Raw genomic sequence first — 453826 nt, forward strand, 5'->3', positions numbered from 1 at the left:
CAGACGGTGAAGGCGGTGACGGCAAGATAGGAAAAGCCGTAACCCCACCAGAAGATGATGGCGGTCAGCAGAAACTCGATCAGCGTCGGAACCGAGTTGAGGATCGTAAACCGCACTATGGTCTCGATGCCTTTGGTACCGCGTTCGATGATACGGGATAGACCTCCCGTCTTTCTCTCGAGATGAAAACGCAGTGACAGTTCGTGCATATGCACGAAGGTCTTGTAGGCCAATTGCCGAACTGCGTGCTGTCCGACGCTGGCGAATAGTGCGTCGCGCAACTGGTTCAAGCCGAGTTGGATGAGACGGGTGAGGTTGTAGGCGATCACCAAGGCGATCGCGCCGGCAAGCAGGTCCGGCACTTTGCCAGCCAGGTCCATCTTCCCGTTCAACGCGTCGGTCGACCACTTGAAGAAATAGGGGACGAGCAGCAGTACGAACTTGGAGACAAGCAGATACACCGAGGCCCAGACCACTCGCATCTTGAGATCCGTTCGACCGGCCGGCCACATGTAGGGCCAGAGATTGAACAGTGTCTGCAGAAGGTTGGAATCAGAGACTGTCTTGTTGTTTGCCATGCGAATCTCCCGCCGAAAGGCGCTGATGGCGCTGCGTTGCCGACAGATTTGGGAGCGGCGGAAATGCCGAAACGGCCTCGCCGAACATGATCGTCGTCACCGCCATATAGGGGTTGGCGGGAGCAATACAACAAATGGACGCTGCAGGAAAAGAGCGGCCGGACATGATCTCTGTCCAGCCGCTCGATTAGGGCATGATCGCCTTAGAGGTGCCCACCCGAGAGCCGCTTGCGGTGAAGCTCTTCAGCGTTCGGCAGGGCTTCTTTGGGAAGACCGAAAATCTGGCCTGGCAAGATGCGGTCCGGGTTCGTGATCTTGTCCTCGTTGGCGACATAGATCGTGGTGTAGCGAACGCCGGCGCCGTAGATGCGCCGCGAAATCTGCCAGAGCGTATCGCCGCGGCGAATGATGACCGTCTCGTTGCTAGGGGCAAGCGGTGCTTGCTCGATCGTCGTCGGCCCGCTTTGAGTTCCTGCGATTTCGTTTGTCGCAGGTGCACTCGGCGCAGTGGCAGGACCCGTCAGCTGGGCTATCTCACCGCCGAGTTTGCCCAGCGCCTCGCCGACGGACTTCGCATCCGTAGGCAACGCCTGCAGCGTCGTCAGTGCACCCGCTGCGGCTTCTGCTGCCGTCGAAGCCTGGTGCTTGACGTCGGCTGTGGCGTCGACCGCGGTGCGGAAGTCCACGATGGCCCTGAGGGCAAATTCGTTGGCGGAGCGGGCTGCGGCGAGCTGTTCTGCTCCCGGCACCTTGCCGTCGGCAAAGAGCCCGCTGAGCAGAGCAAAGGCCTTCGCGGCATCATTTTTCAGCTTTCCGAGCGCACCCTCATCAAGTGGCACCATCGCCGCCGGGCTTCCGGTCTGCGGGGTCGCGCCCTGTGCGGCAACCGTCACCTGATTTCCTTCCGGACGGTTGAAGTTCACCGAGGCACGAACGGCGACCTTGTCGGCGTCGTCGAGAACGTCGACGCGGATCTTGTGGTCGCCAACTGCAAGCGGCATCACGCCGTCGACAACGAAATGACCATCGGGACCGGCTTTCGCTTTCCCGATCAACTTGTCATCGGCATAGGCGACGACGTTCGCCAAGGGCTTCGCCGTGCCCGCGACAAAGATCTTGTCGCCTTCGATCTCAACGGCGCTGACCGCGACGTCGGCGGCAGTACCTGGCTGCGCTCCAGCGGCTGCGGGCGCGCTCGCCACATCCGTCGAACTCGGCGCTTGGTTGGTGTTGGTTGCAGGTTGGCCCGAAGGCGCAGTGGAGGCAACTTCGGCATTCGGCTTGGGTGCGGTGATGATCCGGCTTGCCGTACCGGGCTTGGAAACCATCGCCAGCAACTCGGAACCCTTGCCATCCTTGGGGACGGATACGGTTGCGACTTCTTCCGATGTCGTGGCTTTGCCATCCTTGCCGGTGGCTCGCAGGACTAGCTGGTGATCGCCAGGGACAAGCGGATTGTCGAGCACCGCGACAAAATCACCGGTCGGACCGACGTCCGTCGTGGTCACGACTTTGTCCCCATCCATGATTTCAAGCTTGCTGTTCGGTTCGGCCGAACCGGCGATAACCGTCGAGCCATCCGGCTCTACGCGCAGCACGTCGAAGGTTGGGAGGTTGTTGGCGCCTTCCGCGGGGGAGGCGGCCGCTGACGGTTGGCCGGCCGGCGATGTAGAATCAGGGGAGCCGGTCAGCGCCGCTTCAGCCTTCGCAATTGCCGCTGCAGCATCTGCAATGTTTTCGGGCAGGGCCTTGATGGTCGTCAGTGCATTCGCTGCGCCATCCTTGGCCTTCGTGGCGGCGGCCGCTGTAACCGGGTTCGTGCCATCCGGGATCGCAAAGTCCGCGAGCGCCTGAAGCGAGGTCGTGGCCTTCAACTTGGCCGCTTCGAAAGCCTCCTGGGTCGGGCCCTTGCCGTCTGCAAAGAGCGCCTTAAGTTCCGATATGGCTTGGGCTGCCTCTGAAGCAAGGCGACCAACTTTCTGGGTTGTTTCGGCGTCATCTGGGGCCGACGGGCGTGAAGTCTTTGCAGATTCGGTGACCGTCTTCTTCACTTCGGAGCTGGCTTGGTTTATTGCGTCACCAACTTTGGCAGCGTCACCGCCGATGCGGGGCATGACGAAAAAGACCATCAAAAGAATTGCGACTACAAGCACTGCAAGAGCCAGCAAGCCGGCACGGTTTCTCATCATCACGTCTCCCCAGGCGGCAATCTTGCCGGACTTCCTAAAATTGCTAGCGATTCCCGCCGCTTTGCACAAGCAGTCAAAGTAGCCGAGCAAATGTAAGACGCAGGTTTTCCGTCATTTTTCTTGACTGAAGGCAGAGAGAATAGTTGTTTGCCCCTATGACAGATCAATCTCATTCCATCCGCTCCATTTGTGTTTACTGCGGTTCGCGACCGGGCAGCGATCCCCGCCATATGGCAGCCGGCCGCGCGCTGGGTAAGGAAATCGCCGAGTACGGCCTGCGCCTCATCTATGGGGGAGGCACCAAGGGCATCATGGGGGCTGTGGCGAGCGGCGTGCTTTCGAACAGTGGTCAGGTAACCGGCATCATCCCCGAGTTCCTGATCGACATGGAGGCTACGCGCCATTCCCTCGGCCAGCTCAATGAATTGATTGTAACGCCTGACATGCATACGCGCAAACACGCGATGTTCGAGCGCTCCGATGCGTTCGTAGCTCTTCCTGGTGGCATCGGCACGCTGGAGGAGATTGTCGAGATCATGACCTGGGCGCAACTCGGCCGTCACGAAAAGCCGATGGTGTTTGCCAACGTCAATGGTTTCTGGGATCCGATGATGGAGCTCATGCGGCATATGACGGACGAGGGCTTCGTCCACACGGCCCATCGCGTCCAGCCGCTCGTCATCGACGACATCTCCGAAATCATCCCTGGTATCATGGCGCAGGCGGCCGAAATTGCATCGGCCGACCGTGACGGTGAAGATGCCGTGATCTCGAAGATGTAAAAGCCGGACTTAGCCCTCCCGGCTCCCTTTGAGCATCGCCCAGCTGTAAAGGAACAGGCCTGCCCAGATCAGCGGGAAGGCGATCATGCGTGCTGTGCCAAGAGGTTCGTGGAACACGAAGATCGCTATCAGGAAGATTATCGTCGGCGCGATGTACTGCATGATGCCGATGGTGGAAAGCCGCAGCAGCTTGGCGCCGTTGGCATAGATCATCAGCGGGGCGGCGGTGACGACACCGCAACCGAGCAGCAAGCCCGTATCTGCCCAGCCGGTGCGATAGAAGTGTCCTTCGCCGCTACCGAGTTCGAGATAGAGAATGTAGAAGAACGCCGGGATGCTAAGGATCAGCACTTCGAGAAAGAAGCCCTGGTTTGGGCCGAGTGGCAACGTCTTGCGGAACAGCGCATAGAGACCCCAGGAAATCGTCAGCGTCAGCGATACCCAAGGAAGGCCGCCGCCGTCGAAGGCTAGCACCACGACGGCAAGGCCGGCCAGCGCAATCGCCGCGATCTGAATGCGGTGCAGCCGTTCCCTCAAGACGACGGCGCCAAGAAAGATGCTGAACAGTGGATTGATGAAATAGCCGAGTGCCGCGTCAAGCGAATGACCGCTGCCGATCGCCCAGACATAGGTGCCCCAGTTGACGGTGATCAGCGATGCGGTGAGAGCCGCCATCGCCATCATGCGTGGTGAGCGCAAGGCCGTGCGGATATCGTGCGTGCGGCCGAGGACGATCAGGACAAGCCCTGCCAGCGGCAGGGACCAGACGATTCGGTGGGCAATGACTTCTGCCGGCGAAATATGAGCGACGGCCTTCATGTAGATAGGCAGGAACCCCCAAAGGAGATAGGCCGTCAGCGCAAAGGCGAAACCACGTGGACTGTCTTCGTTCTTGATAACAGGAACGCTTGCATTGGCGGACATCGAGTGTTTCCATATTTGGTCTTGTTTTCGACCCGCTTAACCTAACGGACGTGAATAGGCCAATTCATTTCGGTGAATGGATGCTGGCCGATCGCGACGGTGAAGACCATGAACGAAGAGGCTCTTGCGAATTGCCGCAGAGAGTTTGCCTCCCGCGTGCTGGCGAAGGAGGGTGTGCAAGGCGACGACGCGCTGCTGCGGGCCTTCGCGACGGTGCCGCGGGAGCGGTTCCTCGGGCCGCCGCCGTGGAAGATGGCGGGGTGGGGCGGCTATGTCGATGCCTCGGGAGATCCCTCCGTCGTCTATCAGGACGTACTGTTTGCGCTTCAGCACGAACGGCATATCAACAATGGCAGCCCGAGCCTCCACGCCCGGGGGATCCACAAGCTGGCGCTCCGCCAGGGGGGCACCGTCTGTCATGTGGGAGCCGGCAGCGGTTACTACACAGCGATCATCGCTCTGCTTGTTGGCAGCAGCGGCCACGTTACCGCCGTTGAATTCGACGGCGAACTGGCGAGACGGGCAGAAGAGAATCTCCGCGACTATCCGAACGTCCATGTTGTCCACGGCAATGGGATCGAGTGGCCGCGTGAGCCGACAGATGCCGTATATGTGAATTTTGCCATCCACTTTCCAGCTGAAGCCTGGGTGGAGCGGCTGCGCGTCGGCGGTCGGCTGATTCTGCCGCTGGGTGTCCCTGACGTCGACGCGGCGGGGCCGACCGGGCTTGCTTCCTACGCTGGCTTCTTCCTGTTCCGCCGCGAAGAGCATGGTTACGCGGCCGAATATCTGGGACCTGTCGCGTTTGTCTGGGCGGATGCCGTAAGGGGTGGGTTCGATAGCTACAGGCGGCTGGAGGCCGCCTTCTACAAGGGCAGCATGGAGCAGGTCCGCGCCCTGCGCTGGAAGACCGCACGGCAGGGCAAGGAATGGTATTCGGAGGCGGATTGGGGCCTCGTCCTCGGTGGGTGAAACCTATTCTGCAGCGATCTTGCCGGCTAGCTGCCGATTCTTCATCAGCTTGTAGATCACCGAGTCCATCAGCGCCTGGAATGAGGCGTCGATGATGTTCTCAGATACGCCGACCGTCCACCAGCGAACGCCGTCGCTATCCGTGGATTCGATGAGGACGCGGGTGATGGCCTCGGTGCCGCCGTTGAGGATACGCACCTTGAAGTCGGCCAGAACCAGATCGTCTATCTCATGCTGGTATTTGCCAAAATCCTTGCGCAGTGCGAGGTCGAGAGCATTGACAGGACCGTCGCCTTCCGCGACCGACATGATCGTCTGACCGTCGATGACGATTTTCACGACGGCTTCCGAGACGATCTTCACGCGGCCATGGGAATCGAAACGGCGCTCGACCATGACGCGGAAGCCCTCGATTGAGAAGAATTCCGGAATGGTTCCGAGGGTGCGGCGCGCCAACAGTTCAAAGCTCGCATCGGCGCCCTCATAGGCATAGCCGGAAGCCTCTCGCTCCTTGACCAGTGCGATCAGGCGGTCGAGCTTGGGGTCATCCTTGCCGACTTCGATGCCGCGCCGCTTCAGCGCGTTGATGAAGTTCGCCTTTCCGCCCTGATCGGAGACCATGACCTTGCGGAAATTGCCGACGCTATCAGGCGTCACGTGCTCGTAGGTGCGGGGATCTTTGAGCAGCGCGGAGGCATGGATGCCCGCCTTGGTCGCGAAGGCCGAGGCGCCAACATAAGGCATCTGGTGATCGGGTGAGCGGTTCAGAAGCTCGTCGAACGCATGCGACAGGCGTGTCAGGTTGGTCAGCCGCTCGTTGTCGATGGTCGTCTCGAAGCGTTGTGCATAGGTCTCCTTCAGTGCCAGAGTCGGGATCAACGTCACGAGATTGGCATTCCCGCAGCGCTCACCGATGCCGTTCAGCGTGCCCTGGATCTGACGAACCCCTGCCTCCACGGCTGCCAGCGAGTTGGCGACCGCTTGGCCGGTATCGTTGTGGGTGTGGATCCCAAGACAGTTCCCCGGAACGCCCGCAGCAATTAGGGCCTCGACGACGGCGCGGATTTCCGACGGCTGCATGCCGCCATTGGTGTCGCAGAGCACGACCCAGCGGGCGCCGGCATCGTAGGCTGTCTTTGCACAGGCGACGGCATAGGCGGGATTTGCCTTGTAACCGTCGAAGAAATGCTCGCAATCGACCATCGCTTCCTTGCCGGCGGCGACGGCGGCCTTGACGCTTTCGGCAATGCTCTCGAGATTTTCCTCGTTGGTACAGCCGAGCGCGACCTTCACGTGGTAGTCCCAGCTCTTGGCGACAAAACAGATCGCGTCGCTCTTAGCCTGCAGCAGGCTCGCCAAGCCGGGATCGTTCGAGGCTGAAATGCCGGCGCGCTTCGTCATTCCGAAGGCAACGAAACGGGCCTGCGTCGTGCGCTTCTCGCTGAAGAAGGCGGTGTCCGTCGGATTTGCGCCGGGATAGCCGCCTTCGACGTAATCAAGACCGAACTCGTCGAGCATGCTCGCGATCGCAATCTTGTCCTCGACGGAGAAGTCGATGCCGGGGGTCTGCTGGCCGTCGCGGAGCGTCGTGTCGAAGAGGTAGATCTTTTCGCGTGTCATGATGGTCGTCCTGTCGGCCTTGTGGCTCGTTATTGCTTTCCGGCGAATTTGTCCGTGGCGCGGATCAGCTTGTCGAGAATGCCTGGCTCCGAATAGGCGTGTCCGGCGCCCTCGATCAGATGAAACTCCGCCGTCGGCCATGCCTTGTGCAGCAGCCAGGCATATTTCGCCGGGCATGGCATATCGTAGCGGCCGTGCACGATGACACCGGGAATGTCCTTCAACTTGTAAGCATCGCGCAGCAGCTGGCCTTCGTCCATCCAGCCTGCATGGACGAAGAAGTGGTTCTCGATCCGGGCAAAGGCATAGGCGAAGTCGGCGTCCTCGAACTTGCCACTGGTCGACTTCTCCGGCAGCAGCGTAATGGTTTCGCCCTCCCATATGCTCCAGGCTTGAGCGGCCTCAAGGGCGACAGCCCGGTCCGCCCCGGTGAGCCGGCGATTGTAGGCCAGCATCATTTCATGGCGTTCTTCCGGCGGGATCGGCGCAATGAAGCGCTCCCACTTGTCGGGGAACATTTCTGACACGCCGAACTGATAATACCAGTCGAGCTCGGCCTTGGTGAGCGTATAGATGCCACGCACGACCAGCTCGGAAACGCGCTGCGGATGCGTCTCGGCATAGGCAAGCGCCAATGTCGAGCCCCAAGAGCCGCCGAATACCTGCCACTTCTCCACGCCTGCCATCTCGCGCAGCCGCTCGATGTCCGCGACGAGATGCCAGGTCGTGTTGGCATTGAGATTGGCGTGCGGCGTGGACTTGCCACAGCCGCGCTGGTCGAACAGCAGCACGTCGTAGAGCGCGGGATCGAAGAGGCGGCGGTGGCTCGGCGAGAAACCGCCACCTGGCCCGCCATGCAGGAAGACCGCCGGCTTTGCTCCCGGTGTGCCCGAACGCTCCCAATAAATCCTGTGGCCATCGCCGACGTCGAGGTGGCCGGAAGCATAGGGCTCGATTTCGGGATAGAGGGTACGGAGCACTTCAGTCATATTTTGACGCCTTCGGCTGGCCAGATTGCAGTATCGTGATCGGGGTGCTGGAAGGAGATGATTGCCTCCTGCCGTGCATAGAAGTCCGGGTCCTTGTGAACGGGTTGGTCGAAGATCGTCTCGACCCAGGGAATGCGCGAGTCGTAGTTGACCTGGATCTGCGGCGCCAGATCACTGCGGTCGTCGAAGGTGCCGATCGCGAGCTCGAGGCCGCCCGGGTGGCGGTAGGTCATCGGTGTGCCGCAATTCTTGCAGAAGCCGCGCTCGATGTTGATGGAAGACTGGAAATAGCTCGGCTCACCGCGTGTCCATTCCATGCCTTCTTCGGGCGCGGTGACCAGCGTGGAAAAGAAGCCGCCGAACTGCTTCTGGCACATGCGGCAGTGGCAGATCGAAGGGCGGCCCAGCTTGCCACTGATGCGGAATCTGACTGCGCCGCACTGGCAGCCGCCGGTTCGAATGGGTTCGCTCATGCTGACGCTCCGGTTGGCCAACGGGCTGTGTCGTGATCTGGGTGCTGGTGATTGTTGGCCGCAATCGCGTTCTCGCGATCGGGCGTTTCTGGTTCCGGCTCGACAGGCAGGATGTCTAGCTCGTGAAACCAGCTCATCTTGCGTGCGGTGTTCGATTGCATCACCGGCTTGACGCTATGGGGATCGTCCAGTGAACCGAGCACGATGTTGATGAAGTCCGCATCCGGAACATCATAGAAAAGTGGCGTTCCGCAGTCGGCGCAAAAACCGCGGCGAACGATATCGGACGAGTGGAACCATTTGGGCTCACCGCGCGTCAGGGCAAAATCCCTTCGCTTTGCGGCCGCCAGCGGCATGAAATAATTCCCGGCCGCTTTCTGGCACATGCGGCAGTGGCAAAGGTGCGGATAGCCGAGTTCGCCTACGGCACGATAACGAACCGCACCGCACTGGCAACCTCCGCGCAGAGCCACGGCCGTTGTCACGGATTTTTCTCCTCAGGCCATGCGCTCGTGTCGTGATCCGGGTGCTGATAGGAGACGATGTCGAGCACGAACGGCGCTGCTTCGGCGTCCTCTTCGGTCTGGCGAACCGGCAACTCATGCAGGTGATCGACGAAACCGATCTTGCGTTCGGTGCCATATTGGATGACCGGCGGCAGGGCAGATGGATCATCGAAGGCGCCGGCTGCGACCGCCATTCCGTCCGGTGCCTCGTAGGTCAGCGGCGTGCCACAATCGGCACAGAAGCCACGCTCGACCAGGTTGGACGAGCGGAAGCGCTTGCGCTCGCCGCGCGTCCATTCGAACTCGGCGCCACGCACGGAAACCAGAGGTGCGTAGTAGGCGCCGAATGCCTTCTGGCACATGCGGCAATGACAGATGGACGAATCCTTCAACGTTCCGCGAACCCGGAAGCGGACAGCGCCGCACTGGCATCCCCCTGTATAGGTGTTCATCTCTTCAGCTCCCACTTGGTCACTCGTTCGCTCGTGGCCGGATCCTTGCCGTCCTTGAGCTGGATGCCTTCGGCAAGCAGCGTCTCACGGATCTTGTCGGCCTCGGCGAAGTTCTTCGCCTTGAGCAGTTCGAGCCGCACCTTGACCCGCCGGTCGATTTCGATGGCGACCGCTTCGTCGATCTCAGTCTTCTCGGGCAGGACACCGAGCAGGGCGGCACTCGCGGCGAACGTCGCGTGATCGCCCGACTGGGCAAGCGCATGCAGTGCCTGGATTGCCGCTACCGTGTTGAGGTCGTCGGCCAGGGCATTGACGACTGCCGTGTCGGGTTGCGCACCCGCAGCATCCGCTGCCGGCCACTTTGCGAGCAGGCGCTCGGCCTCCTCCAGACGCTTGACCGAAAAATCGATCGGCTCGCGATAATGGGTCATCAACATCGCAAGGCGCAGCACGTCGCCCGGCCATTGCCGGCCGCCGAACTTCTCGGTGTGCAGCAGCTCGTAGATCGTGACGAAGTTGCCTTCGGACTTGGACATCTTGCGGCCTTCGACCTGCAGGAAGCCGTTGTGCATCCAGACATTGGCCATGACCTTGGTGCCATGGGCGCAACGCGACTGCGCGATCTCGTTCTCGTGGTGCGGGAAGATCAGGTCGAGGCCGCCGCCGTGGATGTCGAAGACCTCGCCGAGATAGCGCTCGCTCATGGCCGAGCACTCGATATGCCAGCCCGGACGACCGCGGCCCCAGGGGCTCTCCCAGCCGGGTTCATTATCGCTCGAAAGCTTCCACAGCACGAAGTCGCCGGGATTCTTCTTGTGCGCTTCGACGGCGATACGGGCACCGGCCTGCTGTTCGTCGAGATTGCGCTTCGAGAGCTGGCCGTAATCCGCCATCGACTTCGTGTCGAACAGCACTTCACCTGACGCCTGGTAGGCATGGCCGTTGGCGATCAGCTTTTCGATGATCTCGATCATCTTGGCAATATTGTCGGTGGCGCGGGGCTGGACCGACGGCTCAAGGCAGCCGAGCGCCTTGGCGTCATCGAGGAACTGGGTCTCGGTCTTCTGCGTCACGGCGCGGATGGCATCATTGAGCGGCAGGCCGGGATAGTCGCGCAAAGCACGCGCGTTGATCTTGTCGTCAACGTCGGTGATGTTGCGCGCATAGGTGACGTGCTCAGCCCCATAGACATGATTCAACAATCGGAAGAGCACGTCGAAGACGATGACCGGGCGCGCATTGCCGATGTGAGCGAAATCATAGACGGTCGGGCCGCAGACATACATGCGGACGTTCTGCGGATCGATCGGCGCAAAGGCCATCTTTTCGCGTGTCAGCGTGTTGTAAAGCTTCAGTTCCGGCTTCTTAGTGTCTGGCGCGCCGGCCATGTCTACTCTCCCAAATGCAATGATCCGAAAAAATTCTGCCACCGGCGGGCCGGGGCGTTTCTCATCTTGGACTTTTCAGGAGACGAAAACGGCCAGGCCAGCGAGCGCGCTAGCGAATAGTCTTCCGGCAGATAGTGCAGATAACCGTTTTCATGGCGGGTTTTATGGCGCGGGAACAGGGTTTGGTCAAGGGGGTGAGAAGCGACCCGGCGCGAGCCGGAGCAATCGATCCAGTGAATCGATTGCAGCGCCGGACCTCTGGCCCGCCTCCGAGGATGAATCGAGATTCCTGCGCCATTTTCGGAGCGCAAATCTCATTTAGAAAATTGCGACGCCGCTGAAGAACGGGGGAAATAGTGCACAGGTTGACATACGGAATAATCGGTGCGGCAGCAATTTTCCTTGTCGTATCTGCTGCATACTTCGCCTACGATTTCGGCATGGTTCGCTTCAACAATCCATCCCTTAGTAAATATCCAATCCAGGGTATCGACGTCAGTCATCACCAAGGCGACATCGATTGGAACAGGGTCGCGGCGCAGTCGAACGTCCGTTTTGCGATCATGAAGGCGACCGAAGGCGGGGACCACCAAGATTCCAAGTTCGCGGTGAACTGGCGACTCGCGAAAGACGCGGGCTTGGTACGTGGCGCATACCATTTCTTCACCTTCTGCCGCCCAGGCAAGGATCAGGCACGGAATGTTTTGGCAACCGTACCTAGAGAACAGGGAACTCTGCCAATCGCCGTCGATCTGGAGTTTGTCGGAAATTGCAACAAGGTCCCGACGCTGGAGGAGATGGTAGCGGAGGTGAACGCGTTCTTTGCTGAACTGAAAAGCACCTTTCCGGAGAAACCGATATTCTACGTCACCCAGGAGTTCTTTGATCAATATCTCAGGGGCAATGAATCCCGATTCCCCGAACACTACCTGTGGCTTCGAAGCGTGTTCAAAGAGCCTCGCCGGACCGATTGCGGCGATTGGTCAATCTGGCAGTTCGCCGACAACGGCACGCTGGACGGCATTCAAGGTCCTGTCGACCTCAACGCGCTTTGCCCATCGGAAACAGGTTTCGCGCATCTGTTCCCGGCCGTGGCGGCGAAGTAAAGCGCGCTTACTCCGGCAGCCGGTAATCGACCAGTTTGTTTTCGCGGACGAGGAAGAGCTTGCCGGTCTCGGTTACGTCGGGACCGACCAGCGGCAGGATTGCCTTGGCGACTTCGGAGGGATGCGGCAGCGTCTCGGGATCTTCGCCCGGAACGGCCTGGGCGCGCATGGCCGTGCGCGTCGCACCCGGATCGACACTGGTGATGCGAAGCGGCGTGCGTTGCGTCTCGCCGGCCCAGGTGCGGGCCAGCGCCTCGACGGCAGCCTTGGAGGCGGAGTAGGGGCCCCAGAATGGGCGACACTTGTGCGCAGCACCGGACGAAAGAATGACGGCGCGGCCGGCCTCGGAGCGCGACAGCAGCGGATCGACGGATCGGATCAGCCGCCACGTCGCGGTGACATTGATGGTCATCACCTTCTCGAAGGTCTTTGCCTCGATATGCCCGATCGGCGAAATCACGCCGAGTATGCCGGCATTGGCCACGAGAATGTCGAGCTTGCCCCAGCGCTCGAAGATCGAGGCGCCGAGCGCGTCGATCGCGTTCATGTCGGCGAGGTCGAACGGTACGAGGGTGGCTGAGCCGCCGGCTGCTTTGATAGCATCATCGAGATCCTCGAGGCCGCCGACGGTACGGGCACAGGCAATCACATGTGCCCCGGCCTTTGCCAGTTCCAGCGCCGTGAAATAGCCGATGCCGCGGGATGCGCCGGTGACGAGCGCGATCTTGCCTTCAAGGTTGATAGTCATGGTCCCCCGGTTCCCCCGTAGCTGAAAAAGCAAGGGGCGCAATAAGCGCCCCTTGGTCAAATGTCAAAGCGAATGGCTGTCAGCCGTTGGTCGCCAACAAGGAAACCTTGCGGCCCATCGTTTCCCCGTCCTTGTCGAGAAGGCGGGTCGGATAGTCGCCGGTGAAGTAGTGGTCGGTGAACTGAGGGCGGGCGTCGTTACGGTCCTCCCCGCCGACGGCGCGATAAAGGCCGTTGATCGACAGGAACTGCAGGGAGTCGGCGCCGATATATTTGCACATGGCTTCGAGGCTGTCGTACTGGTTCGCCAACAGTTTCTCGCGGTCCGGCGTGTCGATGCCGTAGAAATCGGGATAGTAGATCATCGGGCTGGCGACGCGGATATGCACTTCCTTAGCGCCGGCGTCGCGGATCATCTGCACGATCTTCAGCGAGGTAGTGCCGCGCACGATCGAATCGTCAACGAGCACGACGCGCTTGCCTTCGATCATCGCCCGGTTGGCGGAATGCTTAAGCTTCACGCCAAAGGCGCGGATCTGCTGCGTCGGTTCGATGAAGGTACGGCCGACATAGTGGTTACGGATAATGCCGTATTCGAACGGGATGCCGCTCTCCTGTGCATAGCCAAGCGCAGCCGGCGTGCCGCCATCCGGAACGGGAACGACGACATCAGCCTCGACAGGAGATTCCTTGGCTAGGTTGATGCCCATGTTCTTGCGGGCGACATAGACGCTGCGGCCGCCGACGACGGAATCCGGACGGGCGAAGTAGACATACTCAAACAGGCAGAGACGCTCCGGCTGGCCGTTGCCAGCCTTGCGAGCGTCGATCGAGATCGAACCATCAGGCTGGATTTCGCAGATAATGACTTCGCCGTTCTCGACGTCGCGAACGAACTTCGCGCCGATGATATCGAGCGCGCAGGTTTCCGAGCAGAAGATCGGCTTGCCGTCGAGTTCACCCATGACGAGGGGACGAATGCCGGTGGGATCACGCGCCGCGATGAGCTTCGTGCGCGTTATGGCGAGCATCGAATAACCGCCCTCCATCTGGCGGATGGCGTCGATGAAGCGGTCGGCGGTAGAGGTGTAGCGCGAGCGCGCAATGAGGTGGAGAACGACTTCCGTATCGGAGGTGGACTGACAGATAGCGCCACCGGCGATGAGCTGGCGACGAAGCGTCAGGCCGTTCGTGAAGTTGCCGTTGTGGGCGATGGCGATGCCACCGACTTCAAGTTCCGCGAAGAGCGGCTGCACGTTGCGGAGCGCTACTTCGCCGGTCGTTGAATAGCGATTGTGGCCGATCGAGATGTTGCCGGGAAGGCGGGCGAGGGTGGTCGGGTCGGTATAGTGATCGCCGACGAGGCCCATATGTCGTTCGGAGTGGAAGCGCAGTCCGTCGAAGGAGACGATACCGGCTGCTTCCTGCCCGCGATGCTGGAGGGCATGCAGGCCGAGCGCCGTCAAGGTAGACGCATCATCATGGCCAAGAATGCCGAAGACGCCGCATTCTTCGTGGAGGGTGTCTCCATCGAATTCATCATTGAGCGTCAAGGAATGAGACTGGTTCATCGATGCGGGCCTTTGCTCTCACAAGAATGGATCGGCTTTCCATAGCATGATGCCGTAATCATGCGTTTTAAACGGCTGAGGCCCGGCAGAGCGGATACCCGGCCGGACCTTTATTCACGTTCCGCTCAAATGGCAATTGCCAGGTGGCGGGTCAAGCTGTTGAACGCTGCGTCAATTAGACGGCTGCTGTGCACCGGTTGCAGGGGCGGGCGCTGCATCTTCGGCTGGCGCCGCCTGGTCGGATGCCGGCGCGCTGCCGCTCTCAGTATTGCCGCCCTGCGGCTGAATTTTGTCCATCACGCTCGCCCGCACCATCTGCGCGAATTCTGCGGGCAGTACGGACTGCAACTTGACCACCATCGAGTCCAGGAATGGCTTCGACTTGGCGTTGTTCACCCAGGCCGGGCGGTGGTCCACGTCCACGAGCCAGTTCCAGAAAGCGACGGCGACGACGAGAAGAAGTATGCCCCTAGCCGCGCCGAAGAGAAAGCCCAAAGTGCGGTCCAGAGCGCCGATCCGGCTGTCGATGATGAAGTCCGCGATCTTCATGGTGATGAAGGAGATCACGATCAGCGCGATCAGGAACACCACCGCGGCCGAGCCGACGATCGCGATACGGTCGTCATCCGTGTACTTCTTCGCGTAAGGCACGAGGTAGGGATAGAAATAGTATGCGGCGGCTGCGGAGCCGCCCCAGCTTGCGATCGAAAGAACTTCGCGGGAGAAGCCGCGTACCATTGCAAGTACGGCGGAGAAAAGAACGACGCCGATGACAATACCGTCGAAAATCGTAATGGGCATATAAATTCAACTCCAGGACCGCCGTTTATCTACGGCTTGGTCGCGCCTCATTGCGTGTTTCCTATAACATCACCGATGCTGGCGATGAAAGGATCAAACCTCTTCTTCCACACGTCGCAGAGCACCTTTCGACCCGGCAATGCGTGCAACCAGGTCCGGAAGGCTCTCGATCTCGCTCCAGCGACCGCCGGAACCCTTCGGCAGGTCGGCTGACGCCGAGGGAAGCAGCGCGGCAGAAAAGCCCAGCTTCTCGGCTTCTTTGAGGCGCTGGGACGTATGTGAAACCGGCCGGACGGCGCCCGACAGGCTGACTTCGCCGAAATAGACACAATTGGCCGGCAGGGCAATACTGGCAAGCGACGAAACCAGGGCCGAGGCGACGGCAAGATCGGCGGCCGGCTCGGAGATGCGATAGCCGCCCGCGATGTTCAGATAGACGTCGTGCTGGCCAAGCCGCACGCCGCAATGGGCCTCGAGTACGGCAAGGATCATCGACAGCCGCGCCGAATCCCAGCCGACAACAGCGCGGCGAGGGGTGCCGAGCGATGTCGGCGCGACGAGCGCCTGCACTTCGACCAGGATCGGGCGCGTGCCCTCCATTCCGGCAAAGACGGCAGCTCCCGGCGATTTCTCGTTGCGTTCACCAAGGAACAGTTCGGAGGGATTGGCGACCTCTCGGAGCCCCTTGTCCGACATTTCAAAGACGCCGATCTCGTCGGTCGGGCCGAAGCGGTTCTTGACCGTGCGCAGGATACGGTAGTGATGGCCGCGGTCGCCTTCGAAGTAGAGCACGGCATCGACCATGTGCTCGACGACACGCGGGCCCGCGATTTGGCCGTCCTTGGTGACGTGACCGACGAGAACCATCGCAGCACCGGTCTGCTTGGCGAAGCGGATCATCGACTGAACGCCGGTGCGCACCTGGGTCACGGTTCCGGGCGCGGATTCGGCCAGTTCGCTCCAAAGCGTCTGAATGGAGTCGATGATAACAAGATCGGGCCGCTTGCCTTCGGCGACCGTTGCCAGAATGTCCTCGACATTGGTTTCCGCGGCGAGCAGCACATCGGTATCGGCGGCCTGCAGACGCTGCGCCCGCAGCCGTACCTGCGCGACGGCCTCTTCACCCGAGACATAGATGATCCGATGGCCGCGGCGTGAAAGGGCCGCCGCCCCCTGCATCAGCAGCGTCGACTTGCCGATGCCGGGATCGCCGCCGATCAGCACGGCCGAGCCGCGCACGAAGCCGCCGCCAAGCGCCCGATCCAGTTCGGAGATGCCTGTGTGGATGCGCGGCGCTTCCTCGATTTCTCCTGACAGCGTCGTCAGCGTGACCGGGCGGCCCTTTTTCGGTGTTTTTGCAGGTCCGCCGCCGATGCCGCCCATCGGGTCTTCTTCGACGATGGTATTCCACTCGCCGCAATTATCGCACTTGCCCGCCCAGCGATTATGAACCGCGCCGCAGCTCTGGCAGATGAATTGTGTCCTGGCCTTCGCCATCAATCAAGCTTTCGGTTGGATGGTAGCTAGTGCGTCGCATCGAATCACTTTGATTGCTCAAATAATCATTCCCCGCACCGATCAAAACTAATGATTTCCCTATCAGGGGCTGCGGTGGCACTTGTTCTCCACTATCTTGGAGGCCACGAGATGCTGGACTATTCGGCCGCGCACTGGATTGCGTTCTTGACCGCAGCGGTTCTGCTGAACCTGTCGCCGGGCCCTGACATGGCTTTCATTCTCGGCCACACAATCAAGAGCGGGACGAAGACCGGCTTTGCCGCGCTCTTCGGCATCTGGACTGGCGCCTGCCTGCATGTGGCCATGGCGGCATTCGGTCTTTCCGCGATCCTCGCCGCCTCCGCGTTGGCCTTTTCGGCGGTCAAGTGGGTCGGCGCGATCTACCTCGTCTGGCTCGGCATTCAGGCATTGCGCTCGAAGGGCGAGGGTGGTCTGGTCAATGCGGCGAAAGACGTCCTGCCCTGGAGCCGTGTCTACAGGCAGGGCATCCTCGTTTCGCTGTTGAACCCGAAGGTCGCGATCTTTTTCCTCGCCTTCCTGCCGCAATTCGTGGTCGAGGGCGCTGGAGCGACTTGGCTACAGCTGGCGGTCCACGGCGTACTCATCATTGTCGTTGCAGCCTTCATCGAGCCGCCGCTCATCCTGGCTGGAGGGCGCCTCGCCGATCTCATCAAACGCAGAAAGAGCATCGGCCTCTGGCTCGATCGCGGCCTTGGGGCGCTGCTGGTGGCGCTCGGCGTGCGGCTGGCGCTAACGACGCGCTAGGTCCTTAGTCTTCCTCGTACAGGTAACGCCGTTCGTGCCGAAGGCCGATGCTGGTCAGGATTTCGTAGCCGATCGTACCCGCTGATCGCGCGACATCGTCGACGAGCACGTTCTTTCCGAACAGTTCCACGTAATCGCCTGCGCGCACTGCGTTTTCCGGAAGGTCGGTGATATCGAAAATCGTCAGGTCCATGGTGACGCGGCCGGCAACGGGAATCTTCCGGCCAGCCATGAAGCCGTAACCTCCCTGCGGTACGACCTGGCGCAAGGGGACACCACCGCTCGACTGACTTCGCAGGTATCCATCGGCATAGCCGGCCGACACGATGGCGAGCCTGCTGTCGCGGGTCAATCGCATGGCGCGGCCGTAGCCCACGGACTCGTCCGCCTTGGCCGTGCGAACCTGAAGGACGCGGGCCTCGGCGGTCACCACCGGCCGCAGGGGGTTCGCCATGCCGTTGACGGCTTCGCCGCCGTAGATCGCGATGCCAGGGCGCGTCAGGTCAAAGTGGTAATCGCTGCCGAGGAAGATGCCGGCGGAGGCCGCAAGGCTTGAATCGATACCTTCATAGGCGGCGCTAACCTGTCGGAATGATTCAAGCTGCTGCCGGTTCATGTCCGAGGAATGGTCATCGCTGCAGGCAAGATGACTCATGACGAGCACCGGTGCAAAACTTGCCGGACGCGAGACGTCGTTAGCGAGCGCGATCGCCTCATTCACGGAAAGGCCCAGCCTGTTGAAGCCCGTGTCGACGTGGAGCGCACAGGGATAGTCGCCGTATTCGGCAAGCACCGCCATCCAGAAGGCGAGTTGTTCTTCCGAAGAGATCACCGGCACGAGATCGTTTTCGAAGAAGCGCCGCTCCGTGCCCGGCCAGATGCCGGAGAGGACGAAGATGCGCGCGTCGGGGGCATAGGGCCGCAGCGTCACGCCTTCATCGACGGTGGCGACGAAGAAATCGCGCGCGCCCGCCATAAACAGCGCGTCGCCGGCGTCTTCGATGCCGGTGCCGTACGCGTCCGCCTTCACGACCGCGGCGGCCCGGGCCTTGCCGGAGCGTCGCGCCATGTCTTTCCAGTTTTCTGTCAGTGCCGTCAGGTCGACGGTCAGCCGCAGGCCGGCGGAGTCGAATGGATCTTCATCTTCGAAACTATCAACAAAATCAGTCATCGTGCTTCACAAAGGTAGGGAGGGTACTCGTCGCGTGGCAGTCTAGAGATCAATAAGGCAAAGTAAAAGCAAGCCAAGGAGATATCGATCTTGCGATCACTTTTGTTCAAGACGCAGAGGCGCGCCTGAAGTAGGCTGGTTCGATGGAGAATGTATCGCAGAAAGAGGCGGCCGACGCGATGCCGCTGGCCGGTCTCGAACGGGCGCGCTTCTGGCGCGACCGCAGATTCCGCAACATGGAATGCCTGAGCGCAAGCTTTCTGACGCATGAATATGCGCCTCATGCCCATGACACTTTCTCGATCGGCGCGATCGAAAGCGGCACGCAGATCGCGACGATGAAGGGAGTCCGGGAGGAGACGGGCGCAGGCGACCTCTATCTCATCGACCCAGGCGTCGTGCATGACGGCGTCCCGGGCGGCGAAGGGTATCGCTATCGAATGATCTATCCCGATACCACACTCTTCGTCGATATCCTCGAAGACGTGACCGGCAAGGCCTTCAACGCCACGCCGTCCTTCCCGAAGGAGCTTCTCAACGATCCCGAGATGGCCGCGGCCTTCCATGCCGCCCATCGCGTGCTGGAGAGCGGCGCTGGAGCCCTAGAATCGGAGGAAGGGATGTTTCGCGTACTTGCGGCAATCTTCCAGCGTTACGGCAGCACGATCGTCGTGCCGGTGGATACGAAGGAGCGTACCGCGGTTGGTCGCGCTCGCGACTACCTGACCGACAATTTCGACAGTGACATCGGGCTTGACGAATTGGCCGATGTCGCAGGATTGAGCCGCGCGCATCTCATCCGGGCGTTCCGTCGCGAATATCACATCACCCCGCATGCGTTCCTGACCGACAAGCGGGTGCGCGAGGCGCGCAAACTGTTGCAGGCGGGACAGGCGCCCGCCGATGTGGCGATCCAGTGCGGCTTCGCCGACCAGGCGCATTTCACCCGACATTTCAAGGCGCGCACCGGTGTTACCCCGGGGCAATATCGCGCGGGCTGATCACTTTCGTTCAAGACGGTCGCAGTGTGGCGGCTTACAGCTCCGGGCTCTGGCAGTTCTGGAGGTTCCAATGCTCACTCAAAGACGACCCATCGGGGACTTTTTTGACGGCGCGAAGGCAATTCTGCCGCTCGTCGCCGCCGTTGTTCCGATCGGTCTCGTCTTCGGCGCGGTTTCGGTCACGAAAGGCCTGTCGGCCCTGGAGGCGACTTTGATGAGCGCGCTCGTATTCGCTGGTGGTTCGCAGTTCGTCGCGATGGACATATGGACGCACCCGGCTAGCTGGGCAGGCGTCGGCTTTGCCGCACTGCTCGTCAATATCCGCCACGTCCTGATGAGCGCATCCCTCGGGACGAAGATGCAGGCCTTCTCGGGCTCGCGAAGATATGCGGCCATGCTGTTCCTCGCCGATGAGATATGGGCGATCGCGGAATTTCGAGCACGCGTTGCGCGCTTGACGCCTTCGTGGTTCGCAGGCATCGCCATGCCGTTCTATCTGGCTTGGGTCGCCTCCACGCTGATCGGCGCCTCTCTCGGCGCGTTCCTCGGCGATCCGACCACCATCGGGCTCGACTTCGCCTTTCCCGCGGTCTTTGTCGTGTTGGCGATGGGGTTCTGGAAGGGCCGCGAGACGGGTTCGGTATTGGCTGCGAGCGCTTTAGCGGCCGTCCTGGTTCACCAGTTCGTGCCAGGTGTCTGGTACATCGCAGCCGGCGCGCTCGCCGGACTTGCTGCGGCGCTGTGGACGGGCAAGACAAAGGCGGTTACGGCATGACCCTGGAGATAAATACGCTTCTGGCGATCCTCGCCATGGCGGCGGCAACGGTGCTGACCCGCATGAGCGGCCTGCTCCTCATTCGCCACGTCGCCATGACCGAACAGACCCGAACGGCCATCGAGGCGATACCGCCGGCGGTCCTGATGGCGGTGATCGCACCCACGGCCTTTGCGACAGGCTGGGCCGAAACGGCTGCTTGCCTCGTGACGGCGCTCGCAGCGCGCCGCCTGCCGATGCTCGCAAGTGTTGCCGTCGGCGTGGCTAGCGTTGCCATCTTGCGAGCTGTCGGCTTGTAGATTGAGTATTGTGCTGACGGGAAGGGTCCCGTCAGTGCTCTTCGTACTGGATGAAGGAGGGGTCGGCGAGATCCGCAAAGCGCGTGAATTCCGACTGGAAGGCGAGCTTTACCGTGCCGGTCGGTCCGTGGCGCTGCTTGGCGATAATGACATCGGCTGTGCCCTTCACCTTGTCGAAGAGGGCTTCCCATTCCGCATACTTCGGATCGTTGGGATCACGAGGCTCGAGATTCTTGACGTAGTACTCCTCGCGGAACACGAAGAGCACCACGTCGGCGTCTTGCTCGATCGAGCCCGATTCACGAAGGTCGGAGAGCTGCGGACGCTTGTCGTCGCGGCTTTCGACCTGACGCGAGAGCTGGGAGAGCGCAATGATTGGAACGTTCAGCTCCTTGCCGAGCGCCTTCAGGCCGGTCGTGATCTGGGTGATTTCCTGCACGCGGTTTTCGCCCGACTTGCCCGAGCCGGTCATCAGCTGGATGTAGTCGACCACCAGGCAGTCGAGACCGCGCTGGCGCTTCAGCCGGCGGGCACGTGCCGATAACTGGGCGATCGAAATACCGCCGGTCTGGTCAATGTAGAGCGGCACCTTCTGCATCATCATCGAGCAGGCGACGAGCTTTTCGAAATCGGCATCGTTGATGTCGCCGCGGCGGATCTTCGAGGAGGAGACTTCCGTCTGCTCCGAGATGATACGGGTGGCGAGCTGTTCGGACGACATTTCAAGCGAGTAGAAGCCGACGACACCACCCTGCCTTGCCTTCATGCTGCCGTCCGGCTGCACCTCGCCCTCGTAGGCGGCGGCGATGTTGTAGGCGATGTTGGTGGCGAGCGAGGTCTTGCCCATGCCCGGACGTCCGGCAAGCACGATCAAGTCGGAGCGCTGCAGGCCGCCCATCTTGCCGTCTAGCGAAAGAATGCCGGTCGAGATGCCCGAAAGACCGCCATCGCGTTCCTTGGCGACGGCGGCCATGTCGATCGCCAGCGCCACCGCGTCGTTGAACGACTGGAAGCCACCGTCATAGCGGCCGTTTTCTGCGAGTTCGAATAGACGGCGCTCGGTATCCTCGATCTGCGCCTGCGGCGGCATGTCGAGCGGCGCGTCATAGGCGATATTGACAACATCTTCGCCGATCGTGATCAGCGCGCGGCGCAGTGCCAGGTCGTAGATCGCCCGGCCGTAGTCCTCGGCGTTGATGATCGTGACCGCTTCACGGGCAAGGCGTGCGAGGTATTCGGAGACCGTCATGTCGCCGACCTTCTCGTCGGCCTTCAGGAAGGTCTTGATCGTCACCGGATTGGCGATCTTGCCCATGCGGATGATGTCGCCCGCGACTTCGAAGATCTTGCGGTGCAGCGGTTCGTAAAGATGGATCGGCTTCAGGAAGTCCGACACCCTGTAGTAGGCGTCGTTGTTCATCAGGATCGCGCCGAGAAGCGCCTGTTCGGCTTCGATATTGTTGGGTGCTTCCCGGTAGTGCTGCTCCGCGGGAGCAACGGCGGCAATCTTTCGAGCGACGTCGTTCATCGTAATCCGTTCTGTCTTCTTCAGCTTCGGGTGTGGCGCGCGCAGGCGACAAAATCAAGTGCGGAAGCGAGGTCCCTTCCACGCCACCGTCGATACCGGGAGGCTTTGCCCGTTGTTCGACTTCTCCACAGCCGCACTTGCGGTCGGTACAAAAATACCGAAAGTGTCACCCGCGGAACACGGCCAGAAACGACTCACTTCCATCGTGCCTCACGTGGTAGTGTAAGCCCGCCGGGGGAGACTTGCACCCGAACAGAGGCTACCGCCTCTTGAAAAAGATCGGAAAACAATATAGGTAGCAAAGATATAATTAGTATACTAACAAAATAGGACTGAAATATATGGGAAATCCCGTTCTCGGACGTGAGCTCATCGAAGACCTTGCAGCGTTCAATCGCAAGCTCAGGGCCGTCTTCGACAAGATAGTGCGGGAGCGCAATATGACCTTGCCGCGCGCCCGCGTCTTTTTCACGCTCAACAAGAAGGACGGGATCAACCAGCGAGAACTGGCCGACAGGCTGGAGCTCGAGACGCCAACGCTCGTCAGGATTCTCGATGCGATGGAAGGGCAGGGCTTCGTCCAGCGGCGCGTAGCCGGCTCCGATCGACGCGCCAAGGAAATCTACATCACGGAAACCGGCAAGGTCGTGGCCGGCGAGATCGATGACATCGCCGTGAAAGTGCGGGCTCAGGTCATCGCCGGTATTCCCGAAAATGATCTGAAGACTACTTTGGACGTGATACGGGCCATGCAAGCCAACCTGCAGGGCATTCGCGGAATTTGAGGTCCTGCCAATGAGCCTCGCCGAGACCGCCAACGACAATGTGGCGCCAAAGCCCGCCGAGGCGGCGAAGCCGGACGCGCAACAGCAACCGCCACCGGCAGCGGGCGTGCCGATGCCGGCCTGGAAGATGCCGCTCTACATGGGGGCCTCGGTTCTGCTTTTTCTGACGCAGGGCCTTGGCATGAACCTGCTGACCGCCAACATCTATCAGCTGCAAGGCTCGTTTTCCGCGACCACTACTGAAATATCCTGGCTCTCGGCTGCCTATATGGCACCTTACGCCAGCATGTCGATCGCACTCTTCAAGATCCGTACCCAGTACGGTCTTCGGCGTTTCGCGGAACTCGGCATTATCTGTTTCATCGTTGCGGCGGTGCTCAATCTCCTCATCACTGACCTGCATTCCGCGATCGTCGTGCGCGCCCTGAGCGGCATGGCCGCTGCACCTCTTTCGACGCTCGGCTTCCTATACATGCTGGAACCGTTCCCTCAGGAAAAGAAGCTCTCGCTCGGGATCAGTTTCGCATTGATGAGCACGCTGTTTGCGTCTCCCATCGCGCGCATTGTTTCACCCTCGCTGTTGCACTTCGGCGGGTATCAGGCGCTCTATATGTTCGAGATGGGGCTCGCGCTCATTGTCTTTCCGATCATCTACCTACTGCCGCTCACGGCGCCGCCTCGGGCAAACGTCATTCAACGACACGACATACTGAGCTATCTCCTGCTGGCGGTCGGCTTCGGCTGTCTTGCCGTTGTACTGACGCTGGGCCGGCTCTATTGGTGGTTCGAGGCACCCTGGATCGGCGTTTTGTTGGCGGTATCGGTCGGCTCGCTTGCACTCGTGCTGGCCATGGAGCTGCCGCGCACCAGTCCCCTGATCGATTTCCGCTGGCTGTTCTCGGGCGCCAATATGCGCATGGCGGGCGTCCTGCTTCTCTTCCGCTTCGTCTCCTCGGAGCAGTCGTCAACGGCCGCCAACTTCTATCAGCAGCTCGGGCTTCTGAACGATCAGACAGTTACCCTTTATGCGATCATTCTTTTCGCCTCTTTGGTTGGTGGGCTTTTTTGCGCGTTTCTGATGACGACACGCTATGTCGAGACTGCCCATGTGCTGGCGCTCGCCCTCATTGCTGGCGGCGCCTTTCTGGACAGCCAGTCGACGAGCCTGACGCGACCGCCTCAGATGTATCTGAGCCAGGCGATGGTTGCCGCGGGCGCGGCGATGTTCCTGCCGCCTGTCATGGCGAACGGCTTTAAGGCCGCCATCTCCCGGGGCGGGCAATACATCGTCAACTTCCTGGTAATCTTCGTGTTCACGCAGAGCATTGGCTCGCTCTTCGCCTCGGCGATGCTCGGAACGTTCATGACAATCCGGGAGAAGTTCCATTCGAATGTGCTCGTCGAGCATATCCTGCTGCAGGACCCGATCGTGGCGCAGCGAATCTCTCAGTTGAGCGCGGCGTATGGCAAGGTGCTCGGCGACAAGATGCTGCTCAACGCCGAAGGTTTGGTGCTGCTCGCCCAGCAGGTCAGTCGCGAGGCTTATATTCTCGCCTACAACGACACTTTCCTGGTCATCGGCTACTCCTCCGTCTTCGGCTTGATGGTCATTCTTCTGCATCAAGCGTGGCGCCGGCTACCTTGGCCACGGACAAGCCAGCCCGATGCAACGCCCGCTCAATCGTGATCTCAGGGGTCCCAGCATGTTGAAGTTCCTTCGGTCTCCCTCGACTATCATCGCAGTGCTCGCCGGCATCGCCGGTGTCCTTCTCGTTCTCTATGCATGGCGCTTGCCGCCGTTTTGTCACGTCGGTTGAAACGACTGACAACGCCTATGTTCGGGGCTATGTCACGATCATGAGCCCACAGGTCAGCGGCTATGTCGTCGATGTGCTCGTGAAGGACTATCAGCAGGTCAAGCAGGGCGATACGCTTGTCCAGATCGACGACCGGATCTACGCCCAGAAGCTTGCCCAAGCGCGTGCGGCGCTCGACGGGCAGAAGGCGTCGCTGGAGAATTCCCGCCAGTCCGAGCTTGCGGCAAAGGCGAGCATCGCCTCCAGCGAGGCACAGATCGACAGCGCAAACGCAGCGCTGACGCGCGCGCAGCAGGCCTGGGATCGCGTCAACAACCTCAGCAACCGCGGCATTGCATCGCAGAGTGAGACAGAGGCCGCGCAGGCGACGCTTGACCAGGCCAAGGCGGCCGTGAACCAGGCTAAGGCTGCGCTTGAGGTTTCCAAGCAAAATCTTGCAACAATCATCGTCAATCGCTCGCTTCTGGAAGCCAATGTCGCAAGCGCGGAAGCCGCGGTGCATCTCGCGGAAATCGACCTGCAGAACACCAGGATTGTCGCGCCGCGTGACGGTCATCTCGGCGAAGTCGGTGTACGCGTCGGGCAATATGTGACGGCGGGAACGCAGCTCATGGCGGTTGTGCCGGAGGATGTCTGGGTTGTAGCGAATTTCAAGGAGACGCAGCTGTACGGTATGCAGGTCGGGCAGCCGGTGACCATCACGGTCGATGCGCTCGGCAAGCAGAAATTGAGGGGATACATCGAGCGTTTCTCGCCCGCAGCCGGGTCGGAGTTCGCGGTCATCAAGGCCGACAATGCGACAGGGAATTTCGTGAAGATTGCACAGCGCGTCGGCGTGCGCATCGGTTTTGATCCCGACCAGCCGGTCGTCAAGGATCTGGGGCCGGGGCTTTCCGTCGTCGTCGACGTCGACAAGAGCGCTCCGCCACAGCAGAACACAGCCGCCAAATAAGCAGAAAGCCCGGCGCGAGCCGGGCTTTCGTCCATTTCCAGAGAGTGTCTCTTGGAAAATTAAGCTTCGTCGCCTTCGAGATCGGCTTCCGGATCGAAGAAGTCTTCCGGACGCAGGGCATCTTCGTCAACACCGTAGATGGCATCGACGGAGGTGAGGGTTTCGCCCTTGGCCTGACGGCCAGCTTCTTCAGCCGAACGAGCAACGTTGAGCTCGACGTGGATCTCGACTTCAGCGTGGAGTTGTAGCTCGACCTTGTGCAGGCCAATGGCCTTGATCGGCGTGTTCAGGTGAACCTGGTTGCGGCCGATGTTGAAGCCTTCAGCAGCGAGGATGTCAACGACATCGCGAGCAGCAACCGAGCCGTACAGCTGGCCGGTTTCGCCGGCGGAGCGAACGACGATGAAGGACTTGCCGTCGAGAACGTCAGCGACCTTCTGTGCTTCCGACTTGCGCTCGAGGTTACGGGCTTCGAGCGTTGCACGCTCGGACTCGAAACGCTTCTTGTTGGCTTCGTTGGCGCGCAGCGCCTTGCCAAGCGGCAGGAGATAGTTACGAGCGAAGCCGTCGCGAACCTTTACGGTTTCGCCCATCTGGCCGAGCTTGGAGATGCGTTCAAGAAGAATGACTTCCATGTTCGTGTTCCTTTCGTGTCTCTAGATTTTCGAATCTGTCTGTTTGGGGGCATCGACATCCTTGTTCGGGGTCAGCGCGATCGCCTTGCGGGTATCGCTCAAGCCCACCACGAGGATGAAAAAGGCTGGCACCATCAGGACGAGCGATGCCAGGTAGCAGAGGATGAGCGCCGGAAGGCGCCAATCCTTGCCGCGCGTGCGGAAGTGCAGCGCGGCGAAGCCGGAGAGCAGGAAGCCGGCGCCGAAGGTGCCGACGACGGTTGCTCCGATCATCGCCGGCATGCCGCCGAAGAAGGTGGCGGCAAGACCAGCGAGAAAAACGAAGATCGAATTGCGGTTCATGCGCAGCGCCGAGGGGATATCCTCGCGTGGACGCAGGCTACGGCCGGATGCGCTGACGATCCGGGTCGCGATGTAGTAGGCGACAAACAGCATGACCACCCACATGCCGCCCTGAATGGCGGGCAGCATGAGCAGAACGAGCGACTTGGTTTGCGTCGTCACTGCCGGATCGGGCGAAAACTCGGGCTGCTGCTGTGCAAGCGACCCGAACAGGACATCAACTAGGCGATCGATGAGTTCAGGACCGTAGCCGATCATCACGCCGACGACGATCACCGCGATGGCAACCAGGCCGCAGAGGTGCAGCAGGATATCCGAAAGCGGATACCAAGCCATCAGATGCTCGGGGCCGCCAAGTTCGGAGGCCGGGCGGGCAAGGTTTGCAAGGTGGCTCAGCCACCCGGCCGGCAGCAGCGTGACCAGCGTCATCATCAGCGCGAAGGACGGCGAGATGGCGATCGCGCCGACTGCAGCGGCGGTGACGACGGCGGCGATTGCCGCCATGTTGCCCCAGCCGAGGCCGACGAGAAGAATGGGAAGTGCCGAAGCAGCATAGAGGACCGCACTGAACGACGGCTGCAGGCTCGCGCCGAGCACCAGAAGTGCGGCGGTCAATCCGGCGAGCGCGCCGATGCCTAGCGTTTTTGTGTTCAGTTGGTTCACGGTCGCTGTCCTGCTTCATCAAGCAGTTAGAGGGTTCTCCTGAATCGCTTTCAGAAAGGCCTCAACATGGGTTTTAAGAGTTCCGATCCGCGCCCATCGCGAAAGGGAGAAGGGAAGGCATTGCTGCCTTCCCTCGATTTGGTTTCGTCAGCTGATTAGGCGACGACGTACGGCAGCAGGCCGAGGAAACGAGCGCGCTTGATCGCCTGAGCGAGTTCGCGCTGCTTCTTCTGCGAAACAGCCGTGATACGGGAAGGAACGATCTTGCCGCGCTCGGAAATGTAGCGCTGCAGGAGACGAACGTCCTTGTAGTCGATGCGCGGAGCGTTTGCGCCGGAGAACGGGCAAGTCTTGCGACGACGGTGGAACGGGCGACGAACCGGTGCGGAGGAAGATTCAGACATTCTCAGTTCTCCTTATGCACGGTCTTCGCGGGGAGCGCGGTCCGGACGCGGGCCACGCTGGAAGTCGCCGTCACGACGCGGCGGACGGTCACCGAATTCGCGGCGCGGGCCACGGTCGGCGCCATCACGCGGGCCGCGGTCGTCGCGGTCGCGCTTCTGCATCATCGCAGACGGGCCTTCTTCGTGCTTTTCAACAGCGATCGTCATGTAGCGCAGGACGTCTTCGCTGATGCGCATCTGACGTTCCATTTCCTGCACGGCAGCAGCCGGAGCGTCGATGTCGACGAGAACGTAGTGAGCCTTGCGGTTCTTCTTGATGCGGTAGGTCAGGGACTTGAGGCCCCAGTTTTCTACGCGCCCGACCTTGCCGCCGTTAGCTTCGATAACACCCTTGTACTGTTCTACGAGGGCATCGACCTGCTGAGCGGAAATATCCTGCCGGGCAAGGAATACATGTTCATAAAGAGCCATGACAGCTTTGCCTTTCTTGCGTTTGATCAACCCGATATTCGGCGGCTAAGCCTCAACGACTGCTCCTGAGAGGCGGCAAGCGCCAAGCAAGAAAAGCGTTCCGAGACGGTCGAGAGCGGAGACACGGGAGGCTGGAACGCTTCCGTTCCGAACGATTTCCCCTGGGAAACCGGCCCTCCGTTCAGCCACCAGCCAGAAGACCGGGTTTGCGAACAGTGCGGCTTATACGGATTTTTGGCGGAAACGCAAGGGACGTCAGCAATGTTCTCGCTGCGAGTTCAACGAGGGCAGCCCCGCCTTGCGCAACCCGTCGACGAAATGGTCGTAGTGGCCGGGGTCGACGTAGGGCGTCAGGATCTTCCAATAGTGCTCGAGGTCTGCCGGTACGTTTGCCAGGATCTCTGGTATCAGCCGCCGGGCTTCGTCATGACGGCCGAGCTGCCCCAAGCTTGCAAGAAGCACGACCCGGTTGAAGTAGGCACGGCGGAGCGACAGCCCACGTTCGGAATAGTGAATCGCTTCCTCGTAGTTGCCGAGATGATAGTTCGACAACGCGAGCCGGTCGTGGATGAGATAGGCCAGGGGATCATGTGGGCTAAGCCGTAGGGCCATGTGGAGAGGATCGTAAGCTTCCGCGAAATAGCCGGTGAAGATTCTGGCCCATCCGAGCCCCATATGCGCCAGGGCGAAATTGGGATTGAGATCGATAGCTTGCTGCGCTTCTTCGACGGCGGCCGGGGCGTTGTGGGCAACGAAATGACCAAGGCACATCGCGTAGTGAGAGTAGGGGTCGCGCGGATCAAGCGCGACTGCGCGCTCTGCCTCTGCTCGAAGTTCGGTGCTGTCTCTGTCGACATCGTCGCTGAAGCCGTGGAAACAGCGCGCGTAGAGCGAACGAGCCAGCATCATGTGGGCGCGTGCGAAATCGGGATCGAGCTCGATGGCTCGGCGATGCCAGGCTATGGATTCGATGAAATGCTCGGCGGTGTCCTGCGCATTGTGCAGCCAAGTGCCACGCATATGGCTTTCATAAGCATCGAGATTGTCTGTCGTTCTGAGCAGTGCCCGGCGGCTTTCACCTATCAGGATTTCCGGCTCGATGGCGCCAACGACATTTTGGGTGAGTTCGTCCTGAATAGCGAAGATATCCGCGATTTCGCGGTCGTAGCGCTGTGCCCAGAGGTGAACGCCGCTCTCGGCTTCGATCAGCTGCCCTGTGACGCGAACCCGTGTCCCAGCCCTGCGCACACTGCCTTCTACGACATAGCGCACGCCGAGATCACGCCCGATTTGCTTCACATCGACTGCGCGCCCCTTATACGCGAAGGATGAGTTCTGGGCGATGACGAAAAACCAGCGGTAAAGCGAAAGCGCAGTGATGATGTCCTCGGTCAGTCCATCCGCAAAGAATTCCTGCTCGGGATCGTCAGACATGTTCACGAAGGGCAACACTGCGATCGAGGGCTTGTCGGGCAGTCTTAGCGGCCCGCTGAGCGCTCCTGCCTCGACGGGGTCCTCACGGCTCCAGTGTACCCGATGCACAGGCACCGGTCGCGGAATGTTCTTAAGCGTACGGTCGCCCATCGGCACGAGAGGAAAGTCCAGCTTGCCCTCGATCTGCTCGCGCAACGCACCGGAAATGCAGATGCCGGAAGGCAGCGCCACCTCCTGAAGGCGGGCGGCGACATTCACGCCGTCGCCGAGCAGATTGTCTCCCGAGACGACGACATCGCCAAGATTGAGCCCGAGGCGGAATTCCATCCGTCGATCCACAGGCAGGTCCGCATTTCGGCGATTGAGGGCGCGCTGGATGGCGACCGCTGCACGGACGCCTTGCACTGCGCTGTGGAATTCGGCCACTACGCTGTCTCCAGCGCTGCCGAAAATCCGCCCGCCGTGCTCGCACACGAGGTCGCCAATCGTGGTGCTGTAGACGCTCAGCGTCGCAAGCGCATCCTCCTCGTTGGTTGCAACAAGGCGGCTGTAACCGGCAACGTCGCCGGCAAGTATGACTGCGAGCTTCCGTTCCACGGAATGAGCTCCCCGCGGCCCTGCACAGAGCCTTTTAAAACTAGCTGAATTGCGCAGGACCGAGAAGCGGAAATTGCCGCGACGGCAAAGTTGTCGAAACTTCTCGTTGTGGACGCTTTGCGGGAGACGTGCCTCGATAGGAATTCAGTAAGCGATCTGGCCCTCGTAGGCCAGATCGTGACGCGTCACCTGTCGCCTTAGATCGGCATCGGGTACTGGCGATGAACAGCCTCGATTTCGGCCAAAACCTCGTGCGACAGCTTGAGACTGACCGAACCCAGGTCCGTTTCAAGCTGTTTCATCGTGGTGGCGCCGATGATCACCGATGTCATGAAGCGGCGGCTGAGGCAGAAGGCGAGCGCCATCGCGCAAGGGTCGAGGCCGTGCCGTTCGGCGATGTCGAGATAGGCCTTCGTGGGTGCCTCCTGCAAGGGCTGCAGGCGGCCGCCGAGATCGCCGTTGATCGATCCGCGCGAGCCGTCGGGCTTGGCGCCGTCTAGATATTTGCCGCTGAGGATGCCGCCGGCGAGGGGGGAATAGGCGAGCAGGCCGACATTTTCATGATGCGACAGTTCCGCCATGTCGAGATCGTAGTGGCGGTAGAGAAGATTGTATTCGTTCTGGATCGTGGCGACGCGCGGCAGGTCGAGCTGTTCGGCAAGCGTAAGATACTTCTGGGTGCCCCACGTCGTTTCGTTGGAGAGGCCGAAGGCACGAACCTTGCCCTCTTTGACAAGGGCGCCCATTGTTTCCAATATTTCGGTGATATTGCCGATCGCCTTGGCGTGGTCCTGCTTGAAAGGATCGTAGTGCCAGGCCTGCCGGAAATGGAAATGCCCTCGGCTCGGCCAGTGAATCTGATAGAGGTCGATATAGTCGGTCTTCAACCGGCCCAGGCTTGCCTCGATCGCCAGGCGAATATTCTTCGCGTCGGCGCCGTCGCCATTGCGGATATACGAACGGCCAGGACCCGCGACCTTCGTGGCGAGCACGATGTCCTTGCGCTTGCCCGTCTTCTGAAACCAGCTGCCGATGTAATCTTCGGTCAGGCCTTGCGTCTCCGCGGAGACCGGCGTGGTCGGGTAAAGCTCGGCTGTGTCGAAGAAGTTCACGCCTTTCTCGACGGAATAGTCCATCTGCTCATGCGCTTCGGCCTCCGTGTTTTGCGTGCCCCAGGTCATGGTGCCGAGGCAGATTTCGGACACGGAAATATCCGTGCGGCCAAGTGTCTTGTACTTCATCTGAAAGCCCTGAAGATAATCTGGAAAAGAAATGGTCTGGAAGGACGGCGCAAATCTAGACCGGAATTGAGCAAGCGCAAGAGGTAAAACCGGGCCCACTCGCAGCCGCAAAGCCTTGGAACGCGGGCATCCGGCACTTGACTCTGCAGGAAAGAATGTCAATTGGAGGCGAAATAACCAGAGGTCCGTATAAAAGGGACATAGCATGACCATTGCTTTTACATTCCCGGGTCAGGGCAGCCAGGCTGTCGGCATGGGCAAGGATCTTGCCGAGAATTACGCCGAGGCGCGCGCCGTCTTCCAAGAAGTCGACGAAGCTCTGGGCGAAAAGCTGTCCGAGACCATGTTTAACAGTCCTGAAGACACGCTGAACCTGACGGCCAACGCGCAGCCGGCTCTGATGGCGGTCTCGATGGCGGCCATCCGTGTCCTCGAAGCCAAGGGCGTCGATCTGAAGGCGAAGGTGTCCTACGTTGCCGGTCATTCGCTCGGCGAATACTCCGCTCTCTGCGCTGCCGGTACCTTCTCGCTGGCCGACACCGCCCGTCTGCTGCGCATTCGCGGCAATGCCATGCAGGCCGCCGTACCTGTCGGTGTTGGCGCCATGGCCGCCATCATCGGCCTTGAACATGCCGATGTCGTCGCCGTCTGCGAGGAAGCCTCTGCCGTCGGCTCCTGCCAGATCGCCAACGACAATGGCGGCGGCCAGATCGTCATTTCGGGCGAGAAGGCAGCCGTGGAAAAGGGTGCCGCGATAGCAACCGAGAAGGGCGCCAAGCGCGCGATCTTGCTCCCGGTCTCCGCTCCCTTCCATTCTTCTCTGATGGCGCCCGCTGCAGACGCGATGCGCGAAGCTCTGGCCGGTGTGAAGAAGTCAAACCCGGTCGTGCCTCTTATCGCCAACGTGCGCGCTGCACCGGTGACCGACGCCGACGAGATCGCCAAGTTGCTCGTGGAACAGGTGACGGGCCAGGTCCGTTGGCGCGAGACGGTCGAATGGTTCGCGGCCAACGGCGCGACGACGCTTTATGAGATCGGCTCCGGCAAGGTCCTGACCGGCCTCGCACGCCGTATCGACAAGACTGTGAACTGCATTGCCGTCAACACGCCTGCCGATATCGATGCGGCTGTTGCCGCCCTGATGGCCTGATAGATTTAACGATTACAAGGAACACTTCCATGCTCGATCTTTCCGGCCGCAAGGCTCTGGTTACTGGTGCTTCCGGCGGCATTGGCGAAGAAATCGCCCGTATCCTGCACAAACAGGGCGCCATCGTCGGCCTCCACGGCACTCGCGTCGAGAAGCTCGAGGCGCTGGCAAACGAACTTGGTGATCGTGTAAAGATCTTCCCGGCCAACCTCGCGGACCGCGACGAAGTCAAGGCTCTCGGAGTCAAGGCGGAAGCTGATCTCGAAGGCGTCGACATCCTCGTCAACAACGCCGGCATCACCAAGGACGGCCTGTTCGTGCGCATGAGCGACGAGGACTGGGACAGCGTCATCGAGGTGAATCTGACGGCGATGTTCCGCCTGACGCGCGAGTTGACGCATCCGATGATGCGCCGCCGCTATGGCCGTATCATCAACATCACCTCGGTCGTCGGCGTCACCGGCAATCCGGGCCAGGCCAACTACTGCGCCTCCAAGGCAGGCATGATCGGCTTCACGAAGTCGCTGGCACAGGAGATTGCGACCCGCAACGTCACCGTCAACTGCGTGGCGCCGGGCTTCATCGAGTCCGCCATGACCGGCAAGCTGAACGACAAGCAGAAGGAAGCGATCATGGGGGCTATCCCGATGAAGCGCATGGGCACAGGCGCGGAAGTCGCTTCCGCCGTCGCCTATCTCGCCTCGTCGGAAGCCGCTTATATGACAGGCCAGACGCTGCACGTAAACGGCGGCATGGCCATGATCTGAAACGGTAAACTGCCTTTCGAGGCTGTTTTCCCCGCAATAGCGTGTTGACCAACCCGATGGGGTTGATTTTCTGGCTTTGCGGCAGACTTAAACCGTGTTAAGCGGGCCATGACTGTGAACAGTCTCCCGAGAAAGCAGACGGACCGGCGGGCTTTTGTGCAAGCCTGGGACATTTCTGGTAGCCGGGTTCAAAGAGTTTGCCGAGGGTGGCTTAACGGCGCCGCAGGCTGAAACAGGGTAGGGATGTCACAAGGCATTCTGATCAGGACATAAGGTCGAGGAAACCGACATGAGCGATATCGCAGAACGCGTAAAGAAAATTGTTATTGATCATCTTGGCGTCGATGCCGACAAGGTTGTCGAAAGCGCCAGCTTTATCGACGATCTGGGCGCTGACTCGCTCGACACCGTCGAACTGGTCATGGCATTCGAAGAAGAATTCGGCGTTGAAATTCCGGATGACGCTGCTGACTCGATCCTGACGGTCGGCGATGCCGTAAAGTTTATCGAAAAGGCTCAGGCTTAATCCTGAGCGTTTTAAAAAGGGCGGACCCGGAGTCCGCCCTTTTTATTTCTGGCATGGTTCTCCAAAAACATAAAAGGCGGGGGAATGCAGTCGATGAGACGGGTCGTTATAACAGGTACCGGTATGGTATCGCCCTTGGGATGCGGAACGGAAGTGACGTGGTCCCGCTTGCTTGCGGGAAAAAACGGCGCCCGCCTGGTCACTGAGTTCGAAGTCGACGATCTTCCCGCAAAGATTGCTTGCCGTATTCCGGTTGGCGACGGCACCGACGGCACCTTTAATGTCGATGACTGGATGGAGCCCAAGGAACAGCGCAAGGTCGATCCTTTTATCATCTACGGCATGGCAGCCGCCGACATGGCGCTTGATGATGCGAACTGGCACCCCGAGAGCGATGAGGACCAGGTCGCGACCGGTGTTTTGATCGGCTCCGGCATTGGTGGCATCGAAGGCATCGTTGAGGCTGGCTACACGCTGCGCGACAAGGGCCCCCGCCGCATCTCTCCGTTCTTTATTCCCGGCCGCCTGATCAACCTCGTTTCCGGCCAGGTATCAATTCGCCACAAGTTGCGCGGTCCGAACCATTCGGTGGTCACGGCATGCTCGACCGGCGCTCACGCGATCGGCGACGCTGCCCGTCTCATTGCGTTCGGCGATGCCGACGTGATGGTCGCTGGCGGCACAGAATCTCCTGTCAGCCGTATCTCTCTGGCCGGCTTCGCCGCCTGCAAGGCCCTCTCCACCCAGCACAACGACGATCCGACCAAGGCATCGCGTCCGTACGACAAGGATCGTGACGGCTTCGTCATGGGTGAGGGTGCAGGCATCGTTGTTCTCGAAGAGTTGGAGCACGCCAAGGCTCGCGGCGCCAAGATCTATGCCGAGGTTGTCGGCTACGGTCTCTCCGGCGATGCTTATCACATCACTGCTCCGTCCGAGGACGGTGAGGGTGCGCAGCGTTGCATGACGATGGCGTTGAAGCGCGCCGGCCTGACGCCCGCTGATGTCGACTACATCAACGCGCATGGTACATCGACGATGGCCGATACAATCGAACTCGGTGCCGTGGAGCGCCTGGTTGGCAATGCCGCCTCCAAGATCTCAATGTCGTCGACGAAGTCTGCCACCGGCCATCTGCTTGGCGCCGCCGGCGCGATTGAGGCGATCTTCGCAACGCTCGCGATCCGCGACAACGTTGCGCCTCCGACGCTCAATCTCGACAATCCTGAGCGTGAGACCGCAATCGATCTCGTTCCGCACAAGGCGCGCCAGCGGGAGATCAACGTCGCACTGTCGAATTCCTTCGGATTTGGCGGTACGAATGCCTCGCTGGTGCTGCGCCGCTACGTCGCGTGAGTTTAGGCGTTGACGTTCTGGCAGTGGGGCTGCACCCTTGCGCGGCCCCACCTGCATTTTGCCGCATTGCTTAGCAAGAAGCGGGACTTGAGGCCAAGTTTAGAGGATTGCCGGTGAACGATACGAACCAGAACAACGGGACGATCGGCGAGGAGAGCCAGCAGACACAGAGCGGGCCGATCATTCCCAAGTCGCCGAGCGAGGCGCTTCGACCCGAGCGCGTGCCCGAGCCACCTAAGCGCTCGAAGAAGGCGCGCAGCCAGGTTATCATTTTTCTGAACTTCCTGATGACGCTGGTCGTGCTCGGCTGCGTGGCGGCCGTCTTCCTTTATTATTATGCGATCTCCGCCTATCAGAATCCCGGTCCCTTGGAGACGAACACGAATTTCATCGTGCGGAACGGCGCCGGTGCTGCTGAGATCGCCGCAAGCCTCGAACGCAACAACATCGTCTCGGACGCGCGTATCTTCCGGTACCTTACCGCGACGCATCTGGGTGACGGCGAGAGCCTCAAGGCGGGCGAGTACGAAATCAAGGCACATGCTTCCATGAATGACATCATGGAACTGCTCAAATCCGGAAAGTCGATCCTGTATTCTGTCGCGTTTCCGGAGGGGCTCACCGTCCGCCAGATGTTCAACCGCCTAAACGAGGATGCTGTGCTGGAAGGCGACCTGCCAGCAGTTGTCCCCGCCGAAGGAAGCTTGCGTCCGGATACTTACAAGTTCTCACGTGGTACGAAGCGGGCTGAGATCATCGAGCAGATGGCTGCGGCACAGCAGAAGCTGGTCGATCAGGTTTGGGAAAAGCGCGACCCGTCGCTGCAGCTCAAATCAAAAGACGAATTGATCATCCTCGCTTCGATCGTCGAAAAGGAGACGGGTGTTCCCGACGAGCGCGCGCACGTGGCTTCCGTCTTCCTCAACCGGCTGGCCAAGGGGATGCGCCTTCAATCCGACCCGACGATCATCTACGGACTGTTCGGTGGCGATGGAAAGCCGACAGATCGCCCGATCTATCAATCGGACCTCAAGAAGGAAACGCCCTATAACACCTACGTCATCAAGGGGCTTCCTCCGACACCGATCGCCAATCCGGGCCGAGATGCGCTGGAGGCAGTCGCCAATCCGTGGAAAACGCAGGATCTCTATTTCGTCGCCGATGGTTCCGGCGGTCATGTTTTCGCGGCCACCCTTGAGGAGCACAACGCAAACGTCAAGCGCTGGCGCCAACTGGAGGCCGCCAAGGGCGCCGATCCGAATATCGTAGTAGACGGACAGCCCGAGAGCCAGACGCAGCCGGAAACGCCTGCCGCGCCGGCTGCCCAAAAGAAAAAGAAAACCAACTGATTTTGGGAGGCTCGCATGGCTTTGCAGTCCATGACCGGTTTTGCGCGGCGTGAGGGCACGAGCGGCCGCTGGCGTTGGGCTTGGGAGTTGCGTTCGGTCAATGGCAAAGGCCTTGATCTCCGCTTGCGCCTCCCGCCGGGGCTGGAGCGCATGGAGAATGACGTGCGTCGCTTTGCGGGCGAGCGTTTTAGCCGTGGCAATATGCAGGCGTCACTCTCCATCTCTGCTGGTGAGAGCCGCGTCGAAACGGTCCTGAACCAGGAAGCACTCTCCGCGGTGCTCGCCTTGCGTGATCAGCTTGGTGGCATCATCGATTCGGCGCCATTGCAGCTCGATACTTTGCTCGCCATCCGAGGCATCATCGAATTCCGGGATGGCGAGGACGGCGACGAAGCCATCGCAGCGCGCGATTCCGACATTGTCGAAGGCCTGATTGCAGCCCTTGCCGATCTACGTCAGATGCGGGAGCTGGAAGGTGCCGCATTGTCGCGCATCCTGCTAGACCATGTCTCGACAATCGAGGGGCTGACACAGGTGATCGAGCGTGATCCCTCCCGCTCTCCGCAAGAAATCGCTGGTCGGTTGGCCGCGCAGGTCGCAATGCTTATGGATGGGTCGGCAAAGCTGGATCGCGACAGGCTGCATGCGGAAGCCGCTCTGCTCGCCACGAAGGCGGATCTGCGTGAAGAGATCGATCGCCTGAAGGCGCATGTGGTTGCTGCTCGCGACCTGCTTGCGAAGGGCGGCCCGGTCGGGCGTAAGCTCGATTTCCTTGCACAGGAATTTAACCGAGAATCGAATACCATCTGCTCGAAGTCGAATGCCGCGGCGGTTACCGCCGCCGGCATCGAGCTGAAAGTCGTCATCGACCAGTTCCGTGAGCAGGTCCAGAATCTGGAGTGATACATGAGCCCGGCCCAGTCGAACACACCCACTAAGATCGCCCGGCGTGGGCTGATGCTTGTCCTGTCCTCACCGTCTGGCGCAGGCAAATCGACGATTGCCGGCAACCTTCTCAGGGACGACCATAGCCTGGAAATCTCTGTTAGTGTCACGACCAGGGCGAAGCGGCCGAGCGAAATCGCGGGTAAGCACTACCACTTCATCACGGTCCCACAGTTCGAGAGGATGCGCGACGCGGGCGATCTGCTCGAGTGGGCGGAGGTGCATGGCAATTTCTATGGCACACCGCGGGAGCCAGTAGAATCTGCAATGGCCGAAGGTCGCGACATGCTGTTCGATATCGACTGGCAAGGCGCGCTGCAGCTTCAGGACAAGATGAAGGCCGACATTGTCTCGATCTTCGTGCTGCCGCCCACCATGACCGAACTGCAGTCGCGCTTGCATCGTCGCGCTGAGGATTCGGAAGAGGTTATTCGCACGCGACTTCTGAATTCCCGCGCTGAGATCGAACGCTGGCGCGAATATGACTACGTCATCGTCAACGACGATCTGGACGAGGCGTTTCGCAACGTGAGCTGCATCGTCAATGCGGAGCGCGTCCGCCGCGACCGCCGCCACGGCCTGTTCGACTTCGTCAACGGCCTGCTGACGGAAGAGCCGAAGCTCTAAGACCAGCAGGTTTGAAGCGATGATGCTTACGGGCGAGGTCGGCGGGCCGACCCGTAACTGTCGCGCGAATCCACTTATCTCAGAAGGTCTATCGCTCTGGATGCGGGATGGCCGACACGTAGCCTAGAGGCAATTTGCCAGCCTAACGAATTCGGCAACCGAAAGTGTCTCTGCGCGTCGCTGAGGATCTATGTCCGCCTTGTTGAGTAGGGCTTCGCCGCCGAGGGGTTTGAGGCTTTGCCGCAGCATTTTGCGGCGCTGGCCGAAGGCCGCGTGAGTGACCTTTTCCAAATCGGCGACTGAGCAGGGGATCGGGTTCTCGTTCGGTGTCAGATGGACAACCGTCGACGTGACTTTCGGTGGCGGCGTAAATGCCTGCGGCGGTATATCAAACGCCATACGCGCGTTCGTACGCCAGCCGCAGAGCACGCCAAGACGTCCATAGTGGTCATCGTCTTCAGTCGCGACAACGCGCTCGCCCACTTCCTTCTGGAACATCAGCGTCAGCGAGTCCCAGAAAGGCGGCCATTGCTTCGGCAGGATCCAATTGACCAGCAACAGCGTCCCGACGTTGTAGGGCAGGTTGGCGATGATCTTCACCGGTCCCTCGGTCGCCAAAGCTTCGAAGTCCGTCTTCAACGCGTCGCCTTCGATGACCTCGAGCCGCCCCGGATAGTGCTCCGCGATTTCTGAAAGCGCGGGCAAGCAGCGAGAATCGCGCTCGACGGCGATCACCTTCTTCGCGCCTAGTGCGAGGATGGCGCGCGTCAGACCGCCGGGACCTGGGCCGACCTCAAAAACAGTGACACCTTCCAACGAGCCGGCTGTCCGGGCAACCTTCTGTGTCAGGTTGAGGTCGAGCAGAAAGTTCTGGCCGAGGGCCTTCCGTGCATCGAGACCATGGCGTTGAATGACGTCGCGAAGCGGCGGAAGCCCGTCCAAGGCAGCCATCAAATGCGCCCCTCTGCGGTGCGTCCGAGGTGACCAGCGAGCTTCAGTGCCGCGACGAGGCTACTTTCGCGCGCAAGTCCCTTGCCGGCAATGCCGAATGCGGTGCCGTGATCGGGCGACGTGCGCACGAAGGGCAATCCAAGCGTCACGTTGACGGAGTCGTCGAAACCAAGCGCCTTGGCCGGTATCAAGGCCTGGTCGTGGTACATGCAGATTGCAATGTCGTAGCGCGCCCTGGCTTCATCGTGAAACATTGTGTCGGCAGGCAGCGGCCCGATTGCGTTGATCCCCTCGGATCTCAGAAATTGAATGGCCGGCTTGATGACCGCTTCATCCTCTTTGCCGATGGTACCGTCTTCGCCCGCGTGCGGATTGAGACCTGCAACAGCGAGGCGCGGGTTTTCGATCCCGAAGCGATTCCTGAGATCGGCATCAGCAATTCGGCAGGTCGCGATGATGAGTTCCGCAGTGAGCGCCTGAGGCACATCCTTGAGAGGAATATGGATTGTGACCGGAATGGTGCGGAGCTTCGGACCGGCGAGCATCATCACCGGCATGGTCACTTGGCCTGTTGCCCGTGCGGAAAGATCTGCAAGAAACTCTGTGTGGCCGGGGAAGGGGAAGCCGGACTCGTAGAGCACCGACTTGGCGATTGGGTTGGTAACGACGCCAAGGGCTTCCCCCGACATTGTCAGCGATACGGCTTTCTCAATTGCGGCGATCGTGGCCTTCGCTGTTGCGACATGGGGCTCGCCTGCAACAACCTCGATGCCTGCAGGTATCGGAAGCACGGGGAGGGCATCGGCAAAGACGTCATTGGCGCTAGCGCAATCGGTTTCGCGAATAGCAACCGTCAGCCCAAGCAGATTGGCACGCAACGCCAAAACATCTGGATCGCCAATAAAGACGAACGGAGGGAGGCCAAGCTCTCTACGCCGCATCCAGGCCAGCAGTGTAATGTCGGGGCCGACACCAGCCGGATCCCCTTGACTGAGAGCGAGCGGGCGCGAGAACGAGATCGTCATTTTGCTCAGGGACGCATGATCTGCGCCTTCTTGCGCAGCTCTTCCATGTATTTCTGAGCGTTTGGATTCTCAGCAGGCGCGTTCTTCCCTGCCTTCGCCTTGTCGAGATCTTCCTGGCGGAACACCATTTCGGCAGCCTGGTCATCGGACACCTGGCGCTGGCTGCAGATGGCAATGTATTCGACGCCCCTGTCGGTCACGCGTGTGGCCGTCGTATTGCCTTTGGCCTCCTCAACAAGCGGCTTCCATTCGGTCGGAAGCTCCGGTGCGAGAACGCGACCGAGGTCACGCACAGAGACGTCGCGCATCGTTGCGGCAAACACCTTGGCCTGGTCACAACCTGGATACTTCGAACGCGATGCCTCGGCCTCGCTCTTGCGCTTGCCGACGATGCCCTTCTTGTTGGCGGGAACGACGAAGATCATCTGCTGCAGAATATACTCCGTGGTCTCCGGCTTCTGCTTGTTCTCCATCATGCGGGCAACGAAGTCGGAATTCGACATTCGGGAATTCGCGCCATAACGCGCATTGACGAGGCGCGGCCAACTCATCTGCACGGCGATGAAGGCCTTGAAATGCGCGACACCGACGCCGGCGCGTTCGAGAATTTGCGTCATCTGATCGGTTGTCAGCTTGTTGCCGGTCGCAAACCGCGCGAACGATGCATCAACGTCGTCCTTGGAAACCGACATGCGCACGCGCGCGATTTCCTGCTGCTTCAGCGTCTGGTCGATCAGTTGTTCTTCAGCGGCCTTGGCATCGGCGTTCTGATGCTGGAGCCGAAGGAATGCCTGACGCTTGGCGACATCACCGCTGGTAATCGCCGTGCCATTCACGACCACTCTGACTTCGCTTGCGGCAAAGACTGCGCCCGCCTGAGGTGAGACAAACGCTGCTAGCATTGCGAAAGCCGCCCCGGCAATCATCGTTCTGACGGTTCTTTTGGCGCCAATCATCTATCGACCCTTCCCATTGACGCCGCGCATTCACGTCGCGGCGCGCATACCTTCTCAAGACAAACGGGCATTGCCGCTCTAAACTGAAAGTTCAGCACATGCCCCAGATATCAACTGGTGACAATGTCCTGCATAGTCTTACGGCGAAAGAAAGGCCCTTTCTTCCGCCGTACAACTGAACACTCCATCAATTCTGGTAGATGGTGGTATTGGTGTCTACCGTGCCACCGAGCTTGATGTCGCCCAGCGTCCGGAAGGTCAACCTGGCGCCAATGCTCCAGTCGCTAGCGGTTTCGGCGGTCGTATCGCGCTTTTCGCTATATGCGATCGTAAAGATCGTGCATTCGTCCTCATAAGTCAGACCGAATGTCTTCCTGACGATGCTGTTATCCTGAAGATCCCAGGCTATGCCACCAAATACCGACCAATAATCCTTGAACTTAACAGTTCCCTTGGCCTGGATCTCATCATTGTCCTCAGCAAAGCCATATTCTGGCTGCGCTGAGACGTGCGTGTAGATCAACTGGCTTTGGAGATTGTCGTTCTGGAAACCGGCCGTAAAATCGCCTCGACGGAAAGCCAGACTCTTTTCGTCAAGTCGGTAGGATGCTGCAAGAGCAATGCCCTGCGGCGTCTCGATGCCGCCGAGACCGACGAAGTCGGATACGTCACTCTCCAGACCAGAATCCGCGCCGACATTCACCAGATCATCTGTATCGAATGAGTTCTGGCCGCCCAACTGGTAGGATTGGCCGAATATGCCGTGCAGCTTGTAGCCATTGTCAAACGTACCGGTGTACTGGAAGCCGACGTTGGCGCGCGTACCGCCCTCGATACGATCGTAGCCGGAGAACTTGTCACGTTCGAAAAGATTGGTCGCATCGAACACAAAGCTCTGCGCGTCCTCGTTCGGCAGAGAGCCGGCAAGGCGTTCGTCAGGCCGCGCGTAGACTTGAACGATGGGTTCAAACAGGTGCGTGCTGTTTGCGGTCGTGCCAAGGATTGGGTAGCGCATTTCCAGGCCGGCGGTAAACATCGAACGCGTCGCTGCATTGCTGTCGTCGTAATTGCCGTCATAGACAAACGTGCCAGAGGTCGGCGGCGGCGTCATGTTCAGCGCCAAGGCGTCACCGCGCGCGGCGAGCAACGGCGTAATCAGGAAGCCCTCAGGCGTGACAAACGTGCGCTTCCATTCCAGCTCGCCCGTCAGACGGGACGTCTGGCCGTCAAGACCACGGAACCGGTCGAACCCCGCCACGCTGTAGAAGTCGTCATGGGTACGCGACAGGTTCGTGAAGTTGACGTCGGCAGAGAGTTCACCTCCGGCGAGCGGCTGCGGTGCCACCAAGTGATAGTCCATCACCGGGTAGACGATCGCCTGCTGCTTCTCTTTGACGTCGTTCGGGTCGGCGTCCTGAACGTCGAAATAGAACGAACGCAGATCGAAGTAATTCCGTTTGCCGAGACCGGTCAGGTAGACCTGGTTTGTTTGTGTCGAATTGTCCAACCCTTTAAGGCTATAGGTTCGGGAAAAGTTATTGTCGCTCTGCGCCATAACGTCCCAGCCGAACGCCCAGCGAGGATTGATTCTGAAATCTCCCTTGGACGCTACAACGCCTCGGAAGTCATTTTCGGCATCGCTGGTGCCGGACGTGAAGGTCCCCGGGCTGAGCTGATCGATACCAGCCACCCGCAATGTATGCGTGCCGTTTTCGAATCTCTGGCGATATTCCGCGTCCAGCAGGAAACCTTGGGTCGTATAGCCTGTGCCCGTTACCGTTAGGTCGCTGCTCGGCGAAATAACGTAGTAATAAGGGACGGACAGGCCGAATCCGAGATTTTGCGCAGTGACAAAGCTAGGAAAGAGGAAGCCGGACTTCCGCTTCACGGTGTTGTCGGGGACTTCAATCCACGGCACGTAGGCAAGCGGATGACCAAGAAGTTCAAAGCGCGCCTTCTCGAGGCGAATCGTGTGCTTGACGCCGTCCTGAATGACGCGTTCAGCCTTGACCTGCCAGAAAGGAGGCCGTTCCGGTCTCTCGGCGCAAGGCAAACAGGCAGTATAGACGCCCTTGTTCAGGATCATCTGCGTGCCGCCAACACGCTCGCCGGTTTCCGCAACCAGGCGCGTATTGTCGGCGGTCTCGATTCTGAGCGCGTTTACGAAGCCGTCGGCAAAGTCGTCAGTGACGTCAAGCTTGTCGGCGTACATGCGGTTGCCGTCGGGGCCAATGAGCTCGACGTTGCCAAGCGCCATCAGGCGCCCGGTTTGCTGATTATACTCGACGCGCTGCGCCACCATCTTGTAGCCGGCGTAGTTAATTTGCACGCCGCCGACGGCGGAAACGATCTGCGCGTCCTTGTTGTAGACGAGTTCGTTTGCCGACAGAATCAGCTTCTGGTCGTTCGATACGGTTGGCTTGAAACCTTGTAGGGTGTCCTGAGCGAAAGCGGCAGGAAAGCCATTGGAATAGGTAGACAGGGCCACGCCTACGAGCAGGGCAACCAACTGTTTACTAAGAGTCTTGCGGTCGCCTGCCGCCACTAGCCATCCTCCTGATGAAGCAGAATTGTTGCACCCAAAGCCAAGGCAACGGTGACTGGAATCCACGTCGCCACGAAAGGCGGGACAACCCCACTGCTTCCGAATGCTTTCACAAGCACGGTGACCACATAAAGCACGAAGCCTGACAGGATTCCACCCAGAATCACCGACCTCGACTGGTTGAACCGGCTAAATTTTAGGGACACTGTTGCAGCAATGAGAGTCATGGCGACCAGCAGCAGTGGTTGGGACAACAATGAATGAAATTGCGTCTCGAGAGCCTTGGTCGGAATCCCGAAGGATTTCGCGGCGTCAATCCGGCTCGAAAGATCAAAAAAACCAATAGTTTCAGGGGCTGTCAGTCTCTGTTGGACGAAATCTTGTTTCAAATTGGTGCGGACACGCACCTCGTCCTTGCGCGTAGCGACTTCACCCGGACGGCGCTCCACAACATTCTTAAGGAGCCAGTAACCATCTTCCAATTTTGCCGACGCGGCGTCCTGTCTCAGGATGATGTGATTGGTCGAATCGAAATGCACGAACACCGCGTCCATAAGCAGCGTACCGTCCTCGAGAACTGTATGCGCTCCTATGATCGCATCGTCACCACCGCTGATCTGCCGAATCCATGGAACCTGCAGGGCGGTATTCGGCGCTGACCCTTCTCCCCGCCAGTTGCTCTCGACGATCGCAGCCTGGCGTTGCCCCCACGCTGCGAGCGGATTGAGAACGGTCATGACCAGCACGCCCAACAAAAACGCGCCGGCAAGGAAGGGTGACATGAACTGCCAAACCGAGATGCCCGCAGCGCGCGTCACGACCAGTTCGTATTTTCTGTTGAGGGCGATCAAAACCGTCATGCCCACAAAGAGGGCGATGAAGGGAACGGTCTGTTGGAGGATGAGCGGCAGGCGCACGGCTGTCATCACCAGACCGCCGGTTACGGTGTAGCCAGGAAGACCGGAGAGGCGGCCAGCCGTCTCACTGAAATCCACGAGATAAACGATGCCGATCACGCCGAGAAAGAACCACATTGTGGTCAGCAGATAGCGACGGAAGAAGTAGCGGCTGAGCGTCCCAAAAATCATGCACTGCCTCCCGCAGAGGGATCTGCCGACCGGCCAAAGCGCGTCTGCAATCTCCGCCAAGCTGCGGCGATGGGGTCGCTCATTGCGGACACGACCGACAGGCGCTTGTGATGCGACAGAGACGCGATTGCAAGGAGGCTGGTGATGATGGGAATCGCATAGAGTACGCCGATATACTCTGGATTCGTGTCGATCTGATTGGCCGCGTAGAACGACGCCCAACGAATCGCAAAAGCAAAGGTAAGCGCCGCCACCATCGGATGCAGTCGCGCCTCGCGATGGGAGCGCGCATCACCGGCAATCGCGAGCGCAATCAGGGCAAACACCATCGGCAGAACCCAATCCGTCAAACGGCGGTGCAATTCGGCGCGATAGCTGCCGGGCTTAGAGATGTAGTCCTTGTCGTTCGGGTCCGGATTGAGCAGGAACGGAAGCTCGCGGTCGGATGCACGAAGCGTTGCCTGGCCGCGATTCTGCGTCAGATCGGACAGATCGAAGGAATAAGAATCGAAGCGGATGACAGAGACTTCGCCGGTCTGCGTTTTGCGGTGAACCTCGCCATCATGCATGATGAGTGAGGTGCCCTTCTCGTCAACGGCGCCCTCGCGCGCATAGTAGATGAGCTCGAATGCGGGATCGCGCTCGTCCACGACGAACAAGCCCTTGAGCACCCGCCCGGCCAATCGCTCAGATATCTGCACGTAAAGTCCAGTATCGATGCGGCGGAAGTTCTTCTCCTCAATAACGGAGGAGAGCAGATCCGCATAGGCAGCTGCCACCATCTGGCGAACGCCAGTCTTCGCTTTTGGCTCGACGACGTTGTCCACCAGAAACGAAAAGGCGCTGATGACGGCGGCAAGGATAAGAATCGGGCGCAGAATGATGCCACGCTTGGCACCTGCCGCATCGATGACGGTCAGCTCCGAATCGTTGTTCATCGTCGTCAGCGTCTGCGTGACGCCGATGACAAGCGCGAACGGCAGCACGATCGGAATGATCGACGGAAGGATCAACGTTGCCAGCTTGGCAAACGATCCCATCGACTGGCCGCTATCGGTCACCAGATTGACGCGCTGCAGAACCTGAGTTGTCCAAATGATCGCGAGCACCGGCAACAGGGCAACGAGAAACATCTGGCCAACACGCCGGAGTATATATGTTTCAAGCAGTTTCATTCATGCCCTTGAACGCCATTGCGAACCGATGCCGCTATGCAGCGAAATCCATCTACGCTCTTTGGTTCGCTTTTGCGACAAGCCGGTGTCGAAAATTCATTCAAATTTCAGTTTTTTTTTCGTCCTGTTGCGAATCGGTAAGAGCAAGAAGACCTGTGAACACCACAACGGACGAAAGCCATCCGAGGACGACGTCCGAAAGATAGTGCGCGCCGAATGCAACCCGCATGGTAGGCGCCAGAAATGAGATCGCGGCAAGCGGCAATGCAAGTGCCGAACGCATCGGCTGCGGTATCAGCAGGATAAGGCAGAAGACCCAGCCGGCGCCAGCCGCTTCACCGGAAATGAAGGAGCAGTTCGATACGCATCGTCCGACCATGGAGCCCGCCGGCACGAAGTCGAGATGGCCCCCAAAGTCCAGCGTTTGGGACGGGCGCGGTCTGCCCCAGTATGTCTTGAGAATGAGATTCGTGAGGATCACGGGGCCGATAATCAGCGAACCCAAGGCCACCTTGTACGCGCGCGCATGCTCCATGTTGAAGGTTGCGCCACACTGGCTGTAGCACACAGCAAGTCGCCACAACATCACAGCCGCGACTGCGTACGGCAGGCGGAAGCAGAATGTTCTCAGTAGCCCTAGGTAGGTATCCTCGCGATAAGGGAAATATCCACAACTGTCGTTAAATGCTGCTTTGTATTGGCAAGTTTGCCGAGCAAAAAAATGTGTCGACGCGTAGATGTCGATCTGCGGAAACACGTTAAACAGGAAAAGCAACGCCCACCATATAAAGAACACGGCGGCGAACGCGCGACCCGCGGCGCTCTTAGGCATAAGTTGGCGCCAAAGTGAGCTTTCGCGGGACGCTCTCGGTGCGGAAATCATTGCCAATTCCTGTTAAGTCGACTTCCAGGGATGAATATGCACCAAGTATGACATCCTGTTAATGGCTCAACTCGTGGTCGCCGCCAGATCACAGTGCCAAGGCTTGTTTTCGGGGGCGAAACCCGAAATGATCGGATAGAGCGGATTTAGGAAAATCCCACTGGAGAAGATATGTCAGCCAAGTTCGATATTTCATTTGCAACCTCCGCCGAGATCGCCGGTTGCTACGCGATCCTGCTGCAGACAGGCGGCGCAGATCTTGCCGCCGGGGCCAAGGTCGCGGACCCCGTTGGGGTGATCTCGAGAGCGGCAAAGATCGCGGGCTTCTCCGCCAAGGCGACGACTGTATTGGATCTCGTTGCTCCGGAGGGTTCACCGGCCGAACGGCTTATCGTTGTCGGCCTTGGCAAGCCGGAGGAGTTGACCGCTCATGATTGGCTCAAAGCCGGTGGCGTTGCCGCGTCTAAGATCAAGAAAGCCGAAAAGGTCGTGATCTTCGTCGATGCGCCGGGTGCCAGCGTCGGAGCGAAAGAGGCGGCGGATTTTGCGCTTGGAATGCTTTTGCGCGCCTACAGCTTCGACACTTACAAGACCAGGAAGAAGGACGAGGAGGGCAATAGCCGTAATGGACGGGTGGCAGTGACGATCGTTACCGCAAATGCGACCGATGCCGCGGAAGCCCTTAAAGTCTCGGAAGCCGTTGCAGCAGGCGTCAACTTAGCCCGCGATCTCGTGAATGAGCCGCCGAATGTTCTGGGTCCGGTCGAATTTGCCGCCAAGGCAAGCGAACTGGAAAAGCTAGGCGTCGAGGTGGAAATCCTCACCGAGAAGGACATGCAGAAGCTTGGCATGGGCGCCCTCTTGGGTGTGGCTCAAGGCTCGGTTAGGCCTCCGCGGCTGGCGGTCATGCAGTGGAAGGGCGGCAAGAGCGGGGAAAACCCAATCGCCTTCATCGGCAAGGGCGTCGTTTTCGACACCGGCGGCATCTCGATCAAGCCCGCTGCCGGCATGGAGGAAATGAAGGGCGATATGGGCGGTGCCGCGGCCGTCACCGGCCTGATGCATGTTCTCGCTGCCCGCAAGGCGGCGGTGAACGCGGTTGGCATCATCGGTCTGGTTGAGAACATGCCCGATGGAAACGCTCAGCGTCCCGGCGACATCGTTACTTCGATGTCGGGGCAGACGATCGAGGTCATCAACACCGACGCAGAGGGACGTCTCGTGCTCTGTGATGCGCTCTGGTATTGCAACGACCGCTTCAAGCCGAAGTTCATGATCAATCTGGCAACGTTGACCGGTGCTATTCTCGTTGCGCTTGGCAACATCCATGCCGGTTTGTTCTCGAACGATGACGAGCTCTCTGAGCAGCTGACCGCCGCTGGCCTGACGACCAGCGAGAAGCTTTGGCGCATGCCGCTCGGCAAGGAATACGACAAGATGATCGACAGCAAGTTCGCCGACATGAAGAACACCGGCGGCCGTCATGCGGGTTCGATCACCGCGGCGCATTTCCTGAAGCGGTTCGTGCAGGAGACGCCGTGGGCGCATCTCGACATTGCGGGAACGGCCATGGGTTCGCCGCAGGATGAGATCAATCAGTCTTGGGGATCCGGTTACGGCGTACGGCTGCTCGACCAGTTGGTGCGCGACAATTACGAGTCATGACCGAAGTCCTGTTCTATCATCTGACGGAATCCAAGCTGGAGGATGCCCTGCCGCCGCTGCTAGAAAAAAGCGTCGAGCGCGGCTGGCGGGTCTCTGTGCAGTTGAGGGACGCTGCGCGGCGCGACTTGCTGGATCAGCATCTCTGGACATTTCGCGAGGATAGTTTCTTGCCGCATGGCACGGATGAGGGAGAACTGGCCGAAAATCAGCCAGTTCTCCTCACGATCTCCGAAGGAAACAGGAATGCTGCGACGGTGCGATTTATCGTCGATGGCGCAGAGCCGCCCGCTGTCGATCCTTACGAGCGGATCGTCTTCATGTTCGATGGATATGACCAGGAGCAGCTTGAGGGCGCCCGCGCGCAGTGGAAGAAGCTGAAAGGCGAGGGGCACAGCCTGACATACTGGCAGCAGACGCCCGAACGGCGATGGGAGAAGAAGGCCTGAATTTGACTAGTTCAGGCCGGAAGCCATCAGGACGTTGTCAATGAAGTCTCGCTTTGCCTTCGTATATTCCGCGCGCCTCTCCGCATGCTCGCTGGCCAATCCAACCTTCAGTTGCTCGTAGAGGCGTGCGAGCCGGGCATCGGCGCGCAGAGCGTCGCGAAAGGCGATCATGCGGTTCCAGTTATCGCCGCGATACTCCACGACATGGACCAGATGGGTGCGGCTCTCATCCTTTATGCCGCGGCCGAAAATGTGGTCGTCGGGGACAATGTCGTTGCCGGCATAGTCATAGCCGATTGCTTCCGTGGCGGGAATGCAGCGCGGACCGTCATCGAAGTGTTTGACGCCGACAACGATGTCGATGATCGGCTTTGCCTTGATGCCGGGAATAGCTGTGCTGCCGACGTGCTGAATGTCGATTGCCATGTCCCCGAGCGCTTGGCCGATGGCCTGCGCTTCGGTGGCATAGGCACGCTCCCAAAAGGCGTTGGGCTCAGCGAGCGAAACCGTTAGATTCTTCAAGCCAAGACCGTAAGCCGGATCGTCTCGCATGCCGAACCTCCCTGAAGACCGTGAGACTTCACAATATTATGAGGCTCGGCACGTTTGTATCAATCGTGAAACGCGTCGACGAATTTGCGTTTGCCGAGCATGAAGGCATCGGCGACGTGGCGAAGCGGCGCCAGGTCGACATCGGACTTGCCGGCTTTGACGATTTCCGCGAAGCGACGGTAAAGCGCCGGGTATTCCTCTTCCGGGGCGGAGAACTTCAGTTCGCCATTGATCGACAGCTTGGATCCGCCTTCAGCAAGTTCCACATGCCCGGCTTCGGTTTCCGCGAGGATGTCCCAGCTCTGCTTGCCGGTCTGTCGCCAATCGAATTCGACATGAACAGGTACGTTGTCAGCATTCTTGAAGTGCAGATCCGCGGCAATTGGGGCATCCCGATTTTCCGGGAATTCGAGGGTTGCGCCCGTCAGGAAGATCGCCTTCGGCAAGATATGGGTGACGATCGACAGGGCGTTGATGCCCGGGTCGAAGACACCGAGGCCGCCGGCCTGCCAGATCCAGTCCTGGTTCGGATGCCAGTGGCGAACGTCTTCCTTCCAGATGACATGAACGCTCTTGATCGTGGTCGATGCGAGAAAGGACTTCGTGGCTTCAACGGCGGCCGCATAGCGCGAATGCCAGCTTGCAAACAGCGAAACGCCCTTGCTCGCCGCGAGGCTTTCGAGATCGGCTACTTCGCTGAGTGTCGCGCCCGGAGGCTTTTCGAGGAACACATGCTTGTCGGCGGAAAGCGCCTTATGTGCTGCTTCGTAGCGATATTGCGGCGGCATGCACAGCGAAACCGCATCGATCGCTGGCACGGCGTCGAGCATCGCATCGATCGTCGTGAAGCTCGGGATGCCTTCAACGGTGCCATGGCGGCTGGCCGTTGCAATGAGCTTGAAGTCGGGATTCTTGGCGATCGAGGGAAGGTGCTGGTCGCGGACGATCTTGCCGACGCCGACGATGGCGAGGTTGATAGGTGACATGCTGCTGGCTCGCGTTCGGTGTTTCGCTCAAAAGTATGATTTATTTTGCGCCTGTTTTAGCAGAAAGAAACCGGGGGGCAAGCGTCGATAATCCATCAAAGAGACGCCATCTCGGCCGGCGCAGTCGGCTTCTTGAACTGTAGCGTTACGACCTTATACCCCTCGGCCTCGAGCCTTGAAAGGAGTGTTGGCAGCATCGTCGCCGTGCGATTGTGGATGTCGTGCATGAGAATGATACCACGGCCCCGCTTATGCAGCAGGTCCATCGTCCGCTTGGTCACGGCTGCTGGCGATGTTGTGAAGTAATCCTTGCTGTCCACATCGACATCCATCACCACCATATCACGCATTGCAACGGCAGCGCGCAGCTTTTGGCTGTCGGCAAGGTATGGAAAGCGGAAGAAGTTGACATCAACGCCGGTCGCCTTGGTCACGGCAGCTTCTCCCCGCGTGATCTCCTTCATCGCCACATCGAAGGTCAGTGTCGCCAGGTTTTCGTGCCGGTAGGTGTGGCTGCCGATCGCGTTGCCGTCCATCGCGACCTTGCGTGCAAGCTCCGGATGCAACTCCGCCATTTCGCCGACCATCATGAAGGCGCCCTTGACGCCGAACTGGTCCAGCGTCGCGAGAACGCGATCCGTCCGGCCGGGAATTGGACCGTCGTCAAAGCTGAGAATGACTTCTTTGTCCTTAAGAGGCAGGTCATGAATGGACGCGACCGTCAGTGTTCGGCCGGCAAGGTGATGCGGACGGGTATCGTGAGACATTTGGAGCGGGCGACTGTCGATTTCCGAAATCTGGCTGCCTTCCGGGGCGACGATCGAAGCGGTTTTGATCGTGCTATCGGGCGCAGGCCGTTTGGTGGATTGGCAGCCGGCCAGGGCCACGCTCAAGATGAGACCGGAAAATAAAGCAAGGCGATGCATAAAAGGGGCTCAACAAATCAGTAATGAATGTTGAGACAACCTTGATGATTATGGTTAACGATCGGTTTCGATCGTTCGGGAATGCACCGAATAGTACGGTATGCGATTGGCTCTCGTTTAGACCTGTGGCTATACCGCCATAGCTTCTTCGTACTCGGCCGAAAGCTCCAGCCACTGTTCCTCTGCTGCAGCCAGCTTTGCGGCAGTCTCGCCGCGTTGCTTGGCCTTCTCCGCGGCCTTCGCAGGTGCCTTTTCATACAGCAGCGGATCCGCAAGTTCTGCATCAAGCGCCTGAATCAGTTTCTCCAGCTTGCCGGTCAAGGATTCGATTTCGTTGATCTTTTTCTTGAGCGGTGCCAGCGAAGCACGCTTCTCCGCATTCAGCTTGCGTTGGTCCGCCTTCGAGGCGGACTCTTCCGCAGGCTGAGGCCTTTCGTCTTTCTTCTTGCCCGATGCGACAACGAGGTCGCGGTACTCGTCCATATCGCCTTCGAAGGTCGCGACAGTACCTTTGTTGACCAGCCACAAGCGATCGACCGTCGCCTCGATAAGGTGACGGTCGTGCGAAATGAGAATGACGGCGCCCTCGTAGTCGTTCAGCGCCTCGATCAGCGCCCGCCGGCTGTCGATGTCGAGGTGGTTCGTCGGCTCGTCGAGGATGAGGAGATTGGGAGCGTGGAAGGCCGCGAGCCCCATCAGCAGACGCGCCTTCTCGCCGCCGGAAAGATCCTTTGCCGCGGTCGTCATCTTCTCGGTCGCGAGGCCCATCTGGGCGACGCGCGCCCGCACCTTCGCTTCGGGCGCATCCAGCATCAGACGGCGCACGTGCTCGACCGGCGACTGGTCGGGGATCAGATCGTCGAGCTGGTGCTGCGCGAAGAAGCCGATCTTCAGGTTCGGTGCCAGCTTGACTTCGCCTGCCTCCGCCGACAGGCGGCCAGAAATGAATTTCGCGAAGGTCGATTTGCCGTTGCCGTTGGAGCCGAGCAGGGCGATGCGATCGTCATTGTCGATCCGCAGGTTGAGGCCCTTCAAGATCGGTTTGCCGGGCTCGTAGCCGACGGCACCGCCGCTGATCGCCACGATCGGGGAGGCGGGTTGCTTTTCCGGCTCGGGGAAGGAGATCGGCTGTACGTGGTCCTCGATGACGGCAGCCACCGTTCCCATGCGCTCCAGCGCCTTCACTCGGCTCTGTGCCTGGCGTGCCTTGGTCGCCTTTGCCTTGAAGCGGTCGATGAAGCTCTGCAGGTGTTTGCGCGCCGCCTCGTTCTTCGCTCGTGCCTTCGTCTGCAGTTCGTCCGCTTCGGCCTTTTGCCTTTCGAACTGATCGTAGCCGCCGCGATAGAAAGTGAGCTTCTTCTGGTCGAGATGAACGATTGAGTTGACGGCGTTGTTCAGCAGGTCGCGGTCGTGGCTGATGATGATGACTGTGTGCGGATAGCGACGTACATAATCCTCAAGCCAGAGTGTGCCTTCGAGATCGAGGTAATTGGTCGGCTCGTCGAGGAGCAGCAGGTCGGGCTCGGAGAACAACACCGCAGCGAGGGCGACGCGCATCCGCCAGCCGCCCGAAAAGGACGAGGCCGGTCGCGATTGCGCTTCCTGATCGAACCCGAGGCCTGCCAGGATGCTGGCCGCACGCGCCTCCGCAGAATGCGCATCGATGTCCACCAGCCGCATCTGGATTTCCGCGATCCGATGCGGATCCGTTGCGCTCTCTGCCTCCGCCAGCAACGCCGAGCGTTCCTTGTCGGCGGCTAGCACGATTTCGATCAGCGCGTCTTCCGTTCCCGGTGCTTCCTGCGCCACCTGCCCGATACGCGCATTCTTCGGGATCGATACCGAGCCGCTTTCCGAAGCCAAATCGCCGGTGATCACTCGAAAAAGCGTCGACTTGCCAGCGCCGTTCCGACCGACCAGACCGGCCTTCGTGCCGGCTGGCAGTGAAACGCTGGCGTGATCGAGGAGCAGGCGACCGGCAATACGTGCGGAAATATCGGAAATCGTGATCATGGCCGGCGTTTTGGCGGAACTCTTGGCCGAAGGCAAGGGCACGGCGAAGCCGCACGGCACGATATGGCGGAAAGTTACATCACTTCCGTAACCTTTTACTAATCGGCGTGTGTTTAAGTTTATTGCACGCCATGATTGCTTAAGCGGTAGGCTCGTGCGATGTCGGCGCGGATTGAAGGATAGGCATTCATGTCCCGCAGCATCGATATTTTCGTGGTGGTCGCAAGTTTTACCTTCATCTGCCTCCTTTCGGCCGTCGCCTTACTCTTTCCCGCCGGTCCGTTCGTCGTCGTAGTCGCGCCGCCCGGTATGCAGGCAGCGCAAATGCAGCAGCTGATCGGCCAAGCGGGCGGGCAGTATGTCGCGGAAGGACGCTACCCATGGATGGCCGTTGCCTATTCCGACCGTGCCGGTTTCGTGCCGCGCCTCTTCAGGCATGGAGCACTGCTGGTAACGAACCACTGGATGACTGAGATTTGTTTGACGAGGGGGAAGGTATGAAATCGATTGACAGCTTACGCATGCGCGTCGCTGGTGGCATCCTGCTGCTGCTCTGGATAGATCTCGGCCTTCTGGCCCTCAGGCTATTCGCCTATTCCAGCCCGCCGGCAACGGTCGTTTCCCTCTGTGGCATCGCGATCGTGGTGTTGGCAAGCATTCTCTGGTTCATCGATCGGATAGGCCCGGTCACCCGTATCGTATCATCCATGGCACACGCGGCGCTCGTCGCCTTGCTCGTGTACAGTTTCAGCGGCTCACCGCTGCAGATTGACATGCACATGTATTTCTTTGCGACGCTGGCGATCTGCGCGGCATGGATCGATTGGCGCGCGATTATAGCCTATGCCGCCGTCGTTGCCGTTCATCACCTGGTGCTTTTCTTCCTGCTGCCGGTGGCTGTGTTTCCTGGGGCTTCGGACTTCCCGCGCGTGCTGCTACATGCCACGGTTCTGGTGCTTCAGAGTGCCGTGCTCGTCGCTCTCGTTCATCGGGTAGCAAAAGCGCTCGTGTCTGCCGAAGTCGCCGAAGAGGCAGTCGAGCGCGCGACGGCGGCCCAAAGGGCTGCTGAGGAAATGGGGATCAAGATGATGGAGACGGAGGCGCGTGCGGCGGACGAGCGCGCTACGCGGGACCGCGAGCGCATCGAGCAAGCCGAACAGACGCTCTTTGCTGTCAGGCGGCTCGACGAAGCGCTTGCCGCTTTGGCAAACGGCGACCTATTGTTCCGGTTGCAGCAACCCTTTGCCGGTGATCTCGAGCGCTTGCGTATGGCTTTCAACCTGTCTGCCACAAATCTGCAGGAGGTCATGTTGACGGTCGGAGATGCTGCCAGGGCCGTTCGCTCCAGTTCGTCGTCGATCCGCGATTCCAATAATGATCTTGCCCGGCGTGCAGAACAGCAGGCTTCCTCGGTTGAGGAGACCGCGGCTGCCGTCACGCAGATCGTGGGAACCGTCCAACAATCGGCGAAGCGCGCGGAGGAGGCGGGTCAACTGGTGGCGCAAACCGTCGAGGTGGCAGAAAAGTCCAACGCTGTTGTGGTCGCCGCCGTTGGTGCCATGGGGAGAATAGAGGGATCAGCCAGGGAAATCGGCAAGATCGTTGGGGTCATCGACGAGATCGCGTTTCAGACCAACCTTCTCGCCTTGAATGCGGGCGTCGAGGCGGCGCGAGCCGGCGAAGCGGGCAAGGGATTTGCAGTCGTCGCTCAAGAGGTCCGCGAACTGGCACAGCGCTCCGCGGTCGCCGCGCGCGAGATTAAGACACTGATTGCCTCCTCGGATGCGCAGGTGCGGGAAGGCGTCTCCCTGGTAAACGACACTGGACACACGCTGACGCTGATCGCCGAGAGCGTTACGGATATCCGTGTGCACATTGTTGCCATCGTCGAGGGCGCACGCGAACAGTCAGCGGCACTTGACGAGATTGGTTCCGCAATCGGCGCGATTGATGCGATCACGCAGAAGAATGCCGCGATGGTTGAGGACTCGACTTCCGCCGCCCGCCTGCTCACGACGGAAGCGGAGCGCCTTGAAGATATCCTCGGTCGCTTTGCTGTCGTTGGAAGGCAACCAGTGCTTCGACTTGCGGCGGGAGAATGAAGGCGCCGTACGACCTTGGGCGGATGAAAGCCTGAGCCTGACGCTCAGCGCCCGAACGCTTGTATAGGCTGCCGGCGGTTTGATTGGGCCGCGTAGAGTGCGACGCGCGCATTTGCCTGCAACTGCGATGCCGTCGTTGCGTCGGCGCTCAGTGCGATCCCGAGTGAAATCGTGAGCCGGGCGGGCGCGATGTTGTCGGACGTTGCGAAGACCAGGTTGTCCTCCGCCGACGTGCGCAGGCGCTCAGCAATCACGCCGGCCTCTTGCATGCCGACATTTGCAAACAGAAAGGAGAATTCGTCGCCGTCCGTTCGCGCGACGACGTCGTTCTTCTTGATTGATTTACGGAAGATGTCCGCCAGCTTCTTCAATAGCCGGCTGCCGGTATGTGTGCCATAGCGACTATTGAATCCCCTGAAGTCATCGATATCGACCATGATGAGAGCGCTGCCGGCGAAGCCTTCGTCGCGTTCATAAAGATCGGCGATTGCCCTGTTGAGCGCGATACGGTTTGGCAGGCCCGTCAGTTTGTCGGTCGTGGAGGCAACCTGCGCCGCCGCCACGCCGCGGGCCAGCGTCTCAAGCCGTTCGAGATCGGCTTGCAGCTTCGTCTGCAGCGCTGCTTCTCCACTTGTCGCTTCCTCAAGCGCCTGCGAGAGATACTCCATCTCGTTCATCAGAGAGGACAGGCTCTGTTCCGGATCGCCGACGATTGAGTTCAACACCGTTTCTGCCGCCCGCGTGAACGCTCGTCTGTGGATAAGGCAGTCGGCAACATGCCCTGCGGTCTCTCGCAGGAGTTTGACGGCCTCTGCCTGCGACGCATTATCGATCATCCCGCAATGGCTGACGAGACGGTATTTCAAGCCGAGATCGTCGAGGGCAGCCTGGTTCGGAGCCGAGCCGAGGGCCGCAATATCCTGCGCCAGGGCTGCGTTCTGCCCGATGATTGCCTCGTGCAGGAGTTCGTAGTTGCGAGGCAGGCCCGCAACACCGAGACGCGTGATGTGCTGGCTGACGCGTTGGATGTCGGTTCCGGAGCCTGGGCGTGAGGCTTCGCGTTGCACCTGTGAATCCGATGCTGCATGTCGCATGACCGTCCCCTTCGCTCGTCGGCCCGTTCGGCCTGGCGCTGTTCTTCCTATGCGTGCAATGGCTTAAGATAGGTTGAATTTCGACTGTCTGAGGGGAATGTGGCCAGGGTGGTTCTCTTGACGCGGTTAACGGGTGCTTGATGCTCAGCTGTCGAGCCATCGTTTGCCGTCTGCGCGCAGGTAGTATGCGAGGTCGAGACCGAGACTGGCTTTTCCGAGCGCCGTCAGCGTCATGTGGCATTGGCCACGGTGATGGGTTTGGTGATTGAAGAAATGTGAGAGGCCCGACCACAGCGGCTGCCTGATCTCGATCGGCTGAATGATCGGCATGTAGGTGAAGTTTGCAGCAAGAGAGGGCTCATCGAGCGTATCTAGCCAGTTTATGATCCGCTGGTCTTCGATTTGGCGGGCCCCGAGCAATGAAGGAAAATCCTCGTGAAGCACGCTGTCGAGCGTTGAAGGAGCCTCGCCAGTACCCGTAAAACGCTTCATCCAGATTCGGTCGGCCGCCAGGAGATGGTTGAGCGTTCTCTGCAGCGAACCAAAGAAGGCGCCCCGATTTTCCTGAAATTCCGCCTCTGTCAGTTCGGCCACGGCGGCGTAGACGATCGCGTTGGCCCAACGATTGTAATCCGCAAACATCCTATATTGTTTCAGCATTTTCTCTCCTGCGTCCATTCGGCAGCTGATTTTAAGGCAATTCAGGTCAATCATCTTTGATAAAACCATGAAAGTCGATGATGGTCGGACGGTGATGGGGTGGACCATGACAGCGGCGTGAAATTACCAGAGCCCCCTTGTTTTCAGGCCCTCGGACAGGTAAACACCGCCCACTTTTCCCACAAAATAAAGGAATTTGACCCATGGCGATTGAACGCACCTTCTCGATGATCAAGCCGGATGCAACGAAGCGCAACCTGACGGGCGCTATCACCAAGATGCTCGAAGACGCCGGCCTGCGTGTTGTCGCTTCCAAGCGCGTCTGGATGAGCAAGCGCGAAGCCGAAGGTTTCTACGCCGTCCACAAGGAGCGCCCGTTCTTCGGTGAGCTCGTTGAAACCATGACCTCCGGCCCGACCATCGTTCAGGTCCTGGAAGGCGAAGGCGCCATCCTCAAGAACCGCGAAGTCATGGGTGCGACGAACCCGGCCAACGCTGACGAAGGCACGATCCGCAAGGTTCACGCCCTGTCGATCGGCGAAAACTCGGTTCACGGCTCGGATGCTCCGGAAACCGCTGCTCAGGAAATCAAGTACTGGTTCTCGGACACCGAGATCGTCGGCTGATTCAGGCTCTCAGCGAAACCGCTGAAGCATTTGAATTAACTCTGAAAGCCGGGGCTCTGCTCCGGCTTTTTATGTTGAAGGGCAGGTGGCGGCGGAGTCGTAGTCGACGGTGCCATCCGGTTTGAAGACCTCGGGGTTCTTTGTGTAGAACGGCCCGATGACCAGCGGCTTGCCCGGCATGACCGACTGGTCGAGGCTCGAAATCACCTCTGTCTTCAGGCTCTGCAATGTCTTTCCCTTGGCATCGACCAGGCGAACGTTCACGGCGTAAGGCTTATCCTTCTTGACGCAATGCAGTGCGGGGCTCTGAAGCGTAATCTTGTCCCAGAACGGATAGATCTTTTCATTGGTCACCAGCACCTCGCCGCCCGCCGGGTTCTCGAATTCCGCGATGGCGACCGTCCCTTCCGGAATGGGCGCCTTCTTGTTCAAGGTCACGACATAGGTCGCGACGGCGATCCGGTAGTTGAATACGAAGACGAGGCCGCTGATCTCGACCAGCTTGTCGGTCTCTCGCTGGCATCCCGTCAGCATTACGGCTGCAACAAGAACGGCCATCGACAGCGCTTTCATGGCGCTTCCTCCTCTTTCCTCCGGCGATAGTGGCGGCTTGCCTTGGCGCGATTGCCGCACACCGCCATGTCGCACCAGGCGCGACTCCTGTTCTTGCTACGGTCGATGAAGAGCCAGCCGCAATTGCGGCAGATCTTCATCCGGTCGGGATCAGGCATTGCGAGCAGCCGCAACACCGAATGCGTGGTTGCCGCGTCGAGGCCGTTTGCGCCATTGGCGCCACGCAACGTGCGCGCCAGCGCCTCCAGAAGGTCGGCGAGCAGTTGATCGTTATTGTCGCCGGAAACGCGGGCCCGGAAATACCTGTCAGTCGCCTCGCGCAACTCCAGGAAGTTTCCTCTGTTCTGTGGGGCAGGAGCAACCATGTCAGCGAAAAGTTCCCGCTCCGCGCAGAACGCCGCCGCAGCCTCCGGAAAGGCTTCTAGCTGGGCAGATGTTTCGAAGCGGTCGATCCGTCTCGTCTCGTCATGCCGAAGCACGACGCTGTTGGCGACATCCAGCGCCAAGGCGCCGCCCGAAAAGCGGTGTGGGGTCCAGGCAAAGCTCATAATGAAAATATAACTGGTAAAATATGTTTTGCCAGTTATTATTTCGGTAATCGGGAGTCTTTCATGGCCTATCTGCTGCAGCAATTGGCGAACGCGGTACCACTGGCTGCGCTCTATGCTGCGCTTGCGTTCGGCTACGCCGTCGCTTTTGGAGTCACCAAGCGTGCCGATATTACCTATGGGGCGATCTTCGCGTTTTCGGGCCAAATTCTGCTGCTTTTCACCGATCTCGGCTACAACAGGCTCTGGCTGATCCTGCCGGCGGCACTGGCGCTTGGAGCCTTGTTCTCGGTCGTCTATTCGATGCTTGCAGCAGTCTGGATCGGGCGATCCATCATGCTGCCGCTGGTACGCCAGTCGTCGAACACCGTGATTGTCGCGGCGCTCGGCACTACGATCGTACTGATGGAAACGGCGAGGCTTGCATCGGACACCAAGAGCCTATGGCTTTCGCCGTTCCTGAACAGCGTCGTCACCTTCTGGAATGACGGGGCGTTCAAGGTGACGCTCACCGAGATCCAACTCATCAATACCGGATTGATGTGTGCCATGATCGCGCTCGGCGTTGCCGTGATGAGGCTGACTTCCTGGGGTCGCCTGTGGCGGGCCGTAACGGACGATCCTCTTGCGGCAGAACTGTGCGGGACCAGCGCCGATCGCGTCTTCCTCGTCGCCTACGCGGCGGCCGCCTTGATCGCCACGGCATGCGGCATCCTCGCCACCTTTTACTACGGCACGATGGATTTCGGTGCCGGGCTGATGTTCGGCCTCAAGGTTTTGATGGTAGCTGCGGTCGGCGGATATTCGGACCCCCTGAAGTCGGCCGGCGGCGCCGCTGGTCTCGGTGTCGCGGAGACGATGTGGAGCGCCTACGGCCCTTATCTTTGGCGCGATTTCGTAGTGTTCTCGCTGCTTGTGCTTCTGTTGGTACTCAGCAGGAGAGAGCGGGCGATACCCTGACTATTTCCATTTGTCGCGGGCGGTGTCATCCGCGTCCTTTGCCGCAACCCATTCGCCCGTGGAACCATCCTTGGCGTGCTCCTTCTTCCAGAAGGGAGCGGCCGTCTTCAAAAAGTCCATCACGAAGTTCGCGCCATCGAATGCTGCCTGCCGGTGCGGCGCTGCTGCGATGACAAGCACGATATTTTGCCGCGCCGCGATCTTGCCGTAACGATGGATGGCGGTCAGGCCTAGCAATCCGAAACGTTCGATCGCAAGGCTGGCGATCCTGCTCATTTCCGCTTCGGCCATGCCCGGATAGTGTTCGAGTTCGAGTGCTGCGAGCCTGCCGCCTTCGTCACGGCACAAGCCTGAGAATGTGACGATCGCGCCAATGCCGCTTGTGCCAGTGCTGAGCCGATCGACTTCCGCCTGAAGGTCGAAGTCCTCACGTTGGACGCGAATATACGGCTCGACCTTGCTGCTCACGTCAGCCTCCGGTCATCGGCGGGAAAATGCCGATCTCCCTGGCGTTGCCGATCGGTTCGTCATGCTCGACGTGCTCTTGGTCGATCGCGACCCGGATAACGTCGGGAAACTGAAGCGCAGTCTCATATTCTTCGCCCATCGTCTTCAAATGATTCAGAAGATCGGCAACGGTAACGATGGACGAGGGCAGGGCCATCTCTTCTTCGGCCTTGCCGATCCGTTCGCGCACCCAGGCGAAATAGACGAGCTTTGTCATTCTTCATCATCCACGATGTGCTTCAGGCCAGCCCGGAAATAGTCGTAGCCGGTGTAGATCGTCAGCAGTGCCGCGACCCAGAGAAGTGCGATGCCGGCCTTCGTCGTATAAGGGAAAATTTCGTCGCCAGCGGGACCGGCGAGCAGAAACGCAATCGCGACGAGTTGCACCGTCGTCTTCCACTTGGCGATCCGCGTCACGGGGACGCTGACCTTCAGGGCGGCCAGATATTCGCGCAGACCCGAGACCAGGATCTCGCGGCAGAGAATGGTGATCGCTGCCCAGATTGACCAGCCGGCAATCGTTTGGTCGGCTGCGACCAGCAGAAGAATGGACGCGACCAGCAGCTTGTCGGCGATTGGATCGAGCATCCGACCAATGTTCGACGTCTGGTTCCAGATGCGGGCGAGATAGCCGTCGAGAAAGTCGGTGATCGACGCGATGATGAAGATCCACAGCGCCACCCATCGTGCCGTGTTGCTGATCGCCAGCTTTCCTTCGAGGAAGAAGCACAACACGATCAGCGGCACTGCCAGAATGCGGCCGTAGGTCAGCAGGTTCGGTATATTATAAGCGCGCGATGCCATGAAACATGTCTCTGAAGTGATGTGCCCGTAGATGACGGCTTTGACCGTAAAGCGTCAACATTCTTTCTATTTTTTCGCTGCCTTTGCGTGGAATTTGCGACTGACGTCGCCTATTTCGCGGCGTCGTCGTGAAAATGATTGTAAACCTGCCTAGCGACGGTCTCAGAAATGCCTTCGACCGCCATCAGATCGGACAAGGCGGCGCGGGAAACCGCCTTCGCGGTTCCGAAATGCTGCAGTAGGGCGCGCTTGCGCGACGGCCCGATCCCGCCGATCTCGTCGAGCGGGTTCTTGACCATTTCCTTCTTGCGCCGGGCGCGATGCGAGCCGATGGCGAAGCGGTGCGCCTCGTCGCGCATGCGCTGGATGAAATAGAGGACGGGGTCGCGCGGCGGCAGGGTAAAGCTCTCGCGTCCCGGCGGAAAAAAGCGCTCGCGCCCGGCGTCGCGGTCGACACCCTTGGCCACGCCGATGGCGGTGACGCTGTCGGTGATCCCCAGTTCCTCAAGGATCGCGCGCACGGCCGTCATCTGTCCCTGTCCGCCGTCGATCAGGATGACGTCGGGCCAGGCGGGGAAGGGCATGTCCGCGGCGTCCGCCGGCGATGTCGGCTGGCTGCGGTCGGGCAGGCCTTCCTCCTTGAGCAACCGTGAGAAGCGGCGCGTCATCACTTCGCGCATCATCCCGAAGTCGTCGCCCGGCGTGATATCGGTCGATTTGATATTGAACTTTCGGTACTGGTTCTTCACGAAACCGTCCGGCCCCGCCACGACCATGCCGCCAACCGCGTTGGTGCCCATGATGTGCGAGTTGTCGTAGATCTCGACCCGCTGCGGCACATAGGGGAGCTTGAAGGTCTCCTTAAAGCCCTCGAGCAGCCGCGATTGCGACGCCGTTTCCGCGAGTTTGCGGCCATGCGCCTCGCGCGCATTGGCAATCACATGCTCGACCAGATCGCGTTTCTCTCCGCGCTGCGGCACGAGTATGGACACTTTATGCCCAGCCTTTTCTCCGAGTGCGGCGGCAAGAAGTTCGAGTTCCTCGACGGTCTCCGACAGCAGGATCTGCTTCGGCACGGGCTTGTCGTCGTAGAACTGAGCGAGGAAGGCATTCAACACCTCGGCGGCCGAGAGCTGAGGGTCGGCCTTCGGGAAATAGGCGCGGTTGCCCCAGTTCTGCCCCGTGCGGAAGAAGAACACCTGAATGCAGGAAATGCCGCCTTTGTGATGGATCGCAAAGACATCCGCCTCTTCCACCCCTGCCGGGTTGATGCCCTGGTGGCTGGAAACATGCGAGAGCGACGCGAGACGGTCGCGATAGACGGCTGCCCGTTCGAAGTCGAGATCCTCGGCGGCAAGGTTCATCGCCTTGGCCATGTGCTCTTTGACCTTCTGGCTTTTGCCGGAAAGGAAATCCTTGGCCTCCTGCACGAGCTCGGCATAGCCCTCGTCGCTGATCTCATGCGTGCATGGCCCAGAACAGCGCTTGATCTGATAGAGAAGACAGGGGCGGGTACGCGTCTCGAAGACGCTGTCGGTACAGGTCCGGATGAGAAAGGCGCGTTGCAGCGAGTTGATCGTGCGACCGACGGCCCCAGCTGACGCAAAGGGCCCGAAATAGTCGCCCTTGCGAGCGCGAGCACCGCGATGCTTGAAGATTGCCGGAGCGCGATGGTCGCCCGTTATCAGAATGTAGGGGAACGACTTGTCGTCGCGCAGCAGCACATTAAAGCGTGGCCGCAAGCGTTTGATCAGATTCGCTTCGAGGAGCAGCGCTTCGGTTTCGGTGCGCGTCGTCACGAACTCCATGTTCGCGGTCAAGCGCACCATTTGTGCGATACGGTTGGAGTGGACGCGCCCGAGCGCGTAGTTGCTGACGCGCTTCTTTAGGCTGCGGGCCTTGCCTACATAGAGGACGTCACCGGCCTCGTTGAACATGCGGTAGACACCTGGACTGTTCGGCAGGTGCTTGACGAATTCGGCGATGAGATCCGCTCCTATAAGGCCAGTCTCGTTGACACCGCCCTCGTTCCAATCGATCGCAGTCGAAATCGGCGTCGGGGAAATGTCGCACTCCACGTCGATATCGTCGTCTGCCTCGTCCGTTTCGTCGTAAAGAATGCCGCCATCAGGCAGCTTTCTTGAATTCATTCCGTAATCTCCGCCACATCGGGCGTCTGCCAGGCAAGGTGCTGGCCGCCGTCGAGGGCAATCATTTGACCGGTGATCGAGGGCGTTTCGTAGAGGAAACGAATCGTTTTGCCGAACTCCTCAAGCTGCGGCCCTCGCTTGAGGATAAGCGCTGAGACCTGCGCTTGGAAGTCTTCTTGCGATTGCCGTTCACTCGGCATCGAGGGGCCGGGGCCGATCGCATTGACGCGGATGCGCGGCGCAAGCGCCTGGGCCATGGTCTGCGTCGCGGTCCACAAGGCCGACTTCGACAGCGTATAGGAATAGAAGCTCGGTCGCAGCGCCCAAACACGTTGGTCGATGATGTTGACCACCAGACCATCCGCCTGCTCGGGTAGTTGCGCCGCAAAATCCGCCGCGAGAATCGACGGTGCACGGACATGGACGGCGAAATGTTCGTCCCATGCCTCGGCATCGATATGCCGGACCGAATCTTCGTGGAAAACGGAGGCGTTGTTGACGAGCAGATCGATCGGCCCGATCGCCTCCGATGCTCTTTTTATCAGATCGCGTGTCTCGTCAATTTTCTGGAGATCAGCTTGCACCGCAACCGCCCGGGAACCGCTTTGCCGCAATTCCGCCGCGAAATTCTCGGCCGCTTCAATCGAACGGCTGGCATGGATCGCGACCGCAAAGCCATTCGCAGCCAGATCCTCGGCTATCGCCCTGCCTATTCTTTTGGCCGCCCCGGTGACGAGCGCCGTCCGAAGTCTTTTCCCGTTCAAAATCATGCCTTTTCGCCGCGAAACTCTGTTTGCTGCTTATATAGGCGCGAGAGAAGGTGAGATAAATAGCCGTTTTGATTGCGGCGATATCGGAATTACTGTATGTATTATTTAAGAATATAATTCAATAAAATAAGTATTCATGATTTAACCATTCATTATGGTTAACAAATATTCTGTTGCGACAAAGCAACATCGAATTTCAGCCATCCAGGCGCCACAATCAAATCACAATTTGGCTCTTTCAAATCCTCAATTGGGCATCAATTTCCCTTCCGAACCGCAAGGGACATTTGTAATAGCCCGCGAATGCTTCGCTGTAAGACAGTTGACGAAGGACGCGGGTCTGAAAGGAGATGAGTATGCGTACGTTTATTGCTAGCCTATTGGTTTCGACCGTTGCCCTTGGCGGGTTTTCCGCCGCTTATGCAGCCGATGCCGTTGATCAGATCCCGGAAGCTCCGGTTGCACAGAATGAGCCGGCTCCCGCTGCCAACTGGCAGGGCTTCTACCTCGGCGGCGCCGGCACCTACAACATGGGCGGCTTTGGCAACAGGTACAACGCGCGCGCTCTTGGCGGTCAGATCTACACCGGCTACAACTGGCAGGCTGGCCAGATCGTTTACGGTGCTGAAGCCGACATCGGCTATTCCGGCGCTGACGGCGCTGCTGGCGGCGGCGAGGGCAAGAATGAAGTCAACGGCTCGATCCGCGGCCGTATCGGCTACGACCTGAATCCGTTCCTGCTGTACGGCACGGCCGGTCTCGCTGCTACCAAGAACAAGTTCAGCAACGCCGCCGGCTCTGACACCGACACATCGCTCGGCTACACGGTCGGCGCGGGTGCAGAAACCTTCGTGACCAACAACATCACGGCCCGTGTCGAGTATCGCTACACGAACTACGCTGACAGCGACTTCCATGTCGGTGGCGCAAACATTTCGCGTGGCTACGACGAGCACAGCGTCAAGGTTGGTATCGGCGTGAAGTTCTAAGCCGGATATCGAATACGGAAAAAGCCGGGCTTCAGCCCGGCTTTTTTGTTTCTGCAATGGGCCGTGTGGCGGCCTATTTGGGGAAGTCGGTCGAGACGGCGAGCTCACGCCATGCGCCCAGTTCCTTCGCGACATGCGCATTCTTCGCCTCGATGACCGCCACGGTGTCGCTCCCGAACGGCATGCGTAGCGGCGGATTTTCCGAATGCGCCAGAGTGACCATCGCCTTCGCAAGGCGGGCAGGGTCGCCAGGCTGCTGGTGGTTATGGCCTGCAGCAAACTCGCGCATCGCGCCGACAGGTGTTTCCTGATAGTCGGCAATCGAACTCGGGCTGATGGCGAGCGAGCTCTCGTCCAAAAAGTCGGTGCGGAAGAAGCCGGGCTCGACGACCGTCACCTTTATACCGAGCGGAGCCACTTCGGCCGCGAGAGCTTCGGAGATGCCTTCGACCGCAAATTTGGTCGAGCAATAGATGCCCCAGCCGGCATGTGACGCGTAGCCACCGATGGACGAGATATTGAGAACGTGCCCCGATCGCTGGCGGCGCATATGCGGCAGCACAGCACGGGTGACCTTCAGCAGGCCGAAGACGTTTGTTGCATAGAGCTTCTCGATCTCTTCGGTGGTCGCTTCCTCTACGGCGCCGAGCAGACCGAAGCCGGCGTTGTTGAGCAGCACGTCGATCCTGCCGAAGCGCTTGACGGCTGCTTCCGCTGCCTTGTGCGCAGAGGCTTCGTCGGTCACGTCAAGCGACACAGCGAGCAGGTTGGGATGATTGCCGAACTTCTCCTCAAGGCCCTTCGGGTTACGTGCGGTCGCGACGACGGCATCGCCGGCATTGAGGGCTTCCTGAGTAATGAGGGCACCGAAACCACGCGAAGCCCCTGTGATGAACCAAACACGCATGACGATCTCCTTTGTCCGTTGCGCTGCGATTTGCTTACGGAGTGAAGGTAGCGTATTGACATAGCTGAGAGAATTTACGCTGTGTTTCATAGCTTGCTGAGAAAAATTCATCAATGAAGCGTGTGCGCTCGACCGATCTCGCGATCTTTCTGGCGATCGCCGGCCACCGAAGCTTCCGGAAGGCGTCGGTCGAACTGGGCGTCACGGCGTCTGCCCTCAGCCACGCACTGCGGGCGATCGAGGAACGGCTAGCGGTCCGCCTGATCAACCGGACGACCCGCGGTGTGGCCTTGACCGAGGCCGGCGAGCGACTCTTCGATCGCATCCGCCCCGCATTTCTCGATATCGATGCAGCACTCGACGATCTCAACAGCTTCCGCGGCCAGCCCCACGGCAAGCTGCGCATAAATGCAGCACGGGCCTCCACCAAGCTTGTTTTGTTGCCGATCGTCTCTCGTTTCCTGAAAGCCTATCCCTCAGTCGAGGTAGAGATCGTCGTCGATGATGCGTTGGTCGACATGGTGTCATCCGGCTTCGATGCCGGCGTGCGGTTCGGCGAGAGCATCGCGGCCGACATGATCGCGGTGCCGATCGGCCCGCGCCACCGTTTTGCGGTGGTTGCTGCGCCGAACTATTTCGAGGGCAGGAGCCGCCCGGTGACGCCGCATGATCTGCGCGACCACGAATGCGTGCGTTACCGCTTTGCCGGCGGCTCCTTCTATCGATGGGAGTTCGAGCGCGGCGGCATAGAACTGGAGATCGATGTCGGCGGCCCCCTGACCTTGGGCGATCAGGACATCATTCTAGATGCCGTGATGCACGGCTGCGGTCTCGGGTATCTTTTCGAAGAGCAGGTGCAGATGGCGATCGCAAAGGGCAGGCTAATCCGCGTGCTGGAAGACTGGTGCCCCTTCTATCCGGGCTTCTTCCTCTACTATCCGAGCCGTCGGCAATTGCCGACGGCGCTGCGAGCCTTCATCGATTTCGTCAAGACCGACAAAGCTCAGCCTCAGGCCTGAGGCTTCAATTCGCTATAGGCAGCAAACTTCTTCTCGAATTCACCAGCCCAGCCGATGAGTTCGGAATGGTCGGCTTCCCACTGTCCCTTGAAGCGCAGGTCGAGGTAGCCGAGCGTCGCGGCAAGCGCGAAGTGGCCGCCGTGCAGCCGTTTGCCGATCTTCGGCAGGTGCACACTGAGATGGTTCAAGCCGCTGACGGCCTTCTTCCACTGCCGGTCGATCCACGGCTGGTGGACCTTTTCCTCGTCGCGGAAGCGCCGTTCGTAGACGATCGCCAGCAGGCAATCGCAGATGCCGTCGCATAGCGCTTCGAGAATTTCGGCCTCCGTCCGCTTGCCGTTCTTGGCTGGGTAAAGCTTCTTGCCTTTCAGCCGGTCGAAATAGTGCATGATGGCGACACTGTCGAAAATCGACTGGCCGTCATCCGTCAGCAAGGTCGGGATCTTGCCAAGCGGATTGTTGTCGACGAGAACAGCCGGGCCGGCATTGGTGTCCACGCGGATCTCGATCGCATCGAGTTCCAGATAGCGTGCGGCCATGCGAACCTTGCTGGAGTAGGGTGATGTCGGCGCGCAAAGGATCTTCATGGTCGCTCCTTTCAAATAGTCGTGTTGCGGCGCGACTATTTCGCGCCGGCAAGAGTCGGTCAACTGTCCTTCGTCACCTTGTTCTCACCGCGCAACCAAAACGCGCGATGCGACGCATAGCGATCCTGCGCCATGTGATCCTTGAGTGCGGGCAGCAAAGCGTGCAGCTCGTCCTTCAGCGTGAAGGGCGGGTTGACGATGATCATACCGGAGCCGGTCAATCCGGTGATTCCCCGGTCGCTCCGCACGCTGAGTTCCGCGCAGAGCATCTTCGGAATGTCGAGGTCCTGCAGCGCCTCATGGAATTCCTTGATCGGCGCTCCCTTCTTCAGCGGGTACCACAGACAGTAGGTGCCGCCGGGAAAGCGGCGATAGGCTCTTGCCAAACCGTCCACCAGGCGCTCGTATTCGCCATCCTCTTCGAACGGCGGATCGACGAGCACGATGCCACGCTTCTCCTTCGGCGGCAGGTGTGCGCCGAGCGAGAGCCAGCCGTTGAGTTCGGTGATCCGCACATGATGGTCGCCCTCGAACAGCCGATGGAGACGCGCAAAATCCTCCGGATGCAATTCCATCGCGGAAAGCCTGTCCTGCGGACGAAACAGCATGCGCGCGAGCTTTGGAGAGCCAGGATAAAAGCGGATGCCGCCCTCCGGGTTCAACTCACGCACAGCGGAAAGGTAGGGCTCCAGCAACTCGGCGACCTGCGGAGCAAGCTCCGCGTCCAGTAGCTTGCCGATGCCCTCGCTCCATTCGCCGGTCTTCTGCGCTTCCTCGGAGGAGAGGTCATAGAGCCCGATGCCGGCATGCGTGTCGAGCACGCGAAAGCCTGCATCCTTTTTCTGCATGTAGCGGATCAGCCGCGCCAGAACGGCGTGCTTGAGCACATCGGCAAAATTGCCCGCGTGGTAGATGTGGCGGTAGTTCATTTTCGCTGATGCCCGTGATGAATTCGCCTGATCGACGTCATTTGTGACTTTTGGCTGGTTTCCGGTTCGAATATAGAAAAGCCATGAACATTGCGACCCCCATTCACGCCAAATCCGCCAAGTCGAATGTCAGGCTCGGTCATACCGCCTGTCCCCACGACTGCCCCTCCACCTGTGCGCTGGAGGTGGAGATCGGCGACGACGGTCGCATCGGTCGGGTGCGCGGTGCAAATGACCACAGCTACACCTCGGGCGTCATCTGCGCGAAGGTCGCGCGCTACGCCGAGCGGCTCTATCATCCGGACCGGCTGATGCACCCGCTGCGCCGAACAGGCGCGAAGGGGACAGGGCAGTGGCAACAGATTTCCTGGGAAGAGGCACTGGATGAAATCGCCGAAGCTTTCGTCAAAGCGGAAGCGAGGGACGGCAGCGAAGCGATCTGGCCCTATTTCTACGCCGGCACCATGGGTTGGGTTCAGCGCGACTCGATCGAGCGTCTGCGCCACGCCAAGCGCTATTCCGGCTTCTTCTCGTCGATCTGCACCAATCCTGCCTGGACCGGCTTCACCATGGCGACCGGCACGCTGCGCGGACCCGACCCCCGCGAGATGGGGCGCACGGATTGCGTCGTGATCTGGGGCACGAACGCAGTGTCCACGCAGGTCAACGTGATGACCCACGCGATCAAGTCCCGCAAGGAACGCGGCGCCAAGATCGTCGTGATCGACATCTACGACAATCCGACAATGAAGCAGGCCGACATGGCGCTGACCGTCAAGCCGGGCACGGACGCGGCGCTCGCCTGCGCCGTCATGCACATCGCCTTCCGCGACGGCTATGCCGATCGTGAATACATGGCAAAGTACGCCGACGACCCCGCCGGCCTTGAAGCACATCTGAAGACGAAGACGCCCGATTGGGCGGCTGCCATTACCGGCCTTTCCGTCGACGAGATCGAAGCCTTCGCGCGCCTCGTCGGCACGACGAAGAAGACCTACTTCCGCCTCGGCTACGGCTTCACCCGCCAGCGCAACGGCGCGGTCGCCATGCACGCGGCGGCCTCGATCGCGACGGTGCTCGGCTCCTGGCAGTATGAGGGCGGCGGTGCCTTCCACTCGAACAGCGATATCTTCCGCATGAACAATGCGGAACTGACCGGCAAGTCGATGAAGGATGCAGATATCCGCATGATCGACCAGTCGCAGATCGGCCGCGCGCTGACCGGCGATGCCGTGGCGCTGCGCCATCGCGGGCCGGTGACGGCCATGCTCATCCAGAACACCAACCCGGTGAACATCGCCCCCGAACAGCGGTTGGTGAAGCGCGGCTTTGCCCGCGACGACCTCTTCGTCGCGGTCCACGAGCAGTTCATGACCGAGACGGCCGAGATGGCCGATATCGTCATCCCGGCGACGATGTTCGTCGAGCACGACGACATCTATCGCGCGGGAGGCCAGAACCACATTCTGCTCGGCCCCAAGCTGGTCGAACCGCCAGACACCGTGCGGACGAACCTGTTCGTGATCGAGGAGCTGGCTAAGCGGCTCGGTATCGCCGATCGTCCTGGCTTCGGCTTCACGGCGCGCGAAATGATCGATCGTGTCCTCCAGGATAGCAACCTGCCGGGATACGATCATTTCCTCGAACACAAGTGGTTCGACCGCCAGCCGGATTTCGAGGATGCGCATTTCCTCAAGGGTTTCGCGCATGCTGACGGCAAGTTCCATTTCCGCCCGGACTGGGTCGACGGCCCCGCGCCGAACAAGCCCCCGGCCGCTGTCGGTGCTCTCGGCCCGCACGAGCAATTGCCCGCGTTTCCGGATCAGGTCGATGTCATCGAGCGTGCCGATACCGAACATCCATTCCGCCTGGCAACGTCGCCGGCCCGTAACTTCCTGAATTCGAGCTTCTCGGAAACGAAGACCTCACGCCAGAAAGAAGGACGGCCGGAGCTGATGATGAACCCGGTCGATGCCGTTGCTGGTGGCATCGAACATGGCGACCTCGTACGGATCGGAAACGACCGTGGCGACCTGCGGATCCATGTGCGTGTCACCGAGGAGGTCAAGCCGGGCGTGCTGATTGCCGAAGGCCTCTGGCCGAATAAGGCGCATGTCGACGGCGAAGGGATCAACCTGCTGACCGGCGCCGATCCCGTCGCGCCATACGGCGGAGCTGCGGTCCACGACAACAAGGTCTGGCTGCGCAAGGATGTTGAATGACGAAGTTTGACAGGGCAAAAGCCGAGATCGTCGATGAAAAGACGCTCTCGAACGGCTGGACACGCCTCAGCGGCTTCCAGATCGACTACACGGATTCCGACGGTGAGACACATCGGCTGCAGCGTGAGGTCTACCATCGCACCCCGGCTGCGACGATCCTGCTTCACGATCCCAAGCGCGACACCGTTGTCCTCGTGCGGCAATTCCGGCTGCCGGTTTTCCTTCATGGCGAGCCGGCCTGGATCATCGAGGCACCGGCAGGACTGCTGGATGGCGATGCCCCGGAGGCGGCCATCCGCCGCGAAGCCGAGGAAGAAACCGGCTTTCGCGTCCGCGACGTTCGCTTCCTCTTCAAGGCGTACAGTTCGCCGGGCTCAAGCATGGAACTGCTGCACTTCTTCGCCGCCTCGATCGACACGACCGACCGCGTCTCTGATGGCGGCGGCCTTGCTCACGAGCATGAGGATATCGAGGTTCTGGAGGTCTCGCTGGACAAGGCGGTGGCGATGATCGAGCACGGCGAGATCATCGACTTGAAGACAATTACGCTTCTGCAATGGGCGGCAATGAACAGCGGCGCGTTGCGCTAGAACACCGGCCAATTTGCGAGGCCGTCGTTCACACCGATGTCATGAATCAGCGCTATGCGCTCTGCCTTGTCATAAATACCTGTCTGGAGAAGACCCGATGTGGCTCAGCAATTTTACGCTTGTCCTTCCAGATGAGGTTGTGAGCCACGGCTCGGTGCGTGTCGAGGACGGCGTCATCGCTGAAATCAGGCCCGAGCCGGTCGCCAACGCTGCGATCGATGGCGGCGGGCGCCTGCTGATGCCGGGCTTCGTGGACCTTCACGGCGACATGGTGGAGCGCGAGATCGCGCCGCGCCCGAATGCGCCGATGCCGATCGATTTCAGCATCCACGAACTGGACAAGAAACTGGCTGCCGCAGGCGTCACGACCGCATTCGCGGCCGTCTCCTTCGCGACGGAAAGCGTCTACGGTCATGTCCGCTCACTCGAGACGACGTCGGCCGTGATCGAAAGCATCAACCGGCTGAAGAATAACCTGCTGATCGATCACCGCGTTCACGCGCGCTACGAGATCACCAATCTCGGTGCTGCACCGGCACTGGAAAAGCTGCTCGATGCCAGCCATATCGACATGGTCTCGCTGACGGATCACACACCGGGGCAGGGGCAGTACAACAACATCGAGAGCTACATCCTGAGCATCGCCGAGCGCCGCGCCATTTCCGAGGAGATGGCCGCCGAGATGGTCGCCAAGCGTATCGAGATGCGCAACAATCCGGAGATCGAGATCAAGCTGAAGCAGGTCGTCGATCTTGCTCTGAAGCACAAGCTGTCGCTCGCCTCCCACGATGACGACAGCGCCGAGAAGGTCGCGCAAATGCACGATCTCGGTGTCACGATCAGCGAATTTCCAGTGACGCTTCTGGCAGCGGAAGAAGCGCGTCGTCGCGGTCTCTGGACGCTGATGGGCGCTCCGAACGCGCTGCGCGGCCAGTCGATGTCCGGAAATCTCAGCGCACTGGATGCCGCTGCCGCCGGCCTTCTGACCGTCATCGCCGCCGACTATCATCCCGCGGCCTTCGTGCCCGGCATCTTCAAGATCGCCGACCGGACGAGCCTGCCTTACGCTGTCGCCATGGCGACCCGCAATGCGGCGCGCTCGGCTGGCCTGCTGGATCGTGGTGAAATTGCCGTTGGGCAGCAGGCCGATCTGGTTGTCATCGAAGCCGGCGACGTGCACCGCATCCGAGCCACGTTCCGCAAGGGCCTTTTCGTCTACAGTGACGGCACGCTGCATCAGCCTCGGGCGCTTGCCGCCTGAGGCCAAGAGCATGTCTCCGAAAGCGGGAGCCGGTTTCGGGACAAGGACATGCGTGAAAACAAAGAACTAGAGCGGGGCGGAATCCGAAAGATCGCGCCGTGCTTTAGGCGCCTTCGCCGATCAGCGAGATAACGCTGCGACGTTCGGCCGGCGCCGCTGCAGCGTCCGTGCTGACAGCCTTGCCGCCCTCCATTTTCACCTTGCCTTGGGCAAAGAGCCGCAGCGCTTGCGGGTAAAGCTGATGCTCGACGGTAAGCACACGTGCGGCGAGGCTGTCAGCATTGTCGCTGGAAAGGACCGGAACGGCGGCCTGGCCGATAACCGGTCCCTCGTCCATGCCTTCGGTGACGAAGTGCACGGTGCAGCCGGCGATCCGCATCCCGGCGTCGATCGCGCGCTGATGGGTGTCCAGCCCGGGAAAGAGCGGCAGCAGGGAAGGATGGATGTTGATCATCCTGCCTTCGTAGCGCTGGATGAAGGTGCCGCTCAGCAGCCGCATATAGCCTGCAAGGCAAAGAATGTCGGGAGAAAGCTCATCGAGTGCGGCAAAGATTGCTTCCTCGTGCGCTTCCTTGTTCGCATAGTCCTTGCGCACGAAGGCAAATGTCGGGATGCCTTCGGCCGCTGCTTTGGCGAGCCCGCCGGCGTCGGCCTTGTCCGAGATGACGCCGACGATTTCCGCCGGATAGTCGCCAGCCTTGGCCGCGGCGACCAACGCCATCATGTTGGAACCGCCGCCGGAGATAAAGACGACGGCGCGTTTGCGCGGCGACGTCATATGGCGAGCGTACCCTTGTAGAGCGTACCGGCTGCACCCTCGGCGCGGGCGATCATGCGACCGAGAGTTACGACCGTCTCGCCTTCAGCTTCGAGCGCCGCGGTGACGGTCGCGACATTCTCAGCCGAAACGACTGCGATCATGCCGATGCCGCAGTTGAAGGTGCGCAGCATTTCGTTTGCTTCAACGCCGCCCGTCTTGGAAAGCCAGGAGAAGACCGAGGGAACCTTGACGGCTGCAAGATCGATCTCGGCTGCGAGGTGCTTCGGCAGAACACGCGGAATGTTCTCCGGGAAGCCGCCGCCTGTGATGTGCGCCAGTGCCTTGATGGCCTTCGTTTCACGGATGGCCTTGAGGAGCGGCTTTACATAAATGCGCGTCGGCGTCAGCAAGGCTTCGCCGAGGCTCTTGCCTTCCGCGAACGGAGCCGGAGCATCCCAGGCGAAGCCGGAAATGCCGACGATCTTGCGCACCAGCGAAAAGCCGTTGGAGTGAACACCCGAGGAGGCAAGGCCAAGGATCACGTCGCCCTCGGCGATGTCGCCCGACGGCAACAGTTGGCCACGCTCGGCTGCACCGACGGCAAAGCCGGCCAAGTCGTAGTCGCCGGAGGAGTACATGCCCGGCATCTCGGCGGTCTCGCCGCCAATCAGCGCACAGCCCGCGTCACGGCATCCGGCAGCGATGCCTTCGACGATCGCCGCACCCTGGTCTGGATCGAGCTTGCCGGTGGCGAAGTAATCGAGGAAGAACAGCGGTTCCGCGCCCTGGACGACCAGATCGTTGACGCACATGGCAACGAGATCGATGCCAACCGTGTCGTGATAGTCGGCGTCGATGGCGATCTTCAGCTTGGTACCGACGCCGTCATTGGCAGCAACGAGAACCGGGTCGGTGAAGCCTGCGGCTTTCAGGTCGAACAGGCCGCCGAAGCCGCCGATCTCGCCGTCCGCTCCCGGGCGGCGCGTCGAGCGCACGGCGGGCTTGATCTTCTCCACCAGAAGGTTTCCTGCGTCGATGTCGACGCCTGCGTCGCTATAGGTCAGGCCGTTTTTTCCAGACTGGCTCATGCTGCTCTCCGATGGCTGTGCAGGGGCGGGAAATGTCACCGCCTCAATATGCCGGTCGCCATTGCATGACACGGGCCTATATGCAAGGGATTGCATGGAAAAAGCCCCAATTTCCCGCTCTTTTGGCGCAGGGCTTCGGGATTTTTAGCGGCGGGGTTGACCATTCTCTCGGCCACATCCTATGTGCTCGAAAGGTTGCATCGCGGCGATGCAGAAAATCAAGGCGGTCGATCAGCGGGGAATGTGATGCCACAGCAGGTTAGCGGTGCAGGTCTGAAGCGCCAGGTCATCTTCTGGCTGATCGTGCTCGCCTTCTTTATTGGCTTCCTTTTCATCTTCAGCTCGATCTTGCTGCCGTTCCTTGCAGGTATGGCGCTGGCCTATTTCCTCGATCCGGTCGCGGACCGGCTGGAGCGCCTTGGGCTGAGTCGCCTCATGGCCACGATCGTCATTCTGATCGCCTTCATCGTCGTGATCGTACTGGCCTTGATGATCCTGATACCTGTCTTGGCAAGCCAGTTCAGCGATTTTGCCGGTCGCCTGCCCGGCTACATCGATCAGTTGCAGACGTTCATTACAAAGTCGCAGAATTCCCTCCTGCCAGACTGGGTGAGGAACCAACTTGGGACGATTAAGAACAACTTCTCCGAGATCCTATCACAAGGATTCGGTCTGCTAACCGGGCTTTTCGGTCAGGTCTGGAGTTCCGGTCTTGCCGTCGTCAACCTGATCTCGCTGATGATCGTCACGCCCGTTGTGGCCTTCTACATGCTGCTTGATTGGGATCGCATGATCGCAAAGGTCGATCAGTACATTCCGCGCGACTATGTAGCCAATGTCCACCAGATCATGCGGGAAATCGATCAGGCGATCGCCGGTTTCATCCGCGGGCAGGGCTCGCTTTGCCTCATCCTGGGCATCTGGTATGCCGTTGGCCTGTCGCTGGTTGGCTTGAACTTCGGCCTGCTGATCGGTCTGTTCGCCGGCATGATCAGCTTCATTCCCTATGTGGGTTCGCTGGTGGGGCTCGTCCTCGCCGTCGGTGTAGCCATGGTCCAGTTCTGGCCCGATTACATCTGGGTCGGCGCGGTGCTCGCGGTATTCTTCAGCGGCCAGTTTATGGAAGGCAACATCCTGCAGCCGAAGCTCGTGGGCCATAGTGTCGGGCTGCATCCTGTTTGGTTGATGTTCGCGCTCTTTGCTTTCGGCGCCTTGTTCGGCTTTGTTGGCCTGCTGGTTGCCGTGCCGGCGGCTGCCGCCGTCGGCGTGCTTGTCCGTTTTGCGCTTTCACGCTACCTTCAGAGCGATCTTTATGCCGGCGGGTCGAAGAATGACCAGGTCGGCAAGACAAAAGCTGATCCCAAATGACTGATGTGAAAAACGCTGGTCCAAGGCGCAATGCCGTCGAACAGCTTCCCTTGGCCTTTTCGCATGATGCGGCAACCGGGCGGGATGATCTGTTGATCTCCGAGCGGCTGGCAGCGGCCGTCTCGATCGTCGATGCCTGGCCGCACTGGCCTTCGCCCGTCGTGATCCTCGCCGGTCCGGTAGGCTCGGGAAAATCGCATTTGGCCAATATCTGGAAAGATCATAGCGGCGCCGTCGATATCCATCCGAGGGCCGGCGCCAACGCGGCGGTGGAGGCGGCCAACGGTCCGGTGCTGTTTGAGGACGTCGACCGGCTTGGCTTCGACGACAACGAGCTTTTCCATGTCATCAACAGCGTGCGGGAAAACGGTCACAGTCTTCTGATGACCAGCCGCCTTTGGCCGATGTCCTGGCCTGTGGAACTGCCGGATTTGCGCTCGCGCCTGAAGGCGGCGACAGTCGTCGAGATCGGCGAACCGGACGAGGAATTGCTGTCACAGGTCATTGTCAAGCTGTTTGCCGACCGCCAGCTTTATATTGATGACAAACTGGTCCTCTATATCGTCAACCGGATGGAGAGGTCGCTCAACGCCGCCCAGACGATTGTGGACAGGCTTGATCGACTTGCCCTCTCTCGGGGAACGAAGATTACTCGAACTCTCGCCGCTGAAGTGTTGAATGAATTGGGCAATTCGGAGCCGGCGGATTGACTGTCACAGTTCTGTCGTGAAACTGATATAATTCGCTGGGCGAATGAAACGGGACAATCAGACCATGGATAGCGCAGTCGCGGAGCATCACGAATCTACTCCGGAAACCAACGAGACTGTGCCATCGCTGGAAGAATTGCTCGCCAGTCCCGAGCGTTTCATCAACCGCGAATTTTCATGGCTGCAGTTCAATCGCCGTGTTCTCGAGGAAACGCTGAACACTGAGCATCCGCTGCTTGAGCGCGTTCGCTTCCTGTCGATCTCGGCCGCAAACCTCGACGAATTCTTCATGGTCCGCGTTGCCGGTCTTGAGGGGCAGGTGCGCCAGAATATCGTTGTGCGCGCGCCCGACGGCAAGACGCCTGCCGAACAACTCGACGCAATCCTTCAGGAAATCGACAATCTGCAGATGGAACAGCAGGCGTCGCTTGCCGTGCTCCAGCAGTATCTCGCCAAGGAAGACATTCTAATTGTGCGCCCGGGCGCGCTCAGCGAGTCCGATCGCGCCTGGCTGGCGACTGAGTTCGAGCAGGCGATCTTCCCGGTTCTGACGCCGCTGTCTATCGATCCGGCGCATCCGTTCCCCTTCATTCCGAACCTCGGCTTTTCGATCGGTCTGCAGCTCGTCAGCAAGAATGGGCGCGAGCCAATGACGGCGCTGCTGCGCCTGCCTCCGGCACTCGATCGTTTCGTGCGCTTGCCCGACGACGGCGGTACCATCCGCTACATCACACTCGAGGACGTCGCCAACGTCTTCATCCACCGCCTCTATCCCGGCTACGAGGTACAGGGCTCCGGTACCTTCCGCATCATCCGCGACAGCGATATTGAAGTCGAGGAAGAAGCCGAAGACCTCGTGCGCTTTTTCGAAACGGCGCTGAAGCGCCGCCGCCGAGGATCGGTGATCCGTATCGAGACCGACTCGGAGATGCCGGCATCTCTACGCCAGTTCGTCGTGCAAGCGTTAAGCGTGCCCGAGAACCGTGTTGCGGTCTTGCCGGGTTTGCTCGCCCTGAACACGCTGTCGGAGATCACGAAAGCGCCACGCGAAGATCTCCGGTTTCCTCCTTACAATGCGCGATTTCCCGAGCGAGTCCGAGAGCATGCCGGGGACTGCCTTGCGGCAATCCGCGAAAAGGACATGGTGGTCCACCATCCTTACGAATCCTTCGACGTGGTGGTCCAGTTTCTGCTCCAGGCTGCGCGTGATCCTGACGTCTTGGCGATAAAGCAGACGCTCTATCGCACCTCGAACGACAGCCCGATCGTCCGCGCATTGATCGACGCGGCCGAGTCCGGAAAATCCGTCACGGCGCTGGTGGAGCTGAAGGCCCGTTTCGATGAGGAAGCGAATATCCGCTGGGCGCGCGACCTTGAACGCGCCGGCGTGCAGGTGGTCTTCGGTTTCATCGAGCTGAAGACGCATTCGAAGATGTCGATGGTCGTGCGCCGCGAGGAGGGCAAGCTACGCACCTATTGCCATCTCGGCACCGGCAACTACCATCCGATCACCGCCAAGATATACACCGACCTGTCGTTCTTCACCTGCAATCCGGTGATCGCTCACGACATGGCGAACATCTTCAATTTCATCACTGGCTACGGCGAGCCGGAGGAGAGCATGAAGCTCGCCGTGTCGCCCTACACGCTGCGTTCACGCATCCTTCGTCACATCGATGAAGAGATCAGGCATGCCAAGAACGGCGCGCCGGCCGCAATCTGGATGAAGATGAATTCGCTGGTCGATCCAGAGATCATCGACGCGCTCTATACGGCGAGCCACGCTGGTGTTGAGATCGATCTCGTGATCCGGGGTATCTGCTGCCTGCGCCCGCAGGTGCCAGGCCTGTCCGACAATATCCGTGTGAAGTCGATCGTCGGTCGCTTCCTGGAGCACAGCCGCATCTTCTGCTTCGGCAATGGTCACGGGCTGCCATCAGACAAGGCGTTGGTTTATATCGGTTCGGCCGATATGATGCCGCGCAACCTCGATCGCCGTGTGGAAACGTTGGTCCCACTGACCAATCCGACAGTCCACGAGCAGGTCCTCTCACAGATTATGCTCGGCAATATCATTGACAATCAGCAAAGCTACGAGATATTGCCCGACGGTACGTCCAGGCGCATGGAGGTGCGCAAGGGCGAGGAGCCGTTCAACGCGCAACAGTATTTCATGACCAACCCCAGCCTGTCCGGCCGTGGTGAAGCTTTGAAATCCAGTGCGCCCAAGCTGATCGCCGGCCTGCTTTCCGGCCGAAACAACAAGTAATATTGGACCTGCATGGTTGAATCAGAAGCCCAGGGGCGCCTTCCAGGGATTGCCCCGGTCTCCGTTGTCGATATCGGGTCGAACTCGATCCGTGTGGTCATCTATGAAGGCATGTCCCGTTCGCCGACGATCCTTTTCAACGAAAAGGTGTTGTGCGGGCTGGGCAAGGGCATCGCGCTGACCGGCAAGATGGATGAGGCGAGCGTCGAGCGTGCTCTGGCCGCCTTGCATCGGTTCAAGGCGTTGTCCGATCAGGCGCGCGCCGCCACCATGTATGTTCTGGCGACGGCAGCCGCCCGCGAGGCATCCAACGGCCCCGACTTCATCCACCAGGCGGAAACCATTCTTCAGCGCAAGATTCGCGTTCTCTCCGGTGAGGAAGAGGCGAAGTTCTCCGCCCTCGGCATTGTCAGCGGTTTCTATGAGCCGGACGGTATCGCGGGCGACCTGGGCGGTGGTTCGCTTGAATTGATTGACATCAAGGGCAAGGAAATCGGCAACGGCGTAACCTTGCCGCTGGGGGGCCTTCGCCTGTCCGAATATGCCGGCGGCTCGATGGAGAAGGCCCGAACCTTCGCCCGCAAGCATGTGAAAACAAGTTCCAAGCTTCTGGCGAAGGGCGCGGGGCGTACCTTCTACGCCGTTGGGGGCACCTGGCGAAACATCGCAAAGCTGCACATGGAGTTGACTCAGTATCCGCTGCACATGATGCAGGGTTACGAGGTTTCGCTCGAGGCGATGATGCAGTTCCTCGATCAGGTGGAAATCGCCAGGGACTCTAGAGATCCTGCATGGTTGGCCGTCTCGAAGCATCGCCGCGCGTTGCTTCCCTTCGGCGCGGTTGCCATGAAGGAAGTCCTGAGTGCGATGAGCCCCTCTGTAATCTCGTTTTCGGGGCAGGGCGTGCGCGAAGGGTATCTCTATTCATTGCTTTCCGAGAGCGAGCGCCGCAGCGATCCGCTTTTGGCCGCGGCGGGCGAGCTTGCCATTCTCCGCGCTCGTTCGCCGGAGCACGCCAGAGAACTGGCGGAGTGGACCGGTCGGATGATGCCTTATTTCGGCGTCACCGAGACGAAGGAAGAGGCGCGCTATCGTCAGGCCGCATGCCTGCTCGCCGACATCAGTTGGCGCGCGCATCCGGACTATCGTGGCTTGCAGGCGCTGAACATCATTGCTCATTCGTCCTTCGTCGGCATCAGCCATCCTGGGCGCGCATTCATCGCGCTCACCAACTACTACCGGTTCGAAGGGCCTCACGATGACGGCGCGACGGGGCCGTTGGCTACGATCGCTACGCCGCAATATGTCGAGCGCGCCAAACTCCTCGGCGGAATGCTGCGGGTCGTCTACCTCTTCTCGGCGTCCATGCCGGGCGTGGTCCGCAACCTGAGTTTCCAGAAGTCGTCCAATCCCGATCTGGACCTGGAGTTCGTGGTTCCGGCGGAGTATCACGATTTTGCCGGCGAGCGTCTTGAGGGCCGCCTGCAACAGTTGTCCAGGCTAACCAACAAGCGCTTGGCGTTTCGCTTCGAGTAGCGCCTCGCGGTTGATCGAGGCACGCCACCGAACAGTCCGACGACTTTGTTGATCGTTTACGGCGAGTTTCCACAGATTTCGGCCCTAAGTTGACGTATTGGCTTGGTATGTTCGCCAGCCAACATCACGAGCGAAATTTGGGCGAGAGACATGATCACGGATATTGAAGACTTTTTCACGCAAGGATGCGGACGCTGCGAGCGGTTTGCCACATCGGACTGTTCGACGCGGCAATGGATTGACGGCCTAAACGAACTTCGCCGCATCTGTCGCGATGTGGGCCTCGTCGAGACGGTGAAGTGGGCGCATCCCTGTTACATGCATGAGAGCCGCAATATCGTGATAATCGGCGCCTTCCGCGGCGACTTTCGCCTGAGTTTCTTTAGCGCCGCACTGTTGAAGGATCCCGAAGGCGTGCTTGAGAAGCAGGGGGCGAACACCCAACATCCCGACATGCTTCGCTTTGTGGAGAACGCACAGGTCGTAAAGATGGAGCCCGTTATCCGTTCCTACTTGAAGGAAGCGATGGGCTATGCCGAGGCTGGTATCAAGCCGCCGAAGGGGAAAGGCCAAGTAGACTTGCCTGACGAGTTGATCGAAGCCTTGGATTCCGACCCTGAACTCGCCGAGGCTTTTCATGATCTGACACCTGGCCGGCAGAAAAGCTACGTGATCAATCTCAACGGGGTGAAGAAGTCAGAAACGCGAACCACGCGGATCGCTAAATTCCGGGATCACATTCTCGCCGGAAAGGGCGCAACTGAGCGGTAGTTCGAGGTTTCGAACCCGTGGCCGGGCACTTCTACAAGTTCTGGCGTGCGCCGCTCATTTCTGGAAAGCCCCGCTCACTTCGAGCGGGACCTTCCTGTGGGAGCGTAGACTTATTTCGCGTTCAGGAGTTCGCCGACTTCGAGCAGGCTGAACTCGTTGTTGTCGGCCTTGTCGACGGCACGGCCCGCCGAGAAGGGCAGGTTGTTGTCGTTGCCGACGACGATGTGGGTGGCGTCGACGCGGTCGACGTTCTCAATCGTCACGAACGGCATATCGTAGACGCCGTCCTTGCTGCCGGCCTTCTTCTTGTTGTCCGGGTCCTTGATGTTCAGGAGGTCGATGTAGCCGATCTTGCGGACAGCTTTGCCGACGTTGGCGTCGTTGAACTCGATCTTGTAGATGCGCTTGAGCTCAGCCGGAGCCTCGAAGCAACTGGGCTTCGGCTGCTTGGGATCGGCGCAGGCCTTGTCCTTCGTGCCGGCGCCGTTGTCGCGTTCGATGACGAGCGCGGTCGAGTCGTCGAGCATGTTGAAATCACCAATTGAAACGCCCTTGTCCTCGAAGGGGTAGAACCAGGTCCGGCCGGTCCAGCTCTTGGAAGCGGTGTCAAACTCGATGACGCGGATGGCGGTATGACCGTCGACCGATTCCATCTTGCCGTCGTCCTGATAGAGTGCTCCTTCCAGCAGGCCATAGAGCTTGCTGTCGTCCTTCGACATAGCGAGACCCTCGAAGCCGCCTGAGCGCTTCAGGTTGAAGACCGGCATCTTGGCAGTTGGATTTGCAGGAACGGAAAGTGTCGGATTGTCGGGCGACATGACCGGCTTGCCGTCGACCTTGGTCGAGATCACGTCGGTCAGGCGGCCCTCGGTGTCGAACTTGAGCAGGTAGGGTCCAAATTCCTCGCCGAGCCAGAAACCATCAGCGACAGGCTGCACGGATTCGATGTCGAAGTCCGCACCGGTCAGATAGCGCTTCTCTGCGCCCTCGAGCACGATCGGGAACGGGGCTTTCTTGTCAGGGTCGGAAAGGAAGAGGTTCTTGATGACCTCGACCTTGCCCGTCTGCCAGTCGAATTTCACCTGATGCAGGAAGAGCATCGCGTCGCTGGAATTTGCTTTGGAGCCAAAGCCGTTATCGGAGAGCGTCCAGAATGTGCCGTCCGGCATGGTCTTGATGCCGGAGAAACCCTGGACAGGTTGGCCGTCGAAGGGAAGCTCCAGGTCGGTGACGCGTGCGCCGTCCTTGCCGGGAACACTGCCGAGTGCTTCGGTGCGCTTGCGGTCAGCCGTGGTGAATTTGCCGGAATGCTTGAGGAACTCAGGCGCATCGGCCGGAGCCGCGACCAGCGTGTTGGCCGGCAGAATGGCCTGGCCTGCGAGTTTAGCTGGAAATTCCTGCTGGTCGGCGACCGCCGAACCGGTGATCAAAAGGAGAAATGAAACAGAAGCGAGAAGAGTATTTTTCATCGAACCCCCCAAGGATTGGAATGCGGGTCTCGATTAGCAAGGCTTTCATGTCGGCGCGTTGACGCTTGCATGAAGCTTTGGTGACGCCTTGCGGTTGTCCGCCTTGACGAGAGCGATGACGCCAAGGCTCTGACCACGGCCCTTGACGGCGTGGTTTCCAAGATCCTCTGCCGAGACCTTCTCGGGCATCTTGATCCGCTGGGCGAGGTCGCTTGAAATGAGCACCGATCGATTCAGCGTCTTGCAGAGCGATTCAAGCCGGGATGTCGTGTTCACGGTGTCGCCGAAGTAGGTGATCTTGTGGTGGTCGACGCCGATTTCGGCCGTGATAACCGTACCCCCGTGCAATGCGGCGCGCAGGCGAGGGACCTGACCGTATGTCTTCAACCAGCTCTCGGCATCTGCCTCAATCCCGCTGATAATGTCGAAGATGCAGTTCACACATCGCGCGAACTTGATCCCGCGCTCCAATGGCCAGCTGATGATCGCGGCGTCGCCCACGTAGTCATCGATGGTACCCTTGTATTTCCTCACGGGCTCGGCGAACGAGGCAAACAAGGAACTCAGCATCTGTTGCGCCCGGAGATCGCCGTGCTTCTCAGCAAAAGCGGTCGAATCCACCAGATCGATGAAGAGGAAGACGCGCTCCTCGCTGATCGGCTTCCGGTAGCGACTGAAAAGCATGCTCGTGAAGATGTCACGACCCAGTAGTTCTCGGATGCGCAGCACGAAGATGATAAGCGCACACACGGCGAGCGCATAGAGAAAGGCATCGAAGGGCAGGATAACGGCATTGACCCACGATGCCGGACTGAAGAGGCCGAGCCACCACATCGAGAGACCGGCAACTGCAAATCCCACACTCATCAGGATTTCGTAGACGAAGATCTCAGCGAGGAAGAAGGTCACCGTCGGTAGCGCCTGCATGCGTCGGTAGAGACCCCGCAGGATCACCTTGCGTTCGAAGGCGATGATCGGCATGCCGATGAACAATGCAAAGGTTGCGCCAACGAAGGGATGGCCGCCGTAGAAGCGCATGTCATAGAGAACGCCGCTCGCGGCTATGACAAGCGCGATCAACAGCCAGTTCTGGACTGGAGATATTTCCCTCATGTAGTCCTTTTCGCGGTGGCGCGTTGTCCGCATACCTACGGCATATAGGAAGCGTCGAGCGTTTCCGAAAGGCGCGCTAAGCCGGTTTTTCCCTAGATTGAATCGATCTGGATGTGACTTTGCGCGCAAAAAGGTCAGCTTGATGGCGCTTAGAGCGCCACCGTCTCGACCTTCTTGCCGACGAAGCGGAGAGCAACCTGGCCTTGAATGAGCTGCAGTGCCGGCTCACCGAAGAGTTCCCGCCGCCAGCCATGCAGCGCTGCGACTTCTGCCTTCTCGCCCTCCGACGCGATCTTGTCGAGATCTTCGCTGTTGGCGATCACCTTCGGTGCAACGCCATGCTTTTCCGAGATCAGCTTCAACAAGACCTTCAGCAACTCGGCAGCAGCCGCAGCACCTTCCGGCGGCTGCGTCTGCCGTGGAGCGTGCGGCATCTCGGCCTTCGGCAAGGCGAGTGCGGCATTGACCGCTTCGACGACGGCGATACCGGCTGCCGATCGCTCCCACCCCTTGGGGATCGTTCTCAGGCGGCCGAGCGCTTCGGCGTCCTTCGGCTGCTGCTGGGCGATCTCATAGATCGCGTCGTCCTTGAGCACGCGCGAGCGCGGCACGTTGCGGGAGCGGGCCTCGCGCTCGCGCCAGGCAGCCACATATTTGAGAATGGCGAGTTCCTGCGGCTTGCGCAGGCGCATTTTCAGCCGCTGCCAGGCATCATCGGGATGCATATCGTAGGTTTCGCGGGCCTCGAGGATATCCATCTCTTCCCGAAGCCAGGACGAGCGGCCTTCACGCTCGAGTTCGGCCTTGAGGTAGAGGTATACGTCCCGCAGATGCGTCACGTCGGCGAGCGCGTAATCCAGTTGTTTTTCCGAAAGCGGCCGGCGGCTCCAGTCGGTGAAGCGAGAGGACTTGTCGATCTGGACGCCCTTGGTGCGGCTGACGAGCTGATCGTAGGAGACGGAGTCGCCGAAGCCGCAGACCATCGCGGCGACCTGCGTGTCGAAGATCGGATGCGGGATGAGGCCGCCGCGGTTGTAGATGATCTCGATATCCTGGCGCGCGGCATGGAAGACTTTGAGGACGGCAGAATTGGCCATCAGTTCGAAGAATGGCTTGAGGTCGAGACCCTTCGCCAACGGATCGACCAGCACTTCCGTCGTCGGACTTGCCATCTGGATCAAGCAAAGTTCCGGCCAGAAGGTTGTCTCTCGGAGAAACTCGGTGTCGATGGTAATGAATTCTGACTTGGCCAGCTCTTTGCAGGCCGCCTCCAAATCGGCGGTTGTTTCGATCATCTCAATTCATTCGCAGGATAAACATAGTTGAACCTTCCTTCTCCTTTCGGCCGGATATGTCAACTAGAACCCGTAAAGAGCCGTCAAACAACCCTGACATAACTGGTCATGCCAGTCTTTTGATGCTCGATGATGTGGCAATGCAGCACCCAGTCGCCGGGATTGTCGGCCACGAAGGCGAGTTGCACCTTTTCGTCGGGTTGGACGAGATAGGTGTCGCTGACGAGTGGCATGATCTCCCGCGTCGATGACGAGAGTACCGTGAAGCTCATCCCGTGCAGATGGATAGGGTGCGTATGCGGCGTCACGTTTTCGAGTTGCAGGATGTAGCTCTTGCCGAGCTTCAGCTCGGCCAGCGGCGCGGTCGGGTCCGGCGTGTCGCCCGGCCACGGCACCTTGTTGATGGCCCAGAAGCTGTAGCCGAGGGTGCCACAGATACTGTCGACAGACGCGCTTTCGGCCGTCGCGCTGAGAATGAGCGGGATCCTCTGTGCCGAAGAAAGATCGGCCTTGGCGACCGGGTTTTCGCCAAGCGCGGCGAGGTCGCCGACATTGCGCTTCAGCGACGCTCCGACCGCTTTGAGCCTGGCGATCGTCTTCGGTGTCGTGCCCCTGATGTCTTCGAGCGTGGCAACGGCGCCTTCGCTGTCCGGCATCCGCACGGCAAGATCGAGGCGCTGACCGGGGCCGATCAGCAGCAGATCGAGCGGAAAGCGTTTCGGTACGGGATTGCCGTCGATCGCAATGACCGTCGCGTCGGCCCCTTCCATCTTCAGCGAGAAGATGCGGGTGACGTCGGTCACCACGATCCGCAGCCGGATGAGACCGCCAGCTGGCGCATCATATTGTGGCTCCTGGTGCCAGTTGGCCGTCCTGACAGTTCCATAGGTGCCCGTCTTCGCCGCGTCGCGCGGCCGGAAAGGCGCAATGAACTGGCCGTCGCCGCCGAGGCGCCAGTCGCGCAGATTGAGCACCACCTCGGTGTCGAATGTCGGATCATCAGGATCCTCGACCACGAGTACGCCTGTCATGCCATGACCCATCTGCGTCAGCGTGTTGCAATGCGGGTGATACCAGAAGGTGCCGGCGTCCGGTGGCGTGAAGGCATAATCGAAGCTGTCGCCGGTATAGACGTAAGGCTGTGTTATGAACGGCACGCCGTCCATCTTGTTGGCGATTCTCAAGCCGTGCCAGTGGATCGTCGTCGGCTCGTCGAGCGTGTTTGTCAGTCGAGCCGCGTAGGGTTTGCCCTTGGTCATCCGTAGCACTGGGGGCATGCCGCCATCGCCCCAAGTCATGATGTCTTTGGTGACGCCGGCATCGGTAATACTGGCCGTGGTCTTCACCGCTTTCAGCACCTGCGCCTCTGGCGCCGCTTCCGCTAGCCCGAACTTTCCAGCGATCCCGATCCCGACGCCATAAGCGCCTGCCACAGCCGAGGCTTTCAGGAGATTGCGGCGAGTAAGAGGGGGCATGGCAAGACTCCGCGCGAACGATATGGCTCCTCTTTAAAGTTGACCGCAGGCTTCAGCAATACGGTACGAGGTTGCCAAACTGCCGCATGGCTTTTGCCGATGACACGGTTGCATGCTTGCCATAAGCCTTCTCAACGTGAGTACCCTATGCGCCAACCCTTGACAAATCAGACCGTCCATGCGCTTTTCCGCCCGATTTTCTTGTCGGTGCGGGAGAGCCATCAGAGCCCCTTGCTGCCGTCTTTAAGCCAGATACCGGGAATTGAGATTATGCATCGCTATCGCAGCCACACATGTGCAGCCCTCCGCAAGTCGGATGTCGGCGCCAATGTCCGGATTTCCGGCTGGGTCCACCGCGTTCGTGACCATGGTGGCGTTCTGTTCATCGACCTGCGCGACCACTACGGCATCACCCAGGTCGTTGCCGATCCGGATTCTCCCGCCTTCAAGCAAGCAGAACTGGTTCGTGGCGAGTGGGTCATCCGCATCGATGGCCTCGTCAAGGCGCGCACGGAAGACACCGTCAACAAGAACATGGCGACCGGCGAGATCGAACTCTACGCGCAGGAGATCGAAGTGCTCTCCGCCGCCAAGGAATTGCCGCTGCCCGTCTTCGGCGAGCCGGACTATCCGGAAGACGTTCGCCTGAAGTACCGCTTCCTCGACCTGCGCCGCGAAACGCTGCACAAGAACATCATAAAGCGCACGCAGGTCATCTCCTCGATGCGCCGCGAGATGACGAATGTGGGCTTCACCGAATACACGACGCCGATCCTGACGGCCTCCTCGCCCGAAGGTGCGCGTGACTTCCTCGTGCCGTCACGTATCCATCCCGGCACCTTCTACGCGCTGCCGCAGGCGCCGCAGCAGTACAAGCAATTGCTGATGGTCGCCGGCTTCGATCGCTACTTCCAGATCGCTCCGTGCTTCCGTGACGAAGACCCGCGCGCTGATCGCTTGCCGGGCGAGTTCTACCAGCTCGACCTCGAAATGAGCTTCGTCACCCAGGAAGACATCTGGAACACCACGGGCCCGATGATGACGTCGATCTTCGAGGAATTCGCCGAGGGCAAGCCGGTCACCAGGGAATGGCCGCGTATCCCCTACGACGAGGCGATCCGCAAGTACGGCTCCGACAAGCCCGACCTGCGCAACCCGATCGTCATGGAAGCCGTCACCGATCACTTCGCCGGCTCCGGCTTCAAGGTCTTCGCAGGCATGATCGCCTCGAACCCGAAGGTCGAGATTTGGGCGATCCCGGCCAAGACCGGCGGTTCTCGCGCATTCTGCGACCGCATGAACGCCTGGGCCCAGAGCCAGGGCCAGCCGGGCCTCGGCTACATCTTCTGGAAGGAAGAAGAAGGCAAGATCGGCGGCTCCGGCCCGCTCGCGAAGAACATCGGCGAGGAGCGCACCGAGGCGATCCGCACGCAGCTCGGCCTTGATGTGGGCGATGCCTGCTTCTTCGTCGCCGGCGAGCCATCCAAGTTCTACAAGTTCGCGGGCGAAGCCCGTAACCGCGCCGCCGACGAACTGAACCTCATCGACCGCGATCGCTTCGAGCTGTGCTGGATCGTCGACTTCCCGTTCTTCGAATACAACGAAGAAGAAAAGAAGATCGACTTCGCCCACAACCCGTTCTCGATGCCGCAGGGCGGCCTCGACGCGCTGACGAACCAGGATCCGCTAACGATCAAGGCTTACCAGTACGACGCGGTTTGCAACGGCTTCGAAATTGCTTCTGGCTCGATCCGTAACCAGTCGCCGGAAACCATGGTTGCTGCCTTCGAAAAGGTCGGCCTCAGCCAGCAGGACGTGGAAGATCGCTTCGGCGGCCTCTACCGCGCCTTCCAGTACGGCGCGCCTCCGCACGGCGGCGCGGCCTTCGGTATTGACCGCATTATCATGCTGCTCGTAGGCGCCAAGAACCTGCGCGAGATCTCGCTGTTCCCGATGAACCAGCAGGCGCAGGATCTGCTCATGGGTGCACCGACCCCGGCAACGCCGACGCAGCTGCGCGAACTGGCGATCCGCCCGATCCCGCCGGTCAAGAAGGACTGAGCAATCAGCTTGAACACGAAAAGCCGGCGATCGATTTCGCCGGCTTTTTTTTGCTTCTCGAAAGGCCGCTCAGATCCGGCGCCGCCGGCGTGAGAGGAGGCGGGCACGACGGCGTCACCCCGCAGAATTGCGCGAGATGGTTGGGTACGCAATGAAATGAGTTGCGCCGCAACACCAACTGACGGCCAGCGGCTACCATACTCCCAAACATAGAGAAACCCGGCGGTCAGGGTCGCTCGCCGGGTTTCATATACTCAAGCTTGGCACATCAATCGTTGGCCGAAACCTTCACGCCAAGCACCTGCGGCAGCGTGTTCGGTGCGCCCATCGCCGCGCCCATAATCATCGGGAACGGAACCGGTTTTGCCGGCGCGGCGGCAAGCGTCAGGCTCTTTGGGTTGTCGAGGAAGGTGTTGACGGCCGCCGATATGGCGTTCTGCAACTCCGGAATGTTGAGCTGAGCCAACATGATCGGTGTCATCGCCTTCAGTGAATCCGCCATCTGCTGGCCGGAAATGTTCTGCTGGCTGCCGGCGTAATCGAGCGCGCGCTTGGTGATGGAAGCGTCGTCAAAGCGGATCTGGGCGCTTTCGAACGACAACTGCTGCATCAGTCCGAGCATCGACAGGCCAAGAGCCTGCTGGGCCTCTTCCTTGTTCTGGTTTGCTTCAGCCTGCTTGGCGGCCTCCTGCAGCGACTTTATGAAGGGCATCGTGTAGCCGGAGATTTTGAAGGCAAGATTGAGCTTACCGATATTATTGAAGTCGAACGCAAATTCGGAGACGTCGATCGTGCCCGGCGTCAGGTCCCAGGCGCCCTTCATCGTGATGTCGCCTTGGATGTGCTGGAGTGCGAGCTTGTCGATCGCTTCCTTGCTCTGTGCGTCGGTTGCCTTGCTGAGGTCGGCCTTGAGGCCCTTGAAAGCACCATCGAAATCGAAGCCGGACTCATCTTCGCGAAGCGTCAGGTTCATGTCGCTTCCAGCGAGCGAGAACAGTTCGGCACCGTTCTGGACGACCTTCACCGGGCCGCTGTGGGCGCTTTCGTAGAGCAGCATGGAGTCGAGGCCCTCGCCTTTTGGATCAGCCGGGATCGAGATGCCGCTGAGCGTCAGGTCGGTGGCCGTGAAAGTGGCGCCCTCGTTGGTGGCGCTGATGTTGGGGAAGGATGCCTCCTCGACATAGTAGCCGCCGTCGTCGTCTTCCTCGACGCCCGTCATGGTGATGTCGCCAATCGACACTGCTTCACCGCCGTTGGCCTTAAAGCTCGCTTTCTTCAGCGTTACCGTCGTGCCGTTGACATCGACGCCATCGGCAACGATCGTGCCGCCCTGCTGGCTATAGGCGGCATTGATCTTCTTAAGCAGATCCTGGCCGTCGAGCGCGAAGGCCGAGCCGGCGAGAGAAAGAAAGGTAGCGCCCGAAAGCATCAGCCGTGTCGTCCGGTAAAAAGTCATCTGGGGTCCCCTGGTGGCGGTACTGAGCGGCGAATGAGAATTCGGCGCCGGTCTACTGTGGTTCGATCGCGGTTTATATTTGAGGATTTCTAAATTTGTGTTGAAGGGAAAACGAAAGAACGACCAAATTCAGGCAAAGTGTCTCAGGTCATTCTTTTCGTGTGTTCACAAGACTTCGTCCACAGCCGGAATGCCCGGAATCCTTGCCCAAAAGGGTCATCTCGGCTAGTCAGGACATATGGGACAAGAGATTTTGCCGCCCTCTGGCGGAGACGACGATAGTATCCTTCCGGTCGATCTTAAGGCGGCGCTCGAAGAGCGCTATCTTGCCTATGCGCTATCGACCATCATGCATCGCGCGCTTCCGGATGTGCGCGACGGCCTGAAGCCGGTCCACCGCCGCATTATTCACGCCATGAGCGAAATGGGTATCCGGCCCAACTCGGCCTTCAAGAAATGCGCCCGTATCGTCGGCGACGTCATCGGTAAATTCCATCCGCATGGCGACCAGTCGGTTTACGACGCGCTGGTGCGCCTGGCGCAGGATTTCTCGCAGCGCTATCCCGTCGTCGACGGGCAGGGCAACTTCGGCAATATCGACGGTGACAGCGCTGCCGCCTACCGATACACCGAAGCGCGTATGACCGAGGTCGCGGGTTTCCTGCTCGACGGCATCGAGCAGGATGCTGTCGATTTTAGGCCAACCTACAATGAGGAAGACGAAGAGCCGATCGTCCTGCCAGGCGCTTTCCCGAACCTGCTGGCGAACGGTTCGTCCGGTATTGCGGTCGGCATGGCGACGTCCATTCCGTCGCACAATGTTCACGAACTCTGCGACGCGGCACTTCACCTCATCAAGCATCCCGATGCTTCGGTCGAAAAGCTCGTCGAATTCATTCCCGGCCCGGACTTTCCGACCGGCGGCATCATCATCGACAGCCGCGAGAGCATCATCGAGGCCTACAAGACCGGCCGCGGCGGCTTCCGGACTCGCGCCAAGTGGGAGATCGAGGATCTCGGCCGCGGCGGCTATCAGATCGTCGTCACCGAAATCCCGTTCCAGGTGCAGAAGTCCCGCCTGATCGAAAAGATCGCCGAACTGTTGCTGGCGCGAAAGATGCCTTTGCTCGAGGACATCCGCGACGAGTCCGCCGAAGACGTCCGCGTCGTGCTGGTGCCGAAGAACCGGACGGTCGATCCGACGATCCTCATGGAATCCATGTTCAAGCTGACGGAGCTGGAAAGCCGCTTCCCGCTGAACATGAACGTTCTCTCCATGGGCCGCATTCCGCGCGTCATGGCGTTGAACGAGGTACTGAGGGAGTGGCTCGACCATCGTCGCGAAGTGCTGCAGCGCCGTTCGCGCTTCCGTCTGGCCGCCATTGACCGCCGCCTCGAAATCCTCGGCGGCTTGTTGATCGCCTACCTCAATATCGATGAGGTCATTCGCATCATTCGCGAAGAGGATGAGCCGAAGCCGGTGATGATCGCGCGCTGGTCGCTGACCGACAACCAGGTCGAAGCGATCCTCAACATGCGCCTGCGGTCGTTGCGCAAGCTCGAGGAGTTCGAGATCCGCACCGAGTTCGACGAACTCACCAAGGAGAAGGCCGAGATCGAGGCCCTGCTGGCATCCGAAGAAAAGCAGTGGCAGACCGTCGCCTGGGAAATCGGCGAGGTGAAGAAGAAGTTCGCGAAAGCGACCGAGCTCGGCCGCCGCCGCACCCAGTTCGCCGATGCACCTGAGGCCGACGAACAGGCCATCCAGCAGGCGATGATCGAAAAGGAACCGATCACCGTCGTCGTCTCAGAAAAGGGCTGGATCCGTGCGCTGAAGGGCCACATCTCCGACACCGCATCCCTGACCTTCAAGGAAGGCGATGCACTGAAGGTGGCCTTCCCGGCGCAGACGACCGACAAGATCCTTATCATAACGACAGGCGGCAAGGCCTTCACCCTCGGTGGCGACAAGCTGCCCGGCGGCCGAGGCCACGGCGAACCGTTGCGCATCATGATTGACATGGAGAATGATCAGGACGTCTTGACCGCCTTCGTGCACGATCCGGCCCGCAAGCAGATGATCGTCTCGACAGCTGGAAACGGCTTCGTCGTTGCCGAGACCGACATGGTGGCCAATACCCGCAAGGGCAAGCAGATCATGAACGTCTCCATGCCTGACGAGACCAAGCTGATCGTTCCCGTCAGCGGCGACCATGTGGCTGTCGTCGGCGAGAACCGCAAGCTGCTTGTCTTCCCGTTGGCGCAGGTGCCGGAAATGGCGCGCGGCAAGGGCGTCCGCCTGCAGCGCTACAAGGATGGGGGCATTTCCGACGTGCGCTGCTTCGCGATCGCCGACGGCCTCGTTTGGGAGGACAGCGCAGGCCGCACCTTTACCAAAAACAAGGATGAGCTCGCCGAATGGCTCGCCGATCGCGCCACGGCCGGTCGCACCGTTCCGAAGGGCTTCCCACGCAGCGGCAAGTTTGCCGGCTAAGCGAAAATAAATCTGGGCCTCGCTCTTGGCGGGCGAGGCAACTCCTCTATCTCTGTCCGATAATCATAACATGGACAGGCATCATTCCGCGGGCGGACGGGATGATCGTTTATGGCGCTTTTTAAGAGCATCATGTCCGATCACGGAGGAATGTTGATGAGTGCTTGCAATACCATCACCCTGAACGTTGCGCATACATTCAATGCCTCGCCCTGCGCCGTTTATGACGCATGGCTGAACCCTCAGGTTGCAAAACGCTTCCTTTTCGCAAGCGACGACGGCCGCGTCGTCCGCGCTGATATCGATCCGAAGGTTGGCGGGCATTTTCTCGTCATCGACCGGCGTCCAACAGGTGATGCAGTGCATTACGGCGTGTTTCTAGAGTTGCGTCGGCCGCGGCGGATGGTCTTCTGCTTCTCCGCCGCTGAGCACGATCACAACGCGGATCGAATCCAGATTGACATCGAATCGCTGGCCGAAGGCACGCGGCTGACGCTCTCGCATGAAATGTGCGCCGAATGGGGCCAGTTCGAAGAACAGACGCGACAGGGCTGGGTTCACGTGATGCAAGGCCTTGAACGCGAGCTCGAGGCGATGCAGGTCGTTAGTGTGCCAGAGATTGTTGCGCAGGCTTCGTCCGAACCACCCAAAGCGAGTGCGCCATAATCGCGCAGACCAGGATCGCGCCGCCGATGAGCGTCATCGTCGGTGGGGCTTCCGCGAAAATCAGCCATATCCAGATCGGAGCCAGGATGGTTTCGAGCAGATAGAACATGCCGACTTCCGGCGCTGACAGATAGCGTGGCCCAGTTGCCAGGCACCAGAAGGCGATTGGCATCAGGACTGCCCCATTGAGGATGATCCAGGCCGGATGCTCGATAGTCAGTCCGGCGGGCAATGCCTCGGCAAAGCCGAGGATGGCGGGTAGGGTCGCGGCAAGCAGCGGCACGAAGCCCATGTCGCGGCGTGATGCCCGCCCAACCGTGATAGCCGATGCGAGGATAAGGGCGCTGAGAAGCGCCATGGCATCGCCGAAGACATGACCGCCGGCCAATCCATCATGAACGATCAAACCAACGCCGAATACCATCACGGCCATGGTCACGAACGTCGATAGCGAAGGCCGTTCCCTGAGGAATATCCACGAGAGAAGCGCGCCGAACATCGGATTGAACGCGACGATGAAAACCACGTTGGCCGTTGCCGTGTTGAAGACAGCAAGCAGGAAGGTCAGCGTCGAGCAGCCGTAGAGCAGTCCGGTCGCAAGGCCATGCCTGCCGGGCACCAGCACCGGCCATTGTCCCTTGATGCTTCTGATGAGGCAAATCACCAACAGTGCGACGGTGACCGTGGTAATGCTGCGCGTACCAAGGATCGACCACATGTCTCCGTGCGCAAGGCGAACCAACGGAATGTCCATGGAAAGAGCCAGGCCGCCGATCGCCGTCAGCAGCAGGCCTTTCCGATGATCGGAAAGAGAGGGAAGGGGCATTTAATAGCGCGTGCTTTCGGGCAGTGCGGAGGGATCGAAACGTTCCCAGCCGCGCGAAGTCAGGTGCTCCTGCGGCTGGAAGCGAGTCTTGTAGTCCATTTTCCGCGACCCTTGAACCCAGTAGCCAAGGTAAACGTGCGGAAGGCCCAACGCCTTTGTCCGCCTGATATGGTCGAGGATCATGAATGTCCCAAGGGAGCGCCGATCCATGTCAGGGTTGAAGTAAGAATAGACCATGGATAGGCCGTCGCTCATGGTATCGGTGAGAGCGGCTGCCACAAGTTCGCCCGTCGGACGCTCTTCCAGGCCGGCTCCTTCCTCTCGAAGCCGGTACTCGATGATCTTGGTGTTCACATGGGTATCCTCGACCATGATGGCATAGTCGAGCACTGTCATGTCGGACATTCCGCCCTGTTGGTGGCGAAAGTCGAGATACCGTCGGAATAGCGAATATTGCTCGCTGGAAGGCTGAGCGGGGAATTCCGTGGAGATGAGATCGTCGTTCGCCGCCAGCACGCGTTTTATGGATTTCGTGGGCAGGAATTCTTGCGCGAGGATACGCACCGAAATGCAGGCGCGGCAGGCTTCGCATGCCGGCCGATAGGCAATGTTCTGCGATCGGCGAAAGCCGCCTTGCGTCAGAATATCGTTCATCTCCGCTGCGCGCGGCCCGACGAGATGAGTGAAGACTTTCCGTTCCATCTCATGGGCCAGATAAGGGCACGCAGCCGGAGCAGTCAGGTAGAACTGCGGTGATGGCGTCGTCTGCGTATTCATCTGTTGCGGAGATTTCCTTTGGTTCGCTGCGTATATGACAGGATGACTTAAGAATGAAAAACGTCAACAGCGCGGCTGTTTTCGAACCCGATGTCGTGCGTCATACTTTGGGATATGGTGCCGGGAGGCTCCCGGCAAAGATCAGAAGCAGCGTTTATTTTGGCTCGCCACGGCTCAAATCAGGCCGTGCGGACAGTGACGGTGCCGACGAGAAAATCGTGGATAAGCCGGCTGCGCTCGGTGAACAGACCGACCAGCAGAATCAGCGGCGTCAGAACGGAGTTCAGGATCCAGAAAAGCGCGAGGTGAACGATGGCCGTCAAAAAATCCATTCGCTGCCCATCGACTCGCATAATTGCAATCCCCATTGCCCGCATGCCGAGCGAGGCTTGATTGAAGCCGCCAACGGTGAAGCCAAAATAGAGGCCGGCGACGATCACGAACAATGCCGGATAAAGGAAGAATCCGAGCCCAAGCGTGACGATCGACAGGAAGAAGAGAATGACCGCTGCCGGAATGCAGAGCAGCAGAATGATCACGTAGTCGAGAATGAACGCGAAGACACGACGGCTCAGCGTGCCGCTATAGGCGCGCCAGTCGTCCGGTGCGGCATAAAGCGGGTTGGGAGTGAGCGTCATTATTACGGTCTCCTTTCGAGAAGCGATGTCGCTGATATGGTATCGCTTCCCGCAAATGCAATATTTGCGCAGGGATCAGCGCTTGGCGAGAATTGTGGCCACTTCGACGGCAAAATAGGTGAGGACGCCATCGCAGCCAGCCCGCTTGAAGGAGAGGAGGGTTTCCAGCATGGCCCGTTCGCCGTCGATCCAGCCGTTCATCGCGGCAGCCTTGATCTGTGTGTATTCGCCTGACACTTGGTAGGCGAAGGTCGGTAGGCCGAAGGCCTCCTTCATGCGCCAGCAGATATCGAGGTAGGGGAGCCCCGGCTTGACCATCAGCATGTCCGCCCCTTCCTCGACATCGAGCGCGGCGTCGCGGATCGCCTCGGTGCCGTTTGCCGGGTCGATGTAGTATGTCTTCTTGTCGCCCTTGAGCAGTCCGCCGGTCGAGATCGCCTCGCGATAGGGGCCGTAGAAAGCCGAAGCGAACTTCGTCGCGTAGCTCATGATGCCGACGTTCTGGTGCCCGGCGGCATCAAGCGCGCGACGGATGGCGCCAATTCGGCCGTCCATCATCTCCGAGGGCGAAATGATATCCGAACCGGCGTCTGCCTGCATGACGGCTGCGCGGGCAACCTGGTCAACGGTTTCGTCGTTGACGATCTCGCCTTGCCGCAGGATTCCATCGTGGCCGTGGCTCGTGAACGGATCAAGCGCGACATCGGTGATAACGCCGATATTAGGCACTGCCTTCTTGATTGCGATCGTCGCCTGATTGATCAGGTTGTTGGCCTCGAGACTGTTCGAGCCGGTTTCGTCGCGCAGTTCCATTTCGATGTTCGGAAAGGTCGCGATCGCAGGGATGCCAAGATCAGCCGCTTCTTTGGTGGCTTCGACGAGCTTATCCACGCTCATGCGGTTGACGCCGGGCATCGCCGGTATCGGTTCGACGATGCCGGATCCGGGCACGACGAAAACCGGCCAGATGAGATCGTCGACCGTCAGGCGGTTTTCCTGCACGAGGCGCCGTGTCCAGTCGGCCTTCCGATTGCGGCGCATGCGCCGATGGCCAGTTATTTCGTCGACGAGATGGGTCTTATCCTGCATGGTCGTTCCAGCTTTCTGCCATTCCAATTATCGAAGCGCTCATTATCATGGCACGGACCAAATCCAAACCGGACGATTGGCCGCAATTGATGAAGCGCTGGCGAAGTCGCAACCGCAACCCTATTGTTTAAGACATGGATGCTGATTCCCCGATGATACCAAAACGGACGCTAACCAGCGTTCTCTTCATTCTGTTCCTGCGGCTTGTCGCCATTTCCTGCTTCTGGTTCGGATTGCAGTATTGGGCGATGCTCGTCGGCTATTCGCTGGTGGGGGCAGGGCGCTTCGATTTGCTCAGCCTTCCCTGGAAGGTCGCAAGCACCAGCCTTGCCGTTCTCTTCCCTGTCGCGTCTCTAGGCCTTTGGCTTGCCGTCTCCTGGGGACCGGTTATCTGGGTGCTAGCGGCAGGCGGACAGATTATCATGCACGGCTTCGTGCCAGAGGTCTTTGGGGCCAATCGACTGATCGTTTTGCTGCATGTTGCGGTGGCCCTGGTCTATATGGGATTCCGCGCAGCCCTCTGGTACGAGAAGCGCAAGCGGCGCCGGCAAGTAAGCGTTGATTTACCCTGATACAACGCGGGGTTTCCGGTAAGGCACTGTTAAGCCTGCGGTTTAAGTAGAATTTTATTTGTATTCGATAGGGTCTGTCTCAAGGCGGGAAGAAAACCAACACCGCCAAACAAACAGTGAGGCAGTCATCATGAACACGAAAATCAAGCCGCAGGCGGTATCGAACTTCCGTGACCAGCAGGAACAGGGCATCCGTGATCTTTACATGGAATCCCTTCATCTTGTTGAACGTCTTCACCGCCGTCTCCTCGACGTCATCAAGGATGAGTTCGACCGTCAGGGTCGCAGCGACGTCAACGCCGTCCAGGCACTTCTTCTCTTCAACATCGGCAACTCCGAGCTGACCGCCGGCGAACTTCGCTCCCGCGGCTACTATCTCGGCTCCAACGTTTCCTACAATGTCAAGAAGCTGGTCGATCTCGGCTTCATCAACCATCAGCGCTCGCGCATCGACCGTCGCTCGGTCCGCATCAGCCTGACGGAAACCGGCCAGGACATCGCCGAAACCGTCGCCAAGCTCTATGAGCGCCATATTGGCTCGATCGACAAGGTTGGCGGCATCGGCACCGACGAATTCACGCAGATGAACAAGCTGCTGACCCGTCTGGACCGCTTCTGGAACGACAGCATCATGTATCGCCTGTAATCTCTTAAGCCAACTTCCCTGCTGGCTTATCGGACCTCCAAGGCACGAAAGGGCGCAACGGTATCCGTAGCGCCCTTTTCGCCGTTTGCTGCACTATGCGGGGGCTACATATTCGGCTGCCAACTTGATAATGACTTTCGCACGGACCTTGGGGTTCTCGCGTGAATCAGGAGTTGCAGGTTATGACGTCAGCTGTATTGGCCGCGAGCGGTGGGGTGAAGCAGGTCATCTGCATCAGCTGGGGAACGAAGTACGGGGCTCCCTTCATCAACCGGCTGTACGCGATGGTGAAGCGCAACATCACGCCGCCCTTCACCTTCACGTGCTTCACCGACAGCCGCGCCAACCTGAATCCGGAAATTCTTTGTGAGGACCTGCCGCCGCTGGATGTCGAAAACATGCCAGTCCGGACGAAGGGCATCTGGCCCAAAGCACGGCTTTGGGGGCCGAAGCTCGGCAATTTGAACGGCCCGGTTCTGTTCCTCGACCTCGATCTGGTGATTGTCGGTTCACTTGATTCCTTCTTCGAGGTCGGCGGACCTGATGATGTTGTACTTTCGCGCAACCAGACGACGCCCTTCGAGCGCCTCGGGCAGACCTCGCTCTTTCGGTTCCCTGTCGGCAAGCTCGTTCCGTTGCAGGAGAAGTTTCGCGCCGACCCGCAAGGCGTTGCCGACAAGTACGAGTTCGAACAGCGGTTCGTGACGCGAAATGCGCCCGGTGGCGCGAAGTTCTTTCCACGCCGATGGGTGCTGCATTTCAAGCAAGACTGCTGCTGGCCTTTGCCTCTGCACTATTTCCTGACGCCGCGCCTCCCTGCTGACGCGCGGGTGATCCTTTTCCCTCGCGATTTCCATCCTCAGTTCGCGGTTGAAGGGCGGTTCGGGCTGAAAGGCCGTGCCGCGCCGCCGCTCGATCACATCCGTCATATGTTCGATCCGGAGTGGAGACGAAACAAATCGCTGTTTCGTTATCTGCGCCATTACATCCGCCCGACGCCGTGGGTAGCAGACCACTGGCGCGAGTAATCCGCACCCGCCGGCGATTTCGTGACATCTTTGCAACGCATGGCAGGCAAGCATAATCGCCTGTATTCAAGCCGTTTTTTAGCCGCTATTAACCGCCACATTCTGTGGATTGGTATGGTTTTTGCGTATCGTCCCGCCACCGACGGTTGAGCGCGGTGCAGGACGACACGAATTGGCCATATTAGCATGTCAGCGGAAATACACGGCAAATGGCGCTTCCCCATTGAGGTCCGATAACCTCGCGCTCCCTGCTCGCAATCATGTGATCGCCGGCAGAGACATTGTGCGATGCGCCGTAGCGACGGGTTGGTAGAGATTTGCGTTTTCGCAGGGATAGCGAAGGTCGCCGGTCTCGCAAGCAGCGGCAATTTAGTGGTTGGGATGAATGTCGAAGAAAATCGGAACTGAAGCTTTTTCTCGCCGGGCGTTTCTGACGTCTGCGGCAATGGTTGGAGCGGGCGCCTTGGCCGCCCCCGCATTCGCGCAGTCGGCGATCGATTCGCTCATCAATGCTCCGCAGCGCGGCGATTGGGATGATCAGTTCGATGCGAAGGCGGCATCCCGTACGGCGACGGCCGTCGTTTCTAACACGCCGATTCTCGGACCACAGTCGGTGCCGAGCATCCAGCAGGCAATCGCCCAGTATCAGCAGATCGCGTCCGCTGGCGGTTGGCCGGAAGTGAGCCCGAGCCAGCAGCGTCTGCAGATCGGCGTGACTGATCCCGCCGTCCAGAGCCTTCGGCAGCGCCTGATCATCACCGGCGACCTTCCGCGCGAAGCAGGCATTTCCAGTGCTTTCGACTCCTACGTCGACGGCGCGGTCAAACGCTTCCAGGCACGCCATGGTCTCCCGGCTGACGGTGTTATCGGCGAGTTCACCCTGAAGGCCATGAACATTCCGGCTGATGTTCGACTGCAGCAGCTGAACACTAACCTCATCCGCATTCAGACCTTCCCGGAGGAACTGGGGCGCCGCCATGTGATGGTGAACATTCCGGCCGCTTATGTCGAGGCGGTAGAGGATGGCAGCGTTGCCACGCGCCATGCAGCCGTTGTCGGTCGCCTCAGCCGTCCGACGCATCTCGTCAACTCGAAGATTTACGAGGTCATCCTCAATCCGTATTGGACCGCACCGCGCTCGATCGTCGAAAAGGACATCGTGCCGCTGATGCGCAAGGATCCGACCTACCTGGAGAAGAATGCCATTCGCCTGATCGACGGAAAGGGCAACGAGGTGGCTCCTGAAACGGTCGATTGGAATGCCGAGAAGGCACCGAACCTGATGTTCCGTCAGGACCCAGGCAAGATCAATGCTATGGCCTCCACGAAGATCAATTTCTACAACAAGAACGGCGAGTACATGCACGACACGCCGCAGCAGGGCCTTTTCAACAAGCTGATGCGCTTTGAATCTTCCGGCTGTGTTCGCGTTCAGAACGTTCGCGACCTGACGACGTGGCTGCTGCGCGAGACCCCGCCGTGGTCGCGTCAGCAAATGGAGCAGGTCATCACGACCCGCGTCAACACGCCGATCAAGCTTGCTGAAGAAGTGCCGGTTTACTTCGTTTACATTTCCGCGTGGGGTATGCCGGATGGCGTCGTGCAGTTCCGCGACGATATCTACCAGCTCGACGGCAATGCAGAACTCGCGCTCGACACGACGGCGGGCACGGAGCAGCCGGTTCAGTGAGGCTTCAGCCTCTTGTTCACTTTCAAGACCGCGCCTTTCGAGGCGCGGTTTTTTGTTGGTGCGCCAGGCATGGCGCGCGGTGCGCGAGCACCGATTGGCCGAGATGGTATCCGGCCGATGACTTGGAGGTGAGAGTCCTCTGCGGGCCCTGGTGATGGGAACCGTTAGCCGAACAGCAAGGGCGTCGCCGCGAGGCGGAGTCTGAAGGCAGCTGTAAGCAAAGTGCCGGCCTGACGAACAGGAAGCGCATATGAGGCGTCCGCATCCGGGCAAGGGGGCCAGCAAGCCCGAAGCTCGATATTCACCCGGAGGGTGCGGCCGTAGATGCGACAGGTATATGGCACGAAGGTCACGCGCCTTACCCTGGGAGGCCTGCCGACCTGCCTCTGGTGACAGATGTGCTACCGGCGTCGAAAGGCGTCGGAATGGGGCGGCAGGGGTCAGCAGAAGCCGTAGTTGTCAAGCGAAGCGAGGAATTGACCCCCCTTCATTGATTGGTCGTTTCGTTTGGTTCAAGCGCCGTTCCGGCCTTCTGCAGAAGGCCGGAACGGCGCTTTTCGCGAAGCCGATAGCTGTCGCCTCGGATGGTGATCACGGTCGAATGATGAAGCAGGCGGTCCACTTTCGCCGCTGTTATCGAATGTCCTGCTCGACGATCTCGACAAGGAGCTGGAACGGCGTGGTCATGCCTTCTGCCGCTACGCCGACGACTGTAATATCTATGTGCGGTCGCAGCGTGCCGGTGAGCGGGTCATGGCCTCGCTTACCCGCTACCTCGCCGAGCGGCTGAAGTTCACGGTCAATGGCGCCAAAAGCGCCGTGGACCGACCGTGGAAGCGCACTTTCCTTGGCTATACCATGACCCTCCACAAGGCGCCGCGTCTACTGATTGCGGCGTCCAGCGTGACGCGGTTCAAGGGGAAGCTAAAGGCGGCCTTCCGTGCAGGGCGCGGACGCGCCCTTGGCGCCACCATCAAAGACCTCTCCCCGATCCTGCGGGGTTGGATGGCCTACTTCCGTCTGACCGAAGGCAAGGGGGTCTTGGAGGAGGTTGATGGCTGGCTGCGGCGCAGGTCGCGCTGCATCCTATGGCGGCAATGGAAGAAACCGACCACGCGCGCCATGCGGCTGAGGCAACGAGGCCTGACGGAACAGCGTGCATGTGAATCGGCCGGCAACGGCCGCGGTCCCTGGTGGAATGCCGGGGCCAGCCACATGAACGATGCCTTCCGAAAGTCCTTCTTCGACCAACTCGGGCTGGTCTCACTCCAACAGGAGCTCCAACGCCTAAATCACGCTCGATGAACTGCCGTGTACGGAACCGTACGCACGGTGGTGTGGGAGGAGGGATGCCGCAAGGCTCCCTCCTACCCGATCGCGTAGATTGCCTAGCAAATGTCGTTCTCCGTATTGCCCTTGGCAGGGCGGGGCGCTAATACCTTCGCGCATTCCAGTTGAGGAGCCCGCCCATGACAAATGCTTCCACCCAGACCTTCTTCAATCGTTCGCTTGCCGATACCGATCCGGAAATCTTCAGCGCGATTGGCAAGGAACTCGGCCGTCAGCGGCATGAGATCGAACTCATCGCTTCGGAAAACATCGTTTCCCGCGCGGTGCTGGAAGCCCAGGGCTCCATCATGACGAACAAGTATGCCGAAGGCTACCCGGGCAAGCGCTACTACGGCGGCTGCCAGTTCGTCGATATTGCTGAAGAACTCGCGATCGAACGCGCCAAGAAGCTCTTCGGCGTCAACTTCGCCAACGTTCAGCCGAACTCCGGTTCGCAGATGAACCAGGCAGTCTTCCTGGCGCTGCTGCAGCCAGGCGATACCTTCATGGGCCTCGACCTCAACTCGGGCGGTCACCTGACGCACGGCTCGCCGGTCAACATGTCTGGCAAGTGGTTCAACGTCGTGTCTTACGGCGTGCGCGAAGGCGACAACCTCCTCGACATGGATGACGTCGCTGAGAAGGCACGTACCCACAAGCCGAAGCTGATCATTGCCGGTGGCACGGCCTATTCCCGCATCTGGGATTGGAAGCGCTTCCGAGAGATCGCCGATGAAGTCGGCGCATACCTGATGGTTGACATGGCTCACATCGCTGGTCTCGTCGCCGGTGGCCAGCATCCGTCGCCGTTCCCGCATTGCCACGTCGCAACCACCACGACCCACAAGTCGCTGCGTGGCCCGCGCGGTGGCGTGATCCTGACGAACGACGAGGATCTGGCAAAGAAGTTCAACTCGGCCGTCTTCCCGGGTCTCCAGGGTGGTCCGCTGATGCACATCATCGCCGCCAAGGCCGTCGCCTTCGGTGAAGCGCTGCAGCCTGAGTTCAAGGACTACGCCGCGCAGATCGTCAAGAACGCCAAGGCACTTGCCGAAACACTGATCGCCGGCGGCCTCGATGTCGTCTCCGGCGGCACCGACAACCACCTGATGCTCGTCGATCTCCGCAAGAAGAACGCGACCGGCAAGCGCGCGGAAGCGGCGCTCGGCCGCGCCTACATCACCTGCAACAAGAACGGCATCCCGTTCGACCCCGAGAAGCCTTTCGTCACCTCGGGCGTCCGCCTCGGCGCGCCGGCCGGCACGACGCGCGGCTTCAAGGAAGCGGAATTCAAGGAAATCGGCAACCTCATCGTTGAGGTTCTCGACGGCCTGAAGGTCGCCAATTCCGACGATGGGAACGCAGCCGTGGAAGCCGCCGTTCGCGGCAAGGTGGTCGAGCTGACCAATCGCTTCCCAATGTACGACTACATCGGCTAAGAGTAGCGCATGCGCTGCCCATTCTGCGGATCGGAAGACACACAGGTCAAGGATTCACGCCCGGCGGAGGACAACACGTCCATCCGCCGCAGGCGTATTTGTCCTGATTGCGGCGGTCGCTTCACCACCTTCGAGCGCGTGCAGCTGCGCGAGCTGATGGTGTCGAAGAAGACTGGCCGCAAGGTGCCGTTCGATCGCGACAAGCTGGTGCGCTCCTTCGAGATCGCATTGCGCAAGCGTCCCGTCGACCGCGACCGCATCGAGCGTGCGGTCTCCGGCATCGTCCGGCGCCTGGAAAGCTCCGGCGAAGTCGAGATTAGCTCCGAGCAGATCGGGCTTCAGGTGTTGGAAGCTTTAAAGAGCCTAGATGACGTGGGCTTTGTTCGCTACGCCTCGGTCTATCGGGATTTCTCGCACGCCGAGGATTTCGAGAAGGTCATTTCCGAGATCAACGCCAAGATCGCCCGCGATCCCCTGGACAACTAACTCATGAGCGCTTCGGAAGACGACGCGCGTTTTATGCAAGAGGCGATCCGCCTGGGGCTCCTGCATCTCGGCCAGACATCCACCAATCCTTCGGTCGGCTGCGTCATCGTGCGTGACGGGCAGATCGTCGGTCGTGGCGTGACGGCAGTCGGCGGGCGCCCGCATGCCGAGCCGCAAGCTCTGGCGGAGGCCGGCGAACTGGCACGAGGCGCCACGGCCTATGTGACGCTCGAACCTTGCTCGCACCACGGCAAGACGCCGCCTTGCGCGGAGGCGCTTATTGCCTATGGCGTCGGTCGCGTCGTCATAAGCGTGATGGACCCGGACCCGCGCGTCTCGGGCAGGGGCATTGCCATGCTGCGCGATGCCGGAATCGAGGTCGAGGCCGGTGTTCTCGAAGGCGAAGGCAAGCGTTCGCTCGCGGCCTACCTCACCCGGCAGACGAAGAACCGGCCGTATGTGACTCTCAAGCTTGCGGTTTCCGCCGACGGCATGATCGGGAAAAAGGGCGAGGGGCAGATTGCGATTACTGGGCCTGCCGCACGCGCCGACGTGCAGAAACTGCGGGCGGAAACTGATGCGATTCTGGTTGGGATTGGTACTGCGATTGCCGACGATCCCTTGCTGACGGTTCGCACCCCTGGCCTAGAGACCCGCTCGCCGATCCGTGTCGTGCTCGATGAAGAACTCTCCTTGCCGTTGGGCAGCAAGCTGGTTGCGACTGCCAAGCAGGTGCCGCTGATCGTCGTTGCGACCGAGCCGCCCCGCTTTGATGAAAGCGAGGACAAAGCCTTTCTCGCGCGCCGTGACGCTCTGGATCAGGCGGGCGTCGAGGTGGTCCAATGCAATCCCAACCGCCCGGACGAGCTGCTGCCTGCGCTCGCGTCGCGCGGAATTTCCTCGCTTGTCGTCGAAGGTGGTGCGCGGACGGCGAGACTCTTCCTTGATGCCGGGTACGTCGATCGCATCCTGCTTTATCAAGGCCCGGCGGTGATCGGGCAGGACGGTATTGAATCGCCGGTGACGAAGACCGATATGCCATCGGGTTTCCTGCATAGGGGCACCTTCACGCTTGGCGACGACCGCCTGGACGAATACGAAAGAGAGCTTTGATGTTTACCGGAATTGTCACCGACGTCGGCACGATCGAATCCGTTTCCTCGCTCAAGGAAGGCATCAAGCTGCGTGTCGCCACTGCCTACGATCCGGCGACCATCGACATGGGCGCTTCGATCTCACACTCCGGCATCTGCCTGACCGTGACCGGTTTGCCGAGCGACGGCAGCAATGGTCGCTGGTTCGAGGTCGAAGCCTGGGAAGAGGCCCTGCGTCTGACGACGATCGGGACGTGGAAGGAAGGCAGCCGCATCAATCTCGAGCGCTCGCTGAAGATCGGTGACGAACTTGGCGGTCACATCGTTTCCGGTCATGTCGATGGCAAGGCGGAGATTCTCTCCGTCACCGAAGAGGGCGACGCGACACGCTTCCGCCTGCGTGCGCCCGAGCATCTGGCCAAGTTCGTCGCTCCCAAGGGCTCGATCGCCCTGGACGGCACGTCGCTTACCGTCAATGCGGTCAACGGCACGGACTTCGACGTCCTGCTGATCCGTCACACGCTTGAAGTTACGACCTGGGGTGATCGCAAGGCAGGCGACTTCGTCAATTTCGAAGTCGATACCATGGCCCGCTATGCCGCTAGGCTGGCGGAGTTCCCGACCGCGAAAGCAGAATAACGTCTCCGTTATAGTTGCATCGCTGCACCTCGCGGAAGCCGAGCTTGCGCGCAAGCCGCAGCGAGGGGCCATTCTCTGGGTCGATGATGCAGGTCATTGGCTTGGAGGGGAACCGTTCTTCCGCCCAGGCGATCAGCGCCGTGAGTGCTTCGCTGGCGTAGCCGTGCCCCTGCGCGAAGGGCATCAGTCCCCAACCGGTTTCCAAAGTGCCTTCCGTGGAGACGGGATGCATGTCCCGCTTCATGTCGAGGAAGCCCGCTTCCCCGATAAAGCGCCCTGACTGCTTTTCTTCGATCGCCAGGAAGCCGAAGCCCATGTAATGCCACATGCCTGCGACGCGCAGCATGCGTGCCCAGGCTTGCTCGCGGGTTGAGGGCACACCCCCGATGAAGCGCACCACCGCTTCGTCGCTCCACATCGTCACGTAGTCTGAAAAATCGTCGACAGTGTGCGGGCGCAGCAGTAGCCGCGCTGTCTCGATGGTCGGAATGTTGGTCATTTCGAAGTGTTCTCTCGGATGGAAGTCATGCGCCGGGCTCGCCATCCCAGTAGTCTAACTTGTCACGCTCGCGGCCGATAAAGCGAAAGCGGTTCGCTTGTTCCCCGTCGCGATTGGTCTTGGCGAGAAACTTGCCGGAATCGGGGTATTCGACGATTTCGGTTTTCGCCTTGGTGGAGATGCCGAGATAGATCAGCGGAGTCGAACCCGTGTTGATGATCTGATGGGCGGTCTCTTGTCCTCCTGCTGGAGCGCCAAGGGCGTCGCCCTTCCGGATGGGGTAGCGGTCCGGGCCGAAGCGATATTCACCCGTGCCTTCAATAACGAAAAACAGCTCGTCCTCCACGTGATGGTTGTGGAATGGGCAACTGGATTTGCCGGGTGGAACTTCGTTGTAGCTTATGCCGAGACCGGCGAGGCAGAGGAGTGAGCCGAACGAGGCGTCCGCGCCTTCGTACAAGTCTCCTTGCTTCCAATGCTCAAGCTTCAAATCGGCGATGTTGATGACGGGCTTCGATACGCCGGACATTTTTCTCTCTCCTGTTTCGGGAGAGGAGGCACCATCCCGCAAGAAAATACAACCACAAAGCATCATGCTGGGGACAGCCTTTCGCTGTCGCCCTTGCTTTCATCGATAGTAGACTGTGATGCCGCCATCCGCGGCCTGGTCAGCGTTGACGATGTTTCCCAGCAGCACGCCTCTGGCGCTGAGTTGATGCACGAGAGGCTTGTTCACCGCAATAGCAGCGCGGATCATTTGGATGTCGCTCACGCTGCGTGCGGTATGGGACTTCGGTTCTCCTATATTTCCCGAGCCGCCGTGATCGTACACCTGCCGAACGTCGAGATTTCCGCCGCTGAAGCTTCGGAGCGTTCGTTCGATTCCCGAGGGGGCGTTCGTGTCTAAGCTTTCCGCACGACTGGCATCTGCGAAGGCGAGGGTAGCGACTGCGGAGGCGATGGCGGCAACGCGATTCATGGGACTATCCTTTCATCTGCTCTGGCGATCGGCCGTTGGTGGTGGATCGCCAGCGTTACGCAGCTCAAATTGGTGTCCGGATCATCCGCGTTCAACCAACAAGTATCTGGAATTTAGTCACAAATTGTTCATGCCAATCGCCCTTCATTTGCCATCTTCGAGGCGCGGGGCCGCCGCCGGCACAAGGTGATGCGACGATCGTCTACCGTGTCCTTGCCGTGATTCCGGATTTGCATCTAAAACAAGTTCGGAATTTGCTTGCCATTCCGGTCGCGGCATGTTTTGACCGCGGCCTGCCGAATGGCGAAGTCCTCTAGCTGCGAAGGTGAAGCATGGCGCGAGAAACCGCTCCCCACATTCTGATCGTCGAAGCACGCTTCTACGACGACATGGCAGATGCCCTGCTTGAAGGCGCGACCTTCGCCTTGAAGGAGGCCGGCGCCACCTATGAGGTCGTCACCGTTCCCGGCGCTCTCGAAATTCCGCCGGCGATTGCCATGGCGCTCGACGGAGCAGATAATGATGGCACGCAGTATGACGGATATGTCGCCCTTGGCATGGTTATCCGCGGCGAGACCTATCATTTCGATATTGTGTCGAATGAATCCTCGCGCGCTCTGATGGATCTCGCTGTGAGCGAATCCCTTGCCATTGGCAATGGCATTCTGACCGTTGAGAATGACGATCAGGCATGGGCTCGCGCCCGCCGTTCGGACAAGGACAAGGGCGGATTTGCCGCCCGTGCAGCTCTCACAATGATCGAGCTGAAGAAGAAGTTGGGTGCATAACGAATGAACAACGAGAACTCGGAGCGTCCGGTCAAGACTGCAAATCAGCGAGGTGCTGCGCGCTTGGCTGCTGTTCAGGCGCTCTACCAGATGGATATTGGTGGCACCGGCGTGCTGGAGATCGTGGCCGAATACGAGGCGCATCGCCTCGGCCAGGAACTCGATGGCGAGACCTATCTCAAGGCCGACCCCTCCTGGTTCCGCTCCATCGTCTCCGGCGTCGTGCGAGAGCAGCGTCGCCTCGATCCGATGATCGCGTCCGCTCTGCAGGACGACTGGGCATTGTCGCGCCTCGATAGCACCGTCCGCGCGATCCTGCGTGCCGGTGTCTTTGAAATCCTGGATCGCAAGGATGTTCCCGTCGCGGTCATCGTGACGGAATACGTCGAAATCGCTCAGGCCTTCTTCAGCGACGATGAGCCCAAGCTCGTCAACGCCGTACTTGACCGCATCGCAAAGCAGGTCCGCGGCGAAGCCAAGAAGTAGCGTTCTGCCGGGCCGGCAGGCCCGACCTCCCCAAATTCTCCGTTCCCATTGTGCTGCAAGGGCTTTTGGCCCTTGCGGGCTTGACGCGCCGTTTTCCTCCACGCAATCTCCGGCCGACGTTGCAGCATTTCTGTGGGAGGAAATCGAGTCGGCGTGTTCGCAGCCGGAGAGGGAGTGAGCTCCGGCTCTTTTGGAGGAAAGAGCGAAATGAGCATTCTTTTATGGGTAATAGCGTGCGGTCTGCTCTCGGTGGTCTATGCCATCTGGGCAACCCGGTCGGTGCTTGCCGCCGATCAGGGCAACAAACGCATGCAGGAAATTGCAGGCTATATTCGTGAAGGTGCGCAGGCCTACCTGACGCGCCAATACAAGACAATCGCAATCGTCGGCATCGTTGTTTTCATTGCAGCCTGGCTGCTGCTCTCCGGCACGGCTGCAATCGGTTTCCTCATCGGCGCGGTTCTGTCCGGCGCCGCAGGCTTCATCGGCATGCACGTCTCGGTGCGCGCCAACGTTCGCACGGCTCAGGCCGCGTCCCAGAGCCTGTCTGCGGGACTTGAGATCGCATTCAAGTCGGGTGCCATCACCGGGCTTCTGGTGGCCGGCCTCGCCCTTCTTGGCGTGTCCATCTACTACTATGTTCTGACTGTCGTGCTTGGGCACGAAGGCAGCTCTCGAGAAGTCATCGATTCACTGGTCGCGCTTGGTTTCGGTGCGTCGCTGATTTCGATCTTTGCCCGTCTCGGCGGTGGTATCTTCACCAAGGGCGCAGACGTCGGCGGTGACCTTGTCGGCAAGGTGGAAGCAGGCATTCCCGAAGATGATCCGCGCAACCCCGCTACGATTGCCGATAACGTCGGTGATAACGTCGGCGATTGCGCCGGCATGGCGGCCGACCTTTTCGAAACCTATGCCGTGTCTGTCGTCGCGACGATGGTTCTCGCTGCGATCTTCTTCGCCGGCGCACCCCTTCTTCAATCGGCGATGCTGTATCCGCTCGCAATCTGTGGCGCGTGCATCATCACCTCGATCATCGGCACGTTCTTCGTCAAGCTTGGCAGCAACGGCTCGATCATGGGCGCTCTCTACAAGGGCCTCATCGTCACCGGCCTGCTGTCGATCATCGGGCTGGGTGCTGCCACGTCGCTGACGATCGGCTGGGGGCCTGTCGGCACTGTCGGCGGCGCAGAGGTCACCGGAACCAATCTGTTCGTCTGCGGACTGGTCGGTCTTGTCGTCACGGCATTGATCGTCGTCATCACCGAGTACTACACCGGCACTAACAAGCGTCCGGTCAATTCGATTGCTCAGGCATCGGTGACGGGCCACGGCACGAACGTCATCCAGGGCCTTGCGGTCTCGCTGGAATCGACGGCGCTGCCCGCGATCGTCATTGTGGGCGGCATTCTGGCGACCTATCAGCTCGGCGGTCTCTTCGGAACCGGCATCGCGGTAACCGCAATGCTCGGTCTCGCAGGCATGATCGTCGCCCTCGACGCCTTTGGACCGGTCACGGACAACGCCGGCGGTATCGCCGAGATGTCGCATCTGCCGCCTGAGGTGCGCAAGTCGACCGACGCGCTTGATGCGGTCGGCAACACGACGAAGGCAGTAACCAAGGGCTATGCGATCGGTTCCGCCGGTCTCGGCGCGCTGGTGCTGTTTGCCGCCTATTCGAATGACCTGCAGTACTTTGCGGCGCATGGCGACCAGTATCCGTACTTCGCCAATATCGGCACGATCTCGTTCGAGCTGTCGAATCCGTACGTCGTCGCCGGCCTGCTGTTCGGTGGATTGATCCCGTATCTCTTCGGCGGTATCGCGATGACTGCTGTCGGGCGCGCGGCCGGATCGATCGTAGAGGAAGTGCGCCGGCAGTTCCGCGAAAAGCCGGGCATCATGGCTGGGACGGAGCGTCCTGACTACGGCCGGGCCGTAGACCTGCTGACGAAGGCTGCCATCCGCGAGATGGTCATTCCATCGCTCCTGCCGGTGCTGGCGCCGATCGTCGTCTACTTCGGCGTATTGATCATATCCGGCTCGAAAGCCTCAGCCTTTGCGGCATTGGGCGCATCGCTGCTCGGCGTAATCATCAACGGCCTGTTCGTTGCGATCTCGATGACCTCGGGCGGTGGTGCGTGGGATAATGCCAAGAAATCCTTTGAGGACGGCTTCGTCGACAAGGACGGTGTTCGCCACATGAAGGGATCCGACGCTCACAAGGCCTCGGTCACCGGCGACACAGTCGGCGACCCCTACAAGGATACAGCCGGTCCGGCCGTCAACCCGGCGATCAAGATCACCAACATCGTGGCACTTCTGCTTCTTGCGGTTCTGGCCTAAGGCTAACCACGAACACTAAAAAACCCGCCGGAGCGATCCGGCGGGTTTTTCTTTGAGAGTTCTGACGCCGCTAGCGCAAGCTGGCCGGGTTCTGCGGCGAGGCCGGCTGTGAGGTGCCGCCACCGAAGAGGCCCTTGGCAGCGTTCGCGGCACTGCCGCCCGACAGGAGTTGCTGCAGGAAGGTGAAGTCCTTGCCGCCCGTCGGGGTAACGCGGTTAATCGTATCGAATACCTTGCCATCCTTGAGCGTGTAGTTCGCGCGGCGTGTAACGATGCCATCCTTGTCGAAATAGATCGCCAGAACGCTCTGGTCGACGACTTTCAGCTTCTGGAAGGCCATGGATCGTTCGCGGCGCTGCGAAATGTAGTAGAAGACCTCGGTGTCGAACGTCGCCGTTGTGGACGGAGTGCCGAGGGATAGGAGAACCTGCTCGCGGCTCGATCCTTCCGGTACGAGATTGAGGGACTGCTCGTCGGCAACATATCCACCGTTCAGGACGGTCTGTGACTGGCAGCCTGAGAGTCCGGCAGAGGCGATCATGATGGCAATGGCGGCATTGCTGAGGAATTTTTTGTCAGACTTGAAATACCGTTTCGTCAACGACATCTACTCCCTAAAATTATGAATGGCAGCCACTGGCCTCAGATCGCTGATGCAAAACCATTGTGGCCATTCCGGGGTGGGACGTCCCGTTGGCTCATGCGGACAGATGGGTGCTGTCCCGAAAGTGGCCACCTTCGGCATTGCAATTCGCGCCTGCTTCGGTAAACCAGCTTTCGAAATCATGCAACAAGGCCGGACGCCGCTTGGCGCCAAGAATGAGGCCTTTCCGGAAAAAACGATGATCTTCGGGCTCTTTGGCAAGAAAAACAACAACCAGGCAATCGTAGATCGGCAATATCAGGCATTGACGTCGGCCGCGCGGATGCCGGCACTCTATGAGCGCTTGAACGTCCCGGATACGGTCATGGGGCGTTTCGAAATGCTCTCGGCGGTGATGATCCTCTTCTTCCGGCGCACGCGAACGTCGGGGACCAGTGGTCAGGAGATCGCGCAGGAAATCGTCGACGCTTTCTTCGAGGATATCGATTACTCCATCCGTGAGCTGGGGATTGGTGACAACAGCGTGCCGAAACGCATGAAGAAACTGGCCGGCATGTTCTATGGCCGCCTGGAGGCCTACTCCAAGGCGATGGACATCAGGGACACCGAAGGGCTTGCTGCAGCACTTGTCCGGAACATTCACCCCCAGGCGGATGAGCCAGTTGATATGCGCGGCCTCGCAGACTGGATGTTTGCTGCCGAGGACAATCTTTCGTCTCAGTCGGAAGACGTCATCGCGACAGGCTCCGCGACGCTCCCGAAGGTTGCCTGAGGAAAAGACGATGAAGAACAAGAGAGATGATGTGCCGTTCTCCTATCTGGTAAACGTCGGTCATATATCGGTCAATCCTGTCGAGGTGCGCCTGGAGGCGGACAAACAGGAGTTGGAGGATCTTGCCAAGAGCTGGAATGTCCTTTCCGTGGACAGCCTCAAGGCAGAACTCCAGATCGCGCGGTGGAAGCGCGACGGCATCCGCATGAAAGGCAGGGTTCAGGCGAATATTGTTCAATCCTGCGTCGTCACCCTTGAGCCTGTCCCTTCTGCAATCGACGAGACTTTCGAGCAGATCTTCGTGCCCGAGAATTCGAAGCTCGCGCGTCGACCGGCCAATGATGCAGGTGAAATGGTACTCGACCCTGATGGTCCGGACCTTCCCGAGAGTTTTACCGGCGATACGATCGATGTAGGTGAGGTGGTGACGGAATTTGCGGCTCTTGCGATCGATCCTTATCCGCGCAAGCCAGGCGTTGAGTTCGCTGGTCACATAGAAGACACCGGGGAAAGCGATAAAAAGCCGTCCGCCTTCGCCGTGCTGAAGGATTGGAAAAAGGACTGAACCCCGTTGGGGATTTGACACAATTCAGTTGTAAGCGACGGGAAAACCGGTATTTTGGCCGAAATTTCGCCCGCCGGAGGCGAAAAATAAGGATCAGGGACGCGTGATCAGAATTTCTATCGACCTCATGGGTGGCGACTATGGTCCCCAGGTTGTCATCCCCGGCGCCGCTAAGGCACTGGAAAGACATCCCGATATTTCATTCGTGATGTATGGTTTGAAGGAACAGTGCGAGCCGGTTCTCGACAGGTTTCCGAAGCTTAGGGAAAAGACCGTTTTCCACGATTGCGAACTGGCCGTCCGAATGGACGAGAAGCCGAGCCAAGCGCTTCGCCGTGGTCGCTATGTTTCCACCATGTGGCGGACGATCGAGGCGGTGAAGACGAAGGAAGCCGACGTTGCCGTGTCTGCCGGTAATACCGGCGCCCTGATGGCGATGGCCAAGTTCTGTTTGCGTACGATGGCCAACATCGAGCGCCCGGCGATCGCTGCGATCTGGCCGACGCTGAAGGGCGAGAGCATCGTGCTTGATGTCGGCGCGACGATCGGCGCGGATTCGCAGCAGCTGTTGGATTTTGCCCTCATGGGCGGGGCAATGGCCCGTGCGCTGTTCGAGATCGAACGTCCGACGATCGGCTTGCTGAACGTCGGTGTCGAAGAGATCAAGGGCCAGGAAGAAGTGAAGGAAGCAGGTCGCCTGCTCCGCGAGGCAAACGTCGACTCGCTCGAGTACTATGGCTTCGTTGAAGGAAACGATCTCGGCAAGGGGACCGTCGACGTTGTCGTTACCGAAGGCTTCTCCGGCAATATCGCTTTGAAGGCTGCCGAAGGAACGGCGCGCCAGATCGGCGAATATCTGCGCGCCGCAATGTCGCGCACGCTGCTTGCCAAGATCGGCTACTTCTTCGCCAAGGGCGCATTCGACATGTTGCGCGAAAAGATGGATCCGAGCCGTGTGAACGGCGGCGTCTTCCTTGGCCTCAACGGTGTCGTCATCAAGAGCCACGGTGGCGCCAACGCCGAAGGCATCGCTGCTGCCATCGAGGTCGGCTACGACATGGCCAAGAATGGCCTCAATCAGAAAATAGAAAACGATCTTCAAAAGTATCATGCCAAGCGGCTGCCCCCGATCGGGCCGGAAGCCGCATGAGCGACGGGGTTTATGCAATATGATCCGTTCAGTTGTTCGCGGGTTCGGAGCCGCACTTCCGAGACGCGTTATGACCAATCGCGACATGGAAGATGTCGTGGACACATCAGACGAATGGATTGTCCAGCGTACGGGCATCCGCCAGCGCTACATCGCCGGTGAGGGGGAGACGACGTCGTCGCTCGGTGAGGCTGCGGCGCGCGCGGCGCTCGACAGAGCCGGTCTGACGGCAGCCGACATCGATGTCATCATCTGTGCCACCTCGACGCCGGATAACACGTTCCCGGCGACCGCCGTCAACATTCAGAACCGCCTGGGCATGCACCATGGCTTTGCGTTCGACGTCCAGGCCGTTTGCACGGGTTTCGTCTATGCCGTGACGACGGCCGATGCCTATATCCGCGGTGGCCTCGCCAAGCGCGTGCTGGTGATCGGTGCCGAGACCTTCTCGCGCATTCTCGACTGGAACGATCGGACGACCTGCGTCCTCTTTGGTGACGGCGCCGGCGCGATCGTGCTCGAGGCAGCGGAAGGCGAGGGCACGACTGCGGATCGTGGAGTGCTGACGGCGCATCTCCGCTCCGACGGCTCCCACAAGGAAAAGCTCTACGTGGATGGCGGCCCCTCGACGACAGGTACTGTGGGCAAGCTGCGCATGGAAGGCCGCGAAGTCTTCAAATATGCGGTCGGCATGATCACCGACGTCATTCAGGCCGCCTTCGATGCGACCGGGACGACGGCCGACGATCTCGACTGGCTCGTTCCGCACCAGGCCAATCGCCGTATCATCGACGGCTCCGCCAAGAAGTTGCATATCGCGCCCGAGAAAGTAGTCATTACGGTTGATCTTCACGGCAACACGTCTGCGGCCTCGATTCCGCTCGCGCTGGCCACGGCAGCCGGCGATGGCCGGATCAAGGAAGGCGATCTGGTGATGCTCGAAGCGATGGGTGGCGGCTTCACCTGGGGTGCAGCGCTCCTGCGCTGGTAACGCGAAAATCCAAAAAACTACCGACGAACAAGAGCTTGACCGTGAGGCGCAAGACAAATACTCTTTGTTCGCTTTCATAATATAATTGGCAAATGGGCGGGGAAACCATGACCGGAAAGACAGTGACGCGAGCAGACCTGGCGGAATCGGTTTTTCGCAAGGTCGGTCTTTCGAGAACCGAATCTGCCGAGCTCGTAGAAACTGTCATCGACGAGATTTGTAACGCGATTGTTCGCGGCGAAACCGTCAAGCTCTCGTCTTTTGCAACCTTCCAGGTGCGCGACAAGAATGAGCGGATTGGTCGCAATCCTAAGACCGGCGAGGAAGTGCCGATTTCTCCCCGCCGCGTCATGACTTTCAAGGCGTCCAATGTCTTGAAAACGCGGATTCTCAAGGCGCATACTCTGCGCAAAACCAAGCAGAAGGCCGCGAATCCGGCTTCCTGATCGGGCTAAAGAGAGGCAATTCTCCTTTCGCTCGGCGACAACAATCTGCAATCCTCCCTGAACGATCGGTGCGGTATTCAAGACGTGACTTGAATTCGCGGCGTCAAACCGTTGAAATATGATGAGTCGCGGCTCGGTTCTGACGTTCGTGAGACACAGCTGCGCCTCACCAGCCGAACAGACGCGCGGCGCACCCCGAGACCGCGTAGGGAGTAAGGATGTTGGATAAGAGCCCCGATGCGTTCCGCACCATCAGTGAGGTGGCGGACGACTTAGACCTTCCACAGCATGTCTTGCGCTTCTGGGAAACGCGGTTTCCTCAGATCAAACCGATGAAGCGCGGCGGCGGTCGCCGCTATTACAGGCCCGAGGATATCGATCTCCTGAAGGGCATTCGCCACCTGCTCTATGATCACGGCTACACGATCAAGGGCGTGCAGAAGCTTCTGAAGACCAATGGCAACAAGTTCGTTATCTCGATCGGACATGGCGATCTCGCCAGCGTGCAGGCGCTGACAGGCGGTCAGCAGGATGGCGCCGATTCCGCCGAACCGCGGGTCGGAATATCCGACGAGGACCAGGTCGTCGGCCGCGCCAAGCCGCCGATCACACGGCGCTTTTTCAATTTCGGGGGTAGTGATGAAGAATCCCCCGAGATCTCGATCGGTAAGTCAAGCGTCGGCAAGGAGGATCGGGCTTTGCTACAGGAAGCGCTCTACGATCTCCTCGAATGCAAGCGCTTATTGGATCAAGTTCGTTGACCCTGTTTGCCGGCGCGGCGCAACGGCTTGGTGAGTGAAGCGTCGCCAGCTCGGCGGATGCGCAGGCGCTGTAGGGTGTCTATACGTCGGCACCGAGTTCGATTTCAGTCAGTACCAAGGAAACCTTCGTGACCGCGTCTCATTTCGTTCCGGGCAAATACTACGACGCCTTCCTGTTCGACATGGACGGTACGCTGTTGAACTCGATTGCGGTGGTCGAACGGGTCTGGAGCGAATGGGCAATACGGCATGGATTCGAACCGGAGGTTTTTCTCAAGACGATCCACGGCATTCGCGCATCTGACGTCATTCGCCAGCTGGCGCTGCCGGGCGTCGATCCGGAGTACGAGGCAAGGCAATTGCTGAAGGAGGAGATGGAGGACGTTGGGGGCATCATCGAGATTCCCGGCGCGATCGATTTCCTGAACAGCATTCCGCCGGAAAAATGGGCGATCGTCACCTCGGCACCGATCGAACTCGCCCGACGGCGCATGGCGGCGGCGAGCATTCCGATACCGGTGGCGATGGTGAGCGGTGAAGAAGTGGCGGCCGGCAAACCGAGCCCGGAGTGCTACCTGCTGGGCGCAAAGCGCCTCGGCGTCGATCCGGCGAAATGCCTGGTATTCGAGGATGCCGTTGCCGGAATTCTCGCTGGCGAAGCGGCGGGCGCGGATGTGACGGTGATTACCGAAACGCATACGACGCCGTTCGTAACGCCGCATTTTTCAATTCCCGACTACCGGGGCTGGCGTGTCGACACCGGCCCCGACGGCCGCGTTGCGTTGGTCAAATAGCCACTGCTAGTGCTTGCGCTGTTGCTGCGCCTGCTTCTTCATGCGCTCAAAAGCGGCAAGCATCTTTGCCTTCACCGAACCCAGTGTCCCGAGTTTATGCCCGCAGGTGAAGCAGACAAGGATATCGGTGTCGACGGGCTCCGGCCGCTCGAATTTCATTCGGGTGTTCCTGCATTTCGGGCAGGGGATCTCGATCTGCATGTTCTTATCCAACGCTCGTGTTTCGCAGGTTTCTTATTCGGGGAGGGCTGGACGAGCAAGCATTTTCGATCCGGATGCCGACGGCTGCAGGTTCCCGCGATTCGGAGGTTCAGTCAAAATCTATGGGACGCTATCTGCAAGCGAAGAAAGTCGAGTAGCCTCCGACTACGGATACTCCTGCATACCGCAGGTTGGGTCGAAGCAGGTTCGTGTTATGACCTGGGGAGTTCCTCCATCCGGAAAAAAGCTGCTGCGGCGTCATATATCCAACACCGACGTTTTCCGAGCACACCACACTGAGGCCTGCAGCCCTTGCTTGCGCTGATCTTTGGCGGAAGCCATCGTGGCTGATGGCTCTTCGGACTGCTTGATATTGGCTATGTTGTCGGGCCAATGCTTTCAAAGTGCCATTTGCGGCCAGCGGAGATAGGCCGCGGCTCGCCCTGTAAGAATTGATGAGCGCCAACGTCTGGGCGCCAAAATCGCCGGTCGTCGTTGGCGGCTGCGCTGCACCTATACATGCCGAACTCAGAACCATAATTGCTATTGCTTGCAGGGTTTTCATGGTCAGCTTTCCCTATCTTAGCAACGATTCGCCTTTGATTGGTCTATAATGACCAGACACAAAGCAAGCGGCCTTGGCAACTGACGCGCGCCACGGGACTGCTATATCGCACAGGATACGTCGGCTCGGTCATCCCAGGTTTGCCCGAAAAGCCGAGCCCACATTGTGCTGCTGACTGTTCGCCATGGCGCTCTTAGAAGATGCCGAGGTCGTTCGCAACAATCCCCGGAGGCTGGGGCGGGACGGGCTTCGGCGCATGGATCAGTTTCGCATGCCCTGTGGACTGCTGCGTCGATCCCCTCCAAATTGCCGGATACCCACTCGAGGCGCGCGTAGATCGCGAAGTGTCCACATTTTTTGTCGTTTAAGGTGAGTTTTGTTGTTTACATTTGTTATTCACATTTGCTCAAATTGGACTTGAGCTTGGAGAAGCGTTTCTCACGCTCGACCGTAAAAAACAGTCGGGGCATTCAATGCGCCCCAGGGCATCATCGTTTCGATGCGCGGCTAGCAGTAATCGGCGCTGACAAGAACAGCGCCGAGTGTTCCATCGGCCGCTGATTACTGAAGAAAAGGGGAGTGCGTATGGCAGAACTTTCGGTCTATATCGGTTGGGATTCACGCGAAGATATCGCCTACGAAGTCGCGAAGAAATCGCTGCTTGAACATGCCTCGATCGAGGTTGATGTGCATCCGATCAAGCTACAAGACTTGATCGATCGTGGCGTCTACACTCGCGCGGTCGATCCACTGGCATCGACGGAATTCACCTATTCCCGGTTCTTTACGCCATGGCTTGCCGATTACAAAGGCTGGGCCTTGTTTTGCGATTGCGACTTCCTGTTCTTTGGCGACGTCGCTGACCTACTGCAGTATCGCAATGAAGACCATGCCGTTGCCTGCGTCCATCATGATTACACGCCGAAGGAAAGCGTGAAGATGGATGGAAAGGTCCAGACAACCTATCCGCGGAAGAACTGGTCCTCGTTCATGCTCTTCAATTGCGGCCATCCCTCCACCCGCAAATTGACGCCGGAACGCGTCAATGCGGAAACCGGTGCGTTTCTTCACCGCCTTCAATGGGCAGATGACAGCGAGATCGGGGAGATTCCGGAAGAGTGGAACTGGCTGGAAGGCTGGAGCTCGAAGCCGTCCGCCGGCTATCCCAAGGGTGTTCACTATACCAACGGCGGCCCTTGGTTCAAGAACTGGCAGGATGTCGAGTATGCCCAGAAGTGGCTCGACAAGGCGCTCGCGATCGATCCTCAGTTCGCTCCGGTGTGATGCTTGAATCTCGGCGTTTTCGTCAAGCTAAGTTCGTTGGATCGGCACGAGTAGCCTGCTTGTGGGCTTCCGTATCGCCCGAGGCACCGTTATAGGGACGAGCGGTGTAGTGAAACGGTGCCTTTTGGCGTCTTCGTTGGATGCCGGTGCGGCTGGTGAAAACTAGGACAGGCGAAGAAGTGGGAACGGCGATCGCGCAACTGTCGTGCACGCGTTCCTTTAGGGCGACAACATAAACACGGTTTGGACGATGAGCAGATCTGATACCAGCGATCTAGAAGCGATGAACGCCACTCCTGCAGCGGAAATCAACTCGGAGGACTGGAGATCATTTTTTATCGGCTACAGCGATATCGTCTTGGTCGCAAACAGCGACGAGGTCGATATTGATGAGCTGACGTCGCGCTTTCCTGAGACCACGCTCTTTGTCTTCTTCAACAAGGTCTACAAGGTCCTGAGCGAACCCTTTAGGCGCGCTGCCGTTCTGGTGTCGCGAAGCGGAGCACAGGGAGCCAACCTTGTCAAAAGCGGCAAGGTGTCCAAGGTTCTCCCGTATTTTGATAAAAGCAGCTTCCTCGGGATCATCAATCTGACTATCGGTGGCAGCGAAAGGCCTAGCCCAGCTTCCGCATTTGGTGATGTGAAGGTCAGGCATCTGGATCTGACGGATGTGTTCGCTCCGTTTTATCCACCCACAAGTCTGCCGACCAGCGGATTTGCGTTGTGCTTTTGGCTCGCCAACCTCCAATTGGGAGTAAGGGTCACCCTGGCGGGCTTCTCGTCCAAGCGAAGCGAGCGCTATCAGGTTTTTGACGTTCATGACTGGACGTTCGAACAAGTGGTCCTGCGACTAATGTATCGCCGCGGGAAGATCGACATTCTTGGCCGCGAGCGGACCAATCCTTATGCCGAGCTTTCCGCACACTTTCCGGAATACTCTCCGACCGAGATTGCTTTCACGGCAAACGAGGTGTTGGGGGAGCGTCTCGTGAATTTGAGCTCAATCGTTGACAGGCTGATGCATGTGACGAGGTTCCTTCGTTTTGTCGATAGGACCTACAAGAAGCTGAAGCCAAAGACGCAGAAGGAAAAACGATGGGAGGCGATGGAGGGCAAGTAGGATCCATCGCACAGCGATAGCGAGCCGTTCACGCTGAAACGAATTCATCAGGCGATCCCAAGCCGAGGACAGCCTCTGCATCTGCTGGTAAAGTTTCCGTTGGCTGAATGGCTTTGTGAAAACTACTAGGAGGCAGCGCCGCTGGGCGCCTGCCACGTTACGACCGGCCCAGTCGGCGTTGTTGACTTTCGATGAGAACGCAAGCGAACCGCCCGTCGGATCCCCTAGGACTTTCTATTGTCGAAGCACGCTTCTTCTCGCGCTTCATTCCTTTTTATTCACCGCCGGCGATTTTCCTCTTGCGTGTGGAATCCCAAAAGACTAACAGGATCAGGCCGTTTCGGCAGGTCGGGGCGTAGCGCAGCCCGGTAGCGCACTTGACTGGGGGTCAAGGGGTCGCTGGTTCGAGTCCAGTCGCCCCGACCATTTACAAATCAACCTTCGGCACCCCCAGAAGCCCGGAGGTAATCATCGTTACATTGTCGAAAACCAATGTGTTGCGGTGCGAGAGCGCGCTGGTTCTCGAGTATTTCCGCTGCTCGTGGTCGATTGGTGAGGCTGGCGGAAATGGAGCTCTTCAAAGCTTGCCTCGATAACTCGAATAATTATTAGAAGTGTGCAATATATGCCATGCAATTGTTGGTGGACGACGCATGGCGGACGGGAAGACCAGTGAAACATGTCGGGAATCTTTATCTGAGCCCTTTGGAGCTCTGATCGAGAAGGCGATATCATTGGGGTGGCCCGAGTACGAAGTTGCGCTGGCGCTGACCGAGCTGGCCGAGGCCTACGTTGTGAAGGTTAGTGCAAGGATCATCATTGAGGGCTCGCTCCAATCGCAGCGCGTCTCCGAGCGGTTGAAAAACTGAGGCCGGATTTGCGCGTCAAGCGGGCTCGGCAGGTGCGTTCACATAAATGTTTCTGCGGGAAATGTTGAGTTGATAAATGGCCGGCTCGGGAGCATAGTGACCGCGATCCCGGCTCTGGATGGGCGGCCGGTGATGATGTCTTCCGGTGTTTGTAGCCCCGATGGGTCCTTTGACATCATGCTCAAATCCCCAGTTCTTCCGCGTGACCTACCGCTTTTCTCTGACGATCTCGATCGTCTGTCGGAGGTACTTGATGATGTCTGCACGGACCGTGGTCTTGCACGAAACACCTCGGCCGCCGAAACCATAGGCGCGCTCCTGATACAGCTCTACCGACAGGGCGTCAGAGATCAGGACAAGCTCGCGGCACTCGCAAAGGCCTATTTGTAATCTCGAGTCTCTAAGAGCGGCGGCGGATCAATCGTCGTTCGCTGCATTGAGGTTTTCCGGGCGGATGCCTTCATCGACCCCTGTGCGGGCCCGCAATCTCACCCCCGGCCCGCCCTCATCGTGATTGCCGCTTGCGATGAAGATGATGCCCGCCGCTTCAAGCGCTTGCTTGACCGCGAGCAACGCGTGCGGCTCGCCGTCCTGCTCGTCGCGCTCCATTGTTTCGATGGTGGCAGCGGGCAGCCCGGATGCGGCTGCCAGTTGCTCTATGCTCATTCCGGTCATGGCGCGGGCGCCGCGCATTTGTGTGGCTGTGATCATGAATCAAAGACTAGCGCGCCGGCGCTCGTTCGCAAGACCGACGCGCCGTAAGACTGCGTCTATAGCGCTGTTCGAGCGCAGCGCAGCCCCAGACGACGCCGAAAAGCAGGTAGACATGCCGCCAGTGGTCGATGTCGATGACGTTGCCGATTGCGGCGTGCCCTAGTACTCCGATCCATGCAATCATCAGATAGGGCTGCCACGGGCGATCCTTGAGGAGATTCCTGAACCCGAGATAGATTGTCCAGCAAAGCATTGTGACATAGCTGAGAAAGCCGAGCCAACCGTAGCTCGTCAGCGATTTCAGCCAGACATTGTGCTCGTCTTCCGGAAACATTGTGCCAAAGACCAGCGGACCGATTCCAAGCGGTCGCTCCATCATCATCGTGAAGCCAATGCGGTGCCGGTCAAACCGACCGAGGTGTTCGCCATCATACTGCTGCACGAGTTGTGCGCGGGCTGAAAAGAGCGCGCTGACCTTCGGGAACTGCAATGCAACGACGAGTGACCCGACCAACAGCATGATCGCGGCAAGCGACAGGATAAGGATCCGCAGGCGAAACGCGCCGGTGCGTTCCTTGAGCAACATGCAGAAGACCAGAAGGACAATGCCGAGAAGAAAGAGACCCCAGGCCGCACGCGAGAAAGACAGGAATACGCCAAGTGCCAGGATCAACAACGCAAAGGCCTTGATCGGAGACGTCCTCAAATTGCCGACAAGAATGCCGTGGACGAGGTAGAGGGACGGCGGGACCAGGAATGGGCCGAATACGTTGGGATCCTGGAACGCACCCTTGGCGCGATCGTAGAGCGTGAAGACCTCGGCGCCGGGGAAGGCGTGAAAGTAGCCGAGGATTCCGAGCAGAGAGGTTATAACGGCGGCGAACGCCCAGGCATTGAAAATGAGCGGCAGGCGCCGATGGCTATCCTCGATAATCGCTGCGTAGAAGATCGCTGTGAGCGCGAGGAAGGTCGAGACCGCGACATACATCGGCCCAGTCCCGAGATCCTTCATTTGCGTCAGCGAAAGCATCCCGCCAACGTTGAAGGCAAGCAGCAATACGAGAAGTGGCGCCGTGAAACGCGAAATCCTAAGACCCAGGATGAACCAGATGGCGAGAAGGGCGGCCATCCACAGCTCGTAGGGTGCGGGTTCGTCGATGACGAAGCCGGAGAGGAAGACGCCAGAGGCGACCATCGCCGAACCAAGCAGCCGCAACGCGGCTCGTTGCGGCTGGGCAACGCGCAGAGGTGTTGCCTCGATCGCGCTCAATAGGCGTTTTCCGTATTGAACAACCGGAAGGGCGTGAGGAACAAGATTTTCAGATCGAACCAGAGCGACCAGTTCTCGATGTAATAGAGGTCGTAGGCCGTCCGGAACTTGATCTTGTCGTCGTGATCGACCTCTCCGCGCCAGCCATTGATCTGTGCCCAGCCGGTCACTCCGGGCTTCACGCGATGGCGCGCGAAATAGCCTTCCACGACGTCGCCGAAGAGGCGGTCTCGCGCCTGGGCCAGAATGGCGTGCGGACGTGGCCCAACCAAGGAGATGTCGCCTTTCAGCACGTTGAACAACTGCGGCAACTCGTCGATCGAACTCTTGCGAATGAAGCGTCCGACAGGTGTGACGCGCGGATCACCCTTGGTGACGGCGGCACGACCGGTGGGATCGCCCTTGTCCGCATACATCGAACGGAACTTGAAGATCCGGATGATCTCGTTGTTGAAGCCATGCCGGTTCTGCATGAAGAAGACCGGGCCCTTCGAGGTCAGCTTGATGGCGATCGCTGTTGCTAGCATGATCGGCCACAAAAGCGCGAGTGCAAGAAGCGTAAAGAAGATGTCAAAGCAGCGCTTGGCGACCGAGTCCCAATCCCGGATCGGCTTGTTGAAGATATCGAGCATCGGGACCGCCCCAATGCGCGAATAGGCGCGCGGACGAAAACGCAGGCGATTTGCGTGAGCGGCAAGGCGAATGTCGACCGGCAGAACCCAGAGCTTCTTCAGCAACTGCAAAATGCGCGCCTCGGCGCTGAGCGGAAGCGATATGATCAGCATGTCGACGCGCGTGATGCGAACAAACTCGACCAGTTCGGCGACCGTTCCGAGCTTCGGATAGCCTGCGACCATGATCGGCGAGCGCTTCTCGCCGCGATCATCGAAGATGCCGCAGATCCGGATATCGTTGTCGGGTTGCTGTTCGAGGACTCGGATCAGTTCCTTGGCCGGAACTCCGCCGCCCACGATCACTGCGCGGCGCTCCATGATACCGTTACGCGACCAGTTGCGGATGCCATAAGCCATCAGGAAGCGAGAGGCGAGGAGGAAGATCGCGCCGATAACGAACCAGACAAAGTAGGCCGGCACCTCTGGCGAACTGACATTGCCGGCGAGTGCGTTTGCACCAGTGACGATCACGAAGACCGAACCCCACACGGCAAAGACGCGTGGCAGTAGGCGTAGACGCGTGCGCAAGGCGGGGATCGAGTAGGTATCGGCGATCTGGAGTCCACAGACGAGAAGAGCCGCAACAATCGCGGCCGCGATGGAGCGGCCTAAAAGAGTCTCCGCCTCATTGCTCGGCCAGAGAAGGAATACAAGCAGCCCGATCAGAAACTGCGAAGCAAATTCGAACAGGCGGAACTGACCGATGATGATGGCAGGCGAACGGTTTCCACCGCTGAATTGCTCAGCGATCTGACGGGCATAGCTATTGATCGGCTCCGACTGGGCCTCTTCATTCGCGTCTTCGCTGGGTCGGTTGATGTCTGAAATCTGCTTGCGCAGCGCTTCCAGGTCAAATTGATCGCTTTTCTCTGCCTTATTCATGAGGCTACCGCCGCTGGTTATCGGAACGGCAATAGCAGAAAGCCCCTAAGAAACTTTTACGAAGCAACCACAAGAGCTTGCCTGGACTTGGGCTCCAGGAGATCGTGGTACAATTTCAAGACATCATTGGCCATCACGGACGCCGAGAAAACCGACTTCACCTGCTCCATCGACGGCATCGCGGCGTCATGCCAATCGGGGATGCGGATCGCATCCGCCATTGCGCGCGCGAGATCGTCGGAATCGCCAGGGTTGACGAGGGCAGGACTATTTCTGCCCAATGCCTCGGGAATGCCGCCGACGCGGGTCGCTATGATGGTCTTGCCGGCGCCGAGACCCTCGAGCACGATGTAAGGCATGGCTTCGGCGCGCGACGGCACGACGAGATTCTGTGACATTGCGAAGGCCTGCTGAACACGCATTGCCGGCAGCATGCTGATCCGCTTGGCCAAACCACGCTCGATCATCATGTCCCGGTATTTCTCGCGTTCTGGCCCGTCGCCGATCATTACAGCCGAAAGTGGTCGTCCAAGAATGCGCTCGGCTTTCGCGAAGGCCTCTACAAAGAGATCGGGACCCTTAAGGTCCCGAAGCATGCCGACGTAGATGTAGTGGACAGCATCCGAACGGGTCGGGATCAGCTCGAAATCACGTTCGGCAATCCCGTTGTAGATTAGCCGCGTTTCCGTCCGTGGGCGCCCAACCTTGTCCGTATAGGCATCGCGCTCGTATTCGCAGATGAAGACGAGGGCGTCGGTGAAGTACTCCTGCAGACGCTCCATGCGGAGCACAAATTGCCCCATGAGCGATCTGCGGGAATAATGCAGGCTTCCGCCGTGCGCTGTATAAAGGCGGGCTACGCGATACCTGTTCACCCGCAGGGCTGAGCCGGCGAGCCGCGCGAGCACACCGCCTTTGGCGCCGTGACCGTGCAGCACATCCGGCCGCAAACTTTTGATGTTCTTGTACGTGTCCCAAAGCATTCCTAGGTCGGAGAGGCTGACGTGCCGTCGCATCGGCATGCGCGTCAATCCCATCGCCAGGAAGGGTCTAATATCGTCGAATAGGCGGTCCTCATGCTCGCCGCCCGTGGAACTGTCGCAAAGGATGCCTACCTCGTGTCCTGCCTTGCTGTGCTCCAGCACCAGATCGCGGACATGGCGGAAGATCCCGCCGACCGGTGACCTGAAACAATGGAGGATGCGGAGCGGGTGCTGTTCAGTCATCGAGGGTCAGAAGAGTCGTTCGCGAACGTAGATGGTGTCGCCGGCTATGATCGCCGAAGAGATGTTGACGCGGCCGGTGATCACTTGCCCGTTGACCTTGCGGGTCACATCGACCGCACCCTGATTGGCGCGCGAGGTGAAGCCGCCGGCAACCGCAACGGCGTTCTGCACCGTCATTCCGGGGACGTAGGCATACTGACCGGACTGGCCGACTTCGCCCATAACGAAGATCGAGCGGTAGCGGTCGACATCGATCGTGACATCAGGGTCCCGCAGGTAGCCCTGTCTCAGCTTCTGCGCGATCTGGCCCGACAACTGCTGCAGCGTTCGTCCGCGGGCTGGCACCTGTCCGACGAGCGGGAAGGCGATGTAGCCAGCCTGGTCGATCGTATACGTGTTGGTCATGCTTGGCTGGTCAAACACGGTAATGCGCAGTCGATCGCCACTGTCCAGCGAATAGGGCTGGATTGTTGCCTGATTAAAGGCCTGAGGGGCAGGCTGGTAGCTATTGCAGCCGCTCACGGCCGCGGTGATAGCGGCGAGGCTCAGAGCCATCAGGAACTTGGGCTGTGCGAAAGGCATCGCGTCTGCTCGTAGGAAAACGAATTGGGTCTCAGCCGTTATCAATCCGTTAGGGTTAATGCTCGGTAAAAACCGCCGATTTTTTTGGCTTCGACCGGCCGATATGTGGTCGAAGGGCACGAGCAAGCATTAACCGTTGGGTTACTATAGTCATTTACCCTCGCGGCCACGTTTGTTCTTGGAGTACCAGCATGTCCGGCGTATCGGGTAATCAGGATGTGGACATCGATCTCGGGCAATTGGTCCGCGCTGTCTGGGCACGCCGGCTGAAGGTCCTGGCGATCACGGCCCTCGGGGCAGGGGTCGCCTTCACGGGCGCCAAGATGATCTCCCCCAAATACCGAAGCGAGACGCGTATCCTGATCGAGCCGCGCGCTCCTGCCTTCGCCAACGCACAGGTGAACGACACCAATGCAGGCCCGCTCCTGGACGAGCTCAATATTGCGAGTCAGGTGCAGCTTCTGCAGTCCGCGGACCTTATCAAGCAGATCATCAACAGCCAGAAGCTCTACGATTTGCCGGAATTTGATGCGGCCGCGAATGGCTCCGCGCTGACCGATATCCTGGTGGCGCTTCGTCTGAAGAAGAACCCGTATGAGAATCCGCCCGAGGAGCGCGTAATCGACGCCTTCACGGAGAGGCTTCAGGTCTATCAGGTGCCGGGATCGCGGGTGATCGGGATAACGTTCACCTCGAAGGATCCTAAGCTCGCCGCGACAATCCCCAATGCGATGGCAGCAGTTTATCTTGCCACACAGAGTGGGGCCAAGTTGGACTCGAATTCCGAGGCGACGCGGTGGTTAGAGCCGGAGATCGAAAATCTCCGCCAGAAGGTGAATGACGCCGAGCAGAAGGTGGCGGAGTACCGCGGCGCGCACGGATTGCTGCCGACCAACGGCGGCTCGAATTTCGCTACACAGCAATTGAACGACATTTCGGCGGAGCTTACTCGCGTCCGGGGAGACCGCGCCAATGCAGAGGCGCGTGCCCAGTCCGTGCGCAATGCTCTCTCCTCCGGTGAGCCATCAGATACGTTGCAGGATATCATGTCGTCTCAGTCGCTTCAGCGACTGAAGGGCACGGAATCGGCGCTGCAGTCGCAGATATCCGACCTGCAGACGTCCTTGCTAAACAACCATCCTCGCCTGAAAAGCCTTCGCGCGCAGTTGTCGGACATCAAGGTTCAGATTCGCCAAGAGACCCAAAAGATCCTGGCAAGCATCGAGAACGAAGCGAAGGTCGCCGCCGTTCGCCAGAAGGAGCTGGAGCAGCAGGCCGACAAGTTGAAGGCAAACAGCGCCCAGGCTGGCGAAGACGAGGTGGGCCTTAACGCCCTGACGCGTGAGGCGACGGCACAGCGCCAACTTTTGGAGACCTATCTCTCCCGTTACCGCGAGGCGGCGTCGCGCGCCGACAAGAATTCAAGCCCGGCCGACGCCCGCATCGTGTCGAAGGCTATACAGCCGGTCGATCCCTATTTCCCGAAAGTTCTGCCGATCGTCATCGTCGCTACCTTGGCAACTTTCATCATGACATCGATTGTAATCATGCTCGTCGAACTCTTCAGCGGTCGGGCTCTTCGCCCCATCGAGCCTCCCGAAGAGGAAGCGCGGGACGAAGAGGAGCCTCAATCGGTGACAGCCGCCTCCGCCAAGCGAGTGGCCACGCCGAGTCTGCTCGCTACACCCGTTGATGAGGAGCCGGTTGCAGAGCCCGTCGAGGAAGAGAATGTCTTGGAAACGAATGAGTTCTCGATAGCATCTGTTTCGGACTATCTTCGTGGCAGCAGGGCGCCTCTTGCGATTGCTATTTCACCGACCGGAGATGACGGCTCTGCAGCAACCGTATCCCTCGTGCGCAAGTTGGCAAAGGACGGCTCACGGGTCATTCTGGTCGACATGACGGGCTCCGGCCTGCCGACGGACCTCATGGCCGACAATCGCAGCATGCTTGGGATAACCGACCTGCTCTGCGGCGATGCCGCCTTCGGCGATACGATTCATGGTGATAGCCGCTCCGATGCGCACCTCATTCCGCAGGGCATCAGTGATCCGCGCCGGGCGATGCGCGGTGCCGATCGCCTGTCCCTGCTGCTGGATGCTCTGATCTCGGCCTATGATCTGGTGGTCGTGGAGTGTGGCGCGGCCGATGTGGCCGGCGTTTCGCGGCTGACGCAAAGCAAGGACGTCGAGATCATCCTGTCCATGCCTGAAATCGTCGAGCAGGAGTTCGTGACTGCCATGACCGAGTTCGAAGCGGCTGGTTACGAACGCGTCGTGCTGATGTCGGACCGTGACGAGCCTCTTGAAAACCCGATCTCTAGGCATGCCGCGTGATCAAACACCAATCAGTCGACGTAGACGCTGTGCAATGCGGTAGCTCTTCTGGTGAGACTTGATGAAGGCTTTGCCTCGGGTGATTGCCCGGTGAACCAAGCCAGCCACTGTGCCGCGCAGGGAAAGCGGCAGGACTACGTCATAGTGCTCGGTCTCTACAGGGGCCCATGAACGCTTGTATCGCTGATCGCCAAGACCGAAGTCGAAGAGGCTGACACCCCTGCCATGCTGACCGGCGATCATCTGCCAGAACAGAAATTCGCCTGGGCTCGCCTCCACCACGAGGCTTTCGTCGATCGCACTGAGCTGGCAAATGATGTGGTCCCCTTTACGAGAAAGACCAGCGACCGCAGCAATATCGCCGTCACGATCGCCTTTCAGGCGGATCGCGTGCATCTCCAGCCCGACCGTTTCGCCATCACGCTCGCGGACGTCGATTGCGCCATGCAGGAAAGCTCTGGTTCGCGGATCTTCAAACGCATCTGGCAGTCCGAGCGCCTTGAATCGTTCGCCCTTCTGCTTGAAGAAACGATCGAGCAGTAGGTGCTGCTCCTCTGCTGTTCCCGAAGAAACGTAGTCGAACCCGCCCAGCGCCTCCAGACGTCTCAGCTGCGTGCGGAACTTCTTACGCCGTCCCTTTGCGTTCACTTGCTGGAGCGTCGAGTCCATGCCTGCCAAGAGCGGAAGGTGGTAGGCGTGATTCTGGTTCTGAACCATTGGCAGCAGTGCCAAAGGGTTGCGGCGACCGCGCCAATCCAACGGGATGTTCTGCAGCAGAAGCAGGTCGGCGCGTCCGTCCAAGGCACGACGCATGGACTCGGCGAATTTCTGCGGCTCGATATTGGTGGCCAGCTCGACGAAGCGAGTTGTGAAGAGACCGGTGTTAATGTTGCTGTGATCGGCGCCGACAAATCTGGCGGTGCGGAAGCCGTGAAACCTGTTTATCTCCACCGGCAGAATGAAGGCGGTCTCTTCGCCGAGCCTGCCCCAGACGATCGACAACTGGTGCCCGAAGGCCTTGGTCCAGGATAGGCACCAGTCGTAGCTTTGATGCAGCGAGTTCAGATTGTCACGATCGAGCTCACGCCAGACCGCTTCCAGCGGCTCCATGCTATTCAAGGTGACGATATTAAGTTCGCTTACCGCAAACTGCGCGTTCACCACGCGCAGTTCGGAAACGCCAGCGTCGGATCTTATGAGATGTTGCGCTCTATCTGAAACAGGAAGCGTCTGCGCCTGCACGGGTCTTCTCCGGTCTGACTTACCGGCGTGAAGAATAGGCCAACGGAGCATCCATTTCGTTTATCAGCAGAGATCGTCGGTGCTTTCTGTCGATCACGGTTATCCCGTCGTTAACGGATCACTGCTGCTTCGGCCCGGCCATCCATTTGATGAGGACCATGGCCGGGAGTACCCACAGCAAGCCGGTCAGGAGAAAGTAGAGGAGCTGTCCCCACCATGGCGCGTCACCGAGCGTGGCAACGGCGATCGTGTTTGCTAGCACCGCATAGGCGAGCACGAGCACGACGAGCACAATCGTACCGATAAATTTGCGGAGGCGGACGGGCATCAACTATCTTTCACACTGGTGTTCGAACCGCCGCGACTGCATGCCGCAAAGGTTCGGGGCTTGTTTTGCATGAGCCGCTCAGGCAAATCAACTGCCGGAAGTAAGGAGCAGTCATGGCGATCGCGAACTTGAGCACCGAACAGCAGATATTGCGCCAGATACGTCTACAGGACGGCAACCGCCGGGCGGTTCGTATTTGGCTAGGTTTTGTGCTCTTGGCACTCTTCTGTCTTGTGATTGTCGGCGGGGCGACCAGGCTCACGAATTCGGGGCTTTCGATTACCGAATGGAAGCCGATTCACGGGGTGATTCCGCCTCTGAATGCTGCGGAATGGGAGGAGGAGTTCAAGCTCTACCAGCGCATTCCCGAGTATCAGCAGATAAATGACGGAATGACCGTCGAGGAGTTCAAGGGCATCTTTTGGTGGGAGTGGGCGCACCGCCTGATCGCACGCGGCATTGGTGTCATCTTCGCGCTGCCGTTGCTCTATTTCTGGATCACGGGAAAGGTGGAGCGGCGGCTGAGATTGCCGCTCTTCGGGATTTTGATACTAGGCGGACTGCAGGGAGCGATCGGCTGGTGGATGGTGTCGTCGGGGCTCGCCGTTCGAACCGACGTCAGCCAGTATCGGTTGGCAACGCACTTGATCATGGCCTGTCTAATCTTCGCGTCCTGCATGTGGATCATGCGGGGGCTCTCGCCGCACTCGGACGATCCGGCGCCCACGCGAAGCTCCCAGCGATGGGCGGCTGCGATAGCCATATTTGCGCTTTTCCAGATCTACCTCGGTGCGCTTGTCGCGGGCCTCGACGCCGGCTTCACCTACAATACCTGGCCGTTGATGGATGGTGCCGTCGTGCCATCTGATCTGCTGATCCAGCAGCCCGCCTGGATCAATTTCTTCGAGAACCCCAAGACGGTGCAGTTCATCCATCGGCTGGGTGCCTACACGCTTTTTGCGCTGACGCTGGTCAACATGATCATCGCTCTCGCGGCAGCACCGTCGACAACGCATGCACGGCGCGCGGTCGTCCTGTTCGGGCTGGTGATGGTTCAGGCGTCGATCGGAATTGCTACCTTGCTGCTGCACGTCCCGCTTCATTGGGGGCTGCTGCATCAGGCGGGTGCCCTCGTGGTCTTTGGTTTCGCTATCGCCAACTGGCGGGGCTACTACGGAGAGTATCCGCGCGAGACCATGATTGCCGAGCAGGATTGAACCCGACGACGGTTGAAATCGCCATCTCGCTGTCAAAATAGCAGCCTCCTGTTGACCGACAGTGACAGCCCGGGGAAGGCGAGCCGATCGGGGCGGACGGGATGCCGAAGATCGTATTGCCGCGAACGATGACTGAGGCCGATGGAGCGATACGCGGCTGATTCGCGAAGACACTATCGCAGCCGTACTCGCGCTCAAACGAGCAGAGGGCAGGGACGTGCTGTCGTTGGCAGCGGCATGTTTGTACAGTTCGCAAAAACCGGCGTGGTCGCCTCTGCCAAATAGCACGGCCTCTCACGAGAGCATAAAAAAATCCGGCTGCGTCGCCGCAGCCGGATCGGATTACTTATCGCCGAAGATCAGTCTTAGAAAAAACCGCGGCGCTGCCACCAGCCAGCTTTCTTCGGCTTACCGTCACCTTCGCTCTCCGCGGCGTCGCTGCGCGTCGACTTAACCGTCGGCTCCGACGAAGAGATGTTCGACTCCCGGTTGGCGCGGACGGGCTTCGCGTCCTCTACGGCCGGCGCTGCGAGGTCTGCCGCTGCCGCTTCGGCTCCTGCGGCTGGTGCTGTTTCCGCTGACGCCTCTTCCACTACGGGCTCCTCGACCGGCGATGCCTTGCGGCTACGGCGCGCGCGCTTCGGCTTCACGTCCTCCGTAACCGAGGCGCCGGTTCCAACAGCAGCCATTGCCGGCTGAGCTTCGACGGCTTCTTCGGCGACAACTTCGATTACCTCGACGGCGGTCACTTCTGTCTCGCCATCGTCAGCACCGTCACTTGCGCCTTCTTCGGCAGAAGCCTCCTGCTCGCTACCTTCCTCGCGATTGCGGCGACCGCCGCGCTTGCCACGACGGCGGCGCTTGCGACGCTGGGTTTCATCGCCTTCGTCACGCGTTTCAACGGACGCAGCAATGCTTTCGTCGCCCTGGTCCTCATCATCACTGTCGGCTTGGTCGCCTTCCGCAGAGTCAACCGAGACGCTGTCAGCGGCTACCGCCTCACCATTGCCATTGCGGCCGCGACGACGGCGGCGGCGCTTGCGCTTGCGGCCCTCGCCATCGCCTTCCGCGCGCTGCGCCGGACGTTCGGCGGCAGCTGGCTTGGCTTCGAGTTCCTCTTCTTCCTCCTCGTCGACTTCGACCACGATATCGTCGTCTTCGTCATCCGGGATGGCAGCAAAGTTGAACAGGCTTTCGATCTTGACCGGGTTCTCGACCGGCTCGCCGCGGTCGATCGCGAAGTGCTGGGAACCGACGGAGCCGTCTGCGTCGATAATAATCGCGACTCCGAAGCGGGTCTCGTAGTCAACGATCGTCTGGCGCTTGTGGTTGAGCAGGTACAGCGCAATATCGGGCGTCGTGCGAACCGTGATGTCGTGGGTAGTATTCTTGAGCAGGTATTCTTCGATGCCTCGCAGCACGTGCAGGGCAACGGAAGACTGCGAACGAACGTGACCAGTGCCGCCGCAATGCGAGCAGACCTGCGTCGTCGATTCGAGAACGGAAGCGCGGATACGCTGGCGCGACATTTCCAAAAGGCCGAAATGCGAAATGCGGCCGACCTGGATGCGGGCGCGGTCGTTCTTCAGGCATTCCTTCAGCTTCTTCTCGACGGCGCGATTGTTGCGCTTCTCTTCCATGTCGATGAAGTCGATGACGATCAGGCCGGCAAGGTCGCGCAGGCGAAGCTGACGAGCGATTTCTTCCGCTGCTTCGAGGTTCGTCTGGAGCGCAGTATCTTCGATCGAGTGCTCACGCGTCGAACGGCCGGAGTTGACGTCGATCGAAACCAGCGCTTCCGTCTGGTTCATGATCAGATAGCCGCCGGACTTCAGCGTCACTTGCGGCTGCAGCATGCGGTCGAGCTGCGCCTCGATGCCAGAACGCGAGAAGATCGGGTGGATGTCGCGATAGGGTTGAACCACCTTGGCGTGGCTCGGCATCAGCATCTTCATGAAGTCTTTTGCTTCACGATAGCCTTCCTCGCCGGCAACGATGATCTCGCCGATATCCTTGTTGTAGAGGTCGCGGATCGAGCGCTTGATGAGCGAACCTTCCTCGTACACGAGGCAGGGAGCGGTCGATTGCAGCGTCAGCGTGCGGACGTTCTCCCACAGACGCATCAGATATTCGAAGTCGCGCTTGACCTCGACCTTGGTGCGGTTTGCACCCGCAGTACGCAGGATGACGCCCATGCCCTGCGGCACTTCGAGCATGCGCGCGATTTCCTTCAGGCGCTTGCGGTCCTGCGGATTGGTGATCTTGCGGGAGATGCCGCCGCCACGCGCCGTGTTCGGCATGAGGACGGAGTAGCGACCGGCCAGCGAAAGATAGGTCGTCAGGGCGGCACCCTTGTTGCCACGCTCTTCCTTTGCCACCTGCACCAGCAGGATCTGGCGGCGCTTGATGACTTCCTGGATGCGATACTGCTTGCGCGGCTTGCGCTGGACGCGATCGGGAACTTCCTCCATGGCGTCTTCGGCGCCGACGGATTCGATCACTTCCTCTTCATGGTCGTGATCGTCGTCATCGTCGTCATCGCTGCGGCGACGGGCGTCAACCTCTTCGGAGATCGAGTCCGTTTCGACCATCGCTGCCATTTCGTTGCCCGACGAACCTTCGTCGTCGTTGTCGACCGTGGCTTCGCTGGCAGCTTCGTCGCTTGCCGGCGCTTCAGCAGCCGGCGCTGCCTTCTTGCGGCTGCGGCGGGGCTTTGCCTTCTTGGCCGGTGCTTCCTCGGCAACTTCGGCAACGGCCTCGACCGTTTCGGTTGCTGCGGCAGCGTCTTTTTCAGCAGCGGCTTCACCTGCCAGTGCTTCGGCAGTTGCCGCTACGCCAACGTCGGGCTGTTCCTGGGTGGAGAGATCGACCGGCGCCGTCTCGACGTGTTCGACATCGTCGTCGCGGCGATGCTCTTCGGCTTCGGCGCGCAGCAGTGCCTGACGATCGGCAAGCGGGATCTGGTAGTAGTCGGGGTGAATTTCGGCGAAGGCCAGGAAGCCGTGCCGGTTGCCGCCGTAATCAACGAAGGCGGCCTGCAGCGAGGGTTCGACCCTCGTTACCTTTGCGAGATAGATATTGCCGCGGATCTGCTTCTTGTGCTGCGACTCGAAGTCAAATTCTTCTATGCGGTTTCCGCGAACGACAACAACGCGCGTCTCTTCCTCGTGAGACGCGTCGATAAGCATCTTGTCTGCCATGTAAGCTGTGCTCCTCGGCGCGGCCGAACGTCGGCATCCCCTTGCGTCGATGAGACAGAAGAGGTGCGGCTCGTCATTGCAGCGCCGGATAATGAAAGTCGCGATTGGTGCGGTGTGGAAGGCAGCAGCCAGACAGCAGCGGGGGAGATGTTCTCCCGGGGCCTGTAGACTTCAGATAAAACCTGCTGCGACACCATCAAAGACCAAGCGAGATCGACAAAACTAAGACCTTGTTCAGGTCCGATGAGTTTGCTCTCTCTGTAAAGAGCGGTTGGTGGCTATCCACCGATGAAGTTCCCGCATACGCCGGAAAATTCAGGATCCAATTTCGAGTGGAAACACATATGACGGCGGACGATTGCCGGTTGTGGCGCCAGTTCCTTAGCGGTTTGGCTGCCGTGCAGGCGACTCTATCCCGTCAGCACTTCTACCCTAAAAATCCTTGTATGTTTTCTCTGTCACAATAGCAAGGGAAAAGCCAAATGTGCCATAATATTGATGGATTTCGGAAGGCATACAAAATTGGGGATCAAGGGCGCCGATTTGGCTCCCCGGTCGCGAACGGCGCCGACACCGGCAATTTCGCGTTTACCGGGAGAACTTGATTGGAATGTTATTTAAGGTGTGGCGGTCGATTGTTTAAGAGGGTGCGGCCCGCGACGGTGATATCCGGGTGGCGGTGGACAAGAGTTGCGGGTGCGGTCGCCGCTGTGGCGGCGATGGCTTTTGCATGTCTTCCGGACGGGAGAGCAAATGATGCGACCAAGGTCGAGCCTTTGCTCGCCTATGGTGCCCGCATCATCGGCGACGACGCACGCACCCGCATCGTCATCGATTTCGATCGGGCCCCGGACTTTTCGATCCATTACATCGCCAATCCCGAACGCGTCGTGATTGATCTGCCCGCGACGGCCTTCGGGTTCCCAATCGGCGACCTCGAGGCGAGGGGGCTTTTCAAGGACATCCGTTACGGCAAGATGGACGAGGACAGCGCGCGCATCGTGCTGACGGCCAAAAAGCCAGTGAAAATGGAAGTCGCCAAGGTTCAGGCGGATGAGGACGGTAAGGGGCAGCGTCTCGTCCTTGATGCCGCGATGACGGACAAGGACAAGTTCGCAGAACTGGTCAAGGCTCAATCGTGGAGTGATCCCTCGTCTCAACAGACGACCAGCGCCATTCCTGCCCCGGAGAAGCCGGCCGACGGGGATTTCATCATCGCTGTCGACGCTGGCCACGGCGGGATCGACACAGGTGCGATTGGCGTCGATACCAAGACGCAAGAGAAGGACGTAACGCTCGCCTTTGCCAAGGCGCTGACCGACCGTCTCAACCGCGAGTCGGGCATCAAGGCGTTTCTGACGCGAAGCGACGACTCGTTCCTGTCGCTTTCCGAGCGTGTGGAGATCGCCCGTCAGAACCATGCCGGCCTCTTCATTTCGATGCACGCCGACACCTTGAAGCAGAAGGATATTCGCGGCGCGACGGTGTACACGATTTCCGACCGGGCCTCGGACAAGCTCGCGGCCGATCTGGCCGATCGCGAAAACCTCTCGGACCAGATTGCCGGCAAGGAGACCGTGGCCGAGCCTCCCGAAGTCGCCGACATTCTGCTCGACCTGACGCGCCGCGAAACGCAGGCTTTTTCGATTTCGCTCGCAGAGAGTGTCCTCGCGTCTTTCAAGGATCAGGTGGGAACGATCAACAATCCGCATCGCCATGCCGGCTTCCGCGTCCTTCAGGCGCCGGATGTGCCGTCTATCCTGTTGGAATTGGGCTTTCTTTCGAACAAGGAAGACGAAAAACTCCTGCTCGACGACGCCTGGCGGGGGAGGATGGCGGACCTTTTGACGGAAGCGGTAAAACACTATCGCACGGCGATGGTTGCAAATGGTGGCTGATGTCGGTCGTGGCGCAGATGTGACACTCGCTTGGGTAACACAATTGCAATCTGGGAATAGTGCTCCAAGGCCCTATTTTACTCACATTCACGCCGTTACTCAGCCTTATGTTTCCAAAGGTGAAACGGAATCGGCTTGTGGCGAAAACGCTCATGGAGTAAGTCGCCCAACGTGCAAGATGCCCCGATCCATGCGATTGTTATGCTCGCGCCGATCGATGATTGAGATACCGGTAGCTTAAATATGATTAGACTTCTTGGATATTTCTTCGGAGTGGCTTGCGTCCTGTTCCTGGGCGTGGCGGCTGTTGTTGCCATCTACTTGGCAACTGTCACGAAGGATCTTCCTGATTACGCAGTGCTGAGCAGCTATGAGCCGCCGGTGACGACCCGCGTACATGCAGGCAACGGCGCGCTGATGGCGGAGTACGCAAAGGAGCGCAGACTTTTCCTGCCGATCCAGGCCGTTCCCGATCGCGTCAAGGCTGCATTCCTGTCTGCTGAAGATAAGAATTTCTACCAGCATCCCGGTATCGACGTTACCGGTTTCGCGCGTGCGGTGGTCGCTTATCTGACTGGCGGCCCGACACAGGGTGGTTCGACAATTACTCAGCAGGTTGCCAAGAACTTCCTGCTTTCCAGCGAACAGACGATGGAGCGCAAGGCGAAGGAGGCGATCCTCTCCTTCCGCATCGAACAGGCCTACAGCAAGGACAAGATCCTTGAATTGTATCTGAATGAGATCTTCTTCGGCCTGAATTCCTACGGCATCGCGAGCGCCTCGCTCACCTATTTCAATAAATCAGTGAACGAGCTGACGATCGCCGACGCGGCCTACCTTGCCTCCCTGCCGAAGGGCCCGGCCAATTATCATCCCTTCCGCCATCCCGAAGCAGCGGTCACCCGCCGCAACTGGGTTATCGATCGCATGGTCGAGAATGGCTATGTTAGCCAGTCCGATGGCGCTGAGGCCAAGAAGCAGCCGCTCGGTGTCACCGGTCGCAGCAGCGGGCCCTCGCTCTTTGCATCCGGCTATTTCGCCGAGGCGGTCCGACGCCAGCTGATCGACCAGTACGGTGAAAAGATGCTGTATGAGGGCGGCCTGTCTGTTCGCACCTCTTTTGATCCGGCGCTGCAGGTCTTTGCGCGCAAGGCCCTTCAGGATGGCCTCACGAACTATGACGAGCGCCGTGGCTTCCACGGCCCGATCAAGCAGATCGATACGACGGCTGATTGGGGCAAGGCGCTGGCCGATATCCCGGCGCTGACCGACGTGCCCGAGTGGCGATTGGCTGTTGTACTGGCGGTATCCGACGACAGCGTCGACATCGGGCTGCAGCCGCCGAAGGATGGTGCCGGGAAGATTCCCGCAGAGCGCGAGCGCGGTGTTATCCAGGCCAAGGACATGCAGTGGGCATACCGCTCGGCTGTTGGCCGTAAGACCGCGAAGTCGCCAGCGGGCGTCCTGTCCGCGGGCGATGTGGTCTACGTCGAGCGGCTGGGTGACGAGGGGTCGAATTCCTATCGGCTTCACCAGCCGCCGAAGGTCGAGGGTGGCTTGGTGGCCATGGATCCGAAAACCGGCCGCGTGCTTGCTATGGTCGGCGGGTTCTCCTATGCGCAGTCGGAATTCAACCGCGCAACCCAGGCGATGCGCCAGCCAGGATCATCCTTCAAACCGTTCGTCTATGCCGCGGCGATGGATAATGGCTATACGCCGGCTTCGGTCGTCAGCGACGATCCGCTCTCGATCCAGACCGGCAATGGCCAGGTATGGGCGCCCGACAACTATGAAGGCGAGGGCGGTGGCGCCAACACGCTTCGCTTCGCCATCGAGCATTCGCGGAACCGCATGACCGTGCGCCTTGCCAACGACCTTGGCATGAATACCGTTGCCGAATACGCCGAGCGCTTTGGTATCTATGATCACATGATGCCGGTTCTCGCGATGTCGCTGGGTTCTGGTGAGACGACGGTTATGCGCATGGTGTCGGCCTATTCGGTCATCGCCAATGGCGGCAAGCAGATCAAGCCGACGCTGATTGACCGGATTCAGGATCGTTACGGCAAGACGATCTTCAAGCACGAGGAGCGCGTCTGCGAGGGCTGCAATGCCAGCGACTGGCAGAACCAGGACGAGCCCAATGTTGTCGACAATCGTGAAACGGTTCTCGACCCGATGACCTCCTATCAGATCACCTCGATGCTGCAGGGCGTCATCCAGCGCGGCACCGCAGCCGGCAAGATCGATCTCGGCGGGCGTGATGTTGCGGGCAAAACCGGTACGACCAACGATGAAAAGGATGCATGGTTCGTTGGCTTCACGCCGGACCTCGTTGCCGGCCTGTACATCGGCTTCGACTCGCCTTCGACACTCGGCCGCGGCGGTACTGGTGGCTCGCTGTCGGCGCCGATTTTCAACGAATTCATGCAGGCAGCCGTCAAGGATATGCCCGAGTCGAAGTTCGTCATTCCTGCCGGCATGAACCTTATTCCGATCGATCGTAAGACCGGCATGGCTGCCGCGCAGGGCGATCCGAATACGATCATTGAAGCTTTCAAGCCGGGCACCGGTCCCGCTGACAGCCTCTCGGTTATCGGCATGGACAGCACGATGGCGCCAGAGGAAATTCTTAGAACCTCTCCACAGGCCAACCAGGCCGTGCAGTCCGGCGCCGGCGGGCTCTACTAACCCTTCCTCCGAACAGTTGTGGCGGCTGCGGCTCTTTACATCCGCAGCCGCCACAATTATTTGACGAGCAACTTTCGAAGCAACGCAAAGAAGCAGGAAAATGCGAGCGGAAATCCAGAATATGGTCGATGAAACCAAGCAGGCTATCACCCTGCTGAGGAGGCATCTTTGACTGGGACCAGGCGATAAGACGACTGGACTGGTTGAATAACAAGGCAGAGGATCCGAACCTCTGGAACGATGCGCAGGAAGCGCAAAAGCTGATGCGCGAGCGCCAGCAGCTGGATGACGGCATCAATGGCGTCCGTGGTCTCGAGCAGGAGCTCAACGACAATATCGAGCTCATCGAGATGGGCGAGGAAGAGGGCGACGAAAGCGTCGTCAAGGAGGCTGAGGACGCGCTGAAGGGTTTGAAGGCCGAAGCCGCGCGCCGCCAGGTCGAAGCGATGCTTTCCGGCGAGGCCGACAGTAACGACACCTATCTCGAAGTCCACTCCGGCGCAGGCGGCACGGAAAGCCAGGACTGGGCCAACATGCTGTTGCGCATGTACACCCGCTGGGCTGAACGTCAGCGCTTCAAGGTCGAGCTTCTCGAAGTTCACGATGGCGAAGAAGCGGGCATCAAGTCGGCGACCCTGCTGGTCAAGGGCCACAATGCCTATGGCTGGCTGAAGACGGAATCGGGCGTTCACCGCCTCGTTCGTATCTCGCCTTACGACAGCAACGCGCGCCGCCACACGTCCTTTTCGTCGATCTGGGTCTATCCCGTCGTCGATGACTCGATCAACATCGACATCAACGAAAGCGATTGCCGTATCGACACCTACCGCTCGTCTGGCGCCGGCGGTCAGCACGTCAACACGACCGACTCGGCGGTGCGCATCACGCACATCCCGACCGGCATCGTTGTCGCTTGCCAGCAGGAGCGCTCACAGCACAAGAACCGCGCCAAGGCGTGGGATATGCTGCGCGCCCGCATGTATGAAGCGGAACTGAAGAAGCGCGAAGAAGCGGCGAACGCCGAAGCGGCCTCAAAGACCGACATCGGCTGGGGCCACCAGATCCGTTCCTACGTGCTGCAGCCCTATCAGTTGGTCAAGGACCTGCGCACCGGTGTGGCAAGCACGGCGCCGGGCGATGTTCTCGATGGAGAACTCAACGAGTTCATGGAAGCAGCTCTCGCCCACCGCATCAGCGGCAAGCCGGACGCGGTCGTCGACGACGTCGAGTAAACGCATTTTTGCGCTCTCGGAATACAAGGTTATTCCGAGAGGCGCCTCCGATGCGTGCTACCTTTTTATCAGTAGAGACCGCGCAGGCTAGTTGCTTGCTTTGCCGACGGTAACCTCACCGAACTCATCGATGACGACGGTCCAAGTCTCCGATTCCACGTCCGGATCGGTCTTCAGATAGACCATTGCAAAAAGCCCCGGCTCCTTGAGCATGCCGGAGGAGTTTTCGGGACGGATGTCGGTGACATAGGGCTTGAGCTCGTTGAGTTCGCGCAATTCCACGGTAGAGGCGATGGAAGGTTCAGCGTCGCCCTGCTCGATCTGTTGCAGATAGATCTTGGCCGTGCGGTCCACTTGCCTGACGGCAAACAGCTTGTAATAGCCGTGGCGCGGCTTTGCCGGAGCGGCAGCTGCCGGCGCGGCCTGAGGCGCCGACGGTGCCCGTTGGACGGCAGGTGCCGTACCATCGTCTTCCCAGTAACCCGTGCTGGTCGCGAATATGATCGAAGCCGGCAGGATTGCGTCGTCTGCCGCAGCGCCTCGAGCGCAGAGGGTGGATGCGGCGAGAAGCAAGGCACAAAGCGTCGTTCGTCGCAGGCTCATGTTAGTCCTCAAACTGCTCGGCAAGAATACGATCGGACCAGGTTCGATCGGGATCGGAGAGGATGCGGGCCGTCGTATGTTCCGATTGCGCTATACGAATATGAAGCACCGATTTCACTTCCATGTTGTCGGCAACCGCATTGACCGGGCGTTTCTCCGCCTCGAGGATATGAATATCGACCGTCACCTTGTTTGGCAGAAGCGCACCGCGCCAGCGTCGCGGACGGAACGCGCTGACGGGGGTCATCGCCAGCAGGGGGGCGTCAAGCGGCAGGATCGGGCCATGGGCGGAGAGATTATACGCCGTCGAACCCGCCGGCGTCGCCACCATCAGACCATCGCAGATGAGTTCGTCGAGCCGAACAACGCCGTCCACCTCGACCCGTAGCTTGGCGGCCTGATAGGATTGCCGGAACAACGATACTTCGTTGATGGCAAGCGCCGTCGAATTCGTGCCGTCTGAATTCGCTGTCGTCATCTGCAAGGGGTGAAAGGCGTTTTCCACGGCCGCGCAGATACGATCCTGCAGTTTCTCCGTTCGGTAGTCGTTCATGAGGAAGCCGATGGAGCCGCGATTCATGCCGTAGACAAGTTTGCCCGAGTTCATCGTGTTGTGCAGCGTCTGCAGCATGAAGCCGTCACCGCCGAGGGCGACGATCACGTCGGCATCAGCAGGGGGCACGTCGCCATAAAGGGCAATCAATTCTTCCCGAGCCGCCAGCGCCTCGGTTGCCGAGGAGGCAAGGAAGGAAAGCGTCTGAAATGAACGGCCCATGTAATTCCTTTGTCGTATTCAACGAACGATAACATAGTCTTGGCGTCTAGGCGCCAACAAAAGGCGATTTTGTCAAGTGCATCTGCGGCACTGGCTGCAGCCAAGGTCGGATTGAAGAGTCGTGTTCAGGCGAAAAGGCATTGAAGGCAGGCCCTCAATCAGCGATTCTCTGTCGGCACCGCGAAGTTTGCCATCTCGGCGGTCGGGCGCGAGCGTTTGTCTATGGTAACGAAGGCTAGCTTCTTTTCACACTACCCGACAAGGCAAAGGCAAATCATGATGATTCGCCATCGGCTCGCCCGACGGGCTCGTCGCAAGAACTAGTCATCTGAAAATGAGAAGAAGAGCTTGGTGCCCCCGGCAGGGTTCGAACCCGCGACCCCCTGATTACAAATCAGGTGCTCTACCAACTGAGCTACAAGGGCGATGCGTGCCAAGTACCAGATTCTGACGTTCTGTAAAGCAGAAATCGGAACGATGCTGATTTCATTCGCTGACTTTGGCCTTTGAGTTTGCGTTGCAAGGTCCCCAGGCCAATTTCGCTGCCGTTAGTTCGGAGAAGCCAGCCGCATCATGCTTGTGATGCTCAGCGGGGGGCGACCGTTGGTTCCCTCAATGACAGCAAGACGATCTACTGGTTGGGCGCCGGAATGGGGCGTTCCGGGGCGGGTGCCAGCGGAGCCGGTTCGTGCGTTGGCTGCGACTTGTCGATCCAGGCAATACTGAGAATGATGGCTACGAATACACCGATGAAGACAGTGCCGACAATGAGGGAGCGGATGGCCATATGGGATACGTTCCTCCTGTTCCAGTGCGGGCAATATAAAGAACCGTAGGGTCAAAACCGTGGCGAGCCCAGTCTTTCTAACGGCCGTCCGTGGTGTGACAAGCTGGGTTGCTATCTGTCTTGTCCGCCTGCGAGCAAGCTGACGAAAAGCGCCACGGATCGAAGAATCGAACGGATCATGGCATTCCCGTATGGCCGTGATCCATCCTACTCCTATCAGACTTTCAGATGCAGCCTCGCCGCATAGAGAGCGATCGCCGCAGCGTTGGAGACATTGAGCGACTTGATCGCGCCCGGCATGTCCAGTCTCGCAAGTGCGCTGACGGTTTCGCGCGTCTTCTGCCGCAGCCCCTTGCCCTCGGAGCCGAGCACCAGTGCTACCTTATCGCCTGAGAACGTGCCCTCGAGCGGAGCCGGGCCTTCCGAATCAAGGCCGATCGTGAAGAAGCCGAGCTTGTGCAGTTCTCCGAGAGCGTCGGCAAGGTTGGTGATCTGGATATAGGGGATCAACTCCAGTGCGCCGGAAGCCGATTTCGCCAGCACGCCTGATTCGGTCGGGCTGTGACGCTGCGTGGTAATGACCGCGCCTGCATTGAAGGCCACGGCGGAACGCATGATGGCGCCGACATTGTGCGGATCGGTCACCTGGTCGAGCACGAGAAGCAACGGGCTGTTCTTCAGCGCTTCCAGCCGGCGAACGGGCAGGGGCCGTGTTTCCAGCATGACGCCTTGATGGATCGCATCGGGGCCGAGGATCTTGTCGATATCGTGCGGGGCGACGACTTCGACCGGAATGCGAAGTGAATCTGCATCGATCTCGAGGCGGGCGAGCGCGTTCTGTGTCACCGACAACTTGACGTTTCGGCGCTCCTTGTTGTCGAGCGCGGCGCGAACCGTATGCAGACCGTAGAGATAGACCTGTTCGGGCGCGAGTGTCGGAGGCTTCCAGTCCTCGGCGCCGCGCCGGCGCTTTTGCGGCGGCGGTGTCGGAATCTCGCCGCGTTCCCGTTTGCTGTCGCGATGCGCGCGGCGCAGGGTTGCGTAATGTGTGTCCTTGGCGGATTTGTCGTTGGTGGGCTTGCCACCGCTTTTGTTGTCTTTGCTCATGCGGCTTTATAGCGAGGGCACTTCTTTCCGCATAGGATTTCTTTCAGGAGCCCGGCTTTCCGCGGTCGATGAAATTTTTCACATTTTTTCCATCGTCATCGTGTTGACATGCGGAAATCGTCCGGTCATATACGCGGCGCAGACCGAGGGGCGGCAACGCTTCGAAAGTCTGCCGAGCTTGGTCTCACGATCCGGACGAAAAGACTGGAGAGATGCCCGAGTGGTTAAAGGGGACGGACTGTAAATCCGTTGGCTCAGCCTACGTTGGTTCAAATCCAACTCTCTCCACCATTCGTCATTGGATCGGATACCACCCCGCGGGTATAGCTCAATGGTAGAGCAGCAGCCTTCCAAGCTGAATACGCGGGTTCGATTCCCGCTACCCGCTCCAAATCCTCCATAATTTAATTTTCCGTGCGCACGCGCGCCTGCACTTCTATCCCCACAAAAGCACGAAAGGCGATGCCAGCGCGATGATGCCGGCGATCGTCCATCGCCTCTGTCCCTGGGCGCTGAGGTCTTCCCTTGAAAGCCACATGCGAACGGCGATGAACCCGATCGCTATCAATGCGCTGTAGATCACGGCGCGCAGCAGGATCGACCAGCCGCCGCCGAAGAGACCGATGGCGATCCCGAAACCGGTGAGCGCGCCGAGAATGCCGTATCCGACGTCGAACATCAGCATTGTCGTGGTCGAAAGCGGCGTCAGCATCTTCGGAAAGGCGATCGCGAAGGCCGCCGTAAGCAGCCATATCGCGACGATCGCCTGCAGCGTCGAGGAACTGACGATCGAGGTCGCCAGAGCCGGAAGCCGCTCAGGCGAGGAGAGGCGTACAATCTGCGCGACCCAGTCGATCGCAGCGGCAAGAATCCACAATATGAAAGCGCAGGCGGCAAAGATGAGAAAGTTGCCTGCTGATCGTTTTGCAATTTCCTTTGGTTCCATTGCGTTGTCTCCAGACGGTGCTTCCCATTGAGAGCAGCAAATGAAGTAGTATCATATCCTTGACTTGGGCGCGTGCGTTCTTCGGGTTATATCTTCGCTGCCATCTGCAGTGGATATTGCCGATCTGGCGCTTCCTTCCCATATGCGTCCGCAGGCTAGGAATACGGTCCGCAATTAGGTCTTGCGCAATCTCCTCGAAAGCCTTAAACGGCGGCACTAAACCGGTTCGCCGGGGTCATCCATTTCGTTCACAGGAAGCATTCAAATGGCAAAGAGTAAGTTTGAGCGCAACAAGCCGCACGTTAACATCGGCACGATCGGCCACGTTGACCACGGCAAGACGTCTCTGACGGCAGCGATCACGAAGTATTTCGGCGAGTTCAAGGCGTACGACCAGATCGACGCGGCTCCGGAAGAAAAGGCCCGCGGCATCACGATCTCGACGGCACACGTCGAGTATGAGACCCCGAACCGCCACTATGCCCACGTTGACTGCCCCGGCCACGCCGACTACGTCAAGAACATGATCACCGGTGCTGCCCAGATGGACGGCGCGATCCTGGTTTGCTCGGCAGCTGACGGCCCGATGCCGCAGACCCGCGAGCACATCCTGCTCGCTCGTCAGGTTGGCGTTCCGGCAATCGTCGTGTTCCTCAACAAGGTCGACCAGGTTGACGACGCCGAGCTTCTCGAGCTCGTCGAGCTGGAAGTTCGCGAACTGCTGTCGTCCTACGACTTCCCGGGCGACGACATTCCGGTCATCAAGGGCTCGGCTCTGGCCGCTCTCGAAGACAGCGACAAGAAGATCGGCGAAGACGCGATCCGCGAGCTGATGGCTGCTGTTGACGCCTACATCCCGACGCCGGAGCGTCCGATCGACCAGCCGTTCCTGATGCCGATCGAAGACGTGTTCTCGATCTCCGGCCGTGGTACGGTTGTGACGGGCCGCGTTGAGCGTGGTATCGTCAAGGTTGGCGAAGAAGTCGAAATCGTCGGTATCCGTCCGACCTCGAAGACGACGGTGACCGGCGTTGAAATGTTCCGCAAGCTGCTCGACCAGGGCCAGGCTGGCGACAACATCGGTGCTCTCGTTCGCGGTGTGAACCGTGACGGCGTCGAGCGTGGTCAGATCCTGTGCAAGCCGGGCTCTGTCAAGCCGCACAAGAAGTTCAAGGCCGAAGCCTACATCCTGACGAAGGAAGAAGGCGGCCGTCATACGCCGTTCTTCACCAACTACCGTCCGCAGTTCTACTTCCGCACGACGGACGTCACGGGTATCGTCACCCTGCCGGAAGGCACGGAAATGGTCATGCCTGGCGACAATGTCACGGTTGACGTCGAGCTGATCGTTCCGATCGCGATGGAAGAAAAGCTGCGCTTCGCGATCCGCGAAGGCGGCCGTACCGTCGGCGCAGGCATCGTCGCCTCCATCGTCGAGTAATCTTCGGATTATCCGGATTTAAGAAGCCCTGCTGGAAACAGCGGGGCTTTTTCTCTTTGCGCTCTCCGGGGATGATGTCGCCGCTGGTGGCCGTTCTACTTTAGCGATGGCCTTGCGCTCGATTGCAAAGGCTTTATCTATCCCTCCGATTTCGTATGGAGGACATGATGAAAAAGCGCATTCTCTTCACGGGTGGTTCGGGCAAGGCGGGGCGCCATGCAGTGCCATGGCTGGTCAATGCCGGCTATGAGGTTCACAACGTCGATCTGGTGCCTCTTGATAGTCCCGGCGTAACCAATCTAATCGCCGATATCACGGACAGCGGCCAGATATTCAATGCGCTTTCAATGCATCGGGACTTTCCTGATCTCGATGCGGGGAGGGACGTTCAGCCCTTCGACGCCGTGGTGCATTTCGCGGCGATCCCGCGCATCCTCATCAAGCCCGACAACGAGACCTTCCGCATCAACACGATGGGCACCTACAATGTCATCGAGGCGGCGGTGAAGCTCGGCATCCGCAAGATCATCGTCGCTTCCAGCGAGACGACCTACGGCGTCTGCTTTGCCGAAGGCCATCGCGACTTCCACCAGTTTCCATTGGAGGAGGATTACGACGTCAACCCAATGGATTCCTACGGTCTCTCCAAGGTTGTGAATGAGAAGACGGCTCGCGCCTTTGCCGAGCGCTCCGGCTTCGACATCTATGCGCTGCGCATTGGCAACGTTATCGAGCCGCACGAGTACGAACGGTTCCCGACCTACTTCGCCAATCCGGAAATGCGCAAGCGAATCGCCTGGAGCTATATCGACGCCCGTGACTTGGGGCAGATCTGCCATCTCTGCATCGAGAAGGATGGGCTTGGCTATCAGGTGTTCAATGCGGCAAACGACACCGTCTCGGCCAATACGCCTTCGAAGGAACTCGCCAAGCGATTCTATCCGAACGTGCCGTTCACGCGCGAGATCGGCGAATATGAAGGCCTGCTCTCCAACCGGAAGATCCGCGAAGTGCTGGGCTTCAAGGAAGAGCACGACTGGCGCAAATACGTGAAGGTCTGATCGCAAGCCTTGCCGGTGATGCAGGATTGGAAAAATCAAAAAACGCACTTGCCAATCCCGCGCTCCCGCCTTAAAGGGAGCGCCATGCTTGCAGTTGTGCTTCGAGGCCGGTCGGCCAAGAAGCTGAATGTAAAGCGTAAAGGGGTATAGCTCAGCTGGTAGAGCGGCGGTCTCCAAAACCGCAGGTCGGGGGTTCGAGCCCCTCTGCCCCTGCCACTTCCTTGACCGAGCAGCGCGGATATTTCGCAGCGGTTCGGACGGAAAGGCGACGTATGGCTAAGTTCGTTAAACGTCGATTTCCCTCTTGTGTAATTGGGAATCGGTGTTTATGTAGGGTTCAACAGACACGCGGTGCGTGGGGCTGATATGTTCAGCTTTACGCGCCGTAATTGCGTGGGCAGTCGATGGCATCCAAATCCAATCCGTTTACGTTTCTGCAGCAGGTTCGCTCCGAGACGTCGAAAGTTACCTGGCCGTCGCGCCGCGAGACGATGATCTCGACGGTCATGGTGCTTGTAATGGTGATCTTTGCCGCGCTGTTCTTTTTTGCCGCTGACCAGCTCATTGGCTGGCTGTTGAGCTTTGTGCTTAACGTCGGCAACTGATCGGGTGGAGTAGTAACATGGCGGCACGTTGGTACATCGTCCACGCGTATTCGAATTTTGAGAAGAAGGTCGCGGAAGACATCGAGAATAAGGCTCGACAGAAGGGCCTCGAGCATCTGTTCGAAAAAATTCTCGTTCCGACTGAAAAGGTGGTTGAGGTGCGTCGCGGCCGCAAGGTCGATTCCGAGCGCAAGTTCTTCCCAGGTTACGTTCTCGTTCGGGCCAACCTCACGGATGAAGCCTACCACCTGATCAAGAACACGCCGAAGGTCACTGGTTTCCTCGGCTCTGATAACAAGCCCGTTCCGATTCCGGACCATGAGGCCGAGCGTATTCTCGGTCAGGTTCAGGAAGGTGTCGAGCGGCCGAAGGCGTCCGTTACCTTCGAGATCGGCGAGCAGGTCCGCGTTTCCGACGGCCCGTTCGCTTCGTTCAACGGCACGGTTCAGGATGTGGACGAAGAGCGTTCGCGCCTGAAGGTGGAGGTGTCGATTTTCGGCCGCGCTACGCCGGTCGAGCTGGAATACGCTCAGGTCGAGAAGGTCTGAGTTCGGAAGCAGGTCGTTACCGACTTGCTTGCTTCCTTGCGGCGCAAGCCGCAAAGCGCGTGGAAGGTGAGGGCACCTTAGCCGGGTCCTAAAATCCGAACCACGCAACCGCAGCCGCCGGAGCGATCCGGCATTTATTGGCCGGGCAACCGGTCGTCAGTGAAAGGCAGAGAGATATGGCTAAGAAAGTTGCAGGCCAGCTCAAGCTTCAGGTCAAGGCAGGATCGGCAAACCCGTCCCCGCCAATCGGCCCGGCGCTTGGTCAGCGTGGCATTAACATCATGGAATTCTGCAAGGCGTTCAACGCCGCTACGCAGGAAATGGAAAAGGGCATGCCGATCCCGGTCGTCATCACCTATTACCAGGATAAGTCCTTCACCTTCGCGATGAAGCAGCCGCCGGTAAGCTACTGGCTGAAGAAGGAAGCGAAGATCACGTCCGGTTCGAAGACGCCTGGCAAGGGCGCCGTCGCCGGCAAGCTCACCAAGGCTCAGATCAAGTCGATCGCAGAAGCCAAGATGAAGGATCTGAACGCAGCGGATATCGAAGGTGCAATGGCGATGATCGAGGGCTCTGCCCGCGCCATGGGCCTGGAAGTGGTAGGATAAGACCATGGCTGGCAAGCGCACCAAGAAGATCAACGAAGGTGTTGATCCCACAAAGCTCTACGCTCTGAACCTTGCTATCGGCATGGTCAAGGAACGTGCCGTCGCGAAGTTCGATGAAACCATCGAAGTCGCCATGAACCTCGGCGTCGACCCGCGTCACGCAGACCAGATGGTCCGCGGCGTTGTCAACCTGCCGAACGGCACCGGCCGCGACGTTCGCGTTGCTGTTTTCGCTCGTGGCGCCAAGGCCGATGAAGCCAAGGCAGCTGGCGCAGATATCGTCGGCGCTGAAGAGCTCGTCGAAATCGTCCAGGGCGGCAAGATCGATTTCGATCGTTGCATCGCGACCCCGGACATGATGCCGCTCGTCGGCCGCCTCGGTAAGGTTCTCGGCCCGCGTGGCATGATGCCGAACCCGAAGGTTGGTACGGTTACGATGGACGTTGCTGGTGCCGTCAAGGCATCCAAAGGCGGCGCTGTCGAGTTCCGCGTCGAAAAGGCTGGTATCGTTCACGCTGGCGTTGGCAAGGCATCCTTCGATGCAAAGGCTCTGGAAGAAAACATCCGTGCCTTCGCTGATGCCGTCATCAAGGCGAAGCCGGCTGGCGCGAAGGGCAACTACGTCAAGCGCGTAGCGATCTCTTCGACCATGGGCCCGGGCGTCAAGATCGACCCGTCGTCCGTTACGGCTCCGGCCGCTTAACGAATTCGCCGGGCATCGGCCCGGTTTAAAGAATTCCGGCCTCGAAAGGGGCCGGAATATTCCGGAGAAATCCGGAATCCTGTCCGAGATTGCAGGTGGTTTTCCCTTAATCACTTGGCCTGCATGAGACGGGTAAGACCCGAATTGCATGAAGTTCTACTTCTAGGAATTTGGTTCGAGCCTTGGATGCCTTGTGCCTTCGGCCTTTCTGGCGCGAAGCGCGAGGGGACAGGATCCTCAAGCGTCGCTTGGGATCTCTTTTGATCCCAGGAGGCAAAAGGCAACCCGGTGGGGCCCGTCAAAAAGGTCCTGCCAACTGGAGATAGGCAGTGGAAAGAGCGGAAAAACGCGAATTCGTCACGGAACTGAACGAAGTCTTCAAGGCTTCGGGCTCGGTTGTCGTGGCCCACTATGCTGGTGCTACAGTCGCGCAGATGAACGACTTCCGTTCAAAGATGCGTGCAGCTGGCGGTACCGTCAAAGTCGCGAAGAACCGCCTGGCCAAGATCGCCCTTCAGGGTACGGAAGCGGAAGGGATTTCCAATCTCTTCACCGGTCAGACGCTCATTGCGTACAGCAATGACCCGATCACCGCTCCGAAAGTCGTCGTGGATTTCGCCAAGACCAACGATAAGATCGTTGTTCTCGGTGGTGCCATGGGAACAACGACGCTCAACGCCGATGCAGTCAAGTCGCTTGCGACCCTGCCGTCGTTGGACGAACTGCGCGCGAAGCTGCTGGGCATGATCCAGACTCCGGCTACCCGCATCGCAGGCGTTGTTGCAGCACCGGCAAGCCAGCTTGCTCGCGTGTTTTCGGCTTACGCCAAGAAGGACGAAGCCGCATAAGGCGGTTTTTTGCTGTTTATAAAACACCGGTTCGAACCGAACAAAAGGAACTGATAACATGGCTGATCTCGCAAAGATCGTTGAAGACCTCTCCTCGCTGACCGTTCTGGAAGCTGCAGAACTGTCCAAGCTTCTCGAAGAAAAGTGGGGCGTTTCCGCTGCTGCTCCGGTAGCTGTTGCTGCTGTTGCTGGCGGTGCAGGCGCTGCTGCTGCTGCTGAAGAAGAAAAGACCGAGTTCGACGTTATCCTCACGGATGCCGGCGCTAACAAGATCAACGTCATCAAGGAAGTTCGTGGCATCACCGGCCTCGGCCTCAAGGAAGCCAAGGACCTCGTCGAAGGCGCTCCGAAGGCTGTCAAGGAAGCCGTTTCCAAGGCTGAAGCTGCTGACATCAAGAAGAAGCTTGAAGACGCCGGCGCTAAGGTCGACGTTAAGTAATCTTGAACTGCATCTGGGAGGCTGGATTTCCGGCCTCCCATTTGCCGTTTTCTGGAACGAATTACCCAAAAGCCGCGTGAAAACGGCTTTTGGGTAATGGGTTCTTCAAGAGGATGGTCTCGAACCGAGACGTGAAGGCAATCCGGCCTCACATTTCGGGAAGTGAGACGAGATTGAACTACTCATTGATTGACGGGGTCGACTGGCCATCGGTTCCCGTCCGTTGCAGGCCCGGATGCAATTTTTGAAGGAGCGACGATGGCTCAGACCCTTTCGTTCAATGGTCGTAGGCGCGTACGCAAGTTTTTCGGTAAGATCCCAGAAGTCGCAGAAATGCCGAACCTCATCGAGGTTCAGAAGGCATCGTATGATCAATTCCTGATGGTTGAAGAGCCCAAGGGCGGTCGCCCTGATGAGGGCCTTCAGGCTGTCTTCAAGTCTGTTTTCCCGATCACGGATTTCTCCGGCGCTTCCATGCTGGAATTCGTGTCCTACGAGTTCGAACCACCAAAGTTCGACGTTGATGAATGCCGCCAGCGCGACCTGACCTACGCCGCGCCGCTGAAGGTTACTCTTCGTCTGATCGTGTTCGATATCGACGAGGATACGGGCGCGAAGTCCATCAAGGACATCAAGGAACAGTCGGTTTACATGGGCGACATGCCGCTCATGACCAACAACGGTACGTTCATTGTCAACGGCACCGAGCGCGTTATCGTGTCTCAGATGCACCGTTCGCCGGGCGTCTTCTTCGATCACGACAAGGGCAAGAGCCATTCTTCCGGCAAGCTGCTCTTCGCTGCCCGCGTCATCCCGTATCGTGGTTCCTGGCTCGACATCGAATTCGACGCCAAGGACATCGTCTATGCTCGTATCGACCGTCGCCGCAAGATCCCTGTGACCTCGCTGCTGATGGCCCTCGGCATGGACGGGGAAGAGATCCTGTCGACCTTCTACACGAAGTCCGACTATCAGCGCGACGGCAAGGGCTGGCGCATTCCGTTCAAGCCCGAGACCCTCAAGGGTGCGAAGGCAATCACCGAAATGGTTGACGCCGACACCGGCGAAGTCGTTGTCGAAGCCGGCAAGAAGCTGACGCCACGTCTGCTCCGCCAGCTCGCTGACAAGGGCCTCAAGGCTCTGAAGGCAACCGACGAAGACCTGTACGGCAACTACCTCGCCGAAGATATCGTCAACTACTCGACGGGTGAAATCTACCTCGAGGCAGGCGACGAAATCGATGAGAAGACGCTGCCGATCATTCTGCAGAACGGTTTCGACGAAATTCCGGTTCTCGGCATCGACCACATCAACGTCGGCGCCTACATCCGAAACACACTCACGGCCGACAAGAACGAGAACCGTCAGGACGCTCTGTTCGACATCTACCGCGTCATGCGTCCGGGTGAACCGCCGACCATGGAATCGGCCGAAGCCATGTTCAACTCGCTGTTCTTCGATGCGGAGCGCTACGATCTCTCCGCCGTTGGCCGCGTGAAGATGAACATGCGTCTCGACCTCGACGTCGAAGACACTGTCCGCATCCTGCGCAAGGACGACATCCTGGCCGTGGTCAAGATGCTGGTCGAACTGCGCGACGGCAAGGGCGAAATCGACGACATCGACAACCTCGGCAACCGTCGCGTTCGCTCCGTCGGCGAACTGATGGAAAACCAGTACCGTCTCGGCCTGCTCCGCATGGAGCGCGCGATCAAGGAACGTATGTCCTCGATCGAAATCGACACGGTCATGCCGCAGGACCTGATCAATGCGAAGCCAGCAGCTGCTGCCGTTCGCGAATTCTTCGGTTCGTCGCAGCTGTCGCAGTTCATGGACCAGGTGAACCCGCTTTCGGAAATCACCCACAAGCGCCGTCTTTCGGCCCTTGGCCCGGGTGGTCTGACCCGCGAGCGCGCAGGCTTCGAAGTCCGCGACGTTCATCCGACCCACTACGGCCGTATTTGCCCGATCGAAACGCCGGAAGGCCCGAACATCGGTCTGATCAACAGCCTTGCAACGTTCGCACGCGTCAACAAGTACGGCTTCATCGAAAGCCCGTACCGTCGCATCGTTGAAGGCAAGGTGACGAACGACGTTCTTTACCTCTCCGCGATGGAAGAGGCGAAGTACTACGTCGCTCAGGCCAACGCCGAACTCGCTGCCGACGGCTCGTTCGTCGACGAATTCGTCGTTTGCCGTCACGCCGGCGAAGTTATGCTTGCTCCTCGCGACAGCATGAACCTGATGGACGTTTCGCCGAAGCAGGTCGTTTCGGTTGCTGCGGCTCTCATCCCGTTCCTGGAAAACGACGACGCCAACCGCGCTCTCATGGGCTCGAACATGCAGCGTCAGGCCGTTCCGCTGCTGCGAGCTGAAGCTCCGTTCGTCGGCACCGGCATGGAGCCGGTCGTTGCCCGCGACTCCGGCGCTGCTATCGGCGCCCGCCGCGGCGGCGTGGTCGACCAGGTCGACGCGACGCGTATCGTTATCCGTGCGACGGAAGACCTTGAAGCTGGCAAGTCCGGCGTCGATATCTACCGTCTGCAGAAGTTCCAGCGCTCGAACCAGAACACCTGCGTCAACCAGCGCCCGCTGGTCACCGTTGGTGACGTTGTCAACCGCGGCGACATCCTCGCCGACGGCCCGTCGACGGATCTGGGCGATCTCGCACTCGGCCGCAACGCGCTCGTCGCGTTCATGCCGTGGAACGGTTACAACTACGAAGACTCGATCCTGCTCTCCGAGCGTATCGTTGCTGACGACGTGTTCACCTCCATCCACATCGAAGAATTCGAAGTGATGGCCCGTGACACCAAGCTTGGTCCGGAAGAAATCACGCGCGACATTCCGAACGTGTCGGAAGAAGCGCTGAAGAACCTCGACGAAGCCGGTATCGTCTACATCGGTGCCGAGGTTCAGCCGGGCGATATCCTAGTCGGCAAGATCACGCCGAAGGGCGAAAGCCCGATGACGCCGGAAGAAAAGCTCCTGCGCGCCATCTTCGGTGAAAAGGCTTCGGACGTCCGCGACACCTCCATGCGCATGCCGCCCGGCACCTACGGCACGATCGTCGAAGTGCGCGTCTTCAATCGCCACGGCGTTGAGAAGGACGAGCGCGCGATGGCGATCGAGCGCGAGGAGATCGAGCGTCTTGCAAAGGACCGCGACGACGAGCAGGCGATCCTCGACCGTAACGTCTACGGTCGTCTGGTCGACATGCTGCGCGGCCAGGTCGCGATTGCCGGCCCGAAGGGCTTCAAGAAGGGCACGGAACTGGCGAACAACGTCGTTTCCGAATATCCCCGCTCGCAGTGGTGGATGTTTGCCGTCGAAGACGAGAAGGTCCAGGGCGAACTCGAAGCGCTCCGCGGCCAGTACGACGAATCCAAGTCGCGCCTTGAACAGCGCTTCATGGACAAGGTCGAGAAGGTCCAGCGCGGCGACGAAATGCCTCCGGGCGTCATGAAGATGGTCAAGGTCTTCGTCGCTGTTAAGCGCAAGATCCAGCCAGGTGACAAGATGGCCGGCCGTCACGGCAACAAGGGTGTGGTGTCGCGCATCGTTCCGGTCGAAGACATGCCGTTCCTGGAAGATGGTACGCATGTCGACGTCGTTCTGAACCCGCTCGGCGTGCCTTCGCGCATGAACGTCGGTCAGATCCTCGAAACGCACCTCGGCTGGGCTTGTGCAGGCATGGGCCGCCAGATCGGCGATATGCTGGAAGCCTACAGGGCGAGCGGCAACATCGAGCCTCTGCGCAAGACGATCGGCGACGTTGTCGGCGACGGTCCGAAGGCCGAACAGGTCAAGGACTTCGACGATGACTCGGTTCTTCGTCTGGCTGACCAGTGGAAGCGCGGCGTTTCGATTGCAACGCCGGTCTTCGACGGTGCACATGAAGGTGACGTCAACGCGATGCTGGCTCTGGCTGGTCTCAAGGAAAGCGGCCAGTCGACGCTGTACGATGGCCGTACCGGCGAGCAGTTCGACCGCCAGGTCACGGTTGGCTACATCTACATGCTGAAGCTGAACCACCTGGTCGACGACAAGATCCACGCCCGTTCGATCGGTCCTTACTCGCTCGTTACCCAGCAGCCGTTGGGCGGCAAGGCGCAGTTCGGCGGTCAGCGCTTCGGCGAAATGGAAGTCTGGGCTCTGGAAGCATACGGTGCAGCTTACACGCTGCAGGAAATGCTTACGGTCAAGTCGGACGACGTTGCCGGCCGTACCAAGGTCTACGAAGCCATCGTCCGTGGCGACGATACGTTCGAGGCCGGTATTCCGGAAAGCTTCAACGTTCTCGTCAAGGAAATGCGCTCGCTCGGTCTCTCCGTCGAACTCGAGAATTCGAAGCTCGAGGAGCAGCAGGCCAGCCAGTTGCCGGACGCTGCCGAGTAAGCACTGATAGGGTGTGCGCTGTCATGCAGCGCACACCGTTCCCGCTCTGGCCCCGTACACGTGTCGGCCGGGCAGGGACGATTTCGCCGCATTCTGCGGTTATTGTCGTTTTGAGCGTTGGCGCGGCTCCCGGGATTTGCCGCCGTCCATGCAAGATAAGGGCGCATCGCCCATGAAGGAGACAGGCATGAACCAAGAGGTCATGAATCTTTTCAATCCGCAGGTGCCTGCACAGAACTTCGATTCCATCCGGATTTCGATTGCTTCTCCGGAGAAGATTCTTTCCTGGTCTTACGGTGAGATCAAGAAGCCGGAAACCATCAACTACCGTACGTTCAAGCCGGAACGCGACGGTCTCTTCTGCGCGCGTATCTTCGGACCGATCAAGGACTACGAGTGCCTGTGCGGCAAGTACAAGCGCATGAAGTACAAGGGCATCATCTGCGAAAAGTGCGGCGTCGAAGTCACGCTGTCGCGCGTTCGCCGTGAGCGCATGGGCCATATCGAGCTCGCAGCTCCCGTTGCCCACATCTGGTTCCTGAAGTCGCTGCCATCGCGCATCTCGACGCTGCTCGACATGACGCTGAAAGATGTAGAGCGCGTTCTCTACTTCGAAAACTACATCGTCACCGAGCCGGGTCTCACCGCCCTCAAGGAGCACCAGCTCCTCTCGGAAGAAGAGTACATGCTGGCCGTCGATGAATACGGCGAAGACCAGTTCACGGCGATGATCGGTGCTGAAGCCATCTACGAGATGCTGGCATCGATGAACCTCGAGAAGATCGCTGGCGATCTGCGCTCCGAGCTTGCCGACACCACGTCGGACCTCAAGCAGAAGAAGCTGATGAAGCGCCTGAAGATCGTTGAGAACTTCATGGAATCCGGCAACCGTCCGGAATGGATGATCATGAAGGTCGTTCCGGTGATCCCGCCAGACCTGCGTCCGCTGGTTCCGCTCGACGGCGGCCGTTTCGCGACGTCGGATCTGAACGATCTGTACCGCCGCGTTATCAACCGTAATAACCGTCTGAAGCGCCTGATCGAACTGCGCGCTCCGGGCATCATCATCCGTAACGAAAAGCGCATGCTGCAGGAATCTGTGGACGCGCTGTTCGACAACGGCCGTCGTGGCCGCGTCATCACCGGCGCCAACAAGCGTCCGCTGAAGTCGCTGTCCGACATGCTCAAGGGCAAGCAGGGCCGCTTCCGTCAGAACCTGCTCGGCAAGCGCGTCGACTATTCCGGCCGTTCGGTCATCGTGACCGGTCCGGAACTCAAGCTGCACCAGTGCGGTCTTCCGAAGAAGATGGCGCTCGAGCTCTTCAAGCCGTTCATCTATGCCCGCCTCGACGCGAAGGGTTATTCCTCGACCGTCAAACAGGCCAAGAAGCTGGTCGAGAAGGAAAAGCCTGAGGTTTGGGATATCCTCGACGAGGTCATCCGCGAGCATCCGGTTCTCCTGAACCGCGCACCGACGCTGCACCGCCTGGGCATCCAGGCCTTCGAACCGACCCTGGTCGAAGGCAAGGCCATCCAGCTGCACCCGCTCGTCTGCACGGCCTTCAACGCCGACTTCGACGGTGACCAGATGGCCGTTCACGTGCCGTTGTCGCTCGAAGCGCAGCTCGAAGCCCGCGTTCTGATGATGTCGACGAACAACATCCTGCACCCTGCAAACGGCGCACCGATCATCGTTCCGTCGCAGGACATGGTTCTCGGCCTGTACTACCTCGCGATCATGAACCAGAACGAGCCGGGCGAAGGTATGGCCTTCTCCGACCTCGGCGAACTGCACCATGCGCTCGAGACCAAGGTCGTTACGCTACACACCAAGATCCGTGGCCGCTTCAAGTCGATCGGCGAAGACGGCAAGCCGTACTCGAAGATCTATGAAACGACTCCGGGCCGCCTGCTCATCGGCGAACTCCTGCCGAAGAACGGCAAGGTCACCTTCGACGTCTGCAACCAGGAAATGACCAAGAAGAACATCTCTAAGATGATCGACACGGTCTACCGTCATTGCGGCCAGAAGGACACGGTCATCTTCTGCGACCGCATCATGCAGCTCGGCTTTGCCCATGCCTGCCGCGCCGGCATTTCGTTCGGCAAGGACGACATGGTCATTCCGGAAACCAAGGCAAAGATCGTCGGTGACACCGAAAACCTGGTCAAGGAATACGAGCAGCAGTACAACGACGGCCTGATCACTCAGGGCGAGAAGTACAACAAGGTCGTTGACGCCTGGGGCAAGGCAACCGAGAAGGTCGCTGAGGACATGATGGCCCGCATTAAGGCCGTCGAGTTCGATCCGAACACCGGTCGTCAGAAGCCGATGAACGCCATCTACATGATGTCGCACTCCGGTGCCCGTGGTTCTCCGAACCAGATGCGTCAGCTGGGCGGCATGCGTGGCCTCATGGCCAAGCCGTCGGGTGAAATCATCGAGACGCCGATCACGTCGAACTTCAAGGAAGGTCTGACCGTCAACGAGTACTTCAACTCGACCCACGGTGCCCGTAAGGGTCTCGCGGACACCGCTCTGAAGACGGCGAACTCGGGTTACCTGACCCGTCGTCTCGTCGACGTCGCGCAGGATTGCATCGTCAACCTTGTGGATTGCGGCACAGACAAGGGCCTCACCATGACCGCCATCGTCGATGCCGGTCAGGTCGTTGCCTCGCTCGGCGCGCGTATCCTCGGCCGTACGGCTCTTGACGATATCGATCATCCGGTCACCGGCGAGCGTCTTGTCGATGCTGGCAAGATGATCCTTGAGCCCGATGTCATCGAGATCGAAAAGGCTGGTATCCAGTCGATCCGCATTCGTTCGGCTCTGACCTGCGAAGTTCAGACCGGCGTTTGCTCGGTTTGCTACGGTCGCGACCTTGCACGCGGCACGCCCGTCAACATGGGCGAAGCAGTCGGTGTTATCGCGGCTCAGTCGATCGGCGAGCCGGGCACGCAGCTCACCATGCGTACGTTCCACCTTGGTGGCACTGCAAACGTGGTCGACCAGTCGTTCCTGGAAGCCTCGTATGAAGGTACGATCCAGATCAAGAACCGCAACGTTCTGCGCAACTCGGAGAACGTTCTGGTCGCGATGGGCCGCAACATGACCGTCCAGATCCTGGACGAGCGTGGTGTCGAGCGCTCCTCGCAGCGCGTTGCTTACGGTTCGAAGCTGCACGTCGACGAAGGCGACAGGGTCAAGCGCGGCCAGCGTCTGGCAGAGTGGGACCCCTACACCCGTCCGATGATGACGGAAGTGGCTGGTACCGTTCAGTTCGAAGACGTTATCGACGGTCTCTCGGTTCTCGAAGCGACCGACGAATCCACCGGTATCACCAAGCGTCAGGTTATCGACTGGCGTTCGACGCCGCGCGGTTCGGACCTCAAGCCGGCGATCGTCATCCTCGATGCCAGCGGCAACGTTGTTAAGCTGCCGCGCGGTGCCGATGCACGCTTCCAGCTGTCGGTCGATGCGATCCTGTCGGTCGAGCCTGGTCAGAAGGTTTCCCAGGGTGACGTGCTTGCGCGTTCGCCGCTGGAAAGCGCCAAGACCAAGGACATCACCGGTGGTCTGCCGCGTGTTGCCGAACTGTTCGAAGCTCGTCGTCCGAAGGACCACGCCATCATCGCTGAGATCGATGGTACGATCCGCCTTGGCCGTGACTATAAGAACAAGCGTCGCGTCATCATCGAACCGGCGGAAGACGGTGTCGAACCTGTCGAATACCTGATCCCGAAGGGCAAGCCCTTCCACCTTCAGGAAGGTGACTACATCGAAAAGGGTGATTATATCCTCGACGGTAACCCGGCTCCGCACGACATCCTGGCGATCAAGGGCGTCGAAGCTCTGGCTTCGTACCTCGTCAACGAAATCCAGGAAGTCTATCGCTTGCAGGGCGTTGTCATCAACGACAAGCACATCGAAGTGATTGTCCGCCAGATGCTGCAGAAGGTGGAAATCACCGATGCCGGCGACTCGACCTACATCGTCGGCGACAACGTCGATCGTATCGAGCTCGAAGACGTCAACGACGCGCTGATCGAACAGGGCAAGAAGCCTGCCTATGGCGATCCGGTTCTGCTGGGTATCACCAAGGCGTCGCTGCAGACTCCGTCCTTCATCTCCGCGGCTTCCTTCCAGGAAACCACGAAGGTGCTGACGGAAGCTGCGATCGCCGGCAAGACCGATGGTTTGCAGGGTCTGAAGGAAAACGTCATCGTCGGTCGCCTGATCCCGGCCGGTACCGGTGGCACGATGACCCAGATCCGCCGTATCGCTACGTCGCGTGACGAGCTGATCCTCGAAGAACGCCGCAAAGGCACGGGCGCCGATGTCGCCACGCCGATGCTGCAGGATCTCGCAGGCGAGAGCGCACCGGCTGCCGAATAATCGGCAGCTTGGTTCTGAGAAATTGAAAAGCCGCCCGGAGCGATCCGGGCGGCTTTTGCTTTAGGTTCGTTATCGCTACGAGTAGGCTTAGCTAAGCAGCGGTAATCCATGCTCCATGCCATAGCCAAGCCGACTTTGGGCGTCGTCGAAGCCGAGCCAGAAGAAACGGAACAGAATTGGACCTCCGCCGCCGAAAGGCGTCATTTCTCGATGCTGCCAGGTGACGGGGTGGTCGCCTTCAAGGCGAATGTGGAAGTAGTGCCGCCGATGGCGGACTTTTGCACCGTCCTTGGAAAAGCGATAGTCGTGGACGGTGAGCGGAGTGAGGGGAGTTGCGGGTCGGATCCCGGTCTCTTCAGAGAATTCCCGAAAAGCCGCGGCGTTGATATCTTCGCCGATCTCTACCGTGCCGCCCGGAACCTGAAGCTCGACCTCGGGAAAGTCGGGCTCATCGAAAACCAGGAGCCGGTCGCGCCAGGTCGCATAGATCAGCACCTTGAGCGCATCCGGCTTCATCGCTGCTTCAGCTGAAGCGGATGATCGCGACTTCGCCATCGACGGCGCCCTGATAGGCGGAGGCATGCGGCTCCTCTTCCGGGACCTCGGTCAGCATGCCGATCTGATCGAGATCGGCCTCGATGAAGCCTTCCTCGGCGAGGGCGTTCAGAGCTTCCCGCACAGCACTGTCGTCGTCGGCGGCCTTGAGCATGATGTGGAGGTCGACACCCTCGCTGTTGTCGGACTCGTAGCCCTTGCCGATGATGATGAAGACCATCGGGCCTTCGGAATTGTTGTCGTTGTCGGGGGCAGTAATCATCGGATGTCCTTCGATTCGAGATTTGAATCTGATTTCATGCGCTTAGCGTCTGCAATCGGTGATTCCATAGCGGCTTTTTGTTGCAATGCCCAAGTTTATCTTGCCGTGCTGCGGTCAATTCGCCTAAAAGCCCCCAAAGAGGGTGTAATGGCCCGGTTTCAAGGCGTTCAGCCGAAGTTTATTTCTTAACGGCCTTGACGAGACGACGGGAAACCAGTAGTACCCGCGCCATCCGGACCCATGTGAGGCATGGCCATTCGGGGCGACGCGCCCCGGAGATCACCTCAAACAAGGTTCGAAACGCACGTTGAAGATATGATGCCTGCACGCATGACGCATGTCTTTTGCGTCCTCTGCTCTCAGTGGTCCATCTGCGAAAGCGGATCGGGCCACGTTTTGCGCATTGAGACAAGCGTGTGGTCTTGCCGGAGACGGCGCGAGTTACGCCCGCAAGGGATTGAGATATAAACGTAAGGGATGGTTGAATGCCTACCGTAAACCAGCTTATCCGCAAGCCGCGTCAGGCGAACGTAAAGCGTAATAAGGTTCCTGCTCTGCAGGAAAACCCACAGAAGCGCGGCGTTTGCACCCGCGTTTACACGACGACCCCGAAGAAGCCGAACTCGGCTCTCCGTAAGGTCGCAAAGATCCGTCTGACCAATGGCTTCGAAGTCATCGGCTACATCCCGGGCGAAGGTCACAACCTTCAGGAGCACTCTGTCGTCATGATCCGTGGCGGCCGCGTTAAGGACCTTCCGGGTGTTCGTTATCACATCATCCGCGGCGTTCTCGATACCCAGGGTGTCAAGAACCGCAAGCAGCGCCGTTCGAAGTACGGTGCGAAGCGTCCGAAGTAATTCGGTTTTGAAATCCCGGCGCTGCGCGAGGTCCTCCGCGTGGTAGAGCGCCTTTAACAGTTGAAGAGACGAGAAGTATGTCCAGACGTCACAGAGCAGAAAAGCGCGAGATCAACCCGGACCCGAAGTTCGGAGATCTGGTTGTAACCAAGTTCATGAATGCAATCATGCTTGACGGCAAGAAGTCTGTCGCAGAGAGCATTGTATACGGCGCATTCGACGCCGTGCAGGGTAAATCCAAGCAGGAGCCGCTCGGCGTGTTCCATCAGGCTCTGGATAACGTTGCTCCGCACGTTGAAGTTCGTTCGCGCCGCGTTGGTGGTGCAACCTATCAGGTTCCGGTTGATGTTCGTCCAGAGCGCCGTCAGGCTCTGGCCATCCGCTGGCTGATCGCTGCCGCGCGTAAGCGCAACGAAACGACCATGGTCGATCGACTGTCGGGCGAGCTTCTCGATGCATCCAACAACCGTGGTTCCGCGGTCAAGAAGCGCGAAGACACGCACAAGATGGCTGATGCCAACCGTGCGTTCTCGCATTATCGCTGGTAATCCCGAACGGGTTCGAAAGGCAGTCCACAATGGCTCGCGAATATAAAATCGAAGACTACCGAAATTTCGGTATTATGGCGCACATCGACGCCGGCAAGACGACGACGACGGAGCGTATTCTTTACTACACCGGCAAGTCGCACAAGATCGGCGAAGTGCACGATGGCGCGGCCACGATGGACTGGATGGAGCAGGAGCAGGAGCGTGGCATCACGATCACCTCGGCTGCCACCACGACCTTCTGGAAGGGCCGTGACGGCAAGATGCGCCGCTTCAACATCATCGACACCCCCGGCCACGTTGACTTCACCATCGAAGTCGAGCGTTCGCTGCGCGTTCTCGACGGTGCTATTGCTCTTCTCGACGCCAACGCCGGCGTTGAGCCGCAGACGGAAACCGTCTGGCGTCAGGCTGAGAAGTACAACGTTCCGCGTATGATCTTCTGCAACAAGATGGACAAGACCGGCGCAGACTTCTACCGCTCGGTTGAGATGATCAAGACCCGTCTCGGAGCAACGGCTGTCGTCATGCAGCTTCCGATCGGCGCAGAAACTGAGTTCAAAGGCGTCGTCGATCTGATCGAGATGAATGCTCTCGTCTGGCGCGATGAATCGCTCGGCGCCCAGTGGGACGTCGTCGAAATCCCTGAGGACATGAAGGCGAAGGCTGAAGAATATCGCGAAAAACTGATCGAGACCGTTGTCGAGATCGACGAAGCCGCGATGGAAGCCTACCTTGAAGGCAACATGCCTGACAACGATCAGATCCGCGCGCTCGTTCGCCGCGGCACGATTGACGTCAAGTTCCACCCGATGTTCTGCGGTACTGCCTTCAAGAACAAGGGCGTTCAGCCTCTGCTCGACGCCGTCGTCGACTACCTGCCGTCGCCGCTCGACATTCCGGCGATCAAGGGCATCGACTTCAAGACCGAAGCGGAAATCGAGCGTCATGCGGACGATTCCGAACCGCTTTCGATGCTCGCGTTCAAGATCATGAACGACCCCTTCGTCGGTTCGCTCACCTTCGCACGCATCTACTCCGGCAAGCTCGAAAAGGGCTCGTCGGTCATGAACACGGTCAAGGACAAGCGCGAGCGCGTCGGCCGTATGCTGCAGATGCACTCGAACTCGCGCGAAGACATTGAAGAAGCCTTTGCAGGCGATATCGTCGCTCTCGCTGGCTTGAAGGAAACCACCACGGGTGACACGCTCTGCGATCCGCTGAAGCCTGTTATTCTCGAGCGCATGGAATTCCCCGAGCCGGTCATTCAGATCGCGATCGAGCCGAAGTCCAAGGGCGACCAGGAAAAGATGGGCCTCGCGCTCAATCGCCTGGCTGCTGAAGACCCGTCCTTCCGCGTCAAGACCGACCAGGAATCCGGCCAGACGATCATCGCCGGCATGGGCGAACTTCACCTCGACATCATCGTTGACCGTATGCGTCGCGAGTTCAAGGTTGAAGCAAACGTCGGTGCTCCGCAGGTCGCTTACCGCGAAACCATCACGCGTCAGCACGAAGAAGACTACACGCACAAGAAGCAGTCCGGTGGTACCGGTCAGTTCGCGCGCGTCAAGATCGTTTTCGAACCGAACCCGGATGGCGAAGACTTCAAGTTCGAATCCAAGATCGTCGGCGGTGCTGTTCCGAAGGAATACATCCCGGGCGTTCAGAAGGGTATTGAAAGCGTTCTGTCCTCCGGTCCGCTGGCTGGCTTCCCGATGCTCGGCGTCAAGGCGACGCTCATCGATGGTGCCTTCCACGACGTCGACTCGTCGGTTCTGGCGTTCGAAATCGCTTCGCGTGCTTGCTTCCGTGAAGCAGCCAAGAAGGCCGGCGCTCAGCTCCTCGAGCCGATGATGAAGGTCGAAGTCGTAACGCCGGAAGACTACGTCGGCGACGTTATCGGCGACCTGAACTCTCGCCGTGGTCAGATCCAGGGCCAGGAAAGCCGTGGTATCGCCGTCGTTATCAGCGCCAACGTTCCGCTGGCGAACATGTTCAAGTACGTCGATAACCTGCGCTCAATGTCGCAGGGCCGTGCTCAGTACACGATGACCTTCGATCACTACGCGCCGGTCCCGTCGAACGTCGCAACGGAAATCCAGGCAAAGTATTCCGGTCAGAAGTGACCGGAATACCAATTGACCGATAACAAGAATTAGATCCCTCAGGGGACCTTAAAAGAGTGGAGAGCCCACATGGCAAAGAGTAAGTTTGAGCGCAACAAGCCGCATGTTAACATCGGCACGATCGGCCACGTTGACCACGGCAAGACGTCTCTGACGGCAGCGATCACGAAGTATTTCGGCGAGTTCAAGGCGTACGACCAGATCGACGCGGCTCCGGAAGAAAAGGCCCGCGGCATCACGATCTCGACGGCACACGTCGAGTATGAGACCCCGAACCGCCACTATGCCCACGTTGACTGCCCCGGCCACGCCGACTACGTCAAGAACATGATCACCGGTGCTGCCCAGATGGACGGCGCGATCCTGGTTTGCTCGGCAGCTGACGGCCCGATGCCGCAGACCCGCGAGCACATCCTGCTCGCTCGTCAGGTTGGCGTTCCGGCAATCGTCGTGTTCCTCAACAAGGTCGACCAGGTTGACGACGCCGAGCTTCTCGAGCTCGTCGAGCTGGAAGTTCGCGAACTGCTGTCGTCCTACGACTTCCCGGGCGACGACATTCCGGTCATCAAGGGCTCGGCTCTGGCCGCTCTCGAAGACAGCGACAAGAAGATCGGCGAAGACGCGATCCGCGAGCTGATGGCTGCTGTTGACGCCTACATCCCGACGCCGGAGCGTCCGATCGACCAGCCGTTCCTGATGCCGATCGAAGACGTGTTCTCGATCTCCGGCCGTGGTACGGTTGTGACGGGCCGCGTTGAGCGTGGTATCGTCAAGGTTGGCGAAGAAGTCGAAATCGTCGGTATCCGTCCGACCTCGAAGACGACGGTGACCGGCGTTGAAATGTTCCGCAAGCTGCTCGACCAGGGCCAGGCTGGCGACAACATCGGTGCTCTCGTTCGCGGTGTGAACCGTGACGGCGTCGAGCGTGGTCAGATCCTGTGCAAGCCGGGCTCTGTCAAGCCGCACAAGAAGTTCAAGGCCGAAGCCTACATCCTGACGAAGGAAGAAGGCGGCCGTCATACGCCGTTCTTCACCAACTACCGTCCGCAGTTCTACTTCCGCACGACGGACGTCACGGGTATCGTCACCCTGCCGGAAGGCACGGAAATGGTCATGCCTGGCGACAATGTCACGGTTGACGTCGAGCTGATCGTTCCGATCGCGATGGAAGAAAAGCTGCGCTTCGCGATCCGCGAAGGCGGCCGTACCGTCGGCGCAGGCATCGTCGCCTCCATCGTCGAGTAATCTTCGACCGGCCGCTTCATTCGGAGCGGCCGATTCGATGACATTATTATGAAGCAAGCGGCTCTAGCCGCTTGCTTATTACAGAGAAATGTTGCAAATGGCGCGCGAGCGCGATTTGCGCCCTGCTTCGTTCATTGGAGCGGGTGACTACAACAAACAATAAGGTGGGCCGTAAGGCCTGAAGACTAGATAGGGATGCCGCATTCCGGTGTCCCTCTCGATCTTTGAAACCGGTGGTCCGCCTTAGGAAAAAGAACAACCCGTGTCTGCCCAACAGGCACGTGGGAAACAAACACAAGGATAACGTCGAATGAACGGCCAAAATATCCGCATTCGCCTGAAGGCGTTCGATCACCGGATTCTCGATGCTTCTACGCGCGAGATCGTGTCGACGGCGAAGCGCACCGGTGCTAGCGTCCGGGGCCCCGTTCCGCTTCCGACTCGCATCGAGAAGTTTACGGTCAACCGGTCCCCACACATCGACAAGAAGAGCCGCGAGCAGTTCGAGATGCGCACGCATAAGCGCCTTCTCGACATCGTTGACCCGACGCCGCAGACGGTAGACGCGCTGATGAAGCTCGATCTCGCCGCTGGTGTCGATGTTGAGATCAAGCTCTGAGCCCCGCTCGAGCTGAGTTGGAAGGATTGAACCGATGCGTTCAGGTGTGATTGCACAGAAGGTGGGCATGACCCGCGTCTACAACGACGCTGGCGAACATGTTCCGGTAACAGTACTGCGCATGGAAGGCTGCCAGGTTGTGGCCCAGCGCACAGTAGAAAAGAACGGCTACGCCGCAGTTCAGCTCGGTGCTGGCACGGCGAAGGTCAAGAATACGTCGAAGGCGATGCGCGGCAATTTTGCTGTCGCCAACGTCGAGCCGAAGGCTAAGCTCGCTGAATTCCGCGTGTCGGAAGACAACCTCCTCGAGGTTGGTACCGAGCTCAAGGCGGGTCACTTCGCAGCTGGTCAGCTCGTCGATGTGACGGGTACGACGATCGGTAAGGGCTTTGCGGGTGCTATGAAGCGCCACGGTTTCGGCGGTCTTCGCGCCACGCACGGTGTGTCCGTTTCGCACCGCTCGCATGGTTCGACGGGTTCGCGCCAGGATCCGGGCAAGGTTTTCAAGAACAAAAAGATGGCTGGTCACATGGGCCAGACGCGCGTAACGACTCAGAACCTTGAAGTGGTTTCGACCGACGAAGATCGTGGTCTGATCCTGATCAAGGGTGCAGTGCCCGGTTCCAAGGGTGCCTGGATCATCGTGCGCGACGCCGTCAAGTCGGCCGCGAAGTAAGGGAGCCAGACCAATGGAATTCAACGTCAAGACCCTCGAGGGAAAAGACGCAGGGAAGGTTTCTCTTTCTGACGCGATTTTCGGCCTTGAGCCCCGCGAAGACATTCTTGCCCGCGTGATCCGCTGGCAGCTTGCCAAGAAGCAGCAGGGCACGCACCAGGCAAAGGGCCGCGCGGACGTTTCGCGCACCGGCGCCAAGATGTACAAGCAGAAGGGTACGGGCCGCGCTCGTCACCATTCGGCTCGCGCTCCGCAGTTCCGCGGCGGTGGTAAGGCACACGGCCCGGTCGCTCGCAGCCACGAACACGACCTTCCCAAGAAGGTTCGCGCTCTCGGCCTGCGTCACGCCCTCTCGGCCAAGCTGAAGTCCGACGATGTCATCATCATCGACAGCCTGGTTGCTGCAGAAGCAAAGACCAAGGCACTGGCATCTGCTTTCGAGACGCTCGGCCTGACCAATGCGCTCTTCATCGGTGGCGCTGAACTTGATGGCAACTTCAAGCTCGCAGCTCAGAACATCCCGAACATCGATGTTCTGCCGATCCAGGGCATCAACGTTTACGACATCGTGCGCCGCGGCAAGCTCGTGCTTTCCAAGGCTGCCGTCGAAGCTCTAGAGGAGCGTTTCAAGTGACCGACCTTCGCCACTATGATGTGATCGTCTCGCCGGCGATCACCGAAAAGTCCACGCTGGTATCGGAAAACAACCAGGTTGTTTTCAACGTCGCCAAGAAGGCGTCGAAGCCGGAAATCAAGGCTGCAGTCGAGGCGCTGTTCGGCGTCAAGGTCACGGCCGTCAACACTCTGCTCCGCAAGGGCAAGACCAAGCGTTTCCGCGGTTTTGTCGGCAAGCAGCAGGACGTGAAGAAGGCAGTCGTAACGCTGGCTGAAGGCCAGACGATCGACGTCTCCACCGGTCTCTGAGGAATAAAAAGATGGCATTGAAAACATTCAATCCTACGACCCCGAGCCAGCGTCAGCTGGTCATCGTCGACCGCTCCGGCCTCTACAAGGGCAAGCCGGTCAAGGCGCTGACGGAAGGTCTGACCAAGAGCGGCGGTCGTAACAACCTCGGCCGCATCACCGCCCGCTTCATCGGCGGCGGTCACAAGCGCACGTACCGTCTGGTCGACTTCAAGCGTCGCAAGTTCGACGTTGAAGGCACTGTCGAGCGTATCGAATACGATCCGAACCGTACGGCTTTCATCGCGCTGGTGACCTATGCTGACGGCGAGAAGGCCTACATCCTCGCTCCGCAGCGTCTCGCTGCCGGCGACAAGGTCATCTCTTCGGAGAAGGCTGTCGACGTGAAGCCAGGCAACACCATGCCGCTGCAGTTCATCCCGGTCGGCTCCATCATCCACAACGTGGAAATGAAGCCGGGCAAGGGTGGCCAGATCGCACGTTCGGCTGGCGGTTACGCACAGCTCGTCGGCCGCGACCAGGGCATGGCGATCCTTCGCCTGAACTCCGGTGAACAGCGCCTCGTGCACGGCACTTGCCTTGCTTCGATCGGTGCGGTTTCGAACCCGGATCACGCCAACATCAACGACGGCAAGGCCGGTCGTACCGTTTGGCGCGGCAAGCGTCCGCACAACCGCGGTGTTGTCATGAACCCAGTCGACCACCCGCACGGCGGTGGTGAAGGCCGTACCTCTGGTGGCCGTCACCCGGTTACTCCGTGGGGTAAGCCGACCAAGGGCAAGCGCACCCGGTCGAACAAGTCGACCGACAAGATGATCATGCGCTCGCGTCATCAGCGTAAGAAGTAAGAGAGGAAGTCTCCAATGGCTCGTTCAGTATGGAAAGGTCCGTTCGTTGACGGCTATCTTCTCAAGAAGGCTGAGAAGGTTCGTGAAGGCGGACGTGCAGAAGTAATCAAGATCTGGAGCCGTCGCTCCACGATCCTGCCGCAGTTCGTCGGTCTCACCTTCGGCGTCTACAACGGTAGCAAGCATGTTCCGGTCAGCGTCAATGAAGACATGGTCGGTCACAAATTCGGTGAATTCTCTCCGACCCGGACCTACTACGGTCACGGTGCGGACAAGAAGGCAAAGAGGAAGTAACAATGGGCAAGGCAAAAGCCGAACGCCGGCTGAAGGACAACGAGGCGCAAGCAGTCGCCCGCACGCTCCGCGTCAGCCCACAGAAGCTCAACCTCGTTGCCGCGGCTATCCGCGGCAAGAAGGTCGATCGTGCACTCGCTGAGCTGGAATTCTCCCGCAAGCGCATCGCAGGCGCCGTCAAGAAGACGCTCGAATCTGCGATCGCAAACGCTGAGAACAACCACGATCTCGACGTTGACACGCTGGTCGTCGCAGAAGCCTACGTCGGCAAGTCGATCGTCATGAAGCGTTTCCACGCTCGTGGCCGTGGCCGTGCATCTCGCATCGAGAAGCCGTTCGCGCACCTCACGATCGTTGTCCGCGAAGTGCAGGCACAAGAGGAGGCCGCATAATGGGTCAGAAAATTAATCCAATCGGTTTCCGTCTTGGCATCAACCGTACCTGGGATAGCCGCTGGTTCGCGGACAATGCCGAGTACGGCCAGCTGCTGCACGAAGACCTGAAGATGCGCAAGTTCGTCATGAGCGAACTGAAGCAGGCCGGTATCGCCAAGGTGGTCATCGAGCGTCCGCACAAGAAGTGCCGCGTCACGATCCACTCGGCTCGTCCGGGCCTGATCATCGGCAAGAAGGGCGCAGACATCGACAAGCTCCGCAAGAAGCTGTCGGAGATGACGAATTCCGAAACGCACCTCAACATCGTTGAAGTTCGCAAGCCGGAAGTCGACGCTACGCTCGTTGCACAGTCGATCGCTCAGCAGCTCGAGCGTCGTGTTGCTTTCCGTCGCGCCATGAAGCGTGCCGTTCAGTCTGCAATGCGTCTTGGCGCCGAAGGCATCAAGATCACCTGCGCAGGCCGTCTCGGCGGTGCTGAAATCGCTCGTACGGAGTGGTACCGCGAAGGTCGCGTTCCGCTGCACACGCTGCGCGCTGACATCGACTACGGTACGGCTGAAGCGGAAACCGCTTTCGGCATCTGCGGCATCAAGGTTTGGATCTTCAAGGGCGAAATCCTTGAGCACGATCCGATGGCCTCCGAGCGCCGCGCACTCGAGGGTGACGCTCAGGGTCCGGCAAGCCGCGACCGCGATCGTCGCCGCGACAACGCTTAATAGCGTTGGTGGCAGATAAGTTCGGAGAATAAGAAAATGTTGCAGCCAAAGCGTACCAAGTACCGCAAGCAATTTAAGGGCCGCATCAAGGGCGTCGCCAAGGGTGGTTCTGACCTGGCCTTCGGCGAATTCGGCCTTAAGGCTCAAGAGCCGAACCGCGTCAATGCACGCGAGATCGAAGCGGCCCGCCGCGCGATCACGCGTTACATGAAGCGCGCCGGCCGTGTATGGATCCGCGTGTTCCCGGATGTTCCGGTAACCGCAAAGCCGACCGAAGTCCGTATGGGTAAGGGCAAGGGCTCTGTCGAATACTGGGCATGCAAGGTCAAGCCAGGCCGTATGATGTTCGAAATCGACGGCGTCAGCGAAGAAATCGCTCGTGAAGCGCTTCGCCTCGGCTCTGCCAAGCTCTCGGTCAAGACGCGCTTCGTTCAGCGCATTGCAGAGTAAGGAGCAAGGCACATGAAAGCCGAAGAAGTACGCGGCCTCACGGCCGACCAGCTCAAGGACAAGCTCGCCGACCTGAAGAAGGAGCAGTTCAACCTGCGCTTCCAGAAGGCTACCGGTCAGCTGGAAAAGTCCTCGCGCATCAACGAAGTCCGCAAGGACATCGCCCGCGTGAAAACCATTGCCCGCCAGAAGGCGGCAGAAGCAAAGGCGTAAAGGAAGAATAACATGCCGAAGCGCATTCTGCAGGGCGTTGTCGTTGGCGACAAGAACGAGAAGACTGTCGTAGTTCGCGTTGAGCGTCGTTTCGCTCACCCGCTGCTTCAGAAGACTGTTCGTCGGTCCAAGAAGTACAAGGCCCACGACGAAAACAACCAGTACAAGATCGGCGATGTCGTATCCATCGAGGAATGCGCGCCGATCTCGAAGGACAAGCGCTGGACGGTCGTTTCCGCCCAGGCAAAGTAAGAATTTCTCGCGAGGCCTTGCGTCTCGCGAAAATTTCTGTATGAAGCAGCGTCAGAACGCTCGAAAGACGGGCGTTCTTTTGCTTTAAGCGCACGGAAGGTCCCCTTGGGGAAACCACCCTGGCACGATTTTCCCGCGCTATTCAAGCTATTGCCGAATCTGTGCCCGTCTTCGAGATGGGCTCGGTCGGCTGACAGATTTTCATATGCCGGGAAAGGGGGCTCAAAGCCCAACCATTCCGGTAAAACAAAAAGGCGACCTGATATGATTCAGATGCAAACAAACCTCGATGTGGCGGATAATTCCGGCGCACGTCGTGTCATGTGCATCAAGGTGCTGGGCGGCTCGAAGCGCAAGTATGCCGGGATCGGCGACGTTATCGTCGTTTCGATCAAGGAAGCGATCCCGCGCGGCCGCGTGAAGAAGGGTGACGTGATGAAGGCGGTGGTTGTTCGCACCTCCAAGGAAATCCGTCGCGTTGATGGCAGCATCATCCGCTTCGACACGAATGCAGCAGTCCTCATCGACAACAAGAAAGAGCCGATCGGCACCCGTATCTTCGGACCGGTTCCGCGCGAACTTCGCGCCAAGAACCACATGAAGATCATCTCGCTGGCTCCCGAAGTACTGTAAGGAGCGCGAACGATGCAAAAGATTCGTAAGGGCGACAAGGTCGTCATGCTCGCAGGCAAGGACAAGGGCCGTACCGGCGAAGTCCTTCAGGTTCTGCCCAAGGAAGATCGTGCCGTTGTTCGTGGCATCAACGTCGTAAAGCGCCACCAGCGCCAGACGCAGAGCCAGGAAGCCGGCATCATCAGCAAGGAAGCCGCTGTTCACCTCTCTAACGTTGCAATCGTCGACAAGGACGGCAAGCCGACCCGCGTCGGTTTCAAGGTTGTTGACGGTAAGAAGGTCCGTGTGGCCAAGCGTTCCGGTGAGGTGATCTGATGGCTGACGCAAAGTACGAGCCGCGGCTCAAGAAGGAATATGTCGAGCGCATTCGTGCGGCGATGCAGGAGAAGTTCTCCTACGCCAACGAAATGATGATCCCGAAGCTCGACAAGATCGTAATCAACATGGGTGTTGGTGAAGCAACGGCTGATTCGAAGAAGCCGACTGTTGCTGCAGCTGACCTGGCCGCCATCGCTGGTCAGAAGCCGGTCATCACCCGTGCCCGCAACTCTATCGCTGGCTTCAAGGTCCGCGAAAACATGCCGATCGGCGCAAAGGTCACCCTGCGCGGCGCTCGCATGTACGAGTTCCTGGACCGTCTCGTGAACATCGCGCTTCCGCGCGTTCGCGACTTCCGCGGCCTGAACCCGAAGAGCTTTGACGGCCGTGGCAACTTCGCCATGGGCATCAAGGAGCACATTGTGTTCCCTGAGATCAACTACGACAAGGTTGATCAGATGTGGGGCATGGACATCATCGTTTGCACGACGGCAACGAAGGACGACGAAGCACGGGCTCTGCTGACAGAGTTCAACTTCCCGTTCCGTCAGTAACCGTAACGACGAGCGTAGAAAAGGAACCGCACATGGCGAAGACAAGCGCAGTTGAAAAGAACAAGCGCCGCCGTACTACGGTCGCTAACCAGGCTGCCAAGCGCGCAGCTCTGAAGGCGATCATCATGAACCAGGCTCTTCCGATCGAAGAGCGGTTCAAGGCATCGATCAAGCTGGCATCCCTGCCGCGCGATGGATCCAAGACCCGCATTCGCAACCGTTGCGAAGTATCGGGCCGTCCGCGCGCATACTACCGCAAACTGCGCATGTCGCGTATCGCGCTGCGTGAACTCGGCAATCTCGGCAAGGTGCCGGGCATCGTCAAGTCGAGCTGGTAAGGAGCAGGTTAGATGACAATGACTGATCCGTTGGGCGATATGCTCACTCGCATCCGCAACGGCGCTTCTCGCCGCAAGTCGTCGGTTTCGACGCCTGCTTCGAAGCTCCGTGCACGTGTTCTCGATGTTCTGCAGTCTGAAGGCTACATCCGTGGCTATTCCGTTGTCGATTTCGGCAATGGCAAGTCTGAGCTCAACATCGAACTCAAGTACTACGAAGGCGCATCGGTGATCCGTGAGATCGGCCGTGTGTCCAAGCCGGGCCGCCGGGTTTATGTCTCGGTCAAGTCCATTCCGCAGGTCGCGAACGGCCTCGGCATCACCATCCTTTCGACCCCGAAGGGCGTGATGGCCGATCACCAGGCTCGCGAACAGAACGTTGGTGGCGAGGTTCTTTGCTCGGTCTTCTAAGACAGGGCAGGGATCTCCATAGCGAACAGACAGGATTGAAAAATGTCTCGTATCGGTAAAAAGCCCGTTCAGGTGCCTGCTGGGATCACGGCTACGGTCGATGGCCAGAAGGTTACCGCTAAGGGCCCGAAGGGCGAGCTGTTCTTCGTCGCAAACGACGAAGTCGGCGTGAAGCTCGAAAATAATGCGGTCGTCGTGACCCCGCTCAGCCAGACGAAGGATGCTCGCGCAAAGTGGGGCATGTCCCGCACGATGATCGAGAACATCTTCAAGGGCGTTAAGGACGGCTTTGAGCGCAAGCTCGAAATCAACGGCGTTGGTTACCGTGCGTCGCTTCAGGGCAAGAACCTGCAGCTGGCACTCGGCTTCAGCCATGACGTTGTTTATGAGCCGCCGCAGGGCATCACGATCGCTGTGCCGAAGCCGACGGAAATCGTCGTCACCGGCATCAACAAGCAGCAGGTCGGCCAGGTTGCCGCTGAAATCCGCGAATACCGCGGTCCTGAGCCTTACAAGGGCAAGGGCGTCAAGTATGCCGAAGAGCGGATCGTCCGCAAAGAAGGCAAGAAGAAGTAAGGATCACGCGAAATGGCTAGCAGGAAAGAAGCACTTGCACGTCGCGCCAACCGCGTGCGTCGTCACCTCAAGTCGGTGGCCAACGGCCGTCCGCGCCTGTCGGTTCATCGCTCGTCGAAGAACATCTATGCCCAGGTCATTGACGATGTCGCTGGTAAGACGCTCGCGTCTGCCTCGACCCTCGACAAGGATCTGCGCGGTTCTCTGAAGACCGGTGCTGACACAGCAGCTGCTGCCCTCGTAGGCAAGCTCGTTGCTGAGCGCGCCTCGAAGGCAGGCGTCAAGGACGTCGTATTCGACCGTGGCGCCTTCATCTACCACGGCCGCATCAAGGCCCTGGCAGAAGCAGCCCGCGAAGGCGGTCTGTCCTTCTAATAAAGTTTCCGGCCGGCGGCCTTAAGGCACCGGCCGGATCTCACCGGACCGCAGGCGTCCCGAAAGGGGAGGCCGATGCGGTCCTCGTTTTGTTTGCCGATTGCACCCGGAAAAGAAAAAGGAAGAGGACAATGGCACAGGAAAGAAGGCCGCAGCGGGAAGACCGCCAGGCCCGTGAAGAGCGCGATAGCGAATTCGTTGACAAGCTGGTCGCGATTAACCGCGTTGCTAAGGTTGTTAAGGGTGGCCGCCGTTTCGGTTTCGCCGCTCTCGTCGTCGTTGGTGACCAGAAGGGCCGCGTTGGCTTCGGTCACGGCAAGGCACGCGAAGTGCCGGAAGCAATCCGCAAGGCGACTGAAGCTGCCAAGCGCGAACTGATCTTCGTACCGCTGCGTGACGGCCGTACGCTGCATCACGACGTTCATGGCCGCCATGGCGCCGGCAAGGTTTTGCTTCGTTCGGCCAAGGTCGGTACCGGTATCATCGCGGGTGGTCCGATGCGCGCCGTTTTCGAAACGCTCGGCGTTCACGACGTTGTCGCCAAGTCGACCGGTTCCTCGAACCCATACAACATGGTTCGCGCTACCTTCGACGCTCTGAAGCACCAGGTTCACCCGAAGGACATCGCAGCTCAGCGCGGCATCAAGTATGCAACGCTCCAGGCTCGCCGTGCCGCTTCTGGCAATGCCTCTGAAGAATAAGAGGAGTCTGACAGATGGCTAAGGCTACCAAGAAGACTGAAGCGAAGACGGTTACTATCGAACAGATCGGCAGCCCGATTCGCCGTCCGGACGTCCAGCAGCGCACGCTGATTGGCCTCGGACTCAACAAGATGCACCGTCGCCGCACGCTGGAAGACACCCCTTCCGTTCGTGGCATGATCCGTGCTGTCCAGCATCTCGTTCGCGTCGTCGACGAGAAGTAAGCCGGGAGATTCGCTATGAAACTCAATGAAATCAAAGACAACGAAGGTTCGACCCACAGCCGCAAGCGCCTCGGCCGCGGAATTGGTTCGGGCTCGGGCAAGACCGGTGGTCGCGGTGTGAAGGGTCAGAAGTCCCGTTCCGGCGTCGCTATCAACGGTTTCGAAGGCGGCCAGATGCCAATCTACCGTCGTCTGCCGAAGCGCGGCTTCAACAACATCTTCAAGGCCGACTTCGTTGTCGTGTCGCTTGAGCGTGTTCAGGCTGCGATCGACGCTGGCAAGCTCGACGCCAAGTCCACGGTTGATGCAGCAGCTCTCAAGGCTGCCGGCGTTATCCGTCGCGTCAAGGACGGTGTACGTGTTCTCGCCGACGGCGAGCTGAAGGCAAAGGTCAAGTTCGAAGTTGCTGGCGCTTCCAAGCCGGCGATCGAAAAGATCGAAAAGGCTGGCGGTTCCGTCACGCTTCTTTCTGCCGCAGCTGCAGAATAATTAATCTTATGATAAGTCGCCCGGGGTGCTTCACACCGGGCGATTTTGCTCCCATATGTGAGCCTCACAAAAACCGGCTGGACGCACGTGCGTCATAAACGGTAGGAACGAACACAAGGGTGAGGCATAGGTTGCTCCCGCAATCCGTCCGAAGCCCGCTTTTGAATAATTCAGAATGCTGATTCCGGGTCCTGCACCTCGCTTGGCTTGAGCCCGAAATTGGTAGCGCGGAGAATCGCATGGCGTCTGCAGCGGAACAGTTGGCTTCCAACCTCAATTTCTCGACCTTCGCCAAAGCCGAGGATCTCAAGAAGCGCCTGTGGTTCACACTGGCAGCTCTCCTCGTCTACCGGCTCGGTACCCACATTCCGCTCCCAGGCCTTAATCCAGAAGCTTATGCCCAGGCCTTCCGCGGCCAGGCAGGTGGCATTCTCGGCCTCTTCAACATGTTCTCGGGCGGCGCCGTGCAGCGCATGGCAATCTTTGCGCTCGGCATCATGCCTTACATTTCCGCTTCGATCATCGTGCAGTTGATGACCTCGGTCGTGCCGGCGCTCGAGAACCTGAAGAAGGAAGGCGAGCAGGGCCGCAAGATCATCAACCAGTATACGCGCTACGGCACGGTGCTACTCGGTGCGCTTCAGGCCTACGGCATTTCCGTCGGTCTTGAGAGCGGCAACGGCCTCGTTGTCGATCCCGGCATCTTCTTCCGTATTTCGACGGTCGTCACCTTGCTCGGTGGCACAATGTTCCTGATGTGGCTCGGCGAGCAGATCACCTCGCGGGGTATTGGCAACGGTATTTCGCTGATCATCTTCGCAGGTATCGCCGCAGGCCTTCCACAGGCGCTCGCCGGCACGCTTGAACTCGGTCGCACGGGCGCTCTGTCCACGACGCTGATTCTCGCGGTTATCGTCATCGCCATCGCTGTCATCGCCATCATCGTTTTCGTTGAGCGTGCGCAGCGCCGCCTGCTGATCCAGTATCCGAAGCGTCAGGTCGGCAATCGGATGTTCCAGGGCGATACCTCGCATCTACCGCTGAAGCTCAATACCTCGGGCGTTATCCCTGCAATTTTCTCGTCCTCGCTTTTGCTGCTGCCAGCGACGCTCGCGGGCTTCGCGAACACGACAGCGTTGCCGGCATGGGCGACCTCTGTTATTGCAGCCCTTGGCCATGGCCAGCCGCTCTATATGCTGCTCTACGGCCTACTGATCGCCTTCTTCGCCTTCTTCTACACGGCGATCGTCTTCAATCCGAAGGACACGGCCGACAATCTGAAGAAGCATGGCGGCTTTATTCCGGGCATCCGTCCGGGCGAGCGGACCGCCGAATATATCGATTACGTGTTGACCCGTATTACGGTGATCGGCGCGATCTACCTCGTCTTCGTGTGCATCCTGCCGGAAATTCTTGTGTCGCAAACGGGCATTCCGTTGTCCCTGGGTGGCACTTCTCTCTTGATCGTGGTTAGCGTAACTCTCGATACGGTGGCGCAGATTCAGGGTCATCTGATCGCACAGCAGTACGAAGGCCTGATCAAGAAATCGAAGTTGCGCGGAGGAAAGAGGGGGCGATGAGACTCATACTGTTAGGGCCGCCGGGCGCGGGTAAGGGGACCCAGGCTCAGCGGATCGTGGAGAAGTACGGAATTCCGCAACTCTCCACGGGTGACATGCTCCGTGCTGCTGTTGCGGCTGGCACGGAGGTAGGCAAGCGGGCAAAGGCCGTCATGGACGCCGGCAAGCTTGTCTCCGATGAGATCGTCAATGCCATCGTCTCCGAGCGTCTGGATGCTCCAGATTGCGCCAAGGGTTTCATTCTCGACGGTTTCCCACGCACGCTGGTTCAGGCCGACGCCACGGAAGCTATGCTGAAGAGCAAGGGCCTGGAACTCTCGACCGTGATCGAGATCCAGGTTGACGACAACGTCCTCGCGGACCGCGTTTCCGGACGCTACACCTGCGCGAATTGTGGCGCGGGCTACCACGACACGAACGTCAAGCCGAAGGAGGAAGGAGTCTGTGACCGTTGCGGCTCGACTCACTTCAAGCGTCGGCCCGACGACAATCGCGAAACAGTCGTTACGCGCCTGCAGGCCTACTACAAGGAAACGTCTCCGTTGATCGGCTACTACTATGCCAAGGGCAAGCTGAAGTCGGTGGACGGCATGGCTGAGATCGATCACGTCACCGGCGAGATCGATAAGATACTTTCGAAGCTTTAGTCTTTGAAAATAAACTTGGCGGAAGCGGTTGCTTTTAAGCGCTGATTCCGCTAAACACCGCGCCAACTCGCGATATCTCATGCGATCGGCGCGGACTTCTCAAGGGAATTCCGGGTTCGATCGTTTTGACTTGTTGAGAACCTGAATTGTAATTGCGACCTCTCTGGGTCGTGTAACGAGACACCACTTGCCGGATGGCAACTGGAACGCAAGGAGAATAGGCGTGGCACGTATCGCTGGCGTCAACATCCCGACTGCAAAGCGCGTTGTAATCGCGCTGACGTATATCCACGGGATCGGTCCAAAATTCGCGCAGGAAATCATGGAAAAGGTTGGCCTGCCGGCCGACAAGCGCGTCCATCAGCTGACGGACTCCGAGGTTCTGCAGATCCGCGAAACCATCGACCGTGACTATCAGGTCGAAGGTGATCTGCGTCGCGAAACCTCGATGAACATCAAGCGTCTGATGGACCTCGGCTGCTACCGCGGCCTGCGTCACCGCCGTGGCCTTCCGGTTCGCGGTCAGCGCACGCACACCAATGCTCGTACCCGCAAGGGCCCGGCAAAGGCCATCGCTGGTAAGAAGAAGTAATTTCCGGGAAACCGGAGGTGAGGGGGCTGGCGGTCTGCGCCGGCCTCTTTTGAGTTTGGGGCAGGGCCGTAAGGTCTCGTTCCGGTGTAGCCGCTGGCATTACGGCGGTGCAGAGATCCAAGAAAGGGATTTAAATGGCCAAGGAAGCCGTCCGCGTTCGTCGTCGCGAACGTAAGAACATTTCGTCGGGTGTTGCCCACGTCAATTCGACCTTCAACAACACGATGATCACCATCACCGACGCTCAGGGCAACGCGATTGCCTGGTCGTCTGCTGGCGCGAAGGGCTTCAAGGGCTCGCGCAAGTCGACCCCGTTCGCTGCTCAGATCGCTGCTGAAGACTGCGCCAAGAAGGCCCAGGAACATGGCATGAAGTCGCTGGAAGTCGAAGTTTGCGGTCCGGGTTCGGGTCGCGAATCCGCTCTGCGCGCCCTCCAGGCTGCTGGTTTCATGATCACGTCCATCCGTGACGTGACGCCGATCCCGCACAATGGTTGCCGCCCGCGCAAGAAGCGCCGCGTCTGATCATCGCCATTCACAACACCGGTGAACGGCTTTTCGCTCCCGGTGCTTCTCAAGCTCGGTTGCCACGATTGGATGGTGGTAACGAACGGAAGGCAAAAATATGATTCAGAAAAACTGGCAGGAATTGATCAAGCCGAACAAGGTCGAGTTCTCTTCGAGTTCGCGCACCAAGGCGACGCTCGTAGCAGAGCCGCTGGAGCGCGGTTTCGGCCTCACCCTCGGCAACGCGCTGCGCCGCGTTCTGCTGTCCTCGCTGCGCGGTGCCGCAGTGACGGCCGTGCAGATCGATGGCGTGCTGCATGAATTCTCGTCGATCCCGGGCGTCCGCGAAGACGTCACGGACATCGTCCTCAACATCAAGGAAATCGCCATCAAGATGGATGGCGATGACGCAAAGCGCATGGTCGTGCGCAAGCAGGGCCCGGGCGTTGTAACGGCTGGCGACATCCAGACGGTCGGTGATATCGAAATCCTCAACCCCGAGCATGTCATCTGCACGCTCGACGAGGGTGCCGAAATCCGTATGGAATTCACCGTCAACAACGGCAAGGGCTATGTTCCGGCCGATCGCAATCGTGCGGAAGATGCTCCGATTGGTCTCATCCCGGTCGACAGCCTTTATTCGCCGGTCAAGAAGGTGTCCTACAAGGTGGAAAACACCCGCGAAGGACAGGTTCTCGACTACGACAAGCTGAACATGACGATCGAGACCGATGGTTCGATCTCCGGCGAAGATGCGGTCGCTTTCGCGGCTCGCATCCTTCAGGATCAGCTTGGCGTGTTCGTCAACTTCGACGAGCCGCAGAAGGAAACCGAAGAGGAAGCGGTCACCGAACTCGCTTTCAACCCGGCGCTCCTCAAGAAGGTGGACGAACTCGAACTGTCTGTTCGCTCGGCAAACTGCCTGAAGAACGACAACATCGTCTACATCGGCGACCTCATTCAGAAGACCGAAGCAGAAATGCTCCGCACACCGAATTTTGGTCGCAAGTCGCTGAACGAAATCAAGGAAGTTCTCGCTTCCATGGGCCTGCACCTCGGTATGGAAGTGCCCGCATGGCCGCCTGAGAACATCGAAGATCTCGCCAAGCGTTACGAAGACCAGTACTAACCATCAAACGGCGGGCAAGATGCCTGCATGTGAAGGAGAATAGCCATGCGCCACGGTAAAGCCGGCCGCAAGCTGAATAGAACCGCTAGCCACCGCAAGGCAATGTTTGCCAACATGGCGGCTTCGCTCATTACCCATGAGCAGATCGTGACCACCCTGCCGAAGGCAAAGGAAATCCGTCCGATCGTTGAAAAGCTCGTAACGCTCGGCAAGCGCGGCGACCTGCACGCTCGTCGTCAGGCGATCTCGCAGATCCGCGACGCTGCTGTTGTTTCGAAGCTGTTCGACACGATCGCTTCGCGCTACGCAACCCGCAACGGCGGCTACCTGCGTATCATGAAGGCTGGCTTCCGCCAGGGCGACAACGCTGCTCTCGCAGTCATCGAATTCGTTGACCGCGACACCTATGCGAAGGGCGCAGCCGACAAGGCTCGCGTTGAAGCCGAAGCTGCTGCAGCTGAAGCCGCTTAATCCTTTCCGGCTCGCCGGAAGCAAAACAGCCGGGCTGCAAAGCCCGGCTGTTTTCGTTTTAGGGATCAGCCTTTGGCTCGCCACGCTTCGGCCGTTCGCGTCGCTTGTTGAAATGGATCAGACGGGCAGGTGGCGAGTCCCCGATGACAACGATATCACCGACACTTCGCAGCGCTGCTCTGAAGCGTGCGGTGTTCCGTCTCCCCCATGCGCCAAGGAAATACTGCCCGGTGTCTTCCTGCTTGAAGACGATCGCTCGCCCGAACGCCTTACTGAGCCCGCCTTCGCCGACAAGGCCACGACCGCCATAGACGGAAACGACCTCTCTAAGCGGTGCTGCTGCAGCGAAGGTGTCGCCCAACGCCGAAAAATTCGGGTCGCGCTAGAGATAGACTGGGTAGGGTGTTTCCATCGGCACACGGTGGCGGATTTTGCTATCGATGACAATTCGGTCAGCCGGCAACCCGCTGGCGAATGGCCGGTTGTTGTCCCTGTCTTCCGCGACCATTCTTGGCCTTCCTGCTGCGCGCGATAGGTCGGTAGGACCGGTAGAGGATCAGGAGGATCAGCAGACTGATATAGACGGATTGCTCAAGGCCAAGAACTTTCGTCGATAGCGCAAAGTGTACGGCGCCAGCAGCAGCGACGATATAGACGAGGCGGTGCAGCCGCACCCAATTCGGTCCGAGCCGCCGGATCGACAGGTTGTTCGAGGTGAGAGCAAGCGGTACCAGTAGAGCTAGGCCGGCCATGCCGAACATGATGAAGGGCCGCTTCAGCGCGTCGCTTACGACCATCGAAATGTCGAGCGCCTGATCCAGCACCATGTAGACCGTGAAGTGCATCAGGGCATAGTAGAAAGTCAGGAGCCCTAGCGCTCGGCGATAGCGAAGATAGTTCCAGCCGAGAAGGTCCCGGGCAGGGGAGACGGCCAGCGTCAGGATGAGGAAGCGGATCGTCCAGAGGCCGAGGAACAACTCGAAGGTCTTTACCGGGTCGGCGCCAAGCTGATCCGTGGCGCCGAGATAAAAGGTCCAAGCAGCGGGCAGCAGCCCGACGGCATAAAGAGCCCAGATGGAGGCCGACTGCCAGCGCTTCGGGAGACTGAACGAGAGGGCCGCCATCAGAAGTTCTTCCGGAGATCCATACCGCTGTAGAGGCTTGCCACCTCGTCGGCATAGCCGTTGAACGGCAGGGTGGGGTGGCGGCTGGCGCCGAAAAAGCCGCTCTCGCCGATGCGCCGCTCCGTCGCCTGGCTCCAGCGTGGGTGATCCACCTCCGGATTGACGTTAGCGTAGAACCCGTATTCCTGCGGATTGGTCACTTGCCAGGTGTTTTTCGGTTCCTTGTCAGTCAGCGTGATCCGAACGATCGACTTGATGCCCTTGAAGCCATATTTCCACGGTACGACCAGTCGGATCGGCGCACCATTCTGGTTCGGCAAAGTTTCGCCATAGAGACCAACGGCGAGCAGCGTCAATGGATGACGCGCCTCATCAAGCCGAAGGCCTTCGACATAGGGCCAGTCGAGCGATTGGAAGATGCCCTTCTGGCCAGGCATCTGGTCTGGCCGCACGACCGTTTCAAAGGCAACGTACTTGGCGCTGCCAAGCGGCTCCACCTTGTTGAGCAGGGAGGCAAGCGGAAAGCCATCCCACGGAATGACCATCGACCACGCCTCGACACAGCGCATACGGTAGGTGCGGCTCTCGATCGGGAATTCCTTCATCAGCGCTTCGACATCGAACGTGCCGGGCTTGTTGACCATGCCGTCAACCTTGATCGTCCAGGGCAGCGGCTTGAAGTCGCCGGAGAGCGCGGCAGGGTCGCCCTTATCCAGGCCGAATTCGTAGAAATTGTTGTAGGTCGTCACGTCCTTCAGCGGCGTGGCCTTCTCGCCGACCGAATATTTGCTGTCGGTGACCGACAGTGCGGCGGCGCTGGCCTTGCTGGCTCCGTAGAGCGCCATGGCGCCCAGCGTCGCAGCGCCGAGGAACTCGCGACGCCTGAGATAGAGCTGCTGCGGCGTGATCTCTGAAGATGCGATCTTGGGGGGACGATAAGCTGGCATCGGAAACCTCCTGAGCATCAGAGCTCGGTATAAACCTTCAACGCATCAAACATGTCTTTGGATCATTGTTTATGCCCACCGGCATGGCTGCGGAAAGCCAACTTTTTGTGTACGTTGTTTGATGGAATAGTCTGTAACAAAAACACTGCTGCGACCGTATATGCTCGACGCACCCAAGAGCCCAGGCGTACCGGTTTCGGCTTTCACGGTAGTGACAGCCCACACCGTTTGGATTAGGACAATTCCAAAAAACAGCGATAGCCCGGTCGCTTAGATCATTGCGCCCCCGCATCGCCGACCAATTTCCGACACGCAAGGAATACACCAATGCCATCCTATCGTTCGAGAACCACGACTCACGGCCGCAATATGGCGGGTGCGCGCGGCCTTTGGCGCGCAACGGGCATGAAGGACTCGGATTTCGGCAAACCGATTATTGCGGTGGTGAACTCCTTCACCCAGTTCGTGCCCGGTCACGTCCATCTCAAGGACCTCGGCCAGCTCGTTGCCCGCGAAATCGAAGCCGCCGGCGGCGTTGCCAAGGAATTCAATACGATCGCGGTCGACGACGGTATCGCCATGGGCCATGACGGCATGCTCTATTCGCTGCCCTCGCGCGAACTGATCGCCGACAGTGTCGAATACATGGTCAACGCTCACTGTGCCGACGCCATGGTCTGCATTTCGAACTGTGACAAGATCACGCCCGGCATGCTGATGGCGTCGCTCCGCCTCAACATTCCGACGATCTTCGTTTCCGGCGGCCCCATGGAAGCCGGAAAGGTGGTCCTGCACGGCAAGACACACGCGCTCGATCTGGTCGATGCCATGGTTGCGGCCGCCGACGACAAGATCAGCGACGAGGACGTCAAGGTCATCGAACGGTCCGCCTGTCCGACCTGCGGTTCGTGCTCGGGCATGTTCACCGCCAACTCCATGAACTGCCTGACGGAGGCGCTTGGCCTGTCGCTGCCGGGCAACGGCTCGACGCTCGCAACGCATGCCGACCGCAAGCGCCTCTTCGTCGAGGCTGGCCACCTGATCGTCGATCTCGCCCGTCGCTACTACGAACAGGACGACGTCAAGGCTCTACCCCGTACGATTGCTTCCAAGCAGGCATTCGAGAACGCTATGGCGCTCGATATCGCCATGGGCGGCTCGACGAACACCGTTCTGCATATCCTTGCAGCGGCGCATGAGGGCGAGGTCGATTTTACGATGGCCGATATCGACCTGCTGTCGCGTCGCGTTCCCTGCCTCTCCAAGGTCGCGCCGGCAAAGAACGACGTCCACATGGAAGACGTTCATCGGGCGGGCGGCATCATGTCGATCCTGGGCGAACTGGACAAGGGCGGTTTGCTCAACCGGGAATGCCCGACGGTCCATGCCGAAACCCTCGGCGACGCGATCGACCGCTGGGACATCACCCGCACCAACAGCGAGACCGTCCGCAATTTCTACCGGGCGGCTCCCGGCGGCATCCCGACCCAGGTTGCCTTCAGCCAGGAGGCGCGTTGGGACGAACTCGACACCGACCGCGAAAAGGGCGTTATCCGCTCGATGGAGCACCCCTTCTCAAAGGATGGCGGTCTTGCTGTCCTCAAGGGCAATCTCGCGCTCGATGGCTGCATCGTGAAGACGGCAGGCGTCGATGAATCCATCCTAAAATTCTCCGGTCCGGCCAAGGTCTATGAAAGCCAGGACGCGGCTGTAAAGGCCATCCTCTCGAACCAGGTTGTTGCCGGCGATGTTGTCGTCATTCGCTACGAAGGCCCGAAGGGCGGGCCCGGCATGCAGGAAATGCTCTATCCGACGAGCTACCTGAAGTCGAAGGGTCTCGGCAAAGCCTGCGCGCTGATCACGGACGGTCGCTTCTCCGGCGGCACCTCCGGCCTCTCCATCGGTCACGTTTCACCGGAAGCGGCAAACGGCGGCACGATCGGCCTGGTCCGTGAGGGCGACATGATCGACATCGACATCCCGAACCGCATCATCAGCCTGCGCGTCGACGACAAGGAACTGGCAAACCGTCGCGCCGAGCAGGAGGAGAAGGGCTGGCATCCGTCCGAGCAACGCAAGCGCAATGTGACGACCGCGCTGAAGGCTTACGCCGCCTTCGCAACCAGCGCCGACCGCGGCGCCGTCCGTGATCTCGGCAACCGCTAAGTCTCAGATCAAAAACGAATGTGAAATGGACCGGTCGCTAAAGCGGCCGGTTTATTTTTTTGTAGGTTTCATCGAGCTGTTTCAAGCGCTCGTCATAGGCGGCCTTGATGCAGGCGGCATCTGAGCCGCATTCCTGGCGCTTCTTGAGCCAAGCCGTTTGTTCGTCTTGCAAGGTGCCGCGCGAACCCATCGCCATCAGCCCGGACAGCAGGTCGAACGTCGTTACCATCTTCACATCGGCATCGTTCAGCGCGCGGTTCTCGCAGATCACCTTTTCGTCCGGCTTCAACTCTTTGGCCTCGCAGTCGAAGCTGGCAGAATGGGAAGCGCCTGTCAGGCCTACAAAAAGGATAGATGTCGCGAAAAGGTGAAGCGTGCGGCGGAAACGTCTCATGCGTGAGTTCCTGTTCGATTGGCGGTGGGTGCCCTTCGGTAGATGATGCACGCCACTGCTTCGGCAAGAACAGAGCCATCCGCGAAGCGCTGGGTCTTGCGCTGCCATCCGGAGAGTCAAGATGTCTCCCATAGGTGACTTTGATCTTCCTTTACCTTTAGATATCAGCCGCATGGAGCTTGTTTCTGAATCAGTTTGAGAGGCATGTTCAGCAGTTCGTGAGCTGCCCTATTCTTCCATGCTTCCGCCCTCTTTCCTTTCTAGCGTCCGACGCTACAACGTTTTCACAAGAGAATTTTAGAAGGACTCCCCATGCATGACCTGTTGAAGCGCACAGCCCTGCCTTTCGTGGCTTTGATGCTCGCGCTGCCGGTTTCCGCCAACGCTCAGGCGGCCAAGACTGTGCCGCAGAGCCAGATGGAAATGCAGCTTTCCTTCGCGCCGCTGGTCAAGCAGACGGCCGGCGCTGTCGTGAACGTCTATGCCGAGAAGACGGTCCGCAGGCAGTCTCCCTTCGCCGGCGATCCCTTCTTCGAAGAATTCTTCGGTCAGCAGATGCCGAATCGCAGCGAGAAGCAATCGTCGCTGGGATCCGGCGTCATCGTCGAATCGAACGGAACGATCGTCACCAACAACCACGTCGTGGAAGGCGCCGACGATATCAAGGTTGCGCTTTCGGACGGGCGTGAGTTTCCGTGCAAGGTCGTCCTGCGAGATGACCGCGTCGATCTCGCCGTTCTCAAGGTCGATACGAAGGAAAGCTTCCCGACGCTCGCGCTCGGCAATTCCGATGCGGTTGAAGTCGGCGATCTCGTGCTGGCGATCGGCAACCCCTTCGGTGTCGGCCAGACAGTGACGAGTGGCATCGTCTCGGCGCTGGCGCGCAATCAGGTGGTCAAGAACGAGTTCGGTTTCTTCATCCAGACGGACGCATCGATCAACCCGGGCAATTCCGGCGGTGCGCTGATGAATATGAAGGGCGAACTGATCGGCATCAACACGGCGATCTTCTCGCGCGGCGGCGGCTCGAACGGTATCGGCTTTGCGATCCCTGCGAATCTGGTGAAGGTGTTCCTCGCCTCGGCCGATGCCGGCGTGAAATCCTTCGAGCGGCCTTATGTCGGGGCAACGTTCGATGCGGTGACCTCGGAGGTTGCCGAAGCGCTCGGGCTCAACAAGGCGCGTGGCGCTCTCATCGTCAAGGTGACTGACGGTGCTCCAGCCGCAAAGGCCGGATTGAAGGCAGGTCAAATCGTGACCGCCGTCGACGGCATTCCGGTCGAGCATCCGGATGCGCTGCTCTATCGCCTGACAACGGCTGGGCTTGGCAAATCGGTCCAGTTGACTGTGCTCGAGAACGGCCACGAGCAGCAGATCGCGCTCGCACTCGCCAGAGCGCCCGAGACGGCGCCACGTGATCAGCGCACGATCGGGGGCCGCACACCCTTTACCGGTGCCGTCGTCGAAAACCTGTCGCCTCGCGTCGCCGACGAGCTTCGTATGCCCTCCGAATCCACCGGCGTCGTTGTTTCCGAGGTGAAGGAGGATTCCCTCGCCGCTCGCCTTGGCTTTGAGCCGAAGGACATCATCATTTCGATCAATGGCACGGAAGTGAAGACGACTAGGGAACTTGCCGGGATCGCCGACGAGGATCCCAGCTTCTGGCGCGTCGAGATCGAGCGCGACGGCCAACGCATTAGACAGTTCTTCCGATGAGTGACGATCTATTTGCACCGCGTATTCCCGAGGAGGTCGCCAATCGGCGGCCTCTTGCCGATCGCCTGCGGCCACGCACGCTTTCGGAAGTGACCGGTCAGGACCATCTTACCGGTGAAGACGGCGTGTTGCGGCGCATGATCGACAGTGGCTCGCTCGGCTCGATGATTTTCTGGGGTCCGCCAGGAACCGGCAAGACGACCGTTGCCCGATTGTTGTCGGGCGAAGCCGGTCTCGCATTCGAACAGATATCAGCAATTTTCTCGGGCGTGGCCGATCTCAAGAGAGTCTTCGAGGCAGCCCGTCTGCGCCGGATGGACGGCCGGCAGACGCTGCTTTTCGTCGACGAGATTCATCGTTTCAACAGAGCACAGCAGGATAGCTTTCTCCCTGTTATGGAAGACGGCACTGTTATTCTCGTCGGCGCCACGACCGAAAATCCGTCCTTCGAACTGAATGCGGCTTTGTTGTCACGCGCCCGCGTTTTGACCTTCAAGTCGCACGACGATGAGAGCCTTGAAGAGTTGTTGAAGCGTGCGGAGACGACCGAAGACAAAGTGCTGCCGCTGACCGACGATGCGCGTGCAAGCCTGCTGCGAATGGCGGACGGCGACGGCCGTGCCGTGTTGACGCTGGCGGAAGAGGTTTGGCGTGCCGCGCGGGAAGGGGAAACCTTCGACACTGAGGGGCTGACACGGATCGTGCAGCGCCGCGCGCCTGTCTATGACAAGGCTCAGGACGGGCATTACAACCTTATCTCGGCACTGCATAAATCCGTCCGCGGCTCGGATCCCGATGCTGCGCTCTACTATCTCGCCCGCATGTTCGACGCCGGCGAAGATCCGCTCTACCTCGGTAGGCGCCTTGTCCGCATGGCCGTGGAAGACATCGGCTTGGCCGACCCGCAGGCCCTCGTGATCTGCAATGCCGCAAAAGACGCCTATGACTACCTCGGTTCTCCCGAGGGCGAACTGGCATTGGCGCAGGCCTGCGTCTATCTCGCGACCGCGCCGAAATCGAACGCCGTCTATACCGCCTTCAAGGCCGCGACGATGGCCGCCAAGCAGAACGGCTCTCTGCTGCCGCCGAAGCACATCCTGAACGCGCCGACGAAGCTGATGAAGGGCGAGGGTTACGGCGAAGGCTATCGCTACGACCACGATGAGCCGGACGCCTTTTCCGGCCAGGACTATTTCCCGGAGAAGATGGGTCGCCAGACTTTCTACGATCCGCCGGAGCGCGGCTTCGAGCGGGATATTCGCAAACGTCTTGAATGGTGGGCGAAGCTCAGAAAAGAACGCAACCAGCGCTGATCAGGATGCGCGCATCTGTCCCGCGGGTGCGACGAGCTTGACGGCAGATTCCGCAAGTCCGTGATGGCCTTCCATATCCACAACGAGATGCCAGTGGCCGCTCTCGGGAATAGAAAGACGGATAGGAGATTTCCGCGCGACGCCGCCGACGTACTTGAAGTCGAGGACCTCGGTGAAGCGCTGATAGTTCGGCGCCGTCATCAGGCGCACATTCGCCACCGCGTTCAACGTCACCTCGATGATCGTCCCGGCGCGCTGCTCGTTGAGATCGTAGTGGGTAAAACGAAAATTCGGTTTTGGCATCGGTCTTCGGCGTGGCTGGTCTCGTGCCGCACCATAGGCGCATTCCAGTTAAGGAAGCGTTTGCCATTGGCGGCAGGCAGCGAGTCCGTCGCCGATGGTGTCGACGTTGGTGCATTTCGCTGTCGCTTTACCGAGCACGCTGAACTGCAAGATGATGCCCTCCGGCACAAAATGGCGTGACAGGCGCGGTCTTGATGGCGCCAAGCCGCAATTCTCTGTCCGTTGGCGTCCTTGCGTCTCAAATGCCGCCGAGAACGACGTAGAATTCAACTGCGGCAAGTACGATGCCGAAGAGAATGAGCGCCTGGGCCGTACGTCGCTCACGCATCTGTCGTTTCGGTGCCGGGCGGCGAGGGCGGCTGATCGACGTATTCGGTGGTATGAGGTATCGCATGTTTTCAGCCTTCACATTTCAAGGGAAGCTAACGCCGCTTCCGGTAGGAAATCCATTCGTGCGCAAGCGCAAAGAGATAGAAATGGTATAAAGGGCCAAGATCCGACAAAAGCGGTGGCGCGGCAGAAATGCTATTGCCTTCAGGATATTGGCGGCGAACCCGGATTCATCTCATCAAGGCCTTGATTCAAAACCTGAACGGTCGAAGACAAGCCCAGGGTTGATCTCTGCTTGGAAACGCAGACATTATGCCGGCGCATCTGGGGAGGAATGCCAGAACGATGGATGGCCCAGTAATCGATACAACGCTTGTGCGTCGGCTGATTAGCACGCAGTTTCCAAAGTGGTCAGGTCTGCCGATCCGACCCGTCGAGTTCGGCGGATGGGACAACAGGACATTCCACCTTGGTGCCGGCATGACAGTTCGGTTGCCAAGCGCTGCTCACTATGCCGATCAGGTCGCCAGGGAACAGCGGTGGCTGCCGATCCTCGCGCCGCAGCTGCCCTTGCCCATACCCGTGCCTCTGGCCATGGGAAGGCCGGACGAAACCTATCCCTGGCCGTGGTCCGTCTATGAATGGCGTGACGGTGAGACGGCACTGGCGGAACGTATCGACGATCTCAGCCATTTTGCCACCACGCTGGCTGGGTTCCTCGATGCGTTGCGGGCAGTTGACGCAACGGGAGGACCTCTGCCCGGCTCTCACAATTTCTTTCGCGGTGGATCGCTGAAAGTCTACGACGCGCAAACGCGCGAGGCCCTGACGCGCCTGGACGGGCGGGTCGACACGAAACTGGCCGGGGAGGCCTGGGAAGCAGCGCTTGCGACCGCCTGGCAAGGTGCACCTGTCTGGTTCCACGGTGATGTTGCCTACGGCAATCTTCTGGTTAAGAACGGTCGACTCGATGCCGTCATCGATTTCGGGACGTCGGGCGTCGGCGATCCTGCCTGTGATCTTGCAATTGCCTGGCACCTGTTCGAAGGGCAGAGCCGTGAGGTGTTTCGCAAGGCACGCCCGCTGGACGCGGAAACGTGGGCGCGAGGCCGCGGATGGACGTTATGGAAGGCCTTGATCGTTGCGGCCGGTATGGCAGGCGCAAATCTCGCAGACGTCAAGAAGTCGTGGCAGGTCATCGATGATGTGCTGGCCGATCATGTGGCCTGGACGTGAGGCTGGGATCGCTCGGTCGAAAATAATGGTGGTTGCCTGTCGGGAGAGAAGGTCGCGCGGCGTCCTTTGGTGGAAGCTAACGGCATCGCAGATGCGGGAAGCCGGAAGTCTGGACAATGATTGCAGAGCGGCTTCGGCCGAGGGAGGGATGATATGAGCAAGACAATTGCAATTTTGCTGGCGCGACTGATCTTCGGCGCCGTTTTCGCGATGGCCATGAGCTTCAAGTTCATGGATATACAGTCGACCGCAAGCTACATCGCCGCGGCAGGCTTTCCATTCCCGCTCTTCCTGGCTTGGGTAGCGGCGTTCTTCGAACTGGGCCTGACCCTGGCATTCCTAACGGGAGCTTTCTTCTCGGAGGCCTCGGTTCTGGCCGGCATCTACGTGGTCTTTCTGGCCTTCGCGTTCCATGGCCCAAGCCACTGGAGCAGCAGTCAAGCGGAGTTCGGCTTCTTTGTCGATCATTTCACCTTCCTCGCCGGCCTGCTTTTCGCGGCCGTGCATGGTCCGGGAGACACGCTGGTCCTGAGGACGCGTTCGCCACTGATGGCTCGATAGCACGCCGGTCCCTATCCGGAGCGGGTGCCAATTCATCGAGCAGGCGTTCAAACGCCGTCGGGCTTCCGGCAGTTGGCGAATATGATCAACGCCGGTTGCGCTGCGCCTCATTCAGCAGTTTGGCGGGGAAATATGCTCAGCGGAGGATCCCGTCGAGTGCCGGCATTCCCAGGATGGCGGAGGCTGCGATCAGCAGATAGCAGATCGTTCGGAACGTGCTCTCCTTGGCCAGCCCGAACAGCTTCGAGCCGGTATAAAGGCCGATGGCATAACTCGGCAAGATGACGATCGTCAGAGCGAAGACGGCTTGAACGAAGAGCCCACCGAAATAGTAGCTGACGACGCTGAAGCAGGTTGAAATCGCGAAATAGAGAATGATGTTTGCCCGCACCCGGGTAAAATCGGTCTTGCCGCCGAGCCAGTAGGCAACGACCGGAGGCCCGCCGAGCTGCGCGGCGCCACTGAAAAGGCCGGCAATGACACCTGTCAGAGAGGTGAGTGGCATGCGTGGTTCGCCGTGGTAGCGCCAACCGGAAACAAGCAGTGCGAGCAGACAAATGGCAATTGCCGTAATCGCCCAGCGCAACGCAAGCGGATCCATCAGCGCGAGCACGGCGGTCCCCGCCGGTATGCCGAGGAGCGCACCTGCTGCCATCGTGAAGACCTCACGACGGTTCGCGTTGCGCCAAGCAGGCGGAATCATCCCGAGTGTCGCAAGGCCATCGATGACAAGCAGGACCGGCGATATCAGCTTCGGACCGATGATTGCGCCGCCAAGCGGAATGAAGATCAGCGCTGCCCCGAACCCCGAGAAGCCACGTGCCAATCCTGCAATGAAAGCGATGACGACAAGCGATGGAATGCCGTGGTCCGGCAAGGCAGCGACAAACCAAGCGCTCGTGTCCGCCAGCAGCGTATCAGGCGACATCAATCGGCTCCGGGGATTACGAGGCGAGCATCAGGTCCATGTTCTGGACAGCGGCGCCCGAAGCTCCCTTGCCGAGGTTGTCAAGCAGCGCTACGAGGTTGACCTGCGAGGCGCCCGGCGTGCCGAACACGAAGAGTTTCATCGTGTCCTTACCAGCGAGCTCGACGGCATCGATGCGGGGCAGCTTGCTGCTCTCTTCCAGCGGTACGACTGTCACGATGTCCTGACCCGCGTAGTGGGCCACGAGAGCAGCGTGGATGCTTTCATGCGTCGTCCCTTCGGCAAGATCATCGAGATACAGCGGCACCTGAACGATCATGCCCTGCGGGAACTTTCCGACCGAGGGCGAGAAGATTGGTGCACGATCGAGCAGGCCGTGAATCTTCATCTCGGGCACGTGCTTATGCGTCAGCGTCAGGCCGTAGAGGAAGTGAGGTGCGCTGATCGCATCGTCGCGGCTCTGGTCTTCCATCTGCGCGATCATCTGCTTGCCGCCGCCGGTATAGCCGGAGACTGCATTGACCGTGACCGGATAGCCGTCCGGCAGGATGCCGGCAGCGCGCAGCGGCCGAATGAGGCCGATCGCACCGGTCGGATAGCAGCCCGGATTGGCAACGAAGCGTGCCGACTTTATCTTGTCCGCCTGCGCCTTGTCCATCTCCGCAAAGCCATAGGCCCAGCCAGGATTGACGCGGAACGCCGTGGAGGTGTCGATCACCCGTACGTTGTTGTTGCCGGAGACGATCTGCACCGCTTCCTTCGAAGCGTCGTCCGGCAGGCAGAGGATGGCGATATCGGCGCCGTTCAACATGTCCTCGCGCATCGCCGCGTTGCGACGCTCCGCTTCCGGGATCGACAGAAGCTCGACATCGCGACGGCCGGCCATGCGCGTGCGGATCTGCAAGCCCGTCGTGCCGTGTTCGCCATCGATGAAGATCTTCGGTGCCATTGTCTTGCTCACACTTTCAATAGGTTAGAAAGAAGTCCGGAATCACTTTGTAAGAAGGATGAGTCAGCCTTGTGACACGCTCGCGCGGCGCTCGGCATGCAGGCCAAGCATATACATCGCGACCGTCGCCCCCGCAATGGCGGTGATATCGGCATGGTCGTAGGCCGGTGAGACCTCGACGACGTCGGCACCCCTGATATCGAGCTGATGCAGACGCTGCAGCACGGAGAGGATCTTGGCGCTTGAGGGACCGCCGGACACGGGCGTACCGGTGCCCGGCGCATAGGCGGGATCAAGGCAATCGATATCGAAGGTCAGATAGGCTGGCGCGCCGCGGGTGTGAGAAATGATTGTCGAGGCAATATCGCCTGCACTCATCTCTTCAAGCTGATGACCATAGAGAATATGAATACCGAAATCCTCGGGGGCGTGGGTGCGGATGCCGATCTGGATCGACCGATCCGGATCGATGATGCCGTCTCGCGCAGCCCGTGCCACGAAGGAGCCATGGTCGATCCGCCTGTTGTCGTCGAACCAGGTGTCTTGGTGGGCGTCGAACTGGACGAGTGCAAGCGGTCCATGCTTAGCCGCATGCGCCTTGAGGACTGGCCAGGTGACGAAGTGGTCGCCTCCAAGGGTCAGCATGAAGGCGCCGCTGTCGACAATGGTCTTGGCCTGCCGCTCGATTGCCGCGGGCGTCTCGTGGTGATTGCCATAGTCGAGCAGGCAGTCGCCGTAGTCGATGACGGCCATCTCTGCAAAAAGATCGCGGTTGAAGGGGTACTGCGGGTCGTTGTCGAAGATCGCCGACGCGCGCCGTATCGCCTGCGGCCCGAACCGTGTTCCCGGCCGATTGGATGTCGCAGCATCGAAGGGGATGCCCCAAACGACCGCATCGGCGCCGGTCAGGTCCTTCGTGAAGCGGCGACGCATGAACGATAGCGCTCCGGCGAAGGTCGGATCGCTGGCTGCCGATGTAAGGCTCGCTGCCGTGAATGCGTGGTCGATCGACTTGTTGGCCAAGTGATGCTCCTCGAGAGTGTTGGTCCGCTATGCCTACCAGAAACGAATTTCAAACCGAAAGGGCAAAGTGGTGCCGGTCGCTTGGCCAAGTTGGTTTAGCCCGGCAATTTGTCGGCCAGCACTTCTGGAGTCCTCAGTTGCGGGGCCTCGGAAAGCAGTTCTTCTGCTCGGGCCATCAACACTGCGGCCACCTTGCCGTTCAAATGCGCCTGTCGGCCTGCCTCGTCATCGAAAGCATCGAAGATGGCGAATGTGCTCTGGTCATAGCGAATGGCAAACCACGCCACCGTACCGGGTTCCTGTTCAACAAGTGACTTTGCACTTTTCAAGAACGCCGCCACTTCTTCTTCCTTGCCGGACCTTGCTTTCAGTTCGACGTAAATTGCCCGCTTGGTCATTCCCGCCTCCCTTGGCATGCGCGTGAAGCGCGTGGAATGCGGTAGAATTGGCAACGGAACGAGCCGCTTCAAGCGCTCGCCAAAAGAAAAGGCCGGGCAAAAGCCCGGCCTTCGCAATTCCGTATTCCGGTAGCGATTAACGCTTGGAGAACTGGAACGAACGGCGGGCCTTGGCCTTACCGTACTTCTTACGTTCAACAACGCGGCTGTCGCGGGTCAGGAAGCCACCCTTCTTCAGGACCGAGCGCAGGCCCGGCTCGAAGTAGGTGAGAGCCTTGGAAAGACCGTGACGAACGGCACCGGCCTGGCCGGAGAGGCCGCCGCCAGCAACCGTTGCAACGATGTCGAACTGGCCGTCACGGGCAGCAGCGACGATCGGCTGACGCAGAATCATCTGCAGAACCGGGCGTGCGAAGTATTCCGCGAATTCCTTGCCGTTGACGATGATCTTGCCGGAACCCGGCTTGACCCATACGCGGGCAACAGCGTTCTTGCGCTTGCCGGTCGCGTAGGAACGGCCAAGCGAGTCGACCTTGCGGACGTGAACCGGAGCAGCAGCTGCTTCGGACGAGCCGAGATCCTTCAGGGAGGAGAGGTCAGCCATTCTTAGGCGCTCCTTACGTTCTTCTTGTTCAGCTTGGCGACGTCGAGAACGACAGGCTGCTGTGCTTCATGAGGATGGTTGGAACCAGCGTAGACGCGGAGGTTCTTCATCTGACGACGGCCGAGCGGGCCGCGCGGAACCATGCGCTCAACAGCCTTCTCGAGAACGCGCTCCGGGAAGCGGCCTTCGATGATCTGGCGAGCGGTACGCTCCTTGATACCGCCGGCATAACCGGTGTGCCAGTAATACACCTTGTCGGAGTACTTCTTGCCGGTGAATACGACCTTGTCGGCGTTGATGACGATGACGTTGTCGCCGTCGTCAACGTGGGGCGTGAAGGTTGCCTTGTGCTTGCCGCGCAGGCGCATAGCGATGATGGAAGCGAGACGACCAACGACGAGCCCTTCGGCGTCGATGATGACCCACTTCTTCTCCACCTCTGCAGGCTTCTGGGAGAAGGTTGCCATAATTGTTACTCTCTTTTGGATCCCTCGGCCCGAAGGCGAGAGGGCGTTTCTTGTTGCTTGGTTTGGCTGCCCGAAGACACACCAAAAAGAAAGCAGCCCGGAAAGGCTGCGTTTCTGGCGGTGTGTATAAAGGCAAAGGGCGGCTTGGTCAATAATATCAGATTGCCGACATGCAAAAATACGTGTGCAAAATCAATGTGTTGGATATGTGGTATTTTGATACCTCATATTTCGTGCGGGGGGAATGGAGTAAGTCGCGGTCGCGTGGGCGATCAACTCGTCTGCATTCTCCTGAAAAATCGAGGCGTCGATGACGGCGAGCCGCTTGCCAAGCTTCAGAATCCTACAGATACAGGTAGTTGGCCTGAGCTTCGGCAGGCGCAGGAAATTGATGTTGAGATTGGTGGTTACGGCCAACGCGACAGGCCCGATATGGGCGAGTACCGCCGCGTAGGCCGTTACATCAGCCAAGGCAAAGAGGGCAGGGCCGGAGACGGTGCCTCCAGGGCGCAAATGCCTCTCGCTTGGGTCGAGCCGCATCGAGACGCTGCCGGGTCTGATTTCGGTAATCGTGAACACCCGCCCATCCGTGTGAATCTGCGGAAAGTCCGTATCCAGAAAACGGTGGAGCTCGTCGATCGTCATGATCGGCTGCATGAGTTCGCCTCGAAATTGCTTGTCGTCTGTGGCAGAACAATTAGCACGGAAAAGCAATGCAGGGAGTTAGACCATGGCCGAAGTCGTATCCTTTCGAAAGGACCCAAACAAAGCGGGCGAGGGCGCGCTCGTCATCCCGCAGTTGAGCGACGGCATCCTGCGGCTGACGCTCAGCAATCCGCCTGCAAATGCACTCTCGATCGCCGTCATGGAAACCCTGATCGGCGAACTCCAGAGCGCCGCTGAAGACGCTGCCGTTCGCGTGGTCATCATCGCATCGACCGGCAATGTCTTTTCTGCCGGCCACGACCTCAAGGAATTGACCGCACATCGCGCCGACGAGGACGGCGGCGAGGCATTCTTCGAAGAAACCTTCGCGTTGGCCGCTGATCTCATGCTCGAGATCACGCGCCTGCCGAAGCCCGTTATCGCTGAGATCGATGGGCTCGCAACGGCTGCCGGCTGCCAGCTCGTCGCTTCCTGCGACCTTGCGATCTGCACCGATACGGCAACCTTCTGCACACCAGGCGTCAATATCGGCCTGTTCTGTTCGACGCCGATGGTGGCGGTTTCGCGAGCGGCGCATCGCAAACAGGCGATGGAAATGTTGCTCACCGGCGAGACGATCGACGCCTCTACCGCCAAGGATTTCGGTTTGGTGAACCGCATCGTCCCGAAGCAGTATCTGACGCAGGTCGTCACCAAATATGCGTCCATCATCGCAAGCAAATCGCCGCTGACGCTGAAGATCGGCAAGGAGGCTTTCTACCGTCAGCTCGAAATGCCGATCGAGGAAGCCTACAGTTACGCGGCTCAGGTCATGGTCGATAATATGCTGACGGCCGATGCCGAAGAGGGGATCGGAGCCTTCCTTTCGAAGCGCATGCCGCAGTGGACGGGCGAATAGCTAGCCGAGTTTGAGGATCAGCCCGCCGAGCGCGATGATTGCGCCGGCGAGATAGCGCCACGGGCTGGCCTTTTCCTTCAAAACGATGACCGAGATCAGCAGGGCGAAGAGGATCGACGTCTCGCGCAGCGCGGCAACGGTCGCGACCGGCGCCTTGGTCATCGCCCAAAGTGCGAGGCCGTAGGACGCGATCGATCCGCCGCCACCAATCAGACCGCGCCACCAATTATAGCGGACATGCGCGGCGACGGCGACCGCGCCCCGCTTGGAGATCGCCCATGTGAAGAGCAATACCGGCGGCAGCAGCGACATCCACAGCGTATACGACACCGCATTGCCGGAGATGCGGGCGCCGACGCCGTCGACATAGGTGTAGGTCGCAATCACACACGCATTGGCGAGCGCCAACCGGATCGCATGGCCACCGCCTTTTCGCGCCTCGAAGGCTAGAGTCAGAATACCGGCGCAGATCGTCATCGTGCCAACGAGGGCGCCCACTGACAGCGTTTCGTTCAGGATGAAACCGCTGGTGGCGGCAATCAGGAGCGGCGCGCACCCGCGCATCAGGGGGTAAACGAGGCCGATGTCTCCCGCGCGATACGCGCCGGCAACAAGCTGGAAATACGCGAACTGGAGGACTGCCGAAGCGCCGATGAACGGCCACGCCGCCGAGTTCGGCAATGGCAGGAATATCAGGAACGGAAGGGCGCAAACGGCGCCACCTGCCGATACCAAGCTGGCATCCAGCGACTTGTCAGTGCCCGCCTTGATCATGGCGTTCCATGTCGCGTGCAGCAGCGCACCAAACAGAACGAGCAGAATGACGTGGATCGGCAAAAAGACCACCGGACGGTGTGAAAACAGCGGGCGAAATGCTTGTTACGCCGCTGCCGACAAAAAGCAATCCCGTTTGACCAGGCAGCGGAGCTTAATCATGCCCTATAGCAACCTAAGGATGCTTGCTCTCCCAAGCCTATAAAAAGAGGAACGTACACCAGAAGTGTTTATTTGCTGGCCGCTTATTCAACTATGAGGAGTTGCTAACATGATCAAGAACAAATGTGGACATATACAGGATATACATAGAACTTTGATGGCTCTAGCGGCTCTGTCTCATCGAATTTTACAAGAGTGTGACAAAGCCATCACGGAAACCACCGCTCAGGCGGATCTCCGCGGCGCGCACTGTTGCGTCGGTAAAGCCCGTGGGTCACGATTTGGTATGGCAGGAGTGCGCTTTTACAGCGAGTAATACGGAATGATAAACATCCTGTCCAGGTTGTCTATATTCTGACAATTCAGAACACGACACCTTGGATTGTCCTTTGTCGGGATGGTTGTCCATTCGGCGTATTTGTTGGGGTCGCAATAATTGCTGTTGCGAATGTAGCGGTCGAATAGTGTCATCCCGCTCACCCGCGTCGACGGATACCGGAGAATTACGGCGCCCTCGTTGTGAATCGCTGCGCGTGCAGCCTGGCAGCTCATCGAGAGCGAGTTGTATCGAGAAATAGCCAGCGCCGGGGAGGCGGTCATAACGAAGGCGATCACGACGACCAATTTTTTCATGGCAACATCCTCCTTCGGCGTCCCAATTCCTATATACGCCGAAACTAACTGCAGGTTTCAATGAACTGCGAAATAAATGCGATAGTTATCGGAGGCGAAGCCCTTGAATCATGACAGGTATGAGGATGACTACATCCTCGATATTTTGCGTTCCGTGAAAACTATTGCGCTGACCGGAGCGTCGCCGAATCCCGCGCGACCGAGTAATGGCGTCATGGGTTATCTGTTGTCGCGCGGATACAAGGTCATCCCGGTGAATCCAGGCCAGGCTGGCAAGCAGATTCATGGCCAAACGGTTTACGCCCGGCTTGCCGACGTGCCTGGACCGGTCGACATGGTCGAGATCTTCCGGGCCTCGGAATATCTGTCTGGCGTCGTCGAGGAGGCGTTGGCGATGAACCCGCAACCCAAGGTGATATGGGCGCAGCTCGGTGTGCGCGATGATGCGGCTGCCGCAAGAGCAGAGGTGGCCGGCATCAAGGTCGTCATGGATCGCTGCCCGGCAATCGAGTATCCTCGGCTTGTCGACTGACAGGTTGGATTTTCCAAATAACGTGCCTGGGTTGAAATGGAACGCGATTAACTTTTCACGGTTGTTCGTTATGCTCGCCGCCATTCGATCACGCTGAATGGGAGGGCTTCATGGCCAAGAACGGTCCGGGTTTCAATACGTTGGCAGTCCATGCGGGAGCGCAGCCTGATCCCGCGACTGGCGCGCGCGCCACGCCAATCTATCAGACGACGGCTTATGTATTTAATGATTCTGATCACGCTGCAGCGCTTTTCGGCTTGCAGCAGTTCGGCAACATCTACACCCGCATCATGAACCCGACGCAGGCCGTGCTCGAAGAGCGGGTCGCGGCACTTGAGGGCGGCACTGCGGCGCTTGCCGTTGCGTCCGGCCATGCGGCGCAGGTGATCGTCTTTCACACGCTCATGCGCCCCGGCGAAAACTTCGTGGCCGCGAAGCGGCTCTACGGGGGCTCGATCAACCAGTTCGGCCACGCCTTCGATAATTTCGGCTGGCAGGTCCGCTGGGCAGACTCCGCCGACCCTGCGAGCTTCGAAAGCCAGATCGATGACAAGACGCGGGCAATCTTCATCGAGAGCCTCGCCAATCCTGGCGGCACGTTCGTCGACATTGCCGCGATCGCCGCGGTTGCGCACAAGCACGGCCTGCCGCTGATCGTCGACAACACCATGGCCAGCCCCTATCTCATCCGACCGATCGAACACGGTGCCGATATCGTCGTGCATTCGCTGACGAAATTCCTCGGCGGCCATGGTAATTCGATGGGCGGCATCATTGTCGATGGTGGAACCTTCGATTGGTCGAAGTCCGGCAACTATCCGATGCTGTCCAGCCCGCGGCACGAATATAACGGCGTGGTCCTGCATTCGACCTTCGGCAATTTTGCTTTCGCCATTGCTTGCCGCGTGCTCGGCCTGCGCGATCTCGGTCCGGCGATCTCGCCCTTCAATGCGTTCCTGATTTTGACGGGAATCGAAACGCTGCCCCTGCGCATGCAGCGCCACAGTGACAACGCGATCGCTGTCGCAAAGTGGTTGAGGATGCACAGCAAGATCGCCTGGGTGAACTATGCGGGCCTCGAGGATGACCCGAACCATGCACTGCAGCAGCGCTATTCGCCGAAGGGGGCGGGTTCCGTCTTCACCTTCGGCGTCAAGGGCGGCTACGAGGCGGGCAAGACGCTGGTCGAGGGACTGGAGCTGTTCTCGCATCTCGCCAACATCGGCGATACGCGTTCGCTCGTGATCCATCCCGCGTCGACCACGCACCGGCAATTGACGGACGAACAAAGGATCGCCGCCGGTGCGGGCCCCGACGTCGTTCGCCTTTCGGTCGGCATCGAGGACGTAAGGGATATCATCGCCGATCTTGAGCAGTCGCTGGCGAAGATCTGAGGGGACATGGCCAACTATCTGACCTTTGACATCAACGACGTCGAACCCGAGTTCGGCGCCCCGCCAGCCGACCGCGTGCTTGCCGGCGCCCCGCAGTTTACGACCTGGAACTTGGAGCAGGCCGATGGCGGCCTCTATTCCGGCATATGGGAGGCGTCGCCCGGCAAGTGGCGCATCGCCTATGAAGAGTGGGAGTATTTCAGCGTGCTTTCGGGATACTCGATCGTGACGGAAGATGGCAGCGATGCCGTGCATCTTCGGGCGGGCGATCGCATGATCCTCAAGCCTGGCTTCAAGGGAACCTGGGAAGTCGTTGAAACGACTCGCAAGGACTATGTCATCAGATTCTGATTTCAGCGCCGCACAAGGCTGAGAAGCGGTGCTGAAAGGTCGTTCGCTCGCCCGGCCCCGCTTGCGATAAACCTAACTCCTGTCGGAAGAAGACGCGAAATCGCTGCGGACGATGCCATGGCGCTGCAGCTTGTCGTAGAATGTCTTCCTGGGAATACCGAGCTCCGCAATGGTACGACGCACGTCGCCGTCATTAGCGTTTAGCGCTTCGCGAATAATGTGGGCCTCGTATCGCTCCAGCCGGTCCGGCAGCGACACGGTTTCGTCCGTCACAGGTGCTGCTGCAGGAGCTTGGTCCGAGATGTGGCCGACGCCGAGGACAAATCGCTCTGCGAAATGTGACAGTTCGCGAACGTTGCCCGGCCAGTCATATTCCCGCAGGTGGCGATGGACGGATGAGGGAATAGCAGGCACGTCGCGCTTGAAGCGGCTCGCGGCGCGCTCGGCGAAGTAGCCGAAAAGAAGTGGAACGTCGTCCCGGCGCTCCTTGAGTGGCGGGATAGAGATCGTCACGACGTTGAGCCGATAGTATAGATCCTCGCGGAAGTCGCCACGTTGGCGGGCATCGCTGAGATCGATCTTGGAGGCGGCAACGACGCGCAGATCGACCGGCCGGACCTCGTTCGTGCCAAGCGGCGTCACCTCGCGCATTTCGAGCACGCGCAACATCTGTACCTGCGTTGCCGGCGGCATGCTCTCGATCTCGTCCAGAAAGAGCGTGCCGCCGCTGGCATGTTCGATGCGCCCGACGCGCTTCTTCTGAGCGCCGGTAAAGGCGCCAGGCTCGTGACCGAACAGCTCGCTTTCAACGACGCTTTCAGGCAGCGCTCCGCAGTTGAGCGCCACGAAATTGCCTGCTGCGCGTCGGCTCCAGCGGTGCAATAGGCTTGCCACCACTTCCTTGCCGCTGCCGGTCTCACCTGTCAGGAGAACATCAACATCCGTATCGGCAATCTGCCGCAAGGTGTGCCGCAGCCGTTCCATCGCCGGTGTCTGTCCGATCAGCGGCAGGTCGTCACGCGCCTGTTCGGTCGCTTTCCGCAAAGACCGGTTCTCCATCACGAGGCGGCGCTTTTCGGCAGCGCGCCGAACGCTCTGGATGAGCCGGTCTGTCGCAAAGGGTTTCGTGATGAAGTCGTAAACGCCATCCTGCATGGCTTTCACTGCCATCGGAATGTCGCCGTGGCCGGTGACTAGAATGACCGGCAGGTCCTCGTCTTGCTGTCGCACGCGGCTGAAGAGCTGCAAGCCATCGATCTCAGGCATACGGATATCGGAAACGAGAACGCCCGCGAAATCCGAGTTCAATGCCGCCAACGCTTCGCCGGCGTCGGAAAAGGCGGAAACCGCGAAGCCGGCGAGTTCGAGCGTCTGCTTGGTTGCCCGCAGCAGGTCTCTGTCGTCGTCGACGAGAAAGATCGGCGTCACGTCGTTCATGCTCTGGCCTTCCGCAAATGCACTGTAAAGCAGGTTCCTGTTCCATCGCTGGTTACGTCGATGCGGCCGCCGTAGTCTGCCACGATGTCCTTGGAAATCACGAGGCCCAGGCCCAGGCCTCCTTCCTTAGAGGTGTTGAACGGGGTGAAAAGCGACTTCAGGATGACGGGCGAAATACCCGGACCATTGTCGGCGACCTTGATCGCAGCCTCATCGTCCGTCTCGCTCACCGAGACGTCGACCCCGGCATCGGCCCGCCCATCAAGGGCTTCTAAGGCGTTTTGGAACAGGTTGATCAGAATCTGCTCAAGCCTGATCCGGTTGCCAAGCACACATAGCCCTGCAGGGGGCGGGCGGATGTGGAGCGCCTCCAGCTGGCCGGCAAATCGGCTTTTCAGCAGAACCACCGCCCCATCGATAACGCCACGCAATTCAACGGGCTCTGGTGCTACACGGCCTTTGCGCGCGAACGCCTTCAATTCGTCGGTAATTGCGCCAATCCGCTCGGTGAGGCTGGCGATCGCTTCGAGGTTTTCGTCGACGGGAGTCGTTTGCTTGCGCTCCAGAAAGACGCGGGCATTGTCCGCGTAAGCGCGTATGGTTGCGACGGGTTGGTTGATCTCATGCGCGACGCCTGCCGCGACCTGACCCAGGATCGCAAGCCGGTTCGCCTGCACCAGCTCTTGCTGGACGATCTGAAGTCTCGCTTCAGTTTCTCTGTGATCGGAAATTTCGGCCTGCAAACGGTCGCGTGCCCGGCTGAGATCGTCGGTTCGCGCGATGACACGTCGTTCTAGCTCCTCACGCATGGCCTGTTCTTCAGCGATCTTTGTTGCTGCCGCCTGACGTCTCCACAAAAGAAAGGCCGCGATCGCAAGAAGCGGCAGAAGGACGGCCAGCGACAGCAGTCGCATTTCACGAACCGACGCCGCGACCGGCGCGTCGGTCGGTACAAGGTATTCGAGATGCCACGGAGTGGTCGGGACGGGTGTCAAAAGGCGCAAATACTGGCCCTCGCCACTGCCGGGAAGAACAGCGGCGACAAGCGCAGCGTCGGCGTCGATCGGCTGAGGGCGCATGATCGGCAAAGTCGCAAGCGGCGCGTCGCCGAACTGCAGACTGTTGCGGATGGCGGCGAGGTCGGCCTCCGGCACGGGCCTGTTCATCATGAAACGCCAGGAGGGAATGCTGGTAATCAGAACCACGCCGCGATCGTCGGTGACATAAACAGGGCGGTGCGTATCGCGCCAATCGCTTTCAAGCTGATCAAATTCAAACTTGACAACCACGACGCCAAGTGGTGCCGCTGCGCTGCCCACGCGGCGCGAAATATAGAGGCCAGGACGCTTGCTCACGCTGCCGAGGGCAAAGTGCTCGGCAGTTCCGTCGTCCATCGCCTTTCTGAAGTAGTCGCGGAAGGTGTAGTCGTTGCCGACAAAGCTGATGGGCTCCCGCCAATTGCTGGAGGAGACGGCGATGCCGTTGGGACCGATGACGTAGAGCACGGCGGCCTGCGTTCCCGTGACGAGCCGCTCGAGCTTCCGGTTCAATATGTCGATCGCATCGCTACTTTTCGAGGACAGGGCATCGAGAACCTGTTGGTCCTCGGCAAGAAGCAGAGGCAGAGCGCGCGGTCTTTCCAACACTGCGTTGAGGAGCGCGACCTTGAGGCTCGCGTCGGTTCGGCTTTGGCTTGCAATCGTGTCAACGGCGGAGCGGCGCCCATAGACGGTGGCGCCAAACAGCGCGGCAAGCATCAATACCGCCGAAACGGAGGCAAACAGAATCCACGCTCGCCGTATACGCTGGCCGGCGCGGTAACCGGAGCTGAAACCTGATGTCGAAGGAGACTGCAGCATTATTCATTTTGTGCGTAATTTCGCACTTTCGTCAAATCAATTTGTGCGAAAATGCGCGCAAATCCTCCAATGTGCGACGAGGTAAATTCGACAAAGATATTATTAATCAAATGCTTAATATGAATACCGCAACTTGGCACGCATGTTGCAATGCCTTCTCAAACAGCCGCGTGAGCTGTTGACTTGGTAACGCAATCGCCCCGGGAGGCCACCTTTGGTTTTGGGGCACATGGAGGACATCATGGGTGCTGCAATTCCAGTCGCGCAGCCGCGCGGCAAGGTTCCCTTCTATCGGCTTCTCTACGTGCAGGTTCTTGCCGCCATCTGTGCTGGCATCCTGCTCGGTCATTTCTATCCCGACATCGGCACTTCTCTGAAGCCACTCGGCGACGCTTTCATCAAGCTCGTCAAGATGATCATCGCCCCGGTCATCTTCTTGACCGTCGCGACCGGCGTCGCCGGCATGTCGGATCTGCAGAAGGTCGGACGCGTTGCCGGCAAGGCAATGCTATACTTCCTCGTCTTTTCAACGCTGGCACTGGCGGTCGGTCTGCTGGTCGCCAACGTCATCCAGCCGGGTGCCGGCATGCATATCAATCCGGCGACGCTGGATGCCAAGGCCGTGGAAAGTTACGCGGCGAAGGCTCATGACGCGACGGTCACCGGCTTCCTGATGAACATTATTCCGAACACGATCGTGGGAGCCTTTGCCGACGGCGACATTCTTCAGGTGTTGTTCTTCTCCGTCCTGTTCGGCATCGCGCTTGCCATGGTCGGTGATCGCGGACGCCCGGTCGTGGATTTTCTGCAGGCCCTGACGGCACCCGTCTTCAAGCTGGTGGCGGTCCTGATGAAAGCTGCTCCAATCGGCGCTTTCGGTGCCATGGCTTTCACGATCGGCAAATACGGCATCGGCTCCATTGCGAACTTGGCAATGCTGATCGGGACGTTCTACCTGACATCGCTGCTCTTCGTTCTCGTCGTTCTCGGCGCCGTCGCCCGCTACAACGGTTTTTCGATCCTGGCGCTGATCCGCTACATCAAGGAAGAATTGCTGCTGGTGCTCGGCACGTCTTCTTCGGAAGCAGCACTTCCCGGTCTCATGGCCAAGATGGAACAGGCGGGCTGCAAGCGCTCCGTCGTCGGTCTCGTCATTCCGACGGGCTATTCCTTCAACTTGGACGGCACGAACATCTATATGACGCTCGCGGCCCTCTTCATCGCGCAGGCGACGGATACGCCGCTGACCCTGGCCGACCAGATCCTGCTTCTGCTGGTTGCGATGTTGAGCTCCAAGGGCGCTGCCGGCATCACCGGCGCCGGCTTCATCACGCTCGCCGCAACGCTCTCGGTCGTGCCGTCGGTCCCCGTTGCCGGCATGGCGCTGATCCTCGGCATCGACCGCTTTATGTCGGAATGCCGCGCACTGACGAATTTTGTCGGCAACGCGGTTGCGACGGTCGTCGTCGCCCGATGGGAAAATGAGCTTGACCAGACGAAGTTTGCTGCTGCGATGGCCGGCAAGTTGCCGCAGGAACCGGCAGACGGCGTGCTTGCTCTGCAGGCTGCGGAATAACGCTTCACCGCAAGACACAGGAAATGTGACAGAAAGGTCCGCGCTCCCTGGGGCGCGGACCTTTTCATAGACGGCTTACCAAGCGAGATCCAGTCGATCCAATCCGTGGAAGTGATAAACGTCTTTCACGACGGGTGTCCGGGCAAGCCTCAACCCCGGCAACCGCTCGAAGAGAATTGGCAGGACGACGTTGAGCTCAAGCCGGGCCAGCGGTGCCCCAATGCAGAAGTGGATGCCAGCGCCAAAGGAGAGATTTGGAGCCTCGTTGCGGTCAGGCCTGAAGGCGAGCGGATCGCTGAACTTTGCCGGGTCGAGATTGGCGGCGGCCAGAATGAGACTGACCTTGTCGCCTCGCTTGAATGAAATACCGTCGATCTCAACCGGCTCCAACGCCCAGCGCTGGAAAATGTGAACCGGTGCGCAGATGCGCAGGGACTCTTCAACGGTTCGTTCGGTCGTGGCCTCGTCCTTGAAAAGATCGGCCGGATCGCGCCCGCTGTCCAGGATGATGCGCACCGAATTGCCGATCTGGTGGACCGTCGCCTCATGACCGGCATTGAGCAGGACGATCGTCGTCGAAACGAGTTCGTCCTCGGTCAAATACTGGCTCTTGTGCTCGGTATGGATCATGTGCGTCAGAAGGTCGTCCCGTGGGTTGGCGCGGCGCTCGGCGATGACAGTCTTTACATAGTCGGAAAACTCCTTCGCAGCCCGTTCAGCACCATCCTCATCCTCGCGGGTGCGACCGAAGAGATACATGCGGATGTAGGCATGGGACCACTTCAGGAGATGCGGTCCCATTTCCTCCGGAATGCCGATCATGCGGGCAATCATCGTCACCGGAATAATGTCGGCAAATGCTGAAAGCAGCTCGACTTCGTTGTCCTTCTCGAAGCCGTCAATGAGCTTGTTGGCAAGCTCGGCAAGCTCTGGCTTCATCCTCTCCACGTGGCGGGAGACGAAAGCGCGATTGACGAGCGTTCGCAGGCGCGTGTGCTCAGGCGGCTCCAGTTCAAGCAAGGAGTATCGTTCAGCGAGGTCGAAGTTCGCGACATGCTGGTCCGGCTCGGGAAGGCCGAGTTCTTCGCGGCTTGCGATGTGCAGGATCTGGCGGCCGAAACGACGATCGCGCAGCAGGCTGTTGACGTGGTCGTAGCCTGTGAAGAACCACTGCTTCTGCTGCTCCCAATAGAATGTGGGACAGTGCGCGTGCAAAGCGGCGTAGACGGTGTTCGGATCGCTGTAGAAGGCTGGATTGCTTGCGTCCAGGGAGACGTGGCGTGTCGTGGTGTCGATGGAAAGAAAACGTGGGATCATCATGTTTCGAGGCTTAGCGGATTTGCCAAGCCTCGAAAAGATGGGTCAACCTCTGGACAGTGATCCGACCCGGCGAAGTGCGTGAATTTGGTCGTCGAGTGTTGGGACAAGCTCGCCACTTGTTTGATCCGGCTGCGGAGGCGGCGGAGCCGCGGCTTCGGCCTCACCGAAGATGACTGTGCAGTTGCGGCCGGCTGCCTTGGCGGCATACAACGCGCGATCGGCCGCCGAAACCAGCTTGTCCCTGTTGGCTTCGATGGCCGAGGCGAGGGCAACACCGGTGCTAACCGTGACCGGAATGATCGCGTCGCCGGTGCTCACCGGAACCCGGCAGAATTCGGCGCGAATTGATTCCGCGAGGGCTTCAGCCTCGGTCTGGTCGGCTACTGTCGCGAAAGCTGCAAACTCCTCGCCGCCCATCCGGCCGAAGGCTCCGGCGGGTACGAATTGCCGGGCCATACGTGCAAAAACCGTCAGTACGATGTCGCCAGCCTGGTGTCCGAACCGATCGTTGACGCGCTTGAAGTGGTCGAGATCGAAGAGCAGCACGGCGATCTGGCGATTATTGTTGAATGCGCTCTCCTGAATGGTATCGAACCGTCCGAAAAGGCCACGCCGGTTCAAGACGCTCGTCAGGGAATCGGTGAGGCTGAGCATGCGAAGATGCTTCTCCGAGCGTTCCATGATGACGAGGCAGGTGAGGGCGCACGCCAAGGTCAGCAGGAAGCCTGTAGCCATTGCCGCGGCGCCCGCGAGGTTGGCGGCTTCCGCGTCGGTGACGCCGATGACCGCCATTGCCATTGCCGTACCGAAGCACAGGAGGCTCTGGATCACAAAGATAGCGCCCAGTTTGCTTCTCGAGGCCTCGTTGCGCTGGCCGGCCATGCAGACTGCCATTGCTAGCGCCGTCGCGCCGGTGGCTGAGGCCAGGTTGTAGAGAATGACGCGATTGGTGTAGTCGTCGTTGACCCACGGCAGGAAGACGCCGCCCAGCCACACGAGGGGCGGCAGCAATGCCCACCATTCGAGTCTGCGACGATCAAGCGCGAGATACCCGGCAACCCACGCGCTTTGCCCAGATAGCGCGATCATGTTGCCGATCTCGATGGAGAGAATGCTGGGTATCTGCCCGCGCAGCGCAACCATCGCAAAGCCCACGCCACTCAGAAGAAACCCCATTCCCCAATAGAAATAGGCCTTGTTTCGGACATCGTGGCGCCAGGCCATGAACGCTACCAGCGCGAGCGTCATGGCTTCCGAGCACCAAATGGCTAATCCTGTCGTAACATTGAACACGGCAATACCCCTTGCATTGCGCGTATTCTTTCGGAAGAAACTGGCAACTTCATTAATTGCGCCTGGCCCGTCGGTGCATTTTTGTGCCGAATTGTCGTTAGGCTTTCTGGTCTGTAAACGCAGCGCAGTCGCAACCGGATTCAGAATTCGTTCATCCTGCCATTGACAAAAGCTGTGCGGGAGCGCGCTCGACGCTCGCTCTTCGAAGCTATTTGCAGGAATGAGCCCATATCGGGCGAAAAGTTGTTCGCCTTGCGCCTGCCCCTCTTAACGTTATCCATCAGCGCGTCTTGAAGAGGAGGGCAGGGAAGCTCTATGTAGGGATAAGGCATTTTCTTTGATTCCCGGCCATAGCCGGCAGACGTTGACAAAGGACGCACATGAGAAACCCAGTCGATACCGCTATGGCACTCGTGCCGATGGTCGTGGAACAGACCAATCGCGGTGAACGCTCCTACGACATCTATTCGCGCCTGCTCAAGGAACGCATCATCTTCCTGACTGGCCCGGTCGAGGATCACATGGCGACGCTCGTCTGCGCCCAGCTCCTCTTCCTCGAGGCCGAGAACCCGAAGAAGGAAATCGCGCTCTACATCAACTCGCCGGGTGGCGTCGTTACTGCCGGTATGGCGATCTACGACACGATGCAGTTCATCAAGCCTGCGGTCTCGACGCTCTGCATCGGGCAGGCCGCTTCCATGGGCTCGCTACTTCTGGCCGCCGGTCACAAGGACATGCGCTTTGCCACCCCGAATTCCCGTATCATGGTGCATCAGCCATCAGGCGGCTTCCAGGGCCAGGCATCGGATATCGAGCGGCACGCCCGCGATATTCTGAAGATGAAGCGCCGCCTCAATGAAGTTTACGTCAAACATACCGGCCGCACCTACGAGGAAGTCGAAAAGACCCTCGACCGCGACCACTTCATGGATGCGGACGAGGCTCAGACCTGGGGTGTCATCGACAAGGTCCTGACATCTCGCGTCGAGATGGAAGGCGATGCCGCCTAGTGAGAAGTAGGGATGGTGTTGTATCCGCCACAGTTCTATCTCATTTGTGATCGAACAAGGGAAGAAACCCGGTGGCGGGTGCGGCAATCTCAAGTATTAATGCTATGTTTGAATTTTTATGACATAGCATCGGCAGTCGAAGGGGAATTCGTTGCCGCCGGAGCCAGGACAGCTTAGTTTGGACCGGTTCGTACCCCTTAACGGCCTTGGCCGGCTGGGGCTCCAAGCGTGGAGCAGGCCAATGAGTGGACCGTATTTTCACCTTGAAATGCGGCGTGCTGGAAGGAAAGTGATATGAGCAAGGTCAGCGGCAGCAACGGCGGCGACTCTAAAAACACCCTGTACTGCTCCTTCTGCGGAAAGAGCCAGCACGAAGTCCGGAAGCTGATTGCCGGGCCGACGGTTTTCATTTGCGATGAATGCGTCGAATTGTGCATGGACATCATTCGCGAAGAGAACAAGTCCTCGATGGTCAAGTCCCGTGATGGCGTTCCCACGCCCCAGGACATCATCAAGGTTCTTGACGAATACGTCATCGGCCAGCGCCAGGCGAAGAAGATCCTGTCGGTCGCCGTTCACAACCATTACAAGCGCCTCGCGCATGCCACGAAGAACAGCGAAGTCGAACTGGCGAAGTCGAACATCATGCTGGTCGGCCCGACCGGTTGCGGCAAGACGTATCTTGCCCAGACGCTCGCTCGCATCATCGACGTTCCCTTCACCATGGCCGATGCGACGACGCTGACGGAAGCCGGCTATGTCGGTGAAGACGTGGAAAACATCATCCTGAAGCTGCTGCAGGCCGCCGACTACAACGTCGAGCGTGCTCAGCGCGGCATCGTCTACATCGACGAAGTCGACAAGATTTCGCGTAAGTCCGACAACCCGTCGATCACGCGCGATGTGTCGGGTGAGGGCGTTCAGCAGGCGCTTCTGAAGATCATGGAAGGCACGGTCGCTTCGGTGCCGCCGCAGGGAGGCCGCAAGCATCCGCAGCAGGAATTCCTGCAGGTCGATACCACGAATATCCTGTTCATCTGCGGCGGCGCATTCGCGGGCCTCGACAAGATCATCTCCGCCCGCGGCGAGAAGACCTCGATTGGCTTCGGCGCGACCGTCAAGGCTCCGGACGACCGCCGTGTCGGCGAAGTCCTGCGCGAGCTGGAGCCGGAAGATCTGGTTAAGTTCGGCCTCATTCCCGAGTTCATTGGTCGTCTGCCGGTTCTGGCGACGCTCGAGGATCTCGACGAGGATGCGCTGATCCAGATCTTGTCCGAGCCGAAGAACGCCCTGATCAAGCAGTACCAGCGCCTGTTCGAGATGGAAGACGTGGAACTGACCTTCCACGAGGACGCTCTTCGCGAGATTGCCCGCAAGGCGATTGTTCGCAAGACCGGTGCTCGCGGCCTTCGCTCGATCATGGAAAAGATCCTGCTCGACACGATGTTCGAACTGCCGGCGCTGGAAGGCGTTCGAGAGGTCGTCATCTCCGAGGAAGTGGCCCGTGGCTCCGCCCGTCCGCTTTACATCTATGCCGATCGTCAGGATGAGAAGGCCAACGCTTCGGCGTGAGGCATTAGAGATATCTTTACGATACGAACCGTGAATTTAAGGGGCTTGCCGTTGGCAGGCCCCTTTCTATTTCAAAACCAGTGCACGAGCCTGATAAATCTTGCTAAAGAGGTCTGAAAGCGCCTCTGTTACGGTTGCGGATTCCCACGTCCGTGGCAATTATGGAATGATTCCGTTGGTGTGTTTCGGCCTTGTGTGTTAGCCGGCGCGGAAGTGGTAAGCGCCGGCCAAGCCAGGCGCTCCAGAGTGAAGGTGTTCCGTTGTCGCATAGCTGTCATGTCCAGGGGGCACCGGCCATGGCGCAGCTTGAAAAGCATAGTCAGAACCTCCACTTGTTGTCTCAAGTGGAGTGCGGCCGGTTCTAGTGGCCGCGCCAGAAGAGCCCGGAAACGGGACGATGGAAAGGAAATAAAATGACGAAGAAAACGTCAGTTGCGAGCATTGCATATCCGGTTTTGCCCCTGCGCGACATCGTCGTCTTCCCGCATATGATCGTGCCGCTATTCGTCGGCCGCGAGAAGTCGATCCGTGCGCTTGAGGAGGTCATGGGATCGGACAAGCAGATCATGCTCGTTACGCAGATCAATGCGAGCGATGACGATCCGGAGCCATCTGCCATTCACAATGTCGGTACGGTCGCCAACGTATTGCAGCTGCTGAAGCTGCCTGATGGCACCGTCAAGGTTCTGGTCGAAGGTCGCGCACGCGCCGAGATCGATGCTTACACCGATCGTGAGGACTTTTACGAAGCCCTTGGTCACGTTCTCGAAGAGCCGCATGACGATCCGGTCGAACTCGAAGCGCTCAGCCGCTCGGTCGTGTCGGAATTCGAGAGCTACGTAAAGCTCAACAAGAAGATCTCGCCTGAGGTCGTTGGCGCCGCCAGTCAGATCGACGACTACTCGAAGCTCGCCGACACGGTCGCTTCGCACCTGTCGATCAAGATCACCGAGAAGCAGGAGATGCTGGAGACCACCAGCGTCAAGGCACGCCTCGAAAAGGCGCTCGGCTTCATGGAAGGCGAAATCTCGGTCCTTCAGGTCGAGAAGCGCATCCGCTCGCGCGTCAAGCGCCAGATGGAGAAAACCCAGCGCGAGTACTACCTGAACGAACAGATGAAGGCGATCCAGAAGGAGCTCGGCGACGGCGAGGAAGGCCGCGACGAGATGGCCGAACTGGAAGAGCGCATCTCCAAGACGAAACTGTCCAAGGAAGCCCGCGAAAAGGCCGATGCCGAGCTGAAGAAGCTGCGGCAGATGAGCCCGATGTCGGCCGAGGCGACCGTTGTCCGCAACTACCTCGACTGGCTGCTCGGCATTCCGTGGGGCAAGAAGTCGAAGATCAAGTCGGATCTCAACAACGCCGAAAAGATCCTCGAAGCCGATCACTTCGGTCTCGACAAGGTCAAGGAGCGCATCGTCGAGTATCTGGCTGTTCAGGCTCGTGCGACCAAGATCAAGGGTCCGATCCTGTGCCTCGTCGGCCCTCCCGGCGTCGGCAAGACCTCGCTCGCTCAGTCGATCGCCAAGGCGACCGGCCGCGAATATGTCCGTATGGCGCTTGGCGGCGTTCGTGACGAAGCTGAAATCCGCGGTCACCGCCGCACTTACATCGGTTCGATGCCCGGCAAGGTCATCCAGTCGATGAAGAAGGCGAAGAAGTCCAACCCGCTCTTCCTGCTCGATGAAATCGACAAGATGGGCCAGGATTTCCGCGGCGATCCGTCGTCGGCACTGCTCGAGGTGCTGGATCCGGCTCAGAACTCGACCTTCATGGATCACTACCTGGAAGTCGAATACGACCTGTCGGACGTGATGTTCATCACGACGGCGAACACGCTGAACATCCCTGCGCCTTTGATGGATCGCATGGAAGTCATCCGTATTGCCGGCTACACCGAAGACGAAAAGCGCGAGATCGCCAAGCGGCACCTGCTGCCGAAGGCCATCAAGGAACATGCGCTGCAGCCGAGTGAATTCTCGGTCAGCGACGATGCCCTGATGGCGATCAGCCAGCAGTACACCCGGGAAGCCGGTGTTCGTAACTTCGAACGCGAACTGATGAAACTCGCCCGCAAGGCGGTCACCGAGATCATCAAGGGCAAGACGAAGTCGGTTCATGTGACCGCCGAAAACATCGACGACTATCTGGGCGTTCCGCGCTTCCGCCACGGCGAAGCCGAACGCGAGGATCAGGTCGGTGTCGTCACCGGTCTGGCCTGGACGGAAGTCGGCGGCGAACTGCTGACGATCGAAGGCGTCATGATGCCGGGCAAGGGTCGGATGACCGTGACCGGCAACCTGAAGGAAGTCATGAAGGAATCGATCTCGGCGGCGGCGTCTTATGTCCGCTCGCGCGCTGTCGATTTCGGCATCGAGCCGCCTCGCTTTGACAAGAGCGACATCCACGTGCACGTGCCGGAAGGTGCTACACCGAAGGATGGTCCGTCGGCCGGTGTCGCGATGGCAACCGCGATCGTCTCGATCATGACCGGTATTCCGGTCGACAAGAACGTGGCGATGACGGGTGAAATCACCCTTCGCGGTCGCGTTCTGCCGATCGGTGGTCTGAAGGAAAAGCTGCTTGCAGCGCTTCGCGGCGGCATCAAGAAGGTGCTGATTCCGGAAGAAAACGCCAAGGATCTGGCGGAGATTCCGGATAACGTGAAGAACAACATGGAGATCATCCCGGTGTCCCGTATGGGCGAGGTGATCAAGCATGCGCTGATCCGTAGACCGGAGGCGATCGAGTGGGATGGCACGGTGGAAACGCCGGTCATTGCAACGGTCGAAGGGCTCGACGAAACGGGTGCAACCATAGCTCACTGAGCCTTGTTTGCCACATTCGCGCCCAATTGCTTAAAAACCCTGAAAAGGCTGGCGTTTTCGCCAGCCTTTTTTTGTGAAATTGGCACGCAGACTCTTGCATTTCCTTGATTTGCAGGGTCTTTGGGGTGCGGCGGGCCTGATGAACTCTATTCTGTGCCTGGCTTATAGATTTGAGTCGTTTCGAACCATTTAGAAAGGGGTGGAAACATGAACAAGAATGAACTCGTGTCCGCAGTTGCTGAAAAGGCAGGACTCTCGAAGACCGATGCTGCTTCCGCAGTTGACGCTGTTTTCGAAGTTGTCCAGGCCGAACTGAAGGGCAAGGGCGACGTTCGCCTCGCTGGTTTCGGTAGCTTCACCGTTTCCCATCGCGCTGCCACGAAGGGCCGCAACCCGTCCACCGGCGCAGAAGTCGATATTCCGGCTCGCAACGTGCCGAAGTTCACGCCCGGCAAGGGCCTGAAGGACGCCGTCAACGGCTGATACCAATTTGCTTGGCGGCCGGGCAACGAGGCCGGCGGTGCAAGTTTCGAAGGGTTCGGCCATGGCCGAACCCTTTTTGCATTTCGCGGACTTGTCGGCACGCGAGGTATATCTTACGAAATGGTTGTTCTCAGGGCGGGGCGAAAGTCCCCACCGGCGGTAAGAGTCTCGGCTCAAGCCCGCGAGCACCTTTTGGCCGGTGCCGAAAGGGTCAGCAGATCCGGTGCAATTCCGGAGCCGACGGTTACAGTCCGGATGAAAGAGAATGAGCGGTGCGGGCGAGGGCGGAATCCGTCCTCGCTGCGGTTCGCGCTCATGCGTCCTGATTTGTGTTGGTTTCGGAAAGAAAGACATGAATCAGACTTCCCCTACATTCTCTGCCCCGCGAGCTATGGTCGGTGCTGCGTGGATGATCGCTGCGGGCATCGCCTTCTCGATTCTCAATGTCATCACGCAATGGCTGACGATGACGCTCGCTTTTCCCTCCGCTTCGGCAGCCTTCTGGCAATATGCTTTTGCTCTGCTCTTCTCGCTGCCCTTTCTTCGGCGCGTCGGCCTTGGAGCTATGAGGACGCGCTATGCCTGGCGTCACATCGTGCGTGTCGCCTTGGCGGCATTTGGCGTGACGACCTGGGTCGCTGGGCTGGCGTCCGTGCCGATCTGGCAGGCAATCGCTCTGGTTATGACGTCTCCGTTCTTCATCATCATGGGTGCCCGCATCTTCCTTGGTGAATATATCGGCCCGGCGCGATGGGCGGCGACCGCCACCGGCTTCCTGGGAGCGATGATCATTCTGCAGCCCTGGTCGGATAGCTTCAGTTGGGCCGCGCTGTTGCCGATCCTCTCGGCCCTTCTCTGGGGCGCCTCATCGTTGATCACCAAGAGCCTTACTGGCGTCGAGCGACCGGAGACCATCACCGTCTGGTTGCTCGCCCTCCTGACACCCATCAACGGTGGACTGGCGGTGGCGGCGGGCTTCAGCATCCCATCCGGTATGACGCTCGTGCTTTTTGTTGCGGCAGGCCTCCTGACCGTGATGGCGCAGTATTTCTTGACACTTGCCTATTCAACGGCCGATGCCGCTTACATCCAGCCCTTCGACGATCTCAAGCTGCCCCTCAATGTTGTCGCCGGCTGGTTGGTTTTTGGCTATGCCCCAACGGGTTATCTCTGGTTGGGAGCGATACTGATCCTTGGAGCGTCGCTATTCATCATGAGGAATGAAATGAAGAAGGAACGCGGAGCCGCCTAGCCTCATCCGATTCGCCATTGTCATTCGGCTGTCATGCCCGTCCCGCAAAACGCCTCTGTATGAACTCATGGGGGATTTCATGACAGCTTTTTCTCCTAAGACAGCAATTGTTGCCGCGCTTCTGACGACGGTCGCGTTTCCGGCCGCCGCTGAAGCCGTTTTCAACCGCATCGCAACCTTTCCGGTGGCATCCAACCTGCCCGAGGGGAAAGACAAGCTTTCGACCACTTCGGCGGAAATCATCGCGGCCACCGACGACGGCATGACGCTGATCTATAGCGACAGTCCGCTCGGTGCGATCGGTTTTGTCGATATCTCAGACGCCAAGGCGCCGAAGGCCGGTGGGGCGCTGATGATGGACGGCGAGCCGACGTCCGTGGCCTCGGCCGCCGGCAAGGCGCTGGTTGCCGTTAACACGTCGGAGAGCAAGGCGAAGCCGTCCGGGCGCCTCGCGATCGTCGACGTTGCCACCAAGAAGATCGAGAACACCTGTGATCTCGGTGGCCAGCCGGATTCCATCGCGCTCAACAAGGACAAGACCCTCGGCGCGATCGCGATCGAGAACGAGCGCGACGAAGACGTCAACGATGGCAAGATCCCGCAGATGCCGGCAGGTGATCTCGTGGTGTTCCAGGTCAAGAACGGAACGGTCGATTGCGGCTCGATCAAACACGTCATGCTGACCGGCCTCGCAGGCATTGCACCCGAAGATCCGGAACCCGAATTCGTCTCGTTCAATGATCAAAACGAGATCGCCCTGACCCTGCAGGAAAACAACGAGATTGTCATAATCGACGCAGCGACCGTAACGGTAAAGGCACACTTCTCGGCTGGCAGCGTCGATCTGACCGGCATCGACACCAAGCGCGACGGCGCGCTGAAGTTTACTGGTGAACTCAAGGGCGTCTTGCGTGAGCCCGACGCCGTCAAGTGGCTGGACAATAATCGCTTGGTCGTTGCCAACGAAGGCGACTATCAAGGCGGTTCACGCGGTTTCACGATTTTCGAAAAGACCGGCAAGGTCCTCTATGAATCCGGTGCCTCCTTCGAACGCGCCGTCGCCAATATCGGCCACTACCCGGACAAGCGCTCTTCCGCCAAGGGTGTCGAGCCGGAAGGCCTGGAGGTCGCGACCTTCGGCGGCCAGAAATATATTTTCCTGCTTTCGGAGCGCGCTTCGGTCGTCGGTGTCTACAAGGATACCGGTGCAGAGCCGCAACTTGTCCAGATCCTGCCGTCGGGTGTCTCGCCTGAGGGAGGCGTGGCGGTACCGTCACGCAATCTGCTCGCTACGGCCAACGAAGTCGATCTTGGCAAGGATGGCGGCCCGCGGTCCCACGTGATGGTCTATGAACTTGGTAAAAGCGAGATGGCCTATCCGCAGGTCGTTGCGGCCGAAAAGGACGGCAATCCGGTCGGCTTTGCGGCACTCTCCGGTCTTGCCGCGGTTCCGGAAAAGCCGGGCCGGCTGTTTGCCGTCAGCGACAGCGTTCTCGCCATGCAGCCGACGATCTACACCATTGACGCAACCAAGAAGCCGGCCGTCATCACAGAGACGCTGACAGTGAAACGCGAAGGGCAGCCGGCACAGAAGCTCGACATCGAGGGTGTGGCTGTCGATGAGAAGGGCTGGTTCTGGTTGGCCTCGGAAGGCAACAGCGAGAAGCTGGTGCCGCACGCTCTCTATCACGTCAACCCGAAGGGCGAGATCAAGGAAGAGATTGCGCTTCCGAAGGAGCTCTTGGTGAACGAAATCCGCTATGGCTTCGAAGGCGTGACGATCGTCGGCTCAGGCGACGATGCGACGCTTTGGATGGCGGTCCAACGTGAGTGGAAGGATGATGAAAAGGGCATTGTCAAACTCGTCTCCTACAATCCGAAGAACAAGGAGTGGGGCGCCGTCCGCTATCCGCTCGACAAGTCCGAAGCGGGCTGGGTCGGTCTTTCCGAAATTTCCACTCATGGCGACAGCGTCTACATCATCGAACGCGACAACCTCGTGGGCGACGCAGCGAGGCTGAAGAAGCTCTACAAGGTTGCGGTATCGGAGCTGAAGCCCGCGAAGCTCGGCAGCGAACTGCGGCTCGTCAAGAAGGTTGAAGCCCACGACTTCCTTCCGGAGCTGAAGACCGCCACCAACGGCTACGTCCTCGACAAGCTCGAAGGTTTCGCCTTCGACGCCTCCGGTAAGGCCTATGCCGTCACGGACAATGATGGCGTGGATGATTCCTCGGGCGAAACTCTGTTCTTCCAGGTCAATCTCGTCGGAACGAACTGAGGTTCGCTGAGCCATGAAACAGAATGGCCGGGTCTATGCCCGGCCTTTTGTTGTTATTGCCTACTACCAACGCTGGTGGACATAAGGAGCGACCAATCGTTCGTAGATGTCGCGTGTGGCGTCCATTACGTCGTGTGAGAGCGGCGCGAGACTTGCAGCTGCCGCGTTTGCACGCGCTTGCTCGGCGTTGCGTGCGCCGGGAATGACAACAGTGACGGCATCGCTCATCAGGATCCAGCGGAGCGCGAAGGCCGCCATCGTCGCGCCCGATGGCACGAGCTTGCGCACTTCGTCCACAGCCTGCAGGCCGACCTCGAAGGGAACGCCAGCGAAGGTTTCGCCGACATCGAAGGCCTCGCCGTGGCGATTGAAATTGCGGTGGTCGTCGCTTGCGAATTTGGTCTCGCGGGTGATCTTGCCGGACAACAAGCCGCTGGCGAGCGGCACGCGGGCGATGACGGCGATATTTTTCCGGCGTGCCTCCTGGAAAAACAGGTGGTCGGGTCTCTGACGGAAGATGTTGTAGATGATCTGGATGCTGACAACACCAGGATACTCGATCGCCTTCAGCGCTTCCTCGACCTTCTCCACGCTCACGCCGTACCCCCTGATCTTACCGGCTTTCTGCAACTCGTTCAGACCGTCGAAGACCTCCGGGCGATAAAGCACCTCGGTCGGAGGGCAGTGCAACTGCACGAGATCGAGGCTGTCGACTCGCAGGTTTTTCAGACTGCGATCGATGAAGCCCTCAAGATTAGCCTTGGTGTAGCCATCGACGACATGCGGGTTGAGCCGGCGACCTGCCTTCGTCGCAACCATCGGCCGTACGCTGCCGCGGCTCTCTAGAACGTCGGCAATGATCTTTTCCGACCGGCCGTCGCCGTAGACGTCGGCGGTGTCGATGAAGGTCATGCCGGCGTCGAGCGCCGCGTTCAGCGCGTCGCGCCCGTCGGCTTCGCTGACATCGCCCCAGGCGCCGCCGATCTGCCATGCGCCGAAGCCGATATTCGTGACGGTGTGGGGCAGGTGGCCGAAAGAATGCTGTTTCATGGAAATCCTCCGCGTGATGAAATGCCTCGCCCTAGCAGTCGCTCAGGCGAGGAGCAAGCGCCTGTAGCGGAGATAGGGCGGCATCGCCGGAGCGTCGCCATTTCTTCCAGAGGGCAGCTCGAACGGCGTGATCTGCCGCCTCCCGCGGTTGTCGATGGATACGTTTCTGTCTCCGCTCGGTGACAAGAGTCGATGGCTATGACCAGGTGGGCCTGCGATCGAGCTACGCGCCGCTTGGACAATAAAGTCGCTTGGCTTACGGTCGCCTCTTAGACCGATCGTCAGGCACGAAAAGGAAACGTCGATGGAGATCAAACCTTGCGGATCGCGGCCCTCTATGAAGGCGCCGGCAGAATATTTCACAGGGTCGGTCCGCCAGGACCCATTGATGGATGCGCCAACCCCGGCACGGGTGAGGGTGGTCAGCGTCACGTTCGAGCCAGGCGCCCGAACCGCCTGGCATACGCATCCGTTGGGGCAGACTCTCGTTGTGACGGCCGGAAAAGGTCTGACACAGAGCGAAGGCGGTCCCCTTCGTGAGATTCGCGCCGGCGACACGGTTTGGTTCGCGCCGGGTGAAAAACACTGGCATGGCGCCGCCCCCGATACCGCAATGACCCACATTGCGATCCACGAAGCGCTGAACGGCAGCGCCGCTGACTGGATGGAACACGTCAGCGACGAGCAATATGCAGGAAAGGCCTGACGCGGATCACAGGCGCTTCAGGCAGTAGGAAAAGTGCGCATGCGATTCGACCGTCAGGAATTCGAATTGCCAGCCGTAATCCTTGCAGAACTTAGTGACCGCTTCGACGACGCCGTAGACGATCGGCTTGACCGTGTTGCCGGTGCAGAAATCGTGCCCGGCGATTCGTCCCGTCCGCTTGACCTTCTTTTCGCAAAGCAGCAGTTCCTGCCAGGTGAGCTCGAAGGAATGATCGGTATCGATGTAAGCCCAGTCGAGAAAGTCATCTTCGAATTCGGCGAGCTTTTCGAGCGATGTGCCCTGCATCAGGTGCAACTGCCCACTCTCGATCTGGTCCTTGAACTGATTGTGAATTTGATCGAGCCCCGAACTATAGCGGTCCATGCTCCAGGGATCGATCAGGTAGAGCTGCGCCGGTCGGTTCTTTTCAAGGATCTCCGCCGTGTATTCCCCAAAGGCAGCTCCGACTTCGACACCGATGCCGCCGTTTGGGATACGATAGAGCAACTCGCCGCGATCCGGCAGCAATCTGGCGTTCTCCATGTGATGGGCGGCAAGCTGGGTCCTCGGCATGCTCGCTCTTTGTGCCTGCCGTTCCTCGCGTGTTTTCATGATGATGTCTCGGATGATGCTTCAGTGGCTGGACCGTGCGGCCCGCGAGAACCATCTTATAGCCAGCGCGATGCAATGTTGGCTAGGCTTCTTCCGGAGTAAAGCCCAATCGCTGCGAACTGATTCTATCGATAGATCAGCCAGTCCTTGGGCACATGTGAGACATTCGCGACGCCATGGATGGAGACATTGTCGCCGCCCGATGCTTTTGCCATGCCGAGCGCCTTTTCGGCGAACGCGATAAGGGCGTCGGCCGTTCGGGCTTCCTTCGACATACATATCCCGATTGAGAATGAAAGCGGCGCTGCCCGTTTTCCCGATACCGGATGCACCACCGGCAATCCCTTCAGCCGATCACGGAGCCTGTCGACAAGCCGCATGATCTCCGTCTCATCTGCTGTTCGGAAAATGAAACCGAAGCGCCCCCGATCGAAGCGGCAAGCCAGATCCTCTTCACCGAACATCGCTTGGATCAACTCGCCGACTTTCTTGAGGACGGGCTCAAGAAGATTTGGAATGGCCGCAATGGTCTCGTAGCCGTCGATATCCGCAAAGGCGATCCCGCACAGATCGGGCAGACCCGATTTTTCATAGACGTTGGCGAGTTCCTTGTTGAAGACCCTACGGTTCCCTAGGCCGGTCACCATATCGACAAACCTGGCAGCATTTGCCGCGGCGGCCTCGCGCTGCACCTCCTCGAGTTTCTGCGATTTCTCCATCACCTTGGAAGCGAGCATTGCACTTTGTGCCTCGCGAGTATGTGTTGCCGAGCTTACCGATTGCAGCGATCGCGATAGCGCGTCCTTGTCTGTCACATCGTTGGCCTCAAAGACGCGGGCGGCTTGGCTGATGACACTTCCGTAGCGCGACAGAGCAGACTTTTCCTCGTCGAGCAGGGAGAGAATGCTCTGTAGTTCCTGCTGCACCTGGCCCGAACGCGCCTCGAGCTGGCTGCGTTCGAAGTGGTGGGGCAGGTAACGGCGTCCGATCCCATCCAGAGCCTCCTGCGTCTTGACCGGGCCGAGCGATCTGAGTTCGCGTGCGAGATCCGGACTGTTACCGGTCAGCGCCTCGAATATGAGCTCATAGTTACGCGGCAGTCCTTCGATTCCGAGTTGTTGCAAGACCGTTGCAATGCGAAAGGCTAGACTCGTATGCGTGTTGGACTGCACCTGATGCTCTCTCCGACGTGACTTCTTGCTACCACTGACGAGGCGGGGGTGACATGAACGGCGGCCATGGCCCGCTAATAACTATTGGCAGGCTGTGCTGGAGGCTTTCCGGCAGCGGCCTAGGGTATCATGCTCCCTGTGACAAACAACTTATGAGGACAATATTGAGCGCGCTCAATTAAGGCGAAGTAAATGAGCGCTCTGCGCAGTGACGCACGAATCATGTGCCAGGCTCGGCATTTCCTTCCTTGCTCGAGAGCGAGGTACGCAGTGCACGCCACCGGCTCAAGCGGCTCGCGAATACGTCGCCATCATCAGTAAACTATGAGGATAGTGAGGAAATGGTGGGCGATGAGAGACTCGAACTCCCGACATCCTCGGTGTAAACGAGGCGCTCTACCAACTGAGCTAATCGCCCTCGCGAGATCGGTCCGGTTCGGCCCGCCGCGTCGGTGGCCGTGATCTATGCGGATCGCGGACAAACCGCAAGAGTGTTTGTGAAGATTCTTTGATTTTTTTGAGCGGAGGCGCTCACGCCCCCCGTAGTCTCGGTGATTTTTGAGCTGTGGAAAACCGTCGGCGGTGCAGGCGAGGGCTCGGGGAATTGATTGTCTATGTGCGCTCGACAAATACTCCTCTGATAATACGCTGAATTTGCGCAGCGAATTTCGTTCTCCAGAAACAATTCGCAGAGTGTCATCGTTTTGTCTCCAAAGCTGCTTGACACTCAAATGCGAACCCCTTAGTTAGCCGCTCATCGAAGCGGTAAAGCTGCTTTGACACGGACGCGAAAGCCTCCGGATCGCTTGAAATGAATGCGGGTGTAGCTCAGTCGGTTAGAGTGCCGGCCTGTCACGCCGGAGGTCGCGGGTTCGAGCCCCGTCACTCGCGCCATTTCAAAATGGAGTGTCGTAAGGCGCTTGATCCGGTTATTCTGTCCACGATGCGCGGGTGTAGCTCAGTCGGTTAGAGTGCCGGCCTGTCACGCCGGAGGTCGCGGGTTCGAGCCCCGTCACTCGCGCCATTCTCTTCTCTCCTCCGTTATATTCTCTGCCAACGCGATCGCCGATTTCGGTGTTCTCTCTTGGCTCGGACGTTCTCTGTTGCTGCGAGCCATGCAATATCCGACGGGCTGACATGCAGACTGAATCGACTTGTGTGGATTTGTCGCGACATCATTGCATCTGCTTGATAATGTCGCGCGTCGACAGTCGAATTGGTGCTCTAAAAGTCTTGCGCCGTGGCGCTGGCTGCGCTAACCACGGCTCTGTTGCAACGCACGTTCGCTTGCCGGGCAATTGCCCACTTGCGCCTTCCTGGCGCAGCCCGCAAGCAGGGATGAACCTGATGACTGGACTGCTCAGTTCCTATATTCCGATCGCTATTTTCATTGGTATCGCCCTTGTAATCGGCCTGGCGCTTCTGATCGCGCCGTTTGCCGTTGCCTTCAAGGCGCCTGATGCGGAAAAGCTTTCGGCTTTCGAATGCGGTTTCAACGCATTCGACGACGCCCGCATGAAGTTCGATATCCGTTTCTATCTGGTGTCGATCCTCTTCATCATCTTCGACCTCGAAGTCGCCTTCCTCTTTCCGTGGGCAGTTTCGTTCGGCGCAATTGGCTGGTTTGGCTTCTGGTCCATGATGGTCTTCCTCGGCGTGCTGACCATCGGCTTTATCTATGAATGGAAAAAGGGAGCCCTGGAATGGGAGTAGCCCCAAGCGATAAGGCGCTCGTCGCGCCGCATCCGAAAGGTGTCATCGATCCCGCGACGGGCAAGCCGATCGGCAGCGACAGCGCCTTCTTCGGCGAAATCAACGATGAGTTGGCTGATAAGGGCTTTCTCGTTACCTCAACCCGAGATCTCATCACCTGGGCCCGTACCGGCTCGCTGATGTGGATGCAGTTCGGTCTAGCCTGCTGTGCTGTCGAAGGCCTGATGCAGGTCTCCGGTCCTCGCTACGACATGGAGCGCTTCGGCGTTGCTCCGCGCGCTTCGCCACGCCAGTCGGACGTCATGATCGTTGCCGGCACGCTGACCAACAAGATGGCGCCAGCGCTCCGCAAGGTTTACGACCAGATGCCTGAGCCGCGCTATGTGATCTCGATGGGGTCCTGCGCTAACGGCGGCGGTTACTATCACTATTCGTATTCGGTCGTGCGTGGCTGCGACCGTGTCGTTCCTGTCGATATCTACGTGCCGGGCTGTCCCCCCACGGCAGAAGCGCTGCTCTATGGGGTGCTGCTTCTGCAGAAGAAGATCCGTCGAACCGGAACGATCGAGCGCTAAGGGCGGAGGACTGTCATGAGTGGAGCCTTGAGCGAACTGTCCTCGTATCTCGGTGAGATGCGTGGTGATCTCTTTCTCGATGCGTCTATCAGCTACGGTGAGCTGAACGTAACTGCGACGCCGGAAACGATTCTGGCGCTGCTGACGTTCCTGCGCGACGATGCGCGTTGTGGTTTCGTCAGCATGATCGATATTTGCGGCGTCGACTGGCCGCAGCGCGAAAAGCGTTTCGATGTCGTCTATCACCTGCTGTCGCCGAAGCAGAACCTGCGCATCCGCATCAAGGTCGCCGTGGCCGATGGTGAGTCGGTTCCGTCGGCAACTGCTGTCTACAAGGGTGCTGAGTGGTTCGAGCGTGAAGCTTGGGACATGTACGGCATTCCGTTCTCGGGTCACGCCGACCTGCGCCGTCTGCTGACGGACTATGGTTTTGAAGGCCACCCGCTACGCAAGGACTTCCCGACGACCGGTTACGTCGAGGTGCGTTATGACGATGATGCTAAGCGCGTTGTCTACGAACCTGTCGAGCTGAAGCAGGAATTCCGCAATTTCGACTTCCTGTCCCCTTGGGAAGGCACCGAATACGTGCTGCCGGGAGACGAGAAGGCGGCGAAGTGAAGATGAGGCTCGGATTTCTTGAAGCCTCTCTGTTCGCCGTCTCATGCCAATTGCTAGCGCGGAGCGCGTCGCTATGACTGAACATAACGTTCGCAATTTTACGATCAACTTCGGACCGGAACACCCGTCCGCGCACGGTGTTCTGCGTCTCGTGCTCGAGCTCGATGGCGAAATCATCGAGCGCGTCGATCCGCATATCGGCCTGCTGCACCGCGGCACCGAGAAACTGATCGAGACGAAGACCTACCTTCAGGCCGTTCCTTATTTCGATCGCCTCGATTACGTCGCGCCGATGAACCAGGAACACGCTTTCGCGCTCGCCGTCGAAAAGATGCTGAAGCTCGAAATTCCGATTCGCGGTCAGCTGATTCGAGTTCTGTATTCCGAAATTGGCCGAATCTTGTCGCACATCATGAACGTGACGACGCAGGCCATGGACGTCGGCGCGATGACACCGCCGGTCTGGGGCTTCGAAGAGCGCGAAAAGCTGATGGTGTTCTACGAGCGTGCCTGTGGCGCCCGTATGCACTCTGCTTATTTCCGTCCGGGTGGCGTCCACCAGGATATCCCGCCGGAGCTGGTCGAGGATATCGGCAAGTGGTGCGACCCGTTCCTCAAGATCCTCGACGATATCGAAGGTCTTCTGACCGACAACCGCATCTTCAAGCAGCGCAACGTCGACATCGGCGTGGTATCGCTGGAAGATGCATGGTCCTGGGGCTTCTCGGGTGTGATGGTTCGCGGTTCTGGCGCTGCCTGGGACCTGCGTCGCTCGCAGCCCTACGAGTGCTACAACGATATGGAATTCGATATTCCAATCGGCAAGAACGGCGACTGCTACGACCGCTACCTGATCCGCATGATCGAGATGCGTCAGTCTGTTCGCATCATGAAGCAGTGCGTCGAGCGTCTGATGGGCAGCGCCAAGACCGGTCCGGTGTCGTCGATCGACGGCAAGGTCGTTCCGCCGAAGCGCGGCGAGATGAAGCGGTCCATGGAAGCGCTCATTCACCACTTCAAGCTTTACACCGAAGGCTACCACGTTCCTGCTGGCGAAGTGTACGCAGCCGTCGAAGCGCCGAAGGGCGAGTTCGGCGTCTACGTCGTCGCCGACGGCAGCAACAAGCCCTACCGTTGCAAGATCCGTGCGCCGGGCTATGCCCACCTGCAGGCGATGGACTTCCTCTGCAAGGGTCACATGCTCGCTGACGTAACGGCCGTGCTCGGTTCGCTCGACATCGTGTTCGGTGAGGTAGACCGCTGATGAAGCTGTTGCCGCTCGCCGCTCTCGTTCTTTTCGCTTCTTCCGGAGCCTTCGCTCAGGAAGTCGGTGGAATGGGCCCGAAATTGGGTCAGGACGAGGTGCAGCCTCCGGCAGCCAAGGCTTCCATGGGTGAGCTCTTGTCCAAGGGCTATGAAATCAAGGCCGCCGTTCCGAACGGCGGCAAGTTCGTTGTGTTTTTGCAAAAAGACCAGTCGGCCTACGCATGCGAGATGAAGTCTCTGACGGCATCGCAGTGCGGGACCATAAACTGACAAGGCGTGAGGAAGAATGTCCGTTCGTCGATTAGCCGAAGATCAATTCCAGCCTGCCGCGTTCGCCTTCAATGACGAGAACGCTGCCTGGGCGGAAAAGACGATCCAGAAATATCCCGCAGGCCGTCAGCAATCCGCGGTCATCCCGCTGTTGATGCGAGCACAGGAACAGGATGGTTGGGTCACGCGAGCCGCGATCGAAAGGATCGCCGACATGCTCGATATGGCCTATATCCGTGTTCTCGAGGTTGCGACTTTCTACACGCAGTTCCAACTGAATCCGGTCGGCACGCGCGCCCACGTCCAGGTATGCGGCACGACGCCCTGCATGCTGCGCGGCGCGGAAAGCCTGATGGCGGTCTGCAAGAGCAAGATCCATCATCATCCCTTCGAGCGGAACGCCTCGGGCACGCTTTCGTGGGAAGAGGTCGAATGTCTCGGGGCTTGCGTCAACGCGCCGATGGTCATGATCGGCAAGGATACTTACGAGGACCTGACGCCGGAACGTCTTGAGGAGATCATCGATACGTTCGAAGCCGGCAATGGCGCGAGCGTCACTCCCGGCCCGCAGATCAACCGTCACTTCTCGTCTCCGGAAGGCGGTCCCACGACGTTGCTGACCGAAGAGAAGGCGAAGAAGGTCTCCGCCAAAAAGGCCGTTCAAGAAGCCGTGACTGCAACCGTCGACGCGGCCCCGGTTCCTCCCTCGGAAGCAGCACGCGCGAAGAGCACCGATGCGGAAACCAATGCAGCGCTGAAAACGCCGGTCACGGCACCGAAGGCTGCCGCTAAGAATGTCAAAGCGGTGGAAGATCAACCAGCGCCGGCGACCGCGGCGCTGGTGCAAAATGCCGGTAAGCCTTCGCTCGGCGACAAGAACCGTCCCGCTGGCATCGAAAAACCCGCCGCTCCGGATGATCTGAAGATGATCTCCGGCGTCGGCCCGAAGATTGAAGCGACCCTGCATGAGATCGGCATCTTCACCTTCACGCAGATCGCGGGATGGAAGAAGGCCGAGCGCGAATGGGTCGATGGATACCTGAATTTCAAGGGCCGCATCGAGCGCGACGACTGGGTCAAGCAGGCCAAGGCGCTCGCCAAGGGCGGCGAAGCCGAATACATTAAAGTCTTCGGTAAGAAGCCGCGGTAAGGGGTGAAGCATGTTACAAGATAAAGACCGCATCTTTACCAACATCTACGGCCTCAAGGACAGGTCCCTGAAGGGCGCGATGGCGCGCGGCCACTGGGACGGCACCAAGCAGATCCTCGAAAAGGGTCGCGACTGGATCATCAACGAAATGAAGGCCTCTGGTCTTCGTGGTCGTGGGGGCGCCGGCTTCCCAACCGGTCTCAAGTGGTCCTTCATGCCGAAGGAGAGCGATGGTCGCCCGCACTACCTCGTCGTCAATGCCGACGAGTCGGAGCCGGGCACCTGCAAAGACCGCGATATCATGCGCCACGATCCGCATACGCTGATCGAAGGCTGCGTGATCGCAAGCTTCGCAATGGGCGCGAACGCCGCCTACATCTACGTCCGTGGCGAATATATCCGCGAGCGCGAAGCGCTGCAGGCTGCCATCGACGAGTGCTATGACTACGGCCTGCTCGGCAAGAGCAACAAGCTCGGCTATCCGATGGACATCTACGTCCATCACGGTGCCGGCGCCTATATCTGCGGTGAAGAGACCGCGCTGCTCGAAAGCCTTGAAGGCAAGAAGGGCCAGCCGCGCCTGAAGCCGCCGTTCCCGGCCAACATGGGCCTGTACGGTTGCCCGACGACGGTCAACAACGTCGAGTCGATCGCCGTTGCGCCGACCATCCTGCGTCGCGGCGCGTCCTGGTTCTCCTCGATCGGCCGTCCGAACAACGTCGGCACCAAGCTGTTCATGCTGTCGGGTCACGTCAACAAGCCCTGCACGGTCGAAGAGGAGATGGGGATCACCTTCCGTGAGCTCGTCGATCGTCACGCCGGCGGCATCCGGGGCGGCTGGGACAACCTGCTTGCCGTCATCCCCGGCGGCGCATCGTGCCCAATCGTTCCGGCCAAGGACATCATCGATTGCCCAATGGATTTCGACGGCCTGCGCGCCGTCGGTTCGTCCTTCGGTACAGCCGCGTCGATCGTCATGGACAAGTCCACCGACGTCATCAAGGCGATCGCCCGTATCTCGGCCTTCTTCAAGCATGAGAGCTGTGGCCAGTGCACGCCGTGCCGCGAAGGCACCGGCTGGATGTGGCGCGTGATGGAGCGCATGGCCAAGGGAAATGCCCAGAAGCGCGAGATCGACATGCTGTTCCAGGTCACAAAGCAGATCGAAGGCCACACCATCTGTGCGCTTGGCGATGCTGCCGCATGGCCGGTGCAGGGTTTGATCCGTAACTTCCGTCACGAGATCGAAGCGCGCATCGACCAGTATACGGCAAGCGCGCTGGATCACGGTGCGGTTCTTGAGGCAGCAGAGTAAGACTGATGACGAAGGCGTCCGACAGCAATGACAAGGAAGAGGTGGCTGATTTCTCGGCCGACTTCGGTCGTCTTGCTGCCGAGATGCTGGAGAACGCCCGCGCGCTCCCGGTGCCGCCTGTAATGGTGAACCCGGCTGCGGCAATGGCTGCGGCGACCGTGATCGGTCTCGGCTTTTCCACGCAGATGGCCGGCGCATTCTTCGGAGCCTTGCAGGGCGCGCTCGATGCAACGAGCAAGCTTGCAGCCGTTCTGGACGAAACGCCGCCCGATGAGCATAAGCCGCAGGTCGAGGTTCGGCCGGAGAACGTTCGTCCTGCGCCTGCCAACAAGGTTGCAGGGAAGGTCAAGCTTTCTGTGGTTGCAGCAGAGCCGATCGCAAAGCCTGTCGTGGTAACGAAGCCTGCTTCGCGTGCTCGAAAGGCCGACGATCTGAAACAGATTTCCGGCGTCGGCCCGAAGATCGAGCAGGTGTTGAATGCCAAGGGCATTCGCTCCTTTGCCGTGATCGCCAGCTGGTCGACCGAGGACGCGGCCCGCATCGACGCAGAGCTCGGTTTCGACGGGCGGATTGCTCGCGACGGCTGGGTTGACCAGGCTAAAGCACTGGTTGCTGGAGCGCGAAAGCGGAAATGAATTTTCGGCCGAAGAGGCCGGAGCAAGGTCAAGGCTGAAGAGTGAAGGGCAGGGGCCCGAAACTGCAAAGGCCGAAAGCCGATCCCGGATCTCGGGATGGGCGCAGAATTTGAGCGACACCGATGCCAACGGGGTAAGAACCGGCATGGCAGCGAAACTGTTGCAAAGTGGGTTTGTTTGCCGCCATCCGGCAAACGGGAAACAGGACTGAGTGACGATGGCAAAACTGAAGATTGACGGCAACGAGATCGAAGTTCCGGATCATTTCACGCTGCTGCAGGCGTGCGAGGAAGCCGGTGCTGAAGTTCCGCGCTTCTGCTTTCATGAGCGCCTTTCGGTTGCCGGCAACTGCCGCATGTGCCTCGTTGAGGTGAAAGGTGGCCCGCCGAAGCCGCAGGCATCTTGCGCCATGGGTGTGCGCGACATCCGCGGCGGCCCGAACGGCGAACTTCCGGAGGTCTTCACCAACACGCCGATGGTCAAGAAGGCCCGTGAAGGCGTGATGGAGTTCCTGCTGATCAACCATCCGTTGGATTGCCCGATCTGTGACCAGGGTGGCGAATGCGACCTGCAGGACCAAGCGATGGCCTTTGGCATCGACAGCTCGCGCTATCAGGAAGACAAGCGCGCCGTCGAAGACAAGTACATTGGACCGCTCGTTAAGACGGTCATGAACCGCTGCATTCACTGCACGCGCTGCGTTCGCTTTACGACTGAAGTGGCCGGCATTTCCGAACTCGGCCTGATCGGCCGCGGCGAGGACGCCGAAATCACAACCTATCTCGAGCAGGCGATGACCTCGGAGCTGCAGGGCAACATAGTTGACCTTTGCCCGGTCGGCGCGCTGACCTCGAAGCCGTTTGCCTTCACGGCGCGTCCGTGGGAGTTGAACAAGACCGAAACGATCGACGTCATGGACGCGCTCGGCTCCGCAATCCGTGTCGATACGCGTGGCCGCGAAGTCATGCGCGTCATGCCACGCGTCAACGATCAGATCAATGAAGAGTGGATTTCTGACAAGAGCCGCTTCATCTGGGATGGCCTGAAGACGCAGCGTCTCGACCGCCCCTACGTCCGCAAGGATGGCCGTCTGCAGGCAGCGACCTGGGGCGAAGCCTTCGGCGCCATCAAGGCTGCCGTTGCCGCAACCAGCGGCGAGAAGATTGGTGCGATCGCCGGCGATCTCGCATCCGTCGAAGAAATGTACGCGCTGTCGGAGCTCGTGAAGTCGCTCGGTTCCGAGAACCTCGACTGTCGCCAGGATGGGACGGCACTTGATCCGTCACTCGGCCGCGCAAGCTACCTCTTTAACCCGACGATTGAAGGCATCGAGCAGGCGGACGCACTGCTGATCATCGGTGCCAACCCGCGCTTCGAAGCCGCCGTGCTCAACGCTCGCATCCGCAAGCGATGGCGTCGCGGCAACTTCCCGATCGGCGTGATCGGCGAAGCTGGCGAACTGCGTTATGACTATGAATATCTCGGCGCTGGCCCGGACACGCTGAAGGATATCGCCGATGGCAACCATGCGTTCGCGAAGGTTCTGACGGATGCCAAGAAGCCGATGATCCTCATCGGTCAAGGCGCTTTGTCACGCACCGACGGTGCTGGTGTTCTCGCAACTGCTGCAAAGCTTGCTGGCACGGTCGGCGCAGTCGTCGAAGGCTGGAACGGTTTTGCCGTCCTGCACACCGCAGCATCACGCGTTGGCGGTCTTGACCTTGCCTTCGTTCCAGGTGCCAAGGGCGTTAACGCCGCCGAGATGCTGACCTCGATGGACGTTCTCTTCCTGCTTGGCGCCGACGAACTTGATTTCGGTGCCAAGAATGCAAAACTGACGGTCTACATCGGCTCGCACGGCGACAACGGTGCCCACAATGCCGACGTCATCCTGCCGGCGGCTGCCTACACCGAAAAGTCCGGCACCTGGGTCAACACCGAGGGTCGCGTTCAGATGGGCAATCGCGCCGGCTTCGCGCCGGGCGACGCCCGCGAAGACTGGGCGATTCTGCGTGCGCTTTCCGACGTGCTTGGCAAGAAACTTCCATTTGATTCGCTTAGCGAATTGCGTGCGAAGCTCTATGCGGCCTTCCCGCATTTCGCAGCGTTCGATGAGATCACTGAAAGCGACAGCGCCAAAATTGCCGCAGTCGCGAAAAAAGCCGGCAAGATGAACAAATCCGCGTTTGCGTCGCCGGTCAAAGACTTCTATTTGACGAACCCGATCGCGCGCGCTTCGGCAGTGATGGCCGAGTGCTCCGCATTGGCCCGCAACAACTTCAAAGTCGCGGCAGAGTAAGGGCAGGGGACTATGGAATCGTTTGTTTCAACTTATGTCTTGCCCGGCCTCTTGATGGTCGGTCAGTCGCTTCTTCTCCTGGTCTGCCTGCTCGTCTTCATCGCCTACATCCTGTTGGCCGACCGTAAGATCTGGGCAGCCGTACAGCTCCGCCGCGGTCCGAATGTGGTGGGTCCGTGGGGCCTTTTCCAGTCCTTCGCCGATCTTTTGAAGTTCGTCTTCAAGGAGCCGGTTATCCCGGCTGGTGCCAACAAGGCAGTCTTCTTGCTCGCGCCTCTCGTCACCGTGCTTCTGGCACTGTCGACCTGGGCGGTCGTGCCGCTGGCGGATGGCTGGGTCATCGCCAACATCAATGTCGGCATCCTCTACATCTTCGCGATCTCGTCGCTTGAAGTGTACGGCATCATCATGGGAGGTTGGGCTTCGAACTCGAAGTACCCCTTCCTTGGTGCATTGCGCTCCGCTGCACAGATGGTGTCCTACGAAGTCTCGATCGGTTTCGTCATCGTCACCGTTTTGCTCTGCGTTGGCTCGCTGAACCTGACGGACATCGTCCATGCCCAGCAGGCTGGTCTCGGTACGCGCCTTGGTCTGCCGTCGTCGTTCCTCGACTGGCACTGGCTGGCGCTGTTCCCGATGTTCATCATCTTCTTCATTTCGGCGCTGGCTGAAACGAACCGCCCGCCTTTCGATCTTCCGGAAGCCGAATCGGAACTCGTCGCCGGCTTCATGGTCGAATATGGCTCTTCGCTCTACATGATGTTCATGCTCGGCGAATATGCGGCCATCGTTCTGATGTGCTCGCTGACGACGATCCTGTTCCTCGGAGGCTGGCTGCCGCCGGTCGACGTATGGTTCCTGAACTGGGTTCCCGGTGTTATCTGGTTCACGCTGAAGTCGTGCCTGGTGTTCTTTATGTTCGCGATGGTCAAGGCGTTCGTCCCGCGCTATCGCTACGACCAGCTGATGCGCCTCGGCTGGAAGGTCTTCCTTCCGCTGTCGCTCGCCATGGTCGTTATCGTTGCATTCGTGCTGAAGCTGACGGGTTGGGCATGATCATGCCGGCCCTCGTTTCAAGCAATATTGGAGGTTGAAGATGGCAGGCTTGTCCAACGCGGTCAGCTCGCTGTTCCTGAAGGAATTCGTCGGTGCGTTCTGGCTGACCTTCCGGTACTTTTTTAAGCAAAAGGCAACGGTCAATTACCCGTTCGAAAAGGGACCGGTCAGCCCGCGCTTCCGCGGCGAACACGCGCTGCGTCGTTATCCCAACGGCGAAGAGCGCTGCATTGCCTGCAAGCTGTGTGAGGCTATCTGTCCTGCACAGGCGATCACCATCGAAGCCGGCCCCCGCCGCAACGATGGCACGCGCCGCACGGTTCGTTATGACATCGACATGGTCAAGTGCATCTACTGTGGCTTCTGCCAGGAGGCGTGCCCGGTCGATGCGATCGTCGAAGGCCCGAATTTCGAATTTGCGACGGAAACACGCGAAGAGCTCTACTTCGACAAGCAGAAGCTCCTCGACAACGGCGACCGGTGGGAGCGTGAAATCGCGCGCAACATCGCACTGGATGCTCCGTACCGTTGATCGAAATTGAAATGCCGGAGTGTCGCCGCTCGCGCGGCTTCCGGTCAACATGCACCGGAGTTTTGCCGGAGAGTTCCGCGCGAAGCTTCATCGGGCAGGGAAACTCCCGGCTGCCCGGGGGAAGATGAAAAAGGCACCAACATGGGTCTGCAGGCTCTATTTTTCTATCTTTTCGCCTTTGTCGCGGTAGCGTCGGCGTTCATGGTCATCTGGTCGAAGAATCCGGTTCATTCGGTTCTCTTCCTGATCCTGGTTTTCTTCAACGCGGCTGGCCTCTTCCTGCTGCTGGGCGCCGAATTCCTGGCGATGATCCTGCTCGTCGTTTACGTCGGCGCCGTGGCCGTTCTCTTCCTCTTCGTGGTTATGATGCTCGACATCGACTTTACGGAGTTGCGCGCGGGCGTTCTCGAATACGCGCCGATCGGTGCGGTCATCGGGTTGATCCTTGCGGCTGAGCTGATCGTTGTCGGCGGTGGCAGCGTGATCTCGCCGGAGATTGCCAAAACGGTCACGATGCCGATCCCGCCGCTGACTGAGCGCACGAACACCGCCGCTCTCGGCGATGTGCTCTATACGAATTACGTCTACTTCTTCCAGATCGCTGGTCTGGTGCTGCTCGTCGCGATGATCGGTGCGATCGTACTGACGCTCAAGCATCGCCAGAACATCAAGCGGCAGAATATCGCCCGACAGGTTGCCCGCAGCCCTGAGACCGCCGTCGAAGTGGTCAAGGTCAAGCCGGGTCAGGGCGTTTGAGGCAGGCGCGAGCTTAAGGAACAAATACAATGGTCATCGGACTTTCCCATTACCTGACGGTCAGCGCCATCCTCTTCACGCTCGGCGTCTTCGGTATCTTCCTGAACCGGAAGAACATCATCGTCATTCTGATGTCGATCGAGCTCATTCTGCTTGCGGTCAACATCAACATGGTCGCTTTCTCGTCGTTCCTGAACGACATCGTCGGCCAGGTTTTCGCATTGTTTATTCTGACCGTCGCTGCGGCTGAAGCGGCTATCGGTCTTGCAATTCTCGTCGTCTTCTACCGCAACCGCGGCTCGATCGGCGTCGAAGACGTCAATATGATGAAGGGCTGATAAGGCTATGTTTTTATATAAGGCTATCGTCTTTCTTCCCCTGATTGGCGCGATCATCGCCGGCCTCTTCGGCCGCGCGATCGGCGCCAAGGCATCGGAATACGTCACCTGCGGACTGATGATCATCGCGGCGGTGCTGTCGTGGTATGTTTTCATCACCGTCGGCATGGGCCACCACGAAGGCGGCCCGATCAAGGTCGAGGTGCTGCGCTGGATCCAGTCCGGTGGGATCGACGTATCCTGGTCGCTGCGCGTCGATACCCTCACCTCCGTCATGTTGATCGTCGTCAACACGGTCTCAACCCTGGTGCACGTCTATTCGATCGGCTACATGCATCATGATCCGCATCGTCCGCGTTTCTTTGCCTATCTCTCGCTTTTCACCTTCGCCATGCTGATGCTGGTGACGGCCGATAACCTGGCCCAGATGTTCTTCGGCTGGGAAGGCGTTGGTCTCGCTTCGTACCTGCTCATCGGCTTCTGGTTCAAGAAACCGTCGGCAAATGCGGCCGCGATCAAGGCTTTCGTCGTTAACCGCGTCGGCGACTTTGGCTTCATCCTTGGCATTGCGAGCCTGTTCGTGCTGTTCGGTGCGATCAACCTCGACACCATCTTCGCCAATGCTGCGAGCTTTGCTCCGGCGGAAGGTGGCGGTGAGGGCGGCGAGATCGTTCTCAACCTCTTCGGCATGCATCTGGACAAGGCACATGCGCTGACCGGCACCTGCCTGCTGCTCTTCATGGGCGCGATGGGTAAGTCGGCACAGTTCCTGCTGCACACCTGGCTCCCAGACGCGATGGAAGGCCCGACGCCAGTGTCGGCTCTCATCCATGCTGCAACCATGGTTACCGCGGGCGTCTTCCTTGTCGCCCGGATGTCGCCGCTGTTTGAACTATCGCCGGATGCGCTCGTCTTTGTAACGACGATCGGTGCGATCACGGCCTTCTTCGCGGCAACTGTTGGCCTCGTGCAGAACGACATCAAGCGCGTCATCGCTTACTCGACCTGTTCGCAGCTCGGCTACATGTTCGTTGCGCTCGGCGTCGGTGCTTATGGCGCCGCCATCTTCCACCTCTTCACGCACGCCTTCTTCAAGGCTCTGCTGTTCCTTGGCGCTGGCTCGGTGATCCACGCGGTCGATGGCGAGCAGGACATGCGATACATGGGTGGTCTGCGTAAGCACATCCCCGTGACCTTCTGGATGATGACGATCGGCACCCTGGCGCTGACCGGCGTAGGTGTTCCGTTCACACCGATCGGTTTTGCCGGCTTCTTCTCGAAGGACGTGATCATCGAGGCGGCTTACGCGTCGCATTCGCCGGTCGCAGGCTTTGCCTTTACGCTGCTGGTCATCGCGGCCCTGTTCACGAGCTTCTATTCTTGGCGTCTGGCTTTCCTGACTTTCTTCGGCAAGCCGCGTGCGTCCCACGAAGTGATGCATCACGTTCACGAGTCGCCGCAGGTCATGCTGGTGCCGCTCTACCTGCTCGCTGCCGGCGCGGTTCTGGCCGGCGTCCTCTTCGAAGGCCGCTTCTACGGCGAGGAATATGCCGAGTTCTGGAAGGGGGCGATCTTCACCTCACAGCATAACGAGCTGCTCGAAGAGTTCCATCACGTTCCGGCCTGGGTTGGCCTCAGCCCGTTCATCGCCATGCTCGTTGGCTTCGTCACGGCTTGGTACATGTACATCAAGTCGCCGTCGACGCCGCGTGTGCTCGCGCAGCAGCATCGTGTGCTGTACCAGTTCCTCCTGAACAAGTGGTATTTCGACGAGCTCTACGACTTCCTCTTCGTCCGCTCGGCAAAGGCGCTCGGTCGCTTCCTGTGGAAGAAGGGTGACGTCGGCGTCATCGATACCTACGGCCCGAATGGCGTCGCTGCCCGCGTCGTCGATGTCACGAACCGCGTCGTGCGCTTGCAGACCGGTTACCTCTATCACTACGCGTTCGCCATGCTGATCGGCGTTGCGGCGCTTGTTACCTGGATGATGCTCGGGAGTTCCTTCTGATGACCGATTGGCCTATTCTCTCAACGGTCACCTTCCTGCCGCTCGTCGGCGTGGTGCTCCTGCTGCTGATGAATGAAAATGGTCCGAGTGGCCGCCGCAACGTGCTCAACATCTCGTTGATCACGACGATCGTGACGTTTGTCCTTTCGCTCTTCCTCTGGATCGGTTTCGACAATGCGAACCCGGGCTTCCAGATGATCGAAAAGCATGGCTGGCTTGGCACCGGCATCAGCTATCACCTCGGCATTGACGGGATCTCGATGCTCTTCGTGATCCTGACGACCTTCCTTATGCCGTTCTGCGTACTGGCGAGCTGGCTGTCGATCGAGAAGCGCCTGAAGGACTACATGATCGCCTTCCTGATCCTGGAAGTGATGATGGTCGGCGTCTTTGTTTCGCTCGACATCGTTCTCTTCTACGTCTTCTTCGAAGCCGGTCTCATTCCAATGTTCCTCATTATCGGCGTTTGGGGTGGCAAGGATCGCGTCTACGCCAGCTACAAGTTCTTCCTCTACACGCTGCTCGGCTCCGTTCTGATGCTGCTCGCCATCATGGCGATGTACTGGCAGGCCGGTACGACGGATATTCCCGCACTGCTCGCCTACAAGTTCCCGCCGCAGATGCAGACCTGGCTCTGGCTGGCCTTCTTCGCGTCCTTCGCAGTCAAGATGCCGATGTGGCCGGTTCACACCTGGCTTCCCGACGCACACGTTCAGGCGCCGACCGCAGGCTCGGTCATCCTGGCTGGCGTGCTGCTGAAGCTCGGCGGCTACGGCCTGATCCGCTTCTCGCTCGGTATGTTCCCGGTTGCCTCCGAGTTCTTCGCACCGCTTGTCTTCGCCTTGTCTGTCATCGCCATTATCTACACCTCGCTGGTGGCGCTGATGCAGGACGACATGAAAAAGCTGATTGCCTACTCGTCGGTTGCCCACATGGGTTATGTCACGATGGGCATCTTCGCGGCCAACGCACAGGGTCTGCAGGGCTCGATCTTCCAGATGCTGTCGCACGGCATCGTGTCGGGCGCTCTCTTCCTTTGTGTCGGCGTGATTTACGACCGAACCCATACTCGCGAGATCGCGGCCTATGGTGGTCTGGTCAACAACATGCCGAAATATGCCGTTGCAATGATGGTCTTCACGATGGCGAACGTCGGTCTGCCGGGCACCTCGGGCTTCATCGGCGAATTTCTGACGTTGATTGGCGTTTTCCGCGTCAATACTTGGGTTGCGCTCTTTGCCGCAACGGGCGTTATCCTCTCCGCCGCCTATGCACTCTGGCTCTATCGCCGGGTGATCTTCGGCGCGCTGGAAAAGGAAAAGCTCAAGGCACTGCTCGACCTTTCTCCGCGTGAACAGTTGATCCTATATCCGCTGATCGCACTGACCATCTTCTTCGGCGTCTATCCGGCTCCGGTCTTCGATGTGACCGCTGCTTCGGTTGACCAGCTGATCCATAGCTATACGGCCGCAGTCCAGGCAGCGCAGGACGTTGCGCTGTCGATGAAATGATGACGGGACTTTTGGGACATGACCTCTGAAACTATTCTCGCAAGCCTGCATCTTTCCATTCCGGAGCTGATCCTCGCTGTCGGCGCGCTGGCGTTGCTAATGATCGGCGTCTTCTCGGGAGAGCGTTCGGGCCGTATGGTCAGCGTTCTCGCGATGATCGTGCTGGCTGCTGCCGCGCTCTGGCTGATCGTCGTTCCCAGCGAAGGCGTTGCCTATGGCGGCGTCTTCCTGTCGGACGGCTTCGGTCGCTTCATGAAGATCACGGCATTGGTTGGATCGATCTCGGCGCTTTTCATGTCGCTCGGCCTCGCCAAGGAAAACCAGCTCGATAAGTTCGAGTTTCCGGTACTGCTCGTGCTCTGCACGCTCGGTATTCTGCTGATGATTTCGGCCAACGATCTCATCTCGCTCTACCTCGGTCTTGAACTGCAATCGCTCGCGATCTACGTCGTTGCTGCGATCAATCGCGAGAGCGTCAAGTCCACGGAAGCCGGCCTGAAGTACTTCGTGCTCGGCGCGCTTTCCTCGGGCATGCTGCTATACGGCATGTCGCTGGTTTATGGCTTCACCGGTCACACGCAGTTCGCTGATATCGCCCAGGCTCTGACCGTCGACGGTGCCCGCTCGCTTGGCCTCGTCTTCGGCCTCGTGTTCATCCTCGCCGGCATCGCCTTCAAGATTTCCGCAGTTCCGTTCCACATGTGGACGCCGGACGTTTATGAAGGTGCGCCGACCCCGGTCACGGCTTTCCTTGCCAGTGCCCCGAAAGTTGCCGCGATGGCGATGATGACCCGCATTGTGATCACCGCCTTCCAGCCGGTCCTGGCGGATTGGCAGCAGGTCGTGGTGTTTATTTCGATAGCGTCCATGCTGCTTGGTTCCTTTGCCGCCATCGGTCAGAAGAACATCAAGCGACTGATGGCCTATTCGTCGATCGGTCACATGGGCTACGCATTGGTTGGCCTAGCCGCGGGCAACCAGACCGGCGTTTCAGGCGTCATGCTCTACATGGTCATCTACATGGTGATGACGCTCGGCAGCTTCGCGATCATCATGTCGATGCGCCGCAAGGACGGGACGGTTGTCGAGGAAGTCAATGACTTGGCTGGCCTGTCGACCACCAATCCGTTCATGGCAACGGTGCTGACCATCCTGATGTTCTCGCTGGCCGGCATTCCTCCGCTCGCAGGCTTCTTCGCCAAGTACTTCGTGTTTGTCGCTGCGATCGAGGCCAAGCTCTACGCTCTCGCGATCATCGGCGTTCTTGCATCGGTTGTCGGCGCTTACTACTACCTGCGCGTCATCAAGCTGATGTGGTTCGATGAAGCCACGGGCGAGTTCGCTCGCGTTTCGGGCTCGCTCCGTCTTGTCTTTGGTCTGTCCGGCCTCTTCGTTCTCGCCTATGTCTTTATCGGCGGTCCGATTGGCGGTGCGGCCGAGCTTGCAGCTGCGACGCTCTTTTGATGAACTCTGAGGCACGGCGCCGGATATCGCTCGACGATTTCAGGCACGAGGCTCTGTCGGAGACATCGTCCACGAACAGCGAATGCCTTGCCCGTGCGCGGGCAGGGGACCGCGGTCTCATCTGGATCACGGCGGAAAGGCAGACCGGCGGCCGCGGTCGTCGGGGACGTCCCTGGGTTTCGGAGCGGGGCAATCTCTATGCCTCGCTTCTTCTTATCGATCCGGCTCCCATGGAGCGCCTCGGCTCGCTGCCGCTGGCAATCGCCGTCGCAGTGCATCAGGCTGTTCGCCATGTGCTGCCGCATACGGCCGAACCGCTGGAAGTGAAGTGGCCGAACGATATCGTGATCGGACGAAAGAAGACTTGTGGCATTCTCGTCGAGGGCGAAGCCCTTCCGGACGGACGCCATGCGCTCGTCATCGGCATCGGTATCAACGTCGCATTCATGCCCGACAACCCGCTCTATCCGGTGACCTGCCTGCGCGAGCAAGGGAGCTCCGCTTCCCCTGAAGAGGTTTTCGCCCATCTCTTTGCGTCGATGGCCGAAGTCCTGGAGGCATGGGATCGCGGCCGTGGCGTGCGCGAAATCACCGAACGCTGGCGCCGAGTTGCCTGCGGCATTGGCGAAAAGATAACTGTGAACCTGCCGGACCGGTCGATTTCCGGCCACTTCGCCGGAATTGATGATAATGGCCTGTTGATGCTCGATACCGGCGCAGGCAGGATGATGACGATTGCCGCCGGCGATGTCTTCTTTGGTTGATTGGAAAAAAGAATAATATGGCGAAGCAGGACGAACTGGTATTTCTGCCGTTGGGCGGCGTTGGCGAGATCGGAATGAACCTCGCCCTTTACGGCTACGGCCCGCCGGATCATCGCCAGTGGATCATGGTCGACTGCGGCGTCACCTTTCCTGGACCTGACTTGCCGGGTGTCGATCTTGTGTTGCCCGACATTCGGTATCTCGCCAGCGAGCGCAAGAGCCTGAAGGCGATCTTCATCACCCACGCGCATGAGGACCACTATGGCGCGCTCGCCGATCTATGGCCAGGCCTCAACGTTCCAGTCTATGCCTCGGCCTTTACAGCAGGGCTTCTCGAGGCGAAGCGCAATTTTGAGAAGTCGGCCATCGGCGAGATCCCGGTGACGCTGTTTACGGCGGGCAACACCGTCAATGCAGGCCCCTTCAGCGTCGAAGGTGTGGCGGTTAACCACTCCATTCCGGAGCCGATGTCGTTGGTGATCCGCACGCCCCTCGGCAATGTGATCCATACCGGCGACTGGAAGATCGATCATGAACCGTCGCTCGGTCCGTTGACAGACGAGACCCGTTTCCGCCAGCTTGGCGACGAAGGCGTTCTGGCGTTGATGTGCGATTCCACGAATGCTCTTCGGGATGGCGTATCGCCGTCGGAGAAGGATGTCTCCGAGAGCTTGCGCAAGATCATCGAGAATGCCGAAGGCCGTGTTGCGGTGACGACGTTTTCATCGAATGTCGGCCGTATTCGCACGGTAGCCGAGGCGGCCGAGGCTGAAGGCCGCGAAGTCCTTTTGCTTGGCAGTTCGCTCAAGCGCGTTGTCGACGTGTCTCGCGATATAGGTCTGATGGAAGGCATCAAGCCGTTTATTTCCGAGGAGGAGTACGGCTACATCCCGCGCGACAAGGTGGTGGTCATCCTGACCGGCAGCCAGGGTGAGCCACGCGCTGCCCTTGCTAAACTTTCGCGCGACGAGATGCGCAACGTAGCGCTTGCATCGGGCGATATCGTCGTATTTTCTTCCCGCGCCATTCCGGGTAACGAGAAGGCGATCCAGGATATCAAGAACGGCCTGATCGAGCAGGGCGTCCATGTCATCACCGACAACGAGGCCCTAGTTCACGTTTCCGGACATCCGCGCCGCAACGAGTTGCAGAAGATGTACGAGCTGACACGGCCGAAGATCGTCGTGCCGGTACACGGCGAGGCGACGCACCTGACGGCACACAAGGAACTCGCGGAGCAGTCGGGCATCTCGATCGTGCCGCGTGTGCGCAACGGCGACATTCTTCGCCTGGCTCCGGGACCAGTCGAGGTGATCGACGAGGCGCCGCATGGCCGCATCTACAAGGACGGTTCGCTGATCGGCGATTTCGACGAGATGGGCATCGGCGAGCGCAAGAAGCTTTCCTATGTCGGCCATGTTGCCGTCAACGTCGTGATCGACAGCCGCTATGATATCGTTGGAGATCCGGACCTTGTTGCGATCGGTTTGCCTGTCTACGACGACGAGGGCGACGAGATGGAAGATACGCTCTACGATGCTGCTGTTGGCGCCATCGAAAGCATACCGCGGGCACGCCGGAAGGATCTCGACCTGCTGCAGGAGTCGGTTCGCCGTGCCATCCGTGCAGCAGCAAACCAGACCTGGGGCAAGAAGCCCGTGGTCACGGTGTTTGTTACGAAGGTGTGACGCATGCTCGGCCGGGTCAATCACGTTGCTATCGCTGTTCCCGATCTCGCGGCCGCAACGGCGGCATATCGGGACACACTCGGCGGATCCGTCTCGACCCCGCAGGCTCTGCCGGAGCACGGCGTCACTGTTGTCTTCGTGGAACTGCCGAATACCAAAATTGAACTTCTGCAGCCGTTGGGGGCGGACTCGCCGATTGCGGCTTTCCTGGAGAAGAACCCGTCCGGCGGAATGCATCATATCTGCTACGAAGTCGGCGATATTTTCGCTGCTCGCGATCAGCTGATGCAGGCAGGTGCAAGAGTACTTGGCAATGGTCAGCCGAAGATTGGTGCGCACGGCAAGCCGGTGCTGTTCCTGCATCCGAAGGACTTCTTCGGGACCCTGATCGAACTGGAGCAGGTTTGAACAAGCCTGCGGCAGAGTGACACAAATCCGGTAAATGTCAGGAAGTGGTTCAAACCTGCTTTGTGTCGACGGACATTTCGGCCTATAAGCGCGATAATTGCGATAGTCGCAACGAGCTTAGCGGGACCTTTCGATGCTGCAGATATTTCTACAGGGCTTCGCCGTCTACTTTATCGTGTGGTGGATTACCCTCTTTGCCGTCCTCCCGATCGGCCTGCGCACGCAAGCGGAAGACAACGATATCGTATTGGGAACTGTTCACAGCGCGCCGACCCGATTCCGGCCGGTATTTGTCTTCTCGATGACGACGCTCATCTCCGCCGTCATCTACGCGTTGTGGTATATTGCTTCGAACTACTTCGGGTGGGGCTTCGACGCCCTGCCGCAGATCGGCCCTTCATTCTCAAACGTGTAAGAGCGTTTGCCCAGTTTTTGGGCGAACGCGGATTTCAGCTGTCACACGCGTGTGATGAAGTTGCGGCAAGGAGATGCCGCAACGGAATGAGACCTTACGCTACGGCAGCGAAGCTGCTGAAAGCGGAATATGCCGGAAAAGAGCCAAAAAAAAACAAGGCTGAAAGCCTTGTTTTAAGTATCGCGTGATCCTTATCCGTTGCCGGGGCTGCGACAAGCGCGCCTAAGATCTGATCCTCCCAAGACTTGACCGCGAAATCGGCAGAAATTTAGCTCCCTGCCTGTTTTGTGGGCTAAAGCTAGCTCAAAGAATGGGCTTTGTCATCAGGTTTTTTTGCATTTTTGCTACACTCGAGCAATTTTTTTCTGTTGATAAGAATTTCGTACAAACCATTATAATTCCGCCTTTTTCTTACTTTGTCTGCTTCACACGTGCGAACTTGCTTTAACGGCAGACCGCGTCAGCCCGTCGCGGGTTTCTTTCCTTTCGCGAAGCAGCTATGAACGCTGCCAATATTTGTGATCGCCTTCGATTCCGCGACATGCGGTATCTCAACAGCTCTGGAATTCGCCATGCGCCTGTCTCGCTATTTCATGCCCATCCTGAAGGAAAACCCCAAGGAGGCGGAAATCGTCTCCCATCGGCTGATGTTGCGCGCCGGCATGATCCGGCAGCAGTCGCAGGGCATCTATTCCTGGTTGCCACTCGGCAAGCGCGTTCTTGACAAGGTCAACAACATCATCCGCGAGGAGCAGAACCGCGCCGGCGCGATCGAGCTGTCGATGCCGACGCTGCAGTCGGCCGAGCTCTGGCAGGAAAGCGGGCGCTACGACGCCTACGGCAAGGAAATGCTGCGCATCAAGGATCGCCAGGATCGCCCGATGCTGTATGGTCCGACCAACGAGGAAATGGTCACGGATATCTTCCGGTCCTACGTGAAGTCCTACAAGAGCTTGCCGCTCAACCTGTATCACATTCAGCTGAAGTTCCGCGACGAGATCCGTCCGCGCTTCGGCACCATGCGCTCGCGTGAATTCATGATGAAGGATGCTTATTCCTTCGATCTGACGCGCGAAGGCGCGGAGCACTCCTATAACAAGATGTTCACCGCCTATCTGCGCACGTTCGACCGCCTCGGCCTCCGTGCCATTCCGATGCGTGCCGATACCGGCCCGATCGGTGGCAATCTCAGCCATGAGTTCATCATTCTGGCCGACACCGGCGAGTCCGAGGTGTTCTGCCACAAGGATTTTGTAAACTTTGATATCCCGGCTCAAGATACCGACTTCGACAGCGTCGAGGGCCTGAAAGCAGTCTTCGACAAGTGGACGTCGCTTTATGCCGCCACGTCGGAGATGCATGACGAAGCCGCGTTCGACGCGGTTCCGGAAGGCGATCGCCTCTCTGCGCGCGGCATTGAAGTGGGTCATATCTTTTACTTCGGCACGAAGTATTCCGAGCCGATGGGCGCGAAGGTGCAAGGTCCGGATGGCAAGGAACATACCGTCCACATGGGCTCCTACGGGATTGGCCCGACCCGCCTTGTTCCCGCCATCATCGAAGCATCGCATGACGAAAACGGAATCATCTGGCCGGCGTCCGTGGCGCCGTTCGATGCGGTCGTGATCAACATGAAGGCCGGTGATGCGGCGTGCGATGTGGCCTGCGAGAAGATCTATGCGACGCTCTCAAATGCCGGCAAGGACGTCCTCTATGACGATACGGACGACCGCGCCGGAACGAAATTCGCGACCGCCGATCTGATCGGTGTTCCGCTGCAGATCATTGCCGGCCCGCGTGCGGTCGCGAGCGGCGAAGTCGAAGTGAAGGACCGCAAGACAGGCGCCCGCGAAACGATGACCATCGACGCGGCGATCAATAAGCTCTTGGGCTGAGAAGGGCGGGAGGCAGGATGGCAGATGCAGCGGTGAGCCAGCGGCAGGGTTCCAGATCCGGCTCGGCGCCGGCCAGCCGGCCATTTTCCGCCTTCGAACGGCTTGTGGCGTGGCGCTATCTGCGCGCCCGCCGCAAGGAGGCGTTCATTTCGGTGATCGCCGGCTTCTCTTTCATCGGCATTATGCTCGGTGTTGCCACGCTCATCATCGTCATGGCTGTGATGAATGGATTTCGCACGGAGCTGATCTCCCGCATTCTTGGCATCAACGGCCACATGATCGTTCAGCCCGTTGATACGCCGTTCAACGACTATTCGGCGCTGACCGATAGGCTTGGCGCCGTGCCGGGCGTCAAGCTGGCCCTGCCGCTCGTGGAAGGGCAGACGTTGGCCTCCGGGCAGGGTGGTGCCGGTACGGGCGCGCTGGTACGCGGTATCCGGCCTGAAGACCTGGACAAGGTGAAGACGGTCTCGGGCAACATCAAGTCCGGCGACCTTGTCGGCTTTGCCGCTGGCCAAGGTGTCCTGATCGGCTCGGGCATGGCTACACAACTCGGCCTCCAGGCCGGTGACACCATCACGTTGATATCGCCGGAGGGCGACGTCACGCCGATGGGCGTCAACCCACGGGTCAAATCCTACAAGGTTTCCGGCATTTTCGAGATCGGCATGTCGGAGTACGACGCGACGATCATCTACATGCCGCTCGAGGAAGCACAGCTTTACTTCAACGCCGAGGGGCTGGTTCAATCCATTGAGCTCTTCGTCGACAATCCCGACGACATCGACAACATGCGGCCGAAGGTCGAAGCCGCAGCAGGCCGCCAGATCGCGATCACCGACTGGCGGCAACGCAACCAGACCTTCTTCTCCGCCCTGGAAGTCGAGCGGAATGTCATGTTCATGATCCTGACGCTCATCGTTCTCGTCGCGGCGCTCAACATCATTTCCGGCTTGATCATGCTGGTGAAGGACAAGGGCAGCGATATCGCCATCCTGCGAACGATGGGCGCAAGCTCCGGCGCAATCATGCGCATCTTCTTCATGACGGGCGCGGCAATCGGCGTCGTTGGCACGCTGGCCGGCGTCCTTCTCGGCGTCATTGTCTGTATCAACATCGAGAAGATCCGCGAGTTCTTCTCCTGGGTTTCCGGGACGGTGCTGTTCGATCCTCAGCTCTATTTCCTCAGCCAACTGCCGGCAGAAATGAGCCTTAGAGAGACACTCTCGGTCGTCATCATGGCCCTGACGCTGTCCTTCCTTGCCACCATCTTCCCGGCGTGGCGGGCCTCCAAGCTCGATCCCGTGCAGGCCCTGCGCTACGAATAAGGAATGCTATTTTTATGAAGCGGACTACCGTTCTCAAGCTTTCCGGCGTCGAGCGCCACTATGGCCAGGGTGAGACGCTGCTCTCGATCCTGAAGGGCGTGGACTTCACGCTGAACAGCGGCGAAATTGTCGCCCTCGTCGCGCCGTCAGGCACGGGTAAATCGACGCTGCTGCATGTTGCCGGCCTTCTCGAGCATCCCGATGGGGGAGAGGTGACAATCAACGGCCACGCCTGTGACGGTTTGCCGGACGACAAGCGCACGGCGATCCGTCGCAATGAGATCGGTTTCGTTTATCAGTTCCATCACCTGCTGCCGGAATTCTCCGCGATCGAGAATATCATGATGCCGCAGATGATCGCCGGGCTGCCACGCAAGGAAGCGAAGGAGCGCGCTGGCCAGTTGCTCGACTACATGCGAATCGGTCATCGCGGTGCGCATCGTCCAGGGGAACTTTCCGGTGGCGAGCAACAGCGTGTGGCGATTGCCCGCGCCGTCGCCAATGCGCCAAGCCTGCTTTTGGCGGACGAGCCTACGGGCAACCTTGATCCTGAAACCGCGAGCTACGTCTTTGACGCGCTCGAAGCGCTGGTCCGTCAATCCGGCCTGGCGGCGCTGATCGCGACCCACAATCACGAACTCGCCGGCCGCATGGACCGGCGCGTCACAATCGCCGACGGCAAGGTCGTGGATTTCTGATCACGGGTGGATGAGGCCGCCACGGTAGTCCAGTTCGTAGGCCCTGCGTTCTTTCACGACGATTACCTCGCGGCCGCTGAAATGGCTGCAGTCGCCCATGCTTTGATCGGCATAGAAGCCGAAGGCATGATCGAATTCCATACCGCCGAGAAAGCGTCGATACTCGGCATACATTTTTGACAGCGCAGCCTTGATGACAGTCCCCGCCCGTTCTCCGTCGATCAGCGAATGCTCAACGATGCGGCCGAAGTAGTTCATTGCCCAGATCGGTTCGCTGTCCAGCCAGACCACTTCCTGCCCGGCGAAATCGGTGCCGCCGAAATAACTGTCGAGATAGCGCCATGGGCCGCGCTGATAACCGATGTCATGCGATCCTGTTCGGCACGCGGGCGCGGGACTTCCGCCGCCGACATAGGAATTGGCCTTTGCCTCGACGATGAAGCTGTTCAGTGCGGCGATATCCATATCTTTGTTCTCCAGCTCGGCAGCCTCTCAATAACCGTGCCAATTGTAAAGAACAAAATAAGAACAAAGACTATTGCCCACAGATCGCTTGCCCTGTGTCGTCATTCCATTGGAGGATTGGGATGACGCGCGACTCGGCCTTGATGTCTTTGCCATTCTTCTGCAGCTTGCCGGTCAATGCATTGTAGTCGCAGGTACCGCCGGCGTTGGGGTCGAGCGTGTCGTAGTGATTGTAGGTGTAACCGGCGACAACGAACTGTTTGTTGCGATAAGCCACTGTCAGCGTCTGGTCCCAGCGGTCGCGCCCGATGGCGCTGTTCTGCGAATGTATTGCGATCGAGGACTTGCCGACGACTTTCAACGAGGGTTCCTGACCGAAGACGCCGTCAGCGCTGGTGCTGCCCCAAATCTTGTTTGGCGCGCTCATGGACAGTCGCAGCAGCTCGTGGTCGCTATCACGAAGATAGATGTAGATTCCGATTTGATCGTCGCTGGCGCTATCTTCAGGTGCAACCAGCAGTGCGAGATCCGCACGCCCGTCGCCATCCCAATCACCTGTCGCCGCGTCGATGATACGCGCGGGGTCAATCTGCTCGGCTCGAGCGGTAAACGCTGTCGATAGAACCAATCCCGCAATTAATACAAACTTAAACATGCTTTTCTCCCATCGCCATACGGCCAGCAGAGCGGAAAAGAATCCTGTTGACAATAGAACAATAGCGGAACAAATTGAAAACATAAGAGAACAGGAGAGCCAAATGACTGACTTGATCCGTGATATCGCAGCATTCACCTCCATCGCAATGTTCGTTGCCAGCTTCTCGCTGATCTGCATGGCAATGTAAGAATTTCGGGGACCGCATGGCTGTCATGCGGTCCGAACGCAACCCTTGTCTGGACATCGACCCCCCGATGCTGAGAATAGACCTGATTTGATTCAGATGATCGGAAGGCATGTCATGGGGGGTGCGGAGAAAGACGCGGCAAGCGGTTTCATCGGCGGTACGCCGGGCTTCGTTCACCTTCGTGTCCACTCGGCTTATTCGCTGCTCGAAGGGGCACTGCCGCTCAAGAAGATCCTCTATAAGGCGTCGGGCGATAGCCAGCCGGCCATTGCGATCACTGACACCAACAATCTGTTTGTCGCCCTCGAGTTTTCACAGAAGGCCATGGACGAGGGCCTGCAGCCGATCATTGGCTGTCAGGTCTCGATCGACATGGAAGATGGTCCTGAGACGGAACGGCGCGGCGGCCAGCAGGTGCTCGTCAAGCTGCCGTCGCTGGTCCTCTTGGCGGCGACTGATGCTGGTTACGAGCGGCTGGTGGATCTGGTCAGCCGCGCCTATCTCGGCGGCGAGGGCAATGGTCAATCGATCCACATTCGCGCCTCTTGGCTCGACGAGATCGGAACGGAAGGCCTGATCGCTCTGACCGGTGCCTTGACGGGACCGATCGACGTGGCGCTCAAGGACGGACATGCAGCTCAAGCGGAGGCACGCCTTCTGCTGCTGAAGCGTCATTTCGGCGACCGGCTTTACGTCGAGTTGCAGCGGCACGGCACCTATGACAAGCGCCATGAGCAGAAGGTGATCGGCCTTGCTTATGAGCACGATTTGCCGCTGGTGGCCACCAATGAAGCCTTTTTCCCGACCCGTGACGATTATGATGCGCATGACGCCCTGATGGCCGTTGCCCACAACGCGATCGTTTCCGACGATACGCGGTTCCGTCTAACGCCTGATCACTACCTGAAAAGCCGTGCCGAAATGGCGAGGCTTTTTGCCGATCTACCGGAAGCGCTGGAAAATACTATCGAGATCGCGCGGCGCTGCTCCTTCATCCTCAAGACGCGCAAGCCGATCCTGCCCCGCTTCACCGGCGCCACGACCGACCCCGAGGAAGCGGAGCGCGAAGAGGCGCTCGAACTGCGCCGGCAGGCGGAGGAGGGACTGGATAGTCGCCTTGCCATGCTCGGCATGTCGCCCGGCTATGAGGAGAAAGACTACCGCGAGCGGCTGGAGTTTGAACTCAGCGTTATCGAACGCATGAAGTTCCCGGGCTACTTCCTGATCGTTTCGGACTTCATCAAATGGGCAAAGCAGCATGACATTCCCGTCGGCCCGGGTCGCGGCTCGGGTGCGGGCTCGCTGGTCGCCTATGCGCTGACGATCACCGACGTCGATCCGCTGCGTTTCTCGCTGCTCTTCGAACGCTTCCTCAACCCGGAACGCGTCTCGATGCCGGACTTCGATATCGACTTCTGCCAGGATCGCCGAGAAGAGGTGATCCGCTACGTGCAGCGCAAATACGGCCGCGAGCAGGTGGCGCAGATCATCACCTTTGGGTCGCTACAGGCGCGCGCGGCACTGCGCGACGTCGGCCGTGTGCTGGAAATGCCCTACGGCCAGGTCGACAAGATATGCAAGCTGGTTCCCAACAACCCGGCCAACCCGACCCCGCTGTCAAAGGCGATCGAGGAGGAGCCGAAGCTGCAGGAGGAGGCCGACAAGGAGCCTGTCGTCGCGCGCCTGCTCGATATTGCCCAGAAGATCGAGGGCTTGTACCGCCACGCCTCCACCCATGCTGCCGGTATCGTCATCGGCGACCGACCGCTGTCGAAGCTGGTACCAATGTATCGCGATCCGCGCTCCGACATGCCGGTCACCCAGTTCAATATGAAATGGGTCGAGCAGGCTGGCCTCGTCAAGTTCGACTTCCTTGGTCTGAAGACGCTGACGGTGTTGAAGGTCGCCGTCGATTTCGTCGCCAAGCGCGGCATCAAGGTAGACCTCGCTTCGATCCCGCTCGATGACAAGAAGACCTACGAGATGCTTTCGCGTGGCGAAACCGTCGGCGTGTTCCAGGTCGAAAGTGCGGGTATGCGCAAGGCGCTGATCGGTATGAAGCCGGACTGCATTGAGGACATCATCGCGCTCGTGGCCCTTTATCGTCCGGGTCCGATGGAGAATATTCCGACCTACAATGCCCGCAAGCACGGCGAGGAAGAAGTCGAGTCGATCCATCCGACGATCGACCATCTGCTGAAGGAAACGCAGGGGGTTATCGTCTACCAGGAGCAGGTGATGCAGATCGCCCAGGTCCTGTCGGGCTATTCGCTCGGCGAAGCCGACCTTCTGCGTCGCGCCATGGGTAAAAAGATCAAGGCGGAGATGGACCAGCAGCGCGAGCGCTTCGTCGATGGCGCCATCAAGAACGGTGTGTCGAAGCCGCAGGCCGACAACATCTTCGAACTGCTCGCCAAGTTCGCGAACTACGGCTTCAACAAGTCGCACGCCGCTGCATACGCGATTGTCTCCTATCAGACCGCCTACATGAAGGCGCACTATCCGGTCGAGTTCCTTGCCGCGTCGATGACACTCGATATGTCGAACACCGAGAAGGTGAACGACTTCCGCCAGGACGCGAAGCGCCTCGACATTGAGGTGATCCCACCCTCGGTGCAGACCTCGTTCCGCCACTTCGAAACCGGCGACAACAGGATCTACTATGCGCTGGCGGCGCTGAAGGGAGTCGGCGAATCAGCCGTCGACCACATCGTGGAGGTCCGGGGCGGCACCCCATTTGCAAGCCTTGAGGATTTCTGTCTGCGCATTGATCCGCGACAGGTGAACCGGCGTGTGCTGGAAAGCCTGATCTTTGCCGGTGCTTTCGATTGCTTCGGGCTCGATCGGGCGCAACTCGCAGGCGGTCTCGATCGGATCATGGGCTATGCGCAGCGTGCACAGGAAAACAAGCTGAGCGGCCAGTCGGACATCTTCGGCAGCGCGCTGTCGTCTGGCCCGGAGAAAATCTCGCTACCGCAGTTTTCGCCATGGCTGGCCTCCGAGAAGCTGCTCAAGGAGTTTCAGGTCCTTGGCTTCTACCTGACGGCACATCCGCTCGACAGCTACCAGAACATTCTGCGGAAGATGCGGGTCCAGACCTTCGCCGAGTTTTCGGCCGCGGTGAAGCAGGGCGCGAGTAACGGCCGCCTTGCAGGGACGGTCATCTCGAAGCAGGAGCGCAAGACCAGGACCGGCAACAAGATGGGCATCATCGTGTTTTCGGATTCCTCGGGTCAGTTCGAAGCCGTGCTGTTTTCCGAAATGCTGAACCAGTATCGTGATGTGCTGGAATCCGGAAAGTCCTTCGTTATCACGGCGACGGGGGAGGAGCGGCCCGAAGGCGTTGGCCTTCGCCTGCAGACCATCCAGTCGCTTGAAGAGAAATCACTACAAATGCAGAAGGCCCTACGCGTCTACGTGCGGGATTCAGGGCCGCTTCGGGCGGTTGCGGCGCACCTGAATGCCAAGGGCGATGGCTTGGTCTCCTTCATCGTGATCAAGGAGGAAGGCAAGCGCGAGGTGGAGGTCGAGCTTCCGCAGAAATATCGCATCACACCTGAGATTGCCGCAGCCCTTCGCGCAGCCCCGGGCGTCATCGACGTCGAGCTGGTCTGACCTCAGCCTTTCGTAAGGGTGATGAAGTCCGTTCCTTCGCCGGTCTCGGTTCCGAGGCCGGTGTCGGAGATTGTCAGTGTCGAGCCGGTGGTCAACATGGCGTCGATCTTGCGCCGTGTCTCCTCGGGAATATCGATGCGGCTCAAGGCGTTGGCGATCGGTGTGCCTGATATGATCGAGCTTTCGAGGCTGCTGATGCCGAGCCGGGTCATGGTTGCGTGCGAGAGTGTGTTGGGAAGCGTTGCCCCCATCCAGTCTGCCGAGCCGGTTTCGAAATCGACGTTGTGGACAAAGAAGAAGTGCGTGCCGAGGGCAAGCCCAGGGTTCTCAATCGAGATCGGTGCCTCAAGAACCGGCTCAAAACCCTGGCGGATCAGGATGATGCCATTTGGTGGCGTTCCCTTGCCTGCCGCGGCATAGACTGCCCTGATGAGCGCGTCACTCATTGGTGACTTTTCTGCCGTGGGCTCCACCGGATACTTCAGTTTGAAGTCGCTGATTGCCTGCAGCGTTGCCGACCCGAGGAAGCCATCGGGTTCACCTGCGGCAAAGCCAAGCTCATTCAGGTAGGTCTGAAGGTCGATGACCTCCGCTCGGAGACTGCGGCGCGTTATGAGAATGCGGATCGGTGTGTCGTTTGTCGGCCCTGTTGCCGCCGGCGTATCAGGAGATGGTAGTGCGACGTCGTTCATGGCGACCTGAACGGGCGCTTGCCCGATTGCCGGCCTCAGCGAAGCGTCGGAAAGCAGTGGCGGTTCTGGCACGTCCGGCCGGAAGAGCATCGGGTGATCGATCGGCTCGGGCGTGAGTTCGGCGTCGGTTATAACAACGGGAACGCCCATCGTCGTCATCTTGTAGAGCTGCTTGGCGAAGGCTGCCGGCATGCGGACGCAGCCGTGTGATGCAGGGTAGCGCGGTACGGAATTGGACTCGTGAAGCGCGATGCCGGACCAGGTCAGCCTCTGCATGAAGGGCATCGGCGCAGCCGAATAGATATTGGACTCGTGATATTTCTGCTTCTCGATGACCGAGAAGATGCCACTCGGCGTGCTATGGCCGGGTTTCCCCGTCGAGACCTTCGAGGTCGCCACGACCTCGGTGCCATCATAGAGCGTAAGCGACTGCGTATCCTTCGATACGAAGATTTGCAGCGTGCGTGAATCCGCGGCAAGCGCGGGGTGCACGAGCGCGGTGGCCGACAGCAAGCCGAGGCCGAAAACGAGACGCGACAACATATGACTCAACCGATACGCAATACTTGAAGCGCCAGCCTAGTCGCCGAAGCTTAAGGAAAACTTGAAATAACGGACGTTGAAGCAGGCTCACATACTAGTGATCGCGCTTGCCGCCAAAGGTATATCCGGTCTGGACGGTGCCTTTTCCGAACTTGTCGCGAAGCTTGTCCATGGCAGCTTCGGCAGCTGCCCTGCGGGCCGATTGCATATCGATAAGGTCGGGAGGATCAGCGCGCGCGGGATCGCAAAGATCAGTCACGCCGATCCCGATCAGCCGAAACTTTGTACCGTCCGTCTCCTTCTCCAGGAGTTCGAGCCCGGTGCGGAATATCCGGTCGGCAAGCTGGGTCGGATCTTCGAGCTTGCGATTGCGGGTGCGCAACTTGAACTCCGCCGTCTTCATTTTCAGAACCACCGTCCGACCGGCGATATCGTGCTTCTTCAGCCGCCAGGAAACCTTTTCCGAAAGGCTGCGGAGAATCGGGACGAGTTCATCATAGCGGGAAATATCATCGAAGAAGGTCGTTTCGGACGAAACGCTTTTTGCTGCGTCGTTCAAATGGACCTCGCGGTCGTCGATGCCGCGCGAGAGGCGTGCAAGCCGCTGCCCCATGCTGCCGTATCGGCGCATGAGGTCGCTTTCCTCCATTGTCTGCAATTGGCCGATCGTTCGGATGCCGTCTGCCTCGAGCGTTGCTGCAAACGCCTTGCCGACACCCCAGATCGTCGTCACCGGTCGCGGCGCAAGGAAGGAAACGGCCTCCTCCCGACCGATGACCGAGAAGCCCCTGGGCTTCTGCAGGTCGGACGCGACCTTGGCGAGAAATTTGCAGTAGGAAAGGCCGACGGAGACCGTGATGCCGATCTCCTTCTCGATCCGCTGAACGAACTTGGCGAGCGTGCGCGCCGGCGGATCGTGATGCAGCCGCTCGGTTCCACCAAGTTCCAGGAACGCCTCGTCGATGGAAAGCGGCTGAACCAACGGCGTCAGCTCCTCCATCAAGGTGCGGACCTCCCGTCCGACCTTAACGTATTTTTCCATGTCGGGCCTGATGACGACTGCCTGTGGGCAGGCCTCCAGAGCCTTGAACATTGGCATTGCCGAGCGAACGCCATGGATGCGCGCGATATAGCAAGCGGTGGATACCACCCCGCGCTTTCCGCCACCGATGATGACGGGCTTGTCGGCGAGTTCCGGATTGTCACGCTTCTCGATCGCTGCATAGAAGGCGTCACAATCGATGTGCGCCAGGGTCAGCTCGTAGAGCTCCTTATGCCGCACAACACGAGGACTTCCGCACGCAGCGCAACGGCGCGTTTCAGCTTTCTGCTCGGCAAGGCAGTCGCGACAGAAGCCGGGTGTCTTGGCGTAGGCAGGTGTCATGGCAAGAACAAAGATTGAACATCGCAACATTAGCCTCTAAGCTTTTGAGACTCAAGACAGGCTGGGAGGTTTGCATTGGATATCGATCTCCGTTTCGAGCCGGTGACCGCAGACCGCTGGAGTGACTTCGAGCGGCTTTTCGGTCCCCGAGGAGCCTTTTATGATTGCTGGTGTGTTGCGCTTCGCTTGCCTCATTCCGTCCGCACGAAGATGGAGCCGGATGAGCGAAAATCGCACATGCTCGGCCGGATCGCCGTTGGGCCGCCGCCCGGCATCCTAGCCTATGCCGCCGATGACGAGCCGGTCGCCTGGGTTCAGGTCGGGCCACGGTACGACGTGCCGCAATTCAATTCGCCGCGAACCGTGTCCCGGCCAGTGGAAGAAGAGGATGCGCACGATCCGTCATTCTGGGCCGTGAGTTGTTTCTTCCTGACGTCTCGTTTGCGGGGGCACGGGCTCAGCCATCGTCTCCTCGCGGGTGCGGTCGACCATGCGCGGCGCCACGGTGCCCGCTACATCGAGGGCTGTCCGATTGACCACGTCAAGCAATCGAAGTCCGTGACGCTCTGTACCGGATCGACCGCGATTTTCGATGCGGCTGGATTTGAAACCGTAGCAAAGAGAAAGGATGGTCGGCCGCTCATGCGGCTGGATTTGCGCTCGTAAGAACATCCGCCGCGAAATGTGCCCTTAGCAGCTCAGCGGCATGGTCCCAACCAGTAGCCGCGACGATGTTTCCAATCGGTGGTGGTGCGAACGGTTTGAAATCGGCGTTGGCCATCATGCTCAGGAGCAGGCAGTCGGGCACATGATCGGCAACGGAAAGGAGATTGCGTTGCATATCATCGATGAAGGCGACCGGGAGGCTTCGGCGATCATGGAGCCTTGCGACAACCGGTCCTTTGGCCTCTTCCGTGGCGATCAGGTCGAAGGAGAGGTGAAGCTGGTTGAGAAATTCGCGCCGGATACCATGGTGCCGAGGTGGCATCGCGGTCAGGAAGACGATGTCGGCGTCGGCCGAAAGCGACTGCAGTGTTTCGACGGCCTTTTCCGCTGGCTTCTGCCAGATGTGCTGGTTCGCGAAGAATATTTCCTCAAACGAATCGACCGCCGCTTTGTCCAACTCGCTGCCGTCGAGCAGAGAGACGATGTTGCCATAGAGGCGGAACGACCGCGGCAGGAGGTCATAGCTGTGCGAGCGCAGGAAAGCGGTAAACGGAGTGAGAAACTCGAGAACCACTTCATCGATGTCGCAGACGACCAAGGGCCGATCGCGGAGGCGCACCTGGCTAACGTTGGTAGCAATATCCATGCTCAATATTCTCCCGACCCAAGTCCCGGTGGCGAAAAGTGCAGCCACGCCGCATTCAAAGCGTCCGGCGCGGTGCCGGTCGCCTGGCAAAAGGCCATCGCCGTCGGCTCATGCTGCATGATGAAATCCATCATGCCCGAAAGAAACCCGGGATCGTTGATCGCGTGGCGGACCTGTGCGGGCTCGACGCCGGTCAATGCAAGGAAACGGCCGAACAAATCCGGTTCGCTAGCAAGCCAGGCAAGAACGGCGATCGCGGTCTGCTGCGGATCTGCCGCGAGTTGTTTCGAAGTCTTGAAGTTGCTTTGCATTTCTCTGGGTAAGTTACCTATTTTTCAACCAAATACCGATAGTGTGCAGCCATCGGTTCTATGGAACCATGCCATCGCGGAAGTCTTCTTCATGCGGGGAAACGGTACCAGAACGGACGTAGGACGCGTGTCATGCCCAAGCAGGTGATGATTGTAGAAGATAACGAGCTCAACATGAAGCTCTTTCGCGACCTCATCGAGGCGTCTGGCTACACGACAATCCAGACCCGAAACGGCATGGAAGCGCTCGATCTCGCGCGTAAATACCGGCCCGATCTGATTCTGATGGACATTCAGCTCCCCGAAGTTTCTGGTCTCGAGGTCACCAAATGGCTGAAGGAAGACGATGATCTGCACGTCATTCCTGTTATCGCCGTTACAGCATTTGCCATGAAGGGGGACGAGGAACGCATCCGCCAGGGCGGCTGCGAGGCCTATGTCTCCAAACCCATCTCAGTTCCCAAATTCATTGAGACGATCAAGACCTATCTGGGCGATGCCTGACGCATCGGAAAGAAGCCTATGACTGCGCGCATTCTGGTGGTTGATGACATCCCGGCCAACGTCAAGTTGCTTGAGGCGCGGCTGGTGGCCGAGTATTTCGACGTATTGACCGCAAGCGACGGCTATCAAGCGCTGGCAACATGCGAGCGCAACCAGGTCGATCTTGTCCTTCTCGATATCATGATGCCGGGGATGGACGGTTTCGAGGTGTGCGGGCGCCTGAAGGCCAATCCCAAGACCTCGCACATACCCGTCGTCATGGTGACGGCGTTGGATCAGTCGGCCGACCGAGTCCGTGGCCTGAAGGCTGGCGCCGATGACTTTCTCACCAAGCCGGTCAATGACCTTCAGCTGATTTCGCGGGTTAAGAGCCTCTTGCGGCTGAAGACGCTCAGCGACGAATTGCGCATTCGCGCAGAAACCGCCCATACAATGGGGATCGATGAGCTTCTGCGCTCGGGCGAGGGCCGGGGCGACGAATCAGGCCAGGTGCTGCTGGTCGATGGGCGTGCCGGTTCCCAGGAACGCATCATCAAGGCGCTGAAACCCGTCGCCGACGTCTCTGCGATCTCGGATCCGCAGGCGGCCATCTTCGAGGCTTCGGAAAGTCCGTTTGAACTGGTCATCGTCAACGCCAATTTCGACGGCTACGATCCGCTGCGCCTGTGCTCACAGCTTCGTTCGCTGGAGCGCACGCGTTTTCTGCCGATCCTGATTATCACCGAGCAGGGCGACGATGACATGGTGATCCGGGCGCTTGAACTCGGTGTCAACGACTATATCGTTCGACCGGTTGATCCCAACGAGCTTGTGGCACGTAGCCTCACCCAGATGCGCCGCAAGCGCTACAACGATCGCCTGCGCGCGAGTGTCAAGCAGACAATCGAGCTTGCCGTCACGGATCCGCTGACCGGGCTCAGCAACCGCCGCTACCTGGATAACCACCTGAGCACTCTGTTCAATCGCTCCATGGCGCGCGGGCGTCCGCTATCTGTGCTAATTACAGATATCGATCGGTTTAAGCAGGTCAACGACACCTATGGGCATGATGCCGGGGATGACGTACTGCGGGAGTTCGCGAACCGCATTCGCTCCACCGTCCGCGGCGCCGATCTTGCGTGCCGCTACGGCGGTGAGGAATTCGTGGTGGTGATGCCCGACACCTCGCCGGAGGTGGCCGCGACCGTCGCGGAGCGATTGCGTTCTGTGGTCGAGACGACACCGTTCCAGCTGAAGTCATCGGGGCAGGAGTTGAGCGTGACTGCCTCCTTCGGCATATCGTCGCGGATCTCATCGGTCATCACGCCGGGGCAGTTGATGAAGCAGGCGGATCTGGCACTCTACGAGGCTAAAACGGGCGGTCGAAATCGGGTTGTTGCCGCCGCCTGAGCGGACCTTTTAGTCCGGTTCTCGCGTCATCCACAGCTATGCGGCGAGGCGCTGGAATCAAGTAGTTCGAGTAGAAAGCCGGCCAGTCGATTGCATTCCAGCTTGCTCGAAATCTATCGCTATAAGCAATTGTCGGCGCAGGTGCGCGATAAATGTGATCATACGTCAGGTTTAGCCGGCATTCGGCTATGTGTAGGTAATGCTCAAGTCCTGATCTGTAGCATCAGCAACTAACACTATTGGTCTATATTGTGGCGTTCCTTGCCAACTTTGGCGCTATTCTTGCTGTCAGGACCGAATCGAAGGTCTAGAAATTGTCCTAAAGCGGTACTTTTAACCATAGAATCAACCTCGGAAATCTAACCATTAAGAATTTGTTGATTTTCTTTCATTTTCGAGCAAATTATCGGTCCATAAGAGATAAGCACTCCCTGTGAGGAGTCCGAGATACCCCATGATGCTCAGGTCCGCCGCATCTCCTGGGTCGTGGGGTCGGTCGGCTGGTTTGCAACATTAAGCGGTTCCTCGTGCCGCGTTGCTTGCCGGTCGACCCCCTTTCAAGAAAACGCCGTCCTTTCCGCATTTCCGGGAGGACGGCGATTCTGTTTTTGGGCATTAAAACCAGCGGTAAAGCCGGCAAACAAAAAGGCGCGCAGCCGGTGGGCGCGCGCCTTTTTGAAAAACATCAGATCAAGCGATTACTTGATCTTGGTTTCCTTGAACTCGACGTGCTTCTTAGCAATCGGGTCGTACTTGGTCTTCGTCATCTTGTCGGTCATCGTACGGCTGTTCTTCGTCGTGACGTAGAAGAAACCGGTGTCGGCCGTCGACAGCAGCTTGATCTTGATTGTGGTAGCCTTGGCCATGGTCGTCCTGCCTTTAATAAAATGAAAGCCGTGGCAGGCCGGATAGGCTCCACGGCAAATTCTGGCGCGAAACTACGAATCCCGCCCGAAAAGTCAAGCCCGCTTTCGGAGGAAAAGCAGCCTCACGGCGGAAAGCAGGGCATAAAGCCCGAAGAATCCCGCGATAGCCCAGGCAAAACCGTTATTGCCGGCAACGTCGATGGCTGCGCCGATCACCTGCGGCCCGGCCACCGTGCCAACAGCGTAACAGAATACAAAGGCCGCGTTGGCTGCCGCAAGATCGGAACCGGTCAGGCGTGAACCCAAGTGGCTGAGACCCACGGTATAGAGGCCTGCGACGCACCCGCCCCAGAAGAGCAGCACGGTGGCCATCAGGATCCAGCTGTGCACGAGGACGGGCAGCATCAGCGCGCCGATCAGGCCCATGAAGGCCATCGCGGCCAGCAGCGGGCGCTTGTCCCTCATGCGGTCCGAAAGCAGGCCGACCGGAATCTGGAAGATCACGTTTCCGATTCCCATAACCGTCAGCAGCAGGGCGGCCTGCGCTTCTGTAAAGGAGGCGCGCACGGCATAGATCGGGAACAGCGCGAGGCCGCCGGCCTCAACGGCGCCGAAGATAAAGACAGCAGCGGTTGCGGTTGGCACCAGGAAGACATAGCGCATGAAGTGCAACTCCGGCTTCTCTTCGAGAACCGGGCTTTCGTACCGCGCGATATAGATCGGAATGGCGGCCAATAGAACGGCGCCAGCGCCGACCGCAAAGGGCAGCACGCCATCACTGCCGAGAATCGAAAAGAGCAGTGGCCCGCCTGCGAACCCGAGCGACAGCACGGTCGCATAGATACCAAGGACGAACCCACGCTTCGACGGCGGCGAGGCGGCGTTGATCCAGAATTCCGACAGGATAAACAGCGTCGTCGTCGCGCCGTGAAAGGCGAAACGCAGCGGAAACCACATCCAGAAATCCTGGGCGTAGTAGAAGCCGAGTGCGCTGATCGCTGAAATCACGACAGCCCAGATCATGGTCGGGGCGACACCGTATTTGTGCGCGAGCTTCGTGGTGATGGGCGCAGCCGCCATTGCGGCAACACCGGCCATGGCCGTGTTTAGTCCAATAAGCGTCGAGGGAATGCCGCGTTTTTCGAGAATGATGCTGAGGAGCGGAAGTCCGAGACCGATTGCGATGCCGACAGCGGAAATGGACGAGACGGCTGCCACCAGCGAAGGCCAATGAATTTCTTCGACATCGCCTGGTGTCGTGCCGTTTCGCGGCTGAGACATATACGCATCCTTAGAGACCTGCTGCACAGAATCGCTCACCGCGAAGCACCATAGGAAGGCACAGTCATGCCAAATCCAAGTGACGGCTGTGCTTTACAAGATGAAATGCGCTGGCGGCAATAACCTGGATGATCTTGAATGGGTATAGTCAAAGAACCTTACCGAATAAGCATGAGATTTCGCCCCGCGGAGCCGCAGCACCGTTGGGCGTGCCACTACACGTCAATTGTGTCGTGAAGGTGAAGGGGCAGGGTGGGCAGGCCTAGCGTTTGCGGCCCGGTATCTCGTAGGCGTCGTGATCGTCGGTGTGACCACCGAAGCCGTGCATCTTCAATGCCCATTGCAAGCCGATGACGCCGCCTTTGATCGGCTGGATGATCAGCAGCGTGGCAATCAGGGTGATGGGCGTCCAGATGGCGAATGTCAGCCAGAGTGGCATTGGCCAAACGAGGTCGGTTGCCATGTAGCCGCCGATGATGAGGTGGCCAATAACGACGATTGCGAGGTATGGCGGCAGGTCGTCCGAGCGATGATGATACATTGCTTCGCCGCAAGCAGCACAATTGTCCACCGGCTTCAGGAAGCTCTTGAACAGCTTGCCGCTGCCGCATGCGGGGCAGGTGTTCAGCATGCCACGCTTGATAGAACGGCCGAGCGGACGTTCCACCTCCTCGCTTCCTCCATAACGGATTGCCTGGTCGGTCGAGGTGGTCGTCATCGTTCGTTTCCTTTCGCGGCGTCCCTACACGCCTATCGCCGCCCTCTTGGCGGCCTTGTTCCGGCCTGCTTGCGCGCCCGGCTTGCGTCGCGCCGGCCCGCCTTATGGAATGAACGTACAGCGGTGGGCATTTTTCGCCCCTCGCTGATCATCTCGAAGCGCAACGCACCGGCAAGCGGAATGGCTTCTGCAAGCTTGACCGTGACACCGTCGCCGAGGCGATATCCGAGCCCGGTCTTTTCGCCAGACAGCGCCTGGTGCGCCTCATCATAGATGAAGTAGTCCGTTCCGAGCGTAGATATAGGAACGAAGCCGTCTGCTCCATAGTCCGGGAGAGTGACAAATAGTCCCGATTTCGTCACACCTGATACGCGTCCTTCGAATTCCTCGCCGACGCGGCCGGCAAGATGATGCGCGATCAGGCGGTCCACCGTTTCGCGCTCGGCGGCCATCGCACGCCGCTCGAACGTCGAGATCTCGGCGGCAATGTCGTCGAGTGCGGCTTCTTGATCGGGCGTGATCCCGCCTTCACCAAAGCCGAGCGAGCCAACCAGCGCACGGTGCACGATCAGGTCCGCATAGCGCCGGATCGGTGAGGTGAAGTGCGCGTACTTCATCAGGTTCAGGCCAAAATGCCCAATATTCTCCGGGCTGTAGATTGCCTGGCTCTGGGAGCGCAGCACCATCTCGTTGACCATCGTTTGATGCGGAGTGTCGTCCGCCTTGGCGAGGATCATGTTGAAATTGTTGGCGCGCATATTGCCGCCCTTGGCGAGCGAAATGCCAAGCGTCGCCAGGAACTCGCGCAGCACCTCCTGCTTCGCCAGTGTCGGCCCGTCATGGATGCGGTAGATCAGGACCTGCCGCTTCTTCTCCAGCGTCTCGGCAGCCGCGACGTTGGCCTGGATCATCATTTCCTCGATGAGTTTGTGCGCATCGAGGCGCGGCGGCACGAAGACGCGATCCACGGTGCCGTCAGGCTTCAGCAGGATCTTGCGTTCCGGCATGTCAAGCTCAAGTGGCTGCCTGCGCTCGCGGCCGCGGGTCATGATTCTGTAGGCATTCCAGAGCGGCTTCAGGATAGGCTCCAGAAGCGGGCCGGTCTTGTCGTCAGGCTTGCCGTCGATCGCCGCCTGCGCCTGTTGATAGGAGAGCTTTGCGGCGCTCTTCATCATGACGCGGTGGAAGGTATGGCCGATTTTTCGGCCTTCCTTCGAAAACACCATGCGAACGGCAAGCGCCGGGCGATCCTGACCTTCTCTCAACGAGCAGAGATCGTTCGAGATCCGTTCCGGCAACATCGGCACGACCCGGTCGGGGAAATAGACCGAGTTGCCGCGCTTCAGCGCTTCGCGGTCGAGAGGCGAATTCGGCCGCACGTAATAGGAGACGTCGGCGATGGCGACGGTAACGATGACCCCATCCGGATTGTCGGGCGAGGGGTCCGCCTCCGCATAAACGGCGTCGTCATGGTCCTTCGCATCCGCCGGATCGATGGTGATCAGCGGGACATCGCGCCAGTCCTCGCGATGCGACATCGTCGCGGGCTTGGCATCGTCGGCTTCGGCGACGACAGCAGGCGGGAATATGTAGGGAATGCCGTGCGCATGGATGGCGATCATCGAGATCGCCTTCTCGGATGCAACGGAACCGATGATCGACAGAACCTTGGCGCGTGCCAGGCCAAAGCGCCCGAGGCGAGCGACTTCGACTTCGACCAGATCGCCGTCCTTGGCCTCGCCCTTGTAGTCAGGGTCGATCACCATCTCCTCGCCACGCCGGTCGATCGGAAGCAGACGACCGGCTCCGCCTGGCGCATCCTTGAAGACTCCGAGCAGCGCACCGCGGCGCTTGTCCAAAATCTTGATGATGCGCGCCGTGTAGGCTGGACCGCCGCGATCGGCGGCCGGAAAGATCTTCGCCAGGATGCGATCGCCCATGCCGGCAACAGGCGCCTTGCCCTTGCCGTTGCGCCCCGCCGGCGACGTCGACTGGCGAATGGCGACAGCAGGCGCAACGCCCTGGTCATCGGGCCACTCCGCCGGACGGCCAATCAGTTCGCCATCCTTGTCGCGCGTCGTGATGTCGAGCACTGTGACCGGCGGCAGCGCGCCCGGCCGGATCAATGACTTGCGCGTCTTCTGCAGCATGCCTTCCTGCTCCAGTTCGCGCAGGAGATGCTTCAGCTCGACGCGGCTTTCTCCCTTCAGGCCGAACGCCTTCGCTAGTTCGCGCTTCGAGGCCTTCTGCGGATGGTCGGCGATGAAACGCAGGATCACTTCGCGGGAGGGCAGAGACCCGTGAGCGATATTCAGCGGTTCGGCTGCGGGTTGCTGGCTGGCGCGTCCGATCTTGCCGGGACGCTTGCCCATGCCCTTCATTCTTTCCCGCGGGATTTTGCTCACTCTTTGCTCTTTTTCGTCTTTGCCGGCGCCTTGGCCTTCGCCGTCTTAGGCTTGGCGGCGGTCTTGGTCGTCTTGGTTTCAGCCGCGGCAGCCTTCGCCTTCGGTTTTGCCTTGCTCTTCGAAGCCGGCGCCTTGCCCGCCTTGGCGGCGATCAGCGCCAGCGCTTCCTCGACGGTCAGGGCCTGCGGATCAGTGCCCTTCGGCAGCGTCGCGTTGACCTTGCCCCAGTTCACATAGGGACCGTACTTGCCGTCGCGGACGGTGATAGCGCCGCCGTCGGGATGCTCGCCGAGCTCCTTCAGTGCCGCTGCCGTTCGCCCGCGCCCGCCAGGTGCCTTGTTCGCCTTCTCGGCGATCACTGTCACAGCGCGGTTGAGGCCAATCGAGAAGACGTCCTCGACGCTTTCAAGGTTGGCGTAGCCGCCATCGTGCAGCAGGAACGGCCCGTAGCGACCGATGCCGGAAGAAATCATCTTGCCGGTCTCCGGGTGCTTGCCAATATCGCGCGGCAGCGAAATCAGCGCCATCGCCTTTTCATAATCGATGTCTTCAGGCTTCCAGCCCTTCGGCAATGACGCGCGCTTTGCTTCTTTACCATCTCCGCGCTGAATATAGGGACCGAAACGTCCCGAACGCAGCGTGAGTTCTTCGCCGGTCACCGGATCGGTACCGAGGTTCTTCGGCTCGTTCAGTGCTACGCCTTCGGCTTCAGATCCGCCATCTGACGAAAGCTGGCGAGTATAGTTGCATTCCGGATAGTTCGAGCAGCCGACGAAGGCGCCGTATTTTCCGAGCTTCAGCGAAAGGTTGCCCGTCCCGCAGACCTGACAGATCCGCGGATCCCCGCCGTCTTCGCGCTTGGGGAAAACAAGTGGCGCCAGCGCCTCATTGAGTGAATCAAGAACGTTGGTGACGCGAAGTTCCTTCGTATCCTCGATCTGGGAGAAGAAGTCCTTCCAGAAATCGCGCAGAACCTGCTTCCAGTTCAGCTCCCCGGCTGAGATCCGGTCTAGCTTCTCTTCAAGATCGGCAGTGAAATCGTACTCGACGTACTTGGTGAAGAAGCTTTCGAGGAAGGCCGTCACCAGCCGGCCCTTGGCCTGCGGGATCAGCTTGCGCTTGTCGATAGTGACATATTCGCGATCGCGCAGGGTTGCCAGCGTCGCAGCGTAAGTTGACGGACGCCCGATGCCGAGCTCTTCCATCTTCTTGATCAGCGAAGCTTCCGAATAGCGCGGCGGCGGTTCGGTAAAGTGCTGGGTCGAATTGATCTTCTGCTTGGCGAGGCTTTCGCGAGCGTTGATCTCGGGCAGACGACCATCCTCGTCACCGTCATCACTCTGTTCACCATCTTCCTTCTGGTCGGTATAGGCGGCGATGAAGCCGTCGAAACGGATCACCGAACCGACAGCGCGCAGACCGGCTTTCTCGCCTTTGTTGTCGGCGGTGATTTCAGCCGTGGTACGCTCGATTTCAGCCGAGGCCATCTGGCTCGCGATGCCGCGCTTCCAGACTAGGTCGTAAAGCTTCAGCTGGTCGGCATCGAGGAACTGCCGGACTCGGTCGGGCGAGCGATTGAAATCGGTCGGGCGGATCGCCTCGTGCGCTTCCTGTGCATTCTTGGCCTTGGTCGAATAGAAGCGAGCCTTCTCCGGCATGTAGCGCTGGCCGAATTGATCGACGATGGCCTTGCGTGCCGCATCGATGGCTTCCGGCGCCATCTGAACGCCGTCCGTTCGCATGTAGGTGATCAGACCAACCGTCTCGCCACCGATGTCGACGCCCTCATAGAGCTTCTGGGCGATCTGCATGGTGCGCGACGCCGAAAAGCCAAGCTTCGAGGAGGCGGCCTGCTGCAGCGTAGAGGTTGTGAAGGGTGGTCCAGGGTTGCGCTTGACCGGCTTTGCCTCGACCGTGTCGACGACGTAGGTTGCGCCTTCCAGAAGCACTTTGAGCTTGCCGGCTTCTTCGCCATTTGCGATCGAGCGAGGCTGCAACCGCTTGCCATTCGCTGCAACCAGTTTTGCTTCGAATTCGTCGCCCCGCGGCGTCTTCAAGAGAGCCGAAAGGTTCCAGTATTCCTCGGAGATGAAGCGCTCGATTTCGGATTCGCGATCGCAAACCAAGCGCAACGCTACTGACTGGACGCGACCAGCCGAACGCGCGCCGGGCAGCTTGCGCCACAGAACCGGCGACAGGTTGAAGCCGACGAGATAGTCGAGTGCACGGCGGGCGAGATACGCATCAACCAGCGGGACGTCGATGTCGCGTGGCTCGGCCATGGCATCGAGGACAGCCTTCTTCGTGATCGCGTTGAAAACGACCCGCTTCACCGTCTTGCCGTTCAAGACGCGCTTTTTGTTCAGCATGTCGAGGACGTGCCAGGAAATCGCTTCACCCTCGCGATCCGGGTCGGTTGCGAGGAACAGGCCGTCAGACGACTTCACCGCATCGGCGATGTCCTTCAGACGCTTGGCCGACGCACCGTCGACCTCCCACAGCATCTCGAAATCCTGATCGGGAAGAACCGAGCCGTCCTTGGCAGGCAGATCGCGGACATGGCCGAAGGAGGCGAGCACCTTGTATCCGGAGCCCAGATACTTGTTGATCGTCTTTGCCTTGGCAGGCGATTCTACCACTACAACATTCATCATGATTCTCTAAAAAACGTGCCAGGCCGGTGGATAAGCAGATGGAATCCCAGCCGTGCCAAGATAACCGGTCCTTCGACATGGACAGGGAAATCGTTTCGGTCAAGTGGTTTGATTTCATTTTTACGCAATACAACGCTATGCAACCAATGCGAGATAGCGAGCGTGTTGCAATTTCCGATAATTAAGGTATCGTTTTTGAAGTGTGGTTCAGGCTCGCCGAAAGGCAGCGCTTCTCTTTCCTCCGAGACCATCCCATGGCGGCGAACCGAACGCCGGCTGCGAGGAGACAGAAAGATCGCCTTTGACGGCGAGCAACGGCGGAGCACCGTCGACATGCTTCAAGGCCTGCGGGTTATTCCGGCTCGCCGATACCGACGAACCGGGCGCCGAAGCGCCGTGCGGCCTCCAGTTCCTTGTGGGCCTCCGTCTCCGTTGCTATCCGGATGGAGCGCGTTGCCCCGCCACGCGCGGAAAGTTCGGGCAGGGCGGCAAGCGCCGTCTCGAAAGATCCAAAGTGATTGATGAGGTCGCGAAAGGTCGCCGGCCCGACATTGTCCGAGCGGATGAGACACAGCCACGCGATGCGTTGGCGTTCCGTCAGCGCAATTCCTTTGGCCTTGCGCTGCGAGCGTCCATCCTATCCCTTCGCCCCGATCTTGCTTTCCGTCCCGCTCATCAGGCGGAAGATGTTGGCCTTGTGCTTCCAATAGGAGATGACGGTCATGATCGCCATGATCGCTGCAACCTTCTCGGCGCCCAGTATCCACAATGCAACCGGAATGACAAGCATTGCAACCAGTGCGGAAAGCGACGAGTACCGGGTCGTGAAAGCGACAGCTAGCCAGACCGCAGCGAAAAGCAGAACCATAATCGGTGCGACGCCAAGCAGCGTCCCGATGTAGGTGGCGACACCCTTGCCGCCCTTGAAGCCGATCCACACCGGGAACAGGTGACCGATGAAGGCGAAGAAGCCTGCGATCAGCGCCGCCTCGTTGCCGAGGAAATAGCCGACGATCCAGGCCGCGGCAGATGCCTTCAGCGCATCGAGCAGAAGCGTTGCGGCAGCAAGCTTCTTGTTGCCGGTTCTCAGCACGTTGGTCGCGCCGATATTGCCGGATCCAATGCTGCGTACGTCGCCGAGCCCGGCGGCCTTCGTCAGGATCAGCCCGAACGGGATGGAGCCGAGCAGGTAGCCGATGGCGGCAGCCGCCAGCGCGATCGGCAGCGTGATCTGCCACGTCATGAGATCCGAGACCATGTTCCCTCCGGTGGTCTTTTTATATGCTGTGTACGCACTGTCCGGCGACGTAGGTCGCAACAGCGCGTCCGCTGAAGCGCGCGTCTTCGAACGGCGTGTTCTTCGAACGGGAAAGAAGCATGTCCTTCGAGACAAGCCAAGGGTCATCGAGATCGATCAGCGTGATATCTGCCTTGGCGCCCGGCTTCAGCGTGCCGGCCTCAAGGCCGAAGATCTGCGCCGGCCGCGTCGACATCGCATCGATCAGCCGCATCAGGCTGACCTGGCCGCTGTGATGCAGGCGCAGCGCCGCTGCGAGCATAGTTTCGAGGCCAACCGCGCCATCGGCAGCTTCACCGAAGGGCAGGCGTTTCGTGTCGACGTCTTGCGGGTCGTGCGAGGAGACGATGATATCGATCGCACCGCGCGCCAGCGCATCCACCATGGCCACGCGATCGTCTTCCGAGCGCAGCGGCGGATAGAGCTTGAAGAAGGTGCGGTATTCGCCGATGTCGTTTTCGTTGAGCGAGAGATTGTTGATCGAGATGCCGCAGGTCACGGTGGCCCCACGACTGCGGGCAAGTTCGATCGCTTCGACCGATTCCGGCACGGAGATCATCGCGGCGTGGTAGTTGCCGCGCGTCAGCTTGGCGATGCGCAGATCACGCTCGAGCGGGATGAGTTCTGCTTCCTTCGGGATGCCGCCGAGACCGAGCCAGCTGGCGAACAGTCCCTCATGCATGACGCCGGTGGCACCGAGATATTTGTCACGCGTCTCGCAGGAAATAACGGCCCCGAACTCGCGCGCATAGGTCATCACACGGCGCAGGACCTGCGTGTCATGGACGCTCGAGCGGCCATCGGTGAACGCGACGGCGCCAGCTTCCATCAGCAGGCCGATCTCGGTCATTTCTTCGCCGGCAAGATGCTTGGTGATCGCCGCTGCCGGATAGACGTTGATGAGTGCCTTGTCCTTCGCCGTCTTCTTGACGAACTCGACCAGTGCGATGTCGTCAATGACAGGATCGGTGTCGGGCATCATGATGATCGAGGTCACGCCGCCGGCTGCGGCCGCACGGCTCGCCGACGCGATCGTTTCGCGATGTTCGGCGCCGGGTTCGCCGATATGAACGCGGGCATCAACGAGGCCTGGTGTGGCGACGAGGCCGGTGCAATCGCGTACATGGGCGCCAGCAGGCGCTCCCTGGTTCTGCGCATCGGCGCCGGCTGCGACGATCACGCCATCCTTGACTATGATGGTGCCGACTTCGTCGAGATCGCGCGAGGGGTCGACGATGCGAACGTTCTTGAGGACGATCGAGTTGCTCATGCGCCGGCTCCTTCGGTGCGGGGACCCTGGTTCTGCGAGACCAACAGCGCCTCCATCACGGCCATGCGCACGGCGACCCCCATTTCCACCTGTTCCGCAATCACGCTCTGCGGTCCATCCGCGACCTCGGAGGAGATCTCGACGCCGCGGTTCATCGGGCCGGGATGCATGACGAGTGCATCTTCCTTCGCGGCCTTCAGGGTCTCCGCGTCGAGCCCATAGAAGTGATAGTATTCACGCACCGACGGCACGAAGGCGCCGGACATGCGCTCGCGCTGCAGCCGCAGCATCATCACCACGTCGGCGTCCTTCAGCCCTTCCTTCATGGAATGAAAGACCTCGACGCCCATCTCGGCGATGCCGGCAGGCAGCAGCGTTGCCGGCGCGACGACGCGTACGCGTGCGCCCATCGCGTTCAGCAGCAGGATGTTCGAGCGCGCCACTCGCGAATGCAGAACGTCGCCGCAGATCGCGACGATGATCCGCGACAGCTTGCCCTTGGCGCGGCGGATTGTCAGCGCGTCTAGCAGCGCCTGAGTCGGATGCTCGTGCTGGCCGTCGCCGGCGTTGACCACCGAGCAGGACACCTTCTGTGCGAGGAGCGCGGCGGCACCGGCACTGGAATGGCGGATAACGAGCACATCAGGCCGCATCGCGTTCAGCGTCATTGCCGTATCAATCAGCGTCTCGCCCTTCTTCACCGAAGAATTGCCGACCGACATGTTCATCACGTCGGCGCCGAGGCGTTTTCCGGCGAGCTCGAAGGAAGATTGCGTGCGCGTCGAGGCTTCGAAAAACAGGTTGATCTGCGTGAGGCCTCGCAGCGTCGATGTCTTCTTCTCTCTCTGCCGGCTGATCTTGACGGCCTCGTCGGCCTTGTCGAGGAGAAAGGTGATATCCTGCTCTGTGAGCCCTTTGATACCGATGAGGTGGCGGTGGGGAAAGAAGACCATGAACCTGCCTCTTGCTGTCGTCTGCGGGGTCTATAAAGAGTGAGCCGGGCGGCGGCAAGCTTGCGCTGTGGGCAAAGACCCGTCTCCCCCTGCAATTTTACCCGAATTCAACTATTGCAGAGGTAGGGAAATTATAACTTCCGGTTTCCCTTTGCCTGCCTCTTGCACTAGAAGCGATTCATGACGCCCGCCGAAGAGAAACTCGCCGAACTCAACCAGCCGAGCCTGTGGTCCGGCATCAATGCCTACAGGTCCGATCCGCTGATCGTCGACCTGACTGGCACGCTGCCGCGCGGGATCCGTGACGATCTCGACAATATGGGCCGGTACGTGACCTCGCCGGAGGCGCAGGAGCTGGCACGCATGGCGAATCAGGGCACGCCGCAGCTGCGCACGCACGGTCCGCGCGGCGAGCGGCTCGATGTCGTCGAGTTCCATCCCGCTTGGCACGCACTGATGCGCCGTTCGATGTCATCGGGGCTCCATTCGTCGGTCTGGGATCCGCAGTCGGATACCGAGGCGAAAAATCAGGCCCACAAGGTCAGGGCGGCTCGCTTCTACCTGACGGCGCAACTCGAATGCGGCCACCTTTGCCCGCTGACGATGACGAGTGCCTCCGTGGCAGCGCTCTCCGCTTCGCCTGCCGTGCAGAAGGACTGGGCGCCGAAAATCCTGTCGCGCAAATACGATTCCACCAACAAGCCGGCCATGCAGAAGTCCGCCGTGACGATCGGCATGGGCATGACCGAGAAGCAGGGCGGCACGGACGTTCGCGCCAACAAGACGACGGCCGAAAAGGTCAGCGAAGGCATCTATCGCCTGTCCGGTCACAAGTGGTTCATGTCGGCGCCGATGAGCGATGCCTTCGTGATGCTGGCACAAACGAAGGATGGGATGGGTTGCTTCCTCGTTCCACGTCTTCTCGAAGACGGTTCGGCAAACGGCCTGCACTTCCAGCGTCTGAAGGACAAGGTCGGCAACCGCTCCAATGCCTCGTCCGAAGTCGAGTTCAACGATACCTTCGGCTTCCTGCTCGGCACGCCGGATGGCGGCATCCGCACTATTCTCGACATGGTGACATTGACGCGCCTCGATTGCGCGCTGGCCTCCTCCGGCATCATGCGCGCCTCGCTGGCCGAAGCCGTGCACCATACCCGCGGACGCAGCGTCTTCGGCAAGATGTTGGTGAGCCAGCCGATCATGACGCGGGTGTTGGCGGATATGGCGCTCGATGTGGCGGCTGCGACAGCGCTGTCCTTCCGCCTCGCCGATGCGTTCGATAGGGCGCGCGGCAGCGCCGAAGAGGCGGCCTACGCCCGCGTCATGACGCCGGTTGCAAAATACTGGTGCTGCAAGATCGCGCCGTCACTGATCTACGAGGCGATGGAGTGCATCGGCGGCAGTGGCTACATCGAGGAACGTCCGATCGCCCGCCACTACCGCGAAGCGCCTGTTAACGCGATCTGGGAAGGCTCGGGCAACGTCATGGCGCTCGATGTGCTGCGCATCCTCGACCGCGGCAAGGATCTCTTCGAGACGGTGTTTGCCGGGCTCGCGCGTGATCTCGGGCCTGCGGGCAAGAAGACAATCGACGTGCTGCGCGCCGCCATGGCGCTTTGCGAGCGGGACGAAGGTGCTGCGCGTCTGCTGGTCGAACAACTGGCACTCGCCGCCGGTGCTGCCGAACTCTATCGCCTGGGGGCAGGGCGGATCGCCGACGCCTTCATCGAGACCCGTCTGGCAGGCGGCTGGCGTTCCACATATGGCATGCTGGATTCGCGCTTCGACGCCAGCTACATCGTCGATCTGCTCTATCCGCCGGCAAGCTGATGACTGTACTGCGCCCCGTCCGTGCCGATGATCTCGAACAGATCTATCGAATCTCGCTGGTGACGGGCGATGCTGGCCGCGATGCGTCCGAGCTGCATCGCGACGGCAAGCTGATCGGCCATGTCTACTCAGCGCCTTACGTCTCGCTCGGTCCCGAAACGGCTTTCGTGGCAGAAGATTTGGAAGGCGTCGCCGGCTACATTGTCGGTGCCTTCGACACGACCGCGTTCGAGGAGCGCCTCGAACGCGAGTGGTGGCCTTCGCTTCGTAAGATCTATACCGACCCGCAGGGAGATCCTTCCAGTTGGAACGCGGATGAGAAGTACGCCGCGTCAATCCATCACCCGTCTCACGTACCTGCCGCGATCGTTGAAACCTTTCCCGCCCATATTCACATGAACCTTCTGCCGCGCCTTCAAGGGCAGGGGGTGGGCACCGCGCTTCTTAACAGATGGTTGAAGAATGCCCGAGAGGCCGGCGTTACAGCAGTCCATCTCGGCGCCAGCCCCGATAACCATGGCGCACTGCGCTTCTGGGGTTCCCGTGGGTTTGTCCGTCTCGAACCTCCCTTGGTGGATGCTTCCGATCCGACTGCGTGGTTTGGGCAGAAGCTCTAGCTGCAGTCATGTCACCGAACGGTGACGCGCGCTTGCTGTCGACGCCTTTGGCAGGCTGTCCACAATCTTTCAAAGGCTTGTCCGTTGCCGGTGGTGGGTGAGGTTGCTACTCACCGCAAAGTGACAATTCGGACCGAATCCCAATGCTCAATGATCCCATGGTGCTAGCGCCCGTTGCCGACGCAATCCGTGTCGAGCCGGAAAAGCGTATCCGAGACCGAAGCGCGACCGAGAAGGCAATCCTGAAGGCGGCCAAGTCGCTGCTAGCGGAGGAGGGGTTCCAGAATTTCGGGATCAATGCGGTTGCCCGCCGCGCCGGATGCGACAAACAGCTGATCTACCGCTACTACGGCGGCTTGAACGGTCTAGTGGAGGCGATCGGTGCCGATCTCGGCAATTGGGTTAAGGACCGCATTCCCGAGGACACCGGCGGCATGTTCCTCCTCACCTACGGCGATCTGATGGAGCGGCTATCGCTGCTTTTCCTCGAGGCGTTGCGGGATGATCTGCTTGTTCGTCGCATCGTTGCCTGGGAGGTCTCCGAAAACACCGAGCAGGTCCGGCGACTTTCCGAGGCGCGGTCGAAGGCCTTGGCAAACTGGCTCGACCGCATGCGCGGATCGCTGACGCCCCCGAAGGGCGTCGACGTCGTGGCCGTCAATGCGATTCTGATCGCAGCCATCCAGCATCTCGTTCTTTCCGCATCCGCCGGCGGCCAGTGCGCCGGACTGGCGCTGAAAACGTCAAAGGATTGGGAGAAGGCGGCAACCGCCCTGAAACGTATCGTTCGCGGCGTCTACGGCTGAAACAGAGACGGTCTTTCCACAGGTCCCCAGGCACGCGTTAACCTTAACAAATGGTTTACGTTGCGCCCTCACGGTTAAGAAGTCAGGTTGCTGGGCAGTCCAAAATGTTGGGTGTCTGGAACGATGGGAACCAAAATCGCAAGAGCCGCGTTTCTTGTTGCCGCGATGATGTTTTTCGCTGTGCTTGCGCTGGATATCGCTGTGCCGGCGCTGGTTCTGGGTTCGATGGCGTTGTCGATATGGCTGGTTTCTTACGAGGGACTATCCATTCGAAGAGAACGAGAGACGACCGCATGAAGTGGTTTCTGATCTTCTGGGCCGGTCCCATTGTCTTCTTGGCAGGATGGTACTGGCTTTCCTATTACGACATGAACTTCGGCATCTTCATGCTGAGCAGGCAGGTTCATGACCTGACGTTCCAGATTTACGGAAAGATCCTTGGCATTCCGCCGGAAACCATTCCGCCGCTAGTTGCCCGCGCGATCGCCGTCGATAGCCTCGTCGTTTTCGCAATCATAGGGTTTCGCCGACGCAAGGCAATTCACGCCTGGTGGCGTGCGCGTCACGCATCCAGGTCGTCCGATGCCGCTCTGCCGAGCAAGGAAAGCCTATCCAGCGCTCCCTGAAGAATGAAGCTTGCCGCGGCCGAGTCGATCCGCTCGGCACGCTGCCTACGCGACACATCCATTTCCAGCAGCGCGCGCTCGGCGGCAACCGTCGACAGTCGTTCATCCCAGTAGACGAAGGGCAGATCAGTCTTCTGCTCCATGTTGCGCACGAAGGCGCGTGTTGCCTGGACACGCGGTCCGGCCGATCCGTCCATATTCATCGGCAGGCCGATGACAAAGGCCGCGACCTTTTCCCTTGCGGCGAACTCCAGCAGCGTTACCGCATCGATCGCGAATTTCTCGCGCTTGATGACCGGCCGTGGCGTCGAAAAGCGCCGTCCGAGATCAGACATCGAAAGTCCGATCGTTTTCGTGCCGAGATCGAGACCCGCGATCGCCTGTCCCGGCTGTAGCACCGTCGCCAGTTCCTCGATCGTCAGCACCGTCATCGTCGTTTCATCCCGTCAAAAGAAATTGAAGCAGCGCCGCTTTTCTTTGTGGCCGCATCGGATATGTCCATAACCAGCAAAGCAGGCTTTTGCATCCCATAATAAAAGGAGAATTTCATGAAGATCACTTGGCTTGGTCACTCCGCTTTCAGTATCGAGATCGGAAAGGCGAAAATCCTGCTGGATCCATTTCTCACGCACAATCCGTCCTTTGCAGGGCAGAATGCAAAGGATGTCGCGAGCGGTGTCACCCATATCCTGCTGACGCACGGTCACGGCGATCATGTCGGCGATACCGTTGCACTTGCCAAGGAGACCGGCGCGGTCGTTCTCGCCAACGCCGATCTTGCCGCCTGGTTGGGATCGAAGGGCCTGAAGAAGATCGAAGCGGGTAATACCGGCGGTACGATTTCGTTCGACGGTTTCTCGGCAACCTTCACCAACGCGCTGCATTCCTCCGCACAGATCACCGAGGACGGCGTTTCACACGCCCTCGGCAATGCAAACGGCCTAATGCTGCACTTCGATGACGAAGCATCGATCCTCGCCATGGGTGATACCGACATCTTCTCCGACATGGCGTTGATCAACGAGCTGCATCAGCCGGATATCGGGTTCGTTCCGGTCGGCGACCGCTTCACTATGGGCGGCGCCGTCGCGGCCCTTGGTTGCCAGCGCTACTTCAACTTCAAGACGGCCATACCCTGCCACTATGGCACCTTCCCGATCATTGACCCCACGCCTGAGAAGTTCGTCTCCGGCATGGAGGGATCGAAGACGGCGGTGAAGACGCCGAAGCCGGGCGAGAGCCTTTCTCTTTAGTCGAGGTCTGCCGAAATCGCTTCGCTTTCGGAGGCGGAATTCTACGCAATCGAAAGGCCATGCCCGTTGCGCACAGCGGGCGTGGCCTTTATAGCGGGTAGGAAAAATCCTATCCGGAGAATACCATGTCCGTCGACTTTGCCACCGTTAAGCGCGTAGCGCGCCTTGCCCGTATTGCCGTTTCGGAAGAAGAGGCAAATCGCATGGTTGGCGAGTTGAATGGTATTCTCGGTTTTGTCGAGCAGCTCTCGGAAGTCGATGTCGAGGGCGTCGAGGCAATGACATCGGTCACGCCGATGGAGATGAAGAAGCGCACGGACGACGTGACCGACGGCAACAAGGCCGCCGACATCGTCTCGAATGCGCCTGTCACCGATCAAAATTTCTTCCTGGTACCCAAAGTCGTCGAATAAGGCCTTCGCCGTTTCCGACCTCCGTTGCCATTCCAGATTTGAAGCGAATTACCATGAGCGAACTCACCAGCCTGACCATTGCCGAAGCCCGCACGAAGCTGCGCGCCAAGGAGATCAAAGCGACCGAACTGACCGAAGCCTACATTTCGGCGATCGAAGCGGCCAACGACAAGCTCAACGCCTATATCAAGGTCACGCCCGAGAAGGCGTTGCAGATGGCGGAAGCCTCCGACGCACGGCTCGCGGGCGGCAAGGGCGGCGAGCTCGAAGGCATCCCGCTCGGTATCAAGGACCTGTTCGCCACCGAGGGCATTCATACCCAGGCCTGCAGCCACATCCTCGATGGTTTCAAGCCGCACTACGAGTCGACCGTCACCCAGAACCTGTGGGACGATGGCGCCGTCATGCTCGGCAAGCTCAATATGGACGAGTTCGCCATGGGCTCTTCCAACGAAACCTCCTATTACGGGGCGGTGATCAATCCTTGGCGTTCGGCTGGCTCCAATCAGCAGCTGGTACCTGGCGGTTCCTCGGGCGGCTCGGCGGCTGCCGTTGCAGCCCACCTTTGCGCTGGCGCCACGGCAACCGACACGGGCGGCTCAATCCGCCAGCCTGCCGCCTTCACTGGCACGGTCGGCATCAAGCCGACTTATGGTCGCTGCTCGCGCTGGGGTACGGTCGCCTTCGCATCCTCGCTCGATCAGGCAGGCCCGATTGCGCGCGACGTGCGCGATGCCGCGATCCTGCTGAAGTCGATGGCGTCGGTCGATCCCAAGGACACGACCTCGGTCGACCTGCCGGTTCCGGATTATGAAGCCGCACTCGGCCAGTCGCTGAAGGGCATGAAGATCGGTATTCCGAACGAATACCGCGTCGATGGCATGCCTGAGGAAATCGAAACGCTCTGGCAGCAGGGTATTGCCTGGCTGAAGGATGCTGGCGCCGAGATCGTCAACATCTCGCTGCCGCACACCAAGTATGCCCTGCCGGCCTACTACATCGTCGCTCCGGCGGAGGCCTCGTCGAACCTCGCGCGCTATGACGGCGTCCGCTACGGCCTGCGCGTCGATGGCAAGGACATCGTCGACATGTATGAAAAGACGCGCGCCGCCGGCTTCGGAAAGGAAGTCAAGCGCCGCATCATGATCGGCACCTACGTTCTTTCCGCCGGCTACTACGACGCCTACTACATCAAGGCCCAGAAGGTCCGCACGCTGATCAAGCGCGACTTCGAACTGGCGTTCAATGCCGGTGTCGACGCGATCCTGACGCCGGCGACACCGTCGTCGGCCTTCGGCGTCGCCGACGAAAACCTCGCCTCCGATCCGGTCAAGATGTACCTGAACGACATCTTCACGGTGACGGTCAACATGGCCGGTTTGCCGGGCATTGCCGTTCCCGCTGGTCTCGACCACAAGGGCCTCCCGCTCGGCCTGCAGCTGATCGGCAAGCCCTTCGACGAAGGAACGCTCTTCAAGACGGCGCATGTGATCGAGCAGGCCGCAGGCAAGTTCACGCCCGCCAAGTGGTGGTAAGCGAGCTTAAAATCCGGGAAATGACTGTCGCCGACCATCACATGGTCGGCGAAGTCGGTTTTGCGGCCTGGAAATCCAGCGGTGCTGGCGAACCTGGTTTCAACCGGGCTGACGTTATCGAAGCAGCCCGCAAGGCATTCTTCGATTATCCGGCTCTGGCAAAGGGCGATGTCGTCGTCGCCGAGCTCGACGGCAGGATCGCCGGCTGGGAAAACGAGCCCAATCACATATCGGACATCTGGATCGATCCCGCTTGCTAGGGCCGTGGCATCGGCTCCGCCCTTATTCGCTATTTCATTGAACGCATTGCCGCCGACGGCTTCAAGGTTGCAAAAATCGACACCCGAGCTACGAATGCGGGCGCCATCCGGCTTTACGAGCGAGCGGGTTTCTCGATCATCTGGCGTGATGAGAAGTTCGATGCGGCACTCGGTATTCCGCTCGAAAAGGTGCATCTGGAGAAGTGTCTCGGCCAAGGCCGCAATCTCGGGAGGAGGCTAATGTCCAAACAGAATCTGGCGGATATGATCGAAGCGTTCGACTGCCTCGCGGCGGTGGGTTTCACGATGGGTGCGGAATGGCAGGCCGTTCACGAGATCTGCCAGGCGCATGAAGGTGAGGCGCCTTTCGACTGGGGGCACGCGCTCTGCCACCGTATCGAAGGCGACGACTGGAATGCGGACTACTGGTACCGGCGAGTGGGCAAGCGCCGCGAGAACGGCACGGTGGCCGAGGAGTGGTCAGCGATGAGGGCCGAGCTTGCCACCCACCGTTAAGAAGAGCCGCGCGCCGAAGCGACGCGCGGCCAAAATCGAAAAGCTATCTATTATCCTGTTCCGCTCTCACCAGAACCAATCCCCGTTCGGTGATGCGATAGGGTCTGCCGCCCGAGGATTTGATCGCCCGCTTCTGCTTCAGCTTGCGAAACAGCTCGAGGCCGAAGCCGGGATAAACCCAGCCATTGCGTGTGAAGCACTTCACCGCCTCGATCTTTCGGTTTTCGTCGCGTTCGATTTCAATGCGACCACCCTGGGCCAATAGGTGCAGGATACGCTGCTCCATACGTGAAATATCCATGGAATGTTGATCCGGTGGTAGCGCCCTAAGGGCGCACAAAACGATCTGGCGTCCGATCGGACGTCAGGGCTTCGTTCTTTTCGGGCCCGTGCGCGCAAGCAAAACCTGCGGGCAGGGGCCTCTACCGGGTCTGAGAAGACAAGTTCAACATGTGGTCGTCATATCGGCTGCTCGACATCCCGTCAAGTTTTTGCAACCGATGGGGGATCTTGCGACGAGCTACGCGCCCGTAACGCGAGGCTTTGATAATGCGGTGATTCGGTGTTTACTTCAGTGGAAACGCGGAGGTACCGTTGATCCATATTCGCAATGCCCGCGAAGACGAAGCGGAACTCCTGAGCGAGATCGGAGTGAGGGCCTGGCAGAAGGCGATGGCATCCATCGGCGAAGGGGATGCTATGGTCGATGCCGCGCGGAGCGCCTTCTTGAATTTCGTCGCAAGTAGCTGGATCACCGTCACCGTCATCGAATGGAACGGACATCCGGCCGGATGGGCCGCGCGCGAGACCCTCGACGAGAAGATTTCAGATTTCTGGATCGATCCTGCCTTCACCGGTCATGGTCTTGGGACGGCGCTCTTGCAAAATATCGAAAAAGACATCGCCGCGCAGGGCCTCGATACGGCGATGATGCAGACGCACTCTGGGAACTCCGAAGCGATCAGCTTCTTCCAGAAGCGGGGATACACAATTCATTGGCTATCGATCGCCTACAATCCCAAGCTCGATCGTGATGTGCCGTCCGTCGGTCTGTCAAAGTCTCTGGAAACCGCGGATGACGGCACATACGGCCTAGCCTAGTACGACGCAACCGAGGGCGGCCGATAACAGCAGAGCGGCTGCGGCATGAAAGACAACGATGGCCCTCAGGATCGAGCGGAACGGCTCCTTCTGTGTCTTGTGACGTAGCAGTTTCTGCGCGCAAACGGCGCCTAGACTGCCGCCAACGAATGCCAGCGCCAGTAAGGTCCTTTCGCTGGTCCGCCTCCAATGGTGGCGAGCGGCCTGCTTGTCGAGAAAATAGACCGAGAACACGAAGGCATTCAGTGCCATGAAAAGCGCGATGATCTTGAAAATATCCGCTGTCGTCATGCGGGTCACGCTAGCGACATTGAGTTAACACGCGCCAAACCGGCTGGCGTCGCTGCGACGCACAGCCGAAAGCCTTGCACCGACAAGCCATTTCCGTTACCTCACCAGTTGAAAAGAACAGCCTCAAAAAGAGCATCCCAATGACCATTGTCGACGTTCGCACGCCTGATCCGAAACGCTTCATTCCCGGCGCCACTGGCGATTGGGAAGTCATCATCGGCATGGAAGTCCATGCGCAGGTGTTGTCGAATTCGAAGCTGTTCTCGGGCGCTGCGACCGAATTCGGCAAGCCGCAGAATTCCAACGTTTCGCTCGTCGATGCCGCGATGCCCGGCATGCTGCCCGTCATCAATGAGGAATGCGTCGCCCAGGCGGTCCGCACCGGTCTCGGCCTGAAGGCGCAGATCAACAAGCGCTCGATCTTCGACCGCAAGAACTATTTCTATCCAGACCTGCCGCAGGGCTATCAGATCTCGCAGTTCAAGGATCCGATCGTCGGCGAAGGCAAGATCATCATCTCGCTCGGCCCGGATCGTCAGGGGCAGTTCGAGGACATCGAGATCGGCATCGAGCGCCTGCATCTGGAGCAGGACGCCGGCAAGTCGCTGCACGACCAGCATGCCACCATGTCCTACGTCGACCTCAACCGCTCGGGTGTTGCGCTGATGGAGATTGTCTCCAAGCCTGACATGCGCTCTTCTGATGAAGCCAAGGCCTACATGACGAAGTTGCGCTCGATCGTACGCTACCTCGGCACCTGCGACGGTAACATGGACGAGGGCTCGATGCGCGCCGACGTCAACGTCTCCGTCCGCCGCCCGGGTGAAGGCTTCGGCACGCGTTGCGAGATCAAGAACGTCAACTCCATCCGCTTCATCGGTCAGGCGATCGAATACGAAGCCCGCCGCCAGGTCGGCATTCTCGAGGACGGTGGCTCGATCGAGCAGGAGACCCGTCTCTTCGACCCGAACAAGGGCGAGACGCGGTCTATGCGCTCCAAGGAAGACGCGCACGACTACCGCTACTTCCCGGATCCGGATCTTCTGCCTCTCGAGTTCGACGATGCCTTCGTCAAGGCGCTCGAAGCCGACCTTCCGGAACTGCCCGACGACAAGAAGGAGCGCTTCGTGCGCGAACTCGGCCTCTCGGTCTACGACGCTTCCGTTCTCGTCTCGGAAAAGGCCATCGCCGACTATTTCGAAGCCGTGGCTGAGGGGCGCGACGGCAAGACAGCCGCCAACTGGGTCATCAACGATCTGCTCGGTGCGCTGAACAGGACCGGCAAGAGCATCGAAGAGACGTCCGTTTCGCCGGCTCAGCTTGGTGCGATCATTGACCTCATCAAAGCGGAGACTATTTCCGGAAAGATCGCGAAGGACCTGTTCGAAATCGTGCTGAACGAGGGCGGCGATCCCGCCGAGATCGTCGAAGTCAGAGGCATGAAGCAGGTGACCGATACCGGTGCGATCGAGCGGGCCGTCGACGAAATCATCGCCGCCAACCCCGATCAGGTCGCAAAGGTTCAGGCCAAGCCGACTCTTGCCGGCTGGTTTGTCGGTCAGGTTATGAAGGCGACCGGCGGCAAAGCAAACCCGCAGGCCGTCCAGGCTCTCGTGAAGGCGAAGCTCGGCATCGAGGAGTAGGGACCGTGTATTTCGTGCGCACTGCCAGCGAGGGTGATCTTAGCAAGATGCGCACTTTGCTGGACGAGGGCTTTCGCGCGACTTACGCTGGCCTCTACGGCGAAGCGAAGGTGAAAGAGCTCATTGCGCATCTGTTTTCGCCGGCGGCGCTGCAGGCGCGCTTGGCGAAGAAGAATGCAGAGTTCCTCGTTGCCGACAACGGCAAGGATATCGGCGGCGTCGGCTATGCCGCCATGTCGGATGAAATGACGAAGACCGTCATGCTCCATCTGCTCTATGTCCGACCGCCGCTGCATCGCCAGGGCATCGGGCGCGAGATTTTTGCCGAGCTGGAAACCTGCTTTCCCGACGCCGAGATCATGCGCCTCGAGGTCGAGCCACGGAACACTACGGCAATCGCCTTCTATCATGCCCATGGCTTCGAGGATGTCGGCCGCAACGAAAATGACGGGCCGGGACAATCCGGAATCCCGACGCTGATCCTCGAAAAAACTCTCGAACTGCGCTAGCCAATCATGAGCAAAACCATCATTCGCGAGGCGCGTGGTGCTGACGTTGCTGCGCTTGTCGCGATCTTTGCCTCCGATGATCTCGGCGGTCACGGCGATACGACGGCTCCCGAGGCCTTTGGCGATTATCTCAGAGCTTTCGAGCGGGTCGCCTCGTCGCGCGATCAGACGCTCTACGTCGCCGAACGCGAGGAACAGGTTGTCGGCACGTTCCAGACGATGATCGTGACGTCGCTGGTCGGTCGTGGCTCGTCGTCGATGATTATCGAAGCGGTGCAGACGCGCGCTGACATGCGTGGGCAGGGCATTGGCGCTCAGATGATCGAGTTCGCCATCGCGGAGGCAAAACGTCGCGGCCTGCGCCTTGTTCAACTAACCTCGAACGCCAGCCGCAAGGATGCGCACCGTTTCTACGAGCGGCTCGGCTTCAAGCAATCGCATCTCGGCTTCAAGATGGCGCTGAAATGAGCCGGTGTGGCGCCGGAATCACTGGACAATGTGGATCGCTGGCGGCATAAGCGAGGGATCAAATTCTGGTCCCGCTTGCCGTCCGGCTAGCTCAAGGAAAAGACATGAAGAATCTCCTCGTGCAAATCTTCACCTGGTGGAACGGTCAGACGATCGGTACGCGTTTCGCGACCTGGCGTTTTGGCAAGCGCGTCGGTGAAGACGAATTGGGTAATGTTTACTACGAAGGCGGCATGTCGTCTTACGGCCTTCCGAAGCGTTGGGTGATCTACAAGGGCTACGCCGAAGCCTCGGCAATTCCCCCGGGCTGGCACGGCTGGATGCATCACCGCACGAACGTTCCGCCGAGCCAGGAAAACTACGTCGCCAAGGAATGGCAGAAGCCGCATCGCGCAAACCCGACCGGTTCGCCGCAGGCTTATCGCCCGCCCGGCTCGCTGGTCGTTCCTGGCGAACGTCCTCGGGTTACCGGGGACTACGACGCTTGGACGCCTGGCAACTAAGCAGACGGCCTGACTGGCCCCGCTTTTAGCCACAATTGACCATTACCCGCAGAATGGCCGCAGCGACTGCGGCCTTCCGATTTTAAGATGCTGTGGAGACGGGCAGACATGAAGCTTTTCACGCGGAACCAGCTCCTGCGTGCCGCCGGGCTCTCCCTGGTGCTTGGCTCGACGCTTCTGCCACAGGTCGCTACCGCCGCCCGCATCGAGAATTCGGTGGCCGTTTTCTCCGGCCTAGACAAGATCACCGGTCGCATCACAACCTTCGATGTCTATGTCAACGAGACCGTGCAGTTCGGCGCCCTGCAGGTCACGCCGAAGGCCTGCTATTCGCGTGATCAGGCCGAAGCGCAGAAGATTGATGGTTTCGTGGAAGTCGACGAGATCACGCTCGACCGCAAGATCCGCCGCATCTTTACGGGCTGGATGTTTGCCGACAGCCCCGGCCTCAACGCCGTCGAGCATCCGATCTATGACGTCTGGCTGAAAGACTGCAAGCAGAACTCGGACGTTCCTGCGCCCGACAAGGCAGCTAACTAATTCTCAGAATTTGAGGTGCGGCGATTCCATTGCCGCCGCGAGTATGTGAGCATACTCATCCTTCGGAACATCGATGGCTCCGAACGTCTTCAGGTGCTCGGTCGTGAACTGTGTGTCGAGCAGAGTAAAACCCTTGGCGCGCAGCCGCTCGACGAGATGAACGAGGCAGATCTTCGAGGCGTCCGTCCGCCGCGAGAACATGCTTTCGCCGAAGAATGCCGAGCCAAGCGAAACGCCATATAGCCCGCCGACAAGCTCGCCGCCGTCCCAGGCTTCGACCGTGTGGGCATGGCCTATGCGATGCAGTGTCGAATAGAGCGTCTTGATGGTCTGATTGATCCACGTGCTCGGCCTGTCCCCGGTCTCAGCCGCGCAGGCTGCGATGACCGCATCGAAATCGTAGTTGAAGCGGATTTCGAACGGCTTGCGCCGAATCGTCTTGGCGAGGCTTCTGGAAACGTGGAATTCGTCGAGCGGCAGGACGCCGCGAAGATCAGGCTCGACCCAGAATATTTCTGGGTCATCAGCCGATTCGGCCATCGGAAAGAGACCGATGGAATAGGCGCGCAGGAGGATTTCCGGTGTTATGCCTGGAGACTTCCTGCGCGATCCTGCCATTCTCTGTTACGCCGGTTTCTTGGCCAGATAGTTCTCAAGCCAGTGGATATCGTAGTCGCCGTTGGCGATGTCCTGATTGTCCACCAGATCCTGGAACAACGGAAGCGTCGTCTTGATGCCGTCGACGACGAATTCGTCGAGCGCGCGACGCAGGCGCATCATGCATTCGACGCGCGTGCGGCCGAAGACGATAAGCTTGCCGATGAGGCTGTCGTAGTAGGGCGGGATCTTGTAACCTTGGTAAGCGCCGCTATCGACGCGAACGCCAAGACCACCCGGCGCATGGAAGTGCGTGATCGTGCCGGGCGAGGGCACGAAGGTACGCGCGTCCTCGGCGTTGATGCGGCACTCGATGGCGTGGCCGTGGAAGTTGATGTCTTCCTGCTTGACAGAGAGTCCGCCGCCGGACGCGACGCGGATCTGCTCGTGAACGAGGTCGATGCCGGTGATCGCTTCAGTGATCGGGTGCTCGACCTGCAGGCGGGTGTTCATTTCGATGAAATAGAACTCGCCGTTCTCGTACAGAAACTCGATCGTGCCCGCGCCGCGATACTTCAGCTTTTTCATGGCGTCGGCACAAACCTGGCCGATCTTCATGCGCTGTTCGACGTTGAGGGCAGGGGAATTCGCTTCTTCCCAGACCTTCTGATGGCGGCGCTGCAGCGAGCAGTCGCGTTCACCAAGATGGATCGCATTGCCTTCGCCATCGCCGAACACCTGGATTTCGATGTGGCGCGGCTTGCCAAGGTACTTTTCCATGTAGACAGCATCATTGCCGAAAGCGGCAGCGGCTTCGGTGCGTGCCGTCGACCAGGCTTCGATCAGGTCGGCCTCGGACTTGGCGACCTTCATGCCGCGTCCGCCGCCGCCGGCAGTCGCCTTGATCAGGACCGGATAGCCGATTTCAGCAGCAGTCCGTAGCGCGTCTTCTTCGGTCTTCACCTCGCCGTCCGAACCCGGAACCACGGGGATGCCGAGTTCCTGCGCCGTCGTCTTGGCGGTGATCTTGTCGCCCATGAGGCGGATATGTTCCGCCGTGGGGCCGATGAAGGTGATGCCGTGCGCTTCGAGGATTTCCGCAAACTTGGCGTTCTCGGAGAGAAAGCCATAGCCCGGATGAACTGCATCGGCGCCGGTGATCTCGCAGGCAGCCACGATTTGGTGGATGTTCAGATAGCTGTCGCGCGAAGGCGGCGGGCCGATACAGACGCTTTCGTCGGCCAGGCGTACATGCATGGCATCGGCGTCAGCGGTCGAGTGAACGACGACGCAGGGAATGCCGAGCTCTTTGCAAGCCCGCAGAACGCGAAGCGCGATTTCCCCGCGATTGGCGATGAGGATTTTCGAGACCATGACGCTCGCCTTATTCGATAACGACGAGGGCTTGGCCGTATTCGACGGGGCTTCCGTCCTCGACGAGGATTTCGGTGACCTTGCCGGACTTCGGCGAAGGGATCTGGTTCATGGTCTTCATCGCTTCGATGATGATCAGCGTCTGGCCTTCCTTGACCGTCGCGCCGAGCTCGATGAAGGGACGTGCGCCCGGAGCCGGAGCCATATAGGCCGTGCCGACCATCGGCGCGCTGACGGTATTTGCAGGGTTGCGTGCAGCAGCTGCAGGAGCCGCGGGCGCTGCAGCTGGGGCGGCCGCTGCCGGAACCGCGGCTGCAAATGCGGGCGCGGCGATCGGAGCCTGAACGTATTGGGTGTTGCCGGCACGCGAAACGCGGATGCGCAGATCGTCCTGCTCGACTTCGATTTCCGTGAGATCCGTGTCGTTGAGGATGTTCGCGAGGTCGCGGATCAGCGCCTGGTCGATACCGTTTTTCTTCTCAGCCATGAGTATGTGCCCTGTCTTCTTTTTATGCCGTGAGATTCTTCAGCGCATGCAGCGCCAGAATATAGCTGTAAGGCCCAAAGCCGCAGATGACGCCTTTCACCGCTGGCGCAATCATCGACTTGTGGCGGAATTCTTCCCGCGCGTGAACGTTGGAGATATGCAGCTCTATCACCGGGATGGAAATAGCGCGAATTGCATCGTGGAGCGCGACTGACGTATGCGTGTAGGCACCTGCATTGATCGCGACACCGACCGCTTTATCGTTCGCTTCGTGGAACCAATCAACGAGCGTACCTTCGTGATTGCTTTGGCGAAAATCGATGTCGAAGCCGAGCTCGCGCCCGGCCGCCTTGCAGTCAGCCTCAATATCCTGAAGCGTCTTGCCGCCATAGATGCCGGGCTCTCTTTTGCCGAGCATGTTCAGATTGGGCCCGTTCAGGACGAATATCGTTTGCGTCATCGAATGTTCCAGTAGATGCGAGACGGCAACCTATAGACTCCCAGCGGACCTAATGAAAGCCCTTTGGAAAGCGCAGCCCGAATCACGCCACATTTGTCCACATGGCTGGAACACTTCGATTTTGGCGATTTGATGGGCGCCGTATCAGCAACTTGTCTTGCCGCAGGCGCGCATGTTCTTGACCTTGGCCTCAAGGTCGTCGAACCCAACCGCGCCTTGAACCAGTTCGTTGCCGATGACATAGGACGGCGTACCTGTAATGCCGAGGCTCTGAGCAAGCTGGTAGGTTTCCTTGACGGAAGCATCGCTCGAACTCTTGGCCATCTCGTCGCGGATTTGCTTTTCGCTGACGCCAAGCGACTCGGCAACTTCGATTGCGCTGGCTTCATCGGCGCGACCGTCGCTGCCGAGAAGTGCAATATGGAACTGGCTATATTTCTCTGGTGCCAGCTTCCGGAATGCATCCGACACCTTATGGGCTGCGACCGATTCCGGCCCGAGGATCGGGAATTCCTTGAGCACAAAGCGGACGTTCTTGTCCTTTTCGAGCATCGTCTGCATGTCGGAAAGCGCGTGGCGGCAATAGCCGCAGTTGTAGTCGAAGAACTCGACGATCGTGATGTCACCCTTCGGATTGCCGATCGTCATGTCATATTTCGAATTGAAGATCGTTGACTTGTTGTCAGCAATCACCGCGTTGGCTTTAACAAGGCGCGCCTGATCCTGCTTCTTCTGCAGGGCGTCCTGAACGTCCAGCATGATCTCCGGATTTTCGATCAGGTACTGCTTGATGAACTCGCCGAACTCCTTCTTTTGCGCGTCATCGAGCGCTGCCGCCGGATAGGCCGTGGCGACCGAGGCGGTGAGCGCCAGTGCGGTGAAGATTTTCGGAAGTATGGCCATCATATCCTCGTTTTTGGCAGTTCGTATGTATCTTTCTAGGCGCCGGATAACACTGCCCGATTAACGGCGGCAGTCCGGTGTCGCCAAATTACGGTGCGCCCGATCGTCTTCAAACAGGTATTTTCGTATCCACCGTTCAATCGCGGGATTGTGATGATCCGATTATTGCGGCAATTGTCTGGCCGCAAGCAAAGTTAGAGAGACCCGATCTTGTTTTCCATTTCCAAACGCAGCGAAGTCGAGCCCTTTCACGCCATGGATGTTCTGGCCGAAGCGACGAAGCGGCGAGCGAGCGGTCACCCGGTCATTTCCATGGCTGTCGGGCAGCCATCCCATCCGGCTCCGCGCGCTGCGCTCGAAGCGGCGCAGGCGGCGCTTGTGGAAGGCAAGATCGGCTATACAGATGCGCTCGGCACGACAAGGCTGAAACAAGCGCTGGCCGGGCATTATCGCGATCGTCACGGGCTGGAAATTGATCCTGCGCGTATCGCAATAACCACCGGTTCTTCCGCCGGCTTCAATCTCGCCTTTCTCTCCCTGTTTGATGCCGGTGACGCGGTCGCCATTGCTCGTCCCGGCTATCCTGCCTATCGCAACATCCTTGGCGCGCTCGGGCTGAAGGTTATAGAGGTCCCGGTAACGGCCGAGACGCATTTCACGTTGACGCCCGAGAGCCTTGAGGCTGCGCAAGCGGCAAACAACGTCAAGCTGAAGGGCGTTCTTCTGGCGAGCCCCGCCAATCCGACGGGCACTGTGACTGGCCGCCAGGGCCTGCAGGAGTTGGCGAACTATTGCGCGGCCAATTCGATCGCGTTCATTTCAGATGAAATCTATCATGGCCTAACGTTTGCCGAGGAAGAGACCAGTGCGCTGGAATTGACCGACGAGGCGATCGTCATCAACTCCTTCTCCAAATACTATTGCATGACGGGCTGGCGGATTGGCTGGATGGTGCTGCCCGAGCGGCTGGTGCGTCCGATCGAGCGTGTTGCGCAAAGCCTCTACATCTCGCCGCCCGAGCTTTCGCAGATCGCAGCGACGGCGGCGCTGGGAGCGAGCGCAGAACTCGACGTGTACAAGGCGAGCTACTCAGCCAACCGCGAATTCCTACTGAAGCGGCTGCCGGAAATTGGCCTATCGATTGCCTCGCCGATGGACGGCGCCTTCTACGCCTATGTCGACGTGACTCGCTTTACCAATGACAGCATGGTATTCGCCAAGCGGATGCTGGCGGAGATCAACGTTGCCGCGACGCCAGGTCTGGATTTTGACCCCCTGGAAGGCGATCGCTCGATGCGCATGTCCTATGCTGGTTCCGAAGCCGAGATCATTGAAGCGGTTGAGCGCATCGCTGTGTGGCTGAAATAAATCTCTTCCGTTATAGGAGCTTGCGGAGACTTTCTGATTCAATGTCTGAGCAGCCTGCCGGAGGCCGCTCGGCCGTTAAGGCCCTTTAGGTCGCTCGGCAGTTCTCACGGTCAAGCCGCGACACCAGCGCCAGGATCGTTTCTGAAACTGGTGTCGGCACTGCCGTCAGGCGACCCAGCGAAACGACCATTCCCACCAGCGGTGTAAGTTCCAGCGATTTGCCAGCGAGAAGGTCCTGTAGCATCGACGTGCGAACCGGCCCGATCTGTCGCGCCTGCTCAAGTCGTTGCTCGACGGACATCCCAACATTCGCGCCGAGCGCTTCTCCTACGGCCTTTACCTCCTTCATGACCTTTCCGATCTGGTCAGTGATCGCGGCATCCGCCATCAACTCCGACATCAATGAACGCGTCAGTGCGCTGATCGGATTGAAGGATGCGTTGCCCATCAGCTTGCTCCAGATATCGTCGCGGATCCGGATAGAGAGCTTCACCTCGATATCTGCGCGTCGCAGCAATGCTTCAATCTCCCGCAAATCTGCAGTGATCTCACCGGAGGGCTCGCCGAGAATGAAATGGCCCTTGTTGCTGAGTCTGACCTCACCGGGTTTGCTGACTTCGGCACCCTGATGGGCGACGCAGCCGATCACCCGCTGTGGGCCGACAAACTGCCAGAGCCTGCCGCCTTCATCGAGTTCCTCGAATTGGAGCTCCGCATGCGCGCTGTCCTGATCGCGATGGAAATACCACCACGGAATGCCGTTGAGGATCGTCAAGACACGTGTGCCATCCTTCAATAGATGGCCAATTCCTTCCGCCGCCGCGCTGAGCTGATGGCCCTTCAGTCCGGTGATCACGAGATCCTGTGGCGGCAGTTCCGCTGGATCGTCTGTGGCTGTTACCGACACGCGAAAGGGAGATTCAGCGCCAGCCTCAATGAGACGCAACCCATCGTCCCGGATAGCCGCGAGATGAGCGCCGCGGGCAACGACCGAGACCGTGGCCTCTGCGCCGAATGACGAGGCAAGCTTGGCCGCGATGGCGCCGCCGAGTGCACCGGCGCCGAAGATGCAGATGTTCTTGAAGGGCATGCGATGATCTTTCCGCGATTGACTGGTCGCGCTGAAATTAGGTCATCCGTCCCTCAAGGCGAGTGATTTTTGAAGCCGGTCGATGCTTTTATTGGTTGGAGCCGGGAAGAAGCTCGTTGCGACGAAGCTCGTCGATCGCAGCCACCGCATCTTCCGCAGACCAGCCGGCGCGGATGGCCGCGGCGATCATCCGGACTTCGGCTTCCTCTTCGATCTTTAAGAACAGCGGTTCCAAGGCCTCTTGGGCGGTAAGAATGTGATCGTTCGGAGGGGTAACTGACGGGCGGGTGGCAAGCGTAGGCATCTGCGCGGTACTCCTCTCTCTGGCAGGGGATGATTCACAATAAAGCGCGAGATCAAAAAAGGTTCCGGATAAAGTTTCAAGAACGCTTCATCTTGTTCTTTCGCCCCGGCTCTGCCTTGTTGCGCGACTAGGTTGATGCTCGATTCGGTTCCCGACAAGAGGCGGAGCCATGACGAAAAACGCACGAAGGAGATTGCGATGACGAACGCCAAGAACGGGATTTCCGAAATGCGACCGAGAATTACAGTAATTGGTGTCGGCGGCGGCGGTGGCAATGCCATCAACAACATGATTGCGGAAAATCTCGAAGGTGTCGATTTCATCGCGGCTAATACCGATGCGCAGGTCCTGGCGACCTCCAAGGCATCCCGCCGCATCCAGCTCGGTGCGCATGTGACCGAAGGGCTGGGCGCTGGTTCGCTGCCGGAAGTAGGGCGCGCGGCCGCCGAAGAATCCATCGACGAGATCATGGATCATCTGGCTGGCTCGCATATGTGCTTCGTCACCGCAGGCATGGGCGGTGGCACCGGCACTGGCGCTGCGCCTGTGATTGCGCAGGCTGCCCGCAACGCCGGGATTCTGACGGTCGGAGTCGTAACGAAGCCCTTCACCTTCGAGGGCAACCGCCGCATGAAGACGGCCGATGTCGGTATCGAGGCGCTGCGCGAGGCGGCCGACACGGTGATCGTCATCCCGAACCAGAACCTGTTTCGCATCGCCGACGCAAAGACCACCTTCGCCGACGCCTTCATGACAGCCGACCGCGTGCTTTATGCTGGTGTCGGCTGCATCACCGACCTGATCGTCAAGGAGGGCCTTATCAACCTCGATTTCGCCGACGTGAAATCCGTTATGCGTGGCATGGGCCGGGCGATGATGGGCACGGGCGAGGCTTCGGGCGAGGGGCGTGCAATGAAGGCCGCCGAAGCTGCGATCGCCAACCCGCTGCTCGATGATATCTCGATGAAGGGCGCCAGGGGTGTTCTGATCTCGATCTCCGGTGGCTCCGATATGACGCTCTTCGAAGTGGATGAAGCGGCAAGCCGCATCCGCGATGAGGTTCAGGAAGAGGCCGACATCGTCGTTGGCGCGATCTTCGACCGCAACCTCGATGGCAAGTTCCGCGTCTCGGTCGTCGCCACAGGCCTTGACGGGACGGTTGGAACGCGGACCCATCAGGGCGTGGCGCTCGGCCAGGACATGCAGACGCGTACGCTGCAGTAGACCCTATCGCCTGCGCGCTCGATCGGTGCGCAGGCCTCCTGATTGATGTCGTTTCGGCGTAGGCTTGCCGTTGTCCTGGAAATGTCAGGCCGCGGCCCTAAATCCGCTCTCGCCCCTTCGCCCGCCAAGGCGTTCCCGACAAAATCAGGAAAATCTCATGCCCCAAGACACATTGCCCGTCTGGTTCATCACCGGCTGCTCCACCGGCTTCGGCCGCGAGCTAGCGAAACTTACCATTGCCCGCGGTTGGCCAACGGTCGTCACCGCGCGCGACAAGGCTCGCGTCGCCGATCTCACCTTAGGTCACGAAGCGAACACGCTGGCGCTGGATCTTGACGTGACGGATCGCGCACAAGTCAAGGCCGCGGTCACGGTAGCCGAGCAGCGCTTCGGCCGCATCGACGTTCTCGTCAACAATGCCGGCTATGGCTATCAGTCGACGGTCGAGGAAGCCGAAGAGCAGGAAATCCGCGATCAGTTCGAGGCGAATGTGTTTGGCTTGTTTTCGATGACCCGCGCCGTCCTGCCCGGTATGCGGCAACGCCGGCATGGCCACATCATCAACATCACCTCGGTTGCAGGCTTTATGGGCTTTCCCGGTTCCGGCTTCTATGCCGCGAGCAAGCACGCGGTAGAAGGCTTTTCTGATGCACTTTACACCGAGGGCAAGCCGCTTGGCATCAAGGTAACCTGCGTCGAACCCGGCCCGTTCCGCACCGATTGGGCCGGCCGGTCACTCAGGCAAACGAAGAGCACGATTTCCGATTATGCCGATACTGCGGCGGCACGGATGAGGCAGACATCCGAATATAGCGGCAAGCAGGCCGGCGATCCCGTGCGCGGCGGCGAGGCGATGATCCGGGTCACGCAAGTGGAAGATCCGCCACGCCATCTCGTGCTCGGTGAAATCGGCTATAACAACGTCACGAACAAGTTGCGCGAGCGACTGGCGCAGATAGAGGAATGGCGCGAAACGAGCCTCGCGGCTGATTTCTCGAAGGCGTAAAATCGTCTCGGGAATACTGACGTCCGCGCAAGCGGAGCAAACTGAAAACGGGCGTCGCGCCGCCGTGGTGGAGGATATCGAATGGTGAAGTTTGGCTATCTTGTTGCCATTCTGCTGATCCTGATCGGAGTGGTCTGGATGGGGCAGGGCAGCGGCTATTTTCCCTATCCGGAAGAAAGTTTCATGATCAACCAGACGCCCTGGGTCTATTGGGGCGCGCTCGCAACGATCATCGGAATTGTTGTGATTGTGGTGACGAGAAACGCACAGCACCGGTAGCGATTGAGACGCCCATGCAGACGGCTTGGGACGTGACAGTCAACGGGCGGCGCGGCAGAATGCGCATCACCAGTTGGTGACATTTGATCTGGATGCAGGCAGGTTACAGGGCACTCTTGCGTGTCCGAGCCTCTAAAATAATTCGCCGGCGAAAGAAGCCTCTGAGCGAGCTTCCGCCGGCGAAAGATGTGATCCGTAAAGAGCGCTTACGCGCGGCGCGAACGAGCGTCCGCCATGTCGGGCCGCGTCCCATCAGGAGCGCGAAGGCCGTAGTGCTTGCTTGCAAACACCCATTCCACATTGCCAGGCTCAAATGGGCGACGCGGGTTTCTCAATGCCATCCGGCGCTCGGAGAGGCTGCGCGGCAGGGTGTCGATCATATCATTGACGAAGGTTTCAACGCTGTCTTTCCAGCGAGGAGAGATTGAAACATCCACGCCACCAAAGCGATGGAAGTCGGGATGTTTGCGGGAGTAGCATGCGCCGAGCATCCAGGCATGCTGCTGCTTCAGAAAGCGTTCTTTAATGGTCATTCCTAGTCTTTTTCCTTGGCGTCATCGACGACATCAGTCTCGGGGCGGTCGCCTCGGTTCGACCGTTCCGTTGTCCAGCTGCCGTCTGCACGCTGATATGTAATGTCCGCATCCTGGCCACCGAGCTGTTGTCGCTCTGCGGCGTGTTTGGCCGCTGCCAGTGCTTCTTCGTGAGTTGGGAAAGTTTCCGACCAGACATCGTCCAGGCGGTAAGCCCAGGCGCCATCATGTTCGGCGACGTGGTAGGTAATCGACATCGATCTTTCCTTCAAGAACTTTTCGCAGGAATTTGCATCCAGGCGCCACGCAGATTGAAAAGCTCAAACGCCGCTCGCCCGATGCTTGTTCCATCGCGGCCTGACCTGTGGCGAAGCTGGATTCAATGCGCGGCACGATCTTGCGCGAGCGCGCAACGCTTCATAGGCTTGGCTCGTTGATGGATTCGTTCAACGCCTCTTAATAGGAATCCCATGCGCGCTCAGTCGAAGCCGTTCATCGTCGAAGTCAAATCCTCCCGCCGCACCGAGCGTCGCCAATCCGCGTCGATCTGGGGGAACCTCGATCTCTCGGCCGTTGCCGAAGAGATTACGGAAGAGTTGCCCCAACCGGCCGCAACTCCGGCGGAAACCGCTGTGGTGCGATAATCCGCGGAGGCCAATCAGCTGCCGCCGACAGCGGGCTCCCTGGCCGCCAGGCGGGAACAAGGGCACCCGCCTTGGCTTCTCGATATTGCGTCAATTCCAAGGCCTCGGCTCCAGATAAGCAGGCCGACGGCTCGGTCCATATTAGTCCAGGAAGAACTCCAGTAGATCGGCGTTGATGACGTCCGGATGCGTCGTGCACATGCCGTGCGGGAGGCCGGCATAGGTCTTCAGCGTCCCGTGTCTCAAGAGCTTGACCGAAAGCGGTGCTGAATCGGCATAGGGAACGATCTGATCGTCGTCACCGTGCATTACCAGCGTCGGCACATTGATCTGCTTCAAGTCCTCGGTGAAATCCGTTTCGGAGAAGGCTTTGATGCAATCGTAATGCGCCTTCGCCCCGCCCATCATCCCTTGCCGCCACCAGTTCTCGATGATGCCCTGGCTGACCTTGGCGCCTGGCCGATTGAAGCCGTAGAAGGGTCCGGCCGGCACATCGAGAAAGAACTGCGCGCGGTTGGCGACGAGCGCCGCACGGAAACCGTCGAAAACTTCGAGTGGAAGCCCGCCGGGGTTTTTGTCCGACTTGACCATGATCGGCGGTACGGCGCCGATCAGCACGGCCTTGGCGATGCGGCCGGGCTTTGCACGCGCGACGTAATGGGCGACCTCACCACCGCCGGTCGAGTGACCGACATGGATCGCATTCTTGAGGTCGAGCGCATCGGTAAGCGCGGCGACATCAGCCGCATAGGTGTCCATCTCGTTGCCCTGCCACGTCTGGCTGGAGCGGCCGTGCCCACGCCGGTCATGGGCGATCACCCGATAGCCCTTGCCCAGAAAGAACATCATCTGCGCATCCCAGTCGTCGGCGCTGAGCGGCCAGCCGTGATGGAAGACAACAGGCTGGGCACCGAGCGGACCCCAATCCTTGTAGAAGATTTCGGTTCCGTCGGCGGTCTTGATGAATGGCATGATCAGGTCCCTCTTTCTGGATGTGATTGCTTCGATTGGGGTAAAGGCACGCGAGCATCCTTCCGGTGCCCATATTGTGGGGCGTCCGGCAGAGCTGGCTCACGCGCTACCGTACTACGTCCTCATCATGACGCGGCTTTAGCGGCGCTGCGAGCCAACGGTAATGTGATGCAAATCATCGAGAAGGGAAGATGCTGATTTGGAGAATGGCGGCGCGGGAGAAGCGCACCGTTCCGCATCCGAGCGGCGTAAAGTCGGCGACGACGCGCCCGCGCGAAGGCAACGCCGAGTTTTGAAGGCTAGGTTGCCGGTTGCAGCGGAGCCGTCGAATTGGGCTTCAAAATTAAGTTGGGTTGCAGCTCATGCCATTGCGCCTTGCGTTGTCGATGCAATCGCTGCGGCTGGAATAGCCTTGCGACGATGCCCCCACGATGCTGCCGTTCGCGGCCGTGCGCCGCCAGCGGCAGCCATCGCTCCCGCTATAGATCTCCCATCTGTCACCGTTACTTGCGACACAGCTTGCTATGATCCTCTCCCATTAGTGCTGACGGCAAATGGTTAAGCGATTCGCGGATGCTGCTCCACGAATTGGGTGCAACCCGTGGCTTCAGTCGGTGAGGTCTCGGTGCGCCTCCGGCACCCAAAGATAACCGACGCCTCGCGCCGGAGATCCCAACGCTCTTCCCGGCCTCGCGGGAAATTTCAGCCATTACGCGTATAACGCAAAAGAGCGGCCAAACGGCCGCTCTTTTGCTTTTCTTTATGCGAAAGGCTCCGAAGGTCGTCGTCGCCCGTCGTTGTCAAAATAGCAGAAATCAGCTGCACCCGCTGGTCGCGCCGCACGTGTCGCACTTCTCGCAGGTGCCGTTGCGCACCATCGTGAAGTTCTGGCACTCGGAGCACATGTTGCCGGTATACCCCTGCATGATCGAGCGGGCGCGGCGTTCGGCTTCGACCTTCTTGGCCTCCGTCTTGGCCGATGCCGCGTCGGCGGCTGCCTTGTCGGAGAAGAGGGCGGTTGCCTGCTGCTGACTTTCGCTGGCGACCTCGCCGAGTACCTCCTCGGCGATCTCTTCGGCCAGTTCCTTTGCCCGCTCCTCGTAGTCGCGCTTGAAGGCGACGATTTCGGAGCTGGAGATGGCAACGGTCGGCTCGATCTTGCGGGCCGCAGCGCCTGCGAATGACGTCACGGTGCCTGTCGAGGAGGCGCGGGCAGGGGCGGCCGTTGCCGAGCCCTTCGGCTCGCCGCTTGTCTGGCGCTCGCCGTTCGAAACCAGCGTCGGCTTGTAGCCACGGGTCCAGCCGGTCGAGACGAGGTTCGTCTTGCCTTCCTGAATGCCCTTTCCGAGCGCCGTGTTCGAGAAATCAGACGTATCGACATGCGCGAGGTCGTGGCGGCCGAGGTAGGAGACAGCGAGTTCGCGGAACACGTAGTCGAGGATCGACGTGGCGTTCTTGATCGCGTCATTGCCGATGACCACGCCGGCCGGCTCGAACTTGGTGAAGGTGAAAGCCTCCACATATTCTTCGAGCGGCACGCCGTACTGCAAGCCGAGCGAGATGGCGATCGCGAAGTTGTTCATCATCGCACGGAACGCGGCACCTTCCTTGTGCATGTCGATGAAGATCTCGCCGAGACGGCCGTCGCCGAATTCGCCTGTGCGCAGGTAGACTTTGTGTCCGCCGACGGCAGCCTTCTGGGTATAGCCCTGACGGCGGTTCGGCAGCTTTTCGCGTTCGCGGGTGACGCGCTCGACCACACGCTCGATGATCTTCTCGGTGATGGTGACGGCCTGGGCGGCGACCGGCTGCAGCAGCAGATCGTCCAGTGCGTCCTCATCGCTTTCGTCTTCGATCAGCGAGGCGTTCAGCGGCTGCGACAGCTTCGAGCCGTCGCGATAGAGCGCGTTTGCCTTGAGGCCGAGCTTCCACGAGAGCATGTAGGCGCTCTTGCAATCGTCGACCGTCGCGTCGTTCGGCATGTTGATCGTCTTGGAGATCGCACCCGAGATGAACGGCTGAGCAGCCGCCATCATGCGGATGTGGCTGTCGACCGAGAGGTAACGCTTGCCGATCTTGCCGCAGGGGTTGGCGCAATCGAAGACGGGTAAGTGCTCGTTCTTCAGGAACGGTGCACCTTCCAGCGTCATCGCACCGCAAACGTGGATGTTCGCAGCCTCGATATCCTTCTTGGAGAAGCCGAGGTGGTCGAGCAGGTTAAAGCTCATGTCGGCGAGCTGCTCGTCGGAAACCTTCAGTGTGCCCTTCAGGAAGTCGGTGCCGAGCGTCCACTGGTTGAAGACGAACTTGATGTCGAAGGCCGACTTCAGCGCGGCGTTGACGGCATCGACCTTCTCGTCGGTGAAGCCCTTGGCCTTCAGCGTCGAGGGGTTGATAGCAGGTGCCTGGTTCAGGTTGCCGTGGCCAACAGCATAAGCTTCGATCTCGGCGATCTGGCTTTCGGAGTAACCGAGCGTGCGCAACGCTTCCGGAACAGCGCGGTTGATGATCTTGAAGTAGCCGCCGCCGGCTAGCTTCTTGAACTTCACCAGCGCGAAGTCGGGCTCGATACCTGTTGTGTCGCAATCCATGACGAGGCCGATCGTGCCTGTTGGAGCGATGACGGTTGCTTGGGCGTTGCGGTAACCGTGCTTTTCGCCGAGCTCGAGAGCCTTGTCCCAGGCGCTCTTGGCGTGAGCCGCCAGATCCTGGTCCGGGTTCTCCGAGTGGATGAGCGCGACCGGGTTGATCGACAGGCCTTCATAGCCCGACGTCTCGCCGTAAGCGGCGCGGCGGTGGTTGCGGATGACGCGCAGCATGTTCTCGCGGTTCGGCGCGAACATCGGGAACGGTCCGAGCTCGGAGGCGATCTCGGCCGAGGTGGCGTAGGAGATGCCGGTCATGATTGCGGTCAGGGAGCCTGCGATGGCGCGAGCTTCATCGCTGTCATAGGGAATGCCCGAGGACATCAGCAGGCCGCCGATGTTGGCGTAGCCGAGGCCGATCGTGCGGTATTCGTAGGAGAGCTCGGCAATCCGCTTCGACGGGAACTGTGCCATCATCACGGAGATTTCGAGAACAACGCTCCACAGGCGAACAGCGTGCTCGTAGTCGGCGATGTTGATGCGCTTGGTGGCAGCATCCTTGAACTGCATGAGGTTCAGCGAGGCAAGGTTGCAGGCCGTGTCGTCGAGGAACATGTATTCCGAGCACGGGTTGGATGCGCGGATCGCGCCGGCGGCCGGGCTCGTGTGCCAGTCGTTCATCGTCGTGTTGAAGTGCAGACCCGGATCGGCCGATGCCCAGGCGGCGTAGGAGATCGACTCCCAGAGGTCGCGTGCCTTCAAGGTCTTCATGACCTTGCCGTCCTTGCGGGCCTTCAGCTGCCAGTCGCCGTCGTTTTCGACTGCGCGCAGGAAGTCGTCCTTGATCGAGACAGAGTTGTTGGAGTTCTGGCCCGATACGGTGAGGTAGGCTTCGCTGTCCCAGTCCGTGTCGTAGGTCTTGAACTCCATGTCCTTGTAGCCCTGGCGAGCGAACTGGATGACGCGGCCGATGTAGTTCTCAGGAACCTGGTCCTTCTTGGCGGCGCGGATTTCGCGCTTCAGGGCAGGGTTCTTGTTCGGGTCGAAGCAGTCGCCATTGTCGGCCTCGCAGTTGACGCAGGCCTTCATGATCGCCTTCAGGTGCTTGGCGACGACCTTGGAGCCGGTGACGAGAGCGGCAACCTTCTGTTCTTCCTTCACCTTCCAGTTGATATATTCCTCGATATCTGGATGGTCGATGTCGACAACGACCATCTTCGCCGCACGGCGCGTCGTGCCGCCCGACTTGATGGCGCCCGCTGCACGGTCGCCGATCTTCAGGAAGCTCATCAGACCGGAGGAACGGCCGCCACCGGAGAGCTTTTCGCCTTCGCCGCGGAGGTAGGAGAAGTTCGAGCCGGTGCCGGAGCCGTACTTGAAGAGGCGAGCTTCGCGGACCCACAGGTCCATGATGCCGCCTTCGTTGACGAGATCATCTTCAACGGACTGGATGAAGCAGGCATGCGGTTGCGGATGCTCGTAGGCAGACTTCGACTTCACCAGTTTGCCGGTGAAGGGGTCGACATAGAAGTGACCCTGGCCGGGGCCGTCGATGCCATAGGCCCAGTGCAGGCCCGTGTTGAACCACTGCGGGGAGTTCGGCGCAACGCGCTGGGTGGCCAGCATGTAGGCAAGCTCGTCCTTGAAGGCAGAGGCATCTTCTTCGGACGAGAAATAGCCGCCCTTCCAGCCCCAGTATGTCCAGGTTCCGGCGAGACGGTCGAAGACCTGGCGGGCGTCGGTTTCGGAACCGTACTGCTGGTCCTTCGCAACATCCTTCAGAGCTGTTTCGTCGGCAACCGAACGCCACAGGAAGGAAGGAACGTCGTTTTCCTCGACCTTCTTCAGCTTCGCGGGAACGCCGGCCTTGCGGAAATACTTCTGTGCCAGGATGTCGGCCGCGACCTGCGAGAACTGCGCCGGAACGTCGATGTTCTCGAGGCGGAATACGATCGACCCGTCCGGGTTCTTGATCTCGCTCGTCGCCTTGCGGAATTCGATATCCGCGTAAGCGCTCTGTCCTGCCTTCGTGAAACGGCGTTCTATGCGCATTTCTCTAACCTCTAGCTGCGCGCCTCGTCCCCGTCGACCAAGGCGCAAGTTTCCACCTCCGGCAGCGCCGTGAGGAGCGCAGCCAGTTCTCGTTTCCGTATCATCACAGGAGTGTCATCCGGAGATGACTGTTCCTGTATCTTGTGGTGATCGTGGCTGCAAACACTAAATATAGTGTTAACAGCTTATTATCGCCAGCCCCGGATGTCACTTTTTCGGAAGATAAAAATCGCGCACGAAACCCCTCATGGCGGTCGCCCTTCATGGACGCAACACCCTGATTCTACGCTCGATTTTTTGGAGGGAACCGGCCTCGTTAATTCCGGCCCAACTGCCGTCGCAACATCGGACTCTATTAAGTTGGAAACAGGCGATTCCGTCAAGGGGTTGTTTTTAATGAAGTGTTCACCACAACATATTGTGGATCGGGCTGTGGAGAATGGGGAAAAGAAAGTCGTCTAAGAAATTCAATGGGTTGCGCGCCTTCGTCGCCCCAGAGCCTAAAAAATCTAAGAAAAGTTGCGACCGTGTTGATTTGGTTGCAGCTTTTGCCGGCCAAATGCGGCAGCCGATTCGTTGAGACAATTTTGATCACAATGCGTCGATCGCAATCGTCACCGTTGCGATACCTATAGACTGTCCGTTTTCATCCTTGATGACAAAGCTCGCCTGCGTTTCCAGTAATTGTGTCTGTTCATCGCGCTCAGCCCGGTCGATAAATATCTCGTCCGACTGCTTCGCGAATGTTTTCAAGAACTTGTCTTCATCGCCTTGCCAATAGTCGGTGGTCATCGTGCCCTGGCCGACGTTGAGTCCATGACGATCGGTCACGAAAAACTCGATGATGATGCCCTGCGAATCATCCTGTTTGGTCTTGAGGTATCGCGACACCGGCTTGTTGAGCAGGCGCCGGATCATCTCCCAGCCGCCGCTCTGCACCTCGGAGCGGTACGTGTTATCGAGCACCTGGATGTTCGCATCGGTGATATTGTCGAACTTGGCGTTCTGATCTTCAATCGCCTTCCGGACGATTGGCGTATTCACCATCGGCTTGACGACGGTCTCGACATATTCCCTTACGACGGAAACATAGGCCGGTTCCGCCGAAGCGGCCAAAGGCGAGAGACAGAGGTTGAGTCCGAAAGCCGCAACCGTCCCGACGTAGCCCCAACGCATCATATTCGTTCCAACGCCGCGCCCGGCGACCAGACTTCCAACCCAGTCCACAGCGCGACGCCGTTGCCGCGCTGGACTGTTGGCTAGAAGGATAAGGCCTGAGGGAGCGGCGCGATAGCGGAATCCAACGCGTTAGTTAAACAAAGATTGGCACAATCTGAAATTGCACTGGCCATTGGCCCGCGACAGCCGACCTTTAGCCGCGACCGGCCTTGGAGATGGGTTCTTGATAGGTGAACCCCATATCCCAAGGAAAATAGATCCAGGTGTCCTGGCTGACTTCCGTAACGAACGTATCGATCGTCGGCACACCTTGAGGCTTTGCGTAGACGCAGGCAAAATGTGCTTTGGGCAGGATCGAGCGAACTTCCGAGGCCGTCTTGCCGGTGTCGGTCAGATCGTCAATGACGAGGACAGCTTCACCTTCATCGGCGGTCAGTTCCGGCGCGATGCCCTTCAGGAGCATCATTTCACCCTGGTTCACATAGTCGTGGTAGGACGCGACGCAGACCGTTTCGATCAGCCGGATGTTAAGTTCGCGCGAGATGATCGCCGCCGGCACGAGGCCGCCACGCGTGATACAGACGATTGCCTTGAAATCGCGCTTCAAACCAGCGAGGCGCCAGGCAAGGGCACGCGCATCGCGGTGGAATTGATCCCAGGAAACGGGAAAGGCTTTATCGGGAAGGGACATGGTTTGCTCCGCGGCATGAATGATGACACGCCGTTCGCCGGCGGCCGGACAAGGCATTCCGCGATCGGCCAAACGCAAATCGCGCAGCCGAGACTGCGCGATAGGAGGACCGAAGCCGGAGCTCGTCATCGGTCGCCGCAATTAACGGATTCCGGGGACAAAACGCAAGCCCCTCGTCATTCTTATCGTGACAGCAGCGTCAATGCGGTCATCGACTGGAGCAGCGTTTTCGTGGTGCCGCCGAAAATCATCTGCCAGAGTCGCGAATGGGTGTAGGCGCCCATGACCAGCAGGTCGATGCTGCTGTCGGAGAGGCGGTTTTCGATGACTGTCGACGCGGATTTGTCTACGCTTTGGGCGGTCGCCAGGGTGACCCTGACGCCGTGACGGGAAAGAGCCGATGCAATGTCCGCGCCTGCAACAGCCGCAGACTGGAGTGCATTGTCGACGGGGTCGACGGAGAAAATCTCGACTTCGTCAGCGGCCTTCAGTATCGGCAAGGCATCAAACGCGGCGCGCGCTGCCTCCCTTGAGCCGTTCCACGCGATAAGAACACGCTTGATCGGCTTCGGTTGGCGCAGCACAAAGGGGATCATCATGACCGGGCGACCGCTTTCGAAGAGAAAGTTGTCGATGTCGACGTGACTGTCCGACGGCTTCGCTGGATTGGCCTGTGACGCGATCAGCAAGTCAGCGCTTCGGGCGCTTTCGATCAACGGCGCCGTGCCGTAGCCGGTCGATGAGGCAAAGCTCCGCCATTCATAGGAGACGCCTTCAGCCTGCGCCTTTCTGCGGAAGATGCGCTCAACCTCGACCGTTTCCGCATGGGCCATGTCCTGAAGCGCCTGCACGGCGACGGGGTCGGGTATCTCCATCGGCGCGACAAGTGGCACGACTGCGACGGTTTCCGCATGAAGGCCGATAACGTGGGCATTGGTCTGCGCGGCAATGGCAAAAGCAAAATCGGCCACGGCTTTGGCGTTATCGACGGTATCGAGAATGGCGAGTATGGTTTTGTAAGACATAAACAATTCTCCCTACGCGGATGAAATTCGGCTATCTTCAACGAGAATGCGCCGGCAGGGGCGCCGGTTCCTTGATGCATATCAACGGCGAGCCGGGATCTCCTCTATGCTACGCCTTTGCCGAACGGTTTTCAGCGACCTCCTTTGCTTGGCGGATGGTCTCGATCATGGCACGCACGTCGATTCCCGCGGCATCGACCGCATCCTGCGAGCGGCTGCGGACGACGATCTCAGTCGAGAACGCCTGGCCGACATAGCGGGGGTAGGAGCCGATGCTCGTCTCCGGGTGGGCTTTCTGGATGGCGGCAAGCGGCGTGCCGATGTCACCCTCGCCGTAAGGGCAGGAGATGCCGAGCGAGAGCACGCGCGTGCCGGTGCGCAAGGTCGGGATAACGGCGTCGACCATGGCCTGGAAGACCTGCGGAACGCCGGCCATGACATGAACGTTGCCGATGATAAAGCCGGGCGCTGTCGAGACCGGGTTGGGGATATGGCGCGCGCCTTTCGGCATACGCGCCATTCTCTTTCTGGCATCGGTGAAATCAAGCCCACGGCGTGCATACATTTCGCCAAGCAAAGCCATGGCATCGGCGTCATATTCGCAAGGCAACCCGAATGCCGCGGACACGGCATCGGCAGTGATGTCGTCATGGGTCGGTCCAATGCCCCCCGAAGTGAAGATGTAGTCGTATTTTGCACGCAACGTATTGAGGGCCTCGACGATCGCGTTTTCCTCGTCGCCAACGATGCGGACCTCCTTGAGATCGATGCCGCAAAGCGTCAGCATGTCGGCCAGGTGCCCGATATTCTTGTCCTTGGTGCGGCCGGATAGGAGTTCGTCGCCGATGGCAAGCATGGCGGCGGTGACAATTGTCTGATTGGTCATTGGAAATTTCCGAATATTTGGATCCTAGCATAGGTAGCGCCGTTCGCTGGTCTTGCAAACCGTGTCGCTGCCGCCAACTCAAGCAATGCTACAAGCAATTTTTCGTCTATGGCTATTGAACAGTGCGTTCTGCGGCGCAGGGCTATGTTCAACACACTCCGCTGCTAAGACTCCAGCCGTTACGAATTCAAATAGAATTGATGGAGATAGGTAATGGCTAAGGTACTCGTGCTCTACTACTCGGCTTACGGCCACATCGAAACGATGGCATACGCCGTTGCCGAAGGCGCAAGGTCGACTGGCGCGGAAGTCACCGTCAAGCGTGTCCCGGAGCTGGTTCCGGAAGAGGTCGCCAAGGCGTCCTACTACAAGATGGATCAGTCTGCTCCGATCGCCACTGTCGACGAACTTGCCGATTACGACGCAATCATCGTCGGTGCGGGTACGCGCTTCGGAACGGTCGCCTCGCAGATGCGCAATTTCTGGGATCAGACGGGCGGCCTCTGGTTTTCCGGCAAGCTGGTCGGCAAAGTGGGCTCCGTATTTACCTCGTCGGCAACGCAACACGGCGGTCAGGAGTCCACCATTCTCGGCTTCATTCCAACCTTCCTGCACCAGGGCATGATCGTCGCCGGCCTTCCCTATGCATTCCAGGGCCAGATGGGCGTTGATGAAATCAAGGGTGGCTCGCCCTATGGCGCGTCCACCATCACGGACGGTGACGGATCGCGTCAGCCTTCCGCAATCGAGCTGGAAGCGGCCAAGTATCAGGGCGCTCACGTCGCCAAGATTGCTGCCAAGCTGGGCTGACCGGCTCCCTTCAGTGATAGGCGCGGCCATCGGGGTCGCGCCCGCTTACACCAGAGTCGCCGATTGCGTCAGCCGTAGAGTTCGTGCAGTTTCGCTGCGCAGAAAACAAGCGGTATGCCGACAATCGCAACCGCGATCATGAATGTCGTTCCCGCCCGGAGCAATTTGAGACGTCGCGTTCTCGTGCCATCCCAATCGTAAACCATCGCCTTACTCCCACAAGACAAGCTTACAACTATGCGCAGCCCCAACCGCGGTCCTTCTGGCGCGCGCATAGAAGCACATTCGCAAGCGATGATAAAGGGCAATGGCGGGTTCGCCGGAGTTGGTGGAGGCCGGCATGATGGTGCGAGCGACGGGGATCGAACCCGTACAGCCTAAGGCCGAGGGATTTTAAGTCCCTTGCGTCTACCAGTTTCGCCACGCTCGCGTTCAACGATCCCAATAACTTAGCGAATCTGTTTTGGGAAGCTCTACACACCCAATCGTGGTGCAATTTACTGCCAGATATTGAAATGCTGCTGCATGTACTCGATGCACCGGCGATTGGCTTCGCTACGGCGTGCCCCCTCGATGGTGGCGAGGTATAGTGAGGCGACATCGTGTGCGGCGGTCGTCTGTGGTTCTTCCAGCCCAGCAGGGAGCCAGATCGGGATACCTTTCAGCGCAAGCATGCCTGACAACCAAACATCATCAACTGCCCATATGACTTCAGGGATGTCATATGCGATATCATCGAAAAACTCCGGACGCACCACAGCACCACCGAGCCCTTGAAGCACATCCACATAGCCACCCTTTGCAACCAGCCTTGGCATCGGTTTCGGCTGGTCCAAACGCAAGACCATGGAAGCGAACTTATGCCGTAGTCGGCGGGCGCGGAGCAAAAGATCTATTCTCCGTCTCCGCACTGCTTTCGGCACAAAGGCGGAGGGTTTCGCAATATGGGTCGGCACGTCCTTGCCGATGAGGGCTACGCACTCTGTTGGTCGCTCGTCCTGTGCCGCGAACAACTGAGAGGCCCAACTAGGCGAGAACATCTTGTCGTCATCACAGAATAGAATCTGTGCTTTTTTCCCGCGGAACTCGCGTGCGGCAAACAACACCTTGGACGCAGGTCCCATGTCTTCTTCAGGGCGAACTATCGTGATTCCGGTGGGGACTGATGGAACGGATCCATCGTAGTCGGGAAACCGCCGATATCGTTTGGGAACGTAGAGCCGGATCTCATCCACCGCGCCGTTCTGCTTTATTAGGCTGTTAAGCGTCGGTGCAAGCTTGGAGAAACGTGGAGGGATAGTAGAGAGCGAGATGATGCGCAATGTCGTCGGCATCCGATGTAAACCATTGACGGAAGTTGGATCGTACTATCCCATTCCGAGTTGCGCTAAGTCAACCAAGCCGAACCAGTGCGAAAGAGCCGGATAGGTGTCGGTATTTATGAGGCGCCAGCTGCGGATTTTGCGTACACGCGCGCTGCGAATATTCCCGCAGATGCGCCGAGGATCTTGACGAGCGCGTCGTGCAGGCGCGCATGGCGCGTTGGCGACAGATATTGAAGATATTCGATTGCAAATGCGCCAACGATCAGGAGCACGGCGACGGCGAACCAATGCCTGGGATAGGCGACCGCGAACATGAAGCCGACCAACACATAGGCGAGGGCGCGGTCGAGATTGACAGAGGTCACGGTATGTGGCCGCAGTCCGATCGGTGACAGCGTGACGAAAATAATGGCCGCGAGAAGCAACCAGGCAACCGGCTTTGCAAATTTGCTTGAGATCATCAGAGTGATTTAGCCCCGTCGAGAGCAAATTGATAGCGCACAATTGCGTTATGTGACCGGGCTCTCGAGATTTGAATTAAAAGGTGACTTTTGAAGTAAACAATATTGGTGGATATGGGCTTTTTCGCTCCTCCCACTTGTGCGATAGCGAAAGCGAAACAGGAATGGACGAACGACCGTGACCAGACAGGATGTCGAGAGCGCCGAGGTGGCCATGCGCAGCCTCTTTCCAGAAACGCCACTGCAACTGAACGAGCACCTGTCTGCGCGCTATGGCGCGGACATCTGGCTGAAGCGCGAAGACCTTTCGCCCGTGCGCTCCTACAAGATTCGCGGAGCGTTTAATTTCTTCCGGAAGGCGATCGCCGAGGGTGCTGGCGGCAAGACCTTCGTTTGTGCTTCGGCCGGCAATCATGCCCAGGGCTTCGCCTTTGTCTGCCGCTATTTCGGAGTGCCTGGTGTTGTTTTCATGCCGGTAACGACGCCGCAGCAGAAGATCGACAAGACACGCATCTTTGGCGCGGAATTCATCACGATTAAGCTGACCGGTGATTTCTTCGATCAGTGCTACCAGGCCGCCCGCGATCACGTCGAGGCGATCGACGGTGTGATGGTGCCGCCGTTCGACCATGCCGATATCATCGAGGGGCAGGCGACGGTTGCTGCGGAAATTCTGCAACAGCTGCCTGAGGGAACGCTACCTGATTTGGTGGTGATGCCTGTGGGGGGCGGTGGCCTCGCGGCTGGCATCACCGGCTATCTCGAGGGCGTCATGCCAAAATCCGGCTTCATCTTTACGGAGCCGGCCGGAGCACCGAGCCTGAAGCGAAGCATCGAGGCGGGGCGCGTGGTGACGCTCACCAAGGTTGACAATTTCGTCGACGGTGCGGCCGTGGCGCGGATCGGCGATCTGAACTTCGCGGCCCTGGAAAGGTTCCCGACCGAACAGGTCATGCTGATGCCGGAAAACGCGATCTGCGTGACCATTAGCGAGATGCTGAATGTAGAGGGCGTTGTTCTCGAGCCGGCAGGGGCACTGTCGTTGACCGCGATCGCTGCGATGGATCCGGAAGTACTAAGGGGCAAGACTGTCGTAGCCGTCGTTTCTGGCGGCAACTTCGATTTCGAGCGCCTTCCCGATGTCAAGGAGCGCGCAATGCGCTACGCCGGCTTGAAGAAGTACTTCATCTTGCGAATGCCGCAGCGACCGGGCGCTTTGCGCGACTTTCTGAATCTGCTCGGCCCCGACGACGATATCGCTCGCTTCGAATATTTGAAGAAGACAGCACGCAACTTCGGCTCGGTGCTGATCGGTATTGAGACCAAGGCGCCGGAGAATTTCGCGCAACTCATCGCGAACTTCGAGAACGCCGCCATTGGCTTCGAGGACATCACCGAAAACGAGATCCTTGCAAACCTCATCATTTAACTTTTCCGGCACGAGCTGCCATGATAAAGGCGAAGTATGGCTTCGATCTTCTCCAGCATTTTCTCAATGTTTTCAGGCGGTGGCAAATCGGCTGACGCCCCGGCAGGCGTCTCTTCCGAGCCGCAGCTCTACGGCGACTGCACGATCTACGCCGAGCCGCAGAAGGAAGGTGGCCAGTATCGCCTTGCCGGCCGGATCGAGAAGACGGTAGGTGGGGAAGTCCTCGTACGCAATTTCATTCGCGCCGACATGTTCGGGTCCTCGGACGATGCGATCGAGTGCACGGTGCGCAAGGCACAGCAGATCATCGATCAGAACGGTCCATCGTTATTCAACGATGGCGCAAAGGTTCGCCAGGTCTGACCTGGCTTCCGACACCGCTTCTTCGGTGTCAGACTTGACGGCATTAATCCTCACGTAATCTTAAAGGATTGCGAGGAATCTTGGTGTCTGGAGCCTTGCAGGACAACCACGTGCCTTACACTACACACAGACAGCCACTCATGTTCGCAGCCGCCGATTCTTGGCGCGGCGCCGTCTCGGGCGCTGATGCGAGAGGCACCTGATGCAAGCCTTTAACCTGCTGCTGTTTGCCATTGAGGCTGTTGGCTATTTCGCGCTCATGGTGACGCTGCTGCATTTCCGTCATCGCCTCGGCTTGGGCGTGTTTCTCACTGCCCTCGGCGTCATGCATTTCATGGAAACTTATCTTGCGGCAGTGTTTTACGTGGCGCTGCCATTCGGCGTTGCGTCGCCCGGTTCGTCGGTGTTCTTCGCCGGCAAGCTGATGATGATCCTGATGCTGTATTTGCAAGAAGATGCCGCTACGGTTCGCCAACCGATCTACGGCTTGTTTCTCGGCAACATCCTGACGGTGGCCGTAGCGTGGCTGCTTCAGTTGCATACGCCGATCGATCTCCCCCGCGGCGACGGAGCGAACTTCGATTTCCTCAAGGAAATGGGCTGGCTCATGGTGTGGGGCACAACGCTCCTGTATCTCGATTCCATCGGCATCATCTTGCTGTACGAGCGCCTCGGTCGCTATCTGAGGCGCAGGATCATTTTACGCTTCATGATCTGTGGCTTCGTCCTCCTGACTTTCGATCAGATCGGGTTCTTCGGTGCATTGCACTATTTCCTTGAGATTCCGGCCTCCGCCTTCTGGGACGGGTGGAGGGCAAAGATGTTCGCCGTCTGTGTCTACACCGTGCTCTTTGCGGTCTACGAGATTTGGATACGCCGCGACGGTATTCCGGCGAGCGTGCGGCCGATCAGCGATATCTTCAGTGATCTCACCTTTCGTGAGCGTTACAACGATCTGCTGAACCGGACGGGCAGGGACGTTCTGACCGGCGTTTACGATCGCACGCGCATGGAGATGGAAGCGCCGGTCATGGTCCGCGAAGCCTTGCGGCAAGGGCAGTTCGCTACGGTGATCATTCTGGACGCAGACCATTTCAAGGCGGTCAATGACCGCTTCGGGCATTTGCAGGGAGATGAGGTGTTGAAGGCAATCACGCTTCGCCTAGGGACCATTTTGCGATCGGCCGACCGTGTCTTCCGCTTTGGTGGCGAGGAATTTGTCGCGGTCTGCCCGGCAACCGACCATGCCGAGGGAATGCGACTTGCCGAGCGCTTGCGCTGGACGATTGCAAGCAGCGTCAAGACGCCGGATGGCAAACCCGTCACCGTCAGCATCGGTGTGGCGACAGCCGACACCGATGGAGTAAGCTTCACAACTGTTCTTTCGGCCGCGGATGAACGGCTCTATCAGGCAAAGAAAGGCGGCCGCAATTGCGTTGTTGGCAAGCCTGGGCTTGTGAAAACCGGCTAGCGCTTAACTGGCGCGGAATATCTTGGCGCCGGAGGGTGCGCTCGTCGCACCGCCATCGACCACAATTTCGATCCCTGTGACGTTGCTCGAGTCACTTGAGGCAAAATAGAGCGCAGCCTTGGCGATCTCTTCCGCTTCGCTCATGCGTCCGAGCGGGCTCATGCCGCCCAGCCTGGCCTCAAGCGCGGACATTGCATCCGCCGTCGACGCCATTGGTTGCCAGATCGGTGTTTTGGTGCCACCCGGCGTGACCTGATTGACGCGGATGCCGCGCGGGGCAAGCTCGGAAGCCATGTTGCGGGTCATGGCACGTACCGCACCCTTCGTAGCGGCATAGGCCGACCAGCCGGGCGCACCAAGCACCGCATGCACCGATCCGTTGAGGATGACGGAGCTGCCATCGTTCAGATGCGGAAGCGCGGCCTGGACCGTAAAGAAGACGGCCGTGAGGTTCGTGTTGATAATGGTGTTAAACTGCTCCAGCGACGTTGCGCCCAACGGAGTGGCGCCACCGATTCCTGCATTTGCGAAAAGCACGTCAAACTTCCCGAATTTGGCAGCTGCTTCCGCAAATGCCCGTTCCGTGGCAGCTACATCAGTCACGTCGAGCTTCAGCGTGAGCACGTTGCTGCCCAACGCCTTCTCGGCGGCCGCGAGGGTCTCGGGATTGCGGCCTGTAATGATCACCCTAGCCCCCTCTTCAAGGAAGACCTTGGCAGTGGCAAGACCGATACCGCTGTTTCCGCCCGTGATGAGGGCGACCTTGTTCTGCAGGCGCATTGAATGACTCCTCTTGGAAACTTTCGCGATCTGGATTATGATCGATATCCAGAAGGATTACGATTATAATCCTCATGCGTCAATAAGTGCCGGAGAGAATTTTCATGGGTCACTCACAGCAGGATAAGCGCAAGACGCATGAGAGGATCGTTCAGATCGCTTCGAGACGTCTGCGCGAGAAGGGGCTGGAAGGCGTGGGCGTCGCGGATCTGATGAAGGAGGCGGGGCTGACGGTCGGCGGCTTCTACAAGCATTTCGCGTCGCGTGACGAACTGGTGGCCGAGGCGATGCAATCGGCCTTCGGCGCCTGGTCCGCGAAGGTCCGGGCGGAAGGGCGGGCTCCGGAGGACATTACGTTGCAGGAGTATGCGGCGACATACCTGAGCGGGGAACATCGAGACGATACGGCCGGCGGCTGCCCGTTCGCGGCCCTCGCGGCTGATATGGCGCGCGGCGGCGAGAAATGTCGGTCGCTCGCGACCGACCAAATAAAAACGAACATGCGCAACATGCAGGCGCGGACGAACGCCACGGACGCGGCGGAAGCCCGCCGCCAGGCGATTATTGCGTCCTGCCTCATGACCGGCGCGCTGGGTCTTGCCCGGATCTCGAACGATGAAGCCTTTGCCGGCGAGATACTCGATACCGTAAAGGCCTTCGTGAACGACTTCGGCACAAAATGAAGACGGCCGGTGAGTACCGGCCGTTTCAAACATCGGTTCTGACACCTGTTAGGCGGCGAGGGCGATTTCCTCGGCGCGGGCCTTGGCGGCGCCAATTGCCTTCTCGGCAGCTTCCGGACCAAAGGCGAGGCCTTCAACGTAGATCGTTTCGATATCGGTGATACCGAGGAAGCCGAGGACCGACTTCAGATACGGAACCGCATGGTTCATGCCGGCTGCCGGACCCTGCGAGTAAACGCCACCGGAAGCAAGAACGACGTAGACCTTTTTGCCGGTGGCAAGGCCAACCGGGCCGCTTTCGGTGTACTTGAAGGTAAGGCCGGCGCGGGCGACGTTGTCGATCCAGGTCTTCAGCGACGAATAGATGTTGAAGTTGATGAGGCCGGTACCGATGACGATCGTATCGGCTGCAAGCAGTTCAGCAACGAGTTCGTCCGACGTCTTCACGGCTGCGGCTTCGGCGGCGGTGCGGTCATCGGCGGGCTTGCGGATGGCAGCGGTGAAGAGATCATCAATGTGCGGCAGCGGGTTGGCGGCGAGGTCGCGACGAACGACGGCGCTGCCTGGCTGCTGGGCCTTGATCTTTTCGACAAGGTCAACGGCGATCGTGGTGGAAAGCGAGTCTGCACGCGGGCTGGACGTCAGAAGCAGGATGGAAGACATGTTTGAATTTCCTCTCGAATTGGAGTTCTCGGCTCTTGTAGGGAGCTTCGAGCCGCTGTTTCGAGGCAGAAAATAGGTCTGGCTGACTATCGAAAAAACTGTGATAATGTCGATCGAAATCATCGATAGATTGGATGGAAGATGCTTCCGAATCCCACACTCGACCAGTTGCAGGTGTTCCTCACCGTTGCGGAAACGGGCAGCTTTTCGGCCGCTTCGCGCTCGCTAAACCGTGCTCAATCGGTCATCAGCTACACGATCGCCAACCTTGAAGCTCAATTGGAAGTGCCGCTTTTCGAGCGCTCCGGCGCAAGGCAGCCGAAGCTGACGGAGGCGGGCAAGGCCCTCCTCGAAGATGCGCGGCGGCTTGTCTCCGATCTCGAGGTAATGCGCGCCCGCGTGAAAGGGCTGAAGGAAGGGCTGGAGGCCGAAGTCTCCGTCGCGATCAGCGTCATGGTGCCGTCGCACGCGGTCGTCGACGTGCTGCGCGGGTTCCGCGACAAATTCCCGTCCGTGGCGCTCAGTTTGACGGTGGGCGAACTTGGCGTGGTGATGGATCTCGTCTTGAGCGGCAAGGCAACGATTGGCATTGGCGGCGCTCTGCTCAAGCAGCATGACGCGCTTGTTGCAGAACAAATAGGACACTCCTTCATGATGCCCGTTGCCGCACATGATCATCCGCTCGCGAAGATCGGTAGACCGTTGACCCTGGCGGATGTCCGCGAGGAGACGCAGTTGGTGGTGACGGATGCATCGGGCTTAACAAAAGGCCGTGATTTCAATGTGCTTTCCTACAAGACATGGCGGGTAAGCGACGTTGCGACGAAACACTCTCTCATCCGCGGCGGGCTGGGTTGGGGCGGCTTGCCCGCCTCGCTTATTCGCAACGATCTGAGAAGTGGTGCTTTGGTCCATCTCGACTTGCCGGCTTTCGAGCAGGGAGAATATCCGATCTATGCCATGAGACGGACTGCCAGCCCGCCGGGTCCGGCGGCTAGCTGGATGATCGATGCGTTTCGGGTGAGGCTCGAGCAATGTCCCAGGCACGCCGATTTTACAGCTCAACTGGCCGAGCTGTCGCCGCCTGATTTGCCGATTGCCGCCGAGTAAGAGGACGCGGATTTCCCGCGCCCTCCTGAAGCTCACATCTAGAGTATCAGCCTGAACTTCGAGAAGCCGTCGGTGCCTTCGCCGGCATCCTCGATCTTCACGCTTTTCACGTCCGCGAGGAATTGCTTGGCCTTCGGACCACTCTGGAAGACGGCTGTCGTCCCCGGCAGTGGTTTGAACGTCCAGTTCCCGTCGGCCGAGGGATTGATCGTGCCCTCCTCGTGTACGAAGCGGACAATGACGTCGCGATTCGTGTCGGGCGCCTGGAAGATGACCTTGTCGGCAGCAATTTCCGGAAATTTGCCACCACCGCCCGCGCGGTAATTGTTGGTGACGACAACGAATTTCTGCTTGAGATCAATGGGCTTGCCGTCAAATTGCAGGTTCTGGATGCGGTTTGAATCGGCATTGATCAGCTTGCCGTCATCATCGAACCTGCGCGGCTGCGATAGGTCGATCTGATAGGTGACGCCGTCGATCACATCGAAGTTGTAGGATGGGAAGGCGTTGTTCAGCAGGTCCGCATCCTTCGATCCCGGTTTCACCTCGTTGAACATGGCGGCTGACATTTCCAGCCAGTTCTTCACCTGCTCGCCAGTGATGGCGACGGCCTGGACCGTGTTGGGATAGAGGTAGAGGTCAGCGACGTTCTTGATCGCGATGTCGCCGGCGGGCACGTCCGTATAGTAGTCCGCGCCGCCGCGACCGCCGGCCTTGAAGGGTGCTGCCGCCGAAAGCACCGGGAGGTCCTTGTATTCTGTGTCGGCCAACATCTGCTTGATGTACCACGTCTGTGCCTGGCTAACGATCTGAACGGAAGGATCGTCGGCGACCAGCGCGAAATAGGAATAGAGCGGCGCCGAGGTCTTGCCGACCGGGATGCGCACATAAGCGAGCGTTGCCTCGTGCTCGGCCTTTGCGGCGTCGATAACGTCCTTTTTGTCCGCGACGTCGGCGACGACTTTCTTTTTGTCATCGCGATGGTAGATCGGTCGGGCTTCGGAGGTGAAGTCGACGATCCTCCAGCCTTTGCCGTCCTTCTCCAGCAGGAGGTCGATCAGGCCGAGATGGGAGCCCCAGAAGCCCGCCATCACTGCCGGCTTGCCGTGCAATGTGCCTTTCACCGGATCGGCGTTCTGAATGCCGTCCCAGGTCTTCGGGCCGGGGAACACGAGATGCTGGTGCCCGGTGAAGATCGCGTCGATCCCGTCGACTGCGGCAAGATGCAGGGATGCATTCTCCATCTTCTCGGATGGGGCCGCGCCGTCGATGCCGGAATGCGAAAGCGCGATCACGATATCCGCGCCTTCCTGTTTCATGACAGGTACCCAGGCTTTGGCTGCCTCAACGATGTCGCGCGTCTGCGCCTTGCCTTCAAGGTTCTTGATGTCCCAAAGCATGATCTGCGGCGGGACGAAGCCGATGAAGCCGATCTTGACCGGGCTTTCTTTACCGGCGCCGTCCTTGATGGTCTTTTCGACGATGATGTACGGCTTGAAAAACAGCTCGTCCTTCGTCGGGTTGGACGCGAGTTGGCCCTTCGTCAGGTTCGCGCAAACGAACGGGAAGTTTGCCCCGTTCAGCACCTTGAACATGAAGTCGAGGCCATAATTGAATTCATGGTTGCCGAGCGTGCCGACGGTGTAGCCGAGCGTGTTCATGGCCTTGATGACGGGGTGCACGTCGCCGTCCTTCATGCCGCTCTGATAGGCCATATAGTCGCCCATCGGGTTGCCCTGCAGCACGTCGCCGTTGTCGATCAGCAGCGAATTGGCAGCCTCCGCGCGGATGTTGTCGATGATCGTCGCCGTGCGCGCCAGCCCCATCGTGTCGTTCGGTTTGTCGGCATAGTAGTCATAGGGAAAGACGTTGACGTGAATGTCCGTCGTTTCCATCAGACGCAGATGAGCCTGATTGGCGGCTGCGCGCGCGCTAAAGGGATGAAGCAGGATCAGTGCGGACGTCGCGGCAATGCCGCCAAGCAAAGAGCGGCGGGTCATTGGCGGCAGATCGAGAATGGAAGACATGAAAACTCCTTTGAAAATCACTGACCGCCCGGCCCCGCAGGCGAGACTAGGGTGATTTGCGAAGGAGTAAACCCTGAAAATGACAGGGGAATTATCGTGTCAGGACCGGTTTCACTTCCTTGTGGAAGAATCGGAAGTATGATGCCACCTGCGCACGGGCATTGGAGTTCGGATCGAACTGAATTCCCAGACGGCCATTGTGGCTCCAGCGGATGATGCCCTGCAGCGTGCCCAGATCATCGGCAAGAATCTGTACACGGCTACCGGACGCGGCATGAATCGGTGCCCGGATTTCGACGGCCATGCCGGTAATCGACATGTCGAGGATGCGAGCATCCACTTCTCTGGTGAGATAGCGGACCTTGCCGAATATGCGGCAGGACCGGCGCTCGGCCTTGCGGGTAATGATATTCAGATTGCGTTGCATGTTACGCTCCACCAGAAACATACGGATGAATTCTATGGGGCGAACGTTGAGAATGCTTTAATAGCTCGATCTAAAATTGTGGAGATGCCGATCGCGAACGTGACCTGCGTGCAACGACGTGTTCCCGCCATACGGTGAAGATGCCTGCCGCGACGACGATTGCCGAGCCGACGATCATGTTCAGGCTCAGCTTCTCATTGTAGATCAATACGCCGATGATCGATGCATAGACGAGCTGTAGATACGTCAGCGGTTGAACTGCCGCTGCATCCAGCATGTCGTAGGCGCGAATGAGAAAATAGTGGCTCGATATGCTGGTTAGACAGACAAGCGCCATCCATCCCCAATCCCAGCCCGACATCCAGGTCCAATAGAAGGGACCGACCAACGACATGGCGATGCCGCCAACGACGCCCGTATAGAAGAAGCTTGTCATGGCCGAATCGTCCCTACTGACGAGGCGCGTGGCGATGACGTAGAAGGCGAAGAGGAAGCACGAGAAGACGGCAAGCAGCAGCTTAAAGTCGAAGAACCCGCCTTCCGGCTTGAGGATCAGCAGCACCCCGACGAGACCCGCACCAATCGCCGTCCAGCGACGCCAGCCGACCCGCTCTCCGAGGATGGGCATCGAGAGCAACGCGATCAGAATCGGCGTCGCTGAGAAGATTGCCTGTGAGTGGGCAAGGCCGATCAGCGCAAAACAGTTGATGACGACGACAACCTGGGCGGCCAGCAAAATGCCCCGGATCAGCTGCAGCAGCGGCCTCCTGGTTTTCGCCGTCTGCTTCAAGCCACCTCTCATCCTGCTGGCAAGCGCTACGGTGAAGGCGGCGAAGGCCCAGTAGCGGATCATGGTGATGAAGACGGGCGGGTAGGCGGATGCCAGATGCTTCGAGATGCCGTCCTGCAGCGAGAAAATGGTGATCGCGAGCAGGACGAAGATATAGCCTTGGGTCTTGGATTTCATGCGTGCGTCTTGCTGCGGAGGATCAGGCAAGGGGTAACGAAGCTGCCACTCCGATGCAAGAACTGTCTGGCGATTTTTGGCTCTTCAGTCAAAGCCCGACATTTGGTCTGTCGATGACTTCCCGCAGGGCAAAGCTGGAATTGATCTTAACAACGTGCGGAAGCGCCGAGAGCCAGTCGCGGTGGATGCGCTCGTAGTCCTCGAGGTCGCGGGCGGCAACACGGAGAATGTAGTCATATTCGCCTGACATCAGATAGCAGACGAGAACGTTCGGACAGCGTTTAACGGCGGCCTCGAATTCCGAAAGCGTCTTCGCAAACTGACCGGATAGGGAGATATGCACCACCGCGATCATCTTATAGTCGAGTGACTTGTGAGAGACGTGCGCGTGATAGCCGCTGATAACGCTGCTCTTTTCCAGGATATCAAGCCGCCGCGAGCAGGCCGATGCCGACAAGCCAACCTTGGCGGCAAGATCGGCATTAGTGATGCGCGCGTTGGACTGAAGTGTCTTCAGAATCGCAAGATCGATGGTGTCGAGTTCGGACATTCGAAGAACTTTCGATTATTTGCTCGAATTTGCAATAATCTTCGAAAATTAGCGTCGGCGCAAACCTTCTTTGCAAGGACATTTCGCGGCTGTGGTGGTTGGATTTCCTCGTCAAAACACTCCGCCAAGCGAACAAAAAGAGAGGAACGCCCAATGCGTGTCGGTTGCCCGAAGGAAATCAAGAATCATGAATATCGTGTCGGCCTGACACCTGCATCCGTTCGTGAATATGTCGCTCATGGCCATGAGGTCTGGGTTGAAACCAAGGCAGGCGCTGGCATTGGTGCCGATGATGCCGCCTACGCGGCTGCTGGCGCAAAGATTGCTGCCTCGGCCAAGGAGATCTTCGAGAAGTGTGACATGATCGTAAAGGTCAAGGAGCCGCAGCCGTCCGAGTGGGCGCAGCTTCGCGACGGCCAAATTCTCTATACGTATCTCCACCTCGCCCCCGATCCGGAACAGACCAAAGGTCTGCTTGCTTCCGGCGTCACCGCAGTTGCCTATGAGACCGTGACGGATGATCGCGGCGGCCTGCCACTTCTGGCGCCGATGTCCGAGGTTGCCGGACGCTTGTCAATCCAGGCGGGCGCGACCGCGCTGCAGAAGGCCAATGGCGGCCTTGGCATCCTGCTCGGCGGCGTGCCCGGCGTGCTGCCGGCCAAGGTCACGGTCATCGGCGGCGGCGTGGTCGGCTTGCATGCAGCCAGGATGGCGGCGGGCCTCGGTGCCGACGTCAGCATCCTCGATAAGTCTCTTCCGCGCCTGCGCCAGCTCGACGACATCTTCGGCGGTCGTGTCCACACCCGCTATTCCAGCATTCAGGCGCTGGAAGAGGAAGTATTTTCGGCCGATCTCGTTATCGGCGCTGTGCTTATTCCGGGAGCCGCCGCACCGAAACTTGTCACGCGTGAAATGCTGTCGGGCATGAAGCGTGGCTCTGTCATCGTTGACGTCGCCATCGATCAGGGTGGCTGCTTCGAGACGTCGCATGCGACGACCCATTCCGAACCGACCTATGTTGTCGATGACGTGGTGCATTATTGCGTCGCTAACATGCCAGGCGCGGTGCCGGTCACTTCGGCGCATGCCCTGAACAATGCGACGTTGGTTTATGGTCTGGCGCTTGCCGACCGTGGGCTGCGTGCCATCGCGGAGGATCGTCACCTCAGGAACGGTCTCAACATCCACAAGGGCCGCGTCACCAATAAGCCGGTGGCCGAAGCTCTGGGCTATGAAGCCTACGCACCGGAAAGCGTACTGAACGTAGCGTAAATCCCATCGCGTCGCGTGAGGCAGGGCCGGTCGCATTCTCCTGCGACCGGCCGTTTTTGCTGTCATCTGTCGATGCGGCACTGATAGCAGTTGTTGCGCGCCGAGCGCACGTGCACATAGGCGATGTCCGTCCGCTCCAGGAGCTGGGCGGCATAGGAGCGGATATCGGGCGTCAGTGTCACAGCGCCCGTGCCGTAGACAATGCGGTTTTCGGCATTGTAGCCGCGCACGATGAAATCCGGGCTGGTCAAGACCGGCGGCAGGACCTCTTCCGCAGCATAGCGCTCGCACGGTTGCTTGTGGAGGAAGATCGGACCGGTCTCAGCATAGGGCTGAAGCTCCGGAAACGGCCGGTAGGCGAAGACCAGCAATTCCTCGTCGGCATCGATATTCTTCAGGCAATGACGGCAGGGATGGCCTGGACCGTCGGAGACCATCGTCTCGGGCAGGAAACCGTAGGCGTCTGTGCCGCCGTTCCAGAGATTTTCGGCGTCGGCAGTGGGCATAGCGGAAAAGCGGATGTCGGTCATGGCGGATCTCCTTGCTGATTGCCATGAGATGCGCCTCTATCGGGATAGAAACCACCCGATTCCTGCCGAAGCCCTGGCTCCAGCTTCTGGCCGACTCACCAGTCTTTCTTGCTCAACTCCAGAAGTTCCTTGTCGCTGAGCGGCCGGACGATGCCCGAACCGGTGGAGACCGGTGAAAAGCCGAACATCTGGTAGAGTTGCAAGGCGCGCGGGTGATCGAGGTTGTTGGTCGTCGTTGTCACCCGCTTCGGATTGAGCGTCCAGATCGCGTAGAGCGACTGCAGCAGGAACCACTTTCCGATCCCCAGACCAAGCGCACGCTCGAAGAGCCCGAAGTGGCTGAGTTCGATCGTCTCTTCATCCTCGACGAAGTATTCGTAGAAGCCAGCGGGCGCGCCATTGACATAAAGGACGCTGATATTGTTGCGCTTGTCGTGAAGCGTCTTGGCCAAATCCTCGTCGGCCATGCGCAAACGATCCACCCACTGCCACCGGGCCCCGACCTGGCGGTAGAGATAGCGGTAGAAGGGCAGCGGAATATCGGGTGCCCGCATGATCGCCGTCTGGATGTTGATCGGCACCGGGAGGCTTGCCTTCGGCGGGGCCGTCATTTCCAGGCGGGTGATATGGGCTTTCAAAGAAGAGGGCGCCTTCACCATCGCGTCAGGCTTTGATCGGTTCTGGTGGGCCAGTAACGACGGGCGTGTCTTCGCGGCCACCCCATTCGCTCCAGGAGCCGTCATAGAGCTTGTTGTCGGTGTGGCCGAGCGACTCCAGCGCCAGCGTAATGATTGCGGCAGTGATGCCGGAACCGCACGATGTGACGACGGGCTTCGAAAGATCTATCCCCGCGTTCTCGATCGTCTGTTTGAGCTCCGGCAGCGACTTGAAGCGACCCTGAGTGGCGAAGACGCCCGATGGCAGGTTCCGTGCACCAGGCATGTGGCCGGAGCGCATGCCTGCCCGCGGCTCGGGCTCGAGCGCTGCAAATCGGCCCGCACTTCTGGCGTCGGCGATCTGCAGCGCGCCGCTCGCAACAATGTCCCGCATTGTGTCAAGAGTGACGACTCTCGAGGCGTCATAGGTCGGCTTGAAAACCTTGGGGTCGTAGCGAGGCGCGCTTGTCTCAAGCGGGCGTCCCTCTGACTTCCACCCGTCGAGACCGCCGTCGAGTACGTATACCTGCCGCGCGCCCATCACGCGAAACAGCCACCAGACCCGTGGTGATGCGAACATCCCGATCCCGTCATAGACGACGATACGATCGTTTTCTCCGATCCCGAGCCTGCCAACCTCGGCTGCGAAAAGCTCGGGCGACGGGATGGTGTGCGGCAGCGGTACGGAGTGATCCGCAATCTTGTCCTGATCGAAACGGATGGCGCCTGGAATATGGCCGGCGGCGTACTCCGCGTCGGCATCGCGCTTCTGTGCCGGCAGATAGAAGGACGCGTCCAGGACGCGCAAATCCGCCTTGCCCAGTTCCGCCTGCAGCCAATCGGCCGAAACGACGAAACGGCTTTTTTCTTCGCTCATTCTGCTCTCCCTGGGCTTCAGGCTTCGTCGCCGGGAGCGCCGAAGCGAATTCGGAAGCGACGGTTCTCCTTGCCCTTCTTTTCGATCTTGGCAATGTGAATCTGACCGACTTCCTGAGTTTCGGAGACATGTGTGCCGCCACAAGGCTGACTGTCAATCGCCGAGTTCTCGCCGATGCAGACAAGGCTGACCCGGCCTAGCCCGATCGGCGGGCGAACATTCTTGGATTTGACGATGCCGGGATTGGCCGCCAGTTCTTCATCGGTGATCCACTGCAGGTAAACCGGGTGGTTCTGCCGTACCAGCTCCATGAGTTTTTCGGTGACGTCGTCCTTGTCGATCGTCTCTGTCATATCGAAGTCGACACGGCTCTCATCTTCCCCGACAGCCGCACCGGTGATCGGATAGGAGCAGACGACGGAGAGCAGGTGACAGGCGGTGTGCATTCGCATTAGCTTATAGCGGCGCGGCCAGTCGACGTGCAGCACCAGCTTTTCGCCGACGGCAGGCTGTTCCTGCCTCTCGATCGGCACATGCACGATGATGTCCTTGGTTGCTCCGTGCTTCGTCTGTCCGAGCGTGATCTTACTGCCGTCGGCGCGCTCGAGAAAGCCGGTATCGCCCGGCTGCCCGCCTGATGTTGCATAGAAGCAGGTCTGATCCAGCTCGATGCCCCCGTCGTCGTGAACGGCGGTTACCTCCGCCTCGCATGTCGAAAGATAGAAATCGTCACGATAGAGGGCATTGACGGGCATGGGGTCTCACGCTGCTGGTTCGTATGGGATCGGTATGTCTTGCGTCTTGGCGAGCCACGCCGGAATGGGCAGGCCCTTGGAGGTTAGGAAGTCAGGATTGAAGAGCTTGGACTGATAGCGGTTGCCGTAGTCGCAGAGGATCGTCACGATGGTATGGCCGGGGCCGAGTTCCTTGGCAAGGCGCACCGCGCCGGCGATGTTGATCGCCGTCGATCCACCCAGGCACAGACCTTCATGCTCGACGAGGTCGAAGAGGTAGGGCAGGGCTTCCGCATCCGAAATGCTATAGGCAAAATCGGGCGTGAAGCCTTCCAGGTTGGCCGTGATCCGGCCTTGACCGATTCCTTCGGTAATTGAGGAGCCGACCGACTTGAGTTCGCCGTTCTTGTAGAATTCGTAGAGCGCGGCACCATCAGGGTCCGCGATGCCGATCTTGATGTCCTTGCTGAACGCCTTGAGGCCGGCTGCCACCCCGGCAAGCGTCCCGCCCGAGCCGACCGAGCAGATGAAACCGTCCACGTTGCCGTTCGTATCGTTCCAGATTTCGCGGGCCGTTGTTTCGATATGGGCCTGCCGGTTGGCGACGTTGTCGAACTGGTTTGCCCAGATCGCGCCGTTCGGGTCAGTCTTCGCCAGCTGCTCGGCGAGCCTTCCGGACACCTTCACATAATTGTTCGGATTCTTGTAGGGAACGGCCGGCACCTCGACGAGCTCGGCACCGAGCAATTTCAGGGCGTCCTTCTTTTCCTGGCTTTGGGTTTCCGGGATGACGATGACGGTTCGATAGCCAAGCGCCTTCGCAACGACCGTCAGGCCGATGCCGGTATTGCCGGCAGTTCCCTCGACAATAACGCCGCCCGGCCTCAGCAAGCCCTTCTTCTCTGCATCGCGAATGATGTAGAGCGCCGCGCGATCCTTGACCGACTGGCCCGGATTGAGAAACTCCGCTTTGCCGAGAATAGTGCAGCCGGTCGCTTCCGACGCGCCCTTGAGCTTGATCAGGGGGGTGTTGCCGATTGCCTCTAGAACGGACGGATGGACGGTCATGGACTCTGCCTCTTTTGAACGCTTAGTTTAGGAACGGTCTTTTCCCTTCACAAGGCTAGGTTGGCAAGAAATGCTATTCCATCCCTTTGAGCGCAGCGATAAAATTAGACTTCATCGTGGTCGAGGGGCACTGAACCGGAGCCGTCTGCGCCCCTTGTGATCCGGAGATTGACTTTCAACGTACGGATGACAACAAAGCAATCTCTAAAAGCGGAAATGACCGAAACCGTCATGGTTCACGAGCATATCGACACGGTCGATGTACTGATGGCGCACTATGTCGCCGGATCTCTTCCTCAGCCGGCGCGAGTGCTGGTGGAATCGCATCTCGAAATGAAGCCGGATCATCGCTTGCTGGTGAGTGATCTCGAATTCCTGGCCGGCGAGGCTCTCGAGCAGATACCGGAGGCTGCGATCGGTGACCGCGCTACGCGGCTCGCGGCCGTCTTCTCCTCCGCGCTGCCCGCCGAAAACCACACAGCAACGAATCTGCGGATGGAAAAAGGTTTCTTCCCGAAAGCGATTCGCGATCTCGTCGGTTACGACTTGGACACTGTGCCCTGGAAAACGAAGCTTCCGGGCTTCAAGCAATACTCAACCGACATCGATGGCTGCGAAGTCAGCCTGATGTGGATCAAGGCTGGCCGCGCGCTGCCCGCGCACACTCATAAGGGTATGGAACTCACCTTGGTCCTGGATGGCGCATTCAGCGACAGCCGCGGCCATTTCGGACCCGGTGATATCTCGGTCGCCGACGAGAGTGTCGACCATCGACCGATTGCCGAAAGGGACCGTCCATGCGTCGCGTTTTCGGTCCTCGACGCGCCGATCAAACTGACAGGCTCCTTCCGCCAAATCATCGGCGACCTGATCGGCTGAAAGCAGCCACAATAGCGTGATATGCCTTGAATCCGGGAGATGGCGAGGAACTCCCGGACCTGTTTTGACGTTCAGAAAACAGCCCGGAGGATATGTGCCATGCAAGATTTCGTCGCTCGTCCTGAACATGGAGTAGCCTGGATTTCCGGCGCGAATTCGGGAATTGGGCGAGCCTTGGCACTGAAGCTTGCGGGGGACGGATATAAGGTGGCTGTCACCGCTCGCGATCATGAAAAGCTTGCCGAATTGCAGGCTGAGGCTTCCGATCTGTCCGGCAGCATCATCGTGCTCGATGGTGATGTCACCAATCCCGAGGACATGGAGCATGTGCTTGCTTCGATCGAATATGAGCACGGTGCGCTGGCATTAGCGATCTTCAACGCCGGCGTTTATTTGCCTATCCACGCGGAAGAGTTGAAGCTTTCAGATTTTGAGCGGAGCTTTGCTGTCAATCTGCAGGGTGTTGTGAATTGCCTTGTCCCGGCCGTAAGGCACATGAAGGAGAAGGGGCAGGGGCAAATCGCCATCGTCTCGTCGGTTTCAGGCTATGGCGGGCTGCCGACCGGTGCCGCTTACGGCGCTACGAAAGCCGCGTTGATTAACATGGCGGAGAGCCTGAAATTCGATCTCGACAAGATGGGCATCCGCATCCAGCTCATCAATCCTGGCTTCGTCGATACGCCTGCAACGAAGAGAAACCAATTTCACATGCCCTCGCTGGTCTCGGTCGAGGAGGCTGCCGAACAGATTTCGGCGGGACTAAAGTCTCAGCGTTTCGAGATTACTTTCCCGAAGCGTTTCACCTACATGATGAAGCTCGTCAATCTGCTGCCTTATAATCTCTATTTCTGGCTGGTGAATCGCTCGACCGGCTGGCGGGAGCGGCCGTTGGAAAAGCACGCACGGCCAGGTATGGCGCATCCGGCAGAGTAGCCGTTGCTGTCTGCGGCAGAGACGAGGCGGATGGCGGCCAGACAGGAGGTCATCTGTCAAACAGGCCGCCACCCGCTCTCGTCAGCTCCGCGATAAAGACGGCCTGGCGGACGTCTATGTTTTTAGCGCGGAAGCCTGCTCACAATAAACAGAATTCCAAGAGGCGTTCGAAGCGTTTATCAAAGCCCAATGGGCGAACACGCTCCTGTGCCGACCAAAAAGCGCTCGCGCCATTTCGGCCAGTGTACCAGCATAGTCTAACCTGAAATCGAAGTCTCTGGCCAGTGACAAATTCGCCTCCGGCCAAATTCGGCTAGGCGATCTCGCATCGGCATCTTGCTCCTGCAACGAAACAGGGGCTCGCGTGGATCAGACGTTTCGGCCGTCGTCGAGAATTTTCGAGAGGTTCCAGCGCAAGAGGAGGGCCGGTTATCCCGGCCCTTTTGGAGGCCAGCTATATCGGCCCGATCAGTTATCGTATTCATGGCAAACGTCACTGATTGATGCGCCACTCTCGCCGCCGGGGGGGGTATCAACGCCCGAATTTGCATGTGCCGCACCCGGCAATCCATGGCCTTTGGCTGGGGCGTGATGCGTTGGGTCAACCGGCGCGACAGTGATCGGGTGTGCCGTTATCGCCGCTCGTACAGTCGCCCGCGTAGGTGCTGGAGCTGGGATTTGTGGAGCCGCCATTGGTTGGGCCGAACGGCTGCAGGGTCTTGGTCGGCGAAGAGCAAGGTGCTGGTCTGTAGCGATACGCCTGAGAGTGGGGAAAGAGATCCTCATGGTTAGCCAGCCATGATCGAAAGATGCTCAGTTCGACGTCTGGCAATGCGTGGTGTCGTTCATTCGCTGGCAACGGGTCTGGAAATTGGTCAGCGGCTGCTGTTGTTTCTGTTGCTGCTGCTTCGCGTGGAGCAAGCCGGCTCTCACCGTTGCACTCCCCGCGGGAATTTCCGGCCGTCTGACATCGGTATCAGGAGTCGGACTGTGACAGCCGGCCAGCGCAGCGACCGCACATAGCGCCGCGGCCAGAAGGAACATGCGTTTCATTGCTATTGCCCCTCTCCAATTACCTGAGACACGCAATGCGTCGAACCTCAGGATACAATTGGGACGTGAAGAGTTCAAAGCGCTAAATCTGGGCAACACTACAGCGCACGGCCGTCGGCGCGAATATCCCAGGAGCCGATCGTTCGAAAGCAATTTCAAAAGTGGGGAAAGAAAACGCCTGCTTTTGGAATATCAACAAAAGCAGGCGCTTTGAAACTGGCTCCCCGGGCCGGATTCGAACCGGCGACCTGTCGATTAACAGTCGAATGCTCTACCGCTGAGCTACCAGGGATCACCGCTCGCCGCGGTGTGAGTGGCCTAATACAAATGCTTGCCCGATTTGCCAAGCGGTTTTTTCAAAAAAATGACATCCGCTTGTATTCGCTCTGTATAACCCCATCTCCTGTGGATGACTGAAGCACATGATACCACTGGAAAATCGGGCGCCAAGCGATTTGGCATCAATCACAACACCGGCCATCTCGTTCTAGGCTCCGTGAGCATTCCGTTTCCGCGGTCGCGCCTCGGCAGAATGACGATCGGCATTCTGCTGATCCTGGGTGGCGTTTTGGGATTCTTGCCCATTTTAGGCTTCTGGATGCTCCCGCTGGGATTCATCGTGCTGTCGCACGATTTGCATCTCGTTCGCCGGATGCGGCGGCGATTCTCTGTCTGGTGGAGCAAGAGGCGGAAACCGCCCCTTGATTAGCTGAACAAACCTGCGGTCCAATAAAACAGCGCCGAGATAAGCGCAGCCGCCGGAAGCGTGATTACCCAGGCAACGACGATGTTGCCTGCCAGGCCCCAACGGACTGCCGAGACGCGGCGTGCAGCACCCACCCCTACGATCGCACCGGTGATGGTGTGGGTCGTGGACACTGGAATCCCGAGCCATGTGGCTCCGAAGAGCGTCAGCGCGCCGCCGGTCTCCGCACAGAAACCCTGCATCGGGTTCAGTCGGGTGATCTTCGACCCCATGGTGTGAACGATTCGCCAGCCGCCGAAGAGTGTCCCAAGCGCCATGGCCGTCTGGCAGGAGAGCACGACCCAGAGCGGTACGTGGAAGCTTCCCCCGAGATAACCCTGCGAATAGAGGAGCACGGCAATGATGCCCATCGTCTTTTGCGCATCATTGCCGCCGTGGCCCAGCGAATAGAGGGAGGCGGATGCGAATTGCAGGACGCGGAATGTGCGGTCGACAGCGAAGGGTGTCTGTCGAACGAAAATCCAGGAGACGACAAGCACGAGGAAGAGCGCCAGCATGAACCCAATCAACGGCGACATGACGATCGCGCTCGCTGTCTTCAGCAATCCGCTCCACACGATTGAGCTGAAGCCGACTTTCGCGAGGCCGGCTCCCACCAGCCCGCCCACCAGCGCGTGCGAAGAACTGGACGGGATACCGAAGATCCAGGTGACGATGTTCCAGATGATCGCGCCCATCAGTGCCGCGAAGATAACCAGCGGCGTGATGATACTGGGATCGATGATGCCGGTTCCCAGGGTTTCGGCAACGTGGAGACCGAAGAACAGGAACGCAATGAAATTGAAGAAAGCTGCCCAGGCGACGGCATAGTGAGGTCGAAGCACGCGCGTCGAAACGATCGTTGCGATCGAATTCGCAGCATCGTGCAAGCCGTTCAGGAAGTCGAAAAACAGCGCAACCGCGATCAGGCCGGCTAGCAGTGGAAAGGCGAGAGTGGCGTCCATCAAACGTTCTCGATCACGATGCCGCTGATTTCGTTGGCAACGTCCTCGAAGCGATCGACGACTTTCTCGAGTTCGCCGTAGATTTCGCTGCCGATGATGTATGCCATTGCATTTGACGCGCCATAACGGAGAAAAAGCTCCTTCAGCCCATTGTCGTGCAGCTCATCGGAGCGTCCTTCGACGCGGGTGACTTCCTCGGCAATCGCCATCAATCGAGGGGCGTTGGCGTTGATGCGGTCGAGGAGGGGGATCGCTTCGGCGATGAGATGAGCGGCCTGCACGATGGCCGCCCCCATTTCTTGCATGCGGGGATCGAATTGGGTCTGCTCGAAGAGCCGAATCGTCTTGACGGTCTTGTGCATCATATCGATCGCGTCATCCATCGACTGGATCAGATCCTTGATATCGACACGGTCGAAAGGTGTGATGAAGCTTCGGCGAACCGCGAGTAGCACCTCGCGGGTGATCTCGTCGGCATCGTTTTCGAGTGCGACGATCCGATCGCAATGCCGCTCGGTGTCCTTGCCGGCAAGCAATTCGTTCAGCGCTTCCGCCGCCCCTACGATCGTCTGGGAATGCTGGGCAAAGAGGTCAAAGAACCGGTCTTCCCGTGGTAGAAGTTTGCGAAACCAGTTGAGCATTCAATCCATCCGTTTGAGAATTTTTAGAAGCCCGTCATAAATTGGCGGGACTTGCAATAAAAGTGTCACAATTGCACCGGCCAAGATTCTTTTCGGTCGCGCTTTGCAACGGGCGTGAGGGAACTTGAAACTTATCTGAGCGTTAAAGTTCTAAGCGTTTTCTGGCGCGAGACATGCAGGAAATGAGAAGGTGCTGGAATGAGGAAGCTTGCGGTACTGGTATTGGCAATTGCGACGGGCCTGTCCGGCATCGGACCGTCCTTCGCCGAAAATTCGGGTGACGAGCATTCACCTCAAAGCCGCGGTGAGTTTGGAGATTCCGGCGCCAGAAACAGCCGCAACTACGACCGCTGCAGCTTCTATCGTTGCGGTGGTTACCGGCATGGCCATTATGGTGGGCGTTACTATCATAATGATTACTATCGCCATTACGACAACGATGCCGGCGCACTGATCGGTGGCTTGGCGGCGGGCGCGATCATCGGCGGACTGATTGCTCAGCCACGGGCCTACCCGGTCGGCAATTCGCACGTCGATTGGTGTTACAGCCGTTACCGCTCCTATCGCGCATATGACAACACCTATCAGCCGTATTATGGCCCGCGGCGGCAGTGCTACTCACCATACTAATGGTTGATCATAGAAACCGGCGGGCATATCGATTGGAAATCCTGCCGGTTTTTTAATAACCCCCTTGCACTCAATTTCTATTCATTCTAAATGCCCGCCAACGCTTCGGTGAATGAAGCGCAGTGAGGCCTCGTGGCGGAGTGGTGACGCAGAGGACTGCAAATCCTTGTACCCCGGTTCAATTCCGGGCGAGGCCTCCATCTTAATTTTCTATCCGTAAGATATTGATTTGCAGTCGGATTTTGTGACTCGGCTGCGGTGACTGTCGCCAAGTCTTGTCGGGCGCCGGCGTCTTATTCCGGTTTTCAGGTTGCTGTTCAATCGCCAGCCGGCAGTAAGTCTCCTGCCGTTTCGATCCTGGGGAATTTATTTGCAGCGAGCTCGCCAACCCACTTACTCCAATCGGACTAGGACCTAGGTCCATCTGTGACAGCTCTTACAACGGAGCTATGTTCTTTTTGCTGGTCTGCCGGGGACAAGATAAGGCGTTGAAGGTATCGGACCCACTCCTTGATCAGCTCCATTTCGCTGCCCACGGCAGACAGGGCGGGGGTAAGTTTTCTGTCCCAGCAATGCTGAGGGGGCGGCCAAGTTGGTCGCCCCCTCCCGGATCATGATTACGTGATCTTGCCGAGCATCTTGGCGGTCGGGGCCGAACGCTTCTGGACGCCTTCCTTCCAAATTTAAGCTCCGACGACATTTTTCTCCACCGGCATAGTGAAAATCCGCAAGGTGTTAGATTTGGTGCATGCTTTCCATGACCAAATCGGCGATTGCTGGGTTTTCGATAGGGCGCTAAGGTTTACCCTCAATTCTGAGGAGCGCCTATGATGTCGGCGACCAAAATACCGCAACTGATCTTTGCCTTAAGTGTGGCGCGCGAGATGGCCGAGCGTGAACTCCACGCCGAGATGCTTGTCATGCTGATCGAGGAGGCCCTGAAAGAGGCGCAGGAAGAGGCGTTGCGCCACGGCATTCTCGTCGACATAGAAGAGGAAACCGAACTGCAGTAGCCTTCACCGGCAAACCGAGCGGCCCCGGCCGCGGCTGTTTTCGGCCCCGGCCGGGTTGTCGATCGGGGAGGGGCTGGGGAGGCTCCGGGATCGACCGCGACACGATATAGGTCCCATTCGACGGCCGCCATTGGTGCTTAAAGGTAGGTTTCGTCGTTTGTTCTTGCCTAAAAAGAACTTCTCAACGGTCCACTCGTCACCCACGCCGCGGCTTGCAGTTCAGTTGACCCTTTGCAGTGACGGCATTGGTGACACGCCGGTTGTCGCGACACTCGGGGCGCTGACTCTCACAAAGGGGATAAGGAGTATGATCGCCAGCAGCGCGCCGATGAAGAAGCCGCCCAGCACGAGTGGTTTGATTGCCATGTCACATCCGTCGAATCCCAAGGAAACGACACTATCGGGACAAAAACTGACATTGGCCTGAAGGCAGTTAGTTAGCTCGTTTCACGATCGAAAAGGCCGCAGCAGAAGATGCCGATCAGCGTTGCGATGATGAAGAAGTCGAACAATGAGAGATATTCGATGATGTTCAGCATGGCCTACTCCTCCTCTGTTCCTCCGGTTGCAATAATATCACAGCGCGCTCGTTTGTTCCACGAAGGGTGGCTGCGGGCCCGCATCGGGAATGCTCGCACCCCGAATTCTTGCCGCAGGCATTCGCGAAGCCTTGAAAGGCCAGTGTGCTGAGATTAAGAGACGTCCAGACAAAGCCGCTTCTACCGAGCGAGAGGACATGATGAATTTCGAATCAGCACGCGCAAACATGGTCGACAACCAGCTCCGCACGACGGACGTCACCTCGCATTCAGTGCTGACGGCCTTCCTCACGGTGCCGCGCGAGGCTTTCGTTCCAGAGAAGGCGAAGGCGCTTGCCTATATCGATCGTGACGTCGAAATCTGTCCGGCAGCGTCCGGCAAGCCGGCGCGTTATCTGATGCAGCCGTCGCCGCTTGCAAAGCTGCTCCAGCTTGCGGCGGTCACGAAGGATGATGTCGTACTCGAGATCGGTGCCGGTAGCGGCTACGTATCGGCTCTTTTTTCGCAGCTTGCCGGTACGGTGATCGCGGTTGAAGAGGACGAAACGCTTGCGGCGGAAGCCAAGATCAACCTTGCCGGCTACACAAACGTGTCTGTTGTCACTGGCCCGCTCAATGCCGGCAGCCCGTCAGGCGCTCCTTATGATCTCATTTTTGTCAGCGGTTCTGTCGAGGAGGTTGCTTCTTCCTTGCTGTCGCAGCTTCGTGACGGCGGCCGTCTGGTCACGGTACAGGGTTACGGCGGTTCGGCGCGTGCAAAGGTTTTTGTGAGCGAGCGCGGCACCATTTCCGAAAACGTCTACTTCAACGCCTCTGTTAAGCCGCTTCCTGGTTTTGCCAAGGCGCGCGAATTCGTGTTCTGATCGTAGCTGCGATCACTGACTTTCAACGGGCGCCCTTAGCGCCCGTTTTTCTTTTCCATCCATCGAATTTCGGGGTTGCCAGGCCAGCGTGCAGAAAGCTGTGCATGGCAGCATTCATTTGATTCGCGATGATTTTTTTCAATCATCGGCTATCCTAAGGTAGGGGTGATTCGGATGCCCATTCCACGCAATCCGGTCGTTTTTCGGAATAACGGGGATAGATATGGCTCAGCCAAGTGTAGCGCGTGAACCGTCAATGGAAGAGATTCTGGCATCGATCCGCCAGATCATCGAAAGCAATGACCCGGGTGCAGGCAGGGCGCTCTCCGCTTCGCTCCCGGCAGTTTATGGCGCCGATGAGGATGATCGCGACTCGGACATCCATTTGACGGTGGACGAGACTTACGCTGGCGTGGAATTCCCTGAAACAGTCCCTCAGCCCGATCCGCGTTTCGTTGCCGCCAATTCGGCAGGCTCGGCTCCTCTGCCGGAGGCGCAGCCGCGCGCCATGTCTCTGGCGGATGTCGCTGCGCGCGTCCGAGCAGCGTCGGAGCGGAACGCTGCCCAGTTGCAGCGCGAAGTGCCGCCGGCATTTCGGCAGGCCGCGGAACTGAGGACCGAGGCGCTGGAGACTGTTGGCGAGGTTCTGGTTTCTGCTCCAAGGGCTTCGCAACCTGCTGAAGCCGCTACGGCCCCCATTTCAGCTCCCGCGCCGAAAGTCGTCGCTGTGCGCCCGCCCGTGGAAGTACCGTTCGAAATGCCTCAGGCTATCGCCGTGGAGCCGCGATCCGCGATTGTCCAGGCGACAGAAGTTTCCGTTCCTGCCATTGCCGAGCCGATGGTGGAAGACACACCGCCGCGCCGCGTTGAGGATGAGCAGCAGCCGGCATTGCTCTCGCATGACGCGGGCCTTCAAGTCAGCCGTTCCTTTGAGGAGCTTGCTGCCGTCGTCGATGGCGCACAGCGTCGCTCGCTCGATGAGATCGCGGAAGATATGCTGCGCCCGATGCTGCGCGACTGGCTGGATGACAATCTGCCGACCCTGGTTGAGCGTCTCGTGCGCGAAGAGATCGAGCGCGTGGCGCGCGGCCCGCGCCGCTGATCGGAAACGTCTTTTCTCAAAAAGCCGCTCCGGTCTCCGGAGCGGCTTTTTTATTGACTTGCCCGAAGCCATCCTATTTACAACCCGCATCTAAGAACCTCCAGATTTTGGTCCCCAAATGCTCGACAAGACCTACGATTCCGCTGCCGTTGAACCGAAAATCGCTGCGAAATGGGATGAGGCGGACGCCTTCAGGGCGGGCGCAAATGCCAAGCCGGGCGCTGAGACCTTCACCATTGTCATCCCGCCGCCGAACGTGACCGGCTCGCTGCATATGGGCCACGCGCTGAACAACACGCTGCAGGACGTCATGGTCCGCTTCGAGCGCATGCGCGGCAAGGACGTTCTCTGGCAGCCAGGCATGGACCATGCCGGTATCGCCACCCAGATGGTTGTCGAGCGCAAGCTGATGGAACAGCAGCTGCCGGGCCGCCGCGACATGGGTCGCGAAGCCTTCATCGAGAAGGTCTGGGAATGGAAGGCGGAATCGGGCGGCCTTATCTTCAACCAGCTGAAACGCCTCGGCGCCTCCTGCGACTGGTCGCGAGAGCGCTTCACGATGGACGAAGGTCTCTCCGCTGCGGTTCTCGAAGTCTTCGTAAGCCTTTACAAGGAAGGCCTGATCTATCGCGATAAGCGCCTGGTCAACTGGGATCCGAAGCTCCTGACGGCGATCTCCGACATCGAGGTCGAGCAGCACGAGGTCAACGGAAATCTCTGGTATTTCCGCTATCCGCTAGAACCCGGCGTCACTTATCAGCATCCCGTTGCCTTCGACGACGAGGGCAAAGCGACTGAATGGGAAACGCGCGACTATATCGTCGTCGCCACCACCCGCCCGGAAACGATGCTCGGCGACACCGGCGTTGCGGTCAACCCGAAGGATGAGCGCTACAAGCCGCTCGTCGGCAAGCACGTCATCCTGCCGATCGTCGGCCGCCGCATTCCGATCGTTGCAGACGATTATCCGGATCCGACGGCCGGAACCGGCGCTGTCAAGATGACGCCAGCGCATGATTTCAACGACTTCGATGTCGGCAAGCGTGCCGGTCTTCGTGTTGTCAACGTGCTCACCGCCGATGCGCGGATCACGCTCAAGGACAACGAGGATTTCCTGGAAGGCATTCCGGACGCCGCAGCCCTGCATGGCGCCTGGGACGAACTCGAAGGCAAGGATCGCTTCGAGGCCCGCAGGATCATTGTCCGCATCTTCGAAGAGGGTGGCCTGCTCGACAAGGTCGAGCCGCACAAGCACATGGTTCCACACGGCGACCGTGGTGGTGTTCCGATCGAGCCGCGCCTGACGGAGCAATGGTACGTCGACGCCAAGACGCTCGCAGCGCCGGCGATCGCGTCGGTTCGCGAGGGCCGCACCAAGCTCGTTCCGCGCAGCTGGGACAAGACTTATTACGAGTGGATGGAAAACATTCAGCCGTGGTGCGTTTCCCGCCAGCTCTGGTGGGGCCATCAGATCCCGGCCTGGTATGGTCCCGATGGTCAGGTCTTTGTCGAAAAGACGGAAGAGGAAGCCCTGCAGGCAGCGATCCAGCACTATCTCTCGCACGAAGGCCCAATGAAGGCCTACGTCGAGGACCTGCTCGAGAATTTCAAGCCGGGTGAGATCCTGACGCGTGACGAAGACGTCCTCGACACATGGTTCTCGTCCGCGCTCTGGCCTTTCTCGACGCTCGGCTGGCCCGACAAGACGCCTGAACTGGAGCGTTACTACCCGACGAACGTTCTGGTCACCGGCTTCGACATCATTTTCTTCTGGGTTGCCCGCATGATGATGATGGGCCTGCACTTCATGAAGGATGAGGACGGCGTTCCGGTCGAGCCCTTCAACACGGTCTATGTTCATGCGCTGGTGCGCGACAAGAACGGCCAGAAGATGTCGAAGTCCAAGGGGAACGTCATCGATCCGCTTGAACTGATCGATGAGTATGGTGCTGACGCACTGCGCTTCACACTGGCGATCATGGCAGCGCAGGGCCGCGACGTGAAGCTCGATCCCGCACGTATCGCCGGCTACCGCAACTTCGGCACCAAGCTCTGGAACGCGACGCGCTTTGCCGAGATGAACGGCGCCAAGAGCGATCCGCACTTCGTGCCCGAAGCCGCCGAACTGACGATCAACCGCTGGATTCTGACGGAGCTTGCCCGCACGGAACGTGACGTAACGGAAGCCCTGGAATCCTACCGTTTCAACGATGCGGCGGGCGCGCTCTACCGCTTCGTCTGGAACCAGGTCTGCGACTGGTATCTCGAGCTGCTGAAGCCGGTCTTCAATGGCACGGACGAGGGCGCCAAGAAGGAAGCGCAGGCTTGCGCCGCCTATATCCTGGAGGAGATCTACAAGCTCCTGCATCCCTTCATGCCATTCATGACGGAAGAACTTTGGGCGCACACCGCAGGCGAGGGCCTCGAGCGCGACACGCTGATCTGCCATGCCGAGTGGCCGGCGCCGTCCTATGCCGATGATGCCGCGGCCGATGAAATTAATTGGCTGATCGATCTGGTTTCCGGCATCCGCTCCGTTCGCGCCGAAATGAACGTCCCGCCGTCAGCCGTCGCGCCGCTGGTTGTCGTCGGCGCCAATAGCCTGACGCGCGAGCGGCTTGTCCGGCATGACGCCGCGATCAAGCGTCTTGCCCGTGTCGACGCTATCTCACTGGCGAGCGAGGCGCCGAAGGGCGCTGCGCAGATCGTCGTTGCCGAAGCGACTGTCTGCCTGCCGCTCGGCACGCTGATCGATCTTTCGGCCGAGAAGGCGCGCCTTGAGAAGGCAATTGCCAAGGCCGATGGCGAGATCGCGCGCATCAATGGCAAGCTGTCGAACGAGAAGTTCGTCGCCAATGCCAATCCTGAGGTAGTCGCTGCCGAGCGCGATCGACTGGAGGAATTGCAAGGCCAGACCGCCAGCCTGCGGGTTGCACTGGCGCGTGTATCCGAGGCCGGCTGAATCCAACGCCTGGTAGTATGAAATTTTAAGGCGTCCGATGTCGAATCGGGCGCCTTTTTGTTGACGTCCAACGCGACGCGTCGAATTCCCTCTCGGATTCACCCATATCCACAGCGCCTTGCCTTGATTCCACACGGTTTCCGGCCGCCGCTGGCGAAAAATATGAGTGTTGTTTCCGTGTTACACGACTGAGCTAGTGTGGAATGGTCACCCTCAAAGGGTGGGTAATTTTACCGATAGTAGAATTTTATTCCACATTTTGGAAATATTGACGTGCCCGTCAATATTTTACGTAAAACATCCGTTAGCTCAGTTTCCAATCACGCACCGCCACAAAGTTGCCATTTATCGGCATCGCCTGCACAGTCCGGCCGTTGCAATTGCCTGAGTGGGGGAGACACCTTGGCATCTCGTATGACTTCTGCCGGCGTTCTATCGCTTGCCCTATTTTCAACGCTGGCGCAGCCGTCCTTCGCGGGCGGCCTTGATCGCGGTGGCTACAATATCGATCTGCTGTTTGATCAGTCGCGTTTTTCAGCGCAGGCGGCCGTGATCTACGTCATGCCGCAGCGTGAACTCAAGAATGTGAGGGACACGAACACGTCAGCACTCACGGGGGGCGGAAACCTCAATAGCAGGTCGCACTCAGCGGATGAGACGGAGAATTACGCAGTCCCGTATCTTGGTTTCAAGGTCGGATACGAGGATGTGGACTGCCTCTTCGACTATTCGGAGCCCTTCGGCGCGCATACCAACCCGGGTATCAACTGGGCGGGCGCCAACAACAACATCGAAACGAAAATCGAAACACACAACTATGCGACCACGTGCTCGTACAAGTTTGATGTCGGCCCTGGCCAGCTTCGCTTGATTGGCGGCGCTTTCTATCAAGAGGTGGAAGGCTTTAAAGAGCGTTTGGTAAGTACCCTGCCTATCGCGCTTGGCACTGGAACCGGCGTCGGTCGGTTGGATCTCGAGGACAACGGCTGGGGATGGCGGACTGGTATAGCTTATGAAATCCCGGAATACGGGGTGCGTACCAGCTTGGTCTACAACAGCCGCGTGAAGTACGACAGCCTGAGCGGCACGGTTGACCTGACGCAGGTCCGGGCGCCATTCGCGCCCCTGAATGCTGCTCCTTATGGCCGCGTCACAAATGTCTTCGGCGCGGCAGAAGCTCCGGACTCGTTGGAGTTAAAGGTCCAAAGCGGAATTGCGCCAGATTGGTTGGCATTTGGGTCCGTGAAGTGGACTAACTGGAGCGTCCTCCAGTCGATTCCGCTCTGCCCAGTTGCCACAAAGGGGAGGGCTTGTACTTCAACCAGCTCGACCAAGCTGACGTCGCTTGACCTGCTCTATCAGGACGGCTGGACCGTTACAGGTGGCATCGGTCACAAGTTCAATGAGCAGTGGACCGGTGCTGTCAGCTTGACCTGGGATCGCGGCACGAGCCACGGCTACGGCTCTCAGACGGACAGCTGGACGGTTGGGGTCGGCGCTGCCTATAGCCCGACCGACAACATTGAATGGCGTGTTGCCGGCGCGCTCGGCGTGCTGACAAGCGGTTCGTCCGGTGTGCTCGTACAAGATGGTGTCACCTATGGAAATGACGTCTCTTACGACTTCGGCAACGATCTTGTGGCTGCCGTTTCGACCAGCATCAAGGTGAAATTCTAAGTTTCAAAGACGAGCCTCAGATCAGCCCGGCAAAACCGCCGGGCTTTTCTTTATGTACACCTCGTTAAGCATGGGGTTTCCGCGTCTCATTTTGTGACGATTCAGCAACAGTTTTTTACCAGCATTTGAGTAAGATGATCTCGGGGCCAAATTGTCCATTTCCCGCCACAAACTAGGCGCAGCGCTATAGGCGGGCGAGGGAATGACAGGCATAGGGTGCGCGTAAAAGAGTACGATGAGCGAGTTCGTAACGGGTACAAACAGGATCGGTGAAGCTTCCGGCAAAGATGCCGTTGTCCGCGCCAGTTTCCTTTTCCCGCAAGGCGATTCCGCCTCAGAAGTTCGCTCTGACGTTGCGCTTCCAAGCTTCTCTTTCTTCTCGTGTTCAGATCGATCGGCGTCATTGGAATCGGCTTCCAGTAACATCGACACAGGTTTGGTCACAATTGGTGATTACCTTTTTTTTGACGGCGGAAAGGCGAATAGCTGGGCCCGCGGGAGTGAGGCAGATGGCATCGCGGACGGGCCGCGCCGGACAGCGGGCGGACAGGGGCGATGTACTTGGAATTGAGGCTCTCGATGGAGGGCGAAAGGCTGGATGCGACGCGGGCAAGGGGGCCTTTGAGCCCACCGCGGGATCGCTCGCCGGGAGGAATGCATCCGCGGATCGAAAGTCTGCGCTGATGGGAAGCGAAAGAAACCGAGTGAAATGCTGACGTCCGAGTCCAGACCCTTCAGACTGCTGCTCATGGGGCTTTCCATTGCCTGTTGCGCGGCAATTGCATCGCCAGCAAGCGCATTCGACATCAAGTCAGGCGTTTCGAAGGAGTCCGGTCCCTTCGACCTCTTCAAGTTTGGATTCAAGGCCTACAAGAACGGTCAGAAGGAAGAAGCGGTCGAAGCTTATAAATACGCGGCCGAGAAGGGGCATACGGGTTCACGCTGGGCGCTCGCCAACATGTATGCCGACGGCGATGGCGTCGCGCAGGATGACTTCGAAGCCTTCAAGATCTACAGCGAGATTGCGCAGCAGGGCGTCGAGCCCGGCTCCGAAGATACCGGCTTCTTCGTCAACGCGCTTCTGTCGCTTGCCAACTATTACAAGCACGGCATTCCCGGCAGCCCTGTTAAGACTGATCTCAGCCAGGCGCGTCAGCTCTACTTCCAGGTTGCATCCACATTCGGTGTACCCGAGGCCCAGTTCCAGCTGGCGCAGATGATGCTGGCGGGCGAAGGCGGCAGCACCAGTGCACAGCAGGCGAAGAAGTGGCTCAACCAGGCCCGCAAGAGCGGCCATCCCGGCGCTATGGCGGTCTTCGGCAATATCCTTTTCCAGGAAGGGCAGGCGGCCAACGGGCTTGCGCTGATGACCGCCGCTCTCGACCGTTGCAAGCCGAAGGACTGTGGCTGGATGGAGTCACTGCAGGAACAGGCCTTCTCCGTTGCGACCGAAAGCGACCGCCGCTCGGCTGTCGCGCTTTCTCATAAAATCGGCGTCAACGGCGCCGATTAATGCCGCGCGAACGGCGAGCCCGCGCAAGTGATCTGAACGGTCGCGGGGCGCCAGGCTCAGGCCGCGAAATCGAAGTAGGCCACGACAGGTACGTGGTCCGATGGCTTCTCCCAGGCGCGGACATGCTTCTCAATCGCCGAGGACGTCATGCGGTCGGCAGCCTCCGGCGAAAGCAGCAGGTGGTCGATACGAATGCCGTTGTTCTTCTGCCAGGCACCGGCCTGATAATCCCAGAATGAGTAGAGTTGGACGGCGTCCGTCGTGGCGCGCACGGCATCCGTCAGTCCGAGGCCTTCAAGTCGACGGAATGCCTGGCGTGTTTGCGGCAGGAACAGCGCGTCGTTCTCCCAGACCTTCGGATCGAAGCAGTCATGAGGCTCCGGAATGACGTTATAGTCGCCGGCCAGGATCAGGATTTCCTCGTAGGCCAGCCGCTCGGCTGCGAATGAACGCAGCCGCTCCATCCAGGCGAGCTTGTAGGTGTATTTCTCGGTTTCAACAGGATTGCCATTCGGCAGGTAGAGGCAGCAGACGCGCGCGACGCGGTTGCCCGGCAGCGAAAAGACGGCTTCCAGGAAGCGAGCCTGCTCGTCGAGCGGATCGCCGGGCAGCCCGCGGCTTACTTCATCAGGCTTGGTCTTGGAGAGGATCGCGACGCCGTTGAAGCCTTTCTGGCCGTGCGTCTCGACGTGATAGCCCATGGCTTCGATTTCGAGCCTCGGGAAGCCCTCGTCGATCGTCTTTATCTCCTGCAGGCAGACGATATCGGGATTGGAGTCTTTCAGCCACTGCATGAGATTGTCGATGCGCGCCTTGACGCCGTTGATGTTCCAGGTCGCGATCTTCATGGAGTGTCCTGTTCCGCTTCGTCGGCCTCTTGTATCGCGCTCCGTCGAGCGCGGACAAGACTATAAACCGGCCGCAAGGGATTCTTCGGCCGGTTCGATGTGGATACCCGGGACAGAGATCAGATCGAGAAGCTTGTGCCGCAGCCGCAGCTTGCGACTGCGTTCGGGTTCTTGATCTGGAAGGATTGGCCGAGGAGGTTGTCGACGAAGTCGATCTCGGATCCGGCCATGTAAACAAGCGAGAGGCTGTCGATCAGCACTTTTGCGTCGTTCTTTTGAACGACGGTATCGTCGTCCTGCGCACCATCTACAAGGTCGAACTTGTAGGAAAAGCCCGAACAACCGCCGCCTTCCACGGAAACGCGCAGCGCGCTCTTGCCCGGTTCGGTACCGACAATTGCCGCGATTCGTTTTGCTGCGGCATCTGAAAGGGTTACACTTACATCCGTCATGTTTGCTCCTGCCGGGGTCAAGATCCGGAGAGAATACCTGTTAGCCGCTGGTTTCAAGCGGCTGATTTCAAAGCTACTTACGCTCTATAGCACGAAAGCGCAGGTTCCGACAAAATGACTGCGAAAGCATCGCTTTGCCGTTTATGTTCTCTATAGGTATGAAGAGCGCAAGGCGGCGTCAATGGGCGGCTGCATATCGGGTAACGGTGACGAATGACGATCGACAGGCAGGCTTTGGGATACGGCAACAGTGACAGAGCGGCGTATGCGGCCGATCCTTGGTCGACGCGCGGGAGGCTCTATCCCGAGGACCTCAGCCCCACCCGTTCGGATTTTCAGCGTGACCGTGACCGCATTGTTCACACGACGGCATTTCGCCGGCTGAAGCACAAGACGCAGGTGTTCATCGCCCAGGATGGCGATCACTACCGCACCCGCCTGACACACACCATCGAGGTTGCGCAAGTTGCCCGCGCCCTTGCCAGAGCACTCAGGTTGGACGAAGACCTCGCAGAGGGTGTGGCGCTCGTCCATGATTTCGGCCACACGCCTTTTGGCCATACAGGCGAGGACGCGCTGCACGAGGTTCTGTTGCCCTACGGCGGATTCGATCACAACGCCCAGTCGCTGCGTATCGTCACCAAGCTGGAACGGCGCTATGCCGACTTCGATGGCATCAATCTGACATGGGAAAGCCTGGAAGGGCTCGTCAAGCATAATGGCCCGCTTCTGACCAAGGACGGCGCCGGCACGCGTGGGCCGGTTCCGCAGCCGATCCTGGATTATTGCGAGATCCACGACCTGGAATTGGATACCTATGCAAGCCTTGAAGCGCAGGTCGCGGCAATCGCTGACGATATTGCCTACAACACGCATGACATCGACGACGGGCTTCGCTCCGGCTATCTGACCTTCGATATGCTGGAGGAGATCCCGTTTCTGGCGGGTCTGATGGCAGAAGTATGGGAACGCTATCCAAATCTCGAGGCCAGCCGCTTTACCCACGAGATCATGCGCCGCCAGATCACACGGATGGTCGAGGACGTCATTTCCGTCGCTCAACAAGGTCTTGCGGAGATCAGGCCGCAAAGCGCAATGGATGTTCGTCAGGCCGATCGCGTGATCGCGACATTCTCCGACGAAATGTCCGAGACAGACCGGCAGATCAAGGCGATGCTTTTCAAGCGCATCTACAGGCACCCCGAGATCATGCGCATCCGCGCCGGGGCCGCGCAGATCGTGACCGATCTCTTCGGGGCCTATATGGCCAATCCGAAGGAGATGCAGAGCCACTATTGGGTGGATCATATCGCGGGTCTTGCCGAAGCGGCGAGGGCGCGTCATGTCGGTGACTATCTGGCGGGGATGACCGACACCTATGCGATCAGCGCCCACAGGCGATTGTTTGACCACACTCCGGATTTGCGATAGGCAGCGGTCGCCCGGCCAAGACCGGACAAATGCCTTGTGGCAAAGCCTATGCATGGAAGATTGCGATGAACCTTTTTACCGATTTCGACACCAGGATTAAAACCGCCCTTGAACAGATCGATCTGGTCAAGGAGAAGCGATCCGAGGTGGATTTCGGCCGCATCGCGATCGAGCCGCCGCGCGACCCGAGCCACGGGGATGTCGCGACCAACGCCGCCATGGTGCTGGCAAAGCCGCTCGGCACCAATCCGCGCGCTCTGGCGGAGGTCATCGCTGAGAAGTTGAAAGAAGACGTCGATGTTGCTGATGTCTCGGTGGCTGGCCCAGGCTTCATCAATATCAGGCTTTCAGTTGGCTACTGGCAGCGCCTGCTTGCCTCGATGATTGAGGCCGGTACGGACTACGGTCGCTCCCCGATTGGCGCCGGCAAACGCGTCAACGTCGAATATGTGTCGGCAAACCCGACCGGTCCCATGCATGTCGGCCATTGCCGCGGCGCCGTCGTCGGCGACGCGCTGGCCAACCTGCTTTCCTTTGCCGGTTTCGAGGTCGTCAAGGAATACTACATCAATGACGCGGGCTCGCAGATCGACGTATTGGCGAGGTCTGTCTTCCTGCGCTATCGCGAAGCTCTCGGCGAGAACATCGGCGAGATTCCGCCCGGCCTATATCCTGGCGATTACCTGGTGCCCGTTGGTGAGTCACTGGCTCGCGACTACGGCGTCAAGCTGCACAACATGCCCGACGATCAGTGGATGCCAATTGTCAAGGATCGCACGATCGACGCAATGATGGCGATGATCCGTGAGGATCTGGACGCGTTGAACGTGCATCACGACGTGTTCTTCTCGGAGCGCACGCTGCATGCGCACGGCGCTGCGGCGATCCGCACCGCAATCAACGATCTGACATTCAAGGGGCACGTCTACAAGGGCACGCTGCCGCCGCCTAAAGGCCAGTTGCCCGAGGACTGGGAAGACCGTGAGCAGACGCTGTTCCGCTCGACGGAAGTCGGCGATGATATGGACCGGCCGCTAATCAAGTCGGATGGCTCCTACACCTATTTCGCCGCCGACGTTGCCTACTTCAAGAACAAATTCGACCGTGGTTTCAACGAGATGATCTATGTTCTCGGCGCCGACCACGGCGGCTACGTCAAGCGCCTGGAAGCGGTGGCCAGGGGCGTTTCCGAAGGTAAGGCAAAGCTGACCGTTCTTCTTTGCCAGCTCGTGAAGCTGTTCCGCAATGGCGAGCCAGTGAAGATGTCGAAGCGCTCGGGCGACTTCGTGACGTTGCGCGACGTTGTCGAAGAGGTCGGTCGCGATTCGGTTCGCTTCATGATGCTGTACCGGAAAAGCTCCGAGCCGCTGGACTTCGATTTCGCCAAAGTAACGGAGCAGTCGAAGGATAATCCGGTGTTCTACGTGCAGTATGCGCATGCGCGTTGCATGTCTGTTTTCCGACAGGCGAAGGAGGCGTTTCCGGACCTCGACGTCACCCCCGCCGACCTCGCGAAAGCGGTGGCGGGCATCTCGGATCCCGCGGAATTGCAGCTGGTTGCGAAGGCCGCTGAGTTTCCACGCTTGGTCGAGTCAGCGGCACAGTCGCAGGAGCCTCACCGCGTCGTATTTTATCTCTACGATCTGGCAAGTTCTTTCCATGCGCACTGGAATAAAGGTAAGGATCAAGTAGACTTACGATTTATTAACGATAAGAACCGAGAATCGAGTATAGCCAGATTAGGGCTGGTGTACGCCGTTGCGTCGGTTTTGAAGTCGGGACTTGCCATTGCGGGTACCGCTGCGCCGGATGAGATGCGGTAGCGTCACCATTTACCCACAATGCTCTGGCATAAACCTTAGCAGTTGCGAGTGGGATGAGTATGGCAGACAAACAGCGGGCGTATGACACGCGTAAGAATACGGACCTCTTTGCCGACGACGATCCTTTGGCGGAACTTGCTCGCATCGTTGGCTTTGAGCCGCGGGTAGCAGCAAATACTGTCGAAGACACCCCCCGACAGGAGCCGGCGTTCAATCTCGAAGATGAATTGTTGCGCGAGTTCGAGCGCTACGACGAACCTCAGTCCGCGGCTTCCTTCGATCGTCTGCCTGAGCCCGTCTTGGAGCAGGCGGTTGCCTATGAGGCTCCGGTCGAGGCGGATGTTCCGGCGGTTGCCATGTCTGAACCCTCTGAACCCGAATTCGTCGTTGAGCCTGAGGTTGCCGGCGAACCGCTCGTTCGTCAGCCTTTTGACGTGGCTTCCAACCTGACCTCTGCCGCTTGGGCATCGCTCGCTCGTGAGGGTGAACCGGTCGCCGGTGGCGCTCGTGATCTGATTGAAGAGCTCGAGATGTCAATCGGCGCGGCGCCTGCTCCGGCAGCGCCCGTTACGCCTGTCAAGGCTCCGCAGTGGTCTGCCGCCAGCATTCGGTTGCCGATCGCGAACTTCCACCCGGCACGCCGCGATGAGGCTTCATCTGCGTCGGTCGCTCCCGTCGCTGCTCCCGCGCCTGAGCCGGTCATTGTTACGTCGGAGAGCGTTGCTGCTTTCGACGTGCCTGTTGCCGCGGGTTTCCCCGCTGAAATCGATCGCCACGAAGAACCCGATGCGTCTGAGATGCGCCAGGAAGCGCCGGTCGTTGAATCTCTCATCGATCATAGCGCCTTCGACCTGGCTGCCGCCGCGAAGGATGATGGCGCTGTTCAAGCTGACGCCGCGCTAACCGAAGCCGCGCCGGTGGAGATCGACGATATTACCTTCGATATCGATGAACTCCTTGCCGATGTGTCTCATTACCCCGTTACCGAGCGCCAGACCGCGCCTGCGGCTGATGTCGCGGAGATGCCGACCTCGCCAGAGCCGGCTCGCGCAGCCGCGCCCGTAGTGGCACCATTGCCGAAGTCAGTCGAGCAGCTTGTGCCCGCTCCTGCGGCCAAAGCCGAACCGGAAGGTGACGATCCTTTCGCCGGCCATGACTTTGAGCTTGATCTCGAAGGCATCGAACTGGAACTGGCCGATTTTGATTTTGCTGAGCCGGTAAAGGCGCAGCCGCAGGTCGAGGCGCCGAGAGTTCCGGCGCAGCATATCCAGGAAGCTAAACCGCAGCCGGTCGCCCCGGTGCCCGCTTTCCAGCCGGCGCCAGCTCCCATCGTTGCTGCCGCGCCGATCAGTCAGGCTTCGGCGGAGGCAGCGTTCGTCACGAAGGCGCCCGTGGCTCCTGCGTTCTCGGCCGATGCCGGAGATGACCTTCCGTTCGATCCATCGATGATCTCGGATGCGGAATATCATCCGGAAGCCGTCGAAGAAATGCACGTGCCGGTGCTGCCGCCCGTCGAACAGCCGGAACCGGTCGTAGCGACCTCCGACTTCGATTTCGATGTCGACGCTGAAATCGCCAACCTTCTCGCCCCCGCCAAGCCGGCAGAAACGCCTGCGAAGCCGGCCGTCGAGGCATCATGGCGGACCCGTGCGCCGATCTCTGTCGCGCCGGCCGCTGCGCCAGCGGCGGCAGGCGCCAAGCAGGTTCCGTTGCAAAGCCTGGACGAGTTTGAGCGCGCCTTGGAAGAAGATTTCCGCCGGAGCGTCAATGAACCGGTCCAGCGCCGCGAGAACATTTCCCAGGTGCAGATTCAGTCGGCAAGTGAAGCTGAGGATATGAGCCGCGCCCGCTCGATGAAGCGTATGCTGGCTGCGGCTGCCGCGATCGTCGTCTTCGGCGGCGTCGCATATGCAGGTTACACGTTCCTCGCCCGTGATGGAGGCCTCGGTATCGCCTCCGGCGAGCCGCGTGTGATCACAGCGGACAAGGATCCCGTTAAGGTCGTGCCGGACAATCCTGGCGGCAAGACGGTGCCAAACCAGGACAAGGCCGTTTATGATAGCGTTGGCGGTGCCGCTGCCGAAGCGCCAAAGCAGAAGGCGCTGGTATCCAGCGACGAGCAGCCGGTGGACGTCGTGCAGCGCACGTTGACCCCGGAAACGCTGCCTGAAGACAACGACAGCGATATCGCGCCGCCAATGGCAACACCTGTCGGCGACACCCAGGATCCGCGTCTGTTGCCCAGTCAGGATGCGGCCGCGGCTGACGAAGCTGATAATGCCAACCAGGCGCCTTCGGTTTCCGCTCGCAAGGTCCGCACCATGATCGTCCGACCGGACGGCACTCTGGTTGCCCGCGACGAACCCACTCCGGAAGCGGCTCCGACGCTGCCCAAGGCAACGCCGGTTCAGACGCAGAAGGTCACGGCTGGATCAAAGCCGGCTGGCGGCACTGCTGCGAATTTCCCTGCATCGGGCCAGGTCGCCTCGGCCGACATCCGTTCAACACCGGTTGAAGAAGCCAAGCCGACGCCGGCGCAGGCACCCTCCGAGAACGCACTGGCCAAGGCGGCCGCCGCCACTCCCGCGAACGTCGATCCGCCAGTCCGCGCTGTGAAGAGCTCGACGGTTAGCGACGCCGCGCCGGCTCCGGCAACACGCCCGGCAGCGGCAAATGCGGTTCAGGCACCTGCTGAGGCGCCCGCTGCGCCTGCGGCACAAAAGCCGAAGGAGGTTGCCGCTGTTTCTCCGGCGGCGACCCAGGCCCAACCGATGGCTGCCGCTGGAGGCTATGGAGTCCAGATCGCATCGCTTCCTTCGGAGGACGAGGCGAAGAAGTCCTACGCGAGCCTTTCGAAGAAGTTTGCAAGCGTGCTTGCCGGTCGCAGCTACGAGATCCGCAAGGCGGATATTGCGGGCAAGGGCACCTTCTACCGCGTTCGCATCCCGGCAGGCTCCAAGGACGAAGCCGCGGCGATCTGCGAAAAATACCGCGCCGCAGGCGGCAGCTGCCTTATCTCGAAGTAAGCTTCTGCAAGCATTCAAGGAAAGCGGCGGCCTCCGGTCCGCCGCTTTTTTTGTGAATGCCGGTTGACGCGGCTCGTATTTCCGCCCGGCACCTCTATGATTCGGGTATGACCGAATCAAAAGCGATGATCCTTGGCTGTAGCGGCCTTTCTCTCACTCCCGAAGAAAAGGCGTTTTTCAGCGCCGCGCGTCCCTGGGGTTTCATTCTGTTTGGGCGCAATATTTCCGAGCCGCGGCAGATCGGCGACCTCGTCGCGGAGATGCGCGATGCTGTTGGTCGGCACGCGCCTGTCCTGATCGACCAGGAAGGCGGACGCGTCCAGCGCATCCGTCCGCCGATCTTCCAGCATTATCCCTCGGGGCAACAGCTTGGCGATATCTATCGGCAGGACAGAGAAAAGGGCCTTCGCGCCGCGTGGCTGATGTCGCGACTGCATGCCTTCGATTTATCGAGCCTTGGCATCAACGTGGACTGCCTTCCGGTGCTGGACGTTCCGGTGGAAGGCAGCAGCAACGTGATCGGCAACCGTGCCTACGGCGACGATCCTGCAACGGTGACGGCCATGGGGCGTGCGGCGGCCGAAGGTTTGAAAGCCGGCGGCCTTCTGCCTGTGATGAAGCACATGCCGGGCCACGGTCGCGGCTTTGCCGATTCCCATCATGAACTGCCGGTTGTCACGGTTTCGCGCGCGGAACTCGAGGCGCACGATTTCCCGCCCTTCATTGCCATGAAGGACGAATTGATGGCGATGACGTGTCATGTTGTCTTCGCGACCATCGACTCTGAGCGTCCGGCAACTACCTCTCGTAAAGTCATCGACGGCATTATTCGCGAATATATCGGCTTCAAAGGGCTGCTGCTTTCCGATGATACGTCGATGAACGCGCTGGCCGGTACGATCGGTGAGCGCGCCGCCAACATCATCGCTGGCGGATGTGATATCGTGCTGCATTGCAATGGCCACATGGACGAAATGGAACAGGTTGTTGAAAATGTACCGGTCTTGCGGGGCCAGTCGCTGTCGCGCGCAGAAGCGGTGCTGAAGGGCTTCCCAACGGCGGACAAGGCCGAGGAGGCTTCGCTCCGCGCCGAATTCGATGCGATGTTTGCAACAGTCTGATCGCCATAGGAGCAAGGCAGGGTGACGACAACCAAGGGCACGGAACGGCTACAGACGGCGGCAACGCCGATGGACAAGCTGTGGCAGGAGAACGGCGCCGAGCGCGCGAGCTCCGATCCCGCGCTGTTGATCGACGTCGCCGGCTTCGAAGGTCCCCTCGACCTCTTGCTCTATCTCGCCCGCAATCAGAAGGTCGATCTGTCCCGCATCTCCGTTCTTGCGCTGGCTGAGCAATATCTGCAGTTCATCGAAAGCGCACGGCGGATACGGATAGAGCTTGCTGCCGACTATCTGGTGATGGCCGCTTGGCTTGCCTATTTGAAATCACGCCTGCTGATCCCGCAACAGGCTAAGGATGACGGACCTTCCGGCGAGGAGATGGCGGCGACGCTCGCTTTCCGCCTGAAGCGCCTCGAGGCGATGCGCGAGGCCGCGAGCGGTCTCGTCAACCGCAACCGTCTTGGGCGGGATATCTTCGCTCGCGGCGCGCCGGAGCACATCCCCGATAGACATCAGTCGGCATATGATGCGAGCCTCTACGATTTGCTGACGGCCTATGCGTCGCTCAGGCAGCGTCAGGCAGTGACGCAGGTGACGATCGCTCGACGCAATGTCTGGTCGCTGACGGACGCCCGCGAGCTTCTGACGCGCATCATCGGCGAGATCGGCGACTGGACAGCTCTCGAATCTTATCTCTTGCGTTACACGGCGTCGCCGGAAGACAGGGTCACGGCGATTGCCAGTGCCTTTGCAGCCTCCCTCGAACTTGTCCGCGAAGGTAAACTTGAAATCCGCCAAGATGGAGCCTTCCAGCCCCTCTACATGCGGCGAGGCCCGAAGCATGCGACGCTGCAGGTCGTTGAACAGGAGCGACCGGCGTGACCGATCTGGAAGACGAACGCATCGATAGCGCCATGACGGAAGATTCAGACGACGAGGTTCGTGCGGAGAGCGAGGCGGAGCGCATTGCCGAGGCGCTGGTTTTTGCGTCTGCCCAGCCCGTGTCCGAAAGCTTCATTGCGGATCGCTTGCCTCGCGCCTTCAACGTCCGCGCCATCATGTTGCGCCTGAAGGAGCAATACGCCCATCGCGGCGTCAACCTCGTCCAGGTAGATGATGCCTGGGCGTTTAGAACGGCCGCCGACCTTTCTTTCGTCATCAGGCGGGACGAGAACGAAGCGAAGAAGCTGTCGCGCGCAGCCCTAGAAGTCTTGGCGATCATCGCCTATCACCAGCCGGTGACGCGCGCCGAGATCGAGGACATCCGAGGCGTACAAACGTCTCGCGGCACGCTCGATGTGCTGATGGAGGCAGGTTGGGTTCGGTTCCGCGGTCGCAGGCGGACGCCGGGCCGCCCGGTCACGCTCGGCACCACCCGGGATTTCCTCGATCATTTCGGCTTGGAAGAACTGCGCGACCTGCCGGGGTTGGAAGAATTGAAGGGAGCGGGACTGCTCTCCGGTCGCATACCGGCCAATTTCAATGTACCATCGCCTATGATGAACGACGAGTTGACCGAGGACGAAGATCCCTTAACGCAACTCGATCTCGAGGAACTCGGCCTGCTTGCGCCGGGTGGCGGGTCCGAAGACTGATCGGATTTGTCGTGGTTCCGCCACGTGTCGCGAAAACAATGCCGATCACGGTTTTTCGAATGTGTAATCTCTTGTCACAGAGGGCGATACCGTGACATTAAGCGACAATCCAAGGGGAACTTTGATGTTGGAATTGGTGTAGGAAGCTCTTACATCTGGAAACATCGCAACAGGGAGTTAGCGTAATGGGTTCTTTTAGCATGTGGCACTGGCTGATCGTTCTGGTCATCGTGCTGTTGTTGTTCGGTCGTGGCAAGATTCCGGAGCTGATGGGTGATGTCGCAAAGGGCATCAAGAGCTTCAAGAAGGGCATGAACGACGAAGACGCGCCTGAGTCCACGACTGCCAAGACCGTCGATCACAAGGCCGACGAAACGAAGTAATCCACTTCCGGGCAACGTAGCCCCCACGTTTCCCGTTCAGGAGCCTTGAATGTTCGATATTGGCTGGACCGAGCTGCTTGTCATCGCGGTCGTATTGATCGTGGTGGTTGGTCCCAAGGACTTGCCGCCGATGCTGCGTGCGTTTGGCAAGATGACTCAACGCGCCCGCAAGGTTGCCGGTGAGTTTCGTGCTCAGTTCGACGAGGCCTTGCGCGAGGCGGACCTGGACGAAGTCCGCCAGACGCTGACGGATGCGCAGAAGCTGAACCCCGTCAACAGTTTGCGCGAAGCAATGAACCCGCTTCGCCAGATGGGAAATGAAATCAAGGCTGACCTGCAAAAGGCGACGACGGTCGAGAACAAGACCGAGGTTCCGCCGGCTGCTGTATCGGTGCCTGAGCCGTCGATGAGCCTGCCAGAGACGCCGCCTGTCGTCACGCCGGTGCCTGCTGCTGTAGCAAATGTGGAAACTGCGGCAGTTCAGGAGAAGCCTAAGGCAGTCCGCAAGCCGCGCGCCAAGGCTGAGACCGCTCCTGCACCGGTCGCTACCGCTGTCGAGAAGCCTAAGCGGGCTTCGACGAAGACAGCTGTCGCCAAGAAGCCTGCGGTAGTTGCCGCCACAGCCGCTCCGAAGAAGACGGCAGCAAAGAAGAAGAAGGACGACGCATGAGCGGTGAAATCGAAGACAAGCCGCAGCCACTGATTGAACATCTCATGGAGCTGCGTACGCGGCTGATCTGGTCGATCGGTGCGTTTTTCGTTGCGTTCATTGTCTGCTTTATATTCGCCAAGCACCTCTTCAACGTCTTGGTCTATCCCTACAAATGGGCGGTGGTCTGGGCGAAGCTGGACGTTTCCAAGGCGCAGCTCATTTACACCGCGCCGCAGGAATTCTTCTTCACGCAGGTGAAGGTTGCTATGTTCGGCGGCCTGGTGATCGCCTTTCCGATTATCGCCGCACAGATTTACAAGTTCGTCGCGCCTGGCCTCTACAAAAACGAGCGCGCCGCCTTCCTGCCGTTTCTGATCGCGTCGCCTATCCTGTTCTTGATGGGCGCTTCGCTTGTCTATTTCTTCTTCACGCCGATGGTCATGTGGTTCTTTCTGACCATGCAGCAGGCCCCGGGCGAGGGCGATGTCGCGATCTCCCTGCTTCCGAAGGTCTCCGAGTACCTCAGCCTGATCATGACACTGGTCTTCTCGTTCGGCCTGGTCTTCCAGCTTCCGGTTATCACGACGCTGCTGGCGCGTGTCGGATTGCTGACGTCGGATTGGTTGGCTGAGAAGCGCAAGTTCGCGATTGTGCTTGCCTTTATCGTTGCAGCGGTGCTGACGCCACCCGATCCGATGTCACAGATCGGCCTTGCACTGCCGACCATCCTTCTCTACGAGATTTCCATCTACGCGGCGCGACTCGTGGAGCGCCAGCGTGCCCGCGAGGCGGTCGAAGAGGCTGAAGGAACCACGGACGTTGCCAAGACGGACAACGTCTGACCACTCTCCCTCAATGAACGCTTCCAAGTATCCGGTCGAGGCCTATCAGGGCTTTGGCCGGCTTATCTTTTCTACAACGACCTGGAACGACGATGCTCGATATCAAATGGATCCGTGAGAATCCCGAAGCGCTCGATGCGGCACTTGCCAAGCGTGGTGCCGAGCCTTTGTCCGAAAGTCTGGTTGCGCTCGATGAAAAGCGCCGCTCGGCCGTTCAAAAGGTCCAGGACCTGTTGTCCCGCCGCAATACTGCATCCAAGGAAATTGGTGCGGCGATGGCGCAGAAGAACAGCGAGCTTGCCGAAAAACTGAAGGCGGAAGTGGCTGACCTGAAAGTGTTGCTTCCGACCGCTGAAGAGGACGAACGCCAGGCGACGGACGAACTGAATGACGCGCTGTCGCGCATTCCGAACGTCCCACATGACGACGTGCCGGTCGGCAAGGACGAGCACGACAATGCCGTTGCCCGCGTCGTCGGCGAAAAGCCTCGCTGGAACCACACGCCCAAGGAACACTTCGAGATCGGTGAAGCGCTTGGCTACATGGATTTTGAGCGGGCCGCCAAGCTCTCCGGATCGCGCTTTACGGTGCTCACTGGTCCGCTTGCGCGGCTCGAGCGGGCACTCGGTCAGTTCATGATCGACCTGCATACGAGCGAGCACGGCTATTCCGAAGTCAGCTCGCCGCTGATGGTTCGCGATGATGCTATGTTCGGTACCGGGCAGTTGCCGAAGTTTGCGGAGGATTTGTTCAAGACGACGGACGGTCGTTGGTTGATCCCGACCGCGGAAGTGACACTGACCAATCTTGTCTCGGGCGAAATCCTCGATCAGGAGAAGCTACCGCTACGCTTCACTGCGTTGACGCCGTCTTTTCGTTCGGAGGCGGGGTCTGCCGGTCGCGACACGCGTGGCATGCTGCGCCAGCATCAGTTCTGGAAGTGTGAACTCGTCTCGATCACCGATGCCGAGAGCTCGCTTGCCGAGCATGAGCGCATGACAGCCTGCGCTGAGGAGGTGTTGAAGCGCCTCGGCCTGCATTTCCGTACGATGACGCTCTGCACCGGCGACATCGGCTTTGGCGCGCGCAAGACCTACGACCTTGAGGTTTGGCTGCCGGGCCAGAACACTTATCGTGAGATCTCGTCCTGCTCGGTTTGCGGCGATTTCCAGGCGCGTCGCATGAATGCGCGCTATCGCGGTAAAGAAGACAAGGCGACGAAGTTCGTCCACACGCTGAACGGTTCGGGCACCGCCGTTGGCCGCTGCCTGATCGCGGTTCTGGAGAACTACCTGAACGAGGACGGCTCTGTGACTATCCCTGAAGTCCTGCTGCCATATATGGGTGGTTTGAAGAAGATCGAACGGGCGGCCTGAGCCGATGCGCATTCTGCTCACCAACGACGACGGCATTCATGCAGAAGGCCTCGCGGCGCTGGAACGGATTGCGCGGACGCTCTCAGATGATGTCTGGATTGTCGCGCCGGAGACGGACCAGAGTGGCCTTGCACATTCGTTGAGTCTTTCAGAGCCGTTGCGGCTGCGCAAGATTTCCGACAAGCATTTCGCGCTGCGCGGAACGCCGACCGATTGCGTTATCATGGGCATCAGGCAGGTCATGGACGTCAAGCCGGATCTCGTGCTCTCAGGCGTCAATTCGGGATCGAACGTTGCCGATGATGTCACCTATTCCGGCACTATCGCCGGCGCCATCGAAGGCACCATGCAGGGCGTCCGCTCCTTTGCATTGAGCCAGGCCTATCTGCACCAAGACGGCGCAAGGGCCGTCCCGTGGGAGGTCTGCGAGGCGCACGCGCCGGCACTTCTCGACAAGCTGATATCGCTCGACCTGCCAGAGGGCACGTTCCTGAACCTGAACTTTCCGAATTGTCGGCCTGAAGAGGTCGAGGGCGTGGAAGTCACGGCGCAAGGCAAGCTTGCTTTCAACCTGCAGGTCGATGCGCGTTCTGACGGACGCGGCTTTCCCTACTATTGGCTCAGGTTTGGAGAGCGTGCGGGTGCCTTCGTCGCCGGTACAGATATTCACGCTCTGAAGCATCGCAAGGTTTCGGTAACTCCTTTGAAACTGGATCTGACTGATTATTCCGTACAGGACCGCGTGGCGCGGGCGCTTTCGGGTACGGAGTAAATTGCTTTGACGGCACGGCTGGTGGAGAAGGAAGGTTTTGCGGCGCTCGTCTTGAGGCTGCGAGCCGAGGGCGTATCCGATCTGGACCTGCTGACTGCGGTCGAGCAGACGCCGCGGTCGCTGTTCGTGCCGCCTCAGTTTGCCGAGCAGGCCTATTCGAGCCGCACGATCCCGATCGAATGCGGCTCCTTCCTCGAGGGTGTCGATCTCGCAGTGAGGATCCTCCACCATCTGAAGATCAAGCCGGGGCAACGTGTACTTGAGGTCGGCACTGGTAGTGGTTTCATGTCCGCCGTCATGGCCCGCATGGCCGAACGCGTCCTGACGATAGACCGCTACAAGACGCTGACGACGAATGCGCAGCGCCGTGTCGACTCGCTCGGGCTTCGAAACGTCATCATTCGACAGGCCGACGGTAGCGCCGGTCTGCAAGGCGAGGGGACGTTCGACCGCATTCTGGTCACCGCCGCGTTCAACTCCATGCCGCGGTTCTACACCGATCAACTTGTTTCCGGCGGTTCGATGATCGCCCCCTTGATGATCTCCGAGAATGAGTGTCGCCTGGTGCGGCTGACGAAAACGGGCAGCCGTTTCGAGCGCGAAGAACTGTTCGACACGCCTTACCTCCCGATCGTGCCGCGCTTGGCTTCGCAACTTTGAGGCGATCCGCCCGTTGGCGTTGCTATGGTTAGCAATCTCTCAAAAAAATCTCGCGGATTTCGGTACCTTAACCGCGTGGTAATACTAACGCGCTTTAATAAACCCACAAATGGTTGCGTTCATCAGTGGGTCGAGTCATGCGTTTCAGTCTTTCGCCAAGAGTAGGCAAGTCTGCCGGTAATGTCCTGATAGCGGCTTTGCTGGCGAGTACCGTAGCGGGTTGCAGTTCCGATGTGACACGTTTCGGTGGTCTTTTCTCGTCGTCCGGTCAGGATCAGATGACGACCAATTCCATTCCGCGCAGAAGCATGAGCGGTCTGCAGGCCGATCCGGTTCCGCAGGCGGATCTGGCGCAGGGCGGCTACTCGCCGAGCAACCAGGCGATGAATCAACCTTATCCGGCGCAGCCCGCTTACGGCGCCTCCAGCGCCCGCATGGCCTCGGCACCTGTCTCCGTTCAGCGTTCCGATCTCGCTGCTCCCTCCGCAGGAACACCAGTCGTGCCATCCCACGAAAGGCAGGTCGCTCTCGCTCAGCCATTCCCTGCAGCCGCTGCCCCGAGGAAGTCGGCGCCCATTCTCGTTCCGCCGAAGACGGCAACCGACTCGATCGTTACCGGCACGACCCCGAAGGCTTCCGGCTGGTCGGCAACCAACGCGCCGTCCGTCACGCTTCGCCCGGGTGAAAGCATTGCGACACTCGCTAATCGCTACGGTGTGCCGGAGAAGGAAATCCTTCGGGTCAACGGCTTCAAAACTGCGGCTGCCGCCAAACCTGGTCAGATCATTCTGATCCCGACCTTCAACGGAGGTAATGCCGCCAAGGCCGCCGCACAGACAGCCGACCTCTCAAAGGGTGGGCATCTGCCGCAACCGGGCAAGCAGCAGGAGCAGAACGTTGCGGTCGTTCCGGGTGCGAATTCCGCCCGCGACAAGTCGGTCGCAAATGCCGATCCGTCCAGCAAGCTTGCCGCCGGCGCAGGCAAGGGGCCGAAGGGCGCTGCCGGCACCTATGTCGTCAAGCCTGGCGACTCGCTTGCCAAGATTGCCAAGGCGACGGGCACCAGCATCGACGATCTTAAGGCCGCCAACAACCTGTCGGCTGGTTCGATCCGCATCGGTCAGGAACTCAATCTCCCTGGCGTTTCGCAGGATGGAATGAAAACCGCCTCAATTCCAGCGAAGGCAGAACCGAAGCCGGTCGCACAGCCAGCCTCTGCAACGACGACTGCCGCTGCGCAACCGGCAACCTACAAGGCTCCCGTCGCCACGGAGACAGTGGATGAGGCTGCCAAGAAGGAAGTGGCGTCCGCGGCACCCGAGGCAACCGGCATCGGCAAGTATCGCTGGCCGGTTCGCGGTGCAGTGATTGCGGCCTATGGCGCCAACGTCAACGGCAGCCGCAATGATGGCATCGATATCTCCGTGCCGCAGGGCACGCCGATCAAGGCCGCCGAAAACGGCGTCGTCATCTATGCCGGCAACGGGCTGAAGGAACTCGGCAATACGGTTCTCGTCCGCCATGATGACGGTACGGTCACCGTCTACGGCAACGCCGACACCCTGAGCGTTACCCGCGGCCAGAAGATCCAGCGCGGCCAGACGGTTGCCGTCTCCGGTATGAGCGGCAACGTCAAGCAGCCGCAGGTCCACTTCGAAGTCCGCAAGGATGCGACTCCGGTCAACCCGATTACTTTCCTCGAATAGGTATTGCGTCCGAGGATGCTCAAAAGCCCGGCTTCAAAGCCGGGCTTTTGTCATTATGCGCGGTCGAGTGCAATGCGCATACGGCCGGCGAGATCCTGGATGTACTGCCAGGCCACGCGGCCGGAACGCGCGCCGCGCGTCGTAGCCCATTCCAGCGCCTCCGCATGCATCTTTTCGCGATTGATCGGCAGCCTGAAATGGTCAGCATAGCCGTCGATCATCGTCAGATAGTCGTCCTGGCTGCATTTGTGGAAGCCGAGCCAAAGGCCAAACCGATCGGATAGTGAAACCTTCTCTTCGACCGCTTCGGAGGGATTGATCGCCGTCGACTGCTCGTTCTCCATCATGTGGCGCGGAAGCAGATGGCGCCTGTTCGAGGTGGCATAGAAGAGCACGTTGTCTGGCCGCCCCTCGACACCACCATCAAGGGCTGCCTTGAGCGATTTGTATGCCGTGTCATCGTGATCGAACGAAAGGTCGTCGCAGAAGACGATGACGCGATGCGGCGTGTCCTTGAGAAGATCGAGCAGTGTCGGGAGGCTCGCAATATCTTCGCGATGCACTTCCACCAGCTTCAACGACACTCCGCTCTCGCGCCGCACATCCTCGTGAACAGCCTTGACCAGCGATGACTTTCCCATCCCGCGCGCACCCCACAGGAGAACGTTGTTTGCCGCATAGCCTTCGGCGAAGCGCACCGTATTCTCGTGCAGGATGTCGCGTACGTGGTCGACGCCGCGGATCAGCTTGAGTGCCACGCGGTTCGGCCGCGCAACCGGCTGGAGATGCTGGCGGGCAGGGGCCCAGACGAAGCAGTCGGCCGCGTTCCAGTCGTTGACTGCGGGCGCAGGGCCGGCCAAGCGGTCGATCGCGTCCGTCAGCCGGCGCAGCTCCGTCAGAATGGCGTGGTTGACGTCTTCGGCCATAGGCCTTCCTCCTGAATTCTGGTTGTAGCCAGCGTACCGTGTCTTTTGCCTGCGGCGTAGCATGGCCTTTTGCGAGCGGAAAGGTTATGAGGCAGCGGAATCGGTACGGTTTCCGGCTGTTTCTGTTGCATTCGCAAAGACCATAATTATAGTCCGGCCACCCGAGAAAAGGCGGAGTTCCGCCACCGGAAAGTTTTGAGGAGTTTAGCATGTTCATCACCCCGGCATTTGCCCAGGCTGCTACCGACACTGCGGCGTCGCCGTTCGGCTCTGGCTTTGAAATGATCATCCTTTTCGTGCCGCTGATGGTCGTCTGGTACTTCCTGCTGATCCGTCCGCAGCGCGCGCAGGCCAAGAAGCGGGAAGAGACGCTGAAGGCGATCCGTCGCGGCGATCAGGTTGTCACCGGTGGCGGCCTCGTCGGCAAGGTCACCAAGGTTGTTGACGACAAGGAACTCGAAGTGGAGATTGCTGACGGCGTTCGCGTTCGCATCGTCCGCACCGGCATTTCGGAAGTTCGCGTCAAGGGCGAGCCGGTCAAGGCGGACGCCGCGTAGTATTGCAAACCTAGCCGCGAACCGGATTGCTCGGGTCGGAAACAGTCGAGAGAAAATGCGTCGTTTTTCCCGCTTGAAGGCCGTTCTGATCTGGTTGTTGGTGGTGGCGGCCGTGATAGTCGCGGCCCCAAATCTGTTATCGGAAGGGCAGCGCTCTAAGCTGCCCTTTTGGCTGGCTCACAGTCGCGTTGTGCCCGGACCGGATGTGCAGGGCGGTTCCCATCTGCTTCTCCAGATCGAACGCGCTGATGTCGTGAAGGACCGGCTCGAACGCACGGTCGCGGATGTTCGCGGCAAGTTGCGCGAAGCCAACATTCGCTACACCGGTCTGACCGGGAACGACCAGGACGTCACCGTCAAGATAACCGACGCCGGCCAGGTGGATGCTGCCGTCAAGGCCTTGAACGCACTGACCGCGACCACCAAGAGCGGCTGGTTTGGAAGTTCTGTCCAGAATGTTTCCCTGGGGAAGGGCAACGACGCGCAGCTTACGCTGCGAATTTCAAACGATAGCATCGACGAAGGAATCGCAACCGCGCAAGCACAGTCCCTTGCCGTCGTCGAGCGCCGCATCGCCGGTCTGGGGATCAACGATTTTTCCGTTCGCGCCAATGGTGACGACCGTATCGACGTCGAGGCCCTCGGTTCTATCGACGTCGAGCGGCTGAAGAATATTCTGAACGAGCCTGCCCAGCTTTCGGTTCGGATGATCGATGAAAGCATGTCGGGGCAGCAGGCCCTCGCCGGTCGCTGGCCAGCGACATCAGAGGTGCTCTATTCTCTGGACGATCCGCCCGTTCCCTACCTCGTCGATCGAACGGATTTCGTTACAGGCAAGAATGTCGTTGATGTCCAGGCGGTTGCCGATGCGCAAACGGACTCGGTCGCGATCACCTATAAGCTGGATGCTGAAGGAACCGAGGAACTCGCGCAGAAGACGCGCCAGAACATCGGACGGCACCTGGCCATAGTTTTCGATGATCAGGTCATGGCCGCGCCGCTGATCAATGCGCCGATCCTGGACGGCACCGGAAGGGTGCCGGTCAGCTTCAGCGAGGACGGAGCCCGCGATCTTGCGCTGATGTTGCGAAGCGGCGCTCTGCCGGCGACGTTGACGACCGTGGAGGAGCGCACCGTCAGCCCCAGCCTCGGCGCGGAATCGAAGCGCGCCGGTCTGGTAGCTGGCTTCGTCGCTGCGATCCTTGTCACCGGGTTGATGTTTGCCTTCTATCGAAAGCTGGGCATCATCGCCGGCATTTCGCTTGTCCTGAACCTCCTCTTGATTTTCGCTGTGCTGAGCGCAATCGGCGCAACGCTGACGCTGCCCGGCCTCGCAGGCATCGTCTTGATCATAGGCATGGCCGTCGATGCTAATGTGCTCGTCTACGAGCGTATCCGGGAGGAGGCGAAAGCCGGTCACTCCTTCGCGGATGCGATCAATAACGGGTTTTCGCGTGCATTCCTGACGATCCTTGATGCCAATGTCACGATCGTCATCGCGGCAGTCATTCTCTACTATCTCGGCAGTGACACCGTTAGGGGTTTTGCGGTGACGCTGGCGGCGGGAATTCTGACGACCGTCTTTACCACTTTCACGTTGACGCGCTGGATTGTCGTCACCTGGCTTCACCGCAAGCATCCGCGGCATCTGCCCAGGGACGTCCGCACGGGCATCTTTGATCACGCCAACATCCGCTTCATGGGGATACGGCGCTACACCTTCACTGCGTCGGCAGCGCTTTCGATTCTGGCGATGATCGGCTTAGCAACGGTCGGCGCCAACCTTGGCGTTGATTTTGCCGGCGGGTCGTTGGTGGAGGTCAAGGCGAAGCACGGCAATGCCGATCCTGATGATATTCGTGCCCGCCTCGGCGATCTGAACATTGGGAACATTGAAGCTCGCCGCCTCTCCGACGCGTCGACGGCATTGGTTCGCATCCAGGCGCAGGGCGGCGGCGAAAATGCTGAGCAGTCGGCGATGACCTTGCTGCGTGATGAGTTGAGCGACGACTATGAGATCCGGCGGGTCGAGGTTGTCGGCCCCGCGGTGTCGGGCGAACTGACCAAGGCCGCGACGTTGGGCATACTTGGCTCACTGGCTGTCATCTTGCTTTACATCTGGCTGCGCTTCGAATGGCAGTTCGCGGTCGGGGCTATCATCGCGACACTACACGATATCATACTGACGCTTGGCCTCTTCGTGCTGACCGGGATGGAATTCAATCTCACGAGCGTCGCGGCCATCCTGACGATCATCGGCTATTCGCTCAACGATACGGTCGTCGTCTACGACCGGATGCGCGAGAATCTGAAGCGCTATCGCAAGATGCCGATGCCGATCCTGATCGATGCGTCCATCAATCAGACGCTGTCGCGCACGGTACTGACGGCTGCGACGACCTTGCTTGCGCTTGTCGCGCTCTGCCTTTTCGGCGGTGACGTGATCCGCCCGTTCGCCTTTGTGATGCTGTTTGGCGTTGCCATCGGCACCTTTTCCTCCATCTACATAGCCGCGCCCGTGCTGATCGCTTTCAAGCTCCGCCCGGACGTGGTTGATAGCGACCAACATAAGAAAGTGGCCGAGCCGGATACGAACTCCGGCAATCCGGCAGTGTGAGAATATGGCAAGAGGCATAGAAATCCGCGAGGCGCATTTTCCCGGACGCGCGCCCATCGATACCTACGGCAATGGCGGTTTCCGTTTCGCCGACATGTCCCATCGCGGGTCGATCCTTTGCCTGCCGTCCGGCATCTATGGCTGGGACATGGATATGTCGAAGCCGCTATCGATCGAGAACTTTCAGAAGGTGCTCGATGAGGCGGCCGAGATCGAGGTCCTGCTGATCGGCACCGGAAACGACATGCGTCCGATCCCGGCGGATTTGAAGTCCGCGCTGAAGGCAGCGGGTATTTCCTCGGACCCCATGAATACCGGCGCGGCGGTCCGCACCTTCAATATCATGCTCATGGAATCCCGCGCTGTTGCCGCGGCATTGATAGCGGTCTGACAATGGCCGATCAGTCTTTGACGAACCAGGATATTTGCCTGGCGACGCTGCGCGACAACGACCGCGATCGCTATCTGGCCTGCCTGCTGTCCCCGGAAAGCAGAAGGAACGCATTGGCGGCCCTCTACGCCTTCAACGCCGAGCTTGCGCGCATTCGCGATCTGGTGCACGAGCCCCTTCCAGGCGAGGTTCGTATGCAATACTGGCGTGACCTATTACAGGGGAGCGCGCATGGATCCACCCAGGCAAATCCAATTGCCGCGGCCTTGCTATCGACAATCGAAGCGCACCGCCTGCCACCGCAGACCCTCGTAGACATGATCGATGCTCGCATCTTCGATCTCTACGACGATGCGATGGAGACGCGCGTCTCGCTCGAGGGATATGCCGGCGAGACGGCATCTGCCCTCATTCAGCTGGCCAGCCTGGTGCTTGCACCGGAGGACGCCGCCGGAACGGCCGACGCTGCTGGGCACGCTGGTGTCGCGCAGGCCATCGCCGGACTCTTGCTTCTGATGCCGTTGCACCGCCACCGCGGGCAGCTCTACATCCCGGTTGAAATCCTGGCCGCTACCGGGCTCGATCGTGATACGTTTCTCGCCGGCGAGGACAAACCGCGTATCTCCGCCGCGATCGAAGCCTTTGCGGGGCTAGGCCGTGATCATCTTGTCAAGGCGAGAAAGATCGCGATCCCGCAAGCTGTGTTCCCCGCCTTTCTGCCTGTCGCTTTGGCGGAACCGGTTCTTGTCAGCGCCCAGCGTGTAGGCGCGGGCCTGTTCGAGCATCAATTACAGCGGTCGCAGTTGCGGCGCCAGGTGGGTATGTTGCTCGCGTTGATGCGCAAGAAAATCTGACCTTGTTTAAACTCGCGCAAGGCTCGTGCTCTATAAGAGCGTCGTTGCAGCTTTGATCGGAGAGCGATGTGAGCATTATCGTTTGGTGCGTTATATTCGCGATCGTCATCTTCATCGCCTTCATTTCGACGCGCATGGCGGCGCAGAACAAGGAAGATGGCCTTCACGACACCGGCCTCGCGATCATCGAGTTCAATCGGGCTTTCCCCACTGAAGCGATCCGTCAGTTGCAGGCAACCGCCAACGGCCAGGCTGTGTTCGTGCGCCTGCATGACAATAAGGCGGGCTTCATGCGCAACTTGCAGAGACACTATTCATGCCACATCATCGAGCCGGGCAGGGTACGTGTCCTGAGCTCTGAAACGGGCAGCGGCCTCAGCATCGAGTTCCTCGACGCCCCGCATCAGAACGGTACGTTCGAATTCGCATCCGCCAGGGAGGCATCGGAGGTCTCCCTCTGGCTGCTCGGCAACTATGTGGCCGATCCCGACAAGGCTTTGCCCTCCCATGGCTCCACGGCTACCAACGGCCAGTAGGGCGAACCGCGTCTTATCCTCACGTTACGGCAGTCACCTTCATTCCGATCGGTGGCACCTCCGGTGATGCCGGACGCGGCCGTTTTGCCGTTGCCTACCGTCTGAAATAGGCGCAAGATTTATGCTCATCCGGTAAAAGATTGAGTTTGTATTCACAAACGCTACGGGAGGTGCGTGATGCTTGCAATCAATGATACCGCTCCGGATTTCGAAGCCCAGACAACCGAAGGCAAGATCAGCTTTCACGAGTGGATCGGCAATTCCTGGGCGGTGCTGTTTTCGCACCCCAAGGATTTTACGCCCGTCTGCACAACCGAACTCGGTTACATGGCGCGGATCAAACCTGAATTCGACAAGCGCGGTGTGAAGATCATCGGCCTTTCCGTCGACCCGCTTGAACGTCACACCAGCTGGATGAAGGATATCGAGGAAACGCAGGGCTATCGTCCAAATTATCCGATGATCGCGGATGTCGATTACGCCGTATCAAAGCGCTACAACATGCTGCCTGCTTTGGTGTCCGGTGATCCGACCGAGCGTACCCCCGCCGATAACCAGACGGTCCGCAACGTTTTCGTGATAGGGCCTGACAAAAAGATCAAGCTGGTCATGGTCTATCCAATGACCACTGGTCGCAACTTCGATGAAGTGCTGCGGGTCATCGATTCCCTTCAGCTTACCGCTAAGCATAAGGTCGCTACGCCGGTGAACTGGAAGAACGGGGAGGATGTGATCATCGCCGGTTCAGTCTCCGACGACGACGCAAAGAAGCAATATCCGCAAGGTTGGCGTGCGCCGAAGCCTTACATCAGGATTGTGCCGCAGCCGCACGGATAGTTTATCGCAAGCCAAGCCGCCATGAAGGAGGTGGGGATGATCTTCCGGCAGCTGTTCGATCCGGTGTCGAGTACCTATTCATATTTGCTCGCAAGCCGGACGGGCGGTGAAGCGCTGATCATCGATCCAGTGCTGGAAAGGGTTGATCGTTATCTCCAGCTCATCCACGAGCTTGATCTGAAGCTGGTGAAGGCCGTGGATACGCATCTCCACGCCGACCACATCACGGGTCTTGGCGCTCTGCGCGACAAGACCCACTGCATTACCGTGATGGGAGAACAGACGAAGGCCGACGTCGTTTCGATGCGTCTGTCGGACAATGACAAGCTGACCATTGAAGGGCTTGCCCTGGATGTGATTTATACGCCGGGCCACACGGACGATTCCTACAGTTTCGTCTTGCCCGACCGCGTCTTCACCGGCGACACGCTGCTCATTCGCGGCACTGGCCGGACCGATTTCCAAAATGGCGATCCCAAGGCGCAATACGAGTCGATCTTCGGGCGCCTGCTGAAGCTCCCGGAATCGACCTTGGTTTTTCCGGCACACGACTATAAGGGCGATACCGTCTCAACCATTGGTGAAGAAAAGGCTTTCAATCCGCGCCTGCAGGTAAGGTCCGCCGATGAATATGCCGATCTGATGAACAATCTGAAGCTGGCCAACCCGAAGATGATGGATGTCGCCGTTCCGGCCAACATGAAGGTCGGCATGAATCAGGACAACGTGATGCGCCATGGCTGGGCACTGACGGCGCAGCAAGCGCTGAGCGTTGTTGGCCTCGGCGACGTCGCCCTCATCGATCTACGTGAGAATGCCGAGCGACAGCGAAACGGCACAATCCCGGGCTCTCTGCACGTACCCTATCCGTCGCTGGAGGAAAGCATCGGCGCCGGTGGGATGCTGCATGAGCTGGCAAGCTCGACCCGCAAGAGGCTGCTTTTCTACTGCGCGTTTGGTGAACGATCGGCAATGGCCGTGCAGGCGGCGCACGATGCCGGCCTTCCCCTGGCCTTTCATATTCAAGGAGGCATCGATGCCTGGAAGAAAGCCGACGGACCGATCGCGCATTAGGGGTAGTTTCCCGTGTGAGGCGATACGATGGAAGAGCAGCGATCAATTCTGACCTGTCCCCTCTGCGGCCACCGGTCGGTGGAGACGATGCCGGTTGACGCCTGCGTTTGGGTTCACGAATGCCGAGGCTGTGGCGCAACGCTCAAGCCAAAGCAGGGTGATTGCTGCGTCTTTTGCTCATACGGATCAGTGCCGTGCCCACCGGTTCAGGCCCGCATGGCGCCGATGTGCTGTCAGGCTACCTGAAATATGGCCGCGTAGTGGTAAGGCGGGAGGTCGACGATCCGCTGCATGGCAAAGCCAGCGGTTTCGACGACCGTACGGACGGCCTCGGGTGACATGCGCATTTCAGTCCGCGGTCCGCGCGGCTTGCCCAACACTACCGTTTCCTCTCGAGGCACTGGATGCCAGTTGATGATGCAGAACAACCCGTTTGGCTGAAGAACTGCCCTTACGGAATGTGCAAGACCAATCTGATCAGGAACGCCGTGGAAGGTATTGGCGATCAAGACAAAGTTGACCGGCTGGTCAAGGCGTTCGCCTAGCGAGGTGGCGTCCGCGCAAATCCACTGACGAACGGACGCGCCTCTTCGTTCAACTTCTGCCTTCGCCAGCTCGATCATAGCGGGATCGAGATCAAGGGCCGCCACATTTCCATCGACCAGTGCTGCGAGCGGGCCGGTGAAGTAGCCGTCACCGCAGCAAAGGTCGAGAACGCTCATGCCCTGCCGGATGCCAATCTGTTGAAGCAGCCCTTTGGGATCAGGCCACAGCGCAGACCACCAATCTCTGTCTGGCATGGACGTGCCTTGAAACAATGCTGCCATAAACGTCACGCCCTTCGCGGAAGGTCTCACCATGCAGAAATACGATTCTCGGCAAGACGCTTGTGGCTAGATCGATAGTTTCGCGGCTCGATCACGCACTTTCAGCGAGCTCAACGTCTTGCCCGAGCCAGTCGGCACAATCGGCAAGCGCCCGCTTGGCGATCAGCTGCCGCTTCATGATCGTCTTGTCCTTGCCGCGGAAACGCTTCACGCCTTCGGGTTTGACGATTGAACCGGGCTCGAGCTCGGGGAACAAGCCGAAATTGATGTTCATCGGCTGAAACGACCGCTTGCCAGGTTCCTCGTCGTTGACGATGTGACCGCCCGTGATGTGGCCGAGCAGCGAGCCGAGCGCCGTTGTTGCAGGCGGCAGCGATACAGTCTCTTCCTTGCGCTCTGCTGCGGCGAACCTGCCCGCCATCAGCCCGACGCTCGCGCTTTCGACATAGCCTTCACAGCCGGTGATCTGCCCGGCGAAACGCAGGCCCGGGCGCGACTTGAGCGCGAGCGAGGGGTCAAGCAGCGTCGGCGAATTGATGTAGGTATTGCGGTGAAGGCCGCCGAGGCGGGCAAATTCGGCGTTCTGGAGCCCCGGGATCATGCGGAAGATCTCTGCCTGGGCGCCATACTTCAGCTTCGTCTGGAAGCCGACCATGTTGTAGAGCGTACCGAGTGCATTGTCCTGCCGCAACTGAACGACGGCGTATGCCTTGACTGTCGGGTTGTGTGCATTGGTCAGGCCCATCGGCTTCATGGGGCCGTGACGCAGCGTCTCGCGGCCGCGCTCCGCCATCACCTCGATTGGAAGACAGCCGTCGAAGTAGGGTGTTCCTTCCCATTCCTTGAACCCGACCGTATCGCCGGCGATCAGTGCGTCCACGAAAGCATTGTACTGCTCTTCGGTCATCGGGCAGTTTATGTAATCCTTGCCGGTACCGCCGGGACCAACCTTGTCGTAGCGCGACTGGTACCAGCAGATATCCATGTCGATGCTTTCGCGATGAACGATCGGCGCGATCGCATCGAAGAAGGCAAGCGCGTCCGCACCCGTCTCGGCCTGGATAGCGCCTGCAAGCGAAGGCGCGGTCAACGGGCCGGTAGCAACGATGGCGAGATCCCATTCCTTCGGCGGCAGACCGGTTACTTCTTCACGAACGACTGTAATCAACGGATGCTCGTGGATAGCCTTGGTGACGGCGTCGGAAAATCCGTCGCGGTCGACGGCCAGTGCGCCACCGGCGGGGACCTGGTGCTTGTCGGCGCACGCCATGATCAGCGATCCCGCCATGCGCATCTCGGCATGGATGACGCCGACCGCATTGCTGGTCGCGTCGTCGGAGCGGAAGGAGTTGGAGCACACCAGTTCGGCCAGGCCGTCAGTCTTGTGGGCGTCGGTGCCGCGCACGCCGCGCATCTCGTGCAGGATGACAGGTACGCCGGCATTTGCGATCTGCCAGGCTGCCTCGGAGCCGGCGAGCCCGCCGCCGACCACATGGATGGGAGAATGGGAAGAGGTCTTGTTCATGCGCGGCTGATTACCACGCCGGGCCGGCGCAGGAAACCGAAGAATTGGCGACTATTCGATGCCGGCGCCGATGTCTTCAGATATCCAGCTCCAACCGAGCGCCTGTCTCGCTCCGAGCTCAGCTCCTCGCGAGGGCTTTCGCGCGAAGCCGCGCGGCGGCCTCGTCCCAGCTACCGGTCATCAAGGAGTTGGGAGAGCGACCATCCGCGCGCGACCGCCAACGAAGCGGCAACGCTTCCTGCCTGTAGACGATCTGTGTCGGGCGAAAGCGCCATAGCCGCTCCGCACCCTGGAACGCCGCTATCTCAGGCGATTCCAGAACGACCGCGGCGTCGCCAGATAATTGCAGCAAATCGCCGCTCTCAAAATCCACGAAGACCAACCCCGCCTTCGGGTTGGCGAGGATGTTGCCGAGCGTGTTGAAGAAGAGGTTGCCGGCAAAGTCCGGAATCGTCAGAACGCCGTCCTCGCCAATCCGGACAAAGCCGGGCCTGCCGCCACGATGCGAAACGTCGATTTGGCGCCCTTCATTGTCGCGGTCGACATACGAGGCAACGAAGAGCGTGTCCGCCTTGGCGATCATTTCGGCGGGCCGACCGTCCAGATTGCCAAAGCTGACCGGGTCGTACCCCGAAGGCTGTATCGGATCGCGTGCAAATTCGAAATCGCGCAGCTGGATATATTGCGGACAGTTGCCATAGGACTGCCCCACGCGCACATCGAAGCCGTTCTGCCCGGTTCTATGGATGGTGCCGTTCAGCCGGTTGCGGCGGCGCGTGTGAAGTTCGATGCCCAGCATGGCGACGGCCTTGCCGTCGTCCATTCCCACGTCGGCCGGGTCGAGCTGCTCACGCGGGAGGCGGACGCTCAGCGTGCGGGCGTCCGGGCTCTCAAGAAAACCCGGACGATTGGCACGGACTGTCGCCCACGCGTTGCCGCCCGCGTCCACCGTTCCCAGGACGATGAAGGGCAGCTGCGGGTAGAACTGGCGGTGCTGCTCGATCAGGTGATCTCGCAGCACGCGGCGGCCTACTTCGTCCATTCGCTTCGCGACCCCGACCTTTTCCTGCAGTGCTATCTCTCCGGCATGCCAGGGAGAGGATGTGGTGTTCTGTGCCTCGGTAGGCATAACGGCTCTCCTTGACGGCTTTGGGTTGGACGCGGCGCGATGAAATACGTCAAGCCGCCTCGACAATGCCGACGGGTGATTTCTGGAAGGGTTGAAAGCCGGGAAGCGCTTCTATCCGTTCGAGCCAGGCCGTTACGCTACGGTAGGCAGATCGGTCAACGTTTCCCTCAGGGGCGCGGGCGATGTAGCTGTAAAGGGCGACGTCGGCGATCGTCGGTCTCGTCGTGGCGAGCCATTCGCGACCGGCCAGATGCGTATCGATGAGGCCAAGAATGCGATGAGCTCTCGCGATCACTTCTTCGGTGTCGAATTTCGCTCCGAATAAGGTCACAAGACGTGCCGCGCATGGACCATAGGCGATTTCGCCCGCCGCGACCGACAGCCATCGTTGAACCGCCGCCGCAGCTGCCGGCTCCTCCGGGAGCCATCCCTCTGGCGCATACTTCTTGGCAAGATAGACGAGGATGGCGTTGGAATCGCTGACGACGAGGTCGCCGTCCTGAAGGACCGGCAGTTGTCCGAATGGGTTGAGCGCCAGGAAACCTGGGCTCTTGTGTTCACGCGCCGCTAGGTCGACGTCCACGACATCGGCCTTGGCGCCGATAAGAGAGAGAAAGAGACGGGCGCGATGGGCGTGGCCCGAGAGAGGATGCGAATAGAGTTTCATCAGGCTGATCTCCGTCTTGGTGATCAGACGATAATTGTTTCAGATGACGCGATGAATGATGATAATAAGAAATATACTATTTCAGAACGCGGAATAAAACGATGGATCGGCTTCAATGTATGAGGGTTTTGGTCAAGGTCGCCGAGACGGCGAGCTTTGCACAGGCGGCGCGCCAACTTCACATAAGCCCTCCGGCTGTCACGCGCGCGGTTGCCTTTCTGGAAGAGGCTACAGGGGCGAGGCTGTTCGTGCGCTCAACGCGCTCGGTGAAGCTGACGCCGTCGGGAAGTCGATATGCCGATGACTGCAGACGGATCCTCAGCGATATCGACGAGGCTGAAGCCTCGGCCGGTGGATCTCATTCAACGGCATCGGGAGTCTTGACCATCACGGCGCCAGTTTTGTTCGGCCAGATTCATATCGTCCCGATCGTGACCGAGTTCTTAACGATGCACTCGGCCGTCACCGGGCGCGTCCTCTTCTTCGATCGGATGGTCAACCTGGTAGAGGAGGGCATCGATGTCGCCATCCGTATTGGCCATCTTCAGGATTCGGACCAGCAGGCGATAAAGGTTGGTAGCGTGCGCCGCGTCGTATGCGGGGCGCCAGCTTACTTCGAGCGCCATGGCGAACCGGCAACCCCGGCCGACCTCGCCCGGCACGTAACCATCGTGAATACAGGGTCATCGGCGCCGTTAGACTGGCACTTTGCGCCGAACCATATGCCCGTCAAGCTGCACCCGCGGATGTATTGCAATACTGTCGATGCATCCATCTCCGCAGTCGTGGCCGGCTGGGGCCTGACGCGGACATTGTCCTACCAGGTGGCGGAACATATTGCTGCCGGCCGGCTGAAAACAGTCCTTGATGAGTATGAAGAGGAGCCCTTGCCGATCCACGTCGTTCACGTCGAGGGCAGGCACGTCTCGGCCAAGACGCGTGCGTTCGTGGATTTCGCCGTTCAGAAGATAAAGCCCCTCGGCCTCTAGCGGCCGAGTTGTCTCGATGCCGAGGCGGTTTCAGCCTCGAAGCCGCTCGGGCGGTGCTGCGGCGGCCGCATCCGTCCTCAGGCCATTGTCCTGGCCGAGGCTTCGTAGCGTTTTGACAGGAAGCTTATTCGATCGAGGTTGTTCAGGATGTCGACCATGTCGCATGCTTCGCGCCACGTCATTCGAGCCATCCGAACGCCGTTCAATTCAGCCGGGTTCTGTGTCGTTGCATCGACAACCGTCCACAAACCATCTTCCATGCGAAGATTATATCGGCACATCGCGTATCTCTCCTTAGGCAGCGGCCGGATAGTTTCACAATGTTTAATATTAGTCCACCCTAAAGAATGGAGGCAACCCCGGTATCAACAGGGCAGCCCAGAGTGGACCTCGCCATGTCGCGTGTTCGCGCTGCTGCCGCTATTCGGTTCTCGGGGATTTGGTTCGCGATCGTATCGCTTTGACGGCGCCTGTTCGCGGCGAAAGGCCTGGAATCAAAAACGGCGCCAAAGGCGCCGTCTTGGAAGCTTCACGCTCGCCGCTATTAACGGAACGAGCGGGACGCGATGGTGCGAATGTCGTAACGGCTAACGCCAATGTCGGCGAGCGTCTGGTTGGAAAGGCTGCCAAGTTCACTGAGCGTGCGGCGGTAGCTAATCCAGCTCTTTGCAATGCGGATCGGGTTCATGTTCGTCTTCCTCAGAATGATCGTCGAGAGCAGCGCCATCGCCGTCTCATCGTTGACACTCATATAGGCGTTCCCTGTCACATTGTGCAGTGCAAAGAAAAGGCATCTGCTATGCAATTGTGCATGCGATGCTCATTCCCGATGCAGTGATTACTTTCTGAGCGCTACCAAAAGGGAGCGGATGCGATCGCAACTATTGCGGAAGCTGGTAGCCAGACAAAAGAAAACGCCCGTTGCCAGGGGCAGCGGGCGTTTTAGCAAGGCGATCTGCTTGGGAGGATAGCGGATCGCTTGGATTAGCGGGCGGAAGCCTCGCGAGCAACGCGATGGATGTCAGAGCGGTCGATACCGAGGTCGTGCAATTCACGGTTGGTCATGCGGCCGAGTTCGGTAACGGTTTGACGGTACTTGCGCCAGTTGTTGAAAGAGCGTGTGAGGTTCATTTTAATCCCCTTTCCTAGGGCTTGCGATCTGCCTGCTGCCGCCAATCGGCGCCGACCTCTATTTGATGACCCAAATATATGTTGCACTGCGAAGTCGTAACAGAGACAAGATTTCAGAGCACCTATGCGCCGAATGCAAGTCTGTCGTCGTCGATTGCACGATTTGGCCAGCATATGATCAATCATTAGGCAGAATGGCGTCGAGGCGAGCCCGATTGATGGTTGCTTCCTGCAGTCAGTTCGACCAGTTACACCGCGGCGTCGGCATGAAGAAGGCTGACTGCTGTCGAGGTCGTCGACCGGCGTCTATCACGGAAAGACTGGTGCCGGACTCTCATGCGCGCGTTTCTGCGCGAGCTAGTTGCGGTCGATTGCCTGATTGCATTGAAGAAACAGGTTTGTAGTTCCGCAGGTCCCGAAAACCAAACGCCCACCGGGGGAGGATCCGGTGGGCGCATTAAGGCGACTGACAACTGGGAGGAGGAGTGTTGTCAGTCCATCGGAGGGCGCTGGGAGGAGGAGTGCGCTGCTCCGAATTTCGTTACGAAGATCATCTTCGAAGGCTTCCGGAAGACCGGGGCAGGGACGCCATTCCCTGCTCTCTAAAAAGTAATATAAATCGCTCCGCGTGGATTTTGCAGTGCAATATATACATGGTGACTATGCGCTGGATGCATGGCTTTCGGTGAGTGCCCTTATATTAGAGATTTGATGTTATTGATCGGTTAATGTGAGCCCGGACTTCGTCTAGTGAGGAATTTGTATGGGAATATTTCCCTGATGCTCGACTAGCAGCTATAAGGCGGGGAGAAGCGCATCATCGCGCGTTTGCACGGAGTAGGGCATGTACCGCGGTCGATTGGAGCGAGACCTTTCGGTTTGGGTCGAGAAGGGGCTTTTGCCGGAAGCAACCGCTGGAGCGCTGCTGAGTGAATATGATGCCCGCCCGGCAAGCTTCAGCCTCGGCAAGGTGCTGATGATCCTTGCGGCAATCCTGCTTGGGGCGGCTATCCTGCTGGTTATCGCTTCGAACTGGGAGGCCATCCCGCGCCTTGTGCGCCTCGCCGTCATTCTTGCGGTTATCTGGACCGTGCATCTCGGTGCAGCGGCCATGCTGAGGCGCGGCGCGATCGCTGCCGCGAGCGGACTGCTCGTTACAGGCACCTTGTCCTTCGGCGGGGCCATTTCGCTGGTCGGGCAGATGTACCAGTTGTCGGGCGACGAATTGACAGTGATGTATCTCTGGTTTGCCATCGCGGCGGTGTCGGCGGTTCTGTTCCGGTCCGGTGCCGTTGCCGCGGTGGCGGGCTTTCTGTCCTGGGGTAGCTTCGCCACCTATCTCAACACCTATGACACGCGATGGGTCGGGCTCGAGCCTTGGATTGTACCGCTCATGGCAGCGGTGGTCATTGGTCTCGTGCGCTTCACCGGAGCAGACCGCGTGCGTCACCTTGCGTATCTGCTGTTGGTCGGTTGGCTTGCGTGGCTCTATGCCGTGAACGAGAATTTCTGGCTCGCGCTCGCCTATGCAGTCGGTGGCATGCTTGCGTTCGTGCTTGTTAGTTTGCCGCTGTCACAACGTTCGACGCTCATCAGAACCGCCGGCTCCGCTCCTGCCTTCTACACTTTCCTCGTCGCCATGATTGGTCTGTTTCTCCTGCATGTTGAACTGGAGCATGGCTGGCAGTTCATAACGTTGGCGCTCGCGACGCTGGGGGCCGCGGTGCTTGCCATTGCGCTTCAGGGGCGCGACAACGGTGCGGTGCGCTATCTGGCCTACACGGCCTTTGCCGTCGAGATGCTCTACCTTGCGTCGGTGACGGTCGGATCGATTCTCGGCACCTCGAGCCTCTTCTTGTTCTCCGGGCTTTTGGTCGCTGCCGTTGCGTGGATCGTCATTCGCCTCGAGCGGCGATTTGCCATGAGAAACCCGGAGGCAACCCGATGAGCATTTTCACGAGGCAGAACTCCGGGCGTCGTTATGTTGTCGCCGCCATCATTGTGGCAGCCCTGCAGACGGCCGTTCTTGGTTATGTCATTGAGAGCCGTGCGTCGATTCTGCGCAGTGGCGCCGACGCTTTGCTGAAGACTGCACCCGTAGATCCGCGCGACTTTTTACGCGGAGACTATGTTGTGCTGAACTACGACATTTCCTCGGTCCCGGTCGCGTCGATTGTCGGCGGTGTGCCACAGGATCAGGGCAAGAAGAGCCTCTGGGTGCGGCTGAAGCCCGGCGAGGGCGGCTTTTCCGGCATTGTCGAATCATCTTTCGAACGCCTGCCGGAGCAGCCGGGTACTGTGGTTCTGCACAGTAGACCCTTCTATAGTTACGGCCCCAATTCCGCCGACCATATCCGCGTCGAGTACGGCATCGAGCGTTACTATGTTCCCGAAGGGCAAGGGACGGCCCTGGAGAAGGCTCGGCAGGGCGGTGACGTCTCCATTGCTATTCGCGTCGGTTCGGATGGGACGGCGCAGATAAGGAGCCTGCTCGTCGATGGTAAGCCCGCTTACGACGAGCCTCTTTATTAAATTGACACCGAATGGGTGTGGAGGCCTACGAGTGCGGGCGAAAACACTGTCATTTGCCCTTCATTTTTCCTTTGCCTCTACCAAATCGGGTGATATAGAGACGCCGCGCTCCGGAAGGCCTCATGTGCAGGCATATGCATGCGGTTTTTGAGAACGCGGGTATGGTGAAATTGGTAGACACGCCAGATTTAGGTTCTGGTGCCGCAAGGCGTGGGAGTTCAAGTCTCTCTACCCGCACCAAAAGCTGGCTTGCAGGCGGGGGGATCGGAACCGTTGTCCCTCGATTACCCGGCAGCAAAGCGCCGTTCCGCCAAGGGTGGAATGAAGAAGAATTGAGAACAAGCCACGCCCGGCAATTTTCCGGCGTCGTGCTCATCGAAACGAACGGCGTCTGGGCACGGCCGCCACGAAATGAAGGTAGGAAGACATGCAGGTTATCGAAACGCTCGCTGAAGGGCTGAAGCGCGAAATCAAGGTCGTAGTCCCGGCCAAGGACATGGAAGTCAAGTTGAACGAGCGTCTTGCCGACGTGAAGGACAAGGTTCGCATCAATGGCTTCCGTCCGGGCAAGGTTCCGGCCGCTCACCTCAAGAAGGTTTACGGCAAGTCCATCATGGCCGATCTCGTCAACGAGATCGTTCGCGAGCAGCCGACCGCAATTCTCGCCGAGCGCGGCGAAAAGTCCGCGACGCAGCCGGAAATCGCGATGACGGAAGACAAGGACGAGGCAGAACAGATCCTCGCCGCTCAGAAGGACTTCGAGTTCACGCTCTCCTACGAAGTTCTGCCGCCGATCGAACTGAAGTCCAACAAGGGCATCAAGATCACGCGCGAAGTCGTCGACATCTCCGACGAAGAAGTCAACGAACAGGTGCTGAAGGTCGCTGAAAGCGCACGTTCGTACGAAACCAAGAAGGGCAAGGCTGCCAACGGCGACCGCATCACGATGGACTACGTCGGCAAGGTCGACGGCGTAGCATTCGACGGCGGCACCGACCAGGGCGCCGAACTCGTTCTGGGCTCTGGCCGTTTCATCCCGGGCTTCGAAGACCAGCTGGTTGGCACCAAGGCTGGTGACGAGAAGACCATCACCGTTACGTTCCCGGCTGACTACCCGGCCAAGAACCTGGCCGGCCAGGAAGCCACTTTCGACGTGTCGGTCAAGGACGTTGCTGCTCCGGCCGACGTTGAGATCAACGACGAACTGGCAAAGAAGCTCGGCCTTGAATCGGCTGACCGCCTCAAGGAAATCGTCCGCGGCCAGATTGAGTCGCAGTACGGCTCGATGACCCGCCAGAAGGTCAAGCGCCAGATCCTCGACCAGCTCGACGAACTGTACAAGTTCGAGACGCCTGCCTCGCTCGTTGAAGCCGAGTACAATGGCATCTGGAACCAGGTTGCCAACGACCTCGCTCAGTCCGGCAAGACCTTCGAAGACGAAGACACGACGGAAGAGAAGGCTCGCGAAGAGTACAAGAAGCTCGCTGAGCGTCGCGTTCGCCTCGGCCTCGTTCTCTCCGAAATCGGCGAAAAGGCCGGCGTTGAAGTGAGCGAAGACGAAATGCAGCGCGCCATCTACGAGCAGCTGCGTCAGTATCCGGGCCAGGAGAAGCAGATCCTTGACTTCTTCCGCAGCCAGCCGGGTGCCGCCGCCTCGATCCGCGCACCGATCTTCGAAGAAAAGGTCATCGACCATCTGCTGACCGAGATCGACGTAACGGACAAGAAGGTGACCAAGGAAGAACTGCTCGCCGACGAAGAAGGCGAAGCGTCCGAGAAGGAAACCAAGAAGGCCGCCCCGAAGAAGAAGGCTGCTGCCAAGGCTGAGGTTGCTGAAGGCGAAGAAGCCGCTGCTCCGAAGAAGAAGGCCGCTCCGAAGAAGAAGGCTTCGGAGGAAGGCGCCGAATAATCTTCGGCCAATCGAATTTACGAAAGCCCCGCCTCGTGCGGGGCTTTTTTTGTTGTGCGCCCAGCATGGGCGCATTCTTGTGGGTGGAAGTCTGACCGTAAGCTGGTCACAGCAAGCGAAGTGAAGCGCAACTGCGAGAGGTGACCGATCGTGGGGAGGAAGCGTGGATCGAAGCTGCGGGCCGATGGACAAGAACCGGATATGAGGCGATGCCGACCAGGGCGAGCGGGCAACGAACCGCGAAGCTCTTGTGACCAAGGGGCGGTGGCGTAAATCCGGCGGTCGTGCAGTGAAGGAGTGCGCTCTTACCTCATATGATGGCTTGCCTGTCAATGAGTGATTGTTTCGGCATTTTTCAGTCTTCCTGTTGTTATCGACGGAATCCAGCTGAGGGCGTTCACGAGTACCGGCGGGGCATGCTGATCAGGCCCTTGCGGATTGGGTTGGATTGCCAAGGCTGTGGGTTATGCCTTGGTCATGATAGCTCCCTCGATCACGACGCCGCCGTTTGCATACTTCCACAGGGCGATGAGCAATTTGCGCGCCAGCGCAACAATCGCGACCTTCTTGCCACGTCCGCCGCTGCTGGTGATCCGCTCATGGAACCAGCGTGTCAGGGCCGAGTCCGGTTGATGGCGCAGCCAGAGCCACGCCAGTTGGATCATCGTTGTACGCAGCCTCGGATTGCCTGCCTTGGAGACACCCTGCTCGCGATTGATCGAGCCGCTGCGCCAGGGTGCAGGTGCGAGCCCCGCATAGGCGGCGACCTGTCGGCGGTTGTCGAACCGTCGGAACAATCCCTCGCTCGCCAGGATGTTTGCAAACTCCGGACCGATGCCCTTGAGGGGGCCGAGCATTGAGCGAGGGCAGGTCCCACTTGCGCCAGCACACAGGCGATCGCGCTCGGCCTCGACGAGCTTGATCTGCTCGGCCAGTAAATCGAGCCGGTCGAGCTCGCGACCGATCTGGGCCTTGAGATGGGCGGGTAGCAGCTGGCTGTCGCCCGTCCGCAACTCCTCCAGGCGCTCGCGCCGGTCGCGACGCGTCGGCTCATAGTCCCGGATGCCGACGCTGAAGAGCAACCCCTTGATCCGGGTGATATGCATGGTGCGCTCTGCGGTCAGGGCCTTGCGCTCCCGGCCGATCCTGCGGCTATCCTCGTCCTCAACCGTCGGCACGCGCACCATTGAGCAGACCCGTGGCTCGCCTCGCATCCACGCCATCAGCGTGCGAACCAGTGTTTCGCCATCGATCTTGTCCGTTTTTGCGCGGCGGTGCCTGCGTGGCACCGCGATCGATGCGGCGTCGACCACATGGCTGGTGATCCAGCCTTGCGCGGCGAGGGCTCGATGGATCGAGAAACCATCGAGCCCTGCTTCTTGGATGGCGATCACCCGATAGAGCTTGCCTTCACGAGCGCGTGCCTTCTCGCGCAGCGCATTCAGGCACGCCAGTAGTGCCGGCATGTCGCCGCCAGGGACCGAGTGGCGGGACATCTTCTCGCTGCCCGGCGATAGCGATGTCACCAGCCGAGACAGGGGTCATGGGCAAGATGACATTCGACAACGACGTGGTTGTTGAATGCGTGGAATTCATCGACACGCTTCAGGCCACATTACCACTGACATCGCGACGATCCCGGCGACTCAACCGCTAGTTTGCCCGTCTCCTGTAAGCCGGCGTCCTACTGCGTTCAGACCGCAGGCCGAGCCTTATGTGCGTGGGTCAGTTCCGCGACCTTGTGAATATGAGAGACGGCGGCTCGTCCGCCTGCTGTCTTGGTGAACAGTTCAAGCGTTTCATCCTCGTGGTCACCGACCGGTGTCAGCGCCTGATCCATATACGTCTTCGATTTCTTGTCGCGTGCGATGAAGAAGGCGCTCGTTGCGAGGCTGGCAATGGTGGCGCCTAGCGACAGGTGCTTGCGAACGGTTTCCCAGATGAAACGTGGCCAGAACGTCACGGCGCTTTCTCGCGGCAGGCCGGGGCGGCGTTCGGATGGATGCTTGAGACGAAGCAGTCCGCTCTGCAGCGGATGAACGTTCTCCAGCGGCACCGTCGTCGCAAACGACACGAGCATCTTGACGAGGCTGGCGAGGGGTACGCCCGTAGCAACAGCCCGGCGCAGCAGCGTCTTCATATGCTCTGGCGAGTAGTAGAGCGACCAGGCCTCCTGATAAATGTCTTCCCATTCCTGCTTGCTCATCTTCGGATGCGCAGTGCAGACGTGCTCGACGTCGTAAATGTTGAGATCGGCGTCCATCTCGACGCCTTTCTTCCACAGGGTCTGATGATCCTCCGAGCCCGGCAGCGGAGTCAGCACGAAGAACTCGATGACATCAAGGGGCAATTCGTGCTGGATGATCGCGATGTCGCGCCGGATCGACTCCGGCGTGTCCGCAGGGAAGCCGAGAATGTAGCCGGCGAGCGTCATGATGCCCTGTGCCTTCCAGGCGAGCAGCATCTTCCGGTATTCGGTGATCTTGTTCTGGTTCTTTTTGGCCGCAGTCAGATTGTCGGGGTTTACGTTCTCAAGCCCGATGAATACGCGGGTGACGCCGGCGCGTTTGGATTTTTCGATGAAGTTCGGGATCTTGTGGCAGAGCGTGTCGACCTGGATCATCAATCCAAGTGGGATGCCGCCCTTCTCTCGGAGCTCGATCAAGCGGTCGAAGATTGCTTCCCAATCCCTGTTACGCGCGAAGTTGTCGTCGGTGATGAAGAACTTGTAGATGCCTTGCGCCCAGTTCATCCGCACCAGTTTTTCGACATCATCGGCCGATCGGAAGCGCGATTTACGCCCCTGCACATTGATGATGGTGCAAAACGAGCATTGATACGGACAACCGCGGCCGGCGTCGAAACTCGTGCTGAGGCCAAGCGTCTGCGCCACATTGGCTTTCGGCAGGAACGGGACGGCCGCACCTTCGATGCTCGGCAAGTCGTTCATGAAATTGTAGAGCGGCTCAAGCTGAGCGCCGGCGGCATCCTGCAGAACGCGCTCCAGGCGGCCTTCGGCCTCGCCGGCGAACATCGAGATACCCATCTCGCGACACGCATCCAGGCCGACCGCCTTGCCGTCGAGCATGGCCAAGCACCCCGACACGTGAAAGCCGCCCATCGAAACTGGAATGCCGGCGGCGCGGAAGGGGCGCGCGATATCCAGTGCCCGTGGATACTGATTCGACTGAACGCCGACCAAGGCGACCATCCCGAAATTGTCGTGTTGCGCAAGTTGTTTGAGCAGAGCCGGGATGTTGACCCGCGTGTTGGTCTCGTCGATGACCGTAATGTCGATTTCGACATTGGGGCCGAGGACCTTGCGCTCAGCGCAATCGGACGCGATTCCATAGATTGCAGCCAAGGAGTTTGAGGGGATCATTGCCCGCCACCACCGGATCACATAGCCATCATCGTCATAATGCGACGGCTTGATCAGGATGAGCTGGAAACTCCGTTTGGCGGTCTTGGACAGATCTTGCACGGTCACTCGCTGGTAAGAGGAATCCCCGAAAATGGACGCTACCAGACGCGGCGGATTATACAAGCGAAGGTTTTACCGGCGCTATTCGACACAAATAAGTCAGGTCGAACGTATTTTGGCCGGATCTTAGATTTTTGTTTTCGTTTACTAAATTGTCAAAGCCTGCAGCCTGGTAGGGGATCACAGCTCCGATTTGATGTCGCCCATACGGTTCCACGCATCAAGACCGGCGATCTTGTAGGCCTCGGCGAGCGTCGGATAGTTGAACGTGTTTTCGACGAAGTATCCCACCGTTCCCTTGAGGTTCAGCACGGCCTGGCCGATGTGAACCAGCTCGGTTGCCCCTTCACCGACTATGTGCACGCCAAGCAGTCGGCGCGTCTTCAACGAGAAAATGAGCTTCAGAAGCCCGGTATCGAGACCCATGATATGTCCGCGCGAGGTCTCGCGGAAACGCGCGATGCCGCATTCATAGGGAATACCGCGCTCCTTCATCTCTTCCTCCGTCAAGCCGCAGGTAGAGATCTCGGGAACGGCGTAGATGCCGTAAGGGAAGTATTTCGGCGGCTCCTTCGCGACCGCACCGATGGCAACGCGGGCGGCGATGCGGCCCTGTTCCATGGAGGTGGATGCGAGGCTCGGAAAGCCGACAACGTCGCCCGCGGCGTAGATGTTCGGAACAGCGGTCTGGAAGGTCTCCGGATTGACCTTGAGGCGGCCACGGCTATCGGCTTCGAGTCCCGCCGCTTCCAGGTTCAGCGTATCGGTCGCGCCCATACGGCCGGCGGCGAAGAGAACCATGTCGGTCACCAGATGGCGACCATTGTCGAGTTTCAGTTCGACCTTGCCGTTGTCCAGGCGCGTCACCTTGTCGGCCTTGGTGCCAAGCAGGATCTTCATGTTGCGATCGCGCAGCTGGTAGGTGAAGTCCTCGACGATTTCCCGGTCGATGAAATCGAGCATCGTCGGCTTAGGATCGACCACGGTCACCGCGGTATCGAGTGCGCTGAAGATCGTCGCATACTCGATGCCAATGACACCTGCGCCGATCACGGCCATCGAGCGCGGCAGCTCATCGATGTCGAGCAGCTCATCGCTGTCGAGCACCGTCTTGTTGTCGAATGGGATGTCATCGGGGCGGAACGGCTTCGTGCCGACCGCAAGAAGGATGCTGGCGCCTGTGACCCTGAGGATTTCGCCGTCGTCCTTGACGACTTCGAGCGTCGACGGGTCGACAAAGCTTGCCTTGCCTCTGATATGCTGCACGCGGTTTCGGGCGAACTGGTGCTCCAGCACCTCGACTTCGTGATCGAGGGTGATCAGGAGGCGCCGCCGAAGGTCTTCCGCGCTGATTTCTTCCTTCACGCGATAAGACCGGCCGTAGAAGCCGCGCTCGCGCCAGCCGGAGAGATTGAGCGCCGTTTCGCGCAGCGTCTTGGAGGGGATGGTGCCGGTGTGCACCGAAACGCCGCCAACGCGTTTGCCCTGTTCGATGACCAGAACTTTCTTGCCAAGCTTAGCGGCCTGAATAGCGCCGCGGCGGCCTGCGGGACCACTACCCACAACAACAAGATCGTACTGGAACATTAAGCTGGCCCCGACTGGAAAGCTGGAATCATTTTTGCGACGCAATATCTCGCGCGTCCACCGGTAGCAGGTCAATGTTGCAGATTATTTTATGAGCGGATATCAGGATTCATTGAGGCCAAGTAGGGGTTCCAACTTCTCGAAGGTGCGGTCCATGGCGAAAGCCCGGCTGATCGGCAGTGCGATATGGCCGTAAAAGATCGACATCTGCCCTTCAGCCACTTTCTCGTTCGTCTTGCTGATCGCCGCCAGATAAAGCGCGGATGCGAGCCCGGTTCTATCTGCACCTGAGAGGCAGTGGATCAACAGCGGCTTTGGAGCGTCCTTCATGACTTGGATCAATTCCTTCGCCCGCTCCGGAGAAAGCTCCTTGTAAGCCGACATCGGGAAATCGATGTGCTCGATGCCAAGTGTCTTGGCTTGTTCGACCTCGGCGCTCCATGTCGGGCTGTTGATCCCGCCGCGCAGATTGATGATGGTCTTTATCCCATAGCGCTTCGAGAAGTCGGCAATTTCCTGTGGGGATGGCTGCGACGAACGGTAGACTTCGCCGGCGACGACGGCATGAAAGTTGCTCGTCGCCTTCAGATAGAAAGCATAGCCGCCAACGATGGCAATGAGCAGGGTGAGCAGAAATGCCGCGGCCATCCTGGAACGAGGGAATTGGCGAGAAGCAAAGGTCGTCGTCATAAAGGTCTCGAAGCAGAACGGTTGCAGCATCCTTGCTTTGCCACCCAAACCTGACGGACACCTGAAGCAGGTTTGGTCTCTAAATCAGACGTAGACCCCTAAAGACTCGCGTGACCGTCCTTGCCGATGATGATGTGATCGTGGACGGTGATGCCGAGCGGCTTTGCGGTATCGACAATCATCTTCGTCATGTCGATATCGGCCCGCGACGGCGTCGGATCGCCCGAGGGATGGTTGTGCACGAGGATCAGCGCCGTCGCCGAAAGGCTCCAGTGCACGCCGCACAACCTCGCGCGGATAGACCGGCGTATGGTCAACCGTCCCGCGTCCCTGAACCTCGTCGGCGATCAACGCATTGCGCTTGTCGAGAAAGAGAATGCGGAATTGCTCGCGTGTCTCATGGGCCATGGCGGCGTGGCAGTATTGGATCACTGACCTGCTTGCCGCGTAGCTCGCTCTTCAGGGTCCTGTGTGCGACTGTCGAGACCAGCTTCACATCGAGCGCCACGGCCTCGCCGATGCCTTCACCTCCTGCAACAAAGGCAGTGGTGCGCCGAAGACTGCGGCAAGTGAACCGAAGCGCTCGAGCAGCGCCTTGGCGATTGGCTTGGTATCGCGCCGCGGGATCAGTCTGAACAGCAGCAGTTCGAGCAACTCGTAATCGGCGAGCGCCGTGTCGCCATGCTGGCGAAATCGGTCGCGCAGCCGCTCCCGGTGTCCGTGATAGTGCTCTTCCTTGCCGAGCGATGCCGGGAGGTTGGCCTGCTTCGTGAGCGATGCCGGCTTGGCGGCCTGTTCCGCAAAGAAGGAGCGTTCGTCGTTTGCATCGCTGGTGGCGAAGGGCAGTTCGGCGTCGTTGGATTGCGAAACAGGTCCCTTCGTCATCAAGTGCTCATCGGTTCAAGGGCGGAAGGCCGGGTCGGTCGAGGCCGCCAGGCGAAAGCGTGAATATCTCGCAGCCGTCGGCGGTGACGCCGACCGTGTGTTCGTATTGCGCCGAAAGCGAGCGATCGCGCGTAACGGCAGTCCAGCCGTCCGCCAGCACCTTCACATGCGGCCGACCAAGGTTGATCATCGGTTCAATGGTGAAGATCATGCCTTCGCGCAGTTCCGGCCCTTCGTTCGCGCGGCCGTAGTGCAGAATGTTCGGCGAGTCGTGGAACAGCGCGCCGACGCCATGACCGCAGAAGTCGCGCACAACGGAACAGCGTTCGGCTTCGGCATAGGTCTGAATGGCTTCTCCGATCGCGCCGGTGCGAGCACCGGGCCGAACGGCCGATATGCCACGCAGAAGGGATTCGTAGGTCACTTCAAGCAACCGCTCCGCTGCACGTTTGATGGTCCCGACCGGATACATGCGGCTTGAGTCGCCGTGCCAGCCATCGACCACGTAGGTTACATCGATGTTGACGATGTCGCCCTCGCGCAGAGGCTTGGCATCAGGAATACCATGGCAGACAACATGGTTGATCGAGGTGCAGGTTGATTTCGTGTATCCGCGATAATTGAGCGTCGCCGGAATCGCACCGTTGTCCATGCCGAATTGGAAAACGAAGCGGTCAATGGCGTCGGTCGGAAGGCCTGGCTTCACGACAGCGGCTAGCTCGTCGAGGCAGCGCGCCGTCAGCTGGCAAGCCTTCCGCATTCCCTCGAAAGCTTCAGGACCGTAGAGCCTGATTGCGCCCGTGTTTTTCGATGGCGCGGAAGAGGCTTCGATATAATTCACCATTGCAGGCCTTTAGGATTGTCATTCTGGTACATAATGCAGCTATGCAGGGTTCGTCCATCGCGATCAATGGGGTGGATGTGATTTATGGCTTTGCGGTCGCGTCGAACCGGCACCGGCAGGTCTTCTGTGAGCCGCACGCACCTTCGCCTTCACGCGATCCTTGCAGCCCGTGGCTTGATCCTGCGTTGTCACTCGGACGGGGCGCTGGAAATTGCCTCGTTGAGTAAAACAATATGGCGCTTCCCAGCGCCCCGTTCGGCGGTTTGTGCCCGCAACTCCGGTCCCTCTGCGGCCTTTCCCGAGGAAGCTCTTGCTTCCCCTGGGGGCCATGTGTGCCACACAGGCACGTCCGGGGCTCAACTCGACGCCGCATTCGCGCAGACGCCGCCGTCCCCGGAGGGAGACCATTTTCTGCGGACCCCTGATGCGCAAGCTCACGTCCTTCTTCCGCACCCGGCGCCGGTCCCGCCTCGCCGCATCCGCGACGGGACGAGGGGATGATGGCATGGGGGCGAGGGGTGGGGATGAAGCGGGGGCTATCTGGTTGTTTTTGTGGGAATAGCCGCAGATTACGTTCGTATGGTGAGCTGTCGAGACCTATTGCGAATGCGGCACCTCAACATCAAAGCAATTGCTGATTGCGCAGGAGCCGCTTGATTGACCGCGCGACTGTGAGCTGGCGGGATCCCGGATCAGGTCCGGGATGACGGAAGGAGAGCAGTTGCCCAGGGCCGGCCTGTCTTGCCCTTCGTCGTTCACCGTTAGCTCCCGTCATGCCGGGCTTGACCCGGCATCCAGTAGCCCCGCGTCTACGGCGCAAAGGCGTCTTCTCGCCCAGGACTTGAGCGCGCTGGACACGACGCAACGACGATGGCATTCCCGCGTGCCGCTGGGCAAATCGAGCACGTCGTTCTTGATGACTATTGATTAGGAGCGCGACGAGAACAACGAAGCGAAGGTGGACGTCGGCTTGTTCGGCATGCTCGTGACCACCACCAGTTGACGGATCTGGCCGCGTTTGAAGGCGGCGAGAAAGCGCTTGTAATCCCTGAAGGACACGCAGCCGTTGGAATCGCCGCGAGCGCCGAGCATGTAGGTATGCGCTAGCAGGCCAACGCGGTTGTAGACATAACCTGCGCCGCCAACAGGATTGAGGCGAATAGCCTCGACGCCGTGGAACAGGCTTTCGCGCATTGTCAGATCGTAGGTATGCGGCGGGGTCGGTCCGCGGTTCTTGGCATTCACATAGCGCGGGTTGTCACGCATCTTGCCGAGACCGGAATGGGCTTCCAGGCGTTCACCGTTCGGAAGGTAGACTATGTTGGCGGAAATGTCGTAGACCGCGACGCCACTACGCGCGACGGGCGCAGATAGTCCCTTCCTCACGGTCGGCATTGCGTCTTCGTCATCACCCGAAGCGCCCGCGTCCGGCCGGGCATAGGCCAGCACGGGTTCTGCCGGAGCACTGCGATCGCTGAGCGTCGCCCGCTTGGTCAGGCCATCGGGTCGGGCCATCGGCAAGGGGATCGACGTGTCGCTGCCGCTCAATACGAGATCAAACGGCTGGGTGGACGACGCAGGTTGCTCGGTCGGGGCGGCAGAAGCAAGACTTGCAACCTCGACCGGACCTCCTGGCTTGGCCGCCGCGGGTGGAACCTGTCCCTTGATGAGGTCAGCAGGTCTTGCGGCGAGCGCCAGCAGGGCAGGTCCTTCGGCAACTGCAATTTCTTCTTTCGACGGAATGATGATGCGATCACCCGAGGCAACAGCGACCGGTGTCGCCGTGACGGCGTCGTCCTTGGTCGCTTGGCTTGGCTGGGCAGGTGCTGTCGTTGCGGCAACCATTGCCGACTGCTTGTTCGGAGAGCCTTCAGAAATAGCAAGAGGTTCGGATTGCCCCACGAATGCAGCTGCCAGCGCCGCGGACGGAGCGGCCACGCGAATACCCTTGGCCTCCGCCAGCTCGCTTTCCGAGCTCATTCGTAGGCGCGAGAATTTCTTGACATGAACGATGCGCTGCATGGGCTCGATTTTGGCAATGGCTGCAGGAGCCAGCGCGATGTCGGCAAAGCGACCGGTGCTCGGATGCGGAGCCGGCGCAGCCATGTGCATGGTCGCGACTGTGGCGACGATCCACGCCGAAGCGGCAAACCCCGCACCGATAAGAGTTGCACCTGAGAGAAAATGGAAAGAGCGACCGAAGCGAGAAATGGACGTACCTATGGGCCTGGTATTGGCAAACACATCGACCGCAAACGCCATAACACTTGTCTTTCACAACTCGTTACAAGGCCGGCGGTACTGACAGATTGATAATTTTCTTCGCCGGGGCCGGTATAGGAGCATCAGGGCCAAATTGCGGCTTTGCTAATATGTCCGGTTGCCTGACAGAATGGCGAATTATGGTAACCAATTCCTTTACGTGATCGCTCGCACCGTACGAATTTGAATGCAGAGCTTTCGGCATGGCCCCGAGGCTCGATTTTGCCCGCCTCCTTCTTTGTCATGACGTGCCGAAGAACGCGGATTCTGCTATGAATGCCTGCCGTCGCGTGTCTCTACCTTGGGAGGGAACGATGTCTTCGACACAAGTGGTTCATGAAGAAATCTCGCCAGCGTCGCTGGTCGATGCGATGTTTGCTTTTCGAAAAACGGCGGCAATGAAGGCCGCAATCGAATTCGATCTTTTCACGAAGTTTGGCGGCCAGGCGCGCACCGCGAAGATGCTTGCGTCGGACCTGGATTGCGCCGAGCGCGGAGTGCGCATTCTCTGCGACTTTCTGGTGGTTTCGGGTTTTTTGACGAAGAGCGGCGAGAGTTATGCGCTGACGCCGTCGAGCCAGGCCTTTCTCGATAGGCGCTCTCCGGCTTATATGGGAGCGGCGATCGATTTCCTGGCTTCGCCGCAAATGATGTCCTTGTTCCTCGAAAACCCGGCCGCCTTTGTTCGCAACGGCGGCTCCGTCGGCTTGGCCAACGTGGCGCCGGACAATCCCATTTGGGTCAAGTTTGCCCGGGCAATGGGCTCGTTTACCGGTCCAAGCGCAAAGGCCTTGGCATCTGATGTGGCGACGTGGCCAAAGCTGCCAAGCAAGGTGCTCGATATCGCTGCTGGTCCCGGCGCCTTCGGCATAGAGATCGCCAAGGTGGCGCCATCGGCCAGGGTGGTTGCTATCGACTGGAAGCCGGTTCTTGCGGTGACGGAAGAGAATGCGACGAAAGCAGGAGTCGCCGAGCGCTTCAACTTCCGCCCTGGCAGCGCTTTCGAAGTCGATTGGGGCAGTGGCTATGACCTTATCCTGCTGCCGAACTTCCTCCATCACTTCGATCGAGAGGGCTGCGTTACGCTGTTGAAGAAAGCACGTGCGAGCCTCGTGCCTGAAGGCCGCGTGGCGGTGGTCGAGTTCGTTCCGAACGAGGATCGCGTGTCGCCCGAGTTCCCGGCGGCGTTTGCCATGGTCATGCTGGCTACGACGCCGAATGGCGATGCCTATACCGGGCGGGAGCTTGCCGAGATGGCCAAATCGGCCGGTTTTCGCGTCGTCGCGACGAAGCCGCTTTCGCCGTCACCGGCCAGCCTGATCTTCCTGGAGTAACAGAGCCGCTGCGGTTTCCAGCAAGCCTCAGGCTCGCTCCATGACATAGCTTCCCGGCGCTTCTTCGATGGCGTTGAGCGCAGCACCGCCCGGCTTGCGGGCGGGCACGCGCTTGCTGTCTTTCGCCTCGATCCATGCCTGCCAGTGTGGCCACCACGAACCGGCATTTTCGGCGGCTTCGGTAAGCCATGTCTCGTAGTCGCCCTTCACTGCGCCGCCGGTCCAGTATTGGTACTTCTTCTTGTCCGGCGGGTTGACGACGCCAGCGATATGGCCGGAGCCTGCGAGCACGAAATCGACCTTGCCACCGAAGAACTGGCTGCCGAGGAACACCGACTTTGCCGGCGCGATGTGGTCTTCGCGGGTTGCGAGATTGTAGATCGGAATCTTGACGTCCTTCAGGGACAGCTTTTGCCCGTCGAGGATCATCTCGTTCGCCGTCAATGCGTTCCTGAGGTAGCAATTGCGCAGATAGAAAGCGTGGTTCGCGGCCGCCATGCGCGTGGAATCAGCGTTCCAGAAGAGCAGGTCGAAGGGCATCGGATCCTGGCCCTTCAGGTAGTTGTTGACGAAATAGGGCCAGATCAGCTCCGAGGCCCGCAGCATGTTAAAGGCGGTCGCCATCTTCGACCCGTCGAGATAGCCGATCTCCTCCATATGGGCTTCAAGCCGTTCCAATTGCTCCTCGTCGACGAAGACCTTGAGATCGCCGGCATGGGTGAAGTCCACCTGCGTCGTGAAAAGGGTGGCGGTCTTGATCCGCTTGTTCTTCTCCTTGGCGTGCAGTGCCAGCGTTGCGGCGAGCAGTGTGCCGCCCACGCAGTAGCCAACAGCGTTTGCCTCCTTCTCGCCCGTCGCCTTCTCGATGGTATCGAGGGCAAAGTCGATGCCTTCGCGCGCATAGGCGGCCCAATCCTTTTGCGCATGGCGCGCGTCCGGATTGACCCAGGAAATCACGAAAACGGTCTGCCCCTGGTCGACGCACCATTTGATGAATGATTTCTGCGGGTTGAGATCGAGGATGTAGAACTTGTTGATCCACGGCGGACAGATGAGAAGCGGGCGCTTCAGCACCGTCTCGGTCGTCGGCTCGTACTGGATGATCTGGCAGATCTCGTTCTGCGCGATCACCTTGCCTGCAGTAAGCGCCATGTCGCGCCCGACGGCGAACTTGGTCATGTCGGTCTGGCGAAGCCTGAGGTCGCCTTGGCCCGCCGCGATATCCTCGGCAAGCATTTTCATGCCGCGCACAAGGTTTTCGCCGCTGGTGGCGATCGTTTCGCGGTAAAGCTGCGGATTGGTGGCAACGAAGTTGGTCGGCGAAAGGGCAGCCGTGATCTGCTTCACATAGAAGCCGGCCTTGTGCTTCGTGTGTTCGTCGAGCCCGTCGGTGTCGGCCACCATCTTCTCGGCCCAATCGGCGGTGATCAGGTAAACCTGCTTCAGGAATTCGAAGAACGGGTTCTTTTGCCAGTCCTCATCGGCAAAGCGCTTGTCCTTGCGATCCGGCTCTTCCGTTGGTGTCTCGCCCTGCATGCGCTGCATCGAGCGCATCCAGATGCCGAAGTAGCTGCTCATCAGCTGCGTCTGCGCTTCAAAGGTCCGGCGCGGATCGGAGATCCAGTACTCGGTGACCTTGGAGAGCGTCTTCACCATGTCGGTCACCGGCTCTGCGGCATTTTCCGCGATTTCGCCACGTTCGCGCGGCGCGAGCCAGGCTGTAGCCGCCTTGCCGAGATTTTCGAGCGCCCGGGCGAAATTGATCGCCATCGCCTCGGGATCTTTCAACAGGTAGGGATCGAGGTCCTTTGCATCGAAGCCCGGGCCTTTTGCCTTGTCGACGTTGTCCTGCTTGCTGTCGGTCACGCGTCTCCTCCGGCGGCAGCATATCCTGCAAATCGAGTTGTACATCTGGAAAGATCGATAAAACAAGTTCCGCTGACGCACGCTCGTGCTATTGCTTTGTGGCGGCGACGAATTTAACAGTCGAAGCACCTCAGGATTTGGGACCTCTGGCACATGACGAAAAACGGCATCCGCACTATCGCAAACGTGACCCGCATCGCGCTCATTAGCGCCGCCGCGGCCATGACGCTTGCCGGATGCCTGGAAACGCCCGAGGAAAAGGCCGCCTTCCGGGCCAGGCAAGCAGCGCCGACGCCTGTTGTCATGAACGCAACGAAGGGCGAGGCGGCGGCGGAAAGCGGCCTGTCACACTACAAGGACGGCTACCCGGGATTCGGTGCGCCGCTGACAGCCGCAAACGTTCAGATGGGTGACGACGAGGCTGGCGGGCTTCAGAAGAAGCTGACGGCCCTCGGCGCACAGCGCAAGGCCGGCACGATCTCGGAAGCCGAGTATCAGCGTCGCGTCGCGGAATTTCGCAAGCTTGCGGCCGAGCATGGCGCCGAAACGCTCTCCGAAATCGCCAATTAGGCCTTGCCTTCGCTGCGATTTGGAAGCAAAGCCTTCCAGTAGTGGCGGAAGATGAATTTTTCCCAAATGCAAGGCCTGCACGGTTTTCCGCCAAAGAAATGCCGTGTGACACAAGTCTGATGAATACGGCGTTGGCGATTCTGAAGTTTGTATCGCGAACAGCCGGGAATTAGGACGAACTTCGAGCGCGGTCATGGTGGCCGCATTTCCGTGGGGAAAGAAATGGAAGAGTTTCACAAAGTCCGGCGTTTGCCGCCTTACGTTTTCGAACAGGTCAACCGTTTGAAAGCAAGCGCGCGAGCGGGCGGGGCCGATATCATCGATCTCGGCATGGGAAACCCTGATCTTCCGACCCCGAAGGCGATCGTCGACAAGCTCTGCGAAGTCGTCCAGGATCCGCGCACGCATCGCTATTCGTCGTCCAAGGGTATTCCGGGTCTCCGCCGGGCCCAGGCCGCCTACTATGCGCGCCGTTTTGGCGTTAAGCTCAACCCGGATACTCAGGTCGTTGCGACATTGGGCTCCAAGGAAGGCTTCGCCAACATGGCGCAGGCGATCACAGCGCCCGGCGACGTGATCCTTTGCCCGAACCCGACCTATCCGATTCACGCCTTCGGCTTCCTGATGGCCGGCGGCGTCATCCGGTCGATGTCGGTCGAGCCGGACGAGAGCTTCTTCCCGCCGCTGGAGCGCGCGGTCCGTCATTCGATCCCGAAGCCGCTGGCGCTGATTCTCAACTATCCGTCCAACCCGACGGCTTTTGTTGCAACGCTGGACTTCTACAAGGACGTCATCGCTTTCGCGAAAAAGCATGACATCATCGTGCTTTCCGACCTTGCCTACTCCGAGATCTACTTCGAAGGCGAGCCGCCTCCGTCGGTTCTGGAAGTTCCGGGCGCGATGGATGTGACGGTCGAGTTCACCTCGATGTCAAAGACCTTCTCGATGCCGGGCTGGCGCATGGGCTTTGCCGTCGGCAACGAGCGCCTGATCGCGGCGCTGACGCGCGTCAAGTCTTACCTCGATTACGGCGCGTTTACGCCGATCCAGGTGGCGGCAACGCATGCGCTGAATGGTGACGGCTCCGACATCGCGGAAGTCCGCAACGTCTATAAGCGCCGCCGTGACGTCATGGTGGATACCTTCGGCAAGGCCGGCTTCGAGGTACCGCCACCGGCGGCGACGATGTTTGCCTGGGCCAAGATCCCCGAGAAGTTCCGCCACCTCGGTTCGCTGGAATTCTCCAAGCTGCTCGTCGAGAAAGCCGACGTGGCTGTCGCGCCAGGCATCGGTTTCGGCGAAATGGGCGATGACTACGTGCGTTTGGCGCTCGTCGAGAACGAACACCGCATTCGTCAGGCAGCTCGCAACATCAAGAAGTTCATGTCGACGGCAGACGAGACGATGCACAACGTCATCTCGCTCAACGCACATCGCTGATATAATCTCCTCAACGGCAGCCGCTTCGGCGGCTGCCCTTCATGACACATTTCAGGATCGATCCATGGCAGATGCCCTCAAAATCGGCATTGCGGGCTTGGGTACCGTTGGTGCTTCGCTTGTCCGTATCATTCAGCAGCGCAGCAACGAGCTTGCCGCAACATGCGGGCGCCCGATCCTGATTACGGGCGTTTCCGCCCGCGACAAGACCAAGGACCGCGGCATCGACGTCGGCGGCATCGAGTGGTTCGACCGGCCCGAAGATCTGGCGGAGAAGGGCGACATCGATGTTTTCGTCGAACTCATGGGCGGCGTCGATGGATCGGCCAACAGCTCCGTGCGCGCTGCTCTGCAGCGTGGTCTCCATGTGGTGACAGCGAACAAGGCGCTGCTTGCCTATCACGGCGTCGAGCTGGCGACGATCGCGGAAGACAAGGGCGCGTTGCTGAACTTCGAGGCGGCGGTTGCCGGCGGCATTCCCGTCATCAAGGCGCTGCGCGAATCGCTGACGGGCAATACGATCTCCCGCATCTACGGGATCATGAACGGCACCTGCAATTACATCCTGACGAAGATGGAAAAGGAAGGTCTTTCCTTTGCCGATTGCCTGAAGGAAGCACAGCGTCTCGGTTATGCCGAAGCCGATCCCGCCTTCGATATCGAAGGCAATGACACGGCGCACAAGCTCTCGATTCTCACGACGCTCGCCTTCGGAAACCAGATCGCAGCCGACGACATCTATCTCGAAGGCATCACCAACATCTCGATCGAAGACATCCATGCCGCAGCCGATCTTGGCTACCGCATCAAGCTGCTCGGCGTTGCACAGCGGACCGATACCGGCATCGAGCAGCGCGTGCATCCAACCATGGTGCCCGTTGACTCCGTGATTGCACAGGTCGACGGCGTGACAAACGCGGTTGCGATCGAGTCGGACGTTCTCGGTGAGTTGCTGATGGTCGGCCCCGGCGCCGGCGGCAATGCGACGGCTTCGTCCGTTCTCGGTGACATCGCGGACATCGCAAAAAGCCGACCCGGTGCACAGCGCGTGCCCGTTCTCGGCCATCCCGCCAAATCGCTGGAGCCCTACCGCAAGGCACAGATGCGAAGCCACGAAGGCGGATATTTCATTCGCCTGACCGTGCTCGACCGTACCGGCGTGTTCGCAAGTGTCGCCACCCACATGGCGGAAAACCACATTTCGCTGGAATCGATCGTTCAGCGTTCGAAGCAGCATCTGGCGCCCTCGCATCATCAGACGATCATCATGGTGACTCACGCGACGACGGAGGATTCCGTCCGCAAGGCGGTCGCCGCGATCAAGGGCGAGGGCTACCATGTCGGCGAACCGCAGGTGATCCGCATCGAGCGACCGAAGGAAGACTGAGAAGTCTCCTCGTTTTCAGGCATATCGGCGTTGCTTGGCGTGCCGCGGCAGATCTGCTGCGTGCATCCACAGCTAACGTCGTACGTCTTCTCCAAAATCGTTGTGTGGCCGTGCCAAGCCGCTTAAAGCTGCCGATATCTTTCCCGGTCTCGGGGCGGTGACAAGCGATGAGGGCAGCAGACGAGATGGAGATTCCGGCCGATCCGGTACAGCGTGCGTTTCTGGGCGTAGAGAAGTCCGTCTTGGACAACCGTTGGATATCGCGCCTGGATCAAGCCGGCCAAAACCGGGCGCTCGCGATGTCTCAGATGCATGGACTGCCGGAGCTCATTGCGCGTGTTCTCGCCGGACGCGGTGTTACCGTCGATGAGGCCCTGGAGTTTCTTGACCCGACCCTTCGTGGCCTGATGCCTGATCCCTATACCCTGACGGATTGCGAAAAGGCAGCCAAGCGGCTTGCCGAAGCGATCCGTGGCCAGCAACAGGTCGCGATTTTCGGAGATTACGATGTCGACGGCGCCTCCTCATCGGCGCTCATGTTTCGCTTTCTCAAACACTTTGGCGTCAAGGCCGAGATTTATATTCCCGACCGCATTTTTGAGGGTTACGGTCCCAACGCTGTCGCGATCGGCAACCTGATCGACAATGGGGCACGGCTGATCGTCACCGTTGACTGCGGATCTACGAGCCATAATGCACTGACCGAAGCTGCGAGACGCAACATCGATGTCGTGGTGATTGATCACCATCAGGTGACACACGATTTGCCGCCCTGCCACGCGCTGGTCAATCCGAACCGCGAGGACGATCTCTCCGGGCAAGGACACCTCTGTGCCGCCGGCGTCGTATTCCTTGTGCTCGTCGCGACGCTCCGCTTGTTGCGGGAAGCCGGGGACCCACGCACGCGGTCGATCGACCTGCTGCAGTGGCTTGATATTGTCGCGCTCGCGACTGTCTGCGATGTCGTTCCCCTGAAGGGCCTGAACCGTGCCTACGTGGTCAAGGGATTGATTGCCGCGCGGCATCAGGGCAATGCAGGCTTGTCCGCGCTGTTCCGTAGGGCAGGCCTTGCCGGGCCTGTAACACCCTATCACTTCGGCTTCCTGATCGGCCCGCGCATCAATGCGGGCGGGCGCATCGGCGACGCCGCGCTTGGCAGCCGCCTGCTCACTCTCGATGATACAGGCCAGGCCGAGGTGATTGCGCAGCAACTCGATGACCTCAATCGCGACCGGCAAGCGATGGAAGCCGCGATGCTTCAAGAGGCTGAGGCCGAGGCGATGGCGGAATACGGGGACGGTGAGGGGGCATCGGTCATCGTCACAGCGCACGAAAAATGGCACCCCGGCATTGTCGGCCTGATTGCCGCCCGCCTCAAGGAGCGATTCAAGCGCCCAGCCTTTGCGATCGCCTTTGACCCATCCGGAAAAGGCACCGGCTCTGGCCGCTCCATCAACGGGTTCGATATGGGCAAAATGGTGCGCGCGGCCGTGGATGAAGGTTTGCTGGTCAAGGGCGGTGGCCATGCCATGGCCGCTGGCCTCACTGTCGAGCGCGACAAGCTGGGTCTGCTGCGCAGCTTTTTTGACGAACGCGCCGAAAAGACGATAGCCGCGCTCGTGGCTAACGAGACGCTGAAGATAGACGGTGCGATTGCCGCCAGCGGTGCAACGATCGATCTGATCGATCGGCTGGAGACGGCCGGGCCTTACGGATCGGGTCATTCCCAGCCGTTCTTTGCGGTTCCCGCTCATCGCCTTCGCGATTCCCGCCTAGTTGGCGAGAAGCATGTGAAGGTGACGCTCGAAGCCATGGACGGCGCCCGTCTCGACGGAATCGCCTTTCGGGCAGCCGATACGCAACTGGGCAACCTGCTGCTGAATTCAAGGGGCTCCAGTCTGCATGTCGCGGGCTCGCTCGGCGCGGACCACTATCAGGGCTCCCGACGCATCCAGCTACGTGTTCAGGACGCCGCTCCAGCGCGGTGAGGCCGGCAGGCATGGGCGACCATGGACGAGGCGATCGGAAACGCGCCCGGGCAGCATCTTCTCGTGGCGACGCTACAGGCCATCTTCCTTTTCGATTTTTGGTGGCATCGGGTGATAAACGAGGGAACAGGAAGACAGATCCTCGTTCATATACACGACATTGGATTTGGCGTGGTCAATCCATTCTATGGCGTTATCATAAGTCCGAAGGAAATGCCCGTGCAGCGCGGCCTTCCGATTGGGCTCGATCGCGGGGTAGGTCACAAGCATGGATGCTTTAAGCTTGATACAGTAAGCCGTATCGGTATCAAGCTCTAGTTCGACCTCGTAAAGGCCCTTGTCGCTGAACCAAAATCTGCTTTCGAACTTATATTCTCCGGCACCATAGTGGCCTTTTAGATAAGGCTCGTTGGTGGCGGATTTGGCGACCCATCGCAGTCCGCTTTCAGGAGGCGCAGCAGCAATGACTTGATCGGGCGTCATGCCCCATTTGGTATATTGCCAATCGGCTTGTGCCGATGGAGCGAAGCAGAGCAAGCCTGAAGGCATTGCTAAATAAGGAATAATCCTCATTTTCCCCTCCTGCATTTGCTACAATCAGGCGGCAGGCCACGTGGGGGGAACGTCAGTTCCGTCCAGTGGAGAGTAAATCGCCTCTTCGTCTTCTTCAACCGAAGGCTAAGTGCGCTCTTTCACCCCCGCGTGATGATCAGCGAACTCGTTCGCTTGCTGCTCTCGGAGATGGAGCGGCTGCGCCAGCTCGAGGAAGGGAATGCCAAGCTAAAGCGAATCGTCTCCGACCTGTCGCTCGACAAGGCGATGCTGCAGGACGTGCTGTCAAAAAAACTGAGGGCCTGCCACAAGCGTGCTTGTCGACAGGGTGAGGGCCGACTGGAAGGTTTCGACCCGCCGCGCCTGTTCGGTGCTGAAGATCGACTGGTCGCGTTATGTCGCCAAGTCCTGACGCGGGCGCGGCTCTTGTGGTGGTGGTTATGTTGGCACTCGTCAGCAACGCCGCGGTCCGCAACTCCACCGCTCTGGCACGCTTTAATGAGAATACCCGCGTTCTGAAGCAGGCCGCTTCCTCTCTGGCTGTGCCCGATGCGGCTCGGCCCATGCTGGTTGGTAGTAACACGATCGCATTCTATGCAAAGGTGAATTATCTCCCGTTTCCATACTGCGATGCCTATACTGCCTTGAAGTACTTCAGCAAGAAGAAGGTGCGCTTCCTAGCGCTTAGTTCAGAAGAACTTGCCGCTGCTCCTTATCTCCGCGAATGGTGGCAAAACGGAATCCCGGCGCTTCAATGATGTCAAACGTTGCCACCAGTTCTGGTCGAGTACGGCTTTATCAATGGAATCCGATGAATGAAACGGACTAAAAGGGGCATCCCGCGTTGTAGGAACGGCTTCGATCAGCGATCGTCCGCGATGTGAACAGGCGCCGTGCGATGGTTAACCTCGTTGATCGCGTGAACAGCCGCAGAAGTGACGGGATGCGGCAAGGCGGCGCGGCAATCTCAGGATTGTGATTGTACGCTAGGCCGGATTTTCATTTGGGAAGGGCGCGTACAAATCATTCTGTACGCATTTTGTATTCAGGGCTAAAAAGCTCAATGAAATCAAAGAAGTTGGCACGCCCTAGGGGAGTCGAACCCCTCTTCCCAGAATGAAAATCTGGTGTCCTAACCGATAGACGAAGGGCGCTTCCTTCGTGGTGGCGCCCTTATAGTCAGGCACTTTGAATCCCGCAAGCGGCAAAACAAGAAAAAATCACAATGGCGCGAATTTTTCTTGGCTTCTCGCCTGTGGCGCTCTGTAATTAGCGACTATCATTTTGATATCGCTACATTATTTCTAGTTCCACAGGCTATTGATGGACATGTGGAAAGTTTCGATGGACGCGGCCGACCAGGGAGCCGCGTCGTGAGTAATGCAACTTCCTCAGGCGCGCACCTCGAAGACCATGTTGAAGGGCGTTTCCGTGGCGCGGCGGAAATGCTTGAAACCGGCATCGAGGGCGACTTTCCTCAGCTTGGTTTCGCCGGCCTGCGCGCCGAGCCCAAGTCCAACCTCCTGGGAGAGCGATGCCGGGGTACAGATCATCGTCGACGCGCCGTAATAGACCCGACCGACCGGGTTGAGATTGTCCTTCAGGCAGTCATGCGCAAAGGGCTCGACGACCAGCCAGGTGCCGCCCGCGGAGAGCGATTCCTTGACGTGCTTGCCGGCGCCGACCGGGTCCCCCATGTCGTGCAGGCAATCGAACATGGCGATGAGATCGTAGTTTCCTTCCGGAAATCCAGCGGCGGGCGCCTGCTGGAACGTGACACGATCGGCAACGCCAGCCTCCTTGGCCGCAGCCTTCGCCCGCTCGATCGACGGCGCGTGATAATCGAAGCCAAAGAACTTTGAAGCGGGATAGGCTTGAGCCATCAGGATCGTCGAAGCGCCGTGGCCGCAGCCGACGTCGGCGACTCGTGCGCCGGCCTTCAAACGGGCCTCGACGCCCTGCAAGGCAGGAATCCAGTCGGCAACCAGATTGTTGTTGTAGCCGGTTCGGAAGAAGCGCTCGGTACCGCGAAACAGGCAAGCGCTGTGCTCGTGCCACCCGACGCCCGTGCCGGTGCGGAAGGCGTCGGCTACCTTGGGTTCGTCCATCCACATGGCTTGCACGACCTGAAATGCGCCGGCGAAGAAGGCAGGGCTATCCTCCTCGGCAAAGACCATTGCCTGCTCCGGCGTCAGGTGAAAGCGATCGGTCTTCTCGTCATAGGTGAGATAATCGGCGGCCGCGAGGGCGGAGAGCCACTCTCTGAGGTAACGTTCCTTTATGCCGGTTTCCTTCGATACCTCGGATGAGTTGCGTGGCTTGCCGTCGGCCATGGCCTTGAACAGGCCGAGGTCATCACCCAGCACCACCAGCGCTCCGGATACGGCCGCGCCTACGTCGCCGATCAACCGACCGACGAGTGCATCCACTTTCTGCATGTCGGGTTCGCGCATGTCTTCCTCCCTCGGAGATGCAGGAAAAACCAGCCCGTCTGGCACTATATCACTGCCGGTGCTTGCCGCTAAAACAACAGTGCGGCATTAGTGGCCAACTGTTCCGCTTGCGAAGACGAAGCGCGATCCTTTAACAAAATTAACGTGTTGGTTGCGCCAATTGTCGCGTTGACATGAAAAAACGTCAGATTGATAGTTCGCTAGCCCCTAGAGGCTTGGAGGAAGATCAATGATCAAGCGTTTGACTATTCTTGCATCCGTTTCCCTGCTCGGGGCGCTCGCGTTTGCGACGCCGTCCTCGGCGCTGACCATGAAGGAGTGCAGCGCAAAGTATAAGGCGGCCCAGGCCGACGGCTCCGCGAAGGACATGAAGTGGAATGATTTCCGCAAGGCGCAGTGCGGTCCGGATGCGACGGCTGAGCCGGATGTGACGCTCAACAGTGGTGAAGAACCGGAAAAGCCCACGATGACAGCGCCCAAGGGCGTTTCGTTCCCAACAGCCATTTCACCGAAATATGCGAAGGAAACACCCGGCAAGGGACGGATGCATACCTGCGTCGACGCCTATCACCAGAATAAGGACGCCAATACGCTCAATGGCCTGAAGTGGATTCAGAAGGGCGGCGGTTTTTACAGTCTCTGCAATGCCAAGCTGAAGAGCTGATAGGGCTTTTGCTCAACTCGGAAGGCCCCGTCATCGGGGCCTTTTGTTTGTCGTGATGCGGCGCTCGGTCTAAAGCCGACCGTCGAAAATACGCCAAAACGAAAAGGCCGCCGGGAAAACCCGACGGCCCTCGGATTCGTTGCTCGCCAATCGCCTTAGTGCAGGATTTGGCTGAGGAAGAGCTTGGTGCGCTCGTGCTGCGGATTGTCGAAGAACTCGGCCGGCGAATTCTGTTCGACGATCTGTCCCTGGTCCATGAAGATGACGCGGTTGGCGACCTGACGCGCAAAGCCCATTTCGTGGGTCACGCAAAGCATGGTCATGCCTTCCTCTGCCAATCCGACCATGGTCTCCAGAACTTCCTTGATCATCTCAGGGTCGAGCGCCGAGGTCGGCTCGTCGAAAAGCATGATCTTCGGGTTCATGCAGAGTGAGCGGGCGATCGCCACGCGCTGCTGCTGACCGCCCGAGAGCTGGCCCGGATACTTGCTGGCCTGCTCCGGGATTTTGACGCGCTTCAGGAAGTGCATGGCGATTTCTTCGGCCTGCTTCTTCGGCATCTTGCGCACCCAGATCGGCGCCAGCGTGCAGTTTTCCAGAATGGTCAGATGCGGGAAGAGATTGAAGTGCTGGAAGACCATGCCGACTTCGCGGCGCACTTCGTCGATCTTCTTCAGGTCGTTGGTGAGTTCGACCCCATCGACGATGATCTGGCCCTTCTGGTGCTCTTCCAGGCGGTTGATGCAGCGGATCATCGTCGACTTGCCAGAGCCCGACGGGCCGGCGATGACGATACGCTCGCCGCGCATTACCTTGAGATTGATGTCACGCAGTACGTGAAAATCGCCGTACCACTTGTTCATGCCAATGATGTCGACGGCAACGTCTGTTGCCGAAACAGTCATCTTCTTTTGAGCCTCAGCCATATGTTCGTTCCCTTGATCTTTTATCGTTTGTGGCCGGTATCGAGATAGCGTTCCATGAAGCCTGAATAGCGCGACATTCCGAAGCAGAACAGCCAGAAAACGAAGCCAGCGAAAATCAGGCCTGTCAAGGGCGTGACCGCGCTCGCCCAGTTGGCGTCGGTAAAGTTAAACCGGACGATACCGAGCAGGTCGAACATGCCGATGATCGACACCAGTGACGTATCCTTGAACATGCCGATGAAGGTATTGACGATACCGGGGATGACCAGCTTGATCGCCTGCGGAAGTATGATCAGTCGCATCTTCTGCCAGTAACCGAGCCCGAGCGAGTCGGCGCCTTCGGACTGGCCTTTAGGGATCGCCTGTAGGCCGCCGCGAATGACCTCCGCCATGTATGCGGAAGCAAAGATTGCCACACCGATCAATGCGCGCAGCAGCTTGTCGATGGTGAACCCGGTCGGCAGGAAAAGCGGCAGCAATACGCTCGCCATAAACAGCACGGTGATCAACGGTATGCCGCGAATGATTTCGATAAAGGCGACGCAGACAATTTTGATCACAGGCATCTTCGATCGGCGCCCCAGCGCCAGAATGATGCCAAACGGCAGCGACACGGCAATGCCGACGAAGGAAAGCACCAGAGTCACCATCAGGCCGCCCCAGAGAGGCGTATCGACGATTTCGAGCCCGAAACCGCCGTAAAGCAGCCAGAAGGCAAGAAGCGGCAGGACGGCGAACAGCAGAATGGCGTTGATGCGCTTGAACGGCGCCTTGGGGACCAGCATAGGCGCGAGCAGCAGCACGAACAGGACACCGACGATCGTCGGGCGCCAGCGTTCGTCGAGCGGGTAAGTGCCGAACGCGAACTGAGAGATCTTCGCGTTGACGAATGCCCAGCAAGCGCCGCTCCAGCCATCAGGCTGGGTGCCACCTTGAACAGTCGTCGCGCAGAAGGTGCGGTCCGTTCCGGTCCAGACGGCCTGAATGAACAACCAGTTGATGACGTGCGGCAACGCCCAGGCGAGGAAGGTAACGGCAATGACCGTCAGGACAATGTCCTTCGGCGTTGCTAGCAGGTTCTTGCGAGCCCAGGCCCATGCGCCGCTTTCGCTGCGCGGTGCTGGTGCCGGGTCGATAAAAGCGGTCCTGACGAAAGATTGGTTGGATACCGACATCTTATCTCTCCACCAATGCCATTTTGGCATTGAACCAGTTCATGAACAGCGAAGTGAGGATGCTGAGCGTGAGATAGACAACCGCCCAGATGAACACGATTTCGATCGCCTGTCCGGTCTGGTTGAGGATGGTGCCGCCAACGGCGACGAGATCCGCGAAACCGATGGCGATCGCCAGCGATGAGTTCTTCGTCAGGTTCAGGTACTGGCTGGTCAGCGGAGGAATGATGATACGCAGCGCCTGGGGGACGACAACGAGGCGCGTGATGCTTGACGGATGGAGGCCAAGCGCACCGGCAGCTTCCGACTGGCCCTTGGGAACGCCGCGAATACCAGCGCGGACGATTTCGGCAATGAAGGCCGCAGTGTAGAAGGATAGAGCCAGGAACAGCGACATGAATTCCGGTCCGACGACGGAGCCGCCGGTGAGATTGAATTTGCCTGCAATGGGAACGTCAAACGACAGAGGCATACCGGCCAGAAAGAAGGTCAATATCGGCAGGCCCACAGTCAGAGCGATGGACGTCCAGATCGTGTGGAACTGTTTGCCGGTGGCAGCCTGGCGTTTGTGCGCCCAGCGCGCAACAACCGTGGAAGCGATGATCCCGACGATGATCGCTATACCGACCGCCCATATGCCTTCACCGAAAATCGGCTTCGGAAAAGCAAGGCCGCGGTTGTTGAGGAACATGCTGAAGGGCAGGTGGAGAGAATCTCTTGGTCCAGGCAGGACGGCAAGGACGCCTTGGTACCAAAAGAAGATGACGAGCAGCGGCGGAATGTTTCGAAAGACCTCGACGTAGACCGTGCACAGCTTTGAGATCAGCCAATTATGTGACAAGCGGCCGATACCGACGACGAAACCGATGGTCGTTGCGGTAATAATCCCGGTTACGGCGACCAGCATGGTATTGAGAAGGCCGACCAACAATGCGCGCCGATAAGTGGCATCGCTGGAATAGTCGATCAGCGACTGACCGATGTCGAAGCCCGACCGACCGTTCAAGAACCCGAAGCCAGACGCAGTGCCGGTGCGGGCCAAATTCTGGGCCGTGTTATGGGAGACCCACCACACGAATCCGACGAGGATCACGATGGTGAGAACTTGAAAGAAAATGCCCCGAAACCTCGGGTCGTAGATCACTGATTGGAAACTCCAGCCAGTGCTTTGCACATGCGACGTGTGCACAGCCTCTTGCGTCATGCCGAGCCTAATCCCCTATGAGCCCGTTTTCGGGCTTTTCTCTTTATGATGGGGAGGCGGCAAACCGCCTCTCCAAGTCTTGAAGGGCTATCCGATCAACGGACCGGCGGAGCGTATTGGATGCCACCCTTGTTCCACAGCGCGTTCAGGCCGCGCTCGATCTTGAGCGGGCTGCCTTTACCGACGTTGCGGTCGAAGACTTCACCGTAGTTTCCGACGCCCTTGATGATGTTATAGGCCCACTCGTTGGTAAGCCCCATGTCGGTACCGATCTTCGTATCGGTCTCCGTACCGAGGAAGCGCTTGATATCGGGATTTGCAGAGTTCTTCATCTCATCGACGTTTGCCTGGGTAATCCCGAACTCTTCAGCATTGACGAGGGCGTAGGCCGTCCACGATACGATATCGAACCACTGATCGTCGCCCTGGCGAACGGCCGGTCCGAGCGGCTCCTTCGAGATGATTTCCGGAAGAACCATATGTTCGTCGGGATTCTTCAGCGTCAGGCGCAGTGAGTAGAGGCCGGACTGGTCGGTCGTGTAGACATCGCAACGACCGGCGTCGTAGGCGGCGTTGACTTCTTCAAGCTTCTCGAAGACGACCGGATTGTACTGGAGGTTGTTCGACTTGAAGTAATCGGCGAGGTTCAGTTCCGTCGTAGTGCCGGCCTGGACGCAAACGGCGGCACCTGAAAGTTCGAGCGCCGACTTCACGTTAAGGCTCTTGCGAACCATGAAGCCCTGACCGTCATAGTAGGTGACTGGACGGAAGTTGAAGCCTTGCGCGGTATCGCGGTTGATGGTCCACGTCGTATTGCGCGATAGAACATCGACTTCGCCCGACTTCAGAGCCGGGAAGCGGTCCTTGGCCGACAGTGGCGTGTACTTCACTTTAGTCGGGTCGCCGAAGACGGCGGAGGCAACTGCCTTGCAGAAGTCGACGTCGAAGCCGGCCCAATTGCCGGAAGCGTCAGGCTGCGCGAAACCAAGAAGGCCGGTGTTGACGCCGCACTGAACAAAACCCTTTGCCTTTACGTCTTCGAGCGTGGTGGCAGAAGCTGCCGAAGCGCCAAGTCCGAAAACTGCTGCGCCGATAGCGGCGGACAGAAGCTTAATCTTCATTTTTCCCAACCTTTTCCTTTGTCTTATCTTTTTGTGGGAGCGTTCGCCGAAGCAAGCGGAACCTCCCATATGACCCGACACCCTCCCGGCGCGAGTGGTTCTATCACAGTCGCAAATGTCACCATGGTCAAGTGTCGCAGTGAAAGATTGCGTGATATTTCGGCAATTCTCTAATTGAGGCGCGCAAAATAAGCAGATGACTATCGAAACGGCGGCCGTTGCCAAAAAAAATCGCGAAAGATCACTGATATATCTGAAGAATCTGCATGGCAGGGATGCTGTACGCGGTCCGGCTTCGGGGTTGACCGATCGTTTCGTGCGGTTCAAGAGTTTGCCGACCGCATCCCATCGCCAAAGGCATTCCCAATATGAAAGATAAAGAAGGCCCGCTTCAGAACGCTGGCATCAACACGCGCCTTTCCCACCTCGGCAACGACCCGGCCGAATACCACGGTTTCGTCAATCCGCCGGTTGTTCACGCCTCGACAGTCCTCTTTCCAAATGCGCGAGCAATGGAAACCCGTGGACAGAAATACACCTACGGAACGCGCGGGACTCCGACAACCGATGCCCTTTGTGAGGCGATCGATGCGCTGGAAGGGTCGGCCGGAACGATTCTCGTACCGTCGGGACTGGCGGCTGTGACCGTCCCGTTCCTGGCGTTCCTGTCTTCTGGTGACCACGCATTGATCGTCGACTCGGTCTATGGGCCGACCCGGCATTTCTGCGACACGATGCTGAAGCGTCTCGGTGTCGAGGTAGACTATTACGATCCAATGGTTGGTGCGGGCATCGAGGCGCTGATCAGGCCGAACACCAAGCTCGTCCATACGGAGGCGCCCGGCTCGAATACCTTCGAGATGCAGGACATTCCGACGATCGCAGCAATCGCGCACAAGCACGGTGCGGTCGTGACGATGGACAACACCTGGGCGACGCCTGTTTACTTCAAGCCGCTGGACTTCGGTGTCGATGTCTCCATTCACGCAGCCACCAAATACCCGTCCGGGCATTCCGATATCCTGATGGGTACGGTCTCGGCAAACGCCAAATACTGGTCGCAGCTCCACGAAGCGAACATCACGCTCGGCATTTGCGGTGCGCCCGACGACGCCTACCAGATCCTGCGTGGTTTGCGCACCATGGGCGTGCGCCTGGAGCGCCATTACGAAAGTGCGCTCACGATCGCCAAATGGCTGGAGGGCAGGGAGGACGTTGCCAAGGTGCTGCATCCGGCGCTGCCGAGCTTCCCGTCGCACGAATTGTGGAAGCGCGACTTCAAGGGCGCGAGCGGCATCTTCTCTTTCGTGCTTGCCGTCGACGCACCGGAAAAGTTCAGGGCCAAGGCGCATGCTTTCCTCGATGCGCTGCAGATCTTCGGCCTCGGTTGGTCGTGGGGCGGCTTCGAAAGTCTCGCCATTCACGTCAACCTGAGCGATCGCCGCATTCGAACGGCGCCAACCGAAGGACCGGTCATCCGCCTGCAGATCGGGCTTGAGGACGTCGTTGATATCAAGGCCGATATCGAGCGCGGTTTCGCCGCGGCAAAGGCCGTCTGATCAGGCGCCGGCTCGGTAGCCGTAGATCCAGTCAAGATCCGCCGCGAGGCTTTGCGGCGGTCTCAATGCCAGAACGATATCGCGCCCGATGCGCACCGGCCCGCGGGCGTGATAGGCAAATTGGTTGAATGCACCGCGCTGGCGCAGCCGCGCTATCCGCGGCGTGCGATGTGCTTCGAACAACCGCAGCGCTTCGGCAACCGGCTGTGTTGCCACGAACATCGCAAGCTCATAGGCGTCCTCGATCGCCATTGCAGCGCCCTGTGCCGCAAAGGGCATCATTGCATGCGCGGCGTCGCCAATAAGGACGCAATCGCGGCCGTTTTGCCAACGCCCATTTGTCATTTCATAGAGAGGCCAGAACGTGATATCGCCCGTCTTCGCGAAAAGTTCGGCCACGGCAGGGTGCCACCGGGAAAAACGCGAAAGCAGTTGTTGACGCTGCGCTTCCGTCGGCTGGCTGGTCCAGTCATGCGATGTGGCGTTGCCGGCAGTGATCGCCACCATATTGAAGCTGCTGGTTTCACGGAGCGGATAGCAGACGAGATGTGCTGCCGGACCAAGGAATGCTGAGACGCTCGTGCGTTCAAGAAAGGTGGGCGCGTTTGCCGCGTCTATCGTAAAGCGGTAGGCGATGTTGCCGGAGAAGCGAGGCGAGGGGCTGCCTTCGATGTCTTCCCGAACCTGCGACCAGACGCCGTCGGCACCAATCAGAAGATCCGCCGGGCGGGATAGGTCCGACAATTCCCGGCTCTTGATCCGCGCTCCCAGATGCAGCTTGCAAAGTGGCTCCTTGGAGACCGCGTCAAGCAGCGCCCGCTGCAAGGTGGAGCGATGGAGGACACCATAGGGCGCGCCCCACCGGGCGCGTGCAAATCCACCAGCAGGAACGGCTGCGAGCTGACGCAGCGTGGTTCCGGACATAAGCCGAATGGAGTCTGGCTCGAGCCAGGTGTTGGTCAGGTGCTCGAGGACGCCCAGTTCCGCCAGAATGCGAGAAGCATTCGACGAAATCTGCAGACCTGCCCCGACTTCGGTCAGTTTAGGTGCCTGCTCGAAAATCTCGGAACTGATGCCGCGCCGCGCCAGCGCCAGTGCAGTCGTAAGGCCCGCTACGCCCGCGCCGACGATGGCGGCATGTTCTGCCGGCATAGGTTGTCCGATCTTAGATTGCGTCTCAGGCAGCCTTGACGTGGAAAACGCAGCCAGCCGGATTGGTCTGGTTTGCCTTCAGCGCACCATTGAAACGGTAGAGGGTCGAGCAGTAGGAGCAGACCTTCTCGTTCTCATCGCCCATGTCGATGAAGATGTGCGGATGATCGAACGGAACGGAGGCGCCGGTGCACATGAACTCTTTCACACCGACTTCGATAACGCGGTGTCCGCCGTCGTTCTGGAAGTGGGGAATATTGTGGCCGGCCATGTTCGTCTCCGAATGCTTTGTAATGTGCGCGGACCTTATAGTCCTTCACTGCAAATGTGTAGAGCCAAAGAGTGTCCCGGCGCACAGTTTTTGCAACTGCGAGGGTTTCAGTTCGGTGACCTATAAAATATGGTCCGGCAAAAAAGGACAGTCCGATGAACTTGAATACGCCCGCTTTTTCCAGCTTCACACATGATGGTCTGAAGCTTGCCTTCTTTGATGAAGGCGATCCGTCCGGGGCGCCGGTTCTGCTGATCCACGGTTTTGCCTCTAGCGCCAATGTGAACTGGGTTCATCCGGGTTGGCTGAAGACCCTGGGCGATGCGGGCTATCGGGTCATTGCCATCGACAACCGCGGACACGGCGCAAGTGACAAGCCACGCGACGCCGAGGCCTATCGTCCCTGGCATATGGCGAGCGATGCAGTTGCGCTCCTCGATCACCTCGGAATTTCTGAAGCCAACCTCATGGGTTACTCGATGGGAGCCCGCATTTCCGTCTTCGCGGCACTTGCCCATCCAGACCGGGTCCGCTCTCTGGTTCTCGGCGGCCTGGGGATCGGCATGACGGATGGGGTCGGCGATTGGGATCCGATTGCGGACGCCTTGTTGGCTCAGTCGCTTGATGATGTCGTCCACGATCGCGGACGCATGTTCCGGGCCTTCGCCGATCAGACGAAGAGTGACCGTGAAGCGCTCGCCGCCTGTATCAAGGGATCTCGCGATCTCGTCGCACGATCCGACATGGCGAAAATCGACGCTCCGACACTGATTGGCGTTGGAACTAAGGACGATATCGCGGGTTCAGCTCAGGAGCTTGCGGCATTGATGCCCCATGCCCAGGCCCTTGATATTCCTGGCCGCGATCACATGCTGGCCGTGGGAGACCGGGTTTTCAAGAGGGCAGTGCTGGAGTTTTACGCTGAAGTCTCCGGACGGTGATATGGGATTTGTCGTGGCGGTTCGAGGACCGCGGGAACGATTCCCGACGCACCCATTTATGTTAACAAGTTTTTGCCCTATATAGAGCCGATCCTACGCATACGAGGAGACCTTTCATGGTCGCAAAGACAGACATTCGCTCTCTTGAGACAGGCAATCCTCTCAAGGTGATGGATCCGATCTGGGACAGCCTGCGCGACGAAGCCCGCGCTGCCGCAGAAAATGATCCGGTGCTGGCCGCATTTCTCTACTCGACCGTGCTGAATTATCGGTCGCTCGAGGAGTGCGTGATCTACCGCATCTGCGAACGTCTCGATCACCCGGACATGCAGGCGATCCTGCTGCGCCAGACCTTCGATCAGATGCTGGACGATTGGCCGGAGTGGAGTGCCATTCTGCGCGTCGACATCCAGGCGATCTATGACCGCGACCCCGCGTGCCTGCGCTTCATGGAAGCCGTACTCTATTTCAAGGGATTCCACGCGCTGCAGACGCACCGCCTGGCGCATTGGCTGCTGAACCGCGGTCGGCGCGATCTGGCGCTATATCTGCAGAGCAGATCGTCGAGTGTTTTCCAGACCGACATCAATCCCGCGGCGCGTATCGGCAGGGGCATCTTCCTCGATCATGCCACCGGCCTGGTCGTCGGTGAAACCGCTGTGATCGGCGACAACGTGTCGATCCTGCATGGTGTCACGCTCGGCGGTACCGGCAAGGAAGGCTCGGACCGGCATCCGAAGATCGGCAGCGGTGTCCTGATCGGCGCCGGCGCCAAGATTCTCGGTAACATCGAGATCGGCTATTGCTCGCGCATTGCCGCAGGCTCTGTCGTGCTGAAGGCGGTGCCGCCTAAGACGACCGTGGCGGGCGTGCCGGCCAAGGTGGTCGGAGAAGCAGGGTGTTCGGAGCCGTCGCGAATAATGGATCAGGTGATCGGCGCGGATATCTAAGCCGCGCGTCACCTAACAGCGTGGTATATCGGCGGGGATAGCGTTCATGCGTCTGTCCCCGTGCCTTTACAGCGCCGTCTTTCCCATGCAAGAAGCGGCCAACCGAGACCGCTCAGGAGATGCAGTGTGAAGCCCGAAGAAATCAAGAAACTCGACGCCTATTTCAAGCGCACGTTCAACCCGCAGGTGATCGTCAAAGCACGCCCGCGAAAGAATGATTCCGCGGAAGTCTATCTCGGCGAAGAATTTCTGGGTGTCGTCTATATCGATGACGAGGACGGCGACCGCTCCTACAATTTCTCGATGGCGATTCTCGACGTCGACCTTTGATCCGTGATTGATGGGCGGCCTGTCTTTCGCCGCCCGTCTGCCCAGACCGCAACCGCGAGCGGCTGGCTTCTTAAGGCGGGCTGATCGATCGACCTGCAGCGCGGCTCAAGCCTTGATCTCGCAAACCTCCGATTGTTTCTTTTCGCAGAGCAATCTTTAGCGGAAAAACAGGCCGCCTTCTCTGGACCACTCCGCCGGATGCTCCATCTCCCCCTTGAGCATGTGCTCTCTAGCCTCAATGGAGGAATGCCGAGATGGGTATTTTCGACAAGATCAAGCACGCGATTTTTGGTGAGGCCGTAGCTGCTCCGGTCACTTCGTCCGCCACACCTGTGTCACCGCCGACCGCAGCAGCGCCAAGCGCCACGCCAGCATCCCAGCAGGCGCCGGCAGCCGCGTCACCCGCCGCGGCTGCGATCGATATCGTGCCGCTGTTGGACGCGGCGGTGAAGGAAAGCGGACAGAAACTGGACTGGCGCCACTCGATCGTCGATCTCATGAAGGCTGTCGGCATGGACGCGAGCCTTGCGGAGCGCAGAGAGCTTGCGACGGAACTTGGCTTCAAAGGCGATCCGCACGACACCGCCACCATGAACATGTTCCTGCACAAGGCGTTGATGAAGCGACTTGCCGAGAACGGCGGAAAGGTTCCTGCGGAGCTTCTCGATTGAGGGCTCTATGCCATCGGTGCCGCGTCGACATTTTTGATAAAGCTTCTGGTTGCGGCGCTTCTGATATATTTTAGCAAAATCAATTATTCAAATATGACCGTCCTGCGCCGCCAAAAACAAAAAGCTCAAGGATGCAATCACGGATTGTTTTGCAATGCACAATACTGCTTGACTATTTGTGCGCCGCAGCTACGCTTCATCCTGCTGCAAAGGCCAAGGAGGATGATGGTCATGTTGAACTTCGATGAAGCGAGCCGGAAGAGCAAGGAAGCCATGGATACGATGCTGAAGAGCTATTCCGATACCGCCAAAGGCTTTCAGGCAATCGCTGTTGAAGGGGTTGAGTACTCGAAGAAGTCTTTTCAGGACGCGGTGACGCATTTCGAAAGCCTGTCCGGCGCTCGTAGCCTCGAAGCGGCGTTCGAGTTGCAGACCAACTATGTGAAAAGCGCATACGAAAGCTTCGTGAGCGAAGCCACCAAGCTCGGCGAAATGTATTCTGATCTCGCCAAGAACGCCTACAAACCATACGAAGCGCCTGTCGCGGCAGCGACCGCAAAGGCAACGAAAGCCGCTGCAGTTGTCCCGCCTGCCGCGGCGTAAAGACACGCGGCACAGCCCGCATAGCTCTTGAAAAACGAAGACCGGCTACGCATCTGCGGCCGGTCTTTTCTTTTTCACGGTGCCCATCGGCTGCCGTCACCAGTTTTTGTGTCTTTGCGTTGAGACTGGCCGAATTGTGATTGCAGTGTGAAACGAGGGGCTTAAAATCGCTCCAGGATGAACTAAGTTAGTATTTCGAATATTCGGCGGAAAAGCACCCCTCCCATGCCCCGCCGGACCGATCGAGGAATGAAGGAAAATGATCGCAAAGCCGATCCGGATGCAAAACGATAGCGAAAGGAACGGGGACAACGGAAATCGCGGAACCTCGGTCATCACACGCACCAAACCGAAGACCAAGAAGCCTAATCTCTACCGCGTGCTACTCTTGAATGACGACTACACTCCCATGGAATTTGTCATTCATATCCTCGAGCGTTTTTTTCAGAAGGATCGTGAAAGTGCCACCCGCATTATGCTCCACGTCCACAACCACGGCGTCGGTGAATGCGGAATATTTACATACGAGGTGGCGGAGACGAAGGTGAGTCAGGTGATGGACTTCGCCCGACAGCACCAGCATCCGCTGCAATGCGTCATGGAAAAGAAGTGAGGATCTGAACGTGCCAACATTTTCGCCTAGTCTTGAGAAGGCGCTCCATCAGGCACTGACCTTTGCTAACGAGCGGCATCATGAATATGCCACGCTCGAGCATCTGCTGCTCGCCCTGATCGACGATGCCGATGCCGCCGCCGTTATGGGGGCCTGCAACGTCGACCTCGACGCGCTACGCAAAACGCTTGTTGAATATGTCGATAACGAACTCTCTAATTTGGTCACCGGCTATGACGAGGACTCCAAGCCGACCTCCGGCTTCCAGCGCGTCATCCAGCGAGCGGTGATCCATGTGCAGTCGTCTGGCCGCGAAGAGGTGACAGGAGCTAACGTCTTGGTTGCGATCTTCGCCGAGCGCGAGAGCCATGCGGCCTACTTCCTGCAGGAGCAGGAAATGACCCGTTACGATGCGGTCAACTACATCTCGCACGGGATCGGTAAGCGGCCGGGCTCGTCAGAATCGCGTCCGCCACGTGGTGCCGACGATGGCGAATCTGAGAGCAAGCCAACGTCACGTGGCAGCGGCGAGCAGGAAGAGGGCGGTCCGAAGAAGCAGCAGGATGCTCTGAAGGCCTACTGCGTGAACCTCAACGAGAAGGCAAAGGGCGGCAAGATCGATCCGTTGATCGGCCGTCAGGCAGAGGTCAATCGGACTATCCAGGTCCTGTGCCGTCGTTCAAAGAACAATCCGCTCTACGTGGGCGATCCCGGCGTCGGCAAGACGGCGATTGCCGAAGGCCTTGCCAAGCGCATCGTCGAAGGCAAGGTGCCGGAAGCCTTGGCCGATGCCACCATCTTCTCGCTGGATATGGGCACGCTGCTCGCCGGTACGCGCTATCGCGGCGATTTCGAAGAACGCCTGAAGCAGGTTGTTAAGGAGCTCGAAGAATATCCGGGCGCCGTGCTGTTCATCGACGAGATCCACACCGTCATCGGTGCGGGTGCGACGTCGGGCGGCGCGATGGATGCCTCGAATCTGTTGAAGCCGGCTCTGTCCTCGGGCGCGATCCGCTGCATCGGTTCGACCACTTATAAGGAATACCGCCAGTTCTTCGAGAAGGACCGTGCTCTGGTTCGCCGCTTCCAGAAGATCGACGTCAATGAACCGTCGATCGATGATGCGATCGAAATCATGAAGGGCCTGAAGCCCTATTTCGAAGAGTATCATCACCTGCGTTACTCGAACGAGGCGATCAAGACGGCCGTCGAGCTGTCGGCCCGTTACATTTCGGATCGCAAGCTGCCGGACAAGGCGATTGACGTCATCGATGAAACCGGTGCCGCACAGATGTTGCTGCCGCCGTCCAAGCGCCGCAAGCTGATCACCGAAAAGGAGATCGAGGCAACAGTCGCGACGATGGCGCGCATCCCGCCGAAGACAGTGTCGAAGGACGACGAAGCTGTCCTTGCCAACCTTGAGCAGGAATTGCGTTCTGTCGTCTATGGCCAGGACAAGGCGATCGAAGCGCTGTCGACCTCGATCAAGCTCGCTCGCGCGGGCCTGCGCGAACCGAACAAGCCGATCGGCTCCTATGTCTTCTCCGGCCCGACCGGCGTCGGCAAGACCGAGGTTGCGAAGCAGCTGGCGTCGTCTTTGGGTGTTGAGCTTCTGCGCTTCGACATGTCCGAATACATGGAGCGGCATACGGTATCGCGTCTGCTCGGTGCACCTCCCGGCTATGTCGGCTTCGACCAGGGCGGCCTCCTGACCGACGGCGTCGACCAGCATCCGCATTGCGTTGTGCTGCTCGATGAGATCGAGAAGGCGCATCCTGACATCTACAACATCTTGTTGCAGGTGATGGACCACGGCGCGCTGACGGACCACAACGGCAAGAAGATCGACTTCCGTAACGTCATCCTGATCATGACGACCAACGCGGGCGCATCGGAGATGGCCAAGGCCGCGATTGGCTTCGGCTCGTCCAAGCGGACAGGCGAAGACGAAGAGGCGCTGACGCGCCTGTTCACGCCCGAGTTCCGCAACCGCCTCGACGCGATCATCCCGTTCGCGGCACTGCCGACGGAAGTCATCTACAAGGTTGTGCAGAAGTTCATCATGCAGCTCGAGGCACAGCTTTCGGAACGGAACGTCACCTTCGACCTGCACGAGGATGCGATCGCATGGCTGGCTGAAAAGGGTTACGACGACAAGATGGGCGCCCGCCCGCTTGCCCGCGTCATCCAGGATGTCATCAAGAAGCCACTCGCAAACGAAATCCTTTTCGGGAAGCTACGGAAAGGTGGCGTGGTCCACGTCACCGTCGGGCCGAAGGAAGACGGAAAGCCGGATATCATTTTGGAAGCGGTGCCGGATAGCGCTCCGATCAAGCCGAAGCCGGAAGCAGAAGTCGTCCATCCGGAGGCCGATGACGAGGATGACGGCGAGCTGAAGACGAAGACCCGCACGAAGAAGACGACGGCCAAGAAGGTAAAGGCAGTCGTCGAACATCAGGCGAAGAGCCCGCCCAAGAAGGGCAGTGCGGTTCCGAGAGTTCCGAAGAAGTAAACTGAGAAAGGGCGGCTGCGACAGCCGCCTTTTTCTTTGTCCCACTGGAGATCGCTTAGACAATTCTTAAATGAACCGGCTTTATATCGGCTCCAGCAAGGAGCCTCATGATGGTGTTTCTGCCGGCTGAACGTTTCATCATTTTGATCATCGCGACGTTGGCGCTGCTCGATGTCTGCATGTTGTTATTGAAGGGCGTTGGCATCGACGTTGCCGGATATGCGAGCCTCGTCGCTTGCGGGGCGTTCCTGCTTGCACTTGGCCAATTCTATCGCCAGGTCCGCCGCAACGAACGGATTGCCGTGACGGCCACTGCCGCCGGTCTCTTCGTGCTGTTCACGATTGCCGGCTCTGTATTCAACTATCTGCTCCTGCCGCTGCGGTTCCAGTTTATCGATCCCGCTCTTGGCCGGTTTGATGAAGCGCTGGGTTTTCATTGGCCTGCCTTCGTGACGTGGGCTTCCCAATATCCACGCACGGGAATGCTGCTGAGGGTGGTTTATGCATCGTCACTGCCGCAGCTGCTTGTCATTCTGCTGATCCTGGGCTTTAGCGGGCACATGAGGCTGCTTCATCACTTTCTGATGACTGGCGTTGTGGGAGCGCTGTTGGCAATCATTTTCTGGTCCTTCTTGCCGTCGTTTGGCTCCTCCGCGATCTACCAGTTGCCACCCGAGGTGACCGAGGCCGTTCCACTTGCCGTGGGGCCTGACTATAATGCTAAGGTTGTCGAACTGGGACGCAACGGCGTGACCTATTTGACGCCCAGAAATGTTCTCGGTCTGATTGGATTTCCGTCATTCCACACGGTCATGGCAGCCATGTCCGCATGCTTCATGATCCGTCGCGGGGCGCTCGCCGCACCGTTCCTCGTTTTGAATACACTAATGGTGCCCGCCGTCCTGATACAGGGTGGGCACCATCTTATTGACGTGTTCGGAGGTTTGCTGGCCTTCGCCCTTGCGTACATGCTCGCCAATGCCGCACTCCGCCAATTTGAAAAGGTGCAACAGCGTCAGCCCGACGATCGCACGTTGACCGCTGGCAACGCCTGATCAAAGCTCGGCTCTGATCTTCTCTGCGTTCGCAGCAAGCACGGCATTGTTTTCCATCTGGCCCGAATGCGGGCGCAGCGCCATGCCTTCGTAACGCGGAATGATATGGAAGTGCAGGTGAAAAACGGTCTGGCCAGCGGCAGGCTCGTTGAACTGGCAGACGAAGACGCCATCGGCCTCGAAGGCTTCCTTGACCGCTTTGGCGATCTTCTGGACGACGGGAATCGTCTTGGCGAGAGCGGTCGGGTCCGCATCGAGTAGGTTGCGCGACGCCGCCTTGGGAACAACAAGCACGTGACCAGGCGCCTGCGGCATCACGTCCATGAAGGCGACGGTGTCGTTGTCTTCGTAAATGCGGTGCGAGGGAATTTCGCCGCGCAGGATCTTGGCGAAAATGTTGTTGTTGTCGTAGGCGGCGCTGGTCATACGAAATCTCCTCGTTGCTCTTGTGACCGCGTAGCGCGGCAGGGGCGAGAGCGTCAATCCTCCTGCTGGCGCTCGCCCTTTCGAAACGGGCTGTGCTCCGTCAAGATCTCGTTCATGTGCTCGACGTCGTCGCGCTCCCGCTCGAGATAGTCGGCAATCGCCCGGCGCAGGCCGGCATGTGCAACATAGTGCGCTGAGTGGGTTGTCACCGGCAGGTAACCTCGTGCCAGCTTGTGTTCACCCTGCGCGCCGGCTTCCACTCGCTTGAGGCCTCTTTCAAGGGCAAAGTCGATCGCCTGATGGTAGCAGACTTCGAAATGCAGGTATGGGTGGTCCTCGATGCAGCCCCAATGGCGGCCGTAGAGCGCATCACCACCGATGAAGTTGATCGCACCGGCAATATAGCGCCCGTCACGCTTTGCCATGATGAGCAGGATGTCGTCGGGCATGCGCTCGCCGATCAGCGAGTAGAACTTGCGCGTCAGGTAGGGTCGGCCCCATTTTCTGCCGCCCGTGTCCATGTAGAACTCGAAGAACTGGTCCCATACCCGTTCGGTCAGATCGCGACCAGTCAGCCAATCGACGCTGATGCCATGTTCGAGGGCGGTGCGGCGTTCCTTGCGAAGCGCCTTGCGCTTTCGCGACGCGAGCGTTTCCAGAAATTCCTCGTGATCGGCGTAACCTTCATTGATGAAGTGGAACTGCTGATCCGTCCTATGAAGGTAGTCCTCGCCTTCAAAGATGCCGATTTCGTCCTCGGGTACGAACGTAATATGAGCGGAAGAGACGCCAAGCCGGCGCACGACTTCCTTGAGACTCTCGGCTATGGCGTGCTGGATCGGGAGGCGCTGCAAACCTTCGGCGACAAGCAGACGCGGGCCAGTCGCGGGCGTAAAGGGAATGGAGCATTGGAGCTTCGGATAGTAGCGTCCGCCGGCTCGCTCGAAGGCATCGGCCCAGCCGTGGTCGAAAACATATTCGCCCTGGCTATGGTTCTTGAGATAGCCGGGCAGGGCGCCGATGAGCTCGCCTTTGTCCGTTTCCAACAGAAGATGGTGGCCCATCCAGCCGGATTGCGCCGTCGCCGATCCCGATTCTTCGAGCGAGGACAAGAAAGCGTGAGACACGAACGGATTATAGGCGAGCGTGCCGCTTTTGGGGGAGGTCCCGGAAAGCCGCGACCAGCTCTCCGGGGAAATCTCGGTAAAGGACCGCTCGATGCGGATTGAAAGTTCGTCTGTCATGGAGCGAATGCGAGACCGTTTGGGAGGAGAATAGGGCTCACCGACAGTCTGCGCATGATCTTGTCCAAAAAGCGAGCGTCAAACCGAAACGCGCGGATCGAATCCCTCGAATGTCATCTGATCGGCATTCTCGAAGGTGTGCTTTCGCGCCTTTTCATCGCGCACGGTCCAGGTGATGACGACGACACCCTTTTCACGCTGCGCTGTTATGAACGGATTAGGCAGATCGGCAAAGAAATAGGAAATGAAGTCGAGGCCGAGTTCCATGGCCTTTTCGTGCACTTCGAACTCTTGCGGCTTGTTGCCGCCCGCAGTCAGCCCAAGCGGATAGGGGGCATTGAGCGCCTTCAGATCGCGAAGCAGCCAGTGGTCGAAGCTCATCAGGGCAACCTTGCCTTCGTAGCCTTCAAGCACTTCGAGAACTGCTTCCGCAAATCCCTCGTCGTCGGCCTCGCGGCCTTTCAGCTCGATAACCAGCGGAACCCGGCCTTTTACCAGATCCAGCAGCTGCCGCAGTGTGGGGATCTTGTCTGCCGTTCCGCCGACGGAGATGAGGCCGAGTTCTTGTGACGTCCGCTCGCGCACGTCACCCTTGAGATTGCAGAGGCGTTCCAGATCCTCGTCGTGGAAGACAACAGGTACGCCATCGGACGCATAATGCAGGTCGCATTCGATCGCGAAGCCTGCTTCGACCGCGCGGGAAAAGGCGGAGAGCGTGTTTTCCCACACCGCCTTGTTGAGGTCATGGTAGCCGCGGTGGGCGACGGGCTGTTCCTTGAGCCATGCAGCCGAGATCATCAGGCAATTTCCACGATTGCGTCGATTTCGACGGCGGCGTTCATCGGCAACGCGGCCATGCCGACGGCGGCGCGCGCATGCTTTCCGGCCTCGCCGAGGACGCCTGCGATCAAGTTAGAGGCGCCATTAATGACGAGGTGCTGTTCAACGAAATCGGGCGTCGAGGCCACGAAGCCATTGAGTTTGATGACGCGCTTGATGCGGCTGAGATCGCCGAGAGCAGCCTTTGCCTGGGCAAGAATATTGATGGCACAGAGCTCTGCGGCACGCTGGCCGGTTGCGACGTCGACAGCCTTGCCCAAATGACCGGTAATTATTTTGCCGTTCTCGAGCGGCAGCTGCCCGGAGATGTAGAGAAGGTTGCCACTGATGACATAGGGGACGTAGTTTGCGGCCGGTGCGGCAGCTTCAGGCAGGGATATCCCCATTTCTTTCAGGCGCGCAGCGATTTGCTCGGACATTTTCCTCTCCGCTTTTGTTGTCAATAGTTCTAAAATTATGCATCAAGGCTTGGAATCTAGATTGTGACATTTTCGAGCCTCGATTTGGCCGAAAGCGTTCTTATAACATTGCAGGCGAGTTCAACAGGAGATTGTCAATGTTCCGATCGAGTCTTGCCGCAGTTCTTCTGGCGAGCGTTTCGACGACCGCCTTTGCGGCTGCGCCAGCGACCAGCGCCGCGATTGCGACTGGCCTCGTCGCTCATCGGGCGGTCTACGATCTGGAATTGAAGGATGCCTCCGAGCGCTCCGGGATCTCTGGCATGTCCGGCCGAATGGTCTACGAGTTCGAGGGTAATTACTGCACCGGCTTTACCACCAACTTCCGCTTCGTGACGCAGATCGATACGGGCGATGCTGTCCGCGTCAGCGACCAGCAGACGAAGACCTTCGAGAACCTCAAGGATCGCCGATTCACCTTCGACACCAAGTCCTTTACCGATGACCAGCTCGACAAAGAGGTCAACGGTGCTGCGCAGGATCAGGCTGAAGGGGTAAAGGTTGCTCTGACGCAGCCGACCAGCAAGGAACTGCAGCTCGCCGCGAGCCGGTTCCCGACCGAACATATGCTGGACGTGATCGAGAATGCCAAGGCTGGCAAGCGGCTGTTCGAGGCGCGCGTCTTCGACGGCTCGGATGATGGGGACAAGGCGCTGGTAACGACGACCGTCGTCGGCAAACAGGTGGCGCCTGCGACCGATGAGGCCGATGCGGGCAATGCGGGAGCCTTTGCGAAGGCCGCCTTCTGGCCGGTCACGATCTCGTATTTCAATGAGAACACAAAGACGGACGCTTTGCCTGTCTACCGCATGTCGTTCAAGCTCTACGAAAACGGCATTACGCGTGACTTGACGATGGACTATGGCGACTTTGTTCTAAGCGGCCGGCTTGCGAAGCTCGAACTGCTCGACAGCAAATCGGCGGCCTGCAAATAATCGTCGTGGCAAGCTCACCGCGACGATTGTCGGTATGTCTAAGTAAACCCTCTCTATGTTAGGAAGCCGGAAGGGCGCTGAGTTGGGCGTAACAGTCGGATTGGAGTGAGGAACTTGGCGATACAGCATGGTGTATTGGGTGGTGGACTCTTCGGCATCTCAACCGGACTGGTCGCGCTGACGTTGTTCTCGAGCGCTCCCGCGTTGGCGTCGAATTGCAGCAGCACGCCGGTGGCAGGCATCGATTGGAGTGAGTGCAGCAAGAAGAACCTCATGTTGCAGGGGAGCGATTTCCAGGGCGCGAACCTGGCGGATGCCGATCTCACCCTGACCAATCTGAGCGGCACGAACCTGACCTCCGCGAATCTGGAAAAGGCAACGCTGGTGCGCGCCTGGTTCACGGGGGCGCAGGCAGACAAGGCGAATTTCTCGAAGATCGAGGCGTTTCGGGCCGGATTCGAGAATGTTTCCGCTGAGGGCGCATCCTTCGCCGGAGCTGAACTGCAGCGCGCCAATTTCAACGGCGCAAAGCTCAGCGGCGCGAATTTCGAGAAGGCCGAGCTCGGTCGCGCAAGTTTTAATAAGGCGGTGCTGACCGGCGCTAGCTTCTCCCTCGCCAATCTTTCGCGTGCCGACCTCAGTGGCGCCACCTTTGACGGGCCGATCGCCCTGGATCGTGCCTTCATGTTTTTGACGCGAATCGAAGGGCTTGATTTGTCCGCCGCAACCGGCCTTGAACAAGAGCAGGTCGATCTCGCCTGTGGCGACGCCAAGACAAAATTGCCGACAGGCCTTTCCGCGCCGGCAAGCTGGCCATGTGCCTCCGATTGACGGAGCGTCGCAGTGTCGCGCCGATACGGCCGGTCTTCCGCGACTTTCTTTGTCGCTTTTTTTGCGGGAAGCCTTGATTTTCCTCGGAAGGGGGGGTAAGGGCACCCGCATTCCACACGTAAGGCATGGGATTGTCCGGGAGAAATCCGGATGGTTCCGCCCGGTGGCATTCCTCGAAGAGGATGCTGTTAGCCTTGCGGAGGTTCAACCGGAAAAGGATAACAAGGCATGGCATTGCCCGATTTTTCTATGCGCCAGCTCCTCGAAGCAGGCGTCCACTTCGGCCACCAGACGCACCGCTGGAACCCGAAGATGAAGCCGTACATTTTCGGCGATCGTAACAACATCCACATCATCGACCTCGCACAGACGGTTCCGATGCTGTCGCGCGCCCTGCAGGTTGTCTCCGACACCGTTGCTCGTGGCGGCCGCGTTCTCTTCGTTGGCACCAAGCGTCAGGCTTCCGAGCTGATCGCTGACTCGGCCAAGCGTTCCGCTCAGTACTACGTCAACTCGCGTTGGCTCGGCGGCATGATGACCAACTGGAAGACGATCTCCAACTCGATCCAGCGCCTACGCAAGCTCGACGAGATCCTGTCTTCGGAACAGTCCGGCTACAACAAGAAAGAGCGCCTGAACCTCGAGCGCGAGCGCGAAAAGCTCGACAAGGCTCTCGGTGGTATCAAGGACATGGGCGGCACGCCGGACCTAATGTTCATCATCGACACCAACAAGGAAAAGATCGCGATCGACGAAGCCAAGCGCCTCGGCATCCCGGTTGTTGCAATCATCGACTCGAACTGCGATCCGGACCTGATCGACTATCCGATCCCGGGTAACGACGACGCCTCGCGCGCCATCGCCCTTTACTGCGACCTGATTTCGCGCGCTGCCATCGACGGTATCGCTCGTCAGCAGAGCTCGTCGGGTCGTGACCTCGGTGCATCGATCGAAGCTCCGGTTGAGCCGGCGCTCGAAGGCGAAGCCGAAGCCTGATAAAGAAGCAGGCGGACCCACCGGTCCGCCATGCTTTTCCGAAATTGGGAAGAGGCCGCTCGCGACTTTATAAAGTTCGGCGGCCTTGACCGTTTCAGGCGAGGGAATTCAGTCTCTCGCCATTTGAGTTTCGTTATGACGCGTCTTTCATCACGCTGTCATACAGACAGGTACATTTCGTGCCTCAATCCGGTGACGCACCGCCTTTAGCGGGCCACCGTTTGAACCGACAAGAGGAAGCTTATGACCGAGATTACGGCTGCACTGGTGAAGGAACTGCGCGAGAAGTCCGGCGCAGGCATGATGGACTGCAAGAAGGCGCTGCTGGAAAACAACGGCGACATCGAAGCATCGATCGACTGGCTCCGCGCCAAGGGTATCTCGAAGGCCGACAAGAAGGCTGGTCGTGCTGCCGCTGAAGGCCTGATCGCCATCGCCGGCGCCGGCCACAAGGCTGTTGTCGTCGAGCTGAACTCGGAAACCGACTTCGTTGCCCGCAACGATGCCTTCCAGGATCTCGTCCGCGGCATCGCCAACGTTGCCCTGACGACCGATGGTTCGGTTGAAGCCGTCGCGGCTGCAACCTACCCGGCATCCGGCAAGCCGGTCGCCGACACCATCAAGGACGCGATCGCGACCATCGGCGAAAACATGACGCTGCGCCGCGCCGCCAAGCTCGAAGTCGAGCACGGCGTCGTCGCGACCTACATCCACAACGCTGCCGGCGACGGCATCGGCAAGCTCGGCGTTCTCGTTGCCCTGAAGTCGGAAGGTGACAAGGCCGTCCTGACCTCGATCGGCCGCCAGGTTGCAATGCACATCGCTGCGACGAACCCGCTGGCCATCCGCGCCGAGGAAGTCGACGCTGCCGTTGCCGAGCGTGAGCGGAACGTCTTCATCGAACAGGCCCGCGAATCCGGCAAGCCGGACGCCATCATCGAAAAGATGGTCGAAGGTCGTATGCGCAAGTTCTTCGAGGAAGTTGCTCTTCTCTCGCAGGCTTTCGTGATCAACCCCGACCTGACGGTCGGCGCTGCTGTCAAGGAAGCTGAAAAGGAAGCTGGCGCGAAGATCGAAGTCGTCGGCATGGCACGCCTCCTCCTCGGTGAAGGCGTCGAGAAGGAAGAAAGCGACTTCGCTGCTGAAGTTGCCGCTGTCGCCAAGGGCTGATCGACCTATACATGTGAAAACAGAAGGGCATCGCGTGACAACGCGGTGCCCTTCGTGTATCCGGCACACAGCGGTAATATACGAGGAGCCACGATGTCGTCAGAGCCTGTCTACAAACGCGTTCTACTCAAGGCTTCCGGCGAAGCCCTCATGGGCAGCCAGGGATTTGGAATTGATGTAGCGGTCGCAGACCGCATTGCGGCTGACATAGCCGAAGCGCGGCAGATGGGTGTGGAAGTCGGCGTCGTCGTCGGCGGTGGCAACATCTTCCGCGGCGTCGCGGTTGCCTCCAAGGGCGGCGATCGCGTCACGGGCGACCACATGGGTATGCTCGCGACTGTCATCAACGCGCTGGCGCTGGCAACGTCGCTTCGCAAGCTAAACATCGATACTGTCGTGTTGTCGGCCATTGCGATGCCGGAGATCTGCGAGAGCTTTTCGCAGCGCGCCACGCTCTACCACCTGTCGCTCGGCCGTGTCGTGATCTTCGCAGGCGGTACCGGCAACCCGTTCTTCACGACCGACTCGGCAGCCGCATTGCGCGCAGCCGAAATGGGAGCGGAGGCGATCTTTAAGGGAACGCAGGTCGATGGTATTTATTCGGCTGATCCGAAAAAGGACCCTGAAGCGACCCGCTTTGACCATCTGACCCACAAGGAAGTCCTGGATAAGGGCTTGGCCGTCATGGACGTTGCGGCAGTGGCCCTGGCACGGGAGAATTCCATTCCGATCATCGTCTTCTCGATCCACGAGAAGGGTGGTTTCGCTGAAATCCTCAAGGGCGGTGGCCTCAAGACCGTCGTCTCTGATAACTGATTGAGTGGGCGGCCGATTTGCCGCAGCTTCTACCAAGACGGGAGCAATGAAATGAGTGAAGGCATCGACATCAAGGAACTCAAGCGCCGCATGGATGGCGCAATTTCCGCGTTCAAGCACGATATCGCATCGCTGCGCACCGGCCGCGCCTCGGCCAACATTCTCGATCCGGTGATGGTCGAGGCCTACGGTTCGCGCGTGCCGCTGAACCAGGTTGCCAACATCACCGTGCCGGAGCCGCGCATGCTGTCGGTTTCGGTCTGGGACAAGTCGATGGTCAACGCGACCGATCGCGCCATCCGCGAGTCCAACCTCGGCCTCAATCCGATCATCGACGGCCAGAACCTGCGCATTCCGCTGCCGGAGCTCAACGAGGAGCGCCGCAAGTCGCTGGTCAAGGTCGCCCACGACTATGCCGAGAAAAGCAAGGTTGCGATTCGCCATGTGCGCCGCGACGGCATGGACGGCCTTAAGAAAGCCGAAAAGGACGGTGTGATTGGGCAGGACGAAAGCCGGGCGCAATCAGATCGTGTGCAGAAGATGACCGACGAGACGATTTCTGAGGTCGACCGCTTGCTTGGCGACAAGGAAAAGGAAATCATGCAGGTTTAAGGCGCGCTGCGGCTGCGCCTTGACTGCAAGAACCGGACGGGAAATGTCGGAACGAACATTTTTGACTGTGCCAGAACACGTTGCCATCATCATGGACGGCAACGGCCGATGGGCGAAGCAGCGCGGACTTCCGCGCACGATGGGACATCGCAAAGGGGTCGACGCCGTACGCGAAGCCGTGCGCGTGGCCGGCGACGTGGGGATCAAATATCTCACGCTTTTTGCTTTCTCGTCGGAAAACTGGCGTCGGCCGGAAACGGAGGTCTCTGATCTCCTTGGATTGCTGAAGGCTTTCATTCGTCGCGACTTGGCGGAGCTCCATCGCCAGAACGTGCGCGTGAAAGTCATTGGTGACCGACACAGCCTCAAGAGTGACATCCTCAATCTTCTCGTGGACGCGGAAGAGACCACAAAGGCGAATACCGCGCTGACGCTCGTTATCGCCTTTAACTATGGTTCGCGCGACGAGATCGCTCGTGCCGTGGCAGGCCTTGCACGTGACGTCGAGGCAGGCCGGCTGAGGGCGCAGGACATTTCTCCTTCGCTGATCAACGCCCGGTTGGATACCGCTGGGATCCCGGATCCCGATCTGATCATCCGCACGAGTGGCGAAGAACGTCTCTCCAACTTCCTGCTTTGGCAGGCGGCTTACTCCGAGTTCATTTTCGTTCCCGAGTATTGGCCCGACTTCAGCCGGGAAATTTTCTACTCAGCGTTGGAAACTTTCGCGTCGCGCGACCGTCGCTTTGGCGGACTGGTGGCACAGACGGCTGCGGCAGTGGGCACCTGATGCAGCAGGAGCTGAAGCTACGCATTGTCTCCGGAGTAATTCTCGCCGCCATTGTTCTGCTCGCCACTTGGTACGGCGGAGTGGCCTTCAGCCTGCTGTCGGCATTGATCGGGCTGTTGATCTACTATGAGTGGTCGACCATCACGAAGCTCGCCACGGAACAGCCGGTCGCCAACGCCGTTGGTTGGATAGGGCAGGCGGCGATTGCGGTGGCTGTCGTTGCTGGTACCTTGGACTATTCTCTTCTTCTCCTCGTGCTTTTCTTTCTGATTGCCGTCGGCTTCGTGTTTACGTTGGGCGTGTCGCGCTGGTTTCCCACGGGGGTCGTGTACGCCGGCCTTACAGGAATAGCGCTATCGACCATCCGCGGCGCCGACAGTGTCGGGCTCGTTGCGATGCTCTTCGTATTCGCGGTCGTGTGGTCGACCGACATTCTTGCCTATTTTGTCGGGCGCGCAATTGGCGGCCCGAAGCTGGCGCCGAAGATATCTCCGGGAAAGACATGGTCCGGCGCCATCGGTGGCGCCGTCTCCGCGGTGATCGCCGGCAGCCTGGTTGCCTATTTTGCCTTTCCGGAAAGCGTCGTGCTGGTGGCGCCGGTCGCGTTCATACTGTCAGTCTGCAGCCAGAGCGGCGATCTCTTCGAATCCTTCATCAAGCGCCGCTTCGGCGTCAAGGATTCGAGCCATCTGATCCCCGGGCACGGCGGCGTCATGGACCGTGTCGACGGGCTCATTTTCGCCTGCTTTGCGGCGTTCTTGCTAGCTGTGCTTTTTTCGCTGATAAAGGGCGGCGAAATAACGTCGCTCGGTGCAGCCCTGTTCGGCGTATAATGTCTGCAAAGGCTGGCGGAAAGATCAGATGCTTGGCTTGACCGGTATATTGGCGTTCCTGACGGGCTATATCGTGCCCTTCGTCCTCGTCTTGTCGTTGCTCGTCTTCGTGCACGAGATGGGGCACTATCTTGTCGGGCGCTGGAGCGGCATCCGGATATTGGCGTTCTCGATCGGCTTTGGTCCGGAACTCATCGGCTTCACGGACAAGCAGGGAACCCGCTGGAAGCTTTCATTGATACCGCTTGGCGGCTACGTCCGCTTTTTCGGCGACGAGGACGTATCGAGCAAGCCCGATGACGACAAGATCGCCGCGATGTCGGAAGAAGACCGCGCGCGTTCGTTCGCTGGCGCGAAGCTGTGGAAGCGCGCCGCAACCGTAGCTGCCGGCCCGATTGCGAACTTCATCCTTGCGATTGCGATTTTTGCAGTTCTTTTCTCGATCTACGGCCGATCGGTCGCCGATCCTGTTGTCGCGGAAGTCAAGCCGGGCAGCGTCGCGGCTGAGGCCGGCATCGCGCCGGGCGATCTGCTGATGGCCATTGATGGCACGAAGGTAGAGACCTTCGATGACGTGCGGCGCTACGTCAGCATTCGGCCCGAGCAGCGGATCATTGTGACGATTGAGCGCAACGGCGAGAAGCTGGATGTGCCGATGGTGCCGGCCCGGACTGACATGACCGATCAGTTCGGCAACAAGATCGAAATCGGTCTTATCGGTATCGTTACGAACCAGGAGGTCGGGCACTTCCGGGTGCAGACCTATTCGCCGCTGGAGGCGGTCAAGGAAGGCGCGATCCAGACCTGGCACATCGTAACCGGGACTTTCAAGTATATCGGCAATCTGGTCTCCGGTTACATGAAGCCCGACCAGCTTGGCGGACCGATCCGCGTCGCACAGGCTTCCGGCCAGATGGCGACGTTGGGCGTTGCAGCTTTGCTGCAGCTTGCTGCTGTCTTGTCGGTTTCTATCGGATTACTGAACTTGATGCCGGTTCCGGTACTTGATGGCGGTCATTTGATGTTCTATGCGATTGAAGCGGTGAGGGGAAAACCGTTGGGTTCGTCTGCCCAGGACATTGCGTTCCGCATTGGCTTGGCGATGGTTTTGAGCTTGATGGTTTTTGCCACCTGGAACGATATAAGTGCTTTAATTGGCTGATTGCCGGACGAGGGAAAATTACCGTTTATTTACGATGTTTCAAAGCTGTAGTGGCGAATGCGTCACGCTTTGAAATGAAGTAAACAGAAATTAACTTGCTCCCTTGCTTGTATGTCAAAAGCGGGTAAAACGACACACGTGGCCGGAATCGGGGGACGCCTGAAGCCGGGGACGAGAAAAAAGGTAATGGGTGAAATGAAGGCTGGTTCAAGATTTTTGAACGCAGTATCGGCGGTTGCGCTGTCTGCAGGTATTGTTGCTTCGGGGGCAGGTGCAACGGTTTTCGTCTCGGCAACGACGGCAGAAGCTGCAGTTATTCAGCGTATTGATGTGCGTGGTGCCAGCCGTGTCGGCGCTGAGGCCGTCCGCTCAAACCTTACAATCCAGCCTGGCAAGAGCTTCTCCAACACCGATATCGATGACTCGGTGAAGCAGCTTTACGACACTGGCTATTTCTCTGACGTGAAGATTTCCGTCTCTGGCAGCACGCTGGTTGTTTCCGTCCAGGAAGCGCAGCTCATCAACCAGGTCGTCTTCAACGGCAATCGCAAGATCAAGGACGACAAGCTTGCTGCTGTCGTGAAGACGCATGCGGCCGGACCTTTCAACGACGCGCAGATCCAGTCGGACATTCAGGCGATCAAAGACGCGTACGCCGCGACCGGTCGCAGTGAAGTTCAGGTAACCACGCAGGTCGTGCCCCTCGGCGAGGGACGTGTGAATCTGGCTTTCGTCATCGACGAAGGTGATCGCACCAAGATTGCCGCTATTAATTTCGTGGGCAACAACGCCTACAGCTCGGGCCGTCTCTCTTCGGTCATCAACACGAAGCGCTCCAACTTTCTGTCGTTCCTGACCCGCAAGGACGTCTACAACGAAGATAAGCTGCGCGCCGACGAAGAGGCGCTGCGTCAGTTCTATTACAATCGCGGATATGCCGACTTCCGTATCATTTCGTCGGATGCGGCGTTCGACGAGGCAACGAACAAGTACACGCTGACCTTCAACATCGAAGAGGGCCCGCGCTATGATTTTGGTGCCATAACTGTGCAGTCGACCGTTCCCGGCATCGATTCGACGCAGCTTCAGGGGCTGGTTCGCACGCGTGAAGGCCAGGTCTACAGCGCCAAGGAAGTCCAGAAGTCCATGGAGGCGATCTCCGATCAGGTGGCTTCCGCTGGCTATCCATTTGCGCGCGTAACGCCGCGCGGCAACCGCGATCTGGGCAACAACACGATTGGCGTCGAATACCTGGTCGATCAGGGTGAGCGCGCCTACGTCGAGCGTATTGAAATCCGCGGCAACAGCCGTACGCGCGACTTCGTTATCCGTCGCGAGTTCGACATGAGCGAAGGCGACGCGTTCAATCAGCAGATGATCACGCGCGCAAAGCGCCGCCTCGAAGCTCTCGGCTATTTCTCGTCGGTCAACATCTCGACGCAGCCTGGCAGTTCGCCGGATCGCGTCGTCGTCGTTGTTGATGTGCAGGACCAGGCCACCGGCTCGTTCGGTATTGGCGCGGGCTATGCTGCGGGTGGCGATGGCTTGATCCTCGAAGCCTCGGTTGAAGAAAAGAACTTCCTGGGTCGCGGTCAGTACATCAAGGTCAGTGCTGGTGGCGGCCAAGAGGGCTCCAGAACCTACGGCTTGAACTTCACCGAGCCCTACTTCTTGGGCTATCGTCTGGCCGTCGGTTTCGATCTGAACCACAGCGAGACGTCGAGCAACGACAACTACGACTACGAAGAAAACAGTGGTGTGCTGCGTGCGACGGCGCCGATCACGGAAGATCTGGCAACGACGTTCCGTTACAACTATAAGCAGATGAAGTACGATCCTTCGGGATCGCTGAGCGATCTGTCTGCGCCTTACCAGCATCTCGTCGAAGACAGCCCGTGGGTAAAGTCGTCCATTTCGCAGACGCTGACCTACAACACGCTTGACGATATGACGCTGCCTCGCGAAGGCATCTATGCGAGTGTGACGCAGGAAATTGCCGGCCTCGGCGGTGACTCGCAGTTCTATAAGATCTACGGCAAGGCACGCTATTATCACCTGCTGGCAGACGATGCTGATATCATCGGTTCGCTTGCGGGTTCGGCAGGTTATGTCGTCGGCTTCGACAAGCATCTGAACGTCTTTGACCAGTTCACGCTGACCAACGGCGACATCAGAGGCTTCGAGAATAAGGGGATTGGCCCGCGCATTGCAGGCTCTAACGACGACCCGCTCGGTGGCACGACCTACTTTACGGTATCGGCTGAAGCGACGTTCCCGCTTCCGGCATTCCCGCGCGACTTCGGCTTGCGTGGCGCCTTGTTTGCCGATGCTGGCACGCTGTTTGGCAACGACGTCGATCCGCTTGGCGACAGTGTGAACGGTGAGGACGCATCGCTTCGCGCGTCCGTCGGTGTTGGTCTTATGTGGGCATCGCCGTTCGGTACCCTGCGCGTCGACTACGCGATCCCGGTCGTCAAGGAAGACTTTGACAAAACTCAGAACTTCAAGTTTGGCATAAACAACCAATTCTGATATCGGCAGTCCGGAACCGTAAAACCGAATTCCGTTCTGGAGATTTGCCGATGGAGCAAAATGGCTTTTTTCTGCCCCATGATGGCGTGAAACTCTCGGAGTTGGCGCAGTATCTTGGGGCAGAGCTTGCTGACCCCAAAGATGCAGATGTTGTGATCCGCTCCGTTTCGCCCGTAAATCGGGCGAAGGCCGGCGACCTCTGTTACATCATGTCGAAAAAGAGCAAGGACGAGCTCGCGACCTGTGCGGCATCTGCTGTGCTTTGCACTGCCGGACTGCGATCGCTGGTCCCCGAGCATCTGCCTGTCCTGATTTCGAAGAATGCCCATGCGGCCTTTGCAATGGCCGGTGGCTATCTCCATCCGAAGGCACTTCGTCCGGAGGCACTGCTGTCCGAAGGGGCTGGCGTCTCGGATCGCGCGGTCGTCGATAAGACGGCGCGTCTGGAAGGCAGGGTTTCGGTCGAGCCATTCGCGATCATCGGCGCGCATGCGGAGATCGGCGAGGGCACGCACATCGGAGCCGGCGCCGTCATCGGTCCAAATGTGAAGATCGGCCGCAATTGTACGATCGCGGCTGGCGCAAGCGTGCTGTGCGCGCTCGTCGGCAACGGCGTTATCGTCCATAACGGCGCGCGTATCGGCCAGGATGGCTTTGGTTATGCTCCGGGTCCGCGCGGAATGATCAAGATCGTTCAGATCGGTCGGGTTATCATTCAGGATCACGTCGAGATCGGCGCCAATACGACGATTGACCGTGGTGCGATGGACGATACGGTCATCGGCGAAGGCACGAAGATCGATAACCAGGTCCAGATCGGCCATAATTGCCGCATTGGGCGCCATTGCGCCATCGTTTCGCAGGTCGGCATTGCCGGCAGCACGGTGCTTGGCGATGGCGTGCAGATCGGCGGGCAGGCTGGACTGAACGGACATATCAAGATCGGTGACGGAGTGCAGATCGCGGCGAAGAGCGGCGTGATCGGAGACATACCCGCCGGCGAACGTTACGGTGGTGTGCCCGCGCGCCCCATCAACGATTTTCTGCGAGAGACCGCAGCGATTTTGGCGCGATCAACGGGCGGCAAGAAAACGGGAGAAAAGAATGACTGAGGAAGCCAAGACTTCGCTCTCTTCGGCGGATATCATTGAGATTATGAAGCTGCTGCCACATCGTTATCCGTTCCTGCTTGTGGACCGGATCATCGATATCGACGGCGACGAATCCGCGATCGGTATCAAGAACGTGACGGCAAACGAACCGCATTTCACCGGTCATTTTCCGGAGTCGCCGATCATGCCGGGTGTGTTGCTCATCGAGGGCATGGCGCAGACGGCCGGCGCGATCTGCGCCAAAAAGCAAGGCGAGACTGGGAATCTGGTCTACTTCATGACGATCGACAACGCGCGCTTCCGCAAGCCAGTCGTTCCTGGCGACCGTGTCGAATATCACGTGAAGAAACAGAAGCAGCGCGGTAATATCTGGAAGTTCCATTGCGATGCCAAGGTTGATGGAGCGCTTGTCGCCGAGGCTGACATCGGCGCGATGATCGTTCGCAAGGATCAGGCATGAGCACCATTGCAGCCAGCACCAGCATTCACGCGATGGCGGTTGTCGAAGACGGCGCCGTGATCGGCGAGAACGTCAAGATCGGCCCTTTCTGCCACGTTGGGCCGAAGGTCGTGCTGGGTGATAACGTGGAACTGCTTGCGCATTCGGTTGTCTCCGGCAGGACGACGCTCGGTAAGGGATGCCGCGTTTTCCCGATGGCCGTAATCGGCGGCGATCCGCAGAGTGTTCATCATGGCGGCGAAGAGACGACCTTGACGGTCGGCGATAACTGCACGTTCCGCGAAGGCGTGACGGTCAATACGGGTACCGCCGACTTTGGTGGCCAGACGATTGTCGGCAATAACAACCTCTTCCTGGCGAATTCGCATATCGCCCATGATTGCCGGGTCGGAAACAACGTCATCATGTCCAACAATGTGATGCTTGCCGGCCACGTGACGATCGAGGATCGCGTCATTCTTGGTGGCGGCTGTGCCGTGCATCAGTTCACGCGCGTCGGCCGGCAGGCCTTTGTCGGCGGCCTTTCTGCCGTCAGCTACGACGTCATTCCCTATGGCATGCTGAATGGCAATCCCGGTCTTCTGAGTGGCCTGAACGTTGTTGGCATGACCCGCGCTGGCGTTGATCGGGCGACGATCCATACCGTGCGGCGCGCCTACAAGGCGATCTTCGAAGGCGACGGTTCGATCCGTGACAACGCCGCCGCGATCCGGGACGAATATGCCGATTGCGAACAGGTCATTCAGATTCTCGACTTCATCGCCGCTGAAAGCGATCGCGCTCTTTCCTCTCCGACCAGGGGACAGAAAGGGTGATGCTTGGCTCTCGCGGGTGACATGGCAAAAGGCCGCTTGGCAATTATCGCGGGCAGCGGTCTTTTACCGTCTCATGTCGCCACCGCGGCGCGAGACGCAGGCGAGAACCCCTTCATTATCGCTCTGAAAGACGAGGCTGACCGGTCCTGGGAAGGCTTCGACCACGCGGTCATCGGCGTCGGCGATTTCGCTGCTCTCCATCGGATCTTTGAAAACAACGGCATAGACCGCGTCGTAATGTCAGGCGGCGTAGGCCGGCGTCCGGAGTGGCGCGAAGTCAGGCCGACGTTGAAAACGCTCGTGAAACTGCCGTCGACAATTCGTACGCTGCTTGCTGGCGGCGACGATACGGTGTTGCGGATGGTCATTACCTTGATCGAGGAGAATGGACGTCGGGTCGTTGGTGCGCACGAGATCGCACCCGATCTGCTTGCGTCCGTCGGTCCGCTGGGTGCCGTTCGCCCAAGCGCGGATGATATAAAGGACATCGCGCGAGCTGCAGAAGCGGCGGATGCGCTCGGTAGGCTGGACGTCGGTCAGGGGGCTGTTGCCGTTGGTGGCCGCATTGTCGCGCTCGAAGGAGTGGAGGGCACGGACAGCATGTTGGATCGCGTCGCTAATCTGCGCTCGGCTGGGCGAATTTCCGCGCGCCGCCGTGGCGTGCTCGTGAAACTCTGCAAGCCGCAGCAGGATATCCGCGCGGACCTGCCATCGATCGGTATTTCGACGATCGAGAACCTACAGAAGGCGGGGCTGGCCGGCGTGGCTGTTGAAGCGGGCCGCTCACTCGTCCTGGAGCGAAACGCTGTCATAAAGGCTGCGGATGAAGCCGGTATCTTCGTGTGTGGGTTGGACAGGGGATTGCCATCCTGGGGGCTGGCGTGAGCGAGGCGGCACTGAAAGTTGCTATCGTCGTTGGAGAGGTTTCGGGCGACCTTCTGGGCGCGGACCTGATTGCAGCCCTGAAGCGGCAATTTCCGGGCGACGTGGAACTGATCGGGGTCGGCGGCGAGGGACTGGAGGCGCAGGGTCTGTGCTCGCTTTTCGATTTCTCCGAGCTGCAGGTCATGGGCATCACGCAGGTGCTTTCGAAGCTGCCTCGGCTGGTTCGGCGGATTGGCGAGACGGCGGCGGCAATCATCGCCGCCAAGCCCGATGTGCTTATTATCGTTGATAGTCCGGACTTCACCCATAGGGTCGCCAAGCGTGTGCGCACGGCGCTGCCCGACCTGCCTGTTGTCAATTATGTTTGCCCGAGCGTTTGGGCGTGGAAGGAATACCGCGCACACCGCATGCTCGCCTATGTCGACCATGTGCTGGCTGTCTTGCCATTCGAGCCGGAAGTCATGCACAGGCTGGGCGGCCCGCCGACAACCTACGTTGGCCACCGCCTGACTGCTGATCAGAACCTGCTATACGCCCGCGGCCAGCGCGCCCAGACGAAACCGCGAGGCCCGGCTGATCGGAAGACCGTGATGTTGCTGCCCGGTTCGCGCTCGTCCGAGATCACCAAGCTGCTGCCGCACTTTGGCGATGCCATGCACGAGCTGGTGGCACGTAACGGCGAGATGCGCTTCATTTTGCCGACGATGCCGCGCCGCGAATCCATGATCCGGGATCTCGTGAAGGATTGGACCACCAAGCCGGAGATCGTGACGGGAGCGGAGGCAAAGTGGCGGGCTTTCGCGGAAGCGGATGCGGCCATGGCGGCGTCGGGGACCGTCGTGCTCGAGCTGGCGCTGACCGGCGTTCCCTGCATCTCTGCGTACAAGACCGACTGGATCATCAAGCTTATGACCAGCAAGATCAAAACGTGGAGCGCGGCTCTTCCGAACCTGATCGCGGATTACGCTATTGTGCCCGAATATATCAACGACGTTGTCCGAGGCGGCAGCTTTGCGCGCTGGATGGAGAAGCTCTCGGTGGACACCTTGCCTCGGCAGGCAATGATGGAGGGGTATGACGTCCTCTGGCAGAGGATGCAGACCGAAAAGCCGCCGGGAGAACACGCGGCCGAGATTGTTCTCGACATCCTTCAAAAGAAAAAGCCCGGTCACTTCTGACCGGGCTTTTGCTTTTTGCTGTCGCTGATTAGCGCTTGGAAACCGGCACGTAGTCGCGCTGCGGCTCGCCGATATAGAGCTGGCGCGGGCGACCGATACGCTGTTCCGGATCTTCGATCATTTCGTTCCACTGGGCAATCCAGCCGACCGTACGGGCGAGAGCAAACAGCACGGTGAACATGGTCGTGGGGAAGCCCAGGGCCTTCAGCGTGATGCCGGAATAGAAGTCGATGTTCGGATAGAGCTTCTTCTCGATGAAGTATTCATCGGTCAGTGCGATGCGTTCGAGTTCCATCGCGACCTCGAGCAGCGGATCGTCCTTGACACCGAGCTCGCCGAGAACCTCATGCGTCGTCTTCTGCATGATCTTGGCGCGCGGATCGTAGTGCTTGTAGACACGATGACCGAAGCCCATCAGACGGAACGGATCGCTCTTGTCCTTGGCGCGCGCGATGTATTCCGGAATGCGGTCGACAGTGCCGATCTCGGTCAACATGTTGAGCGCTGCTTCATTGGCGCCGCCGTGAGCTGGGCCCCAGAGGCATGCAATGCCGGCAGCGATGCAGGCAAACGGGTTTGCACCCGAAGAGCCTGCGAGGCGGACGGTCGAGGTCGACGCGTTCTGCTCGTGGTCGGCGTGCAGGATGAAGATGCGGTCCATCGCGCGCGACAGCACCGGATTGACCACATACTCCTCGCAGGGAACTGCAAAGCACATGCGCAGGAAGTTCGAGGCGTAGTCGAGGTCGTTCTTCGGGTAAACGAAGGGCTGGCCAATGTGGTATTTGTAGGCCATGGCGGCCAGCGTCGGCATCTTGGCGATCATACGCAGGCTTGCGACCATACGCTGATGCGGATCCGTGATGTCGGTGGAGTCATGGTAGAAGGCCGACAGCGCGCCGACACAGCCGCACATGACAGCCATCGGATGCGCATCGCGGCGGAAGCCCGTGAAGAACCGGCTCATCTGCTCATGCACCATCGTATGATGGGTGACGCGATAGTCGAAATCCTTCTTCTGGGCTGCGGTCGGCAGTTCGCCGTAGAGAAGCAGATAGCAGACTTCGAGGAAGTCGCCGTGCTCGGCGAGTTGCTCGATCGGATAGCCGCGATGCAGAAGCACACCGGCGTCGCCGTCGATGTAGGTGATTTTCGATTCACAGGATGCGGTCGAGGTGAAACCAGGATCGTACGTGAAGGAAGCCGTGTTCTTGTACAGGGCGCCGATATCGATGACGTCAGGACCGATCGTGCCGCTCTTGACAGCGAGATCGACTGATTTGTCACCGATTTTCAGTGTTGCGCTTTGTTCCGTCATTCTGATCCTCCAAACTGGCGGTTGGCGCCATAAAAGCGCCATAGGGTTAAGCGTCGTCGACGATAGCTATATGATCGCGCGCCTAATGCCAAGTTACCGCGGCGCCATTTTGTGCATCGCAGTATCAACTTTTGGGCACTGCTGCGATGAGCGCCGCGCATAGCAGAAGCTGATGATTATCCTTGGCTTTTCTCACTTCCGATTTTCCTTCAGATTTCAATCGATTATCCTTGCTAAGAAGCCATCGAGCTTGCATTCTGGTTGTAGGAGCGGCTGTTTTTGGGCGCAATGCATGCCGGGGTTGAAGCCATTCAAGGTGAGGGAGGTCGCACCCGCCGCGGATGCGTTTGAGCGCGCGGGAGAACCTTCTTTTCTTGTTCCGCAAGCGACTCCGAAACGCCCGCTCGTTTTCCGCACTCAATCGTTCTTGCCGTGGCCAACTCGGATTAGGACTGCGACGGACTGTTGCTCCGCGTGGCTTCGACACGCCGCAGCAACGGAAATGGAACATGGGCGGTTCTTCCTGTCTTCGCCGGTCTTCCTGGGGGCAGGCGCGGTGCTCTGGTTCGAACTTGAAAGCGACCTGCCGGAGCTACGGATGGTGGCCTGGTTTGCGGTATTCGCCCTTGTCGTGCTGGCGGCAGGGCGAGGACGCCGACTTGTCCGAAATGCCGCATTGGGGGGCTTGCTCTGTGTCGTGGGGATGTTCGCGGGCCAGTTCGAAACTTGGAGCAGGCCGACCGTTATACTGGACACAGCCGTGACGACCACGATTACGGGGCGCGTCGAACGCCGCGAGGGGGACGGCCGTGGCCGGTGGCGCTACATCGTCTCCGTCTCATCGACGCAGTCACCCGAGATAAGGCGGCCACCTGAGCGGGTTTCCGTCGTCGCGCGCGGGCAGGCGGAACCATTCGGCATCGGTGCGTGGTTGACGGGTCGCTCGCTGCTGACGCCGCCTGCCGGACCCGCGCTCCCCGGGCTCAACGATTTTGCTTTCAGCGCCTATTTCGACGGGATTGGCGCGAACGGATGCGCCAAGCGCTTCGATGCCAGCAACCGTCGGTGAGCAGCCGCCGTGGAATGGCGCGGTGAATTGGTTGGACGCACTTCGAAGCGGTATAGGTGACCGTATCCGCGAGATCCTGCCGGGCGATACCGGTGCCTTCGCCGCCTCGCTTGTCACCGACGAGCGGCGTGCCATCTCGCAGGAAACGACCGATGCCCTGCGTCAGGCTGGCCTGGCACATATCGTGGCGATCTCCGGCCTTAACATGGCCATGTCGGCCGGCATCTTTTTCGTCGGCCTGCGCCAGGCGTTGAGCCTGTTTCCTTCCGTTGTCCAGGCATATCCGACCAAGAAGACCGCCGCGGCTGGCGCGCTGGCAGCGCTGACGGCCTATTACATGATCTCGGGCTTCGCGGTGTCGGCGGAACGTGCCTTCATCATGATGGCGATCATGCTCACTGCCGTGTTCTTCGATCGACCGTCGATCAGCTTACGCAACATCGCCTTGTCCGCCTGGGTGATCCTGCTCCCGTCTCCGTCCGAGGCGCTGGGACCGAGCTTCCAGATGTCATTCGCAGCGAGGCTCGCCCTAATCTGGTCACAGAGAAGCGCGCGCGAACACCCTCTGCTGCAGGTCGCCGCAGTGAAGCCCATCGCTTGTCGCTCGCTTCTTTGGGTGCACCTTGCTGACCTCGATGATCGGCGGCTTCTCGACGGCGCTCTTTGGTGTCGAACACTTCCACCGGCTCAGCGCTTACGGACTACCCGCAAATCTCATGGCCATGCCGGTGATCTCTTTTGTGGTAATGCCAATGGGGATGTTCGCGATGTTGCTGACGCCGTTTAGCCTCGATATTATTCCCTGGAAAATCGCGGGCTTCGGGCTCGACATCGTGATCGCCATTGCCAAGATGGTCTCGGGCTGGGGTGGCAACGTCGATATCGGACGACTGCCGGGTTGGTGCTTTCCGGTGGCGGTCGCGGGCTTCCTCTCGCTTGCCCTTCTGCGAACCAAGCTCCGCTATCTCGGCGCTGCCGTGATCGCGTTGGCAACCGCCCTTGTGGCATTGGCGCCGTCCAGACCGCCCCCGACATTGTCATCGCCGAGGACGGCAGTCTTGTCGCGATTGTCAAAGGGCAGGTCCTTGCATCCAATCGACCCCATCCGCCTGACTTCGTCTTCGATCAATGGCGAAGGGCGCTCGCGGCGGAGTTAAGCCAGCCACCGCAATTGTTGGAAGGCGTCGGCCCTGTTCGGCAGCGCGGAAATAAAGGGGAAGCTCCACGACTCTCAGCAACGGAATTGCGTAACGCTCGCAACGCGCTACGTTAGGCATCGACGGGCGCTGAGAACCGCTTTGTCTGCCTGAAAGGCGCCTGGTGCACCGCCCCGCATGATAGCGGCTACGTCGTGACAATCGTCGAAAATCCCGCTTATTTCGGCGCTGCCTGCGATACAGCCGATATCGTCGTAACGCCCGCTCGCCTGCGGGCGACGGCATGCCGGTCGGGCGCGCTTCTGTTCACCGGCGAAACCCTGCGTCGTTCGGGCGCTGCTGAGATAAGGATAGATGACCAAGGTGTACCCGTGGTAACGACGGCCTACACCACACTTGACCGCCCTTGGATGTGGCATCGGGCATACAACTGGCGGAGCGGCACCTTCGACGGTGAGCCGCCGTTCTTCAATGATAACGGCGAATGAGGCCGACGAGCTTGCCCTGAACCTTGACACGGTCGGGCCCGAAAATACGCGTTTCATAAGCCGGGTTCGCGGCCTCAAGCGCAATGGAAGCGCCTTTGCGGCGGAAGCGCTTAAGGGTTGCTTCCTCGTCATCGACAAGTGCGACAACGATGTCGCCGGCATTTGCAGTGCTGGCGTTGCGGATGATCACCGTGTCGCCATCAAAGATGCCGGCTTCGATCATCGAGTCGCCCTTGACCTCAAGCGCATAGTGTTCGCCCGGGCCAAGCATGTCGGCTGGAACAGTGATGTCGTGGGTAATGTTCTGGATTGCCGAAATCGGCACGCCCGCGGCGATCCGTCCCATGACTGGCACGGAGGCGGAATTGCCGTTGTCGGCTTGTGCAGCCGGCTTCGGCGGCGCGACCGGCTGTGGCTTTCCGAGGCTGCCTTCGATGACGCTCGGCGAAAAGCCGCGGCGGGGCTGCAAGCTCGGATTGTAGGCTTCAGGAAGCTTGATGACCTCCAGGGCACGGGCTCGATTCGGCAGTCGACGAATGAAACCACGTTCTTCCAGAGCAGTAATTAGCCGGTGGATGCCGGACTTCGACGCGAGGTCCAAGGCGTCTTTCATTTCGTCAAAAGATGGGGGGACACCGGACTCCTTCATTCGTTCGTGAATGAAGAGAAGAAGCTCCTGTTGCTTGCGCGTCAGCATCGAAGTTGAACCCCAGAGTCGTGAAACAAAGCCAGAACAGACACTATATGTTCCATATGTGTTCCGCAAGTACCTAAATTTTCGTAAAACTTGCCTGCAACTTGTTCAGTTTTTGCATTGCTTTTGAGCGAAAGCGCAGAAGGGGGTTGCATTGTTCCCTTGCCCGGCGCACATCTTCGCAAATTCCCGGGAGTTTGCCATGAGCGAAGCACATCCGCTGGACCACATCGTGCTGCCGGTCTCCAATATTGTACTTGCCCGCGAGCGTCTCGGAAAACTCGGATTCACCGTCGCGCCCGATGCCCGGCATCCTTTTGGAACCGAGAACGCCTGCATATTCTTCGCCGACGAAACTTACCTGGAGCCTCTCGCGGTCGCCAGCGCAGAACCGTATGAGGCGTCAGCGAAGAAGGGCAATGTCTTTACCGCGCGTGACCGCGCCTTTCGGTTTCGATGCGGGGATGATGGGTTCTCCGCTGCGGTCTTCGCGACCGCCGATGCCGACCGCGACCATGCCAGATTCCTTGCCGAAAAGATCAACGGTGGCGAGATGCTGCAGTTCGAGCGACCGATGAGGCTGCCCGACGGTTCTCAGGCAACCGCCGCGTTCAAGCTCGCGTTCGCGGTCGATCTGCGAGCTCCGGACTTTTTCTTTTTCACATGCCAACGCGTCAATCCGCTGCCGTCTGATCGAAGGACGCTGCAAACCCATGTGAACGGCGTCAAAGGAATCGCGGAGATCATTCTTGGCGCGCCGGACCCAAAGGCTTTTGCACTATTTGTGCGCGCCGCGGCGCACAGCCTCACGGTGACCAACGAGGCCTTTGGCGCGAGTGTTACAACTCCGAACGCCAAAGTGAGCGTTCTCTCTCCAGATGGATTGGATGCCTACTTCGACATCCCCGCACCCTCAAACGATCGCGGCCTGCGTGGCGTCGCCATTGTTTTCACGGTCAGTGATCTCGCCGTGACAGAAGCGCATTTGGCTGCTAACGGGATGACCTACACGCGCAAGAACAATCGAATTCTGGTGAAGGCGGCGCCCGGCCAGGGTGCGCTCTTCGCCTTCGAGGAGAAACGATGAGCCAGACAAATTCCGAAGTCGTGGTTGGCCAAGGCGCCGGCCGCGTCACCTTTTCGAATACCGGCAAGCTGTCGCTGATTGCCGGCCCGTGTCAAATGGAGAGCCGTGACCATGCCTTCATGGTCGCGGGCGTGCTTAAGGAACTCTGCGACAAGCTTGGTCTTGGTCTCGTCTATAAGTCGTCCTTCGACAAAGCCAACCGGACGTCGCTATCGGCCCAGCGAGGCATTGGCCTTGAAAAGGCTCTGGAGGTCTTTTCCGACCTTAAGAAGGAATACGGTTTTCCGGTTCTGACTGACATCCATACGGAAGAGCAGTGCGCCGAGGTGGCAACCGTCGTCGACATCCTGCAGATTCCTGCCTTCCTCAGCCGCCAGACCGACCTGCTCGTGGCTGCCGCCAAAACCGGCCGAGCCATCAACGTCAAGAAGGGGCAGTTCCTGGCGCCTTGGGACATGAAGAATGTCCTCAACAAGCTGAACTCGACAGGCAACCCGAATATTCTCCTGTGCGAGCGCGGGGCCTCCTTCGGCTACAACACACTCGTATCGGACATGCGTTCGCTGCCAATCATGGCGGCGATGGGCGCTCCGGTTGTTTTCGATGCGACGCATTCAGTCCAGCAACCGGGCGGGCAAGGCGGTTCCAGCGGTGGTCAGCGCGAGTTTGTCGAAACGCTCGCGCGCGCTGCCGTTGCAGTCGGCGTCGCAGGTGTATTCGTCGAGACACACGAAGATCCGGACAACGCGCCGTCTGATGGCCCGAACATGGTCTACCTCAAGGATATGCCGCGGCTGCTGGAAAAACTCCTCGCCTTCGACGCGATTGCCAAACTGGCTTGAAGCGCGAGCGGAGGATGCTCGCCATCAGCTGGCGAGCGCGATCCTTTGGTTTGAAGAGTATCCCGATGCCGCGGGCCTCGTCGCATTCTCAAGGACGAAGCGGGAGAGCAGGTGATTGAGGTGTGCTGCCTCGTCGCCAAGCTCGCGGCAGGCCGCACTCGTTTCCTCGGCCATCGCTGCGTTCTGTTGCGTGACGCTGTCCATGGTGTTGACCGCGGCATTGACTTCGACGAGGGCGGTCGTCTGTTCGGAAGAGGAGCGCACGATCGCCTCTATCAGCGCCGTCACCTTCAAGACCTGCTGATCGATATGGTTTAGGGCTTCGCCGGTGCGGTTAACCAAGGCAACGCCGGTCGAAACCTGACCGGAAGAGGTCTCGATCAACTGTTTGATTTCCTTCGCCAGATTGGCAGAGCGGCCCGCCAGATCGCGCACTTCCTGTGCCACGACGGCAAAGCCCTTGCCGGCCTCACCTGCACGGGCGGCTTCCACCCCGGCATTGAGCGCGAGCAGGTTGGTCTGGAAGGCGATTTCATCGATGACATTGATGATCGCACCAATCTGCGCGGACGACGTTTCGATCTTCTCCATCGCAGCCACCGCCTCGCGCACGACGGTTGCCGAATAGCTGGCGCTTTCCTTGGTCGCCGTCATCATCGTATTCGCTTCATTCGCGCGTTCCGACGAGTTCTTAACGGTCACGGTGATTTGGTCGAGCGCGGAAGCGGCCTGTTCGAGCGAGGCTGCTTGATGTTCCGTTCGCCGCGCCAGATCTTCGGTGCTTGATGAAATTTCGCTGGAGCCGATCTTTACCGCATTTGTCGCGGTTGCAATGTCCTTCATCGCGCCGGAAAGCGTGCGGACGCTCGAGTTGAACTGTTCGCGAAGCTTCTCGTAGGCTGACTGGAAGGGCTCGCTGAGCTGTACGGTGAGATCGCCACCGGAGAGGCGTTCCAAGCCACGACCGAGGTCCACGATCACGCGCTCGCGCGCGGCCTCCTCGTCTGCCTTGACGGCGGCATGCGCCGCATCGCGCAGCGTTTGGGCTTGGCGCTCGGCGTCCTGGCGCTGGCGGATGTTGTTTCGCTCTTGAGCAGATTCGCGGAAGACGGTGACGGCGCGCGCCATCTCGCCGATCTCGTCGGCGCGGACGCTGAAGGGTACATCCTTCGAATAGTCACCGCCGGCAAGGATCGTCATGTAATCACGCATCGCCGACAGCGGCACGATGGCGCGCCGGCGGAAGACATAAAGGCCGCCAAGAAGCAGGCAAAGCGAGACGGCGGCAGATGCAAGCGTGATCGTCGAGAGGAGGTGTGTCTGCTCGGCAGCGTCCTTTTCGGCCTGGGCCGAGAAGGCGTTCGCCATATCGACCAGTTCGTTGACGGCCTTTTCGTGGACATGGAAATTAGTCGCGAGTTTCTCGAAAGCAGTATGGATAACGGCGGTGTCGTTGCTGAGGATGGCAGGGGCAAGTTCGTCCTGCATCACCTTCCAGAACAGATCGCCTTTGACGAGGACGTCGTTCAGCAGTTTTTCCTTGAGGTCGGCGCTGAGCGCTGTCGCCTGCCAATATTTACGGCGGTCCTCATAAGCGGGAATCAGGACACTTTGGATGCGGTCGATGTTCTTCCGAGCAACCTCCGGGCGCTGTACTGCTTCGAGCGCGAGCATGTAGGACTCAACGACATAAAGGGGCGGCGGCAAAATATCGGCTACGAGATCCTTCCCATAGACGATCTGCTTGTACATCTCGCCGTTCACACGCAACTTGTTGAAGGCATAATTCTGTATGCCGATTGAAGCGATAAGCCCCGCGGTGACGACTGCCGCGAAGATGGCAAGGCTACGTGCAATGTTGAGTTTCATCCTATGCCCCGTGAATTTTAATGGCGAAAAATGTCGTTGCTGACAACTATTCTTGGAATTTCCGAGCGAACCGTAACGGCGACGGTCTGATTACATTGGTAGGCGGGGTTGGACCGCATGAGGAGGCGCATCATGCAATACTGTCGTTGAAGAGCGGGCAGTATTTCCTCATCGAGCGTTAACTATAGGTTTGATTGGTTACCGACCGATAAATTTCAACCAACTTTAGAGTAATGATCTCCATTTTCAAAACTTGAGGTTTTGAAATACTGGAGACATTTTGTTCCTCACGGATTGGCGCAACGGGGCGCCGCTTCAAAAGCTTGACATATTCGCGCTATAGGGCCGTGACATGCCGTGTGTCGTCAGTGCGGCATTGTAATTTGCGTGCCTTCGATTAAACAGGCTTCGAACGTTATCACCCACCGAGCAGGAAGAACCGATGACTGCAATTACCGACATTATCGCCCGCGAGATTCTCGACAGCCGTGGCAATCCGACCGTCGAAGTCGATGTCTATCTCGAAGACGGCAGCATGGGCCGTGCGGCGGTGCCGTCGGGCGCTTCGACCGGTGCTCACGAAGCTGTCGAAGTGCGCGATGGCGGCAAGCGCTATCTCGGCAAGGGCGTTGAGAAGGCCGTCGAGGCCGCCAACACCGAAATCTTCGACGCGATCGGCGGCATCGATGCCGAAAATCAGATCCAGATCGACAACATCATGATCGAATTGGATGGCACGCCGAACAAGTCACGTCTCGGTGCCAACGCCATCCTCGGCGTTTCGCTCGCCGTGGCCAAGGCCGCTGCGCAGGCGGCCGGTCTGCCGCTCTACCGTTACGTCGGTGGCGCCAGCGCTCACCTGCTGCCGGTCCCGATGATGAACATCATCAATGGCGGCGCGCATGCCGACAACCCGATCGACTTCCAGGAATTCATGATCATGCCTGTTGGCGCCGATTCCATCCGCGAAGCTGTTCGCATGGGCTCGGAAGTCTTCCACGTCCTCAAGAAGGAATTGTCGGCCCAGGGTCATAACACCAACGTCGGTGACGAAGGCGGCTTCGCGCCGGGCCTGAAGAGTGCGCCTGAGGCCCTCGACTTCATCATGAAGTCCATCGAGAAAGCCGGCTACAAGCCGGGCGACGACATCAGCCTTGGTCTTGACTGCGCTTCGACGGAATTCTTCAAGGATGGCAAGTACGTCCTCGAGGGCGAGGGCCGGACGCTGGAGCCGGGCGCCATGGCCGAATACCTTGCTCAGCTTGCAGCCAAGTATCCGATCATCTCGATCGAAGATGGTATGGCTGAGGATGACTGGGACGGCTGGAAGGCTTTGACCGATCTCGCTGGCAAGAAGGTTCAGCTGGTCGGCGACGACCTCTTCGTCACCAACTCGGCTCGCCTGCGCGACGGTATTCGCATGGGTGTCGCAAATTCGATCCTCATCAAGGTCAACCAGATCGGCTCGCTGACGGAAACGCTCGATGCCGTCAACACCGCGCACAAGGCTGCCTACACGGCCGTCATGTCGCACCGTTCCGGCGAAACCGAAGATTCGACGATTGCCGATCTGGCGGTCGCCACCAACTGCGGTCAGATCAAGACGGGCTCGCTGTCGCGCTCGGACCGCCTGGCCAAGTACAACCAGCTGATCCGTATCGAAGAGGGCCTCGGACCGCAGGCTCGCTACGCCGGCCGCTCGATCATCCGCGGCTAATCGCGTCTGATTTCAGCAAGTTGGACCCGCGCCTTCGAAAGGCGCGGGTTTTTTCTTGCCTGATTTTTCATAGTCAACGGACAGTTAATCTCTGCCCGGTAGTCTCGCACGTATCGAGGTAATGCGTTCGAGCGTGTGTTTATGTGGACAAAGCATCACAAGAAGAAAAAGATCGGTCGTTTCGTGGTTCCGGCCATGACGGTCGCCTTTCTTTCCTACTTCGGCTATCATTGCATCCATGGGGACTACGGTCTGCGGGCAACCGAAGGGTTTGAGCGCCAGCGGATCGCGCGCGAAAGGGAGTTGGCGGTTCTGAAAAGCAAGCGCGAGCATCTTGAAAAGCAGGTCGCGCTGCTGAGCGACGGTTCTATGGACAAGGATATGCTGGACGAAAAAGCGCGTCTTCAGCTCAATGTTTCTCGTGCCGACGAGATCGTCATATTCAATCATTATTCCAATTAACCCAAATTCGGTTAATCGAATTAAATCTTTATTTATCAGCGACTTGCTGGTGAATACGAGCCATGCATTTATGGCATTGCTGTGGCGAAATTTCTTCCCTATGGTACGCGCCACCAGAGAACCGACAAACCCATAGGGAGGGTTGAATGGCGCCGCGAAAAAACGCGACCGTTTCCAGCCGTAAAACTAGCGCAAAGCCGGCAAACAAGGCATCCAATGGTGGTCCTGTTGCCGATTTCACGCGTGACGAAGAGCTCAGCGCCTATCGCGAGATGCTGCTGATCCGCCGCTTCGAAGAAAAGGCCGGCCAGCTTTACGGCATGGGCTTCATTGGCGGTTTCTGTCACCTCTACATCGGTCAGGAAGCTGTCGTTGTCGGTATGCAGATGGCGCAGAAAGAAGGCGATCAGGTTATCACTGCCTATCGCGACCACGGCCATATGCTGGCGACCGGCATGAGCGCTCGTGGTGTCATGGCCGAGCTGACTGGCCGCCGCAGCGGTTATTCGCACGGCAAGGGCGGCTCGATGCACATGTTCTCCAAGGAGAAGCATTTCTACGGCGGTCACGGCATCGTCGGTGCGCAGGTGTCGCTCGGAACGGGCCTTGCTTTCGCGAACAAGTATCGTGGTAATGACAGCGTCTCCGTCGCCTACTTCGGTGATGGCGCTGCGAACCAGGGCCAGGTCTACGAGAGCTTCAACATGGCCGCTCTCTGGAAGCTTCCGATCATCTACATCGTCGAAAACAACCGTTACGCCATGGGCACTTCGACCGCTCGTGCAACCGCGCAGTCGAATTATTCGCTTCGTGGCTCCGGCTTCGGTATCCCCGGCATTCAGGTCGACGGCATGGATGTCCGCGCCGTCAAGGCTGCTGCCGACGAAGCGCTTGAGCATTGCCGCTCCGGCAAGGGTCCGATCATCCTCGAGATGCTGACCTACCGTTATCGCGGTCACTCTATGTCCGACCCGGCGAAGTACCGCACGAAGGAAGAAGTACAGAAGATGCGCTCGGAGCAGGATCCGATCGAGCAGGTGCGCGCGCGCCTCCTGGAAAAAGGCTGGGCCTCTGAAGACGATCTCAAGGCGATCGACAAGGACGTCCGCGATATCGTTGCAGACAGCGCCGACTTTGCCCAGGCCGATCCGGAGCCGGATGCGTCCGAGCTCTACACTGACATTCTGCTCTAATCGGGGAGGGACGACCCATGCCAATCGATATTCTCATGCCCGCCCTCTCTCCGACGATGGAAGAAGGCACGCTTTCCAAGTGGCTCAAGCAGGAAGGCGACACCGTCAAGTCTGGTGACGTGATTGCCGAAATCGAAACCGACAAGGCAACGATGGAAGTCGAAGCGGTCGATGAAGGCGTCATCGGCAAGCTACTGGTTCCGGCCGGCACCGAAAACGTAAAGGTCAATGCCAAGATCGCGGTCCTGCTGCAGGACGGCGAATCGGCATCCGATATCTCGGCCGCAACTGCCGCGCAGTCGGCGCCTGCCGCGGCTCCGCAGGCTGAAGAGAAGCCTGCCGCTGCTCCGGTTCCTGCTGAGCCAAAGGCAGCTGTGCCAAACGATCCGGAAATTCCGGCCGGCACCGAAATGGTTTCCATGACCGTTCGCGAAGCACTTCGCGACGCCATGGCCGAAGAAATGCGCGCCGACGACGGCGTCTTCGTCATGGGCGAAGAAGTTGCCGAGTACCAGGGCGCCTACAAGGTGACCCAGGGTCTTCTGCAGGAATTCGGCGCCCGCCGCGTCATCGACACGCCGATCACCGAACACGGCTTTGCCGGCGTCGGCGTCGGCGCTGCCATGTCTGGTCTGAAGCCGATCGTCGAATTCATGACCTTCAACTTCGCGATGCAGGCGATCGACCAGATCATCAACTCCGCCGCCAAGACGCTTTACATGTCTGGCGGTCAGATGGGCGCTCCGATCGTGTTCCGCGGCCCGAACGGTGCTGCTGCCCGCGTCGGCGCTCAACATAGCCAGGATTACTCGGCCTGGTATAGCCAGATCCCGGGCCTCAAGGTCGTCATGCCCTACACGGCATCCGACGCCAAGGGCCTGCTCAAGGCTGCCGTTCGCGATCCGAACCCGGTCGTCTTCCTCGAAAACGAAATCCTCTACGGTCAGCATTTCGATGTGCCGAAGCTCGATAATTTCGTTCTCCCGATTGGCAAGGCTCGTATCCACCGTCCGGGCAAGGATGTGACGATCGTCTCCTTCGGCATCGGCATGACCTATGCCACCAAGGCGGTTGCCGAACTCGAGAAGATCGGCATCGACGCCGAGCTGATCGACCTGCGCACGCTGCGTCCGATGGACCTTCCGACGGTCATCGAATCGGTCAAGAAGACCGGCCGTCTGGTCACCGTCGAGGAAGGCTATCCGCAGAACTCTGTCGGCACCGAAATCGCTACCCGCGTCATGCAGCAGGCCTTCGATTATCTCGATGCGCCGGTTCTCACGATCGCCGGCAAGGACGTTCCGATGCCTTACGCCGCCAACCTCGAGAAGCTTGCGCTTCCGAGCGTCGCCGAAGTCGTCGATGCCGTGAAGGCTGTTTGCTACAAGTAACAAGGGGAGGGTATTTCGATGCCTATCAACATCACGATGCCTGCCCTCTCTCCGACGATGGAAGAAGGCAATCTGGCCAAGTGGCTCGTCAAGGAAGGCGACACGGTCAAGTCGGGCGACATCATTGCGGAAATTGAAACCGACAAGGCGACGATGGAAGTCGAAGCGGTCGATGAGGGCACGGTCGCCAAGATCGTCGTTCCTGCTGGCACTGAAGGCGTAAAAGTCAATGCCTTGATCGCCGTGCTTGCCGCCGATGGTGAGGATGTAGCTGCCGCTGCCAGTGGTGCAGGCTCCGCCGCACCGGCGCCGAAGGCTGCGGAAACCCCGAAAGCGGAAGCTGCGCCCGCACCGGTTGCACAGGCCCCGGCTGCTGCCGCACCGGCTCCCGCCGCTGCTTCGGCCGGTGGTAATCGTACCTTCTCGTCGCCGCTCGCACGCCGTCTGGCGAAGGAAGCCGGTATCGATCTGTCCGCCATTGCTGGCTCCGGCCCGCATGGCCGCGTCGTCAAGAGTGACGTCGAAGCCGCCGTCGCAGGCGGTGGCGCCAAGGCGGCTCCCGCAGCCGCAGTCGCGCCACCGGCCGCAGCGCAAGCTCCGGTCGCTGCGCCGAAGCCTGCTTCGGACGATGCCGTTCTAAAGCTCTTCGAGCCGGGCTCCTACGAGCTCGTGCCGCATGACGGCATGCGCAAGGTCATCGCCAAGCGCCTCGTCGAGTCCAAGCAGACCGTGCCCCACTTCTACGTCAGCGTGGATTGCGAGCTCGACGCGTTGCTGGCACTGCGCGCCCAGCTCAATGATGCGGCACCCCGCAAGGACGGCGCGCCGGCCTACAAGCTCTCCGTCAATGACATGGTCATCAAGGCCATGGCGCTGGCGCTGCGCGATGTTCCGGATGCGAACGTCTCCTGGACCGAAAGCAACATGGTCAAGCACAAGCACGTCGACGTCGGCGTTGCCGTCTCGATCCCTGGCGGTCTGATCACCCCGATCATCCGCAAGGCCGAGGAGAAGACCCTGTCGGTCATCTCCAATGAGATGCGCGATCTCGGCAAGCGGGCCAAGGATCGTAAGCTGAAGCCTGAGGAATACCAGGGCGGCACGAGCTCCGTCTCCAACATGGGCATGATGGGTGTGAAGAACTTCGCGGCCGTCATCAACCCGCCGCATGCAACGATCCTCGCGGTCGGCGCAGGCGAGCAGCGCCCGGTTGTCAAGAACGGCCAGCTGGCCGTCGCGACCGTGATGACCGTCACGCTTTCGACCGACCATCGCTGCGTCGACGGCGCGCTTGGCGCGGAGCTGCTGCAGGCGTTCAAGGGCTACATCGAAAATCCGATGGGTATGCTCGTCTGAGACCGGAGCGGAGGCGGAAATGACGAAGACCGTTCTTTGCTATGGTGACTCGCTGACCTGGGGCTATGACGCCGACACGATCGGGCGTCATGCCTACAAGGATCGTTGGCCAAGCACGCTTCAGGCGGCGCTCGGCAACGAGGTGCGGATCATCGCTGAAGGATTGAACGGGCGGACCACCGCCTTCGACGACCATCTCGCCGACTGCGACCGGAACGGTGCACGCATCCTGCCGACGATCCTGCAGAGCCATGCGCCGCTTGATCTCGTCATTCTGTTGCTTGGTACCAACGACATGAAGCCTGTCGTGGCAGGGTCGGCCTTTGCCGCCTGCCAGGGCATCGCCCGGCTGGTGCGGTTGATCCGCAACCATGCCTGGCCTTTCGAATTCGACGGGCCGGACATTTTGATCGTCGCGCCGCCGAAGATTCGCGAGACGGCGAACGTGCCGTTTGCGGCATCTTTCGTCGGCGGCATCGAGGAGTCGGCGAAGCTTCCGACCCTCTATCGCGATCTCGCGGACGAACTTGGCTGCGGCTTCTTTGACGGCAATTCGGTAGCGAAGACGACACCAGTCGATGGCATTCACCTCGATGCGGAGAATACCCGCGCTCTCGGGCGCGGCATGGAATCGACTGTGCGGATGATGCTGGGGCTTTGAGCATGGGATCCTTCGTTTCGCTTCGTTCCGCGACGCGGGAGGATGCGACGGAGCTGGCTTTACTCACGGATATCGCGTCGCATGGTTTCGCTTCCTGGCTGTGGCTCTCGGAGCTCGGAAACGGCGGCGGCGATACGCCGATGGAGCGAGGACGGCACAAGCTACGCGGTGACCAGGGGCAGGGCAACTGGAACGATGCGGTTATTGCCGAAGCCTACGGCGAGATCGCGGGAGCCGCGATCGGCTACGGTCTTGGTGAAGGCATACGGAATATCGAGGCGGATCGCCCGGCGCTGAAGCCGGTCATCGATCTGCAGAAAATGGTGGTGGGAAGCTGGTTTATCGGAACGCTCGGTGTCTACAGCCATCTGCGTGGCATCGGGATCGGTCGGCGGCTTCTGAAGGATCAGATTGAGCGGGCGGGGAACGCGCCGGTCAGTCTGATTACAGCAGGTTACAACGAAGCGGCGCTGTCGCTTTACAAGAAGAATGGATTTTCGGAGTCGGCGCGCGCGGATGCCGTGGCCTTCTTCGAAAACGGCAGGAAACACGAGTGGGTGCTTCTTACCCGCGACGCCCGATAGCAAAGGCAGGAAAACATGGCTGAGAACTACGACGTCATCATCATTGGCTCCGGCCCCGGAGGCTATGTCGCCGCCGTGCGTGCCAGCCAGCTGGGCCTCAAGACCGCGATTGTGGAACGCGAGCATCTGGGTGGCATCTGCCTGAACTGGGGCTGCATCCCCACCAAGGCTCTGCTTCGCTCGGCCGAAATTCTCGACCACGCCAATCACGCCAAGGACTACGGCCTCGTGCTCGAGGGCAAGATGAGCGCCGACGTGAAGGCCGTGGTTGCCCGCTCGCGCGGTGTGTCGGCACGCCTCAACGGCGGTGTTGGCTTTCTGATGAAGAAGAACAAGGTCGACGTGATCTGGGGTGAAGCCAAGATTACCAAGCCGGGCGAAATCGTCGTCGGCAAGTCGTCAAAGCCGGTGGTCGAGCCGCAGCATCCTGTGCCGAAGGGCGTCAAAGGCGAGGGCACCTACACCGCCAAGCATATCATTGTTGCCACAGGTGCGCGTCCCCGCGCCCTGCCGGGCATCGAGCCGGATGGTAAGCTGATCTGGACCTATTTCGAGGCCCTGAAGCCCGATGTGCTGCCGAAGTCCCTGATCGTCATGGGCTCGGGCGCGATTGGCATCGAGTTCGCAAGCTTCTACCGCTCCATGGGCGTCGACGTCACCGTCGTCGAAGTCATGCCCACTATCATGCCAGTCGAGGATGCCGAAGTCACCGCGATCGCTCGCAAGCAGTTGGAAAAGCGTGGCTTGAAGATCTTCACGAGCGCTAAGGTTGCCAAGGTCGAGAAATCTGCCAACAGCATCACCGCGCATGTCGAGACGTCTGATGGAAAGGTCCAGCAGATCACGGCCGACCGGATGATCTCGGCTGTAGGCGTCCAGGGCAACATCGAAAACCTCGGCCTCGAGGCTGTCGGCGTCAAGACGGATCGCGGCTGTGTCGTCATCGACGGCTACGGCAAGACCAATGTCGCTGGCATCTATGCCATTGGCGACGTCGCCGGCCCGCCGATGCTCGCTCACAAGGCCGAGCACGAGGGCGTCGTCTGCGTCGAGAAGATCGCCGGCCTGCCGAACGTCCATCCGACCGACAAGGGCAAGGTCCCGGGCTGCACCTACTGCAACCCGCAGGTCGCCTCCGTCGGTCTGACGGAAGCCAAGGCCAAAGAAGCCGGCCGCGACGTCCGCGTCGGCCGCTTCTCCTTTGCCGCCAACGGTAAGGCGATCGCGCTCGGCGAAGATCAGGGTCTCTGCAAGGTGATCTTCGACAAGAAGACCGGCGAATTGCTCGGCGCCCACATGGTCGGTGCCGAAGTCACCGAACTCATCCAGGGCTTCGTCGTCGCCATGAACCTCGAGACCACGGAAGAGGAGCTGATGCACACCATCTTCCCGCATCCGACGGTTTCCGAAACCATGAAGGAAGCAGTGCTCGATGCCTACGGTCGGGTGCTGAACGCTTGATAGTTTCCTTTCCCGCTCTCTATTTCGGGGCTGGAAAGAACGGAAGGAAATCATCATGTCTATGGGTACGCAGACACTGCTTATCTTTCTCCTGATCGGCCTGGTGGCGGGGTTCCTCGCAAGCCTGGTTGTCGGGGGAGGTGGATTGATACGGTGCCTGCTGAGCGGCATCATCGGCGCGTTCGTCGGAGGCTTTCTCTTCAACGCGCTCGGAATATCGCTTGGTATCGACAATGCGCTTGTGGTGCAGATCATTTACGCAACCGTCGGAGCCATCATCGTGGTTCTGATTGCAAGGGCGATAGCATAGCGCGTCCCGAAGAACGCAAAGCGGTTTTCGGGTAAGACGCAGGCTGAACACGAGACTTTATAGGGCGAGGGCAGGATGGAAGGTATAGGCTGGATCGCAGCGATCATCATCGGCGGTTTTGCGGGTTGGCTCGCAGGCAAGCTGATGGAGGCCCGTTACGGTATATTGCTGAACATCGTGCTCGGCATCGTCGGCTCCGTCGTTTCAACCGCGATTCTCACGCAATTTCATATAGAGGTGGCCGGCGGCAGGCTCGGCTACTTCATCACGGGTTTTCTTGGTGCCTGCTTGCTGATATTCGTCGCGCGGCTCGTCCGCCGATAGATTGGGCTTTTGCCGCATGGAGCGGCGGAGATTTGAACTGCCATGGTAACCATTCTCGACACGATCAATCCTGACGCCAAGCGTGTGCGGCATCCGGAAAAGGCGCATCGCCCGGACACCGAAGTCATGCGCAAGCCGGATTGGATCCGCGTCAAGGCGCCGACCTCCAAGGGATACGCGGAGACGCGCTCGATCGTGAAGGAGCACAAGCTCGTCACCGTTTGCGAGGAAGCGGGCTGCCCCAACATCGGCGAGTGCTGGGACAAGAAGCACGCGACCTTCATGATCATGGGCGAGATCTGTACCCGCGCCTGCGCCTTCTGCAATGTTGCGACCGGCAAGCCGAACGCGCTCGATATGGCGGAGCCCGAGAACGTCGCCAAGGCCGTCAAGCAGATGGGCCTCAGCCACGTAGTCATTACATCAGTCGACCGTGACGATCTGGAAGACGGTGGTGCCGAACATTTCGAGAAGGTGATCTGGGCGATCCGCGCAGCATCGCCGACGACCACCATCGAGATCCTGACGCCTGACTTCCTAAAGAAGCCGGGTGCCCTGGAGCGCGTCGTTGCCGCCAAGCCCGACGTCTTCAATCACAATATGGAGACAGTCGCAGGCAACTACCTGACGGTTCGCCCCGGCGCTCGCTATTTCCACTCCATCCGCCTGCTGCAGCGGGTGAAGGAAATGGACCCTACCATGTTCACCAAATCGGGCATCATGGTCGGCCTCGGCGAAGAACGAAACGAAGTGTTGCAGCTGATGGACGACCTGCGAACCGCCGACGTCGACTTCCTGACGATCGGCCAGTACCTGCAGCCGACCCGCAAGCACCACGCGGTGATGAGCTTCGTCACCCCGGACGAGTTCAAGTCCTACGAAACGGTAGCCTACACCAAAGGCTTCCTGATGGTGGCTTCGAGCCCGCTGACCCGTTCGTCGCACCATGCCGGCGACGACTTCGCACGCCTGAAGGCCGCACGCGAGAAAAAGCTGCTGATCGCAGCGGAATAATCAACGAGCGCTTGCAATTTTCGGAAGCCGCGGCGATTTTTCCGCGGCTTTTGTTTGCGGAGGCGACGAGGATGCCCGCCTATATCGACGATACACGGGAAGCCGCCGGACTGCTGCGGCAATCCGAGCGCATTATGGTCATCGGCTGCTCGGGCGGCGGCAAGAGCACCTTGTCGCGAAAGTTCAGCAGCCGGCTCGATCTTCCCTATTTCTCCATGGACAAAGAGTTCTTCTGGCTGCCGGGCTGGGTCAAGCGCGCGAAAGATGAAGAACGCCGCCTGATCACCGAGGTTGTCGCCGGCGAACGTTGGCTCATGGACGGAACCGGCCCGTCGACCTTCGATATTCGTGTGCCACGCGCGCAACTGGTCATCTGGGTACGTATGCCGCGCTGGCTTTGCCTGTGGGGTATCTGCAAACGCGCTTTGTTCCATTTCGGCAGGACGCGGCCGGACATGGCACCCGGATGCCTGGAGCGCCTGCCGGACCGGGAGTTCCTCAGCTACATATGGACGTTCGAGAAGCGATTCACGCCTCTGGTAATTGCCGGACTCGACAGGCACGGACCTGATGTCCCGGTTTTTCAGCTGAAAAGCCGGCGAGAGCTGGACCACCTTCTTGATCTTCTCGGCGCTCCCACTTAACTGCCGATCATGCCCCAGTTCGAAACGCATCACTCCGTCCCGCATTCCGCCGACCAGATGTTCGACCTCGTTGCCGACGTCGAGCACTATCCGCAGTTCCTGCCACTCTGCGAGGCGCTGAGCATTCGCAGCCGCAAGGAGCGTGATGGCAAGATTCTGCTGATCGCCGATATGACCGTCGGTTACAAGGCGATCCGCGAAACCTTCACGACACAGGTGCTGTTGAATCGCGCCGAACGCCTCATCGAGGTCAAGTATATCGACGGGCCGTTTCGCTATCTCGACAATCGCTGGCGCTTCGAAGAAACGGCAACGGGCAGCAACGTCCACTTCTTCATCGACTACGAGTTCAAGAGCCGCATCCTAGGGGCTGTCATGGGCTCGATGTTTGACCGTGCCTTCCGCATGTTCTCCGAAGCCTTTGAAACGCGCGCGACGAAGATTTACGGCTGAGCCAGTTGCTGGATCATGCCAAGCGCGGTCCTGACTGTTGCGAGGCGCACCTCATCGCGACCGATATCGCCGTAGAGCATCTTCCGATGAACGAGGCTCCCTCTGCGCGACTTGGCGGCGAGGTGGACGAGACCGACCGGCTTTTCGGCCGACCCGCCTCCGGGACCGGCAATGCCCGTCACGGCAACAGCGATGACCGCTTGAGACCGGAAGAGGGCGCCATGCACCATCTGCCGTGCCGTCTCTTCCGAGACAGCGCCGAAGCGGATCAGCGTCTCTTCCTGCACGCCAAGCATCTCCATCTTGGCGGTGTTGGTATAGGTGACGAAGCCTCTGTCCACGACTGCCGACGATCCTGAAATCTCCGTAAGCGCGCTTGCTATCAATCCGCCGGTGCAGGATTCTGCCGTCGAGACCATCAGCCCGGCAGCGGTGAAGTCGCGAACGATGGCTTCGGCTTGCGCGACGATATCCGCCGGGAAGATGCTCATCTCAGCTTTCCCTGTAGACGACGGTTGCAGTGGCGATTGCGGCTATTCCCTCGCGGCGACCAACAAAGCCGATCTTCTCGTTCGTCGTCGCTTTGACCGAGCAACGATCGATAGAAATGCCCAGGAACTCCGACAGCTTGGCACGCATCTCGTCGCGATGTGGCCCGACTTTCGGCGCCTCGGCGATCAGTGACACGTCGGCGTTCATGATCGTGCCACCGCGTTCGCGGACGATCTTCGCCGCATGTTCGATGAAGATGCGCGATGGCGCGCCCTTCCATTGTGGATCCGACGGCGGAAAATGATCGCCGATGTCGCCCGCCCCACAGGTGGCCAGAAGCGCGTCGGTCAAGGCGTGCAGGGCCACGTCGGCGTCCGAGTGTCCCTTGAGTTTCTGGTCGTGGGGAATGAAAACGCCGCAGAGCGTCACGCCATCGCCGGGCTCGAGCTGATGAACATCATAGCCGTTTCCGGTGCGAACATCGGGGAGCGCCTGTCCTGAAAGTCTGCTGTCTGCCATTGCAATGTCCCGTTTGACCGTCAGTTTCACGTTGTCCGCCAGACCTTCGACGATCCGCACCGGCACGCCGGCCCATTCGGCGATGGCGGCATCGTCGGTGAAATCCGTCAGGTTTGCGGCGGCCGCCTTTTCGTGGGCGGCGAGGATAGGTTCGAATGCGAACGACTGTGGCGTCTGCGCTGCGTAGAGCTGAGAGCGGGAAACGGTATCGAGCACCGTTCCGTCGAGGTCGGCTCGCTTCAGCGTATCGGCGACGGGCATGGCTGGGAGAATTGCCGGCACGCCCTGCAGGAGCATGCCAGCGATGCGATCGAGAAGGGCATGGTCGAAGAAGGGTCGCACAGCGTCGTGGATCAGAACGTGCGAGACGTTCTTGCTTCGCAAATGGCGCAGTCCGGCTAGAACGGATTGCTGGCGCGTCGAGCCGCCGTGAACGGCATCGATCGGCCTGCCAGACCGGACTTGACCGGCAGCTTTGGCGAACAGGGCTTCGTCGTCGGGGTGAATGACCACGACGATGTGGCTCGCGAGCTTCCAGCTGGCTAACTTCTCCAGTGTATGAGTGATGACCGGCTTGCCGCCAATTGCCCGATATTGCTTCGGGCCTTCCTCGGATGCGCCTGCGCGTTCGCCACGCCCCGCCGCCACGACGACAATACCTATTGCTGGTTGCTTTTGATGCATTTGCGGCATAAATCCTCAAAGCGCGATTTTGCACTGGTGCTTAGCGGCTTGACGCTTCGAATTCCAGCATTTGCCCGAAAAATGTCAATTCGCGCAGTGCCCTCTTGGCAAGCCATTCAAACATGTCTAAAAATAGTGCACGCATTTTGCGTGCCTGAAAGATAATCAATTGTTGGACTTTGACCTCGCATCACCTTTGCGGATCGGACCTGTGGAAGTCAGAAACCGTGTCGTCCTGGCGCCTATGTCCGGCGTGACGGACATGCCGTTCCGGCAACTGGCGTGGCGTCATGGCGCCGGGCTTGTGGTCACCGAGATGGTCGCGAGCCGCGAACTCGTCAACAGCACCGCCGAATCATGGGCCCGGCTCGAGAGCGCGGGTTTTGAGCCGCACATGGTGCAACTGGCTGGCCGCGAAGCGCATTGGATGGCTGAGGCTGCGAAAATCGCGGCTGATCACGGCGCTGATATCATCGACATCAACATGGGATGCCCGGCCAAGAAGGTGATTGGCGGTTATTCCGGCTCCGCCTTGATGCGCGATCCCGATCACGCCCTCGGCCTTATTGAGGCGACAGTCAAGGCGGTCAGCGTTCCCGTGACACTGAAGATGCGGCTTGGTTGGGATGAGAACTCGATCAACGCGCCCGAGATTGCGCGTCGCGCGGAAGAGGCGGGCGTCCAATTGATTACGATCCACGGCCGTACGCGCATGCAGTTTTACGAAGGCCGGGCGGATTGGGATGCAATACGGGCCGTCCGCGATGCCATCGCCGTGCCTCTGGTCGCGAACGGCGATGTCGAAACCGTTGAAGACGCCTACGAGATTCTGCGTCGCTCGGGAGCTGATGCTGTGATGATCGGCAGAGGCTGTCAGGGCAGGCCATGGCACGCTGGCGTACTGGCTGGCCGGACGGGACCGAAAACGTGGGACATCCCGGAAATTGCCACCGAGCACTACAGAATGATGCTCGAATTTTACGGTGAGGCAGTCGCCGTCCGCCATGCGAGGAAGCACCTTGGCTGGTATCTCGACCGGTTTGCGCCTGGTCTTGCAGTGCAGGAGAAGGCTGCGATTATGACTGCACGGGAGCCCAACGACGTCGCTGCAAGATTTTATGATGCATTGATGGCTGCGGCATCGAACACGCAGACCCGGGAGGCTGCATGACGAATGACGTGCCATCGTCGATCGACAACGGCGGTAGCGCAGTTGCGATCGCTGTACTGAACGCGATCCAGAATCCGGTTGTTATGGTCAACGAGGCTGGCCTCGTCGCTTTCGCCAATTGGGAGGCGGAAGCCTTCTTTGGCGCCAGCGCCGCCCATCTTGCCCGCTACAAGATCTCGACCTTCATCCCGTTCGGCAGTCCGCTACTGGCCCTGATCGATCAGGTTCGCGAACGCCGCGCGCCGATCAACGAGTACCGAGTCGACTTGAGTTCGCCGCGCCTCGGACAGGACAAGCTCGTCGACTTGTACGTCGCCCCTGTGGTCAGCGATCCCGGGTCGGTGGTCATCGTCTTCCAGGAGCGATCCATGGCGGACAAGATCGATCGCCAGTTGACGCATCGCGCAGCCGCCCGCTCGGTTACGGGACTTGCCTCCATGCTGGCGCATGAGATCAAGAATCCGCTTTCCGGGATTCGTGGTGCGGCACAGCTGCTGGAGCAATCGGTCGTCGATGACGACCGCGCCTTGACGCGGCTGATCTGCGACGAAACGGACCGCATCGTCTCGCTCGTGGATCGCATGGAGGTCTTCTCGGACGAGCGCCCCGTCGATCGGATGCCGGTCAATATTCACTCCGTTCTTGATCACGTTAAAGCCGTGGCGAAGGCGGGATTTGCGCGGCACCTCCGCATCACCGAGAACTATGACCCGTCACTGCCATCGGTGTACGCAAACCGCGATCAGCTTGTTCAGGTGTTCCTCAATCTTGTGAAGAATGCTGCCGAAGCCGTCGGCGATCGCCCGGATGGCGAGATCGTTTTGACGACGGCCTACCGCTCGGGCATTCGCCTATCGGTCGCCGGGACTCGCGAAAAGATTTCGTTGCCGCTGGAGTTTTGTGTTCAGGACAACGGTCCCGGCGTGCCGGCGGACCTACTGCCGCATCTGTTTGATCCATTCATTACGACCAAGACGAACGGCAGTGGCCTCGGCCTGGCGCTCGTCGCGAAGATTATCGGAGATCATGGCGGCATTATTGAATGCGACAGCCAGAACAACCGCACGACATTCCGCGTCTTGATGCCCGCCTCCAAGGACGCATCGATGGAAGACGCAACGACCATAACTCCCACAGGACCTACTCGATGACAGCAACGATCCTCGTCGCGGATGATGATGCGGCAATTCGTACCGTGCTTAATCAGGCTCTGAGCCGCGCCGGCTATGATGTGCGAATTACCTCCAACGCCGCCACGCTCTGGCGTTGGGTGTCGGCAGGCGAGGGCGATCTCGTCGTAACCGATGTCGTGATGCCGGACGAAAATGCCTTTGACCTGCTGCCGCGGATCAAGAAGGCGCGCCCGGATCTCCCCGTCCTCGTCATGAGCGCGCAAAACACCTTCATGACGGCGATCAAGGCTTCCGAGAAAGGCGCCTACGATTACTTGCCGAAGCCGTTCGACCTGACGGAACTGATCGGCATCATCGGTCGTGCGCTGGCCGAGCCGAAGCGCAGGCCGGCCAAGCTTGACGAGGATATGCAGGACGGAATGCCGCTTGTCGGACGTTCGGCTGCGATGCAGGAAATCTACCGTGTCCTTGCGCGCCTCATGCAGACCGACCTGACGCTGATGATTACTGGCGAGTCCGGCACCGGCAAGGAACTCGTAGCCCGGGCGCTGCACGACTACGGCAAACGCCGCAACGGGCCGTTCGTCGCGATCAACATGGCGGCGATCCCGCGCGACCTCATCGAATCCGAGCTGTTCGGCCACGAGAAGGGCGCTTTCACCGGCGCCCAGACACGTTCCACCGGTCGCTTCGAGCAGGCCGAGGGCGGCACGCTGTTCCTCGACGAAATTGGTGATATGCCGATGGATGCGCAGACGCGTCTGCTGCGTGTGCTGCAGCAGGGTGAATACACCACCGTCGGCGGTCGCACGCCGATCCGTACCGACGTTCGCATCGTCGCCGCGACAAACAAGGATCTGAAGCAAGCGATCAATCAGGGGCTTTTCCGCGAGGACCTGTACTACCGCCTGAACGTCGTACCGTTGCGTTTGCCGCCGCTGCGCGATCGCGCGGAGGATATCCCGGATTTGGTGCGCCACTTCGTTCAACAGGCCGAAAAGGAAGGGCTCGGTTCCAAGCGCTTCGATCAGGAAGCGCTCGATCTGATGAAAGCCTACGCCTGGCCGGGGAACGTGCGCGAACTGGAGAATCTCATTCGCCGGCTGATGGCACTTTATCCACAGGATGTGATCACCCGGGAAATCATCGAAGCCGAGCTCCGGTCCGATGTGCCGGACAGCCCAATAGACAAGGGTCCGATCCGTTCTGGCAACATGACGATCGCCCAGGCCGTCGAGGAAAACATGCGCACATACTTCGCCGGTTTCGGCGATGGCCTGCCGCCGCCTGGGCTTTACGATCGTGTGCTGACGGAAATGGAGTATCCCCTGATTCTCGCTGCGCTGACGGCAACACGCGGCAACCAGATCAAGGCCGCCGACCTCTTGGGGCTGAACCGCAATACGCTGCGCAAGAAGATCAGAGAGCTTGGCGTATCGGTGTACAGAAGCTCCCGTACTGCTTGACAATGTGACTGGCGACGTTGCATTTTCGCCACAATGCGTTGCTTAGAAGTCACGCATGGGGCTCGGGTTTTCGCAGCTGTCTAAGAGCGTAGCGGCACTTGTCGTTGCGTCGTGCAGGCAGGTTGGCGGCTTCCGCGCCTGTCTGCGGGGAGCGGCGGAAGCGAGTGTCTGCCGCCAGGAGAATTAAGCGAATGGAACAGGATGCAATGGCGCCTGCGGCGGAAGGCGAAGCTGTCACGGCCGTGACCGATCGCCGTGCCCTGTTTGCGCTGCCGGGCCTGATCCTTGCCGGTGGTGCGCTTCTCTGCGCCACACTGACGCTCTTCGTGCTGCTGGGGCTCACGCCGATCGCGCCGACCTACCATGTTGTCGTCACCTCGGTCGTCGTGAACTCGTTCTTCGTGCTCGGCCTGATGGCTCTTATCGCACGTGAGGTCTCCCGCCTGTTAAAGGCACGCAAACGCGGGCGCGCCGCGGCGCGCCTTCATATCCGTATCGTCGTGCTTTTCTCGATCGTCGCGATCACGCCGGCGATCCTTGTAGCAATTTTCGCCAGTATAACGCTGAACGCCGGCCTCGACCGATGGTTTGCCCTTCGTACGCAGTCGATCATCAGTTCCTCCCGCAACATCGGGCAGGCCTACATGATGGAGAATGCTAGCTACCTGCAGGGCCAGACTGTGTCGATGGCGAACGACCTCGAACGCAACAGGGCGCTGTTCAATCTTGATCGCACGGGCTTTTCCGATTTGATGACGCGACAGGCGCGCGGCCGTGGGCTGCTCGGCGCCTTCCTCGTGAAGTCTGACGGCTCGGTTATTACCCAGGCTGACATCAAGACCGAGAAGCCGCTACCGGCAATTCCCCAGGACGCGTTAGATAAAGCCGCGGCCGGGCAGCCAACCTTGATCCCGCCGGGTGTCACGAATTTGGTCGGTGCCATCATCAAGCTCGATGCTATCGACGGAGCGTTCCTTTACACGGTCCGTGCGGTCGATCCCAAGGTCATGGGCGCGATGCGTCTCATGGAGGAGAACGCTACCGAATACAAATCCATGGAGGCCGGGCGCTTCTCGCTGCAGATCGCCTTCGCGGTTCTTTACATCGGCTTTGCCCTGATCGTTCTGCTGGCTGCAATTTGGACTGCAATTGCCGTGGCTGACCGTATCGTGCGTCCGATCCGCTTGCTGATTACGGCCGCTGACAGCGTGGCCTCCGGCAATATGGATATCGTCGTGCCGGTCCATGCAGTGGACGGCGACGTTGCCAACCTCTCGCGCACCTTCAACAAGATGATCTCGGAAATTCGCACACAGCGCGACGAGATTCTCGAGGCCAAGGATGAGGTGGACGACCGCCGTCGTTTCATCGAGGCGGTTCTGTCAGGCGTAACCGCGTCGGTCATCGGCGTCGAGCATGACCGCAGGATCACCATCGTCAACAGTTCAGCGGAAGCGCTGCTGGCGTTGCCGGCGTCGGACATGCTCGGCAAGCAGCTCTCCGAGATCGCGCCCGAAGTCGATCAGGTCCTGACGGAAGCTGCCTCCCGCTATCGCGGTGATTTCCGCAAGCAGATTGCCCTTGTACGGGCCGGTACAGTGCGAACTCTGAGTGTCCAGGTGACACGCGAGGAAGTGCGCGACACGAGCGAATCCTATGTCATCACGCTCGACGACATCACCGATCTCGTCATCGCTCAACGCTCGACGGCGTGGGGTGACGTCGCCCGTCGCATCGCTCACGAGATCAAGAATCCGCTGACGCCGATCCAGCTATCGGCCGAGCGGATTCAGCGCCGCTATGGGAAGCAGATCGACCAGAATGATCGCAGCGTTTTTGACCAGTGCACGGAGACCATCATTCGACAGGTTGGCGACATTGGCCGCATGGTTGACGAGTTCTCGTCCTTTGCCCGGATGCCGAAGCCGATCAAGGAGCCGAGCGATCTGCGCAAGATCCTGCACGACGCGGTATTCCTACGCGAGATGGGCAATAGCCACGTCAGCTTCCTGCAGGAACTGGGCGACCAGCCGCTGGAAGGACAGTTTGACAGCCGCATGCTCGGTCAGGCCTTCGGCAACCTGATCAAGAATGCCGTGGAGGCCATCGAAGCTGTGCCGACCGGCGAGCGCGACGAGCGCAAGATCCTGGTTCGGGCTTCGCTCGACCCGGTGCGCGATCGCTTCACCGTGGACGTGGTCGACAACGGTCGCGGTCTGCCGGTGGAGAACCGCCACAGCATTCTGGAACCCTACATGACGATGCGCGAGAAGGGTACCGGCCTCGGTCTGGCAATCGTCAAGAAGATTATTGAGGAACACGGCGGGCAGCTCGAACTGCATGACGCGCCCGCCGATTTTGACCAGGGAAGAGGGGCCATGATCCGCGTGCATCTGCCACGTCTGGAAACCGTGCCTTCTGCCTCGGCCACAAGTGACAAGGAAAGTGTTTATGGCCTCTGATATTCTGGTCGTCGACGACGAGCACGACATCCGCGAGATCGTTTCCGGTATCCTGTCCGACGAAGGACATGAGACCCGCACGGCGCATGACAGCGACAGCGCTCTGGCTGCGATCTCCGATCGTGCGCCGAGGCTGATCTTTCTCGACATCTGGATGCAGGGGAGCAAGCTCGACGGTCTGTCATTGCTCGACGAGATCAAGACGCGCCATCCGGATATTCCCGTCGTCATGATCTCAGGTCACGGTAACATCGAGACGGCCGTTTCCGCCATCAAGCGGGGCGCGTTCGACTTCATCGAGAAGCCGTTTAAGGCCGACCGACTGATCCTGATCGCCGAACGCGCGCTTGAGAATTCGAAGCTGAAGCGCGAAGTCTCCGAGCTCAAGCGCAAGGCCGGGGACCCGGTCGAACTCATCGGTACCTCCGTTGCCGTCTCGCAGTTGCGCCAGACGATCGAAAAGGTCTCGCCGACAAACAGCCGCATCATGATTTTCGGTTCATCGGGTTCCGGGAAGGAACTCGTTGCCCGCATGATCCATAAAAAATCGACGCGCGCGAACGGTCCCTTCGTGGCGCTAAATGCTGCCAACATCACACCGGACCGCATGGAAATTGCGCTGTTCGGTACGGAAGGCTCTCCCGGACAGGCGCGCAAGATCGGCGCGCTTGAAGAGTCCCACCGAGGCATCCTCTACCTCGACGAAGTCGGCGAGATGCCGCGTGAGACGCAGAACAAAATCCTGCGCGTCCTCGTCGATCAGCAGTTCGAGCGGGTCGGCGGCTCCAAGCGGGTCAAGGTCGATGTACGTATTATCTCGTCGACGGCCTACAATCTCGAAAACCGCATCGCCGAGGGTTGGTTCCGCGAAGATCTCTATCATCGCCTTGCCGTCGTACCGGTGCGTGTGCCGGCACTCGCGGAGCGCCGTGAGGATATCCCGTTCCTCGTTGACCAGCTGATGCGGCAGATTTCCGAGCAGGCCGGCATCCGTCCGCGCCGCATCGGTGACGACGCGATGGCCGTACTCCAGGCACATGATTGGCCGGGCAACATCCGCCAGCTGCGCAACAACATTGAGCGGCTGATGATCCTTGCTCGCTCCGATGGCCCGGATGCGCCGATCACCGCCGAAATGCTGCCAACCGATCTCGGCGACATGCTGCCGAAGGTTTCGGCCAAGAACGATTACCACATCATGACGTTGCCGCTTCGCGAAGCACGCGAGATGTTCGAGAAGGACTACCTGATTGCGCAGATCAATCGTTTCGGCGGTAACATCTCGCGCACGGCGGAGTTCGTCGGCATGGAGCGTTCGGCGCTGCACCGCAAGCTGAAGTCGCTCGGCGTCTGATATCAGGGCGGCGCTGCTGCGCCGTCACTCATTCCCCTGCTTATATCCCTACGCCCAGGTTCTCCATGCCCAGAATAGCCTATGTGAACGGTCGCTATGTCACGCACTCGAATGCGATGGTCCATATCGAGGATCGAGGCTATCAGTTCGCGGATGGCGTTTACGAGGTCTGTGAAATCAGGCATGGCTATATCGTCGACCTTACGCGCCACCTGAACAGGCTGGATCGGTCGCTTGGCGAGTTGCGCATCGCCT

The 453826-nt window shown here is 59.4% G+C and carries 443 protein-coding genes, 13 tRNA genes, 9 pseudogenes and 1 riboswitch (2 of these 466 cut by a window edge); of the genes and pseudogenes, 274 read left to right on the forward strand and 191 right to left on the reverse strand.

Going from position 1 to position 453826, the window contains the following annotated elements:
* Together NBG89_RS04500 and NBG89_RS04505 are read right to left on the reverse strand one after the other, a co-directional pair.
* On the reverse strand, positions 1 to 578 hold the start of the coding sequence (locus tag NBG89_RS04500; RefSeq protein WP_431321894.1) for an ABCB family ABC transporter ATP-binding protein/permease. Its footprint begins 1300 nt before the window's first position; the window shows 578 of its 1878 coding nt (coding positions 1-578); the start codon lies at positions 576 to 578; its stop codon lies off the left edge, out of view.
* Between the two features lie 203 nt (positions 579 to 781).
* Positions 782 to 2767, reverse strand: coding sequence for a LysM peptidoglycan-binding domain-containing protein (locus tag NBG89_RS04505; RefSeq protein ID WP_431321895.1), 1986 nt, complete (start codon positions 2765 to 2767; stop codon positions 782 to 784).
* 155 nt (positions 2768 to 2922) lie between these two features.
* On the opposite strand from NBG89_RS04505, the gene NBG89_RS04510 reads away from it, so the two are divergent.
* Positions 2923 to 3549, forward strand: a complete 627-nt coding sequence (locus NBG89_RS04510; RefSeq protein ID WP_431321896.1) for a TIGR00730 family Rossman fold protein — start codon at positions 2923 to 2925, stop codon at positions 3547 to 3549.
* A gap of 9 nt (positions 3550 to 3558) precedes the next feature.
* Here NBG89_RS04510 and rarD read toward each other — a convergent pair whose 3' ends face one another.
* Entirely contained in the window at positions 3559 to 4473 is a 915-nt protein-coding gene (gene rarD / locus NBG89_RS04515; protein ID WP_431321897.1) for an EamA family transporter RarD, read from the reverse strand.
* 108 nt (positions 4474 to 4581) lie between these two features.
* On the opposite strand from rarD, the gene NBG89_RS04520 reads away from it, so the two are divergent.
* Positions 4582 to 5445, forward strand: a complete 864-nt coding sequence (locus NBG89_RS04520) for a protein-L-isoaspartate O-methyltransferase family protein (RefSeq protein WP_431321898.1) — start codon at positions 4582 to 4584, stop codon at positions 5443 to 5445.
* Between the two features lie 3 nt (positions 5446 to 5448).
* Here NBG89_RS04520 and cimA read toward each other — a convergent pair whose 3' ends face one another.
* Genes cimA through cysS form a run of 6 tightly spaced genes read right to left on the reverse strand, consistent with a single transcriptional unit; the run spans position 5449 to position 10873 of the window.
* Complete coding sequence (gene cimA, locus NBG89_RS04525) at positions 5449 to 7065, reverse strand: citramalate synthase (protein WP_431321899.1); 1617 nt, start codon at positions 7063 to 7065, stop codon at positions 5449 to 5451.
* 29 nt (positions 7066 to 7094) lie between these two features.
* Positions 7095 to 8054, reverse strand: coding sequence for a prolyl aminopeptidase (gene pip, locus NBG89_RS04530; protein ID WP_431321900.1), 960 nt, complete (start codon positions 8052 to 8054; stop codon positions 7095 to 7097).
* Positions 8051 to 8527, reverse strand: a complete 477-nt coding sequence (locus NBG89_RS04535; RefSeq protein ID WP_431321901.1) for a GFA family protein — start codon at positions 8525 to 8527, stop codon at positions 8051 to 8053. The genes pip and NBG89_RS04535 overlap by 4 nt, the downstream gene beginning before the upstream one ends.
* Complete coding sequence (locus NBG89_RS04540) at positions 8524 to 9012, reverse strand: GFA family protein (RefSeq protein ID WP_431321902.1); 489 nt, start codon at positions 9010 to 9012, stop codon at positions 8524 to 8526. Before NBG89_RS04540 ends, NBG89_RS04535 begins: the two co-directional genes overlap by 4 nt.
* Positions 9009 to 9485: a GFA family protein gene (locus tag NBG89_RS04545; protein WP_431321903.1), complete on the reverse strand. Its 477-nt coding sequence runs from the start codon at positions 9483 to 9485 to the stop codon at positions 9009 to 9011. Before NBG89_RS04545 ends, NBG89_RS04540 begins: the two co-directional genes overlap by 4 nt.
* Positions 9482 to 10873: a cysteine--tRNA ligase gene (gene cysS, locus NBG89_RS04550; protein WP_431321904.1), complete on the reverse strand. Its 1392-nt coding sequence runs from the start codon at positions 10871 to 10873 to the stop codon at positions 9482 to 9484. Before cysS ends, NBG89_RS04545 begins: the two co-directional genes overlap by 4 nt.
* 356 nt (positions 10874 to 11229) lie before the next feature.
* Between cysS and NBG89_RS04555 the strand changes: the two genes are divergently transcribed.
* Complete coding sequence (locus NBG89_RS04555; RefSeq protein ID WP_431321905.1) at positions 11230 to 11979, forward strand: glycoside hydrolase family 25 protein; 750 nt, start codon at positions 11230 to 11232, stop codon at positions 11977 to 11979.
* 7 nt (positions 11980 to 11986) lie between these two features.
* Here the strand turns inward: NBG89_RS04555 and NBG89_RS04560 are convergent, their stop codons facing one another.
* From NBG89_RS04560 to radA, 4 genes are all read right to left on the reverse strand, one after another.
* Entirely contained in the window at positions 11987 to 12727 is a 741-nt protein-coding gene (locus NBG89_RS04560; protein WP_431321906.1) for an SDR family NAD(P)-dependent oxidoreductase, read from the reverse strand.
* A gap of 79 nt (positions 12728 to 12806) precedes the next feature.
* Complete coding sequence (gene purF / locus NBG89_RS04565) at positions 12807 to 14297, reverse strand: amidophosphoribosyltransferase (RefSeq protein ID WP_088693514.1); 1491 nt, start codon at positions 14295 to 14297, stop codon at positions 12807 to 12809.
* A 171-nt stretch (positions 14298 to 14468) separates the two neighbouring features.
* Entirely contained in the window at positions 14469 to 15098 is a 630-nt protein-coding gene (locus NBG89_RS04570) for a CvpA family protein (RefSeq protein WP_088693513.1), read from the reverse strand.
* 93 nt (positions 15099 to 15191) lie between these two features.
* Positions 15192 to 16595: a DNA repair protein RadA gene (gene radA / locus NBG89_RS04575; RefSeq protein ID WP_431321907.1), complete on the reverse strand. Its 1404-nt coding sequence runs from the start codon at positions 16593 to 16595 to the stop codon at positions 15192 to 15194.
* 150 nt (positions 16596 to 16745) lie between these two features.
* On the opposite strand from radA, the gene NBG89_RS04580 reads away from it, so the two are divergent.
* Positions 16746 to 17381 (forward strand): LysE family translocator, encoded by a 636-nt coding sequence (locus NBG89_RS04580; RefSeq protein ID WP_431322779.1) that lies wholly within the window; start codon positions 16746 to 16748, stop codon positions 17379 to 17381.
* A 4-nt stretch (positions 17382 to 17385) separates the two neighbouring features.
* Here the strand turns inward: NBG89_RS04580 and alr are convergent, their stop codons facing one another.
* The gene (alr, locus tag NBG89_RS04585) at positions 17386 to 18552 is read right to left on the reverse strand and encodes an alanine racemase (RefSeq protein ID WP_431321908.1); all 1167 of its coding nucleotides are present in this window, start codon (positions 18550 to 18552) and stop codon (positions 17386 to 17388) included.
* A gap of 179 nt (positions 18553 to 18731) precedes the next feature.
* Between alr and NBG89_RS04590 the strand changes: the two genes are divergently transcribed.
* The 3 genes from NBG89_RS04590 (at position 18732) to NBG89_RS04600 (ending at position 20627) form a co-directional block, all read left to right on the forward strand.
* The gene (locus NBG89_RS04590) at positions 18732 to 19553 is read left to right on the forward strand and encodes an AraC family ligand binding domain-containing protein (RefSeq protein WP_431322780.1); all 822 of its coding nucleotides are present in this window, start codon (positions 18732 to 18734) and stop codon (positions 19551 to 19553) included.
* 70 nt (positions 19554 to 19623) lie between these two features.
* Positions 19624 to 20328 carry an AzlC family ABC transporter permease gene (locus NBG89_RS04595; RefSeq protein WP_431321909.1) on the forward strand — a complete coding sequence of 235 codons (705 nt, stop codon included), beginning with the start codon at positions 19624 to 19626 and terminating at the stop codon, positions 20326 to 20328.
* Positions 20325 to 20627, forward strand: coding sequence for an AzlD family protein (locus NBG89_RS04600; RefSeq protein WP_431321910.1), 303 nt, complete (start codon positions 20325 to 20327; stop codon positions 20625 to 20627). The genes NBG89_RS04595 and NBG89_RS04600 overlap by 4 nt, the downstream gene beginning before the upstream one ends.
* A 31-nt stretch (positions 20628 to 20658) precedes the next feature.
* Here NBG89_RS04600 and NBG89_RS04605 read toward each other — a convergent pair whose 3' ends face one another.
* Positions 20659 to 22155, reverse strand: a complete 1497-nt coding sequence (locus NBG89_RS04605) for a replicative DNA helicase (protein ID WP_431321911.1) — start codon at positions 22153 to 22155, stop codon at positions 20659 to 20661.
* Between the two features lie 341 nt (positions 22156 to 22496).
* Between NBG89_RS04605 and NBG89_RS04610 the strand changes: the two genes are divergently transcribed.
* The 3 genes and pseudogenes from NBG89_RS04610 (at position 22497) to NBG89_RS04620 (ending at position 25709) form a co-directional block, all read left to right on the forward strand.
* Positions 22497 to 22940 carry a MarR family winged helix-turn-helix transcriptional regulator gene (locus NBG89_RS04610; protein ID WP_088693506.1) on the forward strand — a complete coding sequence of 148 codons (444 nt, stop codon included), beginning with the start codon at positions 22497 to 22499 and terminating at the stop codon, positions 22938 to 22940.
* A gap of 10 nt (positions 22941 to 22950) precedes the next feature.
* Positions 22951 to 24627 (forward strand): MFS transporter, encoded by a 1677-nt coding sequence (locus NBG89_RS04615; RefSeq protein WP_431321912.1) that lies wholly within the window; start codon positions 22951 to 22953, stop codon positions 24625 to 24627.
* 16 nt (positions 24628 to 24643) lie between these two features.
* Positions 24644 to 25709, forward strand: a pseudogene (locus NBG89_RS04620) (HlyD family secretion protein).
* A gap of 59 nt (positions 25710 to 25768) precedes the next feature.
* On the opposite strand, the gene rplI reads toward NBG89_RS04620, so the two are convergent.
* From rplI to NBG89_RS04650, 6 genes are all read right to left on the reverse strand, one after another.
* A complete protein-coding gene (rplI, locus tag NBG89_RS04625) occupies positions 25769 to 26344 on the reverse strand; it encodes a 50S ribosomal protein L9 (RefSeq protein WP_088693503.1) in 576 nt (191 codons plus the stop codon).
* Positions 26345 to 26365: 21 nt separating this feature from the next.
* Positions 26366 to 27349 carry a DUF2232 domain-containing protein gene (locus NBG89_RS04630; RefSeq protein WP_431321913.1) on the reverse strand — a complete coding sequence of 328 codons (984 nt, stop codon included), beginning with the start codon at positions 27347 to 27349 and terminating at the stop codon, positions 26366 to 26368.
* A 155-nt stretch (positions 27350 to 27504) separates the two neighbouring features.
* Positions 27505 to 27753, reverse strand: a complete 249-nt coding sequence (rpsR, locus tag NBG89_RS04635) for a 30S ribosomal protein S18 (protein WP_007531286.1) — start codon at positions 27751 to 27753, stop codon at positions 27505 to 27507.
* 12 nt (positions 27754 to 27765) lie between these two features.
* Complete coding sequence (gene rpsF, locus NBG89_RS04640; RefSeq protein WP_431321914.1) at positions 27766 to 28224, reverse strand: 30S ribosomal protein S6; 459 nt, start codon at positions 28222 to 28224, stop codon at positions 27766 to 27768.
* Between the two features lie 255 nt (positions 28225 to 28479).
* Positions 28480 to 30255, reverse strand: a complete 1776-nt coding sequence (locus NBG89_RS04645) for an adenylate/guanylate cyclase domain-containing protein (protein ID WP_088704248.1) — start codon at positions 30253 to 30255, stop codon at positions 28480 to 28482.
* A 197-nt stretch (positions 30256 to 30452) separates the two neighbouring features.
* On the reverse strand, positions 30453 to 31496 hold the full coding sequence (locus tag NBG89_RS04650; protein WP_431321915.1) for an aldo/keto reductase: 1044 nt from the start codon (positions 31494 to 31496) through the stop codon (positions 30453 to 30455).
* Positions 31497 to 31701: 205 nt separating this feature from the next.
* Here NBG89_RS04650 and fabD point away from each other — a divergent pair, with 205 nt between their 5' ends.
* The 7 genes from fabD (at position 31702) to gmk (ending at position 38216) form a co-directional block, all read left to right on the forward strand.
* A complete protein-coding gene (gene fabD / locus NBG89_RS04655; RefSeq protein WP_431321916.1) occupies positions 31702 to 32646 on the forward strand; it encodes an ACP S-malonyltransferase in 945 nt (314 codons plus the stop codon).
* Positions 32647 to 32675: 29 nt separating this feature from the next.
* Complete coding sequence (gene fabG, locus NBG89_RS04660) at positions 32676 to 33413, forward strand: 3-oxoacyl-[acyl-carrier-protein] reductase (RefSeq protein WP_431321917.1); 738 nt, start codon at positions 32676 to 32678, stop codon at positions 33411 to 33413.
* A 289-nt stretch (positions 33414 to 33702) separates the two neighbouring features.
* On the forward strand, positions 33703 to 33939 hold the full coding sequence (locus NBG89_RS04665) for an acyl carrier protein (RefSeq protein WP_003547058.1): 237 nt from the start codon (positions 33703 to 33705) through the stop codon (positions 33937 to 33939).
* Between the two features lie 93 nt (positions 33940 to 34032).
* The gene (gene fabF, locus NBG89_RS04670) at positions 34033 to 35295 is read left to right on the forward strand and encodes a beta-ketoacyl-ACP synthase II (protein ID WP_088693497.1); all 1263 of its coding nucleotides are present in this window, start codon (positions 34033 to 34035) and stop codon (positions 35293 to 35295) included.
* 107 nt (positions 35296 to 35402) lie between these two features.
* Positions 35403 to 36644 carry an endolytic transglycosylase MltG gene (mltG, locus tag NBG89_RS04675; protein ID WP_431321918.1) on the forward strand — a complete coding sequence of 414 codons (1242 nt, stop codon included), beginning with the start codon at positions 35403 to 35405 and terminating at the stop codon, positions 36642 to 36644.
* A gap of 15 nt (positions 36645 to 36659) precedes the next feature.
* The gene (locus NBG89_RS04680) at positions 36660 to 37547 is read left to right on the forward strand and encodes a YicC/YloC family endoribonuclease (RefSeq protein ID WP_431321919.1); all 888 of its coding nucleotides are present in this window, start codon (positions 36660 to 36662) and stop codon (positions 37545 to 37547) included.
* Positions 37548 to 37550: 3 nt separating this feature from the next.
* Complete coding sequence (gmk, locus tag NBG89_RS04685; RefSeq protein WP_088693495.1) at positions 37551 to 38216, forward strand: guanylate kinase; 666 nt, start codon at positions 37551 to 37553, stop codon at positions 38214 to 38216.
* A gap of 123 nt (positions 38217 to 38339) precedes the next feature.
* Here the strand turns inward: gmk and rsmA are convergent, their stop codons facing one another.
* The 7 genes from rsmA to NBG89_RS04720 all read right to left on the reverse strand — a co-directional run bounded on the left by rsmA (position 38340) and on the right by NBG89_RS04720 (position 46788).
* A complete protein-coding gene (gene rsmA, locus NBG89_RS04690) occupies positions 38340 to 39167 on the reverse strand; it encodes a 16S rRNA (adenine(1518)-N(6)/adenine(1519)-N(6))-dimethyltransferase RsmA (protein ID WP_431321920.1) in 828 nt (275 codons plus the stop codon).
* Positions 39167 to 40192, reverse strand: coding sequence for a 4-hydroxythreonine-4-phosphate dehydrogenase PdxA (gene pdxA, locus NBG89_RS04695; protein WP_431321921.1), 1026 nt, complete (start codon positions 40190 to 40192; stop codon positions 39167 to 39169). The genes rsmA and pdxA overlap by 1 nt, the downstream gene beginning before the upstream one ends.
* A 5-nt stretch (positions 40193 to 40197) precedes the next feature.
* A complete protein-coding gene (locus NBG89_RS04700) occupies positions 40198 to 41148 on the reverse strand; it encodes a peptidylprolyl isomerase (RefSeq protein ID WP_431321922.1) in 951 nt (316 codons plus the stop codon).
* 187 nt (positions 41149 to 41335) lie between these two features.
* Positions 41336 to 43693, reverse strand: coding sequence for an LPS-assembly protein LptD (locus tag NBG89_RS04705; RefSeq protein WP_431321923.1), 2358 nt, complete (start codon positions 43691 to 43693; stop codon positions 41336 to 41338).
* Positions 43693 to 44781, reverse strand: a complete 1089-nt coding sequence (gene lptG / locus NBG89_RS04710) for an LPS export ABC transporter permease LptG (protein WP_088693490.1) — start codon at positions 44779 to 44781, stop codon at positions 43693 to 43695. The genes NBG89_RS04705 and lptG overlap by 1 nt, the downstream gene beginning before the upstream one ends.
* Positions 44778 to 45956 (reverse strand): LPS export ABC transporter permease LptF, encoded by a 1179-nt coding sequence (lptF, locus tag NBG89_RS04715; protein WP_431321924.1) that lies wholly within the window; start codon positions 45954 to 45956, stop codon positions 44778 to 44780. The genes lptG and lptF overlap by 4 nt, the downstream gene beginning before the upstream one ends.
* Positions 45957 to 46056: 100 nt before the next feature.
* Positions 46057 to 46788 carry a phosphatase PAP2 family protein gene (locus NBG89_RS04720; protein WP_431322781.1) on the reverse strand — a complete coding sequence of 244 codons (732 nt, stop codon included), beginning with the start codon at positions 46786 to 46788 and terminating at the stop codon, positions 46057 to 46059.
* Positions 46789 to 47010: 222 nt separating this feature from the next.
* Between NBG89_RS04720 and NBG89_RS04725 the strand changes: the two genes are divergently transcribed.
* Positions 47011 to 48504 (forward strand): leucyl aminopeptidase, encoded by a 1494-nt coding sequence (locus NBG89_RS04725; protein WP_431321925.1) that lies wholly within the window; start codon positions 47011 to 47013, stop codon positions 48502 to 48504.
* Positions 48501 to 48950 carry a DNA polymerase III subunit chi gene (locus NBG89_RS04730; RefSeq protein WP_431321926.1) on the forward strand — a complete coding sequence of 150 codons (450 nt, stop codon included), beginning with the start codon at positions 48501 to 48503 and terminating at the stop codon, positions 48948 to 48950. The genes NBG89_RS04725 and NBG89_RS04730 overlap by 4 nt, the downstream gene beginning before the upstream one ends.
* 6 nt (positions 48951 to 48956) lie before the next feature.
* Here the strand turns inward: NBG89_RS04730 and NBG89_RS04735 are convergent, their stop codons facing one another.
* From NBG89_RS04735 to NBG89_RS04750, 4 genes are all read right to left on the reverse strand, one after another.
* Positions 48957 to 49502 carry a GrpB family protein gene (locus NBG89_RS04735; protein WP_431321927.1) on the reverse strand — a complete coding sequence of 182 codons (546 nt, stop codon included), beginning with the start codon at positions 49500 to 49502 and terminating at the stop codon, positions 48957 to 48959.
* 59 nt (positions 49503 to 49561) lie between these two features.
* Complete coding sequence (locus NBG89_RS04740; protein WP_431321928.1) at positions 49562 to 50488, reverse strand: Gfo/Idh/MocA family protein; 927 nt, start codon at positions 50486 to 50488, stop codon at positions 49562 to 49564.
* Between the two features lie 95 nt (positions 50489 to 50583).
* Positions 50584 to 51414, reverse strand: coding sequence for a polysaccharide deacetylase family protein (locus NBG89_RS04745; protein WP_431321929.1), 831 nt, complete (start codon positions 51412 to 51414; stop codon positions 50584 to 50586).
* A 129-nt stretch (positions 51415 to 51543) separates the two neighbouring features.
* Entirely contained in the window at positions 51544 to 53427 is a 1884-nt protein-coding gene (locus NBG89_RS04750) for an ABC-F family ATP-binding cassette domain-containing protein (protein ID WP_431321930.1), read from the reverse strand.
* A gap of 189 nt (positions 53428 to 53616) precedes the next feature.
* On the opposite strand from NBG89_RS04750, the gene NBG89_RS04755 reads away from it, so the two are divergent.
* Positions 53617 to 53928, forward strand: a complete 312-nt coding sequence (locus tag NBG89_RS04755; RefSeq protein ID WP_431321931.1) for a hypothetical protein — start codon at positions 53617 to 53619, stop codon at positions 53926 to 53928.
* Complete coding sequence (locus NBG89_RS04760) at positions 53925 to 55529, forward strand: methyl-accepting chemotaxis protein (protein ID WP_431321932.1); 1605 nt, start codon at positions 53925 to 53927, stop codon at positions 55527 to 55529. The genes NBG89_RS04755 and NBG89_RS04760 overlap by 4 nt, the downstream gene beginning before the upstream one ends.
* Positions 55530 to 55573: 44 nt before the next feature.
* Here NBG89_RS04760 and NBG89_RS04765 read toward each other — a convergent pair whose 3' ends face one another.
* Together NBG89_RS04765 and NBG89_RS04770 are read right to left on the reverse strand one after the other, a co-directional pair.
* Complete coding sequence (locus NBG89_RS04765) at positions 55574 to 56623, reverse strand: diguanylate cyclase domain-containing protein (RefSeq protein ID WP_431321933.1); 1050 nt, start codon at positions 56621 to 56623, stop codon at positions 55574 to 55576.
* Positions 56624 to 56767: 144 nt separating this feature from the next.
* Positions 56768 to 57283, reverse strand: coding sequence for a DinB family protein (locus tag NBG89_RS04770; RefSeq protein ID WP_431321934.1), 516 nt, complete (start codon positions 57281 to 57283; stop codon positions 56768 to 56770).
* A gap of 203 nt (positions 57284 to 57486) precedes the next feature.
* Here NBG89_RS04770 and ndk point away from each other — a divergent pair, with 203 nt between their 5' ends.
* Positions 57487 to 57909, forward strand: a complete 423-nt coding sequence (ndk, locus tag NBG89_RS04775; RefSeq protein WP_088694187.1) for a nucleoside-diphosphate kinase — start codon at positions 57487 to 57489, stop codon at positions 57907 to 57909.
* Positions 57910 to 57978: 69 nt separating this feature from the next.
* Here ndk and NBG89_RS04780 read toward each other — a convergent pair whose 3' ends face one another.
* Together NBG89_RS04780 and NBG89_RS04785 are read right to left on the reverse strand one after the other, a co-directional pair.
* On the reverse strand, positions 57979 to 58482 hold the full coding sequence (locus NBG89_RS04780; protein WP_431321935.1) for a hypothetical protein: 504 nt from the start codon (positions 58480 to 58482) through the stop codon (positions 57979 to 57981).
* Positions 58479 to 59030 carry a CGNR zinc finger domain-containing protein gene (locus tag NBG89_RS04785; RefSeq protein WP_431321936.1) on the reverse strand — a complete coding sequence of 184 codons (552 nt, stop codon included), beginning with the start codon at positions 59028 to 59030 and terminating at the stop codon, positions 58479 to 58481. Before NBG89_RS04785 ends, NBG89_RS04780 begins: the two co-directional genes overlap by 4 nt.
* Before the next feature lie 63 nt (positions 59031 to 59093).
* On the opposite strand from NBG89_RS04785, the gene NBG89_RS04790 reads away from it, so the two are divergent.
* Positions 59094 to 59990, forward strand: a complete 897-nt coding sequence (locus NBG89_RS04790; RefSeq protein ID WP_431321937.1) for an ABC transporter permease subunit — start codon at positions 59094 to 59096, stop codon at positions 59988 to 59990.
* On the opposite strand, the gene NBG89_RS04795 is transcribed toward NBG89_RS04790, so the two are convergent.
* From NBG89_RS04795 to NBG89_RS04815, 5 genes are all read right to left on the reverse strand, one after another.
* The gene (locus tag NBG89_RS04795; RefSeq protein WP_431321938.1) at positions 59991 to 60458 is read right to left on the reverse strand and encodes a molybdenum cofactor biosynthesis protein MoaE; all 468 of its coding nucleotides are present in this window, start codon (positions 60456 to 60458) and stop codon (positions 59991 to 59993) included. It abuts the gene before it with no gap.
* Position 60459: 1 nt separating this feature from the next.
* Positions 60460 to 60714 (reverse strand): molybdopterin converting factor subunit 1, encoded by a 255-nt coding sequence (gene moaD / locus NBG89_RS04800; protein ID WP_431321939.1) that lies wholly within the window; start codon positions 60712 to 60714, stop codon positions 60460 to 60462.
* Positions 60711 to 61301 (reverse strand): CDP-diacylglycerol--glycerol-3-phosphate 3-phosphatidyltransferase, encoded by a 591-nt coding sequence (pgsA, locus tag NBG89_RS04805; RefSeq protein WP_088694181.1) that lies wholly within the window; start codon positions 61299 to 61301, stop codon positions 60711 to 60713. The genes moaD and pgsA overlap by 4 nt, the downstream gene beginning before the upstream one ends.
* 110 nt (positions 61302 to 61411) lie before the next feature.
* The gene (gene uvrC, locus NBG89_RS04810; RefSeq protein ID WP_431321940.1) at positions 61412 to 63451 is read right to left on the reverse strand and encodes an excinuclease ABC subunit UvrC; all 2040 of its coding nucleotides are present in this window, start codon (positions 63449 to 63451) and stop codon (positions 61412 to 61414) included.
* A complete protein-coding gene (locus NBG89_RS04815; protein ID WP_431322782.1) occupies positions 63448 to 64215 on the reverse strand; it encodes an SDR family oxidoreductase in 768 nt (255 codons plus the stop codon). The genes uvrC and NBG89_RS04815 overlap by 4 nt, the downstream gene beginning before the upstream one ends.
* A 362-nt stretch (positions 64216 to 64577) precedes the next feature.
* Here NBG89_RS04815 and NBG89_RS04820 point away from each other — a divergent pair, with 362 nt between their 5' ends.
* Complete coding sequence (locus NBG89_RS04820; protein ID WP_431321941.1) at positions 64578 to 65210, forward strand: outer membrane protein; 633 nt, start codon at positions 64578 to 64580, stop codon at positions 65208 to 65210.
* A gap of 73 nt (positions 65211 to 65283) precedes the next feature.
* On the opposite strand, the gene NBG89_RS04825 is transcribed toward NBG89_RS04820, so the two are convergent.
* Positions 65284 to 66117: an oxidoreductase gene (locus NBG89_RS04825; protein WP_431321942.1), complete on the reverse strand. Its 834-nt coding sequence runs from the start codon at positions 66115 to 66117 to the stop codon at positions 65284 to 65286.
* A 113-nt stretch (positions 66118 to 66230) separates the two neighbouring features.
* On the opposite strand from NBG89_RS04825, the gene NBG89_RS04830 reads away from it, so the two are divergent.
* Positions 66231 to 67136 (forward strand): LysR family transcriptional regulator, encoded by a 906-nt coding sequence (locus NBG89_RS04830; RefSeq protein WP_431321943.1) that lies wholly within the window; start codon positions 66231 to 66233, stop codon positions 67134 to 67136.
* On the opposite strand, the gene NBG89_RS04835 is transcribed toward NBG89_RS04830, so the two are convergent.
* Both NBG89_RS04835 and NBG89_RS04840 read right to left on the reverse strand, forming a co-directional pair.
* On the reverse strand, positions 67127 to 67723 hold the full coding sequence (locus NBG89_RS04835; protein WP_431321944.1) for a glutathione S-transferase: 597 nt from the start codon (positions 67721 to 67723) through the stop codon (positions 67127 to 67129). The genes NBG89_RS04830 and NBG89_RS04835 overlap by 10 nt on opposite strands.
* Positions 67724 to 67782: 59 nt before the next feature.
* Positions 67783 to 68652, reverse strand: a complete 870-nt coding sequence (locus tag NBG89_RS04840) for a 23S rRNA (adenine(2030)-N(6))-methyltransferase RlmJ (RefSeq protein WP_431321945.1) — start codon at positions 68650 to 68652, stop codon at positions 67783 to 67785.
* Positions 68653 to 68735: 83 nt separating this feature from the next.
* Here NBG89_RS04840 and NBG89_RS04845 point away from each other — a divergent pair, with 83 nt between their 5' ends.
* From NBG89_RS04845 to NBG89_RS04855, 3 genes are all read left to right on the forward strand, one after another.
* On the forward strand, positions 68736 to 70874 hold the full coding sequence (locus NBG89_RS04845; RefSeq protein WP_431321946.1) for a molybdopterin oxidoreductase family protein: 2139 nt from the start codon (positions 68736 to 68738) through the stop codon (positions 70872 to 70874).
* Positions 70871 to 71464, forward strand: coding sequence for an NUDIX domain-containing protein (locus NBG89_RS04850; protein WP_431321947.1), 594 nt, complete (start codon positions 70871 to 70873; stop codon positions 71462 to 71464). The genes NBG89_RS04845 and NBG89_RS04850 overlap by 4 nt, the downstream gene beginning before the upstream one ends.
* Positions 71465 to 71561: 97 nt before the next feature.
* Positions 71562 to 72725, forward strand: a complete 1164-nt coding sequence (locus tag NBG89_RS04855) for an alpha-D-ribose 1-methylphosphonate 5-triphosphate diphosphatase (RefSeq protein ID WP_431321948.1) — start codon at positions 71562 to 71564, stop codon at positions 72723 to 72725.
* Between the two features lie 103 nt (positions 72726 to 72828).
* On the opposite strand, the gene purN is transcribed toward NBG89_RS04855, so the two are convergent.
* On the reverse strand, positions 72829 to 73503 hold the full coding sequence (purN, locus tag NBG89_RS04860) for a phosphoribosylglycinamide formyltransferase (RefSeq protein WP_431321949.1): 675 nt from the start codon (positions 73501 to 73503) through the stop codon (positions 72829 to 72831).
* A complete protein-coding gene (gene purM / locus NBG89_RS04865) occupies positions 73500 to 74573 on the reverse strand; it encodes a phosphoribosylformylglycinamidine cyclo-ligase (RefSeq protein WP_431321950.1) in 1074 nt (357 codons plus the stop codon). Before purM ends, purN begins: the two co-directional genes overlap by 4 nt.
* Positions 74574 to 74819: 246 nt before the next feature.
* Here purM and NBG89_RS04870 point away from each other — a divergent pair, with 246 nt between their 5' ends.
* The 5 genes from NBG89_RS04870 (at position 74820) to NBG89_RS04890 (ending at position 81227) form a co-directional block, all read left to right on the forward strand.
* A complete protein-coding gene (locus NBG89_RS04870; protein WP_431321951.1) occupies positions 74820 to 75941 on the forward strand; it encodes an AI-2E family transporter in 1122 nt (373 codons plus the stop codon).
* Positions 75938 to 76651 carry a DnaA regulatory inactivator HdaA gene (gene hdaA / locus NBG89_RS04875; RefSeq protein WP_431321952.1) on the forward strand — a complete coding sequence of 238 codons (714 nt, stop codon included), beginning with the start codon at positions 75938 to 75940 and terminating at the stop codon, positions 76649 to 76651. The genes NBG89_RS04870 and hdaA overlap by 4 nt, the downstream gene beginning before the upstream one ends.
* Before the next feature lie 64 nt (positions 76652 to 76715).
* Positions 76716 to 78920: an RNA degradosome polyphosphate kinase gene (locus tag NBG89_RS04880; protein ID WP_431321953.1), complete on the forward strand. Its 2205-nt coding sequence runs from the start codon at positions 76716 to 76718 to the stop codon at positions 78918 to 78920.
* Between the two features lie 12 nt (positions 78921 to 78932).
* Positions 78933 to 80456 carry an exopolyphosphatase gene (ppx, locus tag NBG89_RS04885; RefSeq protein ID WP_431321954.1) on the forward strand — a complete coding sequence of 508 codons (1524 nt, stop codon included), beginning with the start codon at positions 78933 to 78935 and terminating at the stop codon, positions 80454 to 80456.
* 150 nt (positions 80457 to 80606) lie between these two features.
* Positions 80607 to 81227 (forward strand): YdeI/OmpD-associated family protein, encoded by a 621-nt coding sequence (locus NBG89_RS04890; RefSeq protein WP_431321955.1) that lies wholly within the window; start codon positions 80607 to 80609, stop codon positions 81225 to 81227.
* A gap of 110 nt (positions 81228 to 81337) precedes the next feature.
* Here the strand turns inward: NBG89_RS04890 and NBG89_RS04895 are convergent, their stop codons facing one another.
* The 4 genes from NBG89_RS04895 to NBG89_RS04910 form a co-directional block, all read right to left on the reverse strand.
* Positions 81338 to 82696 (reverse strand): esterase-like activity of phytase family protein, encoded by a 1359-nt coding sequence (locus NBG89_RS04895; protein ID WP_431321956.1) that lies wholly within the window; start codon positions 82694 to 82696, stop codon positions 81338 to 81340.
* A gap of 45 nt (positions 82697 to 82741) precedes the next feature.
* On the reverse strand, positions 82742 to 83809 hold the full coding sequence (locus tag NBG89_RS04900; protein ID WP_431321957.1) for an adenylate/guanylate cyclase domain-containing protein: 1068 nt from the start codon (positions 83807 to 83809) through the stop codon (positions 82742 to 82744).
* A 149-nt stretch (positions 83810 to 83958) separates the two neighbouring features.
* Positions 83959 to 85104, reverse strand: a complete 1146-nt coding sequence (rnd, locus tag NBG89_RS04905; protein WP_431321958.1) for a ribonuclease D — start codon at positions 85102 to 85104, stop codon at positions 83959 to 83961.
* Between the two features lie 83 nt (positions 85105 to 85187).
* On the reverse strand, positions 85188 to 86579 hold the full coding sequence (locus NBG89_RS04910) for a multicopper oxidase family protein (protein WP_431321959.1): 1392 nt from the start codon (positions 86577 to 86579) through the stop codon (positions 85188 to 85190).
* Positions 86580 to 86849: 270 nt separating this feature from the next.
* Between NBG89_RS04910 and aspS the strand changes: the two genes are divergently transcribed.
* Positions 86850 to 88640 carry an aspartate--tRNA ligase gene (gene aspS / locus NBG89_RS04915; protein WP_431321960.1) on the forward strand — a complete coding sequence of 597 codons (1791 nt, stop codon included), beginning with the start codon at positions 86850 to 86852 and terminating at the stop codon, positions 88638 to 88640.
* 268 nt (positions 88641 to 88908) lie between these two features.
* Here aspS and NBG89_RS04920 read toward each other — a convergent pair whose 3' ends face one another.
* Positions 88909 to 90096 (reverse strand): hypothetical protein, encoded by a 1188-nt coding sequence (locus NBG89_RS04920; protein ID WP_431321961.1) that lies wholly within the window; start codon positions 90094 to 90096, stop codon positions 88909 to 88911.
* A 238-nt stretch (positions 90097 to 90334) separates the two neighbouring features.
* Between NBG89_RS04920 and parC the strand changes: the two genes are divergently transcribed.
* Both parC and NBG89_RS04930 read left to right on the forward strand, forming a co-directional pair.
* The gene (parC, locus tag NBG89_RS04925) at positions 90335 to 92590 is read left to right on the forward strand and encodes a DNA topoisomerase IV subunit A (RefSeq protein ID WP_431321962.1); all 2256 of its coding nucleotides are present in this window, start codon (positions 90335 to 90337) and stop codon (positions 92588 to 92590) included.
* 156 nt (positions 92591 to 92746) lie between these two features.
* On the forward strand, positions 92747 to 93256 hold the full coding sequence (locus NBG89_RS04930; RefSeq protein ID WP_431321963.1) for an SRPBCC family protein: 510 nt from the start codon (positions 92747 to 92749) through the stop codon (positions 93254 to 93256).
* Here NBG89_RS04930 and NBG89_RS04935 read toward each other — a convergent pair.
* From NBG89_RS04935 to hemB, 4 genes are all read right to left on the reverse strand, one after another.
* Positions 93195 to 94082 carry a DMT family transporter gene (locus NBG89_RS04935; RefSeq protein WP_431321964.1) on the reverse strand — a complete coding sequence of 296 codons (888 nt, stop codon included), beginning with the start codon at positions 94080 to 94082 and terminating at the stop codon, positions 93195 to 93197. The genes NBG89_RS04930 and NBG89_RS04935 overlap by 62 nt on opposite strands.
* Entirely contained in the window at positions 94083 to 94859 is a 777-nt protein-coding gene (locus NBG89_RS04940; RefSeq protein WP_431321965.1) for an arginyltransferase, read from the reverse strand. It abuts the gene before it with no gap.
* Positions 94860 to 95038: 179 nt separating this feature from the next.
* Positions 95039 to 95497 carry an RDD family protein gene (locus NBG89_RS04945; protein WP_088691733.1) on the reverse strand — a complete coding sequence of 153 codons (459 nt, stop codon included), beginning with the start codon at positions 95495 to 95497 and terminating at the stop codon, positions 95039 to 95041.
* A 75-nt stretch (positions 95498 to 95572) separates the two neighbouring features.
* Positions 95573 to 96586: a porphobilinogen synthase gene (gene hemB / locus NBG89_RS04950; protein ID WP_431321966.1), complete on the reverse strand. Its 1014-nt coding sequence runs from the start codon at positions 96584 to 96586 to the stop codon at positions 95573 to 95575.
* A gap of 134 nt (positions 96587 to 96720) precedes the next feature.
* On the opposite strand from hemB, the gene NBG89_RS04955 reads away from it, so the two are divergent.
* From NBG89_RS04955 to NBG89_RS04970, 4 genes are all read left to right on the forward strand, one after another.
* Positions 96721 to 97158, forward strand: a complete 438-nt coding sequence (locus NBG89_RS04955) for a DUF6163 family protein (RefSeq protein WP_431321967.1) — start codon at positions 96721 to 96723, stop codon at positions 97156 to 97158.
* 130 nt (positions 97159 to 97288) lie between these two features.
* Positions 97289 to 97804, forward strand: a complete 516-nt coding sequence (gene ldtR / locus NBG89_RS04960) for a transcriptional regulator LdtR (RefSeq protein ID WP_431321968.1) — start codon at positions 97289 to 97291, stop codon at positions 97802 to 97804.
* Between the two features lie 182 nt (positions 97805 to 97986).
* A complete protein-coding gene (locus NBG89_RS04965) occupies positions 97987 to 98832 on the forward strand; it encodes a glycosyl transferase (protein ID WP_431321969.1) in 846 nt (281 codons plus the stop codon).
* A gap of 385 nt (positions 98833 to 99217) precedes the next feature.
* Positions 99218 to 100522, forward strand: a complete 1305-nt coding sequence (locus NBG89_RS04970; RefSeq protein ID WP_088691738.1) for a L,D-transpeptidase family protein — start codon at positions 99218 to 99220, stop codon at positions 100520 to 100522.
* 487 nt (positions 100523 to 101009) lie between these two features.
* Here NBG89_RS04970 and NBG89_RS04975 read toward each other — a convergent pair.
* Positions 101010 to 101150, reverse strand: a pseudogene (locus tag NBG89_RS04975) (ATP-binding protein); the annotation flags it as partial.
* A gap of 41 nt (positions 101151 to 101191) precedes the next feature.
* On the opposite strand from NBG89_RS04975, the gene NBG89_RS04980 reads away from it, so the two are divergent.
* The 5 genes from NBG89_RS04980 (at position 101192) to NBG89_RS05000 (ending at position 105509) form a co-directional block, all read left to right on the forward strand.
* Positions 101192 to 101827, forward strand: a complete 636-nt coding sequence (locus NBG89_RS04980) for a group II intron maturase-specific domain-containing protein (protein ID WP_431322783.1) — start codon at positions 101192 to 101194, stop codon at positions 101825 to 101827.
* A gap of 164 nt (positions 101828 to 101991) precedes the next feature.
* Positions 101992 to 103290, forward strand: a complete 1299-nt coding sequence (gene glyA, locus NBG89_RS04985; protein ID WP_431321970.1) for a serine hydroxymethyltransferase — start codon at positions 101992 to 101994, stop codon at positions 103288 to 103290.
* Between the two features lie 9 nt (positions 103291 to 103299).
* Positions 103300 to 103776 (forward strand): transcriptional regulator NrdR, encoded by a 477-nt coding sequence (gene nrdR, locus NBG89_RS04990; RefSeq protein ID WP_007531462.1) that lies wholly within the window; start codon positions 103300 to 103302, stop codon positions 103774 to 103776.
* Between the two features lie 3 nt (positions 103777 to 103779).
* Positions 103780 to 104889: a bifunctional diaminohydroxyphosphoribosylaminopyrimidine deaminase/5-amino-6-(5-phosphoribosylamino)uracil reductase RibD gene (gene ribD / locus NBG89_RS04995; RefSeq protein ID WP_431321971.1), complete on the forward strand. Its 1110-nt coding sequence runs from the start codon at positions 103780 to 103782 to the stop codon at positions 104887 to 104889.
* Positions 104889 to 105509 (forward strand): riboflavin synthase, encoded by a 621-nt coding sequence (locus tag NBG89_RS05000; protein ID WP_431321972.1) that lies wholly within the window; start codon positions 104889 to 104891, stop codon positions 105507 to 105509. The genes ribD and NBG89_RS05000 overlap by 1 nt, the downstream gene beginning before the upstream one ends.
* Here NBG89_RS05000 and NBG89_RS05005 read toward each other — a convergent pair.
* The 3 genes from NBG89_RS05005 to NBG89_RS05015 all read right to left on the reverse strand — a co-directional run bounded on the left by NBG89_RS05005 (position 105472) and on the right by NBG89_RS05015 (position 106987).
* Complete coding sequence (locus NBG89_RS05005; RefSeq protein WP_431321973.1) at positions 105472 to 106008, reverse strand: GNAT family N-acetyltransferase; 537 nt, start codon at positions 106006 to 106008, stop codon at positions 105472 to 105474. The genes NBG89_RS05000 and NBG89_RS05005 overlap by 38 nt on opposite strands.
* Positions 106009 to 106033: 25 nt before the next feature.
* On the reverse strand, positions 106034 to 106537 hold the full coding sequence (locus NBG89_RS05010; RefSeq protein WP_431322784.1) for a cupin domain-containing protein: 504 nt from the start codon (positions 106535 to 106537) through the stop codon (positions 106034 to 106036).
* A 99-nt stretch (positions 106538 to 106636) separates the two neighbouring features.
* Complete coding sequence (locus NBG89_RS05015) at positions 106637 to 106987, reverse strand: hypothetical protein (protein WP_431321974.1); 351 nt, start codon at positions 106985 to 106987, stop codon at positions 106637 to 106639.
* 332 nt (positions 106988 to 107319) lie between these two features.
* Between NBG89_RS05015 and NBG89_RS05020 the strand changes: the two genes are divergently transcribed.
* The 3 genes from NBG89_RS05020 to NBG89_RS05030 all read left to right on the forward strand — a co-directional run bounded on the left by NBG89_RS05020 (position 107320) and on the right by NBG89_RS05030 (position 110604).
* On the forward strand, positions 107320 to 107775 hold the full coding sequence (locus NBG89_RS05020; protein WP_431321975.1) for a 6,7-dimethyl-8-ribityllumazine synthase: 456 nt from the start codon (positions 107320 to 107322) through the stop codon (positions 107773 to 107775).
* Between the two features lie 3 nt (positions 107776 to 107778).
* Positions 107779 to 108261 carry a transcription antitermination factor NusB gene (nusB, locus tag NBG89_RS05025; RefSeq protein ID WP_088691744.1) on the forward strand — a complete coding sequence of 161 codons (483 nt, stop codon included), beginning with the start codon at positions 107779 to 107781 and terminating at the stop codon, positions 108259 to 108261.
* A gap of 207 nt (positions 108262 to 108468) precedes the next feature.
* Positions 108469 to 110604, forward strand: coding sequence for a sodium-translocating pyrophosphatase (locus NBG89_RS05030; protein WP_431321976.1), 2136 nt, complete (start codon positions 108469 to 108471; stop codon positions 110602 to 110604).
* A 70-nt stretch (positions 110605 to 110674) separates the two neighbouring features.
* Here the strand turns inward: NBG89_RS05030 and NBG89_RS05035 are convergent, their stop codons facing one another.
* Complete coding sequence (locus tag NBG89_RS05035; protein WP_431321977.1) at positions 110675 to 111211, reverse strand: outer membrane protein assembly factor BamE; 537 nt, start codon at positions 111209 to 111211, stop codon at positions 110675 to 110677.
* Between the two features lie 178 nt (positions 111212 to 111389).
* On the opposite strand from NBG89_RS05035, the gene NBG89_RS05040 reads away from it, so the two are divergent.
* From NBG89_RS05040 to NBG89_RS05070, 7 genes are all read left to right on the forward strand, one after another.
* Complete coding sequence (locus NBG89_RS05040) at positions 111390 to 111980, forward strand: ubiquinol-cytochrome C chaperone family protein (protein WP_189637103.1); 591 nt, start codon at positions 111390 to 111392, stop codon at positions 111978 to 111980.
* A 10-nt stretch (positions 111981 to 111990) separates the two neighbouring features.
* Complete coding sequence (locus NBG89_RS05045) at positions 111991 to 112545, forward strand: YceD family protein (protein WP_431321978.1); 555 nt, start codon at positions 111991 to 111993, stop codon at positions 112543 to 112545.
* Between the two features lie 103 nt (positions 112546 to 112648).
* A complete protein-coding gene (gene plsX / locus NBG89_RS05050; protein ID WP_431321979.1) occupies positions 112649 to 113695 on the forward strand; it encodes a phosphate acyltransferase PlsX in 1047 nt (348 codons plus the stop codon).
* Positions 113696 to 113714: 19 nt separating this feature from the next.
* Positions 113715 to 114686: a beta-ketoacyl-ACP synthase III gene (locus NBG89_RS05055; protein WP_431321980.1), complete on the forward strand. Its 972-nt coding sequence runs from the start codon at positions 113715 to 113717 to the stop codon at positions 114684 to 114686.
* Positions 114687 to 114793: 107 nt separating this feature from the next.
* The gene (locus NBG89_RS05060; RefSeq protein WP_007531489.1) at positions 114794 to 115132 is read left to right on the forward strand and encodes an integration host factor subunit alpha; all 339 of its coding nucleotides are present in this window, start codon (positions 114794 to 114796) and stop codon (positions 115130 to 115132) included.
* A 218-nt stretch (positions 115133 to 115350) separates the two neighbouring features.
* Positions 115351 to 115893 carry a MerR family transcriptional regulator gene (locus NBG89_RS05065; RefSeq protein WP_088691750.1) on the forward strand — a complete coding sequence of 181 codons (543 nt, stop codon included), beginning with the start codon at positions 115351 to 115353 and terminating at the stop codon, positions 115891 to 115893.
* Positions 115894 to 116021: 128 nt separating this feature from the next.
* Complete coding sequence (locus NBG89_RS05070) at positions 116022 to 116687, forward strand: HAD family hydrolase (protein WP_431321981.1); 666 nt, start codon at positions 116022 to 116024, stop codon at positions 116685 to 116687.
* Positions 116688 to 116693: 6 nt separating this feature from the next.
* On the opposite strand, the gene NBG89_RS05075 is transcribed toward NBG89_RS05070, so the two are convergent.
* The gene (locus NBG89_RS05075; protein WP_431321982.1) at positions 116694 to 116846 is read right to left on the reverse strand and encodes a hypothetical protein; all 153 of its coding nucleotides are present in this window, start codon (positions 116844 to 116846) and stop codon (positions 116694 to 116696) included.
* A 172-nt stretch (positions 116847 to 117018) separates the two neighbouring features.
* Entirely contained in the window at positions 117019 to 117453 is a 435-nt protein-coding gene (locus tag NBG89_RS05080; RefSeq protein ID WP_431321983.1) for a CAP domain-containing protein, read from the reverse strand.
* A gap of 585 nt (positions 117454 to 118038) precedes the next feature.
* On the opposite strand from NBG89_RS05080, the gene NBG89_RS05085 reads away from it, so the two are divergent.
* From NBG89_RS05085 to NBG89_RS05105, 5 genes are all read left to right on the forward strand, one after another.
* A complete protein-coding gene (locus tag NBG89_RS05085; protein WP_088691753.1) occupies positions 118039 to 118737 on the forward strand; it encodes a glycosyltransferase in 699 nt (232 codons plus the stop codon).
* A gap of 250 nt (positions 118738 to 118987) precedes the next feature.
* Positions 118988 to 119857: a 3-deoxy-manno-octulosonate cytidylyltransferase gene (locus NBG89_RS05090; RefSeq protein ID WP_431321984.1), complete on the forward strand. Its 870-nt coding sequence runs from the start codon at positions 118988 to 118990 to the stop codon at positions 119855 to 119857.
* A gap of 349 nt (positions 119858 to 120206) precedes the next feature.
* A tRNA-Pro gene (locus tag NBG89_RS05095) sits at positions 120207 to 120283 on the forward strand.
* 227 nt (positions 120284 to 120510) lie between these two features.
* Complete coding sequence (locus NBG89_RS05100; protein WP_431321985.1) at positions 120511 to 120726, forward strand: hypothetical protein; 216 nt, start codon at positions 120511 to 120513, stop codon at positions 120724 to 120726.
* Between the two features lie 177 nt (positions 120727 to 120903).
* Positions 120904 to 121116, forward strand: a complete 213-nt coding sequence (locus tag NBG89_RS05105; protein WP_431321986.1) for a hypothetical protein — start codon at positions 120904 to 120906, stop codon at positions 121114 to 121116.
* A gap of 27 nt (positions 121117 to 121143) precedes the next feature.
* Here the strand turns inward: NBG89_RS05105 and NBG89_RS05110 are convergent, their stop codons facing one another.
* Genes NBG89_RS05110 through NBG89_RS05130 form a run of 5 tightly spaced genes read right to left on the reverse strand, consistent with a single transcriptional unit; the run spans position 121144 to position 126074 of the window.
* Complete coding sequence (locus NBG89_RS05110) at positions 121144 to 121437, reverse strand: helix-turn-helix domain-containing protein (protein ID WP_088691756.1); 294 nt, start codon at positions 121435 to 121437, stop codon at positions 121144 to 121146.
* 10 nt (positions 121438 to 121447) lie between these two features.
* Positions 121448 to 122710 (reverse strand): O-antigen ligase family protein, encoded by a 1263-nt coding sequence (locus NBG89_RS05115; protein ID WP_431321987.1) that lies wholly within the window; start codon positions 122708 to 122710, stop codon positions 121448 to 121450.
* The gene (locus NBG89_RS05120) at positions 122707 to 124266 is read right to left on the reverse strand and encodes an undecaprenyl-phosphate glucose phosphotransferase (RefSeq protein ID WP_431321988.1); all 1560 of its coding nucleotides are present in this window, start codon (positions 124264 to 124266) and stop codon (positions 122707 to 122709) included. The genes NBG89_RS05115 and NBG89_RS05120 overlap by 4 nt, the downstream gene beginning before the upstream one ends.
* Positions 124267 to 124322: 56 nt before the next feature.
* A complete protein-coding gene (locus NBG89_RS05125; protein WP_431321989.1) occupies positions 124323 to 125492 on the reverse strand; it encodes a glycosyltransferase in 1170 nt (389 codons plus the stop codon).
* Between the two features lie 6 nt (positions 125493 to 125498).
* Positions 125499 to 126074 (reverse strand): polysaccharide biosynthesis/export family protein, encoded by a 576-nt coding sequence (locus NBG89_RS05130; protein ID WP_431321990.1) that lies wholly within the window; start codon positions 126072 to 126074, stop codon positions 125499 to 125501.
* A 191-nt stretch (positions 126075 to 126265) separates the two neighbouring features.
* Between NBG89_RS05130 and NBG89_RS05135 the strand changes: the two genes are divergently transcribed.
* Positions 126266 to 128410: a GumC family protein gene (locus NBG89_RS05135; protein ID WP_431321991.1), complete on the forward strand. Its 2145-nt coding sequence runs from the start codon at positions 126266 to 126268 to the stop codon at positions 128408 to 128410.
* On the opposite strand, the gene NBG89_RS05140 is transcribed toward NBG89_RS05135, so the two are convergent.
* Positions 128411 to 129652, reverse strand: a complete 1242-nt coding sequence (locus NBG89_RS05140) for a GNAT family N-acetyltransferase (protein ID WP_431321992.1) — start codon at positions 129650 to 129652, stop codon at positions 128411 to 128413.
* A gap of 118 nt (positions 129653 to 129770) precedes the next feature.
* Positions 129771 to 129980, reverse strand: coding sequence for a DUF2842 domain-containing protein (locus tag NBG89_RS05145; RefSeq protein ID WP_431321993.1), 210 nt, complete (start codon positions 129978 to 129980; stop codon positions 129771 to 129773).
* A gap of 113 nt (positions 129981 to 130093) precedes the next feature.
* Between NBG89_RS05145 and NBG89_RS05150 the strand changes: the two genes are divergently transcribed.
* A complete protein-coding gene (locus NBG89_RS05150; RefSeq protein WP_431321994.1) occupies positions 130094 to 131197 on the forward strand; it encodes a COX15/CtaA family protein in 1104 nt (367 codons plus the stop codon).
* Positions 131198 to 131562: 365 nt separating this feature from the next.
* Here the strand turns inward: NBG89_RS05150 and NBG89_RS05155 are convergent, their stop codons facing one another.
* On the reverse strand, positions 131563 to 134397 hold the full coding sequence (locus NBG89_RS05155; RefSeq protein ID WP_431321995.1) for an Rne/Rng family ribonuclease: 2835 nt from the start codon (positions 134395 to 134397) through the stop codon (positions 131563 to 131565).
* A 719-nt stretch (positions 134398 to 135116) separates the two neighbouring features.
* On the opposite strand from NBG89_RS05155, the gene NBG89_RS05160 reads away from it, so the two are divergent.
* The 3 genes from NBG89_RS05160 to prfB all read left to right on the forward strand — a co-directional run bounded on the left by NBG89_RS05160 (position 135117) and on the right by prfB (position 140218).
* The gene (locus NBG89_RS05160) at positions 135117 to 136295 is read left to right on the forward strand and encodes an N-acetylmuramoyl-L-alanine amidase (protein WP_431321996.1); all 1179 of its coding nucleotides are present in this window, start codon (positions 135117 to 135119) and stop codon (positions 136293 to 136295) included.
* 243 nt (positions 136296 to 136538) lie between these two features.
* The gene (locus NBG89_RS05165) at positions 136539 to 138986 is read left to right on the forward strand and encodes a penicillin-binding protein 1A (protein ID WP_431321997.1); all 2448 of its coding nucleotides are present in this window, start codon (positions 136539 to 136541) and stop codon (positions 138984 to 138986) included.
* 100 nt (positions 138987 to 139086) lie between these two features.
* Positions 139087 to 140218 (forward strand): peptide chain release factor 2 gene (gene prfB / locus NBG89_RS05170; RefSeq protein WP_141105541.1). Its coding sequence is split into 2 segments (ribosomal slippage): positions 139087 to 139155 and positions 139157 to 140218, totalling 1131 coding nucleotides; the frame shifts between segments, so codons are not numbered across the junction.
* Positions 140219 to 140305: 87 nt separating this feature from the next.
* Here the strand turns inward: prfB and NBG89_RS05175 are convergent.
* The 5 genes from NBG89_RS05175 to rlmB all read right to left on the reverse strand — a co-directional run bounded on the left by NBG89_RS05175 (position 140306) and on the right by rlmB (position 143490).
* The gene (locus NBG89_RS05175; RefSeq protein WP_431321998.1) at positions 140306 to 140821 is read right to left on the reverse strand and encodes a hypothetical protein; all 516 of its coding nucleotides are present in this window, start codon (positions 140819 to 140821) and stop codon (positions 140306 to 140308) included.
* Position 140822: 1 nt separating this feature from the next.
* Entirely contained in the window at positions 140823 to 141596 is a 774-nt protein-coding gene (locus tag NBG89_RS05180; RefSeq protein WP_431321999.1) for an NAD kinase, read from the reverse strand.
* A 349-nt stretch (positions 141597 to 141945) separates the two neighbouring features.
* Positions 141946 to 142021 (reverse strand) — tRNA-Thr (locus tag NBG89_RS05185).
* 206 nt (positions 142022 to 142227) lie between these two features.
* Entirely contained in the window at positions 142228 to 142383 is a 156-nt protein-coding gene (locus NBG89_RS05190; RefSeq protein ID WP_189637098.1) for a hypothetical protein, read from the reverse strand.
* Between the two features lie 216 nt (positions 142384 to 142599).
* Positions 142600 to 143490 (reverse strand): 23S rRNA (guanosine(2251)-2'-O)-methyltransferase RlmB, encoded by an 891-nt coding sequence (gene rlmB / locus NBG89_RS05195; RefSeq protein WP_431322000.1) that lies wholly within the window; start codon positions 143488 to 143490, stop codon positions 142600 to 142602.
* A 206-nt stretch (positions 143491 to 143696) separates the two neighbouring features.
* Here rlmB and NBG89_RS05200 point away from each other — a divergent pair.
* Positions 143697 to 143781, forward strand: a tRNA-Tyr gene (locus tag NBG89_RS05200).
* A 26-nt stretch (positions 143782 to 143807) separates the two neighbouring features.
* Positions 143808 to 143881, forward strand: a tRNA-Gly gene (locus NBG89_RS05205).
* Between the two features lie 45 nt (positions 143882 to 143926).
* Here the strand turns inward: NBG89_RS05205 and NBG89_RS05210 are convergent.
* Positions 143927 to 144436: a hypothetical protein gene (locus tag NBG89_RS05210; protein ID WP_088691779.1), complete on the reverse strand. Its 510-nt coding sequence runs from the start codon at positions 144434 to 144436 to the stop codon at positions 143927 to 143929.
* Positions 144437 to 144701: 265 nt separating this feature from the next.
* On the opposite strand from NBG89_RS05210, the gene tuf (NBG89_RS05215) reads away from it, so the two are divergent.
* The 11 genes from tuf (NBG89_RS05215) (at position 144702) to rpoC (ending at position 159486) form a co-directional block, all read left to right on the forward strand.
* On the forward strand, positions 144702 to 145877 hold the full coding sequence (gene tuf / locus NBG89_RS05215; protein WP_018857113.1) for an elongation factor Tu: 1176 nt from the start codon (positions 144702 to 144704) through the stop codon (positions 145875 to 145877).
* 167 nt (positions 145878 to 146044) lie between these two features.
* Positions 146045 to 146938: an NAD-dependent epimerase/dehydratase family protein gene (locus NBG89_RS05220; protein WP_431322785.1), complete on the forward strand. Its 894-nt coding sequence runs from the start codon at positions 146045 to 146047 to the stop codon at positions 146936 to 146938.
* Positions 146939 to 147078: 140 nt separating this feature from the next.
* Positions 147079 to 147154 (forward strand) — tRNA-Trp (locus tag NBG89_RS05225).
* A gap of 188 nt (positions 147155 to 147342) precedes the next feature.
* A complete protein-coding gene (gene secE, locus NBG89_RS05230; protein ID WP_007531587.1) occupies positions 147343 to 147543 on the forward strand; it encodes a preprotein translocase subunit SecE in 201 nt (66 codons plus the stop codon).
* Between the two features lie 17 nt (positions 147544 to 147560).
* Positions 147561 to 148091, forward strand: a complete 531-nt coding sequence (gene nusG / locus NBG89_RS05235; protein WP_007531590.1) for a transcription termination/antitermination protein NusG — start codon at positions 147561 to 147563, stop codon at positions 148089 to 148091.
* A gap of 176 nt (positions 148092 to 148267) precedes the next feature.
* Positions 148268 to 148699, forward strand: a complete 432-nt coding sequence (rplK, locus tag NBG89_RS05240) for a 50S ribosomal protein L11 (RefSeq protein ID WP_007791992.1) — start codon at positions 148268 to 148270, stop codon at positions 148697 to 148699.
* A gap of 4 nt (positions 148700 to 148703) precedes the next feature.
* Positions 148704 to 149402 carry a 50S ribosomal protein L1 gene (rplA, locus tag NBG89_RS05245; protein ID WP_007791995.1) on the forward strand — a complete coding sequence of 233 codons (699 nt, stop codon included), beginning with the start codon at positions 148704 to 148706 and terminating at the stop codon, positions 149400 to 149402.
* A 329-nt stretch (positions 149403 to 149731) separates the two neighbouring features.
* Entirely contained in the window at positions 149732 to 150250 is a 519-nt protein-coding gene (gene rplJ / locus NBG89_RS05250) for a 50S ribosomal protein L10 (RefSeq protein WP_037138714.1), read from the forward strand.
* A gap of 58 nt (positions 150251 to 150308) precedes the next feature.
* On the forward strand, positions 150309 to 150689 hold the full coding sequence (rplL, locus tag NBG89_RS05255; RefSeq protein ID WP_037138717.1) for a 50S ribosomal protein L7/L12: 381 nt from the start codon (positions 150309 to 150311) through the stop codon (positions 150687 to 150689).
* 258 nt (positions 150690 to 150947) lie between these two features.
* Positions 150948 to 155087 (forward strand): DNA-directed RNA polymerase subunit beta, encoded by a 4140-nt coding sequence (gene rpoB / locus NBG89_RS05260; protein ID WP_431322001.1) that lies wholly within the window; start codon positions 150948 to 150950, stop codon positions 155085 to 155087.
* Between the two features lie 187 nt (positions 155088 to 155274).
* The gene (gene rpoC, locus NBG89_RS05265; protein ID WP_431322002.1) at positions 155275 to 159486 is read left to right on the forward strand and encodes a DNA-directed RNA polymerase subunit beta'; all 4212 of its coding nucleotides are present in this window, start codon (positions 155275 to 155277) and stop codon (positions 159484 to 159486) included.
* 87 nt (positions 159487 to 159573) lie between these two features.
* Here the strand turns inward: rpoC and NBG89_RS05270 are convergent, their stop codons facing one another.
* Positions 159574 to 160002 carry an NUDIX hydrolase gene (locus tag NBG89_RS05270; RefSeq protein ID WP_431322786.1) on the reverse strand — a complete coding sequence of 143 codons (429 nt, stop codon included), beginning with the start codon at positions 160000 to 160002 and terminating at the stop codon, positions 159574 to 159576.
* A 7-nt stretch (positions 160003 to 160009) separates the two neighbouring features.
* Complete coding sequence (locus NBG89_RS05275) at positions 160010 to 160303, reverse strand: transcriptional regulator (protein WP_088691786.1); 294 nt, start codon at positions 160301 to 160303, stop codon at positions 160010 to 160012.
* A 485-nt stretch (positions 160304 to 160788) separates the two neighbouring features.
* On the opposite strand from NBG89_RS05275, the gene rpsL reads away from it, so the two are divergent.
* From rpsL to rplQ, 31 genes are all read left to right on the forward strand, one after another.
* Positions 160789 to 161160 (forward strand): 30S ribosomal protein S12, encoded by a 372-nt coding sequence (gene rpsL, locus NBG89_RS05280; protein ID WP_003547537.1) that lies wholly within the window; start codon positions 160789 to 160791, stop codon positions 161158 to 161160.
* A 77-nt stretch (positions 161161 to 161237) separates the two neighbouring features.
* Positions 161238 to 161708: a 30S ribosomal protein S7 gene (gene rpsG, locus NBG89_RS05285; RefSeq protein ID WP_007531641.1), complete on the forward strand. Its 471-nt coding sequence runs from the start codon at positions 161238 to 161240 to the stop codon at positions 161706 to 161708.
* A gap of 29 nt (positions 161709 to 161737) precedes the next feature.
* Complete coding sequence (gene fusA / locus NBG89_RS05290; RefSeq protein WP_088691787.1) at positions 161738 to 163837, forward strand: elongation factor G; 2100 nt, start codon at positions 161738 to 161740, stop codon at positions 163835 to 163837.
* 69 nt (positions 163838 to 163906) lie between these two features.
* Positions 163907 to 165082: an elongation factor Tu gene (tuf, locus tag NBG89_RS05295; RefSeq protein ID WP_018857113.1), complete on the forward strand. Its 1176-nt coding sequence runs from the start codon at positions 163907 to 163909 to the stop codon at positions 165080 to 165082.
* Positions 165083 to 165392: 310 nt separating this feature from the next.
* A complete protein-coding gene (gene rpsJ, locus NBG89_RS05300; protein ID WP_003547547.1) occupies positions 165393 to 165701 on the forward strand; it encodes a 30S ribosomal protein S10 in 309 nt (102 codons plus the stop codon).
* Between the two features lie 34 nt (positions 165702 to 165735).
* On the forward strand, positions 165736 to 166377 hold the full coding sequence (rplC, locus tag NBG89_RS05305) for a 50S ribosomal protein L3 (RefSeq protein WP_007531659.1): 642 nt from the start codon (positions 165736 to 165738) through the stop codon (positions 166375 to 166377).
* A gap of 13 nt (positions 166378 to 166390) precedes the next feature.
* A complete protein-coding gene (gene rplD, locus NBG89_RS05310) occupies positions 166391 to 167011 on the forward strand; it encodes a 50S ribosomal protein L4 (protein ID WP_007531661.1) in 621 nt (206 codons plus the stop codon).
* On the forward strand, positions 167008 to 167301 hold the full coding sequence (locus NBG89_RS05315) for a 50S ribosomal protein L23 (protein ID WP_007531663.1): 294 nt from the start codon (positions 167008 to 167010) through the stop codon (positions 167299 to 167301). Before rplD ends, NBG89_RS05315 begins: the two co-directional genes overlap by 4 nt.
* Before the next feature lie 11 nt (positions 167302 to 167312).
* Complete coding sequence (rplB, locus tag NBG89_RS05320; protein WP_088691788.1) at positions 167313 to 168149, forward strand: 50S ribosomal protein L2; 837 nt, start codon at positions 167313 to 167315, stop codon at positions 168147 to 168149.
* Positions 168150 to 168164: 15 nt separating this feature from the next.
* On the forward strand, positions 168165 to 168443 hold the full coding sequence (gene rpsS, locus NBG89_RS05325) for a 30S ribosomal protein S19 (RefSeq protein WP_007531666.1): 279 nt from the start codon (positions 168165 to 168167) through the stop codon (positions 168441 to 168443).
* A gap of 2 nt (positions 168444 to 168445) precedes the next feature.
* Positions 168446 to 168835, forward strand: coding sequence for a 50S ribosomal protein L22 (gene rplV, locus NBG89_RS05330; RefSeq protein WP_007531667.1), 390 nt, complete (start codon positions 168446 to 168448; stop codon positions 168833 to 168835).
* Positions 168835 to 169554, forward strand: coding sequence for a 30S ribosomal protein S3 (gene rpsC / locus NBG89_RS05335; protein ID WP_007531669.1), 720 nt, complete (start codon positions 168835 to 168837; stop codon positions 169552 to 169554). The genes rplV and rpsC overlap by 1 nt, the downstream gene beginning before the upstream one ends.
* A 36-nt stretch (positions 169555 to 169590) precedes the next feature.
* Positions 169591 to 170004: a 50S ribosomal protein L16 gene (rplP, locus tag NBG89_RS05340; RefSeq protein WP_003573792.1), complete on the forward strand. Its 414-nt coding sequence runs from the start codon at positions 169591 to 169593 to the stop codon at positions 170002 to 170004.
* A gap of 12 nt (positions 170005 to 170016) precedes the next feature.
* On the forward strand, positions 170017 to 170217 hold the full coding sequence (rpmC, locus tag NBG89_RS05345; RefSeq protein ID WP_007531673.1) for a 50S ribosomal protein L29: 201 nt from the start codon (positions 170017 to 170019) through the stop codon (positions 170215 to 170217).
* A gap of 12 nt (positions 170218 to 170229) precedes the next feature.
* Complete coding sequence (gene rpsQ / locus NBG89_RS05350; RefSeq protein ID WP_007531674.1) at positions 170230 to 170469, forward strand: 30S ribosomal protein S17; 240 nt, start codon at positions 170230 to 170232, stop codon at positions 170467 to 170469.
* Between the two features lie 264 nt (positions 170470 to 170733).
* A complete protein-coding gene (gene rplN / locus NBG89_RS05355; protein WP_007531675.1) occupies positions 170734 to 171102 on the forward strand; it encodes a 50S ribosomal protein L14 in 369 nt (122 codons plus the stop codon).
* A gap of 12 nt (positions 171103 to 171114) precedes the next feature.
* Positions 171115 to 171417 carry a 50S ribosomal protein L24 gene (gene rplX, locus NBG89_RS05360; protein ID WP_037127218.1) on the forward strand — a complete coding sequence of 101 codons (303 nt, stop codon included), beginning with the start codon at positions 171115 to 171117 and terminating at the stop codon, positions 171415 to 171417.
* Positions 171417 to 171974, forward strand: coding sequence for a 50S ribosomal protein L5 (gene rplE, locus NBG89_RS05365; protein WP_088691789.1), 558 nt, complete (start codon positions 171417 to 171419; stop codon positions 171972 to 171974). The genes rplX and rplE overlap by 1 nt, the downstream gene beginning before the upstream one ends.
* Positions 171975 to 172006: 32 nt before the next feature.
* The gene (gene rpsN, locus NBG89_RS05370) at positions 172007 to 172312 is read left to right on the forward strand and encodes a 30S ribosomal protein S14 (protein WP_003573787.1); all 306 of its coding nucleotides are present in this window, start codon (positions 172007 to 172009) and stop codon (positions 172310 to 172312) included.
* A 12-nt stretch (positions 172313 to 172324) separates the two neighbouring features.
* On the forward strand, positions 172325 to 172723 hold the full coding sequence (gene rpsH, locus NBG89_RS05375) for a 30S ribosomal protein S8 (RefSeq protein ID WP_004674934.1): 399 nt from the start codon (positions 172325 to 172327) through the stop codon (positions 172721 to 172723).
* Positions 172724 to 172765: 42 nt separating this feature from the next.
* Complete coding sequence (gene rplF / locus NBG89_RS05380; protein ID WP_088691790.1) at positions 172766 to 173299, forward strand: 50S ribosomal protein L6; 534 nt, start codon at positions 172766 to 172768, stop codon at positions 173297 to 173299.
* 12 nt (positions 173300 to 173311) lie between these two features.
* Positions 173312 to 173674 carry a 50S ribosomal protein L18 gene (rplR, locus tag NBG89_RS05385; RefSeq protein ID WP_018857106.1) on the forward strand — a complete coding sequence of 121 codons (363 nt, stop codon included), beginning with the start codon at positions 173312 to 173314 and terminating at the stop codon, positions 173672 to 173674.
* A gap of 131 nt (positions 173675 to 173805) precedes the next feature.
* Entirely contained in the window at positions 173806 to 174375 is a 570-nt protein-coding gene (gene rpsE, locus NBG89_RS05390) for a 30S ribosomal protein S5 (RefSeq protein WP_007531680.1), read from the forward strand.
* Positions 174376 to 174389: 14 nt separating this feature from the next.
* Positions 174390 to 174599, forward strand: coding sequence for a 50S ribosomal protein L30 (rpmD, locus tag NBG89_RS05395; RefSeq protein ID WP_431322003.1), 210 nt, complete (start codon positions 174390 to 174392; stop codon positions 174597 to 174599).
* A 15-nt stretch (positions 174600 to 174614) separates the two neighbouring features.
* Positions 174615 to 175088 (forward strand): 50S ribosomal protein L15, encoded by a 474-nt coding sequence (gene rplO, locus NBG89_RS05400; protein ID WP_007531682.1) that lies wholly within the window; start codon positions 174615 to 174617, stop codon positions 175086 to 175088.
* 239 nt (positions 175089 to 175327) lie between these two features.
* A complete protein-coding gene (secY, locus tag NBG89_RS05405; RefSeq protein ID WP_088691792.1) occupies positions 175328 to 176668 on the forward strand; it encodes a preprotein translocase subunit SecY in 1341 nt (446 codons plus the stop codon).
* Complete coding sequence (locus NBG89_RS05410) at positions 176665 to 177315, forward strand: adenylate kinase (RefSeq protein WP_431322004.1); 651 nt, start codon at positions 176665 to 176667, stop codon at positions 177313 to 177315. The genes secY and NBG89_RS05410 overlap by 4 nt, the downstream gene beginning before the upstream one ends.
* A 223-nt stretch (positions 177316 to 177538) precedes the next feature.
* On the forward strand, positions 177539 to 177907 hold the full coding sequence (gene rpsM / locus NBG89_RS05415) for a 30S ribosomal protein S13 (RefSeq protein ID WP_007531685.1): 369 nt from the start codon (positions 177539 to 177541) through the stop codon (positions 177905 to 177907).
* Between the two features lie 134 nt (positions 177908 to 178041).
* Positions 178042 to 178431, forward strand: coding sequence for a 30S ribosomal protein S11 (gene rpsK / locus NBG89_RS05420; RefSeq protein ID WP_003547577.1), 390 nt, complete (start codon positions 178042 to 178044; stop codon positions 178429 to 178431).
* Between the two features lie 100 nt (positions 178432 to 178531).
* The gene (locus NBG89_RS05425) at positions 178532 to 179542 is read left to right on the forward strand and encodes a DNA-directed RNA polymerase subunit alpha (RefSeq protein WP_007787729.1); all 1011 of its coding nucleotides are present in this window, start codon (positions 178532 to 178534) and stop codon (positions 179540 to 179542) included.
* 45 nt (positions 179543 to 179587) lie between these two features.
* Positions 179588 to 180013 carry a 50S ribosomal protein L17 gene (gene rplQ / locus NBG89_RS05430; protein ID WP_007531696.1) on the forward strand — a complete coding sequence of 142 codons (426 nt, stop codon included), beginning with the start codon at positions 179588 to 179590 and terminating at the stop codon, positions 180011 to 180013.
* Positions 180014 to 180071: 58 nt separating this feature from the next.
* Here the strand turns inward: rplQ and NBG89_RS05435 are convergent, their stop codons facing one another.
* From NBG89_RS05435 to msrP, 3 genes are all read right to left on the reverse strand, one after another.
* On the reverse strand, positions 180072 to 180374 hold the full coding sequence (locus tag NBG89_RS05435; RefSeq protein WP_431322005.1) for a hypothetical protein: 303 nt from the start codon (positions 180372 to 180374) through the stop codon (positions 180072 to 180074).
* Between the two features lie 91 nt (positions 180375 to 180465).
* Positions 180466 to 181137, reverse strand: a complete 672-nt coding sequence (msrQ, locus tag NBG89_RS05440; RefSeq protein WP_431322006.1) for a protein-methionine-sulfoxide reductase heme-binding subunit MsrQ — start codon at positions 181135 to 181137, stop codon at positions 180466 to 180468.
* Positions 181137 to 182084, reverse strand: a complete 948-nt coding sequence (gene msrP, locus NBG89_RS05445) for a protein-methionine-sulfoxide reductase catalytic subunit MsrP (protein ID WP_431322007.1) — start codon at positions 182082 to 182084, stop codon at positions 181137 to 181139. Before msrP ends, msrQ begins: the two co-directional genes overlap by 1 nt.
* 327 nt (positions 182085 to 182411) lie before the next feature.
* Here msrP and ilvD point away from each other — a divergent pair, with 327 nt between their 5' ends.
* Complete coding sequence (gene ilvD / locus NBG89_RS05450; protein ID WP_431322008.1) at positions 182412 to 184250, forward strand: dihydroxy-acid dehydratase; 1839 nt, start codon at positions 182412 to 182414, stop codon at positions 184248 to 184250.
* A 37-nt stretch (positions 184251 to 184287) separates the two neighbouring features.
* On the opposite strand, the gene NBG89_RS05455 is transcribed toward ilvD, so the two are convergent.
* Positions 184288 to 184644, reverse strand: a complete 357-nt coding sequence (locus tag NBG89_RS05455) for a lysozyme inhibitor LprI family protein (protein WP_431322787.1) — start codon at positions 184642 to 184644, stop codon at positions 184288 to 184290.
* A gap of 312 nt (positions 184645 to 184956) precedes the next feature.
* Here NBG89_RS05455 and NBG89_RS05460 point away from each other — a divergent pair, with 312 nt between their 5' ends.
* Both NBG89_RS05460 and NBG89_RS05465 read left to right on the forward strand, forming a co-directional pair.
* Entirely contained in the window at positions 184957 to 186360 is a 1404-nt protein-coding gene (locus NBG89_RS05460) for a DegQ family serine endoprotease (RefSeq protein WP_431322009.1), read from the forward strand.
* A complete protein-coding gene (locus NBG89_RS05465; protein ID WP_431322010.1) occupies positions 186357 to 187673 on the forward strand; it encodes a replication-associated recombination protein A in 1317 nt (438 codons plus the stop codon). Before NBG89_RS05460 ends, NBG89_RS05465 begins: the two co-directional genes overlap by 4 nt.
* Here NBG89_RS05465 and NBG89_RS05470 read toward each other — a convergent pair whose 3' ends face one another.
* A complete protein-coding gene (locus NBG89_RS05470) occupies positions 187674 to 187976 on the reverse strand; it encodes a DUF1883 domain-containing protein (protein ID WP_088691802.1) in 303 nt (100 codons plus the stop codon).
* 675 nt (positions 187977 to 188651) lie between these two features.
* On the opposite strand from NBG89_RS05470, the gene NBG89_RS05475 reads away from it, so the two are divergent.
* Positions 188652 to 189542 carry an aminoglycoside phosphotransferase family protein gene (locus NBG89_RS05475; protein WP_431322011.1) on the forward strand — a complete coding sequence of 297 codons (891 nt, stop codon included), beginning with the start codon at positions 188652 to 188654 and terminating at the stop codon, positions 189540 to 189542.
* A 153-nt stretch (positions 189543 to 189695) separates the two neighbouring features.
* Positions 189696 to 190103 carry a DoxX family protein gene (locus NBG89_RS05480; RefSeq protein ID WP_431322012.1) on the forward strand — a complete coding sequence of 136 codons (408 nt, stop codon included), beginning with the start codon at positions 189696 to 189698 and terminating at the stop codon, positions 190101 to 190103.
* Positions 190104 to 190239: 136 nt separating this feature from the next.
* On the opposite strand, the gene NBG89_RS05485 is transcribed toward NBG89_RS05480, so the two are convergent.
* The 7 genes from NBG89_RS05485 to NBG89_RS05515 form a co-directional block, all read right to left on the reverse strand.
* Complete coding sequence (locus NBG89_RS05485) at positions 190240 to 191031, reverse strand: sulfite exporter TauE/SafE family protein (RefSeq protein ID WP_431322013.1); 792 nt, start codon at positions 191029 to 191031, stop codon at positions 190240 to 190242.
* 16 nt (positions 191032 to 191047) lie between these two features.
* Positions 191048 to 191980, reverse strand: coding sequence for an N-acetyl-gamma-glutamyl-phosphate reductase (gene argC / locus NBG89_RS05490; protein WP_431322014.1), 933 nt, complete (start codon positions 191978 to 191980; stop codon positions 191048 to 191050).
* A gap of 63 nt (positions 191981 to 192043) precedes the next feature.
* Positions 192044 to 193003, reverse strand: a complete 960-nt coding sequence (speB, locus tag NBG89_RS05495) for an agmatinase (RefSeq protein WP_431322015.1) — start codon at positions 193001 to 193003, stop codon at positions 192044 to 192046.
* Between the two features lie 95 nt (positions 193004 to 193098).
* Positions 193099 to 193401 (reverse strand): putative quinol monooxygenase, encoded by a 303-nt coding sequence (locus NBG89_RS05500; protein WP_431322016.1) that lies wholly within the window; start codon positions 193399 to 193401, stop codon positions 193099 to 193101.
* A 136-nt stretch (positions 193402 to 193537) separates the two neighbouring features.
* Positions 193538 to 194005 carry a 30S ribosomal protein S9 gene (rpsI, locus tag NBG89_RS05505; RefSeq protein ID WP_088691809.1) on the reverse strand — a complete coding sequence of 156 codons (468 nt, stop codon included), beginning with the start codon at positions 194003 to 194005 and terminating at the stop codon, positions 193538 to 193540.
* Positions 194006 to 194007: 2 nt separating this feature from the next.
* Positions 194008 to 194472 carry a 50S ribosomal protein L13 gene (gene rplM, locus NBG89_RS05510; RefSeq protein ID WP_007531725.1) on the reverse strand — a complete coding sequence of 155 codons (465 nt, stop codon included), beginning with the start codon at positions 194470 to 194472 and terminating at the stop codon, positions 194008 to 194010.
* 192 nt (positions 194473 to 194664) lie between these two features.
* The gene (locus tag NBG89_RS05515) at positions 194665 to 195129 is read right to left on the reverse strand and encodes a PaaI family thioesterase (RefSeq protein ID WP_431322017.1); all 465 of its coding nucleotides are present in this window, start codon (positions 195127 to 195129) and stop codon (positions 194665 to 194667) included.
* A 73-nt stretch (positions 195130 to 195202) separates the two neighbouring features.
* On the opposite strand from NBG89_RS05515, the gene NBG89_RS05520 reads away from it, so the two are divergent.
* Positions 195203 to 196036, forward strand: a complete 834-nt coding sequence (locus tag NBG89_RS05520) for an enoyl-CoA hydratase (RefSeq protein WP_431322018.1) — start codon at positions 195203 to 195205, stop codon at positions 196034 to 196036.
* On the opposite strand, the gene NBG89_RS05525 is transcribed toward NBG89_RS05520, so the two are convergent.
* Together NBG89_RS05525 and NBG89_RS05530 are read right to left on the reverse strand one after the other, a co-directional pair.
* Entirely contained in the window at positions 196037 to 196873 is an 837-nt protein-coding gene (locus tag NBG89_RS05525; RefSeq protein ID WP_431322019.1) for an EamA family transporter, read from the reverse strand. It abuts the gene before it with no gap.
* A 402-nt stretch (positions 196874 to 197275) separates the two neighbouring features.
* Positions 197276 to 197605, reverse strand: a complete 330-nt coding sequence (locus NBG89_RS05530; RefSeq protein WP_088691812.1) for a hypothetical protein — start codon at positions 197603 to 197605, stop codon at positions 197276 to 197278.
* Between the two features lie 103 nt (positions 197606 to 197708).
* Between NBG89_RS05530 and NBG89_RS05535 the strand changes: the two genes are divergently transcribed.
* From NBG89_RS05535 to NBG89_RS05545, 3 genes are all read left to right on the forward strand, one after another.
* Entirely contained in the window at positions 197709 to 198137 is a 429-nt protein-coding gene (locus tag NBG89_RS05535; protein ID WP_431322020.1) for a CoA-binding protein, read from the forward strand.
* A 110-nt stretch (positions 198138 to 198247) separates the two neighbouring features.
* Positions 198248 to 199531: an O-acetylhomoserine aminocarboxypropyltransferase gene (locus tag NBG89_RS05540; protein WP_431322021.1), complete on the forward strand. Its 1284-nt coding sequence runs from the start codon at positions 198248 to 198250 to the stop codon at positions 199529 to 199531.
* 6 nt (positions 199532 to 199537) lie between these two features.
* Positions 199538 to 199882 (forward strand): cupin domain-containing protein, encoded by a 345-nt coding sequence (locus NBG89_RS05545; RefSeq protein WP_431322022.1) that lies wholly within the window; start codon positions 199538 to 199540, stop codon positions 199880 to 199882.
* Between the two features lie 72 nt (positions 199883 to 199954).
* Here the strand turns inward: NBG89_RS05545 and NBG89_RS05550 are convergent, their stop codons facing one another.
* On the reverse strand, positions 199955 to 201319 hold the full coding sequence (locus tag NBG89_RS05550) for a sigma-54-dependent transcriptional regulator (RefSeq protein ID WP_431322023.1): 1365 nt from the start codon (positions 201317 to 201319) through the stop codon (positions 199955 to 199957).
* Positions 201316 to 203178 carry a sensor histidine kinase gene (locus NBG89_RS05555; protein WP_431322024.1) on the reverse strand — a complete coding sequence of 621 codons (1863 nt, stop codon included), beginning with the start codon at positions 203176 to 203178 and terminating at the stop codon, positions 201316 to 201318. The genes NBG89_RS05550 and NBG89_RS05555 overlap by 4 nt, the downstream gene beginning before the upstream one ends.
* 241 nt (positions 203179 to 203419) lie before the next feature.
* On the opposite strand from NBG89_RS05555, the gene NBG89_RS05560 reads away from it, so the two are divergent.
* Complete coding sequence (locus tag NBG89_RS05560; protein ID WP_431322025.1) at positions 203420 to 204754, forward strand: dicarboxylate/amino acid:cation symporter; 1335 nt, start codon at positions 203420 to 203422, stop codon at positions 204752 to 204754.
* Positions 204755 to 204829: 75 nt separating this feature from the next.
* On the opposite strand, the gene NBG89_RS05565 is transcribed toward NBG89_RS05560, so the two are convergent.
* A complete protein-coding gene (locus NBG89_RS05565; RefSeq protein WP_431322026.1) occupies positions 204830 to 206074 on the reverse strand; it encodes a cytochrome P450 in 1245 nt (414 codons plus the stop codon).
* Positions 206075 to 206116: 42 nt separating this feature from the next.
* Positions 206117 to 207322: a GGDEF domain-containing protein gene (locus tag NBG89_RS05570; RefSeq protein WP_431322027.1), complete on the reverse strand. Its 1206-nt coding sequence runs from the start codon at positions 207320 to 207322 to the stop codon at positions 206117 to 206119.
* Between the two features lie 425 nt (positions 207323 to 207747).
* On the opposite strand from NBG89_RS05570, the gene clpP reads away from it, so the two are divergent.
* From clpP to NBG89_RS05600, 6 genes are all read left to right on the forward strand, one after another.
* A complete protein-coding gene (gene clpP / locus NBG89_RS05575; RefSeq protein WP_007792131.1) occupies positions 207748 to 208377 on the forward strand; it encodes an ATP-dependent Clp endopeptidase proteolytic subunit ClpP in 630 nt (209 codons plus the stop codon).
* Between the two features lie 294 nt (positions 208378 to 208671).
* Positions 208672 to 209949 carry an ATP-dependent Clp protease ATP-binding subunit ClpX gene (clpX, locus tag NBG89_RS05580; protein ID WP_007792128.1) on the forward strand — a complete coding sequence of 426 codons (1278 nt, stop codon included), beginning with the start codon at positions 208672 to 208674 and terminating at the stop codon, positions 209947 to 209949.
* 413 nt (positions 209950 to 210362) lie between these two features.
* The gene (lon, locus tag NBG89_RS05585) at positions 210363 to 212777 is read left to right on the forward strand and encodes an endopeptidase La (protein WP_088691819.1); all 2415 of its coding nucleotides are present in this window, start codon (positions 210363 to 210365) and stop codon (positions 212775 to 212777) included.
* A 207-nt stretch (positions 212778 to 212984) separates the two neighbouring features.
* Entirely contained in the window at positions 212985 to 213260 is a 276-nt protein-coding gene (gene hupB, locus NBG89_RS05590; protein ID WP_007531759.1) for a DNA-binding protein HupB, read from the forward strand.
* 122 nt (positions 213261 to 213382) lie between these two features.
* Positions 213383 to 213531: riboswitch (FMN riboswitch) on the forward strand.
* Positions 213532 to 213612: 81 nt separating this feature from the next.
* The gene (locus tag NBG89_RS05595) at positions 213613 to 214512 is read left to right on the forward strand and encodes a DMT family transporter (RefSeq protein WP_431322028.1); all 900 of its coding nucleotides are present in this window, start codon (positions 213613 to 213615) and stop codon (positions 214510 to 214512) included.
* 79 nt (positions 214513 to 214591) lie between these two features.
* The gene (locus tag NBG89_RS05600) at positions 214592 to 216790 is read left to right on the forward strand and encodes an esterase-like activity of phytase family protein (protein ID WP_431322029.1); all 2199 of its coding nucleotides are present in this window, start codon (positions 214592 to 214594) and stop codon (positions 216788 to 216790) included.
* Between the two features lie 63 nt (positions 216791 to 216853).
* On the opposite strand, the gene NBG89_RS05605 is transcribed toward NBG89_RS05600, so the two are convergent.
* Positions 216854 to 217840, reverse strand: a complete 987-nt coding sequence (locus NBG89_RS05605; protein WP_431322030.1) for an aldo/keto reductase — start codon at positions 217838 to 217840, stop codon at positions 216854 to 216856.
* A gap of 304 nt (positions 217841 to 218144) precedes the next feature.
* On the opposite strand from NBG89_RS05605, the gene NBG89_RS05610 reads away from it, so the two are divergent.
* Complete coding sequence (locus NBG89_RS05610) at positions 218145 to 218546, forward strand: (R)-mandelonitrile lyase (RefSeq protein ID WP_431322031.1); 402 nt, start codon at positions 218145 to 218147, stop codon at positions 218544 to 218546.
* Between the two features lie 6 nt (positions 218547 to 218552).
* On the opposite strand, the gene NBG89_RS05615 is transcribed toward NBG89_RS05610, so the two are convergent.
* The 3 genes from NBG89_RS05615 to NBG89_RS05625 all read right to left on the reverse strand — a co-directional run bounded on the left by NBG89_RS05615 (position 218553) and on the right by NBG89_RS05625 (position 220748).
* On the reverse strand, positions 218553 to 219158 hold the full coding sequence (locus NBG89_RS05615) for a class I SAM-dependent methyltransferase (protein WP_431322032.1): 606 nt from the start codon (positions 219156 to 219158) through the stop codon (positions 218553 to 218555).
* A gap of 125 nt (positions 219159 to 219283) precedes the next feature.
* On the reverse strand, positions 219284 to 220330 hold the full coding sequence (locus NBG89_RS05620) for a GGDEF domain-containing protein (RefSeq protein ID WP_431322033.1): 1047 nt from the start codon (positions 220328 to 220330) through the stop codon (positions 219284 to 219286).
* A gap of 342 nt (positions 220331 to 220672) precedes the next feature.
* Positions 220673 to 220748 (reverse strand) — tRNA-Val (locus NBG89_RS05625).
* A gap of 399 nt (positions 220749 to 221147) precedes the next feature.
* Between NBG89_RS05625 and NBG89_RS05630 the strand changes: the two genes are divergently transcribed.
* From NBG89_RS05630 to NBG89_RS05750, 25 genes are all read left to right on the forward strand, one after another.
* A tRNA-Asp gene (locus NBG89_RS05630) sits at positions 221148 to 221224 on the forward strand.
* Between the two features lie 53 nt (positions 221225 to 221277).
* Positions 221278 to 221354, forward strand: a tRNA-Asp gene (locus NBG89_RS05635).
* Positions 221355 to 221677: 323 nt separating this feature from the next.
* A complete protein-coding gene (locus tag NBG89_RS05640) occupies positions 221678 to 222043 on the forward strand; it encodes an NADH-quinone oxidoreductase subunit A (RefSeq protein WP_088691875.1) in 366 nt (121 codons plus the stop codon).
* A complete protein-coding gene (locus tag NBG89_RS05645) occupies positions 222034 to 222618 on the forward strand; it encodes a NuoB/complex I 20 kDa subunit family protein (RefSeq protein ID WP_037063407.1) in 585 nt (194 codons plus the stop codon). Before NBG89_RS05640 ends, NBG89_RS05645 begins: the two co-directional genes overlap by 10 nt.
* Positions 222619 to 222633: 15 nt before the next feature.
* Positions 222634 to 223236, forward strand: a complete 603-nt coding sequence (locus NBG89_RS05650; RefSeq protein WP_431322034.1) for an NADH-quinone oxidoreductase subunit C — start codon at positions 222634 to 222636, stop codon at positions 223234 to 223236.
* Between the two features lie 73 nt (positions 223237 to 223309).
* On the forward strand, positions 223310 to 224500 hold the full coding sequence (locus tag NBG89_RS05655) for an NADH-quinone oxidoreductase subunit D (RefSeq protein WP_088691826.1): 1191 nt from the start codon (positions 223310 to 223312) through the stop codon (positions 224498 to 224500).
* Positions 224500 to 224772, forward strand: coding sequence for a hypothetical protein (locus NBG89_RS05660; RefSeq protein ID WP_088691827.1), 273 nt, complete (start codon positions 224500 to 224502; stop codon positions 224770 to 224772). The genes NBG89_RS05655 and NBG89_RS05660 overlap by 1 nt, the downstream gene beginning before the upstream one ends.
* Before the next feature lie 16 nt (positions 224773 to 224788).
* Positions 224789 to 225922 carry an NADH-quinone oxidoreductase subunit E gene (locus NBG89_RS05665; RefSeq protein ID WP_431322035.1) on the forward strand — a complete coding sequence of 378 codons (1134 nt, stop codon included), beginning with the start codon at positions 224789 to 224791 and terminating at the stop codon, positions 225920 to 225922.
* Positions 225923 to 225932: 10 nt separating this feature from the next.
* A complete protein-coding gene (nuoF, locus tag NBG89_RS05670; RefSeq protein ID WP_431322036.1) occupies positions 225933 to 227237 on the forward strand; it encodes an NADH-quinone oxidoreductase subunit NuoF in 1305 nt (434 codons plus the stop codon).
* A 2-nt stretch (positions 227238 to 227239) separates the two neighbouring features.
* Positions 227240 to 227872: a 5' DNA nuclease gene (locus NBG89_RS05675; RefSeq protein WP_431322612.1), complete on the forward strand. Its 633-nt coding sequence runs from the start codon at positions 227240 to 227242 to the stop codon at positions 227870 to 227872.
* 217 nt (positions 227873 to 228089) lie between these two features.
* Positions 228090 to 230171 carry an NADH-quinone oxidoreductase subunit NuoG gene (nuoG, locus tag NBG89_RS05680; protein ID WP_431322037.1) on the forward strand — a complete coding sequence of 694 codons (2082 nt, stop codon included), beginning with the start codon at positions 228090 to 228092 and terminating at the stop codon, positions 230169 to 230171.
* 12 nt (positions 230172 to 230183) lie between these two features.
* Positions 230184 to 231227, forward strand: a complete 1044-nt coding sequence (gene nuoH, locus NBG89_RS05685; RefSeq protein ID WP_028744851.1) for an NADH-quinone oxidoreductase subunit NuoH — start codon at positions 230184 to 230186, stop codon at positions 231225 to 231227.
* A gap of 40 nt (positions 231228 to 231267) precedes the next feature.
* Positions 231268 to 231759 (forward strand): NADH-quinone oxidoreductase subunit NuoI, encoded by a 492-nt coding sequence (gene nuoI / locus NBG89_RS05690; RefSeq protein WP_007531797.1) that lies wholly within the window; start codon positions 231268 to 231270, stop codon positions 231757 to 231759.
* 141 nt (positions 231760 to 231900) lie between these two features.
* The gene (locus NBG89_RS05695) at positions 231901 to 232515 is read left to right on the forward strand and encodes an NADH-quinone oxidoreductase subunit J (protein WP_431322038.1); all 615 of its coding nucleotides are present in this window, start codon (positions 231901 to 231903) and stop codon (positions 232513 to 232515) included.
* 29 nt (positions 232516 to 232544) lie between these two features.
* Positions 232545 to 232853 (forward strand): NADH-quinone oxidoreductase subunit NuoK, encoded by a 309-nt coding sequence (gene nuoK, locus NBG89_RS05700; protein WP_007531803.1) that lies wholly within the window; start codon positions 232545 to 232547, stop codon positions 232851 to 232853.
* 7 nt (positions 232854 to 232860) lie between these two features.
* Entirely contained in the window at positions 232861 to 234861 is a 2001-nt protein-coding gene (gene nuoL / locus NBG89_RS05705; protein WP_431322039.1) for an NADH-quinone oxidoreductase subunit L, read from the forward strand.
* Positions 234861 to 236372 (forward strand): NADH-quinone oxidoreductase subunit M, encoded by a 1512-nt coding sequence (locus NBG89_RS05710; RefSeq protein WP_431322040.1) that lies wholly within the window; start codon positions 234861 to 234863, stop codon positions 236370 to 236372. Before nuoL ends, NBG89_RS05710 begins: the two co-directional genes overlap by 1 nt.
* 18 nt (positions 236373 to 236390) lie before the next feature.
* The gene (gene nuoN, locus NBG89_RS05715; protein ID WP_431322041.1) at positions 236391 to 237836 is read left to right on the forward strand and encodes an NADH-quinone oxidoreductase subunit NuoN; all 1446 of its coding nucleotides are present in this window, start codon (positions 236391 to 236393) and stop codon (positions 237834 to 237836) included.
* Complete coding sequence (locus NBG89_RS05720) at positions 237836 to 238600, forward strand: biotin--[acetyl-CoA-carboxylase] ligase (protein WP_431322042.1); 765 nt, start codon at positions 237836 to 237838, stop codon at positions 238598 to 238600. Before nuoN ends, NBG89_RS05720 begins: the two co-directional genes overlap by 1 nt.
* 17 nt (positions 238601 to 238617) lie before the next feature.
* A complete protein-coding gene (locus NBG89_RS05725; RefSeq protein WP_088691838.1) occupies positions 238618 to 240288 on the forward strand; it encodes a ribonuclease J in 1671 nt (556 codons plus the stop codon).
* A 3-nt stretch (positions 240289 to 240291) separates the two neighbouring features.
* On the forward strand, positions 240292 to 240696 hold the full coding sequence (mce, locus tag NBG89_RS05730) for a methylmalonyl-CoA epimerase (RefSeq protein WP_431322043.1): 405 nt from the start codon (positions 240292 to 240294) through the stop codon (positions 240694 to 240696).
* Between the two features lie 133 nt (positions 240697 to 240829).
* The gene (locus tag NBG89_RS05735; protein WP_431322044.1) at positions 240830 to 241111 is read left to right on the forward strand and encodes a DUF1467 family protein; all 282 of its coding nucleotides are present in this window, start codon (positions 240830 to 240832) and stop codon (positions 241109 to 241111) included.
* A gap of 572 nt (positions 241112 to 241683) precedes the next feature.
* On the forward strand, positions 241684 to 243006 hold the full coding sequence (proS, locus tag NBG89_RS05740) for a proline--tRNA ligase (protein ID WP_431322045.1): 1323 nt from the start codon (positions 241684 to 241686) through the stop codon (positions 243004 to 243006).
* A gap of 17 nt (positions 243007 to 243023) precedes the next feature.
* On the forward strand, positions 243024 to 244334 hold the full coding sequence (locus tag NBG89_RS05745; protein ID WP_431322046.1) for a lipoprotein-releasing ABC transporter permease subunit: 1311 nt from the start codon (positions 243024 to 243026) through the stop codon (positions 244332 to 244334).
* A gap of 14 nt (positions 244335 to 244348) precedes the next feature.
* A complete protein-coding gene (locus NBG89_RS05750) occupies positions 244349 to 245032 on the forward strand; it encodes an ABC transporter ATP-binding protein (protein ID WP_088691841.1) in 684 nt (227 codons plus the stop codon).
* Here the strand turns inward: NBG89_RS05750 and NBG89_RS05755 are convergent, their stop codons facing one another.
* Together NBG89_RS05755 and NBG89_RS05760 are read right to left on the reverse strand one after the other, a co-directional pair.
* Positions 245033 to 245497, reverse strand: a complete 465-nt coding sequence (locus tag NBG89_RS05755; RefSeq protein ID WP_431322047.1) for a DUF5680 domain-containing protein — start codon at positions 245495 to 245497, stop codon at positions 245033 to 245035.
* A gap of 70 nt (positions 245498 to 245567) precedes the next feature.
* Positions 245568 to 246152, reverse strand: coding sequence for a hypothetical protein (locus NBG89_RS05760; RefSeq protein ID WP_431322613.1), 585 nt, complete (start codon positions 246150 to 246152; stop codon positions 245568 to 245570).
* Positions 246153 to 246456: 304 nt separating this feature from the next.
* Between NBG89_RS05760 and dnaE the strand changes: the two genes are divergently transcribed.
* On the forward strand, positions 246457 to 249957 hold the full coding sequence (gene dnaE, locus NBG89_RS05765; protein ID WP_431322048.1) for a DNA polymerase III subunit alpha: 3501 nt from the start codon (positions 246457 to 246459) through the stop codon (positions 249955 to 249957).
* A gap of 2 nt (positions 249958 to 249959) precedes the next feature.
* On the opposite strand, the gene NBG89_RS05770 is transcribed toward dnaE, so the two are convergent.
* Together NBG89_RS05770 and NBG89_RS05775 are read right to left on the reverse strand one after the other, a co-directional pair.
* Entirely contained in the window at positions 249960 to 251192 is a 1233-nt protein-coding gene (locus NBG89_RS05770; protein WP_431322049.1) for a L,D-transpeptidase family protein, read from the reverse strand.
* 94 nt (positions 251193 to 251286) lie between these two features.
* Positions 251287 to 252606 (reverse strand): DNA polymerase IV, encoded by a 1320-nt coding sequence (locus tag NBG89_RS05775; RefSeq protein WP_431322050.1) that lies wholly within the window; start codon positions 252604 to 252606, stop codon positions 251287 to 251289.
* Positions 252607 to 252651: 45 nt separating this feature from the next.
* Between NBG89_RS05775 and NBG89_RS05780 the strand changes: the two genes are divergently transcribed.
* Positions 252652 to 253242, forward strand: coding sequence for a GNAT family N-acetyltransferase (locus NBG89_RS05780; RefSeq protein ID WP_431322051.1), 591 nt, complete (start codon positions 252652 to 252654; stop codon positions 253240 to 253242).
* On the opposite strand, the gene NBG89_RS05785 is transcribed toward NBG89_RS05780, so the two are convergent.
* Together NBG89_RS05785 and NBG89_RS05790 are read right to left on the reverse strand one after the other, a co-directional pair.
* Positions 253217 to 253888, reverse strand: coding sequence for a hypothetical protein (locus NBG89_RS05785; RefSeq protein WP_431322052.1), 672 nt, complete (start codon positions 253886 to 253888; stop codon positions 253217 to 253219). The two genes, NBG89_RS05780 and NBG89_RS05785, sit on opposite strands and share 26 nt — an antisense overlap.
* 2 nt (positions 253889 to 253890) lie before the next feature.
* Entirely contained in the window at positions 253891 to 254199 is a 309-nt protein-coding gene (locus tag NBG89_RS05790; RefSeq protein WP_431322053.1) for a DUF3572 domain-containing protein, read from the reverse strand.
* Between the two features lie 132 nt (positions 254200 to 254331).
* Between NBG89_RS05790 and NBG89_RS05795 the strand changes: the two genes are divergently transcribed.
* A complete protein-coding gene (locus tag NBG89_RS05795; protein WP_007531841.1) occupies positions 254332 to 254703 on the forward strand; it encodes a response regulator in 372 nt (123 codons plus the stop codon).
* An 18-nt stretch (positions 254704 to 254721) separates the two neighbouring features.
* Entirely contained in the window at positions 254722 to 256092 is a 1371-nt protein-coding gene (locus tag NBG89_RS05800; RefSeq protein WP_431322054.1) for a PleD family two-component system response regulator, read from the forward strand.
* 698 nt (positions 256093 to 256790) lie between these two features.
* Here NBG89_RS05800 and rpmG read toward each other — a convergent pair.
* From rpmG to NBG89_RS05845, 9 genes and pseudogenes are all read right to left on the reverse strand, one after another.
* Positions 256791 to 256958 carry a 50S ribosomal protein L33 gene (gene rpmG / locus NBG89_RS05805; RefSeq protein ID WP_003587245.1) on the reverse strand — a complete coding sequence of 56 codons (168 nt, stop codon included), beginning with the start codon at positions 256956 to 256958 and terminating at the stop codon, positions 256791 to 256793.
* Between the two features lie 93 nt (positions 256959 to 257051).
* Entirely contained in the window at positions 257052 to 258239 is a 1188-nt protein-coding gene (locus tag NBG89_RS05810) for an MFS transporter (RefSeq protein WP_088691851.1), read from the reverse strand.
* A 262-nt stretch (positions 258240 to 258501) separates the two neighbouring features.
* On the reverse strand, positions 258502 to 258957 hold the full coding sequence (locus NBG89_RS05815) for a DUF983 domain-containing protein (protein WP_088691852.1): 456 nt from the start codon (positions 258955 to 258957) through the stop codon (positions 258502 to 258504).
* 32 nt (positions 258958 to 258989) lie between these two features.
* Positions 258990 to 261362: a ribonuclease R gene (gene rnr, locus NBG89_RS05820; protein ID WP_431322055.1), complete on the reverse strand. Its 2373-nt coding sequence runs from the start codon at positions 261360 to 261362 to the stop codon at positions 258990 to 258992.
* Positions 261359 to 264013, reverse strand: coding sequence for a type I DNA topoisomerase (topA, locus tag NBG89_RS05825; protein WP_431322614.1), 2655 nt, complete (start codon positions 264011 to 264013; stop codon positions 261359 to 261361). The genes rnr and topA overlap by 4 nt, the downstream gene beginning before the upstream one ends.
* Before the next feature lie 267 nt (positions 264014 to 264280).
* Positions 264281 to 264652 (reverse strand): annotated as a pseudogene (locus tag NBG89_RS05830) (DNA-processing protein DprA); the annotation flags it as partial.
* A gap of 1 nt (position 264653) precedes the next feature.
* Positions 264654 to 265274 (reverse strand): glycerol-3-phosphate 1-O-acyltransferase PlsY, encoded by a 621-nt coding sequence (plsY, locus tag NBG89_RS05835; RefSeq protein ID WP_431322056.1) that lies wholly within the window; start codon positions 265272 to 265274, stop codon positions 264654 to 264656.
* A 19-nt stretch (positions 265275 to 265293) separates the two neighbouring features.
* Positions 265294 to 266583 carry a dihydroorotase gene (locus tag NBG89_RS05840; RefSeq protein ID WP_431322057.1) on the reverse strand — a complete coding sequence of 430 codons (1290 nt, stop codon included), beginning with the start codon at positions 266581 to 266583 and terminating at the stop codon, positions 265294 to 265296.
* Positions 266580 to 267536: an aspartate carbamoyltransferase catalytic subunit gene (locus NBG89_RS05845; RefSeq protein ID WP_431322058.1), complete on the reverse strand. Its 957-nt coding sequence runs from the start codon at positions 267534 to 267536 to the stop codon at positions 266580 to 266582. The genes NBG89_RS05840 and NBG89_RS05845 overlap by 4 nt, the downstream gene beginning before the upstream one ends.
* Before the next feature lie 180 nt (positions 267537 to 267716).
* Here NBG89_RS05845 and NBG89_RS05850 point away from each other — a divergent pair, with 180 nt between their 5' ends.
* The 5 genes from NBG89_RS05850 to NBG89_RS05870 all read left to right on the forward strand — a co-directional run bounded on the left by NBG89_RS05850 (position 267717) and on the right by NBG89_RS05870 (position 271415).
* Positions 267717 to 269366: an acyl-CoA dehydrogenase family protein gene (locus NBG89_RS05850; RefSeq protein ID WP_431322059.1), complete on the forward strand. Its 1650-nt coding sequence runs from the start codon at positions 267717 to 267719 to the stop codon at positions 269364 to 269366.
* Positions 269366 to 269983, forward strand: a complete 618-nt coding sequence (locus tag NBG89_RS05855) for a GNAT family N-acetyltransferase (protein ID WP_431322060.1) — start codon at positions 269366 to 269368, stop codon at positions 269981 to 269983. The genes NBG89_RS05850 and NBG89_RS05855 overlap by 1 nt, the downstream gene beginning before the upstream one ends.
* Positions 269984 to 270126: 143 nt before the next feature.
* Entirely contained in the window at positions 270127 to 270789 is a 663-nt protein-coding gene (locus NBG89_RS05860; RefSeq protein WP_431322061.1) for a TetR/AcrR family transcriptional regulator, read from the forward strand.
* A 123-nt stretch (positions 270790 to 270912) separates the two neighbouring features.
* Positions 270913 to 271086 carry a hypothetical protein gene (locus NBG89_RS05865; RefSeq protein WP_037082677.1) on the forward strand — a complete coding sequence of 58 codons (174 nt, stop codon included), beginning with the start codon at positions 270913 to 270915 and terminating at the stop codon, positions 271084 to 271086.
* The gene (locus NBG89_RS05870) at positions 271083 to 271415 is read left to right on the forward strand and encodes a DUF6105 family protein (protein WP_088691862.1); all 333 of its coding nucleotides are present in this window, start codon (positions 271083 to 271085) and stop codon (positions 271413 to 271415) included. The genes NBG89_RS05865 and NBG89_RS05870 overlap by 4 nt, the downstream gene beginning before the upstream one ends.
* Here NBG89_RS05870 and ruvX read toward each other — a convergent pair.
* Complete coding sequence (ruvX, locus tag NBG89_RS05875) at positions 271352 to 271846, reverse strand: Holliday junction resolvase RuvX (RefSeq protein ID WP_088691863.1); 495 nt, start codon at positions 271844 to 271846, stop codon at positions 271352 to 271354. The genes NBG89_RS05870 and ruvX overlap by 64 nt on opposite strands.
* Before the next feature lie 117 nt (positions 271847 to 271963).
* On the opposite strand from ruvX, the gene NBG89_RS05880 reads away from it, so the two are divergent.
* From NBG89_RS05880 to NBG89_RS05900, 5 genes are all read left to right on the forward strand, one after another.
* Positions 271964 to 272668 carry a metal-dependent hydrolase gene (locus NBG89_RS05880; protein WP_431322062.1) on the forward strand — a complete coding sequence of 235 codons (705 nt, stop codon included), beginning with the start codon at positions 271964 to 271966 and terminating at the stop codon, positions 272666 to 272668.
* A gap of 125 nt (positions 272669 to 272793) precedes the next feature.
* Positions 272794 to 273081, forward strand: coding sequence for an Asp-tRNA(Asn)/Glu-tRNA(Gln) amidotransferase subunit GatC (gatC, locus tag NBG89_RS05885; RefSeq protein WP_088694720.1), 288 nt, complete (start codon positions 272794 to 272796; stop codon positions 273079 to 273081).
* 53 nt (positions 273082 to 273134) lie between these two features.
* A complete protein-coding gene (gene gatA / locus NBG89_RS05890) occupies positions 273135 to 274616 on the forward strand; it encodes an Asp-tRNA(Asn)/Glu-tRNA(Gln) amidotransferase subunit GatA (RefSeq protein ID WP_431322063.1) in 1482 nt (493 codons plus the stop codon).
* A gap of 20 nt (positions 274617 to 274636) precedes the next feature.
* Positions 274637 to 274876: a hypothetical protein gene (locus tag NBG89_RS05895; protein ID WP_431322064.1), complete on the forward strand. Its 240-nt coding sequence runs from the start codon at positions 274637 to 274639 to the stop codon at positions 274874 to 274876.
* 240 nt (positions 274877 to 275116) lie between these two features.
* Positions 275117 to 275392, forward strand: a complete 276-nt coding sequence (locus NBG89_RS05900; protein WP_431322065.1) for a hypothetical protein — start codon at positions 275117 to 275119, stop codon at positions 275390 to 275392.
* A gap of 43 nt (positions 275393 to 275435) precedes the next feature.
* Here NBG89_RS05900 and NBG89_RS05905 read toward each other — a convergent pair whose 3' ends face one another.
* Positions 275436 to 275693: a YjhX family toxin gene (locus NBG89_RS05905; protein ID WP_431322066.1), complete on the reverse strand. Its 258-nt coding sequence runs from the start codon at positions 275691 to 275693 to the stop codon at positions 275436 to 275438.
* 293 nt (positions 275694 to 275986) lie between these two features.
* Here NBG89_RS05905 and NBG89_RS05910 point away from each other — a divergent pair, with 293 nt between their 5' ends.
* Positions 275987 to 276493, forward strand: a complete 507-nt coding sequence (locus NBG89_RS05910) for an N-acetyltransferase family protein (protein ID WP_431322067.1) — start codon at positions 275987 to 275989, stop codon at positions 276491 to 276493.
* On the opposite strand, the gene NBG89_RS05915 is transcribed toward NBG89_RS05910, so the two are convergent.
* Positions 276485 to 276784 carry a DUF1294 domain-containing protein gene (locus tag NBG89_RS05915; protein ID WP_431322068.1) on the reverse strand — a complete coding sequence of 100 codons (300 nt, stop codon included), beginning with the start codon at positions 276782 to 276784 and terminating at the stop codon, positions 276485 to 276487. The two genes, NBG89_RS05910 and NBG89_RS05915, sit on opposite strands and share 9 nt — an antisense overlap.
* Positions 276785 to 276924: 140 nt before the next feature.
* On the opposite strand from NBG89_RS05915, the gene gatB reads away from it, so the two are divergent.
* From gatB to NBG89_RS05940, 5 genes are all read left to right on the forward strand, one after another.
* Positions 276925 to 278427 (forward strand): Asp-tRNA(Asn)/Glu-tRNA(Gln) amidotransferase subunit GatB, encoded by a 1503-nt coding sequence (gatB, locus tag NBG89_RS05920; protein WP_431322069.1) that lies wholly within the window; start codon positions 276925 to 276927, stop codon positions 278425 to 278427.
* A 5-nt stretch (positions 278428 to 278432) separates the two neighbouring features.
* Complete coding sequence (locus tag NBG89_RS05925; RefSeq protein WP_088694728.1) at positions 278433 to 278936, forward strand: GNAT family N-acetyltransferase; 504 nt, start codon at positions 278433 to 278435, stop codon at positions 278934 to 278936.
* A 6-nt stretch (positions 278937 to 278942) separates the two neighbouring features.
* Positions 278943 to 279404, forward strand: coding sequence for a GNAT family N-acetyltransferase (locus NBG89_RS05930; protein ID WP_431322070.1), 462 nt, complete (start codon positions 278943 to 278945; stop codon positions 279402 to 279404).
* Between the two features lie 104 nt (positions 279405 to 279508).
* Complete coding sequence (locus NBG89_RS05935) at positions 279509 to 279907, forward strand: NADH:ubiquinone oxidoreductase subunit NDUFA12 (protein WP_007792741.1); 399 nt, start codon at positions 279509 to 279511, stop codon at positions 279905 to 279907.
* A gap of 108 nt (positions 279908 to 280015) precedes the next feature.
* Positions 280016 to 280447, forward strand: a complete 432-nt coding sequence (locus NBG89_RS05940) for a DUF2155 domain-containing protein (protein WP_088694730.1) — start codon at positions 280016 to 280018, stop codon at positions 280445 to 280447.
* A gap of 3 nt (positions 280448 to 280450) precedes the next feature.
* Here NBG89_RS05940 and aat read toward each other — a convergent pair whose 3' ends face one another.
* From aat to NBG89_RS05965, 5 genes are all read right to left on the reverse strand, one after another.
* A complete protein-coding gene (gene aat / locus NBG89_RS05945) occupies positions 280451 to 281065 on the reverse strand; it encodes a leucyl/phenylalanyl-tRNA--protein transferase (protein ID WP_431322071.1) in 615 nt (204 codons plus the stop codon).
* 6 nt (positions 281066 to 281071) lie between these two features.
* Positions 281072 to 282418, reverse strand: coding sequence for an acetyl-CoA carboxylase biotin carboxylase subunit (gene accC, locus NBG89_RS05950; RefSeq protein WP_431322072.1), 1347 nt, complete (start codon positions 282416 to 282418; stop codon positions 281072 to 281074).
* A 10-nt stretch (positions 282419 to 282428) separates the two neighbouring features.
* Positions 282429 to 282905: an acetyl-CoA carboxylase biotin carboxyl carrier protein gene (gene accB, locus NBG89_RS05955; RefSeq protein WP_431322073.1), complete on the reverse strand. Its 477-nt coding sequence runs from the start codon at positions 282903 to 282905 to the stop codon at positions 282429 to 282431.
* Between the two features lie 22 nt (positions 282906 to 282927).
* Positions 282928 to 283365, reverse strand: coding sequence for a type II 3-dehydroquinate dehydratase (gene aroQ, locus NBG89_RS05960; protein ID WP_088703134.1), 438 nt, complete (start codon positions 283363 to 283365; stop codon positions 282928 to 282930).
* A gap of 144 nt (positions 283366 to 283509) precedes the next feature.
* Positions 283510 to 284268 carry a DsbA family protein gene (locus NBG89_RS05965; protein ID WP_431322615.1) on the reverse strand — a complete coding sequence of 253 codons (759 nt, stop codon included), beginning with the start codon at positions 284266 to 284268 and terminating at the stop codon, positions 283510 to 283512.
* Positions 284269 to 284478: 210 nt separating this feature from the next.
* On the opposite strand from NBG89_RS05965, the gene NBG89_RS05970 reads away from it, so the two are divergent.
* Positions 284479 to 285636, forward strand: a complete 1158-nt coding sequence (locus NBG89_RS05970; protein WP_431322074.1) for a pyridoxal phosphate-dependent aminotransferase — start codon at positions 284479 to 284481, stop codon at positions 285634 to 285636.
* An 85-nt stretch (positions 285637 to 285721) separates the two neighbouring features.
* Here NBG89_RS05970 and NBG89_RS05975 read toward each other — a convergent pair whose 3' ends face one another.
* Together NBG89_RS05975 and NBG89_RS05980 are read right to left on the reverse strand one after the other, a co-directional pair.
* Positions 285722 to 286726, reverse strand: a complete 1005-nt coding sequence (locus NBG89_RS05975) for a ketopantoate reductase family protein (protein ID WP_431322075.1) — start codon at positions 286724 to 286726, stop codon at positions 285722 to 285724.
* An 88-nt stretch (positions 286727 to 286814) separates the two neighbouring features.
* Positions 286815 to 287030, reverse strand: a complete 216-nt coding sequence (locus NBG89_RS05980) for a hypothetical protein (protein ID WP_431322076.1) — start codon at positions 287028 to 287030, stop codon at positions 286815 to 286817.
* Positions 287031 to 287228: 198 nt separating this feature from the next.
* On the opposite strand from NBG89_RS05980, the gene ftsZ reads away from it, so the two are divergent.
* The 3 genes from ftsZ (at position 287229) to NBG89_RS05995 (ending at position 289539) form a co-directional block, all read left to right on the forward strand.
* Positions 287229 to 288254: a cell division protein FtsZ gene (gene ftsZ, locus NBG89_RS05985; RefSeq protein WP_088694949.1), complete on the forward strand. Its 1026-nt coding sequence runs from the start codon at positions 287229 to 287231 to the stop codon at positions 288252 to 288254.
* 157 nt (positions 288255 to 288411) lie between these two features.
* A complete protein-coding gene (locus NBG89_RS05990) occupies positions 288412 to 289260 on the forward strand; it encodes an oxidoreductase (RefSeq protein ID WP_431322077.1) in 849 nt (282 codons plus the stop codon).
* A gap of 81 nt (positions 289261 to 289341) precedes the next feature.
* Complete coding sequence (locus NBG89_RS05995; RefSeq protein WP_431322078.1) at positions 289342 to 289539, forward strand: hypothetical protein; 198 nt, start codon at positions 289342 to 289344, stop codon at positions 289537 to 289539.
* Positions 289540 to 289745: 206 nt separating this feature from the next.
* Here the strand turns inward: NBG89_RS05995 and NBG89_RS06000 are convergent, their stop codons facing one another.
* Together NBG89_RS06000 and NBG89_RS06005 are read right to left on the reverse strand one after the other, a co-directional pair.
* The gene (locus tag NBG89_RS06000; RefSeq protein WP_007531928.1) at positions 289746 to 290072 is read right to left on the reverse strand and encodes a hypothetical protein; all 327 of its coding nucleotides are present in this window, start codon (positions 290070 to 290072) and stop codon (positions 289746 to 289748) included.
* Positions 290073 to 290074: 2 nt separating this feature from the next.
* Positions 290075 to 290329, reverse strand: coding sequence for a DUF2188 domain-containing protein (locus NBG89_RS06005; protein ID WP_431322079.1), 255 nt, complete (start codon positions 290327 to 290329; stop codon positions 290075 to 290077).
* Positions 290330 to 290542: 213 nt separating this feature from the next.
* Here NBG89_RS06005 and NBG89_RS06010 point away from each other — a divergent pair, with 213 nt between their 5' ends.
* Positions 290543 to 290716: a hypothetical protein gene (locus NBG89_RS06010; RefSeq protein ID WP_431322080.1), complete on the forward strand. Its 174-nt coding sequence runs from the start codon at positions 290543 to 290545 to the stop codon at positions 290714 to 290716.
* Positions 290717 to 290857: 141 nt separating this feature from the next.
* Here the strand turns inward: NBG89_RS06010 and NBG89_RS06015 are convergent, their stop codons facing one another.
* From NBG89_RS06015 to NBG89_RS06045, 7 genes are all read right to left on the reverse strand, one after another.
* Positions 290858 to 291688 (reverse strand): alpha/beta fold hydrolase, encoded by an 831-nt coding sequence (locus NBG89_RS06015; protein WP_431322081.1) that lies wholly within the window; start codon positions 291686 to 291688, stop codon positions 290858 to 290860.
* A 343-nt stretch (positions 291689 to 292031) separates the two neighbouring features.
* Positions 292032 to 292217, reverse strand: a complete 186-nt coding sequence (locus NBG89_RS06020) for a YegP family protein (RefSeq protein WP_431322616.1) — start codon at positions 292215 to 292217, stop codon at positions 292032 to 292034.
* Positions 292218 to 292503: 286 nt separating this feature from the next.
* The gene (locus NBG89_RS06025) at positions 292504 to 296325 is read right to left on the reverse strand and encodes a vitamin B12-dependent ribonucleotide reductase (RefSeq protein ID WP_431322082.1); all 3822 of its coding nucleotides are present in this window, start codon (positions 296323 to 296325) and stop codon (positions 292504 to 292506) included.
* 591 nt (positions 296326 to 296916) lie between these two features.
* Positions 296917 to 297504, reverse strand: coding sequence for a hypothetical protein (locus tag NBG89_RS06030; RefSeq protein WP_431322083.1), 588 nt, complete (start codon positions 297502 to 297504; stop codon positions 296917 to 296919).
* A 193-nt stretch (positions 297505 to 297697) separates the two neighbouring features.
* Positions 297698 to 298195: a xanthine phosphoribosyltransferase gene (gene gpt / locus NBG89_RS06035; protein WP_088694950.1), complete on the reverse strand. Its 498-nt coding sequence runs from the start codon at positions 298193 to 298195 to the stop codon at positions 297698 to 297700.
* 182 nt (positions 298196 to 298377) lie between these two features.
* Positions 298378 to 299220: a universal stress protein gene (locus NBG89_RS06040; RefSeq protein ID WP_431322084.1), complete on the reverse strand. Its 843-nt coding sequence runs from the start codon at positions 299218 to 299220 to the stop codon at positions 298378 to 298380.
* A gap of 109 nt (positions 299221 to 299329) precedes the next feature.
* A complete protein-coding gene (locus NBG89_RS06045; protein WP_431322085.1) occupies positions 299330 to 300106 on the reverse strand; it encodes a competence/damage-inducible protein A in 777 nt (258 codons plus the stop codon).
* A gap of 213 nt (positions 300107 to 300319) precedes the next feature.
* On the opposite strand from NBG89_RS06045, the gene wrbA reads away from it, so the two are divergent.
* Positions 300320 to 300916 (forward strand): NAD(P)H:quinone oxidoreductase type IV, encoded by a 597-nt coding sequence (gene wrbA / locus NBG89_RS06050; RefSeq protein WP_088694748.1) that lies wholly within the window; start codon positions 300320 to 300322, stop codon positions 300914 to 300916.
* A gap of 68 nt (positions 300917 to 300984) precedes the next feature.
* Here the strand turns inward: wrbA and NBG89_RS06055 are convergent, their stop codons facing one another.
* The 4 genes from NBG89_RS06055 to NBG89_RS06070 form a co-directional block, all read right to left on the reverse strand.
* Complete coding sequence (locus NBG89_RS06055; protein ID WP_431322086.1) at positions 300985 to 301122, reverse strand: hypothetical protein; 138 nt, start codon at positions 301120 to 301122, stop codon at positions 300985 to 300987.
* A 138-nt stretch (positions 301123 to 301260) separates the two neighbouring features.
* A tRNA-Leu gene (locus NBG89_RS06060) sits at positions 301261 to 301346 on the reverse strand.
* Between the two features lie 67 nt (positions 301347 to 301413).
* Positions 301414 to 302238 (reverse strand): glycosyltransferase family A protein, encoded by an 825-nt coding sequence (locus NBG89_RS06065; protein WP_431322087.1) that lies wholly within the window; start codon positions 302236 to 302238, stop codon positions 301414 to 301416.
* Positions 302239 to 302354: 116 nt separating this feature from the next.
* Entirely contained in the window at positions 302355 to 302702 is a 348-nt protein-coding gene (locus NBG89_RS06070) for a VanZ family protein (RefSeq protein ID WP_431322088.1), read from the reverse strand.
* A gap of 178 nt (positions 302703 to 302880) precedes the next feature.
* Between NBG89_RS06070 and ilvA the strand changes: the two genes are divergently transcribed.
* From ilvA to NBG89_RS06085, 3 genes are all read left to right on the forward strand, one after another.
* Positions 302881 to 304131 (forward strand): threonine ammonia-lyase, encoded by a 1251-nt coding sequence (gene ilvA, locus NBG89_RS06075; RefSeq protein ID WP_431322089.1) that lies wholly within the window; start codon positions 302881 to 302883, stop codon positions 304129 to 304131.
* A 36-nt stretch (positions 304132 to 304167) separates the two neighbouring features.
* Positions 304168 to 304494, forward strand: a complete 327-nt coding sequence (locus tag NBG89_RS06080) for an HlyU family transcriptional regulator (protein ID WP_112656276.1) — start codon at positions 304168 to 304170, stop codon at positions 304492 to 304494.
* Between the two features lie 199 nt (positions 304495 to 304693).
* Positions 304694 to 305965, forward strand: coding sequence for a diguanylate cyclase (locus NBG89_RS06085; protein WP_431322617.1), 1272 nt, complete (start codon positions 304694 to 304696; stop codon positions 305963 to 305965).
* Positions 305966 to 305968: 3 nt separating this feature from the next.
* Here NBG89_RS06085 and NBG89_RS06090 read toward each other — a convergent pair whose 3' ends face one another.
* A complete protein-coding gene (locus NBG89_RS06090) occupies positions 305969 to 306745 on the reverse strand; it encodes an SDR family NAD(P)-dependent oxidoreductase (protein ID WP_431322090.1) in 777 nt (258 codons plus the stop codon).
* Positions 306746 to 306849: 104 nt separating this feature from the next.
* Here NBG89_RS06090 and NBG89_RS06095 point away from each other — a divergent pair, with 104 nt between their 5' ends.
* On the forward strand, positions 306850 to 307428 hold the full coding sequence (locus NBG89_RS06095) for a TetR/AcrR family transcriptional regulator (protein ID WP_431322091.1): 579 nt from the start codon (positions 306850 to 306852) through the stop codon (positions 307426 to 307428).
* Positions 307429 to 307476: 48 nt separating this feature from the next.
* Here NBG89_RS06095 and NBG89_RS06100 read toward each other — a convergent pair whose 3' ends face one another.
* Positions 307477 to 308091, reverse strand: a complete 615-nt coding sequence (locus NBG89_RS06100) for an FMN-dependent NADH-azoreductase (RefSeq protein WP_088694951.1) — start codon at positions 308089 to 308091, stop codon at positions 307477 to 307479.
* Positions 308092 to 308232: 141 nt separating this feature from the next.
* Between NBG89_RS06100 and NBG89_RS06105 the strand changes: the two genes are divergently transcribed.
* Entirely contained in the window at positions 308233 to 309201 is a 969-nt protein-coding gene (locus NBG89_RS06105) for a LysR family transcriptional regulator (RefSeq protein WP_088694756.1), read from the forward strand.
* Positions 309202 to 309239: 38 nt separating this feature from the next.
* Here NBG89_RS06105 and NBG89_RS06110 read toward each other — a convergent pair whose 3' ends face one another.
* From NBG89_RS06110 to NBG89_RS06125, 4 genes and pseudogenes are all read right to left on the reverse strand, one after another.
* On the reverse strand, positions 309240 to 311228 hold the full coding sequence (locus NBG89_RS06110) for a bifunctional 2',3'-cyclic-nucleotide 2'-phosphodiesterase/3'-nucleotidase (RefSeq protein ID WP_431322092.1): 1989 nt from the start codon (positions 311226 to 311228) through the stop codon (positions 309240 to 309242).
* Positions 311229 to 311328: 100 nt separating this feature from the next.
* A pseudogene (locus NBG89_RS06115) lies at positions 311329 to 311655 on the reverse strand (PilZ domain-containing protein); the annotation flags it as partial.
* Between the two features lie 70 nt (positions 311656 to 311725).
* Positions 311726 to 312622: a DMT family transporter gene (locus NBG89_RS06120; protein WP_431322093.1), complete on the reverse strand. Its 897-nt coding sequence runs from the start codon at positions 312620 to 312622 to the stop codon at positions 311726 to 311728.
* A gap of 88 nt (positions 312623 to 312710) precedes the next feature.
* Entirely contained in the window at positions 312711 to 313172 is a 462-nt protein-coding gene (locus NBG89_RS06125; RefSeq protein WP_431322094.1) for an Lrp/AsnC family transcriptional regulator, read from the reverse strand.
* A gap of 153 nt (positions 313173 to 313325) precedes the next feature.
* On the opposite strand from NBG89_RS06125, the gene ald reads away from it, so the two are divergent.
* A complete protein-coding gene (gene ald, locus NBG89_RS06130; RefSeq protein ID WP_088694761.1) occupies positions 313326 to 314444 on the forward strand; it encodes an alanine dehydrogenase in 1119 nt (372 codons plus the stop codon).
* Positions 314445 to 314506: 62 nt separating this feature from the next.
* On the opposite strand, the gene NBG89_RS06135 is transcribed toward ald, so the two are convergent.
* The 5 genes from NBG89_RS06135 to NBG89_RS06155 all read right to left on the reverse strand — a co-directional run bounded on the left by NBG89_RS06135 (position 314507) and on the right by NBG89_RS06155 (position 318309).
* Positions 314507 to 314974 (reverse strand): DUF1203 domain-containing protein, encoded by a 468-nt coding sequence (locus tag NBG89_RS06135; RefSeq protein WP_431322095.1) that lies wholly within the window; start codon positions 314972 to 314974, stop codon positions 314507 to 314509.
* A gap of 95 nt (positions 314975 to 315069) precedes the next feature.
* On the reverse strand, positions 315070 to 315633 hold the full coding sequence (locus NBG89_RS06140; RefSeq protein ID WP_431322618.1) for a GNAT family N-acetyltransferase: 564 nt from the start codon (positions 315631 to 315633) through the stop codon (positions 315070 to 315072).
* 4 nt (positions 315634 to 315637) lie between these two features.
* Positions 315638 to 316507, reverse strand: coding sequence for a 3-mercaptopyruvate sulfurtransferase (gene sseA, locus NBG89_RS06145; RefSeq protein WP_431322096.1), 870 nt, complete (start codon positions 316505 to 316507; stop codon positions 315638 to 315640).
* A gap of 17 nt (positions 316508 to 316524) precedes the next feature.
* On the reverse strand, positions 316525 to 317262 hold the full coding sequence (locus NBG89_RS06150) for an alanyl-tRNA editing protein (protein ID WP_431322097.1): 738 nt from the start codon (positions 317260 to 317262) through the stop codon (positions 316525 to 316527).
* Positions 317263 to 317268: 6 nt separating this feature from the next.
* Positions 317269 to 318309, reverse strand: a complete 1041-nt coding sequence (locus tag NBG89_RS06155) for a cysteine synthase A (protein WP_431322098.1) — start codon at positions 318307 to 318309, stop codon at positions 317269 to 317271.
* Between the two features lie 216 nt (positions 318310 to 318525).
* Here NBG89_RS06155 and NBG89_RS06160 point away from each other — a divergent pair, with 216 nt between their 5' ends.
* Both NBG89_RS06160 and NBG89_RS06165 read left to right on the forward strand, forming a co-directional pair.
* Positions 318526 to 319188 carry a ChrR family anti-sigma-E factor gene (locus tag NBG89_RS06160; RefSeq protein ID WP_431322099.1) on the forward strand — a complete coding sequence of 221 codons (663 nt, stop codon included), beginning with the start codon at positions 318526 to 318528 and terminating at the stop codon, positions 319186 to 319188.
* Positions 319189 to 319287: 99 nt separating this feature from the next.
* Complete coding sequence (locus tag NBG89_RS06165; RefSeq protein ID WP_431322100.1) at positions 319288 to 320121, forward strand: SDR family NAD(P)-dependent oxidoreductase; 834 nt, start codon at positions 319288 to 319290, stop codon at positions 320119 to 320121.
* A 142-nt stretch (positions 320122 to 320263) separates the two neighbouring features.
* On the opposite strand, the pseudogene NBG89_RS06170 reads toward NBG89_RS06165, so the two are convergent.
* The 3 genes and pseudogenes from NBG89_RS06170 to NBG89_RS06180 all read right to left on the reverse strand — a co-directional run.
* Positions 320264 to 320456: pseudogene (locus tag NBG89_RS06170) on the reverse strand (SAM-dependent methyltransferase); the annotation flags it as partial.
* A 478-nt stretch (positions 320457 to 320934) separates the two neighbouring features.
* Positions 320935 to 321174 (reverse strand): hypothetical protein, encoded by a 240-nt coding sequence (locus NBG89_RS06175; RefSeq protein ID WP_088694768.1) that lies wholly within the window; start codon positions 321172 to 321174, stop codon positions 320935 to 320937.
* Positions 321175 to 321391: 217 nt separating this feature from the next.
* Positions 321392 to 321466: transfer RNA gene (locus tag NBG89_RS06180), tRNA-Asn, on the reverse strand.
* A 117-nt stretch (positions 321467 to 321583) separates the two neighbouring features.
* Between NBG89_RS06180 and NBG89_RS06185 the strand changes: the two genes are divergently transcribed.
* Positions 321584 to 321883, forward strand: a complete 300-nt coding sequence (locus NBG89_RS06185; RefSeq protein ID WP_431322101.1) for a hypothetical protein — start codon at positions 321584 to 321586, stop codon at positions 321881 to 321883.
* Here NBG89_RS06185 and NBG89_RS06190 read toward each other — a convergent pair.
* Together NBG89_RS06190 and NBG89_RS06195 are read right to left on the reverse strand one after the other, a co-directional pair.
* Complete coding sequence (locus tag NBG89_RS06190) at positions 321880 to 322884, reverse strand: inorganic phosphate transporter (RefSeq protein ID WP_431322102.1); 1005 nt, start codon at positions 322882 to 322884, stop codon at positions 321880 to 321882. The two genes, NBG89_RS06185 and NBG89_RS06190, sit on opposite strands and share 4 nt — an antisense overlap.
* On the reverse strand, positions 322884 to 323525 hold the full coding sequence (locus NBG89_RS06195; protein WP_431322103.1) for a DUF47 family protein: 642 nt from the start codon (positions 323523 to 323525) through the stop codon (positions 322884 to 322886). The genes NBG89_RS06190 and NBG89_RS06195 overlap by 1 nt, the downstream gene beginning before the upstream one ends.
* Positions 323526 to 323723: 198 nt before the next feature.
* Here NBG89_RS06195 and NBG89_RS06200 point away from each other — a divergent pair, with 198 nt between their 5' ends.
* From NBG89_RS06200 to NBG89_RS06210, 3 genes are all read left to right on the forward strand, one after another.
* A complete protein-coding gene (locus NBG89_RS06200) occupies positions 323724 to 324155 on the forward strand; it encodes a BA14K family protein (protein ID WP_431322104.1) in 432 nt (143 codons plus the stop codon).
* A gap of 126 nt (positions 324156 to 324281) precedes the next feature.
* Positions 324282 to 324355 (forward strand) — tRNA-Cys (locus NBG89_RS06205).
* A 627-nt stretch (positions 324356 to 324982) separates the two neighbouring features.
* Entirely contained in the window at positions 324983 to 325168 is a 186-nt protein-coding gene (locus tag NBG89_RS06210) for a hypothetical protein (RefSeq protein ID WP_431322105.1), read from the forward strand.
* Between the two features lie 219 nt (positions 325169 to 325387).
* Here the strand turns inward: NBG89_RS06210 and NBG89_RS06215 are convergent, their stop codons facing one another.
* Positions 325388 to 325534, reverse strand: coding sequence for a hypothetical protein (locus NBG89_RS06215; RefSeq protein WP_189637253.1), 147 nt, complete (start codon positions 325532 to 325534; stop codon positions 325388 to 325390).
* A 370-nt stretch (positions 325535 to 325904) separates the two neighbouring features.
* On the opposite strand from NBG89_RS06215, the gene NBG89_RS06220 reads away from it, so the two are divergent.
* The 5 genes from NBG89_RS06220 (at position 325905) to exoR (ending at position 333824) form a co-directional block, all read left to right on the forward strand.
* Positions 325905 to 326570, forward strand: a complete 666-nt coding sequence (locus NBG89_RS06220; protein ID WP_431322106.1) for a protein-L-isoaspartate O-methyltransferase family protein — start codon at positions 325905 to 325907, stop codon at positions 326568 to 326570.
* A gap of 223 nt (positions 326571 to 326793) precedes the next feature.
* Positions 326794 to 327672, forward strand: a complete 879-nt coding sequence (locus NBG89_RS06225; protein ID WP_431322107.1) for a DUF2497 domain-containing protein — start codon at positions 326794 to 326796, stop codon at positions 327670 to 327672.
* A gap of 118 nt (positions 327673 to 327790) precedes the next feature.
* Complete coding sequence (locus NBG89_RS06230) at positions 327791 to 330634, forward strand: valine--tRNA ligase (RefSeq protein ID WP_431322108.1); 2844 nt, start codon at positions 327791 to 327793, stop codon at positions 330632 to 330634.
* Between the two features lie 402 nt (positions 330635 to 331036).
* Entirely contained in the window at positions 331037 to 332311 is a 1275-nt protein-coding gene (locus tag NBG89_RS06235; RefSeq protein ID WP_431322109.1) for an outer membrane protein transport protein, read from the forward strand.
* A gap of 709 nt (positions 332312 to 333020) precedes the next feature.
* The gene (gene exoR, locus NBG89_RS06240; RefSeq protein ID WP_431322110.1) at positions 333021 to 333824 is read left to right on the forward strand and encodes an exopolysaccharide production regulator ExoR; all 804 of its coding nucleotides are present in this window, start codon (positions 333021 to 333023) and stop codon (positions 333822 to 333824) included.
* A gap of 56 nt (positions 333825 to 333880) precedes the next feature.
* On the opposite strand, the gene xth is transcribed toward exoR, so the two are convergent.
* The gene (xth, locus tag NBG89_RS06245; RefSeq protein ID WP_431322111.1) at positions 333881 to 334672 is read right to left on the reverse strand and encodes an exodeoxyribonuclease III; all 792 of its coding nucleotides are present in this window, start codon (positions 334670 to 334672) and stop codon (positions 333881 to 333883) included.
* Positions 334673 to 334791: 119 nt separating this feature from the next.
* Positions 334792 to 335124, reverse strand: a complete 333-nt coding sequence (erpA, locus tag NBG89_RS06250) for an iron-sulfur cluster insertion protein ErpA (protein WP_431322112.1) — start codon at positions 335122 to 335124, stop codon at positions 334792 to 334794.
* Between the two features lie 213 nt (positions 335125 to 335337).
* Between erpA and NBG89_RS06255 the strand changes: the two genes are divergently transcribed.
* From NBG89_RS06255 to NBG89_RS06315, 13 genes are all read left to right on the forward strand, one after another.
* On the forward strand, positions 335338 to 336555 hold the full coding sequence (locus tag NBG89_RS06255; protein ID WP_431322113.1) for a deoxyguanosinetriphosphate triphosphohydrolase: 1218 nt from the start codon (positions 335338 to 335340) through the stop codon (positions 336553 to 336555).
* 65 nt (positions 336556 to 336620) lie between these two features.
* Positions 336621 to 338378 (forward strand): arginine--tRNA ligase, encoded by a 1758-nt coding sequence (gene argS / locus NBG89_RS06260; RefSeq protein ID WP_431322114.1) that lies wholly within the window; start codon positions 336621 to 336623, stop codon positions 338376 to 338378.
* 59 nt (positions 338379 to 338437) lie between these two features.
* Positions 338438 to 341404: an SPOR domain-containing protein gene (locus tag NBG89_RS06265; RefSeq protein WP_431322115.1), complete on the forward strand. Its 2967-nt coding sequence runs from the start codon at positions 338438 to 338440 to the stop codon at positions 341402 to 341404.
* Between the two features lie 56 nt (positions 341405 to 341460).
* A complete protein-coding gene (nagZ, locus tag NBG89_RS06270) occupies positions 341461 to 342525 on the forward strand; it encodes a beta-N-acetylhexosaminidase (RefSeq protein WP_431322116.1) in 1065 nt (354 codons plus the stop codon).
* Between the two features lie 21 nt (positions 342526 to 342546).
* A complete protein-coding gene (locus NBG89_RS06275) occupies positions 342547 to 343407 on the forward strand; it encodes a segregation and condensation protein A (RefSeq protein WP_431322117.1) in 861 nt (286 codons plus the stop codon).
* 32 nt (positions 343408 to 343439) lie between these two features.
* Positions 343440 to 344120, forward strand: coding sequence for an SMC-Scp complex subunit ScpB (gene scpB / locus NBG89_RS06280; protein ID WP_431322619.1), 681 nt, complete (start codon positions 343440 to 343442; stop codon positions 344118 to 344120).
* Between the two features lie 185 nt (positions 344121 to 344305).
* On the forward strand, positions 344306 to 344503 hold the full coding sequence (locus NBG89_RS06285; protein WP_007532194.1) for a twin-arginine translocase TatA/TatE family subunit: 198 nt from the start codon (positions 344306 to 344308) through the stop codon (positions 344501 to 344503).
* A gap of 49 nt (positions 344504 to 344552) precedes the next feature.
* The gene (gene tatB, locus NBG89_RS06290; RefSeq protein ID WP_431322118.1) at positions 344553 to 345173 is read left to right on the forward strand and encodes a Sec-independent protein translocase protein TatB; all 621 of its coding nucleotides are present in this window, start codon (positions 344553 to 344555) and stop codon (positions 345171 to 345173) included.
* A complete protein-coding gene (gene tatC, locus NBG89_RS06295; RefSeq protein ID WP_088694840.1) occupies positions 345170 to 345997 on the forward strand; it encodes a twin-arginine translocase subunit TatC in 828 nt (275 codons plus the stop codon). The genes tatB and tatC overlap by 4 nt, the downstream gene beginning before the upstream one ends.
* Before the next feature lie 92 nt (positions 345998 to 346089).
* The gene (serS, locus tag NBG89_RS06300; RefSeq protein WP_431322119.1) at positions 346090 to 347373 is read left to right on the forward strand and encodes a serine--tRNA ligase; all 1284 of its coding nucleotides are present in this window, start codon (positions 346090 to 346092) and stop codon (positions 347371 to 347373) included.
* 4 nt (positions 347374 to 347377) lie between these two features.
* Positions 347378 to 348145, forward strand: a complete 768-nt coding sequence (surE, locus tag NBG89_RS06305) for a 5'/3'-nucleotidase SurE (protein WP_431322120.1) — start codon at positions 347378 to 347380, stop codon at positions 348143 to 348145.
* A gap of 6 nt (positions 348146 to 348151) precedes the next feature.
* Positions 348152 to 348805, forward strand: a complete 654-nt coding sequence (locus tag NBG89_RS06310) for a protein-L-isoaspartate(D-aspartate) O-methyltransferase (RefSeq protein ID WP_431322121.1) — start codon at positions 348152 to 348154, stop codon at positions 348803 to 348805.
* Between the two features lie 137 nt (positions 348806 to 348942).
* Positions 348943 to 350511 (forward strand): peptidoglycan DD-metalloendopeptidase family protein, encoded by a 1569-nt coding sequence (locus tag NBG89_RS06315; protein WP_431322122.1) that lies wholly within the window; start codon positions 348943 to 348945, stop codon positions 350509 to 350511.
* 53 nt (positions 350512 to 350564) lie between these two features.
* On the opposite strand, the gene NBG89_RS06320 is transcribed toward NBG89_RS06315, so the two are convergent.
* Entirely contained in the window at positions 350565 to 351437 is an 873-nt protein-coding gene (locus NBG89_RS06320; protein ID WP_431322123.1) for an ATP-binding protein, read from the reverse strand.
* A 209-nt stretch (positions 351438 to 351646) separates the two neighbouring features.
* On the opposite strand from NBG89_RS06320, the gene yajC reads away from it, so the two are divergent.
* The 8 genes from yajC to NBG89_RS06360 all read left to right on the forward strand — a co-directional run bounded on the left by yajC (position 351647) and on the right by NBG89_RS06360 (position 358549).
* Positions 351647 to 351994, forward strand: a complete 348-nt coding sequence (gene yajC / locus NBG89_RS06325) for a preprotein translocase subunit YajC (RefSeq protein WP_018859378.1) — start codon at positions 351647 to 351649, stop codon at positions 351992 to 351994.
* Positions 351995 to 352049: 55 nt separating this feature from the next.
* A complete protein-coding gene (gene secDF, locus NBG89_RS06330) occupies positions 352050 to 354611 on the forward strand; it encodes a protein translocase subunit SecDF (protein WP_431322124.1) in 2562 nt (853 codons plus the stop codon).
* Between the two features lie 4 nt (positions 354612 to 354615).
* Positions 354616 to 355002, forward strand: a complete 387-nt coding sequence (locus NBG89_RS06335) for an Mth938-like domain-containing protein (protein ID WP_088694847.1) — start codon at positions 354616 to 354618, stop codon at positions 355000 to 355002.
* 2 nt (positions 355003 to 355004) lie between these two features.
* Positions 355005 to 355856, forward strand: a complete 852-nt coding sequence (locus NBG89_RS06340) for a phytoene/squalene synthase family protein (RefSeq protein WP_431322125.1) — start codon at positions 355005 to 355007, stop codon at positions 355854 to 355856.
* 68 nt (positions 355857 to 355924) lie between these two features.
* Positions 355925 to 356392 carry a hypothetical protein gene (locus NBG89_RS06345; RefSeq protein WP_431322126.1) on the forward strand — a complete coding sequence of 156 codons (468 nt, stop codon included), beginning with the start codon at positions 355925 to 355927 and terminating at the stop codon, positions 356390 to 356392.
* A gap of 177 nt (positions 356393 to 356569) precedes the next feature.
* Positions 356570 to 357229 (forward strand): peroxiredoxin, encoded by a 660-nt coding sequence (locus NBG89_RS06350; RefSeq protein ID WP_088694850.1) that lies wholly within the window; start codon positions 356570 to 356572, stop codon positions 357227 to 357229.
* Positions 357230 to 357265: 36 nt separating this feature from the next.
* Positions 357266 to 358303 (forward strand): MBL fold metallo-hydrolase, encoded by a 1038-nt coding sequence (locus NBG89_RS06355; protein WP_431322127.1) that lies wholly within the window; start codon positions 357266 to 357268, stop codon positions 358301 to 358303.
* A gap of 27 nt (positions 358304 to 358330) precedes the next feature.
* Entirely contained in the window at positions 358331 to 358549 is a 219-nt protein-coding gene (locus NBG89_RS06360; RefSeq protein ID WP_431322128.1) for a GDCCVxC domain-containing (seleno)protein, read from the forward strand.
* Here the strand turns inward: NBG89_RS06360 and NBG89_RS06365 are convergent.
* The 4 genes from NBG89_RS06365 to NBG89_RS06380 form a co-directional block, all read right to left on the reverse strand.
* On the reverse strand, positions 358537 to 359103 hold the full coding sequence (locus NBG89_RS06365; protein ID WP_431322129.1) for a class I SAM-dependent methyltransferase: 567 nt from the start codon (positions 359101 to 359103) through the stop codon (positions 358537 to 358539). The two genes, NBG89_RS06360 and NBG89_RS06365, sit on opposite strands and share 13 nt — an antisense overlap.
* 118 nt (positions 359104 to 359221) lie before the next feature.
* The gene (trmFO, locus tag NBG89_RS06370) at positions 359222 to 360655 is read right to left on the reverse strand and encodes a methylenetetrahydrofolate--tRNA-(uracil(54)-C(5))-methyltransferase (FADH(2)-oxidizing) TrmFO (RefSeq protein WP_431322130.1); all 1434 of its coding nucleotides are present in this window, start codon (positions 360653 to 360655) and stop codon (positions 359222 to 359224) included.
* A 118-nt stretch (positions 360656 to 360773) separates the two neighbouring features.
* The gene (locus tag NBG89_RS06375; RefSeq protein WP_431322131.1) at positions 360774 to 361784 is read right to left on the reverse strand and encodes a pyridoxamine 5'-phosphate oxidase family protein; all 1011 of its coding nucleotides are present in this window, start codon (positions 361782 to 361784) and stop codon (positions 360774 to 360776) included.
* Between the two features lie 49 nt (positions 361785 to 361833).
* On the reverse strand, positions 361834 to 362451 hold the full coding sequence (locus NBG89_RS06380; RefSeq protein ID WP_431322132.1) for a glutathione S-transferase family protein: 618 nt from the start codon (positions 362449 to 362451) through the stop codon (positions 361834 to 361836).
* Positions 362452 to 362552: 101 nt separating this feature from the next.
* Between NBG89_RS06380 and NBG89_RS06385 the strand changes: the two genes are divergently transcribed.
* Positions 362553 to 363440 carry a LysR family transcriptional regulator gene (locus NBG89_RS06385; protein WP_431322133.1) on the forward strand — a complete coding sequence of 296 codons (888 nt, stop codon included), beginning with the start codon at positions 362553 to 362555 and terminating at the stop codon, positions 363438 to 363440.
* A 77-nt stretch (positions 363441 to 363517) separates the two neighbouring features.
* Here NBG89_RS06385 and NBG89_RS06390 read toward each other — a convergent pair whose 3' ends face one another.
* The 3 genes from NBG89_RS06390 to NBG89_RS06400 form a co-directional block, all read right to left on the reverse strand.
* Positions 363518 to 363721, reverse strand: coding sequence for a hypothetical protein (locus NBG89_RS06390; protein ID WP_088694857.1), 204 nt, complete (start codon positions 363719 to 363721; stop codon positions 363518 to 363520).
* A 263-nt stretch (positions 363722 to 363984) separates the two neighbouring features.
* Positions 363985 to 364128: a DUF1127 domain-containing protein gene (locus tag NBG89_RS06395; RefSeq protein ID WP_016553778.1), complete on the reverse strand. Its 144-nt coding sequence runs from the start codon at positions 364126 to 364128 to the stop codon at positions 363985 to 363987.
* 296 nt (positions 364129 to 364424) lie between these two features.
* A complete protein-coding gene (locus tag NBG89_RS06400) occupies positions 364425 to 364571 on the reverse strand; it encodes a DUF1127 domain-containing protein (RefSeq protein ID WP_088694858.1) in 147 nt (48 codons plus the stop codon).
* Between the two features lie 844 nt (positions 364572 to 365415).
* Here NBG89_RS06400 and NBG89_RS06405 point away from each other — a divergent pair.
* From NBG89_RS06405 to tig, 4 genes are all read left to right on the forward strand, one after another.
* Positions 365416 to 366519 carry a DUF2157 domain-containing protein gene (locus tag NBG89_RS06405; protein WP_431322134.1) on the forward strand — a complete coding sequence of 368 codons (1104 nt, stop codon included), beginning with the start codon at positions 365416 to 365418 and terminating at the stop codon, positions 366517 to 366519.
* The gene (locus NBG89_RS06410) at positions 366516 to 367103 is read left to right on the forward strand and encodes a GDYXXLXY domain-containing protein (protein ID WP_431322135.1); all 588 of its coding nucleotides are present in this window, start codon (positions 366516 to 366518) and stop codon (positions 367101 to 367103) included. The genes NBG89_RS06405 and NBG89_RS06410 overlap by 4 nt, the downstream gene beginning before the upstream one ends.
* Positions 367104 to 367258: 155 nt before the next feature.
* A tRNA-Leu gene (locus NBG89_RS06415) sits at positions 367259 to 367343 on the forward strand.
* A gap of 187 nt (positions 367344 to 367530) precedes the next feature.
* Positions 367531 to 369012: a trigger factor gene (gene tig / locus NBG89_RS06420; protein ID WP_431322136.1), complete on the forward strand. Its 1482-nt coding sequence runs from the start codon at positions 367531 to 367533 to the stop codon at positions 369010 to 369012.
* 464 nt (positions 369013 to 369476) lie between these two features.
* Here the strand turns inward: tig and NBG89_RS06425 are convergent.
* From NBG89_RS06425 to NBG89_RS06455, 7 genes and pseudogenes are all read right to left on the reverse strand, one after another.
* Positions 369477 to 370541: pseudogene (locus NBG89_RS06425) on the reverse strand (IS110 family transposase); the annotation flags it as partial.
* 164 nt (positions 370542 to 370705) lie between these two features.
* Complete coding sequence (locus NBG89_RS06430; protein WP_431322137.1) at positions 370706 to 372502, reverse strand: B12-binding domain-containing radical SAM protein; 1797 nt, start codon at positions 372500 to 372502, stop codon at positions 370706 to 370708.
* Positions 372503 to 372676: 174 nt separating this feature from the next.
* On the reverse strand, positions 372677 to 374083 hold the full coding sequence (gene sthA / locus NBG89_RS06435) for a Si-specific NAD(P)(+) transhydrogenase (protein WP_431322138.1): 1407 nt from the start codon (positions 374081 to 374083) through the stop codon (positions 372677 to 372679).
* A 102-nt stretch (positions 374084 to 374185) separates the two neighbouring features.
* Positions 374186 to 374803, reverse strand: a complete 618-nt coding sequence (locus NBG89_RS06440; RefSeq protein ID WP_431322139.1) for a dual specificity protein phosphatase family protein — start codon at positions 374801 to 374803, stop codon at positions 374186 to 374188.
* 49 nt (positions 374804 to 374852) lie between these two features.
* Positions 374853 to 375658: pseudogene (gene radC / locus NBG89_RS06445) on the reverse strand (RadC family protein).
* 7 nt (positions 375659 to 375665) lie between these two features.
* Positions 375666 to 376502 carry a type I methionyl aminopeptidase gene (gene map / locus NBG89_RS06450; protein ID WP_431322140.1) on the reverse strand — a complete coding sequence of 279 codons (837 nt, stop codon included), beginning with the start codon at positions 376500 to 376502 and terminating at the stop codon, positions 375666 to 375668.
* Positions 376503 to 377429: 927 nt separating this feature from the next.
* Complete coding sequence (locus tag NBG89_RS06455; RefSeq protein WP_431322141.1) at positions 377430 to 378764, reverse strand: tlde1 domain-containing protein; 1335 nt, start codon at positions 378762 to 378764, stop codon at positions 377430 to 377432.
* Between the two features lie 314 nt (positions 378765 to 379078).
* Between NBG89_RS06455 and NBG89_RS06460 the strand changes: the two genes are divergently transcribed.
* A complete protein-coding gene (locus NBG89_RS06460) occupies positions 379079 to 380098 on the forward strand; it encodes a methyltransferase (protein ID WP_431322142.1) in 1020 nt (339 codons plus the stop codon).
* A gap of 27 nt (positions 380099 to 380125) precedes the next feature.
* Here the strand turns inward: NBG89_RS06460 and phaC are convergent, their stop codons facing one another.
* Entirely contained in the window at positions 380126 to 382009 is a 1884-nt protein-coding gene (gene phaC / locus NBG89_RS06465) for a class I poly(R)-hydroxyalkanoic acid synthase (protein WP_431322143.1), read from the reverse strand.
* 108 nt (positions 382010 to 382117) lie between these two features.
* Here phaC and NBG89_RS06470 point away from each other — a divergent pair, with 108 nt between their 5' ends.
* The 4 genes from NBG89_RS06470 (at position 382118) to recJ (ending at position 387349) form a co-directional block, all read left to right on the forward strand.
* Positions 382118 to 382534 carry a hypothetical protein gene (locus tag NBG89_RS06470; RefSeq protein WP_431322144.1) on the forward strand — a complete coding sequence of 139 codons (417 nt, stop codon included), beginning with the start codon at positions 382118 to 382120 and terminating at the stop codon, positions 382532 to 382534.
* Positions 382535 to 382756: 222 nt separating this feature from the next.
* Positions 382757 to 383974 (forward strand): LL-diaminopimelate aminotransferase, encoded by a 1218-nt coding sequence (locus NBG89_RS06475; protein WP_007532313.1) that lies wholly within the window; start codon positions 382757 to 382759, stop codon positions 383972 to 383974.
* A 64-nt stretch (positions 383975 to 384038) separates the two neighbouring features.
* On the forward strand, positions 384039 to 385361 hold the full coding sequence (locus tag NBG89_RS06480; RefSeq protein ID WP_431322145.1) for a homoserine dehydrogenase: 1323 nt from the start codon (positions 384039 to 384041) through the stop codon (positions 385359 to 385361).
* A gap of 185 nt (positions 385362 to 385546) precedes the next feature.
* Positions 385547 to 387349: a single-stranded-DNA-specific exonuclease RecJ gene (recJ, locus tag NBG89_RS06485; protein WP_431322620.1), complete on the forward strand. Its 1803-nt coding sequence runs from the start codon at positions 385547 to 385549 to the stop codon at positions 387347 to 387349.
* Positions 387350 to 387421: 72 nt separating this feature from the next.
* Here recJ and NBG89_RS06490 read toward each other — a convergent pair whose 3' ends face one another.
* Positions 387422 to 387922, reverse strand: a complete 501-nt coding sequence (locus NBG89_RS06490) for a hypothetical protein (RefSeq protein WP_431322146.1) — start codon at positions 387920 to 387922, stop codon at positions 387422 to 387424.
* Positions 387923 to 388084: 162 nt separating this feature from the next.
* Here NBG89_RS06490 and NBG89_RS06495 point away from each other — a divergent pair.
* Together NBG89_RS06495 and NBG89_RS06500 are read left to right on the forward strand one after the other, a co-directional pair.
* Positions 388085 to 388199: pseudogene (locus tag NBG89_RS06495) on the forward strand (IS3 family transposase); the annotation flags it as partial.
* 142 nt (positions 388200 to 388341) lie between these two features.
* Positions 388342 to 388659, forward strand: a complete 318-nt coding sequence (locus tag NBG89_RS06500) for a hypothetical protein (RefSeq protein ID WP_431322147.1) — start codon at positions 388342 to 388344, stop codon at positions 388657 to 388659.
* Positions 388660 to 388980: 321 nt separating this feature from the next.
* Here NBG89_RS06500 and NBG89_RS06505 read toward each other — a convergent pair.
* Both NBG89_RS06505 and NBG89_RS06510 read right to left on the reverse strand, forming a co-directional pair.
* Positions 388981 to 389055 (reverse strand) — tRNA-Glu (locus tag NBG89_RS06505).
* A 237-nt stretch (positions 389056 to 389292) separates the two neighbouring features.
* Positions 389293 to 390354 (reverse strand): class I SAM-dependent methyltransferase, encoded by a 1062-nt coding sequence (locus NBG89_RS06510; RefSeq protein WP_431322148.1) that lies wholly within the window; start codon positions 390352 to 390354, stop codon positions 389293 to 389295.
* Between the two features lie 229 nt (positions 390355 to 390583).
* Between NBG89_RS06510 and NBG89_RS06515 the strand changes: the two genes are divergently transcribed.
* The gene (locus NBG89_RS06515; RefSeq protein ID WP_088694876.1) at positions 390584 to 391018 is read left to right on the forward strand and encodes a hypothetical protein; all 435 of its coding nucleotides are present in this window, start codon (positions 390584 to 390586) and stop codon (positions 391016 to 391018) included.
* A gap of 155 nt (positions 391019 to 391173) precedes the next feature.
* On the opposite strand, the gene NBG89_RS06520 is transcribed toward NBG89_RS06515, so the two are convergent.
* From NBG89_RS06520 to NBG89_RS06535, 4 genes are all read right to left on the reverse strand, one after another.
* Entirely contained in the window at positions 391174 to 391944 is a 771-nt protein-coding gene (locus tag NBG89_RS06520) for an amino acid ABC transporter ATP-binding protein (protein ID WP_431322149.1), read from the reverse strand.
* Positions 391945 to 391964: 20 nt separating this feature from the next.
* Positions 391965 to 393119, reverse strand: coding sequence for an amino acid ABC transporter permease (locus NBG89_RS06525; RefSeq protein WP_088694878.1), 1155 nt, complete (start codon positions 393117 to 393119; stop codon positions 391965 to 391967).
* Between the two features lies 1 nt (position 393120).
* Positions 393121 to 394323, reverse strand: a complete 1203-nt coding sequence (locus tag NBG89_RS06530; RefSeq protein ID WP_431322150.1) for an amino acid ABC transporter permease — start codon at positions 394321 to 394323, stop codon at positions 393121 to 393123.
* A gap of 95 nt (positions 394324 to 394418) precedes the next feature.
* A complete protein-coding gene (locus NBG89_RS06535; protein WP_431322151.1) occupies positions 394419 to 395444 on the reverse strand; it encodes an amino acid ABC transporter substrate-binding protein in 1026 nt (341 codons plus the stop codon).
* Between the two features lie 368 nt (positions 395445 to 395812).
* Between NBG89_RS06535 and NBG89_RS06540 the strand changes: the two genes are divergently transcribed.
* A complete protein-coding gene (locus NBG89_RS06540; RefSeq protein WP_431322152.1) occupies positions 395813 to 397003 on the forward strand; it encodes a cystathionine beta-lyase in 1191 nt (396 codons plus the stop codon).
* Here NBG89_RS06540 and NBG89_RS06545 read toward each other — a convergent pair whose 3' ends face one another.
* A complete protein-coding gene (locus NBG89_RS06545) occupies positions 397004 to 398155 on the reverse strand; it encodes an FAD-dependent monooxygenase (protein ID WP_431322153.1) in 1152 nt (383 codons plus the stop codon).
* Positions 398156 to 398180: 25 nt separating this feature from the next.
* Positions 398181 to 398426 carry a zinc-finger domain-containing protein gene (locus tag NBG89_RS06550; RefSeq protein WP_007790335.1) on the reverse strand — a complete coding sequence of 82 codons (246 nt, stop codon included), beginning with the start codon at positions 398424 to 398426 and terminating at the stop codon, positions 398181 to 398183.
* A gap of 155 nt (positions 398427 to 398581) precedes the next feature.
* On the opposite strand from NBG89_RS06550, the gene NBG89_RS06555 reads away from it, so the two are divergent.
* From NBG89_RS06555 to NBG89_RS06590, 8 genes are all read left to right on the forward strand, one after another.
* Positions 398582 to 399367 (forward strand): alpha/beta fold hydrolase, encoded by a 786-nt coding sequence (locus NBG89_RS06555; protein WP_431322154.1) that lies wholly within the window; start codon positions 398582 to 398584, stop codon positions 399365 to 399367.
* A gap of 116 nt (positions 399368 to 399483) precedes the next feature.
* Positions 399484 to 400317, forward strand: a complete 834-nt coding sequence (cysE, locus tag NBG89_RS06560) for a serine O-acetyltransferase (protein WP_088694885.1) — start codon at positions 399484 to 399486, stop codon at positions 400315 to 400317.
* A gap of 126 nt (positions 400318 to 400443) precedes the next feature.
* A complete protein-coding gene (locus tag NBG89_RS06565) occupies positions 400444 to 400647 on the forward strand; it encodes a DUF3126 family protein (protein ID WP_007532353.1) in 204 nt (67 codons plus the stop codon).
* A 254-nt stretch (positions 400648 to 400901) separates the two neighbouring features.
* On the forward strand, positions 400902 to 401318 hold the full coding sequence (locus tag NBG89_RS06570; protein ID WP_431322155.1) for a DUF3597 domain-containing protein: 417 nt from the start codon (positions 400902 to 400904) through the stop codon (positions 401316 to 401318).
* A gap of 231 nt (positions 401319 to 401549) precedes the next feature.
* On the forward strand, positions 401550 to 401921 hold the full coding sequence (locus NBG89_RS06575; RefSeq protein WP_431322621.1) for a phasin family protein: 372 nt from the start codon (positions 401550 to 401552) through the stop codon (positions 401919 to 401921).
* A 259-nt stretch (positions 401922 to 402180) separates the two neighbouring features.
* Complete coding sequence (clpS, locus tag NBG89_RS06580; protein ID WP_008526939.1) at positions 402181 to 402534, forward strand: ATP-dependent Clp protease adapter ClpS; 354 nt, start codon at positions 402181 to 402183, stop codon at positions 402532 to 402534.
* Positions 402535 to 402544: 10 nt separating this feature from the next.
* Positions 402545 to 405046: an ATP-dependent Clp protease ATP-binding subunit ClpA gene (gene clpA / locus NBG89_RS06585; protein WP_431322156.1), complete on the forward strand. Its 2502-nt coding sequence runs from the start codon at positions 402545 to 402547 to the stop codon at positions 405044 to 405046.
* 107 nt (positions 405047 to 405153) lie between these two features.
* Positions 405154 to 406101 (forward strand): phosphatase PAP2 family protein, encoded by a 948-nt coding sequence (locus tag NBG89_RS06590; protein ID WP_431322157.1) that lies wholly within the window; start codon positions 405154 to 405156, stop codon positions 406099 to 406101.
* Here NBG89_RS06590 and NBG89_RS06595 read toward each other — a convergent pair whose 3' ends face one another.
* The 4 genes from NBG89_RS06595 to NBG89_RS06610 all read right to left on the reverse strand — a co-directional run bounded on the left by NBG89_RS06595 (position 406102) and on the right by NBG89_RS06610 (position 409030).
* Positions 406102 to 406527, reverse strand: a complete 426-nt coding sequence (locus tag NBG89_RS06595) for an HIT family protein (protein ID WP_431322158.1) — start codon at positions 406525 to 406527, stop codon at positions 406102 to 406104.
* 53 nt (positions 406528 to 406580) lie between these two features.
* A complete protein-coding gene (locus NBG89_RS06600; RefSeq protein ID WP_431322159.1) occupies positions 406581 to 407771 on the reverse strand; it encodes a GNAT family N-acetyltransferase in 1191 nt (396 codons plus the stop codon).
* Between the two features lie 78 nt (positions 407772 to 407849).
* Positions 407850 to 408569: a glycerophosphodiester phosphodiesterase gene (locus tag NBG89_RS06605; RefSeq protein ID WP_431322160.1), complete on the reverse strand. Its 720-nt coding sequence runs from the start codon at positions 408567 to 408569 to the stop codon at positions 407850 to 407852.
* Positions 408569 to 409030 (reverse strand): RidA family protein, encoded by a 462-nt coding sequence (locus NBG89_RS06610; protein WP_431322161.1) that lies wholly within the window; start codon positions 409028 to 409030, stop codon positions 408569 to 408571. Before NBG89_RS06610 ends, NBG89_RS06605 begins: the two co-directional genes overlap by 1 nt.
* A 137-nt stretch (positions 409031 to 409167) precedes the next feature.
* On the opposite strand from NBG89_RS06610, the gene NBG89_RS06615 reads away from it, so the two are divergent.
* The 15 genes from NBG89_RS06615 (at position 409168) to lpxB (ending at position 424196) form a co-directional block, all read left to right on the forward strand.
* Positions 409168 to 410004: a cell envelope integrity EipB family protein gene (locus tag NBG89_RS06615; protein ID WP_431322162.1), complete on the forward strand. Its 837-nt coding sequence runs from the start codon at positions 409168 to 409170 to the stop codon at positions 410002 to 410004.
* A gap of 114 nt (positions 410005 to 410118) precedes the next feature.
* Positions 410119 to 410835: a pentapeptide repeat-containing protein gene (locus NBG89_RS06620; RefSeq protein WP_431322163.1), complete on the forward strand. Its 717-nt coding sequence runs from the start codon at positions 410119 to 410121 to the stop codon at positions 410833 to 410835.
* Between the two features lie 228 nt (positions 410836 to 411063).
* Positions 411064 to 411831, forward strand: a complete 768-nt coding sequence (rpsB, locus tag NBG89_RS06625; protein ID WP_431322164.1) for a 30S ribosomal protein S2 — start codon at positions 411064 to 411066, stop codon at positions 411829 to 411831.
* A 243-nt stretch (positions 411832 to 412074) separates the two neighbouring features.
* Positions 412075 to 413001, forward strand: a complete 927-nt coding sequence (gene tsf, locus NBG89_RS06630; protein WP_431322165.1) for a translation elongation factor Ts — start codon at positions 412075 to 412077, stop codon at positions 412999 to 413001.
* A 93-nt stretch (positions 413002 to 413094) separates the two neighbouring features.
* Positions 413095 to 413817, forward strand: a complete 723-nt coding sequence (gene pyrH / locus NBG89_RS06635; RefSeq protein ID WP_024316951.1) for a UMP kinase — start codon at positions 413095 to 413097, stop codon at positions 413815 to 413817.
* 51 nt (positions 413818 to 413868) lie between these two features.
* Positions 413869 to 414429, forward strand: a complete 561-nt coding sequence (frr, locus tag NBG89_RS06640) for a ribosome recycling factor (protein WP_007790369.1) — start codon at positions 413869 to 413871, stop codon at positions 414427 to 414429.
* Between the two features lie 43 nt (positions 414430 to 414472).
* Entirely contained in the window at positions 414473 to 415219 is a 747-nt protein-coding gene (locus NBG89_RS06645) for an isoprenyl transferase (protein ID WP_088694897.1), read from the forward strand.
* Complete coding sequence (locus tag NBG89_RS06650; protein WP_431322166.1) at positions 415219 to 416052, forward strand: phosphatidate cytidylyltransferase; 834 nt, start codon at positions 415219 to 415221, stop codon at positions 416050 to 416052. Before NBG89_RS06645 ends, NBG89_RS06650 begins: the two co-directional genes overlap by 1 nt.
* 28 nt (positions 416053 to 416080) lie before the next feature.
* Positions 416081 to 417214 carry an RIP metalloprotease RseP gene (rseP, locus tag NBG89_RS06655; protein WP_431322167.1) on the forward strand — a complete coding sequence of 378 codons (1134 nt, stop codon included), beginning with the start codon at positions 416081 to 416083 and terminating at the stop codon, positions 417212 to 417214.
* A 195-nt stretch (positions 417215 to 417409) separates the two neighbouring features.
* Complete coding sequence (bamA, locus tag NBG89_RS06660; RefSeq protein ID WP_431322622.1) at positions 417410 to 419746, forward strand: outer membrane protein assembly factor BamA; 2337 nt, start codon at positions 417410 to 417412, stop codon at positions 419744 to 419746.
* A gap of 50 nt (positions 419747 to 419796) precedes the next feature.
* Positions 419797 to 420858, forward strand: coding sequence for a UDP-3-O-(3-hydroxymyristoyl)glucosamine N-acyltransferase (gene lpxD, locus NBG89_RS06665; RefSeq protein WP_431322168.1), 1062 nt, complete (start codon positions 419797 to 419799; stop codon positions 420856 to 420858).
* Positions 420851 to 421318: a 3-hydroxyacyl-ACP dehydratase FabZ gene (fabZ, locus tag NBG89_RS06670; RefSeq protein ID WP_088694901.1), complete on the forward strand. Its 468-nt coding sequence runs from the start codon at positions 420851 to 420853 to the stop codon at positions 421316 to 421318. Before lpxD ends, fabZ begins: the two co-directional genes overlap by 8 nt.
* Entirely contained in the window at positions 421315 to 422133 is an 819-nt protein-coding gene (lpxA, locus tag NBG89_RS06675) for an acyl-ACP--UDP-N-acetylglucosamine O-acyltransferase (protein WP_431322169.1), read from the forward strand. Before fabZ ends, lpxA begins: the two co-directional genes overlap by 4 nt.
* A gap of 3 nt (positions 422134 to 422136) precedes the next feature.
* Positions 422137 to 423018: an LpxI family protein gene (locus tag NBG89_RS06680; protein WP_431322170.1), complete on the forward strand. Its 882-nt coding sequence runs from the start codon at positions 422137 to 422139 to the stop codon at positions 423016 to 423018.
* Complete coding sequence (lpxB, locus tag NBG89_RS06685) at positions 423015 to 424196, forward strand: lipid-A-disaccharide synthase (protein WP_431322171.1); 1182 nt, start codon at positions 423015 to 423017, stop codon at positions 424194 to 424196. Before NBG89_RS06680 ends, lpxB begins: the two co-directional genes overlap by 4 nt.
* Before the next feature lie 28 nt (positions 424197 to 424224).
* Here lpxB and gltA read toward each other — a convergent pair whose 3' ends face one another.
* The gene (gltA, locus tag NBG89_RS06690) at positions 424225 to 425514 is read right to left on the reverse strand and encodes a citrate synthase (RefSeq protein WP_088694904.1); all 1290 of its coding nucleotides are present in this window, start codon (positions 425512 to 425514) and stop codon (positions 424225 to 424227) included.
* Positions 425515 to 425806: 292 nt separating this feature from the next.
* Here gltA and NBG89_RS06695 point away from each other — a divergent pair.
* Positions 425807 to 428228, forward strand: a pseudogene (locus NBG89_RS06695) (ComEC/Rec2 family competence protein).
* On the opposite strand, the gene lexA reads toward NBG89_RS06695, so the two are convergent.
* Positions 428209 to 428925, reverse strand: a complete 717-nt coding sequence (gene lexA, locus NBG89_RS06700) for a transcriptional repressor LexA (RefSeq protein WP_088694905.1) — start codon at positions 428923 to 428925, stop codon at positions 428209 to 428211. The pseudogene NBG89_RS06695 and the gene lexA overlap by 20 nt on opposite strands.
* A 199-nt stretch (positions 428926 to 429124) precedes the next feature.
* Here lexA and NBG89_RS06705 point away from each other — a divergent pair, with 199 nt between their 5' ends.
* Both NBG89_RS06705 and kdsA read left to right on the forward strand, forming a co-directional pair.
* Complete coding sequence (locus NBG89_RS06705) at positions 429125 to 430009, forward strand: VOC family protein (protein ID WP_431322172.1); 885 nt, start codon at positions 429125 to 429127, stop codon at positions 430007 to 430009.
* Positions 430006 to 430851 carry a 3-deoxy-8-phosphooctulonate synthase gene (gene kdsA, locus NBG89_RS06710; RefSeq protein ID WP_431322173.1) on the forward strand — a complete coding sequence of 282 codons (846 nt, stop codon included), beginning with the start codon at positions 430006 to 430008 and terminating at the stop codon, positions 430849 to 430851. The genes NBG89_RS06705 and kdsA overlap by 4 nt, the downstream gene beginning before the upstream one ends.
* A gap of 24 nt (positions 430852 to 430875) precedes the next feature.
* Here kdsA and NBG89_RS06715 read toward each other — a convergent pair whose 3' ends face one another.
* The gene (locus NBG89_RS06715; protein WP_431322174.1) at positions 430876 to 432720 is read right to left on the reverse strand and encodes a methyl-accepting chemotaxis protein; all 1845 of its coding nucleotides are present in this window, start codon (positions 432718 to 432720) and stop codon (positions 430876 to 430878) included.
* A gap of 442 nt (positions 432721 to 433162) precedes the next feature.
* On the opposite strand from NBG89_RS06715, the gene eno reads away from it, so the two are divergent.
* The 13 genes from eno to NBG89_RS06780 all read left to right on the forward strand — a co-directional run bounded on the left by eno (position 433163) and on the right by NBG89_RS06780 (position 444290).
* Positions 433163 to 434437: a phosphopyruvate hydratase gene (gene eno / locus NBG89_RS06720; protein WP_028748139.1), complete on the forward strand. Its 1275-nt coding sequence runs from the start codon at positions 433163 to 433165 to the stop codon at positions 434435 to 434437.
* 141 nt (positions 434438 to 434578) lie between these two features.
* Positions 434579 to 434899 carry an FtsB family cell division protein gene (locus tag NBG89_RS06725; protein WP_037127727.1) on the forward strand — a complete coding sequence of 107 codons (321 nt, stop codon included), beginning with the start codon at positions 434579 to 434581 and terminating at the stop codon, positions 434897 to 434899.
* A gap of 146 nt (positions 434900 to 435045) precedes the next feature.
* Positions 435046 to 436092, forward strand: coding sequence for a pyruvate dehydrogenase (acetyl-transferring) E1 component subunit alpha (gene pdhA / locus NBG89_RS06730; RefSeq protein WP_431322175.1), 1047 nt, complete (start codon positions 435046 to 435048; stop codon positions 436090 to 436092).
* A 17-nt stretch (positions 436093 to 436109) separates the two neighbouring features.
* A complete protein-coding gene (locus tag NBG89_RS06735; RefSeq protein ID WP_431322176.1) occupies positions 436110 to 437483 on the forward strand; it encodes a pyruvate dehydrogenase complex E1 component subunit beta in 1374 nt (457 codons plus the stop codon).
* 18 nt (positions 437484 to 437501) lie between these two features.
* Positions 437502 to 438839, forward strand: a complete 1338-nt coding sequence (locus tag NBG89_RS06740; RefSeq protein WP_431322177.1) for a pyruvate dehydrogenase complex dihydrolipoamide acetyltransferase — start codon at positions 437502 to 437504, stop codon at positions 438837 to 438839.
* Positions 438840 to 438858: 19 nt separating this feature from the next.
* A complete protein-coding gene (locus NBG89_RS06745) occupies positions 438859 to 439500 on the forward strand; it encodes an SGNH/GDSL hydrolase family protein (protein ID WP_088694912.1) in 642 nt (213 codons plus the stop codon).
* Positions 439501 to 439502: 2 nt separating this feature from the next.
* Positions 439503 to 440084 carry a GNAT family N-acetyltransferase gene (locus tag NBG89_RS06750; protein ID WP_431322178.1) on the forward strand — a complete coding sequence of 194 codons (582 nt, stop codon included), beginning with the start codon at positions 439503 to 439505 and terminating at the stop codon, positions 440082 to 440084.
* A gap of 15 nt (positions 440085 to 440099) precedes the next feature.
* Entirely contained in the window at positions 440100 to 441545 is a 1446-nt protein-coding gene (gene lpdA, locus NBG89_RS06755) for a dihydrolipoyl dehydrogenase (protein ID WP_431322179.1), read from the forward strand.
* A 55-nt stretch (positions 441546 to 441600) separates the two neighbouring features.
* Positions 441601 to 441855 (forward strand): GlsB/YeaQ/YmgE family stress response membrane protein, encoded by a 255-nt coding sequence (locus NBG89_RS06760; RefSeq protein WP_431322180.1) that lies wholly within the window; start codon positions 441601 to 441603, stop codon positions 441853 to 441855.
* A gap of 75 nt (positions 441856 to 441930) precedes the next feature.
* Complete coding sequence (locus tag NBG89_RS06765) at positions 441931 to 442179, forward strand: GlsB/YeaQ/YmgE family stress response membrane protein (RefSeq protein ID WP_431322181.1); 249 nt, start codon at positions 441931 to 441933, stop codon at positions 442177 to 442179.
* Between the two features lie 42 nt (positions 442180 to 442221).
* Complete coding sequence (gene lipA, locus NBG89_RS06770) at positions 442222 to 443193, forward strand: lipoyl synthase (RefSeq protein WP_431322182.1); 972 nt, start codon at positions 442222 to 442224, stop codon at positions 443191 to 443193.
* Positions 443194 to 443264: 71 nt separating this feature from the next.
* A complete protein-coding gene (locus NBG89_RS06775; RefSeq protein WP_431322183.1) occupies positions 443265 to 443837 on the forward strand; it encodes an AAA family ATPase in 573 nt (190 codons plus the stop codon).
* Between the two features lie 9 nt (positions 443838 to 443846).
* Positions 443847 to 444290: a type II toxin-antitoxin system RatA family toxin gene (locus NBG89_RS06780; protein ID WP_431322184.1), complete on the forward strand. Its 444-nt coding sequence runs from the start codon at positions 443847 to 443849 to the stop codon at positions 444288 to 444290.
* Here the strand turns inward: NBG89_RS06780 and NBG89_RS06785 are convergent.
* Positions 444281 to 444781, reverse strand: coding sequence for a CinA family protein (locus NBG89_RS06785; protein WP_431322185.1), 501 nt, complete (start codon positions 444779 to 444781; stop codon positions 444281 to 444283). The two genes, NBG89_RS06780 and NBG89_RS06785, sit on opposite strands and share 10 nt — an antisense overlap.
* A gap of 1 nt (position 444782) precedes the next feature.
* Positions 444783 to 445994 carry a bifunctional 2-C-methyl-D-erythritol 4-phosphate cytidylyltransferase/2-C-methyl-D-erythritol 2,4-cyclodiphosphate synthase gene (locus tag NBG89_RS06790; protein WP_431322186.1) on the reverse strand — a complete coding sequence of 404 codons (1212 nt, stop codon included), beginning with the start codon at positions 445992 to 445994 and terminating at the stop codon, positions 444783 to 444785.
* A gap of 235 nt (positions 445995 to 446229) precedes the next feature.
* Between NBG89_RS06790 and dusB the strand changes: the two genes are divergently transcribed.
* The 6 genes from dusB to NBG89_RS06820 all read left to right on the forward strand — a co-directional run.
* Positions 446230 to 447156, forward strand: coding sequence for a tRNA dihydrouridine synthase DusB (gene dusB / locus NBG89_RS06795; RefSeq protein WP_431322623.1), 927 nt, complete (start codon positions 446230 to 446232; stop codon positions 447154 to 447156).
* Positions 447153 to 448307, forward strand: coding sequence for a two-component system sensor histidine kinase NtrB (locus tag NBG89_RS06800; RefSeq protein WP_088694922.1), 1155 nt, complete (start codon positions 447153 to 447155; stop codon positions 448305 to 448307). The genes dusB and NBG89_RS06800 overlap by 4 nt, the downstream gene beginning before the upstream one ends.
* Positions 448304 to 449755 (forward strand): nitrogen regulation protein NR(I), encoded by a 1452-nt coding sequence (gene ntrC / locus NBG89_RS06805; protein WP_088694923.1) that lies wholly within the window; start codon positions 448304 to 448306, stop codon positions 449753 to 449755. Before NBG89_RS06800 ends, ntrC begins: the two co-directional genes overlap by 4 nt.
* Positions 449756 to 449946: 191 nt before the next feature.
* Positions 449947 to 452217, forward strand: coding sequence for an ATP-binding protein (locus NBG89_RS06810; protein WP_431322187.1), 2271 nt, complete (start codon positions 449947 to 449949; stop codon positions 452215 to 452217).
* Entirely contained in the window at positions 452207 to 453571 is a 1365-nt protein-coding gene (locus tag NBG89_RS06815; RefSeq protein ID WP_431322188.1) for a sigma-54-dependent transcriptional regulator, read from the forward strand. The genes NBG89_RS06810 and NBG89_RS06815 overlap by 11 nt, the downstream gene beginning before the upstream one ends.
* Before the next feature lie 65 nt (positions 453572 to 453636).
* Positions 453637 to 453826, forward strand: partial view of a D-amino-acid transaminase gene (locus NBG89_RS06820; RefSeq protein ID WP_431322189.1) — the 5' end (the start) only. It continues 674 nt past the right edge of the window; only the first 190 of its 864 coding nucleotides appear in the window; its start codon is at positions 453637 to 453639; its stop codon lies beyond the right edge, outside the window.

Origin of the sequence: Rhizobium sp. YTU87027, from assembly GCF_050644135.1 — a bacterium.
GTDB lineage: Bacteria > Pseudomonadota > Alphaproteobacteria > Rhizobiales > Rhizobiaceae > Rhizobium.

Coding starts and splice junctions, on each gene's coding strand:
- NBG89_RS04505 (WP_431321895.1), bottom strand. CDS start 2,767: ATGATGAGAAACCGTGCCGGCTTGCTGGCTCTTGCAGTGCTTGTAGTC.
- NBG89_RS04510 (WP_431321896.1), top strand. CDS start 2,923: ATGACAGATCAATCTCATTCCATCCGCTCCATTTGTGTTTACTGCGGT.
- rarD (WP_431321897.1), bottom strand. CDS start 4,473: ATGTCCGCCAATGCAAGCGTTCCTGTTATCAAGAACGAAGACAGTCCA.
- NBG89_RS04520 (WP_431321898.1), top strand. CDS start 4,582: ATGAACGAAGAGGCTCTTGCGAATTGCCGCAGAGAGTTTGCCTCCCGC.
- cimA (WP_431321899.1), bottom strand. CDS start 7,065: ATGACACGCGAAAAGATCTACCTCTTCGACACGACGCTCCGCGACGGC.
- pip (WP_431321900.1), bottom strand. CDS start 8,054: ATGACTGAAGTGCTCCGTACCCTCTATCCCGAAATCGAGCCCTATGCT.
- NBG89_RS04535 (WP_431321901.1), bottom strand. CDS start 8,527: ATGAGCGAACCCATTCGAACCGGCGGCTGCCAGTGCGGCGCAGTCAGA.
- NBG89_RS04545 (WP_431321903.1), bottom strand. CDS start 9,485: ATGAACACCTATACAGGGGGATGCCAGTGCGGCGCTGTCCGCTTCCGG.
- cysS (WP_431321904.1), bottom strand. CDS start 10,873: ATGGCCGGCGCGCCAGACACTAAGAAGCCGGAACTGAAGCTTTACAAC.
- NBG89_RS04560 (WP_431321906.1), bottom strand. CDS start 12,727: ATGACTATCAACCTTGAAGGCAAGATCGCGCTCGTCACCGGCGCATCC.
- purF (WP_088693514.1), bottom strand. CDS start 14,297: ATGAACCAGTCTCATTCCTTGACGCTCAATGATGAATTCGATGGAGAC.
- NBG89_RS04570 (WP_088693513.1), bottom strand. CDS start 15,098: ATGCCCATTACGATTTTCGACGGTATTGTCATCGGCGTCGTTCTTTTC.
- radA (WP_431321907.1), bottom strand. CDS start 16,595: ATGGCGAAGGCCAGGACACAATTCATCTGCCAGAGCTGCGGCGCGGTT.
- NBG89_RS04580 (WP_431322779.1), top strand. CDS start 16,746: ATGCTGGACTATTCGGCCGCGCACTGGATTGCGTTCTTGACCGCAGCG.
- alr (WP_431321908.1), bottom strand. CDS start 18,552: ATGACTGATTTTGTTGATAGTTTCGAAGATGAAGATCCATTCGACTCC.
- NBG89_RS04590 (WP_431322780.1), top strand. CDS start 18,732: ATGCCGCTGGCCGGTCTCGAACGGGCGCGCTTCTGGCGCGACCGCAGA.
- NBG89_RS04595 (WP_431321909.1), top strand. CDS start 19,624: ATGCTCACTCAAAGACGACCCATCGGGGACTTTTTTGACGGCGCGAAG.
- NBG89_RS04600 (WP_431321910.1), top strand. CDS start 20,325: ATGACCCTGGAGATAAATACGCTTCTGGCGATCCTCGCCATGGCGGCG.
- NBG89_RS04605 (WP_431321911.1), bottom strand. CDS start 22,155: ATGAACGACGTCGCTCGAAAGATTGCCGCCGTTGCTCCCGCGGAGCAG.
- NBG89_RS04610 (WP_088693506.1), top strand. CDS start 22,497: ATGGGAAATCCCGTTCTCGGACGTGAGCTCATCGAAGACCTTGCAGCG.
- NBG89_RS04615 (WP_431321912.1), top strand. CDS start 22,951: ATGAGCCTCGCCGAGACCGCCAACGACAATGTGGCGCCAAAGCCCGCC.
- rplI (WP_088693503.1), bottom strand. CDS start 26,344: ATGGAAGTCATTCTTCTTGAACGCATCTCCAAGCTCGGCCAGATGGGC.
- rpsR (WP_007531286.1), bottom strand. CDS start 27,753: ATGTCTGAATCTTCCTCCGCACCGGTTCGTCGCCCGTTCCACCGTCGT.
- rpsF (WP_431321914.1), bottom strand. CDS start 28,224: ATGGCTCTTTATGAACATGTATTCCTTGCCCGGCAGGATATTTCCGCT.
- NBG89_RS04650 (WP_431321915.1), bottom strand. CDS start 31,496: ATGAAGTACAAGACACTTGGCCGCACGGATATTTCCGTGTCCGAAATC.
- fabD (WP_431321916.1), top strand. CDS start 31,702: ATGACCATTGCTTTTACATTCCCGGGTCAGGGCAGCCAGGCTGTCGGC.
- fabG (WP_431321917.1), top strand. CDS start 32,676: ATGCTCGATCTTTCCGGCCGCAAGGCTCTGGTTACTGGTGCTTCCGGC.
- NBG89_RS04665 (WP_003547058.1), top strand. CDS start 33,703: ATGAGCGATATCGCAGAACGCGTAAAGAAAATTGTTATTGATCATCTT.
- fabF (WP_088693497.1), top strand. CDS start 34,033: ATGAGACGGGTCGTTATAACAGGTACCGGTATGGTATCGCCCTTGGGA.
- NBG89_RS04680 (WP_431321919.1), top strand. CDS start 36,660: ATGGCTTTGCAGTCCATGACCGGTTTTGCGCGGCGTGAGGGCACGAGC.
- gmk (WP_088693495.1), top strand. CDS start 37,551: ATGAGCCCGGCCCAGTCGAACACACCCACTAAGATCGCCCGGCGTGGG.
- rsmA (WP_431321920.1), bottom strand. CDS start 39,167: ATGGCTGCCTTGGACGGGCTTCCGCCGCTTCGCGACGTCATTCAACGC.
- pdxA (WP_431321921.1), bottom strand. CDS start 40,192: ATGACGATCTCGTTCTCGCGCCCGCTCGCTCTCAGTCAAGGGGATCCG.
- NBG89_RS04700 (WP_431321922.1), bottom strand. CDS start 41,148: ATGATTGGCGCCAAAAGAACCGTCAGAACGATGATTGCCGGGGCGGCT.
- lptG (WP_088693490.1), bottom strand. CDS start 44,781: ATGATTTTTGGGACGCTCAGCCGCTACTTCTTCCGTCGCTATCTGCTG.
- lptF (WP_431321924.1), bottom strand. CDS start 45,956: ATGAAACTGCTTGAAACATATATACTCCGGCGTGTTGGCCAGATGTTT.
- NBG89_RS04720 (WP_431322781.1), bottom strand. CDS start 46,788: ATGCCTAAGAGCGCCGCGGGTCGCGCGTTCGCCGCCGTGTTCTTTATA.
- NBG89_RS04725 (WP_431321925.1), top strand. CDS start 47,011: ATGTCAGCCAAGTTCGATATTTCATTTGCAACCTCCGCCGAGATCGCC.
- NBG89_RS04730 (WP_431321926.1), top strand. CDS start 48,501: ATGACCGAAGTCCTGTTCTATCATCTGACGGAATCCAAGCTGGAGGAT.
- NBG89_RS04735 (WP_431321927.1), bottom strand. CDS start 49,502: ATGCGAGACGATCCGGCTTACGGTCTTGGCTTGAAGAATCTAACGGTT.
- NBG89_RS04740 (WP_431321928.1), bottom strand. CDS start 50,488: ATGTCACCTATCAACCTCGCCATCGTCGGCGTCGGCAAGATCGTCCGC.
- NBG89_RS04745 (WP_431321929.1), bottom strand. CDS start 51,414: ATGCATCGCCTTGCTTTATTTTCCGGTCTCATCTTGAGCGTGGCCCTG.
- NBG89_RS04750 (WP_431321930.1), bottom strand. CDS start 53,427: ATGATCACGATTTCCGATATTTCCGCACGTATTGCCGGTCGCCTGCTC.
- NBG89_RS04755 (WP_431321931.1), top strand. CDS start 53,617: ATGTCCCGCAGCATCGATATTTTCGTGGTGGTCGCAAGTTTTACCTTC.
- NBG89_RS04760 (WP_431321932.1), top strand. CDS start 53,925: ATGAAATCGATTGACAGCTTACGCATGCGCGTCGCTGGTGGCATCCTG.
- NBG89_RS04765 (WP_431321933.1), bottom strand. CDS start 56,623: ATGCGACATGCAGCATCGGATTCACAGGTGCAACGCGAAGCCTCACGC.
- NBG89_RS04770 (WP_431321934.1), bottom strand. CDS start 57,283: ATGCTGAAACAATATAGGATGTTTGCGGATTACAATCGTTGGGCCAAC.
- ndk (WP_088694187.1), top strand. CDS start 57,487: ATGGCGATTGAACGCACCTTCTCGATGATCAAGCCGGATGCAACGAAG.
- NBG89_RS04780 (WP_431321935.1), bottom strand. CDS start 58,482: ATGAAAGCGCTGTCGATGGCCGTTCTTGTTGCAGCCGTAATGCTGACG.
- NBG89_RS04785 (WP_431321936.1), bottom strand. CDS start 59,030: ATGAGCTTTGCCTGGACCCCACACCGCTTTTCGGGCGGCGCCTTGGCG.
- NBG89_RS04790 (WP_431321937.1), top strand. CDS start 59,094: ATGGCCTATCTGCTGCAGCAATTGGCGAACGCGGTACCACTGGCTGCG.
- moaD (WP_431321939.1), bottom strand. CDS start 60,714: ATGACAAAGCTCGTCTATTTCGCCTGGGTGCGCGAACGGATCGGCAAG.
- pgsA (WP_088694181.1), bottom strand. CDS start 61,301: ATGGCATCGCGCGCTTATAATATACCGAACCTGCTGACCTACGGCCGC.
- uvrC (WP_431321940.1), bottom strand. CDS start 63,451: ATGAATTCAAGAAAGCTGCCTGATGGCGGCATTCTTTACGACGAAACG.
- NBG89_RS04820 (WP_431321941.1), top strand. CDS start 64,578: ATGCGTACGTTTATTGCTAGCCTATTGGTTTCGACCGTTGCCCTTGGC.
- NBG89_RS04825 (WP_431321942.1), bottom strand. CDS start 66,117: ATGCGTGTTTGGTTCATCACAGGGGCTTCGCGTGGTTTCGGTGCCCTC.
- NBG89_RS04830 (WP_431321943.1), top strand. CDS start 66,231: ATGAAGCGTGTGCGCTCGACCGATCTCGCGATCTTTCTGGCGATCGCC.
- NBG89_RS04835 (WP_431321944.1), bottom strand. CDS start 67,723: ATGAAGATCCTTTGCGCGCCGACATCACCCTACTCCAGCAAGGTTCGC.
- NBG89_RS04840 (WP_431321945.1), bottom strand. CDS start 68,652: ATGAACTACCGCCACATCTACCACGCGGGCAATTTTGCCGATGTGCTC.
- NBG89_RS04845 (WP_431321946.1), top strand. CDS start 68,736: ATGAACATTGCGACCCCCATTCACGCCAAATCCGCCAAGTCGAATGTC.
- NBG89_RS04850 (WP_431321947.1), top strand. CDS start 70,871: ATGACGAAGTTTGACAGGGCAAAAGCCGAGATCGTCGATGAAAAGACG.
- NBG89_RS04855 (WP_431321948.1), top strand. CDS start 71,562: ATGTGGCTCAGCAATTTTACGCTTGTCCTTCCAGATGAGGTTGTGAGC.
- purN (WP_431321949.1), bottom strand. CDS start 73,503: ATGACGTCGCCGCGCAAACGCGCCGTCGTCTTTATCTCCGGCGGCGGT.
- purM (WP_431321950.1), bottom strand. CDS start 74,573: ATGAGCCAGTCTGGAAAAAACGGCCTGACCTATAGCGACGCAGGCGTC.
- NBG89_RS04870 (WP_431321951.1), top strand. CDS start 74,820: ATGCCACAGCAGGTTAGCGGTGCAGGTCTGAAGCGCCAGGTCATCTTC.
- hdaA (WP_431321952.1), top strand. CDS start 75,938: ATGACTGATGTGAAAAACGCTGGTCCAAGGCGCAATGCCGTCGAACAG.
- NBG89_RS04880 (WP_431321953.1), top strand. CDS start 76,716: ATGGATAGCGCAGTCGCGGAGCATCACGAATCTACTCCGGAAACCAAC.
- ppx (WP_431321954.1), top strand. CDS start 78,933: ATGGTTGAATCAGAAGCCCAGGGGCGCCTTCCAGGGATTGCCCCGGTC.
- NBG89_RS04890 (WP_431321955.1), top strand. CDS start 80,607: ATGATCACGGATATTGAAGACTTTTTCACGCAAGGATGCGGACGCTGC.
- NBG89_RS04895 (WP_431321956.1), bottom strand. CDS start 82,696: ATGAAAAATACTCTTCTCGCTTCTGTTTCATTTCTCCTTTTGATCACC.
- NBG89_RS04900 (WP_431321957.1), bottom strand. CDS start 83,809: ATGAGGGAAATATCTCCAGTCCAGAACTGGCTGTTGATCGCGCTTGTC.
- rnd (WP_431321958.1), bottom strand. CDS start 85,104: ATGATCGAAACAACCGCCGATTTGGAGGCGGCCTGCAAAGAGCTGGCC.
- NBG89_RS04910 (WP_431321959.1), bottom strand. CDS start 86,579: ATGCCCCCTCTTACTCGCCGCAATCTCCTGAAAGCCTCGGCTGTGGCA.
- aspS (WP_431321960.1), top strand. CDS start 86,850: ATGCATCGCTATCGCAGCCACACATGTGCAGCCCTCCGCAAGTCGGAT.
- NBG89_RS04920 (WP_431321961.1), bottom strand. CDS start 90,096: ATGACTTTTTACCGGACGACACGGCTGATGCTTTCGGGCGCTACCTTT.
- parC (WP_431321962.1), top strand. CDS start 90,335: ATGGGACAAGAGATTTTGCCGCCCTCTGGCGGAGACGACGATAGTATC.
- NBG89_RS04930 (WP_431321963.1), top strand. CDS start 92,747: ATGAGTGCTTGCAATACCATCACCCTGAACGTTGCGCATACATTCAAT.
- NBG89_RS04935 (WP_431321964.1), bottom strand. CDS start 94,082: ATGCCCCTTCCCTCTCTTTCCGATCATCGGAAAGGCCTGCTGCTGACG.
- NBG89_RS04940 (WP_431321965.1), bottom strand. CDS start 94,859: ATGAATACGCAGACGACGCCATCACCGCAGTTCTACCTGACTGCTCCG.
- NBG89_RS04945 (WP_088691733.1), bottom strand. CDS start 95,497: ATGACGCTCACTCCCAACCCGCTTTATGCCGCACCGGACGACTGGCGC.
- hemB (WP_431321966.1), bottom strand. CDS start 96,586: ATGCAGGATAAGACCCATCTCGTCGACGAAATAACTGGCCATCGGCGC.
- NBG89_RS04955 (WP_431321967.1), top strand. CDS start 96,721: ATGGATGCTGATTCCCCGATGATACCAAAACGGACGCTAACCAGCGTT.
- ldtR (WP_431321968.1), top strand. CDS start 97,289: ATGAACACGAAAATCAAGCCGCAGGCGGTATCGAACTTCCGTGACCAG.
- NBG89_RS04965 (WP_431321969.1), top strand. CDS start 97,987: ATGACGTCAGCTGTATTGGCCGCGAGCGGTGGGGTGAAGCAGGTCATC.
- NBG89_RS04970 (WP_088691738.1), top strand. CDS start 99,218: ATGTCGAAGAAAATCGGAACTGAAGCTTTTTCTCGCCGGGCGTTTCTG.
- glyA (WP_431321970.1), top strand. CDS start 101,992: ATGACAAATGCTTCCACCCAGACCTTCTTCAATCGTTCGCTTGCCGAT.
- nrdR (WP_007531462.1), top strand. CDS start 103,300: ATGCGCTGCCCATTCTGCGGATCGGAAGACACACAGGTCAAGGATTCA.
- ribD (WP_431321971.1), top strand. CDS start 103,780: ATGAGCGCTTCGGAAGACGACGCGCGTTTTATGCAAGAGGCGATCCGC.
- NBG89_RS05000 (WP_431321972.1), top strand. CDS start 104,889: ATGTTTACCGGAATTGTCACCGACGTCGGCACGATCGAATCCGTTTCC.
- NBG89_RS05005 (WP_431321973.1), bottom strand. CDS start 106,008: ATGACCAACATTCCGACCATCGAGACAGCGCGGCTACTGCTGCGCCCG.
- NBG89_RS05010 (WP_431322784.1), bottom strand. CDS start 106,537: ATGTCCGGCGTATCGAAGCCCGTCATCAACATCGCCGATTTGAAGCTT.
- NBG89_RS05015 (WP_431321974.1), bottom strand. CDS start 106,987: ATGAATCGCGTTGCCGCCATCGCCTCCGCAGTCGCTACCCTCGCCTTC.
- NBG89_RS05020 (WP_431321975.1), top strand. CDS start 107,320: ATGGCGCGAGAAACCGCTCCCCACATTCTGATCGTCGAAGCACGCTTC.
- nusB (WP_088691744.1), top strand. CDS start 107,779: ATGAACAACGAGAACTCGGAGCGTCCGGTCAAGACTGCAAATCAGCGA.
- NBG89_RS05030 (WP_431321976.1), top strand. CDS start 108,469: ATGAGCATTCTTTTATGGGTAATAGCGTGCGGTCTGCTCTCGGTGGTC.
- NBG89_RS05035 (WP_431321977.1), bottom strand. CDS start 111,211: ATGTCGTTGACGAAACGGTATTTCAAGTCTGACAAAAAATTCCTCAGC.
- NBG89_RS05040 (WP_189637103.1), top strand. CDS start 111,390: ATGCAACAAGGCCGGACGCCGCTTGGCGCCAAGAATGAGGCCTTTCCG.
- NBG89_RS05045 (WP_431321978.1), top strand. CDS start 111,991: ATGAAGAACAAGAGAGATGATGTGCCGTTCTCCTATCTGGTAAACGTC.
- NBG89_RS05055 (WP_431321980.1), top strand. CDS start 113,715: ATGATCCGTTCAGTTGTTCGCGGGTTCGGAGCCGCACTTCCGAGACGC.
- NBG89_RS05060 (WP_007531489.1), top strand. CDS start 114,794: ATGACCGGAAAGACAGTGACGCGAGCAGACCTGGCGGAATCGGTTTTT.
- NBG89_RS05065 (WP_088691750.1), top strand. CDS start 115,351: ATGTTGGATAAGAGCCCCGATGCGTTCCGCACCATCAGTGAGGTGGCG.
- NBG89_RS05075 (WP_431321982.1), bottom strand. CDS start 116,846: ATGAAATTCGAGCGGCCGGAGCCCGTCGACACCGATATCCTTGTCTGC.
- NBG89_RS05080 (WP_431321983.1), bottom strand. CDS start 117,453: ATGAAAACCCTGCAAGCAATAGCAATTATGGTTCTGAGTTCGGCATGT.
- NBG89_RS05085 (WP_088691753.1), top strand. CDS start 118,039: ATGGCAGAACTTTCGGTCTATATCGGTTGGGATTCACGCGAAGATATC.
- NBG89_RS05090 (WP_431321984.1), top strand. CDS start 118,988: ATGAGCAGATCTGATACCAGCGATCTAGAAGCGATGAACGCCACTCCT.
- NBG89_RS05100 (WP_431321985.1), top strand. CDS start 120,511: ATGGCGGACGGGAAGACCAGTGAAACATGTCGGGAATCTTTATCTGAG.
- NBG89_RS05105 (WP_431321986.1), top strand. CDS start 120,904: ATGCTCAAATCCCCAGTTCTTCCGCGTGACCTACCGCTTTTCTCTGAC.
- NBG89_RS05110 (WP_088691756.1), bottom strand. CDS start 121,437: ATGATCACAGCCACACAAATGCGCGGCGCCCGCGCCATGACCGGAATG.
- NBG89_RS05120 (WP_431321988.1), bottom strand. CDS start 124,266: ATGAATAAGGCAGAGAAAAGCGATCAATTTGACCTGGAAGCGCTGCGC.
- NBG89_RS05125 (WP_431321989.1), bottom strand. CDS start 125,492: ATGACTGAACAGCACCCGCTCCGCATCCTCCATTGTTTCAGGTCACCG.
- NBG89_RS05130 (WP_431321990.1), bottom strand. CDS start 126,074: ATGCCTTTCGCACAGCCCAAGTTCCTGATGGCTCTGAGCCTCGCCGCT.
- NBG89_RS05135 (WP_431321991.1), top strand. CDS start 126,266: ATGTCCGGCGTATCGGGTAATCAGGATGTGGACATCGATCTCGGGCAA.
- NBG89_RS05145 (WP_431321993.1), bottom strand. CDS start 129,980: ATGCCCGTCCGCCTCCGCAAATTTATCGGTACGATTGTGCTCGTCGTG.
- NBG89_RS05150 (WP_431321994.1), top strand. CDS start 130,094: ATGGCGATCGCGAACTTGAGCACCGAACAGCAGATATTGCGCCAGATA.
- NBG89_RS05155 (WP_431321995.1), bottom strand. CDS start 134,397: ATGGCAGACAAGATGCTTATCGACGCGTCTCACGAGGAAGAGACGCGC.
- NBG89_RS05160 (WP_431321996.1), top strand. CDS start 135,117: ATGGCTTTTGCATGTCTTCCGGACGGGAGAGCAAATGATGCGACCAAG.
- NBG89_RS05165 (WP_431321997.1), top strand. CDS start 136,539: ATGATTAGACTTCTTGGATATTTCTTCGGAGTGGCTTGCGTCCTGTTC.
- NBG89_RS05175 (WP_431321998.1), bottom strand. CDS start 140,821: ATGAGCCTGCGACGAACGACGCTTTGTGCCTTGCTTCTCGCCGCATCC.
- NBG89_RS05180 (WP_431321999.1), bottom strand. CDS start 141,596: ATGGGCCGTTCATTTCAGACGCTTTCCTTCCTTGCCTCCTCGGCAACC.
- NBG89_RS05190 (WP_189637098.1), bottom strand. CDS start 142,383: ATGGCCATCCGCTCCCTCATTGTCGGCACTGTCTTCATCGGTGTATTC.
- rlmB (WP_431322000.1), bottom strand. CDS start 143,490: ATGAGCAAAGACAACAAAAGCGGTGGCAAGCCCACCAACGACAAATCC.
- NBG89_RS05210 (WP_088691779.1), bottom strand. CDS start 144,436: ATGGAACCAAAGGAAATTGCAAAACGATCAGCAGGCAACTTTCTCATC.
- tuf (WP_018857113.1), top strand. CDS start 144,702: ATGGCAAAGAGTAAGTTTGAGCGCAACAAGCCGCACGTTAACATCGGC.
- NBG89_RS05220 (WP_431322785.1), top strand. CDS start 146,045: ATGAAAAAGCGCATTCTCTTCACGGGTGGTTCGGGCAAGGCGGGGCGC.
- secE (WP_007531587.1), top strand. CDS start 147,343: ATGGCATCCAAATCCAATCCGTTTACGTTTCTGCAGCAGGTTCGCTCC.
- nusG (WP_007531590.1), top strand. CDS start 147,561: ATGGCGGCACGTTGGTACATCGTCCACGCGTATTCGAATTTTGAGAAG.
- rplK (WP_007791992.1), top strand. CDS start 148,268: ATGGCTAAGAAAGTTGCAGGCCAGCTCAAGCTTCAGGTCAAGGCAGGA.
- rplA (WP_007791995.1), top strand. CDS start 148,704: ATGGCTGGCAAGCGCACCAAGAAGATCAACGAAGGTGTTGATCCCACA.
- rplL (WP_037138717.1), top strand. CDS start 150,309: ATGGCTGATCTCGCAAAGATCGTTGAAGACCTCTCCTCGCTGACCGTT.
- rpoB (WP_431322001.1), top strand. CDS start 150,948: ATGGCTCAGACCCTTTCGTTCAATGGTCGTAGGCGCGTACGCAAGTTT.
- rpoC (WP_431322002.1), top strand. CDS start 155,275: ATGAACCAAGAGGTCATGAATCTTTTCAATCCGCAGGTGCCTGCACAG.
- NBG89_RS05270 (WP_431322786.1), bottom strand. CDS start 160,002: ATGAAGCCGGATGCGCTCAAGGTGCTGATCTATGCGACCTGGCGCGAC.
- NBG89_RS05275 (WP_088691786.1), bottom strand. CDS start 160,303: ATGATTACTGCCCCCGACAACGACAACAATTCCGAAGGCCCGATGGTC.
- rpsL (WP_003547537.1), top strand. CDS start 160,789: ATGCCTACCGTAAACCAGCTTATCCGCAAGCCGCGTCAGGCGAACGTA.
- rpsG (WP_007531641.1), top strand. CDS start 161,238: ATGTCCAGACGTCACAGAGCAGAAAAGCGCGAGATCAACCCGGACCCG.
- fusA (WP_088691787.1), top strand. CDS start 161,738: ATGGCTCGCGAATATAAAATCGAAGACTACCGAAATTTCGGTATTATG.
- tuf (WP_018857113.1), top strand. CDS start 163,907: ATGGCAAAGAGTAAGTTTGAGCGCAACAAGCCGCATGTTAACATCGGC.
- rpsJ (WP_003547547.1), top strand. CDS start 165,393: ATGAACGGCCAAAATATCCGCATTCGCCTGAAGGCGTTCGATCACCGG.
- rplC (WP_007531659.1), top strand. CDS start 165,736: ATGCGTTCAGGTGTGATTGCACAGAAGGTGGGCATGACCCGCGTCTAC.
- rplD (WP_007531661.1), top strand. CDS start 166,391: ATGGAATTCAACGTCAAGACCCTCGAGGGAAAAGACGCAGGGAAGGTT.
- rplB (WP_088691788.1), top strand. CDS start 167,313: ATGGCATTGAAAACATTCAATCCTACGACCCCGAGCCAGCGTCAGCTG.
- rpsS (WP_007531666.1), top strand. CDS start 168,165: ATGGCTCGTTCAGTATGGAAAGGTCCGTTCGTTGACGGCTATCTTCTC.
- rplV (WP_007531667.1), top strand. CDS start 168,446: ATGGGCAAGGCAAAAGCCGAACGCCGGCTGAAGGACAACGAGGCGCAA.
- rpsC (WP_007531669.1), top strand. CDS start 168,835: ATGGGTCAGAAAATTAATCCAATCGGTTTCCGTCTTGGCATCAACCGT.
- rplP (WP_003573792.1), top strand. CDS start 169,591: ATGTTGCAGCCAAAGCGTACCAAGTACCGCAAGCAATTTAAGGGCCGC.
- rpmC (WP_007531673.1), top strand. CDS start 170,017: ATGAAAGCCGAAGAAGTACGCGGCCTCACGGCCGACCAGCTCAAGGAC.
- rpsQ (WP_007531674.1), top strand. CDS start 170,230: ATGCCGAAGCGCATTCTGCAGGGCGTTGTCGTTGGCGACAAGAACGAG.
- rplN (WP_007531675.1), top strand. CDS start 170,734: ATGATTCAGATGCAAACAAACCTCGATGTGGCGGATAATTCCGGCGCA.
- rplX (WP_037127218.1), top strand. CDS start 171,115: ATGCAAAAGATTCGTAAGGGCGACAAGGTCGTCATGCTCGCAGGCAAG.
- rplE (WP_088691789.1), top strand. CDS start 171,417: ATGGCTGACGCAAAGTACGAGCCGCGGCTCAAGAAGGAATATGTCGAG.
- rpsN (WP_003573787.1), top strand. CDS start 172,007: ATGGCGAAGACAAGCGCAGTTGAAAAGAACAAGCGCCGCCGTACTACG.
- rpsH (WP_004674934.1), top strand. CDS start 172,325: ATGACAATGACTGATCCGTTGGGCGATATGCTCACTCGCATCCGCAAC.
- rplF (WP_088691790.1), top strand. CDS start 172,766: ATGTCTCGTATCGGTAAAAAGCCCGTTCAGGTGCCTGCTGGGATCACG.
- rplR (WP_018857106.1), top strand. CDS start 173,312: ATGGCTAGCAGGAAAGAAGCACTTGCACGTCGCGCCAACCGCGTGCGT.
- rpsE (WP_007531680.1), top strand. CDS start 173,806: ATGGCACAGGAAAGAAGGCCGCAGCGGGAAGACCGCCAGGCCCGTGAA.
- rpmD (WP_431322003.1), top strand. CDS start 174,390: ATGGCTAAGGCTACCAAGAAGACTGAAGCGAAGACGGTTACTATCGAA.
- rplO (WP_007531682.1), top strand. CDS start 174,615: ATGAAACTCAATGAAATCAAAGACAACGAAGGTTCGACCCACAGCCGC.
- secY (WP_088691792.1), top strand. CDS start 175,328: ATGGCGTCTGCAGCGGAACAGTTGGCTTCCAACCTCAATTTCTCGACC.
- NBG89_RS05410 (WP_431322004.1), top strand. CDS start 176,665: ATGAGACTCATACTGTTAGGGCCGCCGGGCGCGGGTAAGGGGACCCAG.
- rpsK (WP_003547577.1), top strand. CDS start 178,042: ATGGCCAAGGAAGCCGTCCGCGTTCGTCGTCGCGAACGTAAGAACATT.
- NBG89_RS05425 (WP_007787729.1), top strand. CDS start 178,532: ATGATTCAGAAAAACTGGCAGGAATTGATCAAGCCGAACAAGGTCGAG.
- rplQ (WP_007531696.1), top strand. CDS start 179,588: ATGCGCCACGGTAAAGCCGGCCGCAAGCTGAATAGAACCGCTAGCCAC.
- msrQ (WP_431322006.1), bottom strand. CDS start 181,137: ATGGCGGCCCTCTCGTTCAGTCTCCCGAAGCGCTGGCAGTCGGCCTCC.
- msrP (WP_431322007.1), bottom strand. CDS start 182,084: ATGCCAGCTTATCGTCCCCCCAAGATCGCATCTTCAGAGATCACGCCG.
- ilvD (WP_431322008.1), top strand. CDS start 182,412: ATGCCATCCTATCGTTCGAGAACCACGACTCACGGCCGCAATATGGCG.
- NBG89_RS05455 (WP_431322787.1), bottom strand. CDS start 184,644: ATGAGACGTTTCCGCCGCACGCTTCACCTTTTCGCGACATCTATCCTT.
- NBG89_RS05460 (WP_431322009.1), top strand. CDS start 184,957: ATGCATGACCTGTTGAAGCGCACAGCCCTGCCTTTCGTGGCTTTGATG.
- NBG89_RS05465 (WP_431322010.1), top strand. CDS start 186,357: ATGAGTGACGATCTATTTGCACCGCGTATTCCCGAGGAGGTCGCCAAT.
- NBG89_RS05470 (WP_088691802.1), bottom strand. CDS start 187,976: ATGCCAAAACCGAATTTTCGTTTTACCCACTACGATCTCAACGAGCAG.
- NBG89_RS05475 (WP_431322011.1), top strand. CDS start 188,652: ATGGATGGCCCAGTAATCGATACAACGCTTGTGCGTCGGCTGATTAGC.
- NBG89_RS05480 (WP_431322012.1), top strand. CDS start 189,696: ATGAGCAAGACAATTGCAATTTTGCTGGCGCGACTGATCTTCGGCGCC.
- NBG89_RS05485 (WP_431322013.1), bottom strand. CDS start 191,031: ATGTCGCCTGATACGCTGCTGGCGGACACGAGCGCTTGGTTTGTCGCT.
- argC (WP_431322014.1), bottom strand. CDS start 191,980: ATGGCACCGAAGATCTTCATCGATGGCGAACACGGCACGACGGGCTTG.
- NBG89_RS05500 (WP_431322016.1), bottom strand. CDS start 193,401: ATGACCAAGCGGGCAATTTACGTCGAACTGAAAGCAAGGTCCGGCAAG.
- rpsI (WP_088691809.1), bottom strand. CDS start 194,005: ATGGCTGACCTCTCCTCCCTGAAGGATCTCGGCTCGTCCGAAGCAGCT.
- rplM (WP_007531725.1), bottom strand. CDS start 194,472: ATGGCAACCTTCTCCCAGAAGCCTGCAGAGGTGGAGAAGAAGTGGGTC.
- NBG89_RS05515 (WP_431322017.1), bottom strand. CDS start 195,129: ATGCAGCCGATCATGACGATCGACGAGCTCCACCGTTTTCTGGATACG.
- NBG89_RS05520 (WP_431322018.1), top strand. CDS start 195,203: ATGGCCGAAGTCGTATCCTTTCGAAAGGACCCAAACAAAGCGGGCGAG.
- NBG89_RS05530 (WP_088691812.1), bottom strand. CDS start 197,605: ATGAAAAAATTGGTCGTCGTGATCGCCTTCGTTATGACCGCCTCCCCG.
- NBG89_RS05540 (WP_431322021.1), top strand. CDS start 198,248: ATGGCCAAGAACGGTCCGGGTTTCAATACGTTGGCAGTCCATGCGGGA.
- NBG89_RS05545 (WP_431322022.1), top strand. CDS start 199,538: ATGGCCAACTATCTGACCTTTGACATCAACGACGTCGAACCCGAGTTC.
- NBG89_RS05550 (WP_431322023.1), bottom strand. CDS start 201,319: ATGAACGACGTGACGCCGATCTTTCTCGTCGACGACGACAGAGACCTG.
- NBG89_RS05555 (WP_431322024.1), bottom strand. CDS start 203,178: ATGCTGCAGTCTCCTTCGACATCAGGTTTCAGCTCCGGTTACCGCGCC.
- NBG89_RS05560 (WP_431322025.1), top strand. CDS start 203,420: ATGGGTGCTGCAATTCCAGTCGCGCAGCCGCGCGGCAAGGTTCCCTTC.
- NBG89_RS05565 (WP_431322026.1), bottom strand. CDS start 206,074: ATGATGATCCCACGTTTTCTTTCCATCGACACCACGACACGCCACGTC.
- NBG89_RS05570 (WP_431322027.1), bottom strand. CDS start 207,322: ATGACGCTCGCGCTGGTAGCGTTCATGGCCTGGCGCCACGATGTCCGA.
- clpP (WP_007792131.1), top strand. CDS start 207,748: ATGAGAAACCCAGTCGATACCGCTATGGCACTCGTGCCGATGGTCGTG.
- clpX (WP_007792128.1), top strand. CDS start 208,672: ATGAGCAAGGTCAGCGGCAGCAACGGCGGCGACTCTAAAAACACCCTG.
- lon (WP_088691819.1), top strand. CDS start 210,363: ATGACGAAGAAAACGTCAGTTGCGAGCATTGCATATCCGGTTTTGCCC.
- hupB (WP_007531759.1), top strand. CDS start 212,985: ATGAACAAGAATGAACTCGTGTCCGCAGTTGCTGAAAAGGCAGGACTC.
- NBG89_RS05595 (WP_431322028.1), top strand. CDS start 213,613: ATGAATCAGACTTCCCCTACATTCTCTGCCCCGCGAGCTATGGTCGGT.
- NBG89_RS05600 (WP_431322029.1), top strand. CDS start 214,592: ATGACAGCTTTTTCTCCTAAGACAGCAATTGTTGCCGCGCTTCTGACG.
- NBG89_RS05605 (WP_431322030.1), bottom strand. CDS start 217,840: ATGAAACAGCATTCTTTCGGCCACCTGCCCCACACCGTCACGAATATC.
- NBG89_RS05610 (WP_431322031.1), top strand. CDS start 218,145: ATGGAGATCAAACCTTGCGGATCGCGGCCCTCTATGAAGGCGCCGGCA.
- NBG89_RS05615 (WP_431322032.1), bottom strand. CDS start 219,158: ATGAAAACACGCGAGGAACGGCAGGCACAAAGAGCGAGCATGCCGAGG.
- NBG89_RS05640 (WP_088691875.1), top strand. CDS start 221,678: ATGACTGGACTGCTCAGTTCCTATATTCCGATCGCTATTTTCATTGGT.
- NBG89_RS05645 (WP_037063407.1), top strand. CDS start 222,034: ATGGGAGTAGCCCCAAGCGATAAGGCGCTCGTCGCGCCGCATCCGAAA.
- NBG89_RS05650 (WP_431322034.1), top strand. CDS start 222,634: ATGAGTGGAGCCTTGAGCGAACTGTCCTCGTATCTCGGTGAGATGCGT.
- NBG89_RS05655 (WP_088691826.1), top strand. CDS start 223,310: ATGACTGAACATAACGTTCGCAATTTTACGATCAACTTCGGACCGGAA.
- NBG89_RS05660 (WP_088691827.1), top strand. CDS start 224,500: ATGAAGCTGTTGCCGCTCGCCGCTCTCGTTCTTTTCGCTTCTTCCGGA.
- NBG89_RS05665 (WP_431322035.1), top strand. CDS start 224,789: ATGTCCGTTCGTCGATTAGCCGAAGATCAATTCCAGCCTGCCGCGTTC.
- nuoF (WP_431322036.1), top strand. CDS start 225,933: ATGTTACAAGATAAAGACCGCATCTTTACCAACATCTACGGCCTCAAG.
- nuoG (WP_431322037.1), top strand. CDS start 228,090: ATGGCAAAACTGAAGATTGACGGCAACGAGATCGAAGTTCCGGATCAT.
- nuoH (WP_028744851.1), top strand. CDS start 230,184: ATGGAATCGTTTGTTTCAACTTATGTCTTGCCCGGCCTCTTGATGGTC.
- nuoI (WP_007531797.1), top strand. CDS start 231,268: ATGGCAGGCTTGTCCAACGCGGTCAGCTCGCTGTTCCTGAAGGAATTC.
- NBG89_RS05695 (WP_431322038.1), top strand. CDS start 231,901: ATGGGTCTGCAGGCTCTATTTTTCTATCTTTTCGCCTTTGTCGCGGTA.
- nuoK (WP_007531803.1), top strand. CDS start 232,545: ATGGTCATCGGACTTTCCCATTACCTGACGGTCAGCGCCATCCTCTTC.
- nuoL (WP_431322039.1), top strand. CDS start 232,861: ATGTTTTTATATAAGGCTATCGTCTTTCTTCCCCTGATTGGCGCGATC.
- NBG89_RS05710 (WP_431322040.1), top strand. CDS start 234,861: ATGACCGATTGGCCTATTCTCTCAACGGTCACCTTCCTGCCGCTCGTC.
- nuoN (WP_431322041.1), top strand. CDS start 236,391: ATGACCTCTGAAACTATTCTCGCAAGCCTGCATCTTTCCATTCCGGAG.
- NBG89_RS05720 (WP_431322042.1), top strand. CDS start 237,836: ATGAACTCTGAGGCACGGCGCCGGATATCGCTCGACGATTTCAGGCAC.
- NBG89_RS05725 (WP_088691838.1), top strand. CDS start 238,618: ATGGCGAAGCAGGACGAACTGGTATTTCTGCCGTTGGGCGGCGTTGGC.
- mce (WP_431322043.1), top strand. CDS start 240,292: ATGCTCGGCCGGGTCAATCACGTTGCTATCGCTGTTCCCGATCTCGCG.
- NBG89_RS05735 (WP_431322044.1), top strand. CDS start 240,830: ATGCTGCAGATATTTCTACAGGGCTTCGCCGTCTACTTTATCGTGTGG.
- proS (WP_431322045.1), top strand. CDS start 241,684: ATGCGCCTGTCTCGCTATTTCATGCCCATCCTGAAGGAAAACCCCAAG.
- NBG89_RS05745 (WP_431322046.1), top strand. CDS start 243,024: ATGGCAGATGCAGCGGTGAGCCAGCGGCAGGGTTCCAGATCCGGCTCG.
- NBG89_RS05750 (WP_088691841.1), top strand. CDS start 244,349: ATGAAGCGGACTACCGTTCTCAAGCTTTCCGGCGTCGAGCGCCACTAT.
- NBG89_RS05755 (WP_431322047.1), bottom strand. CDS start 245,497: ATGGATATCGCCGCACTGAACAGCTTCATCGTCGAGGCAAAGGCCAAT.
- NBG89_RS05760 (WP_431322613.1), bottom strand. CDS start 246,152: ATGTTTAAGTTTGTATTAATTGCGGGATTGGTTCTATCGACAGCGTTT.
- dnaE (WP_431322048.1), top strand. CDS start 246,457: ATGGGGGGTGCGGAGAAAGACGCGGCAAGCGGTTTCATCGGCGGTACG.
- NBG89_RS05770 (WP_431322049.1), bottom strand. CDS start 251,192: ATGTTGTCGCGTCTCGTTTTCGGCCTCGGCTTGCTGTCGGCCACCGCG.
- NBG89_RS05775 (WP_431322050.1), bottom strand. CDS start 252,606: ATGTTGCGATGTTCAATCTTTGTTCTTGCCATGACACCTGCCTACGCC.
- NBG89_RS05785 (WP_431322052.1), bottom strand. CDS start 253,888: ATGGATATTGCTACCAACGTTAGCCAGGTGCGCCTCCGCGATCGGCCC.
- NBG89_RS05790 (WP_431322053.1), bottom strand. CDS start 254,199: ATGCAAAGCAACTTCAAGACTTCGAAACAACTCGCGGCAGATCCGCAG.
- NBG89_RS05795 (WP_007531841.1), top strand. CDS start 254,332: ATGCCCAAGCAGGTGATGATTGTAGAAGATAACGAGCTCAACATGAAG.
- NBG89_RS05800 (WP_431322054.1), top strand. CDS start 254,722: ATGACTGCGCGCATTCTGGTGGTTGATGACATCCCGGCCAACGTCAAG.
- rpmG (WP_003587245.1), bottom strand. CDS start 256,958: ATGGCCAAGGCTACCACAATCAAGATCAAGCTGCTGTCGACGGCCGAC.
- NBG89_RS05810 (WP_088691851.1), bottom strand. CDS start 258,239: ATGTCTCAGCCGCGAAACGGCACGACACCAGGCGATGTCGAAGAAATT.
- NBG89_RS05815 (WP_088691852.1), bottom strand. CDS start 258,957: ATGACGACCACCTCGACCGACCAGGCAATCCGTTATGGAGGAAGCGAG.
- topA (WP_431322614.1), bottom strand. CDS start 264,013: ATGAATGTTGTAGTGGTAGAATCGCCTGCCAAGGCAAAGACGATCAAC.
- plsY (WP_431322056.1), bottom strand. CDS start 265,274: ATGGTCTCGGATCTCATGACGTGGCAGATCACGCTGCCGATCGCGCTG.
- NBG89_RS05840 (WP_431322057.1), bottom strand. CDS start 266,583: ATGAGCAACTCGATCGTCCTCAAGAACGTTCGCATCGTCGACCCCTCG.
- NBG89_RS05845 (WP_431322058.1), bottom strand. CDS start 267,536: ATGGTCTTCTTTCCCCACCGCCACCTCATCGGTATCAAAGGGCTCACA.
- NBG89_RS05850 (WP_431322059.1), top strand. CDS start 267,717: ATGACGCCCGCCGAAGAGAAACTCGCCGAACTCAACCAGCCGAGCCTG.
- NBG89_RS05855 (WP_431322060.1), top strand. CDS start 269,366: ATGACTGTACTGCGCCCCGTCCGTGCCGATGATCTCGAACAGATCTAT.
- NBG89_RS05860 (WP_431322061.1), top strand. CDS start 270,127: ATGCTCAATGATCCCATGGTGCTAGCGCCCGTTGCCGACGCAATCCGT.
- NBG89_RS05865 (WP_037082677.1), top strand. CDS start 270,913: ATGGGAACCAAAATCGCAAGAGCCGCGTTTCTTGTTGCCGCGATGATG.
- NBG89_RS05870 (WP_088691862.1), top strand. CDS start 271,083: ATGAAGTGGTTTCTGATCTTCTGGGCCGGTCCCATTGTCTTCTTGGCA.
- ruvX (WP_088691863.1), bottom strand. CDS start 271,846: ATGACGGTGCTGACGATCGAGGAACTGGCGACGGTGCTACAGCCGGGA.
- NBG89_RS05880 (WP_431322062.1), top strand. CDS start 271,964: ATGAAGATCACTTGGCTTGGTCACTCCGCTTTCAGTATCGAGATCGGA.
- gatC (WP_088694720.1), top strand. CDS start 272,794: ATGTCCGTCGACTTTGCCACCGTTAAGCGCGTAGCGCGCCTTGCCCGT.
- gatA (WP_431322063.1), top strand. CDS start 273,135: ATGAGCGAACTCACCAGCCTGACCATTGCCGAAGCCCGCACGAAGCTG.
- NBG89_RS05895 (WP_431322064.1), top strand. CDS start 274,637: ATGACTGTCGCCGACCATCACATGGTCGGCGAAGTCGGTTTTGCGGCC.
- NBG89_RS05900 (WP_431322065.1), top strand. CDS start 275,117: ATGTCCAAACAGAATCTGGCGGATATGATCGAAGCGTTCGACTGCCTC.
- NBG89_RS05905 (WP_431322066.1), bottom strand. CDS start 275,693: ATGGATATTTCACGTATGGAGCAGCGTATCCTGCACCTATTGGCCCAG.
- NBG89_RS05915 (WP_431322068.1), bottom strand. CDS start 276,784: ATGACGACAGCGGATATTTTCAAGATCATCGCGCTTTTCATGGCACTG.
- gatB (WP_431322069.1), top strand. CDS start 276,925: ATGACCATTGTCGACGTTCGCACGCCTGATCCGAAACGCTTCATTCCC.
- NBG89_RS05930 (WP_431322070.1), top strand. CDS start 278,943: ATGAGCAAAACCATCATTCGCGAGGCGCGTGGTGCTGACGTTGCTGCG.
- NBG89_RS05935 (WP_007792741.1), top strand. CDS start 279,509: ATGAAGAATCTCCTCGTGCAAATCTTCACCTGGTGGAACGGTCAGACG.
- NBG89_RS05940 (WP_088694730.1), top strand. CDS start 280,016: ATGAAGCTTTTCACGCGGAACCAGCTCCTGCGTGCCGCCGGGCTCTCC.
- aat (WP_431322071.1), bottom strand. CDS start 281,065: ATGGCAGGATCGCGCAGGAAGTCTCCAGGCATAACACCGGAAATCCTC.
- accC (WP_431322072.1), bottom strand. CDS start 282,418: ATGGTCTCGAAAATCCTCATCGCCAATCGCGGGGAAATCGCGCTTCGC.
- accB (WP_431322073.1), bottom strand. CDS start 282,905: ATGGCTGAGAAGAAAAACGGTATCGACCAGGCGCTGATCCGCGACCTC.
- aroQ (WP_088703134.1), bottom strand. CDS start 283,365: ATGACGCAAACGATATTCGTCCTGAACGGGCCCAATCTGAACATGCTC.
- NBG89_RS05965 (WP_431322615.1), bottom strand. CDS start 284,268: ATGGCCATACTTCCGAAAATCTTCACCGCACTGGCGCTCACCGCCTCG.
- NBG89_RS05975 (WP_431322075.1), bottom strand. CDS start 286,726: ATGCCCTTCAAGAACATCTGCATCTTCGGCGCCGGTGCACTCGGCGGC.
- NBG89_RS05980 (WP_431322076.1), bottom strand. CDS start 287,030: ATGCCTACGCTTGCCACCCGCCCGTCAGTTACCCCTCCGAACGATCAC.
- ftsZ (WP_088694949.1), top strand. CDS start 287,229: ATGACGAACGCCAAGAACGGGATTTCCGAAATGCGACCGAGAATTACA.
- NBG89_RS05990 (WP_431322077.1), top strand. CDS start 288,412: ATGCCCCAAGACACATTGCCCGTCTGGTTCATCACCGGCTGCTCCACC.
- NBG89_RS05995 (WP_431322078.1), top strand. CDS start 289,342: ATGGTGAAGTTTGGCTATCTTGTTGCCATTCTGCTGATCCTGATCGGA.
- NBG89_RS06000 (WP_007531928.1), bottom strand. CDS start 290,072: ATGACCATTAAAGAACGCTTTCTGAAGCAGCAGCATGCCTGGATGCTC.
- NBG89_RS06005 (WP_431322079.1), bottom strand. CDS start 290,329: ATGTCGATTACCTACCACGTCGCCGAACATGATGGCGCCTGGGCTTAC.
- NBG89_RS06010 (WP_431322080.1), top strand. CDS start 290,543: ATGCGCGCTCAGTCGAAGCCGTTCATCGTCGAAGTCAAATCCTCCCGC.
- NBG89_RS06015 (WP_431322081.1), bottom strand. CDS start 291,688: ATGCCATTCATCAAGACCGCCGACGGAACCGAAATCTTCTACAAGGAT.
- NBG89_RS06025 (WP_431322082.1), bottom strand. CDS start 296,325: ATGCGCATAGAACGCCGTTTCACGAAGGCAGGACAGAGCGCTTACGCG.
- NBG89_RS06030 (WP_431322083.1), bottom strand. CDS start 297,504: ATGATGCGTTGGGGCTACGTCGGGACGGTTGCGGCTTTCGGACTCAAC.
- gpt (WP_088694950.1), bottom strand. CDS start 298,195: ATGTCCCTTCCCGATAAAGCCTTTCCCGTTTCCTGGGATCAATTCCAC.
- NBG89_RS06040 (WP_431322084.1), bottom strand. CDS start 299,220: ATGTCTTACAAAACCATACTCGCCATTCTCGATACCGTCGATAACGCC.
- NBG89_RS06045 (WP_431322085.1), bottom strand. CDS start 300,106: ATGACCAATCAGACAATTGTCACCGCCGCCATGCTTGCCATCGGCGAC.
- wrbA (WP_088694748.1), top strand. CDS start 300,320: ATGGCTAAGGTACTCGTGCTCTACTACTCGGCTTACGGCCACATCGAA.
- NBG89_RS06055 (WP_431322086.1), bottom strand. CDS start 301,122: ATGGTTTACGATTGGGATGGCACGAGAACGCGACGTCTCAAATTGCTC.
- NBG89_RS06070 (WP_431322088.1), bottom strand. CDS start 302,702: ATGATCTCAAGCAAATTTGCAAAGCCGGTTGCCTGGTTGCTTCTCGCG.
- NBG89_RS06080 (WP_112656276.1), top strand. CDS start 304,168: ATGGCTTCGATCTTCTCCAGCATTTTCTCAATGTTTTCAGGCGGTGGC.
- NBG89_RS06090 (WP_431322090.1), bottom strand. CDS start 306,745: ATGCGCCTGCAGAACAAGGTCGCCCTCATCACGGGCGGAAACAGCGGT.
- NBG89_RS06095 (WP_431322091.1), top strand. CDS start 306,850: ATGGGTCACTCACAGCAGGATAAGCGCAAGACGCATGAGAGGATCGTT.
- NBG89_RS06100 (WP_088694951.1), bottom strand. CDS start 308,091: ATGTCTTCCATCCTGCTTCTGACGTCCAGCCCGCGTGCAGACTCGCTT.
- NBG89_RS06105 (WP_088694756.1), top strand. CDS start 308,233: ATGCTTCCGAATCCCACACTCGACCAGTTGCAGGTGTTCCTCACCGTT.
- NBG89_RS06110 (WP_431322092.1), bottom strand. CDS start 311,228: ATGTCTTCCATTCTCGATCTGCCGCCAATGACCCGCCGCTCTTTGCTT.
- NBG89_RS06120 (WP_431322093.1), bottom strand. CDS start 312,622: ATGAAATCCAAGACCCAAGGCTATATCTTCGTCCTGCTCGCGATCACC.
- NBG89_RS06125 (WP_431322094.1), bottom strand. CDS start 313,172: ATGTCCGAACTCGACACCATCGATCTTGCGATTCTGAAGACACTTCAG.
- ald (WP_088694761.1), top strand. CDS start 313,326: ATGCGTGTCGGTTGCCCGAAGGAAATCAAGAATCATGAATATCGTGTC.
- NBG89_RS06135 (WP_431322095.1), bottom strand. CDS start 314,974: ATGACCGACATCCGCTTTTCCGCTATGCCCACTGCCGACGCCGAAAAT.
- NBG89_RS06140 (WP_431322618.1), bottom strand. CDS start 315,633: ATGGTGAAGGCGCCCTCTTCTTTGAAAGCCCATATCACCCGCCTGGAA.
- sseA (WP_431322096.1), bottom strand. CDS start 316,507: ATGAGCGAAGAAAAAAGCCGTTTCGTCGTTTCGGCCGATTGGCTGCAG.
- NBG89_RS06150 (WP_431322097.1), bottom strand. CDS start 317,262: ATGCCCGTCAATGCCCTCTATCGTGACGATTTCTATCTTTCGACATGC.
- NBG89_RS06155 (WP_431322098.1), bottom strand. CDS start 318,309: ATGACCGTCCATCCGTCCGTTCTAGAGGCAATCGGCAACACCCCCCTG.
- NBG89_RS06160 (WP_431322099.1), top strand. CDS start 318,526: ATGACCGAAACCGTCATGGTTCACGAGCATATCGACACGGTCGATGTA.
- NBG89_RS06165 (WP_431322100.1), top strand. CDS start 319,288: ATGCAAGATTTCGTCGCTCGTCCTGAACATGGAGTAGCCTGGATTTCC.
- NBG89_RS06175 (WP_088694768.1), bottom strand. CDS start 321,174: ATGAAACGCATGTTCCTTCTGGCCGCGGCGCTATGTGCGGTCGCTGCG.
- NBG89_RS06185 (WP_431322101.1), top strand. CDS start 321,584: ATGACTGAAGCACATGATACCACTGGAAAATCGGGCGCCAAGCGATTT.
- NBG89_RS06190 (WP_431322102.1), bottom strand. CDS start 322,884: ATGGACGCCACTCTCGCCTTTCCACTGCTAGCCGGCCTGATCGCGGTT.
- NBG89_RS06195 (WP_431322103.1), bottom strand. CDS start 323,525: ATGCTCAACTGGTTTCGCAAACTTCTACCACGGGAAGACCGGTTCTTT.
- NBG89_RS06200 (WP_431322104.1), top strand. CDS start 323,724: ATGAGGAAGCTTGCGGTACTGGTATTGGCAATTGCGACGGGCCTGTCC.
- NBG89_RS06210 (WP_431322105.1), top strand. CDS start 324,983: ATGATGTCGGCGACCAAAATACCGCAACTGATCTTTGCCTTAAGTGTG.
- NBG89_RS06215 (WP_189637253.1), bottom strand. CDS start 325,534: ATGGCAATCAAACCACTCGTGCTGGGCGGCTTCTTCATCGGCGCGCTG.
- NBG89_RS06220 (WP_431322106.1), top strand. CDS start 325,905: ATGATGAATTTCGAATCAGCACGCGCAAACATGGTCGACAACCAGCTC.
- NBG89_RS06225 (WP_431322107.1), top strand. CDS start 326,794: ATGGCTCAGCCAAGTGTAGCGCGTGAACCGTCAATGGAAGAGATTCTG.
- NBG89_RS06230 (WP_431322108.1), top strand. CDS start 327,791: ATGCTCGACAAGACCTACGATTCCGCTGCCGTTGAACCGAAAATCGCT.
- exoR (WP_431322110.1), top strand. CDS start 333,021: ATGCTGACGTCCGAGTCCAGACCCTTCAGACTGCTGCTCATGGGGCTT.
- xth (WP_431322111.1), bottom strand. CDS start 334,672: ATGAAGATCGCGACCTGGAACATCAACGGCGTCAAGGCGCGCATCGAC.
- erpA (WP_431322112.1), bottom strand. CDS start 335,124: ATGACGGATGTAAGTGTAACCCTTTCAGATGCCGCAGCAAAACGAATC.
- NBG89_RS06255 (WP_431322113.1), top strand. CDS start 335,338: ATGACGATCGACAGGCAGGCTTTGGGATACGGCAACAGTGACAGAGCG.
- argS (WP_431322114.1), top strand. CDS start 336,621: ATGAACCTTTTTACCGATTTCGACACCAGGATTAAAACCGCCCTTGAA.
- NBG89_RS06265 (WP_431322115.1), top strand. CDS start 338,438: ATGGCAGACAAACAGCGGGCGTATGACACGCGTAAGAATACGGACCTC.
- nagZ (WP_431322116.1), top strand. CDS start 341,461: ATGCCGGTTGACGCGGCTCGTATTTCCGCCCGGCACCTCTATGATTCG.
- scpB (WP_431322619.1), top strand. CDS start 343,440: ATGACGGAAGATTCAGACGACGAGGTTCGTGCGGAGAGCGAGGCGGAG.
- NBG89_RS06285 (WP_007532194.1), top strand. CDS start 344,306: ATGGGTTCTTTTAGCATGTGGCACTGGCTGATCGTTCTGGTCATCGTG.
- tatB (WP_431322118.1), top strand. CDS start 344,553: ATGTTCGATATTGGCTGGACCGAGCTGCTTGTCATCGCGGTCGTATTG.
- tatC (WP_088694840.1), top strand. CDS start 345,170: ATGAGCGGTGAAATCGAAGACAAGCCGCAGCCACTGATTGAACATCTC.
- serS (WP_431322119.1), top strand. CDS start 346,090: ATGCTCGATATCAAATGGATCCGTGAGAATCCCGAAGCGCTCGATGCG.
- surE (WP_431322120.1), top strand. CDS start 347,378: ATGCGCATTCTGCTCACCAACGACGACGGCATTCATGCAGAAGGCCTC.
- NBG89_RS06315 (WP_431322122.1), top strand. CDS start 348,943: ATGCGTTTCAGTCTTTCGCCAAGAGTAGGCAAGTCTGCCGGTAATGTC.
- NBG89_RS06320 (WP_431322123.1), bottom strand. CDS start 351,437: ATGGCCGAAGACGTCAACCACGCCATTCTGACGGAGCTGCGCCGGCTG.
- yajC (WP_018859378.1), top strand. CDS start 351,647: ATGTTCATCACCCCGGCATTTGCCCAGGCTGCTACCGACACTGCGGCG.
- secDF (WP_431322124.1), top strand. CDS start 352,050: ATGCGTCGTTTTTCCCGCTTGAAGGCCGTTCTGATCTGGTTGTTGGTG.
- NBG89_RS06335 (WP_088694847.1), top strand. CDS start 354,616: ATGGCAAGAGGCATAGAAATCCGCGAGGCGCATTTTCCCGGACGCGCG.
- NBG89_RS06340 (WP_431322125.1), top strand. CDS start 355,005: ATGGCCGATCAGTCTTTGACGAACCAGGATATTTGCCTGGCGACGCTG.
- NBG89_RS06350 (WP_088694850.1), top strand. CDS start 356,570: ATGCTTGCAATCAATGATACCGCTCCGGATTTCGAAGCCCAGACAACC.
- NBG89_RS06355 (WP_431322127.1), top strand. CDS start 357,266: ATGATCTTCCGGCAGCTGTTCGATCCGGTGTCGAGTACCTATTCATAT.
- NBG89_RS06360 (WP_431322128.1), top strand. CDS start 358,331: ATGGAAGAGCAGCGATCAATTCTGACCTGTCCCCTCTGCGGCCACCGG.
- NBG89_RS06365 (WP_431322129.1), bottom strand. CDS start 359,103: ATGCCAGACAGAGATTGGTGGTCTGCGCTGTGGCCTGATCCCAAAGGG.
- trmFO (WP_431322130.1), bottom strand. CDS start 360,655: ATGAACAAGACCTCTTCCCATTCTCCCATCCATGTGGTCGGCGGCGGG.
- NBG89_RS06375 (WP_431322131.1), bottom strand. CDS start 361,784: ATGCCTACCGAGGCACAGAACACCACATCCTCTCCCTGGCATGCCGGA.
- NBG89_RS06380 (WP_431322132.1), bottom strand. CDS start 362,451: ATGAAACTCTATTCGCATCCTCTCTCGGGCCACGCCCATCGCGCCCGT.
- NBG89_RS06385 (WP_431322133.1), top strand. CDS start 362,553: ATGGATCGGCTTCAATGTATGAGGGTTTTGGTCAAGGTCGCCGAGACG.
- NBG89_RS06390 (WP_088694857.1), bottom strand. CDS start 363,721: ATGTGCCGATATAATCTTCGCATGGAAGATGGTTTGTGGACGGTTGTC.
- NBG89_RS06395 (WP_016553778.1), bottom strand. CDS start 364,128: ATGAACCCGATCCGCATTGCAAAGAGCTGGATTAGCTACCGCCGCACG.
- NBG89_RS06400 (WP_088694858.1), bottom strand. CDS start 364,571: ATGAACCTCACACGCTCTTTCAACAACTGGCGCAAGTACCGTCAAACC.
- NBG89_RS06405 (WP_431322134.1), top strand. CDS start 365,416: ATGTACCGCGGTCGATTGGAGCGAGACCTTTCGGTTTGGGTCGAGAAG.
- NBG89_RS06410 (WP_431322135.1), top strand. CDS start 366,516: ATGAGCATTTTCACGAGGCAGAACTCCGGGCGTCGTTATGTTGTCGCC.
- tig (WP_431322136.1), top strand. CDS start 367,531: ATGCAGGTTATCGAAACGCTCGCTGAAGGGCTGAAGCGCGAAATCAAG.
- sthA (WP_431322138.1), bottom strand. CDS start 374,083: ATGTTCCAGTACGATCTTGTTGTTGTGGGTAGTGGTCCCGCAGGCCGC.
- NBG89_RS06440 (WP_431322139.1), bottom strand. CDS start 374,803: ATGCTGCAACCGTTCTGCTTCGAGACCTTTATGACGACGACCTTTGCT.
- map (WP_431322140.1), bottom strand. CDS start 376,502: ATGGTGAATTATATCGAAGCCTCTTCCGCGCCATCGAAAAACACGGGC.
- NBG89_RS06455 (WP_431322141.1), bottom strand. CDS start 378,764: ATGGCGTTTGCGGTCGATGTGTTTGCCAATACCAGGCCCATAGGTACG.
- NBG89_RS06460 (WP_431322142.1), top strand. CDS start 379,079: ATGTCTTCGACACAAGTGGTTCATGAAGAAATCTCGCCAGCGTCGCTG.
- phaC (WP_431322143.1), bottom strand. CDS start 382,009: ATGTACAACTCGATTTGCAGGATATGCTGCCGCCGGAGGAGACGCGTG.
- NBG89_RS06470 (WP_431322144.1), top strand. CDS start 382,118: ATGACGAAAAACGGCATCCGCACTATCGCAAACGTGACCCGCATCGCG.
- NBG89_RS06475 (WP_007532313.1), top strand. CDS start 382,757: ATGGAAGAGTTTCACAAAGTCCGGCGTTTGCCGCCTTACGTTTTCGAA.
- NBG89_RS06480 (WP_431322145.1), top strand. CDS start 384,039: ATGGCAGATGCCCTCAAAATCGGCATTGCGGGCTTGGGTACCGTTGGT.
- recJ (WP_431322620.1), top strand. CDS start 385,547: ATGGAGATTCCGGCCGATCCGGTACAGCGTGCGTTTCTGGGCGTAGAG.
- NBG89_RS06490 (WP_431322146.1), bottom strand. CDS start 387,922: ATGAGGATTATTCCTTATTTAGCAATGCCTTCAGGCTTGCTCTGCTTC.
- NBG89_RS06500 (WP_431322147.1), top strand. CDS start 388,342: ATGTTGGCACTCGTCAGCAACGCCGCGGTCCGCAACTCCACCGCTCTG.
- NBG89_RS06510 (WP_431322148.1), bottom strand. CDS start 390,354: ATGCGCGAACCCGACATGCAGAAAGTGGATGCACTCGTCGGTCGGTTG.
- NBG89_RS06515 (WP_088694876.1), top strand. CDS start 390,584: ATGATCAAGCGTTTGACTATTCTTGCATCCGTTTCCCTGCTCGGGGCG.
- NBG89_RS06520 (WP_431322149.1), bottom strand. CDS start 391,944: ATGGCTGAGGCTCAAAAGAAGATGACTGTTTCGGCAACAGACGTTGCC.
- NBG89_RS06525 (WP_088694878.1), bottom strand. CDS start 393,119: ATGTCGGTATCCAACCAATCTTTCGTCAGGACCGCTTTTATCGACCCG.
- NBG89_RS06530 (WP_431322150.1), bottom strand. CDS start 394,323: ATGACGCAAGAGGCTGTGCACACGTCGCATGTGCAAAGCACTGGCTGG.
- NBG89_RS06535 (WP_431322151.1), bottom strand. CDS start 395,444: ATGAAGATTAAGCTTCTGTCCGCCGCTATCGGCGCAGCAGTTTTCGGA.
- NBG89_RS06540 (WP_431322152.1), top strand. CDS start 395,813: ATGAAAGATAAAGAAGGCCCGCTTCAGAACGCTGGCATCAACACGCGC.
- NBG89_RS06545 (WP_431322153.1), bottom strand. CDS start 398,155: ATGCCGGCAGAACATGCCGCCATCGTCGGCGCGGGCGTAGCGGGCCTT.
- NBG89_RS06550 (WP_007790335.1), bottom strand. CDS start 398,426: ATGGCCGGCCACAATATTCCCCACTTCCAGAACGACGGCGGACACCGC.
- NBG89_RS06555 (WP_431322154.1), top strand. CDS start 398,582: ATGAACTTGAATACGCCCGCTTTTTCCAGCTTCACACATGATGGTCTG.
- cysE (WP_088694885.1), top strand. CDS start 399,484: ATGGTCGCAAAGACAGACATTCGCTCTCTTGAGACAGGCAATCCTCTC.
- NBG89_RS06570 (WP_431322155.1), top strand. CDS start 400,902: ATGGGTATTTTCGACAAGATCAAGCACGCGATTTTTGGTGAGGCCGTA.
- NBG89_RS06575 (WP_431322621.1), top strand. CDS start 401,550: ATGTTGAACTTCGATGAAGCGAGCCGGAAGAGCAAGGAAGCCATGGAT.
- clpS (WP_008526939.1), top strand. CDS start 402,181: ATGATCGCAAAGCCGATCCGGATGCAAAACGATAGCGAAAGGAACGGG.
- NBG89_RS06590 (WP_431322157.1), top strand. CDS start 405,154: ATGATGGTGTTTCTGCCGGCTGAACGTTTCATCATTTTGATCATCGCG.
- NBG89_RS06595 (WP_431322158.1), bottom strand. CDS start 406,527: ATGACCAGCGCCGCCTACGACAACAACAACATTTTCGCCAAGATCCTG.
- NBG89_RS06600 (WP_431322159.1), bottom strand. CDS start 407,771: ATGACAGACGAACTTTCAATCCGCATCGAGCGGTCCTTTACCGAGATT.
- NBG89_RS06605 (WP_431322160.1), bottom strand. CDS start 408,569: ATGATCTCGGCTGCATGGCTCAAGGAACAGCCCGTCGCCCACCGCGGC.
- NBG89_RS06610 (WP_431322161.1), bottom strand. CDS start 409,030: ATGTCCGAGCAAATCGCTGCGCGCCTGAAAGAAATGGGGATATCCCTG.
- NBG89_RS06615 (WP_431322162.1), top strand. CDS start 409,168: ATGTTCCGATCGAGTCTTGCCGCAGTTCTTCTGGCGAGCGTTTCGACG.
- rpsB (WP_431322164.1), top strand. CDS start 411,064: ATGGCATTGCCCGATTTTTCTATGCGCCAGCTCCTCGAAGCAGGCGTC.
- tsf (WP_431322165.1), top strand. CDS start 412,075: ATGACCGAGATTACGGCTGCACTGGTGAAGGAACTGCGCGAGAAGTCC.
- pyrH (WP_024316951.1), top strand. CDS start 413,095: ATGTCGTCAGAGCCTGTCTACAAACGCGTTCTACTCAAGGCTTCCGGC.
- frr (WP_007790369.1), top strand. CDS start 413,869: ATGAGTGAAGGCATCGACATCAAGGAACTCAAGCGCCGCATGGATGGC.
- NBG89_RS06645 (WP_088694897.1), top strand. CDS start 414,473: ATGTCGGAACGAACATTTTTGACTGTGCCAGAACACGTTGCCATCATC.
- NBG89_RS06650 (WP_431322166.1), top strand. CDS start 415,219: ATGCAGCAGGAGCTGAAGCTACGCATTGTCTCCGGAGTAATTCTCGCC.
- rseP (WP_431322167.1), top strand. CDS start 416,081: ATGCTTGGCTTGACCGGTATATTGGCGTTCCTGACGGGCTATATCGTG.
- bamA (WP_431322622.1), top strand. CDS start 417,410: ATGAAGGCTGGTTCAAGATTTTTGAACGCAGTATCGGCGGTTGCGCTG.
- lpxD (WP_431322168.1), top strand. CDS start 419,797: ATGGAGCAAAATGGCTTTTTTCTGCCCCATGATGGCGTGAAACTCTCG.
- fabZ (WP_088694901.1), top strand. CDS start 420,851: ATGACTGAGGAAGCCAAGACTTCGCTCTCTTCGGCGGATATCATTGAG.
- lpxA (WP_431322169.1), top strand. CDS start 421,315: ATGAGCACCATTGCAGCCAGCACCAGCATTCACGCGATGGCGGTTGTC.
- gltA (WP_088694904.1), bottom strand. CDS start 425,514: ATGACGGAACAAAGCGCAACACTGAAAATCGGTGACAAATCAGTCGAT.
- lexA (WP_088694905.1), bottom strand. CDS start 428,925: ATGCTGACGCGCAAGCAACAGGAGCTTCTTCTCTTCATTCACGAACGA.
- NBG89_RS06705 (WP_431322172.1), top strand. CDS start 429,125: ATGAGCGAAGCACATCCGCTGGACCACATCGTGCTGCCGGTCTCCAAT.
- kdsA (WP_431322173.1), top strand. CDS start 430,006: ATGAGCCAGACAAATTCCGAAGTCGTGGTTGGCCAAGGCGCCGGCCGC.
- NBG89_RS06715 (WP_431322174.1), bottom strand. CDS start 432,720: ATGAAACTCAACATTGCACGTAGCCTTGCCATCTTCGCGGCAGTCGTC.
- eno (WP_028748139.1), top strand. CDS start 433,163: ATGACTGCAATTACCGACATTATCGCCCGCGAGATTCTCGACAGCCGT.
- NBG89_RS06725 (WP_037127727.1), top strand. CDS start 434,579: ATGTGGACAAAGCATCACAAGAAGAAAAAGATCGGTCGTTTCGTGGTT.
- pdhA (WP_431322175.1), top strand. CDS start 435,046: ATGGCGCCGCGAAAAAACGCGACCGTTTCCAGCCGTAAAACTAGCGCA.
- NBG89_RS06735 (WP_431322176.1), top strand. CDS start 436,110: ATGCCAATCGATATTCTCATGCCCGCCCTCTCTCCGACGATGGAAGAA.
- NBG89_RS06740 (WP_431322177.1), top strand. CDS start 437,502: ATGCCTATCAACATCACGATGCCTGCCCTCTCTCCGACGATGGAAGAA.
- NBG89_RS06745 (WP_088694912.1), top strand. CDS start 438,859: ATGACGAAGACCGTTCTTTGCTATGGTGACTCGCTGACCTGGGGCTAT.
- NBG89_RS06750 (WP_431322178.1), top strand. CDS start 439,503: ATGGGATCCTTCGTTTCGCTTCGTTCCGCGACGCGGGAGGATGCGACG.
- lpdA (WP_431322179.1), top strand. CDS start 440,100: ATGGCTGAGAACTACGACGTCATCATCATTGGCTCCGGCCCCGGAGGC.
- NBG89_RS06760 (WP_431322180.1), top strand. CDS start 441,601: ATGTCTATGGGTACGCAGACACTGCTTATCTTTCTCCTGATCGGCCTG.
- NBG89_RS06765 (WP_431322181.1), top strand. CDS start 441,931: ATGGAAGGTATAGGCTGGATCGCAGCGATCATCATCGGCGGTTTTGCG.
- lipA (WP_431322182.1), top strand. CDS start 442,222: ATGGTAACCATTCTCGACACGATCAATCCTGACGCCAAGCGTGTGCGG.
- NBG89_RS06775 (WP_431322183.1), top strand. CDS start 443,265: ATGCCCGCCTATATCGACGATACACGGGAAGCCGCCGGACTGCTGCGG.
- NBG89_RS06780 (WP_431322184.1), top strand. CDS start 443,847: ATGCCCCAGTTCGAAACGCATCACTCCGTCCCGCATTCCGCCGACCAG.
- NBG89_RS06785 (WP_431322185.1), bottom strand. CDS start 444,781: ATGAGCATCTTCCCGGCGGATATCGTCGCGCAAGCCGAAGCCATCGTT.
- NBG89_RS06790 (WP_431322186.1), bottom strand. CDS start 445,994: ATGCCGCAAATGCATCAAAAGCAACCAGCAATAGGTATTGTCGTCGTG.
- dusB (WP_431322623.1), top strand. CDS start 446,230: ATGTCCGGCGTGACGGACATGCCGTTCCGGCAACTGGCGTGGCGTCAT.
- NBG89_RS06800 (WP_088694922.1), top strand. CDS start 447,153: ATGACGAATGACGTGCCATCGTCGATCGACAACGGCGGTAGCGCAGTT.
- ntrC (WP_088694923.1), top strand. CDS start 448,304: ATGACAGCAACGATCCTCGTCGCGGATGATGATGCGGCAATTCGTACC.
- NBG89_RS06810 (WP_431322187.1), top strand. CDS start 449,947: ATGGAACAGGATGCAATGGCGCCTGCGGCGGAAGGCGAAGCTGTCACG.
- NBG89_RS06815 (WP_431322188.1), top strand. CDS start 452,207: ATGGCCTCTGATATTCTGGTCGTCGACGACGAGCACGACATCCGCGAG.